Source organism: Sphingobacterium arenae, assembly GCF_014692505.1.
Classification (GTDB): domain Bacteria; phylum Bacteroidota; class Bacteroidia; order Sphingobacteriales; family Sphingobacteriaceae; genus Sphingobacterium; species Sphingobacterium arenae.
Genome location: NZ_JACNYK010000004.1, coordinates 57672 through 388191 on the forward strand (window position 1 = coordinate 57672; position 330520 = coordinate 388191).

The 330520-nt window shown below is 43.0% G+C and carries 267 protein-coding genes, 3 tRNA genes, 1 other RNA gene and 2 riboswitches (1 of these 273 running past the window's edge); of the genes, 106 read left to right on the plus strand and 165 right to left on the minus strand.

All coding sequences use genetic code 11. The features are described 5' to 3' along the window. The 3 genes in view from H8B17_RS14445 to metQ are tightly spaced (at most 33 nt apart) and all read left to right on the plus strand, a layout consistent with a single transcriptional unit that may run on beyond the window. A protein-coding gene (locus tag H8B17_RS14445; protein ID WP_190309941.1) for a methionine ABC transporter ATP-binding protein crosses the window boundary here: on the plus strand, positions 1-425 show its 3' portion. It extends 322 nt beyond the left edge of the window; 425 of the gene's 747 nt are visible here — the last part of the coding sequence; its start codon lies beyond the left edge, outside the window; it ends in the stop codon at positions 423-425. A 9-nt stretch (positions 426-434) separates the two neighbouring features. Beyond that, positions 435-1091: a methionine ABC transporter permease MetI gene (metI, locus tag H8B17_RS14450; protein ID WP_190309942.1), complete on the plus strand. Its 657-nt coding sequence runs from the start codon at positions 435-437 to the stop codon at positions 1089-1091. Positions 1092-1124: 33 nt separating this feature from the next. Next, positions 1125-1934, plus strand: coding sequence for a methionine ABC transporter substrate-binding lipoprotein MetQ (gene metQ, locus H8B17_RS14455; RefSeq protein ID WP_190309943.1), 810 nt, complete (start codon positions 1125-1127; stop codon positions 1932-1934). 340 nt (positions 1935-2274) lie between these two features. Here the strand turns inward: metQ and H8B17_RS14460 are convergent, their stop codons facing one another. The 20 genes from H8B17_RS14460 to H8B17_RS14550 form a co-directional block, all read right to left on the minus strand. Then, positions 2275-2802, minus strand: coding sequence for a class I SAM-dependent methyltransferase (locus H8B17_RS14460; protein WP_190309944.1), 528 nt, complete (start codon positions 2800-2802; stop codon positions 2275-2277). A gap of 36 nt (positions 2803-2838) precedes the next feature. Continuing rightward, positions 2839-4239 carry an APC family permease gene (locus H8B17_RS14465; RefSeq protein WP_190309945.1) on the minus strand — a complete coding sequence of 467 codons (1401 nt, stop codon included), beginning with the start codon at positions 4237-4239 and terminating at the stop codon, positions 2839-2841. 117 nt (positions 4240-4356) lie between these two features. Beyond that, on the minus strand, positions 4357-6543 hold the full coding sequence (locus H8B17_RS14470) for a TonB-dependent siderophore receptor (protein WP_190309946.1): 2187 nt from the start codon (positions 6541-6543) through the stop codon (positions 4357-4359). After that, complete coding sequence (locus H8B17_RS14475; RefSeq protein ID WP_190309947.1) at positions 6543-7094, minus strand: GNAT family N-acetyltransferase; 552 nt, start codon at positions 7092-7094, stop codon at positions 6543-6545. The genes H8B17_RS14470 and H8B17_RS14475 overlap by 1 nt, the downstream gene beginning before the upstream one ends. Beyond that, on the minus strand, positions 7091-7867 hold the full coding sequence (locus H8B17_RS14480) for an ABC transporter ATP-binding protein (protein ID WP_190309948.1): 777 nt from the start codon (positions 7865-7867) through the stop codon (positions 7091-7093). The genes H8B17_RS14475 and H8B17_RS14480 overlap by 4 nt, the downstream gene beginning before the upstream one ends. Next, positions 7864-8877, minus strand: a complete 1014-nt coding sequence (locus tag H8B17_RS14485) for a FecCD family ABC transporter permease (RefSeq protein ID WP_190309949.1) — start codon at positions 8875-8877, stop codon at positions 7864-7866. Before H8B17_RS14485 ends, H8B17_RS14480 begins: the two co-directional genes overlap by 4 nt. 3 nt (positions 8878-8880) lie before the next feature. Continuing rightward, complete coding sequence (locus H8B17_RS14490) at positions 8881-9900, minus strand: ABC transporter substrate-binding protein (protein ID WP_223816587.1); 1020 nt, start codon at positions 9898-9900, stop codon at positions 8881-8883. A 370-nt stretch (positions 9901-10270) separates the two neighbouring features. Continuing rightward, a complete protein-coding gene (locus H8B17_RS14495) occupies positions 10271-10687 on the minus strand; it encodes an urease accessory protein UreE (RefSeq protein WP_190309950.1) in 417 nt (138 codons plus the stop codon). Between the two features lie 13 nt (positions 10688-10700). Next, a complete protein-coding gene (gene hypB, locus H8B17_RS14500; RefSeq protein WP_190309951.1) occupies positions 10701-11411 on the minus strand; it encodes a hydrogenase nickel incorporation protein HypB in 711 nt (236 codons plus the stop codon). Further along, the gene (locus H8B17_RS14505; RefSeq protein ID WP_190309952.1) at positions 11408-11758 is read right to left on the minus strand and encodes a hydrogenase maturation nickel metallochaperone HypA/HybF; all 351 of its coding nucleotides are present in this window, start codon (positions 11756-11758) and stop codon (positions 11408-11410) included. Before H8B17_RS14505 ends, hypB begins: the two co-directional genes overlap by 4 nt. Before the next feature lie 11 nt (positions 11759-11769). Then, complete coding sequence (locus H8B17_RS14510) at positions 11770-12813, minus strand: urease accessory protein UreD (protein WP_190309953.1); 1044 nt, start codon at positions 12811-12813, stop codon at positions 11770-11772. A 12-nt stretch (positions 12814-12825) separates the two neighbouring features. Next, complete coding sequence (ureG, locus tag H8B17_RS14515) at positions 12826-13437, minus strand: urease accessory protein UreG (RefSeq protein WP_190309954.1); 612 nt, start codon at positions 13435-13437, stop codon at positions 12826-12828. 77 nt (positions 13438-13514) lie between these two features. Then, positions 13515-14201, minus strand: a complete 687-nt coding sequence (locus H8B17_RS14520) for an urease accessory protein UreF (protein ID WP_190309955.1) — start codon at positions 14199-14201, stop codon at positions 13515-13517. A 5-nt stretch (positions 14202-14206) separates the two neighbouring features. Continuing rightward, positions 14207-14695: an urease accessory protein UreE gene (locus H8B17_RS14525; RefSeq protein ID WP_223816588.1), complete on the minus strand. Its 489-nt coding sequence runs from the start codon at positions 14693-14695 to the stop codon at positions 14207-14209. Then, positions 14695-16551 carry an urease subunit alpha gene (gene ureC, locus H8B17_RS14530; RefSeq protein ID WP_223816589.1) on the minus strand — a complete coding sequence of 619 codons (1857 nt, stop codon included), beginning with the start codon at positions 16549-16551 and terminating at the stop codon, positions 14695-14697. Before ureC ends, H8B17_RS14525 begins: the two co-directional genes overlap by 1 nt. A gap of 16 nt (positions 16552-16567) precedes the next feature. Beyond that, a complete protein-coding gene (gene ureB / locus H8B17_RS20680; protein ID WP_223816590.1) occupies positions 16568-16939 on the minus strand; it encodes an urease subunit beta in 372 nt (123 codons plus the stop codon). Between the two features lie 18 nt (positions 16940-16957). Beyond that, positions 16958-17260 carry an urease subunit gamma gene (gene ureA / locus H8B17_RS20685; protein WP_190314160.1) on the minus strand — a complete coding sequence of 101 codons (303 nt, stop codon included), beginning with the start codon at positions 17258-17260 and terminating at the stop codon, positions 16958-16960. Between the two features lie 44 nt (positions 17261-17304). After that, positions 17305-18507: a porin gene (locus H8B17_RS14540; RefSeq protein WP_190309956.1), complete on the minus strand. Its 1203-nt coding sequence runs from the start codon at positions 18505-18507 to the stop codon at positions 17305-17307. A gap of 85 nt (positions 18508-18592) precedes the next feature. Beyond that, positions 18593-19966: a HAMP domain-containing sensor histidine kinase gene (locus H8B17_RS14545; RefSeq protein ID WP_190309957.1), complete on the minus strand. Its 1374-nt coding sequence runs from the start codon at positions 19964-19966 to the stop codon at positions 18593-18595. Next, the gene (locus tag H8B17_RS14550; RefSeq protein ID WP_190309958.1) at positions 19956-20636 is read right to left on the minus strand and encodes a response regulator transcription factor; all 681 of its coding nucleotides are present in this window, start codon (positions 20634-20636) and stop codon (positions 19956-19958) included. The genes H8B17_RS14545 and H8B17_RS14550 overlap by 11 nt, the downstream gene beginning before the upstream one ends. A gap of 279 nt (positions 20637-20915) precedes the next feature. On the opposite strand from H8B17_RS14550, the gene H8B17_RS14555 reads away from it, so the two are divergent. Both H8B17_RS14555 and H8B17_RS14560 read left to right on the plus strand, forming a co-directional pair. Continuing rightward, positions 20916-21914 (plus strand): beta-ketoacyl-ACP synthase III, encoded by a 999-nt coding sequence (locus tag H8B17_RS14555; protein ID WP_190309959.1) that lies wholly within the window; start codon positions 20916-20918, stop codon positions 21912-21914. Between the two features lie 50 nt (positions 21915-21964). Continuing rightward, on the plus strand, positions 21965-22921 hold the full coding sequence (locus H8B17_RS14560) for a hypothetical protein (RefSeq protein ID WP_190309960.1): 957 nt from the start codon (positions 21965-21967) through the stop codon (positions 22919-22921). 7 nt (positions 22922-22928) lie between these two features. Here H8B17_RS14560 and H8B17_RS14565 read toward each other — a convergent pair whose 3' ends face one another. Further along, positions 22929-24458, minus strand: coding sequence for a SulP family inorganic anion transporter (locus H8B17_RS14565; RefSeq protein ID WP_317171051.1), 1530 nt, complete (start codon positions 24456-24458; stop codon positions 22929-22931). Between the two features lie 252 nt (positions 24459-24710). Between H8B17_RS14565 and H8B17_RS14570 the strand changes: the two genes are divergently transcribed. Both H8B17_RS14570 and H8B17_RS14575 read left to right on the plus strand, forming a co-directional pair. Further along, positions 24711-25961 (plus strand): PQQ-dependent sugar dehydrogenase, encoded by a 1251-nt coding sequence (locus H8B17_RS14570; protein ID WP_190309962.1) that lies wholly within the window; start codon positions 24711-24713, stop codon positions 25959-25961. Between the two features lie 75 nt (positions 25962-26036). Next, positions 26037-27242 (plus strand): MDR family MFS transporter, encoded by a 1206-nt coding sequence (locus H8B17_RS14575; RefSeq protein ID WP_190309963.1) that lies wholly within the window; start codon positions 26037-26039, stop codon positions 27240-27242. A gap of 15 nt (positions 27243-27257) precedes the next feature. On the opposite strand, the gene recR is transcribed toward H8B17_RS14575, so the two are convergent. Further along, positions 27258-27872 (minus strand): recombination mediator RecR, encoded by a 615-nt coding sequence (recR, locus tag H8B17_RS14580; RefSeq protein WP_190309964.1) that lies wholly within the window; start codon positions 27870-27872, stop codon positions 27258-27260. A 59-nt stretch (positions 27873-27931) separates the two neighbouring features. On the opposite strand from recR, the gene H8B17_RS14585 reads away from it, so the two are divergent. Then, positions 27932-28636, plus strand: a complete 705-nt coding sequence (locus H8B17_RS14585) for an LOG family protein (RefSeq protein WP_190309965.1) — start codon at positions 27932-27934, stop codon at positions 28634-28636. A gap of 58 nt (positions 28637-28694) precedes the next feature. Then, positions 28695-29297, plus strand: coding sequence for an MgtC/SapB family protein (locus H8B17_RS14590; protein ID WP_223816592.1), 603 nt, complete (start codon positions 28695-28697; stop codon positions 29295-29297). Between the two features lie 12 nt (positions 29298-29309). On the opposite strand, the gene H8B17_RS14595 is transcribed toward H8B17_RS14590, so the two are convergent. Together H8B17_RS14595 and H8B17_RS14600 are read right to left on the minus strand one after the other, a co-directional pair. Next, a complete protein-coding gene (locus H8B17_RS14595; RefSeq protein ID WP_190309967.1) occupies positions 29310-31685 on the minus strand; it encodes an endonuclease MutS2 in 2376 nt (791 codons plus the stop codon). Between the two features lie 7 nt (positions 31686-31692). Further along, positions 31693-32397: a DUF4296 domain-containing protein gene (locus H8B17_RS14600; protein WP_190309968.1), complete on the minus strand. Its 705-nt coding sequence runs from the start codon at positions 32395-32397 to the stop codon at positions 31693-31695. A gap of 52 nt (positions 32398-32449) precedes the next feature. Here H8B17_RS14600 and H8B17_RS14605 point away from each other — a divergent pair, with 52 nt between their 5' ends. The 5 genes from H8B17_RS14605 to H8B17_RS14625 all read left to right on the plus strand — a co-directional run bounded on the left by H8B17_RS14605 (position 32450) and on the right by H8B17_RS14625 (position 39341). Continuing rightward, positions 32450-33142, plus strand: coding sequence for a YggS family pyridoxal phosphate-dependent enzyme (locus tag H8B17_RS14605; protein ID WP_190309969.1), 693 nt, complete (start codon positions 32450-32452; stop codon positions 33140-33142). A gap of 38 nt (positions 33143-33180) precedes the next feature. After that, positions 33181-34005, plus strand: a complete 825-nt coding sequence (locus H8B17_RS14610; RefSeq protein WP_190309970.1) for a DUF3298 and DUF4163 domain-containing protein — start codon at positions 33181-33183, stop codon at positions 34003-34005. A gap of 22 nt (positions 34006-34027) precedes the next feature. After that, on the plus strand, positions 34028-35290 hold the full coding sequence (locus H8B17_RS14615) for an aspartate kinase (RefSeq protein WP_190309971.1): 1263 nt from the start codon (positions 34028-34030) through the stop codon (positions 35288-35290). Positions 35291-35300: 10 nt separating this feature from the next. Further along, positions 35301-36494 carry a class I SAM-dependent methyltransferase gene (locus H8B17_RS14620; RefSeq protein WP_223816593.1) on the plus strand — a complete coding sequence of 398 codons (1194 nt, stop codon included), beginning with the start codon at positions 35301-35303 and terminating at the stop codon, positions 36492-36494. A 186-nt stretch (positions 36495-36680) separates the two neighbouring features. Continuing rightward, the gene (locus H8B17_RS14625; protein WP_190309972.1) at positions 36681-39341 is read left to right on the plus strand and encodes a DUF5916 domain-containing protein; all 2661 of its coding nucleotides are present in this window, start codon (positions 36681-36683) and stop codon (positions 39339-39341) included. Positions 39342-39436: 95 nt separating this feature from the next. Here H8B17_RS14625 and H8B17_RS14630 read toward each other — a convergent pair whose 3' ends face one another. After that, on the minus strand, positions 39437-41704 hold the full coding sequence (locus H8B17_RS14630; RefSeq protein WP_190309973.1) for an aconitate hydratase: 2268 nt from the start codon (positions 41702-41704) through the stop codon (positions 39437-39439). 143 nt (positions 41705-41847) lie between these two features. Continuing rightward, the gene (gene rpe, locus H8B17_RS14635; protein WP_190309974.1) at positions 41848-42528 is read right to left on the minus strand and encodes a ribulose-phosphate 3-epimerase; all 681 of its coding nucleotides are present in this window, start codon (positions 42526-42528) and stop codon (positions 41848-41850) included. Positions 42529-42636: 108 nt separating this feature from the next. Here rpe and H8B17_RS14640 point away from each other — a divergent pair, with 108 nt between their 5' ends. The 4 genes from H8B17_RS14640 to H8B17_RS14655 all read left to right on the plus strand — a co-directional run bounded on the left by H8B17_RS14640 (position 42637) and on the right by H8B17_RS14655 (position 46168). Then, positions 42637-44790, plus strand: coding sequence for an HD family phosphohydrolase (locus H8B17_RS14640; protein WP_190309975.1), 2154 nt, complete (start codon positions 42637-42639; stop codon positions 44788-44790). A gap of 96 nt (positions 44791-44886) precedes the next feature. Further along, positions 44887-44973: transfer RNA gene (locus H8B17_RS14645), tRNA-Ser, on the plus strand. 277 nt (positions 44974-45250) lie between these two features. Then, positions 45251-45856: a 5'-methylthioadenosine/S-adenosylhomocysteine nucleosidase family protein gene (locus H8B17_RS14650; protein WP_190309976.1), complete on the plus strand. Its 606-nt coding sequence runs from the start codon at positions 45251-45253 to the stop codon at positions 45854-45856. A gap of 15 nt (positions 45857-45871) precedes the next feature. Continuing rightward, the gene (locus tag H8B17_RS14655) at positions 45872-46168 is read left to right on the plus strand and encodes a DUF202 domain-containing protein (RefSeq protein ID WP_190309977.1); all 297 of its coding nucleotides are present in this window, start codon (positions 45872-45874) and stop codon (positions 46166-46168) included. 5 nt (positions 46169-46173) lie between these two features. On the opposite strand, the gene H8B17_RS14660 is transcribed toward H8B17_RS14655, so the two are convergent. After that, positions 46174-46674 (minus strand): GNAT family N-acetyltransferase, encoded by a 501-nt coding sequence (locus H8B17_RS14660; RefSeq protein ID WP_190309978.1) that lies wholly within the window; start codon positions 46672-46674, stop codon positions 46174-46176. A gap of 148 nt (positions 46675-46822) precedes the next feature. Between H8B17_RS14660 and H8B17_RS14665 the strand changes: the two genes are divergently transcribed. The 5 genes from H8B17_RS14665 (at position 46823) to coaA (ending at position 50989) form a co-directional block, all read left to right on the plus strand. Further along, positions 46823-47872, plus strand: a complete 1050-nt coding sequence (locus tag H8B17_RS14665; RefSeq protein WP_190309979.1) for a patatin-like phospholipase family protein — start codon at positions 46823-46825, stop codon at positions 47870-47872. 7 nt (positions 47873-47879) lie between these two features. Continuing rightward, positions 47880-49109, plus strand: a complete 1230-nt coding sequence (locus H8B17_RS14670) for a nucleoside recognition domain-containing protein (protein WP_190309980.1) — start codon at positions 47880-47882, stop codon at positions 49107-49109. A gap of 68 nt (positions 49110-49177) precedes the next feature. Further along, positions 49178-49546, plus strand: coding sequence for a methylglyoxal synthase (locus H8B17_RS14675; protein ID WP_190309981.1), 369 nt, complete (start codon positions 49178-49180; stop codon positions 49544-49546). Between the two features lie 12 nt (positions 49547-49558). After that, positions 49559-49960 carry an OsmC family protein gene (locus H8B17_RS14680; RefSeq protein WP_190309982.1) on the plus strand — a complete coding sequence of 134 codons (402 nt, stop codon included), beginning with the start codon at positions 49559-49561 and terminating at the stop codon, positions 49958-49960. Positions 49961-50047: 87 nt separating this feature from the next. Beyond that, on the plus strand, positions 50048-50989 hold the full coding sequence (coaA, locus tag H8B17_RS14685) for a type I pantothenate kinase (protein ID WP_190309983.1): 942 nt from the start codon (positions 50048-50050) through the stop codon (positions 50987-50989). A 1-nt stretch (position 50990) separates the two neighbouring features. On the opposite strand, the gene H8B17_RS14690 is transcribed toward coaA, so the two are convergent. Beyond that, entirely contained in the window at positions 50991-51860 is an 870-nt protein-coding gene (locus H8B17_RS14690; RefSeq protein WP_190309984.1) for a mechanosensitive ion channel family protein, read from the minus strand. 170 nt (positions 51861-52030) lie between these two features. Here H8B17_RS14690 and H8B17_RS14695 point away from each other — a divergent pair, with 170 nt between their 5' ends. Then, positions 52031-52984, plus strand: a complete 954-nt coding sequence (locus tag H8B17_RS14695) for an acetyl-CoA carboxylase carboxyltransferase subunit alpha (protein ID WP_190309985.1) — start codon at positions 52031-52033, stop codon at positions 52982-52984. A 5-nt stretch (positions 52985-52989) separates the two neighbouring features. Here the strand turns inward: H8B17_RS14695 and H8B17_RS14700 are convergent, their stop codons facing one another. Together H8B17_RS14700 and H8B17_RS14705 are read right to left on the minus strand one after the other, a co-directional pair. Beyond that, positions 52990-53979, minus strand: coding sequence for a polysaccharide deacetylase family protein (locus tag H8B17_RS14700; protein WP_190309986.1), 990 nt, complete (start codon positions 53977-53979; stop codon positions 52990-52992). Between the two features lie 165 nt (positions 53980-54144). Further along, entirely contained in the window at positions 54145-54633 is a 489-nt protein-coding gene (locus tag H8B17_RS14705; protein ID WP_190309987.1) for a hypothetical protein, read from the minus strand. A 169-nt stretch (positions 54634-54802) separates the two neighbouring features. Here H8B17_RS14705 and ychF point away from each other — a divergent pair, with 169 nt between their 5' ends. The 3 genes from ychF (at position 54803) to H8B17_RS14720 (ending at position 57604) form a co-directional block, all read left to right on the plus strand. Then, positions 54803-55903 (plus strand): redox-regulated ATPase YchF, encoded by a 1101-nt coding sequence (gene ychF, locus H8B17_RS14710; RefSeq protein WP_190309988.1) that lies wholly within the window; start codon positions 54803-54805, stop codon positions 55901-55903. 62 nt (positions 55904-55965) lie between these two features. Continuing rightward, complete coding sequence (locus tag H8B17_RS14715; RefSeq protein WP_190309989.1) at positions 55966-56688, plus strand: sulfite exporter TauE/SafE family protein; 723 nt, start codon at positions 55966-55968, stop codon at positions 56686-56688. Positions 56689-56722: 34 nt separating this feature from the next. Next, positions 56723-57604: a DUF72 domain-containing protein gene (locus H8B17_RS14720; protein ID WP_190309990.1), complete on the plus strand. Its 882-nt coding sequence runs from the start codon at positions 56723-56725 to the stop codon at positions 57602-57604. Here H8B17_RS14720 and H8B17_RS14725 read toward each other — a convergent pair. The 3 genes from H8B17_RS14725 to H8B17_RS14735 all read right to left on the minus strand — a co-directional run bounded on the left by H8B17_RS14725 (position 57601) and on the right by H8B17_RS14735 (position 60773). Then, entirely contained in the window at positions 57601-58890 is a 1290-nt protein-coding gene (locus H8B17_RS14725; protein WP_190309991.1) for an MFS transporter, read from the minus strand. The genes H8B17_RS14720 and H8B17_RS14725 overlap by 4 nt on opposite strands. Before the next feature lie 116 nt (positions 58891-59006). Further along, positions 59007-59987 (minus strand): tetratricopeptide repeat protein, encoded by a 981-nt coding sequence (locus H8B17_RS14730; protein ID WP_190309992.1) that lies wholly within the window; start codon positions 59985-59987, stop codon positions 59007-59009. A 15-nt stretch (positions 59988-60002) separates the two neighbouring features. Further along, entirely contained in the window at positions 60003-60773 is a 771-nt protein-coding gene (locus tag H8B17_RS14735) for a C40 family peptidase (protein WP_190309993.1), read from the minus strand. A gap of 83 nt (positions 60774-60856) precedes the next feature. Here H8B17_RS14735 and H8B17_RS14740 point away from each other — a divergent pair, with 83 nt between their 5' ends. Then, the gene (locus tag H8B17_RS14740) at positions 60857-61324 is read left to right on the plus strand and encodes a universal stress protein (protein WP_190309994.1); all 468 of its coding nucleotides are present in this window, start codon (positions 60857-60859) and stop codon (positions 61322-61324) included. Here the strand turns inward: H8B17_RS14740 and H8B17_RS14745 are convergent. The 17 genes from H8B17_RS14745 to H8B17_RS14825 all read right to left on the minus strand — a co-directional run bounded on the left by H8B17_RS14745 (position 61321) and on the right by H8B17_RS14825 (position 86163). After that, positions 61321-62496: an RsmB/NOP family class I SAM-dependent RNA methyltransferase gene (locus H8B17_RS14745; protein WP_190309995.1), complete on the minus strand. Its 1176-nt coding sequence runs from the start codon at positions 62494-62496 to the stop codon at positions 61321-61323. The two genes, H8B17_RS14740 and H8B17_RS14745, sit on opposite strands and share 4 nt — an antisense overlap. A 1-nt stretch (position 62497) precedes the next feature. Continuing rightward, a complete protein-coding gene (locus H8B17_RS14750) occupies positions 62498-63781 on the minus strand; it encodes an ABC transporter substrate-binding protein (RefSeq protein WP_190309996.1) in 1284 nt (427 codons plus the stop codon). Further along, positions 63738-65288: a glutamine-hydrolyzing GMP synthase gene (gene guaA / locus H8B17_RS14755; protein ID WP_190309997.1), complete on the minus strand. Its 1551-nt coding sequence runs from the start codon at positions 65286-65288 to the stop codon at positions 63738-63740. Before guaA ends, H8B17_RS14750 begins: the two co-directional genes overlap by 44 nt. Before the next feature lie 53 nt (positions 65289-65341). Continuing rightward, positions 65342-65848, minus strand: a complete 507-nt coding sequence (locus H8B17_RS14760) for a hypothetical protein (RefSeq protein ID WP_223816594.1) — start codon at positions 65846-65848, stop codon at positions 65342-65344. 161 nt (positions 65849-66009) lie between these two features. Beyond that, the gene (locus tag H8B17_RS14765; protein WP_190309998.1) at positions 66010-66837 is read right to left on the minus strand and encodes a glycerophosphodiester phosphodiesterase; all 828 of its coding nucleotides are present in this window, start codon (positions 66835-66837) and stop codon (positions 66010-66012) included. Positions 66838-66889: 52 nt separating this feature from the next. After that, positions 66890-68479, minus strand: a complete 1590-nt coding sequence (locus H8B17_RS14770; protein ID WP_223816595.1) for an FAD-dependent oxidoreductase — start codon at positions 68477-68479, stop codon at positions 66890-66892. Positions 68480-68698: 219 nt separating this feature from the next. Continuing rightward, positions 68699-69940, minus strand: a complete 1242-nt coding sequence (locus tag H8B17_RS14775) for a DUF4998 domain-containing protein (protein WP_190310000.1) — start codon at positions 69938-69940, stop codon at positions 68699-68701. A 6-nt stretch (positions 69941-69946) separates the two neighbouring features. Further along, entirely contained in the window at positions 69947-71140 is a 1194-nt protein-coding gene (locus tag H8B17_RS14780) for a DUF5000 domain-containing lipoprotein (protein ID WP_190310001.1), read from the minus strand. 29 nt (positions 71141-71169) lie between these two features. Then, positions 71170-73047 carry a RagB/SusD family nutrient uptake outer membrane protein gene (locus H8B17_RS14785; RefSeq protein ID WP_190310002.1) on the minus strand — a complete coding sequence of 626 codons (1878 nt, stop codon included), beginning with the start codon at positions 73045-73047 and terminating at the stop codon, positions 71170-71172. A gap of 12 nt (positions 73048-73059) precedes the next feature. Further along, positions 73060-76497, minus strand: coding sequence for a TonB-dependent receptor (locus tag H8B17_RS14790; protein ID WP_223816596.1), 3438 nt, complete (start codon positions 76495-76497; stop codon positions 73060-73062). 240 nt (positions 76498-76737) lie between these two features. Beyond that, a complete protein-coding gene (locus H8B17_RS14795; protein ID WP_190310004.1) occupies positions 76738-77892 on the minus strand; it encodes a FecR family protein in 1155 nt (384 codons plus the stop codon). Positions 77893-77998: 106 nt separating this feature from the next. Further along, positions 77999-78544 carry a sigma-70 family RNA polymerase sigma factor gene (locus H8B17_RS14800; protein ID WP_190310005.1) on the minus strand — a complete coding sequence of 182 codons (546 nt, stop codon included), beginning with the start codon at positions 78542-78544 and terminating at the stop codon, positions 77999-78001. Between the two features lie 151 nt (positions 78545-78695). Further along, positions 78696-81836: an error-prone DNA polymerase gene (locus tag H8B17_RS14805; RefSeq protein WP_190310006.1), complete on the minus strand. Its 3141-nt coding sequence runs from the start codon at positions 81834-81836 to the stop codon at positions 78696-78698. Positions 81837-81844: 8 nt separating this feature from the next. Further along, the gene (locus H8B17_RS14810; protein ID WP_190310007.1) at positions 81845-83347 is read right to left on the minus strand and encodes a Y-family DNA polymerase; all 1503 of its coding nucleotides are present in this window, start codon (positions 83345-83347) and stop codon (positions 81845-81847) included. A 2-nt stretch (positions 83348-83349) separates the two neighbouring features. Next, positions 83350-84090 (minus strand): ImuA family protein, encoded by a 741-nt coding sequence (locus H8B17_RS14815; protein ID WP_190310008.1) that lies wholly within the window; start codon positions 84088-84090, stop codon positions 83350-83352. 156 nt (positions 84091-84246) lie between these two features. Beyond that, a complete protein-coding gene (locus H8B17_RS14820) occupies positions 84247-85692 on the minus strand; it encodes a dicarboxylate/amino acid:cation symporter (RefSeq protein WP_190310009.1) in 1446 nt (481 codons plus the stop codon). 120 nt (positions 85693-85812) lie between these two features. Continuing rightward, the gene (locus tag H8B17_RS14825; RefSeq protein WP_148918737.1) at positions 85813-86163 is read right to left on the minus strand and encodes a 4Fe-4S dicluster domain-containing protein; all 351 of its coding nucleotides are present in this window, start codon (positions 86161-86163) and stop codon (positions 85813-85815) included. 134 nt (positions 86164-86297) lie between these two features. On the opposite strand from H8B17_RS14825, the gene H8B17_RS14830 reads away from it, so the two are divergent. From H8B17_RS14830 to H8B17_RS14865, 8 genes are all read left to right on the plus strand, one after another. Continuing rightward, the gene (locus H8B17_RS14830) at positions 86298-87311 is read left to right on the plus strand and encodes an acyl-CoA reductase (RefSeq protein ID WP_190310010.1); all 1014 of its coding nucleotides are present in this window, start codon (positions 86298-86300) and stop codon (positions 87309-87311) included. Positions 87312-87324: 13 nt separating this feature from the next. Then, the gene (locus H8B17_RS14835) at positions 87325-87528 is read left to right on the plus strand and encodes a fructose-6-phosphate aldolase (protein WP_190310184.1); all 204 of its coding nucleotides are present in this window, start codon (positions 87325-87327) and stop codon (positions 87526-87528) included. Positions 87529-87533: 5 nt separating this feature from the next. Then, positions 87534-88220, plus strand: a complete 687-nt coding sequence (locus H8B17_RS14840) for a cell division ATP-binding protein FtsE (RefSeq protein WP_190310011.1) — start codon at positions 87534-87536, stop codon at positions 88218-88220. Between the two features lie 144 nt (positions 88221-88364). Beyond that, positions 88365-88904 (plus strand): nucleotide exchange factor GrpE, encoded by a 540-nt coding sequence (locus H8B17_RS14845; RefSeq protein ID WP_190310185.1) that lies wholly within the window; start codon positions 88365-88367, stop codon positions 88902-88904. A gap of 4 nt (positions 88905-88908) precedes the next feature. Beyond that, positions 88909-90057, plus strand: coding sequence for a molecular chaperone DnaJ (dnaJ, locus tag H8B17_RS14850; RefSeq protein ID WP_190310012.1), 1149 nt, complete (start codon positions 88909-88911; stop codon positions 90055-90057). Positions 90058-90194: 137 nt separating this feature from the next. Further along, positions 90195-90938 carry a nucleotidyltransferase domain-containing protein gene (locus H8B17_RS14855; protein WP_190310013.1) on the plus strand — a complete coding sequence of 248 codons (744 nt, stop codon included), beginning with the start codon at positions 90195-90197 and terminating at the stop codon, positions 90936-90938. Positions 90939-90942: 4 nt separating this feature from the next. Next, positions 90943-91677: a metallophosphoesterase family protein gene (locus H8B17_RS14860; RefSeq protein WP_190310014.1), complete on the plus strand. Its 735-nt coding sequence runs from the start codon at positions 90943-90945 to the stop codon at positions 91675-91677. A gap of 266 nt (positions 91678-91943) precedes the next feature. Continuing rightward, on the plus strand, positions 91944-92528 hold the full coding sequence (locus H8B17_RS14865) for an outer membrane beta-barrel protein (RefSeq protein ID WP_190310015.1): 585 nt from the start codon (positions 91944-91946) through the stop codon (positions 92526-92528). Between the two features lie 66 nt (positions 92529-92594). On the opposite strand, the gene H8B17_RS14870 is transcribed toward H8B17_RS14865, so the two are convergent. Beyond that, on the minus strand, positions 92595-94808 hold the full coding sequence (locus H8B17_RS14870; RefSeq protein WP_190310016.1) for an NADP-dependent isocitrate dehydrogenase: 2214 nt from the start codon (positions 94806-94808) through the stop codon (positions 92595-92597). 374 nt (positions 94809-95182) lie between these two features. On the opposite strand from H8B17_RS14870, the gene H8B17_RS14875 reads away from it, so the two are divergent. The 4 genes from H8B17_RS14875 (at position 95183) to H8B17_RS14890 (ending at position 98075) form a co-directional block, all read left to right on the plus strand. Next, positions 95183-96124 (plus strand): ABC transporter ATP-binding protein, encoded by a 942-nt coding sequence (locus H8B17_RS14875; protein WP_190310017.1) that lies wholly within the window; start codon positions 95183-95185, stop codon positions 96122-96124. Beyond that, entirely contained in the window at positions 96117-97436 is a 1320-nt protein-coding gene (locus H8B17_RS14880) for an ABC transporter permease (protein ID WP_190310018.1), read from the plus strand. The genes H8B17_RS14875 and H8B17_RS14880 overlap by 8 nt, the downstream gene beginning before the upstream one ends. Before the next feature lie 25 nt (positions 97437-97461). Next, the gene (locus tag H8B17_RS14885; protein WP_190310019.1) at positions 97462-97869 is read left to right on the plus strand and encodes a hypothetical protein; all 408 of its coding nucleotides are present in this window, start codon (positions 97462-97464) and stop codon (positions 97867-97869) included. A 132-nt stretch (positions 97870-98001) separates the two neighbouring features. After that, a tRNA-His gene (locus H8B17_RS14890) sits at positions 98002-98075 on the plus strand. 120 nt (positions 98076-98195) lie between these two features. On the opposite strand, the gene H8B17_RS14895 is transcribed toward H8B17_RS14890, so the two are convergent. The 3 genes from H8B17_RS14895 to htpG form a co-directional block, all read right to left on the minus strand. Beyond that, complete coding sequence (locus H8B17_RS14895; RefSeq protein WP_190310020.1) at positions 98196-99065, minus strand: carbohydrate kinase family protein; 870 nt, start codon at positions 99063-99065, stop codon at positions 98196-98198. Between the two features lie 17 nt (positions 99066-99082). After that, positions 99083-100705, minus strand: coding sequence for a glycoside hydrolase family 32 protein (locus H8B17_RS14900; protein WP_190310021.1), 1623 nt, complete (start codon positions 100703-100705; stop codon positions 99083-99085). Between the two features lie 123 nt (positions 100706-100828). Continuing rightward, on the minus strand, positions 100829-102715 hold the full coding sequence (htpG, locus tag H8B17_RS14905) for a molecular chaperone HtpG (RefSeq protein WP_190310022.1): 1887 nt from the start codon (positions 102713-102715) through the stop codon (positions 100829-100831). A gap of 130 nt (positions 102716-102845) precedes the next feature. Here htpG and H8B17_RS14910 point away from each other — a divergent pair, with 130 nt between their 5' ends. Further along, positions 102846-103898: an SMP-30/gluconolactonase/LRE family protein gene (locus tag H8B17_RS14910; protein ID WP_223816597.1), complete on the plus strand. Its 1053-nt coding sequence runs from the start codon at positions 102846-102848 to the stop codon at positions 103896-103898. Between the two features lie 5 nt (positions 103899-103903). On the opposite strand, the gene H8B17_RS14915 is transcribed toward H8B17_RS14910, so the two are convergent. The 4 genes from H8B17_RS14915 to dnaE form a co-directional block, all read right to left on the minus strand. After that, entirely contained in the window at positions 103904-104137 is a 234-nt protein-coding gene (locus tag H8B17_RS14915) for a hypothetical protein (RefSeq protein WP_190310024.1), read from the minus strand. A 44-nt stretch (positions 104138-104181) separates the two neighbouring features. Beyond that, positions 104182-104745: a DUF4256 domain-containing protein gene (locus tag H8B17_RS14920; protein WP_190310025.1), complete on the minus strand. Its 564-nt coding sequence runs from the start codon at positions 104743-104745 to the stop codon at positions 104182-104184. 112 nt (positions 104746-104857) lie between these two features. Next, positions 104858-105175 (minus strand): thioredoxin, encoded by a 318-nt coding sequence (trxA, locus tag H8B17_RS14925; RefSeq protein WP_190310026.1) that lies wholly within the window; start codon positions 105173-105175, stop codon positions 104858-104860. Positions 105176-105272: 97 nt separating this feature from the next. Beyond that, complete coding sequence (gene dnaE, locus H8B17_RS14930) at positions 105273-109697, minus strand: DNA polymerase III subunit alpha (RefSeq protein WP_190310027.1); 4425 nt, start codon at positions 109695-109697, stop codon at positions 105273-105275. Between the two features lie 143 nt (positions 109698-109840). On the opposite strand from dnaE, the gene H8B17_RS14935 reads away from it, so the two are divergent. Next, positions 109841-110404 carry a DUF4230 domain-containing protein gene (locus tag H8B17_RS14935; RefSeq protein WP_223816598.1) on the plus strand — a complete coding sequence of 188 codons (564 nt, stop codon included), beginning with the start codon at positions 109841-109843 and terminating at the stop codon, positions 110402-110404. A 416-nt stretch (positions 110405-110820) separates the two neighbouring features. On the opposite strand, the gene H8B17_RS14940 is transcribed toward H8B17_RS14935, so the two are convergent. Continuing rightward, positions 110821-111189: a hypothetical protein gene (locus H8B17_RS14940; protein ID WP_190310028.1), complete on the minus strand. Its 369-nt coding sequence runs from the start codon at positions 111187-111189 to the stop codon at positions 110821-110823. Positions 111190-111376: 187 nt separating this feature from the next. On the opposite strand from H8B17_RS14940, the gene H8B17_RS14945 reads away from it, so the two are divergent. Next, a complete protein-coding gene (locus H8B17_RS14945) occupies positions 111377-111781 on the plus strand; it encodes a single-stranded DNA-binding protein (protein ID WP_190310029.1) in 405 nt (134 codons plus the stop codon). Between the two features lie 59 nt (positions 111782-111840). Here the strand turns inward: H8B17_RS14945 and H8B17_RS14950 are convergent, their stop codons facing one another. After that, on the minus strand, positions 111841-113250 hold the full coding sequence (locus H8B17_RS14950) for an alkaline phosphatase (protein WP_190310030.1): 1410 nt from the start codon (positions 113248-113250) through the stop codon (positions 111841-111843). A 152-nt stretch (positions 113251-113402) separates the two neighbouring features. On the opposite strand from H8B17_RS14950, the gene H8B17_RS14955 reads away from it, so the two are divergent. The 4 genes from H8B17_RS14955 (at position 113403) to H8B17_RS14970 (ending at position 115643) form a co-directional block, all read left to right on the plus strand. Next, complete coding sequence (locus H8B17_RS14955) at positions 113403-113711, plus strand: hypothetical protein (protein WP_190310031.1); 309 nt, start codon at positions 113403-113405, stop codon at positions 113709-113711. A 114-nt stretch (positions 113712-113825) separates the two neighbouring features. Continuing rightward, positions 113826-113899: transfer RNA gene (locus tag H8B17_RS14960), tRNA-Ala, on the plus strand. A gap of 105 nt (positions 113900-114004) precedes the next feature. Further along, a complete protein-coding gene (locus tag H8B17_RS14965; RefSeq protein WP_190310032.1) occupies positions 114005-114367 on the plus strand; it encodes a DUF2200 domain-containing protein in 363 nt (120 codons plus the stop codon). Positions 114368-114482: 115 nt separating this feature from the next. After that, positions 114483-115643 (plus strand): MFS transporter, encoded by a 1161-nt coding sequence (locus H8B17_RS14970; RefSeq protein ID WP_190310033.1) that lies wholly within the window; start codon positions 114483-114485, stop codon positions 115641-115643. Here the strand turns inward: H8B17_RS14970 and H8B17_RS14975 are convergent. From H8B17_RS14975 to H8B17_RS14985, 3 genes are read right to left on the minus strand one after another with little or no spacing between them, the layout of a single operon-like run. After that, positions 115640-116680 (minus strand): DUF3810 domain-containing protein, encoded by a 1041-nt coding sequence (locus H8B17_RS14975; RefSeq protein ID WP_190310034.1) that lies wholly within the window; start codon positions 116678-116680, stop codon positions 115640-115642. The two genes, H8B17_RS14970 and H8B17_RS14975, sit on opposite strands and share 4 nt — an antisense overlap. A 28-nt stretch (positions 116681-116708) precedes the next feature. Beyond that, positions 116709-117764, minus strand: a complete 1056-nt coding sequence (locus H8B17_RS14980; protein ID WP_190310035.1) for a nucleoid-associated protein — start codon at positions 117762-117764, stop codon at positions 116709-116711. 58 nt (positions 117765-117822) lie between these two features. Next, on the minus strand, positions 117823-118728 hold the full coding sequence (locus tag H8B17_RS14985) for a histone deacetylase family protein (RefSeq protein WP_190310036.1): 906 nt from the start codon (positions 118726-118728) through the stop codon (positions 117823-117825). A gap of 84 nt (positions 118729-118812) precedes the next feature. On the opposite strand from H8B17_RS14985, the gene H8B17_RS14990 reads away from it, so the two are divergent. After that, positions 118813-119472: a YceH family protein gene (locus H8B17_RS14990; RefSeq protein ID WP_190310037.1), complete on the plus strand. Its 660-nt coding sequence runs from the start codon at positions 118813-118815 to the stop codon at positions 119470-119472. Between the two features lie 407 nt (positions 119473-119879). On the opposite strand, the gene H8B17_RS14995 is transcribed toward H8B17_RS14990, so the two are convergent. Further along, positions 119880-121361 (minus strand): alanine/glycine:cation symporter family protein, encoded by a 1482-nt coding sequence (locus H8B17_RS14995; protein WP_190310038.1) that lies wholly within the window; start codon positions 121359-121361, stop codon positions 119880-119882. 169 nt (positions 121362-121530) lie between these two features. Here H8B17_RS14995 and H8B17_RS15000 point away from each other — a divergent pair, with 169 nt between their 5' ends. Beyond that, positions 121531-122406 carry a cation diffusion facilitator family transporter gene (locus tag H8B17_RS15000; protein WP_190310039.1) on the plus strand — a complete coding sequence of 292 codons (876 nt, stop codon included), beginning with the start codon at positions 121531-121533 and terminating at the stop codon, positions 122404-122406. Here H8B17_RS15000 and H8B17_RS15005 read toward each other — a convergent pair. From H8B17_RS15005 to fucP, 7 genes are all read right to left on the minus strand, one after another. Continuing rightward, a complete protein-coding gene (locus H8B17_RS15005; RefSeq protein WP_190310040.1) occupies positions 122403-123194 on the minus strand; it encodes an L-fucose dehydrogenase in 792 nt (263 codons plus the stop codon). The two genes, H8B17_RS15000 and H8B17_RS15005, sit on opposite strands and share 4 nt — an antisense overlap. Before the next feature lie 11 nt (positions 123195-123205). Continuing rightward, positions 123206-124036: an amidohydrolase family protein gene (locus tag H8B17_RS15010; RefSeq protein WP_190310041.1), complete on the minus strand. Its 831-nt coding sequence runs from the start codon at positions 124034-124036 to the stop codon at positions 123206-123208. Then, positions 124026-124880 (minus strand): fumarylacetoacetate hydrolase family protein, encoded by an 855-nt coding sequence (locus H8B17_RS15015; protein WP_190310042.1) that lies wholly within the window; start codon positions 124878-124880, stop codon positions 124026-124028. Before H8B17_RS15015 ends, H8B17_RS15010 begins: the two co-directional genes overlap by 11 nt. Positions 124881-124944: 64 nt before the next feature. Continuing rightward, positions 124945-125709, minus strand: a complete 765-nt coding sequence (locus H8B17_RS15020) for an SDR family NAD(P)-dependent oxidoreductase (protein WP_190310043.1) — start codon at positions 125707-125709, stop codon at positions 124945-124947. Positions 125710-125737: 28 nt separating this feature from the next. Then, complete coding sequence (locus H8B17_RS15025) at positions 125738-127402, minus strand: UxaA family hydrolase (RefSeq protein WP_190310044.1); 1665 nt, start codon at positions 127400-127402, stop codon at positions 125738-125740. A 1-nt stretch (position 127403) separates the two neighbouring features. Further along, on the minus strand, positions 127404-127733 hold the full coding sequence (locus tag H8B17_RS15030; protein WP_190310187.1) for an L-rhamnose mutarotase: 330 nt from the start codon (positions 127731-127733) through the stop codon (positions 127404-127406). Positions 127734-127741: 8 nt separating this feature from the next. Continuing rightward, the gene (fucP, locus tag H8B17_RS15035) at positions 127742-129004 is read right to left on the minus strand and encodes an L-fucose:H+ symporter permease (protein ID WP_190310045.1); all 1263 of its coding nucleotides are present in this window, start codon (positions 129002-129004) and stop codon (positions 127742-127744) included. Positions 129005-129141: 137 nt separating this feature from the next. On the opposite strand from fucP, the gene H8B17_RS15040 reads away from it, so the two are divergent. After that, on the plus strand, positions 129142-129993 hold the full coding sequence (locus H8B17_RS15040; RefSeq protein ID WP_190310046.1) for a helix-turn-helix domain-containing protein: 852 nt from the start codon (positions 129142-129144) through the stop codon (positions 129991-129993). Positions 129994-130038: 45 nt separating this feature from the next. After that, a riboswitch (Fluoride riboswitch) is annotated at positions 130039-130100 on the plus strand. 40 nt (positions 130101-130140) lie between these two features. Beyond that, positions 130141-131358, plus strand: a complete 1218-nt coding sequence (locus H8B17_RS15045) for a chloride channel protein (protein ID WP_190310047.1) — start codon at positions 130141-130143, stop codon at positions 131356-131358. A 34-nt stretch (positions 131359-131392) separates the two neighbouring features. Here H8B17_RS15045 and H8B17_RS15050 read toward each other — a convergent pair whose 3' ends face one another. The 4 genes from H8B17_RS15050 to H8B17_RS15065 all read right to left on the minus strand — a co-directional run bounded on the left by H8B17_RS15050 (position 131393) and on the right by H8B17_RS15065 (position 136257). Continuing rightward, complete coding sequence (locus tag H8B17_RS15050; protein ID WP_190310048.1) at positions 131393-132112, minus strand: menaquinone biosynthetic enzyme MqnA/MqnD family protein; 720 nt, start codon at positions 132110-132112, stop codon at positions 131393-131395. Between the two features lie 77 nt (positions 132113-132189). Continuing rightward, the gene (locus tag H8B17_RS15055) at positions 132190-132807 is read right to left on the minus strand and encodes a histidine phosphatase family protein (RefSeq protein ID WP_190310049.1); all 618 of its coding nucleotides are present in this window, start codon (positions 132805-132807) and stop codon (positions 132190-132192) included. 10 nt (positions 132808-132817) lie between these two features. Next, positions 132818-134011 carry a radical SAM protein gene (locus H8B17_RS15060; RefSeq protein ID WP_190310050.1) on the minus strand — a complete coding sequence of 398 codons (1194 nt, stop codon included), beginning with the start codon at positions 134009-134011 and terminating at the stop codon, positions 132818-132820. Positions 134012-134424: 413 nt separating this feature from the next. Further along, positions 134425-136257, minus strand: a complete 1833-nt coding sequence (locus H8B17_RS15065) for an ABC transporter ATP-binding protein (RefSeq protein WP_190310051.1) — start codon at positions 136255-136257, stop codon at positions 134425-134427. A 162-nt stretch (positions 136258-136419) separates the two neighbouring features. Here H8B17_RS15065 and H8B17_RS15070 point away from each other — a divergent pair, with 162 nt between their 5' ends. The 6 genes from H8B17_RS15070 (at position 136420) to H8B17_RS15095 (ending at position 142853) form a co-directional block, all read left to right on the plus strand. Further along, entirely contained in the window at positions 136420-137574 is a 1155-nt protein-coding gene (locus H8B17_RS15070; protein ID WP_190310052.1) for a pyridoxal phosphate-dependent aminotransferase, read from the plus strand. 27 nt (positions 137575-137601) lie between these two features. Then, a complete protein-coding gene (locus tag H8B17_RS15075; RefSeq protein WP_190310053.1) occupies positions 137602-138441 on the plus strand; it encodes a prephenate dehydrogenase in 840 nt (279 codons plus the stop codon). A gap of 202 nt (positions 138442-138643) precedes the next feature. Beyond that, a complete protein-coding gene (gene hisG, locus H8B17_RS15080; RefSeq protein WP_190310054.1) occupies positions 138644-139495 on the plus strand; it encodes an ATP phosphoribosyltransferase in 852 nt (283 codons plus the stop codon). Continuing rightward, a complete protein-coding gene (gene hisD, locus H8B17_RS15085) occupies positions 139495-140778 on the plus strand; it encodes a histidinol dehydrogenase (protein WP_190310055.1) in 1284 nt (427 codons plus the stop codon). Before hisG ends, hisD begins: the two co-directional genes overlap by 1 nt. 114 nt (positions 140779-140892) lie before the next feature. Continuing rightward, positions 140893-142194, plus strand: a complete 1302-nt coding sequence (locus H8B17_RS15090; RefSeq protein ID WP_190310056.1) for an NAD(P)/FAD-dependent oxidoreductase — start codon at positions 140893-140895, stop codon at positions 142192-142194. Positions 142195-142271: 77 nt separating this feature from the next. Beyond that, a complete protein-coding gene (locus H8B17_RS15095; protein WP_190310057.1) occupies positions 142272-142853 on the plus strand; it encodes a YceI family protein in 582 nt (193 codons plus the stop codon). A gap of 515 nt (positions 142854-143368) precedes the next feature. Here the strand turns inward: H8B17_RS15095 and ssrA are convergent. Further along, positions 143369-143736, minus strand: a transfer-messenger RNA (tmRNA) gene (ssrA, locus tag H8B17_RS15100). A 130-nt stretch (positions 143737-143866) separates the two neighbouring features. Beyond that, complete coding sequence (locus tag H8B17_RS15105; RefSeq protein WP_190310058.1) at positions 143867-144550, minus strand: hypothetical protein; 684 nt, start codon at positions 144548-144550, stop codon at positions 143867-143869. Between the two features lie 88 nt (positions 144551-144638). Here H8B17_RS15105 and H8B17_RS15110 point away from each other — a divergent pair, with 88 nt between their 5' ends. Continuing rightward, positions 144639-144854: a hypothetical protein gene (locus H8B17_RS15110; protein WP_190310059.1), complete on the plus strand. Its 216-nt coding sequence runs from the start codon at positions 144639-144641 to the stop codon at positions 144852-144854. 62 nt (positions 144855-144916) lie between these two features. Here H8B17_RS15110 and H8B17_RS15115 read toward each other — a convergent pair whose 3' ends face one another. From H8B17_RS15115 to H8B17_RS15160, 10 genes are all read right to left on the minus strand, one after another. Further along, positions 144917-146005: an MBL fold metallo-hydrolase gene (locus H8B17_RS15115; RefSeq protein WP_190310060.1), complete on the minus strand. Its 1089-nt coding sequence runs from the start codon at positions 146003-146005 to the stop codon at positions 144917-144919. Between the two features lie 81 nt (positions 146006-146086). Then, the gene (locus tag H8B17_RS15120; RefSeq protein ID WP_223816599.1) at positions 146087-146800 is read right to left on the minus strand and encodes a HesA/MoeB/ThiF family protein; all 714 of its coding nucleotides are present in this window, start codon (positions 146798-146800) and stop codon (positions 146087-146089) included. A 10-nt stretch (positions 146801-146810) separates the two neighbouring features. Further along, positions 146811-147920 (minus strand): 2-iminoacetate synthase ThiH, encoded by a 1110-nt coding sequence (gene thiH, locus H8B17_RS15125; RefSeq protein WP_190310061.1) that lies wholly within the window; start codon positions 147918-147920, stop codon positions 146811-146813. 11 nt (positions 147921-147931) lie between these two features. Continuing rightward, positions 147932-148702, minus strand: a complete 771-nt coding sequence (locus H8B17_RS15130; RefSeq protein ID WP_190310062.1) for a thiazole synthase — start codon at positions 148700-148702, stop codon at positions 147932-147934. Next, the gene (gene thiE / locus H8B17_RS15135) at positions 148684-149316 is read right to left on the minus strand and encodes a thiamine phosphate synthase (protein WP_190310063.1); all 633 of its coding nucleotides are present in this window, start codon (positions 149314-149316) and stop codon (positions 148684-148686) included. Before thiE ends, H8B17_RS15130 begins: the two co-directional genes overlap by 19 nt. Next, positions 149306-150049, minus strand: coding sequence for a hydroxymethylpyrimidine/phosphomethylpyrimidine kinase (locus H8B17_RS15140; protein WP_190310064.1), 744 nt, complete (start codon positions 150047-150049; stop codon positions 149306-149308). Before H8B17_RS15140 ends, thiE begins: the two co-directional genes overlap by 11 nt. Then, positions 150042-150629, minus strand: a complete 588-nt coding sequence (locus tag H8B17_RS15145) for a thiamine phosphate synthase (RefSeq protein ID WP_190310065.1) — start codon at positions 150627-150629, stop codon at positions 150042-150044. Before H8B17_RS15145 ends, H8B17_RS15140 begins: the two co-directional genes overlap by 8 nt. Beyond that, positions 150626-152440, minus strand: coding sequence for a phosphomethylpyrimidine synthase ThiC (thiC, locus tag H8B17_RS15150; RefSeq protein WP_190310066.1), 1815 nt, complete (start codon positions 152438-152440; stop codon positions 150626-150628). Before thiC ends, H8B17_RS15145 begins: the two co-directional genes overlap by 4 nt. A 27-nt stretch (positions 152441-152467) precedes the next feature. Beyond that, positions 152468-152674 (minus strand): sulfur carrier protein ThiS, encoded by a 207-nt coding sequence (gene thiS / locus H8B17_RS15155; protein WP_190310067.1) that lies wholly within the window; start codon positions 152672-152674, stop codon positions 152468-152470. A gap of 67 nt (positions 152675-152741) precedes the next feature. Beyond that, positions 152742-152840, minus strand: a riboswitch (TPP riboswitch). A gap of 18 nt (positions 152841-152858) precedes the next feature. After that, the gene (locus tag H8B17_RS15160) at positions 152859-156206 is read right to left on the minus strand and encodes a DEAD/DEAH box helicase (protein ID WP_190310068.1); all 3348 of its coding nucleotides are present in this window, start codon (positions 156204-156206) and stop codon (positions 152859-152861) included. A 161-nt stretch (positions 156207-156367) separates the two neighbouring features. Between H8B17_RS15160 and H8B17_RS15165 the strand changes: the two genes are divergently transcribed. The 5 genes from H8B17_RS15165 to H8B17_RS15185 all read left to right on the plus strand — a co-directional run bounded on the left by H8B17_RS15165 (position 156368) and on the right by H8B17_RS15185 (position 161267). Beyond that, entirely contained in the window at positions 156368-157576 is a 1209-nt protein-coding gene (locus tag H8B17_RS15165; protein WP_223816600.1) for a multidrug effflux MFS transporter, read from the plus strand. Positions 157577-157699: 123 nt separating this feature from the next. Beyond that, positions 157700-158011 (plus strand): hypothetical protein, encoded by a 312-nt coding sequence (locus H8B17_RS15170; RefSeq protein WP_190310069.1) that lies wholly within the window; start codon positions 157700-157702, stop codon positions 158009-158011. Positions 158012-158041: 30 nt separating this feature from the next. Then, positions 158042-159376, plus strand: coding sequence for an MATE family efflux transporter (locus tag H8B17_RS15175; protein WP_190310070.1), 1335 nt, complete (start codon positions 158042-158044; stop codon positions 159374-159376). A 40-nt stretch (positions 159377-159416) separates the two neighbouring features. Further along, entirely contained in the window at positions 159417-160418 is a 1002-nt protein-coding gene (locus tag H8B17_RS15180) for an LLM class flavin-dependent oxidoreductase (protein WP_190310071.1), read from the plus strand. A 48-nt stretch (positions 160419-160466) separates the two neighbouring features. Further along, the gene (locus H8B17_RS15185) at positions 160467-161267 is read left to right on the plus strand and encodes an aspartate dehydrogenase domain-containing protein (RefSeq protein WP_190310072.1); all 801 of its coding nucleotides are present in this window, start codon (positions 160467-160469) and stop codon (positions 161265-161267) included. Here the strand turns inward: H8B17_RS15185 and H8B17_RS15190 are convergent. Continuing rightward, entirely contained in the window at positions 161254-162165 is a 912-nt protein-coding gene (locus H8B17_RS15190; RefSeq protein WP_190310073.1) for an NAD(P)-dependent oxidoreductase, read from the minus strand. The two genes, H8B17_RS15185 and H8B17_RS15190, sit on opposite strands and share 14 nt — an antisense overlap. A 31-nt stretch (positions 162166-162196) precedes the next feature. Then, the gene (gene proS, locus H8B17_RS15195; protein WP_190310074.1) at positions 162197-163669 is read right to left on the minus strand and encodes a proline--tRNA ligase; all 1473 of its coding nucleotides are present in this window, start codon (positions 163667-163669) and stop codon (positions 162197-162199) included. Positions 163670-163853: 184 nt separating this feature from the next. Between proS and H8B17_RS15200 the strand changes: the two genes are divergently transcribed. The 3 genes from H8B17_RS15200 to H8B17_RS15210 all read left to right on the plus strand — a co-directional run bounded on the left by H8B17_RS15200 (position 163854) and on the right by H8B17_RS15210 (position 168058). Beyond that, positions 163854-164975: a hypothetical protein gene (locus H8B17_RS15200; protein ID WP_190310075.1), complete on the plus strand. Its 1122-nt coding sequence runs from the start codon at positions 163854-163856 to the stop codon at positions 164973-164975. A gap of 74 nt (positions 164976-165049) precedes the next feature. Continuing rightward, positions 165050-166600 (plus strand): OmpP1/FadL family transporter, encoded by a 1551-nt coding sequence (locus tag H8B17_RS15205; RefSeq protein WP_190310076.1) that lies wholly within the window; start codon positions 165050-165052, stop codon positions 166598-166600. Positions 166601-166699: 99 nt separating this feature from the next. Beyond that, positions 166700-168058, plus strand: a complete 1359-nt coding sequence (locus tag H8B17_RS15210) for a S41 family peptidase (protein WP_223816601.1) — start codon at positions 166700-166702, stop codon at positions 168056-168058. 15 nt (positions 168059-168073) lie between these two features. Here H8B17_RS15210 and H8B17_RS15215 read toward each other — a convergent pair whose 3' ends face one another. From H8B17_RS15215 to H8B17_RS15245, 8 genes are all read right to left on the minus strand, one after another. Continuing rightward, positions 168074-168382 (minus strand): hypothetical protein, encoded by a 309-nt coding sequence (locus tag H8B17_RS15215; protein ID WP_190310077.1) that lies wholly within the window; start codon positions 168380-168382, stop codon positions 168074-168076. Between the two features lie 142 nt (positions 168383-168524). Further along, the gene (locus tag H8B17_RS15220) at positions 168525-168824 is read right to left on the minus strand and encodes a hypothetical protein (RefSeq protein WP_223816602.1); all 300 of its coding nucleotides are present in this window, start codon (positions 168822-168824) and stop codon (positions 168525-168527) included. A gap of 14 nt (positions 168825-168838) precedes the next feature. Next, positions 168839-169630, minus strand: a complete 792-nt coding sequence (locus H8B17_RS15225; RefSeq protein WP_190310079.1) for a hypothetical protein — start codon at positions 169628-169630, stop codon at positions 168839-168841. A gap of 109 nt (positions 169631-169739) precedes the next feature. Then, positions 169740-170399 carry a hypothetical protein gene (locus H8B17_RS20690; protein ID WP_223816603.1) on the minus strand — a complete coding sequence of 220 codons (660 nt, stop codon included), beginning with the start codon at positions 170397-170399 and terminating at the stop codon, positions 169740-169742. 69 nt (positions 170400-170468) lie between these two features. Beyond that, positions 170469-171131, minus strand: a complete 663-nt coding sequence (locus H8B17_RS20695; protein WP_223816604.1) for a hypothetical protein — start codon at positions 171129-171131, stop codon at positions 170469-170471. 404 nt (positions 171132-171535) lie between these two features. Further along, a complete protein-coding gene (locus H8B17_RS15235; RefSeq protein WP_190310080.1) occupies positions 171536-174865 on the minus strand; it encodes a TonB-dependent receptor domain-containing protein in 3330 nt (1109 codons plus the stop codon). A gap of 110 nt (positions 174866-174975) precedes the next feature. Next, entirely contained in the window at positions 174976-175950 is a 975-nt protein-coding gene (locus H8B17_RS15240) for a FecR family protein (protein ID WP_190310081.1), read from the minus strand. 284 nt (positions 175951-176234) lie between these two features. After that, the gene (locus H8B17_RS15245) at positions 176235-176837 is read right to left on the minus strand and encodes an RNA polymerase sigma factor (RefSeq protein ID WP_190310082.1); all 603 of its coding nucleotides are present in this window, start codon (positions 176835-176837) and stop codon (positions 176235-176237) included. Between the two features lie 118 nt (positions 176838-176955). Here H8B17_RS15245 and H8B17_RS15250 point away from each other — a divergent pair, with 118 nt between their 5' ends. Further along, on the plus strand, positions 176956-177258 hold the full coding sequence (locus H8B17_RS15250; protein WP_190310083.1) for a hypothetical protein: 303 nt from the start codon (positions 176956-176958) through the stop codon (positions 177256-177258). A gap of 23 nt (positions 177259-177281) precedes the next feature. On the opposite strand, the gene H8B17_RS15255 is transcribed toward H8B17_RS15250, so the two are convergent. Beyond that, a complete protein-coding gene (locus H8B17_RS15255; protein WP_190310191.1) occupies positions 177282-178307 on the minus strand; it encodes a quinone-dependent dihydroorotate dehydrogenase in 1026 nt (341 codons plus the stop codon). 50 nt (positions 178308-178357) lie between these two features. Between H8B17_RS15255 and H8B17_RS15260 the strand changes: the two genes are divergently transcribed. Then, positions 178358-180277 (plus strand): ABC-F family ATP-binding cassette domain-containing protein, encoded by a 1920-nt coding sequence (locus H8B17_RS15260; RefSeq protein WP_190310084.1) that lies wholly within the window; start codon positions 178358-178360, stop codon positions 180275-180277. Between the two features lie 157 nt (positions 180278-180434). Here H8B17_RS15260 and H8B17_RS15265 read toward each other — a convergent pair whose 3' ends face one another. The 6 genes from H8B17_RS15265 to H8B17_RS15290 form a co-directional block, all read right to left on the minus strand. Continuing rightward, on the minus strand, positions 180435-181559 hold the full coding sequence (locus H8B17_RS15265) for a lipid II:glycine glycyltransferase FemX (RefSeq protein WP_190310085.1): 1125 nt from the start codon (positions 181557-181559) through the stop codon (positions 180435-180437). A gap of 106 nt (positions 181560-181665) precedes the next feature. Continuing rightward, a complete protein-coding gene (locus H8B17_RS15270; RefSeq protein ID WP_190310086.1) occupies positions 181666-183831 on the minus strand; it encodes a glycerophosphodiester phosphodiesterase family protein in 2166 nt (721 codons plus the stop codon). Next, positions 183831-185294 (minus strand): RagB/SusD family nutrient uptake outer membrane protein, encoded by a 1464-nt coding sequence (locus H8B17_RS15275; RefSeq protein WP_190310087.1) that lies wholly within the window; start codon positions 185292-185294, stop codon positions 183831-183833. Before H8B17_RS15275 ends, H8B17_RS15270 begins: the two co-directional genes overlap by 1 nt. A 10-nt stretch (positions 185295-185304) precedes the next feature. Then, the gene (locus H8B17_RS15280; protein ID WP_190310088.1) at positions 185305-188631 is read right to left on the minus strand and encodes a SusC/RagA family TonB-linked outer membrane protein; all 3327 of its coding nucleotides are present in this window, start codon (positions 188629-188631) and stop codon (positions 185305-185307) included. A gap of 188 nt (positions 188632-188819) precedes the next feature. Next, entirely contained in the window at positions 188820-190016 is a 1197-nt protein-coding gene (locus H8B17_RS15285) for a FecR family protein (RefSeq protein WP_190310089.1), read from the minus strand. Between the two features lie 48 nt (positions 190017-190064). After that, entirely contained in the window at positions 190065-190652 is a 588-nt protein-coding gene (locus tag H8B17_RS15290; protein WP_190310090.1) for an RNA polymerase sigma factor, read from the minus strand. Positions 190653-190823: 171 nt separating this feature from the next. Between H8B17_RS15290 and H8B17_RS15295 the strand changes: the two genes are divergently transcribed. Beyond that, positions 190824-191954, plus strand: a complete 1131-nt coding sequence (locus H8B17_RS15295) for a metallophosphoesterase family protein (RefSeq protein WP_190310091.1) — start codon at positions 190824-190826, stop codon at positions 191952-191954. Positions 191955-191956: 2 nt separating this feature from the next. Here the strand turns inward: H8B17_RS15295 and H8B17_RS15300 are convergent, their stop codons facing one another. The 8 genes from H8B17_RS15300 to H8B17_RS15335 form a co-directional block, all read right to left on the minus strand. Continuing rightward, positions 191957-194077, minus strand: a complete 2121-nt coding sequence (locus H8B17_RS15300; RefSeq protein ID WP_190310092.1) for a cation:proton antiporter — start codon at positions 194075-194077, stop codon at positions 191957-191959. A 5-nt stretch (positions 194078-194082) separates the two neighbouring features. Then, entirely contained in the window at positions 194083-194670 is a 588-nt protein-coding gene (locus tag H8B17_RS15305; RefSeq protein ID WP_190310093.1) for a hypothetical protein, read from the minus strand. Positions 194671-194803: 133 nt separating this feature from the next. Beyond that, the gene (locus tag H8B17_RS15310) at positions 194804-196696 is read right to left on the minus strand and encodes an alkaline phosphatase (RefSeq protein ID WP_190310094.1); all 1893 of its coding nucleotides are present in this window, start codon (positions 196694-196696) and stop codon (positions 194804-194806) included. Between the two features lie 55 nt (positions 196697-196751). Next, positions 196752-198284 (minus strand): SusD/RagB family nutrient-binding outer membrane lipoprotein, encoded by a 1533-nt coding sequence (locus H8B17_RS15315; RefSeq protein ID WP_190310095.1) that lies wholly within the window; start codon positions 198282-198284, stop codon positions 196752-196754. Between the two features lie 33 nt (positions 198285-198317). Further along, positions 198318-201572, minus strand: a complete 3255-nt coding sequence (locus H8B17_RS15320) for a SusC/RagA family TonB-linked outer membrane protein (protein ID WP_190310096.1) — start codon at positions 201570-201572, stop codon at positions 198318-198320. 22 nt (positions 201573-201594) lie between these two features. Next, positions 201595-202710: a FecR family protein gene (locus H8B17_RS15325; protein WP_190310097.1), complete on the minus strand. Its 1116-nt coding sequence runs from the start codon at positions 202708-202710 to the stop codon at positions 201595-201597. Between the two features lie 58 nt (positions 202711-202768). After that, positions 202769-203398 carry an RNA polymerase sigma factor gene (locus tag H8B17_RS15330; RefSeq protein ID WP_223816605.1) on the minus strand — a complete coding sequence of 210 codons (630 nt, stop codon included), beginning with the start codon at positions 203396-203398 and terminating at the stop codon, positions 202769-202771. Positions 203399-203526: 128 nt separating this feature from the next. Beyond that, positions 203527-204423, minus strand: a complete 897-nt coding sequence (locus tag H8B17_RS15335; RefSeq protein ID WP_223816606.1) for an alpha/beta fold hydrolase — start codon at positions 204421-204423, stop codon at positions 203527-203529. Between the two features lie 154 nt (positions 204424-204577). Here H8B17_RS15335 and H8B17_RS15340 point away from each other — a divergent pair, with 154 nt between their 5' ends. The 9 genes from H8B17_RS15340 to H8B17_RS15380 all read left to right on the plus strand — a co-directional run bounded on the left by H8B17_RS15340 (position 204578) and on the right by H8B17_RS15380 (position 214639). Continuing rightward, positions 204578-206362, plus strand: a complete 1785-nt coding sequence (locus H8B17_RS15340; protein ID WP_190310099.1) for a tetratricopeptide repeat-containing sensor histidine kinase — start codon at positions 204578-204580, stop codon at positions 206360-206362. After that, on the plus strand, positions 206359-207120 hold the full coding sequence (locus H8B17_RS15345; protein WP_190310100.1) for a LytR/AlgR family response regulator transcription factor: 762 nt from the start codon (positions 206359-206361) through the stop codon (positions 207118-207120). The genes H8B17_RS15340 and H8B17_RS15345 overlap by 4 nt, the downstream gene beginning before the upstream one ends. 109 nt (positions 207121-207229) lie before the next feature. Continuing rightward, the gene (locus H8B17_RS15350) at positions 207230-208057 is read left to right on the plus strand and encodes a hypothetical protein (RefSeq protein ID WP_190310101.1); all 828 of its coding nucleotides are present in this window, start codon (positions 207230-207232) and stop codon (positions 208055-208057) included. Between the two features lie 183 nt (positions 208058-208240). Further along, positions 208241-209215: a 2,3-diaminopropionate biosynthesis protein SbnA gene (sbnA, locus tag H8B17_RS15355; protein WP_190310102.1), complete on the plus strand. Its 975-nt coding sequence runs from the start codon at positions 208241-208243 to the stop codon at positions 209213-209215. Beyond that, positions 209212-210960 (plus strand): FAD/NAD(P)-binding protein, encoded by a 1749-nt coding sequence (locus H8B17_RS15360; protein WP_190310103.1) that lies wholly within the window; start codon positions 209212-209214, stop codon positions 210958-210960. Before sbnA ends, H8B17_RS15360 begins: the two co-directional genes overlap by 4 nt. A 14-nt stretch (positions 210961-210974) precedes the next feature. Further along, positions 210975-212354, plus strand: coding sequence for an alanine racemase (locus tag H8B17_RS15365; protein WP_190310104.1), 1380 nt, complete (start codon positions 210975-210977; stop codon positions 212352-212354). Between the two features lie 131 nt (positions 212355-212485). Continuing rightward, on the plus strand, positions 212486-213235 hold the full coding sequence (locus H8B17_RS15370) for an SDR family NAD(P)-dependent oxidoreductase (RefSeq protein ID WP_190310105.1): 750 nt from the start codon (positions 212486-212488) through the stop codon (positions 213233-213235). Positions 213236-213326: 91 nt separating this feature from the next. Next, positions 213327-213737 (plus strand): Rrf2 family transcriptional regulator, encoded by a 411-nt coding sequence (locus H8B17_RS15375; protein ID WP_190310106.1) that lies wholly within the window; start codon positions 213327-213329, stop codon positions 213735-213737. Positions 213738-213793: 56 nt separating this feature from the next. Further along, positions 213794-214639, plus strand: a complete 846-nt coding sequence (locus H8B17_RS15380) for an SDR family oxidoreductase (protein ID WP_190310107.1) — start codon at positions 213794-213796, stop codon at positions 214637-214639. A gap of 115 nt (positions 214640-214754) precedes the next feature. Here H8B17_RS15380 and H8B17_RS15385 read toward each other — a convergent pair whose 3' ends face one another. From H8B17_RS15385 to H8B17_RS15410, 6 genes are all read right to left on the minus strand, one after another. Next, positions 214755-216326, minus strand: a complete 1572-nt coding sequence (locus tag H8B17_RS15385; protein WP_223816607.1) for an arylsulfatase — start codon at positions 216324-216326, stop codon at positions 214755-214757. Between the two features lie 12 nt (positions 216327-216338). Next, a complete protein-coding gene (locus tag H8B17_RS15390) occupies positions 216339-218096 on the minus strand; it encodes a RagB/SusD family nutrient uptake outer membrane protein (protein ID WP_223816608.1) in 1758 nt (585 codons plus the stop codon). 21 nt (positions 218097-218117) lie between these two features. Further along, a complete protein-coding gene (locus H8B17_RS15395; protein WP_190310108.1) occupies positions 218118-221540 on the minus strand; it encodes a SusC/RagA family TonB-linked outer membrane protein in 3423 nt (1140 codons plus the stop codon). A 123-nt stretch (positions 221541-221663) separates the two neighbouring features. Further along, positions 221664-222806: a FecR family protein gene (locus H8B17_RS15400; RefSeq protein WP_190310109.1), complete on the minus strand. Its 1143-nt coding sequence runs from the start codon at positions 222804-222806 to the stop codon at positions 221664-221666. Between the two features lie 96 nt (positions 222807-222902). Beyond that, entirely contained in the window at positions 222903-223469 is a 567-nt protein-coding gene (locus tag H8B17_RS15405) for an RNA polymerase sigma factor (RefSeq protein ID WP_190310110.1), read from the minus strand. 87 nt (positions 223470-223556) lie between these two features. Further along, on the minus strand, positions 223557-224264 hold the full coding sequence (locus tag H8B17_RS15410; protein ID WP_190310111.1) for a DsbA family oxidoreductase: 708 nt from the start codon (positions 224262-224264) through the stop codon (positions 223557-223559). Between the two features lie 200 nt (positions 224265-224464). Between H8B17_RS15410 and H8B17_RS15415 the strand changes: the two genes are divergently transcribed. Beyond that, positions 224465-225649: a hypothetical protein gene (locus H8B17_RS15415; RefSeq protein WP_190310112.1), complete on the plus strand. Its 1185-nt coding sequence runs from the start codon at positions 224465-224467 to the stop codon at positions 225647-225649. A 91-nt stretch (positions 225650-225740) separates the two neighbouring features. Here H8B17_RS15415 and H8B17_RS15420 read toward each other — a convergent pair whose 3' ends face one another. The 8 genes from H8B17_RS15420 to H8B17_RS15455 all read right to left on the minus strand — a co-directional run bounded on the left by H8B17_RS15420 (position 225741) and on the right by H8B17_RS15455 (position 239710). After that, positions 225741-227291, minus strand: a complete 1551-nt coding sequence (locus H8B17_RS15420; protein WP_190310113.1) for a sulfatase family protein — start codon at positions 227289-227291, stop codon at positions 225741-225743. A 6-nt stretch (positions 227292-227297) separates the two neighbouring features. After that, positions 227298-228818 (minus strand): sulfatase, encoded by a 1521-nt coding sequence (locus H8B17_RS15425; protein WP_190310114.1) that lies wholly within the window; start codon positions 228816-228818, stop codon positions 227298-227300. Continuing rightward, entirely contained in the window at positions 228805-230232 is a 1428-nt protein-coding gene (locus H8B17_RS15430) for a RagB/SusD family nutrient uptake outer membrane protein (protein WP_190310115.1), read from the minus strand. Before H8B17_RS15430 ends, H8B17_RS15425 begins: the two co-directional genes overlap by 14 nt. Positions 230233-230282: 50 nt before the next feature. Beyond that, a complete protein-coding gene (locus H8B17_RS15435; RefSeq protein ID WP_190310116.1) occupies positions 230283-233390 on the minus strand; it encodes a SusC/RagA family TonB-linked outer membrane protein in 3108 nt (1035 codons plus the stop codon). Positions 233391-233452: 62 nt separating this feature from the next. Further along, complete coding sequence (locus H8B17_RS15440) at positions 233453-233716, minus strand: hypothetical protein (RefSeq protein WP_190310117.1); 264 nt, start codon at positions 233714-233716, stop codon at positions 233453-233455. Between the two features lie 53 nt (positions 233717-233769). Beyond that, positions 233770-235173 (minus strand): sulfatase family protein, encoded by a 1404-nt coding sequence (locus H8B17_RS15445; protein WP_190310118.1) that lies wholly within the window; start codon positions 235171-235173, stop codon positions 233770-233772. Positions 235174-235192: 19 nt separating this feature from the next. Next, the gene (locus H8B17_RS15450; protein ID WP_190310119.1) at positions 235193-236581 is read right to left on the minus strand and encodes a RagB/SusD family nutrient uptake outer membrane protein; all 1389 of its coding nucleotides are present in this window, start codon (positions 236579-236581) and stop codon (positions 235193-235195) included. Positions 236582-236599: 18 nt separating this feature from the next. Next, entirely contained in the window at positions 236600-239710 is a 3111-nt protein-coding gene (locus H8B17_RS15455) for a SusC/RagA family TonB-linked outer membrane protein (protein WP_190310120.1), read from the minus strand. Positions 239711-240160: 450 nt separating this feature from the next. Between H8B17_RS15455 and H8B17_RS15460 the strand changes: the two genes are divergently transcribed. After that, on the plus strand, positions 240161-240562 hold the full coding sequence (locus H8B17_RS15460) for a GlcG/HbpS family heme-binding protein (RefSeq protein WP_190310121.1): 402 nt from the start codon (positions 240161-240163) through the stop codon (positions 240560-240562). An 83-nt stretch (positions 240563-240645) separates the two neighbouring features. Here the strand turns inward: H8B17_RS15460 and H8B17_RS15465 are convergent, their stop codons facing one another. The 5 genes from H8B17_RS15465 to H8B17_RS15485 all read right to left on the minus strand — a co-directional run bounded on the left by H8B17_RS15465 (position 240646) and on the right by H8B17_RS15485 (position 250180). Beyond that, the gene (locus tag H8B17_RS15465) at positions 240646-241362 is read right to left on the minus strand and encodes a LytR/AlgR family response regulator transcription factor (RefSeq protein ID WP_190310122.1); all 717 of its coding nucleotides are present in this window, start codon (positions 241360-241362) and stop codon (positions 240646-240648) included. Between the two features lie 79 nt (positions 241363-241441). After that, the gene (locus H8B17_RS15470; RefSeq protein ID WP_190310123.1) at positions 241442-242764 is read right to left on the minus strand and encodes a RagB/SusD family nutrient uptake outer membrane protein; all 1323 of its coding nucleotides are present in this window, start codon (positions 242762-242764) and stop codon (positions 241442-241444) included. A gap of 21 nt (positions 242765-242785) precedes the next feature. Beyond that, on the minus strand, positions 242786-246112 hold the full coding sequence (locus tag H8B17_RS15475; protein ID WP_190310124.1) for a SusC/RagA family TonB-linked outer membrane protein: 3327 nt from the start codon (positions 246110-246112) through the stop codon (positions 242786-242788). Between the two features lie 12 nt (positions 246113-246124). Further along, complete coding sequence (locus H8B17_RS15480; protein ID WP_223816609.1) at positions 246125-248728, minus strand: zinc-dependent metalloprotease; 2604 nt, start codon at positions 248726-248728, stop codon at positions 246125-246127. 141 nt (positions 248729-248869) lie between these two features. Continuing rightward, positions 248870-250180, minus strand: a complete 1311-nt coding sequence (locus tag H8B17_RS15485; RefSeq protein ID WP_190310125.1) for a histidine kinase — start codon at positions 250178-250180, stop codon at positions 248870-248872. A gap of 207 nt (positions 250181-250387) precedes the next feature. Here H8B17_RS15485 and H8B17_RS15490 point away from each other — a divergent pair, with 207 nt between their 5' ends. Continuing rightward, positions 250388-251245, plus strand: a complete 858-nt coding sequence (locus tag H8B17_RS15490; RefSeq protein ID WP_190310126.1) for a mechanosensitive ion channel family protein — start codon at positions 250388-250390, stop codon at positions 251243-251245. A gap of 69 nt (positions 251246-251314) precedes the next feature. Here H8B17_RS15490 and H8B17_RS15495 read toward each other — a convergent pair whose 3' ends face one another. The 3 genes from H8B17_RS15495 to H8B17_RS15505 form a co-directional block, all read right to left on the minus strand. After that, positions 251315-252172, minus strand: a complete 858-nt coding sequence (locus H8B17_RS15495) for a M90 family metallopeptidase (RefSeq protein WP_223816610.1) — start codon at positions 252170-252172, stop codon at positions 251315-251317. After that, positions 252126-252494 carry a DUF4260 domain-containing protein gene (locus H8B17_RS15500; RefSeq protein ID WP_223816611.1) on the minus strand — a complete coding sequence of 123 codons (369 nt, stop codon included), beginning with the start codon at positions 252492-252494 and terminating at the stop codon, positions 252126-252128. Before H8B17_RS15500 ends, H8B17_RS15495 begins: the two co-directional genes overlap by 47 nt. 62 nt (positions 252495-252556) lie before the next feature. Then, on the minus strand, positions 252557-253138 hold the full coding sequence (locus H8B17_RS15505; protein WP_223816612.1) for a Crp/Fnr family transcriptional regulator: 582 nt from the start codon (positions 253136-253138) through the stop codon (positions 252557-252559). Between the two features lie 176 nt (positions 253139-253314). On the opposite strand from H8B17_RS15505, the gene H8B17_RS15510 reads away from it, so the two are divergent. From H8B17_RS15510 to H8B17_RS15545, 8 genes are all read left to right on the plus strand, one after another. Beyond that, positions 253315-253905, plus strand: coding sequence for an RNA polymerase sigma factor (locus H8B17_RS15510; RefSeq protein WP_190310128.1), 591 nt, complete (start codon positions 253315-253317; stop codon positions 253903-253905). Between the two features lie 64 nt (positions 253906-253969). Then, entirely contained in the window at positions 253970-255148 is a 1179-nt protein-coding gene (locus tag H8B17_RS15515; RefSeq protein ID WP_190310129.1) for a FecR family protein, read from the plus strand. Positions 255149-255240: 92 nt separating this feature from the next. Continuing rightward, positions 255241-258612, plus strand: coding sequence for a SusC/RagA family TonB-linked outer membrane protein (locus H8B17_RS15520; protein ID WP_223816613.1), 3372 nt, complete (start codon positions 255241-255243; stop codon positions 258610-258612). A gap of 33 nt (positions 258613-258645) precedes the next feature. Next, positions 258646-260136, plus strand: coding sequence for a RagB/SusD family nutrient uptake outer membrane protein (locus H8B17_RS15525; protein ID WP_190310130.1), 1491 nt, complete (start codon positions 258646-258648; stop codon positions 260134-260136). 12 nt (positions 260137-260148) lie between these two features. Then, positions 260149-260958 carry a DUF4843 domain-containing protein gene (locus H8B17_RS15530; RefSeq protein ID WP_190310131.1) on the plus strand — a complete coding sequence of 270 codons (810 nt, stop codon included), beginning with the start codon at positions 260149-260151 and terminating at the stop codon, positions 260956-260958. Positions 260959-261022: 64 nt separating this feature from the next. After that, on the plus strand, positions 261023-262408 hold the full coding sequence (locus tag H8B17_RS15535; RefSeq protein WP_190310132.1) for a PKD-like family lipoprotein: 1386 nt from the start codon (positions 261023-261025) through the stop codon (positions 262406-262408). A 25-nt stretch (positions 262409-262433) separates the two neighbouring features. Then, positions 262434-263576 carry an AhpC/TSA family protein gene (locus tag H8B17_RS15540; protein ID WP_190310133.1) on the plus strand — a complete coding sequence of 381 codons (1143 nt, stop codon included), beginning with the start codon at positions 262434-262436 and terminating at the stop codon, positions 263574-263576. A 129-nt stretch (positions 263577-263705) separates the two neighbouring features. Next, the gene (locus H8B17_RS15545) at positions 263706-264287 is read left to right on the plus strand and encodes a YdeI/OmpD-associated family protein (RefSeq protein WP_190310134.1); all 582 of its coding nucleotides are present in this window, start codon (positions 263706-263708) and stop codon (positions 264285-264287) included. 78 nt (positions 264288-264365) lie between these two features. On the opposite strand, the gene H8B17_RS15550 is transcribed toward H8B17_RS15545, so the two are convergent. Genes H8B17_RS15550 through H8B17_RS15560 form a run of 3 tightly spaced genes read right to left on the minus strand, consistent with a single transcriptional unit; the run spans position 264366 to position 270151 of the window. Further along, positions 264366-265871: a RagB/SusD family nutrient uptake outer membrane protein gene (locus tag H8B17_RS15550; RefSeq protein ID WP_190310135.1), complete on the minus strand. Its 1506-nt coding sequence runs from the start codon at positions 265869-265871 to the stop codon at positions 264366-264368. Positions 265872-265889: 18 nt separating this feature from the next. Continuing rightward, positions 265890-269033 (minus strand): SusC/RagA family TonB-linked outer membrane protein, encoded by a 3144-nt coding sequence (locus H8B17_RS15555; RefSeq protein WP_190310136.1) that lies wholly within the window; start codon positions 269031-269033, stop codon positions 265890-265892. A 38-nt stretch (positions 269034-269071) separates the two neighbouring features. Further along, positions 269072-270151, minus strand: coding sequence for a FecR family protein (locus H8B17_RS15560; RefSeq protein ID WP_223816614.1), 1080 nt, complete (start codon positions 270149-270151; stop codon positions 269072-269074). A 197-nt stretch (positions 270152-270348) separates the two neighbouring features. On the opposite strand from H8B17_RS15560, the gene H8B17_RS15565 reads away from it, so the two are divergent. Further along, the gene (locus H8B17_RS15565) at positions 270349-270951 is read left to right on the plus strand and encodes an RNA polymerase sigma factor (RefSeq protein ID WP_190310138.1); all 603 of its coding nucleotides are present in this window, start codon (positions 270349-270351) and stop codon (positions 270949-270951) included. Positions 270952-271150: 199 nt separating this feature from the next. Here H8B17_RS15565 and H8B17_RS15570 read toward each other — a convergent pair whose 3' ends face one another. Beyond that, complete coding sequence (locus H8B17_RS15570; protein WP_190310139.1) at positions 271151-272248, minus strand: MBL fold metallo-hydrolase; 1098 nt, start codon at positions 272246-272248, stop codon at positions 271151-271153. A 392-nt stretch (positions 272249-272640) separates the two neighbouring features. On the opposite strand from H8B17_RS15570, the gene H8B17_RS15575 reads away from it, so the two are divergent. Next, complete coding sequence (locus tag H8B17_RS15575; protein WP_190310140.1) at positions 272641-272766, plus strand: SDR family NAD(P)-dependent oxidoreductase; 126 nt, start codon at positions 272641-272643, stop codon at positions 272764-272766. Between the two features lie 219 nt (positions 272767-272985). Here H8B17_RS15575 and H8B17_RS15580 read toward each other — a convergent pair whose 3' ends face one another. From H8B17_RS15580 to H8B17_RS15605, 6 genes are all read right to left on the minus strand, one after another. Further along, positions 272986-277050, minus strand: coding sequence for a hybrid sensor histidine kinase/response regulator transcription factor (locus tag H8B17_RS15580; RefSeq protein ID WP_190310141.1), 4065 nt, complete (start codon positions 277048-277050; stop codon positions 272986-272988). A gap of 96 nt (positions 277051-277146) precedes the next feature. Continuing rightward, positions 277147-278403, minus strand: coding sequence for a purple acid phosphatase family protein (locus H8B17_RS15585; protein ID WP_190310142.1), 1257 nt, complete (start codon positions 278401-278403; stop codon positions 277147-277149). A 1-nt stretch (position 278404) separates the two neighbouring features. After that, the gene (locus tag H8B17_RS15590; protein WP_223816615.1) at positions 278405-279970 is read right to left on the minus strand and encodes a hypothetical protein; all 1566 of its coding nucleotides are present in this window, start codon (positions 279968-279970) and stop codon (positions 278405-278407) included. Positions 279971-279991: 21 nt separating this feature from the next. Continuing rightward, entirely contained in the window at positions 279992-281605 is a 1614-nt protein-coding gene (locus H8B17_RS15595; protein ID WP_190310144.1) for a hypothetical protein, read from the minus strand. A 38-nt stretch (positions 281606-281643) separates the two neighbouring features. Continuing rightward, positions 281644-284478, minus strand: coding sequence for a TonB-dependent receptor (locus H8B17_RS15600; protein ID WP_317171049.1), 2835 nt, complete (start codon positions 284476-284478; stop codon positions 281644-281646). A gap of 372 nt (positions 284479-284850) precedes the next feature. Next, a complete protein-coding gene (locus H8B17_RS15605) occupies positions 284851-285930 on the minus strand; it encodes a hypothetical protein (protein ID WP_190310145.1) in 1080 nt (359 codons plus the stop codon). A 91-nt stretch (positions 285931-286021) separates the two neighbouring features. Here H8B17_RS15605 and H8B17_RS15610 point away from each other — a divergent pair, with 91 nt between their 5' ends. After that, entirely contained in the window at positions 286022-288430 is a 2409-nt protein-coding gene (locus tag H8B17_RS15610) for a TonB-dependent receptor (RefSeq protein WP_190310146.1), read from the plus strand. Between the two features lie 128 nt (positions 288431-288558). Here the strand turns inward: H8B17_RS15610 and H8B17_RS15615 are convergent, their stop codons facing one another. Next, the gene (locus H8B17_RS15615) at positions 288559-289434 is read right to left on the minus strand and encodes an NmrA family NAD(P)-binding protein (protein WP_190310147.1); all 876 of its coding nucleotides are present in this window, start codon (positions 289432-289434) and stop codon (positions 288559-288561) included. Between the two features lie 120 nt (positions 289435-289554). Here H8B17_RS15615 and H8B17_RS15620 point away from each other — a divergent pair, with 120 nt between their 5' ends. Further along, positions 289555-289896 carry a winged helix-turn-helix transcriptional regulator gene (locus tag H8B17_RS15620; protein ID WP_190310148.1) on the plus strand — a complete coding sequence of 114 codons (342 nt, stop codon included), beginning with the start codon at positions 289555-289557 and terminating at the stop codon, positions 289894-289896. 40 nt (positions 289897-289936) lie between these two features. Here the strand turns inward: H8B17_RS15620 and H8B17_RS15625 are convergent, their stop codons facing one another. From H8B17_RS15625 to H8B17_RS15665, 9 genes are all read right to left on the minus strand, one after another. Beyond that, positions 289937-290509: an NAD(P)H-dependent oxidoreductase gene (locus H8B17_RS15625; RefSeq protein WP_190310149.1), complete on the minus strand. Its 573-nt coding sequence runs from the start codon at positions 290507-290509 to the stop codon at positions 289937-289939. Between the two features lie 65 nt (positions 290510-290574). Next, complete coding sequence (locus H8B17_RS15630; protein WP_190310150.1) at positions 290575-291396, minus strand: helix-turn-helix domain-containing protein; 822 nt, start codon at positions 291394-291396, stop codon at positions 290575-290577. A 41-nt stretch (positions 291397-291437) separates the two neighbouring features. Beyond that, positions 291438-292256, minus strand: a complete 819-nt coding sequence (locus H8B17_RS15635; protein WP_317171050.1) for a M90 family metallopeptidase — start codon at positions 292254-292256, stop codon at positions 291438-291440. Between the two features lie 147 nt (positions 292257-292403). Further along, positions 292404-293543: a glycoside hydrolase family 88/105 protein gene (locus H8B17_RS15640; RefSeq protein ID WP_190310151.1), complete on the minus strand. Its 1140-nt coding sequence runs from the start codon at positions 293541-293543 to the stop codon at positions 292404-292406. An 83-nt stretch (positions 293544-293626) separates the two neighbouring features. Continuing rightward, positions 293627-294922, minus strand: a complete 1296-nt coding sequence (locus tag H8B17_RS15645; RefSeq protein ID WP_190310152.1) for a discoidin domain-containing protein — start codon at positions 294920-294922, stop codon at positions 293627-293629. Positions 294923-294950: 28 nt separating this feature from the next. Next, positions 294951-296546, minus strand: coding sequence for a glycoside hydrolase family 76 protein (locus H8B17_RS15650; RefSeq protein ID WP_190310153.1), 1596 nt, complete (start codon positions 296544-296546; stop codon positions 294951-294953). Positions 296547-296583: 37 nt separating this feature from the next. Beyond that, a complete protein-coding gene (locus H8B17_RS15655; protein ID WP_190310154.1) occupies positions 296584-298371 on the minus strand; it encodes a RagB/SusD family nutrient uptake outer membrane protein in 1788 nt (595 codons plus the stop codon). An 11-nt stretch (positions 298372-298382) separates the two neighbouring features. Then, the gene (locus H8B17_RS15660; protein ID WP_190310155.1) at positions 298383-301520 is read right to left on the minus strand and encodes a SusC/RagA family TonB-linked outer membrane protein; all 3138 of its coding nucleotides are present in this window, start codon (positions 301518-301520) and stop codon (positions 298383-298385) included. A 151-nt stretch (positions 301521-301671) separates the two neighbouring features. Continuing rightward, positions 301672-303633 carry a glycoside hydrolase family 97 protein gene (locus H8B17_RS15665; protein ID WP_190310156.1) on the minus strand — a complete coding sequence of 654 codons (1962 nt, stop codon included), beginning with the start codon at positions 303631-303633 and terminating at the stop codon, positions 301672-301674. 358 nt (positions 303634-303991) lie between these two features. Between H8B17_RS15665 and H8B17_RS15670 the strand changes: the two genes are divergently transcribed. Beyond that, complete coding sequence (locus H8B17_RS15670; protein WP_190310157.1) at positions 303992-308002, plus strand: hybrid sensor histidine kinase/response regulator transcription factor; 4011 nt, start codon at positions 303992-303994, stop codon at positions 308000-308002. 80 nt (positions 308003-308082) lie between these two features. Then, positions 308083-309093 (plus strand): hypothetical protein, encoded by a 1011-nt coding sequence (locus tag H8B17_RS15675; RefSeq protein WP_190310158.1) that lies wholly within the window; start codon positions 308083-308085, stop codon positions 309091-309093. 14 nt (positions 309094-309107) lie between these two features. Here H8B17_RS15675 and H8B17_RS15680 read toward each other — a convergent pair whose 3' ends face one another. Next, entirely contained in the window at positions 309108-309680 is a 573-nt protein-coding gene (locus H8B17_RS15680; RefSeq protein ID WP_190310159.1) for a hypothetical protein, read from the minus strand. Positions 309681-310018: 338 nt separating this feature from the next. Between H8B17_RS15680 and H8B17_RS15685 the strand changes: the two genes are divergently transcribed. Then, entirely contained in the window at positions 310019-310177 is a 159-nt protein-coding gene (locus tag H8B17_RS15685) for a hypothetical protein (protein WP_223816616.1), read from the plus strand. A 206-nt stretch (positions 310178-310383) separates the two neighbouring features. Next, complete coding sequence (locus tag H8B17_RS20905; protein WP_394355174.1) at positions 310384-310542, plus strand: PepSY domain-containing protein; 159 nt, start codon at positions 310384-310386, stop codon at positions 310540-310542. Between the two features lie 183 nt (positions 310543-310725). On the opposite strand, the gene H8B17_RS20910 is transcribed toward H8B17_RS20905, so the two are convergent. Further along, complete coding sequence (locus H8B17_RS20910; RefSeq protein ID WP_190310202.1) at positions 310726-310860, minus strand: DUF4372 domain-containing protein; 135 nt, start codon at positions 310858-310860, stop codon at positions 310726-310728. Positions 310861-310872: 12 nt separating this feature from the next. After that, positions 310873-312045, minus strand: a complete 1173-nt coding sequence (locus H8B17_RS15700; RefSeq protein WP_190310160.1) for an FAD-dependent oxidoreductase — start codon at positions 312043-312045, stop codon at positions 310873-310875. 88 nt (positions 312046-312133) lie between these two features. Between H8B17_RS15700 and H8B17_RS15705 the strand changes: the two genes are divergently transcribed. Both H8B17_RS15705 and H8B17_RS15710 read left to right on the plus strand, forming a co-directional pair. Further along, the gene (locus tag H8B17_RS15705) at positions 312134-313141 is read left to right on the plus strand and encodes a helix-turn-helix domain-containing protein (RefSeq protein WP_190310161.1); all 1008 of its coding nucleotides are present in this window, start codon (positions 312134-312136) and stop codon (positions 313139-313141) included. A 5-nt stretch (positions 313142-313146) separates the two neighbouring features. Next, positions 313147-313602, plus strand: coding sequence for a DinB family protein (locus H8B17_RS15710; protein ID WP_190310162.1), 456 nt, complete (start codon positions 313147-313149; stop codon positions 313600-313602). Positions 313603-313709: 107 nt separating this feature from the next. Here the strand turns inward: H8B17_RS15710 and H8B17_RS15715 are convergent, their stop codons facing one another. After that, a complete protein-coding gene (locus H8B17_RS15715) occupies positions 313710-314489 on the minus strand; it encodes a helix-turn-helix transcriptional regulator (RefSeq protein ID WP_190310163.1) in 780 nt (259 codons plus the stop codon). Positions 314490-314612: 123 nt separating this feature from the next. On the opposite strand from H8B17_RS15715, the gene H8B17_RS15720 reads away from it, so the two are divergent. Genes H8B17_RS15720 through H8B17_RS15730 form a run of 3 tightly spaced genes read left to right on the plus strand, consistent with a single transcriptional unit; the run spans position 314613 to position 318596 of the window. Next, positions 314613-315947 carry a TolC family protein gene (locus H8B17_RS15720; RefSeq protein WP_190310164.1) on the plus strand — a complete coding sequence of 445 codons (1335 nt, stop codon included), beginning with the start codon at positions 314613-314615 and terminating at the stop codon, positions 315945-315947. A 7-nt stretch (positions 315948-315954) separates the two neighbouring features. After that, positions 315955-317004 (plus strand): HlyD family secretion protein, encoded by a 1050-nt coding sequence (locus H8B17_RS15725; protein ID WP_223816617.1) that lies wholly within the window; start codon positions 315955-315957, stop codon positions 317002-317004. After that, positions 317004-318596 (plus strand): MFS transporter, encoded by a 1593-nt coding sequence (locus H8B17_RS15730; protein ID WP_223816618.1) that lies wholly within the window; start codon positions 317004-317006, stop codon positions 318594-318596. Before H8B17_RS15725 ends, H8B17_RS15730 begins: the two co-directional genes overlap by 1 nt. A gap of 225 nt (positions 318597-318821) precedes the next feature. On the opposite strand, the gene H8B17_RS15735 is transcribed toward H8B17_RS15730, so the two are convergent. From H8B17_RS15735 to H8B17_RS15745, 3 genes are read right to left on the minus strand one after another with little or no spacing between them, the layout of a single operon-like run. After that, positions 318822-319016, minus strand: a complete 195-nt coding sequence (locus tag H8B17_RS15735) for a hypothetical protein (protein ID WP_190310165.1) — start codon at positions 319014-319016, stop codon at positions 318822-318824. Continuing rightward, a complete protein-coding gene (locus H8B17_RS15740) occupies positions 319013-319426 on the minus strand; it encodes a DUF5675 family protein (protein WP_190310166.1) in 414 nt (137 codons plus the stop codon). The genes H8B17_RS15735 and H8B17_RS15740 overlap by 4 nt, the downstream gene beginning before the upstream one ends. Further along, entirely contained in the window at positions 319426-320184 is a 759-nt protein-coding gene (locus tag H8B17_RS15745; protein ID WP_190310167.1) for a hypothetical protein, read from the minus strand. The genes H8B17_RS15740 and H8B17_RS15745 overlap by 1 nt, the downstream gene beginning before the upstream one ends. Before the next feature lie 518 nt (positions 320185-320702). Here H8B17_RS15745 and H8B17_RS15750 point away from each other — a divergent pair. Continuing rightward, positions 320703-320900: a hypothetical protein gene (locus H8B17_RS15750; RefSeq protein ID WP_223816619.1), complete on the plus strand. Its 198-nt coding sequence runs from the start codon at positions 320703-320705 to the stop codon at positions 320898-320900. Between the two features lie 22 nt (positions 320901-320922). Here H8B17_RS15750 and H8B17_RS15755 read toward each other — a convergent pair whose 3' ends face one another. Then, the gene (locus H8B17_RS15755; protein WP_190310169.1) at positions 320923-321918 is read right to left on the minus strand and encodes a hypothetical protein; all 996 of its coding nucleotides are present in this window, start codon (positions 321916-321918) and stop codon (positions 320923-320925) included. 231 nt (positions 321919-322149) lie between these two features. On the opposite strand from H8B17_RS15755, the gene H8B17_RS15760 reads away from it, so the two are divergent. From H8B17_RS15760 to H8B17_RS15770, 3 genes are all read left to right on the plus strand, one after another. After that, positions 322150-322572: a hypothetical protein gene (locus tag H8B17_RS15760; RefSeq protein ID WP_190310170.1), complete on the plus strand. Its 423-nt coding sequence runs from the start codon at positions 322150-322152 to the stop codon at positions 322570-322572. Positions 322573-322655: 83 nt separating this feature from the next. Continuing rightward, complete coding sequence (locus H8B17_RS15765; protein ID WP_190310171.1) at positions 322656-323132, plus strand: cyclic nucleotide-binding domain-containing protein; 477 nt, start codon at positions 322656-322658, stop codon at positions 323130-323132. 449 nt (positions 323133-323581) lie between these two features. Continuing rightward, positions 323582-323956 (plus strand): hypothetical protein, encoded by a 375-nt coding sequence (locus H8B17_RS15770; RefSeq protein ID WP_190310172.1) that lies wholly within the window; start codon positions 323582-323584, stop codon positions 323954-323956. A 54-nt stretch (positions 323957-324010) separates the two neighbouring features. Here H8B17_RS15770 and H8B17_RS15775 read toward each other — a convergent pair whose 3' ends face one another. The 3 genes from H8B17_RS15775 to H8B17_RS15785 are packed head-to-tail and all read right to left on the minus strand — an operon-like array spanning position 324011 to position 330225. Beyond that, complete coding sequence (locus H8B17_RS15775; protein WP_190310173.1) at positions 324011-325543, minus strand: TlpA family protein disulfide reductase; 1533 nt, start codon at positions 325541-325543, stop codon at positions 324011-324013. A gap of 39 nt (positions 325544-325582) precedes the next feature. Beyond that, a complete protein-coding gene (locus tag H8B17_RS15780; protein WP_190310174.1) occupies positions 325583-326965 on the minus strand; it encodes a RagB/SusD family nutrient uptake outer membrane protein in 1383 nt (460 codons plus the stop codon). Positions 326966-326976: 11 nt separating this feature from the next. Beyond that, a complete protein-coding gene (locus H8B17_RS15785; protein ID WP_190310175.1) occupies positions 326977-330225 on the minus strand; it encodes a SusC/RagA family TonB-linked outer membrane protein in 3249 nt (1082 codons plus the stop codon). Positions 330226-330520 lie beyond the last annotated feature (295 nt).

Below are 330520 nucleotides of genomic sequence, written 5' to 3' on the forward strand. Positions count from 1 at the left end.
AGTTAACAGGAATGGCTAAAGCAGAAATAAACAAGAAAGTAGACAACCTTCTTCGTATGGTAGATTTATCGGAAAAACGAGATGAATATCCGGCTGCGCTATCCGGCGGACAAAAACAGCGCGTAGCGATTGCGAGAGCGTTAGCCTCGGATCCAGAAATTTTGCTCTGTGACGAAGCAACCAGTGCATTAGATCCGCAAACAACCCGGGCCATCCTCTCGCTTCTGAAGCGTATCAACCGAGAAATGGGGATCACTATTGTCTTGATTACCCACCAAATGGAAGTAATACGAGCGATATGTAACCAAGTGGCCGTTATGTCTCAAGGTCAAGTCGTTGAACAGAATGACGTAAATGAACTATTTAAATCACCAAAATCATATATCACGCGAGAATTACTGAATCCAGCGTGGATCATTGATTAAACAACAGTTATGTCAGAAGCAACATTTTGGTTATTAGCCAAGGGTACTTGGGAAACGATCGCGATGACGTTTGCTGCAGGTTTTTTCAGCTTTATACTTGGGCTTCCTTTAGGCATATTATTATTCTTAACACGCGAACGGCAATTACTTGCAAACAGGCCGCTTAACAGTACGATTGCTTTTTTTGTAAACATTTTCCGTTCCATCCCCTTCATCATACTCATCGTTTGGATGATTCCATTCACACGGACCTTAGTGGGTACATCAATCGGTATGAACGCCGCCATCGTACCGTTAAGTATCGGTGCCGCACCGTTTGTTGCGCGGTTGGTGGAAAACTGTTTACTAGAAATCCCATTCGGGATTATCGAAGCAGCACGCTCCATGGGTGCCACGACGACGCAAATTGTGCGCAAGGTACTTATTCCTGAAGCCCTTCCCGCTTTAATAAACAGTGCTTCTCTTACCCTTATCACCCTCGTGGGATATTCTGCCATGGGAGGTGCTGTCGGTGCAGGAGGCTTAGGACACATCGGGTATCAATATGGCTATGTAGGTTATGACGCGTTAATTATGAATGTGGTGCTGGTTTTATTGATTGCCATTGTGTTTGGCATACAATTTATCGGCGATCGGTTATCAAAATATGTGGAGCATAGGAAGTAGGCGTTATAAAATTAAATGATAAGTTATAAATATATGTGTAATACGATTAGATCTTTACTTAGTGCGGCCATCATCTTGACCGTATTATGGTCTTGTGGAGATACAAACCGCTCGTCCGATATCCTTCGGGTAGGTGTACAAGCTGGTCCAGAATACCGTTTGGCCGAAGAGGCCAAAAGAGTTGCGAAAGAAACATACAATCTCGAAGTTGAACTGGTTTCATTCAACGATTATGTTATGCCGAATGAAGCCCTACATCAGGGTGATATCGATGTAAATGTCTTTCAGACAGCCCCCTATTTAGAGGATCAAATGGAACGGCGTGGCTATAAACTTGCTATTGTCGGAAACACCTTTGTTTACCCTATGGCGGGTTACTCCAAGAAAATAAAAAACGTGCGTGAGCTCCGATCCGGTGATACGGTCGTTATTCCGAATGACCCCACAAACTTGGGCAGGGCACTTTTGCTCATGCAAGAAGTCGGTCTTATTCGGCTTAAGGAAAATGTAGGATTACTCCCTCGTATACAAGACATTAACCAGAATGACCTAAACCTTAAGATTTTGGAACTGGAAGCTCCACAACTGCCTCGCACGTTGGATGACGCGCAAGTTACTATCGCAATTATCAACAATAATTTTGCCGCAAGCAATGGTCTTACGGCAAAAAATGACGGTGTTTTTGTAGAAAATGGGAAATCTCCCTACGTGAATATTATTGTAAGTCGAGAAGACAACAAGGAAGACGAAAAAGTAGTACATTTTGCGAGAGCCTATCAATCGGAAGAAGTAGAAGCTGTCGCGAACAAAGAGTTCAAAGGCGGAGCCATAAAAGGTTGGTAGTTTCTTTTCTTTTTTTCTCTCAAAAAAAGAAACAAAAAAAGTCGCCACTTTAAAATTTTGATAGAATGGGGTACTACAAAAATGATATTTCTACAGTTATCAAAATTTTACATGTGGCATTAAGGGTTTAATGGAGGGATAATACAATTGCATAGCCCCTCTCTTAACATTAAAATGCCGCATCCGAATGTTTTACATCTGTACAGACACATTCTTAGTATTATCCCAAATGTAAAATATTCGAAGCGGCGAGTTTTATGGACAAGTGTTCATTTTGGTGTCCATGAGCTCTCTTCGTTCGGTTTGGTTCTTTTTACGGAAAAAAGAACATAAAAAACTATTAACGATTAGGAACCGTCCATAAGAATATAGTACTTCCATCTACCGTGATGGTTTTTTCCGGCTCCCAGTCTCCCATATCAAAAGCATGCGACACAATACGTGTTCCAGGTTTCAATTCTTTCAAAATTTTTGAACGTAATTTTAAATTGACTTCAGGAAGCAAATAAAGCGTCAATACATCTGCTTTGCTAAAGTCAAAATCAAACAAATTTCCCTGTACAAAAGTCACTTTGTCGGTTACACCAGCTTCTTTTGCATTTTCGTTTGCTTCCTTAATACGTTGTGGGTCGAGGTCGACACCGGTGGATGTCGCTCCGCGCTTAGCAGCAGAAATAGCAATACGCCCATCACCACAACCTAAATCGTAATGAACATCCCCCGCTTTAATGTCGGCCAAATCCAACATAGCATCTACGACAGGTTGTTTTGTCGGCACATAAGGTACATCCAAATTAGGTGTTTGTGCGAATACCTGAAAGCCTGTCAATAGACAAAAAATCAGTAAATAATTTTTCAATGCATTCATTTTGTTTAATTTAAGGGTTCAAAAAACATGTTTATTTTATCGTTTCAATTTTGGCATAAAGAAGAAAAAAACTGTACCGAGTAACAGCACACCTACACCAAGCCACGCCCCTCTTCCGGCAAACATCAAACTGGAATAAAGCAAGTACGAGGAAGTCAAGCAAAATATAATCGGCAGCACTGGATACAACGGTACTTTGAATGGACGGGGCGCATGGGGCTCTTTATAACGTAAAATAAAAAGAGAAATCCCCGTACACAAAATAAAAAACCAAAAAATTGGCGCGGTAAAATCTACCATAGATTCAAACCCACTGCGGGCGAAGGAACCAACAATGATTAGGATGATCGCAATCGCTCCTTGCACTAAAAGTGCATTAACAGGTGTAGATGTTTCCGATTTCCAGGTACGCATAAACGAAAAAACAGAAAAGTCTCGTCCTAACGCATGATTGGTACGCGCTCCCGTAAAAATAGTCGCATTGGTCGATGTCAATGCGGCCAGTATAACTAATAAGCCAATAAAGAACACGCCGGTGTCTCCCATAATGACACGCATCGTTTCTACCCCCACTGCGTCTGAAGAAGCCAGTCCATCAATCCCCAAAACATTCAGATAGGCTAGATTTATCAAAAGATACAGGATCGTAATCAGGAGAATACTGATAATCATTACCATTGCCATCTTTTTACTACCACCGCGCATTTCCGAAGATATATACCCTGCCTCGTTCCAGCCGCCGAATGTTAATAATACCATCACCATGGCTCCACCTATTGCTGGCGTGATACCCGAACTCACGGTCGCGACGGCCGGTTGGTCGTGTCCGTCAGCATGAAAGAAAAGACCGGCAGCAATCAACGCAAGTAACCCAATGAACTGCAAACTAACCAACATTTTTTGAACACCAGTACCGACGTGAATTCCCACTACATTGATAAGCGTTAGCCCGATAACGACTATTGCAGCGTAAATGGAGGAAGAAAATGCACCTAAACTGTATAATTCACTCATGTAGTCGCCCACAATAAATGCCAGTAGTGCGATAGAACCTGTTTGAATAACACTCATCCTTGCCCAGGCAAACAAGAAAGCAAAACGCTTGCCGAAAGCACGATGTAAAAAATGATAGTCGCCACCGGTGTTAGGAAAGGCACTACTCAGCTCTGCGTAACACATGGCACCAATAAGAGAAATCACCCCTCCTAACACCCACACACCGAAAAATAATTCTGGGCTGCCTGTCTGCTCAGCAACTATAGATGGAGTTCGAAAAATACCGGCTCCAACGACAATACCAACGATGACGACAACAGCGTCAATTATGCTTAAAACTTGTTTTGGTCGGTCTGATTTAGTGGTGTGAATGACAACACCATTACGACTGGTTTTTACGGATGTTTCGGTGCTGACTTTCAGGCTCTGCGTGTCTTTCATGCGCGCTTTCCTTTTATAGGATCGATGTATTTTTGCTCATATAATAATACAAACAACTATCGAATTTGTTTGTCATTCCCTTCATACAGATGAAGATAGCCACAGTAACGACTGCAACTACAATAAAAAACCTAAAGATAACATCACCGATCTCGGCATTCCAACAAAACCTCTTGTGTAATCAAAACCGCCTAGATAATAATACCTATCTAATATATTATTCACATTGAGGCTCAACCGTACCCCCTTTATATGGTAATAAAGCGCTGCATTCCACACTTCATAACCCGGCCATCTGTCCCATGCCATAGCCCCTTCTTCATCGATAGCCATAGGATTTTCCATACGTCTGCTGTTCATAAAATTCATACCAGCACCAAAACCTAGTCCCTTGAAAGTGGCCTCTGGGATTACATATTTCATCCACACACTCCCCATGTGCTTGGGTGCATTTGCCAAAGGCATTCCCACTTCGATCTCCATCGAGGATCTTTTCACTTCCGTATGGTTAAAGCTGTAATTAGCCATCACTTGAAACTCTTTGGTTACCTGCCCCCTAAAATCCAATTCTACTCCTTGCGATATCACTTCACCCGACTGCCTATATACGGGAAACCCGCTATCACCCATTTCGCCAGTAGCAATCATCATGTTCTCTCTGCCGATATGAAACAGGGAAAGTTCTGTTTGCAGTTGGTTATTAAAGAAGCCTGTTTTTAAACCTGTTTCCACTTGAAAGCTACGTTCGGGGCGAAAGGGACTATCGGAACCATATTGCTCGTGGTTATGCATAAAATCTGCTCCCACCGGAACATATCCCTGCGAATAGCTCGCAAAATAATTCATTTGATCGTTGATATGGTACGTCAATCCAAAACGTGGTAACCAGGCATGTTGGCTCGTTTTGTAAGACTCCGCGAGATCCGCGCTGCTTGAACGGTAATATTCATGGCGCAATCCCATCACTACATTCAAACGTTGGCCTATTGTTATTTGATCTTGTATATAGAACCCCATACTTCTATAAGGGTTCAAAAAAGGAAATTCAGCCTGTGCTAGCCAAATATAAGAACCTACATCGATCACATCCCGTACAGGATTTTCCAAATTGATCGTCAGGGGCACCTCTTCCCCATCCAGCATACGTCGTCTCGCTTCTCGCTGCACATTGTTTTTGTCCCCACCATACTGGGCATAATCTACCCCCAACACGAGACGATGTGTATGTCCCGGCCTGTTCAGATTATAGCTCAGGTAGCTCACCAGATTGTCGGTGTAATCTTTTACATTCTTCGACAGAAAACGCATGTTCATGATTGTGTTTGCCGGTGGATCGGCAAAAGTGTTTAATGTGCGGAACTCATTCAAGTCTTCACCATATATCGATTTCATGTAATTCATATGAAAAGACAAGTTCTGTGTAATGTCCTGCGAAAACCGCGTCGCAAAAGTCAAGAACTTCGAACGGTAAAAATCCGTCGGCTGGTTCACATTAAACGCTCTATCTAGCCCATAAAAATCTTTATTCCGAATACCTATGCCTCTATCTAAAGCACCATCGAAATCATCGTATGTCAGGTCGACATCAATTTGCGTTCCTTCTGTGGGACGAAACGTAAACGAAGGTGCGACCAATATATTCCGCCTTTGATTGTTATCCCGAAATGTACGTGAAGTTTCATAGGCTACATTAATACGGTACAGAAATCGCTTGTCTTTATCCAACGGGCCGCCCATATCCAGTGTGGACCGGAGCGTCTGAAAGCTTCCCACACTGAAATTAATACTTGTTTTTTGCTCTTCAAGTGGCTTTTTCGTCACGAGATTAATTGTACCTCCTGGCACAATATCACCAAAAAGTGAAGCGCCGGGTCCTTTCAGCACTTCGATACTTTCCAAATTTGCGGTGAGCGGCGCACGCCAAAAGCTTGTACCATAACCATAAGCCGAGCGCATCCCATTAACCAGACGGAGACCGCTGGCATAACCGCTATTGAAACCACGTATGGTTAAATCGTCATAAACAGAAGCTTGGCTGACACCCGCCAGATCCTGTACCATATCCGTAATCTGAAAAGCTTGCCGATCCTCCATAAACTCACGACTTACCACCGATACCGATTGCGGGAGATCTTTCAATATACCCGAAAACTTACCACCTAGTTCCGTTTTATTAATCAAATACGAGTTATTCCGTCTACCCGTAATTAGTACCTCTTCTAAAGCTATCGCGGTTGTATCGACTTGTGCATAACCCGTTACGGCACAACATATCAAAACAGAAGTATAAAAAACTTTTATCATTAGCTGTTCTCCATAAAAGAATTAAAAGTGTTTGTTTTTATCACTTTCGTTTTATCTAATGTCATATGCAAGGTCTCAAAACCAGCTTCTTCACACGACAACATCAAATCAAACCCTTGCTTTAACCAGAATTCATAAGCACCTGTTAAAAAGGGATGTGTGTGTAAATAGAGTAACTCAACACCCTGTTTCTGACCCATCTTTTTTAATTCGTGCACTAATCTTGTCGCCAAACCCGATCTCCGATAAGCAGGTTCGATAAAGAGCTTAACTACCTCCACAATTTTTGTTGCTGTAAAAGAAAAATACGGAAAACGATCATCGTACGCCATCATCCCGATGGTAGCGATGAGCTTTCCTTGTCCCGTACGTGCTTGCAAAAAAACACCTAGATCAGTCTCTACATACGTTGCGGAAAATTCTTGCAGATCTCTGGGTATAACCTTATGATTCAACATGGGAAATAACTGTTCCCGTGTTTTCAATACATAAGCGATGACCTCCTCTTGGTCTTTTAGGCCTACAGGCAATATATGTATATCGTTTGTCATAAATGCTTTCGTTTAGGGATGATCAATGTTCGTCCGTCATGCTGGACGTTAGTTAAAGCGACGTGATATGTCTTTTCTAAGGTCGACAGTAATGCTACTGGATCTTTTTCTTCTAATAAATGTAACTTTTTATCCTGCATGACGTAAAATCGATTTCCGTATAGCAGCGCAAGATTAGGATCGTGCATCACACAGACGATTGTCGTGCCCGATTGCACCAGACGTTTGAGGTGTTCCATTACGGCAACCTGATAGTGTAAATCCAAATGGTTTGTCGGCTCATCGAGCAACAACACATTAGGTTGTTGCACCAAAATCCGACATAGTAAAACTAACTGCCTCTCTCCTCCCGAAAGAGCAGTATATGGTTTATCTTTTAAGTGCCATAACTGAAAAGCCCGTAGATTTTCCTCAACCAGATCAAAATCTACCTGACGTGGTGCAAATCTGGAAAAGGCAGCGCATCCTGTTAACACCACATCAAACACCGTAAAGGGAAAAGTTGTTTGATGAAATTGGGTCATGAAGCCTATCCGGAGCGTATTTTTCTTTCCCGCATGAATATCTTTCCGATTTTGATCAGCAAACAGCACTTCGCCTTTGTAATGGCGTTCCATACCGGAAAGAATGTTGAAAAGCGTTGATTTTCCACTACCGTTCCTTCCAAGAATCACCGTCAACTCTTCCCCATAGAAATCTGCCGTCAATTCAGCAAGCACTTGTTGCTTACCAAACGAAAAGGACAAATGATGAATCTGTATTAATTTCTTCATGCGTTCCAGTTTACAGCGTTTTTACGCATCAGATAAATAAACAGTGGCGCTCCCAATATCATCGTAAATACACCTACTGGAATTTCAAATGGCATAACGGCACGTGAAAAATCATCAATCAGCAACAGAAATGTACCACCGATACTCATATTGGCAAAAACGCCTATTTGGTTGTTTGGACCAAAAAAAATACGACTGATATGAGGTACAATCAACCCGAATAAGCTAATCATACCGACTGAAGCTACTGCTGATGCTGTAATCATTGTCGCCAACCCCACGATGATAAACTTAATATTCCGCGGATTTACACCTACTGCCATCGCTTCCTGATCACCCAATGCCAATAGATTAAGCTTCCAACGGAATGTGGCTATAGCGAACAAACCACCTATTATCGGTATAAATGTTGTTTGCACCTTGTCCCAAGAGGCTGTATGTAGATTACCCATTGTCCACTGTACGATCGCCTGTAATTTATAGGGGTCGCTTAAATATTGTAATACCGTTAGGAATGCCGTAAAAACGCCCGTGATAATCATCCCTGCCAAAACCATGGTAATCATCGAGGTTCTGGCACCCGCATAAGACACGAAATAAGTAATTGTTACCGCTACTATGCCAAATAAGAAAGCCGATAGATTAATCGGAATGAAGGGTATCAACATAGACAGTGCCGCCCCAAATGCAGCGCCGGAAGAAATACCCAAGGAAAACGGATCAACAATGGGATTTCTAAAAATGGCCTGTAAGACCCCACCCGATACTGCTAATGCCGCTCCTACCATAAACGTTAATAAAATACGCGGTAAGCGCACTTGCCAAAGGATAGTCTCTATATCCGTCGTTGCTCGGGCCAATTCATGGCCAAATAGGCGCTGAATTCCCATCCACATATAATGGGCTAAATCCAATATACCTACATATCCTGTGCTTCCCAATGACAGGGAAAAAAACAAAACCACAAATGGCGTCAAGATGAGCAAAAGTACCTTTACACGTCGCCCCATCCCTTAAATCTTGTTATTTTTGAGCTGATACAGCTTATCCAGTGCTTCCTGAATTTCATATTCCAATGCTTCAGCATTTTTCTCCGGATAACACCAATGCCGCAACTGTTTTGCAAACAACATGAATTTAATCGTATGTGGATCATAATTGAATGTAGGCGCCAACACATATACTGCTTTATTTTTTACAGCCGGAAGTGCCGCCAGTTCTTTTAAATCATAAACATCTTCCAGCTGTGAATTCCACAGCACGATAATATCGGGATTCCAACTGTAAAGCTGTTCTGCACCGATATTAGGCGCTTCCATTTCGAGTGGACAGGCATTTTCCGCGCCTGCTGCTTGAATAGATAAATCCATCAACGAACCTTTACCTGAAGTAGATAAAATACGTCCTTTTGACCAGGCGTAGTATACTTTTTTCCGCCGACTATTCGCTGGCCTTTCCATTGCTTTCAATTCTCCGTCAACATAGGAGATCAGTTCCTCTGCTCGATCTGCCTTATCCAGCAAGGCGGCAACACCTCGTAATTCTTTATAAATACTTTCTTTGTTTTTACTGGAAACAGCGAAAACCGGAATATTCAATTTTTCCAACTGGGCAATCGTCTCCTTATCCTGCTCATATGCAATTGCCAGATCTGGTCTCAACCCGACAATGGATTCGACATTGTTTGCCCGGCCACCGTATGTAGGTGTCGCAATTTCCTTACGCGCTATACGTTCGTCTAATTGGGAAAAGAAACGAAAAGAAGATTCATTTTGATAAACCTGTTCTGGAATACCGACAATACGGTCATGGACACCTAACATAAACAGTTCGTCCACCATCGGCTCAAATAACACCAAAATACGCTCTGCGGGTTTGCTGAGTGCTGTTTCTTGACCTCGGCTATCTTCTGCATAGTACTTCCCACTATGCCTATCTCCCTGCTTAGCCGCTTGCTGACAGCTCGCCATAAAGAGCATAGCGCAAAAGAATAACAATATATACTTAACGTCTATATCTATATATGTTTTCATAATTTTTATTTACGAGATGATCGTAACCCTACTTTTTACAAGTATATAACAAAGACATAATAATCCGGTTAATAATATATTAGAACGAGATTAGAAAACCGAATTGGATGCTCAACAGTCGCATTAGCATCTTATTTACAAACAATTAGATGAAGTATTTTAACCTGCTATAAATCGAAAATATTTTTATTTGAATGCGATTAAAATAAATTCCGAAAACCTATCTGTTGCTTATGTATAGAAACTCCAGGATCATTCGTTATCAATACGCTATTTATAGAAACCTGCGTAAATGGGAATACGCATTTCCTATTGGTGACCATGCTCGATCTCATTTATGAACGATTGTTGATGTAGGAGGAGGGATATTTTACAGATAATTTCCAAAAGCCTTGATAGCATATTTCACATCAAGGACTTTTGTTTCCATCTGTACTTTATCGCCATACTTCCCTGATAAGGCTTGAAACAGACGTCCGTCGTAAGAGACGACGATTTTATCGTCAATTAAGAATATCGGTAGATGACGATTACCTACGTCAAAACAAAAACTTCCGATAATGGTCATATCGTCAGCATGCAGCACAATACAAATGCAAGGTTCGATACGGGCTTTCACGATCACACCGTCTTCCGTATATACAGTTTCTCCATCATGAATAGGTGTTTCCGACGACCGGGAGAGGGAAACATCTCTGCCTCCCTCCGTCTTCCGTTTTATTACTGTTCTATTGGCTTCATACCATTGAAGTGATAAAAAATCTATTTCCCGATTGGAATCTGTCATGTCTTGCTGTGCTTTATCCTGCGATTCTTTTTTTTGCGTTCACTTTTTCCGTCAACCAATTACACCAATCGTCAACACCATCACCGTTCAGCGTACTGATCGATATCACGTCCAGGTTGGGGTTGACTTCACGCGCATCCTTCGTCACGGCTTCCACGGAAAACGGCACATACGGCAGCAAGTCAGCTTTCGAAACAAGCATCAATTCGCTGGTCAAAAACATACGTGGATATTTTTTTGGTTTATCATCTCCTTCCGTTGATGCCAATAGCGTAACACGGTAATCTTCACCCAAGTCGAATGCTGCCGGGCAAAGCAAGTTGCCTACGTTTTCGATAAACAATAAATCGACACCGTTTAAATTAATATGATCCAATGCTTGCAAAACCATCTGTGCTTCAATATGACACATACCGCCGGTCACGATTTGCAAAGCATTGATTCCAACTTCGCGCATACGCACAGCATCGCGTTCGGTTTCGGGGTCACCTACCAAAACGGCAATATTCAATTCACTACTCAAGCGCTTACCTGTTTCTTGCATCAATGTCGTCTTACCACTTCCTGGCGATGAGCATACATTGATCACGCATATATCTTTCAAACGCTCCCGGATGGCTTTCGCAACAAAATCGTTGGCTTTTAATAGGTTCAGTGTGGTATTATCACATTGAACAGATCCTACAGGCATTTGGTTGCTTTTTGGGGTTGTTGGATTACTCATTTTTTATCCTCCTTAAATGTTACTTGACTAATTCTTAATTCTTCACCTTGTATGATGGAATCGGATGTTTGGCCACAATCGCATACAAAGCGATGATATTGAACTTCAAACTGCTTATTACAGCTTTTACAATATGCTATAATGGGCAATATGGACACTTCCAATTCCGTATTTTTAAACCTTGTATCGTCCAGTACATAGGCTTCAAATGCATTTTGGATAAGTATTGGCTGCAAGCTACTTAATAAACCCGCCTCCAGATTAATTTTGATAATCGTTTCGTATTTATCTGGATAAGCCTCTTCCAAGGTTCTAAAAATATCTTTTACAATACCTAATTCGTGCATATTATTCTATATTAAACGGCTTTCTTACTTACCGTTCTCTGTTCAACGGTCTTTTTTACTGCTTTCTTTCCTTTTGCTATAGTTTTCTTCTTCACGGCTTCTTTAGCATCTATCATGTTAGAGGCCGTTTCTTTTGGCGTTGCTTTTTTTCGTGCTGTCGTTTTTTTCGCGGCGACCCTTTTCACTACTTTTTTCTCTGTACCCGTGCTCACAGCTTCTTTTGGCGCGGTTTCAGCTACGATACCAGCGGTTTCTTCAGCTTTGGTAACTAATTGATCTTGCGTAAATACCCAGCACATCTGTGCCAACATCGTCAAAAAACTATACAACAATTCTCCATCCGTGCCCACTGCACGAAGCAAGAGTGTGTTTTCCGCACATTCGGTAAACCCAAATGAGACATCCTCATACTCCATTGTTAGAATCTCGTCCATCTCCCCCTTCATCAGCTTCGCGAACGGGCCACAATAAATAAGGGTAGCTTGGTGTGTATATCCTTCAAAAAACAACAAATCGGATACGGGTTGCTCCTGTGGCAATAAACATTGATTGTCAGTCACGAGCAATTTACCATTTTGATAAATGCGTGTAATACTATGCAGCTTTCGAAAAGCAAAGACCTCGTCTCGATGCACTCTTCCCGCGCTAATAATATCGCCCCATATCAAGGTAGCACCATCATTAACATGGATAGTATTCACTGTTTTAAAAATAGAATCCTTAAAAGGTGTGACGGGGTGTGGTACATAGTTGAACACACTGTCTTTATCTAATAACACATTGGTCTCTTGAGACGCGCCCTCTTTCATAGGATGTAACTTATTAAAAGACTGCGTAAAAAGCTTTAACTGTGCATTTTCCTTCACGTGTACATCGATCACTAAGGAATCTTTGTCCATAATCCCCGGAGAGGCACTCATAATAATCATCTCTAAATGATCCTGTGCCCGGGGCGAACCATAATGCGTTAATTTATAAGGTGCGTTATGATAGCTCTCCTTTAACCGACTCTGATGCCCGTCTCGCTCTACATTAATCTTGATTATACTATCCATTTATTCCGGTTATTATTCTTCTAATAAAGCATATTTCTTGATCCAATCCTTGACCTTATCCAAACCCTGCAAGGTCATCAGGTTGGTAAAGATGAACGGTCTTTCTCCTCTCATCCTTTTCGAGTCACTTTCCATAATGCGCAAATCGGCGTTTACGTAGGGAGCTAAATCTATCTTATTAATCAATAATAAATCCGAACGTGTAATGCCCGGTCCGCCCTTACGTGGAATTTTTTCGCCCTCAGCCACATCAATCACAAAGATGGTTACGTCTGCCAAATCAGGACTAAACGTAGCCGTAAGGTTATCTCCTCCACTCTCAATGAAGACGATTTGTGTGTCTGGAAACCGTTGTACTAGATCTTCCACAGCTTCAATATTCATAGATGCATCCTCCCGGATAGCCGTATGGGGGCATCCTCCAGTTTCTACACCGGCAATACGTTCTGCTGGTAATGCAGAATTCTTCTGTAAAAACTGCGCATCTTCGCGGGTATATATATCATTTGTAACAACACAGATGCTGTAATCTGCAGACATCTCTCTTGTCAGTCTTTCAATCAAGGCTGTTTTTCCAGAGCCCACTGGGCCTGCTACGCCTATTTTCACATAGTTTCTTTCCATTTTATCTTTTTGAGCAATCCTTTTAAATCTCTCCACAATACATATTTCCTATTGTCAACCTGACAATAAATAGCTCGTTAAGAGATGTAAATTCTTGTATAAAGTTTTTCGTGCTGCATGCATCGGATATCTTGCACAATACAACAATTTCCTATCATGTCGGGATCCATATCTGCCTGTTTGTCGACCAGCTCTCTTATTAACGGCTGTAATTTGAAGAGAATCTTTTGTCCGTCCATTTGACTAATGGGAACAAGCTTCGCACAATTTGTTACTATTCCGTTTAACGAGTTGTAATAAAATGCACTTAAGGCGTCGTCCAAGCTGATATTTTGTGCGTGCGCGTACATGGCAAATGCCATCGCGTAATGCCCATGTGCTTCACCTTCTTGAATCGCTTTCAAATAGGCTTTACAACGTCTTACGGATTGAAAACTTTCGACTACTTTTAAGAACCGAATAGCCAACTTTTTACTGGCATCCCTGATTTCATAAGGTGATTTAAGCGATGTAATCAAGTGATCGAGTTCTATCAATTTCTGTTTTAAGGCTTTCTTCTCACAGATCTTCCAGGTTTCATGGAAAAATGCAGCATCATTGTAGAAGAAGTTGTAGCGCAACATCTTTTCGGCATACGCTTCGGTAGAGTTACTATCGTTTACTATCCCTTTGTGGATATAGGTTTCCAAACCGTACGAATGCGTAAAACTTCCTATAGGGAAAACGGAGTCATTGATTTGCAGTAACGTCAGTAATGGGTTCATGTGCCTTATTTTGCTAGTGTTATTTTGAATTTTGTTTTTCTTGACCACTCATGCATCTTCAGTGTTTGCGTTTGTGGGATTACGCGCACACTTACCGCAACATCATAGTCGCGGTTTTTCAAGAGTTGATGCACAGGCCATTCATACGCTAAGACAACTTCCGCCTTTTCGTTTATGTAGATTGGTAAATGACGGTTGCCTATCTCGAAGCAGACTTTCGCCATTTCCATCTTATCTCTAGGATGAAATATTAAACAAAGGCAGGGTAATATCCTAACAGTGATACGTTGTTGCTCACTTTCATACAAAATGTCGCCGTCTTTTAACGGTTCGCCATTCAGATTACGAAAGCCAATTTCCTGACCTCCGACCGTACGTAGTCTTAAAATACGTTTTTCGGTATCAAACCATTCGAGTTCGACAAGATCAGTAGGTTTTTCTTTCCGTATATCACCTATCCGTATATTACCCGCTATGCCTTTAGATATAATCATTAAAATAAGAAGTAACGTTGCGCCATTGGAAGCTCCGCCAACGGTTCACAAGTCGCTAACACGCCATCTACTGTTACATCATAGGTTTCTGGATTCACCTCAATATTCGGTGTTGCATCATTATGTACCATGTCCTTCTTCATGACGTTTCGACAACCTTCTACCGGCAAACTTTCCCTAGATAATCCCAAAGACTTGATTGTACCATTATCGATAGAAACTTTCGACACAAAATTGAACGATGTTTTGGTTTTGGCCTTACCGTAGTTACCAAACATCTGACGATAGATAATAGGTTGCGGTGTTGGAATAGATGCGTTGGCGTCCCCCATTTTTGAACTAAGGATCATACCGCCTTTGATAATCATTTCCGGCTTTACACCAAACATTTCTGGTTTCCACAGCACGAGGTCAGCAAATTTACCTACCTCTACGGAACCGATATATTTGTCAATACCATGTGCTTTTGCCGGATTGATCGTAAATTTAGAGATATAACGTTTTACACGGAAATTATCGTTATTGTTGGCTTTATCTTGCTCTAACGGTCCGCGCTGTACCTTCATTTTGTGTGCCGTTTGGAATGTTCTGGAAATCACCTCTCCTACTCGTCCCATCGCTTGGCTATCCGAACTCATAATCGAGAAAACACCCATATCTTGCAATATATCTTCAGCTGCAATAGTTTGCGGGCGGATACGCGAGTCGGCAAAGGCCACATCTTCTTTTACGTTTTTATCCAAGTGGTGACAAACCATCAACATATCTAAATGCTCTTCAGCGGTGTTAACCGTGAAGGGTTTTGTCGGATTTGTCGATGCGGGAAGAATATTCGGATACATCGAAATCTTGATAATGTCCGGCGCGTGGCCACCACCTGCACCTTCCGTGTGGAACGTATGGATAACGCGACCGTCGATAGCTGCAACCGTATCTTCCAAGAATCCGGCTTCGTTCAGCGTATCGGTATGGATAGCGACCTGTACATCATATTTGTCGGCTACTTTCAAAGCTGCATCAATAGTTGCCGGTGTAGCACCCCAGTCTTCGTGGATTTTCACCCCCAATGCACCTGCCTCAATCTGCTCCTCGATAGGTTTCGTTGTGGAAACATTTCCTTTACCAAAGAAACCAACGTTGATCGGCAAATCTTCGAATGCTTCGAGCATCTTATGGATAAACCATTTACCCGACGTAACCGTTGTCGCATTCGTTCCGTCAGCAGGACCTGTACCGCCACCGATAAATGTCGTTACACCGCTATATAATGCTGTTTCTACTTGTGTCGGACTGATAAAGTGAATATGCGTATCCACACCACCAGCCGTGAGGATATACCCCGCGCCACCGTGTACTTCTGTTGAGGCACCGATAACCATGCCCGGTGTCACACCGTCCTGTATATCCGGATTACCCGCTTTACCAATCCCAACGATTTTACCATCTTTAATACCGATGTCCGCTTTCACAATTCCCCAATGATCAATGATAATCACATTATTTATACAGAAATCAAGTACTTCGTCGTCTCGCAGAGCACGTGCGGATTGCCCCATACCGTCGCGAATCGTCTTACCACCACCAAATTTATTTTCTTCACCATACACCGCGTAATCCTTTTCAATTTCGATCAACAGTTCGGTATCTGCCAGACGTACACGATCGCCCGTTGTCGGACCAAATAAAGAAGCATATTTATCCCGTGGTATATACAATGCACCGTCGTCATCATAGTGTATCGACGATTTATCTAATCCTAGCTTTTCGAGACCTAAGGCATTTAATTTTGTTGTAGCAACACCAGCAGTTGCCAATCCAACAATTTTAATCCAGTCTCTTCTGTTCCATTCTCCCATAATATGTTCTTTTTAATTATTTAGAAGATTTAAAGTTTTGTTTCTTTATTTTCTCGATAGCCGACGCTTTCACTTTCGCGTTGGTGTATTTTCCATTGGTCAATCCGTTAAACCCATAGATTTCTTTGTTTCCACCGATTTCCACCAGGATGACATTTTTCTTCTCACCTGGTTCGAAACGAACCGCTGTACTTGCCGGAATATTCAAACGCATCCCAAATGCTTCTTCTCTATCAAACTCTAAGTCTTTATTCACTTCAAAAAAGTGATAGTGCGATCCTACCTGAATAGGTCTGTCACCTGTATTAGCGACCGATATCGTCTTGGTTTTGTAACCAACGTTGGCTTTGATATCGTCATTCTTCAAAAAGTATTCTCCTGGAACCATTTTTTTAGATTTTAAGGGTTAACGAATAGGGTTATGTACGGTTACTAATTTCGTACCGTCGGGGAAAGTAACCTCAATCTGTACGTCATGTATCATCTCAGGAACACCTTCCATGACTTGTTTTCGTTTTAGAAGTGTAGTACCGTATTCCATCAACTCGGCAACGGATTTTCCATCGCGTGCGCGTTCCATCAATTCCATACTGATATAAGCAATACATTCGGGATAATTGAGTTTTACCCCTCTTTTCAGCCTCTTAGCCGCGAGTTCGCCAGCTAAGTGAAGCATTAATTTTTCGATTTCACGTGGTGTTAAACGCATAGTTTTATCGATTTATTTTATTTTATTAGTAATCTATGAAACTGTTATAATAATGGGATTGTGAAGTATGCCCCCAACGCCAATCTATTCAGTTGCTGGTTGTCCACATTCATTTTATCCGCATAGGATATACTGTTACCAATATATCCTAGATAGAAACGCATATCTTGATTTCGGAAAGGTTTGTGCTGTAGTGCCGCAAAGTAGGTATAATTTTGTCGGAAATCTTTACCCAGCTCCTCATCTTTTGTACTTCCGGCAGTCTCCACCGCCCCCTTTAAAGCGATTTCCCATTTGTCTGTTAGAAATTGGTCATAACGCAACACGGCAGATTTATACACAATACCCTTTGCTAATACTCTATCTGCGCCCGTATGGTTGTAAAAATCATTGATACCATTGGAGGCAATTAATGCGTGGTCTACGCCCATGTGTGAATATTGCAGATCCAAGTAAACCATTTGCTTATCGGTTTTATACTTATTCGCTAAAGAAATCGCGTGATTGGTATGTTTATCTGCAAATTGCGAAACGTGATAAGACCATTTCGTATGTATTTTTCGATCGGCGAAAGCGCCAACCCATGTAAAGTAAGCACCCATCGGCACTTTCGAACGTTGCAAGTCACCTATAGCGAAGCCATTATTGAGAATATGGTCATTAAAGTTATTGTTTACCGTATTATGCACCTGTACATGAAAGGAGTGATCTGGGTTTACATGATAGCCTAATTTCGTCCCGGTCACGAATAAATTCAAAATGCGATCCACATAATCTGTGAACATAAATTCATAAATCGGGTTATTTTCAAACTCATACGAACCTACCATCGCGCTTTGCTTACCTACGGTAACATCCCAATTTCGGTTCTTACCGAATTTATATTCGATCAACGCGAAATCTAATGCCCCGGATCCGTTATCTAGGGAGCTCGGTGTAAACGGACGATTTAAACGTAACCGAACTTTATACGACAAATCATCGTTATAGTTTCCGTGTAAGTGGAGACGAATTTCCTCCATTTTTGCCCGAGTAGTAGCATCATCCTTACCTAGGTTATCGCCAAGAAGCGCACCTCTAAACAATACATCAAAATTAAATAATTTGGATTGGTCAGGCTCATTTTCCGATGTATCCTGAACCGCCGTCGGTTCCACGCCAACGATTTCTATATTTCTATCACCCTCCTTTGTGTAACCGGCTTTTACTAAAAAGCCTAAAGCAAAAAACAGAAAAATTTTTTTCATGAACTGTGATTAAACTTACTTTTCACAAGTATATCACAGTCACATGAGAATCAGATTAATGTGAGATTAGAACGAAATTAGAAAATTAAACAGGTATCTCAACGGTCACATTCGTGCCTTGGTTTTCAATAGAAAAAATCATAAGCTTAGCACCATGTAAATCAAAAATATTTTTTGCTAAAACGAGGCCTAAGCCATTCCCATAAATCTGTCCTACATTCGAAGCTCTGAAAAATGAGTCGAAAATATGCGGTTGATCATGTTGCGGAATACCAATACCGTCATCGGTAATTTTTACCATCACATTTTTTAAATGACATTCCAATGAGACAGTAACTGTATTGTCTTCGCCATATTTACAGGCATTCGATAAGATATTACTAAATGCAATATAGAACAGATCCGGATTAACAAATACATTCAATCGATGGCTTTCTTCGGGAATATTAGAAAAATCCAAACGAATACGAGATTCCGGACTGACCGCCTTTTCATTACGTTGTACCTCATAGAGCAATTCATCTATCCGAACAAGCTGCTTGTTTTCTATCTTCCTATCAAATCCGGAACGCGAAAGCAATAAAAGATTATTGACAATCAATTCCATTTTATTAACCTGCTTCGAGATCGTTTCTACAGAATAATAAGCTTCGTGCTGTTTATCCAAACCCTGCAATGCCAACTCCGCCTCCCCTCCGATAATAGTAAGGGGCGTACGCAGAGAATGCGAAGCATTCCCAATAAAACTCTGCTGCGATTTTACCGAAATATCCAGACGGTTCATCATGGAGTTAAAATTACCTATTAATGTTCCTATCTCGTCGTTTTCACTATTAAACTTATTTTGCAAACGCATATCCAAATGGGAAATATCGATTTGAGTAAGGTCATTGTTGATCGCTTGGATAGGCACCAATAATTTATTCGCAAAGTAAAAAGACAATAAAAACACAAGTGCAACCGCAATCAATGCGCCTGATACGACCGTCCGATCTAACGTACGCTGCTCATCATGCCCATAATCATCTACACCCTCCGAAATGACCAACAAATCCTCCTTATGCTGGGTATCAACGAAGAACACCGCCACATACGATGTTTTTCCATGAAGATATTGTGCTTTACCATTGATAATCGCTTCCGTATAAAAGGAAGCCGGCAGAGGAAGATCTGGTCTAAACCGCAGATTTGTACTGTCCTTTACAATCCGCAGGAGATAATCCTTTCCTTCCGACAACTGCGCTAGATATTTCCGTCTTACTTCATAATATATCTGATTATTGTACTCATCATTTTGGACGATATGATTTCCCACGATGGTGGCATTCTCTTCCAACCGATGGTAAAACTTGGTCTGCAAACTATCACGCGTGAAATAAGACACATAGATAGCAAACGACACAATATAAAATATCGAGATAGTTGTAAACAATAAGATAATTCGCGTCTTAATTTTCATTTCTCAACACATACCCCATACCGATTACCGTATGGATCAGTTTTTTTTCAAATGGATGGTCAATTTTTTTTCGCAAATAATTTACATACACGTCGACAACGTTTGTACCCATGTTGAAGTCCATACTCCATACCTTCTCCAAAATATCCACGCGAGACAATACTTTATTTTTGTTGACAAGCAGATATTCCAGCAAACGATATTCTGTAGCAGTCAGTACAATAGCTATTTCGCCACGGCAAACACTTTTGCTGTCCCTATCAATGACCAAATTATCTATGGAAATAGTATTAGCAGCAACATGTCGGTTAGTTGCCCTTCGGGAGAACCTATTTACTCTTGCCCGAAGCTCATCGAGTTTAAATGGCTTTGTCAGATAATCGTCCACATCACGATTAAACGCCTCCACAATATCCTCCGTCTGATTCAGTGCACTTAGCATAAGTATAGGAACGTCTTCGTTGGCCATACGGATATTCTTACATACATCCAGTCCATTCATTCCGGGTAGCATCACATCCAATATAATTAAATCATACGTATGACGCCCAGCCATTTTGAGTCCCGTAAAACCATCCATAGCGACATGAATGTGATGTCCCTCACCTTTTAATCCCCTTTCAATCAACGATATTACAGATGGCTCATCCTCTATCAGAAGTATTTCCAAACTCCTCCTCCTTTAAATAAAATAAAAATTGATCGGCGCTATATGTTGACATAAAATGTTAGAACATACCCTTTTTGCGACTCTTTATATAATCATTTTGAGAGGTAAATATACATTTTAGACCTTATGGAGAGGCACCCCTCGGTTTCTTTTTTTCCTATGTTTCTATTTTTTTACGCTCAGCTTACGAAAAGCAACCATTCTCTGAGACTTCTTACCTCCAAACTAATCATAAAATTCCGTACATTTGCCCTGTTTTTATTTTGAGAAACTAAAATTATGCGAAATAATTATTCATCCAGACCTTATGCCGCTATTACCGCCGTAGGTGGTTATCTCCCACAAGGACGAAGAACCAACTTCGATTTAGAACAGGTATGCGACACATCGGACGAATGGATTGTAAAACGTACGGGAATTAAAGAACGTCGTATTCTAGAACAAGGGTTAGCCACTTCAGACATGGCCGTTATGGCCATTCAGGATTTATGTACACGTTACCATAAAGATATAGCCGACGTAGACGCTATCATCGTCGCGACCTCAACGCCCGACGTTTTGATGCCTGCCACAGCCAATATCATTGCTCAGAAATTGGATATAAAAAACGTATGGGCTTTCGATATGAATGCCGCTTGTTCAGGTTTTCTATATGCACTGGATATGGGAGCGTCATTAGTGGAAACAGAGCGATATAAAAATGTATTGGTTGTTGGAGCAGATAATATCAGTGCATTTGTTAATATCCACGACCGCTCCACCAATATTCTTTTTGGTGATGGAGCGGGAGTTGTCTGGCTAGAGCCGTCAGCAGAAGCGGGTGTCATCGATGCCTTTATGCAAAGTAATGGCGACGGACGTGAGTTCTTAAATATTGAAGGCGGTGGCTCGTTATATCCTTCCAACGACAATACATTTACAGATAACCGCAGGTATTTGCGACAAGACGGCAAGGTCGTATTTAAACAAGCTGTACAGTCGATGAGCAATGCCTGCAAAAATATACTCGAACGAAACCAACTCGAAATAGAACAAGTTGATTGGCTCGTGCCACACCAAGCCAACAAACGTATTATTGATGCCGTAGGAAAAGAAATTAATATCCAAGGAGACAAGACACTGACCAACATAGCCTATCGGGGTAATACGATTGCAGCGACTATCCCGCTATGTATCTGGGAAAATATTAAAATGATACAAAAAGGGGATCTGCTCATGTTAACCGCATTTGGTGCAGGATTCTCCTGGGGAGCCAGTTTATTGCGCTGGATGATATAACGATATCAAAATATATACTTATATTCACATCTGCTTTAATATTCACGGTTATGCGAATAGAATCACCTGCCTTGCAATTATTTCTGGTTTTCATGCTATTGAGTCTAGGAGCGTGTAGAGCTGTAAAAGACACACATATACAGCAACAAATGGCAGCAAGTAATTGCAACCAGCAAAATATCTACGATTATACCGAAGATGATATGCCAATACCACTTCATACACTCGCTATTGATAAAACGTTGTCTGCGTATCTAAGTTATGAAAACCTGAATATGGCAAACGCGATTGGCATTTTAACTGATCTCACGTCATACGTCCGTTTAAAAAACGATAATACCCCCCCAAGCCTAGAAAAACGAATCAGCCTTTTGGAATTGAAGCAACGCATAGACCATAAGATTAATATGGCCTCTCTGGAGGTTTCTGCTATAGCCTCCGAAATGGATTGTGAAGAAGAACGTACCAGCCAAGTAGCTAATTATTTAAAAGCTGGAGAAAGTGAACTCGAATCTAAACTTACGGTCGCTGCAATTGTGGTAGGAGCAACAGGTGCCATAGCAACAGGCGGTGTTATAAAGAACGAAACCGCAAGCAATACGGTAGGGATTGCAACCGGTATTACCGAAGCCTCGTTAGGTCTCATTATGCTATTCAACAATCGGAAAATTGATTTCTACCATGAACGAAATGCGCTTCGGGAAGTTTGGAAAGGAAAAAAGATTTCATCCAACTTTCCACCATCCGTATGGTATTATCTCAATTATCATGATCCCAGTAAAGATACCGAATCGGTTAGGATGCAGATCATCGACAAATGGAAAAACTTCGGACAAATTGTGGAAGAAGACGATCTATCCGTCGAACAAATATACTTCGGTAACGGCGGTAAATACACGACTGAACAACTCGTCAACCGGGCAGATATGTACGATCAGCTCGAATCTCATATCACTTTAATGAAGCAAGATTTAAAGTCGTTATCGTTGGCTTTAGAAAAGCTTTGATCATTTTTCAATCACTCGGCATCACCTTATATGTGGGATCTTCCGATATATCAATCTGAACAACACCTTGCGCATTTTTTAATAAGGAACGGCAATCAGGACTAAGATGTCTCAACTGTACGTGCTTATCTTGCTTCGCATAGCGTTCTGTAATTTTGCTTAGCGCATCTATTGCCGACATATCCACCACCCTACTCTCTTTGAAATCAATAACAATATATTTCGGGTCGTTCAATACATCGAATTTTTCTAAAAAGGCCGTTGTAGACCCAAAAAATAACGGACCATATATTTCATAATGTTTCGCACCGTCTTCATCAACATATTTTCGAGCACGAATACGTTTGGCGTTATCCCATGCAAAAACCAACGCTGAAACAACCACACCAGCTAACACCGCTAAAGCTAGATTATGCAGGACAACCGTAATCGCAGCGACCAACATGCCTACAAAAATATCTGACCGCGGAAATTTGTTAATAATACGTAAACTTACCCACTGAAAGGTACCAACCGCAACCATCATCATTACACCAACTAACGCCGCCATTGGAATCTGTTCGATGAACGGCGCACCGACTAAAATAATAACCAAAATGGCGATCGCACCGACAAAAGATGAAATTCGGGTACGGGCGCCTGCATCAAGGTTAACCAATGTTTGTGCGACCATAGCACATCCCCCCATACCGCCAAAAAAACCGTTTACCATGTTCGCTACGCCTTGTGCCATCGCTTCCTTATTTGACTTCCCCTTCGAATTCGTTATCTCATCCACCATATTCAGGGTTAACAGTGATTCGACAAGCCCTACCCCTGCCATAACCAACGAATAAGGAAAGATCAACATCAACGTATCCCATGTCCATGAAATATTGGGAATATGAAAAGCTGGAAACGATCCACTTACCGATGCAATATCCACTACTTTTTTAGTATCGATGCCAAGCAGGGTCACTAAGGCAAATACCGCTAATATGGCGATCAATGAAGCCGGAATTTTCTTTGTTATTTTTGGGAATCCCCAAACGATCAAGATTGTCACAGCTGTTAACCCCAACATCGTGTAGAGCGCTGTACCCGTCATCCAAGCAGATGTATCCGCAGGTAACTTGAATTGCTGAACCTGCGCCATGAAGATGATAATTGCCAGACCGTTCAAAAATCCATACATCACTGGTTGCGGAATTAAACGGACAAATTTGCCTAACTTAAATAAACCGACCAATAATTGCAAGACACCCGCCAATACCACTGCGGCAAAAAGATATTGAACTCCATGCCCTGCCGCCAACGCTATTAGTACGACTACCGTAGCACCAGCACCACCAGATACCATACCCGGACGCCCACCTAAAATCGATGTCACAAGCCCCATTAAAAAAGCAGCATATAACCCGGTCAATGGTGAAAGACCAGCTAGAATAGCAAAAGAAAGGGATTCGGGAATCATTGTCATCGCGACTGTTAAACCCGCGAGAATTTCATTTCTTAAATTAATATTTTCCAATAATTTCAAGATAACAAAGGGGTATATTTAATCGCACCAAAGGTACTGTTTTTTTTGAATGATGACCCTGGGTATGGGACCGAAAAATTTTTTAAAAAAATATTTGCTTATATAAAAGAATAACCTTACCTTTGCAGTATCATAATTTAGGTTTATAATTGGTTAGCTAAAGGTTTTCATTCTCCCCGTTTGAAAACCTTTTTTTATGCCTTTATCAAAACATTTTCCTACATTTAGCACTTAAATAAAAAAGACTTACTAAAAAATAATATTTGAAAGATGAAACGTACTTTTCCAGCTTTTTTATTGTTATCGACAGCTTCGTTGATCGTCGCTTCCTGCAATAGTAACGGCGCTTCTACGTCGTCAGACGACGAGGCTGTTGCAGACAGCACATATCCTCCCGTAGAAAAAAACAACCCCAACACAGACTATAAACCTGCCTTTGAAGGGCAGACACGGGCACCGGGCGCGAAAACACAGACTCCATATGAAAGCCAAGTTGTAACAGACAAACTCAAATCGCCTTGGGGCATTGCCGTACTTCCCGATGGTCGATTACTCATTACCGAAAATGAAGGTAATATGCGTATCGTTTCGGATAATGGCGAGCTTAGCGAAGCGATTGGTGGCATTCCAAAAGTGGATGCACGTGGACAAGGCGGACTTCTTGGAATTACGCTCGATCCTGATTTTGCTTCTAACCGAATGGTATACTGGGTATTTTCCGAACCTGTTACCGGAGGAAACCATACCGCGGTTGCCAAAGGACGTCTGGCAGATGACGAAAAATCTATTGAGGGTGCGCAAGTCATTTACCAAGCCCTCCCAACTTATGATGGGAGACAACATTACGGTGGGCGTATCATCTTTGATAGAGACGGTAACCTATTCGTGGGTACCGGCGAACGCTCCGATTTAGAAACAAGACCGCAGGCACAAGACCTCCAATCCGCTTTGGGAAAAATTGTTCGCATCACAAAAGACGGGCAGCCAGCACCAGGCAATCCCTTTGCTTCAAACAGTGATGCTCGGCCGGAAATTTATAGCTACGGAAATAGAAATGTGCAGGGCTTGGCCCTGCATCCAGAAACCGGAGACTTATGGTCTACAGAATTTGGTCCACGAGGCGGTGATGAACTCAATCATATCGAAGGCGGAAAAAATTACGGATGGCCGATTATTACTTACGGTTTGGAATACAGCGGAAAAGAAATTGGGAACCCTCCTATCCAGCAGCAGGAAGGATTAGAACAACCTGTTTATTATTGGGATCCGGTATTATCACCAAGTGGTCTCGTATTTTACACAAGTGATGCAATTCCTGAATGGAAGAATAACCTGTTTAGTGGTGGCCTTAGCAGCACCCATATAGCGCGGCTTATTATTAAAGACAATAAAGTCGTGGGCGAAGAACGCCTGCTGGACAAAGAAGGGCAGCGCTTCCGCGATGTAGCACAAGGTAAAAATGGCGAAGTATTTGCCGTTACAGATGCTGGTAGGCTCTACGTAATACGTAAAAAAAGCTAGTCAGTCTTTACTCAATAATTACAGACGGACGCTTTAAAAAGGTGTCCGTCTTGTTTTTACACATCTTTTTCCGTCTTGAAAAAACTAGGACAACTCTATATTGACTCGTATCGAGGTTTATCCACCGAAGCCTGGCTTTTGGCACTCGTAATGCTTATCAATCGTACCGGTTCGATGGTCATTCCATTTTTGAGCATGTACATGGCCTCAGAACTGCACTTCAGTAAAGCGCAGGTCGGGATCGTATTAGGTTGTTTTGGCTTAGGTTCTGTATGCGGTTCCTGGCTAGGGGGCTGGCTGACAGACCGGTTTGGTAATTTTCGCGTACAAGCCATCAGCTTATTACTTACCGTCCCCATATTTATCATACTACCGCAGTTCAGAACCTTTGAAAGCTTAGCCGGGATGATCTTCCTATTGACCCTCATCGCCGATACCTTTCGTCCGGCCAATTCCGTTGCTGTAGCTCGCTATGCCAAGCCGGAAAATTTAACAAAAGCATACTCCCTGAATCGCATGGCGGTCAATCTCGGGTTTTCCGTGGGGCCCGCATTGGGCGGTTTTCTGGCCATGATTTCATACAGCTGGATCTTTTATGGAAATGCTATTGCCGCCTTATCAGCAGCCGTGGTTTTTCTTATCTTTTTCCGAAACCGTAAGCCACGATCCACTATACGTACACGACGGAAACAAGAAAAAACATTCACAAAAAAAGACAGAAATGCTTATTTAGATTTACCTTTCATCATCTTCAACATCTTTTGCTGTTTATTTTCGATGGCATTCTTCCAATTATTAAGTACGGTTCCACTGTATTACAAAGAAGTCATTCAGCTCACGGAAGTACAAATTGGGATCCTTTTAGGTTTCAATGGCTTCACGATCGTTTTATTTGAGATGTTGTTAGTTCATGGTGTAGAACGCCGGTTTAGCCCCCGGCAAGTCATGATTTTCGGAACAGCTATGGCGAGCGCTTCCTACTTCATGTTATCTGTTCCATTAGGCATCGCCTGGCTATATTGCACCATGTTCATCCTTTGTATTGGGGAAATGCTCACCCTTCCCTTTACAGCAACGATCAGTGCATCCCGCGCCACAGTGAATACACAAGGCGCCTATATGGGATTCAATTCATTGGCCTTCGCAGCCGCCAATATTTTCTCGCCCTATCTGGGCACATACGTTGCAGAACATTTCGGCTATCAAACCCTGTGGCTTGGCACAGCCGGGCTATTAATTTTTACGAGTATTGGCTTTTCATGGATATTAAAAAAAATGTAAGGTGCATCACCAAGCCTACCCTATATTTCTTTCATAAGGCACACGTGTAGCTATAGATCGTCCCAGTGTTACTTCATCCACGTACTCCAGTTCCCCTCCAAAAGCTATACCCCGGGCAATTGTACTAATCTGCACATTAAAATCTTTCAGCTTTCGGTACAAATAGAAAATGGTCGTATCCCCCTCCATTGTCGCACTCAGTGCGAGAATAACTTCCCGAACATCATCTTTCTTCAATCGTTCGATCAGCGCATCTATCTTTAAGTCTGAGGGCCCTACCCCGTCCATTGGCGAGATAAGTCCGCCCAGCACATGATAAACCCCTTGATATTGATTGGTATTCTCGATGGCCATCACGTCTCGTGTATCCTCTACTACACACACCATGGCATGATCCCGTTTTACAGCCGCACAGATTTCACATACATCATGATCGGAAATATTAAAACACGTCTTACAATAACGTATCTGTTCCTTAAGCTGATCTATGGAATGCGTAAAACGGCTCACGTCACTGTTGGGCTGTTTCAATAAATGTAGCACAAGCCTCAAAGCGGTTTTTTTACCTATTCCAGGCAAACGTCCAAATTCTTCTACTGCTTGTTCTAAAAGTCGCGACGAAAAATGCATGCACAAAAATAAACAAAAAAATCCCTATCTTGGAAACCTCAATAAGTAGAATCATGTATATGGCTAAAGACGACAAAATAAGAAGTTCATTTGCGAATAAAACTTGGCAAGAAATAAAAGTAAAAGATTCCTGGCAAATTTTTAAAATCATGGCAGAGTTTGTCGACGGCTTCGAAAAATTAGCTAAAATAGGCCCCTGCGTATCCATATTTGGCTCTGCGCGGACAAAATCCGACCATAAATATTATGAAATCACGGTCGAAATAGCCCGATTGCTTGCCGATAAAGGTTATGGCGTTATATCAGGCGGCGGACCAGGTATCATGGAAGCCGCCAATAAAGGAGCCCACGAAGCTGGCGGTAAATCGGTCGGACTTAATATCGAGTTGCCATTTGAGCAGTTTCACAACAAATACATCGATCGCGACAAACTCATGGAATTCAATTATTTTTTCGTCCGCAAAGTGATGTTTACCAAATATTCGCAAGGGTATATTGTGATGCCGGGAGGTTTTGGTACGATGGACGAACTCTTTGAAGCCATCACCTTGATCCAAACCGGAAAGATTGCCCGCTTTCCCATCGTTTTGGTCGGAACCGAATATTGGAAGGGATTATTCGATTGGATTGCCAATTCGATGTTAGGAAACGCATATATTTCCGAAGAAGACTTGAAACTATACCGCTTCGTAGATACCGCCGAAGAAGCTGCCGATCATATCTTCCGCTTCTATGACAAGTATTTAATGAAACCCAATTTCTAATTTAATATCAAGAGACATGTTGGAGTGGCTAGAAGATCTTCCCATATTAAGCGTCTTAATGTCTATATTATGTGGCTCGATTGTCGGTTTTGAACGGGAATTTAAAAACAAATCAGCGGGGTTTCGTACCATTATCCTTATTTGTTTGGGTTCTACCATTTTTACGCTGACCTCGCGTATGGGAAATATCTCCGACGATCGGATAGCCGCCAATATTGTCACTGGAATTGGTTTCATCGGCGCCGGTGTGATCTATCAAGGTAAATTCACCGTACAGGGATTAACCACAGCCGCGGTAATTTGGTCGATGGCCGGAATCGGTATGATGATCGGCTTTGAGAGCTATACCTTGGGTGTTTTACTCACTTTTTGTATGGTGATTGTCTTATCTTTATTCCAAAAAATAGAGAATTTAATTTCAGACATCTATTTCGTACGTACTATCCACGTCACCTTTCAACATATCGAAGTATCCCATTTGGGCACATTTGAAAATTTTATGAAAGAATATAAAATAAAGCCTCAACGCAAAGGTGTAGAGAAAAAAGGAGAACACCTAACCGTCGTCTATGAGATAACAGGGTCACAAAAAAACATTCGTCGTGCCAATGATGCCATCATTGCGTTGGACTATGTTTATTCGTTTAATAATTTGGGCTAAACCGGCACACGATTACTCGATATAAGCATACGTAATACCATCGCCGCCACGATCCGCATGTTCATCTTCAAAATGGGATACATGACTGTATTTACGTAAATAATCCCGAATAAATTTTCGGAGTATGCCATCCCCTTTGCCATGCAAAATTTTCAGCGAAGGGTAGCCTATCATCACCGCACGATCCAACACCGTCTCCAATTGGCGCAATGCTTCTTCAGTTCGGACACCTCTTACGTCGAGTTCAGGTTGAAAATCAGCTGCAGATTCCGTCAATATTGTTTTATGTTTCTTTATAACCTTCGCTTTTTCCTTTCCCTGCAATTTAGCTACCTTATTCTTCTTCACCACCGTGCGCAACTCACCAAGCGCCAGAATCAGGTTATTACCTTTTGAAACTTCAATTACCTGTGCCTCGGTATTTGTCTCCAAAATTTTCACCCAATCCCCTACCTTGATAGACGCATCCGCCTCCGCAATAGGCACTTGTTTAGCCGCTGGTTTCTTCTCCGTGTGTTTTTCGACTTCCGCATGTAGCCTACGTCGTATCTCTCTCGTCTTTTCCTTATCCGCTTGTACCGATTTAATCTCGGCGACCGTGTTCTCCACCAGCTTGTTAGCACGCTTTAAAATCTGGCGCGCCTCTTCTTTCGCTTCCCGAATAATCTGCTTCTTGTTTTCTTCCAGATACCCTTGTAAGCTTTCATACTCATTCTTTAATTCGACTAACTCCCGCTCCCGCATAGCGATTGCCTTCTTCGTATCGTAGACTTCCTTTTTATCGCGTTCCAGATCCACCAACAAGGTATCCATTTTTTTCTGACGAGCACCTATTTTATCCTTGGCTGCATGCAGAATATCCTTATTCAAACCTATTTTCTGAGCAATTTCAAAAGCATAAGAACTCCCCGGCTTTCCTACCTGCAAGATATATAACGGGCGCATGGCCACATTATCAAACAGCATCGACGCATTTTCCAAACCAGCCGTATTGCTCGCAAATACTTTAAGGTTAGAATAATGCGTTGTTATCACACCACGCACCTCCTTCTTGTTCAAAGCTTCCAAAACCGCTTCCGCAATGGGCCCACCAAATAAAGGATCCGTTCCCGTACCAAATTCATCGATCAGCACCAAAGTTCTCGCATTTGCAAACTCAGTAAAATGCTTCATTTTAGACAAATGCGCACTGTACGTACTCAGATCACTTTCGATAGATTGATCATCGCCAATATCCGCAAATATCTGTCGAAAAACACCAACTTTTGAGGTCGCTTCTGCCGGGATAAGCAGCCCCGATTGCGCCATAAGCTGTAGCAACCCAACCGTTTTCATACAAACCGACTTTCCACCAGCATTTGGCCCAGACACTAGAATCACACGGTCTTCCTGATCTATTTTAATATTTAAAGGAACAACAGGCGGATGATTATCTTTATGCGCATTGATCAACAATAATGGATGTCGTGCATTAACCAAATTGATCTCGGCCTCTTTTGATAACTCAGGCATCTCGGCTTCCATATCAATAGCAAACAGTGCTTTGGCCCGAACAAAGTCAAGCTTTGTCAACAAACCATGATAAGCCAATAATAACGGAACGTGTGGGCGCAATGCTGTTGTCAGTTCCGTTAATATACGAATCACTTCCCGTCTATGCTCAAATGCCAGATCCCTAACCTTATTATTAAGGTGAAACACTTCTTCTGGCTCTATATAAGCTGTTTGCCCAGTCGACGATTCGTCGTGTATAAAGCCCTTCAATTTGCGTTTATTTTCGGCAAGTATAGGAATACACAAACGACCATCCCTGATCGTCAAGTTCCCGTCTGCCGTCCATCCATGACTCTGCGCTTGTTTAAAGACCTGATCAATACGCTTACGAGCTTCTTGTTCACTTTTCAGTATCTGCTGCGTAAGATCCAGCAATAAGCGAGAAGCGTTGTCCTTCATTTTTCCGCGGTCGTCTATCACCACTTCAATCTGGCGGATAATTTGCTTTTCGATCGGCAGGTGTTCAAACAGCAATTCCAAATGGGTATACTGTCCTTCCCGTTCACTAAAATAATGAATAATAGCATATACGGTACGCAAGGAGAGCAGCATACGATGGAACTCTTCTTCTGCTAAAAAAGAACCCTCTATACGCGCCTTTTCTGCTAATGGTTTGATGGGATAAAGATGATCTACAGGTAGTGGCGCATCGTTCACCAGCAAATCCCTAAACTCCTGTGTTTGACGGAGGAACCTATCAATCTGATCAAGTTTCACTTGAGGTTGTATTTTCTCCACCATCTCCCGGCCCGGTTCGCTCAAACACTTACTTTTTATGAGGCCTTTAATTTCAGAAAAACCTAATTTATCTATTGTATTATTGGGAAAAATCATAAAATTCTTAATTCTCGAGAGGCTTCGCCTCTACTTTTTGCAGTGTCGGGTTTCGAATCGGGGTCGGTCGGGCCTGTTTGGGTGCCGTAGCCGGTTTCTGTTCGACAGATACCTTGTTGGAGTCCACTTTCAGATGCTCCGATGCTTCTAAATCCGATTGATCTGTTTCTTTAACTTCGGCAGGTTTAATCGCTGGTTGATAAGTTTTAACAGCATACAAACCGGCACCATCCATAAAATCCTTTTGATGTACCCGATATGTCAGTGGTACCGTGTCTAGTTTTACCTCCAAAATCAATCTACGAGCATCTTCTTTTAAACGTTCGTATCGTTGAACAACACGTATACTATCTGATACCTGTGCACTTCTCAACGAATCGGCGCGGCGATAATCTGCCTCATAGCCATTTATTTTTTTTGTTATCTCTGTATATAAATCCCTCGAAACGATCGGGTTGCCTAAATAATAAGCGATATTTTTCTTAAATTTAGCCGAATCGATACCGTACTTTTCAAATACCTCTCCGTACACCCCCTCTATAACTTTCCGTGTACTATCCACAGGCAACGTATTCAAATAGCCATCGACCAAGTGTACATCTGTCATCAAGTCCACCATTGTCTTTTCCGAAAGAATGCCCTTTGGCTTCGATTGATGACAAGAAATCATCAAAAAAAACGACGACAATATAATAAGTATTAAGCGCTGCATTTCGTAAGTTTGTACAAAATTACAAAAAGGCATTATAATAACCGCTTCCAAAATGAGTATTGCAACAAATATTGAATCTTTACAAACCGACCTCGCACCCATCGGCGTTACCCTTGTCGCTGTTTCCAAAACAAAATCTAATGAAGAGATTATGGAAGCCTATGAGGCAGGTCAGCGCGTATTTGGTGAAAATATGGTACAGGAGATGGTCGAGAAGTATGAAGCTCTCCCCAAAGATATAGCATGGCATCAAATCGGTCACTTACAAACGAATAAAGTTAAATATATTGCTCCTTTTGTATCGATGATACAATCTGTTGATTCGATAAAGGTGTTGAAAGAGATCGATAAACATGCGGCCAAAAACCACCGGGTCATCGATTATCTTCTGCAAATACATATTGCAGATGAAGAAAGCAAGTTTGGATTCGATCATGCAGAATTGATCGAAATGCTACGGAGTGAAGATTTTCAAAGTCTAAAACATGTCCGCGTCCGGGGTTTGATGGGAATCGCTACCAATACAGAAAACGAAAAGGTGATCAAAGAAGAGTTTTATGAACTAAAAATGTTGTTCGACGGCGTTAAAGCCAGCTTTTTCCGTCGGGAGGACAGCTTTGATACCTTGTCTATGGGCATGTCGTCCGATTACAACCTGGCTATAGAAAAAGGAGCGAATATGATTCGGCTCGGAAGCACTATTTTCGGCAAACGGGTGGTCAAACATTATAAAAACAACGATTAAGAAACGACGACAGCGCGTCGAACAGCATTTAGCAACTGATGAAAAGAAAATTAATATATAGTACCGGACTGGGGCTATTGTTATTTGCCTCAAGCTGTATCAATGGGAATAAATCTCCCGAAAACAGCACCACAGCAGATACACTTATAAACGTAAACGATACGTTAGCTTATCAAATCGCGGTTTTCAAAGAAACCAGTCCTTATTTTTCCGGTGATGAAACAACGTTGGATACAACATTTTATTTGGCACGTTATCCCGTTTTTGCATCGGAAACAGACTCTTTGGTTCAAGAAGCCATCTTTGTTGACGGCGAACACAATGCAAAGCAAGTGGCACAAAGCTTTTTAGCTGGATTTAACGAATATGCCGAAGAGCAAATAGAAAGCGAGAATCGGGCTTTTCATGCCTGGTTCAGAAGCCAGGATTGTGAAGTCGCTTTGAATGTACCGGGCTTTCTTACCCTAAGGAACGCCATAAGTGAATATACTGGTGGAGCACATGGCATAGAAATCGAAATCTGGTCTAACTACGATACACAAAATAAAAGAAAACTTTCGCTGGCCGATCTTTTTCAAGATACACTGGCTTTAAGCCAAATTGTAGAAGTTTATTTCAGGAAGCAGGAAGCGTTGAGCGATACGAGTTCTTACGGAAGCAATTATTTTTTTGAAGACGAAACTTTTACCTTGGCAGACAACTTTGGCCTGATCCCCAGCGGACTTCTATTTCACTACAACCCCTACGAAATTAAATCGTATGCCGAGGGACCAACAACGCTAATCATTCCCTATAAGGCGCTAGAGGAAGTAATGACAGCGAAAGGCAAGCGTTTATTGAAAGTCGTCAGTGAGAAGTTATAAGTGATAAAATTAATACGTTTTCATGCAAGTATTTAAATTTGGCGGAGCATCCGTAAAAGATGCCGAAAGCATCCGTAATGTTGCACATATTATTACAAAATGTAAAAACGGCGAATTGCTTGTCGTCGTTTCCGCACTTGGTAAAACCACCAACGCACTGACCGAAGTTACCCAGCATTTTATCGACCAAACAGGGCAAGCATTTGATCTGCTGGAAAACGTAAAAATGGCGCATCAACAGATTCTGACCGAACTTTTTGGTGTGTCACATCATCCTATATTTGACGAAATTGCAAATTGCTTCGTCGAAATCGAATGGATCCTCGAGGAAGAACCACAAGATTCGTATGATTACCTGCACGACCAGATTGTTTCTACCGGCGAAATTGTTTCGTCTAAAATCCTTGCCGCCTATTGTGCGCATACCGGTTTACCCATCCAATGGATAGACGCCCGTGACTATATCTTTACAGACAACACCTACCAGGAAGCAGAAGTAGACTGGCAAAAAACGGAAGACAAAATCCGCCGAGAACTACCCACCATCCTGGATGAACAAATCATCATCACCCAAGGTTTCATTGGCTCTACCTCGGAAAACTTTACGACCACATTAGGTCGCGAAGGCTCCGACTATTCCGCCGCTATATTCGCAGCCTGCCTACAGGCCGATGACGTCACGATATGGAAAGATGTCCCCGGGGTACTCAATGCAGACCCGAAATGGTTTGATCCGACGGAACTCATTCCCGAATTATCGTATACCGATGCCATTGAACTCACCTATTACGGTGCAACGGTTATCCACCCGAAAACAATCAAACCACTACAAAATAAGAAGATATCCTTAAACGTACGCTCTTTCCTACATCCAGACGAACCGGGAACGCTTATCCGCACCACCAACAACGGGCTGCCTATCCCCTCTTTTATTTTTAAGGTCAATCAGGTTCTGGTAAGTATACAACCCCGCGATTTTTCGTTTATCGTGGAAGACAACCTCAGCCATATATTTAACCTGTTCCATAGCCATCGAATCAAGATCAACATGATGCACAACAGTGCCATTAGCTTCTTTGTGAGCGTTGACGACACCGGAACAAACGTAGAAGCTTTGCTGGGAGATTTGGAAAAACGGTATAAAGTAAGTGTAGAAAAGGGCTTGGAGCTTATCACGATACGCTATTATAATCAAGAAACTATCAACCGCGTGTTGGTAAATAAAAAAATTATCCAGGAACTTAAAGACAGCTACACCTGCCAACTTCTGGTTAAAGAGCGGTAACCCCTGATTAATGATGAATAGGAACATTTTATCATCAACAGTTCAGTCTTTTATCCGTCGGCACGCACAGGAAAATGCGAGTAGCATCGCTTTGAAAAAGAGTCCATTTACAGCGGTATCGTCGTCAGAACTTGCGCAGCAAATAAGCGGCCGGCAAAAAGTAAGTATCAAAATACCCACATGGTTGGAACAAGGCAAGCCCCTGTATTTTCCCGAAAAGCTGAATCTGGAGCAATGCTCTTCCGCCAAAACGGGAAAGTTCAAAGCTTCCCTGCTATCACCGAGCCGTAGACTGTTGGACGTGACGGGCGGATTCGGCGTAGACAGCTATTATTTTGCACAACGGGCAAAAGGCGTGATACACTGTGAGATCAACGCCGAATTGTCGCAAATCGTGGCACATAACTTCCAGGAATTAGAGGTAGATAACGTACAATTCCACACCGGCGATGGGCTTACTTTCCTGACATCGTCGAACGAGCGATACGACTACATTTATACCGACCCCTCGCGAAGGGTAAAAAACCAAAAAGTATTCCGACTGGAAGATTGCGAGCCGAATATTCTGGCCTATCAATCGCTATTTTTTGAACATTCGGATATCCTCTTAACCAAATTAGCGCCCCTGCTCGATATTTCGGGAGCGCTAAATGTATTGCCGCAGGTCAAAGATGTGTATGTAATCAGCATAGACAACGACTGTAAGGAATTGCTATTTGTCCAAGAAAAATCGTTTCAAGGTATACCTACCATTCATGCGGTACGTCTATCGACGGATGAACCACAAATCTTTTCCTTTACCTACACACAGGAAAAGGAATCTGTGCCGGTAATGGGCGAACCTAGGAGTTTTTTATACGATCCGGATGTGGCAATAACCAAAGCCGGCGCCTTTAAATCTGTTGCTACCGCTTTCGGCTTACAAAAACTGCATCCGCACAGCCATCTGTATACCAGTGACAATTTTGTGTCGGAATTTCCCGGACGTGTCTTTCAGGTACAACAGGTGATACCGTTTTCCGTCTTTAAAAAGAATGTTGCTATTGCAAAAGCCAATATCATCGCCAAAAACTTTCCGCTGAAAGTGGACGATATTCGAAAGAAGTTTAAAATTAAAGATGGCGGCGAGGCGTATTTGTACTTTACGACGCTATTTGATGATCGGCATGTGGTTTTGTATGGGATAAAACATATGTTGGCTTAGGCTGAATTGTTTTTTATGATGCATGTGCTAATCCCTGAAGATCAAAAAATATAACAATGTACAATCTCCCTTAAACTCGAATTCTGCTTATTACTAACGGAGCTTCAGTAACAACTCTTCAATCTTGAAGAGATTTAAAAAATCCCTATATTTGGCCCCAATCAATCTCAACGCTGCACGCTGCCAATGAAATACTTTTTGTCTTTTATACTGATTGTATCATTTTTCTTTAGCTACTCCCAAGATGACCGAAAACCGGTCGTTTCTTTTGAAGATTCTTATAAACGCGACTATAAAGCCACTAAAATAGCATCTGGCCAACCTAAGATCGACGGCAAACTAGACGAAGGTATCTGGACGGACCAAGGTGAATGGTCCGAGAAATTCGCACAGGTGATTCCTTTTGAAAGGGCCTATACAGGTTCCTGGACTAGGATGAAGATTTTCTACGACGACAAAAATATCTATGTAGGGGTCTATTGTAAGGATATTCATCCTGAAACTATGAATGCCTTTATCGGAAATAGAGATGATAACAGTAATGGTGACCTGATTTCAATTGCTTTCGACCCTTATCATGATTATAGGGCGGCCGTGGAGTTTAACATCAACTTGGGTGGAAATAAAACAGACTTGACTGTAACCGATAAGTTATCGGTAAACCTGAGCTGGAATGCAGTCTGGGAAGGAAAAACCCATCAGGACGTAGCTGATTCCAGTTGGACAGCCGAACTGCGAATCCCTTTCAACCAGATCAGATATACCCAAAAGAACGACGACGGAATCTGGGGCCTACATGTGCGAAGGATTATCCGTAAAAACAACGAGGTGCAGAACTGGAGTATGATTCCGATCAAAAATAATGGTCATGTGTTTTCCTTTGGGACTATGCACGGCATGCAGGATCTTCCAAAACCCAAAGGAATCGAGTTTCTGCCCTATGTAATGACTAAACTGATCAGAGAACCCAAAATAAACAATAGCGCCTATCAGGACGGTAGCCGATGGAAACCTAATGCTGGCCTGGATGCCAAATTCGCTATCTCAGATTATACCTTGGACCTTTCCATCAATCCTGATTATGGTCAGGTAGAACTGGATCCTTCGGTAATGAACCTAACGGCCTATGAGGTTTTCTATGAAGAGAAAAGGCCTTTCTTTCTTGAAGGCAAGCATATTTTGGAATTTGACAACAACGAGGGTGGGATGATGTTTTATTCCCGCAGGATTGGATCTAGACCTCGCTATCAGGTGCCAAATGTAGATAATCAGCATATTTTTGCCAGTACAACGGACTTCGTTCCTATTCTTGGTGCCATGAAACTGACCGGGACAAATAGAAAAGGCTTGACAATTGGTATTCTTGAAAGTATCACAGCCCAAACTTCCCAAAAAGTCTCCAACTTGGGATCTGGCGAAGAAAAAATCCAAACCGAACCCCTGACAAACTACACCGTAGCACGTGTGCAGAAGAATTGGAACGGTAATACGCTACTGGGCGGTATGATTACTTCTGTGAACCGGAAAATAAACGAAACCCATCTACAGAACTTTCTCGTTAAGGATGCATTCTCTACAGGGATAGATTTTACCCAATACTTCTCCAATAGATTGTATTATGTAGAGACCAAAGCCATGTACAGTACGCTATCAGGTACTTCTGAGGCCATTATGGCGATCAAAAACAATGCAACGCATTTCTACCAAAGAAAATCGGCTGTTGGGTACCTGAATATGAATCCAGAGGAAACCTCGCTAAGCGGAACCGGGGGTTACATCAAAGCCGGCAAAAAAGGAAATGCCCAATGGACATACGCGGAAACATTCAGCTGGTCATCACCGGGATTTGACCTGAATGAGGTCGGTTACCTCAAACAGACCGATTATAAACTCAACGAAACAGAATTCGCCTTCCGTAAAACGGATCCTTGGGGACCATTTAGGGCTGCCGGTATTACCCTTACCCAGCGAAACGTCTGGAACTATGGTGGGAAATCAATGGATAACAACCTGGGTGTTAGATTCCGTAGCTTGACTATAAAAAGGCGTATCGAAATGGATCTGAAAGAGGCTTTCAGCTGGAATACGATCGATAGTCGTATGTTACGTGGCGGCTATGATCTGCGTTATAACCCACACTTTACCCATACCTTCTCCATGAACTCAGATCGTGCAAAGAGAGTCTACCTAAAAATCGACTATGATGGCAAGCACTTCCTGGATGGAGAAACAAGGTACAATGAAATCAGACCTTCCCTGACCTTTAGGATAGGTAATCATCTCCACCTCGTAACCCAGTTCAATTACGCTTGGAACAAAGATAACCTGCAATATGTAGCAACCGTTATTGATCCGGACCAAAACGCCGAGGCCGAATCCTATATCATGGCAAGAATGCGCCAAGAAACTTATGGTTTTACCTTTAGGCTTCAGGGCAATATCACCCCAGACCTATCCATCCAATACTACGGCTCACCGTTTACATCGGTAGCCCAATACGATCGCTTTAAATTCGCCACAAACACTTTAGCAAGTAAATATGCAGACCGTTTCCAAGAATTTACATCGGAGGAAATCAGCGCTTCAGATGGTCTATACAATATATCAAACCCCAAAGCTTCGGGTAGCTTCACTGACCCGAACTTCAGCTTTAATGAGTTCAGGTCCAATCTTGTCGCACGCTGGGAATACAAACCCGGATCAACACTCTATCTAGTTTGGGAACACAACCGTTCGGGCAGAATGCCAGTCTATCAACCCGGCTGGGGTTCAAATATCGACCAGATATGGGGAATTGCCCCAACGAATACATTTATGCTGAAGGCGAATTATTGGCTGGGCTGGTAGGAACAACAGGGAAGAGAGAATGGAAGTGTCGATACATAAAAAAGCCGCAGTTTGTTTAAGAACCGCGGCTTTTTGATTTGTTTACTTACTTAAATTTATGATGCTTGATTTGCACGGATAATATTCAATGCTCCACCAGCTTTAAACCATTCGATCTGCTGTGCATTGTAGGTATGGTTAACCAAAATACTATCTTGTGTACCATCGGCATGATGCAAGACAATAGTCAATGGTTTTCCTGGAGCAAACTCCGTTAAACCAATAATATCGACTGTATCGTCTTCTTTAATTTTATCGTAATCGTCCTTATTATCGAACGTTAAACCCAACATGCCTTGTTTCTTCAAGTTGGTTTCGTGAATACGGGCGAAAGATTTAACCAACACCGCGCGAACGCCGAGGTGACGAGGCTCCATGGCTGCATGTTCACGGGAAGATCCCTCACCGTAATTTTCATCGCCCACCACGATAGAGCCGATACCTGCTGCTTTGTAAGCGCGTTGTGTAGCTGGTACCGCCGCATATTCGCCGGTCAATTGATTTTTGACAAAGTCGGTTTTATCGTTAAAGAAGTTGACGGCACCAATAAGCATATTATTAGAAATATTATCCAAATGACCTCTATATTTCAACCAAGGACCAGCCATGGAAATATGGTCTGTTGTACACTTACCTTTCGCTTTTATGAGCAGCTTCAATCCTTTAAGATCGGTACCTTCCCATGCAGGGAATGGTTCTAATAATTGAAGACGATCAGAGGTAGGCGATACTTCTACAGTTACTGCAGAACCATCTGCTGCTGGCGCTTGGTATCCTGGATCTTCCACATCAAAACCTTTTGATGGCAATTCATCACCTGTTGGTGGATCCAATTTCACCTGCTCACCATTCTTGTTAATCAGGGTGTCGGTAACCGGATTAAACCCTAAATTACCCGAAATAGCTATTGCTGCCACCATTTCTGGAGAAGTTACAAAGGCGTATGTGTTCGGGTTACCGTCTGCACGTTTCGCAAAGTTTCTGTTAAACGAGTGAACGATGGTGTTTTTCTCTTGTTTATCTGCTCCTGCACGATCCCACATACCAATACATGGGCCGCATGCGTTGGTAAAGATAGTCGCATTCAAATCTTCGAAAGTTTTAACATACCCGTCACGATCAGCCGTATAACGTACGAGTTCCGAGCCTGGATTAATTCCAAACTCCGCTTTTGTCACCAGACCTTTGTCGATCGCTTGTTTAGCGATAGATGCCGCGCGGGACAAATCTTCATAAGATGAGTTTGTACATGAACCGATCAAGCCCCACTCTACTTTTAATGGCCAGCCGTTCTTTTCAGCTTCTTCGCGCATACGCGAAACCGGCGTATATAAATCGGGGGTGAATGGACCATTTAAAGAGGGTTCCAATTCAGACAGGTTGATTTCAATTAATTGATCAAAATATTGCTCCGGGTTAGCATACACTTCGGGATCCGCTGTCAGATGTTGTTTAACAACATTTGCTGCATCCGCCACTTCGGCACGGTCTGTCGCTCGTAAATAACGCTCCATGGATTCATCGTATCCGAACGTCGACGTTGTTGCACCAATTTCCGCTCCCATGTTACAGATTGTACCTTTACCTGTACATGACAACGATTCTGCTCCTTCACCAAAATATTCGACAATAGCACCGGTACCACCTTTTACGGTTAAGATACCCGCTACTTTCAAGATCACATCTTTTGGTGCGGTCCATCCGGATAGTTTACCTGTCAACTTAACACCGATCAGCTTCGGAAATTTAAGTTCCCATGGTAAGCCAGCCATGACATCGCATGCATCGGCTCCACCAACACCAATAGCCACCATACCCAAACCTCCGGCATTCACCGTGTGGGAGTCTGTTCCGATCATCATGCCACCTGGGAATGCATAATTTTCTAATACGACCTGGTGAATAATACCGGCGCCCGGTTTCCAAAACCCTATTCCATATTTGTTGGATACAGAAGATAAGAAATTAAATACTTCTGAACTTTCGTTTTTTGCACGTGTTAAATCTTGCTCCGCGCCATCCCTTGCTTGGATCAAGTGGTCACAGTGAACAGTGGAAGGTACAGCAACCTTAGGACGGCCAGCTTGCATAAATTGCAATAAAGCCATTTGCGCTGTCGCATCTTGCATGGCAACACGATCCGGAGCGAAGTCTACATAAGAGTTACCGCGCTCATAAGCTTCGGTTGCGTTTCCTGCCCATAAGTGGGCATACAAAATTTTCTCAGAGAGAGTCAAAGGTTTATTAACCACCTGACGCGCTGCAGTAATGCGCTCGTCATATTGGCTATAGACCTTTTTGATCATTTCTATATCAAAAGCCATTTATTTAATTAATTATTTGATGTACTTCATTATAACAAAATCAGTTTCCTGATTTTTCAAACCAGAGCAAAAATACAAAAAAGAATAGGTTTTAAACAGTTTTAGCCCGTTGCAAACCCTAATTTGGAATAAATCCAAACAACTTATATTTGTTTCATTAACGGTGGTGTATTTTTCAACTGTCGGATAGCATCCGTCGGATCCTCCGCAGAAAAAATACTGCTTCCGGCAACCAGGACATCGGCCCCTGCTTCTATGAGTTTTGCGGCATTGCGGATATCGACTCCACCATCAATTTCGATAAGTAAGGAATCATTCACACCGCTCGATAAGGCTCGGAGTTCCTGTATTTTTGCATACGTTTGTTCAATAAATTTTTGCCCTCCAAACCCGGGGTTAACCGACATGATGCACACCAAATCAATATCGGTAAGGACATCTTTCAGTAAACTCACTGGTGTATGTGGATTTAGTGCCACCCCGGCTTTACAGCCTAACTCTTTAATAGCGGCTAATGTACGGTGCAAGTGTGTACACGCTTCGTAGTGTACCGTAATATTGGATGCGCCAGAATCTTTACATATTTTTAGATACCGATCGGGGTCTACGATCATCAAATGCACATCTAATGGTTTGACGGCATGTTTCGCGATAGCCTGCATAACCGGAAAACCAAAAGAAATATTCGGAACGAAGACGCCGTCCATAATATCAACGTGAAACCAATCTGCTTCGCTCTGATTTATGACCTGGATGTCGTCGTAAAGCTTCGCAAAATTAGCCGCTAACACAGATGGGGCTATCAGATGTTTTGTTGTAGGCATGTTGTTACGTGTTTTTTGTAAAGATACGGAAGTTTACGGCTATTGTGTGCGGATAAATGGTACATTTGTTGTAAAATTGTACTGATAGGATAAAATAAAAATAAGCAAGTGGCTAAACTAAAGATCAACTATCTTCGGGACAAGAATCAAAATAATTCCTTCATCGTGAAATTTGCCATGATCACTTTGGCAATCGTGTTGATTTGTATTTTCTTACCGAAACAACCGCGTTTTCGTTACGAATTTGAAAGAGGGAAAGTATGGAACCATGAAAATCTTGTATCTCCATACAATTTTGCCATTTTAAAAACGCAGGAGGAACTAAATAGAGACCGGGAACAGGTGCTGAAAACGGTACAGCCTATCTATAACTTGAATGCGACCGCCAGCAAAGAACAGATTGATCAATTCAATACGGATGTGGCGGAGAAATGGCAGATTGCCAATATGGATTCGCTGTCTATCCAAGATAGGGAAACCTATCAATCCGTGGGAAATGCACTGCTTAATTATGTTTACAATAGGGGCATTATTTCCCTGAATAATCGGTACCAAAACAAAGGGTTAAACGCCGAAGAGGTAGACCAGGCGCAAAGCCAGTACAATTTCACATTGCTGCAGGATAATGTCGCGCAACAAAAAAATACAGCAGATATCTTTACGATTGAGTCGGCCAACCAGTATATGGAAAATAATCTTTCCAGAAATAACAAAATAGATCAGAAAACATGGTTGACCGAGACACTGAAGAATTACGTCACGATTAACTATATCTTTAATGAAAACCTCACCAACAAAGCGGAACAAAACGCTTTGGCCAATATTTCGAGTACACGTGGCATGGTGCAAAAAGGGGAACTTATCGCGGAAAAGGATAAGATTATCAGCAATGAAACCTATCAGAAGTTAGCATCCTTACGTAAAGTTTTTGAAGACGAGGCTCGAATTAGCGGCAACCAGGGGTATGTGATGCTCGGCCATTTTGTGGTCATTTCGATGTGCGTATCCCTCTTGATGGTGTTCCTGTATTTTTTCCGACCGACCATTTTTGACAGCAATAGGTTATTATTTATTATTTTAATCGTCATTATATCTATGCTTGGTGTCCTATCCTGGGCCATCAACATGAAAATCCCTAATATGTATTATATCCCGTATTGTAGTGTCCCTATTATTTTTAGGGTATTATTCGATACCCGTGTGGCCTTGAATATTCACCTCCTTATGGTTTTGCTCGCCGCTCTTTTTGTACCGAATAGCTTTGAGTTTGTATTCTTACAGTTCATGACGGGCATGGTAGCCATTTACAGCATCAGAACATTGGTTAAACGAGAGCAATTTTTGGTTTCCTCACTGATCATATTAGCGACGTATATCATTGCTTACGTTGGTTTAGTGTTAACGCGGAATGGTTCGATAAGCTCTATTTACTGGACAGATATTGTACCTTTTGTTGTTAGTGTCGGGTTAACGCTCCTCGCCTACCCATTGATCTATGCTTTTGAACGTTTATTTGGTATCGTTTCTGACCTGACGCTAATGGAATTAACCAACAGCAACTCCCGTTTGCTGCGGGAACTTTCGCTAAAGGCTCCTGGAACTTTTCAACACTCTTTACAGGTGGCCAACCTTGCGGAAGCGGCGATCTATAAGATTGGTGGAAACCCGCTGTTGATACGTGCAGGGGCACTATACCACGATATCGGAAAAATGTCAAACCCGTTGTTTTTTATCGAAAACCAAAAAACGGATATTAACCCGCATGCCGAGCTTACGCCCGAACAATCGGCACAGATCATCATATCGCATGTACACAAGGGTATGGAGATGGCCAAGAAAAACCAACTTCCTGAGGTAATTATCGATTTTATACGTACGCATCACGGTACCACGAAAGTTGATTATTTCTACAATATGGCGCTCAAGAATAATCCCGATAAATTGGTGGACGAAAGCATTTTCCGGTATCCGGGACCGGTGCCTTTCTCCAAGGAGACGGCGGTACTTATGATCGCGGACTCGGTAGAGGCGGCTTCCAGGGCGCTGAAAGAACCGACAGAAGAATCGATCAATAATCTGGTGGATAAAATTGTAGAGTATAAAATTACGCAGCGTCAATTCATCAATTCGGATATAACGATGCGGGATATCATGGAGGTTTCTGACATTTTTAAGTCGATGTTAAAGAGTATTTATCATGTACGGATAGATTATGATGTCGACAAGAAAACGGCTCTTTCGACAGGCAATATAAAAAACTAAATTGAGTGTCAGATGTTTATTCGTTTTTAGGAAAAAAACGGTTTTAAAGCTTTGCAGATTGAAATATTTGCTTTATGTTTGCACTACTTAAATAAAGGAGAGGTGCCTGAGAGGCCGAAAGGAACAGTTTGCTAAACTGTCGTACTGGAAACGGTACCGCGGGTTCGAATCCCGCTCTCTCCGCAGAGCTTCTATCGAAAGGTTGAAGCTTTTTTTATTTCTGAGTTTCTTAGACACTGCTTGCTGAGGGATGAGAACACGCAGGGTTCGATTCGAAGAAGGTTTAAGGTTGAGTTTGGGGTAATGGGACTAAACCAATCCCGCTCTCTCCGCAGAGCTTCTATCGAAAGGTTGAAGCTTTTTTTATTTCTGAGTTTCTTAGACACTGCTTGCTGAGGGATGAGAACACGCAGGGTTCGATTCGAAGAAGGTTCAGGCTTTTTTGTATTTTATATACCTGATGATCACCATAGACACCAAACACACTTTTCCTATTAAGGATGTACTATTTACCTTTGCATTGGCATCGGAAGCATCTACTATATTCACGGAATATAACCATTTAATCTGCGGAATCGGCAAAGTTAATGCCGCGTATAATCTGTTAAAAGCAATACAAACGGAGAAACCTAAATTAATTGTAAACCTCGGTTCTGCTGGAAGCAACTACTACAAGAAAGGTGAAATAGTTTGTTGTACCCAATTCATTCAACGGGATATGGATGTGAGGGGCTTGGGATATGAGCAATACGAAACGCCGCTATCGGGGTTGCCCACCGCGCTGGAATACGGTTTGCAAATGACGGGATTACCGAAAGCAGTTTGCGGAACAGGCGATAGTTTTGAAATGGCACAATCCGCGACCCCATACCACGTTGTGGATATGGAAGCATACGCATTGGCTTTGGTGGCCATGAAAGAAAACATTCCTTTCCTCAGTCTTAAATACATCTCGGATGGTGCCGACGGTGATGCGGCAGAAGATTGGGAACTGCAGGTTCATAAAACCGCCGCTGCATTTGGCAAGTTATTGAAACTCCATACCGAAAATTTAACAACACTATAATCTACGATAGACGAAATGAACAAGGACTTGATTTTAAGGGAAAAATTGGCTTTGCAACGCACTATTTTAGCGAACCAATCTACTTTATTGGCTTTTATACGTACATCTATGTATTTTTTGGTGGCCGGTATAAGCATCAATAATCTCACGACAGTAGAATACGGCGGAACGATTGAAATGATATTCATCGGTATTTCGGTCATGTTGATTGCTATCGGTGTATTCAACTATGTTGTCCACAAAAAGAAAATCGTTGAAAGTAATCATCATATCGGTGATTATAAAATAGAATACCTCGACAAAAAACAATAATTTGTCTAATCTTCTCGCACCGTTAACTCCAAGACCTCTCCAGGTAAACCATCGAAATCCGCAAATTCTTTAGAAACGAAACCGTTATTGATGAGGATTTTTCGAGATGGAATATTCTTCGGGTCTATAATCGCAAACAGCTTGGTAATAAAATCATGCGTTCTTGCTGTTTCAATCAGTTGATGAGCAACATCACTGGCTATTCCTTTTCCCCAATAATCGGGTAACAGCATATACCCCAATTCCGCTTTGTCGCTATGGCGAGTCTCTATCTCCAATTTCCCCACCCCTATGAAATTACCGGATGCATTCTCTACAATTTTAAAATGCCCAAAGTCAGGGTGGAGCTGGTTTTCCCACATCCGTTTCTCAAAATCCGATTTAGCCTCATCTAGTAAAATGGCGCGCTCCGTAATCATCGCCATCACCGCTTCATTATTAACCAATTCAAAATATAAAGGAAAATCCGCTGGAATAAGTTTCGTTAGCCGAAATTTGATTGCCATTTTTTATTTTTTTTATTGCTACTATGATGTATACCACTGAAAATATTAATGCCTTATGGCAGTATCTTGTATTTATGGGGAGCAAGATATAAAAAATTCGCTGTTTTGACCTTTTTTAGCTAGATTTAAACGCTAAACCGAATGGTGTATGAAGAGAATACTTTCAATAGACGGCGGCGGCATCCGAGGTATTATTCCAGGGATGTTTTTGGTAGCGCTGGAGGAAAAAATCCAACAGGCTACAAATAATCCGGATGCACACTTAACCGACTATTTTGATTTTTTTGCGGGTACAAGTACGGGTGGAATTCTTTTATCCATCTTATTATGCCCAGATGATAGCGATCCGAAAAAACAAAAGTACACGGCAAAAGATGCATTGGATATCTATCTGGATCACGGCACAGAAATATTTTCTGCGTCCACTTGGCGTCGTTTCCTGAGCAAATTCGGTTTATTAAGTGAGCTTTACGATGAAACTATTTTGGAAAATGTACTGAAGAGCTATTTTGGAGATAAGAAACTTAGTGAGCTTCTCAAGCCTTGTATTGTTACGGCATATAACATCGAATTACGTAAAAACCACCTTTTCCGACAGCAGAAGGCCATATCGCATGGCGACTCGCGCGACTTTTATATACGGGATGTCTGTCGGGCAACATCTGCTGCACCTACCTATTTTGCGGTGGCAGAGATATTCTCGCTTGCGAAGACGCGCTACCCTTTAGTAGACGGTGGTGTTTTCGCACACAACCCTTCGTTATCTGCTCTTCTGGAAGTCATTAAAAGCTACAATACGTACAAAATACACGATATCTGGATCCTTTCTCTAGGAACCGGATTGTCTAAGATATCGTATAATTATGAAGATTTTAAGAAGAAATGGGCTATTTCCATCGGGCCCGCACTCGTCGATATTATGAGCAGTAGTTCTGCAGAGAGCACAGATTATTACCTCAAGCAATTATTCCGATCGGTTAATAAATCGGCAAATTATATACGTGTTGAACCCAGTAACCTCTCTTCTATCAATCCCTCTATGGATTCGGCTTCGCCGTCTAACATTCAAAAACTCATTTCTTTAGGAGATAAGTTAATCAGCGAGCATGAAGAATTAATGAATCAAATAGTCGCTGAAATTATACAGGACAAAAAAAGTAATTCGGAGCGATCGGTGTGGAATTTTTTAAAAAATTAAAATAAGTATGGCGCTAAATTACATTTGGGTCTCGTTTTTCTTGATAACATTTATAGTCGCTATTATTAAACTTATTGGTGGCGACACAGAAGTTTTTCAAAATATTGTCAATTCCCTTTTTGAAAGTGCGGCTAATGGTGCGACGATATCTCTCGGTTTGATTGGCATGATGACTTTTGCACTGGGGATTATGAAAATTGGCGAAAAGGGGGGCATGATTGCTATTTTTGCTAAAGTGGTGGGTCCATTTTTTAACCGGCTTTTTCCAGAAATCCCCAAAAACCACCCTGCATTGGGTTCAGTGCTCATGAACTTTTCTGCGAATGCGTTAGGATTGGATAATGCGGCGACTCCCCTGGGCTTAAAGGCTATGAAGGAGCTACAAGAGCTTAACCCGCAGAAAGATACGGCAAGCAATGCGCAAATTATGTTTATCGTGCTAAACGCTTCCAGCTTAACATTACTGCCTATTTCTATTATGGCTTATCGACAAGAAGCTGGGGCGGCGCAACCTTCTGATGTGTTTTTACCTATCCTTATCGCCACATTCTTTTCTACACTCGCGGCGCTGATTTTGGTTGCTATTTACCAAAAGATCAATCTTTTTCATAAGACAATCATCCTTTATTTAGGTGGATTACTTGCCTTGGTGGGGGGTGCGTTATACTATTTCAGCACACTGGCACCGGCAGAAATTGATGTGATATCTCGCGTATTTGGTAACCTCGTCTTATTTGGTCTCTTTGTTTCCTTTATTGCACTTGCTCTATTTAAACGTGTCAATGTTTATGATGCCTTTATCGAAGGTGCAAAAGAGGGATTCGATGTCGCGGTAAAAATTATCCCCTATCTGGTCGCTATTTTGGTGGGCATCGCGGTGTTCCGCGCTTCTGGAACCATGGATTATTTGGTGGAGGGCATCGCTTCGCTCATTGCATATGTGGGAATGGACACGTCGTTTGTCGAAGCGTTACCGGTCGCATTCATGAAACCATTGAGTGGTTCGGGTGCCCGCGGACTAATGGTAGAACTCATGGCTACGAATGGTGCAGACGATTTTGCAGCGCGTGTAGCCTGTGTAATCCAAGGTTCAACGGAGACTACATTTTATGTGTTAGCGGTTTATTTTGGATCGGTAGCCATCAAAAATACGCGGCATGCATTGCCATGTGCCCTTATAGCCGAGCTTGTTGGCGTTATTGCCGCCATTATAGTGGCCTATATTTTCTTTGGATAGTGCGATATTATTTCCTATCTTAAAGTGCTGTATCTAACAAGAAACATAATCCGATATAAAAAAATTCAATGAAAAAAACAATTGCACTAATTGCACACGATGGAAAGAAAGCGGACATGGTAGCCTTCGTTAAGGATCATATCGAATTCCTGCAAAATGCCCATATTATCGCGACCGGCACCACCGGATCCTATATAGAAAAAACGGGGCTGGAAGTAGAGCTTAAACTGAGCGGGCCGAAAGGAGGTGACGCGCAGATTGCGGCACTAACGGCGGAGGGAAAGGTAGACGGCATCATATTTTTCCGGGATCCGCTAGGTAAACATGTACATGAGCCTGATATACAAATGCTGATGCGGATCTCGGATTTATATAATGTACCATTAGCTACCAACCCTGCGACTGGGAGTTTGATTATTGAAGGGTTGTTTACCTAAAACGGAAATGATATGACAAAAAGTGTAATTACGAGAATTGGCAAAGATCCATACAGGACAGAAATCCATATTCAACCACATGTACTTCTCGCTGATGAACCCAAAGAGATAGGTGGTCAAGACCTTGGACCGGCTCCGGGCGAATTGCTTTTGTCATCTTTAGGAGCTTGTAAAGCAATTACAATGCGTATGTATGCTGATCGGAAACAATGGGATTTAGAGGCTGTGGAAATTTCGTTATCCATCAGTAAACAACGGGGTGAATTACAGGAAACCAACTTTATCAAATGCCATATTCGCTTAGATGGCAATTTAGACGAAACGCAGAGACAACGTTTGTTAAAAATCGGCAACAAATGCCCCATACATAAAATTTTAAGCAACCCTATTGTCATAGAAAGCAACTTGATATAAAATGAATTACGGATAAATATTTTTTAAAATGTATGCGTGAATACGGCGCATTTTTTCTTATGTTTGCCGACATTCAAATTTTAATATATGTCTTCAACTAACAACAGCGAGGTTGATACACCATTTCAGCTATTTGACAGAGCGGAATGGAAAAGTTTAAATGGTCATTTTTCCCATCATCTAGCACCGGATGATATAAAAAATCTGCGTGCGTTAAATGAACCGCTCAATGTTACTGAAATCGAAGAAATATATTTTCCCTTAGCACATCTCTTGGGAATTTTGATTAAACGCACGAAAGATCAGCATGCGGCGGTAAATAATTTTCTAAACAAGAGTACCAATAGTCTTCCGTTTATCATCGGTATAGCGGGATCTGTTGCCGCGGGAAAGAGTACAACCGCCCGGGTTCTCCAAAAAGTGCTTTCCATGCTTCCAAATAAACCCCAAGTGGAGTTGGTGACAACAGATGGTTTTTTATATCCGAACGAAGTTTTAGCGGACCGAAATATACGTAAGGGCTTTCCGGAAAGTTATGATACGAAGCTGTTGCTGAATTTTCTTTCCGCTATGAAATCGGGCGTGGCGCAATTTGAAGTACCGGTTTACTCCCATTTAGAGTATGACATTATCCCCCACGAAAGTCAAATTATCAATCAACCAGATATTCTTATTGTCGAGGGAATTAATGTGTTGCAGGTAAACTCGTCTATGGGTAGCAGTGTATTCGTTTCGGATTATTTTGATTACGCGATTTATGTAGATGCGGATGAAAAGGATTTGATACATTGGTATATCAACAGATTCGAGTCTTTACGCGCTACGTCATTCCAGAATCCAGCGTCTTATTTTCATCGCTATGCCAACCTTGGTAAGGAAGAGAGTATAGATATGGCCACAACTATTTGGAATACCATCAACCGTCCAAATCTACATGAGAATATATTACCAACTCGTTTTCGCGCAGATTTAATTCTAAAAAAAGGATCCCACCACTTTGTAAAGCAAATTAAAGTACGCAAAATATAAGTTAGGCATCGACTTCAAAATTTTGCTTGAACTTTAGTATTTCTCTGAAGACTTCGTTTTCAACTTGCTTATGCACTTTACTGCTGCTGCTGGTTGCATGCAGCTCGATCTTATATTTTATGTGGTCTTTTCCAATCTTGATGATTTTCAGATCCAATTCATCTTCATTTGTTAAATAAGGATGGTTCACTAAAAGCGCTCTAATGTTTTCTTCTAGCTTCTTCACTTCAACGCCTATTTCTAGTGGCAGGTCAAACTTGACCAGAAAAAAAGTCGATCGATGTGATGAAAGGTTTACCATGGGGGAAGTGAACACCATATTGTTTGGTACCATAACCATATCATCGTCTTCATTTTGTATAACCAGGCTAGAGAAGTTGATATCGATGATACGTCCTTTGTGTTCGCCTATCCTCACGCGATCTCCGACCGATAGTTGATCGGAAAACATAATAAACAGGCCCGAAAGAAGATTGGTGATGTATTCTCTGAAGGTCACCGCCACAGCCATAGCCACGATGGTCATACTCGTTACAAATTCCCGAGGGTCTATTCCTAGTGCTATCATGATGCAGATAACTGCCATTGTGGTATTTAAAACGACGGTAAGCCGGTTAATGCCGAGCACGAAGTTTCCACGGACGATACGTTTTTCATGTCGTTTGTTGTAAATGGTAATGATCATGTACCGGCCAATCGAAAATATAATACTGGCGGATAGAAACAAGTTGATTCCGTTGGACAGGCGATCTAACCAAGGATGTTGCTTATAAAAAGCATCAAAATACCAAAATGAGGTATATAGCAAAATCCACGACGCTAGCTTGATTATAAACTGCAACGGATTGGTATCTTTCTTTTCTTCTCCCATAATAATAAAACGTCCTAAATTATCATTTTTCTACTGATATTACAATAATATTTTGGCAGGGCAAGGCGTGTTCGGATTGGTCTCTAAGTAGAGCTTTTTTCGTTCTTTTTTCTGAAAAAGCATAAAATAAGCTAACTTAGCGAGCTAAAATGCGCTAGACACATATAATTATGCAAACAACATTTGATTTTGAAAAGCCTATTGCAGACTTGCAAACCCAAATAGAAAAGGTCTTACAGGTGCAGGAAAAGACCAAAGTAGACATGAGTGCTACGGTTAATGAGCTAGCGGAAAAGCTTGAACAAACCAAACAGGATATTTATTCAAATTTGACTGGTTGGCAAAAAGTTCAAATGTCTCGCCATCCAGACCGTCCGCAGACATTTGATTATATCTCCATGATTTGTGATGAATTTATTGAGCTACACGGCGACCGCACAGTGAGGGATGACAAAGCTATTATCGGCGGATTTGCTTCTATCGGTGGGCACTCGGTGATGGTAATTGGTCACCAGAAAGGAAAAAACACAAAAGAGCGTCAGTATCGAAATTTTGGGATGGCCAATCCAGAGGGATATCGGAAAGCCTTGCGACTGATGAAAATGGCAGAAAAGTTCAATAAGCCAGTCGTTACGTTGATCGATACGATGGGGGCTTACCCTGGTTTAGAAGCAGAGGAACGCGGACAGGGAGAAGCGATTGCGCGCAATCTTTTAGAAATGTCGGTACTTAAAGTGCCGGTGATCTGTATCGTTATCGGAGAGGGCGCTTCGGGTGGTGCTTTGGGAATCGGTGTAGGAGATCGGGTATATATGATGCAAAACACCTGGTACTCGGTTATCTCCCCGGAGTCTTGTTCTTCTATTCTTTACAGAAGTTGGGATCAGAAGGAAAAAGCGGCAGAATCGCTAAAGCTTACCGCAGAGGACATGTTGAAAAATGGATTAATTGATGGTATTATTGGTGAACCCATTGGCGGTGCCCATCAAGATCCCGCGGTAGCCGCAGAGAACCTAAAGGAAAAGATTTTGAACGACCTTACTAACCTCACAAAAAAAGATGCGGAAAGCCTTGTTGCGGAACGTATTGATAAGTTTAGTAAAATGGGCGTCGTAATGGAATAAAAAGATTAATACCGAAACGGATAATCCCTTATAAATTCAAACTTATAATCCGTTGTGGTTTGAATCGTATCGATCAATGAGGACAGCAATTGTTGTCCTTTTTTGGTCTGAAACATATCATCGTGCATCAATAATACGACATTATTGGGCTCCATCGACGACTTGTTAGCCATATAGTTACGAATCCGGGTATATATCTCGTTAACGGATTGTATTGGTTTACCGGACGCTGCATATATTCTCCATTCCACATCCCAACCATATATTTTATAGCCGTTTGTATAGAGCATGTCGGCTGTGCTTGCTCCACTTTTCAGGTCGATTCGTCTGACGTCATCGTAAATCCAAATATTACGCCCCGGTAAACGCGCTATTTTATGCTTCAGCTCCAGGTCCAGTTCATTTTTCTCAAAGTCTTCATACGCACTGACTGGGTTACTATAAAACATAGTGAATCTATTTTTCCCATGTGTATAGCTATGATTATAACATTCTACCAAGGGGTTATCTTTATAGCGTTGAAGATCTCTTTTCAGACGCTTCGACATATTCGCATGTCTCCCCACTAGAAAAGCGTTGATCTTGATATTCCTTGCTTTCGAAATGGAATCAATTGCGGAGCTCCCAATCAAAGGTCCATCATCAAAGGTGAAATAAACATGTTTTGGAAGCTTATCTAATTCTTGTCGTACAGAATCCCGCACCCGACGACGCTCTGCTTTTTCATATCTCGCTAAGGAATCTCTACTAATTGGATTTAACGTATCTAGCTGGATGTGAACAGGGGTTCGCCAGCGTTTTGTTAAATATCCCTTTTGATGTTTTACGGTATCTTTGGATTCGATATCCGATAATCCCACGATGCTATCGACTTCTGTCGTGTCTGGATGTAAACTTGCAGCACTTGTATTGATATTTCCTTGACAACTCACAAAAGAGATGGTTGTAACCAAGACAGCACCCAGATTAAAAATGGGCCTTATCGCTTTCCACATACGTTATTTCAATTATCAATTCCTCTACTAAATAGGGTTCTCCGCGGTGGCGGAGAACTTTTCTAAATTTGACTCAAACTTAAAAAATCTAATTGACAAAAATTGAATAGGATGAAAAGAACGTACAAAATACCGGATTTTAGCTACTATTAAAACTTATCCCTGCTAACGATGTTTTCTTCCCTTTTTATGGTATTTGCTATTTCTTTTCTTGTCGTATCTTTTGTAATGCTTTTTATGGTATTTTTTTTCATATCGATCGTACCCTCGTGCGTGTCGATAATCCCGTAAAACGGGTTGTGAACGGTGGTTCGCATAATGCACGTATTTTCTTTTGATTTTCCGATGGTCGTTCCAGGGACGGTCGTGATTAATTACGACCTTATACGTCCTGTATACGTCAACATGACGGTATCGACCAGGAAGTGAGGCGCGCGTTACCCACCGGTTACCTTGATAATAGGTATATCGACGGTGTGATACATCGTAGTAGGCATCAATTTCCGGAAGGTAATAGTAACGGACATAATCATACCCTACCGGACCCCATAACGGCTGGGTGCCAATATTGATGCTCACATTAACCTGTGCTTCCGCTGATTTCGTGAAGCTACACAATCCGAATAAACAAGCTGCATAAATAAACTTTTTCATGTCTCCTCCCCTTTTCAATTTATATCATTTGGATGTCATTATTACTATGACAGCATAACAATAGGGAAAGATTAAATCCTAAGTTGTTAAATAATGTAAAATAGGTTGGACGACTCAAAAATCAGTTGATTTCGTTATCTTTGTACAATTTAAAAAAATTGAGATTTTCATGGCTTTACAATGTGGTATAGTAGGTTTACCAAATGTGGGTAAATCAACATTATTCAACTGTCTGTCCAATGCAAAAGCACAGGCAGCAAATTTTCCTTTTTGCACAATAGAACCTAACGTCGGTGTGATTACAGTCCCTGACGATAGAATAAATAAATTGGCAGAAATTGTCAAGCCACAGCGTATCGTTCCCAACACCATCGAAATTGTCGATATAGCAGGGTTAGTAAAAGGTGCCTCCAAAGGAGAGGGATTGGGAAATCAATTTTTAGGGAACATTCGCACGACAGATGCGATTATTCACGTTTTGCGTTGCTTTGATGATGGTAATGTGATTCACGTAGATGGCTCTGTAGATCCTATTCGTGATAAAGAAATTATCGACACCGAGCTGCAATTGAAGGATTTGGATACGGTTGTGAAACGTATTCAGAAAGTGGAGAAGATGGCAAAAACAGGTGGTGATAAAGATGCCAAGAGAACGTTTGAAATCTTATCTGTTGTTAAGGAGCACTTGGAAAGTGGTAAATCTGCTCGGACAGCTCCTATCCAACCGGAAGATTTCGATTTTATCAGTGACCTTGCCTTACTGACGATAAAACCGGTTTTATATGTATGTAATGTGGACGAGGCATCGGTTACAAAAGGAAATGCCTATGTAGATCGTGTAAAAGAAGCAGTAAAGGATGAGAATGCGGAAGTACTTGTTATCTCGGCCCAAATTGAATCGGAAATTGCCCAGCTCGAATCTTATGAAGAGCGTAAAATGTTCTTGGATGATTTGGGATTAGATGAGTCGGGTGTATATAAGTTAATTCGGGCAGCTTATTCGCTTTTGAACCTGGCTACGTATTTTACGGCCGGTGTACAAGAAGTACGTGCATGGACAATCGAAAATGGTTTTACAGCACCCCAGGCGGCAGGTGTGATCCATACAGACTTTGAAAAAGGCTTTATCCGGGCCGAGGTCATTAAATATAATGATTTCATCAAATACGGCTCAGAAAATGCGGTTAAAGAGGCCGGTAAACTGAGCGTAGAGGGAAAGACATACATCGTTGAAGACGGTGATATCATGCACTTTCGGTTTAATGTGTAAAAATACAATCAAATAATAAAACAAACGCCCGGCTATTGTTGGGCGTTTTTTATAAAAACACGATGGAATTCGTAACGTTGAGCATTCTAACCATAATTTTTATTGCAACATTAGTTCGTTCTACTTTTGGATTCGGTGAATCTTTAATCGCTGTTCCATTGCTTCTTTTCTTTATTCCTATAGATGTGGCCGTCCCTCTTTCTGTTTTGATTTCGATTGTTATTGCTGGTATCGTTGTCGTACAGGATCGAAAAGAAATACATTTTAATAGTGCAAAATGGCTTATTCTATTTGCTTTTCTAGGTATTCCAATTGGATTATTTCTTTTAGTCTACGGTAACGAAAAATTCGTGAAATCGGTGTTGGGAGGGTTCATTATTTTATACGCAATATATAGTCTGTTCTCGACGAATAGTTTTAAACTCCAATCGGACAACAAAATTTGGCTTTTTATCTGCGGTTTTCTTTCGGGTATCTTCGGCGGCGCTTATGGTATAAATGGCCCTCCTCTTGTGATATATGGTAATATGCGCAGATGGTCTCCAAAACATTTCCGGGCCACCTTACAGGCTTACTTTCTTCCCGCGAGTATTATAGGGTTAATCGGATACTGGTATAAAGGTTTGTGGACGCCTGTCGTAACGGAATACTTTTTACTATCCATCCCGGTGGTAATTCCGGCTATTTTTTTGGGAAGGTATCTAAACCACCAATTAAAGGGGGATACTTTTTTGAAGTATGTTTATATAGGGTTGGCTTTGATCGGTATTTTATTACTCCTTTAGTAAACAAATTATTCTATTTTTTTTATCTTCGAGTATGAAATTTGGACAAGTAAGCAATCCGGAAGAAATTGATTTTTCGCTTCCACCGACGCCATCGGAGACATTTCAGTTGCTAGAAGCACACAAACAAAAGGAACCACTACAAATCGCTGTAGGTTGTGCAAAATGGAATAAGGCGGATTTAAAAGGCTTCTACCCTCGCGGTACGAAGGACGAACTGGTGTATTACGCTCAACAGTTTAATTCCATTGAGTTAAACGCTACCTTCTATAATTCGCCTTCGAAAGAGCAAGTAAAAACCTGGAAAGATAAAACGCCCGAGGGTTTTAAATTCTTTCCTAAAATACCGCAATCGGTCAGTCATTATTCCAGGCTCCTCAACACCGATGAAAAAATTAAAGATTTTGTGGATGCCACCGTGTTATTCGAAGAAAAACTTGGAATGGCATTCCTACAGCTGCACGATAATTACAAACCAAAGGATTTTGACCGTTTAGAAAAATTTCTACATCGTTTTCCGAAAGGTTATCCGCTGGCTGTAGAGGTCCGTAATCAAGAGTGGTTCTCGGGCAAAGACAGCAGCGAGAAGCTATACAGATTATTGGAAGATACCCACACGACTAATGTACTGGTTGATACTGCGGGGCGTCGTGATATGGTTCACATGCGGCTAACGACTCCAACAGCGTTTATACGCTATGTGGGTGCTAATCATCCTTCGGACTACGATCGGCTGGTGGAATGGGTAAAGGTGATTAAGAAGTGGAAAGAGGCTGGTTTGCAACAATTGTATTTCTTTATCCATCAAAACATAGAATTGGAATCACCGCTATTGGCGGCGCATTTTATCGAACACCTTAACAAGGAAATAGGCTCGAACCTCCGCATACCAAACAAGGAGAATACGTTATTTTAAGACTCTCTATGGGTGGCGGACACCTCGGTTGGCTTATCTAATACGGATAAGGGGATGTTTCTCATTTTCGTTTTTATAAGCTTATCCACGTTATACATGAGCAATATGGATACCAATGATATGGCAACAACCGCGTAACCAACGATATCGTAATGTTCCAGCGGGCTGAATTTATTTTCCTGGTAGACAATAAGCCCGGCAATTGTTGCTGCAATTCCTCCAGCTATTTGTTGTAAAGAGGCGTTGATACTCATAAACGCTCCACGATCTTGCATATCTGGAACGGCGGATATAAGGGCAGACGACGGAACCATTCGGCTCATAATCCCCATCATCATACAGATATTGACGACCAATACCCAGATAAAGGGAGTTGTAGAGAGATTGGTATAGATAACGCAAATGACCATCAGCCAAATCGTTGCCCCGGCAAACAGTTTATATTTATTCACTCTATCACTCATTTTACCGATAAATGGCATAATAAGAAGTGAACTTATACCCGATGCCATAAATAGAAAGGGTAATTGTTCATTGCTTATTCCCAGATTATTGACCGCAAATACGGTTCCGTAAGGCATCATCATAAAACCACCAACAGACAATACAGCCGTGGCGAAAAAGCCGACACGATACGGTCTCTTCTTCAACGTTTGTACTAAATGACTAATGGCCTTTTTCTGTACGTCCATTCCTAAATGAGCATCCACTGGCTTTAAGCGCAAAGCGATAAGAACTGCTATGAGCACTGCTAACGCCGCTATAAATAAGAAAGGAGCTTCCCAACCCATTTTATTCGCAATGTAAAGTCCGATAGGAATGCCTAAAACCTGACTGGCACCAAACCCCATCTGAACAAATCCCATTACCCGACCTCTCTTTTCCAAAGCAAATAGATCCGTGATAATCGCCATGGAGATAGAACCGATAACACCACCGAACAACCCGGTTATAATTCTCGCTGCAACAAGCGCGTAAAATGTATGCGCAAGCCCGCAAAAAATGGTACCGATTATAAAGCCGGTATAAAAAAACAATAAGAGTTTTTTTCGATCATACTTGTCTGCAAAACCAGCCGTTAAAAGTCCCGAAAGACCAGCACTAAAAGCGTAGGCGGATACTACCATACCGAAAGATGAAGCATGCATATCCATCGATTTAATAAGCAGGTCGCCCAAAGGTGACATTACCATAAAATCCAGAATAACGGTAAACTGACTAATGGCTAAGATGAAGATTACAAATTTTTCATATCCTGTAAAAGGAAGGTTTGTTTTTGTCTGCATAAATTTATGAGATCTTATTTTGCCAGACAAAGATAGCTTTTTGTATTACAATCGAAACAAAATATAAATAACCGTCGTGTAGTTACAAATCATTTATTTTTTTAATACGTGCTGTGCTAATCGTCCTTTTCCAATTCTTCAAACATCTGGCGGTCTTCCGCAGCACCTGTTGTATCGCCTAGTCGGTCTTTCATATCCGCACGATAAGCATATAAATCAGAGTAATAAGGGTTTAATGCTATTGCCTTTGAGTAATCCTGCAGGGCAGCTTCCCAGTTTCCCATTTTCTCAAAAAGGTCGGCACGTAATGCGTACACGTAAAAATCTTTGGGAAGCAAGCTTACCAATTTATTGAAATCGAACAACGCCTCTTTATAGAACTTTAAATCAACTAAAAAGCCTCCTCGTTCTTCGTAAATAATGCCGGCTTCTGGTTGAATCGCTATGGCTTTATCAAAATCTTCTTTGGCTTTTCCGGGTTCCTGGATAGCTTTGAATAATTTAGCCCGAAACAGATGTGCTTGAAAATGTGTAGGATTCATGGTTATAGCCTGGTTCAAATCAGACAGTGCTTTGTCGTATCGAAGTAGGCGTATATGTAACGCGCTCTGGTATACGAGCACATCCGCATCGTCCGGATGGTTTTGCTGGACGAATGCATACCATTTTAACGCCCGCTCATAATCAAATTGTTGCGTAGCTTCCAAAGCATCACTCAATAGCTGCTTCAATTCCGTATCTGGAGATAAAGGCACCTGTTCTGCTGGTCTGTTTTCTACCCATTCTAAAAAGGCTTGATAATTAAAATCTAAGTTTTTGGCTACTTGATAGTCGTAGAAAGCGCCTTCTTCGTCGCCCAAAACCATATTTAAAATTGATCGGCAAGCATAGAAAAAGGGTTGATCAGGAAATCGTTGAATGGCTTCGGTATATTGCTCCAAAGCTACTTCCGTCCGGCCATTCCGAAAGGAGGAATAAGCCTCTTGAGCGCTGGCTAATGCTGGATCATCGATCGTTGTGTCTATGGGATCTAGAAAGGGTAAAGGAAAAAGCTGGGCACTCGCCAGAAGAAAGTATCTGTTGTTTGTTAAAGACATAATCAAAAATAGTAATTACCAGAATCTTTTCACAATGCGAAGCTTATGGGTATACCGGTTTTGGTCCTTGTTATAGATACCTTCTAGATCCATCTTGTCTATCCGCACATTTGCAGATGCATGAAAAATCGTTTCGGTATCCATCATAACGCCCACGTGGGTAATCCGTCCTTCATCATTATCAAAGAAAGCAAGATCTCCAGGTTTAATTTCAGATAGGAAATCGACGACTTTTCCTTGTTCAGCTTGTTGATATGCATCACGTGGCAACTGTAATCCAAAATGGTTATATATCGTTTGGCTGAGTCCTGAACAATCTATTCCTACCTGCGTACGTCCGCCCCAAAGATACGGACTGTTATGATAATAGTCTATCAGTTGCGGGAATTCCGATTCAAAGTCTGCCACATTGGGTTGTCGCAAATTTCCTTCAATCCGATATGGAAAATCGGAATATTGTTGTTGTAAAAGTTGGTTAGGAATTTTAGTCCCGGGAATTAAATCGACTTTCCGATCGTATGAGAAAGCCGTTCCGCCTGTCATGTCTACTACGAAATGATGATCTTCCGAAATATTCTTCCACTGATTTTCGGATAGCGATATAAATTGTCCGCGTTGTAACCATCCTTCATAATTCGTATCGAACAAACGAACGTGAACCCAATCTTTTTCTTCTAAAAGTATTTCAAATTTCTCCGCAAAAAGTACTTGATTCACCATTTCGCTACGGTGTGTATGGGTAGCCCTTAACGGGATTACGGATAAATTACAGATACCTATGTTCATATGAGTTGATTTTTATAAAACAAATAATACAATAACGCTGTTTTATAGGTACGAATATATCACTTTTTATAGAGCTACAAAAAATGAGCACCCATAGATTTAATCGCATACTTTTAGCCGTAGATGATACTCCGTGTACCGCTAAAGCAATTGATTACGCGAAAGATTTAGTTCGAGAGTTTCGTTCATCTCTGGCGTTAGTCACTGTCGTTCCGCCGACCTCTCCTGCCAATTATGGTGCAGATCCATTGTTAGGACAACAGCCCATCGTGGTACCGGAAGTTTCTGAAATACAACAGGAATCTGCTCAACGATTTTTGGAAAGTATAGCGGCCGACTTTGAGGGTGCCCAGGAAGTTTTTCTATTTAACGAAGTGGGTAATGTTCGAGACGAAATTCTAAATACCGCTACCGAATGGACAGCAGACCTTATCGTTATGGGATCTAACGGACGGACGGGTTTTGAGCATTTTATATCAGGTAGTGTATCCGAATCGGTTATACGAAAAGCAAGTTGCCCTGTATTGGTTATCCCAGGGAAGTGCGACTAAACTTTTCGCATACGGGCAGCAAACATGCTGTCCGACTTTCTATCGTACCCTTTAATGATGCCGCCTTCTTCCAATACCAGCCCATGCTTGTCTTCCAGATAACGCACGATTTGTTCGTTTTCGGCTTCAAATACCGAACAGGTAATGTACATGAGTGTTCCGTGTGGTTTAAGATAACGAACGACAGTATCCAGAATACGACGTTGCAACGTAACAAAAAAGTGTATTCGGCTCTCTTCAAATTGGGTAAGCATTTCTGGTGTCCGGCCCCAGGTTCCTGAGCCAGAGCAAGGCGCATCGACGACGATACCGTCGAAGGTTTCTCCGTCCATCAGCTGGTCTATTTCCTGCGTTAAGTCCAACACCTTTTTCCGATAGCGTGTTTTAATTTTCGCTTTGGAAAAGCGAACGTCGAGATTACGTAGGATACTTAATCTTATATCAGAGACTAATAGATCGATCGTAGGACAGCGATTCAACAATAGTAGCGATTTTCCACCGGCTCCGGCACATGTATCCCACCATTTTTCTCTTGGTTTTGGAACAAGCTCTGCCAAACTTTGTTGCGAAGACAGATCTTGCACTTCAAATAACCCTTCTATCTTCCTTATTTGCTGCAGTTTACTTCCATTTGGCAAACGATAGGCACCTTCAAAAACCTGTTCAAAAGGAATATTGTTTTCCGCAAGTTCCCGTTCAACGATTGTTTTATTCTTTTCTGGTACCCGAATAAATAAATCGGGTTGCACTAAATGGCTTAATACAAACTGTTCCTTATCAATAGCTGGCGATAAAGGAGAACTAAATGGAAAAAGATGGTTGACAACATCGTAACCCTCCTTTTCTAAGAGAAGCAGTTTTTCGGCTAAAGATGTGGTCATATAGGAAACCCAATCGGGTTGATAAAGTTCTACAATAGGACTCTGCTGTTCAGATAAAAATTCAGCAACAATAAGCCGGTCGGTACTGGACAAATCTGGCAGGGAACGTCCGAGCCGGAATACATTATAGCATAAGCGAGAAGTCATCCGTCTATCGGATGATCCCATCTGTTTGTTTTCTTTAAAAAATCGGGTTAGGAATCGAGCAAAGGGCTCCGTGTTACTATAAGCATCTATGGCACGCTGAAAATTCCTCAACTGCTGCTCGACTCGACGCGGATTAACTTCCATATCACTTTAACTGAAAAGACGAGCCTTGATAACTTTTAAACGAAACAGCCTGATTTACAAAACCCCAACTTTCGTTATAATCGAATGAATAGGTGCTAAATAAACCCTCGAATTTTTCTTTTGTGATGTATTCTGGATAATCGTCGCCATATTTCGCAAGTAAATTTCCAAAATACTTTGCGGCATCGTACCCCTTATAGGAATAATCCGAAGGGTTAACACCGTATAAAGAATAGTATTGATCTTTAAATTCTTTCGCTCCTCTTGCCCACGTTTTCATATGGCTCTCTGTGGTAATAACAGGTTGAAAATCTCCAAAACGCTCATAAATGCTAAAATCTATACGATCCCACAAAGGGTGTCCGTATACGCGAAACATATAAAATTCTTCTGAAGATTTTATTTCTAAATTGCTTAAAAAGGATCGTAATTGAAATCTATCGGTCGTACCGGCGACTACCAAGTTAGTACCTGTTAAACTAATCTCCTGATTTAATTGGGGGATCGACGATACGGAACGAACCTGAACAGACGAATTTGCTTTTTTCAGCTCTGACAAGAAGCCGTTTAGAAACTGTCTTCCGTCATTGTCGGATGTATTATAGATGATGACTACATCGCCCGTTTTGTAATCTCTTGCCACGCGCACTGCCATAGCTTTCGTATGCACATCTATAGAGGGTGTTAAGGAAACCAAATTTGGTAAATTAAATTCCTGTGCTTTTGTGGCAGCAAGGGGATTTACTTGCAACACGCTCTTATTCAACCGATGTGTTCCAAAGGTAGTAATTTCTTTCGGGAACACGGGCCCAATAATAAGTGCAGCGTTTGCTATTTCCTCCGATTTTGCGATAGATTGGTTATGTATTTCGTTGTCTCGCGAATCCACTACATGAAGGGAAAAAGATCTTCCTTTCTGCGCCAACTCATCTAGCCCCAATTGAAAACCTTGGTAGAAATCCAACGCTATAGCCGAACGATTAACATCTTCTTTGGATAACGCATTTGGAGATATCTTATTTAACTGAAAAGGTAATACCAGCGCTACACTGTTTCTTGCTGCTTCTGCTCGGCGCGCATCTTCTACTTTTTCTTCCTTATCCTCAATTTCTGGCCTCTCTTTTTTTGGAAGCGTGCTTCCTATATTTCCTCCGCTGTGATCTGGTGATTTTAAGACTCTAGTTTTAGGCGAACAAGCTCCCAGAAAGAGGAATAACCCTAAAATTAATACAAATAATAGTCTATTCCCACTCGATGGTAGCTGGTGGCTTTGAACTGATATCATAGACAACTCGATTGATTCCTTTAACATGATTGATGATTTCATTTGAAATTTTTGCTAACAAATCGTATGGCAAGTGAATCCAATCGGCCGTCATTCCGTCCAATGAACCCACCGCACGTAAAGCTACCACATGCTCATAGGTACGTTCATCGCCCATGACGCCTACAGACTGCACGGGTAGAAAAATCGTTCCTGCCTGCCATACCCTATCATACCATCCCGCTTCCTTTAGGTTACGGATATAGATGTCATCAGCTTCCTGCAAAATTCGTACCTTTTCTTCCGTAATGTCGCCCAACACCCGAATGGCAAGCCCGGGGCCTGGAAATGGGTGGCGCCCTAAGATATTCGGATCAATATCCAGGGTCTTTCCCACGCGACGCACCTCATCTTTGAATAGGGCCTTCAGCGGCTCTACCACCTTCAGCTTCATAAAATCAGGTAAACCACCGACGTTATGGTGTGATTTAATCGTTGCCGATGGCCCCTTCACTGAAATCGATTCGATAACATCGGGATAAATGGTTCCTTGACCCAACCATTTTGCTTCTATGCCCTCGGGTAATTCATGTTGAATATCTTTAGAGGCCTGATCGAACACGTCAATAAAAGATGCACCTATTATTTTCCTTTTTTGTTCTGGTTCTGAAACGCCTGCTAAACGTCCAAAAAATAATTCCTTGGCGTTGATACCTTTGATATTCAGCCCCATATTTTTGTAGGAGTCCAATACTTGTTCGTATTCATTTTTACGAAGTAAGCCATGATCCACGAAAATACAATGTAAGTTTTTTCCAATAGCTTGGTGTAACAATACGGCTGCCACCGTCGAATCTACCCCTCCTGACAACGCCATGATGACGTGATCGTCTCCTAATTGCGCTTTTAGTTCGGCTACTGTTGTTTCTACGAAGGTATCTGGAGTCCAATCTTGTGAACATCCACATATATCGACCACAAAATTCTTTAACAAGACTTGTCCATCGGTACTATGCGTTACCTCTGGATGAAACTGGATTCCAAATGTACGCGTGCCTTCGATTTCGTACGCAGCCACACGTACTTTGTCCGTACTGGCAATAATTTTAAAATTGGAAGGGATTTCTTTAATAGTATCTCCATGGGACATCCACACCTGTGATTGCACCGGGACTCCTTTCAAGAGGGCATTTTCCTGATCCACGAATTGCAGATTTGCCCGACCGTATTCCCGGATTTCAGAGGGTAACACGTCTCCTCCCGATTGCTGTGCTAAATATTGTGCGCCATAACATACCGCTAATAACGGAAACCGGTCTTGAATGTCGATATAGTCGACTTGAGGTGCATCCTCTTGCCTAACAGAATACGGACTGCCGGAAAAGATAACTCCTTTTACTTCCTCATCGAATTCAGGTAGGTTGTTATAAGGATGAATTTCGCAATAAACGTTAAGCTCACGAACACGGCGTGCTATTAGCTGTGTATATTGCGAGCCAAAATCAAGAATGATAATTTTTTCGGACATGGCGCAAAGTTACATATTCGCCTTGTATTTTTAACGATTTTAATTGATTTCCTTTAACGGCCTAATAACACTAATTCGGCATCGGAATACATCTTCGCCCCTTTCAAATAGGTATAGATAAGTTGTTTGGTTTCTTGGTCTTTTAATTTATACAAATTGTCCACTAAAAAATCTTTATCTTCTTCTATGTTAGCTTTATATCCTAAATAAGCTGGAATGTAATACTGGATACATAAGCGGATATATCGTAATTCTATTTCGTTTGGATTGTCGGCTATTTCTTCCTCTAGCATTTTCTTACCGCTTTTGAAATAGCCCATTTTTTTAAACGGATTCCCTGTGTGTTTTGCCATGAACATGTGGTAGGCTGCTTCATAACCTCGCTCTACTGGGCAATCTGCATATTCCTCTAACATTTCGAGATGCTTTGTACATGTCGATTCGTCCTTATGACCAATTTTAAAATCTTTTCTGATTTCTTTCAGGGAAAGTTTTTGTCCGAATAACGTCGTCGTTACCAACATTTGAAACAGCACGACGTAAAAACATTTTCTCATCATAAGCCTTACGCATTGGTTATACTGTATATCTTTACAAAAAATAAGCCAATCTCCCTTCCGATTGGCTTAACAAGTTACCATATAAAACGGTAAGCTGCAACACTTTTGGTTGATTTTTTCCCCTATCGGAAAAAGGACTTACGGATTGATGCTTCGCCACCCTATTTTATAGTAATCCAGGGAGCATTCTCTTTCACCCATGTCATCACCTCCACGGGAACATCCGTACACAGACCATCAGGTTCAAGCATCACACCAAGAAGGAAGTCTTCCACATTACGGCCTGGCCATAAGGTTATCTTGAACCCCTCTTTTCTGGCCTTTTTTACCATATCCCTCGTCGTGCCTTCCAGCCGACAACCTATCCGGCTAATGTCCAGTTTGTTGGCTTCCGCCATAAGATCTTCAGACAGACCTTCCGATTTAAGCAATACTAAGTTAGCTTCTGCGTGGTTCGTCTTGAGATAGCGCAATGGTCTTTTATCAAATGATGTCAGCACATAATCAGATCCCTGCGGAATGGACTTATATACTTTACTATACACTTGGTCACAGTAATATTTTAGCGTTTCCTCGTCATACTCCGGCTTTTGGGTCTTCATTTCAAACTCGATATACAGCCCTGGTTTGTCCTTAAAGAAAGCTACTGCTTCCTCCAATGTAGGAATAGGATTACCTTTTAATGTCCGCCGTTCCTTAACCTCCTTCAGTGTCAAGTCCTCTATAGGCCTATCGATACCCACGGTCCTCTTCATGCTCGGATCATGTATAAGCACAAGATGTTTATCTTTGGTAAGCCGGATATCCAGTTCGAAACCTCTCGCTCCCTGCTTATAAGATTCTTGAAAGGCGTACATGGTGTTTTCATCGTATTCGTAAGCACCGCCCCTATGCGCAAAAATTTTAACTTCTTTTTGTTGCGCAAACGAATTGGAAGGATGAAAAGAAGTCATAATCAATAAAAGAAAGACAAAATGAAGATATTTCATATTAATAACATATTTATTTGTTGTAGTATAGGATATTGGCTGCAACGTCAGCTTATTTAGATATTCCTAATACTTGTTCCTGTTTTATCAGCTCGCTTCTCAGTTTATCGTAATCAATGTTTTGAACAGTTGCTTTTTGATCAATAGCATGGACAGCTGCCACGGCAGCACTTTGCCCTAAAATCATAAACACAGGCTCCATTCTAATAGATCCAAAGGCGATATGGGATGCCGACAACGAAACCGGCACCAATAAATTTGTACATTCTTTCGATTTGGGCAATATGGCTCGATAAGATATCGGGTAAGGTGGAAATTTACCCACTTCCACATTTCCTTCATTTTTCACCATTCCGTTTACAACAATACGCTGTACGTTATGACTGTCCATCGTATAAGCCGCCATACCGATCGGATCGGTGATTACTTCTTTTCCTCTACAATTGTGCTCTGTCATAATATATTCTCCGATCATCCGTCTGCCCTCACGCACATACAATTGTGGCGTAAAATGTCCGTGCTCGACATATTCGTCTTTCGGATACCCCCAGTTTTTCACAAAGTCCTGCAGCTCTTTTGGGACGCGTTCGTCCGTTTGATAGAAATAAAGCAAACCTTTTACATGCGCCACGTGTTCATCGAATATTCTCTTTCGTTCTTCGAAGCTTGCCTCGGGCCAGTTATGGTTCGCACCAATTAGATTAGTCGAAAATGCTCCACGGTTGTTAATATCCGTTTTGCGGTTCGGCATCCGGCTCCAAATAAAATAATTATTGATTTTGCGATCCCTAGGCTGTGCTTCGAATAGGCGTACCAAAAGCTCGTATTTCTTGGGGTCATATCCTTCCGGTTTCGTTATCGGAATCATATTCTCAGCACTATCGGTCAAACAGATCCGAAAATTATAAGCCTGAACCAGCTTATCTCCTGTACCGGTGGGATTCGGTTGTCCGCTGCTTATTCCCGGCAAGAGCCCGCTCGATGGATTCTCAGGAACAATATACGGACTTACGCCGTTGGGAAACTGATGATAACCGGATTGCTTCCGGTATGCTGCTAATTGATATCCATTTAATGTCTCCTCATAAACACTATTGTCTTCTCTTCCCACCGCATATGACACCCCTGCCATAGCGAAAAGATCACCTTCGTATGTACAGTCCAAAAAAACCTGTGCTTCAATTCGTTGTGTTGTTTTATCGGAACCATAGGTATCGGCTAAATCAACCGATCTAATTTGTGCTTTTTTCTTATTTACCTTTTTTATACGCTGGTTATAAATAACCGGGATATCCGCTGTTTGGATGTAAGTTTCAAAAATTCTCTTCGCTTCTTTCGGTTCAAATTTCCAGGATTCATCCTGGCCATATACTTCACCTAATTGCTTGTAGAATTCCCGTGATAATCCACCAATGGCATTTTTATTTCCAATATCCGTCTGGCCTAAGCCTCCGGATGACAATCCACCAATATGGCCGTCCGGCGATATCACCACCACCGATTTTCCCATGTTTTTTGCCGTATAGGCAGCAACTATTCCTGCAGATGTACTACCGTAAATACAGACATCATATTTTTCGTTAGCATATGTTGTTGCGATGCTCGTTAATACGATCAACAGCAGGAGTGTATATTTTATCATAACCTTTCTCATTTTTTTTGATTTATTTATCCTTTTTTGTTTCTTTTTTATTGTAGACTAGTAATAATTTTCGTATAATAAAAAATAACATAGCTAAAAATAAAACAGAAATAATTAACATCTCCGTCTTGCCGACATTAATAAAAGCAATATTCATTATATATAATTTTCTATTTAATATATCATTCCTCCTGCTTCCATACAGGGGGGGATGAAAAATTACTCGACGCTCACAACTTGACCAAAGACACTTATATTACTGAGAAAAAAGTGCGGTTGATTTTCAAAGGTTTCCATGGCCCTGATTCGGATAAATCTCGCAACGGGCGCATCCATAGAAATAGTAATTTCATGACCTTCCTGCGCTGCTGCGATATCTTCCGCCGTCACTGGCTGTCCCGGAGACAAACCAGAGGGTCGGACGACTTCATACTCTCCTAGCTTATTCCAATTGGCGTAATCGCCGTTAGGATCAGGGTTGTCTGTTCCCCAAAGCTCTATCTTCTTCGGGTTGGCATTAGCATAGAGCAGTGTATGTTCCGATACAGTTCCCCGTTGCCAAAACTTAAAACGGGTCAACTTAGCGGATACTCCCATATCGATTGTAACCTGATTTGGTATTCCAGATCCGGTTGCTGTACGGTACCAGCCGCCAGAGCCTGCCGAGGTTCCCTCCATGTTGCCATTCCACAGAAATGGCACTCGGCTCGAACTAAAATCTCCAGGGTCATTGTCTAGCTTGTGTGCAGCAAACCTAGTATAGTCTAATTCCCTTTCGATCAACAGTATCTCTTCTGTTTTAAAATCGGTATAAAAGGTATCTATCGCTAACGAATCTGGACGGTGCCAGGTACGGTAATCGAAAGTATCGCCTAACTCCACATTATCCAATGTGGTACTTGTTTCGGTTGTCGGTACGAAAACCGTTGCTTCCACGCCATCTATATCGGTATAACGAATTTCGGAACCGACTTCGTTACTTTCGGGATTAAACCAGAGGATAATAGCTTGATCATCAAAAAAACTGATACTTTCTATTGCTCGATGAAAGCGATTTTCCTGATATTCATCACCATATACCTGTCCTTCTACTGTTGACTTTACCGACCTGCCTCCTTCTGCATTAATGGAATAAATATCAAAAGAATAGAAACGCTCCTCCAGATCTTCAATAATGATCCCGATACTATCAACTCCATCGGTTTTATTGACATCAATTGTCAAGGAATCCAAACTGCTATTCCAATAAACTTTCATTTGTGTAATATTTGGATCTTTTATTCTCCAAGAAAGCTGTGCTCGGTTTTTACCGGGATGGAACAAAACGGAATCGGCTTTTCCGGCATAAATAATTTCACCTCCTTCAATAAACTCTTTATAGAAATGGTCTTGCTTTCTACAGCTAAAAAGCAGACAGCTTATACACATATATGCGACCACGCATTTCATTATTATTTTCATGGTATATCAGTTAACAGGTTGACCATATAATCGAAACAAACTCATCCAGAAATAATCCGTAACACCATATGTACGGAGAACTCTTATACGGAAGTAACGCATAGGCTCTATATCGGCGGAGTATATATCGTATTCGTGTCCTTCTACGGCAGCCGCAATATCTTCCGGCGAATTGTTAGGAATCGGGAGCCCCGATGGTTTAATCAATTCACAATCGGCAATTTTCGTCCAACTGTCAAAGGATCCATCCGGATTTGGGTCGTTACTTCCCCATAGTTCAAAATTACGTGGACTTCCCGCTGTGTACAGCAAATCGAGCTCCGCCACTGTTCCTCGCTGCCAAAATTTAAAGCGGCTCAACCTTACTTTTTGCTTCATATCAAAGGTAACCTGGGTCGGCATAGGCGTGCCATTATCCGTACGGAAATACGATCCAGCCCCAGATAGGTTATTGTTCAATAGAAAAGTCAATACGGCGTTATTCCAATGGTTCGGATCATTGGGCATTTTCATCGCTGTGAACAAAGAACGATCCAGCTCAACTTCATATATAGGAGTTAATTCTGTATTCAATATGTCCGATCTATTACCCCACCGATCATTTACAAAAATTCTAAAAGATTGCAGTCTCGATTCCAAACCTCTGACCTTCAAGACATCTGTTTTTTTATTCGTATAAAACGTTTCGACGGTATACCATTCGCTGTTTTCATTTATACTTTCTACCACCACGGAAACTTCTGCTTCTTCATCATTCTCAAATTCAATGGCCATTCCACCAAAGGCTTCATCGACCTTTAATGATCTAAAAATTGTAGAAACAGGAGGTTCCAACGGATTTACTTTTACCGCAATAGGTTCCGATCTTTTCATATTTCTACCAACAGAATACAGTTTTACCTCATATTCTCGTGACACTCCAAATCCGGCGATTTCCAAAGAGTTATTGTAGTTAGAAGATTTGGAGCTTACTATCCTCCCTTGTCCCATATCCACTTCTGCTTCCACATATAATAGCGAAGTCTCACGGGGAAGCGTGTAAGAAATCTCGACCTTTCCAGGTTTGTTTTCTACTTTCGGATCCTTTACTACTGCAGGAATAACATCACTATCATACATTATTTTAGTAACTTCTTCCTTGCATGAAGAGGCTAATAATATCGTGAGTAAGGGTATAATAATCGATTTTATCGTTTTCATCTCATTTAATTATATACAAAAAATATAAATCACCATCCCGGGCTTTGTATCAAACCCTTATTCCGTAACATTTCCGATTCTTGAATAGGCCAGAAATAATCTTTCAACCCAAAGGTCTGGTTAAAAATAACAACGGGTCTATAATATGTTTCCGGCGCTTCTTGCTGCGTGTCCCAACCGACAATCGGATTACTGAGTACCTGTGGAGCGGTTCTCCACCTCCTTAAATCCCAAAAACGGCTTCCTTCAAAAGCAAGTTCTATACTTCGCTCCCGGCGAATAATGTCGCGCAATCCTTGTTTTGTATTGTACTTATTTGGTTGATTGGAATAATTACGCCACGATTCTGCGATCGATTGGAGACCGGCTCTCGTCCGTATTAAATCTAAATAGTAAAATATTTCAGGCGAGGGGCCAAACACTTCATTAGATGCTTCGGCATATAATAAATATAAATCCGCTAAACGCATAATCGGCCATGGATACCGTTGCACTGTCCATTGTGCGGGCTGAGCCGCGTTCAAGTAATTCACTACTTTTTTAGGGAGGTATCCTGTAGCGGAATAAGCGTATGCATGTCCCGATGCGGCTCCTCCAAGTCGACTTTCTACATAAAAGTTATCATTATCCTCCAATCGCCCGTGTCCGTACCATCTTCCACCGTCAAACCCCAAATAAGCATAAAACCGCGGTTCACGGTCGAAATTGAGCGACGCAGTCGTATAGCCCTCTTTAATATAATTTTTATCTATATCTTCTGCCGTTTTTAAGGTATAGCGATTGGCGTAATCCCAAGAAGTATCTTCTTCTATGGGGACACCATTTTCCGAATAAAATAACTCCACAATGGAGAAAGGAACGGATAAATACCCCCCGTAATACGTAGCATTTCCAGGAAACAAACGTGGGTACGCTGCTGTCTGTATACCGCCTGCTGTACTATTGGTACTCCCCCAGATAATTTCCGAATTCCATCGTTCGGTCATCGCTGTCCGGAGATCCAACTCCGTCTGCGTCGTGTCGGAAATAGCGTATCCCGTATTGCCGATATAGTGCAGCTGCATATCTAACGAGTGACAGAGGTCAATCGCCTCCCTACAGGCATCCGCAGCTTTCACCCATTTTTGTTCATCATACTGGCTGTTAAAAAGAATTTCTCCACGCGAATTCCGATATTGTGGAAAATCCATATTCCCGTTAAACAACGGACTAGCCGCCGTGACCAAAACTTGCGCCTTAATGGCCATGGCAATCGGCTTAGTAATCCGTCCGAGCTCTTCCACCTCAAATTGAACCCTGTCCGGTAAATCAGCAATGGCTTCATCCAATAAACCGACGATATAATCCACTACTTGATCTACGGGTTCACGCGTTATCGCTTTGACCTCCTCGACAGTGACCGTAATCGGCGGACTTTCGTGCATAATCGGAATCGGACCATACATGCGCATCAACCAAAAGTGATAATAAGCTTTCAGAAATTTAGCTTCGGCACTCATTTTTGCCTTATCGTAATCCGACATGCTTGGAACCAAATGGATATTGTCGAGAAAGATATTACAATCCCGGATTCCCATAAACATGTTATGCCCACCGTTACCACCTTGCCAATAGTCAATAATGGGACCTTGCACATTTTGCAAGCCTCTGGCGATGGCAAAAGAATTGTATTCATAGTAGGAATTAAACCATATCTCATCTGCCCCTGCAATTCCCGGATTTCCACTGTAGGGATCCGCAAAACTGGGAAGCCAGGAATAACAGGTAAATAGATATTTTTCGGCCGTCAAAGGCGTACGAAATGCATAATCGAGCGTCGGTATATTATCCGGAGTCACATCCAGGTAATTACAGGAAGTTAATATTCCTGCAAAAAAAAGATAAAAGATATGTTTCTTAAATTTCATTTTCGACAAATTTTAAAAAGATACATGAACACCTAAATTATATACCCGCTGCACAGGGTAACCCAGCCCATTTCCCGCCATTTCGACATCCCACAGCTTAAAGCTGCTTAACGTCAGCAAGTTGATGCCACTAGCGTAAACACGAATGCTTTCCAATCCGATGCGTTCTAGTTTGGAACGAGGGATGGTATAGCCAAATTCGGCATTTTTCAACCGTAAGAAGGAGCCGTTCCGCATAAACCAAGTACTTCGTTGCATATTATTAGCATGTTCTAACGTTGTTAATCTAGGCCAAAGTGCCATGACATTTGCGTTATCTTCTGACCAATGATTATCGGCATAGGCCTTTAACAATTGGTTTGTATAAGTAATTCCTGAACTTCGTTCAGCATCAGTATAATAATAGGGCATAAACGGAGCGGTAGCCTCTGGATCAATCCAGAAAGATTCTTGTGCTAGACCCTGAAAGAAACAGGATAAATCGAAGTTTTTGAAGCCTGTCGAAATTCCAAAACCGTATACAATTTCTGGTCGGGTCGGATTTCCAATTGGTACTTGATCCAATGCGGTAATTTGTCCATCGCCATTCACGTCTCGATACTTAATATCTCCGCCGCGAGTGGGCATGCCCGTACCGAAGTTCTGCGTAGGCGAATTGGCTACTTCTTCGTCATCGACAAATAGCCGTTCGGCGATATATCCCCATTGCTGCGTTAATGGATAGCCAATTTTTGACTTCCACCATTCTCTGTCATATTCCGGTTCCTCATTTATTTTATATTCACTCGTAGCATAGGTAAAATTACCACGTGCCGTAATCCAAAAATGGGGAGAAAAGCTATGTTGGTAATCTACCGACATATCCATCCCACGGCCTAAAGCCTCACCTACATTGGCTCTTATATCTGCAGAGAACCCCATATACGCAGGAATAAAAGCCCGTGTCATCAAGATATTCTTCCTATGCTCTGAAAAAAAGTCAGCTTGTATACCAACCTTATTAAAGAGTTTCAGTTCAACGCCTAGGTTTGCCTTTTTTGCGATTTCCCAGGTAATATTCGTATTCTCATAACGGCTGACGGAAACACCGCTATTGGAGTAATTCCAATCCGTTCCAAAGACTGCTCCTCGCCCGGACACATCCAAATTAACGTTGGAAAGGTAAAAAAAACGGTCTGCTGCACTACCAATTTCATCATTCCCCACCAATCCATACGTAGCTCTTAGTTTAAACAACGGTGCAACGGACGAGAAAGGTTCCCAGAATTTTTCGTTCGATACCTGCCAAGCTATTCCTCCGGATGGGAAAAAGCCAAACCGATTGTTCCTATAAAATCGCTCTGAGCCGTTATATCCAAAATTGAATTCTGCAGAGTAACGGCTATCGTAATTATAGGTAAATCTTCCTGATAGCCCTAAATTACGGGCAGGGAGCGATAGCTGTAAACTACCCGCGTTCGCATCGAGCGCCTGACGCATAATATACACCATCATCGCGCTTACCCCATGCTTCTCACGAAATGTACGATTATAATTCAATGCGGATTCCAGATAAAAAATAGATTTTATTGTTTTTGATCCTGGATCAAAGCTTAAATATTCTTCCCCTACAGGATAGGGACTACCTCCCCGTTCGTTGAGTACCTGTAGTGTCAAGTCTCCTGTTTGGCGATCATAGAAAGAGGGCTGGTAATAAAACGGTGAATAAGCACGTGAAAGACTAAAGTAAGACTGACGGTTTGTATTGGCCATGGCACGAAAAGAAAGTCCTTCTGTTAGAAAGGAAAGGTTTTGTTTCAATTCAAATTGAGCCATCATCACCGAACGGGAATAGTCGCGGTACCCTTTTACCATGTCTGCATAAGGATTGATATAGCGTCCCAAATTAGATCCACCAAACATGATATGTTCTAAGTGGCTATATTGTTCCGTTTTTGGATAGTAAGCGGGAAACATGACGGGATTACTGCGCATGACATTTTGGTACATTTCTTTACCACCGTCCAGTGGCCCCGTATATTCATCAAATGTGCCATACATGCGCACACCCACCTCCGTTGTTTTAGTTAAGTTAACATTGACATTCGATCGTAGAATGTACTTTTTGAGATCGATGTTGTTATTAAAATTATTTTGTCCGCCGACTTTCAACACACCATTGTCCTGCGTAAATCCCCCCGCAAAATAATAACGGGCGACTTTCCCTCCTCCGCTAACGCTCAAGTTGGCACGCTGGTTCATCGTATAATCCCGAAAGAGTTCTTTCCGCCAATCCGTAGCCGGATACATATAAGGATTTGTTCCCGCTACCGTGTTGTCTATTTTGCTTTGGGGATAAAGTATCGAGCCCAATGGATCTCGGGTTCGCACCGCCTCAGTATGTAAACGCATGTAGGTGATTGGATCAGCAAGCTCCACATTCTGGGTGGGTGTAGAAATAGAATTTTCTATACGGAAGGAGACTTTGGCCGGTCCCTCTTTTCCTTCTTTCGTGGTGACCAATATGACACCATTTGCTCCCCGAGCACCATATAATGCTGTTGATGCCGCATCTTTCATGATCGAAAAACTAGCAATATCATCGGGTTGTAGATTTCGTAAATCCGTGGTCGAGAATTCCACTCCATCAATTAGAATGAGCGGATCTACTTTTCCAGTTCCGAAAGAAGTTACACCGCGAATAAAAAAATCAGCATTGTCCTGCCCGGGTTCCCCGCTTCGTTGGTAGGCAATTATTCCAGCAATTCGCCCCGCTAACGCTGTTGTCAAGTTACTTGAAGGTATCCGAAGTTCGCTTGGATTGATCGTTGTCATCGCTCCCACTACCTCCGATTTCTTCTGTGTACCAAAGGCTACAACAACAACTTCATCTATATCACTGTCGGCGTAGTGCATCTTCACATTTACCACAGATCTGTCCTGAACCGGAATTTCCTGCTTGTCGTATCCGACCATACTAAAGATCAATATGGCATTTATAGGTACTTCCAGCACATACCGCCCGTTCAGATCGGTGGTTGTACCGATTCTATTGTTGTCTTTCACTCCTACCGATACACCGGAAAGGGGCATTCCTAAGGAATCAGTTACTAAACCGTTTACCGTAGTAGACGCTTGTTGTATTGTACGTACAGGTTCCTTTTTGATTACAGTTTTAGATATCGTCTTCAGCACGATGGTCCCATCATGCAACTGATAGGTCAGGGGTTGGTTTTCTATGAGCTTATCCAACGCATTTTTGAGCGGTACGTTATGTAGGTTTACACGCACCTTTTTCGTATTTTGGAGTGCTTCCTCTGCATAGATAAACCGGTAGCCAGTTTGCTGCCTGATAGTAGAAAAAGCAGTCTCCAGCGACGTGTTGTTTAAATGCAATGTGACAGTCTGTGCAAGCCCCGTCGACATAGCGTGTAATGTCGCAATTAGCATAAAAGCAATTGTTAGTTTCATTGCTAGGATAATTTTTTTAGACAGGTAGATACAACGGTCTCTACGCCGTTGTCTCATACGGATATTATGCATACCTTTGTTATGGATTAAGGTTTATAAATAAAACAATTCATACAGTTAGTGTATCCTTGGTCTTTTTTACTGGGGGTATGGCCGTACCCTCAGTTTATCGACTTTTCTTTTGATTTCATCGTTCTTTTTCTCTCATCATTATATTGTCTTTTAGTTTAACATTCTCTATTATCGAACCCGGATCTTCTTCCCCTTCACCGTAATATTGTACGGTGTCAGATCGCTCAATACAGCACAAACCGCCTCGATGGATTCACTTTTCTTAATTCCTCCTACATACCGTTTATTAGCAAGTGGTACCTGAATATCCAATTTTATGTTATACCAACGGGCGATATCATCCAATACTTCCTTCAATCGTTTACTATCAAAATAGAAATAGCCCTCTTTCCATGCTAACGCTTCCTCTAGATCAGCTTTCCCAACTTCAACATTTCCACGTCCACTTATAGTCGCATAGCCTGGTTCGATAATTTTACTATCTTCCGGTGTGCTGACTTTAATTGTACCCTCCGTTAAAATCGTTTTAATTTTTTCTTTATAGAGGTGCGTATTGATATTGAAGGCTGTTCCTAAAGCCTCTACCTCTGTTTCTCCTACCAAAACCTTAAAAGGCTTGGTGGCATCTTTGGCGATTTCAAAATAAGCCTCGCCGCGTACGGTTACTTTTCGTTCGTCTCCTGTAAATGCTGATGGAAATTCCAATTCAGAATCGGCATTCAACCATACCTTCGTTCCGTCCGCCAATTGGATGTGATAAGTACCTCCCAAAGGCACCTGCAATTTGTGTTGGTACACAGTTGGATTTTCTGCTGCGCGATAATCTAATGTTGAACCGGAGATCGGCAGGATCATCTTGCCATCCACCACAGTACGGTCTTCCTGCTCTTCCAGTACCGTTATCGTACCATCGGACAAGGTCAACGTAGCTACGGTACGCCCGGGAACAACATCCATCGTCTTTCCGACGTTTTCCGTCAACCTATTCTCCTCTTGTTTTTTTAGAAAGAAACTTCCAGCTACTCCGCAAATGATAATTATGGAAGCTGCGACAGCCCACCATGCCTTACCCCATATTTTTCTATTTGTATTGTGGTGATATTTTTCAAGTACGTCACCCCACTCTTTTTCAACATCAATCGTTTGATAATCTGTAAGTCTTTTACTGACTTCTTCTAAGGGAAAATCTTGGTTAGCTATCCACGAACGCAATGTTGGATATTTTTTCACCATATCCATTAGTTCATTGTATTCCACTGCAGAAATATTACCTTGTATATATTTGGAAATAAGCTCTGCAGCTTTTACATATTCTTCATCCATCGGTTCTCTTATGTATCGTTTTTTATCTTTATGCTACCAATCCCTTGGGATATAACACTAAGACACTCATGAATGAAAAAAGGATGAAAAGGTGGTAGGAATTTTTCTAAAAAAAGATAAAAACAAAACTTTTCAGTACGGACATGACCGGAGCGAGCCTATGTCGAAGAAGTTCTACCGAACGTCTTTTTTGCGTTTTTATCGTATTTATTGAAACACCACATAATTCGGCTGCTTCCCTATTTGATTTGTCCTCCAACCAAGTCAGTCTACAGACTTCCTGACAAGATTTCGGAAGAGATTCGATGGCTTTATATAAGTTATGAATGGTTTCGGCATAAATCATGGCATCTAAAATACGAGTATCGTCTATCTCATTCCATGGATTGATTTGGTGGTATTCATGTTGAACTTTCTGATGTCTGATATAATTGAGAGCCATATTTCGAACAGCTGTGTAGAGGTAGCTTTTTATGGCTTTTTCATGAAAAGGAAGTTCTTCAGCCTTCTCCAAAATTTTCACAAAAGTATCCTGAACAATGTCTAATGCAACTTCTCGGCATTTTACAATATGCCATGAAAATTCTACAAGTGCAATATAATATTGCTCAAAAAGCATTTTTATCTGCGCCTCTGTCAAAACCTTATTCATACGTTAAATTCATAACCGCTTCATACTTTTGATGTCGCAAACATATGTAAAATAAATAAAGACGTTATTATAGAGCTGTTATCAAAATATTAAGTTCAGTTTAAATATAGTAAAATAATTTCATTACCAATCTGGATTACTTCTCCTGCGGCTATTTAAAATTTCTTCCTTTATAAAAAACACCCTCAGCTGTTCCTTCCGGTGTATTTTCGAGTTCTAACAACCAACTATTTAGATTAAAACACTGTTGCACTACAACATGAATGACGCGTTCTTCTACTTGTATATGGCCAGTTACCATCAGCAGCTTCGCTTGTAATATCTCTCGACGGTATTTTTCAAACACCTTACCCCAAAGTACCAGATTGGCAAACCCTGTCTCGTCTTCAATCGTTACAAACAATACCCCTTTAGCTGTACCCGGCCGCTGCCGTACGGTAATGAGACCACATACTTTAACCGGCATTCCATTTTTGACAAGCGATAATTTATCGGTAGGTAGTACGTGCAACAAATCCAACTTCTTTCTTAAAAAGGATACCGGATGCGCCTTAATAGACAATCCGGTTGTTGCATAATCTTGCACCACATGTTCACTGTCGCTCATAAATGGCAGACAAATCTGCTTTTCTTGCGGGCTTGCTGTATCCTGCCCCTTAAACAGCGCAACTTGCCTATCTTGTATAGCGGCAACTTCCCATAACGCTTGCCGCCGATCCAAGCCGATAGACCGAAAAGCATCGGCATCCGCCAATCTTTCCAACGTAAAAACAGACAATACGTCCGCCAGTTCATCTACACGCTTATAATGCTTATGACGGCGCTGCATTAATTTCTCGATATTTTCTTCTTTCAATCCTTTAACTTGCCGGAAACCTAACCGCAGTTTATGTGGTTTCACCTCAAATTCCCCTTCCAAGATATTGTCCCATACAGAATAATTGATATCCACGGGTAATACTTCAACACCATGCCTACGTGCATCGATGATAATTTGGGCTGGCTGGTAAAAACCCATTGGTTGGCTGTTTAACAAAGCAGCAGCAAACACATCGGGATAGTGGCATTTTATCCAACTGGACACATACACCAATAAAGCAAAAGAAGCTGCATGACTTTCGGGGAAACCATAACTACCGAAACCTTCCAATTGCCTGAATACGCGATGGGCAAATTCCTCGTCGTAGCCTTTTGTTACCATGCCATTCACCATTTTATCACGGAAGTGGCTAACCTCTCCCTTTGACTTAAAAGTTGCCATACTACGTCGGAGGGCATCGGCTTCAGCGGGTGTAAAACCTGCCGCTACAATGGCAATTTCCATCGCTTGCTCCTGAAACAACGGAACGCCTAATGTTCGCTTTAAAATATCTTTAATTTCTGGTGACGGATAATCTATTGCTTCTTCCTCATTCCGTCTTCGCAGATAAGGGTGTACCATATCGCCCTGTATAGGACCCGGACGGACAATGGCCACCTCGATAACCAGATCATAAAATGTTTTCGGTTTCAAACGGGGCAGCATGGACATCTGTGCCCGGCTTTCGATTTGGAACACACCTAAGGTATCTGCTAAACTGATCATAGCATACACCTGGGGATCATCGGTTTTCATGCTCGTTAGCTCGAGTTCCCGACCATAATGTTTTTTAATCAAGTCGAACCCTTTGCGGATACAGGTGAGCATGCCTAATCCCAACACATCCACTTTAAGGAATCCCAACGCTTCCAAATCGTCTTTATTCCATTCCAAATTGGTGCGATCCTCCATACGAGCGGGAATAATAGGACATAGCTCATGAATTTTGCCTTGTGTAATCACAAAACCACCAGTATGTTGGCCCAGTTGACGTGGAAATCCAATCAGTTGCTCCGCCAATTCCAATATTTTGCGGAAGTGCGGATCTTCGACATGAAAACCATGCTCTTTAAACCGATCAGGTTCCAACGTGCTATCCCAATGTGAACCAATCGTTTGGGATAACCGATTAAGTGCATCCATGGACAAGCCCATGGCTTTTCCCACATCCCGCAAAGCCCCTTTCACCCTTTCCTGGGTTACAGTTGCAACAATAGCCGCTCTATCCCGGCCGTATTTTTCGTAGATATATTGAATAACTTCCTCGCGACGTTCATGCTCAAAATCGACATCAATATCGGGTGGTTCATCTCGTGCGTCCGACATAAATCGGGCAAACAACAGCTTTATATCGGTAGGATTAACCGATGTGATTTCCAGACAGTAACACACAATAGAATTTGCCGCCGACCCCCGTCCCTGGCACAAAATTCCGCGCTCACGGGCAAAACGTACATAATCATATACGGTCAAGAAATAGGATGCGTAGTTTTTCCGCCGAATGAAATCAAGTTCCATCTGGATGGTAGGGGTATGCCTCTCTAACTCTTCTTCATTAAAGCGCTTTTTTGCACCTTGCCATACCCACATTTCTAATTCTTCCTGCGGGGAACGTCCCTCTTGGGTAAGTTCTTCGGGATACACATATTCCAGTTCATCTAACGAAAAACGGCACGCATCGGCTATTCGGATGGTCTGTTCCAAGGCCTCCGAATAGGAAGCAAACAAGCGCTCCATCTCTTCCTGTGGTTTCAGATAGCGTTCAGCATTTGGATGCAAACGAAATCCTGCCGTATAAATCGTACATTTCTCCCGAACACAAGTCAGGATATCCTGTAAAGCACGACGCTCTGGGATGTGGTAATGTACATCGCCTAATGCAACCACAGGGATATGAAGTTGTTCCGCTAAATCATAAAGACGAAACAACCGTTTAGTATCATCCCCTTGGTAGATGCGGGATAACCCTAAATAAACTTGTCCACCCAAATGTGCGGCATACGCTGTAGCATTTTCTATAAAAAGGACATCCAACTCAAAACCTGCCGAAAGTGTGGCCGGCGGTACTACCACAAATATGATGTCTTGTTTATAAGTATATACATCTTTTTTGTAAAGATGACATTTTCCCTTTTCTGCCCGCAAATTTCCAGTACTGAGCAAACTGCACAATTGACTGTAACCTTTCTTGTTTTTCGGATACGCCAATAAGCTGGAGCCATCCAATAAATCCAAGCGGCAGCCTAGAATAAAACGTATCCGATGTTTCCGTGCGGCCACATGCGCACGCACGACACCTGCCAAGCTGTTTCTGTCTGCAATGCCTATAGCTTCATAACCTAAAGATGCAGCTTGTTCCACGAGCTCTTCTGGATGCGAAGCACCTCGAAGAAAACTAAAATTACTGGTTACCTGTAGCTCGATATATCCCATTTCTCCTCCTACGCAAAAAATCCATGTAAATACCAATTGGCGGAGCGATCCCCTTGATAATGTCCCAAACGAAATAACCAATATCTTCTTCCTTGATCATCCTCTACATAGTAATAATCCCGGTGCTCCCCCTGCTCAATCCACCATGCACGTTCTATCCGCTCGGGGCCATCTGCCTTTTTGATAAGATGCACTTCTCCTTTGTAACGGAATAACATCGGCGGGTAATCCGGAATAGGTGCCGTCACCTCAATAGGATGCGGCGGATTCAATAAACGTGTTGGACGAGGGCGATCTGTACGCCAGACTGTGGTTCGTTTCTCTGTTAAGGAGGTCGCTAGCCTTATAGATCGTTCTGGCCAATAATGTTCATCCGGTAAAAAACGCTGTATACGGCACTGAGCATCCCTTCCCTTAACTCTATCCAGTAATTCTGCTAATGCATCATTGTCTAAATTCCCTTCTCCATTCCATAGTAACTCTTGAACGGGTGTCGTTTCCTCTACTTTAATTGCCTCCAACACAAAAACTTCAATTCCCCAGCCTGGTGCTATCGTAGGTATTTGTTGTTTAAATAAATCTAAAAGATGTGCTATATGAGCAGACGCACGGCTGGTACCAATCTCTATATACTTTACTTTTCCATCCACACGATAACAAGATAGCTTTGCCTTCCGCAATCCCTTCCCCTCGCCCATCAAACGTTTACACAACATACCTAACAGTTTTTCTATTGCTATTTCAATGCCTTTTGCTGTCCTGATAGGCTCTAGGCAAGGAAGCCGTTCCGCATAAGGAATGACGGGTTTTAAGAGGGGGATAAATTCTTCTTCTTCGCCTAAAGCTTGTCTCACACGTTTTCCCAAATCTTCTCCAAAACGTCTCTTCAATACCTGCGGAGGTATCTGTGTGACACTAACTACCGTTCTAAATCCTAATTTTTTCAGCCGTTCAAGGAGATTAGATTCCAAACGTAAACAAGCTATAGGCATGGTAGATAAGATTTCTTGCTGCATATTATCAGGAATAATGATACCATGCTGCCCATATCGGGCTATTGCCCAAGCAGCTCCTATAGTTGAGGCTATGCTTATCCGAACTTCATATCCTTTTTGTTTTAATTGCAAGTAAATTTCTTGCAGGTAAGCTTCTTCCCCTCCCCATAGATGAGCACAACCTGTTATATCTAATATTAAAAAGCCTGTTGTATCCACACTTATCATAGGTGTATAGCGCATACACCATAATCCTATACTTTTGAGCAGCCTCTCTTTGCGTAGCGGTTTGTCTTGTAATACTTCTAATTTTGGGATTGCTGCGCGGGCGTCGGCAACGACCATGTTTGGTATAACTCCAAGCTCTGCTGCCAAGGGGCTAACCGCCGAAACGCACATTTTACCTCGTTCGGGCATAGCAAATACAAAAGGGGTATCGGTTAGTTGAGGATTATGTTTTGTATACCAATCCGTCAATAAAAAAGGGAACCATAATACAGCATATCGTTTTACCATGATTACCCCACCTTTCTTTTAGCATGATATATAGGATTTGAAGATAACACAAGCCGCTTAGCCTGAAACTGGTTCTGTCTCCACCCCACTTGCCACCGGCTAGGGTTTCCATTCTTGACTTTTAAAAGCTCTACTTCCCACTCTGGAGACCCCACACCCGGCATATCTCCCTGCACATGGCTTGGCAACGGGCTGATATGCCATCGTGCTGCACAAGCAGTTGTGCCACGAAATCGAGATTTTAGCCGTAATACAAATCCCGTAACCTTGCTTTTCTCTACAGCGAGCTGCAAACGTCTGGACTGTACAAAATCAATATCTTGTATTTCTGCAATAACCACACGTATTCCCTCGCATTTTAGACCTTCTTCCAATGCCCAAAGGATGTCCTTTTGCTTTTCCATCTTTACAAAGATGATACGATCTGGATCTACGCCGAACGATTTGATGGAAGGTGCAAACAATTGACTAGAACTACTTATCCATAAGCCTACACCGTCTTTCTGCATTAAAAAAGATAAGAGGCCGCCTATGAAGCCGCTTGATGCCGCTTCTTCTTCGTTGCTTTCCATCATAAATTCGTGTAGCGTACCTACTGGGAAAACATGACCAGGGAAAGCTTTCTCCAATTCTCCCAAACCTACACCATAATCCTTTTTTTCAATCTGTTTAAAGCCTTGCCATTGCAATATTTGCTGCTGCAAATCAACTATTAACATCGATTTTTCCATAGATGTGCCCATAGCTATTTCCTTTTCTCCAAAACAAAGATAATACTAATATTTTTAGTATTCTAATAAAGAAAATTTAGGCCTTTATTGGATAACAAAAAAGGCATCCAAAAATGGCCTGCCTTTTATTCATCTATAATTTGCGGAAGTGTCTAAATAGAAAAGAGATTAAAGCACTTCGTCTGCTACATCCTCTCGAAAAGGAGCCTCCTCATCAAATTCGCCTTCCCATTTCGCTACGACAACTGTTGCCAAACAGTTACCAATTACATTGACTGAAGTACGTGCCATATCCATTAACTCATCGATACCCAGAATGGCAGCTATGACAAAAGTTGGTAACCCAAACTGATCGGCTGTCGCTATGAGTACAATCAAAGAAGCTCGCGGTACGGCAGCCACGCCCTTGGAGGTTATCATCAAGGTAAAGGCAATTAGCAGCTGTTGGCCAATAGTAAGTGGTATACCTGCGGCCTGGGCGACAAAAATAGAGGCTAGAGAAAGATAAAGAGATGTTCCATCCAGATTAAAACTATAACCCGTCGGGATAACAAAAGAAACAATCTTACGCGGTACTCCAAATTTTTCCATAGCGTTCATCGCCTTCGGTAAAGCAGCATCAGAACTGGTCGTGGCAAACGCAATAGAAACAGGCTCTTTAACCGCATTCATAAAACGTTTTACCGGTATCTTTAAAAATAGGGCAATCGGAAGCAAAACTCCTCCCAAGAAGAGTAATAACGCTAAATACAGACTACCAAGAAGCATAAAGAGATTTTTCAGAATGTCTACCCCAAGATGTCCCACCGTATATGCCATAGCCGCCCCCACACCGACGGGCGCAAACAACATGACGAGATTGGTAAATTTAAACATGGCTTCCGAAAGACTCTCTGTAAAATTGACTAGTGGTTTCCTTTTCTTCTCTTCTACTAATGCCAGCGCAATACCAAATATCACTCCAAATACGACAATTTGCAAAACCTGATTGTCGTAAACAGCCTTCACAATATTTTCAGGAAAGGTATCCCGTATAAACGCATTAAATTTATAAACGCCGTGAACATTATTCGATATATGAGACATCGCTGTACTATCGGCCATATTCAAAGCAGCGGTTTTAGGAAGTTCTTCATGAGGCATATTTTCCACATCGACACCTACACCTGCTTGGGTAATATTGATTACAATCAAACCAATAAATATAGCGCAAGTAGTTGCCGATACAAAGTATAGCATAGATTTCCATGCCATTCGTCCTACCGATTTTAAATCGGAATGACCAGCAATACCAAAAACCAAAGTGGCAAACAGAATGGGGCCAACAATGGTTTTCACTAACTTTATAAAAGCTTGTGATAAAGGTTGTAAAGCACGGGCAAAATTTGGAAAATCCAAACCAACAAATACACCAAGGATCAAGCAAGTTAATATCCAAGTCGTTAAATTTTTACGGACGATTGCATTTAGCGTCAAAACAGAGGCTACTATCCACCGAACTCCCATCATCACATTGGGATGGATAGCAAACCACTCAAACTCATAAATCAAGGTTAAAATAAGAGCAATCGAAACAGTAAATAGAGCAATAACAGCGACTTGTTTTTTTAGCATTTGGTTTAAAATTTTGTCTTTGACAGAAGCAAAAGTATAAAAATTGCACTGTATACCAAACAAAAAAAGCATTGCCTTCTAGGCAATGCTTTTTAATATTATTACAAATAATTCTTTCTTTTACTCAGCGTGAAGCCATGCCTTCTTAGCCAAAAGCTCTTCTTCCGTTTCTACGACTTCTTCATCTTCCACACAACAGTCTACCGGACAAACCGCCGCACATTGTGGTTCGTCATGAAAACCTTTACATTCCGTACACTTGTCAGAAACGATGTAATATACTTCATTGGAAATGGCTTCTTGGGATTCATTAGCATCCAATGTTACCCCATCTCCAAAATCAATCACACCATCCAAAGCAGTTCCTTCTGAAAATTTCCAAGTTACCCCTGCATCATATATAGCGTTGTTCGGGCATTCTGGTTCGCATGCTCCGCAATTTATACACTCGTCTGTAATTTTAATTGCCATTTATCACCTCACAATTATAATAAATAAACTAATTTTGTCTCGTCCTAAAATAATACTACAAAGTTAGTAGTTATTTCGAAAGACACGCAAAGATACTTCAAAAAAAAATCAGAAAGATTCTAAATTAAAAGATTTTGACACAGAAACAACGAATAGATGCCTTCGTAGCGCTAGGTAAGTTACTTACTTCAGATGGAGAAAAGATAGAGCGGGTATTACGGCAAGCATCCATCAAAAATCCCTGGTATACCCTAGACAACACCCGAAAACAGCTTCAGGCGTTGTCGTTGAATTTAACAACAGAACAACTCACGAATTGGGTAACGTCTTACCCGATCGTACAATCCAATAAAACTGTCGGTCTTATATTGGCGGGGAATATACCCTTAGTCGGTTTCCATGACATTCTTTGCGTACTTATTGGGGGGTTTCATGCACAGATTAAATTATCTTCAGACGATGCCGGACTAACGACGTTTGTACTTGATGAGCTTATTACAATAGAGCCTGCATTTGCAGAGAAAATACAGATCGTAGATCGATTGCAACAATATGATTTGATTATTGCCACCGGCAGCGACAACAGCTCGCGCTATTTCGATTATTACTTTGGAAAAAAGCCTCACATTATTCGTAAAAATCGAAATTCCATTGCCATTCTCACAGGCACGGAATCTCCCGAACAATTAAAAGCATTGGGAGCTGATATTTTTGATTATTTTGGACTCGGGTGCCGCTCCGTTTCAAAACTATATATCCCTCGTGGTTATGATTTCAATTTATTCTTTGAAGCAATCGAGGACTTTAACGCCGTTAAAGAGCATAATAAATATGCTAATAATTATGACTATAACAAATCTATTTATTTAATTAATGGTGACAAACATCTTGACAATGGTTTTCTGTTGCTCAAAGAAGATGTAAGATTAGCATCTCCATTGGCTACGGTGTTTTATGAAGAATATGAGCAGCTCTCTCAAACCGTTGCCCAGTTGAAAATGCAAACAGACAAAATACAATGTATTGTTACCGAATCCACAATAGAAACCAACATTCCTACGTTTCCTTTAGGGGATAGTCAATGCCCTGCTTTAACGGACTATGCTGACAGCGTGGATGTAATGGCGTTTCTTTCAGAAAAAAAATGATAACTTTGTTATGATGTATGTTATAAAAGTAAGAGGTGTAGCTAAAATTCCCGATTATGTCCAATTGCGGGACGAGACTTTTACCTTGTTGGCATATTTCCGAGTAGATAGACCAGACAAATCTCTAGAAAAGATAGGGTTAGGTGACAAAACCGACTATATTATGCAAATTGTTGCGGAAATGCCTTTCGGCCAAATAAAAAAAATAGACGTATAAACAGTATGACAACAGCAAACAATACAGTTATTAAGTTAAAAAACGTAGATATATATCAACAAAAACATTTGGTGTTATCCCATGTCAATCTCGATATTAACCAAGGAGAATTCATCTATTTAATTGGTCAATCAGGAACAGGGAAAAGCAGTTTGTTGAAAATAATATATGGCGACCTTTACATTACCAGCGGTGAAGGAATGGTGGCAGGTTTTGATCTTAAAAAGCTCCATGAAAACGACGTTCCTTATCTTCGACGAAAACTGGGTATTGTCTTTCAGGATTTCCATTTATTAAATGATCGAACGGTAGAAAAAAATCTAGAATTTGCGCTGAAAGCCACAGGATGGACGGACAGGGGCTTGATAGAAAACCGGATGTTGGATGTTCTTGAAAAAGTAGGTTTACGATCGAAATTACGTAAAATGCCCCACGAACTATCGGGGGGCGAGCAACAACGGGTGGTCATCGCCCGGGCCTTGTTGAACAATCCAGAAATTATCTTGGCTGATGAACCAACAGGCAATCTTGACCCGGCCACATCGGAAGAAATCGTGCTTTTATTAAGAGATATTGCTGCCTCGGGAACTGCTGTACTGATGGCAACCCACGATTACCAAATTATTAAAAATATGCCGGCGCGCATTATCAAGACTGCGGATACGGCTTTATATGATAATGTAGCGTTATAAACTGCCGCACTGACAGAACATCACGAAACCGACATTTTGATAGTTTATTTTCAAATAGACTGACAGGGTGTCGGTTTTCTTTGTGTTGGCAATATTATTGAGCATCAGCAAAAGGATATTAATGTAGGCTATAATATAGATATGATGAACGAACAGGAAAACAATATTCAAGACGAAAATTTGGCGTCCGTTGACCCCACTTTGGAGGAAAATGCTGCCCCATCTGAAGAAACAACAGAAGAACGTTTACAACAAGAATTAGCGACTGCGAACGACAAATATACGCGCCTGTTTGCTGAATTCGACAATTATAAGAAAAGGACATCTAAAGAACGAGTAGAGCTTATACAGTCTGCCAGCAAAGATGTTCTCGCTAAACTTTTACCCATTTTAGATGATTTAGACCGAGCTTTGGCAGCCATGGAAACGGCCCAAGATATCGTCTCGGTGAAAGAAGGTATCGAACTGGTAAGTCACAAGTTTAGAAAGACGTTGGTAAATGAAGGGTTAAAAGAAATGGAAAATCTCATCGGTCAGCCTTTTGATGCGGAATATCAAGAAGCTATTACCGCCATCCCTGCACCGTCAGAAGAATTAAAAAATAAGGTTATAGATGTAGTGGAAAAAGGTTACTTTCTCAACGATAAAGTAATTCGTTTCGCAAAGGTGGTAATAGGTCAATAAGAAGATGGCTAAGAGAGATTATTACGATATATTAGGGGTTTCAAAGTCTGCGGATGCGGCTGAAATCAAGTCTGCATATCGCAAACTGGCGATAAAATACCACCCCGATAAAAATCCGGATGACAAGGAGGCAGAAGAGAAATTTAAAGAAGCCGCAGAAGCCTATGAAGTACTAAGCAATACGGAAAAACGACAGCGGTATGATCAATTTGGTCATGCGGGGAATGCAGCTTCCGGCTTTGGTGGCGGAGGCATGAATATGGAAGATATCTTCAGTCAGTTTGGCGATATCTTCGGTGGAGGACATCCTTTCGAGAGTTTCTTTGGCGGCGGAAGCCGCAGTGGAGGAGGCCGACGTGTGCAGCGGGGAACCAATCTTCGTATTAAGGTGAAACTTACTTTAGAAGAAGTTGCCAAAGGTGTAGAAAAGAAAGTTAAGGTAAACAAACAAGTACAATGTCATACCTGTGGTGGTACGGGAGCGAAAGATAAGTCATCTTACCACACGTGTAAGACTTGTGGTGGTGCGGGATCTGTTAGACGTGTGACCAACACAATCTTGGGGCAAATGCAAACAACAAGCACCTGCCCTACTTGTAATGGTGAAGGTGTTGAAATCACATCTAAGTGCACTACTTGCCGCGGTGAGGGTTTAGAAAGAGGAGAAGAAACAATCGCGATCAACATCCCCGCTGGGGTAAGCGAAGGCATGCAATTGTCTATGAGTGGAAAAGGGAACGCAGCCCCAAGGGGTGGTATTCCGGGAGATTTGATCATCCTTATCGAAGAGATACCACACGAAACGTTGAAACGCGATGGCATCAATGTAATTTATGATTTATACATTAACTTTGCAGATGCGGCGCTTGGTACTAGTGTTGAAATACCAACTATTGATGGAAAAGCGAAAATAAAGATTGACCCTGGAACACAAGGCGGAAAAATTCTGCGTTTAAAAGGTAAAGGTGTGCCGGAAGTAAACTCTTACCATAAAGGAGATCAATTGGTATATGTTAATGTTTGGACGCCTAAGGCCGTTTCTCCAGAGGAGCGCTCTGTACTGGAAAAACTAAAAGCGTCGGCAAACTTTAAGCCCCAACCGGGTAAAAGTGAAAAGTCGTTCTTCGAGCGAATCAAAGAATATTTTGAATAAATAAATTTTCTTTTTTTAAGTAGAACCTCGGATGAATTCCGGGGTTTTTCTTTATATTATAGTAAGGGATCGAATAGGGTTTGTTATGAAATGGAACAAAAACGTATGTAGATTGTTCAAAATACAAAGTATTACATATGATAACAACACCGGAACAAAAGCAAGCATCGGAAGCATTTTATCGAGATGCCCTCCAATTACTTCGTGACAGCGAATGCCAATTTATGTTGGGCGGAGCTTTTGCGATGTTCCACTATACGGGCATATTCCGCGACACGAAAGATTTAGATATCTTTTGTAAGAGTAGCGAATACCCTAAAATATTGAAATATTTCGCCGCGCAAGGTTATGAGACCCAATTAACCGACGCCCGCTGGCTCGCAAAAGTTTTTCATGGTGAATATTTCATCGACATCATTTTTGATACTGCCAGTAATATTTGCACAGTAGATGATTCTTGGCATGAAAGAGCGTCGACAGGTACATTTGCAGATGTACCTGTACAATTTATACCGGTAGAAGAACTAATTTGGTGTAAAATATACGTACAGAATCGGGAAAGGAATGACAATGCAGACATCAACCACATCCTTTTAAAATACGGTAAAAACGTAGATTGGGAACTGTTATTACAACGTTTGAGTCCGCACTGGCACTTATTGTTAGCGCAGCTTCTGATTTTTCAGTTTGTATATCCAGCAGATTATCGCGATATCATCCCCAAATGGCTTTTCGACGAGCTTATGGCTCGCGCAGCTGAACAATATGATCTTCCGCCTCCATTAGAAAAGGTGTGCCGAGGTCCACTAATTGATCAAACACAGTATCAAGTAGATATCAAGGAATGGGATTATAAATCTTATACGATAACGACAATTTAATAGCATGAGGGATAAAAAAACAACAATTGCTGCTATGGCTGATATTCATACTAAAATAACCGACCATGGCAGTTTGCGAGCAACCTTTGAAAAAGCATCCGAAGAAGCAGATGTTTTGCTTATATGTGGTGACCTGACAGATACCGGCGATGAGGACGAAGCAAAGATTCTCGGCGAACAATTGGATATCTTAAGAATTCCGGTAATCGGCGTTTTAGGAAACCATGATTATGAAAAGGGACGGCAAAAAATTATTAAGCAAATTCTCTCGGAACATAATATGATAATTTTAGACGGTGAATCTACTGTGGCCGAGAACGTGGGGTTTGCGGGTGTAAAAGGATTTGGTGGAGGATTTGACCAATATATGCTTTCCATATTTGGAGAGGATATGATGAAGCAATACGTACACGAGGTCGTCCATGAATCGCTACAATTAGATCGTGCTCTTACGCGACTGGAACAAGAGCATCCTGAGTTGCCCAAAGTCGCGATTTTACATTACGCTCCTATTAAAGAGACGATCGAAGGAGAACCGGAGCAATTGTTTCCTTTTTTAGGATCCACTCACCTTGTAGAACCACTTATCCGACGTCAGGTTTCTGCGGCTTTTCATGGACATGCCCATTCAGGCAAATTATACGGATCTACGACGACCAAGATACCTGTATATAACGTAGCACTCCCCGTCTTAAGAAAAGAACACCTGGACGCTTCATATTTGCTTGTCGAGGTATAGGCTTGCAGACGTAACTTCTGCCATTATTACACTGCCAATATAGCTTCTTTCTGCCAAATCGCCCTACGACACGCTGTGTCACACGCTCTAAAAATATTCTATTAACAATAATTTAATATTTAATTAAAACTAACTTCATTAAAATCAACTGGTTGTACAAACAAACAATTCGGTGACATTTTTGGTGATCGACTGGCACATCTATTGAATAAACTGAATTAAATTGACGAAAAGTCAAATTAAAAAAACAAATTAAATTAAATAACATGAAAAAGTTTTATCTAACATTGGCGGCGGTAGCAGCCTTAACATTTGCTTCACAAGCACAGACTGAAAAAGGTAAATTTGTTGTTGGAGGAGGATTGGGATTCGATACTGAATCTGTCAAAGATGCCGACGATAAGTCTACTAGTTTCAACATCATGCCTTCAGCAGGCTATTTCGTTGCCGACAATATTGCAGTAGGCTTGGGTCTAGGTTATCAATGGAATAAGGTTGAAGACGGAACAGATGACGCTACAACAGGATTGTTTGCTGTTGCTCCTTTTGGTAGATGGTATTCAGCAAATGGTCCGGTAAGATTCTTCGGACAGCTTTCTGTGCCTATGGGATGGGGTAATATGAAAGAAAATGGTGACAAAGTAGCTGATGTTTCTAGCTATGGTGTAGAATTAGCTCCAGGCATCGCGTATTTCCCTACATCAAAAATTGGATTAGAGTTTAAAGTAAGAGGTTTATATTATAACTCTAGCAATGTGGAGCCGACAGGTGGAACAAAAACTACAGTGAACACTTTCGGTTTAAATGCGAACTCATTAGCTCCAACAGTAGGTGTACAATTTTATTTCTAATAAATAAAATTGTAACAACACATATATGGAAAGAGCCAGTCTTTACGACCGGCTCTTTTTTTATATCTAAAATGCGTCTATCTCCGCGTTAAATGTCGCGGAAGGACGCATGGCTTTGGAGGCCAATGTATCATTCGGGAAATAATATCCGCCAATATTTTGTGGCTTACCTTGTGCTCCGATCAATTCCTCATTGATTTTTGCCTCATTTCCTTCCAGCACTTTCTTCAAATCACCAAATTTAGACGCTAGATCAGCATCCTCAGATTGTGAAGCCAATGCTTCCGCCCAATATAACGCTAAATAGAAATGCGAACCTCTGTTATCAATTTGTCCTACTTTACGCGCAGGCGACTTATCGTTAGCAAGGAACTTTTCCGTAGCCAGATCTAACGCATCAGCCAATACCTGTGCTTTGGCATTTTCCTGCGTTTGCGACAAATGTTCAAGTGATGCACCTAAGGCTAAAAATTCACCCAATGAGTCCCAGCGGAGATAACCTTCTCCAACAAATTGCTCCACATGCTTAGGTGCAGATCCACCTGCGCCTGTCTCAAACAAACCGCCACCATTCATCAACGGAACAATAGACAACATTTTTGCTGAAGTTCCTAGTTCTAGGATGGGGAATAAATCTGTTAAATAGTCACGCAGCACATTTCCGGTTACGGAAATTGTGTCTAGCCCCTTGCGAATACGTTCTACCGAGAATTTAGCCGCTTCGATTGGTGATAATATACGAAGATCTAGACCTGTTGTGTCAAAATCAGCCAAATATTTTTTTACTTTTTCAATGATTTCACGGTCATGCGCTCGATTTTCATCTAACCAAAACACCGCGGGGGTATCTGATAGACGCGCACGATTTACAGCTAATTTCACCCAATCCTGAATAGGAGCATCTTTCGTTTGGCACATACGGAATATATCTCCTTCTTCTACTGGCTGTTCCATAAATACATTGCCGGATGCGTCAACTACGCGAATTGTTCCTTTAGCAGTGGCCTGGAAAGTTTTGTCATGTGAACCATATTCCTCGGCTTTCTGCGCCATTAATCCTACGTTCGGAACAGAACCCATTGTTTTCGGATCATAAGCGCCATTCACTTTACAATCTTCAATTACCGCGGCATATACACCCGCATACGAACGGTCTGGAATAACGGCAATAGTGTCTTGTTGCTTACCTTCTTTATTCCACATCTGACCAGAGGTACGAATCATTGCTGGCATAGAGGCATCGACAATTACATCTGACGGTACATGTAAATTGGTAATGCCTTTATCTGAATTAACCATAGCTAAATCAGGACCATTCTTAATCGCCATTTCGATAGCGGCTTTCACTTCTGCTTCTTGCGGTTGTCCGGCAATCTTGGCATATACTTCACCTAGACCGTTGTTTTTGTTGATCCCAAGATCAGCAAATAAATCCGCATATTTTGCAAATACGTCTCTAAAATAGACGTCGACTATCGCACCGAATATGATCGGATCCGATACCTTCATCATGGTGGCTTTTAAGTGCGCTGAGAATAATACTCCTGCAGCTTTTGCCTCTGCAATGGTTTCCGCTACGAATGCTTTGAGTTTTGCCAAATTCATTACGGAGGAGTCAATAACCTCTCCTGCTTTCAAACTCGCTAAACCTTTCAATTCTTTTACGCTTCCGTCTTCGCCTACAAACTCAATTTTGAATTGCGTTTCATTGTCTACGGTAACTGATTTTTCTGTCGCATAGAAATCACCGTCCGACATAGAGGCCACTTTAGTTTTGCTATCTGCAGACCACGTTCCCATACTATGCGGATTTGCTTTGGCATAATTTTTCACGGCTTTCGGCGCTCTACGATCTGAGTTTCCTTCCCGCAATACGGGATTGACCGCGGAACCCAACACTTTCGCATAAGTTGCTTTTATTGTTTCTTCATCTGCATTCTCCGGTGTGTCCGGATAGTTAGGCACATTATAACCTGCTTTTTGCAATTCCGTAATTGCCCCTTTTAATTGCGGGATGGAAGCCGAAATATTTGGTAATTTGATAATATTAGCTTCTGGTGTGCTTGCCAACCGCCCCAACTCCGCGAGCGCGTCAGATACCTTTTGGTCTGGGGCTAAGTAATCGGAAAAGTTAGCCAATATACGTCCGGCCAACGAGATATCTCTTAATTCTACTTCTATACCGGCTGTTTTAGCAAACGCTTGTACAATGGGTAAAAACGAATAGGTTGCCAATAACGGCGCTTCATCTGTCTTTGTGTAAATAATTTTGGATGACATAATTTTCTATTGAAATAAAAATTCGCCTAAAGATACGTATTTGAATGCAAAATTGGAAGTACGCGTTATCCCTAAACTCTTCCTTAATTTCTGGAATCATATGTTTATTTTCTCTATAAATTATCTTTTATGGCTGTCGTGATCGAATAAACCCCATAACGCTGATGACTTCGTTCCATTCGATTCAGGAGCACAATTAAAAAACATATGATTAATGCCGTTGAAGGTATACACTCATAAATAATATTTTAACGTTAGCATTATGCCATTTTTGTGTATTTTTAAAAGCATGCATAAACTCATTTAACATTTTTAACATTCGGCTAGCGAATGTAAAGCATTTTATTTAGGTTTAACAACAAATTATACATTGTATGCTAGACATTCGTCACATCGTTAAGCAATATAGCCATCACCGTGCGCTAGATGACATATCGTTGCACGTACCGAAAGGCAGTATTTTTGGTCTACTAGGCCCCAATGGCGCGGGAAAAACTTCCCTTATCCGTATTATAAACCAGATTACTGCCCCTGATAGCGGAGAAATTTATTTTGACGGTCAACTTCTTCACCCCAAACATATCGAACGCATCGGCTATCTACCTGAAGAACGCGGTTTATATAAAAAAATGAAAATCGGCGAACAAATGCTTTATCTAGCGCAGCTCAAAGGGCTCTCCAAGGGTGACGCGACGCTGCGAATTCGGAAATGGTTTGAAAAGTTACAGATCGAAAATTGGTGGAACAAAAAAGTGGAAGATCTCAGCAAAGGTATGCAACAAAAGGTACAGTTTGTAGCTACAGTGGTACATGAGCCAGATCTTATTATCCTCGACGAACCTTTTTCCGGTTTTGATCCCGTTAACGCACAGGTAATACAGGAGGAGATTCTTGAACTGAACAGAAAAGGTGCGACTATTATTTACTCGACACACCGAATGGAATCTGTCGAACAGCTTTGTGATTATATTGCATTGATCAACAAAGCAAAAAAAGTATTGGATGGCCCCGTCAGAGAAATAAAACGTTCTTACCAACAACAAGTATACGTGATCGAGTTCAGCGTACAACACGATGGACAAGTTCCTAACTTTTCAGAAACATCGTTATTTGACGTGATAGAAGAGAAAACAGCAATCGACAACCATGAAGTTACGATTCGCTTAAAAAATGACAGCACACTAAACAACATATTATTATTTCTAATAAATCAAGTTGACATTCGACAGATAAGGGAAGTTGTTCCCTCTATGCATGATATTTTCATCGACCACGTTACAGAATCATCCACTAGTAAGTTTCCCCATTATGAATAAGATAATATTAATCATCAATCGGGAATATGTGAGCCGTGTAAAGAAAAAGTCTTTTTTACTTGTGACTTTTCTTGTTCCTATGCTATTTATTGGCATGTATGCGGCTATATTTTTTCTCACCAAACAGAGTTATGAAGATACACACGCAATTGTACATATCATCGACGAAGAAGGCTCTGTATCGGAGCAATTAAAAAATAACAAGAACATTACCTATTCTTTATCGAATACTGATTTACAGGAGCAGATCAAGAACTTAAAGAACGGCGCCAAGAATACGAACTTGCTTATCATACCTGCTGACTTTTATACCGCCAGGAAAATCGAATTGTTATCTTCTGGGAAACCGAATATAGGTACACAAAATGAAGTTAGATCGCAGCTCCGGGAAATTATACGCAACGAACAGTATCGTAAAATGGGATTGAATGTGGATAGTATTCGTCATATTGACGACAACATACAGATTGCTGCTAAAGAGATCACGGAAACAGGAGACGCCAAAGATAGTCATACGGAAGTTGCGATGGGTATAGCTATGGGATTATGTTTTCTGATCTATCTTTCCCTTGTTCTCTTTGGCACCCAAGTGATGCGGGGTGTCATCGAAGAAAAAGCAAATCGTATTGTGGAAGTTGTCATATCGTCGGTAAAACCGTTTCAGTTGATGATGGGAAAAATCATTGGAATCGGTATGGTCGGTATAACGCAATTTATACTTTGGATCTTTCTCTCTCTGATCCTGATAACCATCCTTTCTACCGCTTTGTTTGATAATAAGGAGGTAGCACGAGAGGCGATGGGACGTAATATGACAGAACTGCCCGGCGAACAGGCCACTACAGCAAATGCGGACTTTGATTGGGTGGCGGCGCTCGATTCCGTGAATTTTACAGAACTTACGATCTGCTTTTTTGTTTTCTTTCTTGGGGGGTATCTTCTGTATAGTGCTTTATTCGCTGCTGTTGGGTCTGCCGTGGATAGTGAAACGGAAGCGGGACAATTTACCATGCCGATAACCATGCCGTTATTGATACCCTATGTTTTATCATTTGGCGTACTCGTCAACGATCCGCATGGAAGTATCGCTACTTGGTTAAGTATGATCCCATTTACATCCCCTGTTGCGATGTTGGTGCGTATTCCCTTTGGTGTACCTACCTGGCAAATCGTGCTATCGGCGGCGTTGTTGGTTGGCGGATTTATTGTCACGACTTGGTTTGCCGCACGTATATACCGCGTGGGAATCCTGATGTACGGAAAAAAAGCAAGCTTAAAAGAACTTCTAAAATGGTTTAGTTATAAGAAATAATACATCGAATAGAATAAAAAACATCATGACAGCATCTCAGAACACAGAAAAGAAAAGGTCGGGCGTTTTCGGGAAAATCCTGACCTGGTTACTTATCATTGTATTTCTTGCCGCCAGTGGCTGGGTCTACTATAGATACTATTTCGTATTTGGTGAGGGAGTGAAATCGGGCTATCTCAATTTTGCCGTGAAAAAGGGAAACCTTTTTAAAACGTATGAAGGTAAACTGATTCAAGAAGGATTACGGACACAAACGGGCAGTGGTGTATCGAGCAATGAATTTGAATTTTCGATAGAAAATGATTCCATATTCAAGATACTTGAACTAAATAGTGGCAAATATTTTGACCTTCATTACAGAGAATATCATGGGGTTCTACCTTGGCGTGGTAACACGCGGTATATCGTAGACGAGGTCATTAATATGAAGTAATTCCTGTCTATTTTTGATTAATAAAAATTATCTCATTATAAATGAACTTATTCGCCCTACGCCTATGTTTTTTGTTTAAAAATATTTGGAGTATATGGGGAATTGTCCTACTTTTGTGTCATCAAAATCACGGTGGGTATAGCTCAGTTGGTTAGAGCACTAGATTGTGGTTCTAGGGGTCGTGGGTTCGAGCCCCATTACTCACCCGAAAAGCTTCTCTGAAAAGAGAGGCTTTTTTTGTTTTCTGATCACACTATACATCCTTTGTCAATCGCGCCTTTTTTATAGAATATCGCTATAGATGGTGTAAAGGTTCTAGTTTTTTATTAATGAGTATTATGCACAATCCACGCGCCAGCATGTTGACACACCATAGCAGCAGCATCAACCGCATAGGCATGGGCTGATGACAAAGACATACCACGCAATAGACAAGCTATTAAAGAACCTGCAAAACAATCGCCGGCTCCTATAGTATCCTGCACATTTGCCTGTGGTGTGGATTGATGCGATCGCTCGCCTTGATAATAGACGGTGCTGTATTTTGCACCGGCAGTAAAAATCAATAAACGAAGATTAAACCGGGCGATCAATACTTGGCAGGCCTCATCAGCATCTTCTGGTAGTGAAAACATACGAATCAGTACTTCGACCTCATCATCATTCAGTTTTAGCGCATTCGCCCTATTCAACATATCTTCAATCAACGGCTTGTCATAAAAGTTTTGTCTCAAATTGATATCGAACAGCAAGATAGCTGGAGATCGTGCAACGCGGAGTAATCGCTGAATGGTATCTCTTGACATCGTATTTCGTAATGCTAAAGTTCCAAAACAAATAGCATCTGCCTCTACAGCAAGACTCCGCATTTCCGGCGTGAAGGGAATATGATCCCAAGCTACATTCTCTTGAATAAAATAATTTGGGATACCATTCTGCAACACCACCTGAACAGTCCCGGTAGGGAAATCCACGACAGGTAATAGATGATCGATCTGGTGTTGCCGCAACTGCTCCATCAACTCGTTACCTAAGCCATCGTTGCCAACAGCACTTAAAGCGAATGCCCTCACTCCCGCCTGATTGGCGTGAAACGCAAAGTTGGCCGGCGCACCGCCAACTTGTTTACCAGAAGGTAGCAAATCCCATAATAATTCGCCTACACCTAAAACTATATGTTCTTCTTTAGATATCATTTGTTGCTTTTTTTATGCTATGGTGTCCAGATTGATTTTACTTCGTAAATTTCCAATTCTTCCACTTGTATATTATTGCCGAAGAAATGAAACCCTTGTTTGTCGTTCGTATTAGCCTTACGTTCTTGATACGACGTATAGACACCGTCGTCAAAGAATACCTCCACAGACGTTCTGTCGATAAAAATATCAGCAGAAAGCGTCATGCTGGTACGCTCTTCGGGCGAATAGAACATCCCATTTAACATGTTACCATTCATATCATAGTTCACGATTCGCTGTCCATTCAAGCTAAGGCCGGCATCCGTTGCATGGGAGAGTTTAATGCGCGCTTTTATACGGATTCGATCGGTGTCGTGGTATTGTTCTAAATGTTTATTAGCTTGTTCAGCAGTCAGATTTTTCCACGAACCGTTTTGTGTAAACAATTGCTCTACTTCCGTTACAGGTTTAACGATAAGGCGTGGCCCCTCTTTGGTCGTACGCAAACTAAGGCTTGTGGGGAGCATCATCATGCCGTTAAAAGCTTCCTCGCCCTGTGATATGCGTCCCCAACCTATCTGGATACGTCTACCGTCCGTTTGTGGAATATTGTTAAATGTCTGTGCCGCATATTGTGCACCAGAACAATAATAATATTTCCCCGCCTCAGGTGTAAATACCCGACCATCAAAAGAACCGATCATGTAAGTTCCCGTGGCGCCATACATAATCCACTTCTTATTATTCTCATCGCCATCAACCGGTAACTCGAAAAGTTCGGGACATTCCCAGAATCCGGTAACATGACTTTGGTACTGCCAATCCTTCAAATTTTGAGAAGTATAGATCGAATGTCCATCACGCTCGTTCAACACCATAACCCAACGCATGGACGGCGCATGCCAAAACACTTTGGGGTCGCGCGTGTCTACGCTATTCCATTTTTCTTTAGAATCAATGAGAGGGTTGTTTCCATATTTCGTCCATGATCTACCGTTATCTAAGCTATAAGCCATGCATTGTACTTGTCGATCCGGACTAGCTACTGTATAAAATGCGATCATTGCAGCGGTATCCCCGCAGTTAAAACCAGCAGTATTGTCGTGATCGATCACCGCCGATCCAGAAAACATGGTTCCAAGCTCATCTGGATACAAAGCGGTCGGTAACTCTTCCCAATGGATCAAATCTTTACTAACGGCATGCCCCCAATGCATATTCTCCCATTCGCGCTCCATTGGGTTGTGTTGATAAAAAAGATGATATTCGTCATCGTGAAAGATTAACCCATTTGGGTCGTTGATCCATCCTCGTTTTGTCGTAAAATGAAATTGGGGTCTGTTGACTTCTTTATATAGGTTTTCTTGTCCATGAATTTGATCGGACTGATAGATTTGCGACAAACCATTTGGATCGCCCTCATACGTTATTTTTAAGGTTTGTCCTTTTAGGTGCGTTACGTCATAAAAAACCCAATAGTCTGGTTGCCCCGCAGTCAAACGTACTACCACAGACCATGTGGAGCCTTGACCGGTAGCGAAAGTCATTTTAGAACGCTCTGTTTCTTGTGCTATTGGAAAATTGAGATACTGCTTCTCTATCTTGATCGATATTTCTGCGGCGGATGACGGTGTAATTGATGTGAATAACATCGTCATCAAGAACAAGATTGTGTACGTCCTTTTTTTGCTTATGGGGATTATCATTTTACGTTTATAATTTGTATATAAACGAAGTTGCAAAATAATAATGGGTTGGCCGTTGGCCAACCCATATTATTCTTAAATCATCCCTACACTACGCTTAATAAACGAAGTCAAATCCCCACCTTTTAACAGACCACGAGATAACAAGGCTAAATCAAAAGCCTGTTTCGCTAGTTGCGTTCCTTCCTCTTCGGAGCTTTCCAAAATGCGTTTGATCAAGGGATGGTTCCCATTGACAGTTACCTTATAATTATCAGGCAAAGTGCCGTAGAAGCCCATTCCTCCACCTGTTTTCGCCATATCTTTCATCCGGCGCATAAACTCGTCTTCTGTAACCGAAACAGGGAGACCATCCGTGTTTAACGCGTCAACTTCCACTTTCATATCAGCTCTAGAAATCGCTTTCTCAAAGATTTCAGATGCTTTCTTGGATTCTTCTTCCGATAAGCTTAGCGTTTGCGTTTCTTCTTTCTGGATCAATTTGTCAACAACATCCGCATCCACACGCTTTGCCTGGACTTTCTCGCCACCTTTTTGTTCCAAATAACCCACGAAATGGTTATCCAATTGGCCATCTAGGACCAATACATCGTAGCCCTTCTCTTTCACCGACGCAATAAAGCCATCCTGTTGTAATGGGTCGTTGGTATATAAGTACACAATATTACCATCTTTATCGACTTGAATATCTTTTACTTTTTCGTAGTATTCTTTCAGCGTAAAGCTCTCTTTGTCCATATTAGACAACAAACAGAAATCATTCGCTTTTTCCGCAAACTTCTCATCGCTCAGCATACCATATTTGATAAAGAGCGCTATATCGTTCCATTTTTGTTCAAAGTTTTTACGGTCGGCTTTGAATATCTCGTTCAGCTTGTCGGCCACTTTCTTCGTGATATAGTTGTTAATCTTCTTCACGTTGCTGTCCGCCTGTAAGAACGAACGGGATACGTTCAATGGAATATCCGGTGAGTCGATGACACCTTGTAGCAACATCAAAAATTCCGGCACGATGTCTTTCACCTCGTCGGTAATGAATACCTGGCGGGAATACAACTGAATTTTATTCCGCTGAATGTCCATTTCGTTCTTCACTTTCGGGAAATACAGAATACCCGTTAAGTTAAATGGATAATCAACATTGAGGTGAATCCAGAACAAAGGTTCGTCCATCGAATACGGATACAGTTCGCGATAGAATGCTAAATAATCTTCATCTTTTAGCTCAGATGGTGCTTTCGTCCATGCCGGTGTTGTATTGTTGATGATGTTATCAACTTCTACAGACTTATATTTTGGTTTACCTTCTTCATCTTCTCCGTCGGGTTCCGATTCTGTTTTTGTTCCAAACCGTACAGGAACAGGTAAGAAACGAGCATATTTATTCAAAATCTCGCTCAGACGGCCTTCATTCAAGAACTCTTGCGATTCTTCGTTGATATGGAGAATGACATCGGTACCCCGTTCTGTACGTGTACCTTCACTGATCTCGTAAGAGGTACTACCATCACAGGTCCAGTGAGCTGGCTCCGCACCTTCTTGATGGGATAGCGATTGAATTTCCACTTTGTCGGCTACCATAAAAGCAGAATAGAAGCCAAGACCAAACCTACCGATAATCTCGTTGGCATCGTTTGCTTCTTTAAATTTTTCCATAAACTCTGTAGCACCCGAAAATGCTATTTGGTTAATGTATTTTTTAATCTCTTCTGCCGTCATACCGATACCACGATCGGAGATGGTAATCGTTTTGGCGTTTTCATCAAACTTCACGTCGATGGTCAGATCGCCCAACTCACCTTGAAACTTTCCTAAAGAGGACAACCTCCTTATTTTTTGAGAAGCATCAACAGCGTTGGAGACCAACTCACGTAAAAAGATTTCGTTATCCGAATAAAGAAACTTTTTGATCACCGGAAAAATATTCTCGGTATGGATCGAAATACTACCTTTTTCTTGCATATATCTTTTAGTTTTTGTCTATAAAAAATCAGTAATAGCTTTATCAAGGAGTATTCCATTTGTCTTTTTTAGGACAGGATGACAGTTATCGAAAGAAAAAATGTAATTTAGACAGGCATGAATCGTAAAAATGGAAAAACAATTCGTAAAAGATATACCTATGATGAAACCTACCTTTATTGCTTATATTTTGACAACAATATTCGCCTGTAATACCCCACACCAATCTGAACAGATGAGATACGAAACAATCGGCAGCGTAATACGCTATGATCCAGCTTTAGATGCCATTATCGATAGCTCCGCAACAGCAGAAATTATTGCCGAAGGCTTCGAATGGAGTGAAGGACCATTATGGGTGGAAAGTGAGCAAATGTTATTGTTTTCGGATGTACCCACGAATACAATTTACAAATGGACAGCAGAAACTGGAAGTGAAGTTTATCTAAAGCCAAGTGGCGATACGGGTGACAATCCCAACCGACGGAAAGAGCCAGGCAGCAACGGTTTATTGTTGGATAATGCGGAAAATTTGGTGTTATGCCAACACGGCAACCGTCAAGTTGCCCGAATGGGTGCATCATTGCGGCAACCTCAGGCTACGTTTGAGACACTAGGCGATAGATATGATAATAAACGTCTAAATAGTCCGAATGACGCAGTTTATAATAAGGCTGGTGAATTATTTTTCACCGATCCGCCATACGGATTGCCTACACAGGGAGATAACGACCCTGAAAAGGAGATACCTTTTAACGGTGTATATAAAATAAAGCAAAATAGTAAGGTCATATTGTTGACCGATCAGATTAGTAAACCGAATGGTATCGCGTTCTTCCCAGACGGAAAAAAGCTGTTGATTGGCAATTCCGATCCTAACGCGGCGGATTGGTATGTACTGGATTTGACTGAAACTGATACCGTTGTGACTCCAAAATTATTTTACAGCGCGACGAATGAACAGGCCGGATTAAAGGGATTACCCGATGGGCTTAAAATAGACAGCAAAGGGACTGTTTATGCAAGCGGTCCAGGTGGTGTATGGATATTCGACAGCACAGGCAAAGTACTTGGTAAAATAGCGCTAGATGACGCGGCATCCAACGTAGCATTATCTACCGATGAGAAAACGTTGTACATTACAAATAGTAATAAGATTTTACGTGTGAAGTTGAAATATTAAACACGTTAGACAAAAACGCCGAAACTTTTTTGCACCAACTGGGCCAGTTGATCAACGGGGATAGCAGGTTGAGGGCCATCCTTGGTCATCCACTCTTTTGTAGCAGGATCAAACACCAAAGTATAATGAATTTCCTGGTTTTCGACTACAGCAAAAAAATGCGTGCGAGGATTGTATGTAACTTGGAAGCTGATGGTCGTGCCGTTAACTTCTTGTGTAAATTCTCTACTTAAATTCATAGCTCTATATATTAGTAAACCATCAAGATACTTAAAAAATGATATCAAACGTATAACATGCCTCGAAAACCACGGGCAGCATAATACGATTCTGCTCCGTTATGGTAAATAAACACCTGACCGTAGCGCCAGTCCCCGAAAATAGCACCGCCGTTTCCCCGAATAGCCGATGACGTCCATAGCCAACTGGAAGTTTTCGTATCAAACTTTCCAAGCGTTTGTAATGAGCGGTAACGCTCTTCTGTTAAGAGGTCGATACCCATTTCAGCAGCCATCCCTACCGCACTATGTTTGGGTTTATGTTCTTTTCTAGACTCCAGTGCTTCCGGATCATAACAAACACTCCGTCGCCCTTTAGGGCTCTCCGCTGCACAGTCACAAAAAACATATTCATCCGTTTCATTCATGTAATCTATCACATCGGGTTCACCCCCCGTTTCCTCCATTTGACGCAGCGACCAAAGCTTTTTAGGGCTTGCAACGAGTTTTTCCTGTATTTTCGCCCAATCCAAATCTAGATGGCGGCTTTTATTTTTTTCAAACCGCATTTTCAAGATATCGAGAAGTTCGTCTATTTGTTCTTGAGACTGTCTTGTTTTGTTACTCATAATATGATGTTATTTAATGAGGAAAACGAATATACAATAAATCTAGTTTACGCGAAAAGAAAAAACCGGTCTTCTCATAAAGCCGGTTTCTCCATTTTCTTTAGAATCTCTCCTAAAGCTGTTTGCTCAACTTCTCTACTAAAACAGATTTTGGTACTGCACCGATCTGCTTATCAACAATTTCACCGTTTTTGAAGAACAATAACGCAGGAATATTGCGTATCCCATATTTAACAGAAATGTCTGGATTATTATCTACATTCACCTTTCCAACTACCGCTTTCCCATCATATTCTGTGGCTATTTCGTCTACTATTGGACCCACCATACGGCAAGGACCACACCATTCTGCCCAAAAATCAATTAAAACAGGTTTGTCTGATTTAAGAACTAGCTCTTCAAAATTGCTGTCTGTAATTTCTAATGCCATAATATTTAATTTTTCTGATTTTCTTACGTATTAAGCAAAGATAGCAAATTTGCCTTTAGATAATCGTCATGTGCTCTTCACAAATTTTTATAGCCTATCAATTTAATTTATAATGTATTCCTTCAAATTTCTCCAAGCCATCCAGAAAGTCATTTGTTAGATTGATCTTTAATGATTTTGCAGGCATTTCGATCGCCAGTTCATCCTGCATATCCAAAATTTTAAATTTTAACTGACAATTGCATTCCACCCCCTCCTCTTTTGTCGTCTCAACCAGGGTGTATATCTGATGCACAAATTGATCATCCAAGAGATGAAGAGGACAATTTATGGTAAACGATTTGGCCATTTTATCCCGTAATTCCGAAAGTAACTGCATGTTTTTCAACTCAAACCCCCAATTACCCGCCTGCCTAAAACGTTCCTGTACCAATCCCCTAATCTGTACGAAAAAACCTTCTTGTAGATATCCGCGAAACTTAACATAGTCTTCTCCAAAAACCATAATTTCAAAAGATTCACTATAATCCTCTATTATAAAAGAACCAAACGGTTTACCAGATTTTGCCACGCGATGATTTGCCACGGCGATAATTCCACCAACAACGACTTCTCTATTTTTTATCCGATTGAACTCCAACAATACCTCCTCCTCTACTTCGCTCGCTTTTACCTTGTTGATCAATTGGAGGTCTACCACCCTATTCTGACAAAAATGCTTGATCTCAAATTTATAGTTATCTAGAGGATGACTCGTTAAATATATTCCGATAACGTCTTTTTCGTATTTAAGTTTTTCGATAAGCCCCCATGCCGGACAAGGTGCCAACACCGGCTCTGGCAATTCCGTAGCAGCCGATCCACCAAAGAGACTCGCCTGCGCAGAGTTTTCGTTTTCTTTTATCCGATGTCCGTACTTGATGGCTTTCTCTAAGCCCGTGGAGTTATCTCCATCCATAAAGAAATACTGCGCTCGATGGGTATTGGTAAAACTATCAAATCCACCGGCATACGCGAGGCTTTCAAACGCTTTCTTATTGGCAGCACGTAGATCTACGCGCTTGGCAAGATCGAATACGGATTTGTATTTCCCCTCTTTTTCACGTGTTTGCACGATCGTGTCAACCGCTCCAGCTCCTACACCTTTTACTGCACCCATCCCGAAACGAATTGCACCTTGGTCATTCACCGTAAATTTATAGTAGGATTCGTTCACATCGGGGCCGAGAACCTGGAGCCCCATCCGTCGGCATTCCTCCATAAAGAATGTCACCGTCTTAATATCATTCATGTTATTAGACAATACCGCGGCCATATATTCTGCCGGATAGTGGGCTTTCAGATAAGCCGTTTGATACGCTACCCACGCGTAACAAGTAGAGTGCGATTTATTGAATGCATAAGAAGCAAAAGCTTCCCAGTCTGTCCATATTTTTTCCAGTGTTTTAGCATTGTGCCCATTTGCAGCCGCCTGCTCAACAAACTTGGGCTTCATTTTGTCCAACACGGCTTTTTGTTTCTTACCCATTGCCTTACGCAACACGTCGGCGTCTCCCTTAGAGAAACCCGCTAGCTTTTGCGACAAAAGCATCACCTGTTCTTGGTAAACGGTAATACCATATGTTTCCTTTAGGTATTCTTCACAAGCTTCCAAATCATAGGTAATAGGTTCTATTCCGTGTTTTCGCTTCACGAAAGATGGGATATATTCCATCGGTCCCGGACGATATAAAGCATTCATGGCAATCAAGTCTGCAAATACCGTGGGCTTCAACTCTTTCATGTACTTCTGCATCCCTGGAGATTCATATTGGAACACACCAACTGTTTCTCCACGTTGGAACAGCTCATACGTCAGCAAATCGTCGATTGGAAATTTATCAGGATCCAGCTCTATACCATGTCGTAATTTCACATTAGCGACGGTATCCTTGATCAGTGTAAGGGTTTTTAGACCCAAAAAGTCCATCTTCAATAGACCCGCACTCTCTACGACAGAGTTATCAAACTGCGTAACATACAAGTCCGAGTCTTTTGCCAGAGATACCGGCACAAACTTGGTAATATCATCCGGTGTGATGATCACACCACAGGCATGGATCCCCGTATTTCGCATAGAACCTTCTAAAACACGAGCTTGCCGGATGGTTTCCGCTTCTAACCCTGCGCCATCCGCCAACGATTTTAAACGGTTGACCGCTTCGAGTTCTTCCGAGCGTAAAACTTCTTTCATCGCTTTCTCATCCATGGAGAAAATCTTATTCAACTTGAGGTTGGGAATAAGTTTTGCAATCTCGTTGGCATCTTGCAGCGGTAAATCAAGCACCCGTGCCGTATCTCGAATAGATGATTTTGCTGCCATCGTACCGTATGTGATGATTTGGGCTACTTGCGAAGCACCGTATTTGTCGATAACGTATTGCATGACACGACTTCTGCCTTCATCGTCAAAATCGATATCAATATCGGGCATGGAAACACGGTCTGGATTCAGGAAACGCTCGAAAAGTAAGTCGTATTCGATAGGGTCTAAATTTGTAATTTTCAGACAATAGGCAACAGCAGAACCAGCGGCCGAACCACGACCCGGTCCCACCGAAACGCCCATTTTTCTGGCCGCATCAATAAAATCATGTACAATAAGGAAATAACCAGGATAACCTGTCCTTTCAATGGTCTCTAATTCAAAATCCAAACGTTCCCGAATGCTATCGGTTATTTCTCCATAACGCTCTTTTGCACCTTCGTACGTCAAATGACGCAAGTATGCATTTTCACCACGTTTACCACCATCCGATTCATCCTCAACATGTTGAAACTTCTCCGGGATAATAAATTTGGGTAAGAGAACATCTCTATTTAAAGAATAAACTTCAATCTTATCTAGGATTTCCTGTATATTGATGATAGCCTCAGGTACGTCTGCAAAAACTTTCTTCATTTCCCCTGCCGACTTAAAGTAATATTCTTGGTTGGGCAACCCGAAGCGAAAGCCACGACCTCTACCTTTAGGGGTAGATAATTTTTCCCCATCCTTCACGCAAAGTAAAATATCATGGGCATGTGCATTGTCTTTACTAACGTAGTAGGTATTGTTTGTCGCAATAAGCTTGACATCATGTTTCCGAGCAAGTTGAATAAGTGTTTGATTCACCCGGTCTTCATCTTCCTGCCCATGCCGCATCAATTCGATATAGAAATCTTCACCAAACTGTTCCTTCCACCATACCAAAGCCTCCTCTGCCTGCGTTTCACCGATATTCAGTACTTTGCTTGGTATCTCGCCATACAAGTTACCCGAAAGAACCATCACATCTTCTTTATACTGTTCAATCACCGATCGGTCTATACGAGGAACATAATAGAATCCTTCTGTATAAGCAATCGATGCCATTTTTGCTAAGTTATGATAGCCTTTTAAATTCTTTGCTAAAACGACAATTTGATAACCGTTGTCTTTCCTTGATTTATCTGTTCGATCTTCGCATACATAAAACTCGCAGCCCACGATGGGTTTAATCGTTCGGCCTACAGGTGGCTCTCCTCGTTCTAATGCTTCTGCATTTTTTGCCTCAATTTCCTTATTATATCCCAGTGCTGTATTAACAAAATGAAAGGCACCCATCATATTACCATTGTCGGTAAGCGCCACCGCTGGCATATTTGCTTTCGCCGCCGCGTTCACTAATGCCGGGATAGAAATGGTCGACTGTAATACAGAAAACTGTGAGTGATTATGCAGATGGGCAAACTCCGCGTCGTCTAATGCTTTTTTCAGCTCCCCGTCGATAACGGTGGTAGGTTCAGCGGTCTTTTGACTAGCGCGAATAGCATCCGAGGCCGCTTTTAGATTAATATGCTTTAAGCCTACCGAAGAAATGGTATCCGGATGCTGTTGCTTAAATTCAACAAAGTATCCCGTATCTACCTGCAATTCTTCAGGTGTAAATACCTCCTGTCTGACGAGCTCGAAAAAGCATCGCGTCGTTGCTTCTACATCGGCCGTTGCATTATGGGCTTCAGCGAACGGGACACCGAACAGATAATTATGAAGCTCGGTAAGGTTGGGGAGTTTATAACGTCCACCACGACCTCCGGGGAGTTTCAACAGTTCGGCTGTAATCTCTGTACAGGTATCCAAGACGGGCATATCTGCTAAAGGCGAGTTGACTTCGTAACGATAAAGCTCGCTTCCCATAATGTTGATATCAAATCCAATATTCTGCCCGACGACAAACTTCGCCTTTGCTAACGCAGCATTGAATTTGTCCAGTACGTCGATTAGTGGGACACCTTCTTTCTCGGCTAACTCCGTAGATATACCGTGAATTTTTTCGGAATCGTACGGAATATTAAAACCGTCCGGTTTAATCAAATAATCTTGATGCTCAATCAGATTCCCCATTTCATCATGCAGCTGCCATGCTATTTGTATACAGCGCGGCCAGTTATCCGTGTCTGTAATGGGTGCATCCCAACGCTTCGGTAAACCTGTAGTCTCGGTATCAAAAATTATATACATCAAATTCCCTTTCTCTTCTCAACAAAATTAAAAAATAAAGATAGGGAATTACATTGGCTGGACGTCAAATTATCCACAAAAGGAAAAGTGAGTTTAAAAACATTTTCCTTATTTTGTATTGGAATATTATTTGACAAAAACAGATGATGATGAAATTTTTGAAAACAATTCTTTTTATCGGTGTCGTGGTCGTTATCGGTTGGTTTTTGCTGGTGCGATATGGCAATAGACCAACATCAGAAAGTAAACATCAATTACTGATTGAACGCATAGAAGCAATGGGCAAATTAGAACTGGTAAAATATCGGTTCAGCGATGTGTTGGAGCATAAGAACGTGAGTGCCTACCTTCCAGATGCAAGTGTTCTGCTTATCGTTAAGGCTGATGCCGTAGGCTGTGTAGATCTGACAAAGCTATCCCCACACAATATAGAAGTAATAGGCGATTCCGTATCTATACAGCTACCGACGCCCGAAATATGCTATGTCAAAATAGATCACGAAGCGTCGAAAGTATATGATACGAAAATGGCTTTCTTCCGCGAAGCCACCTTAGTGGATGAGGCTTTTAAAAGCGCTGAAAAAGAGGTTTACAAAGAGGTCCGAAATTCGGATATCTTACGTCAAACAAAAGAAAATGCGATACACGTGTTCAAACCGTTACTGGAAGGATTGGGTTTTTCAAAGGTAAACGTATATTTTGAATAAACGCAAACACGCGCATTAATTGTTAAAAGTTGTTAAATAACAGATAAAAGATAATAGTTTTTATTCACTCGCGTTATAAGAGTATAATTTCATAATTTAGGTTAATAATTGGTTTGGTAAAATCCTGAGGCTCCCCGCTTCGGGATTTTTCATTTTTATTATTTCTCTGCTGTAAAAACCGATCCAGGCACAAAACAGATCATTCACAAGTAAAAAAGAAGGCCTCTATCCGGGCGGACAGAGGCCTCACTAACCAATTATAACTTGCCGCCATGCTCTAGCGGACTGAATTATGAAACGCTAAGATATTAATAAAATCCAATTATGCAAAATAATTACGAATCTATTTTACTTCTCTTAATTCACAAGATAAAATCTAATTCACCTCGTAAAATCACCTCTTTAAACCTTCTCGTTTAGACCTTCTCTGTCATTTCCTGTCGGACGATCAAAAATCGCTCATCTTCCAATGATAAGTATCCATATTCGTATACAAAAAAATAAATTTGTCCTTTAGCTGTTTTAAGTTGGCTGGTGAAAAAATCAAAATCAAGTCCTTTAGAAAGTAGTTTTTCTCTCGATACTTTCTTTATCTTTTCTTTGCCTAATATGTTACTCAGAACCCGCCGATTCCGTTTCAGTACATCATTGGTTTTTCGAACAAAACGATTTGGAACACTATTCCGATTATTGTTGTAAGCACTCCGACAACCGTCATCGCAATAACGCTTATCCGATCGGCCGGTAATAGGCTCTCTACAAGCCAAACACGTACGTTTTTCCATATTTCACATAATTCTTTTACTGTACAAACGTTTGTAATCGTTTATAAACGGCTATAAACGTTTATAATTGGTTAACTACCGGCTAGTCGAAACCAGCTTTCGCAACTTTGAAATGTCTAAGGCAAATGCCATTGACACTATAAAAGTAAAATATCGAAAGTGGATTTACAACTAAAATTTCAATATTATGAGCACTTTAATTAATGCAGTACAGCTAATCGGACGTTTAGGTGCCGATACCGAAGTAAAAACAACAACAAATGGAACCAAAGTTTCTAATGTCCGTTTCGCGACCAACGAATACGCCAGAAACAGTCAAGGAGAATGGGTCGAAATTACGTATTGGCATAGCTTGGTGTTTTGGGGAAAACTGGCCGAGAGATTAGAAAAGAAAGGCAAAAAGGGTACGCGCCTTTTGGTCCAAGGTTCATTGATTTATCGTGATTATACGGATATCAACAACATCAAAAGAGAAGTTACTGATATACGGGTTCAACAATTTGTCGTATTAGATAGCCAGACTAACCATGCATCGATATTGGAGATGTCGTCCGATAGCGATGAAAGTGAGCCTGATCATCTCCCTCAATAAATGGAAAGGGCGTCTCTCTGTTTGAAAGACGCCCTATTTTTTGTAAAAAAGTAATCTCGTTAGAAATTCCAACCTGCGATCTCGGCAATCTTTTTAGGAATATCCGTATTCTCCATCTTATGCGTAAACTTTTCCGCCCCTGCCCCAATCGCAAAAACAGGAATATAGGCTGCAGAATGACCGCCCGACGCCCAACTCACCGAACCTTTTTTATTCAATATTTTAATACTTTCACTTGCTAATTTATCATCGTTTGCATATAGACTTTTCGAAGTTTCCTCTTCATGTCTCACGAAACTCTTGTTGTAAATAGAAACCAGGTTTTCTTCTTCTTCTTTGCTTACTACTACATCCGCGAAAAGTCCGGTATTTTCCATTAATAGATCTTTCACTTCATTCCAGCTCGCTTCTTTTTTGGCGATTCTTAAATCAGACAACAATTTAGATAGTGTACCTTGGGACACCTTCTGGTTTGCTAATAGCTTCGTATTTAGACGACTTCCGCCGTTGCCTACTGCGACACCACCGGTTTCATGATCAGCCGTGACAATAATCAAGGTTTCCTCTGGATACTTTTCATAAAATGCATAAGCCCGCTTAACCGCTTCGTTAAAATCCAACACTTCATGAATAGTTGTTGTCCCATCATTGGCATGTGACGACCAGTCAATTTTACCACCTTCTACCATTAAAAAGAAACCATGATCATTATCTTTCGTTAACGATTCGATAGCTGCATCAGTTATCTGTGCCAAATTTAAATCGCCGACACCCTGATCAATTGCAAACTTCAACGAGGAGGGGTCTTCGTCTTTCACATTCATCAAAATCATTTTATCAGTAGTTTGCTTCTTCTTGTTATAGTCTGCTAAACCATAGGCTAAAGTATATCCTGCTTTTTGAAACTGTGGAAACAACGAAGGGGCCTCTTTCTTTTCGGAATTTTTGTTTGGGCTTAGAAAACCTGATCCTGCAAAAAAATCAAAATTTGATTTTATCAAATCTTGTCCTATTTCATAATACCGACTACGACTAGATTGATGAGCATAAAATGATGCAGGCGTGGCATGATCTATACTCACAGAAGTGGTAACACCGACTTTTAGGCCCGCCTCTTTTGCAGCGTAAGCGATACTTTTATAGGTTGTTGTAGCCGAACTGTCCATTCCTACAACACCATTTTTAGTCTTTTTACCTACGGCCAATGCCGTTCCACCCGCTGCAGAATCCGTCACACCATGAGATAGAGAATAAGATGTAGCAAATGTAGCATAGGGAAATGTGGAGAATATTAGTGGGAATACAGTGTTGCGATCTTCCTGAGCTGCCAGAAAAACTTCGGTCAGGTTAATTTGATTTAACCCCATTCCGTCGCCAATCATAAAAAACACGTATTTAGGTTTCTGCTGTGCAAAGACACCGGATACAATAAATAATAAGAAGTAAAGAATTAAAAAGTTTTTCTTCATTTTTTTGGATATGTTTATGTTGACAAAAATAATATACTATTGTAAAGTATATATTAAATTAAGTAGCTGATGAAGTTAAAACAATATTCAAATAACACCAAATCCTATTCAACAAGTTACATCAGTTTAAGAAAACATTACTTTTGTAAAATATGACACGACAACAGAAAGAAATGATCGTTCAGGATTTCGAAAAATATATGCAATATACGCTGCAGCACAATATACCTTTCACATTGGAGAATTTTGCTGCATTCGCAACTTCTTTGGTTAACTTTTACAAAGGTAGTAATTTGATTTCGACAATGGAAAGAAGAGAAACCGCATTGCTTCTCAGTAGCTCTTTTAATGCGGGCATGGGTAATCGCATTACCCCAGAGGATATTAATGAAATTGCCGATCTCATCATTTCAGATACGACCATTGATTATTCGATTTTGAATCCAATCTTTTCTCCGTAACGAGGCAAGTGAACAAATGTATTTTTGCTTATTTTTAAGGCGTGCCTGAACTCATTTAAAATTCGGCTTGTGAATGCAAATCATTTTATCTAAGTTTGGATGATTTTTCAAAAAGGGGGATTAGCTCAGCTGGCTAGAGCGTTTGGCTGGCAGCCAAAAGGTCATCGGTTCGACTCCGATATTCTCCACCTCCTTAAAATAAGAAAAACCTCGCCTTTTATTAGACGAGGTTTTTTATTGTCGTATACAGGTTTTTTTATATTTAACTTTAATAGCTTATAAAAACCATAAAAATGAAAACGACCCCTAAACACAACGAACGAATTGCAAAAATGACATTTGCTTCCGTTTATCCCCATTATGTGACCAAAATAGAAAGCAAAGGCAGAACAGTGCAAGAGTTACATCAAGTTATAGAATGGCTGACAGGATTTGACAATGACAAACTACAGGAACTCATTGATGAGAAAGTAACTTTTGAAACATTTTTTGGAAAAGCCCATCTGAATCCAAATGCATCTCTCATAACAGGTATTATTTGCGGCTATCGAATAGAAGAAATTGAAAACACATTAACAAAACAAGCCAGATACCTCGACAAGTTGGTAGACGAATTAGCGAAAGGACGGAAAATGGAAAAGATTTTACGCCAATAACTAAAAATCAAACGATACAAAAAAGAAAATTACTTACCACGCTTATTAATAGAAATTTAATTCGTTGCACTGCAAAAGAAAATATACCTTTGCGCTCTCTATTTAGTATAGGCAAATGAACAAAGCACTTATTGCGTTAGCATTTGGCGGATTAGCAATCGGGATGACAGAATTTACTATGATGGGCATCCTTCCAGACATCGCCAAAGATTTACAAATTGAAATTCCGGAAGCCAGCAACTTAATCGCACTTTACGCATTAGGTGTGGTCGTGGGTGCTCCTACCTTGGTCGCGTTCAGTGGCAAGTATTCTCCACGCAATATTTTGCTTTTTCTGATGCTTTTGTTTTTTGTGTTTAATGGCATTTTTGCTATTGCGCCCAACAAAATATTGCTTCTCACCTCGCGCTTCATCTCCGGTTTTCCACATGGGGCTTTTTTTGGTGTCGGTTCGGTGGTTGCTGCGCGACTAGCGAAGCCGGGTAAAGAAGCACAGGCGATATCTATCATGTTTACGGGAATGACCATCGCCAACTTAGCAGGCGTACCTTTGGGAACATATATAGGTCATCATTATTCTTGGCGGATAACGTACGCTGTCATTAGTTTATTAGGCCTTATCACCTTTTTGGCCATCTATTTTTGGATGCCGAAAATGGAAGCCAGCAAAACAAACAACGTATTGAAACAAATCCGCTATTTTACCCGTTGGGATGCCTGGTTAATGGTCGCTGTTATTGCTATCGGGACAGGTGGTCTGTTCGCCTGGATATCCTATATCGCCCCGTTAGTAACAGATGTATCCAATCTTCCTGAAAACCGTGTACCTGTTATCATGGTATTGGTGGGATTGGGTATGTTTTTTGGGAATATCATCGGTGGTAAGCTTGCCGACAGCATTACACCTTCAAAAGCAGTCATTATCGGCTTTATTGCGATGGCAGTGTGTTTATTGGTTGTGTTTTTCATTGCGCACATCACCTATTTAGCCTATCCTATGGCATTCATTACGGGAATGATATCCTTTTCTATCGGTTCGCCGTTACAGATGATGCTGATCAACAATGCCAAAGGTGCGGAAACATTCGCTGCGGCAGCCGGACAAGCAAGCTTTAATATCGGCAACACGCTTGGAGCTTATCTCGGTGCCGTCCCCATTACACTCGGATATGCGTATAACTATCCATCACTCATAGGTGTAAGTATGGCTAGTATGGGTGCTATGCTCGCGTATGTTTTCTGGAGAAAAGTGGTCAGAGTAAAAATGAATGTTTAGGAGGAACGCTGTTTCTCCCAAGCAATGACCAAACGATTCATCAGTGAATAACGCGCCATGCCCTCCGGTTGGTTGTTATGGCGCAAATAGCTACCATAAAATACGTTCGTCAAACGATTAAATGTACCGTAATATTGTTGCCAAAAGAGGCGTTCTTCCGCGTAATCGCGACGGACGTCGGCCGATAGTTTTGCAACATAAGATTCATAAAGCATTTTATTTTCAAAGTACAGCGGCCGAAGCAGATATTGAACAGTCTCGTAGTAGGCGGCATAACGATACCATATATTCGAATGGTCTCGAAGCATCAGAAAAGCGATAAAATTACATTCGTCTTCAAATCCGATTCCCATTTGATGCGCCAACTCGTGCACCACCGTAAAAGGATAAGAGGTTTTGGGCATGACACCATTCACCTGTACTTCTTGCGTAAAGGGATTAAAATAACCCGTAACCGTAAAGTAAGAAACCAGCTCACTGGATAAAGGTTGCTTTGCTCTTACCTGCGTACGGGACAACATGGGTAACCGATCGTTGCTTTCATTCATCAGCTGTTGCAACGCCTGTCGTGCCTGCGGCTTATCCATTATGGACGTATCCAGTTGCTCCCGGAGCTGATTGATTTCTATTATATAACGATCTAATATTTCGATATAATCTTCTTGAACAATGGTATCAATTTGCAGTCCTAGCTGCTGCTGCAACGGTATCCGATAATAATGTAATCCCCAACTCACGTAGAAGTAAATATAAGTGCCGAGCAAAACGAGAACAAGCCGCATCAATCGTTTCTGCGCTATTCCCCACTTGCGTTTAACTAGTGCTATGACCAACAATATCGCTAGCCACAGCACACTGCCCGATAGGAGTATGTAGCATACATCTCCTGCGCTAAATGGTAGCCAACCGAATAGGAATTTCGGCAAATAGGAAAACAAGGGATAAAACTGTCGGCTATAATATTGTTCAATAAATGCAGGTGATTGCTTTATCCAGGATAAGGCGAACATCACGACAAGGCATACCACTATCGCCATGAAATTGCCTTTATTTCCGTTTGTTAGGTTAACTTTCGGCTTCAAAATATAGTTTGTAATAATTTAAACCCCGCTCTTCATCAAAACCAGCTTCAATATAGTCTCGCTTCCCATGCACATAAATATGAAAATTTTTATCCAGTTTAATGACGGACTTATAAGAAGCAGCCATTTTCTTTACCGCTGGGGATGCGATTTCAAAATTTGATTGAAACGGGGTATCGAACTCTTCAGCGAAATTTTCTTGATATTCCTTAAATAACGACGCCGCTTGTGGATTTCCGATGACTTCCTCTTCAAATTCCCCCTGATCAAACGTCTCTTTTGTTTTAAAATAATTCATCGAACGGTTTAAGAGATCAATTTTGTCCGCATTTTCTAGTTCAAACGCCTCGTCCAATTTATCGTTCACAAAATTCTTATACACTTTCAGCAAATTTCCGGTTTGCTGAAAATTATCGTTACGCGCTTTGATTTTCAGAAAATCATCTTTCCAATACACAGCTTCCGATTGATTCGTTTGATCTACAACCAACACTTTGTATCCTTCCTCCGCCTCTGTCTTCACGATAACCACTCCTTTATCCAATTTATTGATATTGATCGCCTCTTGTTCATAATCCAGATCGAAACCACCCGCATTTGGATACACCTTTAAATAAGCTTCCTTATTCTCGGACTTAAAGATACCAATGGCATCGTGTTCCTCCCCCTCCAGTTGCACATTCTTCAAAGCAACTACATATACCTCACCCGCTTTTATTTTCGGATGCTCCGAAACTTCGTACAAGTGTTTCGCCAATTGCTGGGACATATCGTGGAAAGCGATCTTCCCTTCAAAATATTGCTTTGCAAAATAATAGACTTCGTTGAGTTGCAAATCGTCGTTTGGATGATATAAGCGATATACCTCGTTCGCTTTGCTAAAAGGCTTCATAAAATACTGCATCAGCAGATCAGGTAGTACTTCGTCCTGGGAAATATCAATGGGCGTATCGGATAATACGTAAAACTCATCCTGCGCCTTGTTGCCTACACGGTGTATGGAAAGTTGTTCAAAAGTTGCGTCTTGGTGAAAGAACATTGTTTAATATCTAGTATTGTGTAAAAAATATGGCGTGTTAAAATTCCTATTCCTTTATTTAAAAGCCAAACATATCCATGGCTATTTTATATGTGTTCACATGTGCATTCACGATATCCTTGATGTGCTCGGAATAGCCTCCACCCATACTGATTTGTACGGGAAGTCCGTTCTGTCGGCATTTTTGCAATACCATTTCATCCCGGCGTAGGCATCCATCTGTCGTTAATTTAAGCTTTCCCAATTTATCGGTAGCTAAAATATCAACTCCGGCTTGATAAAACACAAAATCAGGATCAAAAATCGTAAATATTTTGTCAAGATTCTCCTTTAATAAGGTCAGATAAGCTTCATCATCCATACCATCCGGCAGCGGTATATCCAAATCCGAACACTCCTTTATAAAGGGAAAATTTTTATCGCCATGCATAGAGAATGTAAATACATTTGGATTTTTCCCAAAAATATGAGCGGTACCATTGCCCTGATGTACGTCCAAGTCGATGATTAATATCTTCCTCGCTAATTTCCTACCCAATAAATAAGCGGCCGCCACTGCCTGGTCATTGAACAAACAAAAACCTTCTCCAAAATCATGTCCAGCATGATGTGTTCCACCAGCAACATTAAAAGCGACACCATGTTCACAGGCATATAAAGATGCTTGGATTGTCCCGTCCAAGATATACCGTTCGCGGTCTACCAGCGATTGCGATAACGGAAATCCTATTCTACGCACCATTTTAGCATCCAATGATAAATCCATCAGCTGGTTGACATAATGCGCCTCGTGTGCCAATACAATGGTCGGAATCTCGACAAGTTTTGGTTCAAAAAAGCAATCTGCAGAGACTACCCCTTCGTATAACAGCTGCGCCGGAATAAGCTCATATTTGACCATGGGAAAACGGTGTCCCGTCCGCAAGGGATGTACGTAAGCCGGATGGTATGCTATTCGTAACACGATGTTTCTTGTTTTATTCCTCGCGAAGTTAACGGATATTTTTTATCTTCGAAGACTACAGACCGAATCAATTCATCAGAAAAAATGGAAGAAACAAACAATTTACCTATTTTAAATGCAGAAGAGTTGCGCGTTCTAGGTTCGCTTTTGGAAAAATCCAAAACGACACCAGAATATTATCCGATGACTTTAAACGGTTTACAGACGGCATGCAACCAGAAGACGTCCCGGAAACCCGTTGTTTCCTATGACGAAAACACGATTATAGAAGCATTGGATACGCTAAGAAAAAGGGGATTGGTATCTACGGCAGTCGGTGGCGGTAGCCGTGTGACAAAATATAAACACAACCTGGCTATACAGTACCCGTTAATTCCACAGGAATTGGCAGCATTATGCTTACTTATCCTCCGGGGCCCTTTAACGCCGGGAGAAATCAATTCCAATGCCGGTAGATTGTTTAATTTTGAAAGTATAGATGAAGTACAGGAGGTGTTGAATCGTTTGCAAGAACAGGAGCCTCCGTTTGTAAAGCAATTGGCTAAACGCCCCGGTCAAAAGGAAGTGCGTTATGTACATTTGCTTGGTGAAATAAACGAAGAAGATTATGAAAACTTTTCCAGTGCTTCGGATAGCAGCTCATCAGGTCGCATACAGGAACTGGAAGAACGGGTAAGCACATTGGAAGAGCAACTGGCTGCGTTAAAGAAAGAATTTGACGATTTAATGGCACAGCTATCGTAGCGAAATAGTATAAAAATTTCACCAACCTGTTACTTTTTAACGATTTGTACCGTTATCTATGTTTAAGGCATAGCTTTTGCTGTCTTGAATATATACTAACAGTAAGAAATAATGAAAAGAACACCTGCAACTACATTCATTATACTGGCCGTTATTGCGCTAGTATTGTTATTTGCTACCACATGCGCGGGTTTGGACTAAGCCATAAAGTCAACGATTATCCACAAAATCATATTTATCTATTTCCTACGGTATAAGTAGGCATGTCTTTTGTTAATTTTCTAGTAATAGAAAACTGAAAGGATAAAGTCATGAGAAGAACACCATACACCACCATAACAATCGTCGTAATCGTCGTGTTGATAATGATATTTGTTACCACTTGCGCGGGCGCGGCATAATGTCATTCACTCTTTTTCCCAAAATTCTGCATTTTTAATCCCCAGTTCTTTTGGATTAAAAAGAGGGTTTTTAATGCCCGCTTTGCGTTTCTTCGTATAATCGTTCCACACCTTCAATGCAGGTTTACTGAGCAACAGAATAGCAATTAAGTTTACCCAAGCCATTAAGCCTACCCCTATGTCCCCCAAATCCCAAGCTAGGCCGGCGGTTCGAACGGTACCAAAATAGGTTGCCGCCAGAAAACCAATACGCAACAGCCAAATCACCCCTCGCGTATTCCTTTTGTTAAAAATGTAGGCGACATTCGTTTCAGCATAATAATAATAAGCCATAATCGTGGTAAAGGCAAAAAAGAATAAGGCTATGGCTACAAACTGATTCCCTATAGAGGGAAAATGATGTGCTACCGCAGCTTGTGTAAAACCGTCTGCCGCTACGCCGGGCACGTGCTCCGCAACAAAGCTTAATGCTTTGCCCGTTGCATCAAATGTCTCTCCCGTGTTAAACATCCCGGTAAATAAAATCATAAAGGCAGTTGCTGTACAAACAAATAAAGTATCCACGTATACTGAAAAAGCCTGTACCAGTCCTTGCTGTGCTGGATGTTTAACATCTGCCGCAGCCGCTGCATGTGGTGCAGTTCCCTGCCCCGCCTCATTGGAATATATGCCTCGTTTTATACCCCAGGCAATGGCCATTCCTATAATCCCTCCAAATGTAGCATCCATACTAAAGGCAGACGTAATAATGAGGTTTAACACCATCGGAATTTGTGAAAAATTTAAAGCAATAATTACTAACGCCATTAAAATATAAGCACCTGCCATAAAAGGAACGATATATTCTGCTGCTAAACCCAAGCGTTTAACACCCCCAATAATAATGACGCCCAGTAATACAACAACACCTACCCCCACCCAACTGATGGGAAAATCGATTCCTAAAACGGACAACGTTGTCAATTGTAGATTAAAAGCATTCGAAACGGTACCATTAATGGCATTACTCTGCACGCCAGGTAATAGGAAGCCGGTGCTAACAATGGTTACGAGGGCAAAAAGGACCGCGTACCACCTAACGCCTAAACCTTTCTCAATATAATAAGCCGGTCCTCCCCGATATTCTCCATCCTGCTCCTGTTTATAAACCTGTCCTAACGTTGCCTCAACAAAAGCAGAAGCAGAGCCCAGGAAAGCGATTACCCACATCCAGAATACAGCACCAGGCCCGCCCATAAAAATCGCCGTAGCTACTCCGACAATATTTCCCGTGCCTACCCTACCGGAAATGGCTAACGTAAATGCCTGAAAAGAAGAAATACCTTTGTTGGAATCCTGTTTTAAAAATAGCAGGCGTGTCATTTCCTTAACGTAACCTACCTGTAGAAACCGGGTACGAAATGAAAAATACAATCCGGTAAACAAACAAAGGTAAATAAGAAAATCACTCCATACGAGATTGGACACTACTTTTACAATACTTTCCATATACTTTTTTGATTCATTTGGTTGTGTACGGTATTTCCAGCCCCTAAAGAAAAGGTTTTTTTTGTAAAAAGATATATTTTTTTTCATATAATCTCTTCGACTACTTTTCTCAAAAAGGACGAGTAGTTACAGAAAATCCTTTATATTTGAGGGATAACAGGACGAAAAGATGTCGAATTCGGATAAAGCAATTAGAACGATTTACTTTAGTATATTAACTAACTTCTTGTTGGCATTGGTAAAGTGGTTCGCTGGTTTCTTTGGACATTCGCATGCCTTGATAGCCGACGCAATTGAATCTACCACAGATATTTTCTCTTCCTTTTTAGTATTATTAGGTTTAAAATATTCTAAGCGGCCGGCCGACCATACCCATCCATATGGGCATGGTCGTATAGAGCCTTTGATTACCTTTATTGTAGTTATTTTCCTTATCGTTTCAGCCTTTATTATCGCTAAAGAAAGTATCTATAACATTCAAACCCCACACGAAGGCCCTAAATCATGGACATTATATGTATTAGGAGCTATTATTCTATGGAAAGAAATTTCTTTTCGCGTAATCATCCGAAGGAGTAAAAAACTTCATAGCAGTTCGCTGAAAGCTGACGCATGGCACCACCGTAGCGATGCTATTACCTCTGTTGCCGCCTTTATTGGTATATCGGTTGCTTTAATCTTTGGTGAAGGATATGAAAGTGCAGATGATTGGGCGGCTTTATTTGCTTCGGGATTAATTATTTATAACTGTTACGGTATATTTCGACCTGCGTTGGCAGAAATAATGGATGAGAACCGCTATGAAGAGTTAGAGGAAGAAGTCCGTCAACATTCTCTGAAAGTATCCGGAGTGGAATTCATTGAAAAATGTTATATACGAAAAATCGGCATGCTATTCCAAATAGATTTGCATGCCGTTGTAAATCCTAACCTGTCTGTACGCGAGGGACACGCGATAGCCCACGATCTTAAAGACTATCTCATCGAAAATTTAGACAGCATTGGCAATGTCCTGGTACATATTGAGCCATTTGAAGGGGATTAATCCTCTTTTATCAGGGATCTATCCAAATGAACATATCCGCCGTCTACATGGATAAGCTGTCCGGTGGTATGACTTGATTTATCAGACAGTAAAAATACCGTCGTATCGGCTATTTCTTCCGGAGTAGTCATACGGTGTTCCAGTGGTATGCGGTCTGTTATTTTTTTCAAGGTCTCTTCAGGATTCGCTAAGGTCTGAATCCAAGAATCGTACTGCGGTGTTGCACATTCAGCCACGACAATAGCATTCACCCGAATGCTGTACGGCAACAGCTCTACTGCCCACTCGCGTGTGAGCGCATTCCGTCCTCCATTTGAAGCGGCATAGCCCGAGGTATTTCCTTGCCCAGTCTCCGCTGTTTTCGAACTAATATTGACGATACTCCCCCTAGAAGCACATAAAGCATCAATGCTATAATGAGCCATTAAGTAATAATGAATCAAGTTCTTATGCAAAGAATCTAAAAAACGTACATAGTCACCTGAAAGAAGTCCCACCCCATCGTTATGACCGGCATTATTGACTAAACCATCCATACGCCCGAAAACATTTAATACCTCCCCTACTGCTTTTTCACACTCTTCTGGCTTGGAAAGTTCGGCTTCAACCGCAAAGGCTTTCCCACCCATAGCCTCCACTTCTGCTTTAACAATATTGTTGTCAACTTGTTTCCGTCCGACGATAACCGGTAATGCTCCTTCTTTTGCCAGCGCTAAGACAACGGCCTTACCGATACCTTTTGCACCACCCGTTACGACGATGACTTTATTTTTTAAATTTAAATCCATTTTCTACGCTTTTACTTCAAGCCATAAAATCGGGCAGCATTTCCGCCCCAAAAAGCCTGAATCTCCTCATCAGAAAAACCAATCAATGCAGATTCCGTTATCTTCATAACATCCTCGTAACGAGCCGCAACAAGACAAACCGGCCAATCCGTTCCAAACATGATACGCTCCTTTCCAAAGCTACCTATAACGTGTTGTATATAAGGTTTAAAATCCTCGACCGTCCAATTATTCCAGTCAGCTTCTGTCACCAATCCCGAAACTTTACAATGTACATTTGGAAATCCTGCCAGCGTTTCAATGAACGTTGCCCATGCATCAAATTCTTTCGTCTTTATGGATGGTTTAGCCATATGATCCAACACAAACTGTTGTTCTGGGTTTCCCAAAACACAGGCCAGTGTACTGGAATAGTGCTGTGGCCGTATCAACAAGTCGTAAGTGTATTGATACGTCGTCAATGCTTGAATCCCCCTTAAAAATGCCGGTCGAATGAGAAAATCAGGATCATCTTCAGCTTCAACCACATGCCTAAACCCTTTTATTATAGGGTATTGACTAAAATCCGCTAAATATTTTGCTATATCGTCAGACTGTAAATCGACCCAACCTACGACACCTTTAATCATCGCGTACATGCTCGATAAATCGACCAGGAATTGTGTTTCTGCGTGCGATTGGGATGCCTGTACAGCGATCGTACCATCTATTCCATTCGATTTCAATACCGAAGCCAAATCCGTCGGTAAAAAATCCCGACGGATAGCCTCCATATCATCCGTGATCCAAGCATCCCGTTCGGCGTTGAATACCCAAAAGTGCTGGTGTGAGTCAATACGCATATGCAACAACTTCTTGACGTGATTCACCTAAATAATCTGCTCCCAATTCAACAACATCTCCGGCTTTAAGGTAAATTGGAGGGTTAAATCCAAGTCCCACACCCGCGGGTGTGCCAGTTGAAATAACATCTCCTGGTAGCAACGTCATAAACTGAGAGACATAAGATACAACATGCTGCACGGAAAAAATCAGATTAGCTGTATTACCATCTTGACATGTTTTACCATTCACTTTCAACCAAAGACGGACGTTATTAATATCCGGGATCTCATCAACAGTGGTCATATAAGGACCCATCGGCGCAAATGTGTCACAGCCCTTCCCTTTATCCCAAGTACCTCCTCGCTCCAATTGATACGCGCGCTCTGAAACATCATTATGAAGCACGTATCCTGCCACATGACTCAGCGCTTCTTCCTCGTCTACATAAGAAGCCTTCTTCCCTATGACGATACCAAATTCCACTTCCCAATCTGTTTTCGTGGAATTCTTAGGGATTATGATCTCATCGTGTGGCCCCACCAACGATGTAGTAGATTTCATAAAGATAATTGGCTCGCTTGGTATAGCTGCTCCTGTTTCCTCTGCATGGTCTTTATAATTCAGCCCTATACAAACAATTTTGGAAGGACGGGCAAACGGCGCCCCTAGGCGGGTACCCGTTGGGATTTCGGGCAATTGACCTGTATTCGCTTTTACAAACTCGTCTAACCTCGCTAAACCATTTTCAGCAAAGAACTGCTCATTATAATCCCCGCCAAAGGCTGAAACGTCGTAATTTACACCATCGATTTGTACACCGATTTTTTCCTTTCCAAATTCTCCGAATCGTATTAATTTCATTTTTTTATTTTTGTATATTTTAAATACTGACTGTATATAGACAAATCTATGCTTGTTGTTGTCTTTAATTGTTCAATTTAATAAATCCCCCATCGATCGGATAATCATTACCCGTAATAAATCCGGCGTCGTCAGAACACAGAAACAATGCTAATTTAGCAATTTCCTCCGGTTTTGCCATTCTGCCTATCGGTTGCGATCTCGAAAGCTTCTCAAACATTTCCGCTTCCTGCCCCGGATAGTTTTTGGCAATAAAACCGTCCACGAATGGTGTATGCACCCTTGCCGGAGAAATAGAGTTTGAACGTATATTATCGGTCATGTAATCCCGAGCTACCGACATACTCATTGCATAGATCGCCCCCTTGCTCATGGAGTACGCGAATCGATCACTAATACCGACCACCGCAGCAATAGAAGCTAAGTTTAAAATCGCCCCACCTCCATTAATTTTCATGACAGGAACTACCGCGTGAAGCGCGTTGTATGCTCCTTTGACATTCACGTTAAACACGCGTTCGAAATCTTCCGATGAGCATTTTTCCAAATTACCCACGTGCGCGATCCCTGCATTATTGACTAAAATATCTACCCGCCCAATACGCTCTACTACGCGGTTCACCTCCGTCTGTTCGGCGACATTGCATGTATGCAACTTCGCTTGTCCACCACCCGATGTGATGTGATCAACAACAGGTTGAGCAACATCTGCATTTAAGTCAACAATATGTACTTGCGCCCCTTCTTGGGCAAAAAGTTCGGATATAGCTCTTCCTATACCACTACCGCCCCCCGTAATGATCGCTACTTTATTATTTAGCTTTGACATATTATTTAAATATTAATTTTAATATAAATTACAACGACACACCCCTTCGCCAAGGAATAAAATCATCCTGTCCCAGCTGCACCGCTTTCGGCTTTTCTTCGCCGCTCGCTACCTGAATGACATATTCCAATATCCGATGTGCTGTTTCCTGTATCGTTTCCTTGCCGTCTATAACCGTTCCGCAATTGATATCGATAATATCTGGCATCTTTTCAAATGTTTTTGTATTCGTCGATAGTTTAATAACCGGTGTGATAGGGTTCCCTGTCGGAGTTCCCAATCCAGTTGTAAAAAGCACGATATTCGCTCCGGCCGCGACCTCCGCTGTTGTACTTTCTACGTCATTACCTGGTGTGCACAAAAGGTTCAACCCCGGCGCATTTGCTACTTCGGGATAATCTACAACGGCTATCACCGGAGAATTCCCCCCTTTTTTGGCTGCACCCGCAGATTTTATAGCGTCCGTAATCAATCCGTCACGAATATTTCCAGGGGAAGGATTCATATAGAAACCTGAGCCGTCTGCTTCCGCTTTTGCATTGTAGGTCGTCATTAAATGCATAAATTTTTCAGCTTTAGCTTCATCTATACACCTATCACTTAATTCCTGTTCCACCCCACACAGTTCTGGAAATTCCGCTAAAATTACCGACCCTCCCATGGTCACAAGCATATCCGATACGTAGCCTAAGGCTGGATTAGCTGAAATGCCTGAAAATCCATCCGATCCCCCACACTCCAAACCGATACATAATTTATCAAGGGTAGCGGGTTTGCGAGTTAGCTTATTTGCCTGAGTTAACCCTGCAAAAGTTGCTTTAATAGCTTTCTGCATCAGCTCTTGTTCTGTTCCTTCCAATTGTTGTTCGAAAATATACAATGGTTTATCGAATGCCGCGTCACGTTTTTTTATTTCTCCTCGCAGTATAGAAGCCTGTGCATGTTGACAACCTAAACTCAAAACCGTGGCACCTGCCACATTAGGATGCGTAATATAACCCGCCAGCAATCCGCATAGCGCATCGGAGTCTATTCGGGTACCGCCACACCCCATCTCATGATTCAGAAACTTAACACCATCTACATTGGGGAACAAACGAGTTTTTTCTTTCCTTACCTTCGTTGGCGAAAGGTCTACAGCGAGCAACTCGTCCGCGGAAGCACCCGACTGATATCGCACAATTAATTCTTCTACCTCATCTGCATAATCTTTTGATTGTATCTGATACCCCAACTTTTCCTCCAAGGCAGATTTTAGCGTCGACACATTCCTATTCTCACAGAATACCAGAGGAATAACCAACCAATAATTTGCCGTGCCCACACTTCCATTAGTACGGTGGAATCCATTAAACGTACGTCCCATAAAGACGGATACATCTGGCTTTTCCCAGTCTAACTTTCGCTGCCCCAGTCTAAAATCATCCGAAGCATGTCGCAAATTTTCTGTGTTAATATGTACCCCTTCCGCGACAGCATGGTTCATTTTTCCAACCAAAACACCATACATCAAAACATCAGCATCCTTTTCCAATGGGATGATGGTGAATTTATGTTTCGCACGGATAGCTTCTCTCAATATAAATGTGTGCCCACCGAACTCCACATCAAAGCCCTGCGGTAAATCCCGTAATGCTACCAGTACGTTATCTTTCGGATGTATTTGCAGGTATGACAATCTCTCCTTATCCATTTTATAACTCAAATATTTTATCCATTAACACCCACTTCTCTCCGGGGTTCGCCCCCGGTATTGCTCGCTGATATTTCCACATCAGCGCTTCCCACTCCTGAACCTTAGCGTTGGCTAAATCCATCTCATTTTTCTTATCAAAACTAAATGTATCATATACATTCATGATCATAAACAACCTATTTCCAAAACGATATATCACCATATCTGCTACACCTGTATCTCTTATCGAAGCACAGATTTCCGGCCATACAGCTTGGTGGTATGCTTCATATTCCGCTATTAATTTCGGATCATTTACAAGGTCTAATGCAAACGCATATTGTTTCATATTCATTATTATTTCTGTGAACCAAGGTCTGTTGCTGAAACATTTCTATTATTCCAGGCAAATAAAGCCACCACGACGAAGCAAATGAAAACCACGTAGTACGCCAATTGGAAATTACCGGTCCAATCGGATACTAATCCTAATACCGGTGGTAATGCAGCCCCCCCCACAATCGACATGATAATTAAGCTTGAAGCAGATTTCGTGTCTGCGCCTATACCTTCCACCCCCACCGCAAAAATGGTCGGGAACATAATAGACATAAAAAAGGCAATTCCAATCATCGCATATAATGTACCTATCCCTTCACCATAGATCACATATAATGTTAAACACATCGAAATCAGGGCATATATCAAAAGTAACTTAAGTGGAGCTACATATCGCATAAAGAAAGTTCCTATAAACCTACCTAGCATAAAAGCAAGTCCTGCAACACCTGCATAGTAACTTGCCTGTGTCGGCGCAACACCAGAGACCTCTGTGGCGTACATCACTAAAAAGCTCAACACACACACCTGAGCTCCGATATAGAAGAATTGCGCTATTACCGCCCAAGAGACATTTTTATGGCGTAAAGACCCAAACACACCCTTAGAGCTACCTCCTCCCTCCTCTTCTTTGATATCAGGTAATTTCGTAAAAATAAAAAAGGCAGTTACTAAAAGCAAAATCAACCCCAATATGAGGTAAGGCCCCTTTACGGAAGAAGTCTCTGCCTGGATGTAGGCATTCTTTGCCTGCTCGCTCAGTGCCGCAATCTCATCCGCTGATTTTGGTTCTTCCGTTAAGATAAATCTCCCCCCTACAATAGGGGCTATGAATGCAGCTAAGCCATTAAAAGATTGCGCGAAATTCAGTCGTTGAGTAGCTTTTGCAGGATCGCCTAATACGGTGATATAAGGATTTGCTGCCGTTTCCAAAATAGCAAGTCCGCAGGACACAACAAACAACGCGCCTAAAAAAAAATAATAATTAATTTTATTAGCTGCCGGTACAAAAAGAAAACACCCTAACGCGAAAATAAGCAAACCCACTGTGATACCGGTCTTATACCCGAATCTTTTCATGATATAACCTGCAGGAATAGCTAACAAAAAGTACGCAATAAAAACAGCCGAGTCTACCAGCGATGCTTGAAAATGTGTCAAGCTGAACGCATTACGCAAATGCGGAATCAGAATAGGATCAAGATTGTGGATAAACCCCCAAAAGAAAAACAAAGAGGTTATCAATGCAATGGCAAACGTATATTTTTTTTCTAACACCATAAGACTTATATTGGAAAGTAAAACTAGTGCAAATACACACAAGATTATTGAACTATTTTACCGATTTATTAATCAATATTAACACAAGTTATGTATATTTATGGTTTTCACACGAATAAATAAATTACGTTTTCGCCATGCAACGGTTAGATCATATGTCGTCCACGCTCCGCTCGATCGCGGTTCGACACGATAATAGACCTCAAAATCATAATATATGGCATTACCACGAAGAATTGGAATTCATCTATATCAAGCGTGGAAAGGGGACGTTTTTTGTCGGCGATTGCATACAGCAGTTTTCCGATAATTTTATAATTTTAATTGGCTCCAACACGCCACATTACTGGTTATTCGATGAGGAATACATAAAATCGGATACATCAACAGCAGACATTCAGGTTATCCATTTCAAACCTGATTTTGTCGGTTCTGATTTTTTAGATATACCGGAGTCCGTAGCGATAAAACAGGTCTATCGATTTGCCAAGAAAGCCATTTTATTTCCATCAGATGATACGCGACTGATATATTTCTTTGAAAACGTATCCGCTCAAACGCCAATCAAAAGGCTCACCATGCTTCTTGATATACTCGAATACACGGCAACCCAGTCCATGCTCATTACGTTAGTAAGTGCCAACTACACTAATCCGCAGCAACAGGGTGACTATCTTCGTATGAACAAAATTTTAGACTATATCCGGTTACATTATAAATCTAAAATCCAATTGGACGAAATTGCCCATATAGCAGGTATGACACCAAACTCCTTTTGTCGCTATTTTAAGCAACGAACAGGTAAAACACTGATTGAATTTATCAACGAGCTTCGAATAGGACAGGCTTGTAAACTCTTAACCGAAAGCAAAGCGCCTATTAAAGAAATCTGTTTCGAATGCGGGTTTCATAACTTCGTCAGCTTTCATAAAATATTTAAGTCCATCACAAGGCATACACCGTCAGCTTATCGGGAAGCCGCTTCTTAAAGTAGGCATCTCCATGTATTGCAGTTTACGCTAGAAATATCTACCTTTGTCCATGGCAATGATGTCTGCCCTAAACCGCTTAGAAAGCTGATGACGTCTACTTTATTTGAATAATCTTTCAATATAAGATAGTTATTGATAAAGCACATGATGAAGTCAGTTACTCCCCTATTACGTCTTTTTTCTACTTGGTTATTGTTAATATTCGCGATTTCTGTGTCCATAGGTTCACTCTCCGCTATGTTCCTCTACGCCTTAGATAAAGTTACCCTGCTTCGGGAAGCACATCTTAGGATTATTTACATATTACCTTTTGCAGGAATGTTTATCGTCTGGTGGTATCACCGACATGGCGAGAATGCTCAAAAAGGAAATAACCTCCTATTAGAAGAATACTATTACCCTACATCATCAAGCATCCCCTGGAAAATGGCTCCTATGGTAATTTTTGCGACGTTAATTACGCATCTTTTTGGTGGCTCTGCTGGTCGTGAGGGAACAGCTGTACAATATGGTGGCACAGTGGCTGCCCGATTCAGTGCATTCTTTCCTCTGGGAAAGCAAGCAAGACGTATTCTCTTATTATGCGGGATTGCCGCTGGGTTTTCATCCTTATTTGGCACACCTTGGGCCGGCGCTATTTTCGCCATAGAGATGGTTCAGCTTGGTAAAATAAGGTGGCGAGGCGTTCTACCGATATTCGTTACCGCCTTAGTTTCTAATGGCGTATGCAATTTATACGGCGATTTCCACACCCATTATCCTCCAATTGATGAGCTTCCTTCGCTATCATTTTCTACTATTTCCTACCTGCTGTTGGTCGGAACATTATTTGGGTTAACTGCGATATTGTTTCGTTATACCACAGAAGTATTTAGTACACAATTCGAAAAAATAAAACAACCCCTGCTCCGCCCTTTCATTGGTGGTCTATTGGTTATCTTCGTTATTTACTTATTACAAACAACGAAGCACATTGGTCTTGGCATCCCGACCATTATCGACGCTTTTCAACAACCACTTCCTCCAACCGATTTCCTGATCAAAATAGGATTAACTGCATTGACTTTGAGCGCCGGTTTTAAAGGCGGAGAAGTAACTCCTTTATTTTTTATCGGCGCGACTTTGGGCAATGCGTTGGCACCATTCGTCCCTCTTCCGCTAGCCCTACTTGCAGCGGCGGGCTTTGTTTCGGTATTTGCAGGATGCACCAAAACACCAATAGCTTGTACAGTGATGGCGATGGAGCTATTTGGCTGGCAGTATGGTATATTTTTCCTTATCACCTGTTTTATTAGCTTCGTAGTCTCCGGAAAAAGAGGCATTTACAGTGCACAACGCGTACGAAATTTCCGGTTTTTATAGTACATACATAGTACAAAACAGACACAGCCTGTTGCTACAACTTAACATACAGTTCCAAGTATAATGCTATCGCTTTCCTCTTCTCTGCAGTCAGCCGAAAATCAAGATACTTTGTCAAATAGGTATGATAATCCAGTCCTGCATACACAGGTAATCCCGGTATAACTTCTTCTATACGCGCAATTCCCTTTGCCAACGCCTTATTAAACGATTTTTTGAAATTGTCCGGTAATTCTTTGTTCGCTACCCATACAGCGAAGGCAAAGGGCAAACCCGTCATCTCTTTCCAATAATGACCCAAATCGTAGGCAAACGGCACTTGGTTCTTTTTACCAAAAGTACGGTCACCAATCAACACATAAGCGTCTGCCCGTCCTTCCGTTAGCACTTGCACATCTTTTTTCCAATAATGTTTTAAAAGAATTTGCGCTAGACCATTGGACGTTCTAGATTGCTTATCCAACAAAAGCGTCTTTATTTCTTCAATTGGCTTTTCTGAAAAAATAAAAACCGAATCTACAGCACCATTACTGCCTATGCAATAATCACCAATAATATAGTAATTGGGGAGGCTCGTCAGGGCAGCGATCGGAATAATCCCCATATCCACTTCGTTGTCAATAACCTTTCTTGCGCATTCACTCGGATAGTCTACCGAAAGGTCTATCACATCCTTCACATCTGAGTTTCTTATACCGTTTAAAAACGGCAATGTATTCGTATAAGAAACAGCAGATACGGCTATTTTTTTCATCTATTTTTTTTCTTTTTAAAGGTTGATGAGAGCTTGGTGCAAATGATGATTATTGCATTATTTGTCTCTCGGTTTCCTTATATATTTTCTAAATGTTTTATATTATAATGGTCAACGATCTTAAAACCATCATCATTATACTCCAATACATAAAGTGCTGTATTGGTATGCGGAAAATCATCCATAAGACATACCGGTACTCCCGTCAAATGACAAAGCATGATACGCATTGCCCTACCGTGCATGCACACCAATATGGTATCTTCGTCTTTTTGTTGTAACATGTAAGATATGGCTTGTTGTTGACGAGCCACCAATTGATTTGGAGACTCTCCCTGCTCAACACCCAAATCTAGGTTACCATTTCTCCAAGAACTGACGATATCCTCAAAACCTGTTATAATCGTTTCATTCTGCTCCTTCCCTTCGTATATGCCCCAAGAAATTTCGTCAAGACCGCTTAGTTCTTCACTCGGTATACCTAAATCCAAAAAGGGGCGTACCGTCTGCTTGGTACGCAACAGCGTGGATGTATATATCTTATCAAAGGATACCTGACCAAAAGCTTCATAAAAAGCCTGTGCTTGTTTATGTCCCGTTTTATTAAGCGGGGAATCTATGCCTCTCCCCTGAACAATCCCTCTTAAATTTAAATCTGTTTGTCCGTGTCGGATAAAATAAAATGTCTTTCTCAATGTCTAACGTTTATTTTATAACGGGTAATGAATAATAATTTGGCTTGTTCGCGTCGTCAAACACGATATCGTTGTAATCCGTCACTACTTTATAGAGTGTATCGCGTTCAATAGGATGTCTATCTACCTGCTTGATCAGCTCGACGAGTTGGCGTGTGCTCATTGCAGGATGCTGTTCTTCTGCCCCTGCCATCGAGTATATCTTCGTCGTATCGTCTAATGTGCCATCTATATCGTCTACACCAAACGCCAAAGAAAGTTGCGCCGTATCTCTGGAAATCATTGCCCAATAAGCTTTGATATGATCGAAATTATCCATATAGATCCTGGCGATGGCATAATTTCGTAGATCCTCCACAACAGATACCTCTGGAACGTGAGACATCTGATGCCCTTGATTACGGAATTTCAAAGGTATAAATGCCTGAAACCCTCCTGTATTATCCTGTAATTGCCTTAATCGCTCCATGTGATCTACACGGTGCCAAAATGCTTCGACATGTCCATACAACATCGTCGCATTGGTACGCATCCCCAAGGTGTGCGCTTGTTCGTGAATATCTAACCATTGCTCGGCAGTACACTTATCACCCGCTATTTTTTCGCGGACTTCCGGATGAAAGATCTCTGCCCCACCCCCTGGCATGGAGTCAAGTCCACACTCCTGCAGATATTTCAAGCCATCATAATGGCTCATTTTTGCTTTTTTGAATATATAGTAATACTCTACCGGAGTAAGTCCTTTTATATGTAAATCAGGACGATGCGATTTACACTGCTTAAAAAAGTCAGCATAGAAATCCAGGTTCTGTTTGGGTACAACCCCCCCCGTAATGTGCACCTCCGTTACAGGCTCATCATCATACTTCCTGATAATGTCCATCATACCTGCAACGTCCATTTCCCATCCTTGATCTCTTTCCTTGATCAAACGGGAATAAGCACAGAACTTACAATCGTACACACAGACATTGGTCGGTTCGATATGAAAATTTCTATTGAAATAAGTATAATCGCCATGTCTTTTTTCCCGGATATAGTTTGCTAACACACCTAGGTAGCCCAACTCTCCGCGTTCATAAAGTACAACCCCATCTTCAAAACTCACCCGTTCTCCTTGCAGAACTTTTTGGGCAATCTGTTTTAATCCGGTGTCTAGACTTTTGTCTTGAATTAAAAAATTAAGTTTCTCCGTTGCGTTCATTTCAGTCTCCTAAACAAATTTATGTTCTTTTTTTAGAAAAAAGAACGAAAAAATCGTCGCTTCGGATATTTGAGATAGTGGATAGTACTAAAGATGCGTTTCTACAAACCTCAAACATCCGGATGCGACCTTTAATGTTAATTAGGGATAATACAATTATATTATTCCATCTCATTGGCACCTCTTCAGAGCGAAAGAGATGCGATCAATAATAGATTACGTCCCCGGTGTAAAACGACCTTGCGTTTTTTCGCGTTCATCTTTATGCAGGCTATTCCGTTAAAAACAGAATGTTGTTTGAGCAATAGCGAGTTCCATTCTGTTTAGGAATAGACAAATAAAGATAGCGAAAACATGCTCAGTCTTGATTTTTTTGCTTCGTTTTTTTATCAAGAAAAAAATGAAGAAGAAGACTAATCAATAAACTGCTGCATATCAATCAATCGCTTATATAAACCACCTTTCTCTATCAAATCGTAATGGTTACCTTGCTCTACAACTTGGCCATTTTCAATCACCACAATTTGATCTGCACTTTGAATCGTACTTAAACGATGGGCAATAACCACGGTGGTTCGATTCTCCATCAATTTATAGAGGGAATCTTGCACCAACTTTTCTGATTCTGTATCCAAAGCCGAGGTTGCTTCATCCAGCAACATGATCGGTGGATTTCGCAACACTGCACGGGCAATACATATACGTTGCCGCTGCCCGCCTGATAATTTGGCACCGCGATCGCCGATATTGGTATCATATCCATGTTCTGTTTTCAAGATAAATTCGTGCGCGTTAGCGATACGTGCTGCGCGCTCCACTTCTTCCATTGTTGCGTTTGGTTGAGCAAAAGCAATGTTATTAAATATGGTATCATTAAACAACACGGTTTCCTGATTAACCGTACCGATCAGTTTCCTCAACGATTCCTGTTGAAGTTCACGTACATCGACGCCATCTAGTAAAATTGCACCTCCAGTCACGTCCATAAATCTCGGAATCAAATCAACAAGAGTTGACTTTCCTCCTCCCGAGGGGCCGACCAAGGCCACAGTCTTTCCCTTGAGAACGGCGATATTGATATCCTGAAGTACCTGCTTCTCACCATATGCAAAATTCACATCTTTAAATTCTATCGCATGATTAAAATCCTGTACAGGCTTCGCATTTGGCTTATCCGTTACTAAACTGCGTTCGTCGATAAGTTCCAGCACACGTTCTCCCGCAGCGATACCATTATGAATACTAGAGAACGCATCTGTCAAGGCTTTCGCCGGGCGCATCACCTGCGAAAAAATAGCGATGTAGGTGATAAATTCAGACGCTGCAAGTTCACCTTCTCCAGCCAAAACTAAGTTCCCCCCATATAGCAAGATAATCGCAACCATGACCACACCGAGTAACTCGGAAACAGGCGAACTCATTTGTTGCCGACGCACCATCCGCCGCAGTATCTTCGAATAACGCTCACTTTCCCCATTGAATCGGTCTTTCACAAACGAAATAGCATTAAAAGCTTTGATAATCTTAACCCCGGAAAGCGCTTCGTCCAGATACGAAATCATATTCGCATACGACTGTTGTCCCTCCCGAGCTTGTTCGCGCAATTTTTTTACGATTAACGAGATTAGAAATGCCGAGACCGGAATTACGGCGAGCGAAAATAAGGTCAACTTGGTAGAAAGTGCAAAAAGTACGATTACATACGCAATCAACTGTAATGGTTCTTTAAATGCCACCTGTAAAGTCGACGTAACGGAAAACTGCACCACTTGTACATCTGACGCAATTTTGGAGATCACATCCCCTTTTCTGCTATTGGTAAAATATCCTAAATGGAGATCCATTACATTATTAAAAACCGCTTTCCGTAAATTTAAAAGCGTATGTATACGCAAATTTTCCATTACCCGTTGCGACAAGTAACGAAATAGATTACTGATGAAAACCGATGCAACAATAACAATGCAGACGTATTTTAAAGCTTCGTATGGACCAATATCATAATATAATTTATCTGCCAGATACATAAACCAATCCCCCATATTATATCCCTCCGGCTTGGTAAGCGAATCTGTAACATTCACTTCCACATCACCGGTCCCTTTGAACAATACCTGCAATAAAGGGGCTAACAGGGCAAGATTAAGCGTACCGAAAACTACCGTAATAATGGTACAGATAATATAGGGAATGGCATATTTCCCGATAGGCTTTGCAAAAGATAATAGTCTAAAGTATGTCTTCATGTACTATATTAAGACTACAAAAGTAACAAACTAAAGCGTTTTACCTAATCTAAAAACACCAAGAGCGTCCTATTGTTGCACTCTTTTGATATTTTCCTATTAAATACCATTCTTTATTGCATTAAATCTGTAATTTAGGCGCTAAAATACAAAATTATTAATATGCACATAGAAGTTGCCCATAGACTCCAACATACCGAGGAATATTACTTCTCTAAGAAGTTGCGGGAGATCGAAGAGATGAATAAGCGCGGGGCACAGGTGATTAACTTAGGGATCGGGAGTCCCGATTTGCCACCACATCCAGATGTACTGCGTGTTTTAAATGAAGAAGCTAGTAAAAACAATACACACGGTTATCAAAGTTATCGAGGAGCGACCGTTCTTCGAGAAGCTATGGCAGATTGGTATACCCACTATTATAATGTACATTTAAATCCTCAAACAGAAATTCTTCCTCTCATCGGATCTAAAGAAGGTATCGTGCATATCTGCATGACCTATTTACAAGAAGGTGACAAGGTATTGATACCCAATCCCGGCTACCCCGCTTATACAAGTGCCGTACGCGTAAGTGGTGCAACTGCTATTTCATATGAATTAAAAGCCGAGAACAACTGGCATCCCGATTTTGAAGCGCTGGAAAACAGCGATTTAAACGACGTGAAAATGATGTGGATTAACTATCCGCACATGCCCACAGGCACACCTGCAACAATGGAATTGTTTGAACAGGTTGTAGCTTTCGGAAAGAAACACAATATAATGATTTGCCACGATAATCCTTATAGTTTTATATTAAATGAGGAACCCCTCAGCCTAATGACGCTGCCTGATGCGAAAGAAGTGGCTATTGAACTCAACTCATTGAGCAAATCATCTAATATGGCAGGGTGGCGTATTGGTATGTTGATAGCAAACGAAGACCGGGTAAACGAAATTTTGCGTTTTAAAAGCAATATGGATTCAGGCATGTTCCTACCACTGCAATTGGCTGCGGCAGCGGCACTTCGACTAGATTCATCCTGGTATTCCGAACTAAATGCCGTATATGCGAAAAGACGGGAAAAAGTATTCCACATCATGGATATATTGGAATGTGACTATGACCGTGCGCAGGTCGGGCTTTTTGTCTGGGCAAAGGTTCCCAACAAATACACGGACGGGTATGCATTAAGCGATGATATTCTGCATCGAGCACATGTATTCATTACACCTGGCGGAATATTCGGTACCGCAGGCGAACAGTATATCCGTATTAGCCTCTGTGCCAAAGAGGAAGTACTGGATCAAGCAATTGAAAGAATCAAGGAATAAAAAGAAGAACACGACTTATTTTAAAAGATGAACATAACTATTGTCGGCGTCGGATTAATTGGGGGGTCTATCGGTATCCGCCTGAAAGAAGCCCAATTTGGCAACAAGATAATTGGTGTAGAAAAAAACGAAGCCAATGCAAAAAAAGCTTTGCATCTGGGACTCGTTGACGAAATTCAATCGTTGGATGACGCGATTACGTCCAGCCGGATTATTATCTTAACTGTACCTGTAGATGCAATCATGCATTTACTACCAAGCATTTTGGACAAGGTGACCAATCAGGTCGTCATTGACATGGGATCTACAAAATCAAACATCTTACGTTTGATAGCAGATCATCCAAATCGAGGGCGATATATCGCTGCCCATCCGATGGCTGGTACAGAATATTCAGGACCTGAAGCTGCCATTTCCAATTTATATAAAGATAAAGTAATGGTGTATGTGGAAGCATTCAAAACGGATGAAGATGCTTTTGAGCTGGCCGATTCCCTGACGGAACAACTGGAAATGAAAACAACGTTCATGACCGCTGAGGAACACGATATGCATACAGCTTATGTGTCACATATCTCCCATCTTACTTCCTTTGCCCTCGCGCTAACTGTTTTGGAAAAAGAAAAATCACAGGGACGTATATTCGAGTTGGCTGGTTCGGGATTTGAATCGACCGTCCGTCTCGCTAAATCTTCTCCAGACATGTGGACCCCTATCTTTAAACAGAATCGCGGTAACGTGTTGGAAGTATTGGAAGAGCATATCAAACAACTGCAGAATCTATACACGAAATTAGATAAAGAAGATTATGAAGGGTTACATAAGCTAATCAAGAAATCGAACAAAATTAAACGTATCATCAGGTAATTTCACTATAAATTTGCAAAGCACACAACAATAGTATACTTTTGTTGCATTATTAGTAAAAATGACTTATTTGTTTACACATCACATGCATTTTCATCATCGCCATTTTGGCGATATGTAATACAATGTGTTTCTACGTGAAGCAAAGACCCCGAGTTATCTTTCTTTTATTAATAATAGTAAACATTAAAAACCCCACATTTTGAAAAATCTTAAAATCGCTATCCAAAAATCGGGTAGGTTAAATGAAAAATCAGTTCAGTTGCTTAAAAACTGTGGCCTTGATTTTGAAAACTATAAAAGTTCCCTTATTACCACAGTTAATAATTTCAATCTGGAAATACTGTTTCTACGGGACGATGATATTCCCGGCTACGTGGCCCAAGGTATTGCCGATTTAGGTATCGTAGGAGAAAACGTTATCGATGAGTCGCAAGAAAAAGTCATCTATTTACAACGGCTTGGTTTTGGTCGCTGTACTTTAAAAATTGGCATTCCCAAAGACTCCGATATAAAAGATCTTCAAGATCTACAAGGTAAAGCGATAGCGACCACCTACCCCAACATCCTGCAGGAATTTTTAGCAGAGCACAATCTATCAGCCGAAATACAACAAATTTCGGGATCCGTAGAAATCGCACCCGGTTTAGGTTTAAGTGACGCCATTTGCGATATTGTTTCAACAGGAGGCACATTAAAAAGCAACGGACTTAAACCATTTGCAGATGTGCGCCGTTCGGAGGCTATTCTTATCGGTCGCGAGGGATTGGCGGAGAATCCTATTCTATGCGAGCTATTACAGCGAGTACAATCTGTATTACGTGCGAAAGAAACGAAATACGTTGTATTAAACGTGGAAAAAAACAATCTACCGCAAATAACCGCTCTTCTACCAGGTGTAAAAAGCCCAACAGTAGTACCTCTTGCAGAAGAAGGTTGGGTTGCCGTTCACACGGTTATTCCCGAAGATGATTTTTGGGATAAAATCAATAAACTGAAAGCAGCAGGCGCACAAGGTATTGTTGTCATGCCCATCGAAAAAATAATATTATAATGTTAAAACAGTATTCATTTAACAGCTTAACCGCATCGGATATCGAACAGCTAATAGCACGCAACACCGATGCTACGCATGCCATTCAAGATGCTGTATCACAAATAATTGAAGATGTTCGCCACCGTGGCGATCAATCGCTCCGCGAACTTACTTTAAAGTTCGACAAAGTAGACCTCGAAACGCTTTATTTAGGAAAAGAAGATATTGAAGCCTTGGCAAAAACCATCACACGCGACCAACAGCGTGCATTGGAGATAGCCTTTCAAAACATTCATAAATTTCACAGCAGCCAACTCCGCAGGGAGCGGGTCGTTGAAACGATGCCTGGTGTAGAATGCTGGCGAGAGGTACGACCCATTGAAAAAGTAGGCTTGTATATTCCCGGTGGATCAGCAGTTTTGCCTAGTACTTTGCTGATGCTCGGCGTTCCGGCTCGTATCGCAGGATGTAAAGAAATCGTGGTGTGTTCACCCCCACAACAAACGGGAAAGATAAACGGATTTGTCGCCTATTGTCTGCAACTTTTAAAAATAGAGAAGATATACCTCGTAGGTGGAGCACAAGCCGTTGCTGCGATGGCGTATGGCAGCGAAAGCCTCCCCAAAGTGGATAAGATATTTGGTCCAGGGAATCAGTTTGTCACCAAAGCAAAAAGTATGGTCCAGAGCATGACAAACGTCAGCATCGATATGCCCGCCGGCCCCTCGGAAGTTCTGGTCGTGGCCGATCACACCGCTCAACCTGCATTCGTTGCCGCAGACTTACTGGCTCAAGCAGAACACGGACCCGATAGCCAAGCTGTTCTGGTCGCTACATCAGCAGATATGATCCAGCGGGTCAACGACGAGCTTCAGAAACAACTAGACGTGTTACCCCGCGCAGAAATAGCAAACATGGCGCTTCAAAATTCGTTTGCCGTTGAGGTAAATAGCTTGCAGGAGGCGCTCGATTTTTCCAATCGGTATGCTCCCGAACATTTGATCTTAGAAACGGATGAATGGAAAAAATTACTTCCAAGCATTATCAATGCAGGTTCGGTTTTTTTAGGGCATCTTACCCCTGAAAGTGCCGGTGATTACGCATCAGGAACAAACCACACGCTGCCTACATCAGGCTACGCTCGTTCTTATTCGGGCGTTTCGGTAGATTCTTTTGTCAAGAAAATTACTTTTCAGCATATCTCCCAAGAAGGGTTGACGCATATCGGATCTGTCGTAGAAACTTTGGCAGAACTGGAAGGATTACATGCGCATAAGAATGCTATAAGTATCCGAAAATAGCGCGCTCAATTGCTATCGGTTTTCCTATCTTTGCTGGGACATTACCAAACAAAAGAGAAGAAAGCTTTGTTCTATCTCTGTTAGGTAAATACTTAAACAAACGAACAGCTTATTATGGCAGATAATAAAAAACACATTGTCGTTGTAGGTGGCGGATTTGCTGGTATAAATTTCATCAAATCTTTAGGAAAAAATCCAGACTACAGAGTGACCTTAGTGGATATCAATAATTATAATTTTTTCCCACCATTAATTTACCAAGCAGCTACGGCTTTTATTGAGGCGTCGAATATCAGTATGCCTTTCCGTAAAATGTTTAAAAAATACCGAAACTTCTCTTTCCATCTCGGAAAGCTATTGAGTATTCGTCCGGAAAGTAGCCTTATCGAAACAGACACGGGCGATATCACATATGATTACCTCATATTAGCCACCGGAACAGAAACCAACTTCTTTGGGATGGAAAATGTCAAGAAGAAAGCTTTTCCGATGAAGAATATCACGGACGCTTTGGCAATTCGTAATAAGTTGTTACTTAATTTGGAAGACTACATCCAACGAAAGGATGACCCGGACCGTGAAGCATACATAAATATCGTTGTTGCCGGTGGCGGACCTTCTGGCGTGGAGGTATCAGGTATGATTGCAGAGCTGAGTGAGCGTATTGTTAAAAAAGAATACCCAGAATTGGCGGGATTAAAACCAACTATCCATCTGGTAGATGCAGGACCAGCCTTATTGGGGCCCATGAGTGCCACTGCTCAAAAAGAAGCACAGGAAGTTTTAGAAAAGCTCGGCGTAGACATTACCTTGAATACTGCAGTTAAAGACTATGTAGATGATACGGTGATTTTAGCTAACGGTGCTGAAATAAAAACCAAAACCTTAATTTGGACTTCCGGTGTCATTGCTCGGGAATTACCAGGTCTTCCTACTGAAAAGTTTGGAAGAGGACGTCGGGTTTTGGTGGATCAGTTCAATGCTGTGCAGGGTTATGACAACATTTTTGCTATTGGGGACACCTGTTTTCAGGATACCGATTCCAAATCCCCCAACGGTCATCCCCAACTTGCACAGGTAGCGATTCAACAAGGTACATTATTAGCAAAGAATATTACAGCTAAAGATCAAGGGCGGAAATTAAAAGGCTTTTCATACGTCGACAAGGGAAGTATGGCTATTATCGCCCGGTATCATGCCGTGGCTGATTTACCGAAATTTTCCTTTACCGGTTTTTTTGCTTGGCTTACTTGGCTGCTTATCCACCTTTTCCCTATTGCGGGTTTCCGGAACAGATGGAAGTTGTTAGGCAACTGGGTATGGTCTTTCTATTCCGCAAACTCAGGCCTTCGTTTAATTGTACGGAGCGAACGCAAACGAGATAATAATGAAGTAAGAACGAATATACACGGTTAATTGATTTCTTAACATACATCAACGGACGAGAAAACAACTTATAGTAACTTTGTCTTATCAAAAAAATAGAAAATATTATGAAAAAGTTAATGTTATTTTTTTCTTTCCTATTTGTTTCAATAGGATTGTTTGCTCAAACAACTTGGACAGCAGACCCGTATCATTCTAAACTAGGATTTACCGTTACGCACTTAGGCATAGCTGACGTTCCTGGTCATTTTAACGCATATGATGTTTCCATCGTTTCGGCTAAAGAAGATTTTAGTGATGCCCGTATCCAATTAACAGTACAGACAAATTCAATCGACACGCGAGTAAAACCTAGGGATAACCATTTAAAAAGTGCCGACTTCTTTGATGTTGAAAAGCACCCCACAATGACATTTAAAAGCACCTCTATCAAAAAAGCAGGAAAAGACACCTATAATTTGCAAGGGAATCTAACCCTATTGGGTGTAACAAAACCGGTTAGCTTAACATTGAAACATCGCGGAACTACGAAAAACCCCAATGCTGACGGTGCTCCTGTAGCAGGTATCCAAATTACGGGACAAATCAAACGCTCTGATTTTGGCTTAGGTGCCGGCTTTCCTGCACCAATGATCAGTGACGAAGTACAGATCAAAGCGGATGGTGAATTTGGTCATAAAAAAGACTAAAAATACGTGTTAATAACGAATGGAAGCTCAACAATAGTTGAGCTTTTTTTCATTTAAACAAAAATAAATTACTACCCGAAGATACGCCGGCGGGAGCGTGCTTTCCGGTTCATTTCCGATTCGGAGATCCTTCGCCATCTATTCGGACACTGTTCGCCCATTTACCGGAAATTTACCGTGTAACCAACGTGTAATTACCGTGTTTACCTCGGTAATTACACGGTAAACTCTCGTAAGAAACACGGTAAATGGGCGAAGCAGGTATAAAGGAGGGGCGAAGCAGATAGAGTAAAAAGTAATAAAAACACCCAAAACTAGATGTAGTTTTGGATATAAATCTTGCAAATAATTAAAAAACAAAAGCCCAACTTCCGTTGAGCTTTTGTTTTGTGGAGTCGGAGGGATTGCTTGCGTCCCACAGCCCCGCACTCAGGGCAGCAGCGAATATATTTCGAACCCTCTTATCGGGTCCTCATCCCTACTAACAAAAAAACATCCTTGTTAGGATGTCTTTTTTGTGGAGTCGGAGGGATTCGAACCCTCGTCCAAACATAGTATGATTTACGCTTTCTACATGCTTAGTTTCTCTTTGGTTGTCAGGAGAGAGAAGGTGAAAAACTTACCTATACTGTTCTCCGTAGTTACTGTGTCTCACAAGTGCTTAGCAACATCACACCTGCCAGTTCTATAGTTCGATGCCCCTGATGTTAGACCAAAGAACAGGACCTAACGGGACAAATAGCTATGTTAAGTCTAACTTAAGCAGCTAAGGCGTAGTTTTCTTCGCCAGTTATAAAGTTGAAAGTTCAGATTAAAGTGCTAGACTAACAATGCACTGCATGCTTACATAACCATCGCTATCCTGTCAATTCCGGTCGACCCCATGATTATGCTACTTTATAGCTTACAAATTTACAAAAAATTATTTGTTTTGGTTATATTTAAACAAAAACAGATTATTTAGGTTAAAGAAAGCAAACAATTTATCCCATGACGACAGAAAAAAACCAAAATCAAGAGAAGGCGGCGCCAAAAGAAACGCCCTCAAAGACAGCAGTATCGACAAAACCTGCCACCACAGCAAAACCGAAAACAGCCACTGCGACAAAAACTAGTACAACGAAGGCCGTTTCTTCCGCAGCAGTCAAGACGCCGCCAGCCAAGCCAAAGGCAACGACGACTAAATCTACTTCAGATAAGAGTGCTGCACCGGTTAAGTCAGCTGCAGCCAAACCTAGTTCTGCTAACAAAACAAAAATAGCTTCGGCAGCGAAGACGACAACACCAAAAACGAATAGTAACACAGCCGCCGCCTCTCCTACACCGAGCAAGACCCCAGCTGCCAAAACGCCTACAACCAAGACTACCGCTGCTAACAAAACAAAAGCAGCTTCTCCAACGAAAACCGCAGCACCAAAAACCAATAGCACAGCGAAACCTACGCCTACATCAGCAAGCAAGACGGCACCTGCTAAGCCTGTTACTGCTAGCAAACCAAAAGTAGCTTCTGCAACGAAAACTGCAGCGCCAAAAAACGATAGCACAGCGAAGCCTACAGCTACTGGAGTAAGCAAGACGGCGCCTACTAAGCCAGCTACCGCTAGCAAACCAAAAGTAGCTTCTACAACAAAAACTGCAGCGCCAAAAAACGATAGTGCAACTAAAGAGATAAAAAAGGGTTCTAAGACTTCATCCACTAAAAAAAATAAAGAAAAAGAAGCAAAATCGTCTGACGCCAAAAAAACGATAAAAGAGGCCTCTTATAAAAGTGAAGTAAAAGAGCAAATGAAGCCCGGTAAAAAGAAGGAAAACGATAAAAAGGAAAAGAAAAAAGATAATAAAAAGACCAAACCAAAATCTAAAAAAACGGCAGACAAGAAAACAAAGGCAAAAGTTGAAAAGCCACTGGCAGGAATCAAAAAGAAACTAAAAAAATTGATTGAAGACGTATTAGATAAAAAAGAAAAGAAAGCGACAAAAGGAAAGAAAAAGAAGAAATAAATTTTACGGAATAGCCACGATTTATGCTGTGGCTATTCCTATTAGTGATACCATCGAAGCAATTACCGCAATCCTTTCCACCAAGCTGTATTTGGTGCAATGCGGTCCATAAATACCAACTGGCCTATCTGAGGGGTAATGAGCTCAACATGGTTTTCCTGAGCGGCTTGGGTAACCCTAATCAGCGGTTCATCCCATGGGTGGTTCGCTAACGGAAATTTTCCAGAATGAACAGGTATAAGCTGTGTTGCTTGCAAATCCTGTGCAGCTTTAATAACTTCTTCAGGCATCATGTGTATGTAATGCCACATCTCGTTATACTGCCCGTTTTCTAGAATCACGAAATCAAAGGGGCCATATTGTTGTCCAATTTCTTTAAAGTGCTTACCATATCCACTATCACCTCCCAAAAACAATTTTTTAGACCCCTCCAAAACGAATGACGACCAAAGCGTCGTATTCCGTTTAAAAGTGCGTCCCGAAAAGTGTCTTGCTGTAGTAGAAGTAATTTGCATACCATCAAGTTTCACACTATCGCCCCAATACAATTCCGTAATCTGGTCAGCAGGGTATCCCCATTTTTCTAGATGTGCTCCTACGCCAAGCCCTGTGACGATATGTTTAACTTTATGTTTAAGTTTGATGAATGTATTATAATCTAGGTGATCCCAATGATCATGCGTAATAAAAAGTATATCTATTTCAGGCATGTCCTGAACAGTGTATTCATACGTGCTATTAAAAGCACGCACGCTGACACGTACCGGTGTCGCGTATTTGCTAAATACAGGGTCTACTAAAATTTTCTTTCCATCCAATTGGATAAAATACGAGGAATGCCCGAACCAAACGTAAACATTACTGTCTACAGGAAGCGTGTGTAAGTCACTTTTGACGACAGGGATGGAATCCTGAGGGATATTCCGCACCTTTTTTGCCAGAAAAAAGCCCCTAAACATATCCATGTAGGTAGTACCCTCCGCCAAAGCTGGTGTATGTTCTAGGTTATCAAACGCACCATTTTTATAATTGGGCTTGCTTTCCATCAGCGCAAGACGATCCCCGGTAGCATCTGCACCGAAGCGATCATGTCGTAAGTATATAAGTCCACCGATAACGATCAGTATGATGAGGACAAGTATTATCTGCATACTTCGAATTAAAACTTTTTTCATTGATGCAGTCAAAATTAGCGGGAATATGTCTCATCTAAAAGTCAAAATCCGCAAATATTAAAATGTAATTGTCATAAATTTCCAGTTTAATGTATCGACAATAGTAAGCTGGTTGATTACTATGGGTAAGCCCGTAATCATTTTAAGTACCTGCATGGCCATCATTGTACCCACAATGCCCGGCAGTGGGCCTAATACACCATGACGATCACAATTAGGCACGTCTTCGGGATTAGGAGCCTCTGGAAACAGATCGCGGAGATTTTTGCTACCTCTAAAATTAAAAACCGTAACTTGTCCTTCAAAAGCAAAAATACTCCCGTAAACCAATGGTTTATTTAACACTACACAGGCGTCGTTAACGATATAACGCGTCGTAAAATTATCGGAACCGTCCACCACGATATCATAATCACGGATTAAATCTTGGACATTTTCTCTGTCTATTTTTTGACAGATCGGAATGAAGGTAATGTGGCTATTAAAATCTCTTATAAAATCAGCAGCGCTCTCCGTCTTGGGTTGCCCAACCGTACTTTCGCGATGAATCACCTGCCTGTTGAGGTTATGTATTTCCACATCATCAAAATCAACTACGGCCAACGTACCCACACCAGCCGCAGCTAAATACTGAATAACCGGGCTACCCAGTCCACCTGCTCCGACCACAAGCACTTTGGCATTGCCGATATCCCGTTGCCCCTCTACGCCTATCTCCTCAATAAATATCTGTCTGCTGTAACGCTTAAACACATCGTTCGCTTGCATCATTTTTGTCGTTTTACCAATACGTATCCCAATCCTTCATAACGGGTTCGTATCCTGCCTGATAAATAACCTTTCGCACTTCCTCCATACTACGCTCGTCGCTCGTTTCGAACTGTTCCAAAGATTGCGGATCCACCACATATCCTCCTGGATTGGTTTTCGATGCCGCACTCATTGTCGTAGCACCCAGTGAAATGATATGATTTCGGAATTTTTCATTCTCCCGGGTCGAAATGGAAATCTCTAAATCTGCGTTCCAGATCCTATAGGCACAGATCAGCTGTAACAACTCCCGATCTTCCATGATAAAGTTGGGTTCTATAATACCTTCTGCCGGGCGCAAACGCGGAAAAGAAACAGAATATTTCGTCTGCCAATACGTTTTCTGTAGGTAATCGATATGCAGCGCATTGAAGAAACTATCTACCCGCCAATCTTCTAAACCCAATAAAACACCCAGACCTATTTTATGCAACCCCGCCTGCCCTATCCTATCGGGTGTATCCATACGGAATGCAAAGTTTGATTTTTTACCTTTCGGATGATAACGCTTATATACCTCTTCATGGTAAGTTTCCTGATATACCAGCACAGCGTGCACACCAGCCTGGTGTACCGCTTCGTATTCTTCTAACGATAAGGGTTGTACTTCGATGGAGATATTTGCAAAATGAGGACGTAATAGCTTTATCGCTTTGAGAAAATAATCTATACCCACTGTTTTATTGGCTTCGCCACTAACTAAAAGGACATGATTTACTCCCATGGCTTTCAGCACAGCAGCCTCTTGCATAATCTCCATAGCGCTCAATGTTCTGCGCTTGATTTGGTTATCCATGCTAAAGCCGCAATACGTACAGATATTCTGACATTCATTACTCAGGTATAAAGGTGCATACAGCTGTATGGTTTTTCCAAATCTCTTTTGGGTAAGCTGCTGTGTAAGCTTGGCCATCTCTTCCAACAAATCGCTCGCAGCAGGTGATAACAGCACCAAAAAATCATCTATCGTCTTTTTAGTCTTATAGAGACTCCGCTTTACATCAGCCTCGCTAACACCATAGATCCGATCCTGAACCGAATGCCAATTATAATGAAGAAAGGTATTCTCGAATGATTTCATGTTTTCGTAATTTAATCCAATAAAAAGTCCGTCAGAGGACTTGACGCTACCGCAGTCGAACTGGAGCTTGCCAAACCCGCTTCATAAGCCCTTCGTCCAGCAACGACCGCTTCTTTAAATGCAACAGCCATCGCAGTCGGATCATTTGCAACCGCAATGGCGGTATTGACCAGAACCGCGTCCGCCCCTATTTCCATTGCTTTTGCCGCATCCGACGGTGCGCCGATACCTGCGTCGACGATGACAGGAACATTGCTCTGTTCAATGATAATTCCCAAAAAATCCAAGGTTAACAAGCCTTTGTTACTGCCAATAGGAGCACCCAATGGCATCACGACAGCTGTACCCGCCTCTTCCAATCGTTTGCACAATACAGGATCGGCGTGAATATAAGGCATCACCACAAAACCATCTTTTGCCAATAGTTCTGTAGCCCGGAGCGTCTCTATTGGATCAGGCAGTAGATACCGGGGATCAGGGTGAATTTCCAGTTTCACCCAGTTGGTTTCTAAAGCTTCTCTGGCCAATTGTGCTGCTAGGACAGCTTCTTCCGCATTTCTCGCACCGGATGTATTTGGCAGGAGATTAACACCAGGAATGTGCAATGCCTGTAGCAAATCATCCGAATTTGATTGTAAATCCACCCGTTTCAAAGCCATTGTTACTAATTCCGATTCAGAGCTACGGATCGCTTCCGTCATTTCTTCTAACTTGCCAAATTTTCCTGTTCCCAAAAAAAGTCTGGATTTAAATATTTTGTCTGCTATGATAAGTTCGCGCATGATAATAATTTTTTAAATTCCGAAATAATCGCGGGGGTATCGGTGATCGTTTTAGAAACCGCGACACCATAAAGTCCTTCCTCAAGCAATAGGGGGATATCATCCAGTCCAACTCCTCCAATGGCATAGATCGCCGGAATAACGATACGATGTTCATTTAGATGGAGGAGGATCTTCCTGTAACCTTCTATACCTAAAACTGGACTCAATTTCTCCTTCGTATCTGTTATGCGGTAGGGCCCTAAACCAATATAATCACAACCTTCGTCAATCCTTTGTATGACATCCGCAATCGTATTTGCGGTACCACCGATAATTTTGCCTTGCCCTAATGTCCTCCTTGCTTTTTCGATCTTTTCGTCGTCCAAACCAAGATGCACACCATCCGCATCGACCTCTTTGGCAATGGCAATGCTATCATTAATAATACAAATAGCTTGATACTTCTCACATTGCTGTTTTACCCTTTCTGCAAGCCTAAGGCGCTGTCTATCGGTTACATTTTTCCAACGAAGCTGAATCCAATCAGCACCATAGTCCAACGCCCGGCGGATATGGTCATATTGGTCCGCGTCTGTCGCACCTTGTGATATATATTGTAGTTTACTCCGCATGATAATGAAATCCCAATAAGGAGGGATGGCTGTTTAAAAATTGTTCTATATAAGTTTTAGCTTGACGACAAGCCTCTTCGAGCCCGCTGCCACATGCGATGTGAGCAGCAATAGCCGAGGAAAACACACAACCGGAGCCGTGCTTTGGATAAATCCTGTCCACTTGCGGATGAAAATCCGTAGCGCGCCCCATCTGTATTAAACAGTCCACCCCCTTCTGGTCTTTCCGATGTCCACCTTTAATAAGGAGTGCATTTGGAAAATAGTCTTTCAACAACTGTTCTAAAATTTGGTACTCCTCAAAATTGGGTGTAAGGAGATCAATTTTATGAATGATCCCTTTGAGTAATTCCATCTCATCTGCTTTAAAAAATGTGAAGCCCGATGAGCTTTTGAGAACGGGATCCCAGATAACAAAAACCTCTGGGTTACACGCATACACCGATGTCAAAATAGCGGCTAAAAATGTCGTATCTCTTACAATGCCTATCTTCACAACGGAGATCATATAACGTTGCATCAGTTCTTTGATACCTTTTTGAACCACATCGATGTCTGCCCAAATGATCGTAGAAAATGTGTCTTCCGTCTGCACCGTATTTGCCGTAAGCACAGCCATTCCGCGCACATGAAGTTGTTCGAAAGTCTTTATATCGGCTAAGACACCCGCGCCTCCGCAAGGATCAAAACCGGCAATACTTAATACGATGGGTTTCTCTTTTTGCTTATCCATTAATCGTCTTGTACATACTGTTAAAAGCCTGTATAGGTCTTGTATTGTTCCATACAGCACCCAATACGGCTATATCATCTGCACCGGCATCAAAAACCTGTCGGCAGTTCTGTTCATTTACACCTCCTAATCCCACTAGTCGCACATGTGGATTGTTCCGCCGGCGTAGATCCTCCAAAACCGTATGGGTTATGCCATATCCTTTTTTCGAAATGCTGGGAAAAACAGGTGATAAAAAGGCATACTTCCATACCGCGTCCAAGCTATTGAAAGTGGTTATAGCGTGAACAGAAGTTGACAACGTAAATCCATCCATAAATGCATGTTGCTTATTCTGTTTCCTGTCTTCCTCCCGAACATGTAGGCGCTCAATCCCAAGTTCGTTTGCTAAATGAAAATGCGAATGTAATACCAGTTGCTTCCTATAACCACCATCTATATTACCAACATACGCCACCATCTCCATATCCGTAAACTGCTGTTTGCGGATATGGAAGAGGGATAGGCCTTTTTCGAAAAGGCCATTTACCACCACGGATTCATGTGCAACAAGTTGCTCCGGAGATAGCAGTATGATCATAGGTAAATTTCTTTACCTTGTTCTATAAATTCTTTAGATTTTTCTGCCATTCCAAGTTTCGCTACATCCCTTATCTCCTGTGTGATTTTCATCGAACAGAATTTTGGCCCGCACATCGAGCAGAAATGAGCAACTTTAGCAGCATCTGCCGGCAGTGTTTCATCATGAAATTCACGCGCGGTGTCAGGATCCAATGATAGGTTGAACTGGTCTTCCCAGCGGAACTCAAATCTCGCTTTGCTCAAGGCGTTATCTCGATACTGCGCTCCCGGATGCCCTTTTGCCAAATCAGCCGCGTGGGCCGCCAGCTTATAAGTAATGACACCATCTTTCACATCCTTTTTATTAGGCAGCCCCAGATGTTCTTTTGGTGTCACATAACATAACATTGCACAGCCATACCAGCCAATCATGGCAGCCCCGATGGCCGATGTGATGTGATCGTATCCCGGAGCGATATCCGTTGTCAATGGTCCCAACGTGTAGAAAGGCGCTTCATCACATTCGGCCAACTGCTTCTCCATATTTTCTTTAATCATATGCATAGGCACGTGTCCTGGTCCCTCGATCATCACTTGTACGTCATGTTTCCAAGCAATTTTAGTCAGTTCGCCCAAGGTCTCGAGCTCCGCAAATTGTGCCGCATCGTTGGCATCCGCGATGGAGCCCGGACGTAAGCCATCGCCCAGCGAAAACGCCACGTCATAGCGTTTCATAATTTCGCAAATTTCCTCAAAATGAGTATACAAAAAACTCTCCTTATGATGGAACAGGCACCATTTTGCCATAATAGATCCCCCACGAGACACAATGCCGGTCACGCGGTCGGCCGTCAGATGGATGTATCTTAGCAGTACGCCGGCATGAATAGTGAAATAAGACACGCCCTGTTCCGCCTGTTCTATCAGCGTATCTTTAAAGATTTCCCAACTTAAATCCTCCGCAATACCATTTACTTTCTCTAACGCTTGATAAATCGGCACCGTGCCAATTGGTACCGGCGAATTACGGATAATCCATTCCCTGGTTTCATGAATATTCTTTCCTGTAGATAAGTCCATAATGGTATCCGCTCCCCACCGACAGGCCCACACAGCTTTTTCCACCTCCTCTTCAATACTAGACGACACCGCACTATTACCAATATTTGCATTTATCTTCACCAGAAAATTACGACCAATGATCATCGGTTCACTTTCAGGGTGATTAATATTATTAGGAATAATGGCCCTGCCCGCGGCAACTTCATCGCGTACAAACTCCGGTGTGATTTTTTGTTTTGGCGTACGAGCACCAAAACTATGACCGTTATGTTGCTGACGCATCGCTGTACTTGCCTTTTCTAATTGTTCTATACGTTGGTTTTCACGAATAGCGATATATTCCATTTCAGGTGTAATAATCCCTTTTCTAGCATAATGCAGTTGCGTCACATTACTTCCTACCTTAGCAATCTTCGGTTTATGGCTATATTCAAAACGTAAGTCGTCCAGGCTTTGGTCGGCTAGTCTCACTTTTCCATATTCCGAACTAATATTGTCCAGAACCTGCACATCTCCCCTGTCCAATATCCATTGCTCACGGATCCTCGAAAGACCTTTACGAACATCGATTTCCACACGTTCATCTGTATATGGCCCCGAAGTATCATATAGGGTAATCGGCGGATTTATTTCGATCTCTCCTGAACTTAATTTCGTCGGGTGTTGCTCGATCTCGCGCATCGCAACCTTGATTGGAAAGAGTTGTCCCTCAACGTACACTTTTTTGGAATTCGGGAACGGTTTCTGTGTAATTATTTGCTTAATCATACTATGTTGATTTGATAGATGGATGAATTAACCGCCTTGTGTAGCGGTAATGATAAGAATAGAGTCTCTGTCTTGTAATACAGTAGAGGCCCATTGCGTTTTGGGCACAACCTGGTTATTAACTGCTACAGCAATACCTTTGGATTTCCTCGAGGTTTCCAAATACATTAACTCTGCGAGCGAAGCAGGAGCTTCTTCGAAAAACTTCTGTTGATGATTGATGATAAGTTCCATTCCTATGAAAGATTTTATGTGATAAATAAAACTTTAGGAATGGCTACGTCAATGCGGAACGCATCAGTGAAGACATCTTACTTTTCCCTACGCCAGTATGATCCGGATCAGGTTCAAAGGGTGAAATCTCAGTCTGCAAAACACGCAGACACCCCTAAAGTGTGCGACTAAGATAGTATTTTTTTTATTCGAAACCTAATATACCCAGCAAGTCGTGTTTTGATACACGATCTAAAAATAGCTTATCTGTCTTAATTAACGTTTGCGCTAGCTTATTCTTTTTCTTTTGCAAGTGCATCATTTTTTCCTCAACCGTATCCCTGCAAATTAGTCGAACAGCCACTACATTTTTCTGCTGACCAATACGATGGCTACGGTCAATTGCTTGATTTTCTATGGCTGGATTCCACCATGGGTCAATTAGATAAACATAATCCGCTTCGGTCAGATTAAGCCCCACGCCGCCAGCTTTCAAGCTAATGAGAAAAACACGAATATTTTCGTCTGTCTGAAAATGATGTACCTGTGTTTCTCTATCTTTGGTTTGTCCGGTCAAGTAAGCAAACGGCATAGCTTTATGTTCAAGTTCTACCTTGATCAAATCGAGCATTCCCACGAACTGAGAGAAAATCAAAATTTTATGCTCTTTCGATTGGTTTTCGATTTGCTTCATCAGCACTTCAATTTTCACAGCATTCTCGCCCGAATGCCCTTCCTTAAGCAATATAGGTGAGTTACAAATCTGCCGTAACTTCGTTAATCCCGTCAATACATGCATGCTATTTTTACGAATTTCGGCTTCATCCGTTGCCGAGATAAACTCGCGTAACTCCCGTTCATAGACATCGTAAACCCGACGTTGTTCTGCGTTCATTTCGCAATAAATAATCATCTCCGTTTTATCTGGCAGTTCCTTTGCAACTTGCCTTTTCGTTCGGCGTAATATAAAGGGCTTTATTTTCTCCTGTAGCTCTATAGCGCGTTTACCGTATTCAAACTGATCAATCGGGCGGGCATACGTATCTCTAAAATATTGCTTATTTCCCAATAATCCCGGACAAGCAAAAGAAAGCTGCCCATAAAGATCAAAGGTATTATTTTCAACAGGCGTTCCTGTCACAACGATTTTATTGCGCGACTGCAACAATCGGGCAGCCTTATACCGCTCCGAATGGGGATTCTTAATAGCCTGAGATTCATCCAAAAAGACATAATTAAAATAAAAGTCTTTCAGAAAACGGATATCAGACAGCAGCATACCGTAACTCGTCAACACGACCTCATATTGGTGCATCGTCTCCCCCGTTCTATCTCGTTCTATGCCGTAATGCAATAGTGTTTTTATAGAGGGCGCAAATTTAGACAATTCTTGCTGCCAGTTGAATAGCAAGGAGGTCGGTACAATAATCAAATTCGTCTTATGGCCATATTTTTCCCGTTGCGTTAAGATAAAAGCGATAATTTGCAAGGTTTTTCCCAACCCCATATCGTCCGCTAAGCATCCCCCAAAATTAAAGTTATCCAAAAAGTTTAGCCATTTCAATCCCTCCTTCTGATAGTCTCGTAATTTCGCATGCAACGTAGCCGGTATCGAAACATCTGGAACGCCTTTGTACGCTGCAAACTGTTCTTGAAAAGCGTTAATTTCCGTCTGAACTTCCGTGCTCAACACCTCTTTTTCAAATAGGTTTGTTATTTCTGAAAAGTTTATTTTAGGAATTTTCAACAGCTCGTTATCGATCTCTCCCCATTGAAAATAACGCGAAATTTTGGTCATCCATTCGTCCGGCAATATGCCCAACGTACCATCATCCAACTGCACAAATTTACTTTTGTTGCGGATAGCGCGGTGTACTTGTTTTAAACTGGCGCTATTTTTCCCGAAACGCACCTTTAATTTAGCATTAAACCAATCTATACCACTAATCAACTCTATGGTTATCTTTGCCCGATGGGAATTTAATTTATTATGTTGAAGTTCATTAAATCCCAATATTTTAACACCCTCTCTACGCCACACTTCAAAGGCTTTCAAAAACCAAGCTTCATCCAGAAACTCATCTTTATGTAAATAGAAATATTCATGCTCTTTCATTTGCTCGCGGAAATGAGGATGTTGGCGCACAACCAGCGAAGTGAGACGTTCTTCCGCATTCTTATTGCGGTCGATTTTAAATGGGTTACCATTTTGATCAATGTCAAGCAGCTGTTTCCTAGAATATATCGGAATCTCTGTAGAACCGTATTTCATCACCGGTGTAATCGATATGTAACTACCTTCCTGCTGTAGATATAGGATAGGTTCCATCTGAAAGTTTCTTTCTGCCAATTGTATCGGCGTCGCGACATGGATATAACTATAATCAACATGGAGTAATTCCTCCAGTGGAGCAAGTACCGTTTGAAAGAATTCGTCATATTTCGAGGCATGTACCAGCAGCGTCTCGTTATTTGATTTAAAGAACTTCATTACCCGAAGCGTGTCCGGATGGTCTACGAAATAGAAAACCTGATGATGGTAAACAAAATAGTTATGCCGAATAACCATATCCTGAAACGGAAGTGATGCGTCATTAAATTGTAATTCCCCTGTGACCTCATAAAACGGTTCCTTCTTTAATACCCTCAACCGTATTTCCGCTTTCAGCACCTCCAATTCGATAAGCAATAAAGATTTCGCCGTGACCGTTTCCGAAATCGCCCGATCGTGGTAATAAACCTCCAAATCCAAAGGATTTTTGACAATCCGTTTTAATGCTTCCAGTTCAGCTGCCGTATGATCTTCATCGTAAGTTTGTTGAAAACGCATAAGAGCAGTGTAGAATTTGATTTCCTCGGGATCATCCGCTTTCCAAACAAGCTTTACCGGATCGATATTCGTTATTGGGTTTTTAACTTTACCCACTTTTGTACGATCAGCTTCCATCAATAAAAAGTTCAGCTGTTGGTAATAACGATGCCGAGCAATTACTAATATCGGCTTTTTAAGGACTACCTTTTCCTTCAATTTTTCCAAAACAGATAGCCGCCCCGGTATCAGATTTTTTGTGAGAAGCTGATCATCCATAGGAAGTAACTCTTTAATCCGGGTTTCGATGCGCAGCTTTCCTTCCCTGTGGATAACCTGAAAATAGCTATCAAGATGAGGTTCATTTTCTAGCCCATAACGCTTTGCCTGCGCTAATAGGGTTTTGTATCGAAGTGTCTTATCAAAAAAAATACGGTAGTCTTTTCGTTCCAGAATACCATAGATAATTTCGGCCTGATGCTCGCAAAACATAACATGCGCATGTCCACACCCGCAGGAAGAAACAATAGCACTCCCAACCTGGCTCACCACCACCTCCGGAAATCCTATAGCAGTAATTTTCGTGAATACACCTGCATCTAACTCCAGGGATATCACAGATATATCTTGAAAATCCCGCTGATCTATAAAATTCCCATTTGGAGTATGGTTGAGCAGTTCAAACACAGAAAGACTTTCGATGTTTGTATGAACTAATGTATACGCTTTTGGTGATTCTGCCATGGAAATACAAATGAACTATATTTTGAATAAGTTAGCAAATTTCCACAAAAGAGATAACTGCTCATAGATTAAAAAAACCATCGAATCTTGTTATTAGTAATGTTAGGATATTATCGTAATTTTGTACCGACATTACCCCACAACAAACAGACGTTCCAAACATGAATATAGATGCCGTTTCCCGAAAAAAGCGTTTTTCGATACTGTTAACACTCGGTTTACTATCTGCAATTGGTCCATTTTCGATCGATATGTATCTTCCTGCTTTCGAAACTATTGCTCTAGATTTCGAAACAACCATTGAACATATACAGCTTTCGTTAACTTCATTCTTCATCGGCATTGCTTTTGGTCAATTGATCTATGGACCGCTGTTGGACAAATTCGGGCGAAAAAAACCACTTCTTTTTGGTCTCGTGATCTATATCGTTGCCTCCATCTTGTGTGCTTATACAAATGAGCCTAATCACCTTATTTTTCTTCGGTTTCTACAAGCACTGGGCAGTTGCTCCGGTATGGTGGCCAGTCGGGCCATGGTAAGAGACATCTTTGAACCGCGGGAGGCGGCCAAAGTATTCAGTATACTGATGCTGGTCATAGGTATTTCACCCATTGTCGCGCCAAGTGTCGGGGCTTTTGTACTTATCCATTTTGATTGGCATATTATCTTTGTCATACTTGCCGTACTTGCGTTTCTTATCTTATTAAGTGTTATTTTCATTTTGCCAGAGTCGTATCAAGGCAACAAGGAAATGTCTTTGCGACCTCGAGCTATTATAGCCGACTTTTGGGAGGTCTTTCAAAATCCAACATTCCTTTTATATGCTGCTGTTGGTGGTTTTGCTTCGAGTGGTCTTTACGCCTATCTCTCTGGCTCACCATTTGTATTACAACGATTGTTTGGATTATCCGAGACAGAATATGGCCTTGCATTTGCATTCGTCGCGTCCTCATTGATTATAGCGACACAACTTAACCGCGTTTTACTCAATAGATGGGACAGCGAAGAAATTTCTAAAAAAGCCAGTTTCCTACAAGCATCAGCAGGAATATTGCTCGTCGTGATCACCTTAACCGGTGGGATGAATCTTTATGTGCTACTCGGTCTCATCTGCCTTTTCCTCTGTAGTCAAGGCTTTATATTTCCAAATACCTCTGCTTTAGCCTTAGCACCGTTTGGAAGACTTGCAGGTATTGCGTCTGCCCTTTTAGGGTGTATCCAAATGGCCTTAGGTGCGCTGACATCTGCTTCCGTGAGTTATTTCCATAACGGCTCCATGGTGCCCATGGTTGCCGTTATGTGCGTCAGTGCCTCAATCGCCTTTCTGATATATTTCTTCGTTGACAAGCGTAAGCACCGTACGTTATAAAAAAAGAAACTATTTGCATCGGGTTTTGTTCATATAGATATGAAACCGCGATGTAAATCATGTTGCTTTACGTAAAAACATGATTTACACCGCGCGTTCATCGACCATTAAAAAAACAAATAGATGAAAAGTACGCTAAATATTGATGTCACATCCTTTTATCAAACACAATTTAAACGATTGAAATGGACATTGAACGATCAAACAAAAAACGATAAGGTAATCGCGCTGGAAGAAACGTCCATAACGGACAAAAGCGATATGAGAGAAGCGCTTGAAGCGCACATGGACCATATAGCCGCCACACTTCCCGAAGGGAACGTGCTGAATGATTACGAGGTCACGTTATCCTTTGATCCGCAGATTGCTGATCGAGAAAAAGCAGAATTCACCACCATATTTAACGAGTTCAATACAAGAGACGAATCTAATTAAAGAAAGATAATATGTAAGTTTGGGTGGGTTATGATTCATAAGAACTACATCCGGATTATCAAACTTGCATTTCCGGTTATTTTGGCAAATGCCGCTGTCCCTCTGCTGGGATTGGCGGATACCGCAGCCATCGGTCAAACAGGGGCTGCCGTAGATTTAGGTGCTATCGCCTTGGCATCATTGATTTTTAATTTTGTATACTGGGGCTTCGGATTTCTTCGGATGGGCACCACCGGTTTTATTTCGCAAGCCGCCGGCGCAAATGACGTCGATGAAACACATGCTCTATTGTTTCGTGCCGTGTTATTAGGGGCGGGCATCGGCATACTTCTTATCATACTCCAGCGGTTAATTGGAGAAACGGCCATCAGCTTACTAAAAGCGAGCGCGGAAATTAAAACCCTTGTAGGAGATTATTTCTATATCCGCATATGGGGAGCACCTGCGACCTTAATTACCTTCACTTTACTAGGAACATTTATCGGAATGGGCTGGACAAAGCACCTGCTATTTGTTCAATTATTTCTCAACGGACTTAATATTCTGCTAAACATACTGTTTGTCGTTGGGTACGACCTAGGCGTCCGCGGTATTGCATTCGGTACGGTTATAGCGGAATGGTCTGCGTTATTTTTCGCCTCCTATCTGCTCATCAAAAAGATGCAATTACAGACTCTCTTCCATCGTTTACAGCAATTACGGTCCCGTGTCTTCGACAAAGAAAAACTTATTTCGCTGTTTAAAGTAAACGGTGACATCATGGTCCGTACCTTGGCCCTTCTTAGCGGCTTTGCCTGGTTCGCTAATCAAGGGGCCGTTTTCGGTGATCAAATTTTAGCAGCCAACCATGTTTTACTACAATTTGTATCCCTTTCTGCCTTCTTTCTGGACGGCTATGCCCATGTCGCAGAAATGTTGACGGGCAAAGCTTACGGAGCAAAAGATAAAGCTTATTTTATCGAGCAGGTGCGCCATTCAACCATCTTGGCAGGTCTCACCGCCCTTGTATTGGCGAGTAGTATATATACGCTAAGTGATTTGCTCATTCCGCTGCTTACAAAAGACATACAAGTACAAGCTATTGCTATCACGCACAGTCCATACGCCGCTATTTACATCGCACTTTCCTTTGCCGCTTTCCAGCTAGACGGTATTTTCATCGGTGTAACAAAAAGTATGGAAATGCGAAACGCAACGTTGATGGCTTTATTTATTTTCGTTGGTTTTGCTCTATTCTTAACGGATACCTATAACAACGCAGGCTTATGGATGAGCTTTATTATCTATGTCGTTGCCCGAGCTGTTATGTTGGGTATATATTATCCTAAAATACTACGTGCGATAGCGAGGGTAGGTATTACATAAGGATTACCATATTTCATAATGAACATAGTAATTTTGTGCTATGAGAAAAATAAAACTTTCGGCTTTGGATTTAGCGACCGTCTGCAAAGGACAAAATGCCCAGCAGGCCATTGCTAGAAGTGTGGAAGCAGCGCAACACATAGAGAAATTAGGATACCAGCGGATATGGTTCGCAGAACATCATAACATGGAGCACATTGCCAGTTCGGCTACAGCGGTTCTGATCGGCCATGTCGCGGGCAAGACCAACCACATTCGGATTGGTTCTGGGGGGATTATGCTACCCAACCACTCTCCTCTGGTTGTTGCCGAACAGTTTGGTACGCTAGAAACCTTATACCCTGGCAGAATTGATTTGGGACTGGGTCGCGCTCCAGGCACAGATCAAGTAACAGCGATGGCACTTCGTCGAAACAATCTGAATACCGCCTTTTATTTCAAAGATGATGTACTTGCCTTACACCAATATTTTGAAAATGACAATCCGTCAGAAAAAGTACGCGCCTTTCCCGGCGAAGGGCTGGCTATCCCCATCTATATTTTAGGTTCCAGTACAGATTCTGCACATTTGGCGGCTGAACTTGGATTACCTTACGCTTTTGCGGCACATTTTGCGCCAGCGATGCTCGCGCAGGCCTCGGATATTTATAGAAACAATTTCAAACCGTCCCGTTATTTGCAGGAACCTTATTTCATTGCGTGTGTTAATATCATCGGCGCAGAAACGACGGACGAAGCAGATTTTCTTGCCACAAGTTTACATAATATGTTTGCCGGAATTATTACGAATTATCGTCGTCCATTATCCCCTCCTACAGAGCAGGTTATCTATCATGGGATTCCCGAAATCGAAAAAGCCGTTTATAGCATGACAGCCTGTACTTTCACAGGAGATAAGGAAACGCTTACACAAAGCATCGATGATTTTGCTACCCGTTATCAGGTCGACGAAATTATGACGACAAACTATATCTACGATAACGCCAAACGTCTGGAATCATTCCGTATTATCAAAGAAGCCCTGCTCGAAAAACACGACTAATACAAAAACAATTTTGCTTTCGGTTAAAAAAACATTATGTTGGATAACATGGAAAAAAAGACTTTAGCAATCGTCGGTTGCGGCAAATTGGCCGCCCTTATTGCGGACGCGTATAACAATAATTTACTCCCCGAATACGAATTGATCGCTACGTACTCCCGGAGCAAAGAAAAGGCACAGCAGATTGCCGATAAAGTGAATGAGAAAAACACGGCGGCATCGTGTAAACCTATGCAGTCTTTGCAGGAGGTATTAGCTTTGAAGCCAGCGTATATAATTGAAACAGCCTCGCCAAATGCGTTAAAGGAATTTGCACTTGACGCCCTAAAAAATGGTTCATCTATTGTGACGCTCTCGATGGGCGCTTTTGCAGATCAAGTATTTTATGATAATGTCGCTAAAACAGCAAAAGAACACGGTACAAAAGTGCATATTGCCTCTGGTGCTATTGGCGGATTGGATGTGTTGCGGACCGCTTCCCTGATGGGTAAATGTGAAGCAACTTTTCAAACCGAAAAAAGCCCCAACTCGCTCCGGAAATCCTCCGTATATGAAGAATCGTTGCAACATGAGAAAAAGAAGGTATTCGAGGGGAACGCCATCGAAGCGATTGCGCTTTTTCCTACGAGTGTCAACGTATCCGTCGCCGCATCAATTGCATCGGTAGGCCCGGAGAACATGCGTGTCTCTATAACCTCCACGCCTGATTTTATAGGCGATAACCACCGCATAGAGATCAAAAATGAACAAGTCCATGCGGTGGTTGATGTATACAGTGCTACGGCGCAGATCGCGGGTTGGAGCATTGTAAATACGCTACGAAATATTGTCTCCCCTATTGTGTTTTAAAATAGTTTTCGATATTGGCCAATACTTTCTCGCTCAGGCGTACAAACGCCTGACGAGTCCGGCCGACCGAAACCTGCATACAGTTCACATGGGGGTGGTTTAAAAACCGCTCATTTCCCAATGCAATCAGTGTGTCGCAATAACAGCGGTTATCTTGTGCGATCCATTTCTCAAAAGGTTCTTCATCCCAAGCCGGCGAAAGTCCGGTATTAATTAGGATTTTCCTATCGCCCATAGCAGCAAACTCTTCCTCGTGCAACAAAACAACACCACGGTTTAAACAAGTAACGATAACTTCACTTTCGCGAACCAGCTCGCGAACCGGTAAAAACCGATAACCTTTTTGCTTGGCATCCTCTTTTTCTGAACGTGCGAAATAAGAAATTTCAGCACCAAAGAACCGGAGCGCATCCGCTATCATTCCCCCAGATTTGCCTAATCCCACAATACCCACCTTTGTGCCGGTGATTTCTCGTGGCACACCGTCCCAAGGAGCGCGCGGTACGCCATCATTTTCTGTACCAAACCCATGTAAACAACGCACTAGTTCGCTCACCACATACTCCACCACACCTTCGTCACCATAATCGCGAACACCTAACACGGTAATACCTCTAGCGTTCGCATACCGAATATCTACATTGGCACTCTCCGGGCTGTACAAAGAACAACACATGCCAATATATTTCACATTTGGACATTTTTCCAATGCATCCTCACCCAAACGAGAAATATAGCTGATCAAAACAGCATCCGCATCACCGATCCGCAGGGCCATCTCTTCCGCAGATTGCGGACTATCCGGATAAAAGATCACTTCTTCCGCATAATCGAACAAGGCTTTCTCTGCCGAGGGGATTAAGTTGAGCGGTTCAACAGCAACTATTTTTTTAAACATGTTATAAAATTATATAGATAAATTAAATGCCCTAATACGCTTTCGCAAATAATACGCGGCTAACGGATGGCTTACCCGTAAAGATACAAATGCCTTCCTCTTCTTTCGCGTCCAACGGAATACAACGTATTGTAGCCTTTGTTTCGTCTTTCACCCGTTTCTCAGTCTCTACTGTACCGTCCCAATGACAAGATACAAATCCACCCTTCGTTTCCAGAACCTCTTTGAATTCTTCGTAAGAATTAACTTCGGTGATATGCTCATCACGGAATGATAGCGCCTTATGATAAATATTCTCTTGAATAATACCCAATAGATTTTCTATGGTTACGGCCAGCCCCTCTTGCGATACTGTTTCTTTTGTCTGCGTATCGCGCCGCGCCAATTCCACCGTCCCATTTTGCAGATCACGGGCACCCACAGCTACACGTAGTGGTACGCCTTTCATTTCCCATTCTGCGAATTTAAAACCAGGGCGTTGCGTATCCCGATCGTCGTATTTTACCGATATGTCCATGTCCTGCAATTCGCTTGTCAACGTATGCACAAAACCATCAATATTTGCTTTCTCTTCTTCTGTTTTATATATCGGTACAATAACCACTTGAATGGGTGCCAATTTTGGTGGCAGCACCAGACCCTGATCATCCGAGTGCGCCATAATCAATGCACCCATCAAGCGCGTAGACACTCCCCAAGAAGTGGCCCAAACGTGTTCCAGTTTTCCCTCTTTCGATGTAAACTTGACATCAAAAGCTTTCGCAAAATTTTGTCCTAGGAAGTGCGAAGTGCCCGCTTGTAGTGCTTTACCATCTTGCATAAGTGCTTCTATACAATACGTCTCCAATGCCCCCGCAAAGCGCTCATTTTCTGTTTTAACACCTCGGATAACCGGCACGGCAAGCGTATGCTCGGCAAAGTCCGCATATACCTCCAACATACGTTCCGCTTCTTCAACCGCCTCTTCACGCGTCGCATGTGCCGTATGCCCCTCCTGCCACAAAAACTCCGCTGTGCGTAAAAATAAGCGTGTACGCATTTCCCACCGCACCACGTTTGCCCATTGATTTACCAAAATAGGTAAATCACGATAAGACTCAATCCAACCTTTGTACGTATTCCAGATAATGGTTTCCGAGGTGGGCCGTACAATAAGCTCTTCTTCCAGTTTCGCCGTCTCATCTACAACGATATTTCCTTTCCCGTCGTTCTTCAGCCGGTAATGCGTTACAACAGCACATTCTGTCGCAAATCCCTCCACGTGCGATGCTTCTTTCGAGAAAAAGGATTTGGGTATAAAAAGCGGAAAATAAGCGTTGGAGTGCCCGGTTTCTTTAAATCTTTTATCTAAAATTGCCTGCATACGCTCCCATATCGCATATCCATAAGGCTTGATAACCATACAACCCCGAACGGCAGAATGTTCTGCCAAATCGGCTTTGACGACTAAGTCGTTATACCATTGTGAATAATCTTCACCACGACTTGTAATTCCTTTTCCCATTATTTATTTCGATTATTATTTCTGTAACAATTATTGTAACTTGCTCGTATTATTATACAAAACTTCGGGAAGGCCTAAAGTTTTATTTATATTTTTGGCAGAAGGGATTAAACCCCTGTCTAAAAAACGGGTCTAAGATAATAAATAAAGACTGTATTAGCGAAGTTTAACAGTAGAGGATATCATGAAAACAAATAGATTATTATTCGGTAGTTTGACACTTACAGCCATTTTTGCGCTGAGTTCGTGTTCAACAAGTAGGCAGATCGCGCACCGAGACGATGTGTATAATAATCAATCCCAAGCTCCCCAAGATTATATGAGTCCGGATTATTATTATACTGATGGACAGGCACAGGAGGAGCAATACGCTCAAAACGACTACTATGCCGACGAATATACGGACGAAGAATACGTAGAAGGATTCGAGTATGACAACAATTTGGAATATGCCAACCGCATCAATCGGTTTTATTATGGTGCACCGGGCATACCTTATTACGACCCTTGGTTTGACCCTTGGTATGGATACGGAGGTTTTGGTCTCGGATGGTCTAGCTGGGGTTGGGGATCAGGTTGGTCCTTAGGCTTTGGATGGGGTCGCCCTTCCTTTGGTTTTGGCTGGGGATGGGGTAATCCTTATTACGGATATGGAAGCTGGGGATGGGGTGGTTATCCCTACGCTGGCTGGGGTTATAATTCATGGGGACACCCGCATTATGGATACGGCAATCATTACTATGGTGGAAATCGGTATAGTGTAAGGCCTCGTAATGCGCCTACACGGATTGCAGCTCGCAATGGATATAATACACGTACAGGTAATACATCTCGTGTTTCCAACTCCCGTGTTACGCGTGACAGAAACGGCCGTATTGTAACCAGCCGGTCAACCCGTGCTACGGCTAACGGCACACGTACAGCCGTCGGTAATACAAGCCGCGTACGGTCTGAAAACGGCAGGGTTACGCGAGGTTCTTCTAACAGGACGACAAACCCTTCTCGTGTTGGCACCCGTACACGTGGTACAACCAATAGAGAAGCTGTAGGAAATAGAACGAGGACAACCACTAGACCAAGTAGCGGAGTATCACGTTCAGGAACGTCAAGGACAACCACTCGTCCGACAACGCAACGATCTAGACCTACTACGACCCAACCATCTAGACCGACGACACGAAGCACACCTTCCTACTCGCCTTCTAGAGGCTCTTCAGGAAGTTCGATGTCAAGAGGTAGTAGCGGTGGCGGAACATCTAGAAGTTCTGGTGGTGGAGGTAGCTCCAGAGGAGGAAGAACAAGATAATTTTTTAACAGATATATATCATGGACATGATGTAGAGACGCAACCCTTTGCGTCTCTACTATTTAAAGTAAATTATGCGCATAAAAAATATACTACTTACATCTTTATTACTTTCGGGAATAGGTTTTTCCGCCCATAGCCAATCTGTAGGCAACGGGTTAATTTTTTCGCAAGAAACCAACGGCGGTACCGCCCGCTTCAAAGGATTAGGGAACGCAAAAACGGCTTTGGGCGGCGATATCAGTTCGATCACCGGAAATCCAGCCGGATTGGGATTCTTCGGTCAATCCGATATATCCATTACGTTCAACTACGACAATGCAGCCAATAAAGGCTCGTATTTTGGGAACAGTATCAGCAAGAACAAAGGTCGGTTTGGTGTCGACCATGCTGGGGTTGTTTTCCATTTCCCTAAGAATGAAGGTTACCACGGCTGGCAAAACTTCAATATTGGGATAGGCTATGAAAATACGAATAGATTTTCGAATCATGTACGCTATGAAGGTGTAAACCCCAACAATACCATCGTTAGTGCCTATGCTGATGATATCGCTGTCTTTGGCGATCAAACGCTTGCCAACAATTTATACGATATCCGGCTTATTGAACAATTCGCCGATACCGACAAAGGTTATTTCCCTATCACCAACGAGGTCGGCAATAAAGACCAAATCAGTGATATCCTGACAACGGGCAATAGTTTCAAAACATCCTTAGCTTTCGGCGGTAATTATAACAATGTTTTCTACATTGGTGGTAATATTGGCTTTTCCTCTTTTATACATGAAAACTCCGCGCAGTTCTCTGAATATGGCTGGACAAAAGATGCGGCGACGATAACCAGAGACAATCCAAATTCATCTTTTGTTGATCCAGACCATGAAGATTACGACTTTCTGGAAGCAAATTATGAAATGTTGGATGATTACTACCAACGCTCAGAGGGGACCGGAATTGATTTCAAAATCGGTGCTATGTATAAACCCACAGTAGATTGGAACATCGGAGCTACCATTACCTCTCCTACGTGGTATACCATAGATCAATATACGGAAAGTTATATCGGTGTCGATTATTACGATAGTGAGGATGCTGGAGAAGCTTTTAATTTCGGCGAAACCGAATTTACGGACGATTTTACCTATCGTTTGATTACCCCTTGGAAATTTGGCTTGGGTGTATCGAAGTTTTTCAGTCGTGGATTAATATCGGCAGACGCAGAATATGTTAACTACGGTAGTATTAAAATTCGGGACACCAGAGGACCAAATTCTTCAGAAGATGCACTTTGGGACCAAGATTTTAAAGATACTTATCAAGGTGCTGTCAATCTACGTGTAGGCGGTGAATATTTAATTACCAATACCATCAGTGGACGCGCAGGTATCAATTATTTCGGTAACCCGTACAAGAACGCTGATAATAAACAATATAGCGGCAGCTTGGGTTTAGGCACAAAGCTTACCAATACACTCTATATGGATTTGGCGGTCGTTCATCTGATCAATGATTATAAAGTAAGTCCCTACGTTATCGACGAGGCGTTTTGGAACAGCCCTAGCCCGGTCGCAGACATCAAACATCAGCGTACCAATGTGGTGTTAACATTAGGCGCTAAGTTCTAAATAATAATAAGCATATAGTTTTTGGGCGAGTATCATGATCGCCCAAAAACTTCATATAAGCTTAACGGTATAGTCATATCTATTTTTGATCTTTTACCTATGTTAAGCAAGCCATCAAAACACGTTGTCTTTCTTTTAATTTGCCTATTTTTTACATCCTGTAAAAAAGACAATCCCGATTTTCCGCAAGGATCATCAGGTGCGATCAATGTTTGGATTAGCGAACAGATGGACCAATACTATTATTGGTCGTCCACGCTTCCTTCCAAACAGGATTTCGGCTTAACACCTACAGATTACTTTCAGTCGCTGCTCGTTCCGGAAGACCGATTTTCCAGTATCATGCAAGCCGGACGGACAGACGCCGGGGGTCATACGTTGTTGAATACCTTCGGGTTTGATTTTATGCAGTTTAAACAAGGTTCACAGACCGTTTCTCTTATCAGTCACGTCGTACCGGGCAGTGCAGGCTACAAACTCGGTCTACAGCGTGGGGATACGCTACAAAGCATAAACGGCCAATTGCCTACAGAAAGTAACTTGTCCATGTGGATAGCGCAATTAACCCAACAGTCGAGCATTGCACTCAGCCTGGCTAACGGGAAACCCTATACCCTTCCTGCTTCCTATATTTCCCAGCCGGTGATATACCCATCGGAAACCTTCATGGTTGATACGGATAACAAGGTTGGCTATTTGTTTCTAAGCCATTTCGACTTCTCCGGTGGCTACGACCTGCTGAAAGCTGTGGCGAAATTGCAGGCTTATGGCACAGAAGACCTCATCCTTGACCTACGTTACAATAGCGGCGGCAGCGTCGCTTTTGCGGCCTTTACGGCGTTGGCAATAGCCGATGTACAGCCAAACGATGTGTTTGTACAGTATAGGGGGAATGGGCGCCTTCAAAACCTGCAGGAAACTTTTGCACAGACATTGTCCAGGCAACCCGATGGATACAGCTTTTCTGCCAGCGAAATAAGGGAAAAGGGCCTCGGGCTGAAACGGCTATTCGTCTTGGGCACCGGTTACACCGCTTCGGCGTCAGAAATGCTCATCAACAACCTCCGTCCTTACATCGACGTGGTTCATATCGGTAGTGTTAGTTATGGCAAGGATATGGCCAGCACCACACTGACCATACCAGCCTCCGTAATCGGATCGGAGCCTAGCTGGCTTATCCAGCCAATGGTTTATAAAATCTATAATGCCCACGATCAAGGAGAATATAACGCAGGACTGCAACCGCAGCAGACAATAGCCGAATATAGCGTACTGCCCCTCTACCCTTTCGGTGATAAACGCGATGCTTTGGTTGCCGAAGCGATTACACAGCTGGGTTATGAACAAAAGCAGGTAAGACCAAGGGCCAGTGTTTCTATAAACACTTCAGCAGAACCGCAGATACTATTCCATTCAACACCGCGTATCGCCCATCCTATTGATATAGAAATTTTATAAAATACTTTTACTTTTTCACTCATCAGGTATATGCATTTTGTTTCTAAACGTACCTTTTATCTCTAAACGCATGTATAATGACTCATCAAGTATACTGTTTCGCACACCAAGTATACCTTTTGTCTCTAAACGCATGCATAATGACTCATCAAGTATACTGTTTCGCGCATCAAGTATACCTTTTGTCTCTAAACGTATGCATAATGACTCATCAAGTATACTGTTCCGCGCATCAAGTACACCTTTTGTCTCTAAACGTATGCATAATGACTCATCAAGTATACTGTTTCGCGCATCACGTATATCTTTTATCTCTAAACGCATGCATTTTGCTAAATTATGCATGCAAAACGGTAAGTACACACTCACCGCAAACTGCTAAAAAGGCGGCACCCACTGGTACCGCCTACATACAAACCCCGCCCTATCATCCGAAAAAGAAATATTCTTTTGGTTGTATTGTTCTTTATTTTATCACCATCAACTGAAAATCACGAACACTATATTTTGTAGCTTTGCGTTCCTTATGTTCTTCCCGCAGGGCTGGCGCCAACAAATCGGAACGAAAATTTTTCTGCATCTCTTCATAGGCTGATATGCAATCCTTCAACTGTTCGATCATCTCTTGGTAGGTCTCGTACTGCTGCAGCAAAGCCCGCAAAGCATCCGCCGCAGCTTCGCGCGTTTCGGAATCAGCCGCATCCTGCGCTAGCCGGAAGAGCTTGATCCGCAACCACTCATGTTTTCTTTTATCGATGGCTTTCATGGTAAATAACTTAGTTAATTGGAGTAAGCTGAGAGCAAAGTTGTATCGAAGTTCCACCAAGGATCTATATTAGGATAGAAAGAAAAAAGACTTCCTGTAGATTCTTGCAGGTAAAGAATATGTGCTCCTTTATTGATATCTATTGAACTGTACGAAACAAAAATTTCTACGCCTTCCACTGTAACAGGACTAAAATCCTCTTTCAATATTTGTGCTCTCCCATCAAATCCGAAAACAGACTCCATATTGTCTGTAATATCAATGATTTGATAAGTATCTGGAAGTTGATTGGTAATATTAAAAACGGTATCTCCCTGTTCGTGATAAACAACCTTTCTACGGGCGGGAGGTCCCGACAATCGTTCAAGAATCTGATAAAACACCAGATGAAAAGGTTCTCCGTTCGTCAATTCTGTTATTTCACTGTTGCTATTGACAATTCTAAATTTCAACTTTCCCTCCTCCTTGGGTTCATTTAAATTCTCTTTACGCATCAACGCTGAAGGGATATCATCGTTGATTTTAAAAAGCACCAGCGTATCCTTATCCGGTTTAAGCTGAAAACTTCCCTCAAATTCAACTTCATCAGCTGCATTATATAACACAAAAGAGTTTTCGTTATCAGCAATCGGTACTTTAATCGACTGCGTAGCGTATTTATGCCCGTCAATTTCAATCTTGTAGCCGTTTACATAGTTTTCTATAGAAAGTGTCGTAAAAGGGGTATAATTGTCTACCAGTTCACCTTTTTCGCAGGATATACAAATGGCTAGTGCAACAAAAAAAGTATATAAAAATATACGCATATTATAAGTTGTTAATAATTATTGATATCTAAAATGATTTTAAAATAGCCTGTCGGCTCATCACCGACAGGTCTAATATTTATTTTCAAGAAAACTCGATCAGCCTAGACTAGTAAGTCTTGGGTTGAAACTCTGTCCAGCCGTCTGTCCATAAGGTTTCAGCTTCTGGATCAAAAGCACCTTTGTAAGTACTTGATGTTCCGTAAGCAGGACCAGCAAAAGGAACTAAGTTCCAAGGATCAAACGTAGATGCAGTGGCAGTCGAATAAAACGGATTAATAGAAGCAACGCCACCTAACAACAAATAGCTATTCGCAGTTGCAGCTGTACTGGTACTATTACCTGTATAGTTTGCCGGCGTTGAACCGCTTATTACAGAAATCGCGTTTGTATAACCATGTACCACATTATTGCTGAACGTACTTCCTGTAGTAGTGATGTTTTCGAAACCTACACCTGTGCCGTAGCCTGCGATAATCGAACGCGTGATGTTCAACGCAGACGCTCTTCTCCAGTGGTTACCATTTTCCAACTTCGTGCCAGCCGTACCGGAATTGTTAATACCTAGGAAGGTAAAGTTTTGCAAGTTTGGTTTAGTTTTAGGAGAAGCATTAGAACCAGAACCGTCATTATCAGACTCGATACCATTGGAATCCGAGTTGCCGCCAGAAGTACTATTGGTAGACTGTGGATCTTTCAACGAAAGCGCATACTGAATAGTACCCGAATAACCGAAATCAAAATCGAAATCATCATCATCTGTAGACAACGCTACTAGGTGATCCGCATTTACCGTACCTCCGAAAAACTCGAACGCATCGTCCCGGCCCCAGGAAACCTAGATATGTGATAGGGTTGTACCACTACCCACACCGCCTAACGTTAAACCATTGATTTCATTCGCTTCTGAAAGTTCAAATCCAGCAAATTCAATACGCACGTATTTTAAGATACCTGAACTCTCGGTATTATACGTATCGTTTGTTGAACCATACGTTACATCGGTATCGTCGGGCTGCGGAATACCTTCAATACGCTGCGCAGTCGGTTGATTTATACGTGCGCGTCCTAAAATAACGACCCCACCGAAGTCACCCGCCTGACGGTTCGTTGCGTTCGGCGACGTAAATACAATCGGCGCGTTCGCTGTACCTTCTGCAATTAGAGTTGCTGTTTTAGGTACTACTAATACACCACGTAATTCCTGAGGACCAAACTCCGGATCGTCATAGCTCTTGAAATCTCCCGAAGTCAGGAAGGTACCCGCCTCAATGGTCAATGTCTGACCGGGTTCAACATAAGATACACCATCGATTTTCCAAATGGTATCATTCGGCAGAAACGTCTTGGTAATCAGACCATCGGCATCCGTAGGAATGGGCGCCTGTACCACGCCAGTCGGCAAACCGGCATTAAAATCGCCCTCAGGCGTTGCTACATCTTTGTTGCATGAGCTGAATAGAGCCACAGCACATGCTGCTAAACTTAAAACTTTTTTCATTTCGGTAAGTTTTAAATAATTTATAAATTTGCCGCCATTATCTTTAGCTTGACTATACTGCTTTTCGCACGGCAATTCTCGAAAGGCGGTATAGTTTTTTAATTACTTTCTTCGTTTTCTGATTTTCCTCCGAGACAAACGTTTTCTATTTTTTTCTTTTTTCCGGATTGTGCTTTTCGGACAATGCATGGAATTGTTTTTTCGTTTCCCATCTCTTCAGAATAACCAAGAACCAAGCCCGGTAATTACTATCTTTATTTCGCTCCTTCACTCATCATTCATCACTTATAACTCATCACTTTTTATATATATGTCTGAAAAAAAGCTAAAAAGTACTTTGATTAATTATTACTACTCCATTAAATAATCATGAAATACTTTTTTTCACTGATAACTTATCACTATTAAAAACTATACGTCAGCGACAGGCTAAAACGGCTTCCTTCTTTCCGGCGGTAGAGTATCGTATCGTTGTCTTCCTTGTTATACTTATTATCACCTTTGTTTGCTATCCATTTACTTCCCTCATTGGGATCCGGTACAAAACCCTCTGTATTGGCATAAAAAATAGACCAGTCGTTCAGCAGGTTTGCCATATTGAATTTGATTTCCATCCGCTTCTTTAGTACCCGGGCATAGAGCTGCCCGTCCAGTTGCCCCGGTACCTTTTCATATTCCACCTCATGTGGAGTGAAAGCAGTCAGGTTGGTGCGGTAACTGCGCTGGTTATAGCTTGCTGTCAGTCCAAAAGACTCTCCCCAATAGCCCAAACCTAGATTCAGCAGCCAAGGGGACTGCCCAATCAATGGACGATCTTGACTGTCCTGTCTTTCCTGCCGCCATTCCGAGCCTCCGCCTTCTGCAGGATATGAACCCCAAGGTGTCATTACCTTCACATTTGATTTTAATAAAGTTCCATTGCCGTAGACAAAAATATCCTCCAACCAGTCCTGTTCGCCCAAAAAGCCTAGGTTCTTCCTTACTTCCAGCTCCAGCCCCAAGTTGGTCGCGGACTCCATATTAGTAAACACGTAATAATTACCCTGACTCAACGAACTGTTCCTGACTAGCTCAATGGGTCTGTCCAGGTATTTATAATACCCTGTCAAGGAAACAATCTCCCCTGCTCCCGGATACAATTCTAAACGTAGGTCCACATTATCCACTACCGTGGACTCCACGCGATCGCCGGACACATTTCCCTCCAGCTCGTAATCGTAGAAACCAAAGAAAGAGCTTTCCCGGAAATCTGGCCGGATGACCGTGCGCGAGTAGGAAGAGCGTACATTAAAGGTAGAAGTAATCTCATAAGTAGCATTGATGGACGGCAACCAGCGCCAGCCGCTTTCGGCGACACCTCTTCGAAACAAAATAAACTCGCTGGGATCCGTATATCGCCGGTTCAATATTTCTTCTTGGCTGTTATTCAAGTCAAAAGATTCCCCACGCACACCATACACCAGGCGCAGCCTGTTCCACAGCTTCTGGTCTGCCATCACATACACCGCATGCATTTTCATGTGCCCGTCGAATACCGGGCCATTGATAAATGTTGCCCAATAATACGCCTCGTTGACACCGTTGCCAATATTCGCCGGATCCAAAATCACTTCATAGGGCTTTTCGAACTGGCTTCCCCTTGCCGAATAGGGGATCATTCGGAATACCGACAGGTCACGCTGCTTATCAAAGCCTTGGTAACCCAGCTTTATCAGTGTGCTGAGCGTTTCCCCCGTATCGAAGGATTTCGCAAAGCTTGCCGCCCAATGGAAATCTTCCTCGTTCACCTGCGTCCACATACGGGAATCTTCGGAAATTGCATCACCGCCTGTTTCGGAAGGATTTCTAACATTGGGGGTCTGGAAATAATAGTCATCGCCGATCTGGGTCGTCAACCGGTATTTAAACTTGCGCTCGTCCAGGATGCGTTGCGTTATCTTGTTGTAGGCAACCATACCCGTCGCCTTGATCGCCCAAGGGAGTTCGTACTCGCCGCTCAGCTGATGCTGCAGCAAGGACATGGCCTCGGGCAACTGGTACTGTTCTTTGCTCGGAGGTTGTGAATTCGGATCGAAATAGTTCAAGCGGATCGCCTCGTTATAATTATTACTATACGTACGGGCATACATATTTTTTAAAGTTACCTTAAACTTGTCTCCCTGTAGCCCGAGGTTCGCCGCCAGCCCACTGTTGCTATTGAAACGATAGGACATCCCGGCACCGTTCTGTCCTATTTTGGTGCTATCGATATAGTTCGGATTATTATTTGCATTTCCGTAATTGGAGCCGCGCACGTTGTTAAATTCCCATACCTGTTGCTCGTTACGCAGACTGGCCGCCGCTGAAAAACCGAAGCGCATGCCGTTCTTCAGTTCGTACACGCGTCCTAACGAAAAGCGGTAGTTTTGGTTCGGTTGTCCGTTATAACGACGCATCTGCAGCGGCTCGGCAGACAGCCTTTTCGATTGTGCTACCGCGTCCAGGCTACTGTAGGGGATACCGTTTCCCGGAATCAAGTCAAAATCCTCCGTCTGATCATTGCCCGGAGGCGGAACTTCAATATTGCTGGGGAACTGCCACGACAGCATACCCTCCGGTAATTTCGCTGATTTATCAAAGAAACCGAAGTACTCTGCATTTTTCCGCTCGCCCAATCGGTAGAAATCTTTGCCGATCGCCTGGCTATTGATGCCCGAACCGATCTGGATACTCGTAAAGTTTTCGTCCGGGATATCCAGCGTATTCACCGACACCTGCCCGCCCGAAAACTCCGAAGAAACATCCGGCGTAGCCGTTTTATTGACCACCACCGAACTGACCATCTCCGTAGGAATGATATCGAAGGAGAAATCCCGGCGGTTCATCGACGTACTCGGGATGCTCACCCCATCGAGCATGGCCTGATTGTACCGGTCGGACATTCCGCGCACAATCACGTTCCGGTTGTTCACCGTGGTTAGCCCCGTGATACGCTTCAACGCGGCGCCCATATCGTTGTCCGGCGTCCGGGCAATCTGTTCGGCAGAAATACCATCGGTTACACTGGCTGCGTTCTTCTGCGCGGCATAGAGTCCGGCTACCGACGACCTCTTGAAGGTACTGGTCACGACCACATCTTCGATCTGCTGGTTGCTGACCTGCATGGCAATGTCCAGCGCCGTACGTTGCCCTGCTTCTACCTTGACCTCTTGTATGCGTTGTGTCTTGTAGGAGATATAACTAATCTCCACGACGTAAGTACCGGCGGGCAGCTCCATATTATAGGTACCATCTACACTTGTCTGCGCGGACTTATTACCGATGACGCGGACATTGGCACCTATCAACGGAAGACCGCGCTCGTCGTAGACCGTACCGCTGATACGGCCCGGGCGCTGAGGCGGCTTTTTCTCTAAAATAATATACGACCCTGTTTCACGAAAGGCCATATCGGTACCCCGAAAAATATGGTTCAGGACATCTTTTACGGGGGTATTTCTAAAGCGGCCAGAAACAACTTTCCGGTTATTCAGATTGTACTTCGCCGCGTCATAGGCGATCAGTACATTCTTGGATTCCAGATTTTTTACAGCATCGGCAATACTGCCTTCGTGAATTTCCAAGGTTACTTTCTTCTGTAAAAGCTGGGCGTTGGCCCCCGAGGCAAGTAGTACCTCCGTCAAACACAGGATGCTGATGACACTGAGCATGAATATTCGCATAATGAAATGGAAATAGTACAGATTAAATTGCATAAATTTGTTTATGTATAATGTTGTATGGATATGATTTTATAATACGATGTTATAACGATGATAGGGAGTTAACGATGGCGGTCGTTAACTCCTTTGTTGTATAGATTAGGTTAATAAAGAATCACGCGCTCGCCCTCCTTTCTGATCTTGTTGTGGTGAATGGATTGAATAGCCTCTAAGAACTCGTCCAGCGGAACCGACTTGCGGATCGGCAGACTGTATTGCTGGCGGGCAATACGGTCGTTATCGGCCTCGAGTTTTATGCCATAGGTATTTTTGATGGCAAGTGCCAGTTCTTCAAAACCAGCGTCTTGTAACACCAATTTTCCGCTTGTCCAGCTGTAAACCTGTTGCGTATCAAATTCTTCCGTTGTACTATTGGCATATTGTTTTTCAAAGCGGATACGCTGTCCCTTTTCGAGCGTCCCGAGATTACTGTTCCCACGCTGTACCTTCACACGACCGGTATATACCGAAATCACCTGCTCTTCCATCTCTGCATAAGTCTGTATATTAAAAGAAGTTCCCAAAACGGTGGTCTGCAAACGGCCTGCCTGCACGATGAACGCCCGGCTACTATCCTTCGCGACTTCGAAAAAGGCTTCTCCAACAAGGAGTTCGACCTCCCGCGTGGATTGTCCGTAGGCATTTTCGTCGACACGCAGACTCGTCCGTGCATTTAGCGTCACCTCCGATCCGTCGGGAAGACTGACCACTTTACGTTCGCCTACCCCCGTGGTGAAAATACGGTAAGCCGGCATGGACACCATTTCCTGCTGCTGCATCTCCTGCTGCATACTCCAATAGAAAAAACCAAGCGAGGCAAGTAAAAGCGCAGCAGCGCCCATCCATGGCCGGAAATCGATAAGTCGTTTCTGTTTGATGTCGACGAGCTCCTCTTCTTCTCCAATCGCATCTTGTATGTTCTGCCAGGAACGGTTGCGTCGCATATCCTTGTCCACCGGCTCAAAATGCCTTCGGCCGTCTATGCTGTTGTACCAAGAGTCGAAGAGGTCTTTCTCACGTTTGCCTGCCTCTCTCTGTCGGTACCGATCGGTTAAAAACCGGAATACTTTTCTTTTCACTTGTTGTTCGTCGTTTTATGGTATGTCGGAAAAAAGCGAAAAAAGTACTTTGATTAATCGTTAATGTTTTATTAAGTTATTGTTAATGATTGTTTCTCTCCACTTTTGACCGCAAAAATGGGGCAAACCGAGCCTACGGCGAGCTCACCATAGGTAAATCCGGATGCGACCTTTTGTGTTAATTGGGGATATTACAATTGCGTTAAATAAACGCGGCCAATAATGGATTAGCGGTTATGCGGATTAAAAAGACAAGTCGTGATTTTTTTGCTTCGTTTTTTCATCTAGGAAAAAATGAAGAAGAACAACACCATCGTGGCGCTGTAACGATCTATACCCCGAGATAACAAAGCATATTTCAGGCGCTTGCTGCCTTCACTGATATTGTTTTTTACGGTCTGTTCGGACAGCCCTAAACGTATCGCTATATCCCGGATGCTGAATTCATCCCATTTGAGCAAAAGGGACTGCTTCATGTTAGCTGGCATGCGGTCCAGCTCTTGTGCCAGCAGTTGTTCCAGCGCGTGATAGGTCTCCAGTTCTTCGGAGTTTTGCTGTGCAAAATTATGAAGATCCTCTGCCCAGAAATCAAGCAACTGTGGTTTGATCTTGGTGGAATTGAAGAAATCCACGATCTTATATTTCAACATGCCATAAAGATACGCGGGTAGGTGCATTTGAGAATCCAGCCGGTCCCGCTTTTCCCAAAACTGTATAAAAAGTTCCTGCACGATATCCTCCGCTTGCTGTGCGTCGCGGGTGCGGAGCAAAGCATGACCATAAAGCCCATCCCAGAAATGATGATAAAGCTTTCCAAAGACATCTTTATCATCTCTTTCCCGAATAGCTATTAGCCAATCTTCATATAACAGGTTTTCTTGGGTCATGCGTTATTTGATGTATTCAAAGATACCGTCCCAATATTAAATGAATATTAACTTTGTAAGTTCTTAGAAATTCGTGAAGTAGGTATTTTTTGTTAATTTGCAGAAAAAAAATCAATAGATGAAGCCCAAAACGGTCATATTCGGTATTATCACAGCCTTGGTGCTGGTCATTCTTTTTAATAACAAAGAAGAAGCAAGTTTTTGGTTATTTGGCGAAATACGCACCTCAAAATTATTCATTTTGGGTGTGTTTTTTATTTTGGGGGTTATTACGGGTGGTATCATGTTTCGACGCAAAAAGAGCCATCCAAAAGAATACAGTATTAATAATACAACAGCCGCTAATAGTGCAGATGCGGATAACCCTGCCCCCCATTCCAATTTATCAGAAGAAGACCGGAAGTTCTTGGATCGAGATTAACTTCATAGAGCCTTTCCGTACTTTTATTTTAAGAGCCCTTTACAGATTCTACTAATCAAGGTTGGTCCTTCATAGATAAAACCGGTATAGACCTGAATCAAGCTCGCTCCTGCTTCGATTTTTTCGATAGCATCTTCCGCCGAGTGAATACCTCCTACGCCGATAATCGGGAATGAACGGTTGGAACGTTCCGCTAAATATCGGATAACCTCCGTAGAACGTTTTGCAAGTGGTTTTCCGCTTACCCCTCCTCCCTCCTTTATCAAGACAGGGTCGCTATGTAACCCTTCTCTGGAAATCGTTGTATTCGTCGCAATCACACCGGCGATTTTTGTTTCCGTCACGATTTCCACAATATCATCTAATTGAGAATCTGTTAAATCCGGTGCTATTTTGAGTAAAATCGGGCGTTGAATATATTTGGTATAATTCAGATCTTGTAAGGTATTCAAGATATTCTTTAAAGGCTCCTTCTCCTGCAAATCACGTAGACCGGGTGTATTGGGTGAGCTCACATTGACTACAAAATAATCTACATATTCAAAAAGAGCATTGAAACAGTATGTATAATCGTTCACGGCCTCTTCATTAGGCGTCGTCTTATTCTTGCCGATATTTCCCCCGATAATCAACTTATCCCGGTCTTTCAATTGCCTCAAACGTCCTGCAGCCACATCAGCCCCCTGATTGTTAAAACCCATCCGATTTATCAAAGCTTCATCTTCCACCAGGCGAAACATCCGTGGCTTATCGTTTCCGGGCTGTGGACGAGGTGTCACCGTACCGATTTCGATAAAACCAAAGCCCAAACCTGCCATCTCCTCGATATACTCCGCATTCTTATCAAACCCCGCAGCGAGCCCTACTGGATTTTTGAATTTCAATCCGAACACTTTACGCTCCAAACGAGGGTTATTCACCGCATAGAGCGATTTAAGCACTGATTTTGCACCCCAAATTTTCGTAAACGAGCGCAACCCTCCCGTAACCCTGTGGTGTGCAGTTTCGGGATCCATCGTGAAGAATAAGGGCTTAACAATTTTATACATATGTGCAAAGGTAGCCAAAGAAGCAGAAATATTCATTACTTTTGCAGCAAATGATATCAATTAATAATTTAACATTCGAGATTGGCTCGCGTGCTTTGTATGACGAGGCCAATTGGCATATAAAACCTGGCGATAAGGCCGGATTAATTGGGGCAAATGGCGCCGGAAAATCCACTTTGCTAAAATTAATCGTAGGCGATTATGCCCCCACTTCGGGTACGATTTCCATGGCAAAAGATTTGAAAATCGGTTACCTAAATCAAGATTTACTATCTTACCATTCTGAAAAAAGCATCTTATATGTCGCTATGGAAGCTTTTGAACGACAGAATCAACTGCATGCTGAAATCGAGGTATTGCTCAAAAAGCTGGAAACAGATTATTCCGATGAGGTTTTGAATAAATTGAGCGATAAGCAGATGGAATTTGAGGCCCTCGATGGCTATAACATTGAGTTTCGAGCACACGAAATTTTAGCCGGATTGGGGTTTTCCGAAGAAGAGCAACAACGGCCTCTAGCAACATTTTCAGGCGGCTGGCGTATGCGTGTTATGCTTGCCCGGATACTTCTACAGGCACCGGATATTCTGCTATTGGATGAGCCGACCAACCACTTGGACTTACCTTCTATTAAATGGTTGGAAAATTACCTACAGGCATTTGAAGGTGCTATCGTCATCGTTTCCCATGACCGTTATTTTCTCGATCGGATTATCAATAAAACGGTCGAATCCCGTAGAAGTAAGCTTACCGTTTACGCAGGCAATTATTCTTTTTATCTGGAAGAGAAATCCTTGCGGGAGGAAATACAGGGCAATCAATTCAAGAATCAGCAAGCCAAAATCAAGCAAGAAGAACGGCTGATAGAACGTTTCCGAGCCAAAGCGAGCAAAGCTAAAATGGTACAATCTCGCATCAAAGCCCTCGATCGCATGGAAAAAGTGGATGCGGTGGATGATGATAATCCCGAGGTGAATTTCAGCTTTAAATTCTCCAAACCTTCTGGTCGCCATGTTGTTACGGTGGAAAATATTTCTAAATCATATCCTAATCTGGAAATTCTACGTGATACAAGCGCCATTATCGAAAAAGGAGATAAAATAGCGCTCATCGGCGCAAACGGTAAAGGTAAATCGACGTTACTTCGCATCGTGGCTGATGCTGATAACGATTACGAGGGTAAAAGTATCAAAGGGCATAATGTCTCGCAGACCTTCTTTGCCCAGCATCAATTGGAAGCGTTACATCTTGAAAACACGATTATACAGGAGCTGGTAAATTTCGCCCCCAAACATACCGAAACAGAATTACGTTCTATCTTAGGATGTTTCTTGTTTACAGGCGACGACGTATTTAAAAAGATTAAAGTCCTTTCCGGCGGAGAGAAGTCAAGGGTGGCATTGGCAAAGGCATTGACTGCAGACGCCAACTTCCTCGTGCTTGATGAACCTACCAACCACCTGGATATGGCTTCCGTGAATATCCTTATCCAAGCTTTACAACAATATGAAGGAACGTTTATCGTTGTTTCGCACGACCGTTACTTCCTAGATCACGTCGCTAATAAAATTTGGTTTATCGAAGATAAAGAAATTAAAGAATATCCAGGAACCTACCAAGAATATGAAGAATGGAGTGCAAAACGTGTGGTGAAGAAGGACACGTCGGGTGATAAAAAAGTAGCAAAGGAGAAAGAGCAACCTAAAAAGGAAAAAGCACCGCCATCGGAGGACAAAAACAAGCTCATTCAGCTTAAAAATAAAGAGTTGGCAGGCTTCGAGCAACAAATAGAGGAAAGCGAAAAATCGGTAAAGAGACTTGAAGTTAATTTGGCAAAAGAAGAAATTTATTCCGATGCGCAGAAACTTCAAGAAGCCACCCGAACATATAATTCGGCTAAAGCATCCTTACAACAGCTTCAACAAAACTGGGAAAAGCTCGCCGAAGAGATCATGGAATTGGAAGGGTAAATTTGTTCTTTTTCTCCGCGAAAAAGAACCAAAAAGCTCGCCGCGTCGAATGTTTTACATTTGGGGAACTACTAAGAATGAGTTTGTACAGCTGTAAAACATTCGGATGCGGCATTTTAAATGTTAAGGGAGGGGTAGTGATATAATAAAGTCAGCATTAACTTAGATGATAACGTTGGTTTTGAAATTCCATCGAAGTGTAATAGCTATATTTTTCCATATTTAACGGATAATCCCAGCAACCCATGCGGTGGTACAGCTTGCCACCAAATCCTTTCTTGAATCGATAAAGTCCGTACATCGGATGAGACGGATCCGGGTTAGGAGCCGTTCCAAAAAAATCATATTCCGTACAACCTCGCTCTTTGGCCATTTCCATTGCGCGCCATTGTAACGCGTAGGTAGCCATATAATTTCTATTTTCGGATGCCGAAGCCCCGTACAGATACGTCCCCCGTTTAGCCGAGATCACCAAAAACATGGCCGCTAACGGTTTATCTTCTACTTCCGCAACAAGTAGATATACGTCGGCAGGTGAAGAGGTATCGTTTGCTCTGGCCGTAAGTACGATTCGAAAATAATGGATGTCATGCAAAAAAAAATTATTCCGGGTGGCTGTCTGCCGATATAAATCATACCATATTTCCAAGCTCTCAATTCCCAACGAACGTACCTCTACCCCCTTTTTCTTAGACAGATTGATATTATAGCGCGTTTTCGGTTTCATCCCTCCCAAAAGCTTATCCCTATCTTTCCGCAGATCCATAAACATCGTATTGGAAGGAAGAATATCGGTATTGGCTTTTCGCAGTCGCCAATGGTTTGTGCTGTAATTGAGTCGGATCTCCTGTATATTTTTCTCGGGTACACCCAGCCAGTTGCCGTGCAGATCATAGCAACTTTCGTCTTTTGCCCACAGGGATTGCCAAGGCAAATCATACCGGATCATGATGCATTTCGGAGGCAGAAACGTGCGTAAACTTTCCGATAACTGTTCCAAAAAATAACCCTGATTTTCTTCCGATGGCTCTACTTCGGGGCCATAAGGCACATAAGCAATACTATGCTCTTTATCAATCGGTTGGATAACGATCAATAAATCTCCGATGAAGTATGCATCACTTGGACTATCGGTGTATAAATCAGACTGCTTCGTCCTGAAATTGAATGCTTTGGTATGCAGCCCCTGTAATTTTTTAACTTCTGACCAATAAGCCGTTTGTTGGATAATAGAGGTTTTATAAACCTGCTTGATTTCCTTATCTTCTAGTTCTGCGATCATATAAAAATTATAGTCATGATTTCAAAATCCAAAAGCTGCGAACTTAGCCAAAATGTTTGAATTAACGAGCTGCATTTGTCATTACTGTGTTAGATATCGAAAAATATCATCGAAAAAGCATTTTGTCAGGAATAAGCATTTCGGTTAGGTCTCGGGAGGAGATACCAACCTGCAGCACCTCGCCCATATAATCGTCAAAGTATTGGATCAAAAAACGATGGTAACCTTTCTTTAACGCAATTTTTCCATCTCGTCTTCGTTCATTATGCGATCCGTCATTATCGACCACAAGCTGATCAGCCACCCAAAGTTGCGAACCGTCATCAGAATAGGTATAGAAGTTATAGACACCATCCCTTGGAATTTTAATATAACCGCTAAATTCAAAGGCAAACGAATCCCGTGCTGTAGCGATATCAATCGTAATATTGTCGGTTTTACCGGATTTTATTAGTCTGGTATTAGCCGATATATCGGCGATCTTTTCCAATCGTCCACCTTCAAAATAGCGATAAGCGACACCCTGTTCGAAATTTTCGTCATGCACTGCATCCCAGTAGGTCATTTGCTGCTCTTCTAATTCCGAAATTCCAGAAGGATAGTAATATTTAAATTCGACCTGGGTCGGCGTACGGATCCAAGTATCGAAAGCCCGTTTGCCTTCATAAAGCAGGATGATACGTGCACCACGTTCCAAAGAACCGTAGGCATCTGCGCCGGTAGTACGACCATAGGCCAAAGCCACATCCATGTATTTACCAATGGCGTCGTTGCTATGGTTATGTCCCGCAAATACACCCATTACATCCTGCTTCGCTAAAAAGTTCACAAACATGCCGCTGTTCAGCCCGCCAGGGCCGTCCCCACCACTCGCATTCCCTAATCGCCATTTTTCATCCTTGTGAACTTGACCATATTCCGGTAGCGGAATATGTAAAAATGCTAGTGCCGGAACCGGATTTCCTTCATTCAGGGAAGTATAATAGTCACTTATTTCTCGATACCACTTAATCTGGTCAAACTGAATCCAGTTGTAATGGCCATGCAACGGGTTAGCGGGTTTGTTGTGGGTATCCAATGCATACAACAGGGCTTTCACTTCTTTATCTTCTGTCGAATAAAGTGGCAAAACATAATTGCCGGCACCACTAATAGCAGGTCCCTTTTCACCTATGAAGTAAGGTTTACCCTTCAAAAAATCAAAATTGTCCGACCTACTCATCCCGACCTCATCGTCGTGGTTACCCAAGGTGACCGCCCAGGGTATACGATAGTCTTCAAAGATGCGAGCGATGGCATCCCAAGCTTCCGAAGCGGGTCTGGAAGCTGGAAGGTCACCCGTTAACATCGCGAAATCAGGCTTTTCTCGATCTAAAACAGCGCGGATGGTAGCAGTAGTTTGTTTGGTACCCGCAGAACGTTCATCCCAATGCAGATCGGTAAATTGCGTAATTTTAAACTGTCCATCTTTAAAAAAAAGGGAATCACGTGTTGCCGTCAGATCTTCCTTTTTAAAAAAATCAGCGAACTGGCTATCCAGCTGGATATATTCCACACCCAGGCTGCTCAGGTATGCTGCTGTTTGCCTGTAATTGTCTGGATTGGACGGACGGTAGTTGAGCACCCCGACCACTTGAATTCCATTAGCCGTAGCCCAAAGGTAGTCTTCCTTGCTTGGATTGGCAAAAAGATAATAATGCTGTGGGGAATAATCGCCTCGCTGCTGGTAAGCTTCAATCTGTTTTCTGGTACAACTTACTTTTATCTTACCGCGAAAGTAATCCGTTGCTTCTTCCGTAGGAATGATAAGTGCTTTTTCTGCCAAATCAAGATCAACGAGCTGGTCATAAATCTCGCTAAATTGCTTTTGGTGATTACCTTGGATTTTCAGGTCGATCATGACCTGTAAGCCTTCAGCTTTTGCCAAAGAAAGCATATCACTGAACTTTTCCACAACATGCCCGTTTGCCGATTTAAACGTCCGTAATTCGTTCCAATCAAGTTCATCGACCAGTTTATCGATTTCGAAAAAGCGTCTTAAATTTCGATCGTGGTGCACGATTAAGACAGAATCCCGAGTCATGCGGACATCCAACTCCACCATATAATATCCTGCTGCCGCCGCCTTTTTTACGGACGCGATACTATTCTCATCGGTGTGTTCATCAACCACACCTCCACGATGCGCAATTAATTTAATATCACCAAATTGGGCTTGGACATAGGGAGCTGCTCCCAAAATAAAGAGCAGCCATAATATATATCGTTTCATCAGTAATTCGAATTTTGGACAAGAATACCCCCGCTCTTATCAATCTCTACCTGTGGCAAGGGAAAGAAATAATTTTTTGGAGCGGAAAAATTAACACGATTCAGGTCAGTATGATAAACTGCATCCGGATTTTTCAGTATGGTGGCAATATCCACCCATCCTGTCCTGTCCCAACGAACCAAATCGAAGAAACGTCTATTCTCACCAGCAAGTTCTAATCGTCTTTCCAAAATCAGATCATCTTTATCAGCTCCATCAAGTGCTGTTGCTCCTGCACGAGCCCGCACAGCGTTAATTTCAGCATCCCCAGCACCGGCACCTGACTTCCGGATTTTTGCTTCAGCGACCAACAGATATACATCGCTGGACCGCATAATCGGGATCAATAAATCAAAGCTCAATCGCCCTTCAGGTGTAAACGTGGTGTATTTATTGAAATGAAACCCCGTCTCAGAACTAGCGGCATCATAGGGAATAACAGCATTTCCAATATTGATTTGGTCGCCCTCTGCCCACATCGTAGCCAACCGTCTTTTATCATTTCCAAAAGCATCAAAGAGGCTCTTCATCGGATGAAAGAAATTCCATCCACCTTGTGTACGCGGACTGAAATAATAAATTGTTGATGTATTCCGCCACGCTTGTGAAGAGGTGACATATAACAACATTTCTGGGAGTGCGGTAGTCTTCTGGCGAAAATTATCTTGAAAATTATCCGATAGTTTATACGTACTGTTTGTCGTAATTTTTTCACCCACCGTAATGGCCAGATCAAGTTTATCCTCTTTTTGAGGGTAGCTCGACCAATGCATGTACAATTGCGTCAAATATGCCCAGGCCGTGCCCTTATTGATGCGTCCAGCTGTGGATGTAACCGGCAAGAGTTTCTCCGCAGCCTGAAGATCGTTCTCGATAGACTGCAAAACCTCCTCTATCGTCGCTTTCGGTTTATTATAGTTGGCCGTAGCTGCATCTTCCTGCGTGATCAGCGGAAATTCACCATAAGGCAAATAGAGCCACCAGTTCGCGAAAGCCCGAAAGAAATAGGCCTCACCAACACTTCTATCCTTAATCTCCTGCGAAATATCGTCCAATTCCGGTACATGTGTAAGGATAATATTGGATCGCGAAACCATTTCGTATTTCCAAGTCCAGCCGGCACTTAACTGTGGGTTTGATGCATCAAAAGTAAAGGTTTCTATCGCTTCATCTTCCGAATGGTCTCCGGCGCGGTACACATCGTCCGATGCGATATCCCACGTATAGTCACCATGGGCCACGAAATCTTCGGCAATCAAAATACCATAAAGACCTGTGACTGCGTCGACAACAGACTGTTCATTTTTGAAATAGTTCTCTTCGGTATACTGTCCTTTTACCTCAACATCCAAAAGATCATCACAGGATGAAACACCAAGCGTTACACTTAATAGGATGAGAATTAAAATATTTTTATGTTTCATTCGAATAAATTTAAAAATCAAATCTAAAGCCTAAATTCATTTTTCTACTGAATGGGAAATTGGCATAATCTACCCCACGCTGCAAATTTCCGTCAGAGTAACCAATTTCCGGATTATACCCCTTGTACGGTGTGATGACCAACAGATTTTCGCCCATCACATATACACTCATATCACGGATAAAACTGCTTTCCGACACCGGTATCTTATACGATAAGGTAAGCGTTTTCAACTTCACAAAATTTCCGTTTTCAATAAATAGATCAGACGTGCGGTGATTTAGGTTGGCACGTTGGGTACTCATCCGCGGGATGGCGTTGCTCGTTCCTTCTCCATGCCAACGATCTAATGCTTCGGCATACATGTTATAAGAATAAGTTGGATCAAGCCCCTGCATCCGGTCGGCATTGTAAAGCTGTCCTCCAAAATTACCCGTTAGATTTGCGTGCAGGGCAAACCCTTTATAACCAAGTCCAAGCTGTAATCCAAGAATAGCATCGGGATTTGGATCTCCTAGATATCCTCTATCTTGTTCGTCGATCTGTCCGTCGCCGTTCATGTCCACAAATCGCACGTCACCCGGTCTTATATCCCCCTTGCGTCCGTCATTCGTTATATTGGGATCATTATCGATTTCCGTTTGATTTTGATAAAGTCCATCCGTTTGCCAACCAAAGAACGAGGCAAGTGGCATATTCTCATACGTACGGGATATCTCCTGTGATTGACGTCCATAAAATACGGATCCCATGTAATTATTATTTCCGTATAACCGAGTTACCTTATTTTTCAGGAGTGTTACATTTAAACCCACGTTGTAGTCAAAACCACTGGCTGTCTGCTTCCGGTGTCCGAGTTCAATTTCCCATCCATGGTTACGCATTTCGCCGATATTAGAATCTGGTATAGTAGCCCGTCCAACAGTTCCCATAACAACTGCCGGGATAAGCATATCGGTCGTTTTTTTGTCAAACCAAGTGACATTCGCAGTCAAACTTCCATGGAACAAAACAGCATCTATTCCCACATTGGTCATGGCTGTTTTTTCCCAAGTGATAAACGGATTCGCTAAGCTCGTAATCCGAGCCCCCCCTACCTGATCGGAACCAAAAGTATATTTGTTACCATAATCAATATTTCTTTTCATGATCGTCATGTATTGCAAATCCGCTACTTCCTGATTACCTAGCATACCCCATCCACCTTTAATCTTCAGGTCGTCCAGAAAAGAAATATCGCTCATAAAATCTTCTTCCGAAAGACGCCATCCTGCGGATATACCCGGGAAATATCCCCATCGGTTTCCGGCAATAAACTTCGAAGAACCATCACTACGCATGGTCATCGTCAAAAGATATTTGTTGGCAAAGCTATAATTGACACGGGCAAAAGCGGAAGCCAATTTTTGGGGAACATCATAATTGCCAATAATGGTATTCATAGTCGCACCGTTATCGAATACAATCTGATCTAGGCTTTCATCAGCAAAGGCAATCTTTTTTACCGTTTGGAAACTTCCGTTTTTCGATTGCATGGAAACACCAGCAACTGCATTCAAGTGGTGGCTACCGAAAGTACGCTGAAAGTCGAGGTAGGTTTCTCCCAAAATCGTATAGCTTTTCTGATCTGTAATCCCCAGTTCCGCGTCGTTCCGTCTCCGCATTTGCTGGGTCACGCTTGGAAAGAAATCTCTAGCCTGATATATATTACCTTCAAACCCAACGTTACCTTTCAACTTTAAACCATCTATAATCTGATACTCCAATGCTAGGGAAGCAAGCATGTTGTGATTATGCTTGTTGCGATCTTCTGTTGACAGCTCGTATACCGGGTTATTGATATCTCCCAATTCATTGTTTGCAGAAGCGCTTCCCCATTCTCCGCTGTCGTCCATTACCGGGACAGCCGGGTTGAAACGAAGAGCTTGCCATAATACCCCACTATATACCGATTGTGTTGATGGGCTATACCAATTTCTGTAGTTGTACTGAAAGTTTTGCACCAATTTAAGTCTATCGGAAATAACATGGTTGGAGTTAACTCGCGCAGAAATTCGCTGAAATTTAGAACTCAACATGATACCCTTTTCGTTGTAATAACCTAAACTTGTCAGGTAAGATGATTTTTCCCCACCGCTGCGGATGCTCAGATCGAAATTTTCCAAACGACCTGCTTGAAAAAGTTCATCTTGCCAATCGGTACGATTTACCGTATAATACGGATCGTTCCAAAAAGCATTTTCTGCGATGCCGTCATTACCATATCGTTCCTTTTTAAGCATGACCAGATCATCCGCACCCAATAGATCTAATTTGTTGTTTACATTTGTAATACCGGAATACACATTAACATTGTATTGAGCCGGTTGTCCTAGCTTACCACGTTTTGTAGTTACCAAAATAACACCGTTGGCCGCCCGTGTACCATAAATCGCGGCAGAGGAAGCATCTTTTAGCACCTCAATTTGCTCAATATCGTTTGGATTTATGTCCGATAATTTGCCCGAAGGAACACCATCAATGACAATTAAGGGATTGGACGAATTTATACTACCCGTTCCGCGAATTTGTATACTCGGTTCTTCCGCTGGAGATCCACCCCCCGCAACAATCTCCAATCCCGAAGCCAACCCTTGCAGCGCGTTAGATAACTGCCCTATTGGCGCGGTATTCAACTGCTCTGCTTTGACACTCGCAACAGAACCTGTAAGATCGCTTCTGCGTTGTGTACCATACCCCACTACAACAACTTCGTCCATCTCCGTGATGACAGGTTTCATTTCCACAACAAGACTATTCCTGGAATCTACACGAACTTCATTTCGCTGATAACCTACAGAGGAAAAAACAAGCACCGTAGGATCTTTCGAAACGGGTAGTTGGAAACGCCCAGATTCATCTGTAATTGTACTGTTGCTCGTTCCTATTTCCGTAACGGACACATTCGGCAACACTAATCCACTGATATCCTTCACAAGACCTCTAACAGTCTGCTGTTGTACTTCGGAAGACATATCCCTTTCAGCAACAGCACTCGGACCCTTTTTACGTCCCGTGAGGATCACATTTTTATCGACCACGTTGTAGTCTATATTATAAATTGGAAGAATTTTGGAGAGAGCCGTTCGAAGAGATAATCCGTCCATATCGACAGTCAATTTTAAATCCGACGGTACAAGCGCCGTATCATAAAAAATATGGTAACCGGTTTGTTTCTGGATTTCTTGTAAAACCTCGGCCATCTTCACATTTTTCCTTTTAATGGTAATGGTTTGGCCGAAAGTCATCGCGCCAACCTGTAGTGTACTCGCACACATTAACACAAGTGCTAGTTTCATGATTAAGAACCTGTTAATTTGAGGAAATGGAACACCTCTACGTATCGAAACATTATTTTTTTTATACATTTGTCCTTTCGGTTGTTTATATACTTTTTACAATCGTTATTCACTATTTATTACTCTTATCGGGAGCGTTCGCACCGCTCCTGATAATTGTCTCTATTATTATTCTAAAAATATGTACATTATCCAGTAACCATAATCCTCCTTCCTTTTATTTCAAATTTCACGCTGTTCGTCATTTCGATTAAGTCTAATAGCTTTTCAATTTTTTCATAACGGGATATGGATCCCGTAAAGTGAAGAGATTTTCTCTCTTTTTCATATTCAAAAGAGACATCGTACCACCTCGATAGGCAATCTAAAACCTCTTCCAGTGTAGCATTATCAAATGCAAAAGCACCATCTTTCCAAGCTATTGTATAGTAAGTATTTACCTTTTCTACATCTACTTTTCCTGAATATGTGCTAAATATAGCTTGTTGATTAGGCGAAAGGTCTTCTCTTCGGCCATTTGGGAAGCGTAACTGTACAGCGCCTTCCACCAAGGTCGTCTTAATCTTACTTGCGTAGCTATTCAAATTAAATTGTGTACCAAGCACTTCAAGTTCCTGTTCCCCTGTCTGTACAATAAATGGCAGTTTTCGGGTTCCATCTGATTTTTTGACCACATGGAAATAAGCCTCTCCTGTCAGTTCAACTTTTCGGCTTTCCTTTCCGAAATTGATTGGATACCGCAGGCTGCTCGATGCATTTAACCAGACCTGGCTTCCATCCGGTAAGTTCAATTTATACTCTCCACCTTTAGGTACGATAATCGTATTGTAAAAATCATTACGAAGACTATTTCTGTCAGCTAGCACATAAGAGATCTCTCCCTTATTATTTTTAACAAGCGCATATCCATCCATCGTCAAAGATTCGTTATTTGCCAGCGCCTCTAGATCGATCTCTTTGCCATTCTCCAGAACAATTTTTGCTTTGCTCTTTCCAGGAACAATGGCCGACCATTCTTGTGAAGCCGAATTCGGTTCATTTGGAGTCCCCTTTAGCCAGTTTGTCTTAAAAAATAGGAAGGCGGTCCCTACCAGCACAAACAGCGCAGCTGCAACCCGAAGAAAATTTAATGTTCTAACTTTCGCTTGACGCAGTCTGTGCTCTTCCGCTAATATCTTGAACTGAACCGATTCAAAAAGCCCGTCATTTTCTTCTTTTTTTCCCCATGATAACGAATCTTTTTCGGCAAGCTCCGTTAAGACCGAGCTCAAAAGACTATCCGATTTTTCCATACGAAAGTAGTCTTTCAGTTTTTTTAGATCAGGATCAGAAATGGTACCGTCCCGATATTGCTTGACCAAGAAATAGAGTTCTTCCTTTTCCAATATTATAGTGCTCTTTACTCCTATAATTACCTTGCTTCGGAAAAAGGACTATTGACCGAGAAAAAAAATTAAAAAAACAAAGTGATATAACCGATGTAGGTGTAACCTGATCTTTTTGGAAGCTGTTATCACCTGGTTTTTAACCGTATTTTTAGAAGTCCCCATTTGATCGGAAATCTCTTCGTAGGAGTATCCTGCCAACTTATTGAGTTGAAATATTTCTTTTTGTTTGTCTGGCAATTGGTCCACCAGTTCTTCTAGTACTGATCGCAAATCATTAGCTTTCAGCTCATCTAGAGTAGATGTGCATCCCTCGTTCCAGTTATTGCGAAGCTCATCCCTATATTTTGCTTCGACAACCGATCTCCGAAAAACACGCAACAGGTATCGCTTGGTTATTACAAACAGCATCGGATAAATTGCTTCCGGACCACCTATCTTCGATCTGTTTTGGTGCAATTTAACAAAACTCTCCTGCACGGCATCCTGTGCAATGCCTTCGTCTTTACAAATCGAATAAGCAAACCGACAAAGAGTAGCTTGATAATTATCAAAAATTATCCGAAAAACTCGAGAATCACCGTTTTGAAATGCAACAAACTCTTCATCAGAAATATTTTTAGGATGTTGCGTCATATTAGAATAATCACCTTGCAAGATTAAGCAACAACTATCAACGATTTGTTAAAAACAAATGAACATTTTGTTATGACGGTACCATCTTCATTTATATGTCATAACACCGTTTTATTATATTAAATCACCATGACTTAACATGCAGTTAATATTAGTTTATTATGTTTGTTTATGGAAAATACAAAATACAATGCTCCCGTTGTGTTGACCCATATCAATGATGATTCGCACAACTTTAAACCATTACCCACTCCAACAGGAAAATATCCCTATCGCCTGCATATAAAGGATATCATCGGGACAGCGACCGATAAATTGCAAGACCGTATGTTTTTTCATATGGTGGGCGATACTGGCAGCGTCCGTCATTCTGATTTTCAGGCTACAGTTGCTCAAACATTAGCGCAACAAATTGAAGGACATCCGGACACGCAACCGGCCTTCCTTTTCCATTTAGGGGATATCGTCTATAACCATGGGGAAGCATCTGAATATCCGGCCCAGTTTCTAAAACCTTATCAAGATTATCCAGCACCAATCTTTGCTATTGCCGGTAACCACGACGGCGATATCAACCCTGGTGCATCCAGTCCATATCAAAGTCTGGACGCTTTCATGGACGTCTTCTGCGATACACATAGCAGGCCTATTACGTATGGTGCAAGTAAACGGAAAAGCATGACCCAACCCAACGTATACTGGACATTAGAGACACCCCTCGCACGCTTTATTGGTTTATATGCCAACGTCACGAAGCACGGCTGCATAACCGATGAGCAACGCGAATGGTTTATAGAAGAATTACGCGATGCCTCCATTCAACGTGATGAGCAGGCCATTATCGTATGTATACATCACGCGCCTTACTCCGCCGATACCAACCACGGATCTAGTACCGCCATGATCGATTTTCTCGAGCGTGCCTTCGCCGAAGCATCCGTGCTACCAGATGCCGTGTTCAGTGGCCATGTACATAATTACCAACGATTTCATAAAACATATCCGGATGGCAGTGTGGTACCATATATCGTAGCAGGTGCCGGTGGGTATGCGCTTCTTCATAACATTGCCACCCATGGTGACGATACCGTTGCACCTTTGCAATTCGAAGACAGTAGCGTCGAATTAGTTGCCTATTGTGAAGATCTTTATGGGTTTCTCAAAATGGGGCTCGTCCGGACGGACGAAGGATTGAAGCTAACGGGTGGCTACTACACCCTAAGCCAACCCGATGATACCAAAGCCGAATTGTACGACCGCTTTGAAATTCCGTTGCGACGGTCGATGTGTCTGGAAGTATAAGTCTATCCAAACACCTTCCCGATAACTTTACCTATAGCTGCAAAATCATCTAGGTTATTTACGGCTCTCCTTTCTATCAGATTTTCCTTTGTTTTCGAGTAAGGATAAATCAAAATATAATTATTGTGGAGCGAGTTGTTATTTAAAAACTCTGGTACCGCGTGCATTTGCGAAGTGTAGGAAAATCTGTTACGATCCGCCATCATCACAATTAAGCCCTGATCAGTTTCCAAGCCAAGTACCACCTGTTCAGCATCGTTCCAAGATGCTGTTTCGTGCATTTCCGCCTCGATTGCAGATTTCTTTAAGATGCGTTCAAGCACATCCAACATCGGCCTACTGGCATGAAATATCACGGTTGCACCCGAATTGCGTGCGATGTTCCAGATTTTTAACAGTGCATAAAAGAAACCAGGTTCGTCCTCCGCATCACGCGGAATGATCACGACATAACTCTTCACAGTAGAAATAGGCTGCACCGCGTGATATATCAGTAAATTCACATGTTCATTTGTCAGATAACCATTATAGAGGTTGTAAATAAATGAAGTTGAGAACCCCTTTTCACGTTCCAATCCGATAATTAAATCGGTAATATTTTTCTCCTTGATCACATTATTAACACCCGCTACAACTTCCTCATCATGACGGGTTATAGGTGTGATGACAACATCTGCGGCAGCCCCCATTTTTACGGCACCATCTAGAATGCGTTCCGCATTTTTAGCCGATGATTCATTTTTATCCTCATTGATAATATTTAAGGCGAATATTCCTTCTTTATTAGATTTTGTTTTAACCAACAGCCCCAGATTTACCATTTTCTCCGTCATCTGCTCGTTGTTGATCGGCAGTAAAATCCGTTCACTTTCCAAACCCTTACCAGAAACCGTGTCTTCCTTGTCCGCGTCCGCTATCTTCTGTCCAGCCGACATCGATACAAACGACGACACCGTACAAGATATTAAAATCAAGAGGATACTACCATTCAATACATGATCATTTAACAACCTGATTGGTTCGCCTGATGGCGTTTCACCAATAATAATATTGTATCCTACCATTACAGATGCCAACGTAGCCGCAGCAGAAGCCGCGCTCATACCGAAGATCAAGCGCCCTTCATTAGCCGTGAGCTTAAAGGTACGCTGTGTTAAATAGGCCGCAATATATTTCCCACCGATCGAAGCCACCAGCATGATCGCCGCGACACCAAGAGTTTCCCAGCTTCTTATAAATGCCTTAAAGTCAATCAGCATGCCAACACTGATCAGAAAAAAGGGTATAAAAATCGCATTGCCCACGAATTCCACCCGGTTCATCAACGACGAGGTATGTGGGATGAGCCTATTGAGCGCCAGACCGGCAAAAAAGGCTCCTATAATCGCCTCTATGCCCGCAATTTCAGCAAGAAGCGCTCCCAGATATATCATCACGACCACGAAGATATACTGTGAAATCTTATCTTCTACCCGTTTGAAAAACCATCTCGCAATAATAGGGAACAACATTAACACGATCGCCGAGAATAGCACCATAGCAATCCCCAGCCTGACCCAAAAAGCCGTTCCAACCTCACCCTGCGACATCCCAACAATAACAGCAAGTACTAAAAGCGAAAGTACATCGGTAATCATCGTTCCACCAACCGTAATATTCACCGATAGATTTTTTGTAATTCCCATACCACTGATCAGCGGATAGACAATAAGCGTATGCGAAGAAAATAAGCTAGCAAATAAAATAGCAGTCGGAATAGCGAAATCTAGCAAATAAAAGCCCCCCATAAATCCCAAGACAAAAGGGAATATAAAGGTGTATAACGCAAATGTTATGCTCTTCCACTTATTCCGCTTAAAATCACCCATATCGATTTCCAGACCTGCTAGAAACATAATATAAAGCAGACCCGTGGTACCGATAACGATTACACTGCTGTCGCGCTCCAAAACATGAAAACCATTAGGACCAATTACCGCACCCGCGATAATCAGACCCAAGATGTGTGGTACTTTAATTTTATTTAGCAAGAGCGGTATAAACAGGATGATCACCAATTCGATAAGAAATTTGATTAACGGGTCCTCGATCGGTAGCGTGATTGGATGAATAGCAAGTATCATAGAGGTTATTTTGGACTAGGTGTTAATTCCACGGAAAATACCGCTTCACAATTATTCTTACCCGTCAAGACCAACGTGCCTTTCATTACATTTGGCGTTATATCGTCGATCTGTACATATCGAATTATCTTTGTATTCAAATCGCTATCGTTTAAAATACGAAGTATAATTTTTTCTCCCTCATAGTTCCCCTCAAACACACGAACATATTTATCGTTGTTGACAACCTGAACATGCATTCCAGTCGAATCCGCATAAAACCGCCAACGTTCGTTTCGCTGATCGCCGATCACATAGTTTGCACAACGGGACGCACGACATACCATCCGGCTATTCCAATCGCCCTCTACACGTTCTGGCCATTTGTTATAACGATCTGTCGTCGTCGAGTCTGACTTTGCCAACACACGACTATTTAAACTATCTCTCATTTTTAACAATGCGCGATATTCATTTTCCAGTAACGCCACACGTTGCTCTCGGAGCTCTACCGCCCTTTCCCGCTGGGCAATGTCCTGATCTCCACGATTTGAGTCACAAGAAACCAACATGACCATATGTAAAAAAAGAAGAACGTAGAATCGTAAAATCATATTATTTTTTTTAACTAAACATATAAATCCACTTTCTGTTTGTCGAATGTAAAAAGATAAATCCGTAATTAGATGATACACATCAAAAAAAGCAGGCTAACGACACCTGCTTTTTCTCTCTTCAACGAAGTCGTTATTCGACAGATAAATTAAGTACCTGATAAATCCGTTTAGCGATATCCGTATTATCTAAAAAACCCTGAAAAAGATCCGCCCCGGGTCCATATGCCATTAACGGCACAGGGATGCCTGTATGATCCGTCGTGGCAAAATTACCGACAACATGACCATTATGTTTATCCGCATCTAAAAGGACCAAACCACCTGTTTCGTGATCCGACGTAACGATAACCAACGTCTCTCCGTTGATATCCGCATACTGTAAAGCCTGCCCGACCATACGATCAAAACTCAAGTATTCAGTGATGGTAAACGGCAGCGAGTTACTATGTCCCCCACCGTCGATCTTTGCTCCTTCCACCATTAAAAAGAAACCCTTATCTGCACCTTTTTCTTCCAAAAAAGACACTGCCGGTTGAAACGCATTCTCAATCAATCGATATCCCGTCTGCGTACCGTTTTGATTGTCTCTGAGTTTATCCCATTCGCGGTCAACTTGATCCTGGGCAAACACCAGCAGGCGATCACTTTGTGAGCGCATTATATGCTCAACACCACGAACCACCTCCACATTTTTTGCCCGAAGTCCCTTCATAAGGGAACTATCTGCCTCGGCAAATACCCTATGCTCTCCCCCGACCATTAACGATAATTTTGAATCCAACAATTGTTCAGCAATGCTATCGGTCATACCTCGTTCACGCACATGTGCATAAAAAGCAGACGGGGTAGCTCCTGTAATCCGGTCGTTCGATACGATCCCACTTACCATACCTTGCTGTGCTATTTGGTCTGGAATATTGCTTACCGGATGACCTGTCGTATCCACACCGATGTAGCGGTTCCGGGTCTTGACCCCGGTAGCCAAAGCACTTCCTCCAGCTGCGGAATCCGTGTGATAATTATCCGTAGATCCTGTAAAAAGATACCCCGTATAGGGCATATTTAATACGTTCAGCTGCCCTCTATTGGCCATAGCCGCGGCCCAAAGCTGCGACAGACCAGCACCATCACTGATCAGCAGTATAATATTTTTCGGGCGTTCGGCAGTTTTTTCTGTTCGACGCGGCATGTATGGTTGGTAAAAAACTTCGTTGTGATAACTGTTCTTGGTGTACGCCCGCATAAATTCCGCGGCCGCCATAGGCTGATCCGTATTGATGTAATCAACCCCTATTTTCAGCCATTCATACCATGTTGTTTTGGTATCCGGAGCCGCCCAAAACCGAATTTTTTTTCCCAATCGGTGTACGGAGTCTACCGTTGTTTTTACTTTTATAGAATCCTGATAGGTCAATCTTCCTAAACCGTTCCATTCAGAGAACCTTGGAAACGGTGCGCTAAAAAGCCCAATCCTTTCTAGCTGTGCATCCGTATACATTTTATTCAACTCCCCATCAAAAAAGAATATTTCATCATACGAACGAAACTCATCCGGTTGCGGACGGTTTCCACTAACAACAATTTTTACCGCTTTGGGATTATTTTTACTGTCAAACAGATCACGATACGGCTTGATTTTCTCTGTTAACACTTTCAATACGCCATCCCCGTCAGCTTTCGGATCGACCAGGAGCTGTAGCTGGCCGTTTTGTGGGTAAAGAAACCCATCCGAGCTATTCGCAAACGCTTCCAGGATCGGCTTTAGATACAACCGGTCAAAAGTCTTGTCAGCTGCAATCTCTTCGTATTCATGTGCCACAAACAGCTCACCGTCCTTTAAAAACAAATCCACTTCAATAGATCCGAAGCCCAGTCCATACGCCATGGCAAAAGGATGGTTTCGGGTATAATCATTATGCGAATGTAAGTTGTGCAGATATGCCGCTGGCTTAACCTGAGCGAAAGCCGGAGCGGCAATCCAAATCGCTGCTCCAACCATTATCGAGACAAAAATTCTCTTCATATTAAAATCGTATTCATTTTATTTATTATCTTACTTTTTTCCACACACGCGCTAGCTATGGCTGAAACCAAACCTTCACATTATGATTCGGCATCTTTCCGTCCATATGCTGTTCCACCCATTTGATTAAGCTCGGATTATTCTGTTCGTTATCCGAATAGACGTACCGTACCGGAATCGGTGCTAATACCGAGGGACCTGGTTTGATTTCAGGAATCCCCGTACGCCGCCACGATGCCCAACCCTCAAAGCCGTTCAAAAAACTGTCTATAAAATACTGTTCAGCAATCATGGTCAGTCCTTTTTCCGGTTGATACTGGTTCGTCTCTAGTGCCCAATACGCCTCTCTTTGGCTATCACTAATATACGGATTCTGTGATTGTGATTGACTTCCCACCTGTCTCCATTTATCAAACGACGCATCAACCGCATTTTGGTAAACCTCCTCCACCTGCCCGGTCACCCCCATATTTCGTTGGATCGCTTCAGCTTTTAACAGTAGCAGTTCGCTATAAGTCATTAGAAAAGCCCGGTCACCTCTTCTGATGCGGCGACCCACTACGGAAAAGTCGCCATCATCATATTTCGTTCTTTCGTAAAGCGCATCCTGTTCCGCTGAACTCAATCCTGCGGTCTGCCCACGGTATTCCAACCCCTTGTTAGGATTGCTGGCATTTGCCAAAAACGAATTTCGGGTCGGAGCGGCATAGACAGGCAATCGCGGATCCGAACCGCTCTTCAATAATCCGACCATCACATCACTTATCCGGGCATTGTCCGAAAAATCGACTCCACTGCCATCGGAGGAAGGATTTTGAATAAACCAAGCGTAATAGTCACTCGAATTGTTGTATACCAACGTAGCACCATCATCCACGCTCGAAAATACCGGATAACGATCCGGGTTATTGAATATTTCGGCCACTTGCTGCGAAACATCTTTTTTGGCCGACTGTCTCATCAATATCCGAATCATTAATGTATTTGCAAATTTTCGCCATTTCTGTAGATCGCCGTTGTACAGAATATCACGGCTAACGGAAACTCCTGCGGGGAGTTCAGCTAGAAGCGTATTCGCGGCTTCCAAATCTTCCAACATCCGTTGATAAACCTCTTCCTGCGCTTGAAACTTCGGGAATTCCAGTCCGTCCACATTTCCCATTCCTGCCTCATCGTAAGGAATATCCCCAAATGCGTCTGTAACCAAGGAAAGGATATACACCTTATTGATATGTGCGAGTGCAAGGTATTCCGGTTGGTTGTTCTGCTCTGCCAGCAGTTTCATCTGATTGACGTCCTTGATCAAACGTACCGCGCCGTTCCATTCCTCTCGCCAATTAGCACCCGTGAGGTTAAAACGACCGTCACTTTCACTTGTACCACCCGGATACGCCAGATGCTGTACATACTGTCCAGCTCTACGACCACTTCCCACCATCGTATTCACTCCACCGCTGATGACGGGCGGAAGCAACATTTCCACCGGCACAACAGCCGGATTATTGGGATCGATATTCATTTTCTCAAAATCGTTGCAGGACTGAAAAGCCAATACCGCAACAGCTATATACGCTAAATATTGTTTCATCTGTATTATCATTTTTTTATACACTACACTCCGTTAAAAAGCCACATTCACGGACATTCCGAAATTCCGCATGGACGGCAACGACATCGCTTCTACCCCTACAAATTGGCCATCGTACGCCGATACCTCCGGGTCAATATGCGGTACATCTGACCATAGCATTAAGTTTCTGCCGATAAAGGATATAGAAGCCCCCTTTATCGCTGTTCGCTGCAACATGCGCTGTGGTAACCGATAACTGACCTTCAATTCCCTTAATTTAAGGTACGACGCATCAAAAGTCGCGATACGGTCGTTGTTATAATATTCTCGCCAATAATCGCGTACCGGAATACCTACATTATTGGGCTGTCCGGTATCGATGTCTATTCCCTCCCCGATAATCGTTCCTGCACCATTTTCATCCCGAAACGGTAACGACTCGGGAAGACTTCCTGCACGGACGCCCTCAATATACGTCCGGGAATGAACTACACCACCTTTTTGACCAGCAAACAAGAAACTGAGGTTCCAGTTTTTATATCGAAAGTCATTGGCTATGCTGCCGATCCATTTCGGATTGACGTTGCCTAGATAACCCCAATCACCATTCTCTTCCTGTGGGAGACCATTACGGTGTGTCAGTTGGCCATTATCATCATAAATCAAGTAATCTCCGTAAAGCGACCCAGAAGAACCATCACCTTTCGTATTTTCCGTACGGAGTTCCAGCGATGCCCATCGTTCCAGTTGGCGTATGCGGGAGATACCCCTATCTTCGGCAAGCGAAACCACCCGATTTCTATTGAAAGAATAATTTACAAAGACATTCCATGAAAAATTATCATTTCGTATCGGTGTACCACTCAACATGATTTCCATTCCATGATTCGTCATCTCGCCCACGTTCATCAGCTTCGTATCGTAACCTGCCGACGGGTTTAGTGTTACCGGAATAATCAAATCCGTTGTTCTACTATTATAGTAGGTCAGATCCAGTCCGAGACGGTTATTAAATAATCGAGAATCAAATCCGAATTCGTAAGAGACCACTTTCTCCGGACGAATGTTTTCGTTCGGATAGTTGTTATTATGGATGGCTACCGTCTCTCCTCCCCAACCTTGTGTCACCAAGAAATTAGGTAACGTACGATATGGTTCTAGATCCCTTCTTACTGAAGACGCAGCACCTCGCAATTTCAACATATTGAATTTTTCGCTCGTCCAGCCGAACAAATCAGACGCAATGATGCTCAACGAAGCTGACGGATAAAAGTATGAATTATTGGCCTTGGGTAAAGCGCTCGACCAGTCGTTACGTCCGGTTAAATCGAGATAAACCATTTCCCTGAATCCTATTTGAGCCGTTCCGTAGATCGAGTTGATCTGCTTCTCCTGGTACGTATTCCCGGCCAGTAGAGGTTCACCATTATTGGTAAGGTTATATACATTCGGTATGGCCAAACGAGGAGCAATAGCTCCTAAACGCTTCGAAACCTGTGACATCAAGTTGCCCCCGAGCGATGCATCGAAAGAAAAATCCGAGTTAAGCCTTGGACTGTAGCTTAGTAGCATATCATGATTGGTTTCTATAAAATAGACGTCATCCTCCTGATAGTATCCGTTTTTATACTGACTAGACGAGTGGGCATGTCGCATGGTCCGTTTATCATTATAAAAATCGCGGCCCGACCGTAACATGAACTTCAAATCAGGACGAATGTCATATGTCGCTTTCACATTACCATATACACGATCTCTGTTGTTACCGTTTAAGTTTTCGTAAGCAACGAAATAGGGATTATTCCAGATGGTACCATTCATGTTAAAAATAGGAGAATGTTGTTCTGTCTGATTACTTTCCGGCCTCCAGTAATCCCGTAACGAACGAACGTCCAAGTTGCGGGGCATATATAGAAACATCCGCATAATCGATTCGTCATTCTTTGCGCCATAGCTTGCCCTGTTGTCGCTTCCACTATTCACCCAGTTCATCGCCACATCCAATCGCAAATTCGGAATAATCTGATATCCCGCATTCACGCCCAGCGAATTTCGGCTCAAATCCGTATTCGGCACCATGCCCGATTGAGACAGATTGGAGTACGAAAATCGATAATTTAGCTTATCATTACTATTGGATATAGAAAGACTGTTTGTAAAGGTCTTGCTGGTCTCCAGAAAATCTTTCAACTGGTTGCGATGCGCCACAAAAGGCGTTGCGATACGTTCGCCGGTTTGTGGGTCAATCGGCGAATCCCATTGTTTGATCAGCTGTCCATTCAAAGCAGGTCCCCAATTTTCCATGACGTTATCAAACTTATTTGCTTCCGTCCCCATACCATCTACGTATTCATAAACACCATAACGCCCTTGTCCGTATGCGTATTGGTAATCCGGAAGCTTCAATGGTGTCCCAAAATCGACATGCGAATTAAAATTTATTCCCACCCCTTTGACACCCTTGCCAGACTTGGTGGTAATTAATACAACCCCATTAGACGCGCGAGATCCGTACAAAGCAGCTGCATTAGGCCCTTTCAGTACCGAAATACTTTCAATATCATTCGGATCGATTTCACCCGCAGCATTTCCGTAATCCACTTCACCCTCCCCTCCCGTAAAATTTGGATTATTGAAGTCTTGTCGTCCGGTAAACGCGCGGGTAGATTGTTCGTTGTTGTTACTGATTGGGATGCCATCTACCACAAACAGCGGCGAATTATTATAGTTATAACCACTCACGAAATTCTGCCCCCTGATCTGTATGTTTGACGAAGCACCGATACCACCTGACGAGTTTGTGATCTGCACCCCCGCCACGCGACCGCTCAACGTATTCACTAGATTGGTCTCGTGCGCCTCCTGTATCATATCGCCATCGACCTGCTGTACAGAAAAGCCCACAGATTTAGAAGCACGGGTAATCCCTAGTGCCGTTACCACCACCTCCTCTAGCTCCGACGACTGCGCTGCCAACCGAACCAACAACGAATTCTTATCCTCTGCGCTGACCAGGAAATCTGCCTCCTCATGATTTTTATAACCAACAAGCGAAAAAATAATCCTATATCGTTTACCCACCTGTAAATTATTCAGAACGAAGACGCCGCTTTGATCGGAAGCTGTGGCTTTCGTATCTCCATGCCCTTTACTAGACACGGAAACTCCGCTCAGTGGATTCCCTCCCTCATCGAGCACACGGCCTTTAATCTGTCCGGTTTGCTGCGCCAGTACCTCCTCTATTCCAAAGGATAGGAAAGCTATGCATAGCCAAGATAAATAAAGAAAAAATCTGTTTGTTTTCATTTTTATTGATATTGTTTAGATTCTAGTTATTAGGTAATGAATTTATTTCGGTTGTGTCTACACCCTGTTTGTGGATGTCATCCCTTAATCGAATAAGCACGCTGTTAGCCGGCCCGCTCTCCTGTTGTAAATCGTTAACCAAGCAGATGGTGTGTAGTATCGTTTCCAGACTATCGTTTAAGGAAAATTCACCTGTGAATGTCAAGTTTCTCGGCACTTCAGCATCAATAGTTATAGGCGTATCAAATTTTATAGCAATCTGCCGGATGACCTCGGCCAAATCGCTTTTATCAAATCGAAGATGCTGCCGTTGACGAAGCGAGGCATTTTCCCATCTGGAGTCCGTTAATTGTACGGTGGGTTTAGATTTAACCGTCCGGCTCGTTATTGCAGTTTTGTGAATTTCGTCTATGGCCAATATCTCTCCAGCCACCAGATAGGTGTCTTGAATTCGCATCCTCGCCTCCTTCGTAGCGTGAACCATCACCTTACCCGAGAGTAGATGTACCGTCGTGTTATCCGTATTCCGACCGTCTACAATAAACTCCGTTCCGAGGGCTGTCGTGGTAAATCCATTCGCCACGACTTCAAACGGTAAAATACTGTCACGCTTCACAGCAAATTTCCCCTCGCCTTTTAGCAGCAAACTTCGGTTACCGGTACCGTAATCTTCATCAAAATGGATTGTACTATAGGGCGAAAGCAGAACCACGGATCCATCGTCGAATACGTGCAGCAACGAATCGTCCTTTGATGAAACCACCAATGTCTGGGAGGGCGTCACCGCAGTATACAGTGTTTCCGCTAGTGTATTTTCCCTGTGGTCAAGCATATAGTAAAATCCGAACATAAAAAAGACCAGAAGCACCGCCGCTACGCCAATCCACCTATAAGGAGAAAGTGTCCGAACCGGTGTTTGCATACCTGCACGGCTTCGGATTGCCTGCAACAATTCATCCGACTGTTCGGGGCTGAGTAACCGGTGGCTATCAACCTCCTCCACAAATTCTGTTTTCAGCCGTTCTTGCAGATCAGGCTGTTGCCTCTCCAAATTATCGAGCAGATCCTTCGTTTGCGGTTCTGTTAAGCCACCTTTCCAAAATGCGCGGATGCTGTTTCTTATTTTGTTTCCCATCATATATAAATACGATGGGCTATGCCACGAGGCAATGGTCTAATTGGTTAACAAATTATTACTAAAACGTAAACATATACATATTGGCAGACAATAAGAGTAGTACACCATTTCCATACGCATACGGATCACTTGTGGCAACATATTGCCTAATACATTTATTCGCCTGTTTCAGGTATTCCGAAACCGAGTTTACAGTTAAACCCAACATCTCCGCCACCCGTTCCTTGGAATGACCTTCATAACGGCACAGCCTAAAGACCTCTTTTTTACGGGGGGATAGCTGCCCGATAGCCTCTTCCAGCATCCTTAATTGTTCCGCAATAATCTCTTCTTGCTCCTGTATGTCTTCGGTATCCACGTATAGCGTGTCATAGTCTGCCACAAAGTCGATATGATCCCGTAGTTTTTTCTTGAGAAAGTCCATAGACTTATTGAAACTGACCACAAACAGCCAATTTGCTAAAGATTTATCTTTATCGATCTTGTACCTGTTCTGCCAAAGACTAAGAAAAACATCCTGCAAGATTTCCTGTGCATATTCAGGCGAGTGGACGACTTTGAGAATATTTGCGTAGATCTTTTGATGGTGGCGATGATATATCGAAGTGAAAGAGGATTCACTTCCGTGGTTTAGTTGTGTAATTTCTGTGGTTTCGGCCTCATCACCAAGCTTTACGTAACGTTCCATTTCTTTTTTCTCCATGTGGGATCTTCCAGAAGATTCCGCACGACAAAAATATCCTTTTCGTATTTCGATAGTGGCTAAACCATATTATATTATTGTTAATTCGATAAGATCAGTTTACAAGGCATAGTCTACCAAGCCTTATCCAGGAATTTTTCCAGTAGTGGAACGACCAAGTCCGTTTCTTTAAAATCAGGTTTCAAGGTGGTTACTTCACCGATATACTCCCCATGTCCCCCCGGAATAATTGCGAGTTCTGAATTGGTGATCAATTGATGCAACTCCAGCGCATGTTCCAACGTGATGACATCCTTATCCCCTATCAGCACCAATGTCGGCGCTTCTATATCCCGTATTTTTTCATCAGGAATATCCACAAAGTGGAGCATCCTTCGGGCATCTTTATCATGCATTACACGCAGACGCTTCACATCGGGAGTAACATCCAAATAGGCGTCTTTCAACTGTTGGGGCATATTATCGAGTTTAGCATCTTCCATGAACTCCCAAAACCATTGGGGTACCCCATTACGCTTAGCCAATGCCGAAGCTAAAATAATCTTATCCACTACGATAGGGTATTCCGTAGCAATATATAGCGTCGTTGTACCACCATTACTAAATCCTAGAAAATCCGCTTTATCGACTCCTATTTTTTTCAAGAGTGTGACCACATCATCCGCATCCTGTTGAAACGACAATTCCGTGTTTCTGTCACCGGTACGTCCATGCGCTTGCAATTCAACAGCTATTATTTTTCTATTTTTCGCCAATAAAGGAATGGCTTTTCCGAAAGTCGTCTGAATAGTAGATCCACCGCCATGAATCAAAACGAGCGGTTTTCCCTCACCATATATCTCATAATACATATTTAATCCGTTGACCTCCACATATCCCTGAAACGAAGCACTATCTAAAGTGAGCCCCTCCTCTTCGGATACCTCGGTAACGGTATATTCAGCTTTGCTCGCACTATTTGAAATCAGTCCCAAAGTTGTCAGTGCTATAGATGCCATTATCTTATTCATTCCTATAGATTATTTGTAGCAGCACGGCGTATTACCACAAACAAAGTTATATTTCCCATCAGCAATCTATCTTGCCTTAGGACAAGAAAGATACATCTAGGATTTCCGTAGTCTCCACAATCTTATTACTTTTGTTAATAACACTAAATACATTTTGAATTATTTTTTTCAACACATGCCTATCCAACGTCCTCGTTTATTTTTCCTAAAATTAGGCAGTTTGCTATTGATCTGCTGTGTGCATATGCAGATCGTTATCGGCCAACCTCAAAAAACGAAAACATTGATCGATAGTGCAGATCTATTGCTTAAGAAAGGCTTCGTTGAAGAAAGTAGGTCACTATATAAAAGAATTATATTAGAAGTTGAACGCAATAGCGTCCCGGACACCGTACAGTTGCGAGCCCAGCTTGGCATGGCGCGTGCTTGGCATATGAACCACCAACTGGATAGTTCGCTACAATCGTACCTAACAGCATTACAACTGGCCAAATCTGTCAAACAACCTTCTTTCCTGACGGATGTGTACATGGGAATAGGCGTACTCCACGCACAAGCTAAAAATTTCACAGAGGCGATACGCTATCTTGAACAGGCGGACAGTCTCGCAACAAAAACCTCCCTTAAAAAACTACAGATCAGGATCAACCTCGCCAACACGCTAATGGATGCCAATCGGGATGACGAGGCACTCCGGTATCTAAAGACTTCGTTACAGACGGCTCGGGTTTTGGATCAAAAGGCGATGCAAGCCATTATTCATACCAACCTCAGTAATCTATTTATCAAAGCGAAAAATTGGAAAGCAGCCATCACCCACAGTAGGGAAAGTCTCTGGATCAGAGCACAATTAAATCAACCACCATCTGTCGTGACATATAATAACCTCGGCTACGCGTTAACACAGTCTGGTGAGCTGAACGAAGGAAAACGATCGTATCTCTATGTACTCCCCTTTGCTCAGGGCACACAACGGCAACAAATTCTTAAAAATCTAAAGGATCTTTCCCTCTTACAAAATGATCACGCGACAGCCTTACAATATTTTGCGGAATATGATCAGCTCAAGGACTCGATACAACAGCAAGAATTAAAAGAACGGATCGCCGAAATAACGGAAGCCTATGAAAATGCGGAAAAATCGCGACAAATTCAGTCGCTACAGTTGGAAAACAAACACCGAAGCCAACAGCTTACGATGGTGATTATTGGAAGTGCGCTTCTTACTTTGTTGATCTGCTTAGCGACGTATCTGTATCTGAAAAACGAACGCGTAAAACGAGAGCTTAGCCATTCCAAGACAAGAAATCAATTATTGCTCGCACAGTTGAATCCCCATTTTATATTCAATTCGCTACAGCATGTACAGCACTACCTTTACAAGAACGATAAAGAAACGTCCATGACGTATTTAAGCAACTTCGCGCGTCTTATACGATCCACTTTAACACATTCAGATACAGATTGGGTTTCATTAGAAGAGGAGGTCGAATTATTACATCATTACCTTTACCTACAACGCCTGGCTTCACATAAGCCTTTTCATTATAGCATACACGTCGATCCCGAAGCAGATACGTCCCTTATACAACTGCCACCGATGCTCCTTCAACCATTTGTTGAAAATGCTATTAAGCATGGTATTGTGGAGCAAACGGATGCGCACATCGCGGTAGATATCCGTTTAGCAGGTCAAAAACTAATGATCAATATTTCCGATAATGGGAGCGGTATATCCAAGACCGCTCCAGACCGGTCCAATAATCTACACAAATCCATGGGATCAAAACTAGTTAGCAAAAGAATCGACGAAATCAATAAACAATACCCTAATTTCGCTAGTTTAACGATCGAAAAAGTGGAGCCCCATAGTGTCTATCCCGGTACTCGGGTCCGATTTTCATTTGATCTGACAAAAATTTCAAAAAGTTTATCATGACACAAAAAATGACCTGTCTGCTTCTCGAAGATGACCATTTCACCATGGCCATGATAGCAGATATCATTGCCGAAGTATACCCCCAGATCAAGATTATCCCTTGTTATCAGATAGCGGAAGCAGAACAATCCCTTGCTTCTGGCAAAGTCGATTTTTGCATCCTCGACATCAATCTTCCCGATGGAAATTCTTTCGATTGGCTCGGCCGTATTTCGAAAGAAATAAGCTATCCTTTGCGGATCATTTTCATCACCGCCTATTCCACATACGCAGCCAAGGCCTTCCGCTTCAATGCGTTCGACTTTGTCGTGAAACCCTTTTCTCCGGCAGACCTCTATACAGCTATCGAACGCGTATTGCAATCGGTCAACGATGAGTTCCGAAAAATCGAACTGGAGCAAGCTTTACGAAATCTAAGCCAGAAAGAAGAAGCAGAACAACGATTGGTGCTCAAAAGCCAAAAGGCTGTTCACATCGTACGGCTTGGCGAAATTTTATATCTCGCTGCCGACAATAATTATTGCAACTTCCATTTAACCGACGGACGGATATTTTTAGTCTCACAGCCTTTGAAACATTATCACGATAAGTTAAACGGTTTCGGTTTCCTACGCATACACCAAAGCTATCTCGTCAACCAGCAATACATTACCTCCCTAAAAAAGAAGTCGAACCAACTTATCATGTCTAATAAAGAAAGCCTTCCCGTAGCACAAAGCCGTCGTACGGAGATTATCGCCTATCTAGGTCAGCTCTGACGACAGCCGGAATCCTCAAATTTTAAGGGCAAATACTCAAGCATGCCCCGCTCCACTCTTTTTTGTTCCGCTATATCCCTACTTTTAGCTATCGAAAGAAGAGCAAATTATGAAAAGGATTATTATTTTAATTTCCGTACTCGGCATAGCCTTCCATAGCCACGCCCAAATTTTAAAAAAGATACAACGTAAAGTAGAAGGAAAGGTTGAAAAGTCTGTTGAGGACCTGCTGAATGGGGAAACGACCGAAAAGAACCCACAGTCAACGACTAATATGCCCGAAACCGCTGGCCCTAAAACCGCAGGAAAGTTTGAAATTCTAACGAAATCAGAGCCTTTTAAGGCCGGTCATGTCCTCTTGTTTGAAGATAGTTTAAACTACGACACGCCGGGTCGTATGGCAAAATATTGGCAGACAAATAGTACGGGTACCGTAGTAGAAATAAGTGGCGCTCCGGGAAAATGGTTAAAATTGGCCGACCAAGCTTCCTATCAATTAGATACCTTGCTTCATCTGCCACAAAAATTCACGTTGGAGTTTGATCTTCTCACACGCGCCAACGAAGCCAAAGATTTACGATCTATAGATTTTGGTTTCTCCAAGAATAACAGCACCCGGAAATATATCTATGGCGTTGCAAACGAAACCAATGTGTATACGAGCTTGCAATATTACTACGAAACCATCAACACCACCAGTAATTACAACAATAACCAAAGCAGGATTGAATTCCCATTGAGCAACTATGCCAACGCCATCATGCATGTATCGGTGTCCGTAGATGGTAGTCGGATGCAGGTTTATATCGACGAACATAAGGTTCTAGATGCAACCGTTCTGGATCCTCGCGCACCCAAACATTTCTTCTTATCCACGGAAAATTATCGTCAAAATGCCGTCGCTCTTATTAGCAATCTGCGCATTTACGGGTTTTAAGCAATATTATTTAATTTTAGTTCAACGCATCTCATACGTTAATTACGTACCCATACACCGTATTAATCCCTAATTTCTCTAAGTTACTACTTATAAGATCCCACCTTCCTCTATTACGGCATCTTTTTTGAATTATGTTAAAATACAATATAACAATTCAAGTAAACTTAAGGAATTCAGGTTATGAGCGTACTAAGCTTGAAAAACATAACGTCCACCTTAGAAAAGGGTATTGGCAACACCCCCTTGCGTAAACTGGAATCCTTGTCCACGGCTCTGGACATGTTCGTCTATGCAAAGCTGGAAATGGGAAACCCAAGTGGTAGTGTAAAAGACCGGTCTGCCACAAACATATTGGTGGATGCCATACGAAAGAGAGAGATAAACGCAGGAACCACACTTGTCGAGTCGTCTTCGGGCAATATGGGGATTTCTTTAGCGCGCCTTTGTAAGTTGTTAAGCTTACGCTCTTACATAGTCGTGGATCCACATATTAACGATCACGCAAAAAAATTACTACGCAGTTATGGAGCAAACCTCGTAGAGGTTACCGAAAAAGATGAAAATGAAGGTTACCTCCGTAATCGGTTAAAGAAAGTACAAGATCTGTTACAAGAAGTGCCGAATAGCTATTGGACCAACCAATATGGAAATCCGAATGTGCGTATAGCACACGAAAGTATATTTAGAGAAATTATCGGACAGTTAGGCAAAGCTCCAGACTATATGCTTGTCGCTACAAGCACCTGTGGTACAATTCGAGGTATAGCAGACGCGCTTGAAAAATCAAAATCACACACAAAGCTTATTGCGGTTGATGCCGAGGGCAGTATGCTGTTTGAAAGTAATCCCAAAGCCCGTTACATTCCAGGCATGGGCGCCAGCCAATCCTCCGTGTTTCTTCAGAAACACCAGGTCGACCAGTATGTGCTTATATCCGATCACCAAGCTATTCAAGGATGCCACTTACTTCGGGATGAAGAAGGCATGCTCATCGGCGGCTCGTCGGGCGCACTCGTTGCAGCACTTCATAAAATAAAAAATATCATTCCTACCCAAGCCACAGTCGCGTTGCTCTTCCCCGACAGTGGGGAGCGATACCTAGATACTATTTACAATGAAGAATGGATTCAGCAAACGTTCGAAAATATTAGATGATGATCTGGAGAACTGAGCACATTGTACAGGAAACAAACTTTTACACCTATGTACAGGCTAGAGAGCGAGAGAACCAGTCACTACATTACAGTAACACTGTCGCTATAGTCGGTGGCGGGCCAAAAGGTCTGTATGCATTGAATCACTTTATCAATCAACTAAAGCTGTACCCCACCTCCAAATATTTCAAGATTTTATGGTTTAATCAGGACAAACTATTTGGCTGCGGGCCAAATTACGATATACATCAGCCAGATTACCTGCTGATCAATTATTGCATTGGGCATGTGCAGGCATTTCACCCAGATTATCGGGATTACGAAAACCAAAAAAGCTTTGTAGATTGGTTAACCGCAGTAAAAACGATCGACACGCCCGTGGCGCCAACCGACTTTGCGTCGCGTGCTTTGGTTGGTCGTTACTTACAATGGGTCGCCACCGAGACGACCCGTAATCTACCTACCAATGTTCAATTAGAACTTATTTCACAGCCCGTCACCACGATAACCTACCAGGATATCAAGGTAATGGTCGAAACCCAAACCGGGGCTTGGGAGGTCGATAGCCTCCTGTTAGCCACAGGTCATTGTTACCAAAACAGTCCGCTTGTCCATCATCCAGAAATACCCGCGGCCCACTATATACGCGCGGCCTATCCCGTATCTCAATTTGCAGCAATTCCGCCACAAGAGCACGTCGGTGTTGTCGGGTTAGGTCTAACCTTCATCGATATCGCTTTGGCACTTACCGAGGGCCGAGGTGGTGTATTTTCCCACGGTCAATACAAGCCCACCGGAAAAGAACCGGTGATTTATCCCTTTTCAAGAACCAGTCTACCCATATGTTGCCGCGGCCCACAATACCACGCCCAACGTCCGCTATTTCTCATGACAGACGCTTGGTTTAGAACCTTAATGGATCGATCAGCAAAAATAGATTTTCTTACCGAAGTACTTCCATCGATTGAAAAAGAAGTACAGTTAGCCTATTATTCTGTGTTAATTGGATCCACAGACCTGCAAGCTATTTTAAAGAAAATAAAGTGCGTACCAAAAGAAGAGCGCTTTACCCTGAAAGATTTACTTCAACCCTCCCTTGGTTCCGAAGAAGAAATAGTGAGTTATATCCAGATGAATATCGAAGAAGCCCATAAAGGAGAAGATAAAAGCCCACGCATGGCCGCAGCTGCCGTGTGGGGTAAAATATGCCCGTGGATCGCCGACCTTTATAGAACGGTGGGCTATACCGGTGCTTCGCAGCAGCAACTAGACAGCTATTACTTCGGCGCATTCAATCGGGTAAGCTACGGTCCACCCATAGCCAATATGGAAAAGATATACGCGTTAGCCAAAGCCGGTATCATCCGCTTTTGTGCATTCCAAAACCCGAAGGTTCGTTGGCAAACCAGACAACAAACGTTTTTAATCCAAGATCCAAGTGGACTAGAGATACAAGTTGCTACGCTAATAGATGCACGAATCGGCCGGCCGGCGCTGCAAAAAAAGAATGCTTTTTTTTATGATAACCTTCTGCAGCAAGGTCTGATCAAGCAACATGAAAATGAGGGGTATTCCCCGGGTACCCTATCCATGGATAAACATGGGAAATGTACGACGATCAATAACGTACCCGTTTACTGTTATGGCTCAAATACCGAAGGTGTTTTTTTCGATAACGACACCTTATCGCGAACAAAAAACAATACCGCATGTTATTGGGTAGAGGAAACACTTAAAGATCGTTAGCACCATAAAAAAACATGAAGGAAATCTTTTTACCATTAACCCCCATCCTACACAACTGGGTAAAAAACATTACAACCCATCCTGCGCCCCTATTTCAGCAAATCGAACAATACGGATCTCCCATCAATATACATCATCTCGAACCATTAAAAGAAAACATAGCGGCCTACCAAAAAGTGCTGACCAAATACCAAGTAGCGCACCAAATATTCTTCGCACGCAAAGCCAACAAATGTCTGGAAATACCCCAGGCTGTTGCGCGGATGGGGCAAGGTGTGGATACCGCAAGTTACCGTGAGCTGCAGCAATGTATCGCGGCCGGAATCGACAGCCGCCAACTCGTACTGACGGCTGCCGTTAAAAACAAAAAACTCTTTCAGCTTGCACAAGCACATCAGGTCACTGTCGTATTGGATAACAACGATGAATTACAACTGGCACAAGAAGTAGCAGAAGAAAGCGGAAGCACCATAGAAGTTAATATCCGTCTGGGTGGCTTCTCGGTTGAGGGAAGAAAACTGCCAACACGGTTTGGGTTCGATTTGAGCAGCGCTTTTGAAACCATTTTGGCCTTATCAAACAACTACCCCAACCTTCAATATACGGGAGTCCATTTCCATCTCAACGGATATTCCGTTGGCGAACGAGTAGCTGCAATTGAACAATCAGTACAATTGATTGATAAATTGGCAAAACATGGCGTCCACACCCATTCCTTAGACATTGGAGGAGGTATATTGATCAATTATCTTCAGTCGGAAAAAGAATGGCTTGCGTTTCATGAAGGCTTGCGCGCCGCTATCTTGGGGACAAGGACCGAACTGACTTATCAAAACGACACATTGGGTATCGTAAAAATAGCCGACCGTCTTTTTGGAGAAGCCACCGTCTATCCCTACTATAATCGGACACATAAAGAAATCGTGTTGGAACAGATTCTGACCACGAAGTCGAGCATCTTCAACGTGCCCATCCACCAATTATTCACAGAAAGAAAACTAGAATTCCGAATGGAACCCGGCCGGTCGCTACTCGACCAAGTGGGTTGTACGGTGGCTAAAGTTGCCTTTCGCAAAAAGGACAGCCACGGGCGCTTATTGGTGGGGCTAGAAATGAATAGAACACAACTTCGAAGTTCCAGTGCAGATTTTTTGGTCGATCCGATACACCTTCCACAGCGGGATAGCAAAGAGAAGAACGAGGCCTGTTACGCCTATCTTGTAGGTAGCTATTGTTTAGAGCAGGAGCTTATATTGAAAAGAAAAATTCAACTAAATTCCTATCCTGAAATCGGTGATCTCATTCTGTTTCCAAACACCGCAGGTTACATGATGCATTTCTACGAATCAGAAGCCCACCTGTTTGAACTTGCTAAAAATGTATTTTGGCCATGAATTAGGTAGCATTTAAGCTTCATCCTGGTCTTTAAAGGCATATGGATACTGGTGTTCGTTTGCGTTGACAAAACAGGTGTATTAAATCATTATTTTATTTTCGTACATTTAAATCAATAAAATTATTCATTATGAGCAAATTACAAAACAAAGTAGCCTATATCACTGGCGCCGGTTCCGGCATTGGTAAAGCCATTGCCCTGCTATATGCACAAGAGGGAGCGAAAGTAGTTGTTTCAGATATTAACGAAGCCCACGGAAACGACGTGGTTGAACTTATCAAAAAAGAAGGCGGTAGAGCTTTCTTTGTAAAAGCAAATACCGCATCGCCAGAAGATGTAGAGCGTCTAGTCGCTAAGACCGTCGAACAGTACGGCCAGTTGGACATTGCGTGTAATAATGCGGGTATTGGCGGCAAGCAGGCTATGGGTGCCGATCTAAGCATCGAAGATTGGAAAAACATTATCGACATCAACCTTAACGGTGTATTCTATGGCTGTAAATACGCCACACAACAAATGCTGAAAAATGGTGGTGGTGCTATTATCAATATGGGCTCTATACATAGTATCACCGCTGTTCCGGGTTCGGTGGGCTACGCTGCTGCAAAACATGCCGTGCTTGGATTGACACGTAACTTTGGGGTAGAATATGCCAGTCAGAACATCAGGGTTAATGCCATCGGTCCCGGCTATATCGATACACCGCTGTTAGATATGCTTCCCACAGAACAAAAAGAAGCCTTGATCGCCAAGCATCCGATCGGTCGGCTCGGTAAAGCAGAAGAAGTAGCTAAGCTAGCGCTGTTTTTGAGTACAGACGAGGCTACATTCATCAATGGCAGCTATTACAATATCGACGGTGGTTATACAGCGGTGTAAATAAGGGGGAAAATAAGATGAAAATATGTAGACTAAATGTAAAATGTAACAACTATTATTACATTTATAAATTTATGACTATCTTTGCCTCATGAACAACACGCGGTTTGCAACGTTTCTCCATATTCTGACGCTCTTGGCCAAAACGCCGGGCGAATGGCTCAGTTCCGACTGGATTGCGGGCAGCATTCAGATAAACCCCGTGATTGTCCGTAAAGAGTTAGGGATTCTACAGGATCGAGGCTGGGTTATCAGCAAGAAAGGTAAAGAAGGAGGATCCATGCTGGGCGTACCGAGCAGCGAAATAAGCTTGGCAGATGTATACAAAGCTGTACAAAGCACGCATGTGCTAGGGAAAAAAAATCTGAATCCCAATCCAAAATGCCCTGTAGGGAAACTTGTCAACACCAAGTTAGAGCAGCTCTTTGTAGAAACAGACGAACTTTTATACGCCGCTCTTTCCCATCGAACACTCGAAAATTTTGTAGAGCAGTTTAAATAATTTTTTTCAATATTAATGTAACAATTTTTATTACAATAACTTTACGATAATACAATATGAAAACAGGAATTACAGGCGCTACCGGACAACTAGGTCGTTTGGTAGTACAACAATTAAAACAGCGCTTAGCCGCTGAAAACCTCGTTGCCTTGGTACGCTCGCCCGAGAAAGCAGCGGATCTGGGCATTGCAACTACCGTGTTTGACTACGACAAGCCCGAGACATTAACCGAAGGGTTAAACGGCATCGAGCATCTCCTACTTATCTCTGGAAACGAAGTCGGCCAACGCAAAGTACAACATCAACGAATTATCGATGCTGCGCGTCAAGCGGGTGTCAAATGGATTGTATATACAAGCTTGCTCCATGCCGATACATCGACATTGAGTTTAGCAGCAGAGCATGTCGAAACCGAGGCATTACTTCAGGCTTCCGGTATCCCCTACACCATTTTAAGAAACGGTTGGTATACCGAAAATTATACAGGTTCCATTCCGGGTGCATTACAAGCGGGTGCTTTTGTCGGTAGCGCAGCAGATGGAAAGATTTCTTCTGCCGCCCGTGCAGATTATGCAGAGGCAGCAGCAGTCGTACTGAGCAGCGCAGGCCATATCGGCAACGTGTACGAATTAGCCGGAGACGAAGCTCATACCTTACAAGATCTTGCTGCCGAAATTAGCAAGCAAACAGGTAAAAACATCCCTTACAACAACCTACCCGAAGCAGAATACGCAGGCGTGCTTGCGTCGGTGGGCCTACCTCAGCCGGTCGCAGAAGCCATCGCCAGCTGGGACGTAGGTGCTTCGAAAGGCGACCTATTCGATGATAAGAACGTATTGTCCAATCTGATTGGTCGCCCAACAACATCGTTAGCCGAATCGGTTAAAGCCGCATTGGTTTAAGAACATACAATAAGAAAAGGCCGTTCCTAAATGAAACGGCCTTTAATTTTATCTTTCCAATCCGCGATATGCTTATGGCATACACAGCTGTCAATTGCGCAGCAAGGTGTACCCATCACCGTTCTACACCAACCCCCATCGCCCAGTTGTCGTACGCCTTCTTCATCTTATCCACCATAGCTGGCTTCTGTTGGCTCAGGTCGTGCTGCTCGACCGGATCATCCTGCATATTAAATAACCTGACGTTTCCGTCTGCATCTCCTCCTACCAACTTCCAATCCCCGTCTCGCATTGCCCACTTACCAAAATGCTCCCAGTATAATGTGCGTTCCGCTCCAGTGTCACCTTTAAAAACAGGCAATAAAGACTCCCCCCGTATGTTCTTAATGGCATGACCTTTGAATTTTTCAGGATAGTTGGCTCCTGCAATATCGATACAGGTCGGCATGATATCCGTAATATGCCCTACCGCATTCGTTTGATGATGTTGTCTTTTGTGAGTACCATCAGGCCAGTGCACAATAAAGGGGGTAATGATCCCACCTTCCTCCGTCCATGATTTGTACTTCCTATAAGGTGTATTGGACACCTTGGCCCACGGTTCATCGTAGGCCAAATAAGATCCTGGTCGGCCAACTTTTGCACACGGGTCGTGCAATTTTCGTCCATCAATATTTTCTGCACTTGCGCCATTGTCGGACAGAAAAACAATCAGGGTATTATTGAGTTTGCCTTGTTTTTTCAATGTCGCTACAATCCGACCGATCCCTTGATCCATGCGGTCTACCATCGCCGCATACACCTCCATCCTATCCGCCCATGCTACGGGATTATCCAACGATTCCCATCTCGGTATTTCTGTGGGGCTAGCAGAAAGTTTATGCCGTCCATCGATTATTCCGAGCTTTTGCATCCGCTCGTAGCGCTGCCTACGAATGTGTTCCCAGCCTTTATCATACATCCCGTCGTAGCGTTCTATATCTTCCTCCAGTGCATGTAGTGGCCAGTGTGGAGCTGTATAGGCCAGATACAAAAAGAAAGGCTTATCCTGTTCCTTCCGGTTGTGCTTTTCGAGAAAAGATAGCGCCGTATCGGTAAAGGCATCTGTCATATAAAAATTCTCCATTGGCGGAAACCATAACTCATCTTCGTGTACCATCTGCCGTTTACGCGGCTCTTCCACCAGTTCGAAATAGCTACTTGCTCCGCTGATCAGCCCAAAATAATGATCAAATCCACGTTGCCGCGGCCAGTGTTCCGGACGTTCACCCACATGCCATTTCCCGGCCATATAGGTTTTGTAACCCGCTTCTTTCAACACCTCTGCCAACGTCACACTTTGTTCGTTCAAGAATCCCTGATAGGGCCCCGGCTTCGGTGTGCTTCCGGCATTACTCACCATCTTTCCCATCCCGGCTTCGTGCGGATATAATCCCGTCAACAGCGCCGCCCGGGAAGGGCAGCACCGTGTCGCATTATAAAAAGAGCGGAACTGAAGACCATCCCCGGCCAATTGGTCGAGGTTTGGTGTATGAATTTCACTTCCATAACAACCCAAATCAGCATACCCCATATCGTCAGCCATTATCAAAATAATATTGGGGCGATCAGCTGGTACAACCTGTCCGACTGCCGCATACGCAGAAAATAGCATTCCGGTAGCGAGTATCCAAAAAGTAAATCTCATATCGTCGTTCGTTTAATCGTCAATCGTGGTCAACGGTGGCAAATTTCGTTCGGTTCCCTGATATCCCTCATTCTGATTAATAACACCCAAGGTATTCGTATTAATCGCATCAGCCGGTATGGGGAAAAGCACATGGTAGGGGCTAATCCGACATTCAGAAGAACCCCACTTTAAATGGGTCTTGTAAAAGTTATTCGTCGCCATAACCCGGTCGTACCAAAAATTCTTCTTGCTGAAATCCGTCAACGAATAACCGTTGCGGCCTTCAGCTGCCATGATATACGAAATCCGTACCAACTCCGATTTACGGTGTTCCTCTGCGAAAAGTTCCCGCGCCCGTTCATCGAGGATGGTTTCTATGGTCATGTCGTCGGCAGCAACTTCTGCTGCATCAGCCCGTCTCCTTACTTGGTTGATATCTGCCGCCGCCGATTCCATCCTGCCCAGCCAATAATAAGCTTCTGCACGCAGCAAATAGGTTTCTGCCGAACGAAACACATAATAGTCGCCCTGCCCACCATTCGGCACCTGGTCTGTTGTGGCTTGCGGTACAAAGGTTTTATAAAACGGGAAAGAATGGTAATGTTGGAAAGTATCTACCACAGCCGAAAAGTTGGTCGGGTCTATAGGTTTTCCAAAATCGACCGATGCCGGATTATTATACAACAACTCCTCCTGTAGTACCCAGTTGCCATCCTTTCGCCTCAAGTCATTTTCATCTTTCCACAGCGCATAGAGGTAATAATTTGAAGGCCTGAGGTTCGAATTGCCGCGACCGAGCGAGTCATAGGTATCACCTCTATCTAACGTGCCTCTAGCCGCTTTACTATCCAACACACGAGCATTCCACCAAGCCGGGTGATAGTTGCGCATGGTGTGCAGCCCCCCTGTACGTACTTCTTCCGGCAGATCGTTTCTGTCTAGCACACCAAGAATCGTCTCTGAATTGGCTGCATTATGCACGTTTGCCGGACGGTGCAAGTCCCAGAACAGATTTCGATGAGGTGCAATCTCTACCTCCGGTCCAAACCGCTCCTGCATTAAGGGGTGCCGCTCAATGACATCCGTAGCCATTTCAACAGTCTTTTCATACGCTCGATTAGCCAAGCATACTTTCGATAACAAATGTTTGCCTGCCGACCGGCTTGGTACGCCGGGTCGCATCTGTTCCGGCAACCACGTTACGGCAAATTCCAAATCACTTTGTATACGATCCAGAATCGTCCAGCGCGAATGGGTATAGAAATCCAATTTGGCTTCCAGCAATTCCTTATCGAGAAAAGGTACATCTCCAAACTGATTGACCAGTAGATAGTACCAGTAAGCACGATGGAAGTAAGCCTCGGCCAGTATTTCATTCCGGTCCGTTTCATTTTCCCAAGTAATATCATCTATGCGGGAGATAAGCGCATTCACCACACGTACCGGCCGATATGCCCACTGGAAATTATCCAGGACGTAATAATTTCCATCGGCATTTGGCGTCAGCTGCAGGTTCATATTCCGTATACCGTTGTCATTGAGCGGCCCAGCCACCCCTAGCTCCGTGAAGATAGATTCCGACACCACGGTATTGAGCTCTCCATAAAACGAATTTCGTAGGTTCTTGCGTGCGGTAACCAACATCGACTCATATCCAGCCTTATTGATCAATAGGTTTTCCGGCGCATAAAATGAAAGCGGCTCTGGTTTCAACCATCCTTTAGAGCAGGAAGAAACAGCCAACATGCTTACAACTACGATTAAACTATATAAAATTCTTATTCTCATTTCATCAACTATTAAAATAAACTAAAACGATGCATTGAATCCGAGGGTAAAAATCCGCGGCATTGGGCTATTCTGTGATTCTGGATCCCAACCCGTCCATTTTGTCAGGGTGAGCAGATTGCGTGCACTCAAGAAAAACCGAAGATTATTCATGGAAACTTTGTCCAGCACCTCTTTCGGTAAACGGTAACCGATCGCGACATCCTGCAATCTCAAAAAACTACGTGACTCATACATATTGATCCCCCCCTCAAACAATCGGTAATTTACATTAAGTCGAGGGTGTGTATTCGATCTATTTTCGGGCGTCCAATACGGGATATCCAATGTATTTGCCCGGTCATAGATATTCGAACTTGAGTGGTTAAAATCATCGCGCGACCCCATGTGGCCAAGGTCAGCCCTGATGAAGATGTTGGCATCAAAATGTTTCCAGAAACTGAAGTCGTTCCGCCAGCCCAGTGTATACCGTGGCTGATGCCAACCGATAAATTGTTTATCGTCAAATTGCCGGTAAGCACCATCTGCGTTAACATCTTCTACGCGGTATTCACCTGGGCGCAAGCCGTATTGTGCTGCTGCTTCAGCCTCCTCAACCTGCCATATTCCCTGTATCCGGTAATCCCAGATCCTGTCCAAGGCCTCCCCCGGAAAATAACCATTTGCATAATCCGGAACCTCCCGCTGCACAAGCTGTCCATTGACCTCTTCTTCCATCATATCCCCCCAGAGGCGATCGATACGATTACGGTTTAACGAAAACACAAAGCTACTCCGCCAATTTAGATTTTCCTTCTTTATGATCTGCCCCTGTACCGTTGCATTTATACCCCTGTTGGAAAGTTCGCCAAGATTTGTCGTGACCGATTCATAGCCGATAATCCGTGGTAACCTCCGGTCCAATAAAAGATCGTAGGTCGTTCCCTTGTATGCATCTATTGTCGCGGTAAGTCTGCTGTCAAAAGCGGTGAGGTCGAATCCGATGTTGTAGGCCTCCGTTCCCTCCCATTTCAGGTTGGGATTGGCCATCGAGCTATTTGTTAGCCCCACCACCACGTTCGAACCATCAAAATATGCGTTGCGCGCGAGGTTAGAAAGCGCAGCGTATCCGGGCACATCTCTGTTTCCGTTCACCCCCCAAGAGACACGCATCTTGAGGTCATTTATCCAAGCCACGTCAAAAAAACGCTCCTGAGACAATCTCCACGCAAAAGCTGCGGACGGAAAGAACCCTCTCGGGTTATTTTGGCCAAACGCAGAAAACCCATCCCTACGCCAAGACAAGGTAAACAGATAACGTTCATCGTAATTGTAATTCATACGTGCCATCAAAGCATCTCCCGTACGCACCCTATCATTGTTATTGATAGAAGGATTCGCCCCATATTGCAAACCATGCCAAGAAAGATTTTCATTGGGACCAAAATTTTCATTTTCCTGAAAAGACTGCTGTATCTGTAATTTTTCCGCATTAACCAAAAAAGTAAAGTCGAATGCATGCTTATCGAAACGTTGCGACCAAGTTAAGATATTATCGACCATCCATTCATAGGAGTGTTCGTCAGACCGCGTACCATATCCATTACGGCGCGTCACGCCCCCCATCATCGTTGTAGAAGGCCAAAAATTATAGTCTTTTTCCGTCACCAAGCGATTTTGGAAAGATGCACGATATTTAATACCGAAAGGCAGTTTCAATTCTGCATAGAACGTTGCAAACAAGCGGTTATTTTTTCGATACTGATCCTTATAGTAGGGCTCTAAGAAAGCATTAGAAAATGAAGGATCTTCCTGCGGAAACCTCACCAGCATGCCATCATCCTCCATAAACTTACCATAGGGACTAAGTCTGTTTATCCCTCCAGCAGGCACAGAACTGTTGTCGGAAGTTGCAAACTGCGTATTTACTCCGATTTTCAAAAATTCAGCAACAGCCCCTTCCAGATTTAAACGCGTCCGCCAGGTCTTTAGCCGATCACCATAGATGATCCCTTCATTATCTGTATATCCAGTTGAGAGGTAATAGTTTAGGCGAGATGCTTTTCCAGACAATGCGATGTCATTGTTGTGGCGGAGCCCCTGCTGCATCCGTTTATCATACCAGTCGATGATCCGTCCTTGTTGGAAACCTTCGATTTCGAGATTGTTCAAGCGTAATCGTTTTAGCCATTCCACAGTATTATCCGCATCAGCATTATTGCTGTAATTCCGCCACTGCTCCAGCGAAACATTTTCCGGCAGCTGCCCCGGATTCGAATAATAACCTTCCCCATCCCGTGGTGCCATTTGCTGCATAAGATCCTGCCTAAACCTTAAGTAACCTTCGGCATCAAAAGGTTTATAATCGTTGGATACGGATGCCAGCCCCCACATGGAGGAAAGCGTCACGGTAGGCACTTCGCTATTACCACGTTTCGTCGTCACGATGATCACCCCAGAAGCAGCACGCGCCCCGTAAACGGCCGCGGAACTAGCATCTTGCAGTACATCTATCGTGGCAATATCGAAGGGATTGATATCCTGTAAGGCTCCGTTGTAGATCACACCGTCTAATACGATCAGCGGACTCGTACCCGCAGTAATGGAATTGGCACCCCTCACCTCCAACGATCCACCTCCCCCGGCGCCTGTTGCCTGGCTACTGGCAATACCGGCCACCGTTCCACTTAAAAATTCGCTCAGATTGGTAGCCGACTGGCTTTCGAAATCACGCGCATCCACGCGAGAAATGGCACCCGTTAGGTCGCTTCTTTTCTGCGTGCCGTATCCAATCACCACAGCTTCTTCTAGGTCGTTCATGGCGGCTCGCAGACTAATTTCCAGACTAGAGCGACCTTTCAGCTCCACTTCTTGAGTTTCGTATCCTAGGCGTGTAAACACTAAAACCCTTGCCTGGTCTGGCAGGTCGAGGCGGAAATTTCCATCGGCATCGGTTTTTGTTGCCGCAGAAAAATTCTTTACCAATATTGTCGTGCCCTCCAACGGTAATCCATTTTCATCGGTCACCTTTCCTGTCATACCGCTTTGTACTGCCTGTTCTGGAGATTCCGGCAGATCCGGGCTCCGTTTGCGGGTAATATTCGTAGCTACTTTTCGACGTACGAGTACTGTCCGGTCACGGATGGAATAGTCGAGTGGCTGCCCATCGAAACATATCGCTAAGGCCTTTTCTAGACTAGCATTATGCAATTTGACCGTCACCGGATGTGCCCTTTTTAGATCGCGGTCCGCATAGATAAAATCGACACCACTTTGTTCACTCAATACTTTTACGATCTCCCTTAAGGGAGCATTTTTCTTGGTTATATTGATTTGTGCACGGGATTCTGCAGAAACCTGTAGAATAAGCACAGTTAAAAAGAATACGGTTATGCGCATCGCTTTCGATATTGTTCGATAATCCTGCCTATTACAGGGGAATACCTTCGTATAGTTTATAATCATTAACTTTGTATGTTTGGTTATTCTTCAATTGTTTAGACGATAAAAAGGAACAGCCAAATATCCGGACGGAAGGGGTCTCAAGCACTTCCGTCTTTTTTTTGGAGTCCTACAACAAACTCACTTTTACATCACTTTCACCCTCCTTCCTTCCATCTCAAACTGAACGGCCTGTGTATAACTAATCTTATCCAAAATTTCGGATATATGTGCGTACCGGCTCATTGAACCGGTAAAGGTAATGGCAGGCTTATCGCCCTGGTAAACAATCTCTACGTCATACCAACGTGCCAACATTTTTAAGATATTTTCCAAAGGTTCCTGCTCGAATACAAACTTGCCCTCTTTCCATGCCGTAAAGAGGCTTACGTCAACCTTATTTATCGTCAAATTATGTCCTTGTAAAATAGTCTGTTGCCCCGGTTTGAGCGGATGATACATCCGTTCCTTTTCACCTTCCGTATCACCTAGGGACACCTTAACGTTTCCTTCGATAAGTGTGGTCAGAATCTTATTGTCTTCCGCATAAGCAGAAATATTAAATTGAGTTCCCAGTACATCCACCGTCTGCACGCCTGTCTGAACGCGAAATGGCACCTTATGTGAAAGGCCGTTTTGGTCCAGTGACACCACTTTGGCTACATCAAAATAAGCTTCGCCTTCTAAGACTACATAACGTTCGTTCGTTCCGAAATGCGCAGGATAACGTAGTGATGATTCCGCATTCAACCATACACGCGTACTATCTGGGAGTGTAAGTGCATACTGTCCGCCACGAGGTGTCTTTAAAGTCAGCATTTGTCCAGCGATTTCGGCACTAACTATTTGTCCGTCTTCATATTTAATCGAATCGCCTATCACAATACCTTTATGCAGGCCACTCAATGCTATTTCCTCTCCCGTTTCTAACAAAAGAGTCGCCGTATTTTTGCCCGGCACAATAGAATCCTGATGTACTGCTATACGAGTCTGCTCAACAGAAACTGGCTTATAAAGAAAGATAAATAAACCCACAATTACGGCGGCGGCAGCCGCGTAATACCAGAATGGTTTGATTTGACGTGACGGTCTATTTTTCACAATCTGACTATCTACACCCTGTTTGATCCTATCCTTTAGCCTCTCCCGGTCAGCTACGTTCAGCTGTCTCAGGATATCGCTATCCTTTTCAAATAATCTGTAATAAACATCCACTAACTGTTGCTCCTCTTTAGAGGCCGTACCGTTTCGATATTTTTCCAGAAGTTCTAAAAAAGTTTTCCTATCCATGATTAGCGAGGTTACACTAATAAGACAAGGTACCTTGGCATTTTCCCGAAAAAAAAAACAAAAAAATCAACGACGAGAAAAAAAGTGCCCGCTAAATCAGAAAAACTTGGTCAGGAGTATTAACAAAGCTAAGGACGCCCGCAGTTGCGCCAAGGCTAAACTTAATTGGTTTTGAACAGTTTTCCTGTTCATTTTTAACTGTTTGGCGATTTCTGCAGTATCCAATTCCTGTTCAAACCGCATCTTATAAATTATTTGCTGTTTCGCATTCAAGGAGTTAACGAGTGCTTCCGCCACAGCAACCAATTCCTTATCCAACAACGGGGTATCGCTCGATTCAGCGGCTGCCCGGTATTCTACCAAAAGCTCCGCAATGGGGACATAACGCTTTTCCTTTTCAAACCAGTTGAGTACCCTATTCTTAACCGCTATATAGAGATATCCACGAATATTTTCGATACATAATTCGTCCATTTGATCCCATAAGGCGACAAAAATATCCTGCGTAATGTTTTCCGCTATATCGTACTGACGGCACCGTATAAACGCTTGCTCAAAGACGTACTCCCAATGCGCTTCATACAGCATCGTAAAAGCCTGCTCATCCTGTGTTTGCGAACGAGATAATAAATTTGACGTCGTGTGAGATTTACAATCGGCCATAAGTTGTATGCCATGTTATTCACGCAAACATAAAAAATAATTTGATACTTTAATAATAGCATACGCACCCCCAGCGAACCATGGAAATCACTCACATTTCCCGTCCGTCGTACAGCTTTGTCCTTCCGTAATCTCAAATTGACTTTCAGGATTTAGCTTACGCCACTCGGGAAAGGCTTTTTCGAGGTTTTGAAGAAAAGCTTCTGCCGGCTGTGCTCCGGATATTGCATATTTTCTGTCGATGACAAAAAACGGCACTCCCCTTACACCGATCTGCCTTGCTTCCTGGATGTCCTGCTTTACTAAATAAGCATATTTATCGTCCGTAAACGCCGTTTGCAGCTCTGTTTCATCCAATCCGATTTCTTTTCCTAATTGGGTTAACGTTTCGATATCTGCAATACTTTTACCCTCCGTAAAAAAAGCTTTGAACAAGCGTTCTTCTACTTCATCACCCAAGCCCTTGGTTTTAGCAAATTGGATCAACTGATGCGCCTTTTGCGAATTAACCACGACCGACCTGTCAAGGTGGTAATCCAAGCCTACTTGTTTGGCTGATTGGGTTACATTTTCCAGCATTCCTTTGACTTGTTCTACGCTCATTCCCTTTCTTTTCACCAAATATTCTTCTTGGGTTTCGTTGGCTACTTCGGGAATTGTAGGATCCAATTGGAAGCTTTTCCAAACGACCTCAATATGTTCTTTATCGGGAAATTGTGCCAATGCCGTTTCAAAATTTCTTTTCCCGATATAACAAAACGGACACATCACATCACTCCAAATTTCTATTTTCATCTCTTCTATCTTTTAATTTTATTTCCTTACCAATGCGCTATTCCAGCGTACTCGAAGTTACTGACAAACAGGTTCTTTATCAAGGGAAATATGTGGAACGTAAGTCATAAAAACCCCCTTTTGGGGGTATCCCAACAATTTTCGGCACCCTACCTTTACCATCAAAAAAGGAAAAGATTATAAACTAAAATAATTGAAAAATGAAAAAACACACAAAAATAGCCGGGTTATGTCTTGTAGCTGTAGCCCTGGCGCTGGTGAGCTGTTCGAAACAAGGTGATGATTGCGATCCCGACGACCCCAATAGCTCCTGCTACACAGACGAATCGCCTGGCTGCGCATTGGTCGAGGCATATGTAAACACCACTGTCGTTATCGAATCACCCACAACGTGGACAGCAGATAAGGTTTACCTCTTTGAGGGGACAGTCGTGGACGTCAAGTCAGAATTAACCATCGAACCCGGCACCGTGATGAAGTTTTCGAAATCATCGATCAATGTCCGGCCGAGTACGGCGGGTAAAATCATAGCCAAAGGTACCGCCGAAAAACGAATCGTGTTCACGTCCTATGCCGATCGCTCCCATTGTGGGAACACCCAACAAGATGAATCCGCTCAACCTGAAAAGGGAGATTGGGGCGGGCTTTACATTAACGGCGGGAACAACCATAGCTTTACCTACTGCGACTTCTTATATGCCGGTGGGCATTTCTCCGAGTCACACTCCACGGCGGTCAACATCAATACGAAGGCGGGCGACGCGTTTACGGTTGATCACTGCACATTTGCGCACACGTACTCCTCCCGTGGCGGTGCCGATGTGTCTCATTATGCATTCAGTGCCGGTTTCATCGATGCCACCCCCAACCCCAAGAACAGTCAGTTTACCAACAACGTGTTTTATGACAACGACAAACCTATAAATATCAATCCATTCCTTCCTGTCGACGCGAGCAATAAATTTCACAATCCGGCGGATCCAAGCCAAGGGAACGCCCGAAATTTTATACATATGTTTGCAAACAATCATCAATATGGAAATGTTACTTATGGCCATACAGAAGTACCTTATGTTATCACCGGAGGTATCTTCCACGGTCCACGGGAAAAACATACCATTACGATCGGTCCCAATGTCGTTGTAAAATTTCCCGGTCCGGCTAGTGGTATTTCAGTCTACCCCAATATCCGCGTGGTGAATTTACATCCCACCGCCATTCTCACCTCCTATAAAGACGACACACATGGTGGTGACAGCAACGGAGATGGTACCGCCACCTCGCCAGCCGCAGGAGATTGGATGGGTTTCCAGATAATCGTTCCAGCCCCAGATAAAAACCACTGGATGACTGGGGATAATATCTTATATGCACGTCCGCATTAAGCTGGACGGCTGTACCTCTATATAATTCTTCCAATTGTCTTCATAAAAGCTCTCGAATTCCGAGAGCTTTTACAACATATGCCCTGTTTCTTTAAATCTCCCCAGCAGCACGAAGAACCTCCTCTGCTTCTTTATCCTCATATTTTAGGATCAGCTCCCGCACTTTGCCACGCAAGGATTCCCGTACAGCACGATAATCCGGATGGTCAATAACATTCGATAACTCGTTTGGATCTTTCTGTAGATCAAAAAGCTCCCAATTGTTCAACTCACCATAAAACCGAACCAGTTTATATCGGTCGGTACGGATCCCAAAATGTGGATGAACGCGATGCGGCTGCGGAAATTCATAATAGTGGTAATATCCGGCATCCCGCCATTGCACACTATCTTCATTGTTCACCAGCAACGGTAAAAATGAGCTACCTTGAATATCACTTGGAATAGTTGCACCCGCTAAATCCAACACTGTCGGTGCCCAATCAATATTTAGGATCAGGTTTTGAAGATCAGAGCCCGGTTTTACGACGCCGGGATATCGGAGCACAAAAGGTGTCTTTAACGATTCCTCATAAATAAACCGTTTGTCAAACCATCCATGCTCTCCCAAATAAAAACCCTGATCCGAAGCGTATATCACCACCGTATTCTCTGCCAAACCGCTTTCATCCAAATAGTCCAATAATTCGCCTACATTTCGATCCAACGATTTTGCAGTAGAAAGATAATCTCTTAGATAGCGCTGATACTTCCATTCCACCAATTCCTTTCCTTCCAATTTCTTTTCCGCAAATTCTTTCGATATCTTGCTATAGTAGTCCGACAGTGCTTTTTCTTGTGCCGGCGTGTAGCGACCTTTGAACACCTGTCCTACTTTCAAATCCTGTCTTAACACCATGGTTTTGTCGATGGTCATATCCTGATCCTTAGCAGCTTCCCTTCCTTCATAATCGTCGTAAAACGTCTCGGGAATAGGAAAATTCACACTATCAAAAGCGCCGAGATCCTGAATATCAGGCATCCATTCCCGATGGGTAGCTTTGTGTCCTACCACCAAAAAGAAAGGCTTATCCGTCTCTTGCTGTTCTATAAACTCCTTAGCGAAAGTCGTGATGACATCCGTTACATAACCCTCGTGTCTCACGGTATCGCCGTTGTTATGGATAAAATCCGGATTATAATAATGTCCTTGACCAGGCAGTATCTTAAAATAATTCAAAGCCTCCGTAGGAAGCGTGCCCAAATGCCACTTTCCGACCCAAGCCGTATTATAGCCGGCTTTTTGCAACTCCTTTGTAAAAATTGCTTGGTTAAGATCAAAATTAGGGTTTTCATTTGTCTTAAAGCCATTCTTATGACTGTATTTACCGGTTAATAAAGTTGCCCGACTAGGTCCACAGATACTGTTTGTCACCAGTTGATTTTTAAGAATCACCCCTTCATTTGCAATCCGATCAATATTTGGCGTTTGAGCCAACGTATTTCCATACGCACTGATTGCTTGATAAGCATGGTCATCTGAAAAGATGAATACGATATTTGGACGTTTACGTTTAAAGGAATCCAGATGTTGTCCGAATGTACTGAATGCCACACCGGATAATAATCCAGCGAGCACGTAACTATATATTTTTCTGTTCATGATCATTTATTTTGCATTGTCTATTTCAATTTCATTAGGCCAGGGAATGAACCGCTCTGTTCTCTTCAAACGAGGCAACTGTGCTTGCCGTTCTTTGAGTTTTTGCGTCAACAGCTCCGCCAGTTCCATTGTTTTTTCAGGATGTGTATGAGCCAGGTTATGCTTCTCCCCTATGTCATTATCCAGATTATACAATGCCAGTGTTTGTTTCGTATAATCATAGATAAGCTTCCAATTCCCTATTCGCATGGCACTAGCCCATGAAGAAACAGAAAAATCTTCCTTGATCCATCGATTGGGATGATGCCATACCAATGCTCGCGTAGCATCGATCAAATCGGCATCCTGCAGGTACGGTAGCAGATTAATTCCGTCTACCGTCTGCACCACCTCTTTATCGTCCACACCAGCAATAGCGCGAATAGTAGAAAATAAATCCTCCACGATTACGGGATTTTTGGAAACAGCCTGTGGTTGGACCACCTTCGGCCACTTCACCACAAAAGGAATACGAATCCCGCCTTCATACACCGATCCTTTACCCGATCGCAGCGGCATATTATGCATGTCAGACGCTCCCCCTCTCGGTGGAACACGCGATAATCCGCCGTTATCCGACAAGAAGAATAGGACTGTATTTTCCGACAAGTTATTCTCCTCCAGATAATCCAGCACATCCCCTAAGCTCTTATCCACACCTTTTACCAACGATTGATAAGCCGCTTCAATGCTGTCTACCGACGTCCCATAAAACGAATCTACGTACCGTGGATCAGCCATTATTGGTGTATGTACGGCATAATGGCTCAAGTATAGAAAAAACGGCTGTGTTTGCTTCTCAACAGCTCCTACCGCCGCCAAGGCCGATTGGGTAAGTGCCTCCGTCAAAAAAATATCTTGTCCGTGAAATTGTTCGAGTCCTGGAACTGCATTACGGTCGGGAGAGCCGTTTCGACGTCGGTCAAAATTTTCCAAACCAAAATACGAAGCAGGATGTCCGATTTCACTCCCCGCAATATTGACATCGAAACCTATATTTTTAGGATCGGCAGCCGCAATCCCCTTACTCCCAAAGTGTGCCTTCCCCGCTAAAATAGTTCTGTAGCCGTTTTCTTTAAGTAAACGTGGTAGTGGTGTTGCCAAAAACGTCTTGTTTTCGCTTTTATCCGTTCCCAGACCATTTATATTCCAGTCCACCGCGTGAAATATTGTATCTGGATGATCCGTACTTCTATCCTTATCAGGATGTGTCCAATTAGTCACGCGGTGCCTTGCCGCATTTGTACCTGTAAGGAGGCTTACCCGTGTCGGTGTACAGAGCGGGGTTGCATACGCGTCCGAAAACTGGACACCGCTTCGCGCCAATTTTTTAAAATTGGGGAAAGCCGAGATATCCTGCCATCCTAAATCGTCCACGAGGAATACGATGATGTTGGGTTTGGGGTCTTCTTTTTCATAAAGTGTACCGGCACTACATAGGCCATGTACAAACAGCATGGTAAAAAGCAAAAATTTAATATCCATCATTTTGTATAAGATTTGGGTTTCTATCAATCTCACTTTGCGGGATTGGGTATCGTATTTGATAATCAAACGCCACCTTTCCCCTTGCTTTTGCATACTCAATAAAACGGCGATGTCTGATCAAGTCCTGTCTACGCAACTCTTCCGTAAAAAATTCCCAACCACGTTCTTTTAGGATATGGTCTCGTAAGGCCGTCTTATCTCCAAACGAAGATAAGGATAACGGCGGAACATTTGCTTTCTCCCGCACCTGGTTGATCAAATTTATTGATTCTTGGTTAGGTCCGTTTAACTCGTTGAGCGCTTCCGCCTTTGATAGTAAGATATCAGCATAGCGTACGACGGGAAAATCGTTGCCTAAGTCAGCCCCTGTCGCCGGCAAATCTTCCTGAAACTTAAAACTCCGTGCATCGTCTTTACCCAACGAAATTATGTTCCCATTTAAATCCTCATACGAAGTGATAATCACTTCCTTTCTTTCATCCGCCGGATGAAAAGAATCTAAAAAAGACGAAAGTGTCTTCAACTGCGTCGCATAGTTTGTTTTTACGGCACCTCTATACTTATAATTTGGAGGCGCAGCATGCGGCAGATAGTTCGTACCGAGCCCCGGTTGTGCTATATGCGGTCTTACATAAATAAATTCCCTGTTCTCTTCGTTTTCAATCAAGAATAAATCTGTTCGCTTTTGACTATCAAACAAGCCATATACTCCCAAATCAATCAGCTCATCTGCTCGCTCGACCACTTTATCCCATTTTCTATTATTCAAATAGAACTTGGTCAAAAATGCCCATGCGGCGCCCTTTGTTGCCCGTCCGTATTCGGCTTGTTCAACAGGCAGAACGGCACTCACTTCCAATAACTCATTTTCTACGAATCGAACAAATTCTTCTTGTTCAGCTCTAGACGGTCTATCGTCAGCATTCACCTCGCTACTGATAATCAACGGAACCGGTCCAAATAAATCGTACAGGTACATATAATTGCTCGCCCTTAGAAAACGCGCTTCGGCAATGATCTCGTTTTTCCTATTTTCGTCGAAGTCTATATTTGGAACATGATCTATTACTAAATTTGCTTTATAAATGGCACTGTAATACCTTGACCAAGCCGTCTCAAAAAACTCATGCGCAGGATTCCATGTGAAATCCTCTAACGGCTGTGCCAAACCCCGTAATCCGCCCTCGCGTATAATGAGCAAATCCGTATTCACTTCGGCCATGACCAAAATATTCCGAAAGCCATCCGTGCCTTGCTTCTGTTCGGCTGCGTATGCGGCCAACAACAGTGATTCGGCATCTTCTTGGCTGTTAAAAAAATTATCCGGGCCAAAAGACGAATACACCGTTTCGTCCAGCGCATGCTGGCAGGAAAACAACAAGAACACGAGCAATAACCCAATACTATTTTTCATTTTTATTTTTACCTTCATCTTTATCTAATTTTTTATACACTTCCATCTCGCTATTTACCCGTTTTAAGGCTGGCATTGATACCGAAAATATAAGATCTCGTCAACGGATAGGCGTTAAAATCTGCCCTTACGTTCGAGGTTCCAAATGCGCTAACCTCCGGATCGGAGCCTGCATAATCCGTGATCGTAAACAGGTTCTGTGCCGTAAAATGAAAACTCAACGCGTCAAAAAAAGCATTGTTCTTTAACGGTAGCTGATAGCGCAACTGTACATTTTTTAACCGTATATACGATGCATTTTCGACCGCCCGGCTATTGACGTTGCTCGCGTACGAAACAGCAACCGGCACGGAAGAAGAATTCGTATTGCTGGGATTCTCAGGTGTCCAACGGTCCAAGTACGCGTCGCGCAGTCGGTTTCTGCGAAACGAAATAGGGTTTTCCGAATCCGCGCGGTTCATATAGAACAACGAACTTCCAGAAACCCCTTGGATAAAAAATGAAAGTCCAAACGATTTATAGCTAAAGTCGTTGTTTACACCATACGTAAAATCTGGAAATGGGGAACCCAAAATAGTGCGGTCATTGGCATCTATGCGTCCATTACCGTCTACGTCCTTATAGCGGTATTCACCCGGGCGTGATAAAGGCTGTGATGAGTTCTCTATATCATCGTCCAACTGGAATACTCCCGCTATCTGATAGCCATAATACGCATTCAATGGTTGCCCCTCCTGTATGATCGTAAAATCGTTAATAAATCCCGCCGATCCCCCAAGAATGAATGGCAACCCGCCCAGATCGGTCACTTCATTTCTAATTGCCGACACGTTTATATTCGATTTCCATTTAAATGCCCGATCGATATTCACGGTGTTCAACCCGAACTCAAAACCATAATTTTTTACGCCTCCCACGTTTCTAAGTGTCGTATTAAAACCCGTTGTTCTGGGAACAGGCAATAGTAACAGTAAATCTTGGGTGTTCTTATGAAAAAAATCAACACTACCTGTTATGCGGTGGTCTAAGAATCCGAAATCAACACCGATATCAAATTGCCTTGTTGTTTCCCATTTCAGATTGGGGTTAGGCAGCTGAACGGCCGATACCCCGACTTTCGACGTCCCGCCCAGTACCGCCTCGCCAGAAGGCCCGAACAACACCAAGGAGTTGTAATTTCCAATTTCCTGATTGCCCGTAAGCCCGTAACTCGTACGGATTTTCAGATCCGACAGAAAAGAAACATCTTTCAAAAAAGCCTCATCCTTTATGTGCCAGCCAATCGCTGCCGAGGGGAAAAAACCAAACTTATTCGACTCCCCAAACCGAGAAGAACCATCTGCCCGGAACGTAAATGTCAACAAGTACTTTTGCAATAGATTATAGTTTACACGGCCTAGATACGATTGCAATTGATTTCGCGTCCGTTCGCTACCCACGCCGTAAGTAGGTTGCAATCCCGCACCTATATTATCGGTGTATAATGCATCCAAAGGAAATCCTTGTGCATTGGCCGAAAGTCCGCGGAATTCAAATTCTTGAAAAGTATACCCCAATAAAGCCTCTATGCCATGCACTCCAGTTTGCTTTTTATAGGTTGCCGTCAATTCCAATAGATTATTTTGTGCCTCATTAGATCTTATATTCGCGATCCCCTTAGTTCCTTCACCTCGCTTTAATAACCTACTGATGTAGCTATCCCTTCTAGCATTCTGGCGATCAAAGCCCACATTGGCACGTACGGAAAGCTCGGGAAGAACTGCATATTCGGCATACACATTTCCAAACGTCCGGTTTGTTTTTCCGTCATCCCTTATCTCCTGACTCAATGCATACGGATTTTCCAGATTGACGATACGCGTCACGCCGTACGATCCATCTTCTTGAAAAACCGGCAAGGTAGGGTCCTGAAACAAGGAAGAATAGATAATACCGGCACTTTCATTAATACTTACGCCACTCGGCGCATATTGGTCATCAATGGAACTACCGTTTAAGTTAATCCCAAACTTAATCCGATCAGATTGGTAATCCAGGTTCGCTCTACCAATATATTTCTTTAAGCCGGAATTTAATATTACGCCCTGTTGGTTAGCATAGTTCAATGACGCGTGTACACTTAACTTATCCGCACCGCCAGAAAACGTCACGTGATGATCTTGCAAAGCTGCATTTCTATAGATTTCGTTCTGCCAGTCCGTACCTGCCCCCACTTGTCGAATCTGCTCTTCCGTAAACTCGGGAGCCTCGCCAAGATCAGATTTAATATCATTCAGAAAAGACATGTATTCCTGCGCGTTCAACATTTCTATTCGATTGGCAACAGATTGTATACCTGTAGAAACGTTATAACCGAGCGCAAATCTATTCCCCTCACCTTTTTTAGTTGTTATCAGGATTACACCGTTTGCCGCCCTCGATCCATAGATAGCAGTGGCCGATGCATCCTTCAATATTTCTACAGATTTGATATCGTTCGGGTTTAATGCATTGAGTGGATTTCGGGGAGAAGGATCGCCTACCACGGATGAACTCGGTGATATAGGTGTGTTGTTAATGGGCAAGCCATCTATGACATACAGCGGCTCATTACTCGCATTGATCGAATTCGCTCCTCGTATCCGGATAGAGACACCTCCCCCCGGTTCACTGCTCGACTGCGTTACCTGTACACCCGGCGCTCTACCCGCAATCAATTGATCCACGGACTGTTGAAAACCTTTATTAAAATCTGCCGCTTCCAAGGAAGTTACCGAACCGGTAAGATCCCTTTTTTTCTGAGTACCATACCCGACTACTACCACCTCATCAAGGTCTTTGGAAGACGGGCTCAGCTCTATAACGGTTGGTGAGGATTGGACGACCACCGTTTTCGTTTCGTATCCCAGATAGCTCACAATAAGCGTAAAGGGCAACTTTTGACCCGTCACAAAAGCAAACTGACCGGCACGGTCGGTCTGTACACTGTGTGTTACGGCATCCAACCGTACGGTCACGCCTGCTATAGGATCTTTTGTTACAGCATCAATGACCTGTCCCGTCAACGATGCATTAATAATGGGTTTAGGGTCTATTTGGGAATACGCTTTCGTGGCAATTAGATTTGCATAAAGCAATAAAAGACAGACTGCGCACATCCGTACTGCATTTTTTTTCATTAGTATAAATATGTTTAGTAGTGAAAAACACAAGTGCCAACGCCAATTGAATACTTGTTTTATTATTTTTTGCCCGGTACTTTATCCCTATTTGACCGAATAAGTCGGGTTGTGTCTGTACCCTGTTCATTTTCTATTCTTGGGGCGGCTACTTGCATTATCAAAGCGGCACGGCTAATCGTTGACTTACCAGCACAAGTAATCGCACAGCTTTCCATTGCATTTGTTTCGGTATTTGACGATTGTGGAATAGGATAACTTCCACTCAACAAAGGCAGAACTAAAAAGACAAAAAAGATCTTCGGTGTGTTATTTGTTATTTTCATTTTTAATAGATTTATTTACCACGATGCAGAATGGCTCACATCATTTCACATTTTTATAAAATATCCAATTGACTTACGACGGGCACAATCGTTTTACTGTGTCCTTCTGCAAGTGAAGACAAAGCCTCTACGATATCTTCGTGCTGATCTGCAATATCTTCAGCTTCACCGATATCTTCATTCAGATTATGCAATTTCGGTTTTTCCAATTTTTTCAGTTGGTCAGGGTAGCCTTTTTCACTATTTTCATAAAAGCTTAATTTATATGGTCCCTGACGTACAGCCACGAGTGTTGAAGCATGATAATAGAACATTTCATTCCTTGGGCTTTTTTCCGTACTTCCATTTAGGACCTTCGTCAAATCGTATCCATCAAAAACCCGGTCGTTTGGCAAATCTGCCCCAGCAAGATTGGCAAAGGTTACCAACACGTCCAATGTACTTCCTATTTCTGTAACCTGTCCTGGTGTTACATGATCTGGCCCCCAAAAAATTGCGGGGACGCGTACCCCACCTTCGTAACTATTCCCCTTAGCGCCATACAATGGTCCTGACGAACCACCCAATTCTTTAAATATTTTCCAAGGACCATTGTCCGTTACAAACACCACATACGTATTTTTATCCAAACCGTTTTTCTTCAAGGCTTCGACAATCTTCCCCACACTCCAATCTATTTCTTCGATAACATCACCATATAGGCCCCGCGCACTTTTACCTTTAAACTTTTCGTTTGCAAACAGTGGGACATGCGGCATGGAATGCGCTAGATAAAGAAAAAACGGTTCACCTTGATTTTTCGAAATAAACTCAATCGCTTCATCTGTGTACCGCTCCGTCAAGGTATTTTGGACAGCCGGACGTTCAATTATCTCCTCATTGCGAAGTAGCGGAACTTGAAAATATTCATTCTTAGGTTGCGTAATAGCTTGGAGATACGGAATAGAATCGACCCGATCCATATCATTACTATATGGAATTCCATAATAATAATCAAATCCATGCCGCGTTGGTAAAAACTCCGGTAGACTTCCTAAGTGCCATTTACCTATAATTCCCGTGTGATAACCTTTTTGTTTTAATAAACGTGCGATCGTTATCTCTGATGCAGGAAGACCGCCTTTAGAATCCGGAAAGAGCACCCTTCTTTTCTCTCCTTGCATCCCACTTCTAATCGGTAAACGCCCCGTCATCAACGCTGCTCGTGACGGTGTACACACGTTGGCTGCCACATAGAAATTTGTCCATTTCTGTCCTTCGGCGGCCAATTGATCAATATGAGGTGTCTTTATCGTAGGGTTACCATACGTACCCAAGTCTCCATACCCTTGATCGTCCGTAAATATCAAGATAAAATTTGGCTGTGATGCCGATTGGCTCTGCTGGGCGTATCCATTTAGAAGCAGTCCGTATACTGCAATAAATACTCCTGCTGATTTTACTAAAAAGTTTTTCATGATTTTAATTTTGTGATTATTAATATCCATCGTTTTGTTCCAGGTTAGGGTTAGCATCAATTTCTGTTTGCGGAATAGGAAAAAGGACGTGATGCGCTTTTGCAGCAGTTTTACCTCGTCTGTTTGCCTCAGAGATGAAAATTCCCTGACGCACCTGATCACTCCTTCGCGCCTGTTCGTACCAAAACTCCCATGTCCGTTCCTTAAAAATTTGTTCTCTAAGTGTTTCCTTGCTGAAGTCTCCAAGTTGCAACGATGCTGGTAGTGCTCGCTGCCGTACCTGATTCAATAGATCTATCGATTCCGCATTGGGTCCATTCAATTCATTTAGCGCTTCCGCCCTACTGATCAGCACATCTGCATAACGTAAGACTGGCACATCATTTCCATAAGAAGCACCAATCGCATCCTTATCAAATTCATATTTTCCAGGATAAGATCGGTTATTCCCTAAAAGTTGTACAAAAACACCATTCGTATTGGTATATGAGGTAATAATCAATTCACGTCTTTTATCATTAGCAGCAAATGAGTTGACAAAATCATCAAAAAGATATACCTGTGAGGCATAGATCGTTTGGTTTGGAAGATGTGGGTAGTCTGTAGGAAAGGTATTCGCCACAAACGGATTTCCCAGCTGCGGAGTAGACTGTATTGTCCAGATAAGTTCTGCATTACCCTCATTTTCAATCAAAAACAACTTGGCATAATCACTAAACAAGCTATATTCCTGCAATTCGATAATTTCACCAGTGATATCAGCACATTCTTGCCATCTCTTTGTATTTAAATACAATTTTGCGAGGAAGCTTAACGCCGCTCCCTTCGTTGCTTTTCCATATACAGACTGCTTAACCGGCAAAATATCAGCTGCTTCCAGCAAATCTTGCTCAATAAAAGCTACGGTCTGCTCTTCCGTAACACGTGATTGAAGGTAGTCATCGTCCGGACTCTTGTACAAGGGGAGCCGTCCGAACCAATCGTGTAACCAATAATAGCTAATTCCCCTTAAAAATTTGGCTTCCGCAATTAGTTGCGTATCATTAGCCGGGTCAGCATTTTTTAAAATAATGTTGACGTCGCGTATCACACTATACAATCGTGTCCATATTCCGCTAAAATACGGATGGTTGCTATCCCATGTAAAATTGCACAAAGGCGTAAAGTTTGCTTCAATTGCACCGTACTCATTCCAGTTTTCACCAGAAGTCATACCCGATGTGAAAAAGTATTCATAGTTTCTGAGCTGTGCATTGCCATAAGCGGAGGTGAGCAGTGACTGCAGACCCTCTGGAGAATTTGCATAGTTATCGTCCAATTCAGAATAAAGGTCTTCCTGGAGTAAAGAATCACAGGAGGACGTCGCAAAGATTAATAATACAAGCGGTATATATTTTGAAATTTTCATCTGATTAAATATTACGAATTAAAATGATACATTTAAACCAGCAGACCACACCCTCGCCAACGGATATGTATTTAAATCTATTCGGGCACTACTTCCCCCTAACGCATTGGCTTCCGGATCATACCCAACGTAGTTACTAATGGTAAATAGGTTTTGTGCAGACAAAAATACCTGAATTCCCCTGACAGACTTTGTCGAGCGTAATGGAAGATTATAATTCAATTGAATATACTTTAACCGCAGATAAGAAGCATCTTGCAGCGCTAACGTGTTGGATTTCCCCCCACCATACGAGGTTGGTTCGGTCGCTGATGGCCATTTCGCATCAGGATTATCTATCGTCCAACGATCTTCAACAGTAATGCTCAACATGTTTCGCCGGTAATTGCTTGGATAAAGGCTTTCCAGAATATTACCATTTAAGATATCCCCGCCATACTGCCCTTGAAACAAGAAATTTAAACTAAAATCTCCATAAGCTACCTCATTACGCCACCCATAGGTGAAATCTGGATAAGGATTACCTATTATTTGCTGATCGTCAGCATTTATTCTCCCGTCGTTATTCACATCTTCAAAAATTGGATATCCCGGCCGGGAAGATGGCTGCGCACTATTTGCAATTTGGTCCACATCGTTAAAGATACCTATCACCTTGTAGCCGTAATAAGAAAATGCAGGTTCACCTTCCGTGATGATCGCTACATTCCCAATATTTGCCGCACTTCCCGTGAGTATCCGCTTAGCATCTCCCAAATCTGTTACCTTATTCTTTATGAGCGTGAAATTTAGTGACGAGGTCCATCTAAATTTGTTTTTTTGTATGATATCACCAGACAGATAAAATTCTATACCGCTGTTCCTCATGCTTCCGATATTCGAAAGAATCGAGCGATATCCTGTTCCTGATGGCAATGGTAGTTCAATCAGCATATCCTTTGTCGATTTCACGAAATAATCGGCGGTAAGGCTTAATCTGTTTTGAAAGAAAGAGGCGTCTACTCCTATATTTGACTGTGCAGTAGACTCCCATTTTAGATCACGGTTACCGATTCTAGATGGCGAGGTTCCTACCACTAACGTATTTCCTGATACAAAGGTTCCTCCTGTTGTGAAGGTTTGTAACGAATTGTAGTTTCCGATATCTTGGTTGCCCGTAACACCATAGCTTCCTCTTAACTTTAAGTTATTAAAGAATTGAGGAATAAATGGCTCATTTGAAAGTAGCCAACCTGCTGCTACTGACGGAAAATAACCAAATTTATTATCGGTCCCAAAACGCGAAGATCCGTCCGCCCGAAGCGTCCCTGTCAGGATATACTTATCATTATGGGTATAGTTAACCCTACCTAGATACGATAACAGCGTATTTTCTGCTTTTCCGCTATTGAGCGAAGCCGTTGCGATATCACCTAAGTTCAGGTTATTTGTAGCGAGGTTGTCTGATGGGAAATTTCCTATCGAGCCACCAAAACGTTTAATTTGAAAATTCTGATAAGTGATCCCGCCGAGCACATCGAGTGTATTCCCTCCCGCAAATTGTTTATTGTAATGCATCGTATATTCCCCCAGAATATCTTGTTTTTCAAGCGTTGCTATGTTGGCTATCCCGTTTTGTGCCGCGCCCCGAATCGTGAGCGTACTATTAAAAATATCCCTACGCTGTGAAAAAAGATCCGTTCCCAGATTAACCTTAGCCTTAAGTCCATTTGCGATTTCATATTCAAAGAAAACATTTCCAAGCGTTCGGTTTAGAGTACTTTCGTTCTGGATACCGTTGACAAGGCTTAAGGGATTGTTAATCGTCAAAAACGATGAACGAGTAAATGAGCCATCCGGATGGTAGATAGATTCGGTTGGATCATATAATAATGCCGCATTGATAGGTCCTGCAGATTCATTGATGCTATTGCCGTCAACCGCATTATTATCTATTATCCTACTGGTTGTTATGTTGATACCAAACTTACCTTTTGCAGCAAAAGTACCATCCAGATTCACCCGACCAGCATATCTATCCATTCCGGTGTTACGTACGATACCATCTTGAGAAGTAACATTTAAGGATGTAAAATAAGATAACGATTCCGATCCTCCCGATAGGGATAGATTGTGATCATGTACAGCTGCTTTCCGTAAAATTGCATTTTGCCAATCGGTTCCTGAACCAATTGCCGCGATCGCTTCATAATCAAAAACGGGATCGCTCCCACGCTCAACTGATAGTTGATTAACCACATCAATATATTCCGCAGTATTCAAGATATCTATCCTATTCGCTAACGATTGTACACCGACATTAAGCCCATAGTTTAATCTCTTCTGACCCGCAGTACCTCTTTTGGTTGTTATCAAAATAACACCATTGGCGGCCCTTGATCCATAAATAGCGGTAGCCGAAGCATCTTTCAATACTTCAATTGATGCGATATCACTGGGATTAATTGAATTTATTGGATTTTTCGCGACGAGGTTATTTGCTATTCCCCCTTCTCCAGAAGAAGAAGTGAGGTTGGCTGAATTATCAATAGGCAACCCATCTATCACATAGAGCGGGCTGGATCCGGCGTTAATCGAATTATTACCTCTAATACGAACGTTAACACCCCCTCCCGGTTCCGAACTAGACTGCTGTATATTAACGCCAGCTGCACCTCCCTGTAAAAGCTGATCTACAGATGTTACTGCGCCTCCCCTATTAAAATCAGTCTCCTTCAAACTGGAAACCGAACCCGTTACATCTCTTTTTTTCTGCACACCATATCCGACCACAATAACTTCGTCGATATCTTCTGAAACCGGAAATAATTCTATTATTGTTGGAGATGTGTTTACTACTACTGTTTTCGACTCATAACCTATATAGGAGATCGACAATGTGAACGGCAATTTCTGGCCAGTTACAAATTGAAATCTTCCATCCCGATCTGTCTTAACACTATGCGTAACCGCATCTAATTGAATAGTTACACCCTCAAGCGGACCCTTAGAAACCCCATCTATAACAGACCCTGTCAATGTAGCATTGATGATTGGTATCGGCGACACTTGTCCGTAAGTATGTACTATACAAAAGAATAATACCATAGCCGACAAAGATGAATACCGAAGTACTCTTATATATTTCATAAAAAATAGCTAATGTTGAATGATGCAAAAGTCAATAGTAATTGACTTTTATAGTGAATAAGTAGCCCTACGAATGAATTTAATTTCTTCGTTTTGTTGCTTTAAGATAGCACGGTATTAACGGCACATTCGACAAGAACCACAAAATAAAATGTGGAAGGGAAGGTTAGATAAGAATCTCTTTAAAGAGTCAATGTCATACTTTTTCATTACGATAATTGTTTATTAGTAAAAATTATACTCGTTGCCAACGCCAATTGATGAACGATGGGACAAAGATATAAATACCCATATAAAAAACTACTAAAAAGGTAGACTTTTTTTTTAATCCTGTATTTCCCTATTATACTACAATTGCTGTATTACTATTCTTCTCCTAGATTACCGTTTTGGTATTGTATTTTATAAACGATAACTTTACTGTTCATCAGTTAGATAAATCATACAATCATGGGTAACATCACATTAGAACAGGCGCGCAAAGTAATAGACGCTGCCCTTAAAAAATCAGAAGAATTAGGCGTAAAAATGAATATTGCAGTCGTCGACTCAGGAACTAATTTAGTTGCATTCAACAAAATGGACGATGCTTGGTTGGGTTCGATTGATATCTCACAGAAAAAGGCACGTACGGCTCGGTATTTTAATATGAATACTGGCGAAATCGGTAAACTATCGCAACCGGGTGGCTCACTTTACAACATCGAGCACTCCAACAATGGTCTCATCACCTTTCCTGGTGGCGTTTTGATAAAAGACGGAAACGGTACAATCCTAGGTGCTATTGGTGTAAGTGGTAGTACCGTCGAAGACGATCATGCGGTTGCGACATCGGGCGCTAACGCTTTGTGATGCCCACAACATAGAAATATCCGCGTTGGAATTCAAATGGGCATCTGGTTGATAACGCCCAAGAAGATTAATACGAAATTAATCTATCGCCCTAGCCACTCCTGGAAGAGAATTGAACGTTCCTGACTTACAATTACATCTGTATCATTTTCAGGAAGCAGTTTTATCTTAACACGACCACGGCTTATTTTCACCATGGATACAATGGCATCGATATGCACCATAAATTTGCGGTTCACTTGAAAGAAAAAGGTCGGATCCAGTTTTGCGGCTATCCCCATCAAGGTATCCTCCATGATGTAACGTCCACCCGATTTTTCGATAACAAATAAAATCTTGTCTTCCGCCATAAAGTAGGCGATATCACTCACCGGGAGCGATTTGAGATGGATCCCATATTTGACCAGAAAGCGATTTTTGTAACGCGGTTCGTCCGAAGGCAGTAGTTTTCTCACCTTGGCTATAGCGCGCTCCAGATCCTCTGCATCGAAAGGTTTCAACAGGTATGCATAACCTTGGTTCTGAAAAGCATCCAGCGCATAATCGTCGTACGCCGTTGTAAAAATAACTGGCGCCGATACCGGCACTTGTTTAAACACCTCAAGACTAATTCCGTCTGCCAGATGAATATCCATAAAGATCAAATCCGGCTTATTTTTTCTAAGCCATTCCACCGCATCCCGAATCGTATCCAACCTAACCAAGTTAGGGTTTTCAGCAAGCAGCGACGTCGCCAGCATATCCCGAAGGCTATTCCAAGCCCATTCTTCATCCTCTACCACAAGTATTTGCCAAGCCATACGGTAAAAATAGAAAAAATCCCTTATGCTACGACCATAGCATAAGGGATTTTTCAAACAGTGTGGGCCAGAAACTAAACTAAAGCAGTTCGGGGTTATTCTCGATCGCCTCTCTCGGATAGCGGATCGTATACCGTGGATCTTCCTTCTGTAGCGTATACGTTTCACCCAAGAAAAGATGTTGGATTTCGGGACGTCCCCAGCGTTTTAAGTCATACCAGCGCAAGCCCTCTAAAGCCAATTCACGAGTCCGCTCCTCCTGCAGGAATTCCAACAGTTCTTCGTTCGATAGTGCATCCAACTTATTTTCCTGTTCCGAAGCAGCCGATGCCGACAATCGATGTTGCGCTAACGTACGAAATGCTTCCAAGGCTACCGTTTTGTTGTCTAGATGCAACGCTGCTTCCGCGACAATCAAATAAAGCTCGCCATTTCTAAAACTGACCTTAAATCGGTTATCCCCTCCTTTAAGCGATCTGTATTCATTGCCGGATTTTTTAAAATAGTATGCAAAACGTTGATCGTTAACCTGATCATACAGCGAGATGATATGCTCCGAAACGTTCGTACTAGATTGTAATTGCGCTGTAGACGGATTGTCCCAAGCCTGGATAGATTCGACCGATTCAAAATCATTGGGCAAGAGTGCCTCTCCGTCATTTAAATCTACCAGCCCGCCTTCTATCGCCAAGGCCGTCTGCGCTTCCGATAGCGCCTGTTTCCATTCTGAACGATAGAGATGTAAACGTGCCGCGAAAGCATGCAGCGCCCGTTTACTAAACCGGTACCGGTGCTCCGAAGGTTGATTACCGATCTGCATCAGTTCCGTTGCACGCGCCATATCATTCGCAATAAACGTATATACCTCCTCTACTGTGCGAACAGGAAACTTCTGCTCCAGATCTATCGTCTCTGCGATAGGTACTCCCCTGTGCTGTTTGTTAGCATCACTATATACAGGCGCATAACAGTTGAGCAGTTCAAAATGGCTGTACGCCCGCAATAGGTAGGCTTCCGCCTTTAGCTGCTTCGTTACCTCATTATCACCCAATTTATCATCGATTTCTGTCAACAGCAAATTCGCATAAAATATACTCTTGTAGAACGTCGCCCAAGGATAAGACAGTGTTGTCGGATCGGGCGCTTGGTCATTCCAGATATAAATATCTTTCAGAACCGCCATGTCCGTGGAAAATTCATCCAATAGCAATTCGTCGGTCCGTAAGGATAATAAAGATTTATGTGTCGGAAAAACCGAATATCCACTGGTCAGCAACGCCCGAAAGTCGGATTCGGTCGAGGGTACAACCGTTCCCACAGGCTGTATATCCAAGTATCTATCGCAGGAATGCATAAATACCCCTGCGATGGCTATGCATATATAAATAAATTTTTGTCTCATATCAATAGAATTAAAAAAGCGTTAAAACTGGGCAGATAAACCAAACGTAAACGATTTGGTAATCGGCTGCGCATAGAAATTACCATACGTTTCAGGATCGAAATAATCGTCATACGAATCACCGAAAACGAATAAGTTTCTGCCTTCCACATTAAATCGAACGCTACCCGCACCTATACGTTTAGCGATTTTGGCTGGCATGCTATACCCCAGGCGTATACTGTTGATGCGCACATAGCTCATATTTTTCGCCCAAATATCGTAATAACCAAAAGATCGTACCGGGTCATTGTCCATCATCCAACTGTACGCAATCCAGCGCGCATTGTCTTCGATATTCGTACTGCCCAAGGCTGGCAAGCCGTTTCCTTGGAGCGCATCCATTACCCTATTGGATTGGTTCATACCACGGTCCACACTTGCCGGATTGTATGGTGGTGTGCCGCGCATCCATCTGTCCAGATTAAATGCCGCAGATACCGCTAAGTCGAAGTGATCAAAACGGAATCTATTGGTCATACCGCCCACAAACTTCGGATCCGCATTCCCTAAGTAGCGGAATTTGCTACGGTACGTATCCGGTGTAAGTTCTGTAGCAACCATATATCCCGGCAGGAAATCCGCCCAGGGGTCATAGAGACCATAAAAATCTTCGAACGCAACCGTTTCTCCGGTTGCTCCCTGAAACTGCATCAGGCCGTCAGCATCCAGTCCCGCTGTCGGTAACACGAATATGGAATTGAGCGGGTAACCTTCCTGGTTGTCGAGTACATAAGATTTTGGATCGGCCAGTACTTTCGTTAGCTTATTGTTATTATGGGCGATATTAAAATCCGTTCCCCATTCAAAACGATCGCGTACGATATTTCTGCTGGAAATCATAAGTTCGATACCTTCATTTTTCACAGACGCCCAGTTCCGCTGTATATCTTGAAAACCATTTTCGAGCGCAAGTTGGCTCACACCGATCACATCGGTACTATTGCGGTTGTAATAATCCAGCGTGACGTTTACCCTATCTGCCCAAAGTCCGATATCAAGTCCTGCGTTCCAGGTCTGCGTACGCTCCCAGCGGAGTTTATCATTTGCGGGCATATCGACGACTATCGTCTGTTCATTGGAGCCCGGTAAGATCGTACTATTGTTATATTGCCCAATGAAAAATGGATAGGTATTCCGGTCTACGTTTCCCTGTATTCCATAAGACGCACGCAAGCGCAAATTGGAGATCACCGGTACAGTCCTCATAAAAGATTCTTCGGATACGACCCAAGATCCCGCGAGCGACCAAATCGGTAGGAAGCGGTATTTGGGATCGACACCAAACATATTCGATCCGTCGTAACGAATGCTTCCGAAGAGGTTATATTTACGATCTAGCGTATAGGTCGCATTCGCAAAGAAGGAAGCATACGACGTTTCACCAATACTTTTGGCGTATTGACGGAAACGTTCATCGTTTTCATATCCCGAATTTGGAAAAACGATAGGCTTCGTCGTCAGCGTTGTCGGATTAAACCCAAAACCTTTGGTGGATATCAAGGTGTTTTTGCTACGGCGCAATTCCGTTCCGCCCATGACTTCCAGTTCATGGCGCTCCGCAAAGCTCGTATTATAACTCAAGAACGATTTCCAATTGTATTGGAAACTACTGTTAGCCGTATTTTCGATCAGACCACCCGCTGGCAAAAAGTACTTTTCCCCATCGCTAAAATATCGCGTGCTATGATACAGCTTGCGCCGGTAATAGCTTTCCTCATCCATAAACCTCTCCGTACCGGTCTCGTCAAACTGTAACCCCAGCTCCGATCGGATATTTAGATTATGTAAGATATCGTACTGTAAGTAGGAGATTGCCTTGAGCGCCTTGTTAGATAAGCTATATCTGGTATTCTCCCTTTCTTCAAGAGCATTAAACGGAATGTATGTATCATTCTCAAAGCCTTCAATATCCGGATCATTTACATACGAGCCATCCTCATTTCGAATCGCCAAATACGGATTGACCGTGCGCACATAATAACTTGGATTGGTAAAAGCATCCCTATCCTGTATGGGGTTGCGCCGGTTACTCACAGATCCCAAGAGGTTTATCCCTGCTTTCAATCGGCTACTGATACGGAAATCATTATTCAACGTTAAGTTATAACGATTCATATCGACATTGTGCATGCTTCCCTTCTCGTCAAAGTAGCCTGCCGAAACGTAGTAACGATGGTTTTCCGTTCCGCCCGAAACCGATGCATTGTATTGCTGGTTGATCGCATTGCGGAACAAATTATCCGCCCAATCATATTCATGGCCACGCAGCGCATCAATTGCATTTCGGGTTTCAGGAGAAAGGGCTGTTAATCCACCTGCACGAAAGCTATCCCATTCATTGGACGCCGTCAGCAACCGCGCAATGGCCCCCTTACCCGATCGATACGTCAAATCAGCACGCTTCGCCATCTCCAGTTCAAAATCGACCTTCTGGGAAGCATTCATCAAGTTCAGACGATCAAAGTCCGGCCGTTGCGTCACAAATGTATTCGCAGAAACGCTGACCTTTGCCGGTCCTGCTTGTCCCCTTTTGGTGGTAATCACGATAACCCCATTTGCCGCACGTGCCCCGTAAATCGCTGTCGCAGCCGCATCCCTTAAAACAGAGATGTCTTTGATATCTTCAGGGTTCAATCCGGCAATCGGCAAATTTCTTAACGTGTTTATATCATCTTTGTCCAAGCGATTGGGCAACTCCGTACCCTCTATAGGCATACCATCCACTACCCATAACGGGTCCTGCGTACCATTCATCGAAACCGTACCCCGGATACGGATCTGCGATACGCCGTTTGGTCCACCGCTTAAATTGGAAAACTGCATACCCGGTACCTGTCCTTCCAGCATCTGTTCGATACTCGCCACACCCGACTGCTTGATTTTTTCAGCATCGATTTTTGTATACGCCGTGGTATTCTTGCGCTTCTTAATGTCGCTATAACCCGTCACGATCACCTCTTCCAAAGCGGTATCGTCTGGTTGGAGCAACAACGTTTTATGCCCTTGATAAACCGTAACCCGTAAAGGCTCGTACCCCATAAAAGACACCGTAACCGTGTTGACATCACGCGGTAGATCGAACGAAAAATCGCCGTTCGCATCGGTGATTGTCCCTAAGACAGACTGCTGTACCTGTCCCGCTACACCGGTTTGTTCCGCTACAGCAGAACGGTCTACCGTAACAGCCGCCCCGGCAATCGCCGTGTTTGTCACAGCGTCCAACACACGTCCTTTCAGGGACTTCATATCCTGTGCCCAGCTTATATGCACACAGCATATCATCAAGATAATTACTATTCTATACATTAAAAATATTTGTTAGTTATTCATATTTAAAGTCACACCTATACGCAAGAGAAGATCTTCATAATGCGCTTTCGTAGCTGCATCGTCTGTGTTTCTCGCTTTCTTCAGCAACTCATAGATGCGAAGAAGTTCCCCCCTTTTCAAGGTCAGCATATCCGATGTTCTGGCCATCCCTGTTACATGTACGTTCCGTAGTTTCGTATCGGAGTGGCCGTGCTCGTGCCACGGGCAGAGCGGTGGATTTAACGCCTCCAATAAGGTATTCACCTGCTGTATTTTTTTCTCGTTAATTTTTTCCATGGCTTTATTGCTCGACACCATGAGCACATCGATATAATTTTGCTGTAGCATACGCGTATCCAAATCCAAATTTTCTTTCTGCATGGTTTTATCAAAAACTACTTTACGCAATGCCTGGAAGAGCTCCTCCGCTGTCCAGGTCATTTCCGGCCCGAATAAGTTTTCCATCTCAATCATACGCAACAGCCGCTCATCCTTAACCAAATTATACAACAAGCTGTACTGAAATTCCCGTTGAAGATTGTAAGGCGCATATTCAAATACACCGACAGGGCTATCGCGTAGTGGAAACGTCTTGGTCATCAGCTCCGGTACAAACAACCAAGAAGGTATCCGAAGAACCTGTTCTTCCAAGTAAGCAAAAGCCTCCTCCTGCGTTGCCCGGGAGACCGGACTGTAAGCACTTTTGCCGTCGCCCAATACCGGATTTTCCAGATAAATACCGCCTATATTATTAACAACATGGTCCGCATACGTATACCACTGTCCAATACCCCCCATATAAAGCTTACCCGCTTTGTAGTAGTTTTCTCCGGCCGCCGTGGTCCATTGGATGATCTGCGGCATCATACGTTTCAGATTTCGCAAACCATAACGACCCGCTAGCATGGCGTTGTCGCCCAAATCTTCCGATTGCGCCCGCGGGTCTACCACATTTTTACTATCCTGTTGTTCGCCGTACCAATAATTCGGATCGTGTTGGTACTTCTCGATCGCTTGGCGCAACGTGGGTAATTCCTCCCAAGGCGTGTTCACATCGTACCAACGATAAGCCCATTCAATAGCGTACTTATCGTACAAGCCGATTACAGGTGTAATCGCCTGTACACCATCCTCCGGCTGTGCCACGTAATTAAAACGGGCATAGTCCATAATCGATGTCGCTGTCCCTCCCATCTTTTTGGTAAACGACGGCGAACGCAAAGAATCCACTGGGAAAGCATGAGAAGACCCCATATTATGCATTAGTCCAAGTGTGTGCCCGATTTCATGCGAAGAAACAAACCGTATCGCGTGGGCCATTTTTTCGTCCGAGAATGTATTTCCGCGGGCTGCCGTATCGATGATACCCGTCTGTATACGCATCCAGCTATTGAGCACCGTCATCACGTTGTGCCACCAGATGACATCCGCTTCCAAAATCTCTCCCGACCGTGGATCTACAACCGATGGTCCCATGGCATTGGCTTGAGAAGAAGCCGCATATACAATAGATGATACATTTGCGTCATCAGGATCAAAGGACACCGTATCGGGCAGTTCCTTTGCCACGATTGCATTCTTAAAGCCCGCCGCTTCAAAAGCTACCTGCCAATCGTATACCCCGGCAATAATCTGTTGACGCCATTGCTTGGGCGTAGCAGGATCTATATAGAAAACAATCGGTTTCTTAGGTTCCACCAATTCACCCCGGCTATAGCGTTCCCGATCCTCTTCCTTGGGCTCTAATCGCCACCTTGTCACTAATTTACGTTTATCCAGTTCCTGCTGTTCATCCGAGAAGTACCAACGTGGTGTTGTAAAGAAACCCACTCTGGGATCGGCAAACCGCGGAAGCATGGGCTGCTCCGGCAGTCCGTAAAGATTACTTGTTACCGAGATTGAAATCGGGATTGACGCATTACCTTCCGTCACCTTAGTCGAATAGATAGATTTGATGACAATATTATTATCAAACGCTTTCATCTGTTCTATCGAAGAGATGGCCTTATTTGGTGAAGTGCCGAGTCCCAAATTAGCAAACACATCCAAAAAGCTTTTTTCCGATCCATCAAATACCTTATTGACTTTAATAAAAGCCATCGTCGAGTCTGCATCGTAGCACACTACTTTAAATGACTCGATAAACGAAGCCCGATAATTATCTGCAACAGATTGTGCAATCGCATCCTGATCCTTTACATCGACTTTCGGATCATACTCCCCTACCCAAATTTCCTTTCCATTTCTCTTAGGCACGAAGCGAATCACCTTGTTCTCGAAATTCATCCCCTTATTTACACCAGCCTCATTAATGGCCAACGGTACCGAGGATACTTTGTGTATCAGCAGAAAATCTTTGTCCAGTGCCGTTTTGGGAATCCCAAAGTAATAGTCGTCATCCTTCGTCAGGACGGTAAACATTCCACTATCGATACGTGCTCCTTCGGCCAACTTTTGATAGGAGGTGGTGGATACAGCCGTATCTATTCGGCTCATCTTGTCATCCTTCTTGCTATATCCCCGAAAATCAGGTAAAATAGCACAAGATTGCATAAGGGCGATTGCACACAACGCCAGCCCTAAGCGGTTGTAAATCTTTTTTTTGTCTTCCATCTGCATGGTATGCTGCTACGGTTAATAGATAATCAGGGGCTAAAAGTGCCTACAAATAATTACAAACGCAATCGTCATTACGTGAACCCGAAGATTAACGGAGCGAACCCACATATTTAACCGACGGAACTGTCCTTCACCTTAGAGCAAAGGCAGGTATACGGCAAAATATTCCGCATCCGTACCAAAATGAAACCCCTCCGTTCCTGCCGCTTGATAGACCGAATAGATGTATTGTAGTCCATACCCCCCACTCTCCATATCCGCATTTTTCCTGGGCCGATAATTATTGCGAACGACCAATCGTTCTCCGTCTACGGCAATCTGAATCGACAATGGAGCCAACGCCGTAAATTCGTTATGCTTGATCGCATTTTCTACAACGATCTGCAAACACCACCTCGGAAGTAGGCGCTGAAGATATACCTTGTCAACTTGGATATCGATAGGTGCGAGCGCATTCTTAAATCGGATTTCCTGAAGAAAAAGATAAGCCGAAGCAAGCGATAGCTCTTCCTCCAATGACGCATATACGGCGTGATCCTGCCGAAGCATGGTGCGGTACATCTTGGCCATTTTACCAACAAACAGTTGGGCACGATCTTGATCTTGCTTTACCAACTGTTGAAGTGAGCCAAGCGCATTAAAGAGAAAGTGTGGATTCATTTGCTCCCGAAGTCTTTCAAAGCGCGCCAAGGCTTGTCCCTTTTGTATATTTACACGCTCCAAAGCCAGCACATGCTCTTTTTTTCGCTGTATATATAAACTCACAGAAAACGCCATTACAGCAACCAACAACACCCCTCCTAATAGCAGACTAAGAAATAGAATATCCGTAATCTCTTCCTGGCGGATCTTGGGCACCGATATGACGATATACGCATCCGAGAAAAAATGCTGCAACGGATAAACAAACCTCCTTACCGGCAAATTTAAATATGCAGAGTGCTGTACGGCACCCCGCGCCTTTTCCAGCCAAGACCTTCCGTCGTCCCGTAGCGTACCTACATTCGAAGAATCCGGGTGTACCAAGCAGTACCCTTCAGCTGTATACACAGCTGCATATGCCCGCGCATATCGGTTCACATTTCGAAAATAGTTATTGAGTTCATACAGATCTACATACACGGGCGTTCCTGCTGTACGCTCCACCTGTGGAAACGGAATTGGGTAATAATCATCAGACCTCACTGCAGACGAATCCAAATCCCCAAAAAGAAAGAGGCGGTGAAGGCGTGCATCCGTTTCCGTGTTATAGGTGTGTTCCGTATTGGTCTGCATGTTCATAAACAGGGCTAGGCGCTGCTCGAGCAGGTCAAAGTCACGCTGCATTAACAAAGACTGCTCCACCGCTGTTGCCGTTTCGTTCTGGTATTTGAGCTGGTCGATCTTTTCGTATATAATGCTAACGACTACCACACCTATGATCAAGAGCAATAGAAAAATCAACATAAAAACATATATGGGCTTGATTTTCGAAAACGACAAGCCCGTAATCCGCGGTATCACGGCACAAAATAACGGAATTTATCGTAGCATTCCCAATTCCCGCGACGCGTTTGCGCGGAAATATTTTGCTCGAAAATTTTATTTTTTTATATTAGAGATAATTGAATACGAAACAAACAGAACAGTATAAACTTCATAAAAATGTCTACTATGGATAATCTAGAATTTGATAATGTACAACAACATTGGGACAACTTCATCACCGCGGCCGTTGCGTGGGCTCCGAAAATCCTTATAGGACTTATTTCAGCCTTACTCATATACCTGATCGGCTCTTGGCTGATTAAAATTACAAAACGTATCGCTGAAAAAGCGTTTCAACGAAGGAAAATGGATATATCCCTTCAACGATTTCTCCTGAACCTCATCCATTGGACACTTCATATTCTGTTATTCATTGTCGTAGTTTCCCAGCTCGGCGTACAAACCTCCGCTTTTGTCGCCATGATCGGTGCTGCTGGGCTGGCCATCGGTTTAGCCTTACAGGGGTCATTGGCCAATTTTGCAGGAGGAATATTGATTCTTCTCCTCAAGCCCTTCAAAGTTGGCGACTACATTTCCTCCGATACAGGAGTATCAGGAACAGTGGAGGAAATCGACATTTTTAACACAAAACTCACCACCCCGCAAAATCAATTGGTAGTGGTACCCAATGGCCCTATGTCCAACAGTAGTATCACAAATTATACACAGCTGGGCACCCGCAGAACATGGTTTGACATCCGCGTGCCCTACAATACCAATCTGAAACAAGCACAACAGGTCTTACTAGGCGTAGCAGAAAGTAATGTCCTGGCATTTAAGGAACCCGCACCGCAAGTTGTAGTTACAGACCTGGGCGACAGTGCAGTAAATTTATCGGTACGGGTGACTACTTCCAACGAACATTTCTGGACAATGAACGAACAATTGCTTATCGACTGCAAAACGGCCTTGGATAACGCCGGAATTGATATAGCTGTTCCGAAACGAGATATCTATATCCGCAACGAAAGCTCCGGTCAGTAACCCGTTACCATCCGGTGACCATCTTCCAAAAAAGTATCCATCGGTGATGGATACTTTAGAACATATTTTTTAGGGTTTGTCGGATACGCCATAAATGTGATCCAACATACGGTATAACTTCGGATGATCTTCTTTTAGCAAAGCAGGTTTTTTGAAGAAATATTCAGATACAACAGCAAAAAATTCCGCTTCATTGGTGCCCGCATATTCTCTAATATCGGATTCACCCGATCTGATCTCGCGGATAGTTTTATGCATCTCTTTGATCCAAGGTTCGATCAAGGACTTGGGAATCAGATACTCCGGAACACCATCCACCTCGCCATCCGCCTTGTCGATGAGATGGACAAACTCATGAATGGCCGTATTTCCCGCCGATAGATTCAAAAAACCGTTTCGCAAAGCCTGCTGTGACAGGATCATCTTGCTGTTGAGGGCTCCCGAGCCAACCATTCCCGCAACATTTCGCTCTTCGTTCGCTGTGCTAAACCGCTGGTCAAAATAATCAGGGTACACCAATACTTCCGTAAGATTGCGATAGACCCATAGCTTGAAATGAAAAAGCGGGATAGTAGCACTCGCCGCAATAAGTATTTTGTCCTCGTCGGTTACCACGGCACCTTTTTCTGCCGATATCTTAGTATGCTCCAGAAAGTAGCGTACTCTTTTCAGGAAAGTCTGCTGTTCATCGGCCGGCAGATGGCGATAAAAACCAACACGCTGCTCGAGAACCTCTCCCATTAACTCGTCAGTCAGGGCAGAAGGTATGGCAATTTTCTTTTTGCCACCGTATCTAAAGATGTAAATAATAAGCACACTGGCGAAAAAAACGATGCCTGCGACAATGAAATAAGAAGAGTCATTCATGGTGTTTATATTTCTATTTTTTTCTTCCAATCCAGCCGAGGTGGGTATGTTTGAAATCATCGCCGTACTTTAATCCGTAACCGAAAATCCGGTCCATGGCCGAATGGCCAAAAAGGATGATGCCAGCTAATGACAATAGCGGGAAATTGAGCATAAACCCGACGCCAAAAACAGCCAGTGCGATCAATTTATGATGGAATAGATTATACCAAAAAGCCCCCACCCTAGGATTAATAGCGTAGGCCAGCATGGCGATGTCCGGCAATAAAAGGCAAGCAGGAAAAACCCACCAGGCATAATCCAATTGCGCGAACAGGAAAATGGACAGTAAAAACTGACCTGCTTCTTCTAGTTTTACAAGGGTATCCATTTGTTTTGTCATCGTGTCTTATTTTTTGATATAGCAAAGATCGTCAATCTTCTCTCGGACGACCTTGACAAAAGTCAAGATTTTTCCATTTGGCGCTTTCTGATCCGGCTAAAGGTCTCGGCAGACATTCCCAGCACAGAAGCGATATAGTGCAGCGGAATTTTGTTGAACAGGTCCTTATTTTGCTCAAAATAAACATTGTACCGTTCTTCTGCATTCAGCGATAAATGCGCGAACACTCTGTTCTCTATCATAGCAAAACACTTCATCATAAATTGCCTTTCGATCTCTTTCCATTTCGGGAAGACCTCAGCCAGTTTTTGGTAATCTGCTTTGGTAATACTCCATAATGTGGTATCTGTGTATGCCTGAATGTTATATCGGTTGGGCTGATCGAAAAAGAAGCCTAACACCTCCGTCATAAACGAGCCGTCTGTCGCGATCCACTGCGTAACATCCTTACCATCCGCATAGGCATACACCCTGATAATTCCCGAGCGGATGATGCTCAATTTGTCACAGGCTTTTCCGGTAGTCGTAAAAAAATCGTTTTTCTCAAGTTTCTCCTCCTTAAAAAAAGAGATGACCAATTCACATTCCTGATCTGTCAGCGCTCCAAAATGCTGTTTTATCGTTTTCTTAAAATTTTCCACCATCCAAAATCTAATGCATCTGTAAAGATACCAAAAAAACGCCCGAGGGTATTTGGCTTACCATAAAGCGTACAAGAGTATATGATTAGATGCCAAATCCTAATAGAATTACCTACCAAAATATAGCTATATTTGCAGCATCAAAGCCTAAGACTACGTGGATCAATAAAGCGCACATCATGCATTACGAAGATAAGAAGCAACTACTCGACGATCTGAATATCCGGAAGGAAGAAGCCTTTTCTTTCGTTTTCCATCGGTATTATAGTAGACTTTGCCTCTTTGCCTCGCAATTTACCGACGATCCAGGTGAATCAGAAGACATTGTAGACGAAGCGTTTATGAAAATATGGCAAGGCAACCGGTCCTTTGCATCCTTCGATCATTTTAAAAGCTCGTTATACCAGTCTACGCGCCATATCGCCTTAAATAAGCGCACATCGAATCTTCGTCGGAGCATACGTACCGACCACTATGTCTCCTCACAAGAGCAGACCCAGCAGAGCCAACTCCAACAGATTGTATATGCCGAAGCGATGGGTGAACTTTACCATGCCATTCGAAGCTTACCTCCCAAGGCCCAGAAAATTATTAGCGCTACCTATCTGGAAGGCAAAAGTAATGAAGAAGTAGCAATAGAAATGCAAATAAGTATACAGACGGTAAAGAACCAAAAGTTGCGCGCCTTGACGCTCTTACGTGCGCGATTAAGGCGGGATACCTTTAATTTATTACTACTTGGCGCATTTATTGTAAAAAATTTTCAATAAAATTTATTTTTCTTTAGTACTTTTTCAATTTCGTGCGGTATTACTTAATGAATAGTCTACAAATATGTACGATAAAGAAGAAAACGAAGGTATTATCATAGGTCATATTATTGCGAAACGAATCCAAGGTCTCCAGCTTAGCGGTTCCGAAGCGGAATCCATCAAAAATTGGCTCGCTGAATCCCCTGAAAATCGAGAAATGTATGAACGATGTACTGACAAGCAAGAACAGGCTGCGAGCTATACCTACCTCTCCTCCATAGACGTTCCAGCAGCGTTTGCACGTTTTGAGAAAAATAGACTCGCCGGCAAAAGCATCAAGAAAACGCCAATGCAGGCAAGGTTAGCCGCTTACCTACTTGCAGCCAGCGTCCTTCTTGTTGGCCTGTTTGGTCTCTACACACTATATTTCAATAGCTCCGAAGAGGCACCGATCGAAAAGACAGTAGCCCGTGTAGACTATGCGCCAGCCCGTAACAAAGCCACGGTAACCCTGTCTGACGGCCGCGTGTTCAATCTCGATGAAGTACAAAATGAAATTTACATGGACGATAGCGGGATCAACTACCGTGACGGATCAATTGTTGCAGAGACAAAATCGGTCACCTCTATGGAGGTCACGACTCCAAGAGGAGGACTATACAACCTAACACTTCCCGACGGAACCCGCGTCAAACTGAATGCGGGAAGTACATTAAACTATCCCACAAAGTTTAAAGAACATAGCAGAGAAGTACAACTAAACGGGGAAGCTTACTTTGAAGTTGCCCAACAACACGAACGACCGTTTACTGTAAGAACTTCGGATCAGATCATTACCGTTTTAGGCACGCACTTTAATGTAGCAGCATATGTCGGTCCGTCCCCTACAAAAACGACCCTTACAGAAGGAAAAGTGCGCGTAAAAGAAACCATCAATCAGGCTGAGCTCATCCTCGAACCGGGGCAACAAGCACTACTACAGGAAGGCAGGTTATCCAAAAGAGAGGTCAACATAGATCAGGAACTTGCTTGGATACAGGGGAAGTTTAATTTTGATAGAAAATCCTTAAGAGAGGTCATGGACGATCTATCTCGGTGGTATAATGTGGATGTCGTTTACAAAGGCAAAGTGCCGGATATCCAATTCTTCGGCGGGACCTTTCGTTCCAGTAAGCTATCCACCATCCTCAGTATATTGGAAAGCAAAGAAGTACAATATCGAATGACTGAAGACAATAAATTAATTATTTCTGGAAAGTAAAAAGAAAGGAGTTTATCGGAATATAATAACACAAAAGTACCCCAATATAAATTGAATCGAATACTGTCTAATGACTGACCTTAACAAAATTAATGAATTTAAGTTACTCTATCAGCGTGATCAAGCTAAGTGCAATTATGTATTTTATCGCATGTCTGCAGTTCGGATATGCAGCATACACACAAACTATTACCTATACTGCCAAAAACGAATCTCTTGAAGCCGTCTTACAGGCTATAAAGAAACAAGTTTCCTACGAAGTACTTGGGACAACGGATATCTTGATAAATAAGGATCCCGTAAGCATTGTGGTAAAAAACATGCCACTCCCGGCATTTCTTGACAAGATCTTATCCCCCAGAAAGATAACATATCGCATTGTAGACCGTACGATTATCTTGGAGCAGATGCGGACGAACCCCGCCACAACCCTGCCGCAACGGGCTGAAACGCACACACAACGAACGCGGAGTGGTCGCGTACTGCGGAGCGACGGAACATCGCTGAGTGGGGCAAGCATCTCCATAAACGGCAAAACAGCGACCGTTGCCGATGCAAATGGCCGGTTTACTTTACCGACTGTGGTACCCGGGCAATCCTTTACTGTGACCATGGTGGGCTACATACCCAAGACGATATCCATACAAGAAAATGAGTTTTCGTATACCATCCAACTGGAAGAAGAAGTGGCCCATGTCGATGAAATCGTCGTCACGGGATACCAAGTCATCAAGCGGGATTCCTATACAGGTACGGCCATTACCAAAACCGGCGAAGAACTTCGGCAGGTAAGCCCACAAAACCTCTTACAGGCCGTGCAAGTCTTTGACCCCTCTTTCAAGTTGTTGGATAATAATCTAGCAGGTTCTAATCCCAATGCATTGCCCAATATCAATGTCCGGGGTGCTTCGTCACTTCCAAGCGGCAGCGGAGAAATATTACGGCGCGATAATGTCACTGGAACCACCAATATGCCCGCCTTCATCTTAGATGGGTACGAGGTCACCGTACAAAAAGTACTCGATCTGGACATGACCAGAATCGAAACCGTAACATTACTAAAAGACGCTGCTGCAACGGCTATTTACGGTTCAAGAGCTGCTAATGGCGTGATGGTTATCACAACCAAAACACCCAAAGAAGGTAAATTACGTGTTTCCTATACCCACGAAACCAATGTCAATTTGCCCGATCTATCCGAATACAATCTCCTGAACGCCGCTGAAAAACTGGAGTATGAACGATTGGCCGGTTTATTTGATGGCACCTTACAACGCCAACCCCAAGAAACACTGGACGAACTCTATTATCAAAAACGCGCCAATGTATTAGGTGGCGTTGATACTTACTGGCTATCACAACCTGTTCGAACGGCTGTCGGGCAACGGCACGGACTCTTTTTAGAAGGCGGTTCCCCGGTGTTTCGCTACGGTGTGGATATGCGTTACCAAACAAGGCCCGGTGTCATGAAAGAATCCAGCAGAGACCAATACTCTGGCGGGTTAAATTTCACCTATAACCTAAAAGACAAAATACGGTTCCAAAACGAATTAGCCATTACCGTCGTGAATGGAACCGAGTCCCCCTATGGTAGTTTCTCGCAATACGCCCGCATGAACCCCTACTACCGGATGACCGATGACAACGGCAATATCATCCAACAAGTCGATACCTGGCGGCGGGTTGCGGCAACAGGCGCAGGCACCAACGAGTTCGTGCTCAACCCACTTTACAACGCTACCCTGAATAGCTTTGAACAACTGAGGTATACCGAAGTGATGAACAACCTATCCGGAGATTTTGATCTTGGCAACGGTCTGCGCCTACGTGGACAGGTTAGTTTGTTAAAGCGTATGCATACCGGCGATGATTTCCGGTCGCCCTTGGCCAATCAGTTTTTCAATTACTCGACAGATCGGACGAATGAAAAAGGAAGCTACACAAGTTACAGTAACAACGAGCTATTTTGGGATGCCAACATACGGCTTAACTGGCTAAAACGAATAGGCCAACACGACTTTAATGTCGTTGGAGGAACCAATATACGCACCGAAAACTTGGATGAACGGTCCTTTACCGCCATTGGTTTTCCGAATGATCGGTTCACCAGTATTGGGTTTGCGCGCGGTTATGCCGAAAATGCCAGCCCTTCCAGCACCTTCAGTGCCTCGCGACTCTTCGGTGCATTTATGAGTGCCAACTACTCTTTCGCCAACAAGTACTTGCTGGATGCCACTATACGGGCAGATGGTTCGTCAAAATTTGGCAGCAACAACCGCGTGGCACCGTTTTGGTCATTCGGCGCCGGTTGGAACATACACCAGGAAGACTGGTTCCAAAATCCCGTCATCAACCAGCTGCGCTTGCGCGCAACGAGCGGACTAACCGGTTCCGTACAGTTCGCCCCATACATGTCTAGAACCACCTTCGTATACGAACAAGGCAACTGGTATTCTTCTGGAGTCGGCGCCATTGTTGCAAACTACGGCAACGAAAACTTGTCGTGGCAGAAAACACAAAATACCGATATTGGCTTTGATATCGCACTATTTAATGACCGCATCATGCTTTCTCCACGGTTCTATTACCGTAAAACCAAAGACCTGCTGTCCGATATCAACCTACCCCCCTCGACAGGATTCGTATCCTACAAAGAAAACTTAGGCGATATCGAAAACCGCGGGATCGAAGTCAATATGAACCTGACCCCCGTCAAGACCACCAATTGGACGGTCAGTTTTATGGCGAACCTGATACAGAACAAAAATAAAATTGTCCGTATTTCCAATGCGTTGAATAGTTATAACAATCGCGTGGATGAGGCTCAACAAACCGATGACCTCAAAGGTGTTCCACTTCTGCGCTTTAAAGAAGGGCAATCTGTTGATGCCATATACGCCGCTCCATCCTTAGGCATCGATCCCGAGAGCGGCCGGGAGGTTTTCGTCAAGCAAGACGGCACGTTATCGTATGTCTGGGATCCACGCGACATCACTGTTGTTGGTGTTGCTACTCCCAAGCTCGAAGGATCATTTGGCGGAACATTTCGTTATAAACAATTTATGGCTGTTATCTATTTCCAGACACGATGGGGAGGTGATATGTACAACCAAACGCTCATAGACCGGGTAGAAAATGCAGATCCACGGTACAATGTAGATAGACGTGTACTCGAAGAAAAATGGAAGGAACCTGGAGACGTCACTTTTTTCAAGAGCATTCGGGACCACGGTCAAACGGAAGTATCTTCCCGTTTCGTCATGCCCGACAATTTGTTGACACTACAATCCGTGTTTTTATCCTACGAACTACCGTCTACGTTAGTCAAAAAGATGGCCCTTAGCCATCTGCGTTTAGGACTTACGGCCAACGATCTACTTCGCTTCTCGTCCGTTGACGTAGAACGCGGGATCAATTATCCATTTGCACGGAGCTTTAGCTTCAGCTTGCAAGCATCCCTATAACATGATGGTTTTCTCTTTAGTAGACTATAGAAAATGAAAAAAACAATTATATACACACTAGCGTTATTCACGATCGGTTTAGCCTCTTGCTCCAAGTGGCTCGATATACAACCCGAAAGTGAAATTGACCGGTCGCTCCTCTTTACCACCGAAGCAGGGTTCAAAGAAGCCTTACTCGGCATCTATATACGTTGTTCAAAAATCGATCTATACGGTCGCGAACTCACGGTGGGCACCCCAGAAGTATTGGTACAGAATTATCAGATATCAACCGCAGACAATTATCGGTACCAACAGACGAAAAATTACCGGTACAACGATGCCGATTTTATACGAAGAAAAGATTCCATCTGGGTCGGTCTGTACAATGGTATCGTTAATGCCAATCTGATATTAGAAGAAATTGACAGCAAAGAAAACCTATTCACAGGCGATAACTACCGCCTAGTCAAAGGCGAATCTTTAGCCCTACGTGGTTATCTGCATTTTGATCTCCTGCGTATGTTTGCCCCCGCACACCATGTGTCGCCGGAGGCAAAAGCCATTCCATATGTCACCTCCTATTCTAATAGAACCACCGAGATGGCTACCGTCAGCGGAGCTCTGGACTCCGTCATTAAAGATCTGGAGCAAGCAAAAGAATTGCTCGTCGAGGATCCTATACGTTCATCGGCTTATATCATCAATTACCCGACCATCACCGATACACTACTTCATACAGAGCTCCATCATTCGAATCTTTTTTTGCAGAACAGACGGCATCGCCTCAACTACTACGCCGTGTGTGGCGCATTAGCGCGGGTCTATTTGTATAAAGATGATAAAGTGAAAGCATTAGAAAATGCCCTTATTATCATCAACGAACAAAAATTCCCTTGGACCAATGCCACCGATTTCCTCGCTGTGGCTGATGATAAAAAAGATCGTATACTGTATAAGGAATTACTTTTCGGATGGTACATCCCCACGTTAAACAATAGCCTGAACAGCAACTGGTTCACCGAATCGCAGTATGGTATGTATCTCGATGATACGGATACCCAAACCATTTACGAAACCTCTGATGTCAACGGAGACATGCGGTATACCCAGTGGTTTTCCACCGCAAGTGCCAGCGGCGATTTTTATTCTACCGTCATCAAGTATAGACGGAATCCGCTGGGCGATACATTCGCTGCCAATCTACACTACATGATGGCCCCCGCCATCCGATTGAGCGAGATCTACTACATCGCAGCCGAAAGCGTGTTTCCAAGCGACCCAACACGTGCCTTGGCATACTTCGATGAAGTACGGCAGCACCGCGGAATCGGCGATAAATTACAAGCGGATAACCTAGGTCAATTTCAAACCGAGCTATTAAAGGAATACCGCAAAGAAATGTATGCCGAAGGACAGCTTTTTTATGCTTACAAGAGACTCAACGCGCCCATTATCGGCCTGCGCGGAGAAGTTATTCCGGTAAACCAACAGCTATTTGTATGGCCTCTACCCAGTGATGAAATTATTTATGGACAGCGTTAAACATCAAAAGACATGAACTATTCGAAAGCTTTATTTATGCTCTGGTGCAGCTTGATCCTGATGTCAGCCTGCCAGAAAAAAACACTGGAAACATACGATCATCCAGCGAATATCTACTTTAATCTAGACTCTACCTTACGTGATAGCATAGTCTTCACTTTTGCCTACGATATGAGCAAGATGACCGATACCGTTTACATCCCTACGCGTATTATCGGCCATCGTACCGCGTCGGAAAGATACTATAGCGCCTATGTCGAACAGGATTCCTCGACAGCAGTAGCATCCGTTCACTACGAGCCGTTGGTTTCTCGATATCCGATATTCGCTCATGCGGGACAGGATAGTCTGCCACTGATCGTTTACAATACACCCGATCTCGAGGAAAAACCAGTGTCGCTCATTATCAAATTACAAGGCACAACAGATCTGGGCATCGAAAATGTACAGCGCATCCGAGCTAAAGTCATCCTATCTGCCCAGTTGGAGCAGCCCATATGGTGGACGATGTGGCTCGACAACTACTCCCGTGTAAAACATGAGCTTTTTTATTTGGTCACCGAGCAGCGCAGCTTAACGATGGAAGGTACAGATGCTCCACGCAACCTCTACTTCCGAGATATGCTGACCACGATGCTCAGCGATCCGTTTACCTGGGTGGATAACAATCCAGAAAAGGGGTACGTATTGACCAGTCCGGATAATGGCGCTACATACCATTTTTATCATCCCGATAATCCCAACCGAATAACGTTGTTAAGACGAAATAGCGGCACCGGTCAGTACACATTTATAGATGAAAAAGGAATGGAGGTTAGATAAAATGCATAAAATTACGACTCTAAAACTATGTGCTATTCTTTGCATAGCACTACCTATGGCCTTTATGTCTAGCTGTTATAAAGACAAAGGGAACTATGATATAGACATGCCGACCGAGCCCGTAGTGACAGGCTTGGACACCTTATATCACGCCGTGGCGGGCGACAGCTTGATTATAGAACCCCAAATTACCGGTATCCCGGCGGAGCATCTATCCTGTTCGTGGCGCATTTACGTTCCGGAAGAAATATCACCCGAACACAACCGCTACGAAGGGAACAGCCTACGTATTATCTTCGGTCTCCAAGCCAAACGATACCGTGTACGCCTGACCATCACCAATACCGATAACGGCATGCAATATTTTCATAGCTCTTATATCCAAGGTATTACGGAATTTTCGGTCGGATCACTCGTACTGAGCCAAGATGACGGCGTAACAAAGCTCTCCTTTGTAAAACCGGACAATACCGTACAACCCAATATATATGAAGCCATTAACAACGAAGAACTGCCCCCTGACCCACGGCATCTCCACTTTCTGCGAAATGCAAACACCGGCAACCTTCCTTTAGCTTATTGGATTATTACCAAACAGGGTGGTGTGCGACTTAATGTCAATGATCTGCAAAAAGAAACAATCAAACCGGGTACTTTGCTGGAAAACTTCTTTCTTCCGCCAGAAACGATAACGGTTGGTTCCCTTCAAAATCATCGACAAGGTGTACTTATGGGAACGATAAACGGTAAATTTTACGGGGGCACGACCAGCACCTGGGATCAAAATGATTATTACGGGATGTTTGGTGCATATGCTGTGGGCAACTATACACTCGCCCCCCAATTTGTACTCACGACCATTGGCGGCAACGCCAGCATGATTGCCTATGAACAAGATAAAAAGCAATTTGTGCGCCTGCTCGTCCAATTAGGCCCGACCTACTTCGGCACACAATATACCGTGAAGGACACGGTCGCTTTTGATCCAAGAGCCGTCGGATTAGAGTTGGTCCAGATCGTGCAGATCAACAGTGCAGACACCTATGCCTATATGCAAGACGCTAACGGTCAAATATTTGAACTGAAATTCACCGCTGCATTTACTGAAAACCCATTTACATTCAGCCCATTGCATAAGCGACTTTTCGCCCGTCAGGAATGGATACATGCCGACACTAAAATGCTGGCTACCCAAAACGGTTATATCTATATAGCCGCCGAAAACAAGATATTTCGCTACAATCCCCTAAATCAACAGATTCTCGAACTGGAAGCGAATTTTACCCACCCGGTCACCATGCTTAAGCTGGATGACGATCAAAACACCCTTATTGCCGGATCAGGCAACAGTATATACTACCTGGATATCCGAACAGGAAGAAATGGCAATATCACCGGAGAAATAAACGGTATACCCGGGCAGCCGATAGACATGGTCTGGCGAAAATAAATGAACAACAATAGAACAATAGTATATGAACATTTCAAAATTAACAGCAGCATTCGTACTCCTCTCTCCGCTTGCCATACAGGCGCAAGAGAACGGATTTCAACTGAAAGGTACCGCACCACAAAACTTCGACGGAAAAAAAATCTACCTCGACTACACGCAGGACGGCCTTAGCATGGCAGATTCGGCAACCATCCAAAACGGTACGTTTTCCTTTAGTGGCACAGTAAATGAACCCAATTATTCGCGCATGGTATTCGACCCCGAAGGTAAAGGAAAGATGATGGTCCAGAACAATGGTGATCGGCTTTACTTCTATCTCGCAAACGAAACCTATACGATGGCGATTACAGATTCGTTGCGGACAGCCAACATTACAGGCTCCGCCACACACGAGGCGTACACGGCCTATGAAAAAGAAATCGGCGGTGGGTTTATGGATATCATCGACGCGGCCAATAGAGAGTTTTCCGGTGTAGACCAAAATGCACCCGATAAAGACGCGCAGTATTTGGCGATACGAAAAAAATACGACGCCAAGTTTGATGAGCGGCGCGAAAAAGAATTTACGTTTGCCAAAAACAATCCCCAGTCTATCTTTTCGATCGACGCGTTGAAGGACGTGGCCAACAAAAGAAAACTCTCGGAGATAGAACCCGTCTTCCAACAGCTGTCAAAAGAAGTAAGACAATTGAGCGCTGCACGGGAACTAGAAGCCAGGATATTAGCCGATAAAACCATTAAGATTGGTGCGAAAGCGCCTGATTTCGCCCAGCCCGACGTCGACGGTAAGATCATCAAGGTTTCCGATTTTCAAGGCCAATATGTGCTAATTGACTTCTGGGCAAGTTGGTGCGCCCCTTGTCGCGCGGAAAACCCGCACCTGGTGAAAGCTTACGAAAAATATCATCCAAAAGGATTGGAGATCATGGGCGTTTCATTAGACGACAACAAAGGCAAGGCTGCTTGGTTAAAGGCCATCGAACAGGACGGGCTACCCTGGATACACGTGGCCGATCTAAAAGGTTGGAGCAACGAAGCTGCTGTGTTATACGGTGTACGCGGCATCCCACAAAACTATTTGATTGATCCCACGGGAACCATCGTCGCTGTCAACCTTCGCGGCGATAAAGTAGAAGAAGAGCTGGCAAAAATATTCACGCCGTAATTCACCCTTTATATAAAGCTCCCAAGAAGTGTATGCTTCTTGGGAGCTTACATACTATCTCCCTATTTTCTCACATTGTCGCGCTTCAAAGACGTATCAATTGCTTACTTTTGAAATAAATGGACGATAATGAACACACAAGCCGAACAATTTTTCGATAACGCAAAGAAATGGAAAGAAGAATTTGATTTGTTACGGACCATTGTCCGTGAAAACGAATCACTTGAAGAAGATTATAAATGGATGCACCCCTGTTACACGTTTCAGGGAAAAAACATCGTACTCATTCACGGATTTAAGGAATATTGCGCATTACTTTTTCATAAAGGCGCTTTAATAAAAGATACAAAGGGCGTTTTAATCCAACAGACGGAAAATGTACAGTCGGCAAGACAAATGCGGTTTACGGATGTCGGACAGATCATGAAGCTCGAATCCGTTATCAAAGACTACATCAATGAAGCGATCGAAATTGAAAAATCGGGTAAGAAAGTCGTGCTGAAAAAAGTAACCGACTACCCTATCCCCGAGGAATTTCAAGCTGCACTGAGCGAAGACAAAGCCCTACATGAAGCATTCTATTCGCTAACACCGGGACGTCAAAAAGCATATTTGTACTATTTCAATCAAGCCAAACAAGCCAAAACAAGAGAAGCACGAATTGAAAAGTACTATCAGCATATACTGGATGGGAAAGGAATTGATGATTAATAAATGGGTGATAGCTTTTGTTAAGTAAAAATGACAAGACTGCCCCCGCGAGTCGCGGGGGCAGACCAGTGCGCAACGCTATTGATATTCTGGCGTCTGTACCAAGTTTCTATTCTTCACGATCTCCTCGTACGGAATCGGGAACAGTGCATGATGCGGCTTCACATTTTTTGCACCATCTTCACTATCCTGACGGATCGACTGTATCGCATCAACCAGTTCCCCCCAACGGCTTAAGTCCCATTTCCGTTGGAATTCCCCAACAAATTCCCTTGCCCGCTCTTCCATAATAAACGCTCTCAGGTCAGCTTGCGTCAGGTGGTCGGCGGGATCCAGAAGCGGTGCTTTTGCTCTCGCCCTGATCAAGTTGGTATAACCTATCGCATCCGGAACATTCCCCAACTCATTAGCGGCCTCCGCCAAGACCATAATAACATCTGCATAGCGCAGAAAGTAGAAATTCTTCTCACTAGCCGTCCGGTTCGCCGTGAGATCCCAAAACTTTGGACCGAACCAAGGCCGGTCATCTTTTGAACCCCTGTTAAATGGTTTTCCGTTGAATCCCCATGCCAAAGAAACCTCCCGGCGCTCATCTTCAGGCGCGTATAAATCCATCATATACTGCGTTGGGTAAAACTGCGGGTAAGACTGTAAGATTACCGTACCGAAATCGACTCCCGCATAAGTTCCACCTGCTGCATCGCCTGTTGGAAAAAAGTACGTATAATAGGAGTTCACAACAAAATTCTGATTCGTTTCCGCACTCCGCATGTACTGGATTTCGAAAATGGATTCCTTATTGTTCTTACTCTTATTATAAGGATCAAACAGGTCGGCATACCGGGGCAATAAAATATACTCACTATCTTCTACCTGATGCGCCGTATCATAGGCTTTCTGCCATTCTTTAGCATACAAATACACCTTCGCTAGCAAGGTCAACGCTGCCCCCTTTGTCACCCGTCCCACATTATTGCTGTCATAATTCAGCGGCAGACTAGCTGCAGCCTGTTCCAGGTCAAGAATCATCTGCGCACGCACATCCGCTAAAGGGCTTCGTGGAAGCTGCGCCACCTCTTCCATACGCAGTTCGTCCGTCCAGAGCGGCACGTCTCCAAATACGTTCGTCAGTATATAATAATACATGGCCCGCAGAAACTTATTTTCAGCGATCAACGAATTCTTATCTTCCTCGTCGATCTCGGAAGCCGATATTCTATTGATGACAAAATTCGCATCTTTGATCGCCGCATAACACACACGCCATACGGCATGGCTGTTTGTCTCGGTAGCTGCTGAAAAATTATAATCCTGGATAGCTTCGATCGCCGCACTCCCGCCCTGGTTCATAAACAAATCCGTTCCGGCCATGGTCACGCTCCAAAAACCCGTTTGATTAAAAATACCGGGCAAATGACTATACACACCGTTCGTCGCTTGACGACATTGATCCGTCGTTTTAAAAAAAGCATCCGGTGATATAATGCTCTGCGGTTCTTCGGTAAGCGTCTGTTCGCAACTTCCGAACAACAGCATCAGGCCAAGGGTTGATATACTAAAGAATTTGAATTTGCTATTTAACATGATCATCGTTTTTAAAAATTAAAAGGTAAGGCTCGCCCCGATTGCGAACGTGCGGCTATTGGGATAAGCACCATTATCCTTTGCCCGCACTGTCGAACTTGTGCCTGCCGAATTGACCTCCGGATCATAACCGTTATAATCCGTTAGCAGAAACAAGTTTGTACCGGTCAGAAATACGTTCAGCTGCCGATCAGCTTGTTTAAACACGGCAGAACTCAGGTCATAATTCAAGGTCAGGGATTTCAACCGGAGAAATGAGGAGTTCTGTAGAAAATAAGTACTTGGAATATTATCCCTGGAGTTCACCGCTGGAATATCAGAATCCGGGTTCTCCGGCGTCCAACGGTCTTTCATATAGCTCATTTGATTGGTTAGATACAGTCCAACCCCCGTAAAATATTGCATGGTATTCCACATCGTGCTTCCATGCTGAAACTGCAAGAACGCATCCAACGTCAGTTGTTTATACCGCAAGGTATTTCCCCAACCACCAAAGCGTGGGGGATTCGGCGTACCCAGATAATGGTAATCGTCAATGTTGAGTTCCCCATCCTTTTGATAATCATAATACTTCTGCTTCCCTGGTTTATAGAAATTCGAGATGGAAACATAGGTGCGGTCTTCCAACGGTTTGGCAAGTTCGGCATCGATTTCTTCCTGACTATGCCATACGCCCGCATATTCCAGTCCGAAGTTTGCCCCTATCGGCACACCCTCCTGCAGGTAATTCGTCGTCGCACCATAACCCGTATTGTCCAAGGCCACCAACACCAACGGCCCCAAGTCTGTCACCTCTTGATCGTTTGTACTGAAGTTCAGGGAAGTTGACCAACCAAAATCCTTGTTATTGATGATGTCGCTACGAATACCCACTTCAAAACCAGACGACACCGTTTTTCCAATATTGACCAGCCGGTTCGCATAGCCCGTCTGCGTAGGCGTCTGCACCGTCAAGAGGAGATTCTTCGTATGCATATTGTAATAGTTGGTCGTCACATCAACTCTGCCGTTGAACAACTGGAAATCCAAGCCGGCGTTTAATTGTGTCGATGTTTCCCATGTCAGGTCATCGTTGGTTATATTTCCCTGCCTGTACCCTAACTGCGGTACGCCACCAAAGACATAACCGTTGGGGCGCGGCGACAACGTCGGGAGCGACTGGTAATTGTTGATCCCCTGATTACCAGACAAGCCGTAGCTTAGGCGTACAGAAAGGTCATTAAGCACATTTTCCGATAGCGCCATATCCTGGAAGAACTCCTCTTCCGCAATACGCCATTTGATGGCGGACGACGGGAAATAGCCCCATTTTTTATTCGCTGCAAAGTTAGAAGCTCCGTCATAGCGGTTCGTGACGGTGAGGTAATACTTATTGGCGTAGTTATACTGCACCCGCCCAATAAACGAAACCTGTTCATTCAAGCTATTGGCAGAGCCAATAGTACGCTGTTCCTGAGGCACACTTGCAAAATCGTTCCAACGGATGATATCATTGGTCAGTCCGCCGCCATTGACGTCGAGCGTGTTGCTCTCCGAATGTTGATAAGTAAATCCGCCCAAGAGATTTAGATGGTGTTCGCCAAAGCTTTTGTCATAGGTAAGCGTATTTTCATTCAGCAGGTAATCTTTAAACCCGATGTCTGTACTGGCATTCCCAAATTCCGCTCCACTTGCCACATAGGAAGGCATGTAAGAGGGCACATAATCATGGTATCGGCTGTTACTGATATTTGCGCCCAAAGAAGATCTGAACGTCAGCCCGTCGAGAATCTCATATTGCGCATATACACTTCCTAATAGGTCATTGTGCGTTGTATGGGCGGTAATCAACTCTGCCGAAGCGAGCGAGGTGTTAACCGTCCCTCCGCCAAAATAAGCGATAGGATTAAAACTGGCCGGCGAGCCATCGGGGTTTCGTGGAAGCATCGTCGGCGGTAGGGTCAACATCGAACTTTTCCAGCCCGCTGTCGTCCCCAGATCTACCCGCGAGCTGGGTTCACGCTTATATCGGGCTATATTCATATTCAGCCCTATTTTCAAACGCGTACCAATATCCTTTGCTAAGTTCACATTCGTTTGGTACCGTCTATAAGACGAATTCAGCACGACACCTTTCTGATCAACCACATTTCCCGAAATGCGGTACGTAAAGCCGTTACTGCCGCCAGCCAACGCGAGGTTGAAATCCGTATAGGCTCCCGTCTGGAAGATTTCCTCTTGCCAGTTTGTTCCCACCGGTCCGGTAATCGCTAAGATGGAATCCACGTCAGGATAAAGTGGCGCCTGACCCTCATCGATATAAGCTTCATTCACAAAGGATACAAAATCTTCCGCGCCCATCATATCGACCAGTTTCGGCACATTCGATATACCATGTGTTGCTGAAAACGAAATTTTATCCCGGCCCGGCGTACCCTTTTTCGTGGTAATAATGATCACACCGTTGGATGCACGCGAACCGTAAATTGCCGCAGCGGAAGCATCTTTCAATACGTCGATGCTCGCAATATCTGCCGGGTTAATCGTATTTAAATCGCCGGCACCGACAATACCATCAATCACATAAAGCGGCTCGTTCGAAGCGCTCACCGAACGGCTTCCCCGAATCCGGATGGTTGTTCCGGCTCCCGGAGCCCCGGTCGTGGAGGTCACCTGGACACCAGCTGCACGGCCTTGTAACATTTGATCGACCCGCTGAACAGGCGTACGTTGTAATTCTTCACTGCTAATCGAAGACACAGCTCCCGTCAGATCCCGCTTCTTCACCTGCCCGTAACCTACCACCACAACCTCGTCCAATCCTTCAGCAGCCGGTGACAACCGGATTAAAGCCGAATTTGTACCCGTGGCATTTATCGTAATTTCCTGCGTAGACCGCTGGTAGCCCATCATCGATACCGTGACTTTGTATGTAACTCCCCGTGGCAGTTTTGTAAAATGGAATACCCCCTGATCGTCCGACGACCTTGTATCGATCAGGCTATCGGTGAGGGAATATAACCCCACCGTCGTTCCTTGAAGTTTCTCTCCTTCATCACTCATCACCACTCCTCTAAGCTGTCCGTTATCCTGTGCCCATGTTTGCAACGAAAGCAGTAACGGAACCAAAAGCATGGCGATTAAACGCCCTTGCTTCCACATCATCCTTGTATTCATTACCATCTAAAAAAATCAGTTTAAAACGTTTTCCATCTAATTTGTCATTTGTTTATTCCATTTGCGAGATGACGGAGTTTAACCGAGCTGTCGCCTTGCCGTTCGTACGTCAGATCGTTGGTCGTGCAGATGATATCCAACATCATTTCCACATCGTCTTTTTCCGAAAAATTGCCGGTAAAGTGGAAGTCCCGTACGTCGGCCTCCCGTAAATCAAAGCGTAGATTTTTAGCCGCTCCAATCCGTTCCAATACCTCCAGCAATGGCGTTTCCTCGAAATGTAGATCGGTGCCTCCGTTCCCCTTTTTGGGCGAAGGCGATGTAGCCGGCGCGACGCGAACAGGCGATTTTGGTTCCTCTACAAAGGAACGCCTTTCCATCGCCGAGCGGTCAACCTGAATAGCGAGTTCTTCTCCCGGAAGCAAGTACTGATCGGCTATCATAAACGGTGTCTGCGGCGTAGATTTCACGACGACCTTGCCGCTCAACAGCCGCACCCGCATCCGCCCCCTATCTCGGGCGTCCACCGTAAAGATGGTCCCTAAGGCCGTCGTCGTATACCCTTTTGCTTCGACGATAAAAGGTCGCAGGGTATCTTTAGCGACCACAAAACGAGCTTCTCCGGTTAATTTCAAGAATCGGTCAGCCTTTCCATAATCCGCATCATAGGTCAGGCTACTTCCAGGATAGAGCTTCACTTCTGAGCCATCGTTCAGGGTAAACACCTTCATCTGGCCCTTATCGCGCGCATACACGGTTGTTTCGCGGGTGAGCTGCCTTACCTCTACATCCGGTTCAGGCGTTCCCTGTTGCCAAAGCAGGTACACTAAACCGGAGATGAGCAAAAGAGAAGCAGCAAAGCCTCGTCGGTACCACATCGGCCGCACCCGCCGCTTGGGCACATCTGCGCAACCCACTTTTTCTATAACCCGACGCAAGTATAGCTGATAATCCTCCTCGCGATGCAGCTGTTCATCGTCCGGAGTCGTATCAAATTCGTTGGCCATACCCTTGCGCAGTTCTTCCTCGCCATCGGTCAATTTAGCAAGCAATTTCTCACGATCTTCCCTTGATAACATACCTTGCCAAAATAGCCGGATCATTGACTTTATCTTCTCGTTCATTACAAGTAAATACACCAAGGCTGGACGAATCGCCCTACTTTTTAGGTTAAGTAATTATCAAGAAATCATTACCAATCGGTATTATTTTATTGATAATTTGTTAATATAAGATAAGCAGAGCAACCTATTTTTATTTTCTAGTTTTGTTGCGCTTTGATTTTGTCGAACGAAAAAAAGTGCAGTAGCTTGACATATCTATGAAAGATTTTGATGAAGAAATAGCAGATATCATCGCGTTCGGTCGCGACGACACACTCGCGTTTAACCGGCTATACCAACGGTATCACAAATCCGTTCACGCGAACATTCTAAAATTAGTTAAGTGTCCGGAAGCGTCCGTAGAGCTGTTACAGGACGTCTTTGTTTCCCTTTGGCAAAATCGCGACCGCATCCAGCAAGACCAGTCGGTGGGCGGCTGGCTTTTCGTCGTAAGCTACAATATGTCGCTAAACTTTATCCGCAAAAAAGTAAAGGAGTCGCTCGTCTTTGTGGAAGAATATCCCTTGGATTTACGAACTGCCGAAACCAGTGCCGCTGAAGACGAACCGATCGCAGTTCAACTGCAACTATTGGATGAAGCCGTTTCAGGACTTCCGCGGAGAAAGCAACAGGTTTTTCATATGTGCCGTTACGAAGGAAAAAGTAAAAAAGACGTTGCTGACCTGCTGGGATTGAGTGTCCGCACGGTTGAAAATTACCTCAAGGACGCCAACCGGATGGTCAAGGATTATCTTTGGGACAAGTACCCCGAACAAGTCGGTAAAATAGGTGTGATCTTACTCACGCTGTATTTTGTGTAAACCTCGCTTTCTTATCCTACTAAAGGTAATCTTCTATTAGCTCAAGTTAGGTGTCCATTTACAATGGAAACTTTTATCCATTTGTAATGGAAGGTCTTGCTACTTCATCTTCGATGTGATTTGTTCGGTCCAATGTTTAATTATTTTGACATCGGCTCTATCCGCTTCACCAGTTCGTCGGGATTTATTCTGGACTTTACTATCGAAGTTCTTCCCACCATCGTTTGAATTGCTGGCTAGAATCGTTCAAATTCACCAGTTCTCCCACGATCGGTGTTACCAAAGGGATATGAAGCGCTTTATTGTTTTCCGTGATCCGGATCAGGGGTTCGTCCCAAGCGTGGAATCCTAATTTAAACTTCGCAGAATGTACCGGGAGGACGCGTTTTGCTTTAAGGTCCTGTGCAGCTTGTAGCACCTCTTCGGGCAACAGATGTATTTCGCGCCAACCTTCATTGTATTGACCGTTGTCCAGAATCGCCAGATCAAATCCACCAAAACGCTCGCCTATTTCTGCAAAATGCGTGTCGTATCCGCTATCTCCGCCCAGGTACAGTTTCAGATCGGGCGTTTGCAGAACATAGGACAGCCAAAGCGTATTGTCTCGCTTGAGCCCGCGACCCGAAAAATGTCGTGCGGTGGTGGTATACAAGGTCATATCATCATCGATCGTAACGCTTTCGTTCCAATCTTTCTCGATGATTTTTGCGCGGTCGTACTTCCAATATTCAAAATGTGCGCCCACACCTAAACCACATACAACCTGTTTCACTTTTGGCCTTAACGCGACGATCGTTGGATAATCCAGATGGTCATAATGATCATGCGAGATAAGCAAATAATCAATCTCGGGCATATCCTCAGCCGTATAGATATCTGTTCCCTTAAATGCTTTGCTGGAGTTGGGGATAGGCGATGCATTGCCGGAGAAAACAGGATCCATTAAAAATCGCTTACCGTTCAACTGGATAAAATAAGATGAATGGCCAAACCACACCAGTACATTTTCGGTTATGGGCAAGCTTCTAAGATCCGTTTTTAAAGAGGGAATAGCGTCCGTAGGCACTGTTCGCGGAAATTTGGTAAAAGCAAAGTCGTAGACCGCCCTCGTCATGGAATAGCCCTCGCTTACCATAGGTGTGAAGTGTTTATTCTGAAACTTGCCGTCTTTATAATTCGGTGATTGCTTTATCCGTTCAAGCCGTTGCCCGTTGGGGGCTTTTCCGAATTTCGGATGCTGCATATACAGGATTGCACCTACAAGTAGCGCGCCTGCTAGAATGAGTATTGCTATCATTGCCTTTTTGACTATTTTAAAGCGCTTGTTTTTATTCATCGGCTTACTATCTTAGCTCCACACATTCATAAATATAAAAACCATTTGCATTGCTTTTTGCTAAAATCTTGTTTACACAAAAGTACTCGTTAGCTTTACACCAAACAAGGCAACCGCCTTTATTATACATTATTCAATACAAAAGAAAATGTGCTTCCCGCACCATACTCGCTTTGTACCCCTATTTTACCGCCCTGTGCTTCTGTAAATTAAATCTATATAACACTTGAATTGACTTGTATTCTCTATATTATTATTTACCCTACATTAACAAAACACTAAAACAGAAGCGGTATATTTGATATGACATCCAGCAACTACACCCTTTGTAGTCTGGTTTAAATATTAAAGAGATGCATAAAAAAGTAATTATTATCACGGGAGCAGCTGTGGGACTAGGTCTTGCTGCTGCCCAGGAGTTTGCTACCAGAGGTGCCAAACAAGTATTGGTAGATTACAATAAAGGGGCTTTCAGATAAATTTCAATTCGGTTGCTCTATGTATCAAGGAGGCAGAATTGCTTACTTTAAATTTTTGAAGTTTGCTAATTCTCTTGCATTTACGGGAGCCAAAGTATGCCCGAACATTTTAAGTACTTGGTTTACTTTTTCGAGATTCAGGTTCTCTTTTCCCTGTTCTATTTTTCGGATCACCGTTAATGCAACTTTTGAAGTACGTAATTTCCCGCGTCTACGACGTTACGTATTCATAAATGCTGTCGGGCTCTTCCCTATCTCCTTTTTAAACACCTTAGCAAAGTATTGGCTATCTTGAAATCCCACCCTAAAAGCAACTTCAGAAACCCGAAGATCCGTCTGCGTCAAAAGCTGACAAGCATATTTCATCTTATAGTTTTTGATATATTCCGAAGGAGACAGCCCCGTGAGGGATTTGATCTTCCTAAACAGGTGCACCCTACTCAGGCCAACCTCGGCACCTAGCCATTCTACACTCAGGTCCGCACTTTCCAGATTTTCCGAAATGATCGTGTTAACCCGGTCTAAAAGCTTCCGATCATGATCGTTGCCGGTAACATCCTCATAATTAGGCAGATAAGTTGCTGCTCGGTAACGCGTATGAATCCGTTTTTGATGGTCGATTATATTCTTTATTCGCAGCTTCAACTCCAGTATATGAAAAGGTTTGGGGAGGTATGCGTCTGCGCCATGACCAAGTCCTTCCATCTTGGCCGCATGTGTGTCCATGGCGGTTAAGAGAACCAAAGGGATATGACAGATCTCCGGTTTACTTTTGATGCTGGCACATAACTCGTACCCATTCAGGCCCGGCATGACCAGATCGCTGATGATCAGGTCGGGAACCAGTTCTTCTGCCTTTTGAAGACCTTGCAGGCCGTCATAGGCTGTGAAGATCTTATATGTCGTTTTGAGCTGTGCTTCCAGGTAATGTACTATTACGGCATTGTCGTCCACCAACAGTATAGTCCCTAGATCAGGCTTCACGTCATTGTTAGTTTCGTCCTTATGAACCACGATTTCGACAGGCTCGTTCCAGGTTAATTTATTAGATGGTAGATTTTGATCTTCCTCTTGTTGTGTGGCCGTATCCAACATCTCGCAGGGTATGGTCAACATGAACGATGTACCCCTCGCGACCTCGCTGTGCACCGTTATACAGCCGTCCATCATCTCCAGCAACGATTTGGACAACGACAAGCCTATTCCTACGCCATGCCCCGAACTTCCCTTCGTGTAGAAACGCTCAAAAATATGAGGTACATCCTGTTCATGGATACCAACGCCGGTATCCCAAACTTTCAACACCAGGGCGTTATCCGTAAAGGAAGCACGGATTCCAATTTCTCCTTTAGGTGGTGTAAATTTAAACGCGTTTTGCAGCAGGTTAAAAATGATTTTCTCGACCTTATCCTTATCGATCAACAGTATCAGCTTATCAAGTCCTTCAAGATCGACCAACAGCTGGATATGCTGTTTTTCCGCCATTGGCCAGAAGCTCATCAATATTTCCTCCAAATGCTTTCTCAGTTGTACCGGCTCCTTATGAATAGCATATTGCCCGGTATCAATTTCTCGGATCTGCATAATCTGTTCTGTCAACAACCGTAACCGCTGCACGTTAAAGTGCATAATTTCCATCCGGTTTTTCTTCCATATGGATTGTTCTTCCGCGGCTAACAGTTCTTCCAATGGCGCCAATATCAGGGAAAGAGGCGTACGAAATTCATGCGATACATCCATGAAATAACTCAGTTTTACATCGTGAATTTCCTTCCACTTCTCTTTCTCCAGCTGCTCAATACGATAGGAATGCTTCAGTCTCAAACCTTGCAGATAACGATTCCAAAAAAGCGCTACGATGAGCCCTATAGACAGCAGATAAAGACATTTCGCCCACCAGCTCATCCACGGTGCATCCAGCACCTCTATCAACATCTGCGCTTCTCCCGCCGAAGACAGAACACCCGTCGAACGGACCTGGAGCTTATAATCGCCCGCTTTGAGATTTGTAAATGCCACCCGGTTCCCGTTTAGCCGGATCCACTCCTCGTGAATACCCTCCAGTTTATAGTAAAACGAATGCCTGTTCGCCGGCGAGTAGCCAAAATCCGAAAACTCCAGTTCGAAATTCGTATGACGATGGCTCAGCTGAATAGCCTGTGTGCGTTGTAAACTTTTGTGCAGTATGCCGGTGCTATTGCCAGGCTCTACACGATCGTTCCCGGTCCGCAAAGCCGTAAACCGCACAGGTTGGTTTCGTCCGGCTAAGCGATACGGCGTCGTCATATCCATTTGTAACCACCCTTCACGACCACCGAGCAGCAGGCTATTGGATACACCCTGTGCGAAAGCGCCTTCATTAATTTCCTCCAGCAGGATGCCCTCCTCGTAACCAAATGGCCGCAATCGGTCGTTTTTGTCCAGCCGACTCACTCCATGTAGCGATACAAACCATTTCCCGGCCGATCGATCTACGATCGTGCCGTACACCAAGTTGTCCAGCATGCCGTTGCTAGCGTGAAAATGTTTACAGTCGCCCGACTGCGGATTCCAGCCCAGCACCCCTTGGCCATTGCTCGACAGCCATAAGGTACCATCCGCTTCCTCTAGCACATGGTTTATCTGGTCCACCCTAAGCTCGACCGCACCCATTCTAAACCTATTTTTATGACTGATTGCGCCCGTCCTGCTATTATATATCACGACGCCGTGGCCGTATGTCGCCAAAAAAATCTGATCATCTCTTCCGATGGATACATGTTTCACGGCCCGATGGTTCAACAACTCCTGTAGCTCCTTATCGCCTTCAAACGGCACAAATCTCTTTGTTGCCAGATCAAAACGATGCAGCCCCCCAGCTCCGTCCGTTCCAATCCACAACCCGCTCGTATCTCCCGCTATGGAATTTATAATCCATCCTTTTGTACGGTTCACGAGGACTGATTCGGGCAGCTCATATTTTTGAAAGCCCCCTGTCGCCGCCGAGAAGCTGTACAGCCCCTTTCCAAATACGCCGAGCCACACCTGTCCGTTCCTATCTTCGTATATCGCTTTTATTGCTCCGTTTTCGGGTAGCTCATAGCGGGTATTATCGTCGCCTGTGACATGATATAACACGCCATCCTCTGTTCCCACCAGCACCGTATCCGCTCTGGATGTCAGTAAAGCCGAGACACTGGTGGAAGAAGTGCTGCTGCCGGCGCCATAAAGGCGGTTGAGTCGAAAACGACGATCACCTCGCCGGTATAATTTGATACCATCCGTATACGTTCCTACCCAGATATTGCCGAGCTTATCCATATGTATAGCACGTATACTTTCCTGATCTTGAATAGTACCGTCTATAAAGCGTCCTAAAGCCACCCTTGTCGGCATCCCTTTTTCCGCCAGCTGGTAAAGACCTTCAAAGGTGCCTACCCATAGCCTTTGCTGCTGATCCAGCCTCAGGTCGCGAATAAGATCAGACTGCAATCTAGTCCGTTCGTCCACAGCCTGGGTATGCCAATGTCGGATAATCTCTCCATTCTTTTCCAGTAAAAATAACCCCGAACCATAGGTTGCTGCCCAAATAACATAATCTGTAACCACCAACGATTCGATACGCGAAGGAAACCGCTTCCTATCGCTCTCACTCGTTATGGAACATCCCTGTCGCGTTGTTGGGTTATAGGTAAACAAGCCGAGCTTTGAAGTTCCGACCCACAGCGTTCCCGTACGATCTTCGGCGATGGAACTTACTGTCCCATGTGCTAAATAATACATACCATCCCCGACAAAACTATGTTTGGTCAGCAAGCCAGAGAGACGGTTCCACTCAAACAGACCATAACGGCATCCCATCCATACACGTCCGTCGCGTCCCACAAAGACTTCATGGATCGAAGAAGACTCATAGATGCTGGATGGTAATGTATAGGTGGTGAATTTATCATGATTGCGGTGATAACAGCTTAATCCCTTGTCCGTTGCTATCCATATATTGCCATCGTTGTCTCCAGAAATAGAAAAAATAGTATTGCCTCCGATACTCGTCGGATTACCCGTTTGATGTCGATACACGACAAATTCATAACCATCATAGCGGCACAACCCGTCGCGTGTGCCAAACCACATAAAACCAAATACATCCTGATAGACGCTTAATACAGAACGTTGTGGCAATCCGTCTTTATGCGATATCGTCTGAAAATTTAGATCCTGCGCATAAGAACAACAAAAAAAGAAAGTCTTTATAAGAATGAAGACGTAGCGAACACATTTTTTTCGAAAAATACAGCTCATCATAGTAAGCAGGATAATAGCACGCAAATAAGCGTGTTACAAAATTGTAAACAACAAATTAACCCACTATTACTTTTATGTTACGCTATCGTGATTTTTTCAGTTACTTTCAACCACGGGCTTGCCTCCCCGCTTCACAATGCGAAAAGTATCATATACCTGACCGTCCAACGCATATGTTTTAAAAATGATCGCTTCATGAGACATCTCGACCAGTTGATAAGTCTGTGTGCTGCCCATCTTTACCTCCATCCACGGATGATTTCCGACGGCGTATGCCTTTCTTCCTGCAACAGAAATCACGTGGGTCGGTCCTCTACGATTACCCTCCGCATCAGGGATTCGGCCTCGGGCATACACATGGTCATGCCCTTGCAAGACGAGGTCAACGTTGTACTTGTCAAATAACGGCTTCCAATGCGCCATCACACCGCTGTTGATTCTTCCTTCTGTGGCCGATACTACCGGATGATGGCAAACTACGATAATCCATTTCTTTGTATTACGCTTTAACACCTGCTCCAACCAATGCCCCTGCACATCCAATGCATCATTGGAATCCATGAAGACAAACCGACAGTTTTTGATATCGATAAAGTAAGCACCGTTTGCCAAAGACGACGGACCATTAGACGGATATCGAAACTGATGTCTCCAGCTAGGCGTGCTATATTGCTTCACGCCATTTTCGTCCTTCACATACTCATGGTTACCACGTACGGCGAGCTGCGGTTTCGCGGCAAACATAAAACCGCCTGCATGAAACCATTCTGCCCATTCATATTCGTTTTGCGAATGGTTGATCAAATCCCCCACGTGTACCACAAACTCAGCTGTTGGCAATGCAGCATACGCTTTCCTAAATACACGGGACCAGAGCGAGCGAATATCGTTTTGCGCGTCGCCCATGTAAATAAACCGAAACGCATCATTGTCTGTTGGCATCGAAAAATCGATCCATTCGCTCCACATATCCCCTTCACCTACTCTGTACACGTAGTTTTCTCCAGGCTTTAGCATCCGCAGCGTAGCCGTATGGTAATACACTGTATCGCCCGTATACGTTACAAACCGCTCACTGCGGGCGTTCGCGCGGTTAGCATCTCGGTAGAAATCGATCTGGGTTATCTTGTCCGACCATTCCAGCGTTCCTGTTTGAACCACCTTGCTCGTCCGCCAGGTGATCGTTCTGGTCTGCGCAAGCGAATCCGTGATCGACATCAAGATCCGATCCGGCATTTCACTGGCCTTGTAAGGTATGGACGGCTGGTCTGGAGGTAATTGTTTTTCATGGGGCTGTGCATAGCCCACAGTCCCCATGAAAAATAAAAATATGACAAAAAATAATCTATGCATTTTATTGATGGATATTCCCCTCATAATTCCGAACCCAGCCCTTCGTCCAATCCGCAGAGGCCTCGCTTACAGCGCCTACATAATTTGCTTCCGAGAAAAACGCATCGACAGAGACAGGATTAAACGCACTGTTGGTGATTGCCTGTGGTATATAGCTTGTCGTGCCGATACCATCGATCGTTGCCAGAATCGGCTCATCCTCATCATTATCTTCAAAACCTGTCACATTATTGAAAAACGGATTCTGGAAAGCATTCTCCGCATCTAAGTCTCCTTGGAATGGATTGCCGTTATCAGTATCATCACGGTAGGGATCGCGAGGCACATGGAAGATATACGAGTAGGCAAAAACGGTGGGTCCTTGTAAATCCGTCACGGTAACCTCATCGTTGAGGCGCAAGCCGCGTCTAGGGAAGTCTGCTACAATGCTGTTATACACTTTTCCGCTACTGTTCGCGCGCATACGCATACCATGAGTATCATCAACATCTTCTCCGGGACCGACTATCGTAACATTTGAGATAACAGGAGACGCTGTTTCCCGGATCGTGAACGCCTCCACCTCATCGTAAAAACTGGTGGTCTGTGAAATCGCAAATTGCACATAGCCCGCATACGCATCACCAAAGCGAAAACCACCACCTTCACAATTGGTAGCCACAAGATACTTCATGCGCACATCGCCGTCCGTTGGCATAATACCTTCGCCAAGCGCCCGATATGCCTGCACATAGTTGATCGTTGTCCCACTGCCTACACCCTGCAAGCGGAAACCACGATCCCCCGCATATTCCACACGAAGATATTCAACCGTGCCACTTGAACTACCATTGCCCGCACCTTTAATATTGAACTGCCCCCAATCACCAGGTTCCGCCTCCTGATCGCGCAACAATTTGTCACTGGTCACCACTACGGGAGCGGTCGCCGTACCGGCTACATCCACTTGTGCTCCCTCATCAATGACCACATCGTATGTTTCTCCTGTTTCGGTATTCATGTACAGCTCCACGCCAGCCTCCATTTGCAGTTCCGTTCCACTCATAAAGTGTATTGTATGCGGCAACCAATATTTACGGCCGGCTGCTAATTTTACCTTTCCGGTTTCGATAATACCGTCCTCCGGAAGCTCGATCTGGTATACAGGAGCGGATCCAATCGTTATCTCGTCGTAAAGCGCCACAGATACTTCGAATGCCGATGCATCCGATGTAATGGTGTTCTTTTCATCTGCTATAAAGAAAGCATAGGGAACAACATCACCTTCTTCAAGATTTGCCGGTAACGTGTCCTCAAAGGTATAGCTCTCCTGTCCGTCCTGAAGCGGCACGCTACGAAGCGGAGCTTCATCACGGTGGATGACGAGCATCGTCCCGTTTCCTGGGTTAGCAAACGAGAGCGCAACCGATACCGTGGTTCCTGGCTTTGCTATTGTACTCGCTTGCGCAACCTCTATCGCATTTCCTTCAATGTTCGCCGGAGTACCCTTGTCGTCTTTTGAACAGGAGACAAAGGTCGAGAGCATGCCGGCCAATACAACGGCGAATACGCCGTTTCTTTTTTTCATTTTCATATTACTTAAGTTAAATTATTCTCTAATACTGCCATCCCGATTCTTAAACCATACTCCCTGTCGTGTCCAATCGTTGTTGGTATGCTGCACAGCACCAATGTAGTCTGCAGCGATAAACCAGGGGTCCAGTTCCTGTGGATTGAAAGCAGAAGCGACCGAACCTACATAGTTATCCCGCGCGATACCGCTCACCACGTCTTCTGTCACATCGTATAAGCCTGATTGGAAAAAGACAGATTCCGCTTCTTGCGCATAATTGGTGGCCGAACGGAATGCTCTTACATTGTCCAGCACCATCTCTCCGCCAAGCACTTCTACCGGTAAATCTTCAACACGAACCGCATCGCTGGGAAAATGTGCTACAATCAGATTCCGCAGCTGCCCAATCGCTCCCCGTCTGATTCGTGCTCCCCTCCGAGTGCCGTCGGAGGTTCCTTCGCCATTGCCAATGAGCGTCACGTTGGCTATCTGGAAGGTCGTTCGCGGACTGGAATCATAGAAACTATCATGGTTACGTAGTTCGAGCGACCGAGCCTGATTCCAAAAGTTTCTTGGAACCAAGGTGGCAGAGATAGCTGTCTGGAACAACCAAAACTGTCCCTTTCCTTGCCAACCCTCATCTGCCCATAAACCATAGCCGCCATGATCAATAGCTGCAATATACCGTAGGTTTACGCGTCCGCCACGGATACGAAAGGCATTGTTCTGACATTGAAATACCTGCACACGTTCTATCCCCGTAGCAGAACCCACACCAAACAAATTCAAGGCGTGATAATCATCTTTACCAGCGTACTCTATCCGTACATAGCGCAGACGGCCCGAATTTTCCGTCGCTACCGACCCGCCGTAAACAAAACCATCTTCAACAACGTTGCTCCCACGATTCGTCGGCGCCGACCCAAATAAAAACAAGCCACCCCAATCATCGAAGGAAGGATTCTCCCCTCGAAGCACTTTTTCTGACGTAAAGACAATCGGTGCTTCCGCGGTACCGGTCGCCTGTATCCTACTACCGCGAGCGATCACCAAACGGGAATTAACAGTGTTATCCGCACTCGTCCGGAAATAAACCGTACTCCCAGCATCGATCGTTAAAGTTCCCCCATCTTCGACAGCGAGCGTTCCCGACACCACATATATTTTTTCTCTTTCGAAGTGAAAGTCTCCATTGACTTTACCCTGGATTACAGACACTTGCTTTCCAGCAACTGTTTCCTCTGTTATGGTATATGTCGCGTCGACCGAAACAGTAATCGGAAAGCTCGTCGAACGACCTACCTTATCGGTTAAGGTTGCCACAAACTCATACACTGTCCCTAAGGATGCGTCTGCTGCCACATTAAATTTGAAATCATAGGAGGCCGATAGTTCATTGCTTGTGTACCTGATTTCATCGTATTGCTCTGCCCCCAGGGAAACTACAAGCGACGCCAAGCCAGAGGCCGCTTGCACATTCAACGGTACGTTAATAATCTTTCCAGGTTCCTGCACCAGCGTTAGCGCCGTTTCATCTGTCATACTCAAAATCAGTGGTTCAGGAAAGACAAAATCCATTTCCTTATCCGCACAACCCGCCAGCAATACATGGAGTATCACGACCAGGAAGTTCAACGATTTGTTTTTCATGTTCTTTATTTTACTTAATCTTACTACTATATCTCCATTTATCGAATGACATAGCCAATTCCCGCACGGGCGGAATAACCGAAGTACGCAATACGCGAAACGTAATCAGATGTACCTTGATAGCGTATACTTGGTTCATTCAGCAAGTTGATCCATTCGGTAAATAACCGGAAGTTTTTCCAGCTATAGGAGGCATTCATATCCAGCTGTGTCCGATGCCGCTGTATAATATCTCCTGCGGCGTCGCTGGCGATCGAATTCGCGTAGGAACCATTATAGTTCACCGAACCACGAATCGTAAACCGCTTGTAATCGAATGCCAGCATGGTATTGAACGTATGTGCCGCCTGTCCCGGTAAACGTATATCCGACCGGTCCTGGGTATACGCATTAGAGCTGGCGAACGTATAATTTGCATTGACGGAAAGGCCTTTGGCTATACCGGGAAGGAAATCGAGCGAACGCGACAGGTTGACCTCCGCACCAGCCACCGTTGCCTGCTTACCATTCTGCACTTGCCGAAATTCGAATCCTTGTGTTTCGGGGTATCCCGGAAATGGCTCCGGCAGGGAGTTAATGATACTGGTAAACTGGAACCGGTCCATATTTTTGTAGAACACGCCGACCGATAATAGACCGGTATTTGGAAAATAACGTTCAAACATAGCGTCCACGTTCCATGCCGTGGACGGCTGCAGGCCTGGATTTCCCAACTGTAGGCGCAGTGCATCCACATCGTAATTGACATAAGGTACCACATCCACAAAATTTGGCCGTGCGTAATTACGCAGTACAGAAAAGCGCAGGTTCGACCATTCGTCCAGCCCATACTTTAGGTGCAGATGCGGCAGAAAGAAAACATAGTCTCTGCCTCCCGATATGGGCGAGGACTCCACAACCGTTCCGGTACGGAACACATCAAATGCATCGTACCGGACACTATTCGACTCCAGGCGTAATCCAGCGAGCACCATGAGTTTATCCATTTGCCAACGCCCCATCGCATATCCTGCGTAGATATCTTCATAGGCATCATAGGTGTCATTCAGAGACAACCGTTCGGCATCCCAAGCATCACTTCCCTGCGTCAATAGGTATCTATTGTCGTGTATATAACCGGTGAACTTCTCCTCGTTGATAAGCGGGCCGAAACGATAATCACGGAACAGAAAATTTGCAGGTTCTTTATTTCCTATTACACGTGTAAAGGCTTCATTTAGATTCAACACCTCGTTTGGATCCCAGAACGCCAGCACCTGATTGTTGCGCAATTTGCTATTCGACTGCGTGCGGTATTTCCCACCCACCTTTACGCTTAGCGGAAAGCCCCATAACCAAGTCTGCTTCGTCAGGTCTGCACGCAAAACAAGATTGTCCGCGGTTGTATTTTCAGCATCTTCCTCGTAACGTCTAAAGTCATTATACAATAGCGGGTTATAGAGGTCCAACTGCGGCTGGGTCGCTTCAAAGACGGGATACGCACTATAGATATCATTTTCGCCCGCCACACGCAGGTCGATATCGTCATAGGAAAAATCACCCCGGGTTGACGCAAATTCCCGGGAGGAACGCGTATAGGATCCAGCCCAATCGAGCTGCCACGACCGTATGGTATGATAACCTTGTACACTGAAGTTGTGGTTGGTTTTATCCTCGTCCCAAAGGTTGATATCTCTACGCACGCGTGCACCTGCCGCTTCATTGAAGGAGATCCATTCCGTGCCACTCCGGTCGAAATCGTAACGCTGACGGTTTTGTACATCGTGGTCGATCCGCTGGTTGAACATATAGTTAAATACAAGGTGGTTAAAACCGTTCGGTTTATAATCGAAAGTGGCCGTCACCCCCGTACGTTTCCGCTCATTTTCGGTCTTCCGAAAGCCATAATTTTGAGGAAGGTTCCAAGTTCCCTCCTGGCCAAGGATTTCCGTCTCACGCCACACCGCATCCAAGCGGTCTTCCGAATTGTTGGAACTAAAGTAAGAACCGCTCAGCATGACGCCGATCTTCCCTTCGGGAACTTTATCTGTCGCTAAAAAGCGTCTATCGACACGTAATTTCCCGATGCCGTTAAGCCCGCCGGAAATATCGTTATATCCCATCGCGCCTTCAGCCTTACCGGTCCATCTCAATTTATTTGCCGTGGGTGTCCGCAGGTTGACAATCCCGCCCACGGCATCGCCGTCCAGATCAGGCGTAGGTGCTTTAATAATCTCAATGGATGCCAGCTGATCTGCCGGAATTAGGTCAAGCGCTTCGTTCCGCGAACCACTTTGCTGCACGCTGGGCAGTTGTTCACCATTGATCTGCACCGTCGTAAAATGTGCAGGCGTTCCTCTCAGGGAAATCGTAGCCCCTTCACCTTTATCGCGCTGGATGTTGATCCCTGGAACCCGCTGTAATGCCTCGGCCACATTCAAATCCGGGAAACGGCCGATCACATCGGCGGAAATAATATTCTTGATATTATCTGCATTTCGTTGCTGGTTCAAGGCTTTTTGTTGTCCTTCTAGGTTTGCCGAAACCAATACCTCGTCTATGGTGTTAGCCATCGGTTGTAGACTTATACGGATACCATTTGCTATCCGTTCAGGCGTCAAGACCACACGCTCTTCCTGATATCCCATGTAAGAGATTTTCAGTCTGATTGTTCTACCCTGAACTCGCCCAAAAACAAATTGACCGTTTAAATCTGTTGTAACTTCCAACGGCGTAGATTCGATCTGAACAGAGGCTCCCGGTAATGGGTTTCCTGTCCCCGCATCAACAACGAAGCCACGGACACGGAAATCCTGCTGCGCGTGTAACGATGCGGGCAAAAACAGTAATAGGCAGTAATGTAAAATTAAGTTAATGAGGGTGGATTTCTTCACGTTTTTTGTCCTCCTTTACAGTATAAGTTGGGTACAAAAGTATACAGGGGCTCGTGAAATGACGCGGAAAATCGTTACATAAATAGGGTAAAAATGTTACTTCGGTATAATTTAATATCCTGTTGATATTACATTAATACGCTCTTAACACAGCAATATCACTGCGAGGCTGGACGGTTAATATAATTCGTAATCAGTATCAAAAAAAAGTTTCCATTACTAATGGAAGCTTTTATCCATTTGTAATGAACACTATCAAACAAACAATATGGTTATAGAAGAAACTCAAAAACACATCCGCAGAACGATATCCCATAAAATCCAAAAAAAACTCCCGAGGCAGACGCCCCGGGAGCTTCAGCGCAAAATCGGTTAACTCATCCCCAACGTAAGGGTTGTCACAAAGACCAATCCCGTCGAGCTTATGGCCTCCACATATACTTTGTAAGAACCCGCTGTTAAGCTTTCCGACGGTTTAACCCGGACTTTCCCAGAAGATTCCTCCACCTCGAAGATGTTGCTAGCGTTGTCAAAGGAGGCCCCGTCTTTCTCGACCGTCTTTAAACGAAACGTCGATTTATATTTCTCTGGATAAAACACGGGAGCAGCTGATAGATACCCGTTGCTCAACCCAATGTGCACGGTACTATAATCGATCGTGATATCCAGATCCGGATAATACTGTCCAAAAAGATATTTAATCTCCGGTATAAAAATCATACGAAAAGGCGTACTTGCCACCACAAATCCATCTTTGACTAAGGAAGGCTGGCTATTGACAACCGTCTCTTCCTCCCCTTTACCTTCCGAGACGCTGGGGTCAAATACTACTTTCCCCTCACGAACCTCTACAAATTCTGTAGCGGGCAAGTGCCAATCTGCACCCTTTTTTACTTCTTCCGCAGCCGACAAAGAAAAAGTGCTTGCCTCTTCACCGTGCAAACCATAGGCAAATGCCATTCCAGCATCTTGCTCCGTCCCTTCGATAGCAACATTAGCAGGATCGATCGTTACATGTAAATAGCCTAATCCGGCATCCTGCCGTGCGCTTGTGGATAAGTTGATCGTCCAGATAAACTGCGACGGCAGCACCTCTCCAGACGTTACGGAAGAGGCTCCCGTTGGGTATAAAAGTCGACTATCGACAAAAATAACCCCCTCTTCCACATCGTAGCGAACCGCTTTTATTAATTTTTGCTCTAGCGTACTCCCGTCAGCAAAAACATAATCCTCTGTTTCTTCAACGGAAAAATCGACCTGAACATTGTCGTCATGACCATACCCTTCCGGAAGCGGAACACGTAGCTGCTCGCCATAGGTCATCGAGCTGTTCTCCGGAAACGAAACTGTTTCAGGCTTACGCGGATCAAAATTGTCTTTTTGGCAAGCCGCTAATAAAACAAAGCACACGGATAATCCAATCCATGCTTTTCTACTGTTATTCACATTCATCGTTCTCTAATTACTTTGCGGCAAAGTAAAGGCATTTTTTTATAAAAAGCAATATTGTTGCTTTTATATTTTATACCTACTTTTGCCCGCCATGAACAGCGGTAATACATCCAACTCTATCAAAAAAAGCCTAACCGGCATTCTCTCCTTCATATTTTTATCGACGAGCTGTATGGCGCAATTGGATACCGTATTTCGCATCGATTCCGTTGTAGTAGAAGCTCCCGTCAATACATGGTGGAATCGAACTGTGCTCAACAAGCACGACCTGACCCAGCGAAACGCTACCTCTTTCGGTGAACTACTCAGTAGCACCACCGGGGTCCAAAACAGTTACCATGGCCCACACGCCGGTGCGCCTATGATCCGCAGCATGTCAGGCAACCGGGTAAAGATTCTCCGAAACAACAACAGCATCTCCGATCTCTCGGGCATCAGCCCCAATTTCGCCATCAGTTTCGACCCAGACAACATCGCCGACATACAGATCTATAAATCGCAATCTAGCGTGCTTTATGGTGGTCGAGCTATCGGCGGAGCGATCAATATCATGGATAATAGCATACCCAAAGATGTACCGGCGAAACCGATCACCGGATCCGTCAAGACAGCATGGCAAAGCAATGCAGGACACCGCCTGGCTTTCGATCTGGACGGCAAAACAGGCAAGCAATCACTCTGGCATATCGATGGGATGTGGCGCCGAAATGGCGATATCCGGATACCAGGCCACCCAAAAATAGACTGGGCGTATAGCCATACCATCGACGATTTGCAAGCATCGATGGCTCAAGTCTTTGTTGACAAAGAGACTCGACAAAATATAACCCTCTACCCCTACCTCAGCCAGTACACCCTCGATAACATTGACAATCCCGATCTCGGCCTGTCGGAGAGCGAACTATATACTTTTAGACCCCATTCGGTTATCGGTGGCTACCAAGTATCCAATCCGGCCAACCCCCACTATGTCCCCGATCAGGATCCCGGCACACCCCTGTTTACCACCATTATCCACGGGATACATGACTACGCTCCGGTACAGGAAGGGTATATCCCTAACAGCCATGCCGACCATAAAGCCATTAACATAGGTTACGCATGGCGTACGCCGCATGTTCACATAGGTATAGGTTATCGCAGCAACGAAGGCTATTTTGGTATTCCGGGATTCGCACAAATCAGAAAGCGTAGCCATTCACACAGCCATGGAGACGAGCATCAACACACTGCGCAGGATTTCGAGTATTCACCGATCAACACCCGCTCACTGTCCAACCATTTTGTAAGTGACCTCACGGTGGAAGTAAACTCTTCTTGGCTGTCAAGCTTACAAAACAGCTACAGTTTACAGCTTTCCGATGACCGGGAGCTTTTGGGTATCTATCAAATGAACAAGTTCAACAGCCGGCAGCACAGCAACCGGCTCGAATTGCATCATACGCACTACCCCTTCTGGAAAGGTATATCCGGGCTGGACCTTTCCTCCAGAAAGATCACCGGCACCGGTATTATGCGCTACATGCCGCACACCCTCAGCCAAGAATGGGCTGCTTTTACCCAACAACAATTGACCGTAAAGACCATAAGCCTTCGTGCAGGATACCGTGTCGAGCACGCGGATCGGCAAGCGCTGCCAGATGCAAACTATCAGCGCAGTCGGGGCTTATCGGGTGGCAACCTTGCTCCCAGAGATTTCAAACTCCAACAATACAACACCGAACTGATCTGGAAACCTTTTCCTTTTCTGCGGATGATGGGGAGCTATCAGCATGACGAGCGCGCACCCGAAGTAAATGAACTCTATGCCGGCAACAACCACTTTGCCATTATGATCGAAGAAAACGGTGACGACCGACTACCAGCCGAAATCAACGATGGGATTGAATTTGGCTTGGAAATCACCGAGATACGTGGCTGGAGTCTCCGATCAACCTACTATCATAATACATTCAAAAATTATCTCTATCTGGCCCATACCGGCATCTCCCGGTCAGGCGGTTTCCTTGTCAAAGAATGGCGCTCGGCAGATACGGAAATTTCAGGCTGGGAAGTCGAACTCCAACAACAGACGACCCTTCCCAGCGGGATGCGGCTACTTCATCAAGGATATTTCGATCTCGTGAAAAACCGGAACACTTCCAGCGACCCGTTACGTCAATGGGCTGAAGGCGATTTCATGCCCAATATGCCTACCAGCCGTTTTGGTCTCTCTTCCGAACTACAGGCCAAACGCTGGTCGCTGTACATCGCTGCCGATCATTATCTAAAGCAAAAATTGCTGGGGAAAAACATCAACCCCGAACCACCGATGCCAGCGTTCACGCCACTGCATGCAAAAATAAGTCATCGGTTGCCCTGGGCAAAATACCAGCTAGAAGCGTATATCCAAGGAAGCAACCTCCTCGATAGTGAAGCGCGCCCACAGCAATCGATATTAAAATACCTATCCCCGCTGCCGGGGAGAAATATAAGTGTGGGCATCCAAATGGGTATTTGAATTATTTACTTTGGTACTTCCGTTGCTTATCGGTTTTCAGTAACAGACTACCCTATCCCCGAGGAATTTCAAGCTGCACTGAGCGAAGACAAAGCCCTACATGGGGCATTCTATTCGCTAACTATTTTTTATGCAATGGAATCATCTAATAATTCAGCAGCACTTTTCGGTTCACGGCCTAAGATTTCTGCCAATAGACCACTGCCGTTATCTAATTTGCCCGTTCTAGAAGCTTGAAACAGGGTTAGGGTAAATCTGGCGACATGCTCCGGAAGTCCCTTTGCAATCTGTTTTTTCACCCACGTTTCATCATCCAATACGATTCGTTTTACCCTCTTTCCAGTAAGATCAGACGCATATCGCGCAAAGTCTTCTAATGTCACAGCTTTTGCAGGTGCCAAATTTACGAAGCCTTCGTAATCGATTTCACTCACCATTATCTTAGCTATTGCTTCGCCAGCATCTGCACGGTCAACCCACGGGATGGGACCATCCTCGGGCATTTCAATAATACCAGTTTCCCGCCAAGAGCCGAGCAAGGCGTTCATATCGCCATAAAATCCATGACGTAACGACGTCCATTTTACTCCAGAATTAGCGAGGTACTCTTCTGTTGCTTGATGAATTTTCATAGGTGGATAATGCGTATCTGCTGCACAACCTTGTGCACTAGTGTATAGGATACGTTTGGCCCCTGCCTCCACAGCTGCTTGGATGGCTCGTTTGTGTTGAGCCAGTACATCTCCACCGATGTCGTTGGATGACACCAATAAAATCTGGTCCCCATTTTCGAAAGAACGGCGAAGTGCGTTTGGGTCGTCATAACTTCCATATCTTACGCTGATCCCACGGTCTGCATAATGTTTTGCTTTTTCTATATTACGTGCGCTCACTGCAAGCTGCTCGGCAGGTATAATTTTTAACAAGTTCGCCATCGTTGCACCATTTAGCACACCGGTTGCACCCGTTATGATGGCTTTTTTTCGGTCATTTTCTTGATTCATCACGATTGTTTTTGATCCACAAAATACGAATGACACAAATTTAACTATATTTGATTACCTTATGTAATCAGTTACTTCAAGGTAAGTGGTTACATTTAAGTAATTAGCGGACGCGTAAGCATGAAAAAATTAGAGCATAAAAACTGTATGTTGTCTATTTTACCTGTACGAGACACATTAGATGTGATCGGTGGAAAATGGAAAATCTTGATATTGATATCCATTATGGAAGGCAACCATCACTTTCGTGAAATAGAGCGGAGCATACCAAACTTGAGCACCAAAGTGTTATCTGATCAATTGAAAGATTTGGAAACAAATCAGCTAATTAGCCGAAGCGTTTCAAATGGTTTCCCAGTTAGGACAGCGTATACCCTAACGGAACACGGAAAGACTTTACAGAAGCTGATTTTAGAAATGCATAACTGGGGAGTTCTCCATAGAAAAAAGATCATTCAGTAGCTTCCGTCAGCATCAATAACACCAAGAGCTCCTAGGGTTGCTACTTCATCTTTGAAGTGATTTGTTCTGTCCAATGTTTAATCGTTTTGACATCGACTCTATCTGCTTTATCGAAGAAAAAATGTTGTTTTACCGCTAAACCACAATAGGTGTAAATACCTTTGTCCGACGTAAGCGAAAGTGCTTTATCCATTCCCATATCGCTGTATTCGGCGTGTGATTTTCCGTGCGTATTGATAATGATGGCTTGTTTGCCCTCAAGCAGGCCTTTCTGAACGCCTTGCTCATACCGATAAGCAAAACCATAGCTGAAAACCCGATCAACGTAACCTTTCAGTATAGCCGGCAGCCCTGTCCACCAGATTGGATGTATAAATGTTATACAATCGGCCCAGGCAATGTAATTCTGTTCCGTTTTTACATCTTCGTCAACCTTTCCCACGCGCTGTCCTGCTATATCTTGCGATGAAAGTACAGGATTAAAATCCAGCTGGTATAAATCCCGAACCTTTACTTCGTTTCCGTTATTCGTAAGATGCTCTACAACCACTTGTTTTAAATATCCATTCAAACTTTGTTGATCTGGATGCGCGTAAATAATTAAGTGTTTCATTTTCTGTTATTTTATATCACAAAAATAACACGTCGCACGTTGCCAAAATTGTAAGAAAACGAAAATTAGATTATAGGATTACATATGTCTTGCTGGATTTTCAGGTACTTTGTTGGGCTGAGGCTAAGATAATGTTTAAAGTCTTTGATCAGGTGACTTTGATCGTGGTAACCACAATAATTGACGATGGTAAACCAATCTTCTTTTGTCATCTTTGAAGGCATGTTCTCTATGTATTCAACCGCTCTTAAAAACCGCTGGTATCGGTTAATTTCTTTCGCAGAATATCCAAAGTGCTTTTTATGTATGATTTGGATATTGCGCTCCGTTTGATTGTTGTTGCTGGCAATTGCTTTGACCGGGTTTAATGATTGTTCCTTAAAATCTGCCAATTGTTTTGCAATCGCGTCTTGTTCTCGTAGATAGGGCGTACAAAAATGAAGCATATAGCTTACCTGTTGGTGTACATCATCCATTTTGCTAAGTTCATACCACCATGCCGTGAAGCAATTTTCATCCACCAGTTCATCCGGATTTATTCGTAAATTTTTAGCATAAGCGCTGCTACCGAAGAACCGATAAAACGCATCATCTTTAAAGTTGGCGACTAAAATTGTCGATTGCGGCGGCATCGAATAATCAAAAGCCCTTCTAATTGTTCCCAATACAAGACACTTGTCAACCTCTACTTGCCTATTATTTGTGGATTTAAGCAGTGCTTTTTTTCCAAAACTAAAAATCAACATCGTTTGATAAGAAGGCAGTAGCGTTTTCGTTATCGTCTCTTTGGTTCGATTTTGGGCAAAATAAAAATGAGAAAATACATTTTCATAGCCTGTCGGAACAGCTATTCGGAAATCTTCATATGTCTCACCGTGTTGCGTCATTGTACCTCCCAGCAAAGTTCGTCAATATCCGCGAAATTCCGTTATGGCAATTCGGATACACCATAGATTTGGTCCAACATATGGTATAACTTCGGATGATCCTCTTTTAGCAAGGCAGGCTTTTTGAAGAAATACTCGGATACAACGGCAAAAAATTCCGCTTCATTGGTACCTGCGTATGCTCGAATATCGGATTCGCCCGATCGGATCTCGCTTATGGTTTTATGCATCTCTTTGATCCAAGGCTCGATCAACGACTTAGGGATAAGATATTCCGGAATACCATCCACCTCGCCATCGGCCTTGTCGATGAGGTGTACAAACTCGTGAATGGCGGTATTGCCAGCAGACATATTCAAAAAACCATTTCTTAACGCCTGCTGTGATAGGATCATCTTACTGCTGAGGGCACCTGAACCAACCATCCCAGCGACATTTCTCTGTTCGCTGGCTGTACTGAAACGCTCATCAAAATAATCAGGATACACCAGTACTTCGGTGAGGTTCCGATACACCCATAATTTGAAATGAAAAAGCGGAATGGTGGCACTCGCCGCAATGAGTACTTTATCCTCGTCGGTAACCACAGCGCCTTTTTCTGCCGATATCTTGGTATGCTCCAAAAAGTAGCGTACTCGTTTCAAGAAAGTCTGCTGTTCATCCGGTGGTAGATGACGATAAAACCGAACCTGCTTCTCGAGGATTTCTCTCATCATCTCGTCCGTGAAGGTAGCAGGTACGACAATTTTCTTCGTGCCTCCATACCTAAAAATGTACACAATAAGCACAATGGCAAAAAGCACGAGGCCGGCGACAATGAAATAAGAAGAGTTATTCATGGAACTTGCTATATTTCCCACAAAGTACATTTTTTTTGCCGATCCGGCCGAAGTGCGTATGCTTTTTATGTTACAATAAAGGACGGTGTCCGATTCTAACTTCATATCTTCCAACGCCGGGAATTGGTATGAGTCTTTGTTAAAAAATCGTTCGCCCGTCCAGTCGTCCTATTGCTTTTCCTCCGGCAGCAGTGCACTTGCGCACCACAGCAGCGCCGCCTGTCCATGAAAATCACCGACCAACCTTCTACGATTAAGATAATGTTCCTTTGTAGAGCCGATATTCGTGCCGATACAAACATCTCTTAGATCGCCATTGTCGTTAATATACGGCATGAGCGCCAGCCAAGCCTTGCGCACCACAGGTACATATTCATGCCTGTCAAGCCAACCTTCTTTTACACCAGCAATCATAGCATACGTAAACATAGCCGATCCCGAGGTTTCTGTCCACGATTCCGTCGGTTCATCAACGAGTTGCCCCCAAAGCCCTTCTTTATTGGTATTTAATTTTAAGGTGTGCATCATCCGTTGATAACTCGTCAAAATCCGCGAATAGTATTCACTATCTTTAGGTAAATTCCTAAGTAATTCGGTCATACCTGCAGCCATCCAGCCGTTGCCTCTTCCCCAAAAAAATGGTGCCTGTTGGGCATGGTAAAATAGACCGTTCGGTTTTTGGATAGAATCCAAGTATACCGTCATTTCATAGGCCGCACGATCGATGTACTTCCTATCCTTTGTTGCAAGGTATGCATGGCTTTGAATTGCAGTGATCATATACATATCGTCTATCCAGAATCTGGTCTGCCAGCTGAGTCCCCTGTCCAAAAATGCGGCGTGTTTAATACTATCGCTTGCAGACGATTTGGGAAGCTGCCACTGCCGATCAGCGAAATCGATTCCAATATGGTAATAAAGCGGATTATCGGTTAGCATATAAAGTCGCAATGGAATAACACCAAAAACCGTATTATCAACGTGATTGGGCTTCTGCATCAGTTCCTTTCTCTTTCCCAAAAGTGGAAAGAACCGTTTTTCCAGATCCATCAGCAACGCTGTATTATTCGTTTTTTCACTGAACACCAGCGCTCCTAACCAGGTGCAGGTTTCTGGATATACAATGTAAGGTGGGTCGCCGGGAATCTCGTCAAAATGTCTGTAGTCGCTGGCCAAATAATTTTTTACAAGCTTCTCGCCTATCAACACGGGGTCTGCATAACCGGGTAGATCGCCCACCACGCCGTTTTGTGCATAAGTCTGTATACTCAAAAACAGTATACATATTTTTAGAATTGTCTTTTTCATACTATTTATTCGCTACATGTTAAAGCCATCGGCAAAAAATGCCAATGGCTTATATAACTCATTATTTTAACAAGCTGTCAATATTATTCACTTGCGCCGTATACCCGTATTCGATTAATACTTGCGTTATCACCTCTATTGCTTTCAGTTACTGTAATACGAATATAACGAACTTTTTGCTTGCCAAATGATACAAAACGCTTATCATCCGATGACGGTGCAGAACCCCAATTTAGTTCCCCTACTGATGTAAAGCTACCGCCATTTTGGCTCACTTCGATGAATCCTTTGCGCAGATCCGTATTTGTTGATCTCCTGTTAACCATGATTTCGGTAATCATTTGTTCTGCTTTCATATCCACCAGGATCCAGTGTGGTAGCTTTTCTGAGCCACCCTCCCATTTGCTGTGCCAGAAAGGTGAAGCTCCATCAACCAAGATTGCTCCCGGTGTGCCCTGTGATTGATTGAAAGAAGATGCAGTAACGGTCCATCCCGTGTAACTAAGTTCCGCTTCGATGAAGAAGTTCACGGTAGACTGTACTGGATTGGCATCTTTGGATGAAATAGTAATCTCCACCTCACCCCGGCCTTTTGCCGTGACGACACCCTCCTCGTCTACCGTCGCAATATCTGGGCGGTTACTTTCATAACGGAGTTCGACCCCGGCTGCGATAGCTGGTAATATGGTTAGTTCTCTTCTTAATTGATACGTACCTCCCATTGGTATGATGTTTAACTGATTAGTAGGTGTTACAATCTCGGATACCGTCAGATCCAGCACTTTTACTTTAACGGTCGTGTGAATCTCTGGATTATGTACTGCCCGAACGGTTAAATTAGCCTCACCATTTAAACGATGCCCCAACGCCCTGCCAGCTTCATTTATCGTAAATACACTGGCGTCATCTGTGTGAAATGTTACCAATGGCGTGCTATTTTCGGGTAGTAAATTGATCATCACCTTCTGTTCCAGGTCATACCCTACGATAAGATAGCCGTCTACCATTCCGTCTACTTCAATAGTTTCAATGGATGGTCTTTCGATCGTAATTGTCCGCTGATCACTTAACCTACTACCGTCCTGGGTCTTCACGATCAAATCTGCTTCGCCCATTTTCTTAGGAGAGATTAATCCTTTTGCCGACACGGTAAATATTTCCTCATCGCTCGATTTGTAGGTAATCCCACCTCTTTCCGCATTTCCAGGAGCCACTGCAGCTTCTACTTGAAACGTCTCGTTCAATGGGATACTTAAGCCGTCGTTGTCGATATTCTGGATCAGGATATCGTTTACTTTTATTTCATCCTCCTTGGAGCAACTCCAAAAGATGCATAGTAGCGTTATTACGGCCACATTTTTTTTGATCAGATGTATCATAATTTGGTATAGTTATTCAACAATTTTATCATTTTTTTGCTTCAAAATCTCCAAGCCTCGCCAGCATCTCGACGCAGGCACCCTGATACAGGATTCCCGATTCCGGTCGCGGAGCGGTGGCTTTAAAATCATTGTTTAGTAAATTTGTCTGCGCATCCCTTACTGGAGACATCCAGGCATGTTGCATTATTTTTCGGTAAGCCTGTACGTACTTTTCATCCTTGTCTACGCGGCACAATTCGATGTAACCCCTCAACAGAATTGCATTGAACCACACATTGTTATCCGTCCACATCACGATTTCTTCACCAAGTGCACTGGAATGGTAAGGTTTGAACCAACGTTTGTAAGCTGCTTCGGCCGTTTCGCGGGCATCCGTCAGGTATTGGCTGTCGCCCGTAATCTCATATAACAATACAGCGGCCTGTACAGGCTGCCCTGCGTTGTAGGTGAATTTCGTTTTGTCTGTGATTACCGCTGATCCCGGATTGTTCGGATCGGACAGCTTGATGTTGTCCCAATACAACTTATCTTCCGGATCTCGAAGCCGATCTTTCACCCAATGGTAGAATTCCTTTGCACGATCGAGGTATACCTGCTCGTTGGTTGCCTGATAGAGCTTTGCTCCCAGAACTGCCGCAGGTGCGGTCGAACAGGTATTTTTTCCTTTGTCGCCTTCCTTCCAGTGCACCCCTCCGCCCATCAAATCGTTGGTTCCCGACAACACAAAATTCCAGACGAGTTTTGCACGCTCGAGGTATTTAGTATCCTCGGTAAGCATGTACAGATCGACCATATCTAATCCGATCCACACATTATCGTCGTAGAATCGCTCATCGCCGCCACCGGGAAATACAGCATATCCCTCAGGGCCGCCCTGTCTTTGATTTCTAAATTTATCAATCGATGTGAGCAGCCTATTGTCGTACAGCGTCGCATATTTCGCCTTGAGCGCCGGGTCGTGCTCGCCCATTACTTTCAGTGCCGTATATCCCGAAAATGCCGCTCCCTGACCCCACACCGTAGTGGCTCCGTCCCAGTATGTATTTCGCCGTGGATAGTATTCGCCCCAGATATCCAGTGGCATGCCGTCCAGAAAATGCGTAATCAACGCATCCATCATCTGATCCGCAGCCGTCATCAGCATATCCTCCTGTTGGCCCTGGGTTACTTCGAGTTTTAAGGTAAACGGCTGCGTTGCGACGTCGCCATTGATGCCTGTACTCGCATGCACGGTCCATTTGATATCGACCGGGTTGCCTACCGTAGCGCCCACCGCCCTTGCCAGCGAGTCCAACGTCATACGAGGTACGGTTAGTACAGTCGCGGATCCCAGTTTATCGGGTCTGCGGCTCATGATTGGCTGCGAAAAATCGCCCGAAGCCTTATCAAATACAACGGTATAAAAGGCTAATGTGCCATTCGAGACGGTGGCTTCAGACCACTTGAATTGAAGCCCATCACCGTTCTCGGCGAGTGTTACCGTACTCCCGTTTATCGGGGCACGCAAATCTACCCCCTGTACCCGGCCTTCTCCGAGTCCACCTTTTTCTTTTTTCTCGCAGGCCATAAAACATACTGCGGATGCCATGGCGAGCGTATATATAACTATTATATTTTTCATTATAGTTGCGTTCTTTATCTGCTATAGTCTTATGTGATTACCACCCTGGATTTTCAACGAGATTTCTATTTTTATTCAGTTCGTCCTGTACAATATTCCACAGGTATTGCTTGTCTTTCCACTGACGGGTTTCAAAAACAGTACGCTGATGGAATCCGGCAGATGTTGTCGCTTCGATATTCATTCCATAAAAATCGCCACCATCGGTTTGAGCAGCTATCTTCCAGCGGTGTGTATCAAAGTACCGTAAATTTTCGAAGCACAGTTCAACACGGCGCTCTTGCTGTATGGCCCGTCGCATGGCATCCCTATCCCCCGGTACCGGCACCATTCCATCTTCTGAACCGTACTGTGGGATTCCCGCTCTCTCGCGGATCATGTTCAAGTATTTTACAATGTCCGGATGTTCTGAATCATATTCGTTCAAAGCCTCTACATAATTCAGGTAAACTTCAGCCAATCTGAGCTGTACTTCCAAACGCCCCTGGATACGATCGGGCTCCAGTGTCGAACTCGGATGCACCAGTTTACGGGCGCCGTATCCTGTCCTGGAATAATTACGACCGTTATACAGACCGCTATTTCCGCCACTATACATCTGTATGGTTACGGGCTGGTTGTTACTTCCCCTGTCGTTATTTATCCACTTGCTGAGGTTAAAGGTAATGGCCACGTAAAAGCGCGGTTCGCGTCCCACATACATATTCGAGGTGCCAGGTGCGTAATATCTCGTATCCTGCGCCGTTGTGCCCGTCTCGCTGTATCCCGAAGCTGGATCCGTTATCGGTCGTCCGTTGGACATAAAAAAGGCATCTACGAGTTGCTGCGTTGGTCCGAAGGCCGACCATCCACCCACATTTCGCGGCGAGCCCATTTTGTCGGGTCCGAAATTATCCGATACACGGGCCATGATTACTTCCGAATTCCAATCCGTCAGATGCACGTTCTTTAGGGATTCATAAGGCATAATGGCACCGCCTGCATCCCGTTCCATATAAAGACTGTACTGACCGAAATCGATCATATCTTTAGCAGCATCAGCTGCCAGTTTCCACTTATTGGCATCATACTGCTGGTTTACCAGTACCGTACCATCCAGGTTTTTAAAGTCTGCATAATCGGTATTTCCATTAAATAGCGGGCTGGCAGCGTATAATAATACACGCGATTTAAAAGCCAATGCCATTCCGCGGTTTATTCGGCCCCATTCCCGTGTGTTTACCGGGGTCATTGGCAAGTCAGGGATAGCCGTATTAATCTCGCTGACGACATACTCGACGCATTCATCGTACGTATTTCGCGGGAGGCTGATTTCCTCAATGGTTGCATCGGGTGCAAGCAATTCTTCTGGCATAAGGATCACCGGACCGTACTGCATCATTAGATTGGCGTAAAAATAAGCACGGAGGAAGCGGGCTTCGGCCTTCCATTTCGTCTTTTCAGCGTCTGGAACCTCTGGATTTAAGTCTACATTCTGAATAAAAAATGTAGCCGAGCGAATGCCCTGATAATAATGGCCCCACCGATTGAAGGCGCTGGTATTACGATCCCAGTTTCCAATATTCAGCTGGAAGGGTGCCATATCGTTGTAAGTCACATCAATGTCGTCCGACAAGCTTTCGAAACTGTTGTCAAAGCGCCAGTCCATCTGTGTGCGAATCCGGTTGTATATATTCGCTAAATATTGCTCGGTTGTCGTTCGGCGTTTAAAAATATCCCCAATCTGCAGGCGGTCATCGGGCACCTGATCAAAGAAATCCTTATCGCATGAACTGCTTATCAGTATCAACAACAGCCCTATATATGTTTTTATTTTTGTGTTCATAATTAGCAGAATTAAAAAGTGATGTTCAGACCTAAGCTATACGTCTTAATATTTGGATATCGATCGCCTGCGCCATTACCCAACTCCGGATCAAACATTTTAAACGGACTAAATGTCAGCAAGTTGTATCCGATAAAGTATATGCGTGCGTTCTCCACGCCCCAGCCTCTAAAAGAGTCCTTCGGTATCGTATAGCCAAAGTCCAGCGTCTTCATCCGTAAAAAGCGACCATTTTGAATCCAGTGGCTGCTTGAGGCCGTGTAGTTCTGGTTAATATCACCATAAGAAAGACGGGGATAGAATGCATCCTGCCGTTGGTTGTCTTCTGTCCAGCGGTCGTGAATATTGTTAAATAAACTTCCACGAGCAGATCCAGCACGGAAAGGCATGAAAGTGGTCGAAAGGGAAAATTCAACACGATCTACCCCTTGAAAGAATGCGCCTAAGGAGAATCCCTTGTAGGCTGCCGTAAACCCAAAGCCATATAACATTTGGGGTACATGATCCAGTCCGATGGCGGTCTGATCATTCGCATCAATTACGCCATCGCCATTAAGATCCCTGAATTTTAAGTCGCCCGCCTGTATGATGCCTGCGGTACGTGCAACCGTCGGATCCTCAATCTCTTCCTGCGTATAGAAACCATCCGCAATGTAGCCAAAGCGCTGAAAAAGACGATGTCCACGTTTTTCCATCCATGGATACGGTTTAGCGGGTTCGTCGTTTTCGATAAGCTTGTTCGAGTTGTACGTAAATGTACCTCGGAAGGTAGCGCCCCACTCGCCCCATTGCTTACTGAAGTTGGCGGTGATGTCTATACCTTTGTTTTCTGCGATTCCCAGGTTACCCAGCGGGTTCGAACGTAAACCTACGGAGGCCGGGACTGATGCGCGGGTCAGGAAAATATTTTCCCTACGACGCTTGAACACATCCACCATCACTTCCAACGCATTATCAAAGGTTTTAAGTTCAAGACCAATATTGGTATTCTTCTCCGTTTCCCAAGTTACTGTCGAGGCATAATCGCCAATATCTAATCCGCCAATGTTATTGTCTCTGTTTTGGCCGTAACTGTATCCACCCGTATTGGCTACCGTGGCAATATAGGCAAATCGCCTTCCACTGATATCACCACTACCCACGATACCATACGATGCCCTAATCTTCAACAACTGAATCACCTGATCCATATTACCCCAGAACTTTTCGTTCGAAGGCACCCATCCCACCGCATACGATGGAAAAATACCATACCTGGTTTCGGGCGCAAAATTTTCCGATCCGTTATATCCGAAGCTTACTTCCGCGAGGTATTTATCCTGATAAGCATAACTGCCCCTACCCACAATCCCACGGCTACGGTATGGAATTGATCCAATCAGATCGCCAGCTGTGGCACTGATCCGGTCTGATTGGTTGTACAAAAATAATCCGTTGACCGAGTGCCCCCCAAAGTCGCGGCTATAATTGATAGCCGATTCCAGGTAAAATTGTCTTCGTCCGCCGTTATCACGACTAAAATCAAGGTAATCTTTACCGGATCCACCATCTGTCCGTTCATAGACGAGTTCACCATTCTCATCGCGCGTCTGCGCATAGTACGTATAAGGTATTTTGGATCGATTTAATCGATTTGTATTCTGTGCATCAAAAGAATATAGGACACGAGCCGAAAGTCCTTCCGTCACAAAATCCAGTTTCTGTTTGACATGGATGTCCGACATCATTTGATTCTCATAAGTCGTCACGTATCCGCGATTGGTCAATAATCCATACGGGTTGCTCAAACCACCACCGGTAGATACAAAAGGTTCTGAACCATCCGGGTATTTTACCGGATATAAGATCGGATATAAGTTAAAGACCGATGAGAAGATGGTATTTGTCCCTGTACCTGGATAATTTCCGTTCGATATCCAGCCTTTTATCCCCAGATCAACCGTGGTCGTTTTGGTTGCATGTACGGTTAAAGCCGAAGTAAAGTTATACCGTTTAAAAGCAATCTCTGAATTATACTGCGATAAGCCGTCGGTTTTAAACAGGCCTTTTTCATCGTAGTAGCCTGCCGATACATAATAGTTCATGCGCGGTGCACCGCCCCGGATACTGAGGTTGGCCTTGCGGTTGTTCCCAAAACGGTTAAATATTTCCTTAAACCAGTCTACATCCGGGTAGAGCATCGGATCCTCCTGGGAAAGTGTTTTGCGTATACGGTCTTCCGAGTAGATCGGCGAATTGCCTCTCGTCACGTTAGCCTCGTTGGCCATCTGCATATAGGTCACGCCATCGACCATATCGGGCACACGCGTAAATTCGGTTATACCCTGATAATAATCTACTTCTATCCGCGGTTTATCCAGCGCCAGTCCCTTCTTTGTGGTAATCAATATTACCCCATTAGCACCGCGTACACCATATACCGATGTTGAAGAAGCGTCCTTTAGAATATTAAATGATTCAATATCGTTGGGATCAATGTTACTAAAGCTCCGTTCTACCCCATCAACCAATACAAGCGGACTGGAGTTATTCAAGGTATTGAACCCCCTGATCCATAACTGGGCACCATCCAGACCAGGCTCGGCACTACGCTGCATCCCAACCACACCAGATACCCGCCCGGCGAGCACCGTACTGATGTTGGCAACAGGTTGTTTCAGCTCGGTTACATTTAGGTTTGATTGGGCACCTAAGGTCTGTATTTTTTTCTGTGTACCATACCCCACGACCACTACCTCTTCCAGGTCGTCAGAAGCCTCTTCAAGCTGTACGTCAATGCGCGTCTTATTTTGCAGCGGCTGTTCGACTTCCTTAAATCCCACAAAAGTAAATCGAACGGCTTTAGCCTCTTCGGGAATACGAAAGTCATATTCGCCGTTTCTATCCGTTTGTGTCGATATGGAAAAATCGGCGATGGAAACCGTAACACCTACCAGAGGTGTACCATCTGGGCCTGTCACCTTACCTGACAGGGTACGTTGTTGCGCCGGAATCCCTATAATATCGCCTTTTGCAGCTGATAAGGGAGAAGTTCCAGCCACGGTCGGACTCAGGTTTATAGCCGACAGCAGTAACATCGCACATAGAGGCGTACTGACCTGCATACCCCGTTTGATGCTTCGAATTTTGGTAAATTCCTTTTTCTTCATTGCTTATAGTTTATTCGTTAATTGGTAATTATTCTCCTGTATGTAACAGGTTTACATCGAACAGCACTAACTTGCTGATCATAAATAGCGTTATCATAATTTTCTTTGTGATTACATATTTTTAGTTTTATAGGGTTATAATTTGTTTAATCTACTCGGTTAAGGGTTCTATAACGGCAGCAAAGCCACCGCTTTTAGCCAGCTTTATTTCGATCGATGAATGGGCAGTCACCTCAGCCACTTCTTTTCTATAATCCATTGCCTGTTCAACTGCATTAATCCCGTCTTTGAAGCTGGTCATCTTATATGTTTTCCCAGCAGTCAGGAAAGTAAGTTTTTGTTGAAAATTACGCCAGTCCTCTTCACTGTTTGTCATGCCACCGATATACCACTTCTCCCCTTTACGCTTTGCGACGATAACATATTCGCCTACTTTCGCATTCAATGCAATCGTCTCGTCCCAAGTTGTAGGTACATTGGTGATGAAATCCGTACATTCCTCGTTACGATAATACTGCGTAGGATTATCAGCTAGCATTTGTATCCCGCTTTCGAAAATTACAAACAGGCTCATTTGATATGCGCGGGTGCCGATGCTTGCCGAGTTCGGCCGCTCACTTCTATATACATTGGGCTGCATACTGATCATGGCGCCTGGCGTATAATCCATTGGGCCGACCGCATTACGAATGAAAGGCAAGTACACACTATTGTCGGGATAACAGCCTCCCATTTGCTCCATACCACGCACCCCTTCGTAAGAGATGACATTGGGGTATTTATATTCCAGTCCCGCAGGCTTAAAGGAGCCGTGGAAATCTACCAGCAGGTTGTGTTTGGCCGCTTCTTTCGCGATACGCTCGTAATAGTTAACCATCCATTGATCGCTCCGGTCCATAAAATCGATTTTTACGCCCTTCACACCCCATGAAGCAAAGTGTTCAAACAGGCCCAGGTTCTTCTCAACGGTCAACCAAGTTAACCACAGAAATACACCCACATTTCTTTCCTTACCATATTTGATGATCTCATGTACATCTACATCTGGATTCGGCGTATAGGGATCTCTTGTGCTTTTCGCCCATCCTTCGTCCATGATAATGTACTGCATACCAAATTTATGCGCGAAATCGATAAAATATTTATACGTATCCAAATTATAACCCGATACGAAGTCCACATCCGGCCCGTAAGGTTTTGCGCCGTTCCACCATTCCCAGCTAGCCTGGCCCGGTTTAATCCATGAAGCGTCAGCAAGTGCATTTTTCGTCGCTAACCTATACGTCATGGTGTTGGTAAGTATCTCGGTGTCCTGCTTCGAGACTACAAAGTAACGCCATGGGAAGCTGCGCTGGCCCGTCGTTCTTGCAATGTAATCCGCTTCTGCCAGGATCTTCACGCTACGATCGCCATCCTCGCCGAACCTCACCGGTACTTTAGGAAAAGTCGCGGTGATTCCATTCCCCCCGCTGCCTTTCACAAACATGCAGGGATAATCACGGAGATCTGATTCTGAAACCAATATTTTATACGGCTTCTTTGTGTCGATAAGCATAGGGAGCACGGCCATCTTGCCATTAGGTTTCCATTCCGTGCTATTGATGTGCGTATAGATTTCTTCGTAGGCTGTTTTGAAACCACCTGGTTGCTGTACATGTAATAGATTTTCGGATGTGAAGTTGATATTCATCTCCTCCGATACGACATTGATGCTGTCCCTAATATCGGTCATGATCCGATAAGCAATACCATCGTCGTAAGCGCGGAACTCGACGGCATACTGATCCTTAAAACGAAGTACAAGTTGATTATATACGTTATCAATAGTAGAAAACTTTAACGGAACGATAGGCTTCAATTGCTCTTTGATCTGTTGCTCCTTTTTACCTATTAATTTTGGTCTATCTCCGAGTACCCTATTATCGAGCTCTAGCCGGAGCGAGTTGTCACGCAACAGGGTATCGTTCTTACATAGTACAGAATAATAAATCTTATCCGTCAGTTTAATCTCCGTGGTCATATCACCATTAGGAGAGGTCAGTTTAATCCCTTTCTGCGCGTTTGCGGTCGTCATGGTCGCAACTAGCAGGAATACACTAGCAATCTTCTTCATTAAGTTATTATTTTCTATTTTAAAATGTTTTCGTTCAATGTGTATTCATCGGCTTATCTTTCCTAGCGGTGCGTATCGCTATCGCTCGGAAAGATATATTTGCGCTTCGTACGTAAATAGTTAAGGGCAGATCAATTGGTATCCTATTTAACTACAGATTTATAACTTCACAAAAGTAATCGTCGGCTATCGAAACGCAGGCCCTATTTATGCCAAAAAGGTACACTGAATAACCAGATGCAAAATAGTATACCTTTTTGACGGAATAAGACACCATTCCCTTCCGTGTCATCTATCATCGCATCGGTGAAAGTTGTATCTTTAGGGTAACACATATAAACCGCTACGAGTTATTATAATGAAGATTATTGGTCAATTAAGATACTTTTCGATTTCGCTTATTTTCCTACTGGTAGGGTCGGCTGCTGTCGCACAGCAGCAGAATAGACCGAACATTTATCTACCCAATAATGCGGTATTATATACCTATCAGGATCATCTGGGATATATGTGGTTCGGTACCTATGATGGTTTATCGTTCTATAATGGTACAGAAATTATTACGTATAGGCATGAGCCGTCCAATCCGCTGTCTTTGTGTAGCAATATCATCTATAAGATTACCGCGGCCGACAAAGATCACATCTGGATTTCCACGACGATGGGACTAAATAAACTATCCTTGTTAACCCGCAAAATAACAGCTTCTTATCCCGCATTATCTAAACTTGTACATATTGAATCAGACGCTGGTGGCGACACCTGGATGATACCAAGTGATCAACTATTACTTCACTATAAATCAGGAGATGGCAGCGTCGATAGCATCATACTCGCTAATAAAGACCTGAGTTTACTCAATATCAATAGATTATTTATCGTCGACTCTGCCCTATTGATATTAAAAACCGATGGCCATCTACTTTCCAAAAATATCGCAGAGATCAGAGGAAAGAAAAAAATTAGTGGTCAGGAAGTACAAATACACAAGCGCCGAATTGCGAAAGCATGCCTATCCGGTAACGATCTTTACTTCGTAGACGACCAATTTGATGTGTTTCAGTACGATTTGCTCACCTCCCGCACACATCATCTGAATAATATCAAATCCCTGATCCATGACGATTATGGCTTTATTGCACAAATTGAATACTATGATAAATCCGTTTATGTCGCGTTAAAAAACTCTGGCGTATTGAAGGTTGGCCGCGGCAATGGAGATCAAAGTGTCTGGATACGGCCGGGCGTTTCGGTTTTCTGTCTTCTTACAGATCGGTATCAGGACCTCTTATGGATTGGTACAGATGGGCAGGGTGTACAGCAGCACAGTGCTTCGGCGCCGTTATTCGGACAATTGAACTTATCCATCACCAACATTACCAACAAACCCGTCAGAGCCATATTAACGGATTCACTTGGCAATATATGGGTCGGCACCAATGGGGACGGCTTGATACAGTTTAAATACACGCATGCAAGCAATAGTACGACCGTAGGCGAACAGCCTGTTGCCCGCTTTAACAAACGCGAGGGTCTGCTATCATCGCAGATCTTCGGTATGGCCAAAAGTAAGTACCACGATCTGTTTTGGATCGGGACCGAGAGGGGCTTATTTTACTACAGTTACCGAGACCGTACCATACGGGAGGCCGTACTTCCCAACAGTAAGCGGTTATTGGAGAGCATACACACTATATTGGAGACCAGTGATCGGAAATTATGGCTCACCTCTACCCGTTTCGGTCTGGTCGAAGTAGACATAACGGAGGTCGGCGGCGAAATACAGGTTCGATCAGCCCAAAATCACCTCCTTCGAGGAGCAAGCTTTGCCGGAAACGAAATCCAGTCCATGGTATACGGCGATCCGTCGAAGCTTGTTGTTGGCCTGCGAGGTGGCCAAGGCGTCGCCGAATTCGACATGGATACACATACGTACAATTTCTTACCGGTTATTGACCCCCAAAATGGCCTGGCCATCACCGATGTGTTAACCGTGTGGCGCGACCCAAACCATTCGTATTACCTGGGATCAAGCTCCGGAATGACAGCATTTAATCTGCATCGTGCTGCCGTTTCAGATATTAAGCATTACAATAAGAAAAATGGTCTTGTAAATGATATGATACACGGTATACTTGGCGATGAGATGGGGTATTTATGGCTAAGTTCTAGCAGAGGTTTAATCAAGTACAACCCGCATAATGAGCTGTTTCATAATTATATCGCCCCTACACTCGAAATTAATGAATTCTCGGATGATGCCTATTGGAAATGCCCGTACACCGGCACGTTATACTTTGGCGCTGTAAATGGCTTTACATGGGTAAACCCCAAGCAGTTGCTGCAGCAGGAATCTGCCCATCCTAGTAAATTTCAATTCTTTGATATCAAGATTAAAGGCGAAAGCCATCCGCTGTCTGCCTTTGCACGCAGCGCAGGCAAGGGCATTGAAATCCCGGCTTCCGTTCCCTCCTTTAGCCTTTCATTCACCGTGCTCGACTACTTGAATAAAGACTATGCATATAGTTATATATTAGATAATTATCACGACGATTGGATCGCTATCACCAACAGCAATCAGATCGATTTCACGAATTTACCAGCTGGCCGGTACACATTAAAAGTACGTTACAAAAATGATGTTACCCCGGGCAGCGAACGCATTGAAAGCCTGTTTATCGTTAAGTTGCCCCCTTGGTATCTGTCGACCAGTGCCATTATTATATATATTATTTTACTTGCAGCCATAGGTCTCTATCTTTATACGCTTTCAAGGCGCATCGCATTAAAAAAGCGAGAAAAGGCACAGCGGGAGATGGAGAAGAATCAACGCAAAGAACTCTTAGAGTCGAAGCTCGCATTTTTCACCAATATGACGCATGAGTTTTATACGCCCCTAACACTCATCAAGGGGATCTGCGAAGTCCTGAAAGGAGGCGTTCCGCGTTCCGAATCAGCATACCAGGAGCATCTGAACACACTGACATCGAATACTGTTGCGTTGGAGGGTTTGATTCGGGAATTGCTGGATATACACGACCCTGAAAAGGCAACCCCTACCTATCACATCCAAAAAGATGTACAACTTACGCCTTTAGCGATGCAATACCTCAAGTCCTTTCGTTTAATTGCTGAAAAAGCCCATATAAACTATGTCGAGTCTATTGAGCCAGATCTCATATGGAATACAGATACCGCCTTCTTCCAGCGGATACTAAATAATTTGGTCTCGAATGCTTTTAAATATGTAGGTGAAAACGGTACCGTCAGCATTGATCTCAACCGAAAAGGGGATATATTGGAGCTATCCGTGTACAACAGCGGTAAAGGAATTGCAGCGTCTGAGCTTTCGAACATCTTCGAGCCTTATCACATTCTCGACAACGACGACGCCAACGGGTATATGCAATTAACAGGTCGCACCGGTTTAGGCTTGTCTATCTGCCGTTCGATGGTCGAGCTATTGGAAGGCCACATTGTCGTGGAAAGCGAGGTCGATCAGTACACCCTTTTCCGCGTAGTACTTCCCTATATCGCAGTAGCGGATGCCGAAGACACAATCCCAAGTGAACAGCCAAACACCACGCGGATCGTAAGCGCAGAAAAAGTACATCCAACCCTTTTGCTGGTAGACGACAATCCGGATATTATATCCATGATATCCAGTTATCTGGCTACTGAGTTTGCTATTCTAACTGCCCACGGTGCACAGCAGGCCCTTGAGATACTAGCTGCAGAAAGTGTGTCATTGATCGTCACGGATATTATGATGCCGGATAAAGACGGCATACAGCTCATTGAAGAAATAAGGAATACAAAGTCTTATAAACATATTCCCATTATTGTTTTATCCGCTAAGACCACGGAGAAGCAACAAGAGGCTGGTATACAATCGGGTGCAGATGTTTACTTAACCAAGCCCTTTTCGCTCTCCTTGTTGCGCTCGCACATCGATCGGCTAGTCAAAAAGAACGAAGTCATGCGTGATTATTTCCACTCTCCCGAAAGCGCATATGAGACCACCATGAACAATATCGTGCACCGCGATGATAAGAAACTCATATCAACACTTATTGCGATTATAGATGAACACATTGAAAATCCGGCACTGAGTCCGGGATTTATTGCTGAAATAATGAATACAAGCCCGCGCAGTCTATATCGAAAAGTGAAAAATATTACTTCACTATCCTTGATGGATTTTATTAAAGACTATAGGTTCCTAACGGCCGAACGGCTGTTGGTATCTACCAACCTATCGGTACAAGAAATTATGTATAAGAGCGGCATGTCTAACAAGTCTTATTTCTACCGTGAATTCGTGAAACGAAATAAGGTTACACCTAAGGAATTCAGAAAATTGCGTTAACTGATACGATGTTCGCATTTAATTTCATTTATACTTGAAAAAAAGTATATTTGGCACGCAACTCGCAAAAACAATCCTTTATGAAGTTCATATATTACGTATTTGCCATCACATTATGCTTTACCGCGTGTAGCAAATCTCCGCTCACCCCACCACCAACCGAGAAAGAAGAACCAGGAAAAGAAGAAAACGATGACGATGAACCCCCTAAAGAATCCTACACGACAAAGACATGGAGAAACCCCGTTAACCAACATTATACAGCGAGTGATATTAAGCAAGACTTATACCTTGGCAGTTTGTGGCATTTGCAGGATACAACAGATAAAGTAATAATAGAAAAACAAAAATTCCCATTCCCGCTTTTTGAATGCGTCCTTTTCTTTGATAACGTAAACATACCGCAGACAACCACCATTCCCAGTTTCCAAGCGATACGGGATTATGTCGTTACGACGAAACCCGCTATAGGATCGCAGGCGTCAGCAGGATCTGGGAGCAGCTTTGACGACTATGCACAGATAAAAGGCATGTTACCCGACAATGTGGATCGCCAGAAGTTCCTTGCGCTAGCCACCGTCAACGATTCTACCGTAATCCGTAAACCACATTCCTCTTCTTTTAACGGCGAGATAGCTACCCACATGAATATCGATTTCGCAGATATGTCCTATAAGATGAGTGATGACGATCGCAAAGCGATGAAGGACATGAATAAATCACTCTATATGGTTTCATCCGTAGCATACGGTAAAAAGTACGTCATCATGGTAGAAAGCGACTCGGTACGAGGCAGTATCAATTCGGCATTTCGCAAATTGATTGCACGTGAAAGCTTAGACAAGACTGATGAAGAAACAGTAGCGGCCAGTAAGATGCTGCTGTACTATCGCGGAGGTAAGAAGGAAAGCTTGGTAGCAAAAGCCGAGGGTAAAGAAGATATTCTAACGTTGATCAATAAATTCCATCAAGAATGGGATGATAAAGATACCCAATACGATTATCCGCTATATTATTACTTAATGAAAGATGCTTATGGCCAAATCTTGCAGTACGATAACAGCTACGAATACCTCGTTAAGAACAAGTAGACCGCAACGGTGGCTCACACAAAAACGATTGGAACTGGCACATTACCCTCTTGTGCCTCCCATTGCGCTAACATTTCCTTAAGAACCCGATATTCCTGCGAATATGCGCCATCAGGAACATCGAATCTATCTTTGAACTCTGTAAAGCTCCTCCATGCCTGTTTGCTGCCAGATAGGGCTGCAACAAATAACTGGTTGGCAATTTTCATCTTGCTTTCATCAAAACCAGAACCCGCATCTCTATAAGTTTCAAGAACTTCTTTAATTTCCGCTGCGCTATATTTTCTTATACCGGTGTTAACCGACTTTTTACGGTTAACTTTATTATCCGTAAAATAAATCTTTTCTGTTGTCCAAACCGTTTCTTCAAATTCAAAATTATCCGCTATGGGCAGTGGATAAAGCTCCTGTACAAACAGCGTGTCGTTGTGGGACGTTAAACGACATACGGTAGTGGCATCCCAGAAATCAATAACCTTATTTTCCCCGCACACCGCAAGTACAAATTCCGAATAAGTGGGATGAGTGTCATCTGTATTTTTATATCCACATACCGCTATCGCTCGATCGTTGGAAAAACTGAACACAGCTTCTGCATTTACGTCCGTGAATTGATTTACAGGGCATCCGCATTAGGTATTATTTGCTTGTGCATATAGCGTAGTAGATAAGATAATAGAAAACAAAGCGAGTAAAAAAGTCTTTTCCATTTGTATTTCTTTTAATGAATCCGATATGTACACCCCAATATTTATACCAATCTAATTGAATTGTTACGCAATCATTTTGGATGTGGTCGACACCGTAAATCTTATCCGTAAAACCCCTGTTTTCGTGGATTGCTCACGCCATCTTTTTTACGGAACGTTAAATTTGTTGATATCGGACCATTTCCAAGTTTGTGAACGATTACCCTTCCGTCAGAATGCCGGCATTAGCCTTCCTACTACTTATCGGCGTTTCGTTAACAGCTGAGGCGTTTGACCAGCATATTCCGAAAGGGTATATTTACTTCGCGATGACTTTCTCGGTTCTGGTGGAGTTTCTTAACATCCGGGTAGAGAAAAAAAACTTCAAAAATTGAAAAAGTGAGCATAAAATTGGCATAGGCTATAGATGGTTGAGCCATATATCGAGGTGAAATAGGCTTCACTTCCGTGATTTAGCTGTAAAATACCGGTTTTTTGTGGACAGAAATTAACCTCACCTTTCCGTACGACAGTATACACAGGATTCAGTGTGCGCAACGGTACCCTGCCGTGCTAAAAACTTACCCCGGGGCAAAAAATAATTCGGCTTAACAGTGATCTGCATGTAGGCACAATTGGTGGCTTAAGTACAAAAATTATAGCTTCCATCACTTGTTTAGTATGCGCATCACTTCCAGTCACCGGTACAGTTATTTGGTATAACAGGGGTCGCGGTTCAAAAAAAAGACGCCGGCGCTAGATGATAAAAGGCTTATAAAAAATGACACTTTTTATTTGAAAACAGATTGAAAGCTTCTTTGCACTCAAGCAAGCCTTTTAAACGCCTCACGTATTATCTTTCAACACAAAAACAAGATATCTTCCGTTTGTAATGAAAGATATCTTCCGTTTCATTTAAAAGATGTATATTTTCGTTCAAAAGTTAATTATTATGATACGGCAAATGGCAGAATAGCATACTAATTAGATGTGTCCAGCTATTAATGCCCTTATGATATTTGTCGCTCTGGTAACGACCAACCAGCTCATATATTGCTCTAAATCCAATGGAAAGTATTTCATAGCTTCTTTAGTTGAGTATAAAATTTTCCTGATCTTTTGTAAGTACAATTGGTTCTGTCATTATTTTTTGAACGGCTTTATCATCAGCAGCCCGGAATCCATTAACAAATTTCTCTAATTCTGCTTCGCTCTTAGGCAGAAAAGATGCCGCATTATTCTTTGCATTGGTTTGAAATTTTTCTACAATAGGCTGCATCAACGTATTATAACTATCACAGGCGGTTAAGATGTCATCCGGATATTCCGCAATATAGTGTGCCAATGCCTTTGCCCCATAAATAGACAGGGAAGCTCCCATTCCTGATAAAGCAGTCGGACAAAAACCTGCGTCTCCCAACAAAACCAAACGACCATTATGCAGTTTTGGAGCATTTACCATGCCCATTTTGTCCATGAAAAACAAACCATTGTCCTGAAGACTTTGCAGTAAATGCTTTACTTCTGGATTATAATCACCAAAAGAATCTTTAAGAATAGATGAAGCGTTATTTTTGATAAAGTCAATGTCTTCAGAGCTACGGATATAACACTGAATGGCTAATTCGTCCTCTGCTATAGGGTAGATATGTAGTGATCTGTTGACATCTATATAGACATTAAATACACCAACTCGCTTTTCGTGGTTTTGTTTTAATTTTCCTCCTACATAAAGCGTATTGAAATCTTCTAATTGGTAATTGGTAAAATACCGTTCTCTTGTCGAAGAACGCAATCCTTCCGAAACAACGACTAAATCAACTACTATCCTACTTCCGTTTGAAAGCGTGACTTTTGTCTTATCTGATTTCTCTTCCAGTTGTGCAATCGTTGTATCAAAAAGTACATTTACATCGTTTTTGACCGCTTCGTACAAAACGTGATGCAATCCACCACGACTTATAAGAACGGAACGTTCAATACTCTCATGCATTTTATCGTATTCAATGCTTTGAATGATTTCCTCATTCGTTTCTACAAAATGAACCGTTTCAGAGGGGGATGATTCTGCTTGTAGATTTTGAGTTAGTCCCAATTCGTCTATAATTTTTACACCGAAACTCTTGAGGGAGATAAGAAATCCCGCTTTACTGAATGAAGGCGATCTGTCAATTACAGTAACGTTATGACCTTGTTTTGCCAAAAAATTAGCTACTGTTAAACCAGCTATTCCTGCTCCAGATATTAAAATGTGTTTTTTCATTTTCTTATATTTTTAAATTGATTTTGCAAATATATTTATACTTTTAAGGCTAAAATAGCCCAGTAAAAAACAAAAATAGTCTGATAAGATGAGTGATAATATAAAAAAGCAGGAGATGTACTATTGGGTAGAGCGTTTAGGGGTTTCGCTTACACCAACCAGATCTGAATTGGATATGCTTTATCTCAATCAGCTTAAAATCATAGATTTAATGCCCGAAATGCTGGTTATGGTCCGCTCTGTCGTGGCAAAGGAAACATTTTCTATTCGGCGAAAACCGATAACAGCTTTTGAAAATGGAATATCCATTTCATTCCAAAATATCATCAATTCGCCATCAAAAATAGCTGTCAAAGAAAAACAAGTATTACAACAAACACAGCCACACGTTCGCATTATCCCGCTGCACGTTGAAAGTGACGTGAGCTTTCCAAAAGATATAAATATTCAACAGGTAACCATAATTGTAAGTCTTGATTATTTAAAAAGCTTTATCGGAAAAGACCATATAAAATTCGATTATCTTTTTAATAACGAGAAAACGCTTTGGATTGAAGAATTCATGTCTCCGGAAATAGCAGAAGTGGCCAATGATATTTCGATTACAAAAATACCGGATACGCTATCAGATGCTTACTATAAGCTAAAATCGCTTGAACTACTATTTTATTTGTTTAAAAACCTATCAAGAAGAACAAATGTTACGCATCAGCATCTGTCAAAATATGAACAGGAATCAGTTTACAACGTACGGGATAAAATCGCAGCTTCGATAGACAAACCGTTTATCCAGGAAGAGTTAGTGAAGTTAAGTGGTATGAATGTCATTAAACTTCGGAAACTTTTCACGCAAGTATTTGGTAAAGGCATGTATCCTTATTACCAGCATGTGCGTATGCAAGAGGCGGCAAGACTTTTACGTGAAGAACATCTCTCGGTTTCTGAAGTCGGTTACCAGTTGGGTTTTAGCAATTTAAGCTATTTTGGAAGATTATTTGAGAGACATTTTGGATGCAAACCGAAGAAATGGACTCAGAATAATATGAATAGATACAAGAACAGCGACATTAACAAAGAATATTCACAAATTCAATAAAAAAGATGGAAACCGTATTTAAAACATGGAAAACAAGCCGAAAATTATATCTGGATTTTTTTGACAAGTATTCGTTAGACCAACTCAATAAAATTCCAGTCGGTTTTAACAACAATATGATTTGGAACATCGGCCATATTATTGCCACACAGCACAAACTAATTTACAAAGGAGCAAATTTGCGAGGTTATATTACTGATGAGTTATTCAACAAATACCAATCGGGAACAAAACCAACAGAATCTGTTTCTCAACAAGAAGCGGATGAACTTAAATTCCTGTTAACTTCACAAATTGAACTTACAATAAATGATTTCGACAACGGCATCTTTGGCACTTACAACGAGCGCACCACTGGTATTGGCTTTCATCTAATTTCTATACAAGATGCATTTGCATGCAATAATTATCACGAGGGGCTGCATTTGGGATATATGATGGGTATTAGAAAATTTGTTTAAAAACGTTCTCTTAAAAAATAAGTGTTGATAACATTTAGATACTGCGTGTCAAACATTACTATTAGCTATTTTTTGGGAAAGATTATAGCTAGGACTAGCCGTACTTCTTATTTCACCTTAAATTCTGTAGGTCTCATATTAGTCAGTTGCTGAAAATTATTGCTAAACGCAGATATATTCGAATACCCAATTTCATAGGCTATCTCGGTCATGTTCAAATCTGTATCTTTTATCAATTCCATCGCTCTGATGATACGTAGCATCTTTAGATATTGAACAAAAGTGATATGCAATTTCGTTTGGAATAATCTGGTCAAACTACGGACACTCATTCCCGATTGCTGAGCAATACTATCTAAACTTAGATTTTCATTTAATCGATTTCTAAAACCGTCGATTATGGCATTGAGCCTTTGATCATCCGTTGTAGGAAGTTGAATGGAGAATTTTTTGAGGTTTTCCTTTGATAACACGCCTTTAAGCGTAGTTAAAAACTCAAATTCCCATGAACCTTTGTCATAATCACCTTGCCATTTCTCGCTAAAGGAGAGCATCACTGCCAGAAGCTTACTCACAGGATAAATACCTAGTTCATCATAAAAACTATCCGCTTTTTCATCTGGAAAGTAAATATTGATAATGTACAAATCTTGTGTATTAAACATCAGGTTGTGCGGATAATTTTTTGGTATCCAGATATAATGATTAGCTGGAATATACAAATCCTTTTCGTCTGTTTGTAAATAAGCAATTCCACCATAAACCAATAATAACTGAGCTTTATCGTGCTGATGAGCAGGCAAACGCTGTTCCGTCTGCTGTCGCATCACGAGGATGGAATCGGGATTTTGATCCACAATAGTTATTAATTGCCTAAGAATTCCCATATGGCCAAATATAGCAAATATTAGGCTAATTATATAAAACTATACCCTGGTGCTTACGGTACCTTTGCAGAGTCAATGATAAGAAAATCATTGACATATATACATCGCAAATAAAGAAAACTGATGAAACACTATAAAACAGTCCCAATTTTCGGCGTATTGTTGCTGGTATTTGTACAACCCACGTATGCTCAGCATACAGAAAACGACCAACCTTTAAGTTTGGAAGAAATATGGAAAGTTGCGGAAATGAATAATCGACAACTGAAACTATCCGATCTTACTCTTCAGCAAAGTAAAATAGAAATATTGGAAGCCAAAGACCGTTTGTTACCGGAGCTTTCGTTAGGTGGAGAGGTAAAACTTAATTCCAAGTTTCTGATTTACGACAATGGATTATTCTCCTCTCCACAGGATGTGCCTGTAAAAGGCTATGGGTACGGAGTTGGCTATAACTTAAACTTTAACCTCTACAACGGTGGTAAAGACAAAAGAAACATCGCCATGAAAAAGGAAGAGGATACACGAAAACAATATGAAGTGGATCTGCAAAAGCATAGCGTAAAATATAATGTCGCAGTTGCTTATTTTGATTTGTATAAGTTTTTGCATTTCTATGACTTTCTTAATGCAGAGATTGAAGCAGAAAAAAAGCAATTGAGATTGATAGAAAGCCTGCATAAAAACGGCACCATATTAAAGAGTGATGTGCTGAGAACCTCCGTAAAATTATCCCAACTGGAACTTAATCTTTCTGACGTAACTAAGAAGATTGAAATAGCCAAACAAAGGCTCAATATTCAGATGGGACGTGAAAATGATATGGAGCTAGCGATCAAATACGAAGATGCAATTGAATTAAACGCTATCACAGACGGTGACTACAATGATTATGTAGACATTGCTTTCAACAAATCTTCTGAATACAAAATTGCTGGCAGTGACATCAAATGGAGCGAAATGAACGTAAAACAAGTAAAAGCTACGCTATTGCCCAAAGTTTCTTTGTACTCTAATTACAATTACAACTATCCGCAGATTTCCTTTTATCCGTATTCAAACGACTTGTGGGGATTTGGTCAGACAGGAATTAAAGTACAATATTCTATTGATAATTTGTACAAAAGTAAACACACCATTGTTCGTGCCCAAGTTGTTAGCAATCAAGCTAAAGAAAAAGCAGAAATGAAGAAGGACGAAATCTCTCTTCAGGTAAAAGAAGCTTATTTACAGCAAAAACAGGCTTTGGAGAGCGTAAAAACGGCAGAACAAAATATTATTAAAACCACCGAAACCGTTCGTGTTATCAGAAGTAGCTACCTAAATCAAGAATCACTACTAACCGATCTTTTGGAAGCAGAAAATGCTTTATTGGAAGCAAAATTCAATCTGACAACAGCACAAACAAACGTAAAAGTAACCCATATCAGGCTATTGGCAATCGTAGGAATTCTTTAATACAAATATGATGAATAAAAATAAAACAGATAAAATTATTGTAAGCCTAACCAAATGGCTGGGAATTGCCTTATTCGTAGGAATTATTATTTGGGGAGCTACCTATTTCTTAAAAGGATATCGCTATGAACAAACTAATGATGCACAGGTAGATGCTTATCTCTCACCGATAAACGCAAAAGTGGGTGGCTATATCAGCAAAATATATTATAAGGACAATCAGCTTGTCAAAAAAGGTGATACACTTGTTGTCATTGAGTTGGACGAGTATGGACTGAAAAAAGATGCTGCATCAGCAGAACTCATGAGTTCACACGCCAAATTACCGATTTTGACGGCGAACGAAGAAACGCAACTTAAAACTATTGAGGTTATAAAAGCACAATTGGCAGGAGCTAAAGCGAGATTGAACCAACAGCAAAAAGAATTTGACCGTTATAAAAATCTGCTGGCGGATGAATCTACCACACAACAAAAATTCGATAACATCAGTGCTTCTTTATCCATTGCACAGTCAGATTATGATCAGGCTAAAGCTTCTTTACAAGTAGCGGAATCCAAATTGAATGATTTTAGAGCTCAACATCATGCTATACAGGCAGAGATAAAAATTAAAGAAACACTTGTTCAAAGACAGGAATTGGACATTCGATATACGGTTATCACTGCACCTTTTGATGGACAAATTGGTAAAAAGACCATTCAGGAAGGTCAACTGATACAAGCTGGGCAAACATTGGCTTTTTTGGTGAACAAAGCCGAGGAAAAATGGGTGATTGCTAATTTTAAAGAAACACAGATTGGCAACTTCAAGATCGGACAAGCGGTTTCCATAGAAGTTGATGCTTTTCCGAATGAAAAATTCAATGGTACCATCGAATCACTTTCGCCAACCACAGGTTCCCGCTATTCATTGCTTCCACCCGATAATGCTACGGGTAATTTTGTCAAAATCATCCAACGTATTCCCGTAAGAATTAAACTGACCGATACGCCTGAAAAATTAGGGAAACTATCCGCAGGAATGAATGCCAATGTTTATGTTTTAAAAGATTAATGATGCAAGCACATAAAATACCGATTTTCAAACCGTGGGTATCTGAATGGCTGGCGAGATCCGTCATATTTGCTATTCTGATGACCTGTCTGTTTAGCTTCGCTTTTTACAGCAGTCCGGTTGCAACGATGGGATTTTACGGTATACAACCTACCGATGTACAATATGGCATGGTCGTAATCTATGGTTCTACCGTAGCTTTCTTGGCACTTGACCTTCGGATCGTAAAATATTTTGCACCTAGGAAATATTTGCTGATTGCCCTTGCTGTAAATGCAATATGTTCTGTGATCTGTTTTCATTTCAAAGATTGGACATTGTTTGTTATTTGTCAGTTTTTGCAAGGGATTACCTGTGCGTTGATGTCAGGAATCGTTTTACAACTTATTTTTCCACGGTTACAGTCTGTACGAGCCCGTGTGATTGCATATAGTATTCTATACGGTAGCATACAAATCGCTGTGCCGTTTTACTCTATCTATACGAGTGTAGTCATTCATTTTTTCGATTTTAACTGGCTATTCTATGGATTTGTTATCATACTTATCATTCTAACAATTACGGTATTGCTTACGATGAACAATAAAGCACGATTTACCAAAAAGATTCCACTTTATCAGGTGGATTGGATAGGTTATCTGTTTTACGTGTCTTTTATCTTAATCTTGGGATACATTCTAGTTTACGGACGACAATTGGAATGGTTCGGTAGTTCATTAATCGCTACGCTTAGTGTAATCAATGTACTTATTCTTTCACTTTTCATCATTAGAGAATTGAAGCTTAAACGACCATTAATCAACTTACAGATTTTCAAGACAAAGAATTTTGTCATTGGGTTATTACTACTTTTTACATTTTATATTTTTAAAGGGAGTACAGGACTTGCCTACGGCTATCTTGAAGTCATTTTAGGGAATGACCCACTGAGCACCATTCCTATATGGACGTCTGTAATTTTAGGAACAACAATGAGTATGTTCGTTACTTCCAGATTTGTTTTGATGGGGTATAACCTGATAAGAATGATTATAGCCGGTTTGGGCATAATGGCGATTTATTATGCTTATATGATATTATTTGTTTCTGTACAGGGCGAAACAATTGATTTCATTCTACCGATGTTTATTTATGGTGTAGCAACAGGAGTCTTATTTGTTCCTATTGTTTCGTTCACCGCTTCCTCAGCACCTCCAGCAATTGCTATCAATGCATCGCTTGTTGGTATATTGGCTAGGTTTACTGGGTTTACATCAAGTCTGGCACTGAATAACGAACTTCAATTATTTGCGAAATCAGGAGTTCGGGAAAAGGTTCGGGAAGCACTTACGGAAACCAACCCTCAATTACCAGCTACCTTACTGGATATTCAAAATCAATATATGAATGTAGGAAACGATATATATACCTCAAAAGCAATATCCACAGGCTATTTTAATCAAATGGTAGGTCATCAAATTTTGGCTCGTGCTACCAGAGATTATTACGATTGGATGCTGACAGGTGTGATTTTCGTAATTGTTGTTTTACTCCTCTTACCACAAATTCAACACGTTGTTTTGAGATTAAGAAAAGGTAATATCCCTTATTAAAAACAAAAAACTCCCGAGGCTTTCGCCCCGGGAGTTCACAGCAATATTAAACAAACAGATTACCAACCGCGCCGTCGCCTTCGCCGTCTACCTTCCAGCAAACGACTGGTAAGATAGCTGACCGCAGCACCGATCACTGCAACCAATGCCGTGTGCAAGAGGTTGCTCCAGTCGAAGCTGTTCCAGACGGAGCAGATGGTACCGCCCAGGGTACCAAACTGCACATTACTCATCATCCGCATCACTTCCCTCCTTTCTGTCGGCCTCGGGATTATCTTTCCCGTTATCCATCACCTGTTCGATGATACCCAGTCCCACTGCAATGTATTTCAATACGCTCATGGCCTTGGCGGGGAGCTTGATCGGTGCCAGCAGCACCACCTGTACCGCTTGACTTATTTTTCGGATGATCTTCTTCATCGCCCCTCCCGAATTAAGAGAAAAACCTCATCGCCCATATCCCACAAGCTATACACCAGCGCTTTCAGCTTCGCCAACGCTTTGCCACTTTCCGTACCGGTGCCTTCGCCCGTGAGGGTGGTGACCGGTGCAATGCAGCCCAGCAGCTCCTTCAGGGCATTGTTGGCGGCGTGGATCAAGATCGCTTCACGCCCGAGGACAGCCGGGATACCGATCTGTTCGCCGTGCTTGGTGTATTTTCGCTTTTCGAGTTTATAACGCCCTTCGGGGATGCAGCTGATCCTTGGAATGTTGTTCCGATCCGGAAGCTCAATCGTATGACAGATCTTCTCGCCTTGGAAATAGATCGTGCCATTGGTGCCCTGTTCTCCGTAAATCCGTCGGAGAACGAGGGTGTGCTTTGTTTTCATTACGGAATGTCTACATCGACGATGGTCATAGCGTTATACGGATTGTTCTTTAAGGGATAATAGACTCCATTACTTTCCAGGAACGTTTCGATACCTACCACGATATAGACAACTTTGTCCGACCCTGCCGGAAGATTTATCTGGATCGTCTCCGATGGATGCTGACCAATGAGGGGTATATAATCTGATTCCGCTACCTGCGGCCTGGGAACCAGTTCGGGATCCAACGTCTGTTCTACTGCCGCCAGCGTAAAGCGTACATGCGTCGCTTCGGGAACCAATGTTACCTCCCTTCGAGGCTCGAAATCGGGAATAACCAGGGATACCTCTCCTGTTGCCCGGTCGAAACCCGTTGCGAGGATACCGCTGAACATAAACTCCAAACTGCTGTTCGCATTAAATTCAAACCCCTTCAGGCGATGCGAATTTTCGGGCAGAAAAACCCGTTGGCCACGCACATTCTCCGAATCCAGTTTGATAATACGGTTAACGACCGATGTCAATCTGTTGCGGAACGTCTTATCCGCCGTGCCCCATATGAGGTTGTTGAGCTGGATACGGATCAACTTGGCCGTTTTTGCTGCCGTACCGAATTCCGACATGTTTTCGCGGGTACGTTCAAAATTGGGGTCGCTCATGATGCGCGCCTTGTCGACGCCGCCCCGCATACGGACTTCATAGCCTCTGGTGCGGTGTTTCGTAAAGGAAAGATCCCCGACCTTTCCTCTAAACTTTACTAAACTTTCTTGTTTTGCCATAATATTTATTTTTTGGTAACAGGACAAAGGTGTAGCAGTTAAACCAAAGACCAGATCAATATGGTCGTATCGGATTACTTTGGTATCATAAAGTAGTTTTTGAGCGAAAAGGAAATCTGCCTGAGCAAAAAAAGTAGTGGATAGTGTACGGTTTATCTACGGCGAGTGTACCGAAAAGGTACTAAGAGTGTACTGAAGAGGTACTGGAGATCTACTGAGAAGCTACTGGAGATCCACTAAACGCTATGTATATCTTCCATACTTTCGTAGGCAATTACCCATAAGTTCACAAGCTATTCTTCGTGCATCTATCTACACTTTTGGATGATTATGATCAGTTTTGGTCACATATGAGCAAAATGGTCACATTTTACCCTTGCATCCTTGTTTTTTTACTTTTACTTTAGCTTTTGTAAAACCAGGCAATCAAGAGAGGGCACCCGATGTTATCATATCCATAACAAGGTGGAGCGCTTGGTGGAATGAATTATGGTTTAACCAGTTAATAGAACTTGCTCATGAAAAATCAGCGCATGTGTATCTATGCCAAAGAAGTTGGCACTCTTTTAGGAAAAAGCCCCCAACAAGCACGCCGGATTCTATCCTTGATTAAGGATAGTCTCGGAAAAAAACAACACCAGTACGTCAGCATTCACGAATTTGCTACCTATACCGGGTTGAACGAAGAAGAAGTCCGCAAAGCCTGCCAAGGGTAAGATAAAGGCATCCAGAGAGGGTTTAGGATGCTTTTTCATCATCTACGATTTCTTTTATCCAGTCCTTTTGGCTTCGCCATGAATATCCCGGTATCATGTATGGCTCGTCCAAAAACTTTAAATGCAGTGCCACTACGCCTCCCTGTTCTATATACCCCGTAATACTTTCCGGAGAGATCAATAATTGACGTGTAACCAACCTAAATTCCGGGAGCATAAGATTGATCCCCTTGAGGCTTTCGCTGTCATCAATATACGATTCTCCAGATAGCAGATACATCTCGATAATCGACCTGCCGCCTTCCACTCGGGTTGCCGCATTGATCAAAAAACCACCAATTTCGCTTTTCAGGAACGCCTTTCTCTCGTTCCCTATTTCTATTATATACAGCTTCTCGTAATCTGCCGCCTTTCGCCGTAGCTCCGTGTTTTCATTTTGCCATACTTCGAGCTCATCCTCTTTTTCGCGGAGCGATGCCCTTAGTTCGGTCGTTTGTTCTTCTTTTATATGAAGTTCCGATTGTTGGTCTGTATTTTCCTCCTGCAACGCAGCCACGTCCAACTTCATATCATTCAGGCGTAATTTGAGGCGTACCGACCGGTAATACATATTGAGCACGAATATCAATGCAGCGTAGAACCAGAGGTGGTATTGCATATTATGCTGAAACAGCATATCGACACCCTGGACCAAGGATATCTCCGTTATGACCAATATGATGGGCAATGCCCCTCCATAAAGCGCATATCTAGCGACAGACCAAACGTTATCTTCCATATCATGATTAGGTTGATGAAACCAATACCAGGTAAGGGATACTATAGCAATACAAACGGCAGCCATCACAAAACTCACACCCCAGATTGCCGCCATTTTCCACCTGAAAACATAGCCTAGTGAAAGATCGTGAAACGGGAAAAGAGTCGTCAATGTGGCTCCAAAAAAACATAGTATGAGCATTTTTCCGATATGGAAATAGGGGGATTTGAAGAAGTTCAAGAATTTTTCAAAGGTCATGGTGTATACTCCGTCGGTTATAACTACACCCCTAAGATATTCTTTTTTTGCCGTAAATCAACCGATTGCATAAAAAAGTAAGCGAAAAATGCAACAAAGTTCATTCTGCACGAACTAAGTTCATGACATTTGAACCCAAATCGGTCGTTATTTCCAAACATCATCCAATAATTTTACAGGCAGTAACAACGACCATCTCGGTCATATCTTTTAATTAAAAAAACAAATAACATGAACAAGCAATTTTCATTCACATCAACGGGTGTACAACAATGGCAAACAGAACTTTATCAACAGGGAACAACAGCGGTACAAAATGAGCGCACGCTCATTGAAGCCGATTTTATTACTTGGCTTTTTGCTCGTTTTACGCTTGATGCCGATCAGCAGATTTTCGCCCAAGACCTGGGCACTCCGACTCATCAGATCTACGCTGTCGCTATCAGCAACGCGCTCGAAGAACAGACTCCTATTGTTTTGAAAAAGGAAGACGGGGATAAATCGAAGAAGGATGATTACGAGCACCCTAAATTCTCGCAGATGCGCTATCAGATCACGAGCAGTTCGGATAATGATACCATTAGAAGCACAGCGGACACCGAGCAAAAGCGCGAACTTATTTTCTCACTCTATTATTTAGATGGCCAATTTTAATCTACCGTATATGAAAAGATTACCCTATGAAAAACGATCAATTACTTCACTTCTTTTTTGATCGGTTGGATGAGCACATCAGTGTGGCACCAGCACTTCGGCTAACTATAGCCGAGGTGCTGGCCATACGTCATTTTCGCGAAGACCGGGCGATTTCAAGCGCGCTGGGCGATGTGCACTTTGTCCTTAGCGGCTTCGTGATAAAAACAGACGAAGATGACAGTATTTTGGAGTTCCTTCCAGAAGGCGAATTCATGTTCGGAACGGCACATAATGATGGGACTGGTTTTATTTGCAAGACCGACAGTACCATCGCCACACTAAATCAAGACGGTATTTTGGCTATCCTGAAAGAGCACGTCATTTTTCAGCTTTATATGAACATAATTGTTCATACCGTGTTAGCGAAGCGGCAAATCAGATCGAAACTATTGGCCAAACCTGTGCGGCAACGGAAGGAACTTTTTTATCGTATGTTTCCCGAGGTGGTTCAGCGCCGCCCCATGTACGAGATCGCTTCCTATCTCGGCAGCAACCCAAATTATTTTGGGTCGATCTAAAAAAATTAAAAACCACAGATTTCTGAGGTTCAAACGGCTTGTTATGACCCGATATTAGCATGGTGAGACTTACACGTCACAAAACGCGCACCCTCTCTCGCGCATGCGTAACGATTAAGGATCACATAAACGGAATAGAAAATGAAGAACAGAAGCAGACATACGACCGAAAGGGTTCCTCTCACCGCGCCACCAACTAAGCTGAGGGTCACGTTATACGTCTCCCTGCACCTGATCGCCAAGCGATCCGTGGGGCCGATTGGTTTCTGGACGGCGCTTGTAGGCTTTTTGTTCGACGGCCCTGCCATCTGGCGGTGGCGTAAGTACGCGCCTTTCCCCTGCGGGGTGCAGTAATGAATGCCCAAGGCACTTGCAGGTGTCTATTTTAGTGGTACGGGCATGCCCTCTAACGGATTATACAACTAAATTTAAAATTTAAATTATTTGCGATGGCAAATTCAATAATAAAATATGCAAAAGGTGTAGTTACACTATTTGCAGTATGTGTAATCGGAACAGCTTCTGCTGCTCCGAACGGAAATGGAGATGAGAAGGAGGCGAAGAAAGAGGTGAAGGAAATCACCACTTTACAGTCCAGCTTCTTGGTCAACAAAGAAAGCGCATTCGAGCCGCGCGAAACGGCTAATCCTAGCTTAAATTGTGATACGGAGGACACAAGGCACTGTGTCTACGAACTCACGTCGGAAGGCATGTCGAACATTCCAGAGCAATCAAGCTATACTCCAGCTGAAATTGACCAATTTCTAGCTGACGGGTGGATCGAACCACATCCAGATTCTGATTTGGCAATATATCAGAACTAGTTATTAGGTGTGCTTGAAAAGGAAGCCATACTTCTATAGTATGGCTTCTTCTTTTTAACGATATTGATCAACTATTGCCTTGAATTTATCGGTCGCTGTGCGGTCTTCTTTGGTAAATAACCGATTAACATGTTTCTCTACCAATATTCCGTCCTTGTTTACGATCAACAAAGTAGGATAACTTTGAATCTCGTAATATCCTACGATAGGATGCTTAGTACCTGTTTCGCCGGCCCAGAGATTCAACCCGGACTCATGGGTATATTTCCCGGATGCCAGACTTCTCTTCCAGAAATCCCGATAACGATCGAAATTCAGTGAAACAAAAACCACGTCATCGGCGCTTTCATAGTACTTGACCGCCTCATGCATTTCCTTAGTGAGGTACATGCATGCCATACAGCCAGAAAACCAAAAGTCGAGTACTAAAACCTTACCCTTATAATCACTCATACGATGCATAGAATCATTTGCATCTACCATTTCAAAATTGAAGGCGGGTGCCCCCTCCGATCTAGCTAAAAACTGTACAGCCGCCAATTGATATTCAGAGAGCTCGCTATTATCCGTCTCGCTCTCCCGAAGAGTCCGCCGTATATAGCCATCTTCGTCTAAATTTCGTAATAACGCTAGATAGTCTAGTTTGCTTCGTACCTGACCTGTATACCTTTCTGATAATGCTTGCCCCATACTCTCTCCCTGACGAGGTGATTCGCCCGCTAAAATATACTTCACTCTGCTTCTTAACCTTTCATTAAATAGTAACATATCGCACCAATCATGCGATGAAGCTGCCAAAGTATCGCTCACCAAAGACCGCTGTTCGAATATTCGTTGCGATAAAAAGTCGTAAACCAATTGAAGAACTGCCACATCGCTTTCTTTCTTCCTAACTAATTGATCCAACTTCGTTCTCATCACATTATAAGTGTAAGATGTATTGTCAAACAGTATCCGTTCTTTAACATAGGGATTTATTATATGGTCCTCTCCGCTTAAGATAAGGGCTAACGCGCGATTAAGAGAATCAGCCCATTTCTGCATGACGTCAAAGGCTGCCGTAATTTCGTTGCGTTCGAACAGGTCATTAAGCAGGTTATTAATCGGGATATCGATTTTCTTACTATTATTGACCTCGTATAGGGCCGCATATTTACTTGCCCGATTACCTGTAAAAACCACATCTTTTATCTTTTTCGGGTAAAGATGAACCTGAATCGTATCCCCGTGCTCAAATAGAAATAAGTTATTACTATAATTTAAGTTCACTGGGCTACTAATCCCTCGCAACTTGCCACTCGTGAAAACAATACGTCCATAATTTATTGTTGTGGACAGAGGAACATTAAACCTCGTCATACTGTCTACAAGTTCTGTCCGTGAATACTGTCTACTCTTGATATATTTCGAGCTGATTCCGTCTTTGTATAATTCAAATTCCAAAACAGCATCTTTTAACAATGCCTGATCATGTACCACGATATCGATCACAGCTGTTAGGCTGTCCGTGCCCGCCTTACACTTTACTCCTATTAAAAAGACATAGCAACTTATTATTAACCAACAATTTTTTATCATCTTTTTCATCTTGTTTTCGTTTAAATTAGATTCTAGACCTTATATATTTTATCTATCATTCTGTGTTACACCACTGTATTCAATTTCATCGTCCGGTATAGGGAATACAAATCGAGGATCGTTTGCAGGGAGCGTATAGGTCTGGCCTCCGAGCGATCTGGTCAACGTGATGTTGTGACCGTCCCGGTTGTACCTTTTGATATCGTGCCAACGAATCCCACGCCATACGAGTTCTTTACGACGTTCTTCCAACACGGCCTCTAACACTGTTTTCCCGTCAACGATTTCGTTAGCCGAAGGCATCTTATCAGAAACATATCTGTTAATGAGCAGCCTTAGTAAAACGGTCAAAGCTTGGTCTTCTTTACCTGATCGTGCAAGGCATTCTGATTTTATGAGATAAATTTCATCTGTAGCCAAACCCGTAAACGGATATAAACCTTCACCCAAATACCCGCGCTTCATAATATAACGTCCCTCATTGTCACTGATAAAATAAAGTTGTAAACGCAGGTCGTTAGCCGCATATGAATCCATCAAATCTTCCGACATTCTGTATCGTCTGGGTAGAGATCCCGAAGTCGTGAAACTATATAGACCTACTGTCATGGCGTTGAAGAGAAGCTCGTCATGTGTGTTCGGAAAAGGCGTTGCGGATGTCGTACTTACGGTATTGTAATCAATGAGCCTATCATACAAAAACAACGTACTATCCGCGTGCAATTCGGCTTCTGCGTAACGCCCCATGTCTAAATAAATACGGGCAAGCAGTGCATGTGCCGCGGCATCATTTGGACGAAACAAGTTTGATCCCAAACGCGGACCGAGTAGCTGAGTCGCCAGTTTTAGGTCATCGAGCACGAACTGATAGCTGTCCGCTAGGCTCGATCGTTGCGCAAACCTGTCTATTGCAGGTTCCTTTCGTATTGGGATGCCTAAATCAGTTTCGGCCGAAGTCTCCTCGTAGCTTTTACAAAAATTTCGAATCAGTTCGTAACTGGCAAAGGCACGTTTGAACAAGGCCTGACCTTTTAGATCGTTGTGCACGGCTTGTTCCGAGTCATTCGGCTCCAACGTCTGCAATACCGCTAACGCATTGTTTGCGTAGAACACCGCCCGAAAGGGCCTGTCCCAGTCCAACACGCCACGTGTCCCCTCGTAGAGATCTTTTGCCCAGATGTGGGCATTGCGTTCAATGGCACGTGCCACGTTCCAATCTTCTTCATTGACGGTATATTCGTCTGATGACATCACTGCCAGTCCACTAGATAAATAAACGTTGTTATTCAGTAACTTTTGCACATCTTCAAGCGTTGAAGGCGTCAATATCGTTGAGTTCGGTTTTACGTTTAGAAAATCAGAATTGGTACAGGCATAAACGGTAAACAGCGTAAACGCCAACGTGGTAAAGAAATGTATTTTTGTTTTCATGATGCTGGTTTTTAGAATTGCGCCTGTATACCGAAAGCATATGTCCTTGGTTGCGGGAAAGAAGTCGGATAATCTGGATCGATCCCGTAATTGTTTTTTCGCCACAGGATACCGAGATTATTCACATAGGTAAATATATTCAGGTGATTAAATGATAGCCCGCCTATATTTTTTAACGTATAGCCGAGGCGGATGTCCTGTAATCGGATATTTGCTGCAGACTCCACCAATGACTCCGAAAAGGCATACAGCCGTGAACGAAAACCGTTTGCCGGATAGATCATGGCAGGTACCATGGTGTGCAATTCGTCACCGGGGTGCTGCCAACGCTGTTCATAATCTGCTTGGGTTGGCGTGACCGTCCCCCCACTTCCGTAAAGGGAACTGTTATCGAGCGAAGCCCGCCGGAAGACCACGCCAAACTTGTAGATGATATTAAAAGAGAGGTCAAAAACGCCGTAGGAAAGCGTATTGCGGAAGCTTCCGAAATGTGTCGGAACCCGTGACCCGCTGTAGACCATATCCTCCCTATTAAGACTATTTACAATGCTATTATAATCCATGCTTTCCTGTCCGTCCAGATAGCCTATCGGATTCCCCTCGGTGTCTAAGCCTTTGTATTTGTAGCTGAACAATGCCCAATAGGGATAACCCTCTAGTGGATTGGCACTTGGATTGGAAACAACGGTGTAATTACTCCCCGTTTCCATTAGGTATTCCGTTACCTTATCCCGTGCTATATTGAACAATACCGTAGACGACCATTTGATTTTCCCGTCAAGGTTCACCGAAGTCAGTTCGATATCCAGCCCCCTTGAAGAGGTACTCGCGGTATTGCCTGTAAACGTAGACACCCCTGTTTGCGGGGCAATGGGGGCTTGCCCTATGAGATCTGTTCCTCTTTTTCGCCAGTAATCAGCGGTCAGCGAAAGCCTGCCCGAGAGCAAACTTAGATCAACCCCCATGTTCAAGTTACCGACACGCTCCCAACGCAAGGACGGATTAGGCGGATTCACGATGTCCGCATAGAGCTGATTATACGAAGTAATAAGATGGGAAGCACTGTTTGCCGTCAGATAGGCCGATAGGCTTCTGTCCACATTTCCCGTATAGCCATAAGTGGTTCGGACCCGGAAATGATCTATAAATGGAACGCGAAAGAATTTCTCGTTAGATAGCGTCCAAGCTAGCCCCGCTGACCATAAGGGTACACCCTTTTGGTTCGTAGCGACACCAAAAAGATTCGACTCATCCCTCCGGGCACTTCCGGAAATGGTATACCGACGGTCGAATGTATAAGAAGCATTGGTAAAATAGGAGAAAAACCGGTCGACACTGTTGTACTGTGATGCGCCCGTACTGATACGGCCTGAACCGCTACCATAGGAATAATTATATATCCGGCTAAAATCAATGGATGCATTTTGGTTGGCCAAAGACAAAGGATCGTGTCCGTAGTAGATTACACCGCTCCTATTTGTCTGCACGTCTTTCACTTCCGAGCCTGCAATAGCATTGAGCTCGTGCTTGCCCCAGTTCTTTGCAAAATCTAACTGCACGCGCCCGTTCGAGGAGGTAAACGCATTGGTGGTATTATTGGATATACCACCTACCGGCAAATTGAAGGTTACCTCTCCGCTGGTGGCATCAACTGACGCAAACCGGTTGATCATATCCCGGGCATAAAAGGATTCCACGCCATTATAATTTACCGATTCGCTAACACCTTTTTCGAAGCCATAACGCACGGAGGCTTTTAGGTAGTCGGTAAACCGATAATCGATAGCCGTATTCAAGCGGTATTCCGTACGGTCTCCCAACAATGTGCTCCCCCGCTTTAATTCATCAAGCGGACGATGTTTCCAGTCCAGAAGCTTACCATCACCAAACGTATCCGTAAAGCTGTGTGATAATCCATTTGCATTCGTTATGGCCATGGCTTCTCCCTGATCATTCGTTAGCCTATCGTACGGGTAGAGGTTAGCAACTTGTGCGCCGGCACCTGATTTGGAAGAAGTCATCACCAAATTAGTCGTAACCTTCATTCTCTCGTCAAAGAAAAAGTAGGCGTGGTTCGCATTCACAGAGTATCGCTTCGCATAGGAATTGACGACATTATTTCTATTGTCGTCGTATCCGCCCGAAATAAAAAACTGGTTATTGGTTCCTCCGCCGCTGAAATTAATATTGTACTGTTGCTGCAAGCTTTGTCGGTAGTAATGGGACAACAGTTCCGAGCGTGCATCCATCTTTTTCAGTTCATTGATCATCGCCAGAGAATCTGAAGATGTGATGACATTATCACGTGTATCTCGAAAAATATCGACTGCCGGACTGATGCCCTGCCATCCATTCCGTATCCTGGTATTGTAAGCCCCTTGATCAAAAAGAAACTGCTCTACTTCTATATATTGTGCCGAAGACAACTGCGGCATCGAAGGTGCATATAGATCAGGCTTGGCGCCAACGGTAAAATTGCTTGTCAACGCAATCTTCGTTGGGCGGCCTTTGGCCCCCTCCTTTGTCTTTATAACAATAACGCCATTTCCCGATCTGGCACCCCAAGCGGATGCCGCTGCTGCATCCTTTAAGATGGTGATATTTTCTACATCATTAGGGTTGATACTGGAAATGTCGCCATCATAAGCAAAATTATCGACAACAATCAACGGCTGATGGTTTGCGTTGAGTGTACTACGCCCACGAATCTGTATAAAACTCGGATTGAAACGATCGGAACCTGCGCCAGAGGTACGGAACTGCAGTCCCGAAGCCACCCCATCCAATCGGTCCAGCAGATTAGTACTTACCCTCCTATTCAGCAGTTCATTATCAACCTGTACAAAACTGCCTGTAGCGCGCTCCTTGGGTAACTGCTGATATCCCGTACTTACTACTTCAACTTCCTCGATCTGGTTTTCTAACGGATGTAGAAGAATTTCTAAATATTTCGTATCCGCATTGAAGTTAATAGACTGCGTATGAAAGCCGATATGCCTGACGTCTAGCTCTCCTATATAAACAGTTACCTGTATCTTAAATTTCCCTTCTTCATCCGTATGGGCAGAGGTTCCACCTATACGCAATGAAACCCCTTCAACTGCTTTGCCATCAGTAGCAGACCGCACCTCGCCTACCAAAATTCGTTTTTGCCTTTCGGCAGCCCGCGTTTCCGCGGACTGCGCCCAGGCGTCTGATAGATTAAACAACATGAAACATAAGAATCCCAGACAAAGGATTCTTATGTTCTTCAATGCCATAAAAAAAAATGAACTTATTGAAACACAAAGCAGTCCATAAGGAAGGACTCCTTTGTTCTTCGTTGCCTTAAAAAACAAATTCTTCAACGAAACACATAAGAATCCCAAACAGAGTATTCTTATGTTCTTCTTATTAATATTATACATAATTAAGGTTTAAGGTTATTATTGTAAATCGTCAGCAAAAAGTGGACACGATAATTTAAAAACTTAAGGAGTGTTTTCATCAAAAACGTTAGATTTAATTATGGGAACATCAAAGAAGAAGAGCACGGAATCATTTGTAAAAGACATT

Coding starts and splice junctions, on each gene's coding strand:
- H8B17_RS14790 (WP_223816596.1), bottom strand. CDS start 76,497: ATGAAACTAACAATTGCTTTTATGCTAATTGCGACATTACACGCTATG.
- H8B17_RS15140 (WP_190310064.1), bottom strand. CDS start 150,049: ATGGATAAGCAAAAAGAGAAACCCATCGTATTAAGTATTGCCGGTTTT.
- H8B17_RS15145 (WP_190310065.1), bottom strand. CDS start 150,629: ATGATCATACTGCTATCTCCGGAGCAACTTGTTGCACATGAATCCGTG.
- H8B17_RS15455 (WP_190310120.1), bottom strand. CDS start 239,710: ATGAAATATATAAGAGTACTTCGGTATTCATCTTTGTCGGCTATGGTA.
- H8B17_RS15460 (WP_190310121.1), top strand. CDS start 240,161: ATGGGTAACATCACATTAGAACAGGCGCGCAAAGTAATAGACGCTGCC.
- H8B17_RS14750 (WP_190309996.1), bottom strand. CDS start 63,781: ATGATATCAGTTCAAAGCCACCAGCTACCATCGAGTGGGAATAGACTA.
- hisD (WP_190310055.1), top strand. CDS start 139,495: ATGTTAAAACAGTATTCATTTAACAGCTTAACCGCATCGGATATCGAA.
- H8B17_RS15110 (WP_190310059.1), top strand. CDS start 144,639: ATGAAGCCCGGTAAAAAGAAGGAAAACGATAAAAAGGAAAAGAAAAAA.
- H8B17_RS15220 (WP_223816602.1), bottom strand. CDS start 168,824: ATGAAAGCCATCGATAAAAGAAAACATGAGTGGTTGCGGATCAAGCTC.
- H8B17_RS15040 (WP_190310046.1), top strand. CDS start 129,142: ATGCAACGGTTAGATCATATGTCGTCCACGCTCCGCTCGATCGCGGTT.
- H8B17_RS15755 (WP_190310169.1), bottom strand. CDS start 321,918: ATGACCTTTGAAAAATTCTTGAACTTCTTCAAATCCCCCTATTTCCAT.
- H8B17_RS15025 (WP_190310044.1), bottom strand. CDS start 127,402: ATGGATAAGGAGAGATTGTCATACCTGCAAATACATCCGAAAGATAAC.
- H8B17_RS15165 (WP_223816600.1), top strand. CDS start 156,368: ATGAATATAGATGCCGTTTCCCGAAAAAAGCGTTTTTCGATACTGTTA.
- ureB (WP_223816590.1), bottom strand. CDS start 16,939: ATGGTTCCAGGAGAATACTTTTTGAAGAATGACGATATCAAAGCCAAC.
- H8B17_RS20695 (WP_223816604.1), bottom strand. CDS start 171,131: ATGAAAAAAGTTTTAAGTTTAGCAGCATGTGCTGTGGCTCTATTCAGC.
- H8B17_RS14590 (WP_223816592.1), top strand. CDS start 28,695: ATGTCTATATTATGTGGCTCGATTGTCGGTTTTGAACGGGAATTTAAA.
- H8B17_RS14470 (WP_190309946.1), bottom strand. CDS start 6,543: ATGATAAAAGTTTTTTATACTTCTGTTTTGATATGTTGTGCCGTAACG.
- H8B17_RS15010 (WP_190310041.1), bottom strand. CDS start 124,036: ATGCGTATTGACTCACACCAGCACTTTTGGGTATTCAACGCCGAACGG.
- H8B17_RS15645 (WP_190310152.1), bottom strand. CDS start 294,922: ATGATACATCTGATCAAAAAAAATGTGGCCGTAATAACGCTACTATGC.
- H8B17_RS15160 (WP_190310068.1), bottom strand. CDS start 156,206: ATGGCAGAATCACCAAAAGCGTATACATTAGTTCATACAAACATCGAA.
- H8B17_RS15360 (WP_190310103.1), top strand. CDS start 209,212: ATGATGATCTGGAGAACTGAGCACATTGTACAGGAAACAAACTTTTAC.
- H8B17_RS15560 (WP_223816614.1), bottom strand. CDS start 270,151: ATGAACGAGAAGATAAAGTCAATGATCCGGCTATTTTGGCAAGGTATG.
- H8B17_RS14690 (WP_190309984.1), bottom strand. CDS start 51,860: ATGGGAGAAGAAAAGAAAGATACCAATCCGTTGCAGTTTATAATCAAG.
- hypB (WP_190309951.1), bottom strand. CDS start 11,411: ATGAGTAATCCAACAACCCCAAAAAGCAACCAAATGCCTGTAGGATCT.
- ureC (WP_223816589.1), bottom strand. CDS start 16,551: ATGGGAGAATGGAACAGAAGAGACTGGATTAAAATTGTTGGATTGGCA.
- H8B17_RS15515 (WP_190310129.1), top strand. CDS start 253,970: ATGTACGATAAAGAAGAAAACGAAGGTATTATCATAGGTCATATTATT.
- H8B17_RS14780 (WP_190310001.1), bottom strand. CDS start 71,140: ATGAAAACGATAAAATCGATTATTATACCCTTACTCACGATATTATTA.
- rpe (WP_190309974.1), bottom strand. CDS start 42,528: ATGCCTACAACAAAACATCTGATAGCCCCATCTGTGTTAGCGGCTAAT.
- H8B17_RS15050 (WP_190310048.1), bottom strand. CDS start 132,112: ATGAAAAAAATAGCCGTATCTGCTGTTTCTTATACGAATACATTGCCG.
- H8B17_RS15665 (WP_190310156.1), bottom strand. CDS start 303,633: ATGAAGAAGATTGCTAGTGTATTCCTGCTAGTTGCGACCATGACGACC.
- H8B17_RS14795 (WP_190310004.1), bottom strand. CDS start 77,892: ATGGATGAAGAATATGTAAAAGCTGCAGAGCTTATTTCCAAATATATA.
- thiH (WP_190310061.1), bottom strand. CDS start 147,920: ATGAAATCATTCGAGAATACCTTTCTTCATTATAATTGGCATTCGGTT.
- H8B17_RS14805 (WP_190310006.1), bottom strand. CDS start 81,836: ATGGGATATATCGAGCTACAGGTAACCAGTAATTTTAGTTTTCTTCGA.
- H8B17_RS15275 (WP_190310087.1), bottom strand. CDS start 185,294: ATGAAACATAAAAATATTTTAATTCTCATCCTATTAAGTGTAACGCTT.
- H8B17_RS14735 (WP_190309993.1), bottom strand. CDS start 60,773: ATGAACATAGGTATCTGTAATTTATCCGTAATCCCGTTAAGGGCTACC.
- H8B17_RS15470 (WP_190310123.1), bottom strand. CDS start 242,764: ATGAGACAAAAATTTATTTATATATGCATAGCCATCGCAGGGGTATTT.
- H8B17_RS15215 (WP_190310077.1), bottom strand. CDS start 168,382: ATGCGTTTAGAGATAAAAGATATACGTGATGCGCGAAACAGTATACTT.
- H8B17_RS14540 (WP_190309956.1), bottom strand. CDS start 18,507: ATGAAAAAAATTTTTCTGTTTTTTGCTTTAGGCTTTTTAGTAAAAGCC.
- H8B17_RS15000 (WP_190310039.1), top strand. CDS start 121,531: ATGTCGAATTCGGATAAAGCAATTAGAACGATTTACTTTAGTATATTA.
- coaA (WP_190309983.1), top strand. CDS start 50,048: ATGTCTTCAACTAACAACAGCGAGGTTGATACACCATTTCAGCTATTT.
- H8B17_RS14765 (WP_190309998.1), bottom strand. CDS start 66,837: ATGAAATATCTTCATTTTGTCTTTCTTTTATTGATTATGACTTCTTTT.
- H8B17_RS15280 (WP_190310088.1), bottom strand. CDS start 188,631: ATGAAACTAGCACTTGTGTTAATGTGTGCGAGTACACTACAGGTTGGC.
- thiE (WP_190310063.1), bottom strand. CDS start 149,316: ATGCGGAGTAAACTACAATATATATCACAAGGTGCGACAGACGCGGAC.
- H8B17_RS14860 (WP_190310014.1), top strand. CDS start 90,943: ATGAGGGATAAAAAAACAACAATTGCTGCTATGGCTGATATTCATACT.
- H8B17_RS15615 (WP_190310147.1), bottom strand. CDS start 289,434: ATGAATCAAGAAAATGACCGAAAAAAAGCCATCATAACGGGTGCAACC.
- H8B17_RS14655 (WP_190309977.1), top strand. CDS start 45,872: ATGAACAAGGACTTGATTTTAAGGGAAAAATTGGCTTTGCAACGCACT.
- H8B17_RS15200 (WP_190310075.1), top strand. CDS start 163,854: ATGAAAACAAATAGATTATTATTCGGTAGTTTGACACTTACAGCCATT.
- H8B17_RS14510 (WP_190309953.1), bottom strand. CDS start 12,813: ATGGATAGTATAATCAAGATTAATGTAGAGCGAGACGGGCATCAGAGT.
- H8B17_RS15270 (WP_190310086.1), bottom strand. CDS start 183,831: ATGAAACGATATATATTATGGCTGCTCTTTATTTTGGGAGCAGCTCCC.
- H8B17_RS15210 (WP_223816601.1), top strand. CDS start 166,700: ATGTTAAGCAAGCCATCAAAACACGTTGTCTTTCTTTTAATTTGCCTA.
- sbnA (WP_190310102.1), top strand. CDS start 208,241: ATGAGCGTACTAAGCTTGAAAAACATAACGTCCACCTTAGAAAAGGGT.
- H8B17_RS14700 (WP_190309986.1), bottom strand. CDS start 53,979: ATGTGGAAAGCGATAAGGCCCATTTTTAATCTGGGTGCTGTCTTGGTT.
- H8B17_RS14595 (WP_190309967.1), bottom strand. CDS start 31,685: ATGATTTTTCCCAATAATACAATAGATAAATTAGGTTTTTCTGAAATT.
- thiS (WP_190310067.1), bottom strand. CDS start 152,674: ATGGAACTTATCATCAATCATCAACAGAAGTTTTTCGAAGAAGCTCCT.
- H8B17_RS15655 (WP_190310154.1), bottom strand. CDS start 298,371: ATGAACACAAAAATAAAAACATATATAGGGCTGTTGTTGATACTGATA.
- H8B17_RS15575 (WP_190310140.1), top strand. CDS start 272,641: ATGCATAAAAAAGTAATTATTATCACGGGAGCAGCTGTGGGACTAGGT.
- metI (WP_190309942.1), top strand. CDS start 435: ATGTCAGAAGCAACATTTTGGTTATTAGCCAAGGGTACTTGGGAAACG.
- H8B17_RS14990 (WP_190310037.1), top strand. CDS start 118,813: ATGGAAGAAACAAACAATTTACCTATTTTAAATGCAGAAGAGTTGCGC.
- H8B17_RS15675 (WP_190310158.1), top strand. CDS start 308,083: ATGAAGTTCATATATTACGTATTTGCCATCACATTATGCTTTACCGCG.
- dnaE (WP_190310027.1), bottom strand. CDS start 109,697: ATGTATATAATTTTTGATACCGAGACTACAGGTTTACCGAAGCGTTGG.
- H8B17_RS15750 (WP_223816619.1), top strand. CDS start 320,703: ATGAAAAATCAGCGCATGTGTATCTATGCCAAAGAAGTTGGCACTCTT.
- H8B17_RS14840 (WP_190310011.1), top strand. CDS start 87,534: ATGACAACAGCAAACAATACAGTTATTAAGTTAAAAAACGTAGATATA.
- H8B17_RS15710 (WP_190310162.1), top strand. CDS start 313,147: ATGGAAACCGTATTTAAAACATGGAAAACAAGCCGAAAATTATATCTG.
- H8B17_RS15720 (WP_190310164.1), top strand. CDS start 314,613: ATGAAACACTATAAAACAGTCCCAATTTTCGGCGTATTGTTGCTGGTA.
- H8B17_RS14560 (WP_190309960.1), top strand. CDS start 21,965: ATGCGAATAGAATCACCTGCCTTGCAATTATTTCTGGTTTTCATGCTA.
- H8B17_RS15345 (WP_190310100.1), top strand. CDS start 206,359: ATGACACAAAAAATGACCTGTCTGCTTCTCGAAGATGACCATTTCACC.
- H8B17_RS14880 (WP_190310018.1), top strand. CDS start 96,117: ATGAATAAGATAATATTAATCATCAATCGGGAATATGTGAGCCGTGTA.
- H8B17_RS15410 (WP_190310111.1), bottom strand. CDS start 224,264: ATGAAAATAGAAATTTGGAGTGATGTGATGTGTCCGTTTTGTTATATC.
- H8B17_RS15030 (WP_190310187.1), bottom strand. CDS start 127,733: ATGAAACAATATGCGTTTGCATTAGACCTTGTAAATGATCCGAAATTA.
- H8B17_RS15630 (WP_190310150.1), bottom strand. CDS start 291,396: ATGACGCAACACGGTGAGACATATGAAGATTTCCGAATAGCTGTTCCG.
- ureG (WP_190309954.1), bottom strand. CDS start 13,437: ATGGAAAGAAACTATGTGAAAATAGGCGTAGCAGGCCCAGTGGGCTCT.
- dnaJ (WP_190310012.1), top strand. CDS start 88,909: ATGGCTAAGAGAGATTATTACGATATATTAGGGGTTTCAAAGTCTGCG.
- H8B17_RS14720 (WP_190309990.1), top strand. CDS start 56,723: ATGAAATTTGGACAAGTAAGCAATCCGGAAGAAATTGATTTTTCGCTT.
- H8B17_RS14940 (WP_190310028.1), bottom strand. CDS start 111,189: ATGGAAAAACGTACGTGTTTGGCTTGTAGAGAGCCTATTACCGGCCGA.
- guaA (WP_190309997.1), bottom strand. CDS start 65,288: ATGTCCGAAAAAATTATCATTCTTGATTTTGGCTCGCAATATACACAG.
- H8B17_RS15330 (WP_223816605.1), bottom strand. CDS start 203,398: ATGGAACGTTACGTAAAGCTTGGTGATGAGGCCGAAACCACAGAAATT.
- H8B17_RS15610 (WP_190310146.1), top strand. CDS start 286,022: ATGAACAGCGGTAATACATCCAACTCTATCAAAAAAAGCCTAACCGGC.
- H8B17_RS15770 (WP_190310172.1), top strand. CDS start 323,582: ATGGCAAATTCAATAATAAAATATGCAAAAGGTGTAGTTACACTATTT.
- H8B17_RS15420 (WP_190310113.1), bottom strand. CDS start 227,291: ATGAACAGAAAAATATATAGTTACGTGCTCGCTGGATTATTATCCGGT.
- H8B17_RS14650 (WP_190309976.1), top strand. CDS start 45,251: ATGATCACCATAGACACCAAACACACTTTTCCTATTAAGGATGTACTA.
- H8B17_RS14935 (WP_223816598.1), top strand. CDS start 109,841: ATGATGATGAAATTTTTGAAAACAATTCTTTTTATCGGTGTCGTGGTC.
- H8B17_RS15365 (WP_190310104.1), top strand. CDS start 210,975: ATGAAGGAAATCTTTTTACCATTAACCCCCATCCTACACAACTGGGTA.
- H8B17_RS15180 (WP_190310071.1), top strand. CDS start 159,417: ATGAGAAAAATAAAACTTTCGGCTTTGGATTTAGCGACCGTCTGCAAA.
- H8B17_RS14785 (WP_190310002.1), bottom strand. CDS start 73,047: ATGAAATTTAAGAAACATATCTTTTATCTTTTTTTTGCAGGAATATTA.
- H8B17_RS15785 (WP_190310175.1), bottom strand. CDS start 330,225: ATGGCATTGAAGAACATAAGAATCCTTTGTCTGGGATTCTTATGTTTC.
- H8B17_RS15260 (WP_190310084.1), top strand. CDS start 178,358: ATGATATCAATTAATAATTTAACATTCGAGATTGGCTCGCGTGCTTTG.
- H8B17_RS14970 (WP_190310033.1), top strand. CDS start 114,483: ATGAACAAAGCACTTATTGCGTTAGCATTTGGCGGATTAGCAATCGGG.
- H8B17_RS15555 (WP_190310136.1), bottom strand. CDS start 269,033: ATGGTAATGAATACAAGGATGATGTGGAAGCAAGGGCGTTTAATCGCC.
- H8B17_RS15775 (WP_190310173.1), bottom strand. CDS start 325,543: ATGAAAAAGATGATAAAAAATTGTTGGTTAATAATAAGTTGCTATGTC.
- H8B17_RS14820 (WP_190310009.1), bottom strand. CDS start 85,692: ATGCTAAAAAAACAAGTCGCTGTTATTGCTCTATTTACTGTTTCGATT.
- H8B17_RS15075 (WP_190310053.1), top strand. CDS start 137,602: ATGAACATAACTATTGTCGGCGTCGGATTAATTGGGGGGTCTATCGGT.
- H8B17_RS15475 (WP_190310124.1), bottom strand. CDS start 246,112: ATGTATAGAATAGTAATTATCTTGATGATATGCTGTGTGCATATAAGC.
- htpG (WP_190310022.1), bottom strand. CDS start 102,715: ATGCAAGAAAAAGGTAGTATTTCGATCCATACCGAGAATATTTTTCCG.
- H8B17_RS15625 (WP_190310149.1), bottom strand. CDS start 290,509: ATGAAACACTTAATTATTTACGCGCATCCAGATCAACAAAGTTTGAAT.
- H8B17_RS15580 (WP_190310141.1), bottom strand. CDS start 277,050: ATGATGAGCTGTATTTTTCGAAAAAAATGTGTTCGCTACGTCTTCATT.
- H8B17_RS15620 (WP_190310148.1), top strand. CDS start 289,555: ATGAAAAAATTAGAGCATAAAAACTGTATGTTGTCTATTTTACCTGTA.
- H8B17_RS15730 (WP_223816618.1), top strand. CDS start 317,004: ATGATGCAAGCACATAAAATACCGATTTTCAAACCGTGGGTATCTGAA.
- H8B17_RS14950 (WP_190310030.1), bottom strand. CDS start 113,250: ATGAAGAAAAACTTTTTAATTCTTTACTTCTTATTATTTATTGTATCC.
- H8B17_RS14845 (WP_190310185.1), top strand. CDS start 88,365: ATGAACGAACAGGAAAACAATATTCAAGACGAAAATTTGGCGTCCGTT.
- H8B17_RS15595 (WP_190310144.1), bottom strand. CDS start 281,605: ATGAAAAACAAATCGTTGAACTTCCTGGTCGTGATACTCCATGTATTG.
- H8B17_RS15385 (WP_223816607.1), bottom strand. CDS start 216,326: ATGAGATTTACTTTTTGGATACTCGCTACCGGAATGCTATTTTCTGCG.
- H8B17_RS15295 (WP_190310091.1), top strand. CDS start 190,824: ATGGAAAATACAAAATACAATGCTCCCGTTGTGTTGACCCATATCAAT.
- H8B17_RS15740 (WP_190310166.1), bottom strand. CDS start 319,426: ATGAAAACAAAGCACACCCTCGTTCTCCGACGGATTTACGGAGAACAG.
- H8B17_RS15780 (WP_190310174.1), bottom strand. CDS start 326,965: ATGAAAACAAAAATACATTTCTTTACCACGTTGGCGTTTACGCTGTTT.
- H8B17_RS15450 (WP_190310119.1), bottom strand. CDS start 236,581: ATGAAAATTTCAAAATATATACCGCTTGTATTATTAATCTTTGCGACG.
- H8B17_RS15120 (WP_223816599.1), bottom strand. CDS start 146,800: ATGATGCAAGCGAACGATGTGTTTAAGCGTTACAGCAGACAGATATTT.
- H8B17_RS15300 (WP_190310092.1), bottom strand. CDS start 194,077: ATGATACTTGCTATTCATCCAATCACGCTACCGATCGAGGACCCGTTA.
- H8B17_RS14740 (WP_190309994.1), top strand. CDS start 60,857: ATGAGCACCCATAGATTTAATCGCATACTTTTAGCCGTAGATGATACT.
- H8B17_RS15490 (WP_190310126.1), top strand. CDS start 250,388: ATGGATAATCTAGAATTTGATAATGTACAACAACATTGGGACAACTTC.
- H8B17_RS15500 (WP_223816611.1), bottom strand. CDS start 252,494: ATGACAAAACAAATGGATACCCTTGTAAAACTAGAAGAAGCAGGTCAG.
- H8B17_RS15660 (WP_190310155.1), bottom strand. CDS start 301,520: ATGAAGAAAAAGGAATTTACCAAAATTCGAAGCATCAAACGGGGTATG.
- H8B17_RS14525 (WP_223816588.1), bottom strand. CDS start 14,695: ATGATTATATCTAAAGGCATAGCGGGTAATATACGGATAGGTGATATA.
- H8B17_RS15540 (WP_190310133.1), top strand. CDS start 262,434: ATGAACATTTCAAAATTAACAGCAGCATTCGTACTCCTCTCTCCGCTT.
- H8B17_RS15605 (WP_190310145.1), bottom strand. CDS start 285,930: ATGAATGTGAATAACAGTAGAAAAGCATGGATTGGATTATCCGTGTGC.
- H8B17_RS15115 (WP_190310060.1), bottom strand. CDS start 146,005: ATGCAGATAATACTTGTCCTCATCATACTGATCGTTATCGGTGGACTT.
- H8B17_RS15310 (WP_190310094.1), bottom strand. CDS start 196,696: ATGAAGAGAATTTTTGTCTCGATAATGGTTGGAGCAGCGATTTGGATT.
- H8B17_RS14730 (WP_190309992.1), bottom strand. CDS start 59,987: ATGTCTTTAACAAACAACAGATACTTTCTTCTGGCGAGTGCCCAGCTT.
- H8B17_RS14670 (WP_190309980.1), top strand. CDS start 47,880: ATGGCGCTAAATTACATTTGGGTCTCGTTTTTCTTGATAACATTTATA.
- H8B17_RS14910 (WP_223816597.1), top strand. CDS start 102,846: ATGGAAAAACAATTCGTAAAAGATATACCTATGATGAAACCTACCTTT.
- ureA (WP_190314160.1), bottom strand. CDS start 17,260: ATGCGTTTAACACCACGTGAAATCGAAAAATTAATGCTTCACTTAGCT.
- H8B17_RS15725 (WP_223816617.1), top strand. CDS start 315,955: ATGATGAATAAAAATAAAACAGATAAAATTATTGTAAGCCTAACCAAA.
- H8B17_RS14885 (WP_190310019.1), top strand. CDS start 97,462: ATGACAGCATCTCAGAACACAGAAAAGAAAAGGTCGGGCGTTTTCGGG.
- H8B17_RS15435 (WP_190310116.1), bottom strand. CDS start 233,390: ATGAAAAAAAATGCAGTACGGATGTGCGCAGTCTGTCTTTTATTGCTT.
- H8B17_RS14680 (WP_190309982.1), top strand. CDS start 49,559: ATGACAAAAAGTGTAATTACGAGAATTGGCAAAGATCCATACAGGACA.
- H8B17_RS14900 (WP_190310021.1), bottom strand. CDS start 100,705: ATGACGATGTTATTCACATCAATTACACCGTCATCCGCCGCAGAAATA.
- H8B17_RS15705 (WP_190310161.1), top strand. CDS start 312,134: ATGAGTGATAATATAAAAAAGCAGGAGATGTACTATTGGGTAGAGCGT.
- H8B17_RS15130 (WP_190310062.1), bottom strand. CDS start 148,702: ATGCGCGAACTTATCATAGCAGACAAAATATTTAAATCCAGACTTTTT.
- H8B17_RS15405 (WP_190310110.1), bottom strand. CDS start 223,469: ATGGCCGATTGTAAATCTCACACGACGTCAAATTTATTATCTCGTTCG.
- H8B17_RS14490 (WP_223816587.1), bottom strand. CDS start 9,900: ATGAAAACATATATAGATATAGACGTTAAGTATATATTGTTATTCTTT.
- H8B17_RS15480 (WP_223816609.1), bottom strand. CDS start 248,728: ATGGAAGACAAAAAAAAGATTTACAACCGCTTAGGGCTGGCGTTGTGT.
- H8B17_RS15390 (WP_223816608.1), bottom strand. CDS start 218,096: ATGAGAATAAGAATTTTATATAGTTTAATCGTAGTTGTAAGCATGTTG.
- H8B17_RS14895 (WP_190310020.1), bottom strand. CDS start 99,065: ATGATATCTAAAGAAGAACATATAGTTTTAGGTGTAGGCGAATTATTA.
- H8B17_RS14865 (WP_190310015.1), top strand. CDS start 91,944: ATGAAAAAGTTTTATCTAACATTGGCGGCGGTAGCAGCCTTAACATTT.
- H8B17_RS14915 (WP_190310024.1), bottom strand. CDS start 104,137: ATGAATTTAAGTAGAGAATTTACACAAGAAGTTAACGGCACGACCATC.
- H8B17_RS15185 (WP_190310072.1), top strand. CDS start 160,467: ATGGAAAAAAAGACTTTAGCAATCGTCGGTTGCGGCAAATTGGCCGCC.
- trxA (WP_190310026.1), bottom strand. CDS start 105,175: ATGGCATTAGAAATTACAGACAGCAATTTTGAAGAGCTAGTTCTTAAA.
- H8B17_RS15350 (WP_190310101.1), top strand. CDS start 207,230: ATGAAAAGGATTATTATTTTAATTTCCGTACTCGGCATAGCCTTCCAT.
- H8B17_RS15400 (WP_190310109.1), bottom strand. CDS start 222,806: ATGGATAGGAAAACTTTTTTAGAACTTCTGGAAAAATATCGAAACGGT.
- H8B17_RS14465 (WP_190309945.1), bottom strand. CDS start 4,239: ATGAAAGACACGCAGAGCCTGAAAGTCAGCACCGAAACATCCGTAAAA.
- H8B17_RS14725 (WP_190309991.1), bottom strand. CDS start 58,890: ATGCAGACAAAAACAAACCTTCCTTTTACAGGATATGAAAAATTTGTA.
- H8B17_RS14875 (WP_190310017.1), top strand. CDS start 95,183: ATGCTAGACATTCGTCACATCGTTAAGCAATATAGCCATCACCGTGCG.
- H8B17_RS15745 (WP_190310167.1), bottom strand. CDS start 320,184: ATGGCAAAACAAGAAAGTTTAGTAAAGTTTAGAGGAAAGGTCGGGGAT.
- H8B17_RS14770 (WP_223816595.1), bottom strand. CDS start 68,479: ATGATAAAATATACACTCCTGCTGTTGATCGTATTAACGAGCATCGCA.
- proS (WP_190310074.1), bottom strand. CDS start 163,669: ATGGGAAAAGGAATTACAAGTCGTGGTGAAGATTATTCACAATGGTAT.
- H8B17_RS15015 (WP_190310042.1), bottom strand. CDS start 124,880: ATGAAATTAATACGATTCGGAGAATTTGGAAAGGAAAAAATCGGTGTA.
- H8B17_RS15245 (WP_190310082.1), bottom strand. CDS start 176,837: ATGACCCAAGAAAACCTGTTATATGAAGATTGGCTAATAGCTATTCGG.
- H8B17_RS15445 (WP_190310118.1), bottom strand. CDS start 235,173: ATGAAAAACTTTTTAGTAAAATCAGCAGGAGTATTTATTGCAGTATAC.
- H8B17_RS14835 (WP_190310184.1), top strand. CDS start 87,325: ATGTATGTTATAAAAGTAAGAGGTGTAGCTAAAATTCCCGATTATGTC.
- metQ (WP_190309943.1), top strand. CDS start 1,125: ATGTGTAATACGATTAGATCTTTACTTAGTGCGGCCATCATCTTGACC.
- H8B17_RS14600 (WP_190309968.1), bottom strand. CDS start 32,397: ATGCAGCGCTTAATACTTATTATATTGTCGTCGTTTTTTTTGATGATT.
- H8B17_RS14945 (WP_190310029.1), top strand. CDS start 111,377: ATGAGCACTTTAATTAATGCAGTACAGCTAATCGGACGTTTAGGTGCC.
- H8B17_RS14810 (WP_190310007.1), bottom strand. CDS start 83,347: ATGGTAAAACGATATGCTGTATTATGGTTCCCTTTTTTATTGACGGAT.
- H8B17_RS15465 (WP_190310122.1), bottom strand. CDS start 241,362: ATGGCTTGGCAAATACTTGTGGTAGAGGATGAAGAATGGGCTTGGAAT.
- H8B17_RS15715 (WP_190310163.1), bottom strand. CDS start 314,489: ATGGGAATTCTTAGGCAATTAATAACTATTGTGGATCAAAATCCCGAT.
- H8B17_RS15640 (WP_190310151.1), bottom strand. CDS start 293,543: ATGAAAAAGACAATTCTAAAAATATGTATACTGTTTTTGAGTATACAG.
- H8B17_RS15045 (WP_190310047.1), top strand. CDS start 130,141: ATGATGAAGTCAGTTACTCCCCTATTACGTCTTTTTTCTACTTGGTTA.
- H8B17_RS15520 (WP_223816613.1), top strand. CDS start 255,241: ATGAATTTAAGTTACTCTATCAGCGTGATCAAGCTAAGTGCAATTATG.
- H8B17_RS15095 (WP_190310057.1), top strand. CDS start 142,272: ATGAAAAAGTTAATGTTATTTTTTTCTTTCCTATTTGTTTCAATAGGA.
- H8B17_RS15205 (WP_190310076.1), top strand. CDS start 165,050: ATGCGCATAAAAAATATACTACTTACATCTTTATTACTTTCGGGAATA.
- H8B17_RS14955 (WP_190310031.1), top strand. CDS start 113,403: ATGACACGACAACAGAAAGAAATGATCGTTCAGGATTTCGAAAAATAT.
- H8B17_RS14620 (WP_223816593.1), top strand. CDS start 35,301: ATGATGAATAGGAACATTTTATCATCAACAGTTCAGTCTTTTATCCGT.
- H8B17_RS15525 (WP_190310130.1), top strand. CDS start 258,646: ATGAAAAAAACAATTATATACACACTAGCGTTATTCACGATCGGTTTA.
- H8B17_RS15485 (WP_190310125.1), bottom strand. CDS start 250,180: ATGTTGATTTTTCTATTGCTCTTGATCATAGGTGTGGTAGTCGTTAGC.
- H8B17_RS15190 (WP_190310073.1), bottom strand. CDS start 162,165: ATGTTTAAAAAAATAGTTGCTGTTGAACCGCTCAACTTAATCCCCTCG.
- H8B17_RS14460 (WP_190309944.1), bottom strand. CDS start 2,802: ATGAATGCATTGAAAAATTATTTACTGATTTTTTGTCTATTGACAGGC.
- H8B17_RS15375 (WP_190310106.1), top strand. CDS start 213,327: ATGAACAACACGCGGTTTGCAACGTTTCTCCATATTCTGACGCTCTTG.
- H8B17_RS14965 (WP_190310032.1), top strand. CDS start 114,005: ATGAAAACGACCCCTAAACACAACGAACGAATTGCAAAAATGACATTT.
- H8B17_RS14520 (WP_190309955.1), bottom strand. CDS start 14,201: ATGAACCCATTACTGACGTTACTGCAAATCAATGACTCCGTTTTCCCT.
- H8B17_RS14825 (WP_148918737.1), bottom strand. CDS start 86,163: ATGGCAATTAAAATTACAGACGAGTGTATAAATTGCGGAGCATGCGAA.
- H8B17_RS15290 (WP_190310090.1), bottom strand. CDS start 190,652: ATGACGCAACATCCTAAAAATATTTCTGATGAAGAGTTTGTTGCATTT.
- H8B17_RS15425 (WP_190310114.1), bottom strand. CDS start 228,818: ATGATGGATATTAAATTTTTGCTTTTTACCATGCTGTTTGTACATGGC.
- H8B17_RS15530 (WP_190310131.1), top strand. CDS start 260,149: ATGAACTATTCGAAAGCTTTATTTATGCTCTGGTGCAGCTTGATCCTG.
- H8B17_RS14920 (WP_190310025.1), bottom strand. CDS start 104,745: ATGAGTAACAAAACAAGACAGTCTCAAGAACAAATAGACGAACTTCTC.
- ychF (WP_190309988.1), top strand. CDS start 54,803: ATGGCTTTACAATGTGGTATAGTAGGTTTACCAAATGTGGGTAAATCA.
- H8B17_RS14995 (WP_190310038.1), bottom strand. CDS start 121,361: ATGGAAAGTATTGTAAAAGTAGTGTCCAATCTCGTATGGAGTGATTTT.
- H8B17_RS15320 (WP_190310096.1), bottom strand. CDS start 201,572: ATGAAAACAAACAGATTTTTTCTTTATTTATCTTGGCTATGCATAGCT.
- H8B17_RS14980 (WP_190310035.1), bottom strand. CDS start 117,764: ATGTTCTTTCACCAAGACGCAACTTTTGAACAACTTTCCATACACCGT.
- H8B17_RS15430 (WP_190310115.1), bottom strand. CDS start 230,232: ATGAAAAATAGTATTGGGTTATTGCTCGTGTTCTTGTTGTTTTCCTGC.
- H8B17_RS14480 (WP_190309948.1), bottom strand. CDS start 7,867: ATGAAGAAATTAATACAGATTCATCATTTGTCCTTTTCGTTTGGTAAG.
- H8B17_RS14505 (WP_190309952.1), bottom strand. CDS start 11,758: ATGCACGAATTAGGTATTGTAAAAGATATTTTTAGAACCTTGGAAGAG.
- H8B17_RS15005 (WP_190310040.1), bottom strand. CDS start 123,194: ATGGATTTAAATTTAAAAAATAAAGTCATCGTCGTAACGGGTGGTGCA.
- H8B17_RS14975 (WP_190310034.1), bottom strand. CDS start 116,680: ATGGCGATAGTGGTATGCCTTGTCGTGATGTTCGCCTTATCCTGGATA.
- H8B17_RS15700 (WP_190310160.1), bottom strand. CDS start 312,045: ATGAAAAAACACATTTTAATATCTGGAGCAGGAATAGCTGGTTTAACA.
- H8B17_RS14610 (WP_190309970.1), top strand. CDS start 33,181: ATGAAAAGAAAATTAATATATAGTACCGGACTGGGGCTATTGTTATTT.
- H8B17_RS15305 (WP_190310093.1), bottom strand. CDS start 194,670: ATGATTTTACGATTCTACGTTCTTCTTTTTTTACATATGGTCATGTTG.
- H8B17_RS15325 (WP_190310097.1), bottom strand. CDS start 202,710: ATGATGGGAAACAAAATAAGAAACAGCATCCGCGCATTTTGGAAAGGT.
- H8B17_RS14630 (WP_190309973.1), bottom strand. CDS start 41,704: ATGGCTTTTGATATAGAAATGATCAAAAAGGTCTATAGCCAATATGAC.
- H8B17_RS14605 (WP_190309969.1), top strand. CDS start 32,450: ATGAGTATTGCAACAAATATTGAATCTTTACAAACCGACCTCGCACCC.
- H8B17_RS15170 (WP_190310069.1), top strand. CDS start 157,700: ATGAAAAGTACGCTAAATATTGATGTCACATCCTTTTATCAAACACAA.
- H8B17_RS15235 (WP_190310080.1), bottom strand. CDS start 174,865: ATGCAATTTAATCTGTACTATTTCCATTTCATTATGCGAATATTCATG.
- H8B17_RS15380 (WP_190310107.1), top strand. CDS start 213,794: ATGAAAACAGGAATTACAGGCGCTACCGGACAACTAGGTCGTTTGGTA.
- H8B17_RS14615 (WP_190309971.1), top strand. CDS start 34,028: ATGCAAGTATTTAAATTTGGCGGAGCATCCGTAAAAGATGCCGAAAGC.
- H8B17_RS14545 (WP_190309957.1), bottom strand. CDS start 19,966: ATGAAAATTAAGACGCGAATTATCTTATTGTTTACAACTATCTCGATA.
- H8B17_RS14695 (WP_190309985.1), top strand. CDS start 52,031: ATGCAAACAACATTTGATTTTGAAAAGCCTATTGCAGACTTGCAAACC.
- thiC (WP_190310066.1), bottom strand. CDS start 152,440: ATGATTAAGCAAATAATTACACAGAAACCGTTCCCGAATTCCAAAAAA.
- H8B17_RS14475 (WP_190309947.1), bottom strand. CDS start 7,094: ATGACAAACGATATACATATATTGCCTGTAGGCCTAAAAGACCAAGAG.
- H8B17_RS14665 (WP_190309979.1), top strand. CDS start 46,823: ATGAAGAGAATACTTTCAATAGACGGCGGCGGCATCCGAGGTATTATT.
- H8B17_RS14745 (WP_190309995.1), bottom strand. CDS start 62,496: ATGGAAGTTAATCCGCGTCGAGTCGAGCAGCAGTTGAGGAATTTTCAG.
- H8B17_RS15415 (WP_190310112.1), top strand. CDS start 224,465: ATGAAAAAACACACAAAAATAGCCGGGTTATGTCTTGTAGCTGTAGCC.
- H8B17_RS14675 (WP_190309981.1), top strand. CDS start 49,178: ATGAAAAAAACAATTGCACTAATTGCACACGATGGAAAGAAAGCGGAC.
- H8B17_RS15370 (WP_190310105.1), top strand. CDS start 212,486: ATGAGCAAATTACAAAACAAAGTAGCCTATATCACTGGCGCCGGTTCC.
- H8B17_RS15065 (WP_190310051.1), bottom strand. CDS start 136,257: ATGAAGACATACTTTAGACTATTATCTTTTGCAAAGCCTATCGGGAAA.
- H8B17_RS15250 (WP_190310083.1), top strand. CDS start 176,956: ATGAAGCCCAAAACGGTCATATTCGGTATTATCACAGCCTTGGTGCTG.
- H8B17_RS15225 (WP_190310079.1), bottom strand. CDS start 169,630: ATGCGTATATTTTTATATACTTTTTTTGTTGCACTAGCCATTTGTATA.
- H8B17_RS14760 (WP_223816594.1), bottom strand. CDS start 65,848: ATGATGAGAAAATGTTTTTACGTCGTGCTGTTTCAAATGTTGGTAACG.
- H8B17_RS15535 (WP_190310132.1), top strand. CDS start 261,023: ATGTCTAGCTGTTATAAAGACAAAGGGAACTATGATATAGACATGCCG.
- H8B17_RS14715 (WP_190309989.1), top strand. CDS start 55,966: ATGGAATTCGTAACGTTGAGCATTCTAACCATAATTTTTATTGCAACA.
- H8B17_RS15570 (WP_190310139.1), bottom strand. CDS start 272,248: ATGATAGCAATACTCATTCTAGCAGGCGCGCTACTTGTAGGTGCAATC.
- H8B17_RS15590 (WP_223816615.1), bottom strand. CDS start 279,970: ATGAAAAAAAGAAACGGCGTATTCGCCGTTGTATTGGCCGGCATGCTC.
- H8B17_RS14585 (WP_190309965.1), top strand. CDS start 27,932: ATGGCTAAAGACGACAAAATAAGAAGTTCATTTGCGAATAAAACTTGG.
- H8B17_RS14800 (WP_190310005.1), bottom strand. CDS start 78,544: ATGAATAAGGTTTTGACAGAGGCGCAGATAAAAATGCTTTTTGAGCAA.
- H8B17_RS14870 (WP_190310016.1), bottom strand. CDS start 94,808: ATGTCATCCAAAATTATTTACACAAAGACAGATGAAGCGCCGTTATTG.
- H8B17_RS15505 (WP_223816612.1), bottom strand. CDS start 253,138: ATGGTGGAAAATTTTAAGAAAACGATAAAACAGCATTTTGGAGCGCTG.
- H8B17_RS15545 (WP_190310134.1), top strand. CDS start 263,706: ATGAACACACAAGCCGAACAATTTTTCGATAACGCAAAGAAATGGAAA.
- H8B17_RS14705 (WP_190309987.1), bottom strand. CDS start 54,633: ATGAAAAAGTTTATTTATGCAGCTTGTTTATTCGGATTGTGTAGCTTC.
- H8B17_RS15255 (WP_190310191.1), bottom strand. CDS start 178,307: ATGTATAAAATTGTTAAGCCCTTATTCTTCACGATGGATCCCGAAACT.
- H8B17_RS15070 (WP_190310052.1), top strand. CDS start 136,420: ATGCACATAGAAGTTGCCCATAGACTCCAACATACCGAGGAATATTAC.
- H8B17_RS15550 (WP_190310135.1), bottom strand. CDS start 265,871: ATGTTAAATAGCAAATTCAAATTCTTTAGTATATCAACCCTTGGCCTG.
- H8B17_RS15335 (WP_223816606.1), bottom strand. CDS start 204,423: ATGAATAAGATAATGGCATCTATAGCACTGACAACTTTGGGACTGATT.
- H8B17_RS15670 (WP_190310157.1), top strand. CDS start 303,992: ATGAAGATTATTGGTCAATTAAGATACTTTTCGATTTCGCTTATTTTC.
- H8B17_RS15685 (WP_223816616.1), top strand. CDS start 310,019: ATGCCGGCATTAGCCTTCCTACTACTTATCGGCGTTTCGTTAACAGCT.
- H8B17_RS14625 (WP_190309972.1), top strand. CDS start 36,681: ATGAAATACTTTTTGTCTTTTATACTGATTGTATCATTTTTCTTTAGC.
- H8B17_RS15395 (WP_190310108.1), bottom strand. CDS start 221,540: ATGATTATAAACTATACGAAGGTATTCCCCTGTAATAGGCAGGATTAT.
- H8B17_RS14660 (WP_190309978.1), bottom strand. CDS start 46,674: ATGGCAATCAAATTTCGGCTAACGAAACTTATTCCAGCGGATTTTCCT.
- H8B17_RS15760 (WP_190310170.1), top strand. CDS start 322,150: ATGAACAAGCAATTTTCATTCACATCAACGGGTGTACAACAATGGCAA.
- H8B17_RS15265 (WP_190310085.1), bottom strand. CDS start 181,559: ATGATCGCAGAACTAGAAGATAAGGAAATCAAGCAGGTTTATAAAACC.
- H8B17_RS15020 (WP_190310043.1), bottom strand. CDS start 125,709: ATGTCAAAGCTAAATAATAAAGTAGCGATCATTACGGGGGGCGGTAGT.
- H8B17_RS15585 (WP_190310142.1), bottom strand. CDS start 278,403: ATGCATAGATTATTTTTTGTCATATTTTTATTTTTCATGGGGACTGTG.
- H8B17_RS15735 (WP_190310165.1), bottom strand. CDS start 319,016: ATGAAGAAGATCATCCGAAAAATAAGTCAAGCGGTACAGGTGGTGCTG.
- H8B17_RS14775 (WP_190310000.1), bottom strand. CDS start 69,940: ATGAAAATAATAATGAAATGCGTGGTCGCATATATGTGTATAAGCTGT.
- H8B17_RS15440 (WP_190310117.1), bottom strand. CDS start 233,716: ATGAAAATAACAAATAACACACCGAAGATCTTTTTTGTCTTTTTAGTT.
- H8B17_RS15175 (WP_190310070.1), top strand. CDS start 158,042: ATGATTCATAAGAACTACATCCGGATTATCAAACTTGCATTTCCGGTT.
- recR (WP_190309964.1), bottom strand. CDS start 27,872: ATGCATTTTTCGTCGCGACTTTTAGAACAAGCAGTAGAAGAATTTGGA.
- H8B17_RS15060 (WP_190310050.1), bottom strand. CDS start 134,011: ATGAACGCAACGGAGAAACTTAATTTTTTAATTCAAGACAAAAGTCTA.
- H8B17_RS14855 (WP_190310013.1), top strand. CDS start 90,195: ATGATAACAACACCGGAACAAAAGCAAGCATCGGAAGCATTTTATCGA.
- H8B17_RS15650 (WP_190310153.1), bottom strand. CDS start 296,546: ATGAAAAATATAATAGTTATATATACGCTCGCCATGGCATCCGCAGTA.
- H8B17_RS14815 (WP_190310008.1), bottom strand. CDS start 84,090: ATGGGCACATCTATGGAAAAATCGATGTTAATAGTTGATTTGCAGCAG.
- H8B17_RS15495 (WP_223816610.1), bottom strand. CDS start 252,172: ATGATTTCAAACATACCCACCTCGGCTGGATTGGAAGAAAAAAATAGA.
- fucP (WP_190310045.1), bottom strand. CDS start 129,004: ATGGTGTTAGAAAAAAAATATACGTTTGCCATTGCATTGATAACCTCT.
- H8B17_RS14485 (WP_190309949.1), bottom strand. CDS start 8,877: ATGGGGCGACGTGTAAAGGTACTTTTGCTCATCTTGACGCCATTTGTG.
- H8B17_RS15565 (WP_190310138.1), top strand. CDS start 270,349: ATGAAAGATTTTGATGAAGAAATAGCAGATATCATCGCGTTCGGTCGC.
- H8B17_RS15315 (WP_190310095.1), bottom strand. CDS start 198,284: ATGAAACAATATTTAGCGTATATAGCTGTTGCGGTATTGGCTTTTCAG.
- H8B17_RS14555 (WP_190309959.1), top strand. CDS start 20,916: ATGCGAAATAATTATTCATCCAGACCTTATGCCGCTATTACCGCCGTA.
- H8B17_RS14495 (WP_190309950.1), bottom strand. CDS start 10,687: ATGACAGATTCCAATCGGGAAATAGATTTTTTATCACTTCAATGGTAT.
- H8B17_RS14570 (WP_190309962.1), top strand. CDS start 24,711: ATGAAACGTACTTTTCCAGCTTTTTTATTGTTATCGACAGCTTCGTTG.
- H8B17_RS15510 (WP_190310128.1), top strand. CDS start 253,315: ATGCATTACGAAGATAAGAAGCAACTACTCGACGATCTGAATATCCGG.
- H8B17_RS15090 (WP_190310056.1), top strand. CDS start 140,893: ATGGCAGATAATAAAAAACACATTGTCGTTGTAGGTGGCGGATTTGCT.